The sequence below is a fragment of the Aliidiomarina halalkaliphila genome, assembly GCF_007096385.1.
In the GTDB taxonomy this organism is placed as follows: domain Bacteria; phylum Pseudomonadota; class Gammaproteobacteria; order Enterobacterales; family Alteromonadaceae; genus Aliidiomarina; species Aliidiomarina halalkaliphila.
The window spans coordinates 1-461,373 of sequence record NZ_VJWL01000001.1; the positions used below are offsets into that span (position 1 = coordinate 1).

Below are 461,373 nucleotides of genomic sequence, written 5' to 3' on the forward strand. Positions count from 1 at the left end.
GCTGTAAGGCGTTGAGCTAACGTGTACTAATTGCCCGTGAGGCTTAACCATACAACACCAAAAGGGTGTTGTTGGCATGTACCCAACGCATGGCGTTGGAGTATAGAATCCAACGAAGAAGTTGGAGACGATATGAAAGAATCAAAAGACAGGTGAGCCTGGATTGTTTGCGCGTAGAGTGCTACGCAACTTTGTTTGAACAGCTTGTGCCAAATTATAAGAATTTGTCTGGCGGCCATAGCGACGTGGAACCACCTGAATCCATTCCGAACTCAGAAGTGAAACATGTCAGCGCCGATGGTAGTGTGGGGCCTCCCCATGTGAGAGTAGGACACCGCCAGGCATCCAAATAAAACAGCCCTTCGCGAAAGCGAGGGGCTTTTTTATTTGGTCTGTGTGGAGTTTTTACCGAACTGGGGTTTCCCCCATTGAGAGTAGGGTGAGGACCGCCCGGAAGTTGCATTGCAACTTCAGGTCCGAACGCGAGGCATGGATGCCGAGCTGGAAGCCCCCCACATGGATGTGTGTCGGAGCGTGCTCATCTCATAGAAAGCTTAGGCTTCACCCTGCGCAGCGGGGTGAGCTCTGCGAGCCCCTGGCAAACCGCCAGGCATCCAATTAAGCCAAAAAGGCCACCCGCATGGGTGGCCTTTTTGCTTATGGGGTCTACAAAAGGTGTTCTCTCGGACTCCCTAAAAAAACTTTGTGCTGGAAGTTTGGTTAGATAACGGTTCTTTCTTTAAGAAACTGGATAGATAGCGGATATGGCCATGCCTCACCGTCGGCAGCTTTTACTGCACCAATAATTGAGAAAACGAGATTACATATTGCAACCGCAATTAGAATTAAAACACCGATACCGATCACGGTAAGAATCAAACCAATAATGCTGTAAATAAGTGCGCTAATCATCCAGTTCACGACTATTTTGCCGTGCCTATCAACTACAGGGTCGTCTTTTTTCACCAACCAAAGAATAAGTGGTACAACCCATCCAAAACCAGGGATAATTAATCCACTTAAGAGTGATAGGTGTAAAAACATTACGTACTGTCTATTCGATTCCATAATGCTAGCTCCGTATAGTGCCGTTAGTGGCTTATCATTTTATCTGAATAAAACTAGCAGAAATTCTTGTGCAGGCAATCTTTTTGATTTGGTTACATGAATGAATTTATTGAGGTTTCGATGTTAGAAAGGTTAATAAAACATCAATTAACGGTGCCTGATAGCACAATTTACTACCTTCCCAATTGGTGTGATACGACCACAGCAGATCGTTTTTTTGAGCGATTGAAGCATGAATTACCCTGGGAACAAGGGGAAGTGAAACTATTCGGTAAGTCTCATAGAATACCCCGACTGCAATCGTGGCATGGTGATCCGGGAGTTCGTTACACCTACTCAAACGTTGAACTACAGGCGCAGGGTTGGAGCCCCGCATTGCTTGAACTGCGCGAGAAGTTACTAGCGTTAGATCTTACCCCAAATGCCGTGTTGGCCAATTACTATCGAGACGGAATGGATAGTATGGGTTGGCATCGCGATAACGAGAAAGAACTCGGTGCACGTCCCGTCATTGCTTCGGTCAGCCTTGGTGCAGAGCGAGACTTTATTCTGCGTCATCGCGCTACTCAACAGCGAGAGGTGCTGCGGCTTGCGCATGGTAGCTTACTTATAATGGCAGGGGACACGCAGCATTATTGGGAGCACGCATTACCTAAGCGAGCGCGTGTTAGTCGGCCTAGGATTAACTTAACTTTCCGCACGATTCGTTCGTGATGGAGGATCATAAGGCGGGGACGCGTTATACTCTGATGGTTATCAACGGTATGAGGTTCACAATGGTAGATATGCGTGCCCACATTGAAGCAAAGCTCATCAGTGAGCTCTCTCCGGATTATGTGGATGTAAAGGACGAAAGTTATATGCATGCGAGTGGCCCTGATGCACAGTCGCACTTTAAAGTAACGCTCGTTGCAGAAAGCTTTGAAGGGTCACGCTTGATTCAGAGACATCGAGCAGTGAACGAGGTACTTGCAGACGAATTGCGTCATCAGATTCATGCGCTTGCTTTGCACACCTATACGCCCAAAGAATGGGAAAGCGAATTTGGTCAGGTGCCGGATTCGCCAGCGTGTCGAGGCGGTAGCAAAAAGGATTCAGCAACATCGCCTTAGTTGCATACAGCACATCAGATGTGCTGTGATTGCGCCCTCGGGTAATATATCGGGTTATATTTTACGACGTTAACAACAGGAAATTGAAGCAATGGTCATCAAACCAAAAATTCGCGGTTTTATTTGTACAAATGCACATCCAGTGGGCTGTGCTGCAAATGTCCGCCAACAAATTGACTATGTGAAATCAACACCTCATATGAACATTGGCCCCAAGCGGGTATTGGTGATCGGTTGCTCAACCGGTTATGGCTTAGCGTCACGTATTATGGCGGCATTTGGTAGCGACGCGAAAACCATCGGCGTATGCTTCGAAAAAGAGCCGACAGAGAGAAAAACAGGTACAGCAGGTTGGTATAATACGGCTGCGTTCCACAAGTATGCGCAAGAAGCTAACTTGTACTATCACACCATTAATGGTGATGCGTTTTCGGACGAAATCAAAGCGGAAACGATCGAGCGGATTAAAGCCGATTTAGGTCAAGTGGATCTTGTTGTCTACAGCCTTGCTTCTCCGAAGCGCAAAGATCCGGTCACAGGTGAAGTTTATTCGTCGACCTTGAAGCCGATCGGAAAGCAGTACACCACGAAAACTTATGACACTGATAAAGACTTAGTGCATGAGATTACGCTCGACCCAGCAAACGATGACGAGATTGAACAAACGATCAAAGTGATGGGCGGTGAAGACTGGGAACGTTGGATTGAACAGTTGCATGCCGCGGGTGTATTGGCCGATGGGTGTCAAACGACCGCATATACCTATATTGGTAAAAAATTAACCTGGCCGATTTATGGTCACGCCACTATTGGCAAGGCAAAAGAAGATTTGGATCGGGCTGCTGCCACTCTGCGTCGTGGTTATAAGGATGTTCACTTAAAGGCCTGGGTCTCGTCGCTAAAAGCATTAGTCACGCAAGCTAGCTCCGCCATTCCCGTGATGCCGTTATATATCTCTTTGATTTATAAGGTAATGAAGGAAGAAGGCACACACGAAGGCTGTATTGAGCAGATTTACCGCCTATTCACCCAGGATTTGTATGTTGAAGTGCCGGAAATGGATGACCACAATCGCCTACGGGTTGATGGCTTGGAAACCAATGATAAAACACAGGCCAAGGTAGAGGCGCTATGGAACCAAGTCACGCAAGAAAACTTCCATCAACTTGCTGATTATAAAGGCTATCATTCAGATTTCTTACGTTTATTTGGGTTTGGAATCGACGGTGTTGATTACGATGCCGACGTAGACCCGATCGTCAACTGGTAAACTATATCGACCAGGGAATACCAATTAATTTTCAAGATTGGCATGGTCAGTTTTACCAAAAATATGTAGAATACGGCCCTGGAAGTTACAGGGTAGCTTTAGTATGTTCCGCGTCTTGTACACGTTTTAACCGTGGTGAAGATGCGGTGGCATACTTATATGGTTGTATTCTGTCGCGACAAACGAATTTTGAGCTTTCAATCTTCCCTAAATTGAGTAGTGCAAACGCGTATGATTACGATAAAGAAAGGTTTGGACATCCCTATTGCGGGTGCTCCACAACAAATCATTGAAGATGGCCCAGCCATCAAAACCGTTGCTACATTGGGTGAAGAGTATGTGGGTATGCGCCCGACCATGCATGTCCAGGTCGAAGACCGGGTCAAGAAAGGTCAGGTTCTTTTTGAAGATAAAAAGAACCCAGGTGTGAAATTCACTGCTCCTGCAGCTGGTGTAGTTAAGGAAATTAATCGTGGTGCGAAGCGTGTACTGCAATCGGTAGTCATCGAAATTGATGGCGACGAGCAGGAAACGTTCGCAAGTTACGACGAAGGCAAATTATTGCAACTGAGTCGTGAAAACGTGCAGCAAAATCTGGTTGACTCGGGTTTGTGGCTCGCGTTGCGCACCCGTCCTTATTCAAAGTCTCCCGCACTTGATTCTGAACCTAAAGCAATTTTCGTAAACGCAATGGATACCAATCCACTTGCGGGCGATCCGCTTGTGGTGATTAAAGAGCATGCAAAAGACTTCAGTAACGGCCTTAAAGTTTTAAGCCGTCTCACTGAAGGCAAGTTATATGTTGCAACTGCACCTGAGGCTGATATCGATTTTGATAGCGCGCCGGTAACTCACGAAACTTTCCAAGGGGTTCACCCCGCTGGAAACGTGGGTACTCACATTCATTTCCTGGAAGGCGTGAACATGACCTATCATGTTTGGCACGCAAGCTACCAAGACGTGATTGCGATTGGCAAACTTTTCACTACTGGTGAATTGTTTACTGACCGTGTCGTTGCTTTGGGCGGACCAGGGGTGAAGAATCCGCGTTTGTTGCGCACTCGTTTAGGTGCAAACCTGAATGAATTGACCAAAGGTGAGTTAGCCGAAGGGAAACAACGTATTGTTTCGGGCTCTGTACTGAACGGTCATAAAGCATCAGGTGCTCATGCTTATCTCGGACGTTTTCATAATCAAGTATCTGTACTTGAGGAAGGCGACGAGAAGCATTTGTTCGGATGGATTTGGCCCGGCAAAGAAATGCACTCGATTACGCGTGCTTATGCAGGCCACCTGTTCGGCAAAAAGCTATTTAATATGAATGCTTCAACTAATGGTTCAGACCGTGCGATGGTGCCAATCGGTACTTACGAGCGCGTGATGCCATTGGATATTCTGCCTACTTTGTTGCTACGTGACTTGTGTTCTGGGGATATCGAGAGTGCACAAGCTCTAGGCTGTCTGGAACTGGACGAAGAAGATCTCGCCTTGTGTACTTATGTGTGCCCAGGAAAATATGACTTCGGCCCAATTCTGCGTAAGTGCCTGACCACGATTGAGAAAGAGGGCTGATCATGAGCTTGAAGAACTATTTAGAGAAAATCGAACCCCAGTTTGAGCCAGGTGGGAAGCACGAAAAGTGGTATGCGCTTTACGAAGCAGTCGCTACGATTCTGTACACGCCAGGTTATACCAACAAAGGGACTACACACGTTCGCGATAATGTCGATCTAAAGCGAATCATGATCTTTGTTTGGTTAATGACGTTCCCAGCCATGTTCTACGGTATGTATAACATTGGTTTCCAAGCGTCACTTGCGGTGGCTGAAGGCTACAGCTTGGCCAATGTTTGGCAGGTAAGCCTGTTCCAAATGTTTGGTGGTAGCTTAGAGAACGCGGGATGGGGCACCATGATGTGGTACGGGGCCTGTTGGTTCTTACCTATCTATGCCACAGCCTTTGTGGTGGGCGGTTTCTGGGAAGTGTTATTCGCGTCGGTACGTAAGCACGAAGTTAACGAGGGATTCTTTGTTACTTCAGTACTTTTCGTACTTACGCTGCCGGCCACGATTCCATTATGGCAAGTTGCGTTAGGTATCACCTTTGGTATCGTTATCGGTAAAGAAATCTTCGGCGGAACTGGCCGTAACTTCTTGAACCCAGCGCTTACCGGACGTGCATTCTTGTACTTCTCGTTTCCAGCTGCGATCTCAGGCGACCAAGTGTGGACTGCTGTAGATGGCTACTCGGGCGCAACCCTGCTAACGCAAGCATTTAACGGCGACGTTGATTACAGCAATGTGGCAGGTAGTGGTGTACTTGAAGGTGTTTACACGTGGATGGATGCGTTTATCGGACGTATTCCAGGCTCCGTGGGTGAAGTGTCGACCATCGCGGTACTGCTTGGTGGTTTAGCACTGATTTATTTCCGCATTGCCAGCTGGCGTATCGTGGGTGGTGTATTCATTGGTATGGTGTTGTTCTCAGGCCTGTTGAACCTCATCGGCAGTGATACTAACCCAATGTTCGCAATGCCATGGTATTGGCACCTGGTTATCGGTGGTTTTGCCTTCGGTATGATGTTTATGGCGACGGATCCTGTGTCTGCTTCGTTCACCAATCAAGGGAAATGGGCATACGGTATTCTCATCGGCTTTATGACGGTGATGATCCGTGTCATTAACCCTGCGTTCCCAGAAGGTATCATGTTGGCGATCTTGTTCGCGAACGTATTCGCACCATTGTTTGACCACTTTGTAGTACAGGCCAACGTGAAGCGGAGGGCGTTACGTCATGGCAAGTAAGAACGATACAATGGGTAAAACCTTTACGGTTATTATCCTCCTATGTTTAGTGTGCTCGATTATCGTTTCGGGCGCCGCAGTAGGATTAAAAGAGCGTCAGGAAGCGAACGCAGCTCTGGCTAAACAGCAAAATATCCTGCGCACTGCGAATGTCGACCTGCAAGGTCGCTCCGCAGATGTAGTATTTGCTGAGCGAGTGCGTTTGATGACCTTTAATCGGGACACTGAAGAACTTACTGAGCACGACTCATTATTTGCTCTTGAGGAAGCGCTAGCTGCTTCATCAGCAAAAGATGGTGGCGAGCGCGCTAGCGCCGCAGGTGTGCGTGGATTACGAGCTGATATTCCAGTATACGTTATTCAAGGTGAAGACAACGGTGTTGCGTCTTATGTTATCGATATTCGCGGCTCAGGACTCTGGGGCATGATGTACGCGTTTTTGTCGGTCGATCCAGATGGCCAAACGATTCGCGGTATCAATTTCTATGAGCACTCAGAAACTCCAGGTCTTGGTGGTGAAATCCAAAACCCTCGCTGGCGTTCAAACTTTGACGGCAAGAATGCTATTGATAGCGACGGCAACGTAGCTATCCGTGTTCGCAAGGGTGCGGGTGACAACGAAGTTGATGCATTATCTGGGGCCACCATCACAAGTGACGGAGTCGACAAAACGTTCCAGTTTTGGTTGAGTCAAGAAGCTTACGGCGCCTTCCTGATGAAAGTACGTGAAGAGGGAGCGATCTAATGGCTAGCGCAAAAGAAATGAAGCAAACGTTGTTTGGCCCTATTTTCGCCAACAACCCAATTGCTCTACAAATTCTTGGGGTTTGCTCGGCATTGGCGGTAACAGCCAAAATGGAAAATACCTTGGTAATGTGTATCGCGCTTACCTTCGTATTGGTGTTATCGAATGTGTCGATTTCGATTATTCGTAACCACATTCCATCAAGTGTTCGGATCATCGTTCAGATGACCATCATTGCGAGTTTGGTAATTGTTGTTGACCAATTACTTAAAGCATTTGCTTATGACATCGCCCAAGAGCTATCGGTATTCGTTGGTTTGATTATCACCAACTGTATCGTTATGGGCCGTGCCGAAGCCTTTGCAATGAAGGAAGGTCCTGGAATGTCATTCTTGGATGGCTTAGGTAACGCACTGGGTTACTCAGTCGTTCTACTCACGGTTGGTTTCTTCCGTGAGCTGTTCGGCTCAGGTAGCTTGTTTGGATACCAAATTCTTCCATTGATAACTGAAGGCGGTTGGTATACCCCAATTGGCTTGTTGGTTCTTCCACCAAGTGCATTCTTTATCATTGGTGGCTTTATTTGGGTGCTACGTATGTTCCGCCCAGAGCAGATAGAAGCGAAGGAGTCTTAAGGTCATGGAACACTATTTAAGCATGTTCGTCCGTGCAGTGTTCATTGAGAACCTGGCACTTTCGTTCTTCCTGGGAATGTGTACATTCCTCGCTGTTTCCAAAAAAGTAACCACGGCACTTGGTCTTGGTGTTGCGGTTATCGTGGTACTTGGCTTGGCGGTACCTTTAGGGAACTTGGTAAACACTTTTGTGTTGGCACCAGGTGCACTTGGATGGGCTGGATTCCCAGATGCGGATTTGAGCTTCTTGCGATTCCTCACCTTTATCGGTGTTATCGCGGCATTGGTTCAGATCTTGGAAATGACATTGGATAAATACTTACCAACGCTTTATAACGCGTTGGGTATTTTCCTTCCGCTGATCACTGTGAACTGTGCCATCTTTGGTGGTGTGTTGTTCATGGTTGAGCGTGATTACAACTTCACCGAAAGTGTTGTATACGGCGTAGGTAGCGGTGTGGGCTGGGCCCTAGCAATTACCTTGTTGGCTGCAGTACGGGAAAAACTGAAGTACGCGGATATTCCTGAAGGCCTGCGCGGTCTTGGAATTACCTTTATCAGTACCGGTTTGATTGGTTTGGGCTTTATGTCGTTCTCCGGCGTATCCCTGTAAACCGTTGGTGTAACGAAGTAGCGGAATAAAAGGAACAAGTCGATGCAAGAAATATATCTTGGCGTGGGCATGTTCACCATTATTGTAGTAGCTCTGGTTGTGGTGATTATGTTCGCCAAATCAAAGTTGGTACCTTCTGGTGATGTCCAGATCATCATTAACGATGACGAAGAAAAGACGATTACAACCCAACCGGGTACGAAGCTCCTGAATGCATTATCAAATGCAGGAATATTCGTGTCTTCTGCTTGTGGTGGCGGTGGTTCATGTGGTCAATGTATCGTGCACATTAAAGAAGGTGGTGGCGATATTCTACCGACTGAGCGCGATCACATTACCCGCGGTGAAGCCCGTGACGGTGCTCGTTTATCCTGTCAGGTGAACGTGAAGCAAAACATGAAAATTGAACTTGATGAAGAGATCTTCGGCATCAAGAAATGGGATTGTGTGGTTCGTTCAAACGACAACGTGGCGACCTTCATCAAAGAACTGGTACTTGAGATTCCAGATGGTGAATCAGTTCCATTCCGTGCGGGTGGTTATATTCAGATCGAGGCGCCACCTCATCACGTGAAGTTTAAAGACTTTGAAATTGATGAAGAATACCGTGGCGATTGGGATCGCTTTAAGCTGTTCGATTTAGAATCTAAAGTCGACGAGGAAGTGATTCGCGCTTACTCCATGGCGAACTACCCAGAAGAGTACGGCATTATCATGTTGAACGTGCGTATTGCTACGCCGCCGCCAAATGATATGACACTGCCACCAGGCAAGATGTCAGCCTATATCTTTAGTTTGAAGAAAGGTGATAAGGCAACGATTTCTGGTCCATTTGGTGAATTCTTCGCGAAAGAAACTGAAGCGGAAATGGTGTTTGTTGGTGGTGGTGCAGGTATGGCGCCAATGCGTTCACATATCTTCGACCAACTGCGTCGCTTAAACAGTAAGCGTAAGATTTCATTCTGGTATGGTGCTCGTTCTAAGCGCGAAATGTTCTATGTTGAAGATTTCGATATGCTAGCCAAAGAGAACGAAAACTTCGAATGGCATGTTGCGTTGTCTGACCCGATGCCGGAAGACAACTGGGAAGGTCATACTGGGTTTATTCATAACGTTCTTTTTGAGAACTACTTGAAAGACCATCCAGCACCAGAAGATTGTGAGTTCTACATGTGTGGTCCGCCGGTGATGAACGCGGCTGTGATCAACATGTTGAAAGACTTAGGTGTTGAAGACGAAAACATCATGCTTGATGATTTCGGTGGCTAAGGCCTCTCGGTGTTAGCAAATCTAGGTAAGACCTATACAAAATGGCTGGCCCTTCTAGGGCTAGCCTTTTTTGTATCCGGTTGTTCTGACACATCGGAAACGGAGCAAATTGCGGGTCAGGTTCTTGGCTACGACTATCACGTTGAGTTCTTACCGGCACACCCTAATCATACCGAAGCTCGCGTGATTCAACGAGTGCAGGGCATTCTTCAATATGTGGCTACACAATATTCCGTTGCTTATCCCCAATCGGAGGTGGAACGCTTTAACCAATGGCGTTCTACCGAGTCGTTTGTACTGACACGCGAACTTGAAGGATTGCTCCGTCAGAGCTTGTACTTGCACGACTTAAGCGATGGTGAGATTCAGATGTTCCACTCTGATGTTCACGACAATCGAGCACCGGTGAGGATTTACAACCATCAAATTGTGAAAGCAGATGAGACGGTATCAGTGAATCTTGAAGGCATGTTGCAAGGACACATGGCTGACCGCATAGCGGATATTCTGGACTTAATGAACGTGCAAACCTATCGAATATCAATTGATAATCACTTACGTGTTCGTTCTCCAAAGCGTGGAAGAGGGTATCAACGTATTGCGTTTCCGAGTCTCGACGATTTTTACATTGATATTCGCGATGGCGCTGTATCGAGTGGTATCCCAGAGCAGGATTCGCCTATAGAGAAAGCCATTGTTATTCACGATAATGCTGCCATGGCGCAAGCGCTCGCGGAGTGGTTCGCGAATACGCCGGTAGATAAGGCGATGGCAGTGGCTAACGCGAATGATCTATCAATGATTGTTTTCGTACGTGAAGATTCGGGCTTAACGCGGTATACTAGTCGGGCATTTGCAGACGTCGTATTGTGAGGTAGATTCCATGCAAACCTTGATGTTGGCTTTCGTATTGATGTTGATTGTCATTGCGGGAATGGCCATTGGTTATTTAATTCAGCGCAAGTCCATTAGCGGTAGCTGCGGTGGTATTGGCGCTCTGGGCATGGATAAAGCCTGTGACTGCGACGATCCATGTGAGTCGCGTAAAGCAAAAATGGCCAAGGAAGCTGCTCGGAAAGAGAAAGAGCAGGCATGGCAAGAAAATAGAATCCAGTAATGGAATAGAAAATTCTGAGAAAGCGCACTGGAGTGCGCTTTTTTATTGTGTAATTTTTTATATAATCAAAAAGAATAAGTTATAACCAATGAGGCCCTGCCGTGTCGTTTCTGTTGTCTGCTCATAGTACTCATTACCCCCATGAAATCTTTATGGACGCGAATGCCACTACTCCTGTGTTGCCGGAGCTGCAAGCGCTCATGAGTCGTGTTTATAACACGCACTTTGGCAACCCTAGTAGCCCGCATTATGCAGGCATCCGAGCGAAACGAATACTCAGTGATACGCGCGCAGAAGCGGGCCGGCTGTTCGGCTGTGCGTCAGACCGTATTCTTTTTATGAGTGGTGCTACGGAAGGCATTAATACTGCGGTTCTTTCTGTCCTTCAACTATACGCGGGAGGTCGGGGAAAAGGGCATCTGTTACTCTATGGAGCCACGGAACATAAGGCGGTTCCCGAGGCGCTTCGACACTGGAATGAATTGCTTCGCGTCGGGGCTGAGTTGCAAGCAATCCCGGTGAATGAAGACGGCTTATTAGATTACGACTTTATTCGAAGCCAAGTTCCACACGCGATTATGATTTGCACTATGGGTGCGAATAATGAAACCGGTGTATTTGCAGATCTGCAGCAATTGGAACAAGTGATTCGTAGTGCCGCGCCTCAGGTTCCATGGTTGGTGGATTGCGTACAAATGTTGGGGAAACGCCCCGTGGCTCTGGGCAAAACCACAATCGACTATGCTCCTTTTAGTGCTCATAAGCTTTATGGTCCTAAAGGTGTAGGTGCTATGTATGTGCGAGATGGAGCGCCGTTTACGCCGTTACAGACCGGTGGCGGTCAGGAACAAGGCTTGCGCGGCGGTACCGAAAACGTGGCCGGTGTAGCGGCGCTAGGGCAGATATTTGCATGGCTTAATCATCCAGAAACCAGCCCCTTTCAAGATGCCGATACGCTCTATGGGTATCGTCATGAAATCATCACGGCACTGCGAGCTGCCTTCCCAGGTCTTATCGTCAATCATCCACTCACCGGATCCCTACCTACCACGTTAAACTTCTCTGTGGCAGGTTATAGCTCTGCTGAGTTAATCGCTATTTTCGATGCAGCGGGTATCCGCGTAAGTGCTGGCTCCGCATGCAGCACGGGTGGCACTCGCAGTTTTGTTTTAGACGCTATGGGACTTCCCGCTTGGCAGTCGGAAGGAGCCATCCGAATGTCATTTGGTCCGGCATTTAGTCAAAGCGATCTGGATGCTTTAGTTGAACGACTCACTTTCATTCGAGAAAAGATTACGGGGGTTAACGGTTGGGGGCAGGGGGCGTTGTATATTCCCCAGCCACTTGCGGCTGGCATGGGTTGGATTCTTTGCCGCAGCACCCAACAAGTGCTTGCGCTGAAAGAGCCACACTCTGTTATGGAAGATATTCGCGCTTGCTGTGGGTCGAGCGATTGGCAGCTGCGTGAATGGAACCAAACTGCTCAAGATTTTGCGGGCTTCCGGATAGAACCAGATGCCCAAGGCATTCGAGTGACCGCACTCGCAACCATGCGATCGTTGGTGTTGACCGATGCAGGTATTGCCCTGACCGATGATATCCACCCGATAGCATTGGGTGTTGCCGAGTTACACTGCGATCATATGGCTTTGATCGATGTACGAGAAACGTCGGAGGCGCGGGCTCAGTATCACCAAGATACCGAATCTTGTTTCGTAAGTATTCCTCGAGCACTCTGGTGTGATTACCTACTTACCGCTGAATTACAAGATACGCCCGAACCGGTATTTTTCTGTCGTTCAGGACGCCGGGCTAGTGATGTCGCTCGTCTTGCACTGTCGGTGGGCTGGCCACAGGCCGCGGTGTGTACAGCTGCCGCTTCGGAAGTGTTTGATTGGATTCAGAAACCAAAAGACCCCGACTCGTGAGAGCGGGGTCGATGTTTATTCTTCGATATTAAGCTTGTTGAGCTGACGATTATTATCGAGATACCAACAGCTGCTGTCGCTAAAACATGAAATCGATACCACGCCTTGATCGTTCACTGATTGCCATTGTTCGCCAAAATCCGCGGAACGATAAAACCCAGATGTATTTCCCGCGAGAATTACTGTTCCTGCTGCGGTCATTTGCGTGAGGGCTCCCTGTAGTGGAGGCGCGGGAAGTTGTGTAAAACTGCCTTGTGTAAACCGAAATAGTTCAGGACGCGCATCTGAGCCGGCAGCACCGCCAGCGATGAGGAAGTCATTTTGACTTAAGGGGTATACGGCATGAACACCCGCGTCTTGTCCTGCGCTCAACGGGGTATCTAACACTTGAAAACGAAGAGATGTTCTCCCTTTGTGCATAATACGAGCAGTTGTACCGTTTAACGTGCCCATCAAAAAGGTATTATTCGCAAAAACAGCACAGGACCCTGAAGCCGATGCGGCTTCACTCGGAAGTGAGCGCTCAGAGAAACCACTGCGTGATGCGAGCCAATTATTGCCATTACTGCTGCGCACAACATGCCAGTTATCATCTAAGGTGTCACCTAGTACAAAGCCCTCACCATCTGGAATGAGAGCAAAGCAACGTAACTCCTCGTCGCCGTTACCACGATACATTTGGCGCCAACTAAAGCCACCATTGCGCGTTAATAGCAAGCGGCTACGTTCGCCACGGCCTGTTGAGAGCACGAACGCATGCCGGTCGTCAAAGGCTTTTAATTGCCGAATATCCAGATTCGCTGTGCGCCCGCCGGGCGTCGAAATGTCCCAAGTTTCACCGCCATTGCTCGACACGGCAACTTGTCCATCGTGATTACCGACCCAAATGATATCGTTATTTACGGCATATACTGTCGACCAATGCCCTTCGGGTAAGCCATGATTCTCAGCAGCGGCGCTCGGTAAAGCCAAGCATCCTAGTACTACCAGTGTATTCCACATGAGAGCTTTCATAATGATTACACGTTCCTGTTTCTGAGATAAAACCAGCTTGTGATATATTGCCAACAAATGAGAACGGACACAAACGAGGCTTGGATTTTTCCAGCCCGCATAAGAGAGTATCCATGATCAATTCAGTACGACATATACTTCGACGCTCACTATTTTTACTTTTAGGGTTGTTAAGCTGCACTATCCTATCTGTTTCCGCACAAGCTGTAACTGCCAGTGAGCAAAGTAAATCCCCATTGACACAACTTAAAGCTCATTTGGTTGGAGACTTTTCCAATCTTCGACACATGATGACCACGGGCGAGGGCGTCGGGCAGCCGCCTGTTCTTATGCAAATTACGCCAGCAGACTGGGATGGTGAGCCAGTGCTCATTGCCCGGCAAGCGTTGATTGAGTCTTTAGACGAACCTTATCGGGTGCATATTTATCGTTTTCGCGAGTCTCGGCGGAATAGTCAACTTATCCAAGATATTTATGTTGTTCCGGAAGCGGCTCACAATGAACGAGACGCGTCGATGCTTAGACATGCCGAGTTATTGCAAGGATGTAGTATTCGTTGGCAGGCGGAAGATGATCAGTTTGTCGGTGTGCGCGATGGTCGTCGTTGTGCATTTTTGGATGAACACGGCAGACAAATCGCAGTGTCGTCACAATTGTTGTTAACGGAAGAACAGCTCATAGTCGAGGATCGCGCGGTGGCAATGGGAGGAGACATCATCGTCGGTAGCCCCCTCGGAGATGTTAGTGTTTACGAACGGATTCGGTTTTTCTCAGCAGACATAGCTTTCCTTCCATCTGGTGCTCAGGCAAGTGATGCGGATGCGTGGTTGGGAGTTGCTCCGCACCGTCCTCTGCATGATCATGATGTTCGTATTCCATTGACGGCAAGTGCTGACGGAATGTTTATTGGTCATGATATTCAGGTGCTAGGATTCGCAACTGATGAAAATCGACTGCAAGTGCGATTGTATCGTTTGTCGGATGTGAATCCCCATCAAGACGTGACTATGGAATTTGATGGGGCAACATGGCATGCGGAAACAGAGCGTTTCCGCATCCGGTTAACACCTATTGAGCGCTTTCAGAGCGACTAGCTGCATCATTGATAATGCGCGCCATACGCTGAGCTGAAAGAATCAATTGATTTTCTACCACAGGGCGAGCTTGACGGAAATAACGCTCACCTAGAGCAGCGCCATCTTCTGCATTAGGATATGCGTTTGCACGTGCTAAGTCAGATGACTCGTTGGCCCAATCAACAAGTGCTTGGTGCCAATCGTCACGCGGTTCTGGCAAGCTATGAAGTTGAGCTTGCATCGCCGGTGATGGCATATCGTCCATGCCTCGAATCATGACTGTATCCCACAACCGGTGCAAATTGGTTTCGCTACCAAAGAAAGTGACGCGAATATCATTTCCGCCCCGATCATGTTGATATCCCATATGCAATGGTTGATGCATGTCGGTAATCCAATGGGTGAAGGTGCGCAGCGCGCGGGCCTGCTCCTCTGCAGAACGGGTTGGATCCAACATGACTTCAATGTCGTTCATAGCGGCACCAACGACACAGCGCCGGTTGGGACAGTCGCGCTCTAAATCAAAGTAGTCTTCATCCGGCGGTACATTGGCAAAATGTAACGGCCCCATCCAGCGACCTTCTTCAGTGCCCCGGACACGATCGGCCCAAGTAGTCATGGTCGCCAGTGAATCTTCACCTACAATATCCATGCGTTCTTGAACCCAAGCGCGCGCTTCTGGTGTTAGGTAATTCCAGGTCATCTCACCAATATATTCATGCCCTTGGAATCCCCATGCATCAAGTTTGGTTGGCGTCAGTAATAGCCCGGCAATAAGAAACCCACTAATAAGTTTGCGCATCGAGAGATTCTCCCGTGAGTTGTTGTGCATCGTCAGACATCAAAAATAGATAAACTGGCATGATATCCGTTGGCGTTTTTAGCCGTGATGAGTCTTCAGCAGGGTAAGCCTTAGCGCGCATCATGGTACGCGTGGCGCCTGGATTGATCACATTCACCCGCAAAGGGGTATTTTCATATTCATCGGCAATTACTTGCGCCATTCCTTCGGTTGCAAACTTGGAGACAGCGTAGGCGCCCCAGTGCGCGCGTCCTTTGCGGCCGACACCCGAAGATGTAAATACAATGCGTGGTGATGGCGCTTTAAGCATCACCGGAATTAACGCTTTGGTCATCATAAATTGTGCAGTGACATTGACCTGCAATACATCATTCCACGATGCCAGATCAATATGGGTAAAGGGTGATAACACGCCAAGTAAACTGGCGTTGTGGAGCAACCCATCTAAATGCCCAAATTGTTGCTCAATAGTCGCTGCCATGTCGCGATAGTGGTTTTCCGTCGCGCCTTTCATATCCAGAGGAATGATCGCCGGCTCAGGATAGCCAGCTGCAACAATTTCGTCGTATACGGCTTCAAGTTTCTTCGTGGTGCGCCCTAAAAGAATAACCGTCGCACCAAATCGAGCGTAGGTGAGCGCCGCTTCACGACCAATGCCATCACCCGCACCCGTCACGAGAATAATTTTTCCTTGAAGCGCTCCTTCAGGAGCTTGATAATTTTGATAATCCTGCATAACTTTGACATATCGTAAGTGAACTTTAGGGGCTATTGTACCTCTTTACGGGATTGAACTCAGTAAACAGATCCGAAACTCAACGATTTTTCTTTAATAATCATCGACAGAGGTGTATAACTTTCTGTTAACGAATTTAGAACGACTGTTTGATACTGTCGCTCGAAAATGAGAATTAGAACAACAAGGATTGGGGATACCTCATGAAAAAACTGTTTCTATCACTAGCTATCACAACCGCACTCGGCCTAACCGCGTGTATGCCTGATGGCGAAAACGCGCCCGTTACTGAAACGCAAAGTAATGTTCCAGCCGCTCGGGTCGCATTTGATCCAGGTGCAGGTAATTTACCGGTACCCAGTGATATTCTTCTTAGCGGAACCACAGACGGGACGCTAAATATCCCAGTCCCGGATAACGCTGATTTTACTAATCCGCAGAACGCCTTAAATGGCTTAGACGGCTGGTCGACGGCGATGCCACTCACATTTGGTTTCACGCTTCCGCGTGACGAAAATGGTAACGAAGTAGGCATCAACCCGGGCACTGTTACTGCGCAAGGTTCAATTCGCGTATTTAAAGTGGTTATGGGCGGCGATTTCCGTGATGCAGATTGTGCAGCGCAGCCTGCAGGTACTGCTTGTAAATTTGTAGCTGAGCTAGAGCATGGCACTGATTTCACAGTGGTGTTCAGCGGTGGTCAAGCGCAAGTAATTCCATTGCGCCCATACGAACCTAAAACAGGTTATGTTGCAGCATTGACCAACAATATTCGTGACGACTTAGGTCGCCCTGTGCAGCCTTCGTCGACCTATTACTTGTTGAGCAAGCCACTTGCGACCGACCCTATCGGTGGAGCGCAAGAGCAAGCGTTGCAAGGTGTGATTAACAGCTATCATGCAGTACTTGCGCAAGCAGGTGTAAATACAAGCAATGTGATTTACAGCTCTGGGTTCACGACGCAATCAGTGGGTGATGTACTCGGTGTTGTGAAGCAAATGATGCTGACTCCAGAGCTACGTCCAACCATGCAAGCAGGCCCGACTGGCATGACCGTTGCGCAAGCCATGGAAATTCCACCGAGCACATCATCGACGTATTTGATCGCTAACTCTGCGGATTTGTACGTAGGTGAAGTGACGCTTCCATATTTCAGCCCAATTCCAACGGCAGAAAACCCAACAGCACCTTTGTCTGGTCGCTGGCAGGCGGGTTTTGTAAGCCCAGTGGCGATTCTCATTGGTTTGCAATCCGGTCAGGTTACGGTTGAAGAGTTGGTTGCTCTGGGTATTGATCCAGCAGATTTGTCAAATCCAGCTGCGTTGGCAGGGCAAATTCCTTACGAAGCAGCTGAAGACACTGCGTTAGTTGAGTTGGACCGCTTCCGCCACTTAACCAAGTTCAATCCAATTCCACGCCCAACGACTATTGCTGACGTTCCTTTAATGATGTCGACGCCAAACGTGACCAATGCAAACTTGGTACGTGCAGCCAATGGCATGGAACCTTTGGTAATGCCTGACGGTGGCTGGCCAGTTGTTATTTTCCAACACGGTATTACCGGTGATAAAACTAACTTTATGGCGATTGCAGGTACGCTCGCTGTATTTGGTCATGCCGCTGTTGCCATCGACCATCCAATACATGGTGACCGTGGCTTTACGGTAACCGATGAGGAAGGCAATGTTGTTGCAAACATCAATGCCACAGCGGATGTAGGTTCACCAACTAACTACCTTAACTTAGGCAGCTTGTTGACTGCGCGGGATAACTTACGCCAGTCGAGCTCTGATTTGATGGGATTACGGTTGAGCCTGAACTTCTCGAATTTGGCCGGGACCATGATTAACCCAACTGACGTGAAATTCGTTGGCCACTCCCTCGGTGCAATTGCTGGTACTAATTTCATCGCAACTGCGAACACGCCGCTAACGGGCGACCTTGAGAGTTTCCAAGGGCTGTTCCAAGTGCGTGCCGGTGTACTTGGTATGCCTGGTGGTGGTTTAGCCCCGTTCTTGGTTGAGTCTGAGCGCTTTGGTCCGGTGATTGGTGGTTCAATTGCATTCCAATCGTTTGCTTACTTCCGCGATTATGCAATTCAAGAAGCAGTGGCATCGGGTATTGATCCGCAAACACCTCAGTTTGAAGCCTTCTTACCGGTTGCGTACGTTCAGTTCTATCAAGGTGGTGTAGCGACGTCAGCTCAACAGGCTCAGTTGCAAGCGGTTCTGGGTCAATTCCAGTTTGCTGCGCAAACAGCGGTTGATTCAGGCGACCCTATTAACTATGCAGCGCAACTGCGTGGCACCGAAACGCCACTGTACTTGATTCAAGCCAATGGTGATAAAGTTGTGCCGAACAGTACAGCGCATCCATTAGGTGGCACCGCACCGTTAATTCGTGAGTTAGGATTGCCGTTCGTGAGTGCGCCAGAGCAGAGCGCTGATCCAATCAGTGCAGCAGTTCGCTATATTGGTGCAGGTCACAGCTCCTTATTGAATCCAGCGGATAACGATGCGGATCCAGATACGCGTGCTGCGATTACCACAGATATGCAGCAGTCGATTGGTATCTACTTCGAATCAATGCAACGGATGCTTCAGATCAATCCTGATCTGGTACAATAATCCACGCGAAAGTACAGATGTTGAAAAAGGCCAGCTTTCGCTGGCCTTTTTATATGTTCTGAGACCTAACTCAGAGTCAATCGAATAGGTGTGGCTCAAAAGCGTTGAGTCCTGCCGACAATAGGAGAGGTCCATGATCGAGGTCTTTACCGATTACGGTATATTTCTGATTAAAACAATCACCATTGTGGCTGCTATCATCGTGATCCTAAGTATCATCATTAATGCGGCACATCGGCAAAAAGATGGCGATGGCGAATTGCACATTGATAATCTCAGTGAGTCGTTCCGCTCAGTGCAAAAGCATATGCGCTTGCATTTGCTTTCCGGAAAAGCGCTCAAGCAGGCGAAAAAGAAGGAAAAGAAAGCCAAGCAACCTGACTCCTTCAAGCAGCACACTTTTGTAATCGACTTTAAAGGCTCGATGGATGCGCGCGAGGTTGAGTCTCTCCGGCGCGAGGTGAGCGCCATTCTTGCTGTGGCAGATAAGGACAAGGATGAGGTAATTATCCGCTTAGAGAGCCCTGGAGGCGTTGTTCATGGCTACGGATTAGCAGCAGCACAACTTAAACGTATTCGCGATGCTGAGATTCCACTTACGGTGGCGGTAGATAAGGTAGCCGCAAGCGGCGGTTATATGATGGCCTGTTTAGCGAATAAGATTGTTGCGGCGCCGTTCGCCGTTGTGGGTTCGATTGGCGTGTTGGCACAATTGCCAAACTTTCACCGATTATTAAAGAAGAACAATATCGATTTTGAGCAAATCACTGCCGGTGAGTACAAACGTACTTTAACTATATTCGGCGAGAATACCGATAAGGGCCGGGAAAAATTTAGAGAAGATATCCAAGATATCCACGACCTGTTTAAGTCATTCGTAAAAGAAGGGCGCCCGCAGTTGGATATTGAAAAAGTGGCTACCGGAGAGATTTGGTACGGTGCCCGGGCACAGGAAATGGGCCTCATCGATGATATCGCCACAAGTGATGACTTATTGTTAGCAGCGGCGAGAGAACGTGATGTGTTAAAGGTAACCTATAAGCCTAAAACCAAGCTCACTGATAAGTTAACTCATGCGGCGCAGTCCACTATTGACCGCCTTGTGTTGGATTGGATTCAACGCACCCGCTTTTGGCGCTTCTAACTTGGCCAGAATGTAGGTGACAAAACAAAAGGCTCGCCGGTGTGGCGAGCCTTTTTTATTGTCGTTCAGCTGGCAGTCTCTGCAAAGGCTAGCCCTATTGGAAAGACGCTTAAGGATCTGTATCTTGCTTCGGTGCAGGTGCGTTTGCATCACCGACACGCACGTTGCTCACCTCGTTTCCTGCCGTGGGGTCGTTATAAATCGACTCATCAAACTGACCTTCCGATTTACCAATGACAGTGGTTACCATAGCATCGCCAGTGATATTCACCGCCGTTCGGGTCATGTCCAATAGGCGATCAATACCCATGATGAGCGCAATCGCGTCGATCGGTAAGCCAACCTGCTGTAGCACCATCGCCAGCATAATCAGGCCTACACCAGGCACACCTGCGGTACCGATGGAGGCGAGGGTTGCCGTTAAGATCACCATGAGGTAATCGGTAAAGCTCAGATCAACACCATAAAGCTGAGCAATAAATACGGTGGCAACACCCTGCATGATGGCGGTGCCATCCATATTAATGGTCGCACCCAAGGGCACCGTAAACGACGACACACTGTTGTTTACACCCAAGCGTTTGGTGGTAGTACGCAAGGTCACAGGAATCGAAGCGTTGGAACTGGAAATACTAAAAGCAAAAATCTGGTTGCTAAACATTTTGCGGATAAAGAGCACCGGATTCAAACCCGTTAATAGTTTGAGTATCAGTGGATAAATAACAAAGCCATGAATCAACAGTAAACACAGTACCGTGAGGAAGTATTTCAGCAGGTCACCGAGTAAATCGCCAAACCCGAGGTTGGCAAACGTGCGGGCGAGTAGGGCGAAGACACCGTATGGCGCCACTTTCATAAGAATCATCACCAATTTCATGATGACTTCATTCACATCTTCAAAGAAGCCCTTGAGACGATCCCCAGCTTTCCCGGTAAGTGCCATGGCAATACCGAACAATAGCGCAAACACAATGATTTGCAGCATGTTGCCTTCAGCCATCGCATTAATTGGGTTGCGCGGCACCATATCGATGACTACATCCACAAAGCTCGGTGCTTCTGCAACAGACACACTTCCTTCCATAGCGTCGGCAAATGCAGCGTTGCTCCCTGGCTTTACAACACTTGCGACTGACAATGCAATGGCAATGGCAATACAGGTTGTGATTAAGTAGAGGCCTAATGCTTTACCGCCGAGGCGGCCCAACTTCGATGGATCGCTCAGTTGGCAGGTTCCAACGATCAGCGATACAAACACAAGGGGGACCACTAGCATCATCAGTGAAGTGATAAAGAACTCACCCACAATGCGCAGAAGACCGTCTACGAATACGGCGTAGAATATGGGCGTGGTTTCAGCAGAAAACCATAAGTTGAGTAAAATACCTACGAGAATACCGCCGAACATACCAATGACGATTTTACCCGTGAGGCCTATCTTTTTATCAGCCATTTTGTATTACCCTGATAATAATTATGATCATAAGAGCGCTAGCCTATCAGACGAAGGGCTTTTGCCATAGTCCGACGTGATGAGCGCCATAAAAAAGAGGAGCAATGCTCCTCTTTTAGGGACTAACCAGAATTTTATTGTGGCTTCGTTTTCATTCAATTACACGCTTAGCTAACAAAGGTTGGGATAAAACCATTTGTCCAAGCGATAACCGTTGCTGCCATTAACGTAACCATCAGGATTAAGCCTGCGGTAACAACGGAACTTGAATACATAAATCCTTGCTCTTCTGGAATGTGCATAAGAATAGGCACACCGGCATAGAGCAGATAAACCGAGTAGGCGACGCCCGCAAGGAATACCATGGAAACAAACCATAACTCAGGGTAAAGGGCGCCTAAGCCCGCCATGAGTACAGGTGTTGACGTATAGGCGGCTAACTCAAGAGATTGGGTAAAGGATGGCGCTGCACCAAAGGTCTTCGCCATCCAATGAATCAAGTAAGAAAGGGCAAGTACGCCGCCAATTAAGCCGACATACATAGCAACGGCCATGGCAATGGCGCTATTGTGGCTCATGTAGATGCTTTCACGCGCACCAATACTCCAACCTATATGCGCAGAAGCAAAATAAGCCGCGATGCAGGGAATAAGCGCGACGATTAAAATATGCGACAGAGAAAAGCGCAGGCTTTCATGTCGTTGATCAATTGTTTTCCATTCTTCCACCGGATGAGCATAGAGCCCCCAGATATGATTTAGTATCATGTATTACTCCTTGAAGCCGCAGCTCCGAATGTCATCAATAACCACATTGGTGGTATGCTCATTATAGAGTCTGAAATTGGCGTTTAATCAAGAATGAAAGGTTCTGAACAATTTCTGTTCAGATTATTTTGTTATAAAGTCGTTAAGAAATTATGCCTGTGCAACTAACACATCAATACCAAAAACTCCTCGCGCCAATTCTTGGCTTCTTGCGCTGTGCTACACCTGAGGCTTGGATTCAGCACGCAAGCCAGCCGGAGCGCCTTCCGCTGGTTTTAATCGATCACTTACACTGCGAACTCAAAGCTGCCCAAAGTGCTGGATTATTGCTTCGACGTTATGCACTAGACGACGCCATGGGACAACAGGTGTTGAATTGGTTGCGTCCGTACGAAGACCGTTTATACCGAAAACAGGAAGCGGTTGACCAAGGAGCAAAAAATAAGCAGGTTCCGCGGATTCGACTGCAAGATGCAATGCCATGGCAGGAGCGTTTAGTGGATCGTATGGTGTTGTTAATGAAAGAAGAGTTGCATCATTTTGATCAGGTTTTTGAGATCATTGAGCAACGCGGCTTTCAATTGTTTCCGGTAACAGCTTCGCGTTACGCCGCCAGTATGCTGCGAAAAATTCGGGGTGGTGAGCAGGGTGGGCTTGTTGATAAATTAATTATAGGGGCCATTATTGAGGCACGCTCCTGTGAACGTTTTGCCGCGCTTGCGCCTGTAGTGGATGATGAACTCGCACGATTCTATGTATCACTGTTGCGCTCGGAAGCTCGCCATTACGAAGACTATTTGGCGTTAGCCGAAGAAGTCGCGGGTCAGGATATTAGCGAGCGGGTGGATTATTTTCTAGACATTGAAAAGACGCTGATCGAAACACCCGATTCTGAGCTGCGATTTCATAGCGGTGTGCCACTGCATAGTAAGTTAGCGAGTGAGCAAGGGCTCACTGCGCAGGTTGGCGCCAGTCGCTGATACATCCAGAATACTGCCCTGATCATACCAGTCCCCTAGCACAATGCGGGTGCCGGTGGCATGGGTGTGAATGCCTGGGCGGTGGGTATGTCCATGAATCATTTGAATGGTATGGGTATCTTGCATGAGTGCTTCAACGGCGCTGTCGGTGGCATCATACTTGACCAATTGTTCATCGCTGAGGGGCTGACTTGGTGTTTTCTCAGACTGGGCTTCAGCGCCACTACCAGAACTGTTATCACGAAGGTAAGTTGCAACTTTTCGACGCCAAGATAGTGGCATCCAACTTGTGCACGCAAGCAACCACGGGTGGCGAATGATGCGGCGGAAGCGCTGATAGCTCACATCTAACGTGCATAGCGTATCGCCGTGTAACAGTACCGTGGGGATACCGTACAAATCAATGACTGTGGGCTCGGGTAACAAAACAATGCCCGTTTCGTTAGCAAATTGGTGACCGACCAGAAAATCACGATTCCCATGAATGAAAAAGCACGGCACGCCACTGTCGGTTAGGGCTTTGAGTTCGCGTTTTACTTGGGCATGAAATGGCGTGTTGTCGTCATCGCCAATCCAGTATTCAAATAAATCACCCAAGATATACAGAGCTTCACAGGCACGCGCTTCAGTGCGCAAAAACTGCACGAACAGACCGGTGATATCCGGTCTGTCTGCGCTTAAATGAAGGTCTGATATAAAGGTGGTGGTCACTGCTTATTCAACAATGGTTGCGGATTCGATGACCACGTCTTCAACAGGCACGTCTTGGTGGAAACCCGAGCTCCCGGTTTTTACGACGCGAATCGCATCAACAACGTCCATGCCGTTAACCACTTCGCCAAATACACAGTAGCCCCAGCCGCTCATGTTTTCAGCGGTAAAATTCAGGAAGCTATTATCGCCCACATTAATAAAAAACTGTGCCGTTGCCGAATGCGGGTCTTGGGTGCGGGCCATGGCAATTGTGCCACGCTTGTTCTCAACCCCATTGTTGGCTTCATTTTTGATGGGTGACTTGCTTGATTTTTGCGCCATGCCTGGCTCAAAACCACCACCTTGAATCATAAAGCCGTCGATAACACGATGAAAAATAGTGTTGTCGTAGAATCCATCTTTCACATAACTCAAGAAGTTCTCAACGGTGATCGGCGCTTTATCCGCAAACAGAGCCAGTTCAATCTCACCAAAATTGGTTTTTAGTACAACATTCATTGTGTGTCCTTCGCTTGCCAATTAATTTAGGGCGCTATTTTAACGGAATATGCCCTGAAAAGGTATGTTTTAGGGGGATTCGGTGCCGTATTCTGTGTTGAGATCCGCCAAGATAGGGCCAATCCACTCCCAGGCCTCTTCAACTGAATCAACCATGTGATATAAGGCGAGGTCTCGCTGATCAATTAAACCGGTATCGGCTAAATGCTGCACATTTAATAGGCGATCCCAAAAAGCTTTGCCATACACAAAAATTGGAATACGCGGCATTTTTCCAGTTTGAATCAATGTCAGGGTTTCAAAGAGTTCGTCGAGGGTACCAAAGCCCCCTGGAAACACAATCAAGGCACGCGCTCGCTTAAGAAAGTGCATTTTTCGTAATGCAAAATACTGAAACTCAATACTGTGTTTTGCCGCAATAAATGGGTTTAAGCGTTGCTCTTTTGGAATAACAATATTCAAGCCAATACTATGGTGGCCTGCATCAAAGGCGCCACGACTGGCCGCTTCCATAATGCCCGGTCCTCCCCCCGTAATTAATCGGGTTTGGTTCATATTATTTTCTTCGATATAACGGCCAATCCGGGCGGAAAGTTCGCGCGCCTCTTGGTAGTATTTCGCCATAGCGAGGCAGGGATCATCGTTATCGCAATGTTCGGGTTCAGGAATCCGCGCGCTACCGAATATGGAGATGGTGTGCTTTACCCGCTCGCCATTAAAGGTTTTTTCAGCCGCAAGCCACTCCATGGAAAGATGTTCTGCCTGACCTTTTTCCAATTGATCGAGCGCATCAACAACGCGCATTTCTGCTTGATTAAAATCAGGTGTTGATTTCGCCATGTGAGTTCCTCGCCACTTCGTAAAATGCTAGTATACTGCCTTTCTTTATGATCCTAACAGAGACTGCACCATCATGCTCAGGTTATACAATTCGTTGACACAGCAAAAAGAAGAATTTAAGCCACTGGAAGCTGGAAAAGTGAAACTCTACGTTTGTGGTGTCACGATTTATGATTTCTGTCACATCGGTCACGCGCGTACTTATGTTGCGTTCGATGTTGTTGTGCGATATCTCCGATATCTGGGCTACGATGTTACCTTCGTGCGCAATGTTACAGACGTGGATGATAAAATCATTAAGCGGGCCCAGGAAAACGGCGAAGATATAGATGCCGTTACTGAACGCTTCCTGACGTATATGCACGAAGATTTTGCCGCATTAAACCTTGTAGAACCTGATATCGAGCCTCGTGTGACCACGCACATGGACGACATCATTGCCTTAGTCGAGACATTACTGACGAAGAAAAATGCATATATCGCAGACTCTGGCGATGTATTATTTGATGTATCGAGCTTCCCGAAATACGGTCAGTTAAGCGGTCAGAACCTTGAGCAATTGCAAGCGGGTGCCCGTGTGACTGTGGATCAAGGAAAAACCGATCCTCTTGATTTCGTGTTGTGGAAACGTGCGAAAGCCGGCGAGCCCAGTTGGGACTCCCCTTGGGGAGCAGGGCGCCCAGGTTGGCATATTGAATGTTCTGCGATGAACGGTAAGCATTTAGGTAAACATTTTGATATTCATGGTGGTGGCTCGGATCTGATGTTTCCCCATCATGAGAACGAAATCGCGCAATCATGCTGTGCCCACGATACCCCCTATGTAAATTATTGGATGCATTCGGGGATGGTTCAGGTGAATCAAGAAAAAATGTCTAAGTCGTTGGGTAACTTTTTTACCATTCGCGACGTGCTGAAGTCATATACCGCAGAAACTGTGCGTTTCTTCTTGTTGTCAGGTCATTATCGCAGTCAGTTGAATTATTCTGAGTCGCATCTTGATCAAGCACACAGCGCTCTTGAGCGTTTGTACACAGCCTTGCGCGGTATCACAGCGAGCACGCCGTCTGAAAGCTTACGTGCTCCCTACGAACTTCGTTTTCGTATGGCACTGAACGATGACTTTAACGTGCCCGATGCGATGGCGGTATTGTTCGATATCGCGCGTGACTTAAATAAGGCACGTCAGGAACAGCCAGATACTGCGGCAGAGCTGGCTGGATTGCTTATTGCATATGGCAAAGTATTAGGGATTCTCCAGCAACGCCCAGAAGAGTTCTTGCAAGGAGACACCAGCGCGGAAGTGGATGTTGCTCGAATTGAAGCCTTGATTGAGGAACGCAACACGGCTCGTGCTGAGAAGGATTGGGCCCGTGCCGACGCGGCGCGCGATGAGTTACAGGCGCTTGGGATTGTTTTGGAAGATAGTTCAGAGGGAACTCTCTGGCGGAAAGCTTAATTTATAAATAATAAATATGAGGATGCTGTATGGCGACTCCACAGGTTCAAGTAGTAGCGACCATCGACGAACTTGGTCAGCATGATTTTGATGCGTTAATTCTCGTGGGGCCAGAGTTTGGCAACTTAAATGACGCTATTGATGCGGCCATCGCGCAAGGTATTCGCGTAAATGCAGGATTGTTAGCCAGTGGCGGCGTGCTTGCATGCGTGGATGTGCCAGCAGAGCGCTTAATTTTAGCCCCAACGGGCCCATTGGATCGCGATTACGATGATGTACGTCGCTTCTACGACGCAGCTCGCAAAGCAGCCGATGTAGCTGTTGCTGCTGGCGCCACCCGCCCAGCGATTATGACAGTGCATGTACCGAACGATGAACAATTTAACCAAGTAGTTGCGGCGACTTATTTTGGATTTGCACAAGGATTGTATCAGCCTCTTGAAGCCCGCGAGCACTTCGGCGAAGAACTGGAAGTGGTGAGTCATGTAGGCATTATTGGTAAAGCTGATGCTGCTTGGCTCGAGGCGGTAGAGTCTGGTCGTAGAGTTGCGCGGGATTTATGTGGTACTGAACCAGAGCGGATGTCGCCATTGCGTTTTGCTGAGTATTGCCAAGACGCATTTGCCGGCACCTCGGTTAAAGTCTCCGTGGTAGATGATCAACCGGAATTGGAAGTGGAATACCCATTGTTGGCGGCAGTGGCGCGTGCGTCATTTGCGACCAATCAGCGTCCCTGCGTGATTCGATTAGAATATGTACCGGAAGGACCGATCGAACAAACCTTAATGCTGGTGGGTAAGGGTATTACCTATGATACCGGTGGTGCCGATCTCAAAGTGGGCGGCCACATGGCCGGCATGAGCCGCGATAAAGGCGGTGCCGCAGGGGTTGCTGGTTTTGTAAAAGCGGTAGCCGGTATTCAGCCGAAAGGAATTAAGGTTGTGGCGGAGTTGGCGGCAGTGCGCAATAACATTGGTGAAACGGCCTTTGTTGCCGATGAAATCATTACCGGACGTTCTGGTAAACGTGTACGCATTGGCAATACCGATGCGGAAGGGCGCTTAATTATGGCCGATTGCTTAGCGCGCATGGTAGAGCTAGCGCCTAGCGAAAAACATCCGATGTTATTTACCGTAGCAACTTTAACGGGTCATGCTGCGTTAGCGAAGGGGCCATATACAGCATTGGTTCCGAATAAAACAGCAGCGCGAAGCGGGCAAGTGGATGCGTTACTGACAGCCGGTGAGCTGTGGGCTGATCCTGCTGAACTTTCTATGAGCCGTCGAGAAGATTTCGACTTTGTACGCGGGCGTACCAAAGCGGATGACTTGTTATCATCGAATAATGGTCCTTCAGCCACCACAAAGCGTGGACATCAATTCCCTATGGCATTTTTAGTCGAAGTGTCGGGATTAGGTGAGCACCAACTATCAAGCGCAGCCCCCATTCCGTATGTGCATGTGGATATTGCCGGTAGCGGCGTTGAAGGCGGTGATTGGCAGCATGGCAAGCCTACTGCAACCCCTGTTCTGGCGCTTGCTGGCCACTATCTGCGGTAAGTACGAGGGAAATACAACAAGAACAGTAAATTGAAATGCCAGTCAGGTTTCTGACTGGCATTTTTCATTACAATCCTTTGCTTTGTTTATCCACCACCCGGCGTGCGACGAAGACTACATAAATATGGCGTTCTTCGGTGCCCCACCGGCATTCTTTAGGACGATCGTAATCGTCACACCAAGTCGGTGCGCCGAGCATATGGTGCACTTCAGCGTAGCGCATACCAATATCAATATGATTAAAATTGGTGCGATTCACTTTTGGGTCACTACAGCCAGTGATGGCAATGGTTGCCATGCACAGGGTGGCAACCATAAGCAATTGGACGCTGCGTGAACGAGATAGATGAAACATCGTACTTAGCTTGTGGAACATACAGGTGCTCCTTAATTACATTATGAATAGCTTGGTGGCTCAATTCGTAATTCATCAAGCTGTTCTTTGGTTTTTCCATGTGGTTGTGGAATACGTGACTCGCTATCAATATGCACAAACACAATGTCGTCAGCGACACAGATATTTTGTTTGGTTCCTTTGTTACGAACAACACACGTGACCGTGAGCGAGGTTCGCCCGACGTTTTTTGTTTCTAATCCAAATTCAACCACATCGCCTTGAAATGCCGACGCTTCGAAGGTGATCTCGCCAATGTGCTTGGTGACCAGGCTCTTTTGATCGAGTTGGCAACTGGCAAAGATATAGGCTTCTTCATCAATCCATTCGAGAATACGTCCGCCGAAAAGCGAACCGGCGAAATTAAGGTCATTGGGCATAACTAAGCGTCGAGAGAGAAATCGCATACAGACTCCTTTGTGATTGAACTCCGTTTATTATAACTGATATTTTGTAGTTAACTGTTTCTTGCAAAAAGAAAAAGCCCTTCAGAGAACTGAAGGGCTTTTGATGTTTCTAGTTCGTTCCGGCAAGGCTTTAGAAGCGAGCGCGGAAACCTAAGCCAACATTGCGTCCTGGCAATGGTGCATAGTCACGAATAAAGCTGTTGTGTACAAATCCGAGCTCGTCAGTAATGTTCTCAACTTTAAAATAAATCGCTAAATCCTGACCGGCAAACACACCTGGGTAGTAGTTTACATTTAGGTTAAGTAAGCCAAATCCATCAGTCGCTTGCTCGTTCTCACCGTTACGGTTCTGTGGTAAATAACGCACGAATCCAAGCGTGCCGTCCCAGTTTGCTTCTGTGTAGGTTGCGCTTACCCCGAAACGCTGGGCAGGGATGCGCGGCACATTACCGCCAGACTTAAATACCGCGCGGGTATAGTCAGAGAAACCATTCATGCTCCAGTTGCTGTTGAACACGTAGCGACCAGAAATTTCGTAACCGTACAACTCAGCGCCTTGTTGGGCATATTGGTACACCGGTAAACCACCATCGTGGTCATGATCGTGACCGTGGTCGTGCCCATGGTCATGGCCGTGATCGTCGTGACCGGTCCCCAAATCGATCTCACTGTTGAGTTGGTTGCTCATGATGCCGGTGTTACGCAGGTAAATAAAATTACTAATGTGGTTCACGAATACATTGGTATCTACGTGCCAGCGGTCGCCTTCAAAGTGCATCCCGAAATCAAGGTTGGTTGATTGTTCTTTATTCAATGCACGTGATGCTAACTCAAGCTCATACTCCGCATCATGATCGTGTCCGTGGTCGTGATCATGGTGGTCGTCGCCGTGGATGTCATACACGCCACCGACTTCATAAGTACGGGTCGCAAAGTGAGCGCCATTTGCAAACAACTCGTTCGCTTGCGGTGCACGTTCGCTGTAGCTAAGGCTTGAGGAAAGTTTCACCATCGGCGATACCGTCCAGTTTAAGCCAAATGACAAGCTAGCTGGCGTATATTCGAGGGTATTAAAGCCATGGCTCTTAATATCCACTTGCTCAATACGACCACCGAGTTCGTAGGTTACGTCGCCAAAGGTACGCTCACCGATCCAGAACACACCCATAAGGTCGGTATCTGTATGCGGAGTAAAGGCTTCTTCACCAAATGCGTCATATTCCTGGTGAGATATTTGCGCTCCGAGCGCACCGCGCCATCCCATGATTGGGTCGTGGCGCGCAATTACGCGAAGTTCCGTTTGCTCAAGAGTAAATGCGGTTTCTACGAAACCGTCATCGATTTCTTCATGCAATAAATCCGTGTAGCCAAAATTAATATCCAAACGCTCAATACCGCGCATTGGATTATTGATACTGCTGATAAACTGGAATCTGTCTTGCTTCATTTTGGCGTAGAACGCGTCATCGTGACCATGGCCGCTGTCGTGGCTGTGATCATCATCATCCTCGTCATCATGCCCATGGTCGTGACCTGGCAAGCCATATTCACGCTCAATGCGACCAAATGAGAAGCCGGCGAAACCGCGATCAAAGAAGTAGCTCGCGCCTACAGTTGCACCGCGATCTTCAGTAAAGGAGTTATCAATTTCGTCGTCAATATCACCATCTGGAGTCACGAAGCTAGGTACACTGTAATTGTCAGTGTGACGATAAAAACCATCGAGGTGAAGGACGAAATCGCCGTTACCGACGTTTAAATCAAATGCGGCTGAACGACCGTTAGATACGCTGTCATAACGTGCGCCATAACTGCCTTCAACGCCGTCAAGAGCTTGACGTGGAACGCGATTGTCGACCACGTTAACCACACCACCACTCGCGCCGCTACCGAAAAGTAGGGTAGCAGGGCCACGTAATACTTCAATTTGCTGAGCGGTTGATGACTCGGTGGATACCGCGTGATCAGGACCACCACGAGACACATCGGCTACGTCTAAACCATTTTGTACGATTTTCACGCGCGGGCCGTCAAGGCCACGAATAACTGGGCTGCTAGCAGTAGGGCTGTAGTAGGTTGATTGAACGCCAGGCAGATTGCGCAGCGTTTCCCCAAGGGTAGCGGCTTCTGCTGAACGGAGATCATCGCCATGAAGAACATAAATTGGCTGAGCCGTTTCCAGCGCAGTTTTCTCAAGTGGAGAAGCGGTGACAACAATACGCTCGTATTGTTTCTCTGGGGTTGCATCGGCATCGTCAGCCAAGACCATTTGAGGATAGAGTAAGGTCGCTACGGCGATCGCAATCGGAGTTTTCTTCAACATGATACTTCCTGTGAACAGTGAATGTTAATGTGTTTGTGATAATATAACATTACATACTTGCAAATCAATCGACAAGCGTTTTCACTGGCTCATGCGATAAGATGTCGATAAACTGCGACTGTAGAAGAATAAGAAAATCGCTGAAACCAATCAAAGAGATGTAAATAATGACTGAACGTGCACGTTTCTATCGCGGTGGTTTAATCGCTGCTGCGCTTATCGCATTTGCTTTAACGGCCTGCACACCACAATCCGAGCCCTCACAACAAACACTTCCTAGCGCGCAACCTCATGGGATTCAAGCACACTTGGAGTTTCTTGCTGATGATTTATTGGAGGGGCGAGATACGGGCTCACGGGGACACGAGATAGCGTCGAAGTACATTGCCAGCCAATTCCAGTTATTGGGCTTAGAGCCTGCTGGCACCGATGGTTACTTTCAGCGCATTACATTCCGAAGCAGTCGGCTGCAACCCGAGCAGCACCCGCAGATGAATTTAATCATTAATGGTGAAACTCAAGCGCTTTCATATCCAAGCCAATTTACCTCGGGTCCAAGTGCTACCCATACCGATATTGATATTACTGCGGAGCTTGTGTTTGCCGGTTACGGTTTAGTGTCAGACACGTTCGGAATTGATGATTATGCGGGTCTTAATGTCGATGGCAAAATCGTGGTTATTGTGCAAGGTCGTCCAGATTTCTTGCCTTCGGAAGAAGCGGCTCACCTGAATGCACAAAAAACGGCAAATGCAGTGGAGCGTGGCGCAGTGGGACTGATCACGCTACATACGCCAGCTCGAGAGAAAGTGCGCCCTTGGCGTAGCTCAATGATCTTTGTGAATGCACCACGCATTCGCTGGTTAGATCCCGATGGACAGCCCCATAATGACTTTGGTCAGCTACAAGGCTCTGCTAGTTTGCATTTTGAAGCGGCGGCGCCTTTGTTTGAAAATGCCGAGCAAAGCTTGGAGGACGTGTTTGCTCAAATGGAAGCCGGAGAGATGCCACGAGGATTTCCTCTTCCAGCGCAAGCGCATATCAAGAAGAGCTCTGTATTTGATGAAATAACCAGCCCTAATGTCATCGCGGTACTAGAGGGCTCAGACCCTGAACTCAAGCATGAGTATGTGCTGTATACGGCTCATTCCGATCACACTGGATTAGCCCGAGATTTTAGCTCTACATCAAACATCAATAATGGCGCTCTTGATAATGCCGCGGGCGTTGCAGTCATGCTGGAAACCGCGCGCATATACGCGCAACTCGCAGAACAAGGACAGCGGCCGAAGCGCAGTATTATGTTTGCAGCGGTTACCGCAGAAGAGCGTGGATTACTCGGGGCAGATTACTTTGCGAATTATCCGACGGTGCCATTAGAAAGTATTGTCGCCAATGTGAATTTGGATATGCCGGTATTGCTCTACCCGTTTGCTGACATTGTCGCTTTTGGAGCAGAACATTCGAGCTTGGGGGCTGTCGCCGCTCGCGCAGCCGGCCGCCATGACACGGCATTGACTCCAGATCCTATGCCAGAGCAAGCGATTTTTACTCGCTCTGATCATTACACTTTAGTTCGCCAGGGTATCCCTGCAGTGTTTCTGATGACGGGCTTTACTTCACGTAATGAAGATGAAGATGGTGGTGAGATTTGGGCACGTTTCTTTGCCGAAAACTATCACCGCCCCGGTGATGATATCCCGACACTGACGGAAATGTATGGGGGGATTCGCTACGATTATGGCGCTATTTTCACCGATATAAATGTGGAAATAGGCTTAGATATTGCTAACGAAGCGAAGCGGCCATACTGGTTGCCGGATAGCTATTTTGGCCATATTTTTGGCCAGGATAGCAATGGTGTTCGCCATTAATTGCGTGGGAGGTGTTGGTCATGTCTGATTTTATCCTTCACTCCAAACTGGATCAGGACTGTTTTAAGATTGGCAATTTGCCCCTGTGTCGGGTGCTGATGATGAATGATCGTCAGTATCCCTGGTTTATTTTGGTACCACGCCGGGCCGGTGTGCGCGAAATATATGAACTAAGCAGTGAGGATCAGCGCATTTTTTGGCACGAATCGGCGTGGTTTAGTGAGCAAATCATGGAGATATTTAACGGTGAAAAGCTGAATGTCGCTGCCTTAGGTAATGTGGTTCCGCAACTGCATGTTCATCATATTGTACGTAATCAATATGATGCGTGCTGGCCGAGTCCGGTATGGGGAGCCGTGCCTCCTCGTCCGTTTAGTGTGGAGGATGCGGCAGCTCGGATCGAAAACATGGAAACGCTGCTCAGTAACTACTCAGCACCTGAACCAGTATTTACAGAAGCTGAAGCAGAAGAACGTTGGGGTGGGAAACGGACCAAGAAAAAATAGACGCTGTGAGTTACGTTGCGGCTATTTCTTCCAAAATTTGGGTACACCAAGTTTCAATGCGCTCATCGGATAGCTCATACTGAGAATCTTCGTCAAGGGCGAGGCCGACAAAGTGAGTTTTATCTGCAATGAGCGCTTTACTGGCAATAAACTCGTAGCTCTCCACGGGCCAATAGCCAATTCTGTGAATACTACTGCCGCCCGGGCTGGCGGCAATTTCATCATGAAGCATCCCTAGGGCATCCTGAAACCACTCGCTGTAGCCTTGTTGATCGCCCATGCCATACAGAGCAATCGTTTTATTACTTAAATCAAGGTCACGGATTTCATCCCAATGACTCTCCCAATCTTCTTGGATTTCGCCAAAATCCCATGTCGACAAGCCGAAAATAATCACATCGAACTGCTCAGCGGTTTTTAACGGGATATCTTTGATATTGTGCATTTGCACAATGTCGGCACCAATAAACTCACGGATTTTCTCAGCGGCAATTTCGGTATAGCAGGTTGTAGAACCGTAAAACAAGCCGATGCGAAACTCGGACATTGGAACACTCCTTCGATGAATCCAGTGGTAAAGCAAACTACAGAATGGCGCTATTGTAACTTAGACGCCCCTGAATAATCCATGTTAGGGCGGCAGATTCGCTGAGTACCTTAGGTTGCTGTACAAGGCTCGCGAGATTTCAATGATTCAGGTACACTGCGCGCAAATTGAGTAGAGGTAACCATATGAGCAACCCATTAAGCACACTGGCGGATTCTTTAGAGCAGGTATTCGACGATGCTGTTGAGCAAGGGAATGACGATGAACTCTTTGCTAGCGGTTATTTACGCGGACACTTTGATCTCGTGGTGGCACAGTTGGAACTGCAAGGGGAAAGCTCGGCAGATGCATTGTGGCCAGCGTTACAAGATGCGTTGGAACTCACCAAAGGGGAGTTAAACCCGCAAGATCGTAAGCATGTTCAAGCGATGTTTATGCGCTTACAAACCCACGCAGAACTACAGGCGTGATTCTCATTAGCGCACACTGAAAGGGGATAATCCTTTCACTTGTGCGCGCTTGGCAAAGCGCATTGGGCAAAGGCTTTCCTGCAGATGTCGGGCAATGGGAGCTGGCTGTTGTAGAATTCGGCTGGCGATCAGCTCCGCCGCTAGAGGCGCACTCGTTAAGCCTCGCGCCCCTAAGCCGCTCAATAGGTAAATATTCGGCAACGGCTGCCAACATCCTGAAGCGTCATCTCCCTGCTGTAATGCTCCGGCGACGGGTAAGTGATCCGGAGTGGTGGCCCGAACACTAGCGCGACCGTCAATTACATCTGTCCGTGTACATGAAATACCAAACTGCTCGTGCAGCATTTCGATATTTTTATCGTGGTCAGTGTCTAATAGTTTGGCATCAGCGCGACTTTTATCGAAAGTGGCTCCAATACATACAGCGCCGTCGAGTGCGGGCACCACATAGCCGCCGCGACAAAGCACCTGAGATAACCCAGACAAGGATGAGTGACTCGCCCTAACACGAGTGATCTGCCCGCGTACCGGACGTATAGGAATGGTTGTTTGCGGTAATAATTCTGGGACGCGTTCACCGTTAGCAATCACGACATGGCTCACTGTGAGCGCGGGGTGGTGCTCATATTCAATGGCCCACTGTTGCCCTGCTCGGCTTACCCGCGTGACTTGATGTTGAAAGCACGTATGAGTCACGCGGCCCTGCTGTTGTCGAAAGCGTATCGTGCATTGGAGTAGGGCGTTTACTGTTGCTGCCGGCTCGATCCAGCCCGCCAGCGGATGGTGTCCGCCTGCGAGTCCAATGGGTACTTTGGTGTGTTGGGCCAACTGCGCTGCAGTGCGTGCTGTAAACAAAGCCTTTGGATATCCGGCGATATTTTTCATTTTTCGTAGCCGCGGATACTGCTTTGTATTACTCACATAATCGATCAGCCCTTGAAAATGGCTGTATTCTGGAGTTAAGGAAAGGTAGCGCTGGCGCGCATATACAAATGCGCTGCTATAAAACGCACTGGTGGGTGTCCAGTTTGCTTGTAATAACGGATATACGGCGCCTTGTGGATTGCCCGAGGCGCCAGAAGCGGGCTCCTGTTCGCCGATAATGGTCATGTCACCAGGAAAATGGCGCAGGGACCATGCTAAGTTTGCGCCGGCGATGCCATTTCCAATGATGGCGATATGTGTCAGCTCGGTATCGGGCTCAGGGTCCCCTATTCGTTGCATAGAGCCCACGAGCATGTCACGCTTGCTGCCAAATCCAGGCACTTTGTGCATCTGCATGCCAACGTTTTGCAAGCCACGACGAACATGGCCGGTGGCGGTAAATGTGGCGAGAGTGCCATGAACTCGAAGCGAGCGGGCAATCGCCCGATACAGCTGCGGCTGCCACATTTGCGGATTTTTTTGCGGTGCAAACCCATCTAGAAACCATGCATCCACGCTATTTCTGTTATCCTGAGACCACTCTGGGAAGCAATCGAGTACATCGCCTAACATTAAATCGAGTGTCACCCGGTCGTGCAGGTGTATGCGATGGGTGCCTCGGATCGGTGGCGGATAAGCTGAAAGTAGCTGCTGCACAAGAGGCTGCAATTGCGGTGCAAGTGCGCTGGCGATCGCTAATGCATGCTGCAGATCGGATGGTGTGAGCGGATAGGCCTCAACGCTGACAATATGCAGGCGAGCGTTGGCGGGAGCGACATCGAGAAATAAGGCCGCAGCCAGTAAACAATTTAAGCCCGTTCCAAAGCCGGTTTCGGCAATGACGAAGGGGCGATGGGTGGCCCATGTATAAAATCGGTCACGCAGTCGGTTTTGTTCAAGAAACACGTAAGAACTTTCAGCAATGCCTTGTGCGCGATGAAAGTAAATATCTCCAAACCCACTAGACTCAGGGGTTCCGTCGGCATCAAAGGATACCTGAGCGTAATCGATTTCTGCAGTTTTATGGGGTTGTGACATCTGAGAACCTTTGTAAACAGAAAGCGGACCACTTGAGTTGTCCATTTTCGTTTTTCCGTTGAACAGGTATGATACCGAAAATTTAGCAACAGGATAGAATCAATGAGACGAGCAGTCGTTACAGGAATTGGGATTGTTTCCAGTATTGGCAACAACCAACAAGAAGTGACCGCGTCACTCCTCGCTGGTAAGTCAGGAATTACCCGTTCTGAGAGCTTTGCAGAGATGGGATTGCGGTGTCAGGTTTGGGGTGATCTCAAAATTGATGTCAGTGAGCACATTGACCGGAAGGCCCTTCGCTTTATGGGCGATGCCGCTGCTTATGCATACATTGCACTGGAGCAGGCGATTGCCGATGCTGGCCTTACCGATGAGGAAGTGTCGAATCATCGCACGGGCCTTGTGGTTGGCTCCGGTGGCGCTTCCGGTGAGCACCAAGTTGCTGCTGCCGACATTTTGCGTGAAAAAGGCGTGAAACGGGTAGGTCCTTATATGGTTCCTCGTTGCATGGCTTCGACCACGTCGGCTTGTTTGGCAACGCCAAAGAAAATTAAAGGGGTGAACTACTCCATTAGCTCTGCCTGTGCAACCAGCGCCCATTGTATCGGTCATGCCCTTGAGTTAATCCAATTGGGTAAACAAGATCGCGTATTCGCCGGTGGTGGTGAAGAATTGCATTGGACACTGGGTATGGAATTCGATGCCATGGGCGCATTAAGTACGAAGTATAACGATGCCCCAGAAAAGGCATCACGCACCTATGACGCGAATCGAGATGGTTTTGTGCCTTCTGGTGGTGGTGGCATGCTGGTGATCGAAGAACTTGAAACCGCTCTTGCTCGCGGCGCAACCATTTACGCTGAGATCGTTGGCTACGGTGCAACATCGGACGGTTACGATATGGTGGCCCCATCTGGCGAAGGCGCCATTCGGTGTATGAAAATGGCCATGCAAGATCTAGATGCGCCTATCGATTACTTGAATACCCACGGTACAAGTACGCCAGTGGGTGATGTGAAAGAGCTCGAGGCGATTCGCGAAGTGTTTGGTGATAATACGCCATTAATCAGTGCAACTAAGGCCATGACTGGTCACTCGTTAGGTGCTGCCGGTGTACATGAAGCGATTTATTCATTGATCATGATGCGTGATGGTTTCGTTGCACCATCCATCAACATCGATACCTTGGATGAAAAAGCACAGGGTATGAGGATTGTGAAAGAAACACAGGAACATAAGCTCAATACGGTGATGTCGAATAGTTTTGGATTCGGCGGAACCAACGCCTCCTTGGTATTTAAACGTTACAGCTAATCGCATTGTTGAGTGTGAAATCTGTGAATAAAACGCCGCCACTTATGTGCGGCGTTTTTGTTTTCTATGCGGTTGTATGCATAATGGTGACATTCCCACTAAAAAAATAATATCTACATGAATATTGTGATCGACGAAAACCTGCCAGCCGCACAAACGCTTTTCTCTGGTTGGGCGAATGTTGAGTACTTTTCTGGCCGTGATGTTCCTGAACGGCTGCTTGCACATGCAGACGTGTTATTAGTTCGCTCCATTACCGGGGTGGGTCAGCCGGTGCTCGAGCGAGCGCCAAATTTGAAGTTTGTGGGAACCGCGACTATTGGTATCGATCACTTGGATACAGAAGCACTCAGTGCACGGGGTATTGAATACGCTAATGCGCCAGGCTGTAATGCGATCTCTGTTGCGGAGTATGTACTTGCCGCTATCTTGACCCCAGAAGTGCGTCAGGGGCGTGATTGGCGTGGAAAGAAAGCGATCATTATCGGTGCGGGTAATACAGGATCGTCTACCGGGCGCAAGTTAACGGCACTCGGAATGAATGTTTGTTATGTTGATCCCTTCCTTGAAGGAGGCCACGATTCCCGTTGTTTTGGCCCTCTCAGTATGATTGAAAATGCAGACGTTGTAAGTCTGCATGTTCCACTTACGGAGTCTGGTCCATACCCGACATATCATCTTTTTAACGAAGCAGTGCTGGCATCACTACGCCCAGATACGGTGTTAATTAATGCCAGCCGAGGTGCTGTGATTGATAACCACGCGTTACTCAATCTATTGACGCAAGAACGTCGCACCGTCGTGCTCGACGTATGGGAAGGTGAGCCCCATGTAAACGAGGCACTGGTACCATTGGTCACGCTAGCAACCCCGCACATCGCTGGGCATAGTATTGAAGGTAAGATTCGCGGAACCTACGCACTGTATGACGTGCTCCATGCGCAGTTATTTCCCGATACGCCCGAAATCCCTTTACAACAAGTATTACCGAGTGATGGCATAGATGGGGGATGCTGGGCTCTCACCGAACAGGACAACGACTATGTTGACCAGGTGGCCAAATTAGTTCATCAGGTATATGACCCCCGTGTGGATGACCGAGCATTTCGCGAGCACGGGCTTACGGCCGAGGGCTTTGATGACTTACGCCGTCGCTATCACACGCGTCGCGAGCTCAGTGTTGTACGCTTAAGTACCGAGCAAATTGATTGTGGACGAATCCGAGCACTGGGTTTTACAGTCGAGTCCGATTAGAATAGGCAAATGTCTCCCATTGATAGTCCCATGTTTAGAATGCACGGGCGGAATAGAAAGGAGTTGTGATGACCATTGAAGTAAACGTTGCTGTACTTGGAGCCACCGGTTTAGTCGGTAAGCAAATAATGGAATGTTTAGAAGAGCGGGGCTTTCCGGTTGCAAAGCTATATCCGCTTGCGAGTGAACGCTCCGCAGGTAAAACAGTAACCTTCAAAGGTGAAGACTTAACCGTCGAAGATGCAGAGTTTTTCGATTGGAGTCAGGTACAAATTGCATTTTTCTCAGCGGGTGGCAGTATTTCTGCAACTTATGCCCCGCGTGCGGCAGAAGCTGGCTGTGTTGTTATTGATAATACCAGTCAATATCGCTACGAACCGGATATCCCATTGGTGGTCCCGGAAGTGAATGCCCATGCGATCGCAGATTTCCGTAATCGTAATATTATTGCGAATCCAAACTGCTCAACGATTCAGATGTTAGTTGCTTTGAAGCCTATTTACGATGAATTTGGGATTGAGCGGATTAATGTCGCAACCTACCAGTCTACATCTGGGGCAGGGGCATCAGCCATGGACGAGTTAGCAAAGCAAACGGCAACTTTACTCAATGGCAAACCTGTCGAGGTACAGGCGTTTAGTCGTCAAATCGCATTTAACTGTATTCCCCAAATCGACGTGTTTTTAGAAAATGACTTCACCAAAGAAGAAATGAAAATGCACTGGGAAACCCAGAAAATCCTTGGTGACGATACCGTAATGGTGAATGCCACTGCGGTGCGGGTGCCCGTATTTTTCGGTCATGCGGAAGCAGTTCATTTAGAAACGCGATTACCGGTGGATGTGGATCGGGTAAAAGCATTGTATCACCAAGCGGAAGGTATTCAGCTGTGCGAAGCGAATGAAGACTTCCCGACTCAAGTTGGTAATGCTGCTGGCAAGGATACGGTATTCATCGGGCGGGTGCGCAAAGACTATACCCATCCAAATGGTTTGAATTTATGGGTGGTTGCCGACAATATTCGCAAAGGAGCCGCCACTAACAGTGTTCAGATTGCGGAGCACTTACTGCGGGACTATTGGTAAACAACTGGCGAGAGTCGTTTGTTTACGCGGTTTCGCGTTATTTTAATCACTGGCAAGCAGGGTCTAATAATGAACAAAAATATACCTGTGGAAAGTACGAACGCACAGACAGCGAGAACCTGGATGAAGTCAGGTTCTTTGTGGGCGGTCTGTTGTGTTTTATTGTTCACGCACGCGGGGCTGATTTATGCTCCGAACGCATATGCAAACGAAGAACAAGCTGGGGAAGAGCGGGTTATTCAAACCTATGGACCAGTGCAACGGGGCGAAACCTTGTGGCATATTTCCAACCGCTTCCATCCTGATCGCAGTGTGTCAATTTATCAGACGATGCTTGCCATTATTGAAGCGAACCCAGAGGCATTCCCTACCGAGAGCGTGCACGACCTGCGGGTAGGACATTACATTGAAATACCCACGGGCAATCAAATTCGCGCTTATGATGCAGAAGAAGCCCGACAGAAAATTGTGCCGCAGCTCGGCGGCGAAGTTGCACTGCGAGAACGGCAAGAACGCGCTAGCGTGCAAGAAAGTGAATTAGAGACGTTACGTCAGCAAGTCGATGCGGCTCAGGATGAAGCGCAATCTTATGCGCGTCAAAATGAAGCATTGCGCGAACGTTTATCCGGATTAGAAACGCTTTTGACGGAAATACAATCGGAGTTGGAGGCGGCATCTGAACTTGAGCAAGATCTGACAAGAGCGCTGAGCGAAGCGCGTCAAGACCGTGAACCAGCGCCGACAGCACCTCCTGCTGAATGGTTTATGCAGTGGCCTGGCGTGGTTATTCCGATGCTATTTCTATTGTTGTTACTCCTTGCTATTTGGGGATTCACGCGCCGTCCAAAACAAAGTAAAGAACGCGTTTCTCCACATAAAGTAGCGGTTGCGGCGCACCTCCAAGAACAAGAGAACGAGACTGATAGAGCGCAAGAAGCGGAAGCTGCAGAGGTTGAGTCTCGTGCACCAAGCTCCGAAGATGAAGCATTTCGAGATATTGATGAGATTCTCGCAGAAGCAGACGCAGACCCCGATCCTGATAGTGATCAGGATGCAGGTCAAACCCCTGAAGAAGCCGAAGCGCATCGCCGGGAACAGCAAGCGGGGCAGTTAGATTTGGCTCGGGCATATATTGAAATGGAAGATTATGCTGAAGCGCGAGCCGCTATCGACGAAGTATTGCAGGATGCGGATTCGGAGCTTGCTAAAGAAGCCCAAGCATTGCTGAAAAAAATTGAGGAAAAAGAATAGGAATGAGAATCGCGCTTGGCGTTGAATACGATGGTAGTCGCTATTTCGGCTGGCAGCGTCAACAAGAGGTACCTAGCGTACAAGAGGCACTAGAGAAGGCATTGAGTCGAATTGCAGCACAGCCGATTCAGGTGGTGTGTGCAGGTCGTACCGATGCCGGAGTGCATGCTACGGGACAAGTCGTTCATTTCGATACGACGGTTGATCGAGTCGACCAAGCGTGGACGCAAGGCTGCAACACGATGCTGCCAGCGGACATCGGCGTCCGCTGGGTACAGCATGTTGATGACAACTTTAGTGCGCGTTTCTCTGCCGTGGCCCGCCGCTATCGCTATATCATTTACAATCACAGCTTGCGTCCAGCGATTTTGGGCGCAGGCGTAACTCATATTTACGCACCGTTGGATGCGGGAGGAATGCACGAAGCGGCTCAAGTACTTGTGGGTGAGCATGACTTTACTTCGTTTCGGGCCTCCCATTGCCAATCCAATACGCCGTTTCGAGATATTCACCATATTGACGTAAAGCGTTACGGTCATTACATCGTGGTGGATATTCAGGCCAATGCCTTTGTTCACCATATGGTGCGTAATATCGTCGGTAGTTTGGTGGTGATTGGTCGTGATGAGCAGCCGGTGCGATGGATGGCCGAGATCCTGCAAGCGCGCGATCGTACCCTAGCGGCAGCGACAGCGAAGCCACATGGGTTATACTTAGTAGATGTTTTATACCCGGATGCGTTACGAATACCGCGTTCGCCACTTGGGCCTTTATGGCTCAACGATGTTCTTGCGTAAGGTTGGAGCGGTGCGAGCCTAAAGTGCTAAGACCACTTGACGCTGCACTATCGGCGTCCTTTATGCTTTAATGTGCAGCCTTGCCCAGTGATTTTACATTGACGTGCTTGAATGTAGCGAGTGTCAGTGAGGAGAGAGTAGGTTTTATATGAGCTGGATTGAACGAATTCTTGCAAAACCACAGTCGAATAAACGCCGCAACATCCCAGAAGGGGTGTGGAGTAAATGCGGAGGCTGTGAGGCGATCTTATACAAAGCTGACCTCGAGCGTAATCTCTCAGTGTGCCCTAAATGTGGCCATCATATGCGCCTGACCGCCCGCGAGCGTTTGGATGCGTTTCTTGATCCAGAGAATCGGCAGGAAATTGGTGCAGAGCTGGAGCCGCAAGATAAGCTTAAATTTAAAGACACCAAGAAATATAAAGATCGCATCAGTGCTGCACAAAAAGCCACTGGCGAGAAAGATGCGCTTGTCGCAATGAGCGGAACCTTAAAAGGCAATCCGATCGTCGCTACCGCATTTGAGTTTAACTTTATGGGTGGTTCTATGGCCGCCGTTGTGGGCGCTCGTTTTGTCAAAGCGGCCGAAGTGAGCTTAGAGCGGAAAATTCCATTGGTGTGTTTTTCTGCCTCTGGCGGTGCACGTATGCAAGAGGCATTGTTGTCACTCATGCAAATGGCGAAAACTTCCGCTGCGTTAGCACGTTTATCTGAGGAAGGTATTCCCTATATTTCGGTTTTGACGGATCCGACCATGGGCGGTGTATCAGCAAGTTTGGCCATGTTGGGTGACTTAAACGTCGCTGAACCAAAGGCGTTAATTGGCTTTGCTGGCCCTCGGGTTATTGAGCAAACCGTGCGAGAAACCTTACCTCCGGGCTTTCAACGGGCGGAATTTTTGTTGGAACACGGCGCCATTGATATGATTTTGGATCGTCGTGATATGCGCGACCGTCTGGCTGCGGTGTTGGCGAAGTTACAGCATTTGCCAACCACAAATAGCGTCGAAGAATAACTGACAGACTATTCATGACAACATCGACCTCAACGACTCCAGTGCCTTCCAATGCCTGGAGTCTTTCTCAATGGCTCGAATATCTGGAGCACATTCACCACCGCCCCATAGATATGGGCCTTGAGCGTGTTCGCATTGTGGCGGAACGCTTGCAATTACTCACTCCGAAAAGCACAGTTTTTGTCGTCGGTGGTACGAATGGCAAAGGCTCAACTGTGGCCTTTCTTGAACAAATCTGCTTACAGAATGGCTATAGCACGGGCGCCTACACGTCCCCGCATCTCATTCACTACAGCGAACGTGTTCGTATCAATGGCCGTGAGCTTGCGGATGAGCACCATGCCCGGGCTTTTATGGCTGTAGAACAAGCCCGTGCTGATGTGTCCTTAACCTATTTCGAATTTGGCACCTTAGCGGCACTCTGGTTGTTACAGCAGCAAACACTCGACGTACTCATTCTCGAAGTGGGATTAGGCGGGCGTTTAGATGCGGTAAATGTGATAGACGCTAGCGTCGCTGTTGTGACTAGTGTTGGGGTCGACCATATTGAGTTTTTGGGCCCCGATCGGGATGTCATTGGTTACGAAAAAGCGGGCATTTTCCGATCGCAACGACCCGCTATTTGCGGCGATTTAGAACCGCCAGAACCACTGATCGCGCATAGCCATAAAATAGACGCGCAGTTGTATTGTAAGGGTCGTGATTTTGATCTGGTGGAACACGCTGAGCACTTTGATTTTATTGGTGTGAAGGACAAATGGGTTGGGTTACCATTGCCCCGGCTACCGCTCACCAATGCAGTTACCGCCCTCGCCGCATTGCAGGCAAGTGAACTAGAAATGGATATCGTGGCGGTGCGCCGGGGATTAATCAATGCGCAATTGAGTGGGCGGATGGAACTGATTGCTCATGAACCCGATATTTTGCTTGATGTCGGGCATAATCCGCATGCCAGTCAGTATTTGGCAAAGGTACTACAACAGCGTTATCCAAACAGGCGCATTATTGCGGTCTGTGGTATGTTGCAAGATAAAGACCATCAGGGCACGCTGGAACCATTATTGCCGATTATAGACCAATGGTTTATCGGCACCCTTTTAGGTCCGCGAGGAACGCCAGCAACGCGTCTTGCTGCAAGTATCAGCAGTGATGCCTCTGTAACGTGCTCAGATTCAATTGTTGCGGCCTTTACGCAGGCAAAGCATGCAGCGAGCAAAGAGGATGTGATATTATGTTTTGGTTCATTTCTGACCGTTGCTGCCATTAAAGAACTCGTAACCGATACGAGCGAAGCGCGGAACGAATAGGGCTGTTCGTAAGGATCATTTCGCAGTTAAGCGATATAACGTGGGGGAAGCTCTGTGGCAGGTCCACTACAGAATCGAATTGTTGGCACGGTCATTATTGGCGCGCTTGCCATCATTATTTTACCCGATCTCTTGTCGGGTAAAAATTATCAGCCCGACGACGACTTTCATGTTACGCCATTGCGCCCTGAAGTTGCCTTGGATATTCGCGATGCGCAATTTCCACAAGATTTCGATGAACGTGTTGAACGCACGCAGCCGACCTATGAAGGTGATGTGATTGATGCACCAGAATTACGCGAAGCGCGCATCGGTAACGCAGTGGAAGAATCCCCAACAATCCGTTCAAATGCATCCGATGAGGTAGCGACTGCTGATCCCGTTACCGGAGATGCGTTTACAATTCAACTTGGCGCATTTCGTAATGCGGATCGGGTGCAAGAGCTTGTACGCAGTTTGCGATCGGAAGGCTTTCAGGCCTATACCCGCACCCAACCATCTAGTTCAGGCGAAGCACTCACCTTGCTCATGGTGGGGCCAGACCTTAGCGAACAAAAATTGCGTGAGCAATTACCAAAATTGAAAGAAAAAACCGGACTCGATGGACGTATCGTCAGTTATAAACCAGTTCCTTAGTGAAAATGAATTGCGGACAACCTTGGGTTGCTTCTGTTAAAATGCGCCCACTTTTTTATCAAGGCGACGCCGAAGATGGAATGGATTGATTATGCGATTTTAGCCGTAATTGGCTTATCGATTGCGATTAGCTTAGTGCGTGGCTTCGTTCGTGAAGCGATGTCATTGGGCGTTTGGATCGCCGCCTTTGTTGTGGCGAGTCGGTTTCATCCTGAACTCGCGGTTTATTTTAGTGGCATTGAAGATACCATGGTCCGCAATGGCGTTGCGGTCGCTATCTTGTTTGTTATTACCTTGATTGTCGGCGCCTTAATTACGCATCTCATGGCTACCTTAGTGCAAAAAACTGGGTTAACCGGTACCGATCGCTTTCTTGGTGCTATTTTTGGTGCACTGCGCGGTGTACTGATCGTCTGCGCGCTTCTTTTCTTTATGGATTCATTTACGCAATCAGCAACCACACCCTGGTGGGCTCAGTCGGTTTTGATTCCGCATTTCGAAATTTATATTCAATGGTTTTTTGAGTACCTGCAAAATTCGTCCAGCTTTTTAAAGCAGGATTAACAAAGGTGAGGTTTTAGAATGTGTGGTGTTGTCGGTATCGTAGGGAATCAACCTGTTAACCAAGCTCTCTACGACGGGCTGACGATGCTTCAGCATCGTGGGCAAGATGCTGCAGGCATTATGACAGTCGATGGGCAGACGTTACGTTTGCGAAAGTCTAATGGCCTTGTGCGAGATGTGTTTCACACACGTCATATGCGACACTTGAGCGGCAACGTCGGGATCGGCCACGTACGCTATCCTACCGCGGGGTCGAGCAGCTCCGCAGAAGCACAGCCGTTTTATGTGAATTCTCCATTTGGCATCGCCATGGCCCACAACGGTAACTTAACCAATGCGGAACAGTTACAAGCAAATTTGTTTGAAAAAGCTCGCCGTCATATTAATACCTCGTCTGATTCGGAAATTCTCTTAAATATATTTGCCTACGAACTTATGCAGGCGGAGCAGCTTGAACTGAGCGAAAATGATATTTTCGCAGCTGTGAGTAAGCTCCATGATCAAGTGCGTGGCGCTTATGCTGTGGTGGCGATGATTATTGGTCATGGTCTTGTAGCGTTCCGTGATCCCCATGGGATTCGCCCGTTAGCATTAGGTCAACGACAAACTCCTCAAGGTATGGAATATATGGTGGCGTCGGAAAGCGTGGCCATTGATGGTACCGGCTTTACTTATCTGCGCGATGTCGAGCCAGGTGAAGCGATTTATATTACTGAGACCGGACAGTTATTTAGTCGCCAGTGCGCTCGGGACCCGGTGCACAACCCATGTATTTTTGAGTATGTGTACTTTGCCCGTCCGGACTCGTTCCTAGATAAGGCGTCTGTTTACGCGAGTCGTATTAACATGGGCCGCAAATTAGGCGAGAAGGTTCAGCGCGATTATCCGAATCTCGACGTGGATGTCATTATTCCTATTCCTGAAACTGCGTGTGATATCGCGTTAGAAATGTCGCGCGTGTTGGATATCCCGTATCGCCAAGGGTTTGTGAAAAATCGTTACATTGGGCGCACATTTATCATGCCTGGACAAACCCAACGGCGGAAGTCGGTGCGGCGCAAACTCAACGCCATTAGCGCAGAGTTTCGTGGTAAATCTGTATTGTTGGTGGATGATTCCATTGTGCGTGGAACAACATCGGAACAAATTATTGAAATGGCACGTGAAGCCGGAGCGCGAAAAGTATACTTTGCTTCTGCAGCACCGGAAATTCGCTTCCCCAATGTGTATGGTATTGATATGCCTAGCGCAAATGAGCTGATTGGCTATGGCCGTGACTCTGATGAGATTTGTAAAATCATTGGTGCCGATGGTCTTATTTACCAAGAGCTTGATGATTTGATTGCAGCGGTCCAAGCTGAAAATCCAGACATTACGACGTTTGAAACCTCCGTATTCAATGGTGAGTACGTGACGGGCGATATTAGTCAGGAATATTTAGATCGACTGCATGCGTCACGCAATGACAATGCGCGCAGCAGCAGCGATAGCGAAGGAACCAACCCAGACGTCTATAACGAAGGTGATTAGTCGCCTGACCGGAGAGGAGGCCATCGTGGTGCACGGAAAGGTTTGGCTGTTCGGATTATTCATCCTGTTGGGCGTGCTGATTGCAGGCCCGACTCAGGCCGAAATTAGCTATTTGGCACAGCGTGATAGCCATACTGTGGTCATCGTTGGCACTATTCATATGGGCTCGGGCCCCGAAACCCGCTTACGCTCCGAAACTAAGGACCATATCTATTCCAGTGACAAGGTTTATTTAGAGCTTGCGAGCTCAGATCTTGCTGGTGCTTATTTCCGTATGATGCGGGAAGGTCGCCGCAATGGGCCACCGTTGAGCGAAACCCTTGAGCCTGAGTTATGGGAAGCATTCTCTTCGTTTACTCAATCATACGGACTTCCAGGTGCGACGATCGATACATTGGAAATGTGGATGATTTCCATTTTGTTGACTCCGCAAATTGCCACCAAGGCCGGATTTAATGCGCACTATGGAATAGAGGCAGGGCTATATACCGCGCTAGCGCGTGCCGATATTCAGGGCTATGGTCTAGAAAGTGTGGATGATCAGCTGAGTGCAATTCGCAAAACTTTGGCGAACACGAGTGATGCAGAAATAGCGCTCAGTTTAATGAGTGAAGGGGAAGATGCGATTGAGGAGTTGCGGGAACTGGAGCTCACATGGCGCGCTGGCAATCTCGATGGGTTGATGGACGCTATATATGCGTCTGCTACTTATACCGAATTGGAGTGGTTGCTCGATCATCGCAACATTGCTTGGTTTGATTATTTGCAGGATACCTACGGCCATCGTGAAGCACCTTTGAAGTTATTTATTGCAGTGGGTGCAGGGCATTTGGGTGGCGAGACAGGCCTGTTGCAACTATTTGCCGATGCGGGTTACGAGGTCACACCTTTACACGCACATTAATTGAATGCTCGTTATGACAGCCGCAATAAACGGAAAAGCCCCAGTGCATTGCACTGGGGCTTTTTGTCATGGGTGATAGTGTCTTTAGTCTCGTTGGAACGGATACACAGAGCCCAGATGCATGATCTGGGTTAGCTCATCCAATGCAGTTCGAGATTCTTCAAGCAGTTGCGGGTCCGCAAGATCATCCGTGGAAAGCTCGTCGCGGTAGTGCTTGTCTACCCATTTGTTCAAGCGTTCGAACAAACCGTCGGTGAGAATACAATGAGGGTTAACGGCGTCTAGCTCTTGATCGTTCAAGGCTACGCGCAAGCGCAGACACGCCGGGCCACCGCCATTTCGCATGCTTTGCTTTACATCAAAAAACCGGACTTCTTTGATGGGCGTATTTTGCTGTACCAAGTGCTCTAAATAGGCCGCGACTCGCGCGTTTTCCTGACACTCTGTTGGCGCAATAATGACCATATGGCCAGGCTTTAAGGTCACTAACTGTGTGTTAAATAGATAGGTGCTAACAGCATCCTCCACAGAAACTACGTCACTAGGCACTTCGATAAAATGCATGGAGCCACCCAGCTTTGTTTCGAGCTCCGCAAACGCCCGCTGTTGGTCAATAAAGGCTTCTTGATGGTAAAACATGACATTCTGGTTGCCTACCGCGATAACATCGTTATGGAACACGCCTTTATCGATGACTGCTGGATTCTGTTGCAGATACACCACGTTATCGTCACTTAAGCCGTGTAAACGGGCTACCGCAGTTGATGCTTCGTAGGTTTGTCTGGCCGGGTAACGGCTTGGCGCCGGTTTACTGTCATCAAACGCATGACGTCCGTATACGAACAGTTCAACGCCAGCGAAGCCATACTCGTTGCAAAAGCGCGTGTGATTAGCGGCACCTTCATCGCCAAAATGCTCGTTGTCAGGTAAGTGGCGATGGTGCTCAAAGTATCTCGCATTGGCGAACATTGCCCGCAAAATACGGCCCGTTGTTTCAGGCTCTAAGGAGCGGTGAAACTTGTTGGTTAAGTTAGCAGGCGTAAAATGTACTTTACCATTGGCAGTATCTGCGCTGGGAGAGACTGTCGCCGCATTCGCAGTCCACATGCTAGAGGCGGAACAGCAGGCACGAAATATTGCGGGAGCTTCTTTAGCCGCAGCGGCAAGCACGTCGGTATCACTGCCGTGAAAACCTAAACGACGCAGTGCATAAATATCAGGTCGTTCTTGTGGTGCTAATACGCCTTGTACGAGTCCCATTTCCTGCAAGGCCTTCATTTTTTGCAAACCTTGCTTAGCGGCAGACTTGGGACTTGAGGTGCTTTTTGCGTTACTTAGTGACGCAACATTACCGAACGAAAGTCCTGCATAGTTGTGTGTAGGCCCGACCAGGCCGTCAAAGTTGACTTCATAATGTTGCATCGTGACTACGCACTCCCTTAAATTCCGTATTGGATTAAAAATACTTCGTGGCTGTCATTATACGCAAGCTGACCCTGCTGAAAAGCCCCAAATGATAAGGGCTTCGCGACGATTTTGTCGGTTTTGATTAACTATTCACTTTCGGTTTGTTTTTAGTCTGTTACACTTTCTCGGGTTGTGTATCCTGCGTATTCCCTATATATGTGTAAATAAAGGGCCTGAACCAACAAGGGCTTGCACTATTGTGTTTGAGGGTTTATACAGGTGCCTAAATTAGCTCCTGTCCATTCGCATCCAAAAGAAGAGATATCAGATTTCATGGCTAAAGCGCTGGTTATCGTCGAGTCCCCCGCGAAAGCGAAAACGATCAATAAATACCTTGGTTCCGATTTTATCGTGAAATCGAGTGTGGGACATATTCGGGATTTGCCGACTAAGAGTATGAGCAAAGCGCCGACGAAATCCCCCGCCGAAGTGCGGAAAATGAATCCTGAGCAAAAAGAAGCGTATAAGAAGCAGCGCGACTATAAAAATTTAGTGGCGCGCATGGGGATAGATCCTGAACATGGCTGGGAACCTCATTACGAAATCTTGCCAGGAAAAGAAAAAGTTGTAAAAGAACTCCAGAGCCTAGCAAAGAAAGCCGATCGTATTTATCTCGCAACGGATTTGGACCGCGAAGGAGAGGCGATTGCATGGCATTTGCGCGAGCTTATCGGCGGCGAACCTGAGCAATATCAGCGGGTGGTGTTTAACGAGATCACCAAAAAGGCTATTCAGGAAGCTTTTGCGCAACCGTCGGAGTTAAATATTGAGCGGGTTAATGCGCAACAAACACGACGCTTTTTGGATCGCGTTGTGGGCTTTATGCTCTCGCCTTTGTTGTGGAAAAAAATTGCGCGCGGGCTGTCTGCTGGACGCGTTCAAAGCGTTGCGGTACGTTTGGTGGTGGAGCGTGAGCGGGAAATTCGAGCGTTTATTCCTGAGGAATATTGGGATATCCACGCCGATCTGTTCGCCAGTCAACAACCGCAAGACGTAGCCCGCTTTGAAGTAACAAAAGCGCAAGGGAAGACCTTCCGTCCCAGCAACGAAGCCGATGCAATGGCTGCTGTTTCCGCTCTGAAAGGGGCTAGCTACCAAGTTGTCGAACGCGAAGACAAACCGACTCAAAGTAGACCCTCGGCACCATTTATTACATCCACCTTGCAGCAAGCAGCAAGTACGCGGCTTGGCTTTGGTGTGAAGAAAACGATGATGTTAGCTCAACGCCTCTATGAAGCCGGTTACATTACCTATATGCGTACCGACTCAACTCACTTAAGCGGGGATGCGTTACAGGCGTGTAGAGCCCTTATCGAAAAAGAGTACGGTAAGAATTATTTACCGGAGAAACCGAATTTTTACGGTTCCAAATCGAATGCCCAAGAAGCGCACGAAGCTATTCGCCCGTCGGATGCGAAGGTTCGCTCTAGCCAATTGAGTGGTATGGAGCGGGATGCCGAGCGTTTGTATGAATTAATTTGGCGCCAATTTGTAGCCTGTCAAATGACCCCGGCAAAATATGATGCCAGCACGATTACCGTGCATGCAGGAGATTACGAACTAAAAGCGCGAGGTCGGGTGTTGCGCTTTGATGGTTGGACCCGTGTACAACCACCCATGGGCCGCAAGGGTAGCGACGATACCGCACTACCCGATTTGCAGAAGGGCCAGGCGCTAGAACTACAGGGCTTGGATCCGAAGCAGCACTTTACCAAACCGCCGGCACGATTCTCCGAAGCCTCGTTGGTTAAAGAGCTTGAAAAACGTGGCATTGGTCGTCCGTCTACCTATGCGTCGATTATTTCGACGATCCAAGATCGTGGCTACGTAAAAGTTGATCAGCGCCGTTTCTTTGCCGAGAAAATGGGGGAGATTGTGACCGACCGATTAACGGAAAACTTCCGGGAATTGATGAGTTACAACTTCACCGCGGAAATGGAACAGCGACTAGACGACATTGCCATTGGAAAGCAGGACTGGAAGGAAGCGCTCGATGGTTTCTATGCTGACTTCAAAGATCAGTTAGAACGGGCGGAAGATGAAGAAGAACGCGGCGGTATGCGCAGCAATCAAATGGTGCTCACCGATATTGATTGTCCGTCCTGTGGTCGGAAGATGGGAGTGCGCACCGCGTCGACGGGTGTTTTCCTAGGCTGTGAAGGGTACAGTTTGCCACCTAAAGAACGCTGTACTCAGACCCTTAATTTAGTACCTGGCGATGAAGCTGTGAAGCTCAGCGAAGAAGATGACGAAGCAGAAGCTCGTGCGCTGCGTGCGAAGAAACGTTGTCCGAAATGCGGTACTGCCATGGATAGTTACCTTATCGATAAAGATCGCAAGTTGCATGTATGCGGTAACAATCCAATTTGTGATGGTCACCTGATTGAACGAGGTGAATTTAAAATTAAGGGCTACGACGGCCCATTGATTGAGTGTGATCGCTGCGGTAGCGATATGCAGTTGAAAGCGGGGCGTTTTGGTAAATACTTCGGATGCACCAACGACGAATGTAAGAACACGCGGAAATTGCTGAAAAGTGGCGAAGCGGCACCACCTCGTGAAGACCCGGTGCACTTGCCTGAACTACCGTGCGAGAAATCAGACGCGTATTTTGTGTTGCGTGATGGTGCCTCAGGCATCTTCTTGTCGGCGAACACATTCCCTAAATCTCGAGAAACACGCGCCGTTACCGTTAAAGAACTGCAGCGGTTTAAAGATCGGTTACCCGAGAAGTTTCATTACTTGGCGGAAGCACCGGGGGAAGACAATCAAGGGAACGACGCCGTGGTTCGATTCAGCCGGAAAACAAAAAATCAGTACGTAATGTCGGAAGAAAATGGCAAAGCTACTGGATGGGTCGCACACTATGTAAACGGCCAGTGGCACGCCGAAGAAGGCAAGGCTGCTAGCAAGTCAACAGGCCGTAAGCCAGCGAGGAAAAAGAAAGCCACTTAATACCTCGCTTACTGCTTACACGCGACAGGATGTCGAATGCAATAACAAGGAGGTTATATGCAATCCACGCCACGGATGGTATGGATGTGCTGGGCACTTATTGGGTTGGGGCTTTCTGCGCATGCGCAGGAGCCTTGCCCGCCATTACATTTCCATTCAGGGTTTAGTTCAGGCCTTTCTTTAGCGCCCAACACCCTGTTAGATCAGTCGTCTAAAATCACACTCTCTGAAACTCTGAATCAGGGCATGATGGCTCCTGCCGAACATGTTGTTTCCTATGCGTTACACCCTGCATTACTGCGCCCCCAGCTAGAACAACTTTTGAAACGCCACTGGCAGGTTCAGAATGTTATCTGGTATGCCGCTTATGGCCACTACTGGCCCACTCACTACGAAATAACAGCGCCTTCTTGGGATGACTTATTACAGCAACTCCTCACGCCATATGGGTTACGTGTAGTGCTGCATGATAACCATACAGCGGTGGTGGAGTACCTAGCACAGGGGCATCGAAGATGAAGCTACGGATGTCTTTTCTTCACGGTTATACGAGTGCAGCGCTTGGCGTGTTGTTTCTTGTGGGTTGTACTCAAACAGACAATTTTGAAACACGGAGCAGTGAGGCGCAAGCACGCATTGAACTGGCCCGTGCGCAAACTGAACGGCCCCCACAACCACCACAACGCATCGTGCGAGAGCAGGGCTATTTTGTGCCTCCACTGGACTTGCCAATAGGGCAAGGTCCTGGATGGTTTAATATTCCAGTGCAATTTACGTTCTCTGAATATCCATTACGCTTGGCACTTCAAGATATGACAGCACCGTTAGGGGTTAGCGTGCGCCTCCTTGATAACATTGATGGGCAATTGCCGATTAGTCTTCATCACGCAGGTACTGTAGGTGATGCGATCGAACAAATCGCTTTAATGACGGGATTAAGCTTTCAAGCTGACGAACGTCTGATTACCTGGCGTCAGTATGAAATGGCTGAATTTGATGTCGCGTTTTTAGCGGGAGCGACGAATTTCTTTTTGGGCGCCGAAGGTTCCCGTGGCAGTCAATCGCCAATAGCAGGGCAAGGTCAAAATCTGGCGGTGACCACAGGATTAAATGACGACTCTTCGCAGTATCTGAACTTTGCTAGTGACTCACTTTCTGTGTGGAGCGATCTTGAGCACGCATTGAGTCTATTGATCTCGGATCAAGGGCAGGTGGTTATCAACCAGAGCTCGACATCTATCTTGGTGCGAGACTTGCCCCAGCATGTGCAACAAGTACGCAACTATTTAATTCAGCAAAATGAGCGTCTTACGCGACAAGTGGCGATTGATGTTCAGGTTATCGACGTAACCTTTACGGATAGTAAGCAATCGTCGATTGATTGGGATTTGGTTTACCAAACCGCTCAGGGAACTGGCGCTATAAACTTTCTCGGTCAGGGCACTAGCACGCTTTCTGCAGGTTCCGGGCTCGGTTATGAACGCTTAAGTGGCCCTATGACAGGATCCCAAGTTTTACTTCGGGCTTTATCGCAGCAAGGGGTTGTGGAAGTGAGTAGCCATCCGCGCTTAGTGACGTTAAACAATCAAATCTCGAAAATTATTTTGGAAGACAACGTGACCTATCTGGCCTCGGCCGGAAGCAGTTCGACGGCTAATGTTGGCTCGAATGACTTACTCATTCCTGGCGTGGTACGCACAGGTTTTGAGTTATATGTGTTACCTAAAGTGGCGAATCAACAAGTGTTGCTACAGTTATCGACGTCATTGTCGGACCTAAAAGGCATCAGTGAAGTGCGCTCTGGTGACACAACGATACAAACGCCGCAGACAAGCCGTAAAAAATTCTTTATGAAAGCTATTGTTGCGAATGAAGAAGCATTGCTCATTTCAGGACTGCAAAATCGTCGTTCCACATGGCAAGACGAACGCTCTCTTGTTTCGCGTTTGTTTGGTGGTGGTCAACAACGAGTGGATCAACATACGGAAACTTTATTGATCCTTACACCGCGTATCTTAAGTTCAGGGACAATGCTATGAGTGAGCAGGTTCTGATTCGTCCGCTATCGCCAGTACTCCCTTCGTTACGACTATTGCGTGAGGCACGGCAAGTTGGAGCGAGTCATGGTCGGGTAACCCGGTTTCGCGGACGATTTTTTGCACAACTCGCACGCACCGCCGTGCCTGACTACTGTATGGAGCTCATGTCGTTCACCACGGAAGCCTCAGGTGTTGTTATTGGGCCCGCGTTAGAGCGAGAGCAGTGGATCGTGTTTGCTTGGCAGGATGGAGACATTCTGTGTTTGCGTGTGGCGGATGAAGTCGAAACTACTGCGACGCTTCACGTGCTATCGCTCCAACAGGGATTTAATCCTGATGCGGTAACGGCTTCTCGACCGCCGACCAAGCTAGACCTCACAGCGTTATTTCCTGCTGCCCAATGTCGCACATTCGATTCTGATTGGCCAAATAAAAGCGCGCCCTTGCCGTCACTCCGGCGAAAGCGCTTTGGCCCTGTGTTAACACTCACGATGCTTGCCCTCATTACGCCATGGTTGTGGAGTTACATGTCCCAAGAGCCCGAGGTGATGGTGCAAGACCAAACTAATGAACAATCGATCGGGCACCAACTTGAGCAAGCGAATAGTTCGGTTGTTGACCTATTGCGCCATCATCAGGTGCTAGTCGAACAATTGACCAGCCTCGCAGGTTGGGATGTTGAGCAGGTCGCATGGACAGGCTCCGGGTTCTTGGTGCATTTACAGCAACGCTCGGGTGATTTACATGATTTACATCAGTTTACACAGTTGAGCGCAATGCAACTGCAGGCTACTGAACGCGGACGTGCGCTGTTCTGGCCGATTCATTTATTGCCCGTTGCTGAGCATGCCAATTTAAGCCTGATGGGTACGGTGGCGCAAGGTGATTGGCTCGAGGATCTGATTCGTAACGGATTCTCTGACATCCAAATTCAACGCGATTTTACGCGCACGGCAGCGGGTGATGGTTGGCACGCACAACGCATGATACTGCGTTTTCAGGACTGGTCAGCAGTTGATTTACATCGGTTGAATCAGCTCCTATATGTTCATCCTGTTCGATTGGTGCAGTTCCATTATCGCCAACAGAACCCCGATAACGTGTATTTGGGGTACCAGGGGCATCTTACTTTCGACTATTTTGGAGTGTCATTATGAACCACGGATGGTTAGCGGCATTACTGCTCCATGCGGTAGCTTTGCCGGATTCGAACAACGCACTATCCCCGACAATGTCCGAACAAGAGGAGCGAGAGCAGCATCGCTATTTGGCGCTCTCATTACGAAACCAAAAGCTGTTGGAGCAGCAAGCTGAGTCAAAAGCTCGGCAATTGGCATTTCAACTGCAGTCGGCGCAAGCCTTAGCCGCGATTCGTAAGCTGTCGGTTGATCAAAAGGAACTAACCACCGACGGTATATCGAACTCCCTCGAGTCATACCCCGTCCCGCACATTGATCTGCACCACTTTGTGGTGCGTTCGATTTTCTCTTGGAGAGATCGTTGGATAGCTCGTATCGAATATGCACAACGCCTCTACGTAGTAAAAGATGGGGACATCTTATTTAATCGTGTGCAGGTGAACGTGGATAGCGATGGTGTGGGACTTTCCCTAGGGGAGCAAAGGGTTTATCTGCGAGGGCAGGCATTATGGTAATAGTTGAGCGATTAAGTGACTTAGGCTACGTCCAAGTAGACTTAGATGCCTTAGATGCCTGTCTGGCCTTTTCCGGGCAACATGACAATTATGCAGCGGTATTGCTCACAGATGGGCGGCTACTGGCCACAGCAGACAGTTGGCAAGCTCAGTTTGGTGAACTGCAATCGTTGTGCTTTAAGTATATACGACCCAGTTTGCAAGCAAGTTGGTTGCAGGCTACCCCGCATTTGATCCGCGAGTTGTTAACGGATGCTGATGGGATTCAGCGTGCACGCCACGTGCGCGGTGAAGATCAGGAAGCAAATGCCAGCCTAGCATTGCAAACGTTAAGGGATATGGTCAATGATGCACTCAGTAAGAATGCGACTGATATTCATATTCGATTGTCGGGTTATGTGGCACGAATTAGTTATCGGATCGATGGTTTACTGGTTTTTCAGGGCAACCGTAATCGTGTGTTTGTTACCGAAGTGGTTGCCGCCGCACTGCATACTCACTCTGATGATTACGCCGATGTTTTCGACGAGCGTCAAATTTCGGCAGCGACGATTACGGTCGACATAGGGGAGCCGGCGCAAAGCATTCGCATTCGGGCGCAGAAATCCCCTTGTCGAGATGGGTTTACCATGACATTGCGGTTGCAGCGTATCGGTCAAGGACAGGTCCCACAGTTATCCGATCTCGGTCTTCAAAAGGAGCGGATCATGGATCTGCAGCTCTTGCTAGCCTATGCCAATGGCGTGATTCTTATTTCTGGTCCAACTGGACATGGAAAAACGACCACATTAGCTGCGCTCAATAGTGCCGTGCCCGACACCCGAAAAATTATATCCTTGGAGGATCCGATTGAAATTATCCAACCTCGTGTCGACCAAAAATACATTTCACAGCATCACGGACAGCATTTTGCAGATATGTTGAAAGTGGTATTGCGTGAAGATCCTGACATTGTGGAAGTGAGCGAAATTCGGGATAAGGAAACCGCCGACGCCGCGTTAAGTTCGGCACTAACGGGTCATTTAGTGATATCAACGATTCATGCGACGGACGCGATTGGTGTGATCGCACGTCTCCATGATTTGGGTTTGTCTGCCACGCAATTGGCACAACCAGGCTTGTTTGCCGGCTTAGTGGCCCAGCGCCTGCTGCCACGGCTATGTGAGCAGTGCCGTTACCAAGATGAGCATCCGGTATGGGGAAGGCTGTGGCGGCGCTCTCAGGAGGGTTGTGACTGCTGTCATCACACGGGGATTAGCGGTCGCGTTATGGTGAGTGAAGTATTGATGCTTAATGAGGCGAGCTATCGGTTTATACGCAACATGGACCTGCAAGCGTGGCGTCAGCAACTCGATCAACAGGGCTGGCGTAGCATGGCCCATGATGCTGTTCGTTTAATACGGCAAGGAAAAGTGGATTGGCAAGATGCTGGGGAATTAGTTCCTGGATTGGTACGGGTAATGCAGCCGAAGGATAAGCGCCATGCAATTGGGACGCGTCAGTTTACAGCGGCAACTTGAGTTCCTGCATGATTTACATGAGTGGTTACAAGCCGGACGGACACCGGAGCAAGGCCTGCAAGGGTTTGAACGCGTTTTAGAAACGGCGTCGCGTCTCGACGAGCGCGATTGGCTCAGACATATTCGGGCCGCATTGCAGAAAGGACTGCCCCTAGGCACAGGTGTGCAAGCTACTTTTTCTAGCGAAGTGATTACCTTGCTCAATTTAGGACAACGTTATGGCTGCTTGGGAAAAATGCTAGATGCCTTTCGTACAGCTTATGAATTACGTCAAGGGATGTATAAGCGATTTTTTCAGCAACTGGCATATCCCTTGGCGCTCGTATTGGTATCCATTATGGCGACGATTTTTATCGGTCAGCAGGTATTACCGCGTTTTCTTGATAGCGGCACAAGTGCGATGAGTTTGTCCAACGGGGGACTGCCTTGGTTGCTCAACGGCCTAGCGCATATGTTCAGTTTGCTTATGCCTATCGGGTTCGTGACGCTGGCGCTCGCGAGCGCAACCCTTTGGTGGTTGCTACCGCGCTGGCAGGGTGAGTGGCGACGGGATCTCGATACAATCTTTCCGTTCCGGGTGTACCGGCGTTTACAAGCGATAAAATTGTTACAGCACTTGGCCATGTTCTTGGGAGCAAGTGTCAGTATGCAGATCAGTATTCGACAGCTGCAGGACGCGGCGCCGCCTTATGTGAGAAAGCATTTAAACATTATGCTGCACCGATTACACCAAGGTGAGCCGGATATGATGAAAGTGCTAAATACCGGATTGATTGATGCCACTGTGTGGTTTCGCTTGCAGTGTCAGGATCAAAGGAGTGCGTTATGCCAACGGCTATCCGCCGCCGCGGCATTTGCGCAACGGGATCTCGTGCAATTGATTCAACGGCGACAAAGGATACTTGCGTTTACCTGCTATAGCCTGTCAGGTCTATTAGTGGTCGGAATACTCGCGGCGATGGGGCAAATGTTTGCCGAATTCGCCCGTGCTTGAGCGCATTATGATGACAGACTTAGGTGATACGCCGCACTCGTATTAACCCAACTCTCGACAAGGAGTCGAACTATGCAAGGAAGCAAACATTTACACGAGGCTTTTGGGTCTTATTTCAGCCCGCCAGCACGTCAGCCGAAAAAACGATCAACTGAATGCTCACGTGCTCCAACCCAGAGATCTCGGTGTCGGCTGCTAGGCTTTACGTTTATTGAGGTATTGGCGGTGCTTAGTATTGTTGCACTATCGACTTTGGGCGTTTTAGCGATGCGTGACTGGGCCACAAGTAATTCCCGGGTAGCGGAAGCGAAAGGACAAATTGCGGCTATTCAGTCTGGTGTACAACAATGGCGCCCGAGTAATGGTGTGTATACGGGAGTGTCGATACAGGCGTTAACGAGCGTCGCGTCATTGCCCATTTCTTGGGGAGACGGGAGCTCTATTAATCCCTGGGGTGGCGACGTGGAGGTGCGTGTAGATAACACCGATGCCACTCGCTACATCATTCGCTTCACGAACATTCGTGTACCGCAAGAAGGTCAGCGCTTACACCGGGATTTTGAGGTGATTGCAGAACACGTGAGTTTTGTTGGAAATGCATTTGAAGTGACCTTCCAAGGCTAAACCTAATGCGTGGCTTTAGCTTACTTGAACTCACGGTAGTGCTCGTTATGCTTGCTGCGGCTATGAGTTTATTTAAATGGCCATCACCGCACGGAAAGCAGGTATCTGACGATGTATTTATAGAAGAATGTGTCACGTCGGTTTATTCAATACAGCGGGCGCATCAAGAACATCTGATTTTCTCAGAGTCGAAGGAGTGGCCTTGTGACGATGTTGCGAACTAAAGGGTTCACCTTGCTCGAAAGCATATTGGTGATGGCGGTGGTGTCGTCGTTAGTTATGGGATTGATACAGCTTCAGCGCGGTATGCGTCAACAACAAAGCGTGATGATGGCCTCTCAGGACATGAATGCGTTAGTCACCGCCGTGTATCACTATCTGATGCAACACAAACCGACGGACTTAAGTACGCTAAGTCTATCGGATTTACAGGCGAGTGGTCTCTATCAGGGGCGCGAATCAAGTCCTTGGAACACGCCTTATGAACTTGTTCCTGAGTCTTCATTAATGGTTGTTCAAGTGGATCTGGGAAGTTCCCTAAGAGCTGAACGTTTAGCGGGACTGCTGGCCAATGCGCGTGTCGATGGTAGTCGAGTACAAAGTATCATTCCGGCGCCAATCCAGGACGTTGACGTGCGTGTAGCATTGCATCGCTATGCTGATCCTGATGCGCCAGAATTAAATCAAATGTTTACTCACTTAGATATGAATCAACATCGTATTGAAGATGTGTCTGGCGTGTATACAGCGTCGCTGGAGAGTCAATGGCTCGACACTGAGCATTTGGCGGTGGATGTTTTATATTCCAGTGTGATTCATAGCCAACACTTTGTTAGTCAATTTGCACAATTAGAGGAGATGACGACAAATACTGCAGAATTTGTGGAATTATGGGCGAACGAAGGGCGGTTTGATTATCTGGAAGTCGATACGTTATATGGCGGCTCAGCGAGTGCGATTCTCGCCGAACTATCCGCCAACGTTGTTTATGCCGACGCAGCGGTGCTTGATCGCTTGACCGTCACTGACCGCTTGACCAGTGCTCATGTGCATGCAACCGATGCCTATATCGCGCTGTTGCAAGGTGATCAGGCGAGCTTCGGACAAATTAATGCAGAGCAATTAACAACAAACGCCGGAACGAGTAAAACATTCAGCGTAAATAGCTTTACAGCTCATCAGCTGGATACGGAATCGTTAACTGTGCAGACCAATTTAACCGCTAATCGAGTCTATGCGGATTGGGTTTACGCTGCCGATGTTATGACACCGCACGGGTCTGTTTCACAATTAAATCAGCAGCTTGAACAGTACCATTTACTGTGGACGCAATGCGTTGCAGCGGGAGGGTGTAGATGACACGGTGCCGTAAGTTTGCTTCAGGACAGGCCACCATAGAAAGTATGGTGACCCTGTTTTTGTTTTTGTTACTAAGCGCAGCTGTGGTGCAGGTTCTATGGTTGTTTGCTATTCAGCAATTATCCCAAGCGGCTACGTTATATGCTGCTAAACATGGGGCGCGGGACCAGCTTCAAATGCTACCGATGCGCATGTCCTATGCCTATCGAATGCGGACAGTTCCTGGCGTGAATCCCTTGTGGGTGGCAATTGACCGAGTGTATCCAGAGGATGCACTGCTCACTCGTATGAGTACCGTAAATGAGCACGGGGAACGATTATTAACGGCAGGTTTTCATGGTCCCCGAATGAGCGAGCTGGATGAGGTTGAAAAAGAAGAATACCTTGATGTTCGCGTGCTCAGCTTGGCAATACGACTCTGTGTTGATTTGAAAGTCCCCTTGGTGGCCAATCTACTCAGCGCTGCGCAAACTCAGGTACGCGGTAAGGCCCCTTGTGCTTGGCTTGGGCAGACGCTCGTCGCACCATTTGAAATAGTCACACAGGCGACTGTCCCCATTGAGAGTGTGATTTTCATACAATAAAAAACCCGCTAAAAGCGGGTTTGGATTGAGATTGCGCAGTGCGATACCGGGAGCGGCGTTAACTTGGATCGTGAAACTCATTGCAGGCATATAAGGTATTCGCCATCAAGCAGGCGACAGTCATCGGACCTACGCCGCCAGGCACAGGAGTAATCCAAGAGGCCCGCTCTGATGCAGCAGTAAACTCCACATCGCCGCATAAACTGCCATCGCTGCGGCGGTTTATGCCAACATCGATGACAATAGCACCAGGCTTGACCCATTCGCCTGGAATAAAGGCGGGCTTACCCACGGCAACCACCAGAACATCTGCTTGGCGTACATGGTGTTCTAGATTTTTGGTAAACCGATGGCATACGGTTGTCGTTGCTCCCGCAAGCAGTAATTCTAAGCTCATGGGGCGACCGACAATATTAGATGCACCTACGATAACTGCGTGCATGCCATGTAAATCAACGCCGGTACTATTTAGTAAGTGAATCACACCATGTGGTGTACAAGGGCGCAGTAAAGGCATGCGCTGAGACAAGCGACCAATATTGTATGGGTGAAATCCGTCGACGTCTTTTTGCGGCGCAATGCGCTCCAAAATACGGGTGGCATCAAGGCCTGCAGGGAGCGGTAACTGAACGAGAATTCCATCGGTTTCCGGATCCTGATTAAGCTCATCAATCAGGGCTTCGAGAGTTTCTTGCTTGGTGGTGACAGGAAGGTCGTATGCTTTTGAAACAAATCCTACTTCATCGCAGGCCTTACGCTTGCTGCCTACATATACTTGCGACGCGGGATCTTGGCCCACCAGAACAACCGCAAGCCCCGGGGCGCGTTGGTGGCGTGCACGGCGTTCTTGTACACCCTGCTTTACTTTATCGCGAATTTGCTGGGCGATTCTCTTTCCATCAATCAGTTGTGCTTGGCTCGGGGAGGTCATAGTCTCGTTCCGGAAACAGTGAAGTGGCTGACTGGGTCCATATTGTCGCAGAAAATCAGCTGTTAGCACAATGAAATGCACGAACTTTGCCCGTATTTTCCGTTCTCTGCCTTAAAAATAGCCAGACAGTCAGGTATTCTCAAAAATTGTTTGACGATATGGTGTCAGATAGGTAATATTCGCCCCCGTTGTCGCCCAGACATTTTGTGCTGAGTGGCAACTGTCGGCGAGTAGCGCAGTTTGGTAGCGCACTTGGTTTGGGTCCAAGGGGTCGCAGGTTCAAATCCTGTCTCGCCGACCATTTTTTTCCCAGCGTTACCGCAGGAAGAACAGCGCGCCCGTAGCTCAGTTGGATAGAGCAGCGGCCTTCTAAGCCGTCGGTCGCAGGTTCGAATCCTGCCGGGCGTGCCAGGCTTGCAGGGATCTGGAGCAAACCAGACGAGGTTAGCGCAAGCACATTCAGTGGTGGGTGTAGCTCAGTTGGTAGAGCCCCGGATTGTGATTCCGGTTGTCGTGGGTTCGAGTCCCATCATCCACCCCATTTCTAACATCTTCATTTTCAGTACTGTCGGCGATTAGCGCAGTTTGGTAGCGCACTTGGTTTGGGTCCAAGGGGTCGCAGGTTCAAATCCTGCATCGCCGACCACTCTGTTTCTTTTAAATTCCCTAAAGCGTTCCGCTTTTCTGTACGCGACAATTCCTGTTGAACTATGTGAATTTCACATGCGTTTAGCCATGCCTATGATAAGCTGTGCTGAGTTATCTCAGTATGGGAACCGTTATGGTTGAACAACAGCTATTGCAACACGCTCGAACGCTTTCCGACCGCTTAGTGCAACTTCAGTCGCCCATTCGAATCCTTGATGCGATTAATTGGGATCGCAGTATTCGCGAGGAGTTTTTTGCCAATAAAGCGCAAAAGAACCCAGCGGTTGATCGCGACTATTATCAACGTAAACCTCTGGGCTTTGATCCGGTAGCCTTGCGGCACGAGTTAGCTGAGTTGCAGCGAGATATTACCCGCCAGTTAGGGCGCCTTAGCCCGATCGCGCAATTAATGAGCCGTGCCTGCCGGGAGTATCGCGATGTGGTGCGTATGTTGGAAGCCCGCGGCACGCCAGAATTTCACGAGTTATCCGTGGAGCTATTTGGGCATCCAGATGACGTGTTTCACGCCAATGAACCGTCGTTGGTAGAGCTGGCGCATATGCTTCAGGCGCCACTGGACTCATTGCTAGCGAGTGACGCATTGCCTGAAGAAAGTAAAAACATTGATGCGGCAGACGCGGTAAAGCAATTACAGTCGCAGCTCAATGCCAGTATGGGCGGAGTCGACGTACAAGTGATGTTATCCGACGGTATCGTGAGTGATGCGGCGGCGGGTAGTGACCGAATAAAGCTGAACCAGGATGTACGTTTTTCCCAACGGGAACTCGATATATTGGAGGTGCACGAAGGCTGGATTCACGTAGGAACCACGCAGAATGGATTACGCCAACCGTATTTAACCTGTTTGAGTAAAGGCACTCCCAGCGCGACTATTACCCAAGAGGGGATTGCTGTTCTCACGGAAGTCATCACCTTGCGTTCTACGCCACGTCGCCTGGCCAAATTGGTACAACGGATTCATGCGGTCGCGTTAGCTGCCGATGGCGCTGAATTTGTGGAAGTGTTTCGAAAGTGCAAAGAGCAAGGCATGCGTGAAGATGAAGCCTACACACTGACCCAGCGAGTCTTTCGTGGCAGTGTGCCCACGGGGAAGCCATTTACCAAAGATTTGGCCTATATTCGCGGCTTTGTGCTGGTATATAACTTGATTCGGGTTGCGGTGCAGCTCGGTAAAATTGATCGCTTGCCATTGCTACTTACCGGCAAGATAGCAGTAGATGATTTTCGTTTGATTTGCGAACTCTACGACAGCGGGGTGATTACGGCGCCGCATTATGTGCCGCCCCATTTTAAAGATTTACGCGGATTAGCGACTTGGTTAAGTGTAGGGCGGTTCTTGGGTGATTTTTCATTTACCCAGCTAGAAAACGATTATCGTCCGTTAATACCTTGAAGCGAAGCCCGCAACTGATTAACTGTATTTGAAACGAGAGCGCAGTATGAGTCAAAAATTGACCACAGAATATTCCCCGGAAACCCGATTGGCGCAAGCTTTGGGGTACGTGGATGATTCGACCCAAGGATTAGTTCCCCCTATTTATACGTCCACCACTTATTTGCGCGACGAGGACAACCAGTATCGATCTGGGCGAGTCTATTCTCGAGCGGATAATCCCACTTACTCCCCGGTTGAACGGGTGCTCATGAGCCTCGAGCAGGGTACCGATGCCTTATTGTTTTCTTCGGGGATGGCCGCAGCGACGGCAGTGTTTCAAGGATTGCCTGCGGGAAGTCATGTGATTGCGCCAACGGTGATGTACTGGGCTCTGCGCGCTTGGCTTCTGAATTGGGGTAGAGACTGGGGCCTGCGAGTTAGTTTCGTTGATACGTCAGATATTACCGCGATAGAAGCGGCGGTTATTCCTGGGGAAACCGCTCTTATATGGCTAGAGACGCCAGCGAACCCGCTTTGGGGTGTCTCGGATATCGCTGCCATTAGTGAACTTGCCCATCATCATGGCGCCAAAGTGGCGGTCGACTCAACTGTGGCCACGCCTCTATTGACGCAACCCTTGAGCTTGGGGGCGGACTATGTGATGCATTCGGCGACTAAGTATTTGAATGGTCACTCGGATGTGATTGCGGGCGCATTGATTACTCGCTCGGTTGACCCTATTTGGGAAAAAATCCGCATGGTTCGCAAGCAGGGCGGTGCGGTGTTGAGCCCTCATGATGCCAATCAATTATTGCGGGGCATGCGCACCATGCATTTGCGGGTACGTGAAAGTTGCCAGTCGGCCCAGTGGTTAGCCGAACAGTTGCAACAGTGCGCGGATGTAGCACAGGTGCTTTACCCTGGTCTTCCAGACTTCCCGGGCCATGCTATTGCGGCAAAGCAAATGCAGGGCGGTTTTGGAGGTATGTTATCTATTCGCTTGCAGGGGGGCGAACAGAGCGCGATTCAGACGGCAGCACGGACGCAGCTTTGGAAACGCGCAACCTCCCTCGGTGGTGTTGAAAGTTTAATTGAACACCGTGCGAGTATTGAAGGCCCAGATACACCGGTTCCTAGCGATCTATTACGCTTATCGGTGGGTATTGAACGGAAAGAAGAGCTGCTCGCCGATTTATTACAGGCGTTTGCAGCCGCGCAGTGAGTGGGTAAGACGATGAGTTACCCCATTCCTGCCGGTGAGCTAGAAATCACGCTGGACGTAAAGAAAAGTCGTTTTATCGCACGTGCCGCTTATGCGCCGAGCCGAGAGAAAGCCCTTGCAGTGGTTGCCGACATGCAACGTCGTTACCCGGATGCCGGGCATCATTGTTATGGCTTTTTAGTGGGCCATCCGCAGTCGGCAAGCAGTGGTGCCGCAAATGATGACGGCGAGCCCAGCGGAACCGCAGGAAAACCGATCTTAAACGTTATTCAGCATAAAGGTATTGGGGACGTCATCGTGGTTGTTAGTCGCTACTTTGGCGGTGTTAAACTCGGTGCTGGGGGCTTAGTTCGTGCATATTCGCAAGCGGCAGAACAGGTATTATCGGCGTTAAAAATAAGCGCGCACATTGCACAATCGCAAATCCTGGTAGCGTTGGATTTCTCCCAAGAGCAAAGCTTACGACATTGGCTTGCCAGTCATGATGGTGTGGTGAGTGGAGTAACCTATGGTGAGCAGGTGAGGCTGCAGGTCATTTTACCTAGTGCACAATTAGAGTGCTTACAGGCTTGGTGCGAGCAGTTTCATGCCACCTGGGAGCTCGACTGACCGCAAGCAAATGCATGCTAGCGGTCGGAGTTTTATTTCTCGTTGAGTAGTAGGTGTCGATTACTTAAGTCGACACGACAGATGTCGTTATCCGCATGTGAGAACGCATCTTTGTATGTGTGCTGCACAAATCGCGTTTCTCCAATCCCCAAACTTACCAGATCCGGCCAACTGTAATTAAAGCGCTCGTAATCCATGCAACCGAGGCGCGGGTGGAATCCGTAAATAGTGATATGTTGATCAACACTAACACGCTCAAAAAAGCGTGTTTCACGACGTAAATATTGATCACTATAGCGGGTTACAAAATCACGAATACCCGGCAGAATGTAGCTTTCCCATTGTAAAATTACGCTTTGATTAAGCGCTCCACCAGACCACGTAATGAGTGCCTCGGGATACACCTCGCGGACGGAAGCTGCGGTAAACAAATAATTGGCACAAAGACCTTCGCAGCGCTCACGGATACGCAGAGTGACTTGGTGCCGTTGCAATAAATAACCAATTTGCATGGCCGCCATGGGGTCACCAGACACACTATTAACAGCGAGAATTCTAGGCGGGTTGTCTTGCTCAAATAGTTCGCGCAAATGATTAAAGCTAGGTGTGTTCAGTGGTCCTGAGTAGTGAACCACGCCGTCGTCGACGTAGATATCAGCCAACCCCTCAGGTTCAACAGGGGTACTGCAACCGGTGATGAATAGTAAGGGAATAAGGCTCGCGGAAAGAACCGCGAGCCGACAACATTTACTTACCATCGAGACTCCATTTACCTGGACCTGCAGCGGCAAGGAATAGGAAGATAAAGCAGAATAACGCTGCTGGTTCTCCACCATTCATCATCGGCATAAACCAGCTGCCGTGCTCAAGGGCATGCCAGCCCCAGTATGCGATGGCCATCATGCCGGATGCCAAAAACGCAGCTATCCGCGTTTGGAATCCGATAAGTACGAGTACCCCAAGAATGATTTCTAGGATACCAACGGCACCAAAAAACGACATCAATGGAAGTTCTGCGAACATATCTACCGCTGGCCATTTGAATATTTTAGCCGTGCCGTGGAGTAAGAACATCCAGGCAGTGGTGATACGCAAAATTGCAGTGATTTCGCCTTGATAGGCAGCGAGTTTCTTGAGTGGGTTTGACATGTAGCTCTTCCTCACATTTTGTTTGTAGTTTTACAGCAAAGGAAGTGCACCGGATACGGCGCAGATGCACCACCACACATTAAAACACTTTAACGGAAAAAACAGCTATTTATTTTCGATGCGTGGAAAGACCTGATTTCGGCCATCTCGTTTCGCCTGACCCAGATTATTTTCCGCTTCAGAAATTGCATCATCGGCGGTTAACTTGTCGGTCACTTCAGCAATCCCGGCACTCATCGATACGAACCCCTGGGGTGAATCCTTGTGTTCGATGGCCAGTTCATTGAGTAACTGCAAAAAGCTCGCGACTCGTTTTTTCGCCATGGTGTATTCAACATGCGGGATTAAAACTGAAAACCGAGCACCGTCGTACCGGCTCACTAATTCCCCATGACGACGAAAATGCGATTGCAGAATGTCGGCTATACGGCGCAATAGACCGTCACCAGCCTGCAGCCCATAGTGGTCGTTATATTTGCGGAAATGGTCGATATCAAACATGGCCACTGTGAGGGCAAAATCTTGTCGGCGTGAGCGCGAAATTTCTTCTTCCAAACGCTCGGAGAATTGACGGCGGTTGGCTAATCCAGTTAAACCGTCGCGCAACGCTAATTCTCGGAGAGCATCGTTTGCTGCGATTAATTGCTGTTGCGAGGTGTGCAAGGACTGATAAAAACGTTGGCTTTGAATCGCGTTGGCAATCATTTCGCCAACCAGTTTGAAGCGGCGAATATCGGCTTCCGACCAATGTCGCTCGCGAGCAACCATGTCGCATCCGACGAACCCGATCATTTCATTGGCGGCATACATGGCAACACAGAGCATCGAGCGAATGTCTTCGCGTTCGAATTCAGCGCGCTCGGCAGCACCTTCTTCGGGTATCTTCGAGGTGTCATGAATAACAAATAGACCTTCTTCTTGAATTCGCTCGAAGAACCAAGGAAGACCTTCAGACGGAACATTCTGTAAGTCATCGACGTGACTGGTGATACCTTCGCGGACCCACTCGTGGGTGTTGCTCATGGCTGACATATCGTATTCGAATAAAAATACGTAGGTGCGATCTGACTGGCAAAACTCCCCGAGCGCGGCAAGTGCTTGCTGAATATGCTGTTCCGCTTCGTCGCCTTGGGCATTTATGAGCTTAGTTGATAATTCCGAAATGAGCTTATCGAAGGAAATTAAGTCACGCAGCGAAATCTCGGAGGTCAGTAAATCGGCATGTTGCCCCTGATGGCGGAACAGCCGATGATCGCGAGGTTGAATAGTAACGAGAAAGCCTGTGCCTTCTTTCATGTGTACCGACGCACTTTGTACATTTAATGGCAGACCGTTGAAAATAAGGTCGCGACGCTCAACGTGGTCACCGCTGAGTCCGGCAATAATCGGCGACATTAGCGGGGATACTTCGCGAGGCAAACTGATCAATTCCCGATCAACAGTGAACGCAAGGTGCTCGAGTTGATTGGCAATATCCCCATCATCGAAGAGGCCAAACATCTCTAATGCAGTTTGGTTTGCATGCACCACCGGTGAGGACTGTGCGTTGCTAGCAGGAATGGTGTAGAACACCGCCAAAGGCAATGCATCTAAAACCGCGATCAGTTCAGCGGAATTGGGTAATTGACGCCCCATAAATGAACCTTGTTCCAAGAGAGAAGTAGAAAGAATCGTTATTATTATGTTGCAAAAGAGTGCTGATTTATCGCGTGAATGTCAATGCTGCGCCGCGTGGTAAATGTCAAAAACTCTATACAGACGTGTATTTCTTGTGGAATTATTGGGCGCTCACGCTCGACTCATGGGGTTGTGATCGTTATAATGTCGCGTCATTTTTTCAAGAAGTGCCGATTTTAACGAGTTCATGATTAGAACTGGGCGTTTCAGAAAAAGCGTGGGTGAGTGCTGCGAGTATGGGCACCCCAGATTTTGGAGCAGCCGCAATGATGTGAGCTGCGGTAATACGAACATGCACCATTAAGTGATGCTGAGGTAACAACGCAATGCAGGTTTCTGTAGAAGCAACTGAAGGTTTAGAGCGCCGGATTACCATCACGATTCCGGCTGAGAAGATTGATACTGCGGTGAAAACGCAGATTCAACAAAAGGCACGTACTGTACGCATGGACGGTTTCCGTCCTGGAAAAGTACCAGTGCGCCTAGTCGCCAAGCGTTTTGGTCCTGAGATTCGCCAAGACGTGGTGATGGAGCAAATTCAGCGTCATTACATCGAAGCGTTAATTCAAGAGAAAATTAACCCAGCGGGTTCACCTCGCTTCGAAGCTAAAGTCGACGAAGAAGGCAAAGATTTAGAGTTTGTTGCAACGATCGAAATCTACCCAGAAATCGAATTAAAAGATTTGGATAAAGTGAAGGTTGAAAAGCCCGTTGCTGAAGTCACTGATAAAGACGTCGACAACATGCTTGAAACATTACGCAAGCAGCACGCAACCTTTAAAGAAGTAAAGCGTGGCGCGAAAGACGGCGATAAAGTTACCATGGATTTCCTCGGCCGTGTTGACGGCGAAGAATTCCAAGGTGGCAAAGCTGAAAATTTCGAATTGGAAATGGGCCAAGGCCGCATGATTCCAGGTTTTGAAGATGGCGTGAAAGGCTTGAAAGCCGGCGCTGAGAAAACCATCGAAGTGACCTTCCCTGAAGAGTATCATGCAGAAAACTTGAAAGGTAAGCCGGCTGAATTCGATTTAGTGATCAAGAAAGTTGAAGCGCCTGAATTGCCTGAATTGAATGATGAGTTTGCAAGCCAATTCGGTATTGGTGATGGCGGTATCGATGCCCTGCGTGCCGAAGTTCGCAAAAATATGGAGCGTGAGCTCAAAGGTGCCATTAAAAACAAGGTGAAGCAGCAGGTAATCAAAGGGTTACTGGCCGCTAATACAGATGTTCCTGTTCCTGCCGCCATGCGTGAACAAGAAATTAATGTATTGCGTCAGCAAGCGATGCAACGGTTTGGTGGCAACGCTAAGAACATGCCTGAATTACCAGCCGACTTGTTTACTGAGCAAGCGGATGAGCGCGTAAAGGTGGGCTTGTTACTTGGCCAGGTAATTCGTGACAATGAAATTAAAGTAGACGACGCGCGGGTTGAAGAAATGATTAACTCAACCGCTTCTGCCTATGAAGATCCGCAAGAAGTTGTGGCTTACTACAAGTCAAACAACGAAGCATTACAACAAGTACAGAACGTTGTTCTGGAAGATCAGGCCATTGATCTGGTGCTTGAAAAGTCAAAAGTGACAGAGAAAACGTTGTCTTTTGATCAAGTGATGAACCCTGAAGGCAAATAAGCGTTTGCTGATTTTCTCAGGAATTGGTTTAATGGCTCGGGTGGAAACATCCGAGCCATTTTTTTTCTAGGAGAGTAGTGCATGATGCGAGATTCAGTGCCGGACCCCATGGCAGCCTTAGTACCCATGGTGATTGAACAGACTGCGAAAGGCGAGCGTTCATTTGATATTTATTCGCGGTTACTCAAAGAAGGCATCATCTTTTTATGCGGGCCTGTTGAAGAACAGATGGCCAACCTCATTGTGGCGCAAATGTTATTTTTGGAATCAGAAAATCCAGAAAAGGACATCTATCTGTATATCAATTCACCCGGTGGCTCTGTCACCGCAGGCATGGCCATTTATGATACGATGCAGTTTATCCGCAACGATGTCTCAACCATTTGTATTGGTCAGGCAGCAAGTATGGGCGCGTTTCTACTCGCCAGTGGTGCTAAAGACAAACGTTTTTGTTTACCAAATTCGCGAGTCATGATTCATCAGCCGTTGGGCGGTTTTCAAGGGCAGGCATCAGACATAGAGATCCATGCCAAAGAAATATTGTATATTAAAGATAAGCTCAATCGTTTGTTAGCCGAGCATACCGGCCAAGATATTGAGCGCGTTGCCCAAGACACGGATCGCGACAACTTTATGAGCGCTGAAACAGCGGTGAAGTACGGTTTGGTTGATAAAGTGTTAGAAAAGCGGCAGCAACAGAAGAAATAAGTAGACTGGTTATTCTGGTCTACAGGAACGTCCGGAGAAGTAAATGACTGATTCAACAACCGGTAGTGGTAAAGGTTCGAAGTCGCTGTATTGTACTTTTTGTGGCAAAAGCCAACATGAAGTGAAAAAGCTGATTGCAGGACCATCCGTATTCATCTGTGATGAATGTGTTGATCTGTGTAACGATATTTTGCGCGAAGAAATTAAAAACATCGCGCCAAAGAGCAGTGAAGATAAACTACCGACGCCGAAAGAGATTCGGCAGCACCTTGATGATTACGTAATTGGTCAAGACCGCGCCAAACGCGTGCTTGCGGTTGCGGTATACAATCATTACAAGCGTTTACGCAATGCCGGCGTACAAGACGACATTGAACTAGGTAAGAGTAACATTCTGTTAATTGGCCCTACAGGTAGCGGTAAAACTCTGCTTGCGGAAACCCTTGCGCGGTTTCTAGATGTGCCTTTTACCATGGCGGATGCCACCACATTAACGGAAGCCGGTTATGTGGGTGAAGATGTTGAGAATATTATTCAGAAATTACTACAGAAGTGTGATTACGACGCGGCAAAAGCAGAGCGCGGCATTGTTTATATTGATGAGATCGATAAGATCTCACGTAAATCAGACAATCCGTCGATCACACGTGACGTAAGCGGTGAGGGTGTTCAGCAAGCACTTCTGAAATTGATTGAAGGAACGGTGGCTTCTGTACCTCCACAAGGTGGACGTAAGCATCCGCAGCAAGAGTTCGTGCAAGTCGACACGTCAAAAATCTTGTTTGTGTGCGGTGGTGCTTTTGCCGGATTGGAAAAAGTCATTGAACAGCGCTTAGCGACAGGCACCGGGATTGGTTTTGGTGCTGAAGTGAAGAGCAAAAATGAGAAACAGCAGATTGACCTACTCACGCAAGTGGAGCCAGAAGATCTCGTAAAATACGGTTTGATCCCTGAGTTTATTGGGCGTCTACCTGTTGTTGCCAGTCTGACTGAACTAGATGAAGATGCTCTCGTGCAAATTCTCAGCGAGCCGAAAAATGCACTCACGAAGCAATATGGTGCATTGTTAGGTATGGAGAAAGTTGATCTGGAGTTCCGTGAGGATGCATTGCGCGCTATTGCTCGTAAAGCGATGCAGCGGAAAACCGGCGCGCGCGGACTGCGCTCGATCGTTGAAGATGTATTGCTAGGTACTATGTACGAGCTTCCATCGATGACGAACGTTAGCAAAGTGGTGATCGATGAATCTGTGATCAAAGGAGATTCCGATCCCATTCTCATCTATGAAAATAGCCAGGATGCCCAAGCATCTGGCGAATAAATCGACAATCAAGGGGCCGCTCGGCCCCTTTTTCATAAAAGCCATTGAACTTTCTCAGTTAAGCCGCATATTAGAGAGTAAGATAACGTATTCGGATGATGATTATGGACGCAGAAATGACAGAATCGAGCGGTAAACGTCAGGGGATGCCAGTGCTTCCACTGCGGGATGTTGTAGTGTACCCGCATATGGTGATTCCTTTGTTTGTAGGGCGTGAGAAATCAATTCGCTGCCTTGATGCAGCCATGGACGACAATAAAGAAATTTTTCTGGTGGCCCAGAAAGACGCCGGCGTAGAAGAACCCGAATCAGAAGATATTTATGAAGTGGGCGCCATTGCGACCATTTTGCAACTACTGAAACTCCCCGACGGCACCGTTAAAGTGCTTGTTGAAGGAACACGCAGAGCGCGCGTGACACAATGGAATCCAGACGGTGATTTTTTCCGAGCCGATGTAGAAGAATTGGTGTGCGAGCAAATCGACGAGCGAGAAGAAGAAATTCTCGTGCGTTCGGCGTTGAATCAATTTGAAGGCTACGTAAAGCTCAATAAAAAGACGCCTCCGGAAGTGTTAACGTCACTCAATGGCATCGACGATGCGGATCGACTAGCTGATACGATGGCTGCTCACATGCCATTGAAATTGAACGATAAGCAACGGGTTTTGGAAATTGTCAGCGTACAAGATCGTCTTGAGCATTTGATGGCGCTGATGGAAGGCGAGATCGATATTTTGCAGGTTGAACGTAAAATTCGGAATCGTGTGAAGCAACAGATGGAGAAAAGCCAGCGCGAGTATTATCTGAATGAGCAAATGAAAGCGATTCAGAAAGAGCTCGGTGAAGGCGAAGACGGTGTTGACGAGTTTGAAGCGCTATCAAAGAAAATTGAAGCGGCACAAATGCCGAAAGAAGCCTTAGATAAAACTAAGGCCGAGTTACAGAAGCTACGAATGATGTCGCCAATGTCGGCGGAAGCAACAGTCGTGCGCAGCTATATCGATTGGATGACTGGTGTACCTTGGTTTAAGAAGTCGCGGGTGAAAAAGAGCCTTACCGATGCCGAGGCGATTCTCAACGCCGATCATTATGGGTTAGAAAAGGTTAAAGAGCGCATTCTTGATTACCTTGCGGTGCAACAGCGCAGCAAAAAGGTACGCGGTCCTATTCTATGTCTCGTTGGTCCACCGGGTGTGGGTAAAACCTCGCTCGGGCAATCTATTGCCAAGGCAACTGGCCGCAAATATGTGCGCATGGCGCTTGGTGGCGTGCGTGATGAAGCCGAAATCCGTGGGCACCGCCGCACCTATATTGGCTCAATGCCAGGCAAGTTGATGCAGAAAATGGCCAAAGTCGGAGTGCGGAATCCTCTATTCTTGCTCGACGAAATCGACAAAATGTCGTCGGATATGCGTGGTGATCCATCATCGGCGCTGCTTGAAGTACTCGACCCCGAGCAAAACAGTACCTTCAACGACCATTACCTCGAAGTTGATTACGACTTGTCGGATGTAATGTTCGTTGCAACGTCGAATAGCATGAATATTCCAGCGCCGTTACTGGACCGAATGGAAGTGATTCGTTTATCGGGCTACACCGAAGATGAAAAACTAAACATTGCTAAGCAACACTTGCTGAACAAGCAAATGGAGCGCAATGGGTTACGTAAAGGCGAGGTGGATATCGCCGACGACGCGATTCTTGGCATTATTCGTTATTACACGCGAGAAGCGGGTGTGCGGAACTTAGAACGTGAAATTTCCACGCTCTGTCGGAAATCGGTACGTCGTATTTTGCTCGATAAGAAGTTGAAGAAAGTTAAAATCACCGAGAAGAACCTCGAAGATTTTCTTGGTGTTCGCCGATTCGATTTTGGCAAAGCCGAAGAAGAAAACCAAATTGGTCAAGTGACCGGTTTGGCGTGGACACAGGTGGGTGGTGATCTATTGACGATCGAGGCCACCAGCGTGCCCGGGAAGGGGAAGGTGGCCTGCACCGGCTCCCTAGGTGATGTGATGAAGGAATCTATCAGTACGGCGATGACCGTTGTGCGCAGTCGCGCAGAGAAATTGGGTATCGCGGACGATTTCCACGAGAAGCGAGATGTACATGTGCATGTTCCAGAAGGGGCGACTCCGAAGGATGGACCAAGTGCAGGTATCGCTATGGTCACTGCATTAGTTTCCTCGTTAACGGGAAATCCGGTGCGTGCTGATGTTGCCATGACAGGTGAAATTACCCTGCGTGGTGAGGTGTTAGCCATCGGTGGATTGAAAGAAAAATTACTTGCAGCACACCGTGGTGGCATCAAACGAGTGCTTATTCCGAAAGAAAATGAGCGCGATCTCAAGGAAATTTCAGATAATGTGAAGGCAGATCTGGAAATTTTCCCTGTTCAGTGGATAGATGACGTGCTTACTTTTGCTTTGGCAGAAAAACCATATAAGCCTCAGAAAAATAAGAAGAAAACGTCAAAAAAATAGCTATTCATTAGGTGGTTTTTTAGGCGGAATGAAGAAAATTTGTTAAATTTTACAGAAAAAGGCTTTTCATCCGAAATCACTGTGATAGCCTAAGCAAAGTCGCCCACGCCTTTATGCTGTAAGGCATGCAGGGAAAATGGGTGTCTCAAAATGAGCATCAGGGATGCTTGAACTAATGGTATAAGCTTGTTATAAACTTTGCTGGCCCATTGAAACTACATGGAACAATGGAACCACGGAACTCCATAATAACAATCTAAGGGGATGATACTGTGAACAAGTCTCAGCTTATTGACAAAATCGCAGCAGACGCAGAACTTTCAAAGGCAGCTGCCGGTCGCGCTCTTGACTCTTTTATCAGCGCAGTAACAGATGCACTGAAGAAGGACGACCAAGTTGCACTGGTAGGTTTCGGTACGTTTACCGTTCGTGAGCGTTCAGCTCGCACCGGTCGTAACCCGCAAACTGGCCAGACTATTCAGATTTCAGCTGCAAAAGTACCAGCCTTCAAAGCGGGTAAAGCACTGAAAGACGCGGTAAACTAAAGTAGTAACCCATTCTGACACGCCGCGATATTGTGTTATAATCCGCGGCGCGATGACTGCAAGAAGCGCATCGCCTGATGCGCTTTTTTCATGTCAAGGGTTTACATAACTGCGGTTAGTGTTGAAAAGAGATAAACCATGCTCGATAGGATTCGTGAAGGGTCACAGGGGCCAATAGTAAGGGTCATCCTGTTTCTAATAATAGTTGCATTCGCATTTACTGGTGTTAGCGCGTATTTAGGCGGCGGTGCCTCCGATTACGTGGCAAAAGTAAATGATCAAGAAATCACTCGCGCAGCGTTCGAGCGCCAGTATCAAAATCAACGCTCAATGATGGAGCAACAGTTTGGCGATATGTTCAACCTGTTAGCTGCTGACGAGAACTATATGCGGCAAATGCGTCGTGATGTTCTGGAGCAAATGATTGAAGAACAACTGGCAATAGAACTCGCTGGCAAAATTGGTATTAAACAATCGAGCCAAGTGCTGCGAGAACAGATCCGACAAATGCCTGAATTTCAGGTCGGCGGCCAGTTCGACAACAACCTTTATTTACGCTTACTTAATAACGCGGGCTATACACCTGAAATGTTCCGCGATTATCTGCAAGCGGAAATGAGCCGCATTATGATGCTGCAAGGCGTGTTGGGTTCTGAATTTGCTCTGCCTCATGAAATTGAGCGTATGCAGATGCTGCAAAATGAGCGCCGCTCAGGCCGCTTTGCAACGATTTCAGTAGAGCGGTTCGCCGATCAAGTTGAGGTGACCGACGAAGCGGTTGAGAACTTCTACTTTGATAATCAAGAGCAGTTCCGTCAGGAAGAGCGTATCCGCTTAGCCTACGTTGCGCTTGATTTTAACGATGTAGTCGCCACGATCGACGTGAGCGATAGCGAAGTTCGTGCCTACTACGACGATAACCCTGCGGTGTTTGCGTCAGAAGAACTGCGCTCGATTGCGCATATCTTGGTTGAATTCGGTGATGATGAAGACGCGGCGTATGCGCGGATTCAAGGGATTCAAGCGCGTTTAGAGGAAGGTGAAGACTTTGCCGACCTAGCGGCGGCGGAATCTGATGATATGTTCAGCGGCGAAGATGGTGGTGAATTAGGACGGTTAGAGCGTGACAGCTTCGATCCTGATCTTGAAGATGCGGGTTTTGCCCTTGCTGAAGAAGGGGATGTTTCTGGTATTGTTCGCTCTGAATTCGGCTTCCACTTAGTAAAGCTCACTGAACTGGTCCCTGCGGAAACAACCTCATTTGCTGATGTTGAAGCGGATATTCGCCGCAACATTGCGCAAGCAGAGGCGGAACGTGTGTATTTCGAACTGCAGCAACAGTTGGCACGATTGACCTTTGAGTATCCAGATACCCTTGAGGTGGCTGCAGAAGAGCTTGGTTTAACGATTCAAACGTCTCCGTGGATCCGTCGCGCACAAGCGCCGGAAGGCTACGACGACCCACGCCTACTTGCCGAAGCGTTTTCGGACGATGTACGTGAGTTGGACATGAATAGTGAACTGGTAGAGCTTGACCGCCGCTCATTAGTGGTGCGTGCAGATGACTATGAATCAGCGCGTATCCGTGACCTCGCTGAAGTGCGTAATGATATATATGCGTACCTAGCTGAGCAGCAAGCTGAGCGTTTAGCCAAAGAATATGCGGAAAGCTTATTGGCGCAGCTCCAAGCAGGTGAAGCGATCACTGACGAGAACGTCGCGTTCCGGGCAATTGAAGCAGCCCCACGCTTTGGTGGTGAACTGCCTGGTGCGGTGCGTCAACAGCTCTTCCGTATGGCGCATTCAGACAGCGCGACATATGCAGCGGTGACCTTAGCAAATGGTGACGCAGCTATCATTGAGCTCACGCACGTGATGCCTGGCGTTCCTGATGCAGCTGAACAGCAACGTTTTGGTCGTCAGATTGAAGGACAACGTTCTGAGCTAGCCTATCAGGCGCTGATGGAAGGTCTGAAATCAAAAGCGAAGATTGAACGTCGCCTCTAAAATTAACGCGATGAATGTAAAAAAGCCGAGCGAGGGTGTTTCCCAGCTCGGCTTTTCTTTATCTGCTCCGGTGTTTTATCGCGCAGCCTTCGCTGCCCGTGCCGCGTGCAGCTTCTTATAGCTCTCAATGAGGCGCAGGTGCTTGTCTAAGCCTTCTAACTGCATGTTCGTGGGAGTGAGGCCATGAAAGCGAATATCGCCGTTCACAGAGCCTACCACGGCGTCCATAACGGATGTGCCGTACATACGTTGAAAACTGGCTAAGTAATCCTCAAGCGAAAGATCGTCACTGAGAACTACCTCTAATACTGCATGCACCGCTCGGTAAAACAGGACCCGCTCGACCGTATTGTCGTTGTACTGTAGGAAGCTCTCGACAAATTCGTAGGCGGCTTCATGCTCTTGTAAGGCAAGACAGATTAACAATTTCAGTTCGAGGATCGTTAATTGGCCCCATACGGTGTTCTCGTCAAACTCAACGCCTATGAGCGTGATAATATCAGTGTAATTATCCAGCTGGCTTTCTTCTAAACGATTTAACAGATCGGCAAGTGCGTCATCGCTTAGCCGGTGCAGGTTGAGAATATCTTCACGGTAGTCGAGGGCAACATTGGTATTATCCCAAATCAAATCTTCCACAGGGTACACTTCCGAATAACCAGGCACGAGAATGCGACAGACTGGCGCGCCAAGATCCTCATGGACGGTCATATACACTTCTTTGCCCATATCTGCCAAGATCGCAAACAAAGTGTCAGCTTCCGCTTGATTGGTTCCAGAGAAATCCCACTCATGGAATGGGTAATCCGCCTTTGCGCTAAAAAAGCGCCAGGAAATCACCCCGGTAGAATCGATAAAGTGTTCAACGAAATTATTCGGCTCGGTTACTGCCATCGAGTTAAACGTTGGTAATGGGATATCGTTTAAGCCTTCAAAGCTCCGTCCTTGTAACAATTCTGTAAGACTACGTTCTAAGGCAACTTGTAAACTTGGATGGGCGCCAAACGACGCAAATACACCGCCGGTACGCGGGTTCATCAGGGTAACGCAGGCAACTGGGAACTGGCCACCAAGAGAAGCGTCTTTCACATACACAGGAAAGCCTTGAGCCTCCAATGCCGCAATGGCTTCTACTAAGTCTGGATACTTGGCAAGAACGTCAGCAGGCACATCGGGAAGCGTGATTTCTTCTTCGATAATGCGCTTTTTTACGGCCCGTTCAAAAATTTCCGACAGGCATTGTACTTGCGCCTCAGCTAATGTGTTTCCGGCACTCATCCCGTTACTGAGAAATAAATTTTCAATTAAGTTGGATGGAAAATAGACGGTTTCACCGTCGGATTGACGGACATAAGGCAGGGCACAGATACCCCGTTTCCGATTACCGGAGTTAGTATCAATCAAATGGGAGCCGCGCAGCTCGCCTTCTGGGTCGTATATCTCCCGACAATAGGTGTCTAAAAGTCCGTCGGGTAAGGCATCGTCTGGGCTCAGTTGGAACCATTGTTCAGTTGGATAATGTACAAAGTCACTGGTGCTAATTTCCTCTCCAAAGAACTGGTCATTGTAGAAGAAGTTACAACTTAAGCGCTCGATAAATTCACCCAGGGCAGAGCAGAGTGCGCTTTCTTTGGTAGCGCCTTTGCCATTGGTGAAACACATGGGGGAGGCGGCATCGCGAATATGTAATGACCAAACGTGCGGTACTATATTGCGCCAAGATGCGATCTCAATCTTCATCCCCAAGTCCGCGAGAATAGCGGTCATATTTGCAATGGTTTGCTCAAGGGGGAGATCTTTACCCGGAATATAAGTAGCGGTTCCTTCAGGAGGCTTGGCAAGTAATAGCGCTTGGGCGTCTTGGTCGAGGTTTTCAACGGTCTCAATCTGAAAATCGGGCCCGGTTTGCACGACTTTTTTTACCGTACAGCGGTCGATTGACCGTAAAATGCCTTCACGATCCCGCTCGGAAATCGATTCAGGCAGTTCGACCTGAATTTTAAAAATCTGGTTATAGCGGTTTTCGGGATCAACGATATTGTTTTGCGATAAGCGAATATTCTCGGTAGGAATATCTCGTGCTACACAATACACCTTCACGAAATAAGCCGCACAGAGTGCAGATGAGGCGAGAAAATAATCAAAGGGGCTTGGAGCAGAGCCATCGCCTTTGTAACGAATGGGTTGGTCGGTAATGACCGTAAAATCGTCAAACTTAGCTTCTAAGCGAAGGTTGTCGAGAAAATTGACTTTAATTTCCATGCACAGGGTACCGAGGTTAGGCAGTCGGATGATATGCCGTATTGTACCTTGTTTTGGTGGATTAATCTGCGGCTCACATGGAAACTCTTGGTTCCTGTGAGCCGCCTATGTCTCTGGTTAATGATGAGGATAGAGGGGCGGCAGAGTTTGCTCCTGTTCGGTACCTTGGTGTCTGTGAACTCGTGTTAGCGTGGCCCATAGTGCTTTGCCACCGATCCACGGCGTTTTCTCTGGGCTGTACAACGAGGCTTCAAGTTGTTGCAGTGATTCATTGAGTTCCTCGGATTGCACACTTTGCGCAATCGCAGCGAGTCCTGCCGCGGGGCGCCCAGTGCGCGCTTGATGCCAAGCATAAAGGGCAGACTTACAGGCGGCGGCGTCATTGTTTTGGCAAGCATTTTTAACGGCCTGTAATGCGCCACGGGCTGCAACAGGTACTGTAGATGCTGAATCCGTTGATTGTTTACGTTGACGCAGGCGCAGGAGCGCCCAACCTAATGTCACCAGCCAAAGTAGGAAACAGAGGCCCGTGAGTAACCACCATTGATATGGTAACGGTGCGGGCGCCGAGATTGGTACGGGATCCAGGCTTTGTGTTTGCTCCCGTGTCGAAGGTGCTTGTTCGGGCGCTTCGGGTGTTTGCCCCGATAACTCCGACACATCTACATTGCCCGGAGGCAAAATGCCTCCGGGGGGCGCGATGACACGAACCGTGCGCTCGGGTAATTCTGCATACTCAAGCTGGTCTGTCTGCGTATTCCACCAAGGAATTCGGATCGCGGGAAGCGTGAACTCGCCAGCGTGCGCTGGAATAATCGCAGCGCTGTACTGCGCTCGAGCGACCGGTCCTCCGCGTAACACCCGCATTTCCGTTTGACCACGGTCGGGGTATACGCGCAATGCCTGAGGGTACTCAATAGTTATACCCGGCAACTGCTCTGGGCGAACTCCAGCTGCGGTGAAGGTGACAGTACGGGTGATTGGTTCGCCAAGTGTCCATAGGGTTTCATTTGGATCCCATTGTTCTTCCAGCAACACATGTTCACTCGGCAACCAATGGCCCGTGAAATTACTTGGGCGCGGGCGCACGTTCAGATCAAGCGCATCCGAGCGTGCTGAAATTGATTCAAGGCGCCCAAAGGCACTAAAACCACCGCTTGGAGCGACTCGTACTTGCCCATCGAAACGAATGGGGCGAATGGAAAAATCACCACTACGGCGTGGTGTTAACAGGTAAGTGCGTGTCAATACCTGGTAACGGCGCCCATCAATAATATCTTGTGACTGACGATCTTGACCGAGTTGTTCCACATGAAAATGTTCTAGCTCGGGAAGCTGAATACTGCCGGTCTCCAGTTGCATGGCCAGAAATAGACGAACAGTGAGGCGGACTTGTTGCTGAACATAAGGTTGCTGTGTGTCTAATTCCGCCTGCAGAAAGTAATCTTCATGCTGATTGCCATCTTGGTGTTGTTCAACGACCTGCAACGGAATGGGTTGTGTCGTTGCGCCTTCAATGGTCAGTGCGGGAATTTCATAATCGCCCGCTCGTGGTGCAATTAATGTCACTCGCCACTCTGTGCTGCGAACACTTTGATTATTAATTACCGACGCTGACGAGCTCACGGCAGTGCCACGGATATCAAACCCTTGCAGAAACTGCTCAGGTTGAAAGGCATTGCGGGGAAGCCCTTGGTTTGCGGTGACTGTAAGGGTAAAGGTTTCAAACTCCAGCACGGGGTTTTTATTTATACTGGCGGTCACTTCTAAGTCTTGCGCTTGGGCAGGCAGAGTGAAGCATACAGCGATGCTTAGTATCGCCATGGTGAGCCATTGCATCCGTGTGAGTTGCCGCTGAGACTTACCTATATATCGCATTTAAAATCCTCGAGGTGGTCGTTGCATCTGCCGTCGCTGCGCTTCTCGCTGTAATCGGTTGCGCAGTATTAATGCAGGATCTTCTTCGACGCGACGAAGTAACTGTTCAAGTTCGGCGCGCTCCTCATCAGTAAGGGTGTCGTCGTCGAACAAAGATGCAGACTCTTCTTGCTTTTCCATGCCCGCATCGGTGTCGGTATCGGTTTCAGTTGTGTCAGGTTCGTCTTGGCTGGTCTCGTCGTTGCCTTGTTCATCCTGGCTGGATGAATCCTCTGTATCGTTATCCGCATCGGGATCGGCGCTGTCTTCTGGGCGCATATCCTGATTATCCTGATCTCCCTGTTGAGGCTCGTCGTTATCATCACGCTCGTCGGATGATTCGGAGTCGCCATCATCGTCGCCATGGGCATCCTGTTGGTCTCGCAACGACTTCACTAACTCGTAGTTCTCGCGTGCCTCCTGCCAATCGGGCTGCTTCGTAAGAGCGTCCTGGTAGGCAGTAAGGGCGCCCTCGAGATCACCTAATTGTGCCAAAGCGTTACCTAAGTTGTACTTATATTCGGCACCTTCTAGTTGTGCATATAGTTCTGCAGCGCGCGAGAAGTTGCCCGCTCGATAGTGGGCTTGTGCTTGATGCGCAAGGGAGTGAAAGCGTTCAGCGGCTTGCTCGTAATCCCCCATCTGTTGCAATCGTGCCCCTTGTTGGTCGGCATTGAGTAGGCTTTGTTCCAAGAGGGACAAGCGTGCGCGGGGAGCGATGTTAGTCGATGGCTCTGCTTGCTCCGTCGCATAAGCTGCCTGCGGTAGCAGCAAAGATGAGATCATCAGTATAGGGAGGCAATACAGCACACCCCGGCGCGCAGCGAACAATGCAAAGGGCAATATGAAAAGCACGACAAAGGGACCCAAATCACGCCATTGGTCGCCCTGTTCCATGGTTTCTATAAAGGCCTGCTGATCGGTTTCAGAAGCGGCGAGCAGCTGTTCGATATCCGTATTGTCTTGTTGATACGCCACATATTGACCACCGGTCATTCGGGTGATCTGCTGTAAATACGCGGGCTCTAAGCGTGGCAAAATAACCCGCCCTCGTTCGTCCCGAATCAACTCTCCATCTCGGCCTCGCACTGGCGCACCGTCTTGAGTCCCGACCGCTAACACATGAACTCGCCATGCTTTGTTTCGCAAGAAACGGCGCACGTCATCCATATCGCGGTTACTAATACCACCGGTAAACCAATAGATGTCGCCCTCACGGTAGCCTGCGGCGGACAGCAGACGATCTGCTTCTTCAAATCCCAGTAATGGATCATGCCCCGGACTTGGCATGAGTTCGGGCTCCAATACCGTCAGGCTTTGCAGAATATTCCGACTGTCCCGGGTCAGTGGGGTCACAGTAAAGGCGTCACCGGCATAGGCGATAAGTCCTAATTGTCCGTCACCGAAGCGATTCACCAGATCTACCGCTTTAAAGCGCATTCGCGTGTGGCGATCTGGGGCAATATCTTGAGCACGGGTTTGGATACTGGCGTCGAACAACACCACGGCACCCTTATCTGCTTGAAACACGGGCACCTGTACTTGATCGATTGCAGGCCCCGCTATTCCGATAATTCCTAGTAGAAGGCTGAGCCATAAACTCAATGGTGCCATCCAGCTCCTTCTGCGCGAACTAGCTTTGTATAATTGAGCGGCGAGGTGGCCTGCGATCAGGGGACGAGATTCGCTCCGCCGTTGTGCGCGTCGCCACAGGTATGGTGTGAAAACCAACAAGGGAATCAATAACAATAGCCACAGCGGACGCAACCAATATACGCCAAAGGTTAGGAGCTCCATAAACGCCCCCTTAGCTGCTGTGGTGATGGCAGCAACATCAACAACCATACAATCAATGCAAGGATGAGAGGGTAGTGAACGAGGCTGCGTTGGGGGCGCAGGTATTGGTCGTCGCTGGCGATAGGCTCGAGTCGATCGATGAGTTCATAAATGCGTTCCATTTCCTCAGTGCTGCGTGCACGAAAATATTCACCCCCAGTAGCTCGAGCAACTTCATTCAAAAAAATCTCATCTAGGTCAGCACTTGGGTTAAGTCGGCGCTCGCCAAAGATTCCGCGCACAGTGACTTCATCCGAGCCAATCCCAATCGTGTGAATTTTCACATCGTGGCTTTTCGCCAGTTGAATCGCTTGCTCTGCATTAATTTGCCCCGTGTTGATCATGCCATCGGTGAGCATCAATACGACTCGTTCTTTGCTATCGCGCTCAACGAAATAACGAATTGATAAGGCAATGGCATCGCCTAAGGCAGTGCGTTGTCCGGCGAGTCCAATAAATGCCTCTTCCGCCATGGTTGCCACGGTTTCGAGATCGCTGGTGATAGGAACGTAAACGTGCGCGGAATCTGCATATACGATCAGGCCGATACGATCGCCGCTACGGCGCCGAATAAAGTCAGCCAAGATGGCGTGAGCCGCTTCTAAGCGAGTAACTGTGCGACCATTGAGCTCCATGTCGTCCATTTGCATGGAGCCCGATAAATCTAATGCAATCATTATCTCGCGTGCTTCAGGGTTAAGCGCAATAGGCTCACCAACCCAGCGGGGGTGTGCTGCGGCACTCACAAGCGCAATCCATATGAGACTCGGTAATAACCAACGGCTCCACTGTGCGCTGTTCTGCTTAGTAGGCTCTGGAGCAAGGTAACGGGCCTGCGGCATCCAGATGGCAGCGGCGGTACGCTGAATTCTCGGAAGCAGAAAACGTACTAGGATCGGTAGTGGGAGCAGCCAAAACAACCAGGGCCAAGCGAACTCAAACATCGGCGCCCCCTTTGTATAACCAGCGAGTTTGGGCGGCCCATTGCTGCATGAGAGCTTGGTATCTACGCACCGACTCTTCGTTATTGGACTGATACAACCGGTCGCTAAAAGCGCGTAACTGCGTTTGAAAATTATTGGAGTTTCCATTGGGCCCAGTGTTGACAAGAAAGTCGATCCAGTCTTTGCCATGAAGCTGGTTTATTTCGAGAGGCACCTGAGCCATGCGCAGGCCTCGTTTAACGGTGCTATTGATCGCACTTAAACTTTCGTGGGGACGTTGCAACTCAGCTAATACCAAACGTCGTGGGCGGGCGCGTGCATAGGCCCGAAAGCATGATCGGATAATTAAGCATAACCCAACGACGCATAGGCAAATAAGTACCCACCAACCCCAGGCAAGAGGCCACCACCCGACGTCACCGGCGGCAACAATATCATGCAGTTGATCAAGGGGATTCATGAGCGTACCTCATGCCATTGTTGTGCAGCCGGCAATGCAGAACTGATGGTATGTGTTGGAATACCCGCTTGCTGTAACAGTTGTAAGCGTTGCGCGCGCCAAAATTGGGCGCGCTGCTGCCACTCTTTGCGATAGCCTTCGTCATTGAGCAGCGCTTGGCGCTGGCGCTCTCCGTCAAAAAATTGGATATCGGCGGTTAAGGCCGGAGGTAACGCAAGTTCCAACGGATCGTCGACTAAGATTGCGGTGACCGCATGATGACGACGTAAACCTCGAAGCAAACTTAAGGTGTCGTCGTTAAGATCGGAGAAGTCGCTGATCAAAACCACATCTGCACCGGGTCGGCATAGTGAATGAAGGCGTTGGATTTGTTTGCTCAATGGTTGCACAGGCGCATATTTAGCATAGGTTTGTGGACGTTCAGGGTGCATTGCGATCAGTTGCTTTAATAACATCAGGGCGCCATGTTGACGACTTTGAGGGCGCACTTCTACGTGGGACGCGGCATTAAAAATCAATCCGCCTATACGATCGCCTCGTTGAATCGCGTGCCAACATATACCCGCTGCAACATGAGCCGCTTGTACTGACTTATATAATAGTTCGGAGCCAAACAGCATGCTTTGGCTGTAGTCAACACAGACAAACACCGGCCTTTCGGTTTCTTCCCGAAATAGCTTGGTGTGGGTTTTACCGGTACGGGCGGTGACTCGCCAATCGATCGCGCGAATATCGTCGCCCGCTTGGTAATGGCGTACTTCATCGAATTCCATACCACGCCCACGAAAGCGGCTTAATTTATTGCCGCTTTGTTGCACCGTGCCCTGACGTTTCGGCATAGGTAGCGGCAATGGTCGCGCCCGGTATGCGAGCAATTCAGGCATGCTCGGCTGCACACCGCTGACCTGATGAGTAGCTAGCCACTCTTGCGCTGAAAATTTCGTTACTTTTGCGGGGCTCGACATCACTTAAAACCTTTCATTGCACGGCTATGGCGCGGGTACACACTGCAAAATACGGTCGATGACCTGATCCTTTTGAATACCGTCGGCTTCAGCTTCGTAGCTTAATATCAGGCGGTGACGCAAAACATTATGGAGGAGGGCACTGACATCTCCAGGGGTCACATAGTCTCGTGACATTAACCATGCCTTGGCCCGTGCACAGCGATCCAACGCGATAGTGGCGCGAGGGCTCGCGCCGATAGAAATCCAGTGCGCCAACTCCTCGTCATAATCCGCAGGGTGACGGGTGGCCATAATTAACGCGACAAGGTACGCTTCAACCGCCGGATCCATGTGTAACCTGAGGAGATCTTTGCGGGCTGAAAGTATCGATGCTTGCGATACTGGGTTGTCCATTGACGACTCACCCTCTAATCGTTCACTTCGCGTTAAGGTAAGGATTTCTTGTTCAGTCGCGGCATCGGGATAGCCAAGCGACAGATGTAACAGAAAGCGATCCAGTTGTGCTTCTGGTAGTGGGTAGGTACCTTCCTGCTCAATCGGGTTTTGGGTTGCCATCACTGTATAAAGAGCTGGTAAAGGGTAGGTGCTGCGGCCAACGGTGATTTGTCGTTCCGCCATCGCTTCAAGTAATGCCGATTGTACTTTTGCAGGTGCGCGATTGATTTCATCGGCCAATACCAGATTGTGAAAAAGAGGCCCTTGTTGAAACACAAACTCGCCGGTTTCCGGGCGATAGATATCTGTTCCAGTGAGGTCGGCAGGCAGCAGATCAGGGGTAAATTGGATACGATGGAAGTTACCTTCGATCCCTTTGGCTAGCGCTTGAACCGCACGGGTTTTGGCAAGGCCTGGGGGCCCTTCAACAAGTAAGTGACCATCCGCCAATATAGCGATTAAGAGATGTTCAACTAAGCTCGGTTGTCCGAGTACCTGCGTGTTCAAGTAGTCCTGAAGTTGCCTAAATGCGACCGCTGCGGCCATAACTACCCCTTATAATAATTGATGAATTGGCTTCTGGCGTATCGCCACCCTGCTAGAAAATGGCGTCCTAATGGACCCTTCGCCGGCACCTGAGTTCCCTGCAACGCCCTATTTTGCGACAACATGCGCGGTATTGCGATATATGGAGGTTTTATAGTGAAAAGACAAGGTATCACGTCTGCTTGGCCCATGTGCGGGTGATTGGATCAACTATACTAGGAAACAATCATCTTAACGCTATGGTTTTATTTTTCTATAAATCTCAGTAGAATCGAGAGTCATTCGTGGTCAGACCACTAACAGGTAGGGGATATATATGTCAGCTCCAGGGCAAAGTTTGCGGACCCCACAGGGTGATCGCATAGCGATTGTTGCAGGCTTACGGACACCATTTGCAAAGCAAGCAAGTTTCTTTCACGGCGTACCCGCATTGGATATGGGTGCCATGGTGGTGCAGGAATTAATTCAGAAAACCGGCTTGGATCCTAATCTCGTTGAACAGCTCGTGTTCGGACAGGTCGTGCAAATGCCGGAAGCGCCAAATATTGCGCGAGAAATCGTGTTGGCAACCAGTCTGCCGGTGAGTACTGATGCATACAGTGTGAGTCGGGCCTGCGCCACGAGTTTCCAATCCACTGTGAGTGTTGCAGAAGCCATGCTTGCAGGTAGTATTTCCGTCGGTATTGCTGGCGGTTCGGATTCCTCGTCGGTGCTCCCGATTGGCGTATCAAAAACATTAGCCCGCGCACTTGTTGACCTCAATAAAGCGCGGAGCCTTGGTCAGCGATTGAATATTTTAAAGCGATTGCGCTTTAAAGATTTATTACCCGTGCCACCCGCGGTAGCAGAATACTCAACCGGGTTGTCAATGGGGCAAACCGCAGAACAAATGGCAAAGTCGCATGGTATTTCTCGTGCGGATCAAGATAAATTGGCTCATCGTTCTCACCAATTGGCGCATCAGGCTTGGGAAAAAGGGTTACTGAGCGACGAAGTCATGGTCGCCCATGTGTCACCATATAAAGAGTATCTGGAGCGTGACAACAACATTCGTGAGAACTCAGAATTAGCGGGCTATGCTAAGTTACGCCCAGCCTTTGATAAAAAGCATGGTAGCGTTACCGCAGCGAATGCAACCCCCCTCACTGATGGTGCCGCTGCGATTTTATTGATGACGGAGAGTCGAGCGAAGGAGCTTGGTTACACGCCTCTTGGATATATTCGCAGCTATGCTTTCTCAGCGATTGATGTGCATGAAGATATGCTGATGGGCCCGTCTTACGCGACACCAATTGCACTGGATCGTGCAGGCATGAAGCTCAGTGATTTAGATTTGATCGATATGCATGAAGCCTTTGCTGCGCAAACGTTAGCGAATATGAAGATGTTCGCGAGTCAAAAGTTTGCGAAAGAAAAACTGAATCGTTCGGAAGCGATTGGCGAAATCGATGAGTCGAAATTCAATGTGTTGGGCGGCTCTATCGCCTATGGTCATCCCTTTGCCGCAACAGGAGCGCGCATGCTCACGCAAACTTTACGTGAGCTACAACGCCGCGGTGGCGGTACCGCACTAACAACGGCCTGCGCTGCAGGTGGCTTAGGTGCTGCAGTAATAGTGGAGACTGAATAATGACGAATAGCGCAAATAATGCATTTACGTTAGACATTCGCGATGATGGGATTGGCGTCGTTACTATCGATGTGCCTGGCGAATCCATGAATACTTTGAAATCGACCTTCGCTGATGAAGTGGCGGATCTTATGGAGCGTGTCGAAGGGGATAGCAAGCTGAAAGGACTGGTTTTTATCAGTGGTAAACCCAGCTCCTTTGTTGCTGGCGCGGATATTCGCATGATTAGCGAATGTGAAACTGCCGCAGATGCGGAGAGTTTAGCGCGCCAAGGTCAGGCCTTGTTTGACCGCCTTGAGAGTTTAAAAATTCCGGTTGTCGCTGCGATTCATGGACCAGCTTTGGGCGGAGGATTAGAACTCGCCCTTGCGTGCCACGTGCGGGTCGTGAGTGATTCGCCAAAAACAGTGTTGGGCTTGCCGGAAGTGCAGTTAGGTTTATTGCCAGGTTCAGGTGGCACCCAACGTTTGCCCCGTTTGGTGGGTGTGCAGCAGGCACTGACCATGATGCTCACAGGCAAGCAACTGCGGCCGAAACAGGCGTTGAAGCTGGGTTTAGCCGATGAAATTGTGCCGCAAAGTATCTTATTGGAAGCCGCGGTAAAACAGGCATTGAAAGGCAAGCCGAAAAAGCGCAAACCAAAGCTCAACCTGATAGGTAAAGTGTTGGAAGGGCCATTAAGCGGCGTACTATTTAGCAAAGCGAGAGAGCAAGCGCAGAAAAAAGCCCACGGCAACTACCCTGCTATCGATAAAATTATCGATACTGTAAAACATGGGATGAGCAAGGGCATGCAGGCGGGATTAGAGTATGAAGCGCGCTGCTTTGGCGAGCTTGCGATGACCGAAGAATCGTATCAATTGCGCAATATTTTCTTTGCCACCACAGAGATTAAGAAAGAAACAGGTGCAGATGGTGTTAAACCTGAGAAAGTGAAGAAAGCCGGGGTTCTGGGTGGTGGATTAATGGGAGGTGGGATCGCGCACGTAACTATTAGTAAAGCCAAAGTGCCCGTGCGCCTTAAGGATATCAACCATGATGGCATCAAAAATGCGCTGGCGTATCACGCCAAGCTACTCGAGCCTAAGCTGAAGCGCAAAATTATGCGTAAGGCAGAAGTGCAGCGGGATATGTTAATGCTCTCTGGAAGTCTTGATTATAGTGGCTTTAATGATACGGATATTGTGGTTGAAGCTGTGTTTGAAGATCTCAATCTAAAACAGCAAATGGTATCGGATATTGAAACCCATGCGGGTTCTCACACGATTTTTGCGACCAATACGAGCTCTTTGCCCATCACTAAAATCGCGGCAAAAGCCCAACGACCTGAGCAAGTGATCGGACTGCATTACTTTTCACCGGTTGAAAAAATGCCGCTGGCGGAAATTATTACGCATCCAGGAACCTCAAAAGAAACCATTGCGACCACAGTTGAGTTTGCTAAGAAGCAAGGCAAAACACCAATTGTGGTAAAAGATGGAGCCGGGTTCTATGTGAATCGTATTTTGGCGCCCTATATGAACGAAGCCGCGCGCATGCTGCTTGCCGGGGAGCCGATTGAAGCCTTAGATAAGAACCTAGTGAAATTTGGATTTCCTGTGGGTCCTATCACCTTACTCGATGAGGTTGGCATCGATGTAGCGGCGAAGGTTGCGCCTATCTTAGCGGAAGAATTAGGCGAGCGTTTCCGCGCACCAGATGCTTTTAGTAAACTCCTCGACGACGGCCGCAAGGGGCGAAAGACTAAGAAGGGCTTCTATCGCTATGATAAAAAGACCAAGGGTAAGCAAGTGGATACCAGTGTGTATGGCTTGTTTGGAATTACCCCTGAAAGCAAGCTAAGTAGCGCAGACATGGCAGAGCGCTGCGTGCTCCCGATGTTGAATGAAGCAGCCTGGTGTTTGCAAGACGGTATTATTCGTTCTGCTCGGGATGGAGATATTGGCGCTATCTTTGGTATTGGCTTCCCGCCATTCCGCGGTGGTCCGTTCCGCTATATGGACAGCTTAGGCGTCGCCCACATCGTTGAGCGCTTGCAGCATTACGCTAAAACCGAAGGTGATCGCTTTAAGCCGTGTCAATTACTGGTAGATATGGCCGCAGAGAAGCAGCGTTTCTACGATTAACACGCGCGCTAAGTTGCTGAATAAAAGCGCTGGAAGGTCAACAAAATGTTGGCTCCAGTGCTTTTTTTATAACACCCATCAACATGAATACAGACCATGAAATAGTTATAATTCGCGCATCCATTTAGTGATTATGAGAGACCCTCTGGAGAGCGTTGTGCTGGTATTTTTCCTTTTGAGTCTGTTGTTCTCTGTATTTTTCTATGTTCAAGCGTGGAAGTCTGGCATGGGTCCGCGACGTTGGGCCGCGTTTGGATTGGTGTTTGGTCCCTTATTGTTACCGATGTTCCGCACACATCAGCGGATGGTCTTGATCAAGGCAGTTGGTTTAGGCGGGATGTGCTTTCGCGCATGAGCATTGCAGGCTATGGCGTATTGCGCGTAGAACGCATCACCATGGCATGTGGCGCGTCTACTAAACGCAAGCGGGCAAAGTTGACGAATTCATTTTTTTCCAGTGCATGCACCTGTTGCGAAATGCGGTCGGCAAGCCCAAACTCACCTTGATTATTAATTATTGAACTCCACATACGCTGTGCTCTGGCGCGCAAGCCCACTGATTTTTCACCCAGATGCGTGAGGATGGCATGTTTCGCTTTTCCCCATGCCAGATCATCTAGTGCCTCTAAATCACTCACGAATTCCTGCGTAAAGTCTGTCATCGCTGCGCTCAGTTGCTCCGCATCGTGACTCGGACTTTGAATGTAGCAAAGCAGCCCCGGTAACCCATGCATAGGGACGTAACTCGACCCGACCAAGTATCCCAGTTGCCGTTCGGTGCGCAATTCATTGAAGAAGCGTGGGGATAATAATTGGTTGAGCATCAGAAAGCCGGCTTTCTCTGCAAGATCGGTAGTTCTACCTTGATAAAACCAAGCACAGGCGTGGTCTGTGTGGGCACTATAAAACGCTGCTTCAACCACACCTTCCTCAAGGCGGCTAACATGACGAGATACTTTTGCTTTCGGTTTCGCGATAACGGGAAAGTTTTCGCTCACCCAATGGGCTAGGCTTTTCGCAGTCGTTGCTTCACTATCACCATAAATATACAGGATGGCTTGGGCATCGCGCAGCATGCCAGGTAATAGGTTGAGGTAGTGCTCATAATCGAGGTCGGCAACGCTATCGGCTAATTGCTGTGCAGTATAAGCACCATACTGGAGCTTATGATGGAGCATTGAAAATAAGTAATTAATAGGCTTGTGTTGATGCATGGACTCCCAGTTACGTCGCATGTGATCTCGGGCCGTATAGAATTGCTCGGGGCTTGGTCGAAGCGTTGCTAAGGTAGTCATTAAATCTTTAAATAAGTCGGGCTGGCGGTCTGAAAAACCCGCAATATGCAGCGTTAAGCCAGCACCCTGAGTGTATAAATTAAAGTGAATGCCGGCGATTTCGGCATCATAAAATTTTTCATTCAACACATCCTGACCAAGCTCACACCACATTCGGCTAATCGCATGATTTCGTGCACTGGCATTGGATAATGGCAACTGCAACGATAAGTACATGTGCGAATGGGGTACCGCAAGCTCTGTTTCTTGCAGATGCCAAAGGCGAACCCCTGGCGACTTTGTATATAGCGTTGGCAGAGGTGTAGTTGACGTATCCGCCTCTTCCTGTTTTGTCGCTGTCAGTGCAAGGGGATCCAATCGTTCAGGAATATAGGGGTTGCGATTGGGTACAGTAAAGCAGACATCACTGATATTCCGCTGATACTGCGCGAGCTGATCTGGCCGGATAGGCGTTGTCGAATATTCGGCATGATAATACTGGGTACGTCGACTAACAGGAACACTTTGGTGGATTACTGTCACGCGGCAACGTTCCGGTGTCATTTTTTGGAGCAGCCCAAGTGCAAAATCCATATGCAATCCATCCATACGGAAATCACCGCTAATCACATGCTCAGGTTGGTAATGAAGCATATTAATTGAGAGCTGGGAGGCAAGGTCAACCGGGCGTATGCTCTCTGGGAAACGATATGCGAGCCCCACCATTTTTTGCCGCTCCGCGTAAAGCGTTTCTTGTAAACCTTGTTGGCGCACTGTACGAATAAACTGAAAACAGGCCTGTAAGATAGCGTCGATCTTCATCATGCCAGCGTCGGTTAACTGTAGATTTAGCGTGAAATCTTTAAAGTTATAGCCACTCATGCCACCACCGGCGGAAAGCTCGGTAATCCATAATTGCTGGCGTAACCAATGACACAAACTACCTGGGCCTTCATAGCCAAGCAAATGAGCAATAAAGGAGGTGGTTTTATGCAAGTAGTCTTGATTAATTTCAGGTAACGGAAAGGTAATGATTAAGCGACTGGCTTGTTTGATCGGGCGCACGTAAATAAATTGCCCAAGCTGATCGGGCTGATACATGGGCACGTCTGGAAGTTCAGACCGAGTGGACTCCGATTGCCGTGAAGCAAAATCATGAAACGAACTTTCGGCTAGTGCCGCCAATGTATCTAAAGACTGTGGCCCCACTAAGACCAGAGCACTGTATTGGGGTTGATAATGGGTTTGGTAATAGGATTGTAGTCGTTCTCGAATGCTTACCTCTGGCTGGTCGGCTAAGGTTTGCGCGTTACCTACAGAAAACTTGGCAAACGGATGGTCTTGATTGGCAGTCGTTTTATGTACTTCATACAAACGGCGAAGTTCGTCTTTCTTTTTTAGGCGATATTCTGCTTCAATGGATTGGCGTTCTTTTTCAACCCACGCGGGGTCGAAACGAGGCTCGTGGAGGAGCGAGTGGAATCGCTCTAACCCTTCTGCAAAAGCATCCGCATGTACGGAAAAGTAGAAGTTACTGTGTTCAGTACCCGTCCAAGCGTTGTAATGACCGCCATGCTGTTGCACAAATTGCCCGAATGCTTCTGGATCAGGCCAGCGCTCGGAGCCGAGAAATAGAATATGTTCAAGGAAATGAGCGACACCGGGAGCATCGTCGGGATCATGAAAATGTCCCGCATTGACTGCAAACGACGCAGCGCTATGCTGCGCATCAGGCATGTGGACAAGCAACACAGGGAAGTTGTTCGGCAACCAAATCCAACGATACTGTTGTTCATCGTGGGGACTTGAATCCGGTGTGAAAGTGCTGCGCGCTTGGCTCATGCTTAGTGCCTATTGCCTCATATATTCGCTGTCTGCGAAATAGCGTCGCAGCACGTTACCTGTGCCTGAGGGAAACCCCTCCTCCATAGGACCATCTAGTCGTCCAATGGCGTGTAGAAATCCTCTGGCGTATCAAAGTCACCGCTCAAACGAGCGACTAAGTCATTCTCGAAATAAACAGTTAGCTGGCGTGATGTTACAGAACCGCGACCCGGCTTCAACCGAAACACGTAATGCCATTCGCCAGAGCGATATGCGTTCTCTGCAACCGGTGAGCCGAGTACGAAGCGTACTTGCTCTTTGGTCATGCCGATACGCAACTGATCAATGTCTTGTTGCTCCATATAATTGCCTTGCGGAATATCAATCTTATAAACCAAAGGATCGAAAACCGCGCAATTTGTTAGTGCGAATGCAAGTGCTAAAGCCGTAATAATTCTCATAGATAAACCGAGTATCTCAAATTCAGAGTTAAATCTTAGCGTAAAAGGGCCCCCGGACACCAGACGTCCGAGGCTTTTATTGGTCTTTTATGTGTAAGAAAAGTTCCGCTTAACCGGCAAGAAGTTCCCGAGCGTTAGCCATGGCGTGCTCTGTAATGGTATCGCCACCTAGAAGACGCGCCAATTCTTGTACCCGATGGGTGTCACTTAACGACTCCATAGTGGTCAGTGTTTTCCCATCGTGCTTGAGTTTCTTCACAAATAATTGCTGATGTGCCCGTGCGGCGACCTGAGGAAGGTGGGTAACACACAGGACTTGGTTCTGTTCACCTAGGGAGCGCAGTAGCTTGCCTACCGTAGCCGCAGTAGGGCCACTCACGCCGACATCAACCTCATCAAAAATCAATGTTGGGAGATTGCCATTTCCAGCGGTGAGCACCTGAATGGCCAAGCTGATTCGTGACAGTTCGCCACCGGAGGCGACTTTTTGAATAGGTTGCAATGGCTGCCCGGCATTGGCGCTGACTAGGAATTGGATAAAATCTTGGCCTTGAGCGCTGTGGTGTTCATCGATGTCAGACTCAATTCGCACTACAAACTCGCCATCTGGAATATTCAGCTCATGAAGGCTGCGAGTAACTTGCACTTCAAGTTTTTCGGCTGCGCTACGACGACTTTGGGTTAATGCTTGAGCTGCTTTTTCATAGGCCTGCCAGGCGCTATTGATATCCGGTGTAAGATTGGCAAGCCGAGATTCTGAGGCAGTAATTTCAGACAGCTCTTGCTTCAATTGTTGATGAATCTGTGCCAATTCACTTGGCGCCGATTGATGTTTTTTCGCGAGTTGCAATGTTTGCGATAGGCGTTTTTCACACTGATCGAGGGCTTCGGGATCCAATTCGACCCCGTCGTGATAGTGGCGCAGCTCATGCACCGCTTCTTCGACTTGCACAGACGCCGATTCTAATAATTCTAAGACGGGAGCCAATCGCTCATCGAGACTCAAACTATGCTCTAATCGTTGCTTCACCGCTTGAATTAAATGGTAGGCATTATTGTGTTCACCATCGTAGAGGGTGCCCAAGCTAAATTGAGCGTCGTCGACCAAGGTCGACGCATTGGCGAGTCGCTTATGATCGCTTTCCAATTGCTCGTACTCTTCCGCCGTGGGTGCAAAATCATCGAGCTCGCCAACTTGGTATTCAAGCAATTGGCGGCGCGCATTTTCTTGCTCTACCCGTTGTTGCAAATCACGTTGCTCACGAATCAGATGCCGCCAGCGTTGAAATGCGGTTCGAGTGGCATCAAGGAGTGGGGCGTGGTCAGCGAACTGATCGAGTAACTGGATTTGATAATCGGTTTTCATCAACAAATGATGTTCGTGCTGCCCATGCAAACTAATGAGCATGCGGCCCAATTCCTTCAGTGTACCCACAGGAACAACGGCACCATTCACAAAGGCCTTGGAACGACCCTCCGCGGAAATTGTGCGCCGAATAATGCAATTATCTTCGTTGTCTTGGGCGTCGTCGAGGAGGAGGTCGTGTTCATCGAGCCATTGCAACACATGGGGCAATTGATGCACACAGAAGCTCGCGGTGATCTCTGCTTTGCTTGCACCAGGCCTAACCATATGGCTTTCTGATCGGGCACCCAAGCATAAACTGAGTGCATCCAATGCAATAGACTTCCCGGCACCGGTTTCACCGGTAATAGCCGTCATGCCTTTTTGAAAATCAATATCAAGATGATCGACGATAGCAAACTGACGAATGTTAAGTTGAGTCAGCATAGTGCCTCCAGCCTTCCATAAACGAATTGCGATACTGTTTATCTATACAGTAAATATACAGTGTTTATCCAGTAGCGCAATATGTTGTATGAAAAAAAGTCAGAAGAGGCGACTTCCCCAATTTAATTTGTTGCGCAGTACGTGATAGTAATTGTACGTGAGCGGATGAATTAGCCGTAAGCGTTGCGCTTGTCGGCGAATATTAATTTCACTGCCTGGGGTGACCGATAACTTAATGTGACCATCACAACTGATGTGGAGGGGTTCGTCGTCGGGACCCACTTTAATACTGATTTCACTGTCGCCAGGTACCACAATAGGGCGACTACTCAGGGAATGCGGAAACATCGGAACTAAGGTAATGGCATCGAGCTCTGGGGTAAGAATGGGTCCTCCAGCGGAAAGTGAATACGCAGTTGAACCTGTTGGTGTAGCGATAATCAAGCCGTCAGAACGCTGACTAAATACAAACTGCTGATCGACGCTTACTTCAAACTCCAGCATATGAGCCACTTGGTCGGAGTGCAATACAACCTCATTCATGGCATTGCCGTGGGATTGGTTACCTTGCTCGTCGGTTACGATGGCATCTAACAAGAAGCGATATTCTGTGCGGTAGTGACCGTGCAATACTTCGATAATTTGCTGAACTGCATTGTCTGGGGCTACGTCGGTTAAAAAGCCTAAATTACCTCGGTTCACGCCAATGACTGCAATATCATGCTGACTCAAGGTACGGGCAGCGCCAAGCATACGACCGTCGCCGCCAATCACAATGGCAACATCTGCACGTTGTCCTAGCGACGCTAAGCTACAACGCTCAACGTTGATGGGCGAGGCACAGTCTGGGGAGGCGCTCTCAAGTAGCAGCGAAAACCCATGATCATGCAATGCCACTATGAGCGCTTGCAGGGTTTCCGTGGCAGAGTCCGATTCATTGCGACACAGTAGACCCACCACGGAAAATGCTTTCGTGGACAGATCTTTTTGTTCTGGTTGCGAATGAGGCTGAGTAGCCATGGGCGGCTCCAATTAATATCAGTGTGTTAAAGCTACGGAGTTTCGCGAAATAGATCAATAAGCCAAAAGCTGAAAATTTTTTCTTGAATTCAGTTGGAATGCCCCCATATCCCTTCGCAACGGTTAATCATTGCGTCCGGTATAAATGAAATCGGACTGAAACGATGGAGCATGGCATGAGTAAGCAACGCCAAACAGATGAATCTCAGGTGCAAAGCGAACAGGAAAACCAAGCGGCAACTGATGAGCAAGTAGAACAACAGACGCAAGAGACGGAACAGGTTGCCGAGGGTGCTGAAGCTGCAGCGGATGAGGCTCAGGGCGATGAACGGGTCGCTGAACTTGAGCGAAAGCTCTCGGTATTGGCCCACGACCTCGCCCAAGAGAAAGACAAAGCATTGCGGGTTGCTGCTGACGCCGAGAATGCAAAGCGTCGTGCAGCTCTGGAAGTAGAGAAAGCGCGCAACTTTGCACTCGAGAAATTTGCTGGCGAACTATTGTCGGTGATCGATAACCTCGAGCGGGCATTGCAAACCATCGACAAGGAAGATGAAGCCCAAGCAAAAATTGCTGAGGGCATCGAAATGACCCACAAAGGCTTTATTAGCACCATCGAGAAATTTGGTATGGAAGTGCTCGACCCACAAGGGCAGCCGTTTAATCCGCAACTCCATGAAGCCATGGGTATGCAGGAACACGCTGAACTCCCACCAAACACGGTGCTGTACGTGATGCAGAAAGGTTACTTGTTAAATGGACGGCTGTTGCGTCCTGCCATGGTGATGGTCACCAAAGCAGCGAGTGCATAAGCGAAAAAGACCACAAAGTTTCTATTGAAATCATCTTGGGGTGTCCCCATATCCATGACATCCCGGCAACAAATTGAAAGGTTTGGAGAACGACATGGGCAAAATTATTGGTATCGATTTAGGCACAACGAATTCATGTGTCGCAATTATGGACGGCGATAAGCCACGCGTTATTGAGAACGCTGAAGGCGATCGCACAACACCTTCTGTAGTCGCATTTGCCGACGATGGTGAAATACTGGTAGGTGCGCCGGCGAAACGTCAGGCAGTTACCAACCCGCAAAACACACTGTATGCGATTAAGCGTTTGATCGGTCGCCGCTTCGAAGACGAAGAAGTACAGCGCGATATCGGCATTATGCCTTTTGGTATTAAAAAGGCAGATAACGGCGATGCTTGGGTTGAAGTAAAGGGTGAGAAAAAAGCACCACCACAAATCTCTGCTGAAGTTCTCAAAAAAATGAAGAAAACTGCAGAAGATTATTTGGGTGAAAAAGTGACGGAAGCGGTCATTACCGTTCCGGCATACTTTAACGATGCCCAGCGTCAAGCAACGAAAGATGCAGGCCGCATTGCAGGTCTCGACGTTAAACGTATTATCAACGAGCCAACTGCGGCAGCGCTTGCTTACGGTATGGACCGTAAGAAAGGCGATAACGTGATTGCTGTGTATGACCTCGGTGGCGGTACCTTCGATATTTCTATCATTGAGATCGATGAAGTAGATGGCGAGCATACGTTTGAGGTACTGGCGACCAACGGTGATACACATCTCGGTGGTGAAGACTTTGATAACCGCGTCATTAATTACTTGGTGGAGCAGTTTAACAAAGACCAAGGTATCGACCTGCGTAAAGATCCATTGGCGATGCAACGCTTAAAAGAAGCGGGTGAGAAAGCCAAGATCGAATTGTCTTCAGCGCAGCAAACCGAAGTGAACTTGCCGTATATCACGGCAGACGCCTCTGGTCCTAAGCACATGGCCATTAAACTAACGCGCTCGAAGTTAGAGTCGTTAGTTGAAGATATGGTGAAGAAAACGCTAGAGCCGGTGAAGCAAGCCCTTGCTGATGCTGGTTTAAAAGTAAATGATGTAAACGACATCATTCTGGTGGGTGGTCAAACCCGGATGCCAAAAGTGCAGCAAATTGTTGCTGATTTCTTTGGCAAAGAAGCGCGTAAAGATGTCAACCCAGACGAAGCGGTTGCAGTAGGTGCGGCGGTACAGGCCGGTGTTCTGCAAGGCGACGTGAAAGACGTATTGCTATTGGATGTGTGCCCGTTATCACTTGGAATCGAAACCATGGGTGGCGTGATGACGTCGCTGATTGAGAAAAACACGACTATTCCAACGAAGAAGTCGCAAACTTTCTCAACTGCCGACGACAATCAAGCCGCGGTAACGATTCACGTATTGCAAGGTGAGCGTAAACGTTCTTCTGACAACAAGTCGTTAGGGCAATTTAACCTTGAAGGAATTCGTCCTGCGCCGCGCGGTGTACCGCAAATCGAAGTCACCTTTGATATTGATGCAGATGGTATCTTGCACGTATCGGCAAAAGACAAAGACACCGGCAAAGAACAGAAAATTACGATTAAAGCATCCTCGGGTTTGAGTGATGAAGAAATCGATAACATGGTACGTGACGCGGAAGCGCACGCTGAAGAAGATAAAAAGTTCGAAGAAATGGTACAGGCGCGAAACCAAGCTGATGCTCTGGTTCATGCAACCAAGAAGCAGATCGATGAAGCAGGTGACGCCTTACCAGCGGACGACAAACAAGCAATAGAGCAAGCCATTAGCGATTTGGAAGATGCGATCAAAGCCAGTGATAAAGAAGCGATTGAAGCTAAATCACAAGCGTTAATTGAGAAATCACAAAAGCTGATGGAAATTGCGCAACAACAAGCTCAGCAACAGCAGCAAGCCGGCGGCGATGACAGTGCCGCCAGCAACGCCGCAGACGATGTGGTAGACGCTGAGTTTGAAGAAGTGAAGGACGACGAGAAGAAGTAATAATTCTTGCGCGTGTAACTCCTTCAGCAGCACGGGCGTTACCGAAAGGAACGCCCGTGTATGCGTATAACGCAAAGTAAGAGATTAGAAACTTATGGCGAAAACTGATTACTACGAAGTCCTTGGGGTAAGCAAGGGTGCCGATGACCGCGAGATAAAGAAAGCCTATAAAAAGTTGGCGATGAAATATCATCCTGACCGGACCAAAGGCGATAAAGATCTCGAGATCAAGTTCAAAGAGGTAAAAGAGGCCTACGAAGTACTAAGCGATCCACAGAAGCGCCAAGTATATGATCAGTACGGTCATGATGCCTTTGATCAAGCGCGTGGTGGTCAGGGTGGTGGCGGCTTCGGTGGCGCAGATTTCTCCGATATCTTTGGCGACGTATTTGGTGATATTTTTGGCGGTGGACGCCGTGGTGGCGGTCGTCGAGCCCAGCGCGGTGCTGATTTACGCTACGACCTTGAAATGACTCTCGAGGAAGCAGTCCGTGGTAAAGACGTTGAATTGAAAATTCCACGCTTGAGCACCTGTGAAGACTGCGATGGCACGGGATCTGCGAGTAACACCCCACCGAAAACCTGCGATTACTGTCATGGCGCAGGGCAAGTACAAATGCGTCAGGGCTTTTTTGCAGTGCAGCAAACCTGTCCGAAATGTAATGGGCGCGGCACCATCATTGCCGATCCTTGCCGCAGTTGTCACGGTCATGGCCGCGTAGAGAAAACTAAAACGCTGAATGTAAAAATTCCAGCTGGTGTGGATACGGGCGACCGTGTGCGCTTAAGCGGAGAAGGTGAGGCCGGGGAGAACGGGGCACCAAGCGGTGATTTGTACGTGCAGGTTCGGGTGCGTGAGCATCAGATCTTTAAACGCGACGGTAATAACTTGTATTGCGAAGTTCCGGTAAGCTTCACTCACGCTGCCCTTGGTGGTGAAGTGGAAGTACCGACCTTGGATGGACGTGTAAAGCTGAAAATTCCTTCGGAAACTCAAACTGGACGTATGTTCCGTTTGCGTGGCAAAGGTGTGAAATCAGTACGTTCAGGTGTGGTGGGCGATTTGGTATGTAAAGCGGTCATCGAAACGCCTGTAAATCTTTCAGCAAAACAAAAAGCTTTACTCAAAGAGTTTGAAGACTCGATGGGTAGTGGCGATGAAGCTGCGAGGTATCGCCCGAAAGAACGTGGCTTTTTCGACGGCGTAAAAAAGTTTTTTGATGACCTGACCGGGTCGTAACTTCCCCCGTCGTTGTGGTTCCTAGATAAAAAAGCCAGTCAGTCAATTTTCTGACTGGCTTTTTTGATCCGTTAGTAGTGACAATTATATCGGTCACGCTTTGTGTTCCTGCGGTACTCCCCTATACTTTTAACTAAGTTTCAATGAAATATGAACCTGTGACACAGATTGAAAGTCTGAACATAGGTCAACGTAAGCATGCAGGGAGTGGGTATGAAAGTTCTAGTGAAAGTCTGTTTAATGCTTGTCGTCGCGGGCACCATTGTTGCCTGCACCACCTCGCCCACTGGGCGTTCACAACTTAATTTATTTTCTGGAAGCGCGCTAAATAGCTTGGGCGCGGAATCATTTGCAGAGATTAAGCAGCAGGAGAAAGTCTCTACAGATCGCGAGTTGAATGCGTATGCGCAATGTTTGGCCGACGCAATCATCGAAGTTTTACCTGAAGAGTACCAAGGCCGTGAATGGGAAGTGGCTGTCTTTGAATCCGACACCATTAACGCATTTGCGCTACCCGGCGGCTATATGGGCTTCTATACGGGTATTATGCGCCTTGCTGAAAATGAGCATCAACTTGCTGCGGTGATGGGGCATGAAATAGGGCATGTGTTAGCGGATCACAGTAGCGAACGCTTATCCACCAATTTATTATTGAGCGGCATTATGGTCGGAGCCGACATAGCCTTAACGGATCGTCCTCCTCAACAGCGGGGTATGATCATGGCAGGGCTCGGGCTCGGTGCCCAAGTCGGTGTGATGTTGCCATATAGTCGAACCCATGAGTCGGAAGCAGACGAAATCGGGCTCGATTTAATGGCACGCGCGGGTTTTGATCCTCATGAAGCACCAAAGCTATGGGAAAATATGGCGAAGATCAGCCAAGGGGCACCACCTGAGTTATTGTCTACGCATCCATCCCCACAAACGCGTATCCGCAATCTATCTCGGCAGATTCCAGAGGTTATGCCATTGTATGAGGCGCGTTTAGCCTCTGCAGGACCGGCAAATTGTCCACGACCCCGTTCTTTAGATCAGAATTAAGGGGTCTAGGTTAATTTGTTCTAAGGCAGAACAAACCATTCTTGATGATTAGCCGTTCATTTGTTTAAGTGCGACAAATGAGCGGCTGTTTCGTTTCCATCACGTAACAGCTCACAGCGGTAAATAAGGTGTAGTGATGTTACAGGCGTGGTTTCGAATTCCTTTCTGGCAGCGAGTTCTCGGTGCTTTTATTCTCGGTGGCTTATTAGGTGTTGTGGCAGCAGATGTTGCTATCGCCATGCAACCCTTGGGGCAATTGTTTATCCGAGCAATTCAAATGCTGGTGGCGCCGCTGATATTATTTGCGATTGTCAGCAGTATTACCAGTATGCAAAGCCATCAACGCTTAGGGCGGCTTGCCAGTAAAACCGTTGGCTTATTCTTGCTTACTGCATTTATTGCCAGTGCTATTGGTCTAACCGTGGCAACCTTGCTCGATTTAGCGCCGGTAGTCGAACTCACCGCGGGTGAAGTGCGGGATCGCGATATACCGCCTGTTTCTCAAGTATTGCTATCGGTGATACCTACCAATCCATTCGCGGCCCTTGTTGAAGGTAATGTGCTGCAGATTATTACCTTTTCCGTGGTTTTGGCATTGGCGTTAAATGCGTTGCAGGAAAAAGCGGCGCCAGTACGTGACTTCTTTCAATCGGGAGCGGAAGTTATGTACCAGATTACTCGCTATGTGCTTGAGCTCACCCCTATAGGTGTATTCGGCTTGATGGCTTGGGTGGTCGGTACCCATGGTTTGGATATGCTGCTGCCGCTCGCTAAGTTCGTGGGCGCGATCTATCTCGCTTGCATTATTCATATCGTGTTCGTCTACGGAAGCCTAGTACGTTTTGGCGCCAAGGTAAGTCCGTGGCGATTCTTCCGCGCGATTCTACCGACTCAGATCATTGCCTATTCCACGTCGAGTAGTTTTGGTACCTTACCTTCTACGCTCAAAACCACAACAGAAAAGCTCGGGGTGAAAAAAGAGTACGCCAGCTTTTCATTGCCGTTAGGGGCAACCATCAATATGGATGGGTGTGGCGGAATTTATCCTGCTATCGCGGCAATTTTTATTGCGCACCTGTATGGCATTCCATTGGGCTTTACTGAATATGCCATTATTATGGTCACAGCAACTTTGGCGTCTATCGGCACGGCAGGAGTGCCAGGTTCTGCCATGGTGATGCTCACGGTTACGCTCTCGGCCGTTGGTTTACCTCTGGAAGGGATTGCATTTATTGCCGCAATCGATCGAATTATTGATATGATGCGCACAGCAACTAACGTGACGGGTGATATGACGGTTTCGTTAGTGGTCGCTAAATCTGAAGATATGGTAGATGAATCCGTCCTTGCGGCTGGGCTACGGGGCGACGATCCGGTAGATTCAGGCATGGAGCCAGTGAGCAAAACGAGCAACGTATAAGCAGAAAAAGATGACAAAACCTTTGGATATTGCATTGGTCGGCGCAAGCGGCCGAATGGGAAAAGCGGTAGTACAAGCACTCGTTCACGCACAGCATGCACGCTTAGCGGTGGCGTTAACGCACGCCGACTCCGCCCATATTGGGAAAGACAGTGGAACTCTCGCCGGCGCCAATGAGAACAACATCCCCATTACGGCGGATATCACACAGGTGGCTCAGGCAGATGTAGTAATTGATTTTGGTTTAGCGGAAGGTCTAGAGCAGCGCGTACAAGCGTATGTACAACACGCCATTCCTGCAGTGATCTGTGTAACAGGCTTAACTTCAAGTCAAATACATAGCCTGCATCAAGGGGCACAAATTATTCCACTGCTTCACGCGGCCAATACCAGCGTTGGGATTAACTTACTAGCGGCACTTACCGCTGAAGCGAGTCGCGTACTCGGTACTGAAGCGGATATTGAGATTTTAGAAGCGCACCATACTCGTAAACTTGATGCCCCTTCCGGAACGGCTTTGGTCTTAGGTGAAGCGGCAGCGCAAGGGCGCGGGCAACGATTGGACGATGTGGCAGAATTAAATCGCAACGACCCCTCCCATCGCTACGAAAAAGGGAGTATTGGATTTGCCACTTTGCGTGCAGGCGATATCGTCGGTGAGCATACGGTCTATCTTGTTGTCGATGGCGAACGAATCGAATTAAGTCATCGGGTTTCAAAGCGGAGTACCTTTGCGGATGGGGCTTTGCGTGCAGCACGCTGGCTCGCGGAGCAAAAAGCGCCAGGATTATATGCCATGAAAGATGTACTTGGTCTGGACGCTAAGGGCTAATTTTTGTAGAATACGTCCAATTTGCCGAACGCCGGCAAGCACAGGTGCAGCCTCGTTTGGAGAGCTGTGCATGATTCGGTGTAAAGCGGGGAAGTGACAGCAGACTTGCCCGTTTTTTTATGTTCGGAGGTACCCTTGAGTATTTCGGCGAGTAAAACCGCGCTAAAAGCGGTCCTGGTCCTCGCAGACGGCACTGTGTTTAATGGCACCGCAATTGGTGCAGAAGGACAAGCCGTCGGTGAAGTTGTTTTCAATACAGCAATGACCGGTTATCAGGAAATTTTGACAGACCCCTCTTACGCAGAACAGATCGTTACTCTCACCTATCCTCACATTGGCAATTACGGTACGAATTCAGAAGACTCCGAGTCTTCTAAGATTTGGGCCAAAGGGCTCGTTATCCGCGATTTATCCCCCATTGCCAGTAATTTTCGCAACACCCAATCCTTAAGTGACTTCCTAAAAAGCCAAAATATTCTTGGCATCGCCGATATCGATACGCGTCGCTTGACCAATCGTTTGCGCGAAACGGGCGCACAGGAAGGGTGCATCATGACCTATCGTCATGATCAAGAGGCTCCGGTAGAAGCCGCGTTGAAAGCTGCGAAAGGATTCCCAGGATTAGCCGGTATGGATTTGGCAAAAGTGGCCACCTGTAGTGCAAGCTATCCTTGGCGGGAAGGCACCTGGATTTTAGGGGAAGGTCATGCAACGCCAGAACATGAGCGTTTCCATGTTGTTGCTTACGACTTTGGGGTGAAACAGAATATACTTCGCATGCTTGTTGATCGCGGGTGTAAAGTTACCGTCGTTCCGGCTGAAACATCGGCTGCAGATGTCTTAGCGATGAGTCCAGACGGTGTGTTTTTGTCTAACGGACCAGGCGACCCAGCACCATGTGATTACGCCATTGCCGCGATTAAAACATTCCTCGATGAGAAGTTACCGATTTTCGGGATTTGTTTAGGCCACCAATTGCTGGCGCTTGCCGCCGGTGCAAAAACCGCGAAAATGAAGTTTGGTCATCATGGGGCGAACCACCCAGTGCAGGTGCTAGATACAGGGGTTGTGATGATCACCAGCCAAAACCACGGTTTTGCTGTGGATGAAGCAAGTTTACCAAATCATTTACGCGCGACTCATAAATCGCTGTTTGATGGTTCCTTACAAGGTATTCATCACACAGAACTCCCTGCGTTTAGTTTCCAAGGACATCCGGAAGCTAGTCCTGGACCGCATGATGCGGCCCCATTGTTCGACCATTTTATCGAATTGATGGAAACCCACACGGCTCAGCAATAAAGGACTCGGTGCAATCATGCCAAAACGTACAGACATACAAAGCATACTGATTATTGGTGCTGGTCCTATTGTGATCGGCCAGGCCTGTGAATTCGATTACTCGGGCGCGCAAGCCTGTAAAGCCCTGCGCGAAGAAGGCTACCGAGTTGTCTTAGTGAACTCGAACCCAGCAACCATTATGACCGATCCAGAAATGGCCGATGCCACCTACATCGAGCCGATTCATTGGGAGGTGGTTGAGAAAATCATTGAGCGCGAGCGACCTGATGCGATTTTGCCTACTATGGGTGGTCAAACTGCGTTGAACTGCGCTCTCGAGCTCGATGCCCGCGGTATTCTCGAGAAATACAATGTTGAAATGATCGGTGCAACTGCCGATGCCATTGATAAAGCCGAAGACCGAGATCGCTTTGATAAAGCGATGAAATCGATTGGTTTAGAAACGCCACGTGCAGAAATTGCTCACAGCATGGAAGAAGCCTTTGATGTGCTTGAACGTATTGGCTATCCATGCATTATTCGGCCCTCGTTTACTATGGGCGGAAGTGGTGGCGGTATCGCCTATAACCGTGACGAGTTCGAAGAAATTTGCCGCCGTGGTTTAGCCTTGTCGCGTACCAATGAACTCTTAATCGACGAATCATTGATTGGTTGGAAAGAGTACGAAATGGAAGTGGTCCGCGACAAAAACGATAACTGTATTATTGTCTGTTCTATCGAAAACTTTGACCCTATGGGTGTGCATACCGGTGACTCGATCACCGTGGCTCCAGCACAAACTCTGTCTGATAAAGAATATCAAATTATGCGCGACGCCTCGATGGCTGTTCTGCGCGAGATCGGTGTAGAAACCGGCGGTTCCAACGTGCAGTTTGGTATCTGTCCAGATACAGGACGCATGGTTATTATCGAAATGAACCCGCGGGTGAGCCGTTCATCAGCATTAGCGTCGAAAGCCACCGGCTTTCCGATTGCCAAGGTCGCGGCCAAGCTTGCGGTGGGTTATACCCTTGATGAATTAAGTAACGAAATTACTGGTGGCATGACCCCAGCGTCGTTTGAACCGGCAATTGATTACGTGGTAACCAAGATTCCTCGGTTTAACTTTGAGAAGTTTCCAGGCGCCAATGATCGCCTTACGACCCAGATGAAATCTGTGGGTGAGGTGATGGCGATTGGCCGCAACCAACAGGAATCCATGCAGAAGGCACTTCGTGGCCTTGAATTGGGCATGAATGGCCTCGACCCCATCGTGGATGTGAACGACCCCGAGGAAGCGCGCACGCGTATCATTCGTGAGTTAAAAGAACCAGGTGCAGAGCGGATTTGGTATATCGGCGATGCGTTTCGTATGGGAATGAGTGTCGACGATGTGTTTGCGTTGACCAAGATAGACCGTTGGTTCTTGATTCAACTACATGAAATTATTGAACTAGAAGCGGAAGTGGCAGAAAGCGGTTTGGCCGGACTTGATGCCGACAGTCTTCGCTACCTGAAGCGCAAAGGATTTGCTGATGCACGCCTAGCGGATATTCTTGACGTAAACGAAGGCGAAGTGCGTAAGCGCCGGGAAGAGTTTGGAATTTTCCCTGTGTATAAGCGCGTAGACACATGCGCGGCGGAGTTTGCTTCAGAAACCGCATATATGTATTCCACTTACGATGAAGAGTGTGAAGCGCGGCCTTCGGATCGTGAAAAAATCATGGTCATCGGTGGTGGTCCAAACCGAATTGGCCAGGGAATCGAATTTGATTACTGCTGTGTACACGCAGCCTTGGCGATGCGCGAAGACGGTTACGAAACCATTATGGTGAACTGTAACCCAGAAACCGTTTCAACCGATTATGATACGTCTGACCGGTTGTACTTCGAACCCATCACATTGGAAGATGTGCTTGAGATCGTGCGGGTTGAAAAGCCTAAAGGTGTGATCGTTCAATATGGCGGACAAACCCCGTTGAAATTGGCTCGGGCTCTAGAAGCTAATGGTGTGCCAATTATTGGTACATCGCCAGATGCCATCGACCGTGCTGAAGACCGAGAGCGCTTCCAAACGGCGGTCGAGCGTTTGGGCTTGAAGCAGCCAGAGAATGCCACAGTCACCACTGTTGAACAGGCGATGACAGAGTCTCAGCGCATTGGCTTCCCATTGGTCGTTCGTCCGTCCTATGTATTGGGCGGTCGTGCCATGGAGATTGTGTATGATGAAGCGGATTTGCGTCGTTATCTGACCGAAGCCGTTAAAGTATCAAACTCTGCTCCAGTCTTGTTGGATCGCTTTTTGGATAACGCCATTGAAGTTGACATCGACGCTATTTGTGATGGCGAACACGTATTTATTGGCGGCATTATGCAACACATCGAACAAGCGGGTGTTCACTCCGGTGACTCTGCCTGTTCGTTACCTCCGTATTCTTTAAGCGATATGGTACAAGCTGAATTGCGTGAGCAAGTCGCAAAGCTCGCTTTTGAGTTAAATGTCCGTGGCTTGATGAATACTCAGTTTGCGATTCAGAATAACGAAATCTACCTGATTGAGGTTAATCCGCGAGCCGCTCGTACCGTGCCATTTGTGTCCAAGGCAACAGGCGTACAATTGGCGAAAGTCGCCGCGCGAGTCATGGCAGGGACAAGTTTAAAAGCGCAAAATTGTTTGCGTGAAGTGATTCCTCCGTACTACTCGGTGAAAGAAGTTGTGGTGCCTTTTGCCAAGTTCCAGGGCGTGGATCCGATTCGTGGACCGGAAATGCGTTCTACGGGCGAAGTGATGGGCGTCGGTGAAAGTTTCGAAGAGGCCTACGCCAAAGCAAACTTGGGAGCAGGCCAGGCGCTTCCGGCGAAAGGCAAAGCCTTACTGTCGGTACGTGAAGGTGATAAGAAGCGCGTGATCGACCTCGCTCGCGGGTTAACTGCGCTTGGTTTTACCGTGGAAGCGACCGGAGGAACTGCAAAAGCTTTGCAGGAACAAGGAATTCAATGTAGCGTAGTGAATAAGTTGCAAGAAGGGCGTCCAAATATTGTGGACGCTGTGAAAAACGGCGAATATAGCTACATTATAAATACAGTGGAAGGACGACAAGCAATTGAGGATTCGGTCTACATTAGACGTGAAGCCCTCTTGAATAATGTCAGTTACACCACCACATTAAATGCAGGGTTTGCAGCTGTGAAGGCGCATACGGTAAATGACCGCGCTCGAGTCAGTTCAGTGCAGGAATTGCATAAGAGGATTTTAAATCAATGACTAACATCCCAATGACGGTTGCGGGTGCAGACGCATTGCGTACCGAATTGAAGCGTTTAAAAAGCGAAGATAGACCTCGCATTATTCAAGCGATCGCCGATGCTCGCGAGCATGGCGATTTGAAAGAAAATGCGGAGTACCATGCTGCCCGAGAGCAACAAAGTTTTTGCGAAGGTCGCATTCAAGAAATTGAAGCTAAGCTTGCCAATGCACAAGTGATCGATGTGACAAAGTTGCCTAATCAAGGGAAAGTCGTGTTTGGTGCAACAGTTACCGTGTACAACACGAAAACTGAAGAAGAAGTGACTTATCGTATTGTGGGTGACGATGAAGCAGATATTAAAAAGAATCTGATTTCTGTTAACTCACCACTTTCACGGGCATTGATCGGTAAATCTGTCGATGATGTTGCCATGGTGACGACCCCAAGTGGGGAAGTGGAGTACGAAGTGATCAAAGTTGAGTACCTGTAGGCAAATCGACCACTCGTCGAGCTCATTGAGATCAACCAGAAGAACCGGCATTGTTGCCGGTTTTTTTGTGGCTCTATTTCGCCAATATCCGCTTCATTTGCTCAGTGCGGGCTTCGCGTGATGCTTTGTTGGTGGGAATGTCATTCGAATACTCCGGAACATCTGGAAATATTTCCGTTACCGGCCGATCCAATAGTTTTGCAAAAGCTTCGGCCACTATTCGCGACTTCGCTTGACGTCCAGCCACTTTTGAGATCAACGAAGGACTTCGATTCAGTGCTTGTGCCAGCATACTGAAGTCATACCCTAGGAGAGCAAGTTCCTTTTTTAATTGATTTTTGTCCATTTTTGTCATTTCATACAGGTTCAATTGTAATTCACATTTAACTCAAATGAGGATAAATTATTCCTCAAATGAGGAATCATGATAAAAACATAGCCCATGGCAAATATCAAGAAATTCTCATTGACCCTCGACGAAGTATTGCGACGAGCCTCAGAGCTGTCAGGCAAATCTCAAGATGCTGATTTGGTGCGCTGGTTGGGTGTGAGCAAGTCGAGCTTAAATAACTGGAAATCGCGGGGCACCATTCCATTTAAAACGCTGGTACCCGTTTTAATTAATAAAGGGGTGTCATTAGATTGGTTCTTTGCACCCGATCAGGCGTTGCGTCGTCCCGATATTAGTGAAGGAGCATTAGCAGAGCAGATGACGCGCTATGGCGCTGCTGAGAGCGATGACTTTGTGCGCTTGCCGGGAATTATTCAGGAACTGACTGAAACGTTGCAGGCGGCAGGTGCGCCCGTTCAACAACGTCAGTTAAATGAAATGGTTGCGCTCTACCGGGTATTAGAAGACGACCCGCAAACGCGCACTAAGGTAATTGGCGTTCTAGCCAAAGTATTCGCCGAAGAAGCAAGAGCTCAGTAGCCAGCGCATTGCGTTGGTTTACCGAGCTTGCTACTGCGCTACTTAGGCAGTTTTAGTTTAGGTTCGCGGGCAGGGCGATAGAGTACGAGTGTTTTACCAATCACTTGTACTTGCGATGCTGCCGTTTCCCGGGCAATCGCTTCGTAAATCGCCGCACGTAATTCACGATCTTCATCCGGTACCTTCACCTTAATGAGCTCGTGATGCTCAAGGGCGCTGTCAATTTCCGCAACGACACCCTCGGTTAATCCATTGGCACCGAGTAGCACCACAGGCTTAAGTGGATGCGCGAGGCCTTTTAGAAACTGTTTTTGTTTGTTGTTCAATTGCATATCATATTGTCCGCAGTCGGGAATAACCGTGTGAAGAACACCGCAATCGGTTAAATCGTTCCGACGAGGCGAGCGTATCACTTGAATTTCCTGTATTCTACCGCCATCTAAGATATGGGGCTAGCCTGAATGGAGCAAGTTGAGGATTCATGGCGAAGAAAAAACGATCAGCGAGCAGCTCTCGCTGGCTAAAAGAACATTTTGACGACCAATACGTGCAGAAAGCGCAGAAACAGGGTTTGCGTTCCCGTGCGGTATTTAAGTTAGATGAAATTCAAAAACGTGATCGCATTTTACGCCCGGGGCAAACGGTCGTAGATCTTGGCGCAGCGCCCGGTGGTTGGTCACAATATGTGGCCGAAGTGCAAAATGGTGATGGCGAAATTATTGCCTGCGATATTCTTGAGATGGACCCGATTGCTGGCGTTGATTTCTTACAAGGTGATTTTCGCGAAGCCGCGGTTTTGAATGCACTAATGAATCGGATTGGTGGGAAAAACGTCGACGTTTTGCTGTCGGATATGGCACCAAACTTTAGCGGAACTGATGCTGTCGATCAGCCACGATCCATGTATTTGGTTGAGTTAGCATTGGATATGTGTGAGCAGGTTTTGAAACCTGGTGGCACTTTTGTCGTCAAAGTATTTCAAGGAGAAGGTTCGGATCAGTTTTTAAAAGACGTCCGAACAGCCTTTTCTTCCGTAAAGGTAAGAAAGCCAGACTCGTCTCGAGCACGTTCTCGTGAGGTCTATCTGGTAGCGACAGGCTACAAAGTGTAGTACCCTGAAAGGGTAGCTTTAGCAGGGAAACCTGCCAACATGTTGAGAGGTAAGAACGTTGAGCGACATGGCAAAAAATCTAATCCTTTGGTTAGTGATCGCAGTGGTACTGGCGAGCGTGTTCCAGGGGATGAATCCAGGCAGTAGTGACCAGCGTGTATACACGTACTCTGAATTCGTGCGCGATGTAAATCGTGGCGATGTACGAGAGGTGACTATTAACGAATCGAATCGTACCATTGAAGGGGTGCGCCGTAGCGGTGAACAATTCCGCACGGTGAAGCCCGCACAAGATCCGGATTTGCTCAATGAATTATTGAGTCAAGGTAATGTGCAGGTACGTTATACCGAGCCAGAATCACGTAGCTTACTCGGAACAATCTTTATTTCTTGGTTCCCGATGCTGCTCCTGATTGCCGTTTGGATTTTCTTTATGCGCCAAATGCAGGGCGGTGGCGGTCGCGGTGCAATGTCATTCGGCAAGAGCAAAGCGCGCTTGATGGGCGAAGACCAAGTGAAAACAACCTTGGCCGACGTTGCCGGTTGTGAAGAAGCCAAAGAAGAAGTGGCAGAGTTGGTCGACTTCCTGCGCGACCCTTCTAAATTCCAGCGTTTAGGTGGCCGGATTCCGAAAGGGGTGCTGATGGTTGGCCCTCCAGGAACAGGTAAAACCTTGCTGGCCAAAGCAGTTGCCGGTGAAGCAAAAGTTCCTTTTTATACGATTTCCGGTTCCGACTTTGTTGAAATGTTTGTCGGTGTGGGTGCATCGCGTGTTCGCGATATGTTCGAACAAGCGAAGAAAGCAGCTCCTTGTATTATTTTCATCGATGAGATTGATGCAGTAGGTCGTCAGCGGGGTGCTGGTTTAGGTGGTGGTCACGATGAGCGTGAACAAACCTTGAACCAAATGCTCGTTGAAATGGACGGCTTTGAGGGCAATGAAGGTATTATCGTGATTGCCGCAACGAACCGTCCAGATGTTCTTGATCCTGCGTTATTGCGTCCAGGTCGTTTTGACCGTCAGGTAACCGTAGGTCTGCCTGATGTGCGTGGTCGTGAGCAAATCTTGAAAGTTCATATGCGTAAAGTACCCATTGCCGACGATGTAGAGCCAGCGCTTATCGCACGCGGTACACCTGGGTTCTCCGGTGCAGATCTGGCGAACTTGGTGAACGAAGCTGCCTTGTTTGCAGCCCGTGAGAATCGTCGGATGGTATCTATGGCAGAGTTTGAAAAGGCCAAAGATAAGATCCTGATGGGTTCTGAGCGTAAGTCGATGGTGATGACCGAGTCCGAGAAAGAAATGACGGCGTATCACGAAGCAGGGCACGCGATTGTAGGGCGTCTAGTCCCTGATCACGACCCTGTGTATAAAGTATCGATTATTCCGCGTGGACGCGCTTTAGGTGTCACAATGTACCTGCCGGAGCAGGATCGTGTGAGTCATAGCAAGCAGCATTTAGAAAGTATGCTGTCGAGTCTTTACGGCGGTCGTATTGCCGAGCAACTGATTTACGGTGATGAGCACGTGACCACCGGTGCCTCGAATGATATCGAACGGGCGACAGCTATTGCGCGTAAGATGGTAACCCAGTGGGGTCTTTCCACGAAGATGGGGCCATTACTCTATGCAGAAGACGAAGGGCAGGTATTCTTGGGGCGTTCTGTGGCTCAGAATAAGCAAATGTCTGACGATACGATGCGCGCCATTGACGCAGAGATCCGCCAAGTGATCGATCGGAACTACGACCGTGCTTATAAAATTTTGGAAGAAAACATCGATATTTTACATTCGATGAAAGACGCCTTGATGAAATATGAAACACTCGATGCCGGTCAAATCGACGATTTAATGTCACGTCGGGATGTGCGGGAGCCGGTGAGTTGGCACGACAAAGATGATGGTAAGCCGTCGTCGGGTGACACCGCCAGTGCGAAGCCAAAAGCGAAGAAGCCAAAGAAAGATGATGACCGCTTAGATATCGATGAGCCCGACGGTTCACCGGCGAAGTAGCGCGATAGAATGCCCCGTTCAGCGGGGCATTTTTTTGACTTCATTTAAGGCATCGATTCCCTCATAATTCATTGTTGTCTAAACTACTTGCGACACTGGAACAGGAATACACCACCATGAATGACTTTAGGTCCCGATTTGAAGTGATGGGGATACTTAATGTCACACCCGACTCGTTTTCTGATGGCGGCGAATATAACGACATAGATCGCGCGCTCGAGCGCGCGCGCGCCATGGTGGCCGCCGGTGCTGATTGGTTGGATATCGGCGGCGAATCAACACGGCCTGGGGCAAGTGCGGTATCTGAACAGGAAGAGTTAAACCGCGTGGTGCCCGTGATCGAGGCCATTGCTCGGGAACTACCCGTCAAGATTTCCGTGGATACAAGCAAGCCAGCGGTAATGCGCGCAGCTGTGGCTGCGGGCGCGAAAATGATTAATGATGTGCGGGCATTGCGAGAACCTGGCGCTTTAGCAGCGGCTGCGCAAGCGGTGCAAACGCATCAGGTTGGGGTGTGCTTAATGCACATGCAGGGGCAGCCAAGAACCATGCAAGAACATCCTGAGTACGCTGATCTGATCGGTGACATTCATGATTTCTTTCAAGAGCGAATCCGAGATTGTGAGAACGCAGGCATTTCTCGCTCGCACATTTATTTAGATCCGGGGTTTGGATTTGGGAAAACCCTGCGGCACAATTACGAACTACTGAAAAGGTTACCCGCATTTCATGATCTGGGTTTGCCATTATTGATAGGTATTTCACGTAAGTCGATGCTTGGGCAGGTCACGGGGCGGGATGTTGCAGATCGCATGCCTGCAAGTGTTGCCGCAGCAACCATTGCGATGTTGCAAGGCGCCGCTATTTTGCGTGTGCATGACGTAGCGGAAACCAAGGATGCAGTACAGGTCGTGACGACCATGTTGAATGGAGATAATTAAGGGATATGGGCAAATATTTTGGTACCGATGGAATTCGAGGACACGTGGGTGAACGACCAATCACGCCGGACTTCGTGCTTAAATTGGGTTGGGCAGCAGGAAAAGCGCTCGCCGCTTCCGGAAACACGCGTGTTCTTATCGGTAAAGATACGCGGATTTCCGGCTATATGCTGGAATCAGCGTTAGAGGCTGGGTTTTCTAGTGCTGGCGTAAATGTAGAGTTTTTAGGGCCTATGCCGACGCCGGCAGTAGCCTATTTGACGCGCACATTTCGCGCCGCCGCAGGCGTGGTGATCAGTGCCTCGCATAACCCTTACTATGACAACGGTATCAAGTTCTTTTCTGAATCCGGACATAAATTATCCGACAACGTTGAACAACAAATTGAAACCTACCTCGACCAAGAGCTCGATTGTGTGGCCAGTGAACAACTAGGTCGCGCGTTTCGAATACACGACGCGGCCGGTCGTTATATTGAGTTTTGTAAAAGTGTTTTCCCTTCAGAGTTATCTCTGACGGGGCTCAAAATGGTCGTAGATTGTGCTCACGGTGCAACCTATCACATTGCTCCAAATGTGTTTCGTGAACTCGGTGCACAGGTGGTGGAAATCGGCTGCGAGCCGGACGGCCTAAATATTAATGCCGGTTATGGTGCAACGGACCTCACGAATCTGCAGGCGATGGTGAAAAAAGAATCGGCCGACATTGGTATCGCTCTGGATGGTGATGGTGACCGCCTGATGATTGTCGATGCGGCAGGTGGTGTGATTGACGGTGACGAAATTGTCTATGCCCTAGTACGTCAAGCCATTAAAGATGGCACCTTTGAAGGCGGTGTCGTAGGTACCGTGATGAGTAATATGGGCATGGAGTTGGCATTGGAAAAGCTTAAAGTTCCTTTCGTGCGTGCCAAAGTTGGTGATCGTTATGTTATGGAAGCATTGCGAGAGAAGCGTTGGTACGTGGGAGGGGAAGGATCTGGTCATGTGATCAACCTGAAACACCACAGTACTGGTGATGGCATTTTGGCGGCAATTCAATTCTTATCTGGAATGGTTCGGGAAGGTCGGAAAGCGCGTGATATGGTGCAAGGCATGCGAAAACTGCCGCAAGTGCTCATCAATGTAAAATACAAGCCAGGGACCGATCCCTTGCGTGAGCATAATGTTACTTCGGCAGTGAGCGAAGTGGAACGTGCTTTAGGTCGTGACGGTCGCGTATTACTCCGGAAATCAGGTACCGAACCCTTAATTCGGGTGATGGTCGAAGGAAAAGATGCCGCTGGTGTGCGTGCGTTCGCAAAGCAAATTGCCAACGAAGTGAGTGCCGTTGAGTAACGCATTTATTATGCTCTAACATTGCCTAATCGGTTCGCTATGGCAATTGATTAACATCTGAGCGAACGGTAAATTTTTGTGGGGTGGTGCTTGTATCCGATGATGATGTCGGGTACTATCTGCGCCGCTTACAGAAGGACAGGAGAGTCATGTGAGAACATCACTGGTGATCGCCAACTGGAAGTTAAATGGTGACCTTGCGCTCGTAAAAGAAATGGCGACGCACTTTGCAGGGTTACTTAAAGACACAACAACTACGGTTGTGGTCTGCCCTCCGGCAGTATATTTGAAGGCGGCTGAGATAGCTTTGGCGCCGGTGAATATAAAAGTGGGTGCGCAGAATTGTGCTGCACATACTGACGGTGCCTTTACCGGCGAAATTAGCGCACAAATGATGCGCGAGTGCGGGGCTAGCTATGTACTTGTTGGCCACTCGGAGCGGCGAGCTATTTTTGGCGAGAGCGACGATGTACTTGCAGAAAAAATAGCGCGCGTACAGGAATCTGAGTTAACACCTGTGTTTTGTGTCGGCGAAACGCTGGAAGAGCGTGAAGCAGATGCGGTAGAATCAGTGATTGAAGCGCAGCTTAATGCTGGCTTGGCGCAGGCAGATTTTTCTAATCTTGTGATTGCGTACGAACCAGTTTGGGCGATTGGGACCGGCAAGACAGCCTCTCCTGAACAAGCGCAAGAAGTACACGCAATGATTCGCCGTTGGTTGCGAGACAAAGCCCCAGAGCAAGCGGACACGTTACAAATTCTTTACGGTGGCAGTGTGAAGGCTGATAATGCAGACACATTGTTTAACCAACCGGATATCGATGGCGGCCTTGTTGGCGGTGCTAGTTTGAGTCCGGAACAGTTTGATGCCATTTGCAAGGCAGCAAAGGATACCTAGTTTATGTATGAAGTTTTATTGGTGTTGTATCTACTTGTCGCAATCGCACTGATCGCGCTTATCATGGTACAGAAGGGTAAGGGCGCCGAAATGGGTGCTTCCTTCGGTTCTGGTGCATCGAATACCGTATTTGGTGCCAGCGGATCTGGGAACTTCCTAACCCGTATGACTGCAGTGATTGCGGTGACATTCTTCCTGTTAAGCTTGATGCTTGGCAATATGGTTGCATCTGACCGTGCCCCTGCAGACGATTTTAGTGATTTGACGCAGCCGGCAACTGAGCAGCAACCGCGAAATAACGATTTACCGCCAGGAAACTAATCCCGGGTTAATCGCAACAAAATTTGCCGAAGTGGTGGAATTGGTAGACACGCCATCTTGAGGGGGTGGTGCTCTTCTGAGCGTACGAGTTCAAGTCTCGTCTTCGGCACCAAAATTTGAGTATTTATGCGCTTATTTAACCTTTTGTATAGCCAACGGTTTTTTTCATCGAAATCCTTAATATTCGGGCGCTTTCGGTTGAAAACAGAAGGGAAGCGCGTATAATACTCAGCATCGGACGCGGGGTGGAGCAGTCTGGTAGCTCGTCGGGCTCATAACCCGAAGGTCGTAGGTTCAAATCCTGCCCCCGCAACCAGTTCGAGTTTAACGACATACAGCGTGTCATAGGGTACGCGATAGGTTCGGTAAGCTCAGGTCGAAAGGCTCGATTGTACATTAGCCCCGACGGTGTCCGGGGCTTTTTGCTATCTAGTCTTTGTGGCATTCTTTTGGGTACCTGAGAACTGGGCTTTATGCCCTTTTTTTGTTTCTGGAGGTTACGTTGGCAACTTTGGTTGAGCGACTAACAGATATGCTTGAACCTGCGGTGTCTGCGGCAGGTTATGAACTCGTAGGAATCGAATTCGTACGTGCGAAAACGTCGATCCTGCGTGTCTATATTGATCATGAAAATGGGATTTCCGTGGATGACTGCGCCGATGTGAGCCATCAAGTAAGCGCCGTGCTAGACGTCGAAGATCCGATTAGTACTGAGTACACCCTTGAAGTGTCGTCTCCAGGCATGGACCGGCCACTGTTTAATATCCATCACTTTGAGCGCTTTATTGGCGAAGAAGCGTCGGTGCAATTAACAGTAGCGATAGAGAATAAACGAAATTTCAAAGCCGTAATCACCGCTGTTGAAGGCGATAAGATTACATTTACCCTAGGTAACGAATCATTGAATGTACCGGTCAGCGCAGTAAAAAAGGCGAACCTGGTACCGAAGTTTGATTAAGATTAAGCGTTGACGAGGCAAGAGATGAGTAAAGAGATTTTGCTGGTTGCAGAAGCGGTATCGAACGAAAAAGCGGTACCTCGTGAAAAGATTTTTGAAGCATTAGAAGTTGCCATTGCAACGGCAACTCGGAAGAAATATGACGGTGATATCGATGTGCGTGTGGCGATTGATCGCAACACAGGCTCATTCGATACTTATCGCCGTTGGCGTGTGGTCGAAGATCCAGATGGATCATTGGAAAATCCGTACGCGGAAATTTCATTGTCTGCTGCACAAATCGATGAGCCGAACATTCAAGTAGGCGACTACGTGGAAGATCAAATCGACTCCATCGTATTTGACCGCATCACCACGCAAACAGCGAAGCAAGTGATCGTACAGAAGGTACGTGAAGCAGAGCGGGCGCAGGTGGTAGAGCAGTACGAAGACCAAGTGGGTACATTGATTAGCGGCATCGTTAAGAAAGCGACTCGCGACAATATCATCTTGGATCTTGGTAACAACGCAGAAGCGGTGATTTTCCGTGATGAAATGCTTCCGCGTGAAAGCGTGCGTCCGGGTGATCGTATTCGCGGTTTATTATTTGCAGTGCGTCCAGAAGCGCGCGGTGCGCAGCTGTTCGTTAGCCGTACGCATCCAGACTTTTTGATCGAACTGTTCCGCATTGAAGTGCCAGAGATTGGCGAAGAAATGATTGAAGTGAAGGGTGCTGCACGGGATCCGGGTTCACGGGCGAAAATTGCTGTGAAAAGCAATGACCGTCGAATCGATCCAGTAGGTGCCTGTGTGGGTATGCGTGGCGCTCGGGTACAAGCTGTATCGAGTGAGCTAGGTGGTGAGCGTGTGGATATCGTGCTGTGGGATGATAATCCGGCGCAGTTCGTGATTAACGCCATGTCACCTGCAGAAGTTGTGTCTATTGTGATGGACGAAGAAACCCACACCATGGATATCGCTGTGGAAGAAGGGAACTTAGCGCAAGCCATTGGTCGCAATGGTCAAAATATCCGTTTGGCAAGTCAGTTAACTGGCTGGGAACTGAACGTGATGACCGTGGAAGACTTTAATGCGCGCAACGAAGCAGAATCTGAGCGTTTGTTGGCCTTGTTTACTGAAGGTCTCGAAATTGACGAAGATTTCGCCACTGTGTTGATTGAAGAAGGCTTTTCTTCTCTTGAAGAAATTGCGTATGTTCCTGTGGCTGAGTTGTTGTCAGTTGATGGAATGGACGAAGATATCGTTGAAGAATTGCGGACTCGTGCACGCGATTACTTGACGACGAAAGCCCTAAAAACAGAAGAGTCTTTGGAAGGAGCAGAACCAGATTCAACGCTGCTCGATTTGGAAGGGATGGATCGTCACTTGGCGTATGAACTCGCCGCGATGGGTGTGAAAACCCTAGAAGACCTTGCTGAGCAAGGCACTGATGATTTGGAAGGAATTGAGTCACTCACACCAGAGCAGGCGGGCGAATTGATTATGAAAGCCCGTAATATCTGTTGGTTTAGTGACGAAGCATAATTTGAAAGTGAGGTATGAATTAGATGGCAGAAGTCAAAATCGAAAAACTTGCCAGTGATATCGGAACCTCCGTTGATCGCTTGCTGCAACAGTTAAGTGATGCCGGTATTAAGAAATCGGCCGGTGAAACTGTGTCAGAAGACGAAAAAGCGGCGCTATTAGCGCATCTGAACAAAGCGCATGGCGGCGATGGCAGCGCAGCGCCAAGCCGCATGACCTTAAAACGGAAAACCCGCAGTACGTTGAGCATTAATGCGGGTCCGGGTAAGGCGAAGGCAGTTCAGGTTGAAGTACGGAAAAAACGCACGTACGTGAAGCGCTCTCCTGAAGAGGAAGCGCGTCAGCAGGAAGAAGAGCGATTAGCAGCAGAAGCGGCTGAGCAAGAACGTTTAGCGGCGGAAGAAAAAGCCCGCGCCGAAGCAAAGGCGAAGCAAGAAGCAGAGGCTAAGCGTCGCGAAGAAGAACGCAAGATCGCGGAAGAAAAACGCAAAGCAGCGGAAGCGAAAGCAGCAAAATCACAACCTGAGAAAACGCCGGAAGAGAAAGCCAAGGCTGAAGCTGCAAAAGCGGAAGCGGAGCGTTTACGCAAGGCACAGGAAGCTGAAGCCGCTAAGAAAGCGGAAGAAGAAGCCAAACGTCAGGCTGAAGAAGCGCGTCGCTTAGCAGAAGAGAATCAAGCGCGTTGGGAAGAAGAAGAAGCCCGCCGCAAGAAAATGGAAGAAGAAGACGTTCATTTTACCACCTCGGTGACGGCGAAATTTGCAGAAGAGCAGCAGGACACGGAAGAAGAACGTCGTGGCCGCCGTACTGCAAAGAAAACCAAACGTCGCGGTAAAGATGACGACAAAGATGATTCACCACGTCGCGAACGTCGCCGGAAGGGGAGCAAGCGTAGCCCTTCATCGATGCAACATGGCTTTAATAAGCCTGCATCACCGGTAGAGCGTGAAGTGCGTATTCCTGAAACCATCACCGTTGCGGATTTGGCAAATCGGATGGCTATTAAAGCCTCTGAAGTGATCAAAACCATGATGAAGATGGGTGAGATGGTGACCATTAACCAAGTGCTTGACCAAGAAACAGCGTCACTCGTGGTTGAGGAAATGGGTCATAAATTTGTATTGGTGAGTGATAACGAACTTGAACAAGCCGTATTGCTTGATCGGGGTGACACCGGTGAACTGCAGCCACGAGCGCCTGTGGTTACGGTGATGGGTCACGTAGACCACGGTAAAACGTCGCTGCTCGATTATATCCGGAAAGCGAAAGTTGCCGCCGGGGAAGCAGGCGGGATTACGCAGCACATTGGTGCGTATCACGTAGATACTGGTCATGGCATGATTACTTTCCTTGATACTCCTGGTCACGCGGCGTTTACGTCGATGCGGGCACGGGGTGCGAGCGCAACCGATGTGGTTATCCTTGTGGTTGCCGCTGATGATGGTGTGATGCCACAAACCGTTGAGGCCATTCAGCATGCGAAAGCGGCAGGTGTTCCGATGGTAGTTGCGGTCAACAAGATTGATAAGCCAGAAGCGGACCCAGATCGTGTGAAGTCTGAGTTGTCGCAGCATGACGTGCTGTCAGAAGAGTGGGGTGGTGATGTCCAGTTTGTTCATGTTTCTGCTAAATCAGGTGAAAACATCGACGGATTGCTGGAAGCTATCCTGCTCCAGTCTGAGCTCTTAGATTTAAAAGCGGCGCATGATGGCATGGCCCATGGTCTGGTGATTGAATCACGGCTCGATAAAGGCCGCGGTCCAGTGGCAACTATCCTCGTTCAAAGCGGTACATTAAATCGCGGCGATATCGTGTTGTGTGGTCTGGAATATGGCCGTGTGCGTGCGATGCGCAATGAGCTTGGTCAGGAAGTCGATAGTGCTGGTCCGTCAATTCCAGTTGAGATTCTTGGTTTGTCGGGTGTACCACAAGCCGGTGATGAAGTGACTGTGGTGAAAGATGAGCGTAAAGCGCGCGAAGTGTCGAACTACCGCCAGGGCAAATACCGGGAAGTGAAACTTGCACGTCAGCAGAAAGCGAAGCTTGAAAACATGTTTACAAGCATGGAAGAAGGCGTTGTTTCTGAACTGAACTTGGTTGTGAAAGCGGATGTTCAGGGCTCTCTTGAAGCGATTATTGAGTCCTTAACGAAACTTTCGACCTCGGAAGTGAAAGTGAACATTATCGGTTCAGGTGTAGGTGGAATTACAGAAACCGACATCAGCTTGGCGGGTGCTTCAAATGCAATCGTGATCGGATTTAATGTGCGTGCGGATGCAACGGCCCGTCGTATTACCGAAAATGAAAGCATTGAACTGCGTTACTACAGCGTGATCTACGACTTGATTGATGAAATCAAGCAAGCGATGACAGGTATGTTGGCGCCAGAGTTCAAGCAACAAATCATTGGTTTGGCAGAAGTGCGGGATGTCTTTAAGTCGCCGAAAATTGGTGCAATTGCCGGTTGTATGGTGACCGAAGGTATCGTGAAACGTTCAGCGCCAATCCGTGTCCTACGTGATAACGTGGTTATCTACGAAGGTGAACTGGAATCCTTGCGCCGCTTTAAAGACGACGTACAGGAAGTTCGCAACGGCATGGAATGTGGTATCGGTGTGAAAAACTACAATGATGTTCGCGTTGGTGACCACATTGAGGTTTTCGAAACCGTCCAGGTTGAACGTACACTTTAATTCCTTAGGGCAGCCACCTTTGGTGGCCGCCCTAACGGGGAATTCCCGATGCGAAAAAGGAGTAGTTTATGAAAAAAGAGTTTAGCCGTACCGATCGTTTTTCGCAGCAAATGCAACGTGAGATCGCGATGATCTTACAGCGGGAAATCAAAGACCCGCGGGTGGTTATGCCAACCGTGTCTGACGTTGAAGTGTCAAAAGATTTAGCCTATGCAAAGGTGTTTGTCACTTTCCTGAACGACGATGAAGATCAGGTAAAAGTAGCACTGAAAGTACTTAACGAAGCGTCTGGTTATATGCGTTCGTTGTTAGGTAAGCGAATCAAATCTCGCATTACACCGGAACTACGATTTGTTCATGATGTGTCCTTGCTTGAGGGGATTCGCATGGCGAAGTTGGTGCGAGAAGCGCGGGAACGAGACGACGCGAAGAACAAAGAATAATTCAACCAACGCCGGATACCTATCCGGCGTTTTTCCATGTGTTAGGACATGGAAAAGTGACGACTAATCGAAAGAGGATGAGTGGTGGCACGAAAAACCCGGGGCCGAGCCATTGACGGTGTGGTTCTTGTCGATAAACCGACAGGCGCATCATCAAATCGTATTTTACAGCAAGTGAAACGTATCTTTTATGCGCAAAAAGCAGGACACACCGGTGCCCTAGATCCACTCGCTACCGGCATGCTTCCAATTTGCTTAGGTGAAGCCACAAAGTTTGCTCAGTTCTTGCTTGATGCCGATAAGTCCTATCGGGTGGTGGCAGAATTTGGTGTGCGCACCAATACCAGCGATGCGGATGGCGAAGTGGTTGCTACAGCGGCGGTGAACTTTACTCGGGCAGACTTCGAACGGATCATGGTTGATTTTACTGGCCCGATTCAACAGGTTCCATCGATGTTCTCCGCGCTGAAGCACCAAGGTAAGCCACTTTACGATTACGCGCGGAAGGGAATCGAAGTGCCTCGCGAGGCACGGCCTATCCATATCTATAAACTCGATATTGTATCCTTTGATTTGCCATTTGTTACTCTAGATGTAACCTGCAGTAAGGGCACTTATATTCGTTCATTAGTCGATGATATGGGGCAAGCCCTCGGCGCAGGTGCTTACGTGAAGGAGCTGCGTCGAACCGGAGTGGCAGACTACGCTTACGATGACATGTATACCATAGCGGAACTCGATGCACTGATCGCCCAACGTAACGAACCCGAGCAATTTGACTACAGCGCACTTGATCAATGCTTACTCCCGACAGATTCGCCAGTGACACGACTGCCAAAAATCACGGTGTCGGATACCGATGGAGACCGCTTTTTGCATGGTCAACCGCTAAAAATTGGCGAGCTTCAGCAGGGTGATTTAATTCGCGTGTGGGATACCCAGCGCTTTCTCGGCGTGGCGCAGTTGCGCGATGATGGCTTGTATTGGCCGAAACGTGTTTTGAGCCTGCCTTAATCTTGTATTTGTGCCTAAGGCAACGTATAATGCGCGACTTCCGCTGGGGCTGAATTAGTGATTGGCTCTGGCATTAACTAAATGGAGTCCCATTATGTCACTAACAGCAGCTCATAAAGCACAAATCGTTTCTGATTTTGCACGCGGTGAAGGCGATACAGGTTCACCTGAAGTTCAGGTAGCCCTGTTAACTGCCCAAATCAACCACTTGCAAGGTCACTTCAAAGAACACAAGCACGACCACCACTCACGTCGTGGTCTACTACGCATGGTTAGCCAGCGTCGTAAATTGCTGGACTACCTGAAGCGTAAAGACGAAGCGCGCTACGTTGATTTGATTCAGCGTCTAGAACTGCGCCGCTAAGCGGTGTTAATAAAGGGGCCTCTGGGCCCCTTTATTTTTATCAGCAGATATATCCAGCGGGCTTCAACGTATTAGAATTGGATTGAAAACAGCCTGTGTATTGCGATTAAGCAAGAGAATACAGGAAATGGTTCTCGCACAGCACAATGATTAGGTATACTAATCGGATAAATTAAAGTAAGTCGTAAAAAAGATGGCCCAGAGAATCAAAGGGCAAAATGTAAGTAAGTTGAAGGAAAAGAAAACGTGAATCCTATTATTAAGCAATTTAAGTATGGTCAACACACTGTGACGTTAGAAACTGGTGCGATTGCGCGTCAGGCGTCAGGTGCAGTAATGGTAAGCATGGATGACACCACAGTATTAGTCTCCGTGGTTGGTAAAAAAGAAGCGCGGGCCGACCAAGATTTCTTCCCGCTCACCGTAAACTATCAAGAGCGTACCTACGCAGCCGGTAAAATTCCTGGCGGGTTCTTTAAGCGTGAAGGGCGTCCTTCTGAAAATGAAACACTCACGAGCCGTTTGATCGATCGTCCGATCCGTCCATTGTTCCCAGAAGGTTTCTACAACGAAGTGCAAGTAGTTGCTACTGTGGTATCACTGAATCCAGAAGTGAACCCAGATATCGTAGCATTGATTGGTACCTCAGCAGCTTTAGCTGTGTCAGGTCTGCCATTTAATGGCCCTATCGGTGCTGCACGCGTTGGCTTTAGCAATAACGAATATGTGTTGAACCCGACCAAAACTGAACTGGAAAGCTCTGACCTTGACCTCGTGGTTGCAGGTACTGAAGCGGCCGTTCTTATGGTTGAATCAGAAGCAAATCTTCTTAGTGAAGAAGTGATGTTGGGCGCTGTGATGTATGGTCACGAGCAGCTTCAGGCAGTGATTTCTGCAGTCAATGAATTTGCTGCAGAAGTGAACACACCGAAGTGGGATTGGCAGCCGGCTGCTAAAAATGAGCCTTTGATTGCTGCAGTAAAAGCAGCTGCCGAGAGCAAAATCGGTGCCGCTTACATGATTACTGATAAGAGCGAGCGTCGCGATGCGCTGAAAGCTGCTCTGAAAGAAGTAATCGAACAGTTGAAAGCCGATCACGCTGATTTAGATGAGAAAGAAGTGGGCGATATCTTCCATGATTTCGAATCACAAGTGGTTCGTGGTCGTATTATTGCTGGTGAGCCGCGGATTGATGGTCGTGAACCAGATATGGTTCGTGGCATCGACGTTGCTACCGGTGTTCTGCCGCGCGTTCATGGTTCTTCTGTGTTTACTCGTGGTGAAACCCAAGCGCTTGTGGCCGCTACTTTAGGTACAGAACGTGATGCTCAGAATATTGATGAGATCATGGGTCATCGCACCGACCGCTTTATGCTGCATTATAACTTCCCTCCGTACTGCGTGGGTGAAACCGGTATGGTTGGATCGCCGAAGCGTCGTGAAATCGGTCATGGTCGTTTAGCTAAGCGCGGCGTAATGGCAGTGATGCCAAGTGCAGATGAATTCCCGTACACCATTCGTGTGGTATCGGAAATCACTGAATCAAACGGTTCAAGCTCAATGGCTTCTGTGTGTGGTACGTCACTGGCACTAATGGACGCTGGTGTTCCAATTAAGGCATCTGTGGCTGGTATTGCTATGGGCTTGGTGAAAGAAGGCGATAAGTTTGTCGTTCTGTCGGATATCTTGGGTGACGAAGATCACTTAGGCGACATGGACTTTAAAGTAGCGGGAAGCTCAACAGGCGTAACTGCACTGCAAATGGATATTAAAATCGAAGGGATTACCAAAGACATCATGCAACAAGCATTGGCTCAGGCCAAAGCTGCGCGTTTGCACATTTTGTCGGTAATGGACCAAGCGATTAGCACGGCTCGTGACGACGTCTCTGATTTCGCTCCTCGTTTCCACATCATGAAAATCAACCCAGAGAAGATTCGTGATGTGATCGGTAAAGGCGGCGCGGTGATTCGTGAACTGACTGAGTCGACGGGCACCACGATTGAAATCGATGATGACGGTACGATTAAGATTGCTGCTACCGATGACGCCTCTGCGCAGAATGCGGTGAAACGCATTGAAGCACTCACCGCAGAAGTAGAAGTAGGTCGCATCTACGAAGGTAAAGTTGCACGTATCGTTGATTTCGGTGCCTTTGTAACTGTACTTCCAGGCAAAGATGGTTTGGTTCACATTTCACAAATTAGCGATAAGCGTGTGGAAGATGTGAACGATTACTTGTCGGTTGGTCAGGTTGTGAACGTAAAAGTTCTGGAAATTGATCGTCAGGGCCGTGTGCGTTTGAGCATGAAAGAAGCACAAGAAACGCCAGAAGAGACTACCTCAGAAGAGTAAGTCACTTGAGCAAGTACCTACGGAATGGCTGTCTGCGGACAGCCATTTTTTTTGCCTCTTTGCCGCAAGGCACGGATGTGGTGTAATAAGAAATATCCAAGGCAGTGGGAGTGGCACGTGAACCGAATGATTCGTACGTTAAGTTTTGGCGGGATAGCCCTTTTTCTTTTATCGGCATGTACAGTTACGCCTGACGCGCCAACCGAGCCCGAAGTGGTGGAGTCTGCTCATGATTACCATGGTAGCGAACCGCAACTTTTCTTGGTTGAGCCATTAGCGGCCGATCAGAACTTAGAAATTGAGCTACTGCAGCTCACCGAACTCCTCTACAAAGCTGATCTGGATGACGAGCAACGGGCGCAATTACTGCATCATCGCGCCATGACCTTTGATTATTTGGGCTTGCCGACACTGGCATTAGTGGATATCAATCAGGCGCTTGAGTTAAAACCCGCCATGGCGGAAGCTTATCACTCGTTGGGAATTTATTATTCACAAGCGGGTGAATATCAGGCGGCATTTGAAGCCTTTGATAGCGTGATTGAATTGCAGTCGGATCATGAATATGTGTATTTAAACCGTGGCTTAGCGGCTTATTACAACGGTCAATTTGAGTTAGCGCTGAGCGATTTCGCCGACTATTACTTCCAGAATCCTGCGGATCCATTTCGCGTGATTTGGTATTACTTTGCGGCGTGGGAGATAAATCCGGGTCGGGCGTTTGAGCAGCTGAATGAACAATGGGAAGCAGCTAATGCTGATCCCTGGGGCCAAAAAATATTGGAATTTCTTGTCGGTGAAATCGATTCTGACACGCTCATTATGTACGCCTTCGAGAATGCTGAAGATCGACGCATGCTGACCTATCAACTCTGTGAAGCCTATTTCTACATGGGCAAGGTTGCCGCGATGAACGGGCAGCACTATCAGGCCATGAACTATTTTAAACTAACGCTTGCCACGAATGTTTATCCTTACTTGGAGCATCGTTATGCGCGCACGGAGCTAAATAATATCCGTGACCTCCTCCGTTCCCCATAAAGGCCCCACCCGCGTTTGGTGGCACACATTAGCAAAACTCAGCGCACTGGTACTTGCCGGTGCGGCTTTATTGTTGCCATGGTGGCGGCATAGTGAGAACGCTATCCCCGTAATGGACGAAAGTGCATTACCTGGGCCCACACCGTTATTAACACAAGAACGAAAAGCCTGCCTGTTTGATGTGCATGTGATGGGGGCCTTACATCTCGAATCCGAGCTATCAACCCGATTGCAATTCGTTCAAGAAAATTTCGATCCCCAGATACTTCCATTTTGTGCGGTACTCTTTCCTCAGCGCTATCAGGAGAATTGCGTAGAAACGAACGGGCACGTGTATTGCGAAGATATAGGCGTAGAAGAGCCGCATGCTATTGCAATGGTCATTACGGGGGATAACTTAGCTCAGACCCGCAATGGAATTATCTATGCACCTCGGCGTGCGACAGGCTTGCTCCTGCAACATGAACTTGGGCATGCGTTGGGATTGGCGGATGAATATGCCATGCGTCCTGAGTTGGCCAAAGCCTTCTGTGGCGGCAATTACCGGTTTGAAGCGTTGAATATCGTATTCACCTCATCGCGTGAGCTGTCTGAGGAAAACTACCAGGACTTACGTGCGCGCTTGCCATGGAAAGATTATCTAACCACGGAAATTGCTCAAGAAACGGAGAATGGACAGTGGCTATTAGGCTCGGTTGCTGATCATCGCGACGCGGTTGGCTTATATCCGGCAGAGACCTGCACTTATGGTCCGGGGTACGCGTGGAAGCCTGTGGCAGAGAAAACGTTTATGGAGCAGCATGAGATTGGCAGTGTACCTACGCTGTATTTAAAACTCATTCGGGATCGACTGCATAACGAGCAAAATAAAAGCGCCTCAAATTGAGGCGCTTTTTTGTAATAGCACCAGCAATGCTATTCGTTGCTGTCTGTGTCAGCGTGCTTCACAAATTCATCGAGCCATTCCACAGTTTCCCACAGCATATGTAACACACTTTCGCGTGCACGATAGCCATGAGATTCAAGTGGTAACATCACGAGACGGGTAATACCGCCGTTCCCTTTAATGGCTTGGTACATACGTTCGCTTTGCATCGGGAACGTCCCCGAGTTGTTATCTTCGGCACCATGAATCAATAACAGCGGGGTTTTGATTTGGTGTGCTGAGAAAAACGGTGACATCCGCTGATACAGTGCAGGATCATCCCAAATCGTTCGTTCTTCACGCTGGAAGCCAAATGGCGTCAGCGAGCGGTTATACGCACCGCTTCTAGCAATACCTGCTTGGAACAAGTCACTATGGGCAAGTACGTTTGCGGTCATAAAGGCACCGTAACTATGACCGCCGAGGGCAACTCGCTTCGGATCCGTGACACCGCGCTCAACACCCGCGTTGATTGCAGCTTGAGAGTTCATGATGAGCTGCTCAATAAAGGTATCATTAGGTAACTGATCACCTTCACCGACAATGGGCATGGTGGCGTTGTCGAGCACTGCATAGCCTTGGGTTGCTAAGAACTGCGGACGCCAGTAGCTAATACGATTGAACTCATATGGAGAGCCACTTACTTGAGCCGCGGCGGCCGAGCTTCTGAACTCCCGAGGATAAGCCCAAATAATGGTCGGTAATGGACCATCGCGCTCTGCATCGTAGCCCGCAGGAAGGAACAACGTGGCCGACATTGAAAGCCCGTCTTCACGCTCATAATGCACCAGCTCACGACTAATTCCTAAGGTTTCCGGCATTGGATGCGGCGTTGAAGTGAGCGCACTAATACGATCGTCGTTGAGATCGCGAATATAGAAATCCGGCGGACTATCAATGGATTCTCGTTGCGTTAAGAAGCGGCCTGATGCGTAGTCTAGTGCAGCAATAGGGCGCTCAAAATAGGGCGACTCAGAGCGCCATAATCGCTCGGTATCACCACTGGTGAGATGACGACGGTCAATAAAGGGACGGTCGCCTTCGTCGGACGCGCCAGTACCCGTCAATACAATGTGTTCGTCATCAATTAACAGCACCGTACGTCCATCGACACGAGTCGTTAGTGGTGTGCCTGGGTCGTTGTAACTATCTTCCCAAGAACGTTCCCACACGAGCTGTGGTTCAGCGTCACCGTCGGGACTAATGCGCCATACACGCTCTTCACGGTCAGCCCACCAGCGTTCCCACACGAGGGCAGTTTCGCCATCAGCAGCGAGAAGACGCGCGTAGCGGTAGCTTAAATCTAGAAGGTGCGTAGGTTCGTCTGCGAAAGGTGCGGCGAGCTGGTAGAGACGGTCACGCACATCACTTTCGGCACGCGGGTCACCACCATCGGCTGCTTCTGCCCATACTAAAGTGGCATCGGCATCATTACGCCAAGAAATGCTGCGACGGCTATCCACTACGGCATCGAAACCAATAGGCAAGTTATCCGCAAGGGGCTGGTCGACCACTTCGTATAACGTATTACCGGCAAGGTCGACAACCCGCGTGGTGCGGGCAAAACGGAACTGCGGCACCGCATAAGAATAAGGGCGCTGAAGCTCGGTTTTTAGAACGTAGGTATCATTGGGAGACAAATCAACTGAGTTGAATACACCCGGAGAACCAATCATATCTACATCGCCATTGCGATGGATACGCGCCACTTGACTGCTGAAATAATAATCGAACAGCGCTTCATCGTGCTCGTCCGCAAGCAAATCCTGATAGGTGCGTGCCGGTGCCGTGCGCCCGCGCGTTTCGGTGATAACCGGCGCCGCTGGAACAGCTGGGCGCTGCGGTGCATCGCCTCGCTCTGGATTGACAAGAGTGACTAAAATACTTTGCGAGTCTGAGCTCCAATGAAGATTGGTGCCCCAGACGTTATTGAGCGGCAACGGCGACCATTGTTGCGCGCGTCCAGCAGCGATATCGATATGCCACAGGGTGGCTTGCTCGTCTTCCATCTGCACGAAGGCGATGGATTGACCATTGGGGGACCAGGACACGCCAATGGCGCGTAAATCACTAGGCAGGCCTTGAATACGACGCTGGCTGCCGTCGTCGGTTGCTAATAAGCGAAAGCCCGAAATATAACGTGCTTGGCTTGTGGTGTTATTTGCAGGATTGATTCGGCGTCCAGCGAGGCGATATTCTGGTGCCGCTAAATCGCGCAGCGTAGGTAATGCAGGAAAATCGAGAATGAGCAGGAACTCGCCACCAGGGCTAAGATTGGCCCCTGGCGCAGGCGCTGCATCTACGATATCGATAATTTCATTGGCAGGCTCTTGGTAACCAATACTGACGGGGTTGGCCCAGGCCAGTGCAGGTAAACAAAAAGCGAGGCCAATCCAGCGGCTCCATTGCCGAATGACTGTGCGCATAAAAAAAGCTCCATGGTTTGAATGTTTGTCTCATCAAAACCTGAATGGAGCTTAATATCCAGTAAAATGCGACCACTGGGCCGTAAGGATCGACTACTTTACCTCAATGCCTGCTGCTTGCAGATCCGCATGGTACGATGAACGTACTAGGGGGCCTGACGCTGCTTGGGTGAATCCCATTTTATCGGCTTCGCGTTTAAACATAGCGAACTCGTCTGGGGTCACGTAGCGTGCCACTTTAATGTGGTGGCGACTTGGCTGCAAATACTGGCCAATGGTCAGCATATCCACATTATGACGGCGTAAATCTTCCATCACTTCTAGGATCTCTTCATTGGTTTCACCGAGGCCAACCATGAGTCCCGACTTGGTACGAACATCTGGGCGGCGCTCTTTGTATTTGGCTAGAAGGTCTAATGACCACTGGTAATTTGCACCAGGGCGCGCGGCTTTATACAAACGCGGAACTGTTTCGAGGTTGTGGTTAAACACATCCGGTGCTTCCGCTTCTAAAATATCCAAAGCAATATTCATTCGGCCACGAAAATCAGGGACCAGCACTTCTACTTTGATATCTGGAGTATGGGCACGTATTTCTCGAATACAATCGGCAAAGTGTTGTGCTCCGCCATCACGAAGGTCGTCACGATCTACTGAAGTAACCACCACGTAACGTACGCCCATATCATGAATGGTGAGGCCAAGCTTTTTCGCTTCGTCTGGATCCGGCGGCAATGGCCGACCATGAGCTACGTCGCAGAACGGGCAGCGGCGTGTACAGATCGCCCCCAAAATCATAAAGGTTGCAGTACCGTGGTTAAAACACTCCGGTAGGTTAGGGCAGCTTGCTTCTTCGCACACAGAATGCAAGCCGTGCTTGCGCATGGCCTTTTTGATGTGATCAATCTTTTCTGTCGAAGCTGGCAGTTTCACTTTGAGCCATTCTGGTTTGCGCAGCATTTCTTCCCGTTCAGTCGGTACGACTTTCACAGGAATGAGCGACATCTTATCTGCATCACGGAGTTTTACTCCGGCTTCAATGTTGGCACTTTTAGACATAGGCTTCAGGAAGTCCTGTAGTTGCTTCAATTTCAGAGTAACTTAGCAGTTGTGCAAAGGTTGCTGTCACCTTAGTGGCGGCCTCTGCGACCGATGTTGGTCCGCCATGGCTCGCGGTTTGAGTCATAATCATACCTGCATAACCACAGGGATTAATGCGTTGAAATGGTGATAAGTCCATATTCACGTTAAGGGCTAAACCGTGAAATGAACAACCTCGTCGGATCCGTAATCCGAGCGAACACACCTTTTCAGGGCCAATATACACACCCGGCGCATCAGGTCGTGGCGCTGCCTTTACACCATATTCTGCTAAAACGTCGACAATGGTGTTTTCGATCGCGGTGACTAGCTCCCGAACACCCATTTTACGTCGGCGAATATCAAGCATAAAGTATACCACGAGCTGGCCTGGACCGTGATAGGTCACCTGACCGCCTCGATCCACGGGGACGACAGGGATATCTCCCGGCGCAAGTAAATGCTCTTCTTTACCAGCTTGGCCTTGGGTAAACACCGGTGGATGTTCAACCACCCACAACTCATCCGCGGCACTTTCATTCCGCTCGTCGGTAAAAGCTTGCATCGCACGCCATACAGGCTCGTATGGCATATTATGGAGTTCACGGATGATTAACTTGTTCATAGGCTAAGTATACTGTGATTTTGTTGTGACTACACCGGATAAACCGTATGGTTTTTAGAGAACGTAACGAACGTCGTCGATGTTGGATAAAGCGCGATATAAGGTTTCAATGTGTTGTTTGCTAACCACAACCACGGAAACCGACACAGAATAATAATTGCCTTTGCTAGACGGGCGCACTTCTGGAGTGTAATCACCCGGTGCATGTTCTTGAACCACCTCAATGATTTGGTCGGCCAGCTGTTCTGTTGCCAATCCCATCACTTTAAAGCGAAAATCACAGGGAAAATCGAGAAGCTCATCAAATTTGGTTTTCATGGACTACCTTCGGGTGCGTCGCTTGCGGGCGACTTTGTCTAAAATACTGAATTAATTGCTGGGTGATCGGACCGGTTTCACCGGATCCAATGGTTTGCTCGCTCACCATGGCAACTGGCAGAATTTCTCGTGTTGAGCTAGCAAGGAAACATTCATCGGCATCGTAGAGTTCAGCAATAGAAAATGCGCGTTCTTCAACGCTAATGCCATTATCCCGTGCAAGGGTAAGAATCCAGTCACGGGTGATGCCAGCGAGGATCAAAGTATCTGCGGGAGCGGTAATTAGCGTATTGTTTTTTACAATAAAATAATTACAGGTCGCACCTTCGGTGATGCGTCCGGCACGATGCATCAGAGGTTCTGCAGTACCATCTTGCGCTGCCGCCAGCTTACCCATGATGTTACCTAATAAGCTGATACTCTTGATGTCGCAGCGTAACCAACGGTTATCTTCGAGCAAAGATACACGCACGGGTGTCGGCTCACCACTGGGTGGCGTAAATGGGCTGAGAGTCGCAAACACAGTGGGTGTTAAATCGTTAGCTGGCAAGTGAGAACGCGGGAACTCTTCGCCGCGGGTGATGTGGATATACAACACACCGCTACCCTCGGGAATATTGTCACTTAATGCATCGATCACCTGTAGCCACTCAGCTCGAGGTATGGGCATTGGGATAGAGACAGCATGCAAGCTACGTTCAAGACGGGCCATGTGCTCGTCAAATAAAAACGGTTGCCCCGCATATATCGGTACTACTTCATAAATGCCGTCCCCAAACAAAAATCCCCGATCAAACACGGAGATTTTTGCTTGGTCCGCGGGCACAACGTGCCCGTTTAACCAGAGTTTATTCATTCGTCGCTAAAGCTCTTTTTAATACTGTCCATGATGCGCTTAAAGAAACCACCACGCTCAACACTGCTTAAAGTCACCAGTGGGAAGCTTGCAATGTCTTCACCGTTTAAGGTGAGATTTACGGTTCCTACGGTTTCGCCGGCGGGCAGTGGGGCATCTAAGCTTTGATCAAGAACAAAATTGGCACGAACATTTTGACGCTGTCCGCGCGGAAGTGTCACGACCACATCGTTAGCGGTACCCAACTCGATTTCGTCGGTGGATCCACCCCAAATACGCTGGCTTGCTAGTTTCTCGCCGGCTGCATAGGCTTTGACGGTTTCGTAGTAGCGGAAACCATAGTTCAGTAATTTTTTCGATTCCGCGGCACGCACGGTTTCGCTATTAGTGCCCAGCACCACAGTAATCAGACGCGTATCACCGTCGACCGCAGTGGTGACTAAGTGATAACCAGACTCTTGGGTGTAGCCGGTTTTTAAACCATCAACATTCAAAGAACGATCCCATAACAAAGAGTTACGGTTGTATTGGCGAATACCATTATAGGTAAATTCACGTTCTGAGTAGAGCGCGTGTTGGCCGGGGACATCGCGTACCAGTGCCCGTGCTAAAATAGCCATATCCCGCGCAGTGGTGGTTTGCCCTTCACTCGTTAAACCGTGGCTATTTGAGAAGGTGGTGTTAGTCATGCCAAGCTCGCGAGCATAGGCATTCATCAGGTTTACGAAGCCATCTTCAGTGCCCGCGATATGTTCCGCCATAGCGACACAGGCATCGTTACCCGAGGCGATGATAATGCCACGGTTTAGGTCTTCTACCTGTACTTCGCGTCCGACTTCGATAAACATGAGCGAGGAACCAGGAAAGTTACGAGCCCATGCATTACGGCTTACGGTGACCGTGTCGTCTAGGGAGATGGTGCCGCGTTCGAGCTCGCGACCAACAATGTAGCTGGTCATCATTTTTACCAAGCTCGCAGGACCGTGTGATTCGTCAGCGTTACTGCTAGCAATGATGTGACCTGTGTTGTAATCCATCATGACATAGGCGCGGGCGTTCACCAAGGGTGTCGGAGGCGTTACCGCCTGAGCCGTAAACACAGTCAAGAAGAATGCCATTAGGGCAAGCATGGGAGAAAAACGAATTCGGCTGCTAATCATGGTCAGTAAGCTTCTCTTTTCAATGTTGAATGAGTAAATCGGCCCTTTTGTCGTGTCAGTGTCACGATGGACTTACGTTATGGACGAAAGCCCATAAGCAAAAAAGGGAGCCGATTATAACAAATTTTTGCGTCTTACCGGAATGTCTTCACACGCTATTTACGGCAGATTGTCGTATGGAACGCGAAATATCCCCTGATAACCATCTTGTTGGAGCTGATTGATCCAATGAATGGTTTGACGTTCAGAAAATGGCCCGATAAACAATCGAGTCAGACCATTTTGTTCGCGGGTAGTTGCGTCGAGTTGATAATTTTCTTGCATTTGTTGGGCAAGATTTTGTAGGTTTCTTGCGTCGCGGGCTGCGGCAATTTGAATAAAGTGCGCATGAGGCTCCATTGTCGCGTCTGTAGTGGAGTGTAATGCTTCCACCCGCACGCGAGCGGTGCCGCTGCGGTGCATATCAATGGCGTAAGCGGCGGAGAACGACAGGTCAATGATACGATCAGAGTGAAACGGACCACGGTCATTAATCCGTACAATCACTGATTTATTGTTATCAAGATTGGTCACCCGTACCCAAGTTGGGAGGGGTAAGGTTTTATGGGCCGCTGATAAACTGTACATATCGTAATACTCGCCCATAGAGGTGAGGTGACCATGAAACTTTTGTCCATACCAGCTAGCGATGCCTACTTCGTCATAGCCGGAGGCATCCGACAGAACCTGATAATGCTGACCATTCACTTGGTAGGGGAGATTGCCTCGGCGTCCAATCGGTTCTTCTCGGGGCGTAAGTGGGTAAAGCTCCGCTGCGGTAGGTGTGCGTAGAGGGGCTTCGTCGTTGGCGATGCGGTAGCGCTCTGTACTTGGCGTTTGACTACATCCCACCAAGGTCATCACACTCACGCTCACGAGAATAATAAGATAACGCCAAGACATGCTTATTGCCCAGCCATCGCACGATGTTGACGAAGCTGCTCTGACAGTTGGAATACAGCCATCGCATACAACGGACTATGATTATATCGGGTGATGGCATAGAAGTTAGGTAAGCCTACCCAATAGGAATGCCCGCCATCGGCTTCTTCAAATGCAAATAACCGTGCTTTAGTATCCGCTGGCATGGCGGTAATAAAACGTACGCCCTGTTCATGCAGTTCGCCGACGGTATGGGTGAGTACCTGACCGCGACCACTCGTCAGCGCTGCCACATCTGTATCTCCACTGACCCAAGCCGGTATGGCAATGGGTTGTGCGTCACGCCAATGATGCCGTGCGAAGTAGTTAGCCACGCTACCAATAGCATCAACAACGTTTCCAAGGAGGTCGCGCTGACCGTCGTCATCGAAATCAACCGCGTAATGACGATAGCTGGATGAAATAAACTGACCAAAACCCATGGCACCGGCATAAGAACCCATTAATTCTTCTGCAGGCAATGATTCTTCGCGAGTAAGCAGCATAAACTGCGCGAGTTCGCTGCGAAAGAATGTCTGGCGAGGTGGATAATGGAAGCCTAAGGTGTATAGGGCATCAAGTACTCGGTGCTGCCCCATGATGCGGCCGTAATAGGTTTCCACGCCAAGGATAGCGACTATGACTTCTTCCGGAACTCCATATTGCTTGCGGGCGCGAATTAGCGTGTCTTCATGGGCTTCCCAGAACGCTAAACCTTCCTGAAGGCGACGATCCGTGAGAAAAATCGTGTAATACTCATGCCAAGGGCGAGCCTCCCAGGGCCGACTAATGGCATCAATAATGGGTTGGCTTTTGGTGGCGGCCCGCAGCAACGCTTCTGTTTCTGCTGGGGGAATTTGATGGTCTTTGTGCATTTGCTGAATAAACTGGCGTTCAGCGTCGGACCATTCTGAACTCAATGCGGTCGTAGAGCCGAAAAAACCAAGTGCACAACAGGCTACGAGCAAACAACGGAGCTTCTTCATATACCACCTTTGTAATTATTCTAATGTTATCCAGATTGGCTGATCACGAGTCGTCGATGGGTAGCGATACCCATCAAAATACCGAATCCTGCCATCATGGTCACCATGGAGGTGCCACCATAACTGATCAATGGTAAAGGAACGCCAACCACAGGTAAGAGTCCTGAAACCATGCCAATGTTCACGAGAACGTAAATAAAAAATGTCAGGGTAATACTTCCCCCCAGCAAACGTCCGAAATTACTCTGCGCTCGCATGGAAATAAGCATGCCACGGAAAATGATAAATCCGTACAAGATTAACAATGCAGCGACGCCGAAAAAACCAAACTCTTCAGCAAACACTGAAAAAATAAAGTCGGTATGGCGTTCAGGCAAAAACTCTAGTTGCGATTGGGTTCCTTGCAGCCAGCCTTTTCCTTCGAGGCCGCCGGAACCAATGGCAATTTTCGATTGAATTATATGGTAGCCAGAACCCAGTGGATCGGTTTCTGGATTCAGGAAAGTTAGTACCCGTTGGCGTTGATATTCTCGGAGTAAGAAGAACCAAAATAATGGCAGGCTGGCAGCACCAAGTGCGCCGCCAACCGTAACTAGTCGCCAGCTCATTCCCGCAAGGAAGAGTACAAAAATGCCCGAACTTGCCACCAATATGGCGGTGCCGAGATCAGGTTGTCGAGCGATTAGGAGAGTTGGGATCATAGCCAGAGTGATCCCGGCCAGTACGTGCCAAAAGCGAATAGGAATCTGTGCCCGTGAACAATACCACGCGAGGAGCATGGGGACTGCAAGCTTGAGAATCTCTGACGGCTGGATGCGCGTCACGCCAATATTAAGCCAGCGCTGCGCCCCTTTCCCCATTTCGCCAAAAAACAATACGAGAATGAGTAATATCACGCCGACGATATAAAATGGAACCGCATAGGTGCGCCAGGTTTGAGGGGAAATTTGCGCCACAACAAAAAGCACGCCAAGGGAAACTCCTAATCGAATGGCTTGTCGTTGGACCAGCCCAATATCTTGGCCGCCAGCGCTATAAATCACAAAGAGGCTGACAATGCCAAGTGTGATGAGTCCGAGCAGTAATGGGCCATCAATATGCAGTTTTGCCAGCCACGGATTACGCTGACGTTCTTCAGTCGTTTGCATTCATCCTCCGCTGCTGGATTTCAAGAAGCTTGAGCTGGCGCTGCTCCGGGTCGGCAAAATAGTAATCCATAATCGCCCGCGCAACAGGTGCCGCATTGCGACCGCCTCCACCGACGTTTTCGATAGCCAAAGCAACGACGATTTCCGGGGATTCGGCTGGCGCATATCCTACATAGGTCGCATTATCACGAAAACGTTCCTCAACATCTTCGATATCAGGACGCTCATTGGTTTCATCACTGAGTCGAACAACCTGAGCAGTACCGGTTTTACCGGCGGCCCGATAAGGTGCTGAACGAAATGCAGTCCACGCGGTACCCTGGCGTGATGTGATCACTTCTTCCATGCCTTTATGAATGGTCGCCCAATGTTCCGGAGCCACTTGCGATAACGGCGGTAGTGCGCGTGGTGGGACAAATTCCGGATCATGACGATCTCCGATAGCTCGCAGTAGTCGCGGTGTATGCCGTTCACCTTTGGTGGCTAAAATTGAAGTGGAATATGCGAGCTGTAGCGGGGTTACCGTCCAGAAGCTTTGACCGATTCCCACGGACAGGGTTTCGCCGGCATACCATGGTTCATTGAAGCGTGCTCGCTTCCAGCCCCGGTCTGGCATAATAGCGGCGTTTTCTTCGCGAATATCAATCCCGGTTTGTTCGCCAAACCCAAACTCCCGCATAAAGGTGGCGATTCGGTCGATGCCAAGCTGGTGGGCCACATCGTAATAAAATACATTACAGGATTCGGCGATGGCTTTGGTAATAGTTACCCATCCATGACCGTGAGGGCGCCAATCGCGGAAACGCCGCGACACACCTTCAAGGGCAAAATAGCCGGGATCCCAAATCCGCGTTTCAGCGGTAATTACTCCCTCATGCAAGGCAAGTAATCCCAAATGGGGTTTAATTGTCGATGCAGGGGGATACCGCCCTTGTGTTGCGCGGTTAATCAGCGGGTTTGCTGGATTGTTCAGTAAGCCGCGGTAATCCACGGTAGATATTCCGCTCACAAACAAGTTCGGGTCGTAACTCGGGTTCGAATAGAGCGCTAATACGCCGCCGGTATTGGCATCGAGTACCACGATAGCGCCGCGCCGGTTTTGTAACTGGTCACGGGCGATTTGTTGCAAGCCAATATCGAGTTCCAAATGAATATCGGTGCCGGGCTGTGGCGGCGTAAAGTCGAGGGTACGAACCACTCGACCACGGTTATTCACTTCAACAGTTTGATAACCAACAACGCCATGCAAATCCATCTCGTATTGCCGTTCGATGCCCAGCTTGCCAATGGTACGAGTCGCAGCATAGTTCGCGTATCGCTCTTGTTCACGCAGTCGTTGTACATCTTGTTGGTTAATCCGACCTACGTAGCCGAGCGCGTGAGTGAAGAGATCCCGGTGCGGATAGAAACGTTGCAATCGACCTTCAATGGTGACGCCTGGAAAATGGTGTTGATGGGTTGCAAATAGGGCAACTTGTTCTTCGGAGAGATCATCAGCAAAGGTAATATTGGGAAAGCGGCGGTGCTGGCGCAAGCGCGTATTAAAATCGGTAATGATGGCATCGGGAAGATCCAACAGTTGTTGGAGCCGAGTTAAGGTTTCGGCAAGATTACGGACCTCGAGTGGTGATATTTCCAAGGAGTAGACTGGAATATTGTCCGCGAGTAGCACGCCGTTGCGGTCATAAATTAATCCACGATTGGGTGCCACTGGCAGCACGGTAATGCGATTACTGTTTGAACGTGTTTGAAATTCAGCGAAGCTGGTGACCTGGAGTGAGTATAAATTCGCCAATAATATAGCGAACACCACGAACACGATGCCGATAGACACAAATGCGCGGCGGGAAAAGAGGGCTGCTTCAGCCTGATGATTCCGTATCGGGACCCGTTTTCTATTCATGATTATTCGCGGTGGTACGGATGATTATTAAGTAAACTCCAGGCCCGAAAAAGGGCTTCAGCAATAATGACACGAACCATAGGGTGGGGCAATGTTAGTGGTGATAAAGACCACATCTCATTGGCACGGGCTTTGCAATCGGCAGAGAGTCCTTCAGGACCGCCAACAATAAAGGCGACGTCTTGACCGTTGAGTTGCCATTGCTGCATGCGTTTGGCAAGGGTGTGAGTATCCCAGGGCTTTCCTTTGACTTCTAAGGCGACAACATGGGTTCCCGGCTTGATTGCAGCCAACACTTTCTCGCCTTCTTGCACCATCAGGCGTTGCACATCAGCTTTCTTTGAGCGTTTGCCCGGAACAATTTCAATTAAATCGAGAGGAAGCTCCGGGGGCATGCGTTTGGCATATTCGTGGTAGCCCTCAAGAATCCATCCGGGCATTTTGTTACCGACTGCAATCAGTTGGAGACGCATGGAGGATTAATGGCCCCACAGCTTTTCAAGTTGATAAAAATCTCGCGCGGTGTCTTGCATCACATGTACCACGACAGTACCGAAATCTACGAGGACCCATTCGCCGTCGGTTTCGCCTTCTACACCTAGTGGCCGTTCGCCTGCGTGCTTGGCTTCAACGGCGACATGACCTGCGATGCTACGAACGTGGGTTTTTGAGTTTCCAGAACAGATAACCAAATAATCGGTTACGTCAGTTTTATCTCGTACATCAATGGTTTGAACGTCACGAGCTTTAATGTCATCGATTTTTTTTAGAATAAAATCGCGTAATTCTTCAGTTTGCAATGCGGGGGTGCTCCAATTGATCTATTTACCTCGGGATTGTAGCACGAGTTCTGCGCGACATGTAGCTAGCCAACACCGTAAAGATGGTGCTTTTGAATGTATTTCCAAACAGGTTCAGGGAGAAACTCAGGACATTCGGTAAGTTCAGAAAGGCGCGATCGTAGTTCCGTTGCTGAAATATCTACGGGCGTGGATTCGGCGATATAAATGCCACCATGGCCTTGACTTAACTCAGTGAGAGAAATCTGGCGTTGGGCGAGTAGTTCTTTTAACTCTGGACGGGCATCATCGAGGCTATATCCCGGGCGCGGCATAACCACGAAATGAGCGTAGTCAAACAGTCGCTCCCAATGCAACCACTCCGGTAGTAACAACAGACTATCCATTCCAATGATAAACACCAAGGTTGCATCAGGGCATCGTTCGCGAAAATGTTTGAGCGTAGGTAAGGTGCGTGATGGCATCCCTTGACGTAATTCCCAATCGTTCACATACAACCGTGAATCCAAGGTTGCGGCAGCATCGAGCATTCCCAAGCGGTGGGTATTGAGCACTTCTGGCTGCTGGCGATGAGGTGGTGCACAGGTCGGTAGAAGATGAATGCGTTCCCAGTGGCATTGATCCGCTAGATCCAGCACAGGCCGTAAATGTCCCCAATGCACAGGATCAAAAGTACCGCCAAAAACGGCGATTTGTCGGGGTGAGGCAGCGTTGTTAGCAATCATGGGGTGTTAGTATCGGAAGTTTGCACAGAGAGTTCAAGGGAAAACGCTGCACTCAGTTCGTGACCACGGTTTTTGCAAATGGAGCGAGTTGGGCTTCGATGGTATCAGCTCGAAACGCGAAGCCAATATGTAATGCTAGCAGGAATACCGATTCGCCTGAATCTCGCTTAATGCTGCGCTCCAAACGTTCTAAAAGATGCAGACGGCGACCGATGAGCTCCGGTGTCTGTTGCTTAGCTAAGCCAAGATATAGCTGCTGCTGGGACGACCAAATTTGCTCTTGATTCCAAATGGTCTGTAACGGTTGCTGGCGCTGCTGTGCTTGCTGAATTGCAAGCAACGCCTGATGCAATTTTTGCAATGTCCATAGAATTAACGTCGGCTCAGTACCGGTTTCCATTAGCCGCTGCAAGCAATGCACGTATTCTTTATGATGCTGGTGAAGCACGGCATCGCGTAGGGCGAATATATCAAAACGACTGTTATCGTGGTTTTGTAAGCGAATCTGCTCAACACCAATCTCGCCGTCTGCATGGGTTAAACTTAGTCGCATAAGGGATTGATCTAACGCGAGTAAATTACCTTCGTACCAATCACATAATTGTTCAATCGCAGCGCCGGAGATCACTAATTGATAATGGGCTGCGCGTTCTTTGATAAAATTGGGTAACTGATTGCGATCGGGTGTGTACAACGGCACGAACATGCCGGCTTGGGATAAGGCCTGAAACCATTTTGTTTTTTGTTGATCTTTACGAAGCCGAGGACCGAACACCAAAAGAATTTGGTCGGGACTCTGTTGCGCAAGGAAGTCCTGTAGTGCCTGACCACCTTCGCGACCTGGTTTGGCATCCGGCAATTCAAGCTCAATGAGTTGCTGTGAGGTAAACAAGGACATGGTTTGCCCTGCGGTTTGTAGCGACTCCCAGGCGAAATCACGATCTTGGGTAAAGCGTTGGCGCTCTTCAAAACCTTGGGCTTTTGCGGCGCTGCGAATTCGATCAAGGGTTTGATTCAGCAGGAAAGGGTCGTCGCCGAATACGAGATACACGCCCTGAAGTTTGTCTTGAAGATGTTGGTCTAATTGATGGGCCTGTACTTGCATGTGCCAGTTACTCCCAAGTGAGTCGGTTCAACAACAAGAGTAAACGATGGGCTGCATCAGTGCGCATTTCACTGATTAGGAGCTCGAGTTCCCGGTGCTTCGCGAGGGCAAAATTTGGGTCATCCTGATAATCCCGCAAAATCTGAATTTCGTGGTGATGCTGCTCTCCAGTTTGCGTGGTAATTGTGACAGGGAGCATATAAATCAATTCATATTCAGCAACCTGCCCAGAAGACAACATGGAAAGGATACGGCGGTCGAGACGATCGCGCCCAATTTGTACATGGGTTACACCATCAGCAGCGTCGGTGAGTTGAATATTTCGTTGCTCAAATATGTCCTGAATGCGTAAAAGCACTTCGCTGCCCCGAGGACCGTCTAGCGAAAGTTCTTCAATTTGCGCGGATATTTGGTAATCCCCGCGCAACTGAAACCCGCAGGCAGTGAGCATGAGTACCATACACAAACCAACAAACACCTGGGCGAGTGTGCGTGGTGGGCTATGGAACGCAGTGGTACTACGTTCCTTCAGAGCGCTAGGCAACAACGATATTCACCAGCTTTCCGGGCACGTAAATCACTTTGCGCACGGTACCTTCATCGGTGTATTTCTTGATTGCTGGTTGTTCAAGGGCTAGTGCTTCCATAGACGCCTTGTCGATACCTGCCGGAACAGTTACTTTGGCGCGCACTTTTCCGTTCACTTGCAGAACCACCAGTTTTTCATCTTCGATAAGCGCACTTTCATCAACCTGTGGCCAAGGTGCAAAGTTAATATCATGGGTATGCCCCAGAGCTTGCCACATACGTTCACATATATGCGGCGTAATAGGCGATAACATCACAATAATGGCGTCTAAGGCTTCTTGCATAAGCGCTTTGTCAGCATCGGTCGTCAATGGCGCTTTTTGTAGATGGTTTGATAGCTCCATAACCGCAGCAATGGCGGTGTTAAAGTTTTGGCGGCGGCCCATATCATCACTGACTTTTGCGATGGTTTTATGGGTTTCTCGGCGCAATGCTTTTTGCTCGCTATTCAGTACCGAGGCATCGACAGGGTAATGGCCCGCTGCGTCTTGGAAGTCGTACACCAACTTCCATAACCGGCGTAAGAAACGATGGGCGCCTTCAACACCGGAATCCGACCACTCAAGCGTAAGTTCAGGTGGTGCAGCGAACATCATAAACAAGCGCACGGTGTCTGCACCGTAGCGATCGACCATGGTTTGCGGATCGATGCCGTTGTTCTTAGACTTCGACATTTTGCTAATCCCGGCATGCAACACGGGCTTTCCATCGTGCTTATATACGGCTTCAAGTACTTCGCCTTTCTCGTTCCGCTTGGTGATCTCGACGTCGGTTGGCGAGAACCAGGTTTTCGCTCCGTTATCGTCTTCACGGTAATAACTATCCGCTAACACCATGCCTTGGCAAAGTAGTTGCTTAAATGGCTCATCACAGTTTACTAAGCCCGTATCGCGCAATAATTTATGGAAGAAGCGGGCATACAGCAGGTGCAATATTGCGTGCTCAATTCCCCCAATATATTGGTCTACCGGTAGCCAGTAGTTGGCTTTTTCCGGATCCAACATACCGCCATCGTGGCGCGGCGAGCAATAGCGCGCGTAGTACCAGCTCGATTCCATAAAAGTATCGAAGGTATCTGTTTCATGTTCTGCAGGCTGGCCTTGATAAGTTGTTTTGCGCCACTGGGAATCGGATTTAAGCGGAGAGGTCACTCCATTCATCACCACATCTTCGGGCAAGCGTACAGGTAACTCTTGTTCAGGCACGGCAACCGACTCGCCATTTTCCAGATTCAACATCGGAATAGGTGTACCCCAATACCGTTGGCGCGATACGCCCCAATCACGCAGGCGGTAATTGACTTGACGCACACCTTTGCCCATGGCTTCGAGTTTGCTAGCAATCGCATCGAAGGCGTCACTGGAATTTAATCCGTCAAATTCACCGGAGTTAATCAGGGTTCCTTTCTCGATCATAGCGCCAGTGCTGTAATCGTGGCTTTGCTCACCTTGAATGACTGGTTTAATTGCCAGTTTATAGGTTGTGGCAAACTCAAAATCGCGCTGATCGTGCGCTGGTACGGCCATCACAGCGCCGGTACCGTAATCCATCAAGACAAAGTTAGCGACCCATACGGGGACTTCTTCGCCGGTGAGCGGATGGGTGGCCGTAAAGCCCGTGGCGATACCGCGTTTTTCCATGGTTGCCAAATCGGCTTCAGCAACTTTTTGCTGTTTGCACGACTCCACAAACTCAGCCACTTCGGGGTGCTTTTCAGCCGCTTTGCGTGCTAATGGATGTTGTGCTGCAACTGCCATATAAGTCACACCAAAGAAGGTGTCTGGTCGCGTTGTATAAACACTCAGGTCCATATCTAAGGCGTTCACATGAAACGTAATTTCAACACCCTCGGAGCGGCCAATCCAGTTGCGTTGCATGGCTTTGACTTGATCAGGCCAGCCATCTAATTGGTCTAAATCTTGTAATAACTCTTCTGCATAAGCGGTAATACGTACGAACCATTGGGGAATTTCTTTTTGTTCCACGATGGCGCCAGAACGCCAGCCGCGACCATCGATGACTTGCTCATTCGCAAGTACCGTTTGGTCAATAGGATCCCAATTTACCGTTGCGTTCTTTTTATAAACCAAGCCTTTTTCAAATAGTTTGGTGAAGAACCATTGTTCCCAACGATAGTATTCCGGATGACAAGTGGCTATTTCACGATTCCAGTCGTAGCCAAATCCAAGGGTTTTAAGCTGCTTACGCATCTCCGCAATATTCTGGTAAGTCCAATGCGCCGGTGCGGTTTTGTGCTGGATCGCGGCATTTTCTGCCGGTAAACCAAAGGCGTCCCACCCGATAGGATGGAGTACGTTCTTGCCTTGTAAGCGCTGATAGCGCGAGACAACATCACTGAGCGTGTAATTACGAACGTGGCCCATGTGGAGTTTGCCACTGGGGTAGGGGAACATCGACAAGCAGTAAAACTTCTCCTTGTCAGAGTCCTCTGTCACAGTAAACACTTGGTCACGTTCCCAGCGTGCCTGAATTTCAGACTCTAGGGCCGTGGCGTGATATTGTTCGTCGATTTTCCGGGTCATCAAGATACTACCTGTTCAATACTGCTTGAGTATAAATTCAATTAGCCTGCGTTGAAGATCATGGCGACAATCATTACCAAAGCGATAATGACACCCGCCGCACCAAAGAAAATGGATTCAATTTTATCGCGTGCGCGCTCTTGCTCGTTTTCATCGATGGTAGATGGCATCACCGCACAAATAATGCTGGCAATTCCAAGTCCCGCAGAGGCCACGAAAACCGTAAATAGAATGGCACCAAAAATCTCGTTCATGGTCTTTTCCTTACATTTGAACCGATTCGGCTATAACAGCCCGTTAGTGTATAGTTTTTGCGGCTTTTTGACTACGTTGATTGACGACCTTATTGGACTACGTGGTGCGGCGGAATTTTCGTGGCCGTGCCAATGCAAATAGCAATAAGGTAAGTGCCCACGCTGGGAGGTCACCCCAACGCGCATAGCCTGTTTGGCCCGAGACGAGGAGAACACGTGTACTGGCGACCGCAGATTCAAACTGAGGAATGCGCGTGAGGCTATGCCCACGTTCATCGTAAACGCCGGTAATGCCGTTATTCGTCGCCCGTAACATCGGGCGGCCTAATTCACGTGCCCGCATACGTGCAATTTCCATATGCTGGTGAGGTCCATGGGAATCACCGAACCAGGTATCATTACTGATGGTCAACAACATCCCCGTGTCGGCATTGAAATTGGCACGAATTTGGCGGCTAAACACTACCTCGTAACAAATATTTGCGGCAATTAAGAGTCCATTCGCATTGAGGTTGTTTTGAATGTAATCGCCGCGCGAAAACGAGGACATCGGCAGATTAAACAACGGCGCTAATGGGCGCAAAAGTGACTCAAATGGCACAAACTCACCAATCGGCAGCAGTTGATGTTTTCGGTAACGGTTCGGGTTGCCATGATACCAATGGCGACCAGATTGCTCACCAAGCACAATCATACTGTTATAGAAATCGCCGGTGTTCCGATCCAGATCAATAATGCCACTGATTAAGGTGGTGTTTTGTTCACGTAAAAAGTCGTCAAGGTCGGCTAATTGTCGTTGTGCAAAAGGCTCAATAAACGTAATCGCGGATTCTGGCCAAATAATCAAATCATGATCTAGGTAGGGTGCAGTCAGATCGATATAGGTATGAAAGTTAGGCCATTGTTCATCCGGGTTCCACTTCAGATCTTGAATTACATTCCCCTGCACCAGAGCCACCTGCCGGTGTTCTCCAGTTGCTTCCATGGGATTGAGTTGTGCGGCCAAAACCCCAAGTACGAGCATGGCCGGTACGGCCAAAAGCCACTGTAAACGACGGCGTAGCACTGTATAAGCGATGCTAATTGCCATAATCCAGAGCATCACTGTGATACCGATTTCGCCAATATGGGGGGCAAAGTTGCCAAGCACGGAAAGGGTTTGTGTGTAGCCGAGACTAAGCCAAGGAAACCCGGTGAATAGCCAACCGCGCAGAAACTCCGCAAGCAGCCAAAGTAGCGGAATGGCAAATAGACTTAATCCGGTAAAGTAGCGGCGGCAGCGCCACCATAGAACGGCAACGAGGGTCGGAAACAGTGCTAAATAAGCGCACAACAGCAGCATAATAAACAGAGATGCGATCAGCGGCATGCCACCGAACTGATCAATACTGACAAAAACCCAACTAATGCCGGCACCAAACCAACCTAAACCAAACCAAAAGCCTGTTGCCGCCGCCTGTCGCCAGTGTTGCGTTCGCACCAGCAGAAGGAGCCATGCGGCCATAACAAGGGGAGTGAGCCATGCTTGAGAGAATGGAGCGTATGCAAAAACCAATGCAAGCCCTAACACGAAGCTAAAAAGGCTTCGCCACCGTTGGTTTTGCAGAAGGCGTGGAACAAACTGCCACATAAGTCGGGGCTCCGTCGAATTAGGTTTGTTCGTTAGGGATGGATATCTGAAGTTGTTGAATGCGGCGTCGATCGGCAGCAGTTACTTTAAAATGTAACTGACCAATCGTGACTTCTTCACCGACTTCTGGCAAATGACCAAAGGAATGTGCCACTAATCCCCCGATGGTGTCGTACTCGTCATCTAAGTATTCGGTATTGAAGTAGTCATTGAAGTCTTCAATGGGCGTGAGTGCTTTGACCAAAAACTTAGAATGACTCACTTTGCGAATATCGCCCCGTGAATCCTCATCGTCGGTTTCATCTTCAATCTCACCCACAATTTCTTCAAGGATGTCTTCGATGGTCACCAAGCCACTAACGCCACCGTATTCGTCCACAACTACGGCCATATGATAGCGCTTGGAGCGGAATTCCTTGAGTAAAGCATCAACGCGTTTGCTCTCGGGCACAATCACAGCAGGCCGCATCACCTGTTCAAGGGCGAAGGGCTGCTCGACGAGGCCGAACCCATAGGCGATCAGATCTTTGGCCAACAGAATGCCTTCAATGTGGTCTTTGTTCTCGCTAACAACGGGATAACGGGAGTGTTGTGTTTGAATCACGATAGGTAGGAAGGCTTCGACACTGGCGTTTTTGTCGATGGTGACCATTTGCGAGCGAGGAATCATGATGTCGCGAACTTTCAGCTCGGCGACATCAAGTACGCCTTCGATCATTTCTTTGGTATCAAGGTCGATCAGATCACGATGCTCGGCATCCTGGATCATATCAACAAGTTCTTCGCGACTAGAGGGCTCGCCGGTAAATGTCTGTAACAACTTTTGCGCCCATGTTTTCCTTGAGTTCCCCGAACCGGGTTGGGGTTTGTCATCGCTCATTGACGTTTACTCACTCCTCGAGTCGTTGTCGTTATTATGGGTTGCATCCACATCGGTTGTTTGTTGGTTTGTGTGGTCCGCTATGGTAACTGCGTATGGATCGGCGATTTCTAAGGCCGCTAAAATAGCACGCTCAAGCGCTTCCATCGCGTCTGCTTCAGTATCGGTTATATGGTCATAACCTAGCAAATGCAAGGTACCGTGAACAACTAAATGCGCAAAATGGTGTGCCAACGCTTTGTTTTGCGCCCGAGCTTCAGCACGTACGACCTCTTCGCAGAGAATGACATCACCGAGCAGTGGGAGATCAAGAGTAATCCCAGGAGGTAAATCGGCCTCAAAGGGAAACGAGAGTACATTCGTGGGTTTATCTTTGTCTCGATATTCACGATTGAGGGTTTGTACTTCGGCGGCATCGGTAATGCGAATAGTCAGTTCGGCATGCTCAATGGCTAAGTGCTTGAACACAGCCAACACATAAGATTCGATTTGGGTATCGCTAGGCAAATCAGCCGCATCAATTTCCCGTTGAATATCGATATAAAAGCTCACGAACGCTCTTGCTCCGCTTCAAATGCCTCATAAGCCTGCACCACCCGCTGAACCACTGGGTGACGAACAACATCTTTGGCGGTGAAGAAGGTAAAGCTAATTCCGTCAACGTCATTGAGTACTTCAATCGCTTGGCGTAGACCGGATTTTTGTCCACGCGGTAAGTCGATTTGAGTGATATCCCCAGTAATCACGGCTTTTGAGTTAAAGCCGATCCGAGTAAGGAACATTTTCATTTGTTCCTGAGTCGTATTTTGACTCTCATCAAGCAGGATAAAGGCATCGTTTAAAGTGCGGCCGCGCATATACGCCAGTGGCGCGATCTCAATCACATTGCGCTCGAGCAATTTCTCAACTTTCTCAAAGCCAAGCATTTCAAATAAGGCATCGTAGAGCGGGCGCAAATAGGGGTCGACTTTTTGCGCTAAATCACCGGGCAAGAAGCCTAATTTCTCACCTGCTTCAACCGCTGGGCGAGTTAACAAGATACGGCGAATTTCTTGTCGCTCTAAGGCGTCGACGGCCGCCGCGACGGCAAGGTATGTTTTACCGGTACCCGCAGGACCAATGCCAAAATTAATATCGTTGGTGAGAATGGCGCGAACGTATTCTTGTTGATTCCGATTCCGTGGTTTGATCAGACCGCGTTTGGTTTTGATCAACGTCATTGGATCGTCATCGTCAGGGCCGTCGTTTTGTTCAAGAGCGCGACTTTCCTGAATGGCCATATGGACTTGGTTTGGCTCGACGGCACGCATGCGCCCGCGCACCGGTGCCGTTTCTACATAGAGATTCTTGAGGATATCTTCGGTCGCACGGATGCCAGGCCCTTGACCAATAATGCGAAAATGGTTGTCTTTGTACACCACTTCAACGCCAAGGCGTCGTTCGATATGACGAATATTGTCGTCAAATGGTCCGCACAAACTTGCCAAACGCTGGCTATCTGCCGGCTCGAGATATAATTCAATGGTGTCTACCGTAGTACTCAACCGTTCCTCTCTGTGTCATCAAGCGGGGCTGTCGTCCCTAGTGTCGGCTATTGCGCCGACGGATTAATGTGGATAACACCCAATGAATCCGGAGCAGGCTCAGGATTACGGGCTAAAATGGCTTGCGGTGCTGTATCGACACGCAAACCCAGTTCATGCTCTTCACGCAATACTACGCCGCGTAATGAGTTCGGTAGTGCTTCGGTGATTTTTACATCCACGAATTTACCAATCATATCGGGGCGGCCTTCGAAATTAACCACGCGGTTGTTTTCAGTACGACCACTCAACTCCATCGGGTTTTTCCGCGATGGGCCAATCACTAAAATCCGCTGTTCAGTATCGAGCATTTGTCGCGCATGACGCTGTGCTTGCTGGTTAATGCGCTGTTGCAGTAATTGTAGGCGCTCTTTCTTTACAGACTCGGGGACATCGTCGGGCAAATCGGCCGCAGGCGTACCTGGGCGAGCGCTGTAGATAAAGCTAAAGCTCAAATCAAAATCGATGGCCTGAATTAAATCCATGGTTTGTTCGAAATCGGCATCTGTTTCCCCTGGGAAACCAATTATAAAATCAGATGACATAGCGATATTCGGACGCACTTTACGGAGTTTGCGAATCTGCGACTTGTACTCGAGTGCCGTGTGGCCGCGTTTCATGAGCGCAAGGACGCGATCCGAGCCGCTTTGCACCGGCAGGTGCAAGTGGCTCACAAGCTCAGGAATGGTTTCATAAGCGGCGATAATATCGTCGGTAAACTCCACCGGATGTGAGGTGGTGTAGCGAATCCGATCGATACCATCAATGGCTGCAATGTAATGGAGTAGTTCCGCAAAGGTACAGAGGCTGCCATCGTGGCGATCACCGCGATATGCATTTACGTTCTGACCAAGTAGGTTTACTTCACGTACGCCTTGGTCTGCTAGCTGAGCAATCTCGAAAAGAACATCGTCGAGCGGGCGGCTAACTTCTTCACCACGGGTGTATGGCACCACACAGAAGGTACAGTATTTGCTGCAGCCTTCCATAATAGAAACAAACGCAGTGGGGCCGTCAGCTTTAGGATCCGGTAAGCGGTCGAATTTTTCGATCTCTGGGAACGAAATATCAATCACTGAGGTTTTACCTTCGCCGAGCTCTTTGAGCATGGCCGGTAAGCGATGCAGTGTTTGTGGGCCAAAGACGAGGTCGACAAATGGTGCGCGCTCGCGAATTGCGGCGCCTTCCTGAGATGCAACACAGCCGCCGACACCGATGATGAGATCCGGTTTGGTATTTTTCAGCTGTTTCCAACGACCTAACTGATGAAACACTTTCTCTTGCGCTTTTTCGCGAATAGAACAGGTGTTCAACAGAATGAGATCTGCCTCTTCTGCTTCTGCTGCTGGCTCATAGCCAAGGTGTGCATGCAACAGATCTGCCATTTTGCCCGAGTCATACTCGTTCATTTGGCAGCCCCAGGTTTTGATATAGACCTTTTTACTCATACTCTGCGTCTTCGGTTACTGCGTAGCTTTAAGGGCGGATATTTTACCCTGTTCACCGCTCCCTTGCTACCTTTGCAAACGAAGTGTTCTGAGTCGGTCTATCTACGGGGATGAAATTGAATGCTGATTTGGGTGACAGGCTCCGTTGATGCAGCCGTATCAAGTTGACCTTCAAGGGTAAAGTGGTCGGAAAATACAGTGAAACTTTCCATGCCCCAGGTCACATTGCGAAATTGCTCATCAATCCCATCGGCGGTGGTTGGGATGTTGAGGGCGCGCAATAACCCAGAGAACTCGTTTGCTGGTGCGTCGGGGTGTTGTGGAAATACGTATAACTGGCTCAATTGGTCGCCGCTCATGGTAAAGCTTAACCAAAGTGATACCGCATATGATTGCTCAAAATCTTGGGGCTGTGACAGATTAAGCAGCGGGAGGTTCTGCAACGCGGTGACGCCAGCATCGGAAAATCCCTGCTCGGTATTTAATTCTAATGCCCGCAAAGCGGCAATGACGTCGTCTTGGCTTACGTGTTCGCTATGGGCCAGCAATTGGGCATGTGCAGCTTCTTGCGCGGATGTATCGGAATCTGCGCGCTCTGCGGCAAGTTGGGCGCGTAAGGCACTGAGATCAACTTCTGCGCCTTCACGGGCGATTGTTTGGCTGGTCGCTCGTTGCTGCCGTTCACCATAGGCATTATAGGGGGTTGCTCGCACTTCTCGAGTTTCATCGGTGGAACCCTCGCAGGCGCCGATTAATTGTGCCTGCACTTGCACCCGCAAGCGTAGTGTTTGCGTGCCGCTCACTTCCTGCACAGTGCGTTCAACGCGCGTTAAGATAATACCCGAAGCATTGATTGCAGCGGCCTGCGCTTGGATATCGGCTTTGGCTTGCTCAAAAAGGGGCTGAAAATCATCGCGCTTTGGTTCAGCTACATAGCCTGCACGGCTGCGACTACGCCAGGTGGCTTGTTCTGTCTCGGATAATTCGCTGAGCACATTGTAATCGCAGCGCGGATAATTCTCTAAAACGGGTACTGACGCCCACGCCTGAGAGCTCACAGCGAGCGTTGATATGACAATTAATACATCACGGAAAGAAATCACAGCTACTCCAAAAATTATCTGTTACTTAGACCTACGCGGGTCATTGTACATCAGGTGATGGACATCTTTAGTTAAACAGAGCAAAGCTCAGAATGCAAAGTTAGGGGTTGGTGGTGCCTGAGGGCGGAATCTTAATCGCTGGGCTGCGATTCTGGCGAATCGCCATATAGCCCGCTGCAATGATAATCACGGAACCGACGAACATGTGAACAGTGAAGGCTTCGCCCCAGATGAGATAACCTATCAGCGCGGCAAATAGTACCGAACTGTAGGTGAAAACACCGATTTGCGATGGGGATGCCATACTAAAGGCGCGGGTCATGGTGAGTTGCCCGAGTACCGCAAACACCCCCATTAGCATCACGCCAAGCCATAACTGCCAGGATAGCCACTGCCAAGTCACGAGGACAGGTATTGCTGTCAGTACGGTGGAGAAAAATGAAAAGTAAAAGACAATTTTACTCGGGGACTCTGTGGCAGATAGTTTGCGAATCACCGTTTTTGCCCAAGCCGCCAGTCCTGCAGCCAGAAAGGCGAGCGCCATTACCGCCGGAAATCCGCCCGCAAATGGGTTCAAGAACACTAAGACACCAAGAAAGCCTAGGGCAATCGCGGCCCATAAAATCGGCCCAACCCGTTCTCTAAACCAAAACCAACTAATAATAGGAATGATAAAAGGAGCCATAAGCAGCACTAGCGTTGCTTTTGCTAACGCCACTTGGGTAATGACGTAGAAAAATAAATACATACCGCCAATGCCCGTCACGGTGCGTAGCAAATGTAATTTCAATTGGGTTGTACGAAAGGCAGTAGCACGGCGTTTGTACAACCAAGGCAAGAGTACAACGAGGGCAAAAAAATTACGGAAGAATACGAGGTGCGTAGTAGGAATATCCGCGGCTAGGTACTTCACCATAGCGCTTGTGGCGGCGAAGCAGAGTTCGGCAAAAAGCAGAAATAATGAGGCGGCGATCAACGGGTTCAGAGCCAACTCCACGGTGCCGAAGAATGATGCTTTGATTCTATCATGATCTATGACAAATGCAGCGACGATTTGATTCGTGCATAATAGAAAAAATCGAATACAACAATGGATGCATCAGGTGGCAGAACGAATGAAACCTTGGGTAATCGTTGGTGGTGGCATGGTGGGGGCTACGGCCGCGCTGACCTTGGCCGATCAGGGGTATTCAGTTGTATTACTGGAGCCAAAGCCTGAAACAGAATTCGACCCCACAAGTGCTTATGATCTCCGCATCTCAGCGATTACTGCAGATAACATAGCGCAATTAAATGCGCTTGGTGTCTGGGAGTCGGTGGTGAACCAACGGGCTCAGCGCTTTGATGAGCTAGCCGTGCGGGAACAACAAGGGCCATGGGTGGAGTTCGCCGGACGGGGCGGTGAGCCCCTCGGCTTTATGGTTGAAAACAAATTGCTCCAGCGCCTTTTGCAAGAACGTTGTAAAAAACATCCATTAGTTCACGTGAAGATTGATGGGTTTGCGCGCATTGATACGAACGAAACCGATGCGTGCGCTGTGGTCACAAGTGCGGGTGATGAAATTCCATACTCCGGTCTACTTGGCGCTGATGGGGCGCAATCGTCGGTAAGGAAGGCTTTAGGATTAGGTACCGCAGGGTCTAGCTATCGCGAGCGCTGCTTACTGGTCAATGTTGAAACTGAGAAAGCGTTACCACCTCGCACCTGGCAGATTTTCGCGGACCAAGAAGTACATGCCTTGCTGCCACTTTCAACACACCATGCGTGTTTGATTGTGTACGCAAATCATGACCAGGTGCTCGTTCATAGCGCCAACGAGCAAACACTTATGCCTTGGATGCAAACCCGTTTCGCCCACCATATTGGCAATTTTAAATTCCAAGGATTCGGCAGTTTTCCATTGCGCCACCAACAAGTTCTTACGCCCTGGTCACACCGTTTTCAGGGCGGAGTAATCGGCGATGCCGCCCATGCGGTACATCCACTGGCAGGTCAGGGGGTGAATTTAGGATTTCGCGACGTGCAAGGAATTGCGTCTGCTTTGAAACATTGTCGAGATGAGGACGCCGTTGCCGCGGTTGCTGGTGCCCTTGCAACGCGTCAGCGCGAGAACATGCTGATGGGATGCGGTCTCGACGCAATCGCCAAAGGCTTTCGATCTCAGAACCCACTTATTCAAGCTGCGCGCCGAGGATTATTTCACGGGTTGTCGATGCAACCGCAATTGCGAGCTTGGATCGGGCGTATTGCCGGCGGTCGTTTGCTCTCTCGATAAAAGCGTAACCAACGTGGTGCGCTGGTCGAAATTTAAGGATGCGGGATAGGGTTCCCAACGCGGTGCGTCGGCTAATGAATTCGGGGGAGCGTACTACTGCGTGATTTCGATTCACGAGTTGGTGCGGAGGGGGGGACTCGAACCCCCACGTCCTTTCGGACACTAGCACCTGAAGCTAGCGCGTCTACCAATTCCGCCACCACCGCAACTCGGTGAATACGAAATGACGTAATAAAAAGTGGCTGGGGTACCAGGATTCGAACCTGGGAATGGCGGGATCAAAACCCGCTGCCTTACCACTTGGCTATACCCCAGCAGAGTACTTTTTATTGCCGCTGAAGTTTGCCGATGACGGTTTGCTGCTTAGGGAGGACCTAGGCGCTGAACGTATCAACAAGAAAATGGCTGGGGTACCAGGATTCGAACCTGGGAATGGCGGGATCAAAACCCGCTGCCTTACCACTTGGCTATACCCCAACTATAGTGCACTTCTTTGATGCGATGGTGCGGAAGGAGAGACTCGAACTCTCACGCCTCGCGGCACTGGAACCTAAATCCAGCGTGTCTACCAATTCCACCACTCCCGCATTAAGCATCAAAAGCTTTGAGTATATCGATGGTGGCTACGGCGGGATTCGAACCTGCGACCCCATCATTATGAGTGATGTGCTCTAACCAACTGAGCTACGTAGCCGTTTGCCGATATACTTGTGTGCGTGTCAGCGGCGCGTATTATGCGAATCCTGACTGACTCCGTCAACACCTTTCACGAAAAAAAGCCGCTTTGAGAGAGCGATTGTACAAAAAAACACTGCGTTGGTTGTTTTTGCAACAATTTGATGGCTTTTTCTGCGAATAACTTCCACTTATTTTCACCGGTGAATGGCAGCTTATCATAAAAAGAGGGAGCCGTTGAGGCTCCCTCTTGTGAAGGCCGAATGACTGGCCTACGTCTTTATACGCGTCTTAATGAGAGTTCGCACACTCTCCGTTGAAAACGTTTATAAGCTAGACGCATCAACAAAATCTTCATCGTGGGGGTTGCCGCTCGTGTTCGAGAACGATGAAGTATCTTCTGCTTGGTTCAACAAAATTGAGCGCACATTCAAGAAGGCACTTCCGTTATTTTGTTGAGGATTTGAAGAGAGAATCAATGCTGCTGCACCGGCAACATGAGGCGATGCCATAGAGGTACCGCTCATTGTGGTCGTCCCACCACCAGTTTGGGTAGACAGGATGCTTGCGCCAGGCGCGGCAATTGCTACCGGAGCCGAGTTGTTTGAAGTCCAACCGGCGCTGCTATTCCCCCAGTTTGACCAACTTGTCCAATCATCGTTGGCATTGGTGGCACTCACTGTAATGACCGCATCGTCATAAGCGGCGGGAACTGCCCCGGCAGCGTCTGCACCGCTATTGCCGGCGGCTACCACAAATACTACACCGACATTTTTCGCGTTACACAATGCTTCATGATAGGTATCGCTACCAACAAAACCAGAGTCGGTACAGGTGCCAGTTTTTGAACCAGAGCCACCTAAGCTCATGTTCGCGACAACAGGTTGTCCATACTCGATCGCTTGTTGCGCGACCCAATCAATACCGGCAATAACGCCAGAACGGCTACCGGAACCGCTTTTGCTGAGTACTTTCACTGCATACAGCACTGAATCTGGCGCAACCCCCACAACATCAACGTCGTTATCGAGGGCTGAAGATGTACCGGCAACGTGCGTTCCGTGTCCATGATCATCATGCCATGGAGCAGGGCAGCGACCGCGGCAATTTTCTGACGCAAAGCCGCCGGCGACATTGAGGTCACGGTGATTTGGGTCAATACCTGTATCTAACACATAAACGCGGATGCCTGCGCCAGTATTACCATTGTTTTGCGAACCGATTCGATCAATACCCCATGGTACAGTTTGCGAACTCAAGGTGTTATTACCGCCAGAGTTTGGCCGATTATTCGGGTTAGCGCTATTTGCTTGCTCGGGAGCTCCCACCAAATACACAGGTTGATCGATATCCACGGAAGCGACACGCGGATGCGATTTTAAGGCGTCCATTCGATTTTCAGGAATGCGCGCTGAAAAGCCGGTAAGAGCGGTGCCAAATACATGAGAAGGGTTTAACCCCAAGCCTTGAGCAACGTTGCGTGCGGCATTTTGATTCTCAATGTGTTGGCCTGGTTGATGCTCATCTAAGCTAACGATTACATCAATAAAGCGATCGTTTGCTGAAACTGCTGAGGCTGAAAAAGCTAAACTTACTGCGAGGGTAATTGTAGATAATTTCATAAAAAGTCTCTTGTTGTTGTGAAGTTATCAAAACATCCATATCACCTGCTTTAGTGCAGTACAGCGGTCGCGTGCTCCGACGTCGACTAGAAACAATTTTGTTTAAAAATTGTTAAACATAAGAAACCATACCAAAGGTATAGTTACAATGAGGGTAATCCCCTAAATTCAGGGATTTAATGTAAAGATGGGATAGTGGGGCGCGTTATGGATAGCAAAACGCACGCAAACTGACATTTACGTGCGTTGATATTATGGATTGCAGACATGGTTTACCAAGGGAGGGTTTCACCATTGCTATGCCAAAATGTACCGGAGTTACTCTGATTAAGCTCTTCAATACGCTGGCGCAAGCGCTCAGCAGCGGTATCAGCGCTGATATCGCCACTGTTGTTAACCATATCGGTTTGGACATATCCGGGGTGTAACAGCGCCACCGCGATGCCTTGAGTTTCTAAGTCTTTCGCCAACGACACACCGGCGGCATTCAGGGCAGCCTTAGACATTCTATAGCCATAATATCCACCACTACCGTTATCAGACATAGAGCCCATCCGACTCGTAATTAGAGCAACTTTGCTGCCCTCTTTGAGATTACCCAGCAAACCGATAGTCAATCGCAGAGGGGCTAAGGAATTCACTTGAAATTGCTTAAGAATACTTTCTTCAGGTGCGTCGTAGAGGGTTTCTCGTCCTAAAATACCGGCGTTATTAATTAAGATATCCAATAATTGACCATCAAGAACCTCACGAATGCGTGTTACTGCATCAGCAGTAGTGACATCAACGCCATCGATAACGGTAATGTTCTCGTGCTCAAGGCCTTTTGAGCGTTTTCTGCACACTGCATACACTCGAGCGCCAGCATTTGCATACTGATTGGCAAGTGCTAGGCCAATACCGCGGTTTGCGCCGGTAATTAAAATCTGTGGTTGTTGCATACTCATCTCCTTCGTGTGCGTTGCTAATTGTCGTCTGCTAATCCACCATCGGTCAGTTGCTTTGGATCTAAACGAGCTTTAAGTTCATCTTCCGTTAAGTCCGTCATTTCCCGGGCCACATCAATAATAGGGCGCTTCTCTTGGTAGGCTTTCTTCGCTATCTCTGCGGCTTTGCTGTAGCCGATCACCGGATTGAGCGCTGTAACGAGTATGGGGTTTTTCGCGAGGGCTTCTTCAAGTTTGTCTTCATTTACAACAAAATCCTGAATGGCCTGATCCGCAAGCGCTTGCGCCGACGATGTCATTAATTCAATACTCTGAAGTAGGTTATAAGCGATCAATGGCAACATCACATTCAATTGAAAATTACCGCTTTGTCCCGCTACAGAAATCGTGGTGTGATTCCCAAGCACTTGTGCACAGGCCATGGCAATGGCCTCAGGGATTACCGGATTGACTTTCCCCGGCATAATGCTAGAGCCAGGTTGAAGCGCTGGCAGAGCTATTTCGCCAAGACCTGCCAGAGGGCCGCTATTCATCCAGCGCAGATCATTGGCAATCTTCATTTGTGCGGTGGCTAGAGACGTAAGGGCCCCAGAGACGCCAACAGCCACATCCTGACTCGCAATTCCAACAAACTTGTTTGGTGCGGACGTAAACGACATTTCGGTAAATTTGGTGAGGGATACGCAGAACTCCTCGGCGAATTTGGGATGGGCATTAATGCCGGTGCCAATGGCTGTGCCGCCCTGAGGTAAGCTCATTAATTGAGGTAGGAGTGCGGCAAGACGTTCACGGGCAGCACTAATTTGCTGCGCCCATGCGCGCAATTCTTGCGCTAATGTCAGGGGCATTGCATCCATTAAATGGGTGCGCCCGGTTTTTACCACATGCCCCAGTTCAGCTGCTTTAGCCTCGATGGTGCTTTCAAGGTGACGTAAGGCTGGGAATAATTTGCGATGTAGCCGCCGGGCCGCGCTCACCTGAATCGCGGTAGGAATCACATCGTTGCTGCTTTGCCCGAGGTTGACATGATCATTGGGGTGAACGTCTTTTCCGCTATACCGGGATGCGAGTGTCGCAAGCACCTCGTTAACGTTCATATTGGTACTGGTGCCCGAACCGGTTTGAAAAACATCCACGGGAAATTGGTTGTGCCAACGCCCTTCGAATACTTCCAAAGCTGCTTGCATAATGGCATCGGAACGCGCCCGGTCAATGAGCCCCAGTTTTTCATTGGCTTCTGCGGCACAGTATTTAATCAGGGCTACTGCACGGATAAAGGCAAAGGGAAGGGTGAGTTGGCTCATTTGAAAGTTATTGACTGCGCGTTGCGTTTGCGCGCCATAGAGTGCATCTTCAGGCACGTCTACCGTTCCCATACTATCCTGTTCGGTGCGAAAATTATTCGACATGACCATCATCCTTCTGCCAATGTGAGCTAACAAGTAATCAAAATTTCAATTTGCTTCGTATCCATGACTATAGCAATTCCCCTGAGCGTCAGAAAGCGGTCGGGTGAGGGAACACTCAACATGATTGGCAATCGTTAGAAAAGAAGGAGATGCTTTTGCCGCACGCAATTCGAGCCAAGTTCCGCGACCGAGTCTCTGTGGAATGTGCACAGGCCTTGGGATTTTTATATTTATTTTTTATTGGTTTTATCGCTCACGCAGCACCGGTACAGGTGGTTGATGCAGATAATAAGCCATTAGCCAACGCGTTTGTGTTTCAACTTAATACAAATACAGAGGCTGAGCACGAATCCACAGTGGCTGAAAATCAGGCCGTCGAGCATGTGATGGATCAGATTAAACGGCAATTTTCACCGCAACTTCTCGTAGTGCAGCCCGGTGATAGCGTTACATTCCCCAATAGCGACAACATGAGACATCATGTTTATTCCTTCTCAGAAGCCCGTTCATTTGAATTTCAATTATATGCAACGGGCACGGCGCCCTCGGTAGATTTTCCAGAACTTGGCTTGGTAACAGTAGGCTGCAATATTCACGACGATATGATTGGTCACATCATTGTGACACGAAATCCGCAGGTGTATTCCACAGACGCCGAGGGCAAGGTTGACATCATAAATGAGCAGGGTGATCAGCTCGAACATTGGTATATCTGGCATCCGTGGTTTGGTCCGCAAGGGTTAGGTCCTGTCGCGTTGGTAGACTTTCTTGATTCCTCAGGAAATGTGCTGATTCCGGTTACTGAACCTCCATCTGCAGAAGAAAGCGCTTTAGAACAACGCTTCCGACGGAGGCTACAGCGTGAACATTAGTTTCCAAAGCCGGCTGATCTTATTGCTCACCGGTTTTTCCGGACTGGCATTGTTGACCATCACATTAGCCATTATGTGGTCGACCCAAGTGAGTGTGCAGCAAAACTCCGAGCGCGAACTGGATGTGAGTGAACGTGTATTTAAAGAACTGCTTGAAGTACGCGAAGGGCAATTGCGCCAAGGAGCAGCGATTCTCGCTGACGACTTTGGCTTTCGCCAGGCGGTGACCAGTGCTGATGAAGACACGATTATCTCCGCGTTATTGAATCATGGTCAGCGCATTGATGCTCAACTGATGACTTTGTTTTCAGCCACTGGCGATATTATTGTGTCGAGTCACGATATTGAAGAATACCGATGGACGCGAAACCTCGATGTGCGGCGTCAAGAATCTGGGCTTTTGCGTGCAGAAGGGCAGTTGTATCAATCGGTTGTCGTACCCGTTCGCGCCCCACAAGTGGTGGCGTGGGTGTTGTTTGGTTTCCCGGTGGATACGACGTTGGCGGTTCAACTGGAGGCACTAACCAATAGTTTTGTTAGCTTTATATATCGGGAAAACGCAGGCGAACCACTTGTTATTTCATCGAAATCTCCGGAACTCCAAGAGCAACTAAAATACGAATTACAAACCTCAGAAGAAGCACTGCAAGAGTGGTCGAAGGGTGCAAACTTGTACTTGCGTTGGTTACCTATGGAAACCTTAGCCGCAAGTTCAGGAGACGCTGAGAGTAACCTTAAGGTTCTGTTAGCGGCCTCACTGGAAAACGCGCAAGCCCCCTTTAATACTTTGCGGACACAACTGTGGATTATTGCGCTTCTTACGATGGTGCTCGCTATCTTTATTGCCTTATTGCTAGGACGACATGTTGTGCAGCCAGTAAAGGCTTTAGTTGAAGTCGTGAAAGGCATTGGTCGAGGGGATTATCAGCAACATATTGAAACCACGCGTCGTGATGAAATTGGGCAACTGGCTCAAGGTTTCTCACACATGCAAACGGCCATAGCCGAGCGAGAACAGCGCATATCTTATCAGTTGCTCCACGATGATCTCACTGAACTACCTAACGCTCGCCAGTTACACGATGAGGTGCTGGCGCGTTTAGCGAAAGCCGATCGTTTTCAGTTGGCCATCCTCAACTGGCGCAACTTCCGCCAGCTCAATAGTATGTATGGGCCAACCGTGTGTGACGATCTCTTGAAAGCGTTAGCGCAGCGCCTGCGGGACTCCTGCAATGCTGATATTTTTGTTGCCCGTTTGCAAGGTGATGAATTTGTGTTGTTGTTACCAGAGCCTTCCCACGACACCGCAATGCATCAGCTAAACGTATTGCTGCAACAGCTCAATCAACCCATTCAGGTGCGCAAGGTTCAATATTCGGTGCAGCTAAACGCGGGTCTAGTGGCCGCTCCAGAGCACGGCCGCGAATTTGATGTATTGATTCGTTATGCTCAATTTGCGCTTGCCCATGGTCGCCGCAAAAAGCTCATGGTCACTGCCTATACCGATGGCCTGGACTTAGCCTATATCCGAACCTTGGCTATTTCTGCGGCATTACCTAAAGCCTTAGCACGAAACGAGTTCCACTTAGTGTATCAGCCCAAGATCGCAATCAACGCGGGGTCGTGTACCGGCGTCGAGGCGCTATTGCGCTGGCAAAGTGAAGAACTGGGCTGGATTGGCCCGGATGAATTTATTCCAGTTGCAGAGCAATCGGGCTTAATTCATGAGATTACTGCATGGGTGTGTACGCAGGCGATCGAACAAGTCGCAACGTGGCATCAACAGGGACACAAACTCAAAGTTTCTGTGAATTTCTCTGCTAATGATCTCTTGCACGATACAGTGCTTACCACCTTCGAAGAACAGCTTAAGGTCCACCACCTTGATCCGACTTATTTTGTATTGGAAGTCACTGAAGGGGCGGTTGTGGAGAATCCAGAACTGACATCGCAACGCTTGAAATCTCTGCGTGAAAAAGGCTTTGGTGTGTCTATTGACGACTATGGCACCGGGTATAGCTCGTTATTGCAGCTGCGCGATTTACAAGCAACGGAGCTCAAAATTGATCGAAGTTTTGTGATGAAGCTTGAACACAATGTCGCGGACCAAACAATCGTGCGATCGAGTATTCAAATGGCCCATCAGTTAGGTTTGCATGTTGTTGCAGAAGGTGTTGAAACCGAGCGTGCCGCTGGCCTCTTGAGCGACTGGGGTTGCGATGAGCTGCAAGGCTATTTCTACAGCAAGCCACTAGAACCTCATTACTTTATGCAGTGGTATTTACAGCATCAAGCGCAAGTAAAAGAAAACTCGTAACAAAAGCTACAGGAAGAGGGTAAGCGAATGGACGGACAAATTCAGATTGGGATGAGGCTTTGGCTAGGGGTCGTTGGCGTAGCCGCTTCGCTTCTATTACTCGCGCCTGCTGAGGCGGCTAGCGGACGATTGTTAGCGACCGGTGGGGCGACCAGTATAGAAGGTGCTGCCGGTGGAGGGCTAGTGCCATGGGCGGTGATCAGTGGCTATACAGAGGACGATCAGTTCGGTGGCACGGTGACCTTAAGTCGGGCACAGGTGGATGACTACCGCTTGGATGTGACTGCCGCTGCATTTTCCTACGGCAATCGTTTTGAATTCAGTGTGGCACAACAAATGTTTACGCTAGAAAACTTAGGTGCCGAGCTACGCCAGCAAGTGATCGGTGCAAAATATAAAGTTGCCGGTGATTTGATTTATGGGAACATTCCGCAGATTAGCGTGGGCGGCATGTATAAGCGCAATACCCGTTACGACTTACCACAAGCCGTGGGATCGGAGCGAGATAGTGACTGGGAAGCTTATGTTGCTGTGAGTCGTGCGTGGCTTGCTGGTCCTTTTGATCGCACTTGGCTCGCGAATGCAACTATACGAAGTACACGGGCGAATCAGACCGGTTTGTTGGGCTACGGTGGTGATTTAAACGATAGTCATGAACTGCAATTGGAAGCGGCATTGGGCATGTTTCTGCATAGGTCATTGGCTGTAGGTGTTGAGTATCGACAAAAACCCGACAATTTGAGTTTTGCGCGAGAGCAAGATTGGATGTCTGCGTTTGTGGCATGGTTCCCATCCAAGCATGTGGCGTTAGTTGGTGCTTACGTTGATCTTGGTGAGATCGCCGGCGCACGCAACCAAACTGGTTATTATCTGAGTTTACAGGCTTCGTTCTAAGGATTTTTTTATGACTTCACTGTTAAAACTTACTTCAACTATGCTGGTTGTGAGCGCCATGGCGATGACGTTAGTGGCGGTGAGCCCGAGTGCGCGGGCGAACTCGCTTTATCATGATTTGGGTGAGCGAGAGGGCATTGAGATTCTCATGGAAGACTTACTTTTGTATGTGGCCGAAGATAAGCGCATTAATCACCATTTTGTCGATATTGATATTCTGCGCTTGCACGAAAAGTTGAGTGAGCAAATTTGCGAATTGGCGGGTGGACCTTGTGTCTATACAGGGGATGATATGGTGACCTCGCATACAGGGATGGACCTTACTAATACGGATTTTAATGCCCTTGTAGAGGCGTTACAAAAAGCGATGGATGATCGAAATATATCGGTTGGTGCGCAAAACCGTCTGTTAGCACTGCTCGCGCCTATGCATGGCGATATTGTTGGTCGCTAAACAGTGATAGCAAGGCATTAAAAAAGCGCGGATGCGTGCGGCATCCGCGCTTTTTTTATGTTCAACGTGAGCGTTTAAAGCATTACACGTTAAAGCGGAAATGAATCACATCACCATCTTTTACGATGTACTCTTTCCCTTCCAAACGCCATTTACCGGCATCCTTTGCACCTTGCTCGCCATTGAACGACACAAAATCGTTATAACCAATGACTTCTGCACGGATAAAGCCTTTTTCGAAATCAGTATGAATGCGACCTGCGGCCTGCGGGGCTGTAGAGTTCTTTTTCACTGTCCACGCGCGCACTTCTTTCGGGCCTGCGGTGAAATAGGTGTGCAGATTTAAAAGCTCGTAACCGGCACGAATCACGCGATTTAAGCCTGGCTCTTCTAAGCCCATGGTCTCAAGAAACTCAGCTTTATCTTCGTCGTCGAGTTCGCCGATTTCTGACTCAATAGCAGCACAAACGGGCACCACAATTGCGTTCTCGTTCTGCGCGAGGTCGATTACCGCCTGCAAATGTGGGTTATTCTCAAAACCATCTTCGCTAACGTTACAGATATACATGGTTGGCTTGAGGGTAAGCAAGTTGAATGAACGAATCACTTTGCGCTCATCGTCGCTTAACTCAACACTGCGCGCCATAGCACCTTCAGAGAGCGCCGGCAGCAGTTTTTCGAGAACCGTCATCTCTTCTTTGGCATGTTTATCCCCGCCCTTAGCTTTTTTGCTCAAGCGGTAAATTGCTTTTTCAACGCTATCGAGATCGGCGAGTGCCAATTCAGTATTAATAGTATCAATATCGTCTAGGGGGTTAACACGGCCGGTTACGTGAATGATGTTTTCATCTTCAAAGCAACGAACCACGTGACCAATCGCGTCAGTTTCACGAATGTTGGCCAAAAACTGGTTACCTAAACCTTCGCCTTTCGACGCGCCTTTCACCAAACCTGCGATATCCACAAATTCCATGGTGGTAGGGAGCACCCGTTGTGGATTGACGATTTTCGCCAAAACATCCAAACGCGTGTCTGGAACCGCTACCACACCTGTATTTGGCTCGATGGTACAGAACGGAAAGTTTGCTGCATCAATACCTGCCTTGGTCAGTGCATTGAACAGAGTTGATTTACCTACGTTGGGCAAGCCAACGATTCCGCATTTAAATCCCATGATTGGTATCCACGTTATCTGGTTCTAGAGTTCGGGTTTAATTGAATGTAAGTATTGCTTTGCTGCCGTCCAGCCATCTCTCATGGCGAGTTCAACGGCGCGCAATGATGCATTGATCGCATCATCCATTAAATGTTGATCGTGGCTGGGCGCTTTTCCAAGCACGTAGCCGGTTACTTGCGAGCTGTGGCCTGGATGGCCAATGCCAATGCGCAAGCGATGAAAATTAGTTTGGTTGCCCAAACTCCGGGTAATGTCTTTTAACCCGTTGTGACCACCATGGCCACCGCCTTGTTTAAACTTGGCAATCCCAGGCGGTAAATCTAACTCGTCGTGTACCACTAAAATTTGCTCAGGCTCTATTTTGAAAAAATTTGCCATGGTTCCCACCGACTGACCACTGCGATTCATAAATGTCATCGGCAGCAATAAACGGGTTTCAGCAAAAGGGGGCGTAAGGCGAGCGGTCTGACCAAAATATTTGGCATCGGGTGTGAGTTGTACGTTGTATTGTTGAGCAAGGGCCTCAACAAACCAGAACCCGGCATTGTGCCGGGTTGCTGTATATTCGGGGCCTGGATTTCCCAGGCCCACAATAAGACGAATGTCTGCTGACATCAGAGTAGCCTATTGATTACTCTTTATCGTCTTCGTCGTCACCAGCTACTTCAGGAGCTTCTGGAGCTTCTGGTGCGTCGTCTTCAACTTTCTCTGCCTTCGGCTTGCTCACGGTTACCAATACTGGATCGTGGTCTTCACCGCGTGTTAGTTCAACGAAAGTAACACCTTTAGGTGCAGTGATCTGGCTCAGGTGAATATTGTCACCAATTTCTAGAGCAGACACATCAATCTCGATGTACTCAGGCAGATCTTTTGGTAAACATGCGATTTCGATATCGTTCATTTGGTGAACAACTACGCCGCCAGCTTTCTTCACAGCATCTTCGCCGATGAAGTGGATTGGCAGGTTCGTGTGTAGTTCTTCTTTCGCGCTTACACGTTGGAAGTCTAAGTGAGTGATCTTAGGCTTGAACGGGTGACGCTGAACGTCTTTCAAAATGGCTTGCTGCTTCTTGCCACCGATGTGCAGCGTCAGAATGTGGCTGTAAAAGCCTTCGTGATCTGCAGCGTTGATGATTTTGTCATGGTTTAAGGTTAATGACACCGCATCTTCGCTTCCACCGTATAAAATGGCAGGAACGTGACCTTCACGACGCAGGCGGCGGCTCGCACCTTTACCCAGATCGTTCCGGATTTCAGCTTTGAATTCGTATACTGGTTGACTCATTTGGTAAATCTCCAAAGATAAATGGACCGTTTCCCGCGACCAAGAAACGGCGCTAAACCCTGATTTCAGGGGCCGCGCATTCTACCACCACTGAGTAGAATGCGCAACGAAGATATCAGAGATTCAGTTAACCCCAGGCTCCCAGAATTAACCCCATCAGGGTAAGAGAGACCGTCCAAAAACCGCCGGTAATGAGCACATACTTCCAGCCCCTCTGTTCATACAGGCTGTTCACCGCGATGGCGAAGAAAATCCAGCCAAATCCAGAGAGGAATCCGTAGAAGGCACCTTGTGCCGCACCTATAGTAGGTTGATTCAGAAACATGCCTAAGAAACTGGCAATCGCGAGGTTAAATACAAAGGCTAATCCAAATATTTTCGTCATGTTGCCTTTCTCGAGCTGTTCTTCGGAAAAACCCAGTTCACGCATCCACAGTTTTCCGAAAAGTACTGAGAACCATAGGCCGCCAAGCATAAAGTTGGACGCCGCCGCCAAAAGTACTGCCCACCAAGTTGGAAATTCCATGATGATTGACCTTCTTATTGTTGTTGTGATGTTGTGTTTTAAAGGCTCGCAACGAGCCCACATATTATGGATGTAACGGTCAGAAATTCCAGAAATTAGCTAGGGGCCTTGCATTTTCATCGCGGATTCCGTGAAAGCTTTCTATAGTAATTAACATCATTCAGCCCTATGCAGTGCCAAGGAGCGCATATGATCTTAGTGGACAAGATCCGGTTTTTTGCTAATCGATTAAAAGAAAGACTTTGGGTAAAGCCTTTTATTACCTGCGTGGTGTCGTTGTTCGCTGTGTCTTTGGCAAAGTTTACTGAACTCAGTGGCGTTGAGTGGCGCATACCCTATATCACCACCGATGCCATAGAGGCGCTGCTGCAAATTATGGGATCGAGTATGTTAGTTATCGCTACCTTTGCGGTGGCATCGATGGTATCGGCTTACGCCTCTGCGAGCAGTTCGGCAACACCCCGATCATTTAGGCTGATTGTTTCTGATGATTTATCTCAGAATGCGCTTTCTACCTTCATTGGAGCATTTATTTTCAGCATAGTGGCGCTAACCTCGGCGAAAAGTGACTTTTTTCAAGCCACTGGAATGTCCGTGTTGTTTCTAATGACGGTGATTGTTTTTGCCATTGTTGTTATGACCTTCGTGCGCTGGGTCGACCAAATTGCACGCTTGGGCCGACTTGATGCGTCTATAGAGAAAGTAGAGCACGCGACACAGGCAGCGATCCGTGAATGGCGAAAAGCCCCTAATCGCTGTGCCCAGCAGGCGAAAGATGAAAAACCCGCTGGTAAACCTGTGTATGCGCAGGATATTGGCTATGTTCAGCATATTGATGTGCATGCAATGCAAGAGTGGGCCGTCGCTAATAAGAAAAAAGTAACGATCGCGGCGTTACCAGGCGCATTTACCGCGCCTGGTCGGCCCATTGCCTTTATACAGGTGGATGCTCAAGATAAAACAGATAGCGATGATATCGACGAAAAGAAGTTAATCAACGCGTTTGTAATTGGACGCGACCGGGTTTTCGATGAAGACCCTCGATTTGGGTTTGTCGTGCTCTCAGAAATTGCCGACCGCGCACTCTCTCCCGGAGTCAATGACCCGGGCTCCGCGATAGCGGTGTTGGGGTGCATGGTGCGTTTATTTGCGCTCTGGTCTCAGCCTATCGAAGCGACACCAGCAGTGAAATATGATCGCGTATATATACCGCAATTATCGCTGTACGACATGGTGGATGACGCATTTACCGCAGTATCGAGGGATGGCGCCGGAATTCTAGAAGTTATGTTGCGCTTACAAAAAGCGTTAGAATCCCTTACTCTGCTCGACAATTCAGACATGCGGGATGCGGCGATAGCGCAATCACGGCTTTCTCTTGCACGTGCGGAACTCAAGTTAGATTTACCAGAGGAAGTCGCGTTAGTTAGAAAAGCTGCGGCATTCTCGCGACAACCTTAATAACCTTGGCCAAATAATGATTAGGAAAAAAAAGATGCCAAAGCTAGTTCGTAATATTTTCGCGATTCTTGTGGGTGTCGTGCTCGGCGCTTTTGTGAACTCCCTGATTATTGCGTTTGGCCCCGGGCTGATTCCGCCGCCTGACGGCGTGGATATGAGCACGGCCGAAGGGTTGCGTGATGCCATGCCATTGCTGCAGCCTCAACACTTTGTTATGCCGTTTTTGGCTCATGCATTAGGTACCTTTGTGGGGGTGGTGATGGCATATTTAATTGCCGCCAGCGCGAGAACTAAGATCGGCTATGGAATTGGTGTGTTCTTCTTGCTCGGAGGAATTGCCGCTAGTGTGATGATTCCTGCGCCTGCCTGGTTTATTACGGTTGACCTGATCGTTGCGTACCTACCCATGGCGTGGTTGGGTATTTTTGTAGGGCGACGGATTATTGACGGGCTCGATAACGTGCGTAACGCGTCGGCTTAAATGCGGAAGTGAACATGCCCCTAAAGCCAATTCATGTGCGTTGCCCCAAATGCGGGGAATTCGCGCAGTTTGCAGCGCTAAGGTAGGGATAAGAGTAATAATGCGAGGAGGATGCCAGCCAGTAATACCGGAATCGACCATATGTGAAACTCTTTCCAAAGGCCGGGTTGGCGCGCAAGGCGAAGCGCAATTAAGTTAGCTAAGGAGCCAATTGCTAGACCAAAACCTCCCACGCTGACACCCCATGCTAGTAATTTCCACTGTTCTGTAAAGGCATATAAGAAAATGGCTGCAGGCACATTCGACATCACCTGAGACGTTAACACGCCTGCGGTAAAGGCTTCACCGGGTAATCCGAGTACCTGCATGGCTAATTCGCGCATCACCGGCAGATTCGCCAACAAATTCAGGTCGATAAACATCAGAACAAAGACCAGCAGTAAGAGCCAATCTACACCGAGTAATATTTGCCGCTGAAACACCAAATAAAGGCCCAAAATAGCTAAAGCAGCAGGGGCTGCATAGCCGAATTCAGCGAACATGAGGAAAGGGAGATACAACAGTAGGGAGCACCAAAATAGCCGTCGATGGAGCGTGATTTCGAGTGGCACCGTTGAAACAGTGATAGGTTTTTTCGGGAATGCGAGTGGCGTAATGGCGAGTAACAATAACGTTAATGCAACGGCCAAAGGCGTCATCGCCAGAGTGAATTCAATAAAGCTTGCCCCCGATGCTTGCCACAGAAATAGGTTTTGAGGATTGCCGATTGGGCTCAGCGTTGACCCTGCGTTTACAGCCAGAGCTTCAAAGATAATCAAACGGCCAATGGGGATGTCTGCGACTCGACGTAAACTCAATGTAAGGGGAACCACAATAAAGAGCGCTACGTCGTTAGTGATCACAGCAGAAAGTGCCGCAGAAAATAGAATCAAACTCATGGCGAGTCGCCGTTCACCGGGGATATGAGTTAACAGCCATTTACCCGCACGTGCCAGATAGCCACTCACTTCCAGTCCACGACTCAGTATCATTAAGCCGGCCAATGCGCCCACTGTTTTCCAATCGACCAGTTGGTGCAATGCCCAGGGTGACTCAGGCGAGAGCCAAAGCAGTGGGATCAGTGCAATCAATAGCACCAGTAAAAGAATATCTTCACTCAGGCGGGATAGCGCGTAACGAAATAGCGTCATAGCATGATCTCAGGCTGCCTTTTGAAGTGCGGTGGGATTACGGGCGCAATAGCCATTGGAGCTGGATTTCTGTTTGTACTTCGCCATCGCTGACATACACGATGCCGTCGCTAATCATTAAGCCCCAATGCATATTACGACTGATAGAATCCGCTAAAACTGCGTGTTCTGCCTCAGGAATCGCGAGAATGGATACATTTTTCAAGTGGCTGACTTTAGGAAGGGTTTTTTCCGCCCAGATTCGGGTGTTGCCGTAGGCCAAAAGTGACATCTGGGGGGCGCGGCGACTGGCTTTCACGATGCGCTCGTGATCAGGTTGACCTACATCTATCCAGTGCTCAATTTCACCGGATAGACTCATTTGCCACAGCGCGGCTTCGTCGGTGTCGGATAAGCCGCGTCCAAATGCTAAATGCTCGTGATAAAAGAGCCCGTAGGCAAGAATACGCGCCACTAAACGAAGTGGTGTTTCGGAAGGATGACGCGCTACGGTGACTTTGACACTCTCGTACACGCCCCGATCTACGTCGGAAATATCTAAACTTACTTTATAAGGGGTTGCTTGCAGAGCCATATAACTACCTTGTGGCGGATCGGCGACGTTTTGCTTTGTACATTTGTGTGTCGGCGTGACTTAATAATGTATCGGCATCCTGGCCATCCTGAGGATATTCGGCGACGCCAATGCTGCATGACGGCATGATAAGTCCATTAAACTCCGAGGCGAGTGGTTCAGCGATTTTCTCTCGAATTTGAGACATCATATGTTTTAATGCGTCGTCAGATTGAATATCAGTAAGCAGCACAATGAACTCATCGCCCCCCATGCGTGCAACTGTATCAGTGTTACGTAAACACCGTTCTAAGCGCCTTGCTACCGCGCACAGCACGCGATCGCCCATGGCATGACCGTGTAAATCATTAATACCTTTAAAATCATTAATATCTATAAATAATAACGCTAAACTCGACTTGTGACGGCGTGCGGCATGAAGCGCAAGTTCCAGTCGATCGTTAAACAATGAACGATTCGTTAGGCCTGTAAGGGGATCATGATGGGCTAAGAACCTCAGCTCTGCCTCTGCTTGTTGAAGCGCAGTAACGTCGCGTGCTACCCCAATGCGAACACCTTCTTCTTCGTACCAACGTGCAGACCAGAGAATGTATACAACATCACCGTCTTTACGAACATAACGATTACGGAAATTGATGTGTGATTGACCGCTCATTACCCGTCGAATTGAATCGTGAGTAGAAGGTAAGTCTTCCGGATGCATGTAGTTGGTAATAGGAGTGCCAATAAGCTCTTCGGCAGTGTAACCAAGTAAGTTTTCGCAAGCATTACTCACAAATACAATGTGATTGTCGCTGTCTACCACAAATATGGTGTCGAGCATTAAATGGATAAGCTTAGGGTAGAGCTTTTGCAGGTCGATGGGCATAGGCCTAAGTGTTCCATTGCTGAGAATTCGCATTCAGCCCATTGGTAATGGAGGCGATGGTGCCGCCTCCGTAGGTTCAGCGGGTTATACGCTTTTAATAAACCAGTGTAGCCTTGCATAGGGGGTAAGGTCTAGCCTAAAAGCGTTACCCTTATCGATCTCGTTAACTGCCCCAGTTCGTGAAAATACCCACCGCTAATTCTGCCCAGAGATAAACAAATAACACGAGAAAGCCAATACCGATAATACCCCAGTGTTTGCGCGGTAGGCGTCTTGCCACGAGAATAAATACACTTGCGGTAACGAAGATAAGACTTCCCATAACGATAAAGTCGGTGAGATCCCAGTTAACTTCCTGGGTAAACTGCATCGCGACAAGCGGAATAAGCAACAATGCGCCTGTTGCAACAGCAATCCAGCCGAAAACGCGATTACTTAAAATAATGGAGGGTTTGTTGTTCATGAACTGAGCCTCGAATGAGTCTAGCACTTCTTGTTTTGCGGCACTTTTTTGCGGCAGGTAATGCGCGGTGATATTCCGCAGCATCTCGCCAATACCGCGCCTTTTTTTACAGCGAAAATTTGACCATTTTTATGATCTATCGTTCCGTCCATAAGTAACCTTAAATAGAGTGCTGTGCTCGTGTTCTGAATACTATATACCCAGTGAGTTATATTGGTTTTTATATAAGTTGTTATTTTTTTTAAATTTGCTACGGTGAATTTGGCTTGAGGCCATAACTAAAAAAGGGAGTTTTTATGAGATTAATCACATTTTTGTCTGGATTAGCGTTAGCCTTCGTATGTACTGTAGCATCGGCCGAAATAAGCACCGGTGATATTGTCATTCAATCGGATGCAGGAACCATTCAGGAGCTAAGCGAAAATGGACTTATTTTGCCTGTAGCCGCTTCGCGATTTCAGGAACTGGGCTTTACAAGCTCGGATCGTGTGACGGTCGAAGTAAAGCGCAGTGCAGAAACATTAAGTGCTGAGTTGCAGCGCTATGCCGTATTGAATGTTGATCCTAGCTCACCTCAGGAAGGGGATACGCGAACCTATCAGGGGGAACGTACTGAAGGGAGGTATATATATGAATATACAATTTCTTATATTTACGTTGTTGACGAAAATAGCTTCGGGCAGTGGATTGTGCTTGAGCAAAGTAAACGACTGATTGGTACAATCACCGAAGATCCCCAATAAATCGGAAACATAATCATATCCTCGGGCTTGAAGGTTATCTAAGTCGATTTCTTCGAGCCCGATAACATACATTAAGATTGCTCATTGGAAACCACTTTATTACGTCCTAGCTCTTTCGCTCTGTACATGCGGTGATCGGCTACTTTGTATAAAGCGTCATAGTCGTCACCGTCGACCCCGAATTGAGAGACACCAAAGCTTACGGTGAGATTGATCGTCCGGTCTTCAATAGTAAACAATTCGAACTCTATCATTTGCCGTAATCTCTCGGTCATAGTCACCGCATCATCTAGGGATGCATCGGGCAATATAATGGCGAACTCCTCACCACCGATACGGCCCAAGATATCGCTCGGACGTAAACTCTTTTTCACCAAGCCAACAAAGGCAATCAGAACCTGATCACCGATAGTGTGACCATGTTGGTCGTTGATTTGCTTGAAGTGGTCAAGATCTAAAGTAACAAATGAAAGTGGTGCGCCGGAACGCTTGCTGCGTTCCATTTCGATCTGCGCGCTATTCTCGAACCCGCGCCGATTTGCGCAGCTTGTTAGCGAGTCTGTGGCGGCAATAACCTCGAGCTCTTCATGGGCGTTTCGTAGTTTAAGCAAGGCATCGTCGGCGCGTTCCTTCTCTGCGCGGAGCTGCTCAAAGAGCTCGGCTTGGCTATATACTTTAGAGAAAGAGCCTGTGGTTAGAAATCCTTGGATTACGCTGTAACTGAGCGCCATAAAACCGACGGCGAATATCGCATGGGCAAGCCACCATTGGTGATTCCATGCAGTTCCTAACATAAACGCGATTGAAGATTGAGCAAAGAAAACAACCGAAATCGCGTATACCGTCATTAAAGGTGAGTTGATACGTCGCATGACGATGATCACCGCACAGCTCAACATAACGCCCATTGCAGCAAGCTCCATCAGCCAGCGCGAAGCTATTGCCCATGGGCTGAATGCTACAAGCGATACGATAATACTAATCACCACAAACACTGAAATTGCGGCCCACCAAAAACTGTTAGGTTTCAGTTCTAACGCTGATTCGTCGTCGCGACCATAGGATAAGAGACCGATGAGTAAACATATTGCCATCACCAAACGCGATGCGGGTCCAAAGAGAATAAAGAGCATCATGTGGTCGTCTGACAGGCGAGTGAATACGCCATGCCAGCCATAGACGAGCGTGAAACCCAAGAAACCGAGAGTTAGCCAATAGAGAAAAGTTTCTTTGCTGCGCAGATAACAATGAAACGTGACATAGGCGATTAGGGCACCTTGTAACAGCGAAACTCCAATCGCCACTTCATGGAAACCGTGATGTTCAAAGTGCAGTGTTGGGTCTTGGAAAAAGTGCACATACGCAATAGCGAATGCGGGAACGGCCGCTAAGGCGAGAAGTAGAAAGACAGCGTAAGCCTTACTTAGGGAACGAACAAACCTTTCGGATTCCGGTGATCTAGAAAACCTCATCATAATTCGTCTTATTCCTTAAGAAAGTCTGGATTGCCATTACTATGCAACTGCGAATGTTTTGGTTCATCAAGAATGACCTATAGACTCGGTATTAGCTAGTGTACGGGGCGATTAAAGGCAATTTATTTAGAAGCTTTAGGATTATTGTCGTTGTGCGATGAGGAGTCGGCATCGTTACCAAATTCGATAGCAAAGATAATTCCAAAGGGCGGGCCTACGGCTCGTAAGTTGTAATGAAACAGAATATAAGAAGTTTCCGTAATTTTCGTACAGCACCTATAGTAGGAGAAGAATATATTCAAGTCGGGTACTTCTGCCGAACTTGAGTACTCACTCACATTTACTGAGGTCACTTTGATGAGCACAATCGTTGCATTCAATTTAATTGCACTTGCTGGACTGATAGTCGCACTTTCTTTATGGGGTGTTGTAACGCCACGGGTGATTGTTACTTTTGTACGTTCCTTTATGCACCGGCCGATGGCGATCTGGGTGGCGATCGGAATACGGGTCTTGTTAGCACTCTTACTATGGTTGGCGGCACCGCTTTCCTATACGCCTACCTTGTTTATGCTGTTGGCGGCTATAGCACTGTTAGCAGCACTAGTGTTAGCGGTCGCGGGAAGCGATCGGGTGACTAAGATGATTGACCATATCTCTACCTGGCCTCAGCAGCGCATTCGATTGCTTTGTTTGTTCGGCGTGGTCTTTGGGTTATTCCTCATCTGGTCGCTATCACCGGTATGGATAACACATTAATAGTGGTTTGGTAGGGAGTGGTTATGAATCGGTTGGTTCTTGTCGTTTTATTAATGCTGTATTTGGGAAAGGCGATGGCCTGTTCTTGCGCATTTCATGAAGGAACACTCGAAGAAGCCGTGATGGATGCCTATCAAGGTGCTGTCGTCGTTGTTTTAGCCACCGCAGAACGTATTGAAAGGCTGGAACCGCGGGAAGGTGATGCATGGAATCAGGAGTTAGGCGCGCACCGAAGAACCTACCACGACCGGCAGAAAACGCACTTTGTAACCAAGCAAACATGGAAAGGTGATCATGGTCCGACGTTTACAACGGATATCGTCACTGCTTGTTGTTTGTGCGGATACGTCTTCAGGGAAGGGCAAACATACCTGCTTTATTTATACGGACCAAATGAAGACGGATATTTTAGTACCAGTACATGTTCTCGCACCAAGATTGCGAGTGACGACATTGACAAGGAACTAGAAATTCTCGACCTAATTCATCAAAAGTAAAAGGTGATTGGACACACGCCACGGCCAAAACAAATTTATGTCATCAGTGGATGTGAGGACATATGAAAAACGTAAGTGCGGTATTTGTAGCATCGACGGCGGTTTGTTGGGGTATCTCAGGTGGAATTGGCGCAATGCTGATGAATAACGGCTGGGATGCCTATGTGGTGTCCTGGTATCGAGGCGCGGTTGGCCTGTTGTTTGTGTTGCTATGGTTGCTGTTGCGGCCAAAGAGAAACGGGTTGGCCAACGCCCGGCTCTGGTTCTGGTCGGTGATTGCAGGGATAGGTGTCGCCGGTAATTTTTCGTTTTACTTTCTGAGTATCAATGAGGGGAGCGTCGCGGTTGCGGCGACACTCATGTACAGCGCGCCGATATTTGTGTATCTCGTTTCTTTTGCACTGAAGTTAGAGGTACCGACTTCTTTGAAGTGGGGAGCTATTGTGTTGGCAATGCTGGGCATCGTATTGCTTACACAGGTGTACGACATCGCAACGAGCGGATTAACCTTCATGGGTATAGGAGCAGGCTTACTGGCCGGCGTGTCATATGCTGTATTTATTTTTGGATTCAAATTTGCGGCGCCTCATGGCAGTCCGCAGGCTATTCTTTCTATCGCATTTGCTGTGCTCGTCGCACTTTTATTAATCCCTAGCAGTACCCATCAGGTGGCCGCTGCATGGGCATCAGACGACTGGCCGCTGTTTGTGCTATTAGGTGTACTTGGGGCGGGATTATCCTTTGTTTTATACATTATTGGGTTGAACTATACGTTGCCTGCAATAGCCTCAGTGATCGCTATGGTCGAGCCGGTAACCGCGTCGCTGTTTGGCGTATGGATTTTGGGAGAAGTGCTCAACGGCGTTCAGCTGATCGGTATGGTAGTTATTCTCTTTACCGTCACTGCTTTGAGTGTCAGATCGGATACACATTTAACCCGGCGTGGGTTGCCCTATCGGAGCTGAACAAAAAAGCTTGACTTGCTGTGCAAAGCGCATGAAAACTAGAGGGAAAATCAAGCTTGCTCACAACACAATAAAAACAAGGAAGATTGAATAATGAAAAGGTATTTAGGCATGGCGCTGGCAGCATTGGTATTGGGTGGCTGCGCATCGACAACAACAGATAGTACTTATACAGATTTGTCGGTCACTCAAGGTGAATTAAAACAGGATAAATGGAGCGACTTAAATCGATTCCCTCCACGTTATCCCGAGCAAGCCGTCATGCAGTCATCAGAGGGCTGCGCTACGGTGGAGTACGTGATCACCCCAGACAATGAGCTACACGACGTGCGCGTAGTTACGGCAACCAACCGGCTATTTGGCACTTCTGCTACGAATGTGGTTCAGAATTGGAATTGGTCTGATTTACCGAGCGGGATTATTAGCGAACCGGTAAAAACACAAACGCGGTTCGAATTCTGTTTTAATACGTCCGATCAACTATGCACTGGAGTTGAGCCAGTTAACGCATGTCCCGGCGATGATGTAATCTATTCGCGAGGCACCCGAATGTAGGTAGCGAGCGCCTATATAGTGGCCGTGAATAAATAGGATCTTAAAAAAATAATAAGGAGAAGAGCTTGGATATTAACGCGACCCAATACGGTATTTTTATATTGATAAGCGCATTGGTTATTTGCGTGGCTTCATACTATTTAGGACGTCGTAAAACAGAGACACCTAAACTTGCAGCTGGATTAGGATTCTTGTTAGGCCTCATCCCACTGCTCGGCATTATATATCTAGTCGTGCTCATGCTGAAAAAGGACATAACCTCAGGATCAGCTGCAAAAGCTTAGTCCGTTGCAGGCGATACGAATGACGCAATAATCGGGCAGGGTTGCTCACGGCTGTGTTCGCACTCGTGAGCGAGCTTTTCTAATGCGACTCGCGCTGATTGTAGTTGTGTGATTTGCTCATCAATGGCGGTAAGACGTTTGATTGCCAGTTCTCGTGCCTGATGATGGTGTTGTGACGCATCCATGGTAAGCAGCTGTTTGATCTCCTTCAGGGTAAAGCCGGCTGCTTGCGCGCTTTTGATAAACAGTACGCGCTGCAGATGAGTGTCGTTATATCGGCGCACTTTTCCGGTGGGCTCTGGAACCTCTAATAGCCCTTTGCGTTGATAAAAACGCAGTGTTTCCACGCCAACGGATGCATTTACTGCTAGTTTTCCAATAGTGAACATAAATTTTCCTTGACTCCGTACCATGGTACGGAGTTTATCCTTTTCTCTGATAGGTTCAACCTGAGGAGACAAATAATGGCCACAAACAAAAAACGCGCGGTGTTATACCGCATGATGACACCCAAACATCAATGCCCTTATGGTTTGAAAACACTGCATTTATTGCGGCAGTCGGGGTATGAGGTTGAGGATCGTCATCTCACGTCCCGTGAAGAGATTGACGCGTTCAAACAAAAGCATGATGTAAAAACAACGCCACAAGTATTTATCGAAGACCAACGCATCGGCGGCTATGAGGCAGTGCGCAAGCACTTGGGGAAACCGGTACGGGATCCCAATGCCACCAGTTACCGACCAGTCGCTGCATTATTTGCAATGACGGCACTGAGTGCTCTGGCGTTAAATAAAGGCATATACGGAAGCTGGATTTCGATACAGGCCATTGAGTGGTTTATTGCCTTATCGATGGTGGTGCTGGCGCTGTTAAAACTTCAGAATGTCGAGACCTTCTCGACCATGTTTTTAAACTATGATGTATTGGCAAAACGCTGGGTGCCTTATGGCTATGTGTACCCTTACGCAGAAGGGCTAGCAGGTGTATTGATGGTTGGCGGACTACTAAACTGGCTATCGATTCCTTTAGCGCTCTTTATCGGTACTGTGGGCGCAGTGTCTGTATTTAAAGCGGTTTACATCGATAAGCGTGAACTGAAATGCGCCTGTGTCGGCGGTGCCAACAACGTACCTCTCGGATTTATTTCACTCACCGAAAACCTGATGATGGTCGGTATGGGCTTGTGGATGTGGTATGCCCATGGGTGGTTTTAAAGAGGAGACCTTGGGTGCGATTGATACTTCCATGTTTGGAATATGAGGGCTCTTATCGCGATTATATTACTGAGCTTGGGAATGAGGAACGCTACCCATTCCCGCTCGATTTTGATCATGCGGATTTTCCAGCCATGCTCGCCAAGCTTGAGCAATTTCGTATGGGCGTAGACCTGCCGCAGGGTTTTGTGCCCTCGACGACCTATTGGTTGGTGGATCAGCAAGAGATGATTGGTGTTGCGAACCTACGGCATTATTTGAATGCCAGGATCGAGCGGGCCGGCGGACATATCGGTTTGGGTGTTCGACCGCGCGAGCGTGGCAAAGGATTAGGGGCCACCTTGCTGAGACTCACTTTGGAGCAAGCATGGGCACGGAGCATTCAACCTGTGCATGTGCATTGCTACAAACATAATCAGGCGTCTGCGCGCATGATTTTGGCCAACGGTGGAGTGCTTGATTCTGAAATTGAGGATGGGGGTGAAACCATTCAACGCTATATAATTAGCCCTTCGCGTTAGCAAAACGCGTGGCTTTTCGTATCGATTTAAGTATGATGCGCGCTTTCTTTCATAAAGTGTGAAGTAAAGTTTAGGTATGCAGTTAATTTCCCATTTGGTGCACAAATCCCTTGCTGAACATAACCTCATTTGTCCGCGCAGTGTGAATCACCTCCGAGTATTGGAGCGCCAAGCAGCGCGGGCTATTGTGCAACGTGATCAGAAACTTCTGATGATGTACACCGAGCGATATGACGATTTTAGCTTTCCCGGTGGCGGTATTGATCCTGCAGAAGGCCCTAAAACCGCTCTTGTACGCGAACTGAGCGAAGAAACCGGTGCCCGCGAGATTGAGGTTCAGGAGGCGTTTGGCAAAGTGACCGAGTTTGTTCCTACCTGGAAGAAAGACTGGGACGTGATGTACCAAACTTCTTTTTGGTACTTCTGCGCTATCGCACAGCAGCTCGGCAATAATCACTTAGAAGACTATGAACAAGCCAATGGCATGCACGCAATGTGGGTCACCCCAGACGAAGCGCTCCAGCATAACCGAAGGGTTATAGAGAAGAAGCCGAGTAGCATGGGGCTGAGTATCCATCGAGAAACCATAGTGCTTGAAAAGCTACGTGACACATTAATTGGCTAACATTAAATGGTCTTTTCGAAATGATGTGTTGACTTACTCTCAGAACAGCGTAGTCTAGGCCGCGTTGGTTAGTAAATATTTTTTAGATCTGCACTTCGTTACATATTATTCGTAATTACGTACGTCCTGTCGCTTTAAAAGTTTGTTATTTTCTCTCCGAATTCCGCCTTAAAAATTTAAGGCAAACTTATATTTAAATTTCAGGATATTAATTATGTCTAATACTGTAACTGGTACTGTAAAGTGGTTTAACGAAGCGAAAGGTTTTGGTTTTCTAGAGCAGCCAGGTGGCGCCGATGTGTTCGCACATTTCAGCGCAATTGCGAGCTCAGGATTCAAAACGCTTGCTGAAGGTCAACGTGTAGAATTTACCGTGACTCAGGGCGCTAAAGGCCCACAAGCTGAGAATATCGTAGCTCTTTAATGTTACGAGTGTGTAGTTTGCAACCACGCAAGTGATGCCAACTAAACACTAAAACATCAGAAAGCTCAAAAGCGCACCCATCGGGTGCGCTTTTTTTATGGGAATTTATACTTCAGCATTTCAATTACGCTCCGTCTTCGGCTTGCTCAATCATTAATTCCAAAAAATCGCTAATAGATCTATTCTGTATATCGCAACTAATTGTGATTCCTCTTTTAAATTACTTTGGCCGCTACAAGGTAGGGTCACGCTTATGACTGGAGATACAGTGGACGAGATACCTCATGGGAAAATTCGTGTCCTTCTACTTGAGGATGACGAAGTTCTGCGCGAGCGCTTTGCTCGCATTCTTTGCGATTGGGAAAACGCGGTTCTAGTGGCGGCGTGCGCGACCCTCAACGAGGCTCTGTCGGTAATCAAGGTGCAGGGTATTGATCTTCTGCTGACAGATCTAAGCTTGCCAGATGGTGATGGAACGGATGCTATTCGTCTGCTGCGTCGCATCAATCCAGACGCTGACAGTATGGTGATTTCTGTCCTGGCCGATAATCAAACTGTGCTAAGAGCCATTGAAGCGGGGGCTGTAGGTTATTTACTCAAAGATGCTACCCCGATTGAATTAGTGGAGTCTATTATAGCTTTGCGTGCTGGGTGCTCTCCGATTTCGCCATCCATTGCTCGTATTTTGGTTAATCGTATGAACACGCCGGCTCCCAGTGACGAGACCCCAACATTGACCGAGCGAGAAACGGAGGTATTACGGGGGATCGCCAAAGGTTTTACCTATATGGAGCTTGCTGAAATGTTGGGTATTTCTCGCCATACGGTACCTGTACATATCAAAAATATTTACCGAAAATTGGCAGCCCACAATCGCTCTGAAGCGGTATATGAAGCCCAGAAACGAGGGTTAATATGGCTGTAAAACGCCTGCGGTGGTTCGGGATTTTATGGGCGACCATCACTGTTTTGGCGAGCGTACCACTTTGGCTAACGCTTCCGGAACCTGAAGGTGCTCAAGTTATCACGACTGCCACACAGATCAGCGGCGAGGAACGACAGGAAATTACACTTCCGAAAAAGCGACAGGCACCTGGGAGCTGGGGACATTATCGTCTAGTACTCGATATTGATCACACTTCTCAACAGTACTTATATATCCCAGTTCTCAGTCAGCGAGCCACCATTGAATTGAATGGTATTCTCATTGATGACACTGGAAAGCGCACCACTATGTTAGGTCTGGCATCTGGAACATCGGCGATGGTAGCTCTGCCGCCCTCATTAATAAGCGAGGGCAGAAATATCGTTGATCTGCATATACAATCAGTCGGTCTAAGTCCTGCATATTTGGCGCGGGTTTATGTCGGTAGTATTGAACAACTAGGTTACCAGTATCGTTTACGGGTATTTCTCTTTGAATACTTAAAATTGATGGTTTTGGCAGCGCAGCTATTGATCGCGTTGGTCGTGCTGGTCGTGTGGTTATATCGGCCTCGAGATCGCTTGTTTGCTTGGTTGACCTTATTGTTACTACTCTCCATGGTCGCTTACTTGGGCCTGGCGCATGATTTGATCCCAAGCTTAGTTACGTGGATGCCGTACTTTAGCATGCTCGGTGGTTCAGCTGCGCTTATCATTGTCATTGTGGCGATGTTGATTACAGGGCATTCGCCGCCTCGGTTCTTACAATGGGCGGCATTTATCTTACCCGCTAGTAGTATTCTCTTGGCTCTGCTGGGCGTGGTGTCTACAAAACATTTAGTGCTTCTGATCAATATTCCCCTGAATATTATGTGCTTGTTAGTGAGTCTTGCCATTTTAATGTGGGCTGCATTGCGGTATCGCCATGAGGAGGCTTGGCTGCTTCTGTTTCCACTCCTCATGACGACAATAGCAAGCATTCATGACGTGCTTATCATTCTATCTATGTTGGATGGTCCGATCTTTCTATCTATTTACTATCGCCCACTGTTACTGATTGGCTTCGCGATCATTCTCATGCGTCGGCTCGGCATCAGTTTGACGCAATTGGATAGTGTAAACATCTATTTGAAAGAGCGACTTAACGCGCAAGAGCAGCAGCTTGCGCGACTGCATGCAGAGGAACAGCGGGAGGCCCATCAGCGAATCCTCAATGCTGAGCGGCAACGTCTTACGACCAACTTGCATGATGGTCTTAGTGGCCATTTAGCTTCCATCATTGCCTTATCGGAGCGTGGACAACCGGACCAGGTCGAGCATGCTGCCCGGGAAGCTCTGGACGACCTTCGCCTCGTGATTCACTCCCTCGATGTTGATGACCGCGGATTGCCGCTTGCTCTGGATGGGCTGCGCGAGCGGCTTTGCCGCCAATTCAAACGTTTAGGTATCACGCTCGATTGGTCTATGGCTCGTTTACCGGAAATTTCTGGCGTCACTCCTTCTCAGGCATTGAATGTATTACGCATTCTGCAAGAAGCGGCCACCAATGCGATCAAGCATGGCAAGGCGACCAGAATCACGGTGAGAGGTGATACAGACAGTAGTGGGCAAGCCTGTATCACAATGGAAAATAATGGAGTACCTTGCTCAAAGAGCCCTAAACAAGTTGGCTGCGGATTAAAAAACATACACCAACGCATTCACCAGCTCGGAGGGGATGTATTTATTGAGCCCCTCGATAATGGTACGCGCCTTACTTTACTACTCCCGTTGCACCTACCGCTATTAGGTGACGGAGATGGGTGCTATGTCCCATTGTGAGTAAAAGTGATTAACTTTGTTGTTTAAGGAAATCCATCACTAAAGCTGTGAGATCGGGCGCGAGGTGTATGATTTGTCGTCTCATAATTTTCTCTTCAGTGGGATAATTCACCCCCTTCGCACGCATGGCCGCGAGCACACGTTGCTCACGAGTCCCTCGGAATGCGCTAGGCTCTGATAATATACCCAGAACTAGAGTATCAGAGGTAACACGGATATCCTGAGATTTTCCGAAAAAGCCACCAACAACAGGAAGTCGTCTAAACCCAACTTGCCCGCTGCTATTATATTTTTGGCTACCACTGGAAATAGTGCCTAAAACTACGGGTTTTCCATAGGGAAAATAGCCAGCAACCGTAAACGTATTACTTGATACATCGAGTATTTGGGCATTCTGCGAAGGTTCTAGAGCATTGATGGAGCTCAGTTCGAAGGTCAGTCTCAACTTTACATTCTCCGGTGTAGCTACTTCAGGTGTCATGCTCAGCATCATTCCAATTTCCGCTGTGAAATCATCCGTATAGCCTTCGGAGTTATATAAAATTGTGAGATTGGTGCCTTCGCGAATCTCTGAGTTTTCGCCCAAAGAAGTAATGATCGAAGGTGCTGCGTTCACATAGAAACTGCTATTAACGTTTTGTGGTGTTAGGCGAACGGCGTACTGAATTTCAGGTACGGAAAGCGATACCTCGGTCAGAATGCTACTGTCTCCAGGCTTTACCCATTCAAAGGTTTTTTCTGCGCCTAATTTTACCGATAATTCATTAAAGAAATCCGTTCCCCGTGTCACGTTATCAGAGGAATAACGGCGCACAAAGTAGACCTTGGCGACAATGTTTAGATCTTGACAGACTTTCTCTTCACTATTGCTTTCACAAATAAGGTCCTCGTCCGCTAGTCGTTCCGCGTGTCGCACTGCCGGTGACATCATCGGTAAAGAGTAAGATTCATCACTTGGCATGTAGACAGACCGAATGAACTGGCTTACGAGATCATCATCCTGTTTAATTGCAGATTGCATGGCATGAAATAGTGTAAACGCCACCGTTTCATCACCATTGCGTAAAGCGGCTATTGCCGCCAAAGCCCAGTACATACTCCGATCGTCAATCAGAGCGGCATTCAAAAATGCAACCTGCGCCTCAGAGAAGTTCCCTAAATTTAATTCAGCTAGGCCTAGCCCCACATAGGAAGGCGCATGATCACGGGCGAAACGCGCCGCACTAGAGAAGGCCGCTCGGGCAAAAACTGTTTTATGAGTGTCCAAAAACTCTCCTTCCAACATTTCAAGCCCATATTGGAAATGCCCTTTCCAGTCATAGCCCAGATTTTGGAAAGGTTCCAACCTCGTCTCGATACGAGGGACGCCACCGAAAGGAAGCCCACCTGAGCATCCAGGTAATAGAAAAAGTATCATTAGTGCCGATAACAAAAAGAAACGAGCGTGCCAAACGGCAGCTCGTTTGATGGTTTTGATTGTGGTCATAAACTTCATTCCAGACGCGTTAGGAAGAGCATGCTTTTTGCCATTGCTGAGCTGTTTCAATCATGTCTCCATAATCTCCAAGCAAAGAAATCACTCGGTCAGCTAGTTTTGCTTTCAGATCTTGCATTTTCTTCTCTTTCATATCGGATACATCCGCTAGGTAACCGAAGGGAGCTGGAATGGTTTGAGTACCAAAGCCAACGTACTTCCAATCGTTGTTATAATTGAATCGGGCTCCAACTTTAACGGTAATTTTATCCGTATGAACTCTCATATCTTCAATACATAATCTGGCTTTCACACTTCCGCTCACAGGAACCGTCACGGGGCAGACTCGACCGCCAGAGGTATCGCTAATGATGTACTGAAACAGATTCAACTTGGTCCAGTTATTGTCACTGAATTTGAAGTAGGAGTTGTACGAGAGATCGATACCCGTGAGTTGTCCGAGTAGCAAGGGCTGGCCGTTGAGCTTGGTATCATGAACGGGTTTTTCTGGGTATTCCGGTAACATGCGGAGGTCTACTTTGAGTTGGATGGTGCGGGTGTAAGTACCGGCAAATTGATGTTTTTTCGACGCATGTAGGAAGAAAAGGGGATAGCCATCTTTTCGAATGTCGTTCAGTTTATTCTGCTTGTCTTGCAAATCAGCGAGCAGTTGTACTAGCTTACATGCGGTTCGCTTCGTGTCCTTGTAATTCGATTTGGCACTAGAACCCGCTTGATCAAGGTAGGCAGAAAGCGCAGTATCCTCAGTGGATTGAGCACACCGCATGATGGCTAAATCGAGCCTAGTGTTTTTTTCATTGAGAGCGGCCTGAGCTAACTCTACTGCATTGCTCATGGTGTTAGTAACTTTAGGGGGGAGCGAGTTTTGAATCTGGCCTTCTTTCAGTAATTTGGTACGCGCGGCGAGATCATAGCCTGTTGTGATCAAGTTGTGCGCTTCTTTGGCATTCTTGTTGAGGTTATCGAAAGCACTGAAATGATTTTTAGAGTAGTCAGACGAGGTACTCTTCGCGTGCTCATCTTTGAAACCCTTTTCCTGTGATGAAACGTTTTTAGAGAAACCTTCAACCTTCGCCTTAACGTCGTCTATCTTGCAGCTTACTGCTGCATGCACCGTCGGAGATGCTAATCCAGTCGCTAGCGCCAACGTTAAAAGCGCTATGGGTGGCTTCCAGTATCCGAAATTATTTTTGTTTTTGTTCATCGTGCTTCCCTCCGTAAACGAAATTTGGTGTCAGCCACCAACGTAGCGAAGGTGTCCATGATGAAGTATTGAAGTTATCTGGGATTCGGGATATACCATGAACAGGGTATATGGTCCGATCATTCAGCAATGTACAGAGTTCGTCATGTCGTTTTTCCCTTCCCTTCAAGAGAACGCCCACCGAGTCGATGTCTTTTCGAACTCTCCGTGCGGCAACGAGCCGTTGATGGCGTTTCATGATAGCCTCTATGCAGAGCGATTACAGACCACCTTGAACCGGTCCACTGAAGAACGCGCGGCAGCTAACCTTCAAGCCATTGGTGATGATAATTATCAGCGCTTTATTCAAAACTTGCGTGGTAAGAGAAAGGATTAAGGTCCCAGTACGCTGCACTTAGGCAATAACTGACCTAAAGTAAGTAGCCAAAACGATAGGAGGAAAAATCCAATGAGCAGCACCAAGTTGTTTTTGACTAAGTTTAATCAAGCGTGGGCAGATAATGACATCGATACCATCGTTAACGGTGTGACTGATGATATTCACTTTCGCATGGCAAGCGATGATTCTGGTGTTCGCGGCAAAGATGCATTTAAAGCCTGGCTAAAAGACATGCTGATCGCCGACACAGAAATGGAAGTGATCAACGAACGCTTGATTATGAGTGGTGACGAGGCAGTTTTAAGTGGTCGCATCAAGATGATTGAGCAGGATGGCACGCGCAAACAATTCACCTTCTGCGATTTGTATACCTTGCGCGATGGCAAGGTCGCAGAGTTAGTATCCTATGTGATGAATTGCTCTGATTCGTGATCATGAGTCAGCATGGCACATACAGTATTGCTCGGCGGTTAAGGGATAGTACTTTGCGCGCCTCGGAACCATTCGCATGTCTCTGATCCGCGTGATACTGCTCACGACCTTGGCAATGCTCGCCTTTGCTGCCAATTCGCTTCTCTGCCGGGCAGCACTTCTACATACCGATATCGATGCCGCGAGCTTCACCACGATTCGACTCATGTCAGGCGCTTTAGTGCTTTGGTTTATCGTGCAGCTTCGAAGCGGTATTGGGCTAGGTGCGGGTAACTGGCCTTCCGCCTTTGCATTGTTTGTGTATGCCGCCGGTTTTTCCTTTGCGTATATTACGCTCTCTGCTGCCACTGGGGCTTTGCTGCTGTTCGGCGCCGTGCAAGTAACCATGATTGGCTACGGACTATGGGCAGGGGAACGATTCCGAGCCCTGCAAATGGTGGGCTTTGCTCTCGCCTTTGGTGGCTTAGTCGGTTTGTTACTGCCAGGGCTTTCCTCGCCACCGTTGTTTGGTTCACTGTTGATGCTGGCGGCAGGCGTGGGCTGGGGCATTTATTCATTGCGCGGCAGCGACGGTGGGGATCCAACGCGTGTTACCGCTGGCAATTTCTTGCGTGCGGTGCCGATGGCCGCCATCGTAAGCGTGTTGATGCTCGGTGGGATGTCGATGGATATCACCGGTGTGATTTATGCAATTGCGTCTGGTGCTCTCGCCTCCGGTGTAGGGTACGCGATTTGGTACACGGCACTGCCCGCATTGCGAGCATCAAGCGCCGCCACAGTGCAACTTAGTGTGCCCGTTATTACTGCCATTGGCGGCGTTATACTCCTTTCAGAGCCAATCACCTTGCGCCTTATCGTAACCTCAGCCGCTATTCTCGGGGGCGTCGCTCTGGTGATATGGCAGCGGGGGCAAGATTTAACTAACCGTAGAATAAATATCTCATAACCAAGGAGCAAGCGTGAAATTTCTCGATAAAATAACCAACGAATGGCAGCGTCAATGGGCGATGGCTTGGTTTCTTTGTGGTGCCTTGGCGCTGTTTTGGGGTTTTTGGCTGACCACCGAGCGGGGCGCGCTTGATATTGCGATGCTGGTGGTGGCAACCATTGGTTTGGTATGTGTGGTCGCGCTGGCATTTCGCCGTAATCTGAGCGGAAACGGGTTGGGTATAACGGCGAATCTCGGTGAGATCGCGGTACAAGGGCGCATGGGCGCGACGGGTTTGATGCTCGCACCGATGTTTTACTTGATCACGCATCTTTATGGTTTGTTTTACTGGAAGAAAAACCAAGATGGCGACGGCAATATGGTGCCTCGTGATGCCAGTGTTGGAGTTTGGCTGATTACGGGAGTGTTTATCGCGGTTGGTTTAGCGGTATTCCCTTGGCTGAATGAGCAGTTACAGCAATATAGTTTTATTGAGTCAGGGAGTGATGCTGCCGTCAGCTTGTTTGGTGTGGATGTGAGTTGGTACAGCATTAACGTGATTGCTTTTGTGCTGGGTGTTACCGCGCAAACTACGATGATTCTACGCTATTCATTTAGCTGGGGGATTTGGATTGTTGTTAACTTTGTTTGGTTAACGGTCAATTTGGTCAATCAGAATTATATTTTTGCGATTCAAACGATGGTGTATCAAATCAATGCGTTTGTCGGTCTGTATGGTTGGTGGAAATCTAGCAAATTGAGTAATACGAACTAAAATTACCAAGCTTCGCCCGTTGTACTTGTTTTAGGTGAGCACCTAGGATAAGGAGACAATAAGATGGGTTCTACCTCTATAATAGATACAAACCGCCGCTCAATGATGTATTTGTGGCTTGGATTAATTGCAACGCTCGTTGTTTTTACAGGGTTTGCGAAAAGCTTCTACCTTCAAGGTTTATTTTTCAATTCCACGCTGTCTAACCTGTTAGTTATTCACGGCATTAGTATGACGATTTGGTTTGCGTTATTCATAACGCAAGTTGGATTGAACCTTAAGGGGCGCAACGATTTGCATCGACGGCTCGGTGTTTCAGGAGCCGTATTTGCAATATTGGTGGTTGTGCTTGGCATAGCCGTTACCATAGAGTCGGGACGAAAGGGAATCTCTCCGGCATCTGATGTACCTGTCCTAGCATTTATGGCCGTTCCTTTTTTTGATATCGCAGTTTTCGCTGGCTTTATTGCTACTGCGCTTGTTTATCGGCGCCGTCCAGACATTCATAAACGCTTGATGTTGTTGGCAACGCTTTCGATTTTGACCGCGCCTATTGCGCGGATACCCGTAAGCTTTATCGAACAAGGAGGTTTGCCTGTATTCTTTGGCATTATGATCGCGCTGGTTGTGCTTGCTGCAGTAATAGATACCATTAAGCACCGCAAACTTCATAAAGCAATGGCCTGGGGTGTGGCGATCATCATACTCTCAGTGCCTATTAGAATAATGGTCGCGATGACTGAGCCGTGGATGCGCTCAATGGCGTGGCTCGTTGGGAATTAACTAAATAATATTAAGATTACAAGTGGCGAAGTAAAAACGGGAGCTTCAGGCTCCCGTTTTTTATGAAAATACAGTTAAAATCAGCGATTAATATTCGAACATCGCCGAAATTGACTCTTCGTTACTCACCCGACGTAATGCCTCAGAAAGCATGCCGCTCAAACTTAATTGAGTGACGATTTCTAGAGATTTCATTTCTTCGGAGAGGGGGATGGAGTCGGTCACAATCACTTGGTCGATAGCTGAGTTGCGGAGGTTTTCAACAGCGTTACCTGAGAAGACAGGGTGGGTGGCATACGCGAAAACCCGTTTAGCCCCATTCTTCTTCAGCGCTTCTGCTGCTTTGCAGAGGGTGCCGCCGGTATCGATCATGTCGTCCACCATCACACAGTCGCGCCCGCTCACGTCACCGATGATATGCATCACCTGGGACTCGTTCGCTTTCGGTCGTCGTTTATCGATGATAGCGAGGTCGGCATCGTTCATTAACTTCGCCATAGCACGTGCGCGTACAACACCACCAATATCGGGTGATACCATCACAGGTGACTCGAATGTTTGTAACTTCATGTGCTCAAGCAGCACCGGGCTACCAAACACGTTATCCACGGGCACGTCGAAGAACCCTTGAATCTGCTCAGCGTGCAGATCAACCGTGAGGACACGGTCTACACCAACGCTAGATAGGAAGTCGGCGACCACTTTCGCAGTAATTGGAACCCGTGCAGAGCGAACCCGGCGATCTTGGCGGGCATAGCCAAAGTAAGGGATTACGGCAGTGATACGACCGGCAGACGCGCGGCGCAATGCATCAACCATAACGATAAGTTCCATTAGGTTGTCATTGGTAGGTGCGCAAGTGGATTGGATAATAAAGACGTCTGAGCCGCGAACATTTTCGTTGATTTGAACACTGATTTCGCCGTCACTAAATCGACCTACATCAGCTTCTCCAAGCTTAATATAAAGGCGATCAGCGATCTTGCGGGCTAGCTCGGGTGTTGCATTGCCAGCGAAGAGCTTCATGTCAGGCACGGTAAACCTCGACCAATTTGTATTTATGTGAGAGTAGGGCAGACGGATGTTTCACATTGCCGTATTCGCATCAGGGGAGCTGTTTCAATGCCGAAAGAACTGGCGATTGATTCACTCCTCGTGCGACAAACCCCCGATAGCTATCGGGCAATGCGTGCAAAGCTTGCTGGGCCGCTGTTTTTGTTGAAAAACTGGCAAACACACAGGCTCCGGTCCCCGTCAATCGTGACGGAGCGTAGTTTAGCAACCACTGACGTGCGCTGGCAACCTGTGGATACACAGAGCAGACCAAGTTTTCGCAATCGTTGTGAAAGGATTGCCAATTTTCAATGGGTCCTTGAATTGGTGGCGTGTTACGTGGCAAGTCTGGGTGCTGAAATATTTCCGCGGTGCTTACATGCACTCCCGGGTGAACCACCACGTACCACGCTTGCTCGGGAAACGCGGGGGTAAAATGTTCTCCGACACCGCGTGCTAATGCGGCATGACCATGCACAAAAATGGGAACATCGGCACCCAAAGATAACCCTAGATCGGCTAGTTCTTCGGTGCTTAAGCCTAATTGCCACAAGCGATTTAATGCCAATAACGTCGTGGCTGCATTCGACGAGCCACCGCCAACGCCGCCACCCATGGGTAAGTGTTTATCGACATGGATACGAACCCCTTGGGGCTGTTTACGGTAGGGGCGTAATAGCTGTGCTGCGCGATACACTAAATGGCTCTCTAAGGGTACTTCAGGTAACTCAGGCGTGACTTCCACAACATCGTCTGCCAGCACTTGAAAGCTCAGTTCATCGCCGTAATCTAAAAACTGAAATAAGGTTTCTAGTTCGTGATAGCCATCATGGCGGCGCCCAGTGATGTGTAAAAACAAATTAAGTTTTGCCGGTGCGGGCAGCGTGTAAATCGGATAGATGCGGGTCATTCCACCAGTACCTCGCGCCATTGGCTCACTTGAAAGCGAATCCGCAGCGGGTATTGGCTCGCTTCAATCATATGCGGCATGGTGAAAGAGCGTCCGTTGTGCACGACCACTCGGTAGTCGCTGAGTTCTACCTGCCATACTTGCTGGTTCCAAGGGGATTGGCTGATATCTGCGGTGTAGCTCGCTAAGGCGCCGCTTTCGAACCAGCGCCGGTTGGCAATGGATACTTGCGGTTCGAGGCCAATAATGGCTTCAGACATGAGATGAAACGGAATTGGCATTCCAGTATGAGTGTAAAGCAACTCGTCGATGTGTTCCGCGTTAAAGGTTTCGCCTTGGAGATTGGTAAACACACCACCGGATTCATTTTGCTCGAGGCGTGCGAGAGTTCCCCGTAACGGATGATAGAGGCGAAAGGACGTGGTTTCAGGTGTGTGTTGCTGACGCCAGGTATAACGCGCGGCATCGCGCTCCCCATCGGCATCATTGAAAAAGGCGATATTGCCTTGAATATTCCAAAACACGATCTGGGATAACCAAGCTTGATGATCAGCATGGCGCTCTGGTGCGACTGTGTCAGAGGTTTGTGGCGTGCTTGCGCATGCAGTGAGAAAGGCAATAAACAAACCTAATCCGAGCAATCGATGGAACTGCAACCATCGAGTAAAAGTTAAACGCATTTAGTTCGCCTGTTCGCGGGAGTTATAGAGATATGTGGACCAGTAAACCACAACTGATATTTAGTTGACCACGATTTCTAGTTTGCTTTCAATAGACTGACGCTTCGCTTACAATACAGGGCCGGTGGTCGCCCTTGTTTGGCGCGCGAAAATCCACCGAATCACCGGTATAGACGCCCGAAGTTGGCGTTTGGTTCCATAGCTCGGCTCGCTATCATTTGGGGAGCGAGGTTGTAGTCGTTATTTACACAAGGGCATCGCATACAGCGTTCATGACAATTCTTGCGTTAGGTATTAATCACAAAACCGCGACCGTCGGAATCCGCGAGCAAGTTGCTTTTCAGCCTGAGCAACTGGAAATGGCATTACAGTCATTAGTCCAGCAGGGGAAAGTGAGCGAAACTGTGATTGTGTCTACCTGCAATCGTACAGAGCTGTACTGTCATGCCGATGCCGCCGAACTACAAAGCATTATTGAGTGGTTGGCTGCTTATCACCAAGTGCCTTCCGCTGAACTCACGCAGTATTTATATCACCATGCCGACGCCGAGGCCGTAGCCCACTTAATGTCGGTGGCCTCAGGGCTGGATTCACTAGTATTGGGTGAACCGCAAATTCTTGGTCAGGTAAAGCAAGCGTTTCAACATGCCCGCCAAGCCGGTACCGTTGGCTCAGTATTTGAACGCCTTTTTCAATCGGCTTTTGCCACCGCGAAAGTGATTCGCACAGAAACTGATGTCGGTCAGAATGCGGTATCAGTCGCTTATGCCGCGGTGAATCTTGCGAAACATATATTTAGCGCGGTACAAGGGGCAGAAGTGCTACTTGTTGGGGCTGGCGAAACCGCTGAATTAGTCGCCCGCCATTTGCGCGAGCAAGGTGTGCGTAAGATTCGTGTCGCCAACCGAACCGTGGCGCGGGCAGAAGAGCTGGCGCACTTAATTGATGGCGAGGCATATGCCTTGAGCAGCTTGAAAGAGCTGTTACCCAAATCAGATATTATTATATCTTCAACCGCCAGTCCTGTTCCTGTAATCGGTAAAGGCTTGGTGGAATCTGCGTTGCGACAGCGTCGCCACAAGCCGATGTTGTTTATTGACTTGGCAGTTCCGCGCGATATTGAAGAACAGGTCAACGACCTCGAAGACATTTATTTATACACCGTAGATGACTTGCAAAGTATTGTGAGTCGCAACTTGGAGCAGCGACAGCATGCTGCCACCGAGGCACGGGATATTATTGCGCGCTATGTGGATGAATTTACTGCATGGATGCTGAGTTTGAACAGCGTAGACTTACTGCGCCAGTATCGGCAAACCAGTGAGCAAATAGCCCAGCGGCAAAAAGAGCGTGCTTTGGCGCAGTTAGCCGCTGGAAAAGATCCACAAGACGTGGTGCAAGAACTCACACAACGTTTAACAAAAACATTGCTGCACTCGCCAACGTTGGCGATACAGGACGCCGGCCGACGTAAAGATTTCTCTGCGCTGGCGGCATATCAAAAGCTATTTAACGAACCATCTCAGGATTAAACCATGCTTAAAGCATCTTTGGTCAGCAAGCTTGAAAGTTTGCTGGAGCGACACGAAGAGCTGGAGTATTTGCTCGGCTCCGCGGAAATTATCACCAATCAAGATAAATTTCGGGCGTTGTCGAAAGAATATGCACAGTTGGAAGAAACGGTTGTTTGCTTTCGCAAGTATCAGCAGGCAGGCGACGATATTGAAGCCGCCCAAGAGATGTTGAAAGACAGCGATCCGGAAGTACGGGAGATGGCTGCCGACGAAGTGAAGGAATCGAAAAAGCTGCAAGAAGAACTGGCGGCGCGCTTACAAATCTTGTTGTTACCGAAAGACCCCAATGATGATCGCTCGTGCTACCTTGAAATTCGCGCCGGGGCCGGCGGCGATGAGGCCGGTATTTTTGCCGGTGATTTATTTCGCATGTACAGCCGTTACGCGGAACGCAATGGCTGGCGGATGACCATGGTGAGCGCAAGCGAAAGTGAGCAGGGTGGTTTTAAAGAAGTCATCGCGCATATTCAAGGCGACGGTGTGTACGGGCGTATGAAGTTTGAATCCGGTGGTCACCGTGTGCAGCGTGTTCCAGAAACAGAATCTCAGGGCCGAATCCATACTTCCGCGTGTACCGTGGCGGTATTACCCGAAATCCCAGAAGCGGAAGCCATCGAGATTAATCCGGCTGATTTACGTATTGATACCTATCGCGCCTCGGGTGCGGGCGGTCAGCACGTTAACCGGACCGACTCTGCGGTTCGCTTAACCCACATTCCCACTGGGGTTGTGGTGGAATGCCAAGATGAGCGCTCGCAACACAAGAACAAAGCCAAAGCGATGTCGGTACTGCAGGCGCGCTTACAAGCCGCTGAAGACGAAAAACGGGCGGCAGCCGAGGCCAGTACCCGTCGCTCTTTGGTGGGCAGTGGCGACCGCTCAGAGCGTATTCGCACCTACAACTACCCACAAGGGCGGATGACGGATCATCGCATCAACCTAACCTTGTACCGATTGGATGAAGTTCTGGAAGGTAACTTGAATCTCGTGCTTGAGCCCATCGTGCAAGAACATCAGGCGGATCTGCTCGCAGCGCTATCTGAGCAGGGATAAGATTCATGGTGGGGCAACAATTCACCATTGCCCAGGCGCTGGCTCATGGTCGTGAGTTATGTGTGAAGGCGGGATCAGATACTGCTGCATTAGATACCCAATTGCTTCTTATGCATGTAATGGGTTGTGATCGCACCTATCTTTATACTTGGCCGGATCGTCCGTTAACGGCGGAGCAATCTGTCGCATTCCAAAACCTGCTTGAGCAACGTGCGCAAGGCATGCCCATTGCACATGTGATCGGCATGCGCGAATTCTGGTCGTTACCGTTAAAGGTCAACAATAGCACCTTAATTCCTCGTCCTGACACGGAGGTATTGGTGGAGCAGGCACTTGCGCGTGTGCAGCAGGCAAATGCCGATGTTCTCGAACTTGGAACCGGTACTGGAGCTATTGCGCTCGCACTCGCCAGTGAACGACCCCATTGGCATATTCGCGCGGTAGATCGGGCGCCAGATGCGGTGATCCTTGCCGAAGAAAATCGCAGGCGGTTAGGCTTTGATCATGTCCGTATTGAAACCAGTGATTGGTTTTCCGCAATCGAGCCGACGGCTCGTTTTCATTTGATTGTGAGCAATCCACCTTATATTGCCCACGACGACGAACACCTTACTCAAGGGGATCTTCGCTTCGAACCCCATTCTGCGCTGGTGGCAGAACAGGGCGGTTACGCAGATTTAGCCTATATTATTCAAACAGCTTGGGGTTTTTTGCATCCTGATGGATGGCTCATGCTTGAGCATGGTGCTTCGCAATCTCCGAAAGTTCGTGAAGTTTTTCAAGAACTTGGCTATGCTCACATTTATACTGCAAAGGATTATGCTAACTTAGATAGAGTAACCTGTGGTCAGCGTCCGTAACATGTTCCAAAGCTGTGAACGGATGCCTTGAGGTAAACAATCAGCGCAATGGAGCAGGCGTCGAAAGGAGAGCACCGTAATTTATGAACGACCATTTCTTGTTTGCCGATGAACCAGTACAAGCGCAGGATGCGTTGAATGAACGCTGGAAAATAATTATCGTCGACGACGAGCCTGAAGTGCATGCAGTCACTCGCTTGGCCTTAAGTGAGTTTACGTTTCTAGGTCGCGGCCTAGAATTTCATAGTGCTGAATCGGGCGAAGAGGGCTGTAAACTGATGCGCGAGCATCCAGATGCCGCCATTATTTTGCTTGATGTAGTGATGGAAACCGACGATGCGGGCCTGCGTGTTGCCAAATTTATCCGCGAAGATCTCGATAATCATTTTACCCGAATTATTCTGCGCACGGGCCAACCCGGTCAGGCACCAGAGCGCACCGTGATCATTAATTACGATATCAACGATTACAAATCGAAAACCGAGCTCACGGCGCAGAAACTCTTTACTGCGGTGATGTCGAGCTTGCGTTCTTACCGCGATATTATGTCGATTGAGCACAGCCGCCGTGGTTTAGAAAAAATCCTGAACGCATCCACAGACTTATTTTCTGAACAATCCATGGATCAGTTTGTAGGGGGCTTGGTACAACAATTAGGGTGGCTCATTGGCGGTGCTCGTCAAGTGTTGTACGCAGAAGTTGATCCAGAGCATACCCATGAAGAATTCACGGTACGCGCCGCCTTCGGTGAAGAAGCCGACGTGGTACTCAACCGTCCCATTAAATCGGCATTACCGAAAAAATCGCTGATGGAACTGCATGGGGTGGTGGAACGGGGCCAACCTTATTTCAACGACGATACCGCGATGATTTATTGTCCGAGTGCTTGTCGTCCTTGGGGTGGCTTGTTGTGCCTTACCGGTCTTTCACGACCCCTAGCTGATCGTGAAAAAGATTTGCTTCGGATGTTCTCAGAGCACGTGCAACTTGCCCTGAATAATGTGTTGCGACAGGATGATTTAAATCGTCTGTTATTGGCGATGAACCGTCGGCTCATCTTAATGGAAACCGACGTACTTGAGCGCAATCCAGAAGATGCCCACTCAGCATCTCAAATCGCCGCCATGCTGCTACCGCATCTGCAAGTGCGTGATGATAAACATACGACGCTCGCGGTAGCGGCAAGCTTATTAGCGCGTATTGCGCGCTTATTTTCGGTACGTGTTCGCCAAGGCGGTGTCAATCCGCGCGTTTGTTTTGAACGGGTACAGCGAGCTTTCGAAGGTCTGCGTGCGGATCCAAGTAATGCATCGCGCTGGGTTGAACGCGCCCTAGATGAGCGCTTTGAACGCTTCGATGGCAGTGGCTTTCCGGAAGGGAAGCATGGTGACGGGTTTGCTATCGAAGTGCAGTTGTTGGTGTTTATTTCAGCTCTCTATGGTGAATTACATCAGGGTGCGCAGCCTGAACAAGCTTTGCTGAGTATTGAAGATGACGCCGTTGGTTGGTTTAGCCCACAACTTCGCGATGCGATTCGCACCCACAGAAAGCCCATCATGGCGATTCTGCAAACCGAAGCAAATTATGATTTTTCCTGATTTCATCTAAAAGAGAGCGCAGTACATGATAACCATTGATTCCGTGACGATCGGCGATATCCATGTGGCTAACGATGCCCCTTTTGTGTTGTTTGCGGGCATGAACGTGTTGGAAAGCCGCGACTTGGCGCTCGAAGTTGCCGAAGAGTTTGTCACGGTGACAAAAAAGCTAAATATTCCTTACATTTTTAAAGCGTCCTTTGATAAAGCGAATCGCTCTTCAATTCACTCGTTTCGCGGTCCGGGAATGGACAAAGGCATCGCTATTCTCGCGGAAATTAAAGAGCGCTTTGGCGTTCCGGTGATTACCGATGTGCATGAACCCTACCAAGCGGGACCCGTAGCGGAAGTGGCTGATGTCATTCAGCTCCCAGCATTTTTGGCGCGGCAAACAGATTTGGTGGTGGCTATGGCGAAAACCAATGCGGCAATTAACGTAAAAAAACCACAGTTTCTGGCGCCGCACGAAATGCGCCATATCATGACGAAATTCCATGAAGCCGGAAACGACCGCATTATGTTATGTGAGCGCGGCTCGTCGTTTGGCTACAACAACCTTGTTGTCGATATGCTGGGCATGGACGACATGAAAACAATGGCCCCAGTAATTTTTGATGCTACCCATGCGTTACAGCGCCCGGGCGGACGTGCCGATTCGGCGGATGGCCGGCGTGCTCAGGCCGCGCAATTAGCCCGCTCTGGCATGGCGTTGGGCATTGCTGGTTTATTCTTAGAGGCGCATCCGGATCCAAACAAAGCCCTTTGTGATGGCCCATGCGCTTTACCATTGGCCAAGCTCGAAGCCTATCTTAAACAGATGAAGGCAGTGGATGATCTGGTAAAAGGCTTTGCTCCGCTAGACACATCTGCTTGATACAGTGCGACTTTGCTTGCTGATGCCCGCCGAGTAGGTTAAATTACGGGAGTGTATAAAACGACCGTTTTAAATAGAGGCGTCAGCATGGCGAAGGCATTGCGGACAAAAGATAAGATTATTGTGACAGCGGAAATGCTGTTTGCCGAACATGGATTCGAGCAAACATCGTTGCGGCAGATCACCAGTGAGGCCAATGTAAATTTGGCGTCTGTGAATTATCATTTTGGTTCCAAGAAAGCCCTTATCCAAGCCGTCATGGCTCGCTACCAAAGCGTATTTATGCCAGCGCTTGCCGCGCAACTGCAAGAATTGGCTCAACGTTCTGAGCGTGCCGGTGTGAGCTACCGAACTGCGGATGTGCTCGCTTGTGTGAACGCGCCTTTGTTTGCACTTAAGCAAGTACGGGTTGATGGCCCGGTGATTTATTTACGCTTGCTTGGCTATGCCTATAGTGAGATTCAAGGCCATTTACGGCGCTTTACCATGACGCACTACGGGGATGTGGTACATCAGTTTTTCGCTATGATTCAAACGGCCAATCCAAATTTATGCGCCAATACGCTATTTTGGCGTCTGCATTTTAGCTTGGGAGCCATGTTGTTTGCTCAAGTTTCTGGGCAGGCACTTCGCGAAATTGCTGCCTCTGATTTTGGAGAAGATACCCACGCCGAGGAAACCCTCGCGAAACTGCTTCCATTCGTTGCTGCAGGAATTGCAGCATCTGATCCACAGCCGTAAATTTCGACTATCTTTAACTGAGGGAACCGCTAATGCGAGTTTCCGCCTGTCCCGTGTAAATTGTTCGGAGCTATCCTATGTTGTTTTTGCTAATTTTACTCGTCACTATCCTGGTGGTATTTGGCATACCGGATATCCGTAGAAGCCTGATTTCTCGGCCTGTCTTTAAGATTTTTAAACGCATTCTTCCACCGATGTCGGCGACCGAGCGGGAAGCGATGGAAGCGGGCGATGTATGGTGGGACGGCGAACTATTCTCCGGACAACCCGATTGGTTTGCGTTGTTGGCCACTAAACCGCCGGTGCTCAGTGCCGACGAACAGGCATTTATCGACGGGCCATTAGAAGAATTGTTGGCCATGTTGGATGATTTTACGATTAATCAAGAAGATCGAGATCTTCCGCCTGAGGTCTGGGCGTTTCTGCGCAAGCACAAGTTTTTCGCCATGATCATTGGCAAAGAATATGAAGGCTTAGAATTTTCTGCTGCGGCAAACTCATATATTGTGACTCGGATTGCCACGCGCTCGCTGAGCGTGGCAGTCACTGTGATGGTTCCGAACTCCCTAGGCCCAGGTGAACTGCTAACTCACTATGGCACCAGCGAACAGAAAAAGCGTTGGCTCCCACCATTAGCTCGAGGCGAAGAATTACCTTGTTTTGCCTTAACGGGGCCTGAAGCAGGCTCTGATGCAGGAAGTATTCCCGACCGCGGCGTCGTCTGCAAAGGCGAGCACGAAGGCAAAGAAATCATAGGTATTCGCGTTTCATGGTCGAAGCGTTATATCACCTTAGCCCCCGTGGCTACTGTGCTTGGTCTCGCATTCAAGCTCGATGATCCGGATGGACTTATTGGCGATAAAAAATCACTCGGTATCACCTGCGCTCTGATTCCCACGTCTCATCCTGGCGTAAAAATTGGCGATCGGCATTGGCCATTAAATCAAGCCTTTATGAATGGCACCACATCTGGCACCGATGTATTTATTCCATTGGATTGGATTATTGGTGGCTTAGACTATGCCGGGAAAGGCTGGCGTATGTTGGTGGAGTGTTTGTCGGCGGGGCGTGGAATTTCTTTACCAGCGTTGGCGACAGCGTCTGCGCATAATGCCCAACGTTTTACGGGTGCCTATTCCTATGTGCGCCAGCAGTTTGGGTTACCCATTGGCAAGTTCGAAGGGGTACAGGAAGCGTTAGGCCGTATCGGTGCATACAGCTACAGTATGGAATCGACCCGTCGGTTAACGGTGATGGCATTATGCGAGGGATATAGCCCTTCGGTGATTACCGCCATTACCAAGTATCATTTAACGGAAATGGGCCGTCAGGTGATGAATGACTCCTTAGATATTCATGCGGGCAAGGGCATTCAAATGGGGCCGCTCAATTATCTTGCATCGGGTTATCAAGGCACTCCTATTTCGATCACCGTAGAGGGAGCGAATATTCTGACCCGAAACTTAATGATTTTTGGTCAAGGTGCTACCCGTTGCCATCCCTATGTGCTCAAAGAAATGGAAGCGGCTGCACGGGAAGATGAAGAACAAGGTTTACGGGAGTTTGATGCCTTGTTGTTTAAACATATTGGTTTTGCGGCTGGGAACAAAATGAGTACGTTTTGGCATGGCCTTACGGGAGCGCGTTTTGCCAATGCGCCGGTAAGCGGCGAAACCTTGCGCTACTATCAGCAATTAAGCCGCATGAGCCGCGCCTTGGCGCTTTGCGCCGATGTGTCTATGCTCACTCTGGGTGGCGAATTGAAGCGCAAAGAAATGATCTCAGCTCGTTTAGGTGATGTTTTGAGCCATCTGTATATGGCATCGGCAGTGCTAAAACGATTTGAAGACGATGGCCGCCAACAAGCAGATTTACCCTTTGTGCATTATGCGGTGACTATGCATCTGTATCATATAGGCCATGCATTTAACGGGTTTTTCCAGAATTTTCCAAATCGGTTTATTGCGCGTAGCTTAAAAATCTTGGTGTTCCCGTTTGGCAATCATTACAAAATGCCTGCAGACAGTATTACCCAGGAAATTGCCGAAGCGACCATGATGCCTGGAGTGGCTCGAGAACGTCATACGTTCTTAAGTTATTGGCGTGACGATGAAACCGATGTTACGGGGCATATGGAATTGGCGTTTTTGGCCATGCACGAGTTAGAACCGGTTTATAAGCGTATTAACAAAGCGCAACGTGCAGGCGATTTAGGGCAAGATCTGGCCGGTGACGCATTAGCCAAAGCTGCGTTGGAACAGGAGCTGATTAGCCCAGACGAAGCACAGAAACTAGAACGCTGCGAACGGTTACGCATGCGGGCCATCGCAGTCGACCGTTTCTGCCCAGAGGCACTGAAAGAAGGTAAATTTAAGGCCCTCGATGTGCTTTCCGACTAGCCGCGATGCCGAGTAGTGTAATAAAAAGGGCTCCCATAATCGGGAGCCCTTTTTTGATGGGTGAATACGCTATTAGTGGCGTGTTTCAAATTTGGTGAGCAGTGGATCTTGGGTTAACGGCAAACGCTTCGCTTCCAAGCTCATCATAATGTCAGCGTCAGCAAATGCATTAGATGCAGCGCAGCTTCCGGTTTCAATATGATGCAAGGCTCCAGCAAGTAGCGGATCGCCACTATCACCCCAGTCGCCGACAATGGTATCGGTTGCGGCACAGGTGACTGGCAAGCCATCAAAGTAATCACCAAAACCCGCTGAATTTACGGTTTGGAAAGTAATCGCGTAGATAATTTTGTCACATATCTGCGTGGGCTGTTGCCCTACGGGTTTACCACAGGTTGGTGCACCAATAGTGACCACTTCAATATGTGGATCCAGGGAATTAATCACCAATTCCGACGATGAACAACTTTGCTGTGATGTCAGCACGTAAATGCGATTCACATTCAGTCGCTCGATACCTGGGCCAAGGCTAAACATCACGTCTTGGTCGTCGAAATTGGCGTTGTATTGGAACGTGACGAAAACTTCGTTCTCTACATTGTTCCATGCAGCTTGAGATGCGAGCTGATTTGCCACACGCACTAGGCCGCCACTGTTATAACGTAAATCGACAACCAGTTCATCGACACCTATGAGTTGGTCAAAGGCGTTGTTTAAATCCACTTCAGAGCGTTGAAGGAAACTATCAAACACAAAGTAACCGACTTCTTTATCATCGACCTGAAAACGTTCTGTGGCCATCACTGTGTTGGTTTCCACTTGAGTTTTTCGGATCAACGCACTGCGCTCGGTGCCATCTGGCTCAATCCAGTCGATGCGCCGCTCAATGCCATCTTCATTTGGGCCAAAAACGTCCGTAAAAGATGCAGTACCTGCAGCAATACGACTGAACCACTCCGACATCGACACGTCTGATACGGCAGTAATACGATCGCCTCGGTTTAAACCCGCTTGTTCTGCAGGTGAGTCGGCATACACATAACGAATTTCAATCACGCCGTCATCCACATTGTCGCGACGACCAAAGCCAAAACCGAAGAATACTGCGTCGACAAAGCGATCTTGATATTCTTGCTCCGTTAAAATAAACGAAAATATGTCCTGCGGCGCACGCAACGCGTCTAACATGGAGTAAATAGAGCTGTAGTTCTGCGGATTCACATTCGCAGGAATATCTGTATTCCAAAGGTAACTGCGCTCCATAAAGGTTTTCAGGCGCTGATTTTGGGCCGTTACCGAACACTGCCCATTGCCGAGCAGTGGACTGTCACCAGTGAGCGCGCTTTCCGTGCCCCCACAGGCGGCAAGTACAAAGGGAAGGGCGAAAGCGAGTCGTTGATAGTTACGCATAGGTCTACTCTCTACAGTACGTCTTTTTTAAGATACGATGCGTGTTGTGTCTTGGATTCATTGGTAAGATTCATCGGAAAGGACACAGCAAGCTTCTTATCTATCTGATAACTTCAGCTTAACATAAGTTCAGAATAGTTACTTTTGTCTGGCTTGGAAATGCTATTGCATTGTTTTAATCGTAAAATTTTGTTTCAAAAAGAACTACGTAACTTAGGAGAGCGCCCTCGATGGCGGGATTAATCATTGATGTACCCGGATTACAATTAACCGATCACGATAAAGCGATGTTGCAACACCCTGCGGTGGCTGGGGTGATTCTTTTTACCCGTAACTACGAAAGCTCTGCTCAGTTAATCGAACTGACCGAATCGATACGGTCTGCGGCGGGTCGTGATTTGGTGATTTGTGTAGACCATGAGGGCGGTCGCGTGCAGCGTTTTCGTGGTGAATTCACCCATATTCCGGCCATGGCAAGGATTCGTAAGTCGGTGTCGAGCCCCGCTCAGCAATCGGTTATTGCTCGTGAGCTTGGCTGGTTAATGGCCGCCGAGCTATTGGCCTGTGGCGTCGACCATAGTTTTGCCCCGGTGCTTGATATTGAAGGGGAAAGTACGGTGATTGGTGATCGTGCATTTTCCAGTGATCCTGAAGAAGTGATATTTCTAGCCCATGCATTTATCCGCGGAATGCACGAGGCGGGTATGCGTGCCACCGGAAAGCATTTCCCAGGCCATGGTACTGTGGTGGCGGATTCTCATGTGGATATTCCCGTGGATGAACGCTCGCTCGATGACATACTTGCCCTCGATGGCAAAGTGTTTGCCCATTTAGCACCGCATATTCAGGCGGTAATGCCAGCACACGTGATTTATCCGCAAGTGGCCCCAGAGCCGGCTGGATTTTCCAAGCGCTGGTTACAGGATATATTACGCAAGCAGTACGAGTTTGATGGGGTGATTATCAGCGATGACTTAATGATGGCAGGAGCCCTCGTAGCGGGCACTGTGACTCAACGTGCAGAAGTTGCATTAGAGGCAGGCTGCGATTTATTGCTGGTGTGTAATGATCAAGTGGCGGCGCAAACGGTATTAGATACGGTGACATTCCCGGGGGAAACTCAGCCGAGTGTCGACACATTACGTGGACAAACCAGCACCGATGGGCTGGCAAAGCTGCGGGAAAGCCAGCGCTGGCAGGAAGCGCAGCAGTTATTAACGTTGTTAACGAGTGAACACTAAAGCGTATTGAAACTCAGATACCGGAATGAATACCGTTATCTGTATCGTCAGTTAAAGATTGTATTTACGCGTTCTCGTAGGGGAGTGGGTCGGTTAAGCCGAGCGCGGCAAAGGCCTGTAACCGCTCGCGACAGGCACTGCATTTTCCGCACGCCTTTTCGCGACCGTTATAGCATGTCCAAGTTTGGCTATAGTCGAGGCCGAGCGATAAGCCATCGCGCAAAATATCGATTTTCGATTGGTACAAATAGGGCGATACCACCGGAATAGGTTTGTAGTTGGCTAACTGACTTACCTGATTCATCGCTTCCACAAATACCGGACGGCAATCGGGATAAATATCATGGTCCCCGGAGTGTGCGCCGTAATACACTTCATCCGCATCAATAGATACCGCATAGCCAATCGCTAGCGATAATAAAATCATATTGCGATTCGGTACCACCGTGGCTTTCATATTGCCTTCTGCGTATTCCGCATCGGGCACATCGATATCACTGGTGAGAGCCGAACCTGCGAGTAAGGTGTTAATGGCCCGAATATCCACCACTTTATGAGAGATACCTAGTTTTTCGCAGACGTTCGCCGCGTAATCAAGCTCTTTACTATGGCGCTGACCATAGTGAAAAGAGAGAGCGTGTACGGTTAAGCCATCGGCAATGGCGCGGTTTAATACCGTAAAGGAATCCATACCACCCGAATAGATCACTACTGCAGATTTTTGCCCCATGCTTACACACTCTTGTATACTATTGCCCTGCGCTCAGTGTACCTGAATCACCCGATTGAAAGAAAGTGCAGAGCAACTGTAACAGGAGTTCCATGACCGATTTATCGTTAGCTTCCGCGGTGGCCAGCTATGCCCCCGGCGTTTACCCTGTGAACGAACTGTTTGAAACCATTCAGGGTGAAGGGATATACACCGGCCAACCGTCGATCTTTTTGCGCCTGCAAGGCTGCCCAGTGGGTTGCCCTTGGTGTGATACCCAGCATACCTGGGCGCTAGAACAAAGCGATGCGGCCCCCTATGGCGAGGTGATCGCAAAAACCGAACCCAGCCCGCGTTTTGTGGTGCTCAACGCCGCGCAAATTCTGGCGAAGTTTCACGAACGCGGGTTTACTGCAAAACACGTGGTGATCACTGGTGGTGAACCGTGTATGTACGATTTAAACCCGCTTGCCGAAGTGTTAGAGGCGGCCGGTTACCAGTTACAAATTGAAACCAGCGGTACGTTTCCAATTCAAACCAGCGCCAAGACCTGGGTGACAGTTTCCCCAAAATTAGATATGCCGGGCGGCTTACACGTACTCCCTGAAGCCATGGCCCGTGCCAACGAAATTAAACACCCCATCGCCATGGAAAAGCACATCGAAGCCCTCGATGCGCTGCTTGCCCGCTGCCCCGTAGCAGAACACACCGTGATCGCCTTACAGCCCATCAGCCAACGGCCCCGAGCCACGGAACTGGCGATTAAAACCTGCATCGAGCGCAACTGGCGCTTATCAGTGCAGATGCACAAATATTTGGCGATAGAGTAAAAACCACCTCGTTCGTTGCACTTTTCACATGCGACACCTAGCCTGAGATATACCAACATCATGGCGTATACAGGGAGCGTGTCGCATGAAAATACCACATCAAGTTAATTCTTCAGATCGTACAGCGTTTATGCTCAGCCAATGCCGTGAGCGCGGGCAGGGAATGACCGAATACATTGTCATTCTTGCCTTGGTCGTAGTCGCAGCGATCGGGGTGTACTCCTATTTCGGAAAAGCTGTTCGCCACCAAGTAGCCGGGGTTGCCCAAGAGATCTCAGGGCAGTCTGCTTCACAACAGCTGAATGAAGCTCGTCAATCGGCGAATGCCGCATCGAATCGCGCTAACCGTGAATATAACTTGAGCAACTATGACGATGCCACGAACTCCGGAAACTAGGACCTCTGGCGGTTATATTCTGTTTGCCGCTGCGTTGCTTTTACTCGGATTTGCGTGGGCACTATTTTCGGTCACTGAGCTTGCTCAAGATGCGCAGATGCAAACTGAGATTCAACATGTGGCAGATAACACGGCAGCAGCCATGGGGGTAGTCGCTTCTCGTGATCTTAATTTTAAAGCGGTGACTAATCGCGCCATGCTAGCGAATGACGTTGCAATTGGTCAGGCATTAGCGTTACTCAGTTGGTTCGAAATGGGCCACATGACGAGTCAACGTTTGGCGCTATATTCTGCGTGGATCCCGTATGTGAATACTGTGTCGGCACATTTAGCACGTACGCTTCAACATATGCGAGTGCCAATGACATCCGGTGTGCACAGCTTTGTAGCTTTTCAACAATTTGTACTGCAAGGCTTGGAACATGCCCAATGGTCGTTTCATCAAGCCACATGGATAAGCAGCCTCCTAACTGCACACCATATTGCGGAGTCGAATCATTTAAAACTCGAATTATTTCTGCTTAATCATCAAACTTTAATTGATGTGAAAACGCTTTGGTTTCGATTTCAACGTCGACAAACGCATCCAGTTGCGCAAAGTGACTATGTCAGGATGGTGCAGGATAGCCGGGATGATTTTACGCGATCTCGCACGTATCGTTGGTTTGATGCTGGCTTTATTTATGCACAGAAAGCGGGGGGAACGGAGGCCTTTCAACGATTAGGCCAAGTGCATTGGCAATCTATTGATAGCTTAAGTCTGCATCAGCGCGCGTTGTTTTGGCGCAGTGAACATCGTTTAGGGGGTGGCGGAAGCTTTATTGGCAGCCGTCCTCCTTTGACGAGTCGCTCGTCAGACTTTGGTGAAAGTTATCAGCGCAATCGACTCAGCAGTCGCGATGGTGCGAGAATCGCACGCTCATTGACCTCAGGACATCGTATCCCTCGCTATTACGAACTTGACCAACCTACAGATGCGCAAATCACGCTAGTGCTGCGAACACGGGAAGGCCCCGTCCTTTGGGCTGCAAGTAGAGCACTGGTATTTTTTGATCGTCCAAAAGACCTTTGGCCGCGTCAGGATCAGCAGTATGAACGCCCTAATTTATTCAATGCGCTATGGCAATCACGGGTCGTCGCTATTCCTAGTTATGAGTTAGCCATATTGGCGACACAAGTACATGCAGATTCAATATTCAGGGAGAGTAAAACATGATGTTGCATCAACGCGGTCAGGCGCTCCTAGAATTAAGCATCGTAGTAGGCACGACAGGGGTATTCATCCTATTACTCGTTCCGTGGATTTATCAGACGCTTCAGGAGCGATATAAGGATGGGCAGCGCATGCAAATTGAGCTAGCCGAAGCACCATGGCGTGACTACTTCCAGCTGCCCGAACGTAGTGATGTTTGGTGGCGGGAGCGCGGATTATTCAATGAAACGAAACGGACTAGGGTACTGACCAACGATGCAAACTATCCGTTTGCGCAAAGTATTGCTCCTCTGTGGTCACTGTTTGATTGGCAAACAGAGTTTTCGCTACCGCTCAATACAGCATATTCAGCGCGCCTGAGTGGTCTCGATGATGCGGGTAATGCAAATACTGTAGATTATTTACATTTCCGTCGGATACACCATGATTGGAGCCCTAATCGTAGCGATGATTTAGTCGCGCGCCCTCAATCATTGACAGCGACAGCGGCACTTAATGGCTTAGGGTTTCACTATGTGCAGCAGGTCGTAAGCTGGTTGCCTTTTGCCCGAGAGTTTGCGCCTGGCCAGCTTGAGTTAGGCCGAATTGATACATCGGTTGTCCCCATCGAGAGAGTCTGTACGGAGGCTTTATGCTAAGTCGCTCGTTACGGAAGATATGGTGGGCGGCGATGATCCTTGCGATGGCCGAGGCACAAGCTGGGCAACCACCATTGACTCCACGTTATCTACCAGAGCCCAGTGGCCATACTTTAGTCCTAGCACCATCAACCGCCTTGGGGCTTCGTGTGATGACCTGGCGACTCGATTTTGATTGGGTTGAAGCTGAGAGTTTTCTGCGTGGTATTGATGATTGCCTTGTTATTCAACAATCACAAAGCAACCGGTTAGATTGCATTACTCCGACAGACGTTGTCACGTTGATGTCACAACAGGGGGAGATTCTCTGGAGTGAAAGCCAAATAGCGCCCAGTGATCCAAGGTACATGGATGACGAAGGGATAAACATGCGCAACTTGTCACAAACACGATGGGAAGGTGTGCTACTTGAGAAACACTTAGAGCCAGGCCCTTTAATCAGTGTGTTCCGGCGTTATGAGCGCCTTTTTGACGATGCCAGCCCGTGGATGTTGTACGAGGTATTTCGTGGCGCATTTGTGTTGCAAAACAGATTGGTAAACACCGGTCACAAACTGACGGTCCACGGTTGGGCCTTGGATTCTGGATTGATTCAGGTGCTGACTCTGTATGAGGAAGCGCAATGAAAGCCGTCTTTGAGCCCAAATTCTGGTGGCCTTTTGCAGTTGGAACTGTCGCGGCATTTTTAGCGTGGCATTTGCTTGGGCAATATAGAAACGATTTGGAAACCCGCTTCTTGCAAATGACTGAAGCACAGCAAGAAAATCAGCTATGGGTGGACGTTGTCGTATCTAGGATGCCATTGCGCACTGACGACACGCTAGAACTAAGCATGTTGCAATATCGGAGAATTGACGCGTCTTTGTCTCCTCATGGTGCGATTTACCCTGATGATTTGGACGATATTTTAGGGCGGCGGATTGCTTTAAATGACAATGATGAAATTCCACCAGGACGTCCGTTGCAATGGCATCAATTACATCACGAAGAGCCAGAAGTAACTCCGAGCTTTCCTGTTGACCATACGCTTATGACGCTGCCGGTGCATCCGGAGGATAGTCATATTGGGTTGTGGGCTGTTGGCGATTACATACAAGGATACCAACGAGTAGATTCTTCGATGCGTAAAGTAGGGCGCCCCTATCAAATTTTCGCACTCGATGGCCAGCGTCGCTTTGATTCGGATCAGCACCGGCAGGCACCGCGGCATGCGACATTGCTCCTGCCCATTCGAGACGCATTGCAGCTTGCGAGCCTATCTGTTCATGGGCCTGTGCACTGGGTTCAAGTGAACTCAGTGTATAGCAACCTGCCGGTTACTGTGGCTCCGCCAAATTATATTCATCGTATTGTACCAAAGGGGGAAGCATGCGTAGGTCTATGCTAAGAACGTTTAGACACCTACTGTGGCTCAGCTTAACTGCAGGAATCTGCAATGTTCACGCAGATCAAGCATTGTCATACTTGTGGCTGGAAGTCGGTCAAATTCATGTTGAATCATTACCTGAGCCCCCAAGCAAAATCGCCATCGTTGCACCCAATATTGTGGATGTGCAATTTAACGACGCCAACGAGTTTGTGTTCTTACCGAGTGCCATTGGCCAAACTGATGTGGCCTGGTGGTTTAGTGACGGCACAATCAGCAAGCGACGTGTTCAGGTGTTGCCGAGTGGAAGTCTTGGGCTACTTGATGTTCTGGGCATGAAGGCGGGTGCATCAAGCGATATTACTGCGCAATGGCAACAACAAAGTTTAATGCTCGAAGGACGGGTAGATGTGGATTACTTCGAGCGTTTACAAGGACTCAAGGAGCGTTATCCCTTTCTTGATTTAAGTTTACTGCATGTCACTGAACCGAGCGTCGAAATGCTTGAACTGGAAGTCTACGTGGTTGAATTAAGTAAACGATTTATACGTAATACAGGACTTGCGTGGGATAGCACTATGCAAGGCCCTTCGTTAGGGGTGTTGGCAGATATATTTGGAAGTTCTCAGTTGAGACCGAACCAGGATCTATTTCAGTCGGACTCGGCTCAGCGCGGTGTTTATCTTGGGTGGGCTGGCAGCTTACAGTCAACCTTACAGCTTCTCCAAGAACGTGGCGAAGGGAAGGTGTTAGCGAAACCTCGCGTTCGTGTAGAAAGCGGGAAAGCTGCGGATTTCTTAGTTGGGGGGGAGTTGCCTATTCCACAAGTAAATGCTCAGGGACTCACGGATGTTACCTTCAAACCCTATGGTATTCGCTTGCAAGTCATCCCTACGTTACTTGCATCCGGCTGGATTCGTACCGAGCTATTGTCTGAAGTGAGTCAGCCAGATCCGTCGATGTCAGTGCAAGGGATTCCCGGATTACGCAGTCGAAAAGCAACAACACAGGTGACAAGTAGCCACAATGAAACGGCCGTGATTGCTGGCTTGATTAGCAAAGATATATTTATGGGTCATAGCGGCTTACCTACGACCAGAAGAACAGGGAAAGTCTCGCCATTAATGCAAGACGAATCAATTCAACAGGTGGATACTGAGCTCGTCATATTTATAACCGCGCGGCGCCTTGCAACCTATGAACAAGAGCAAGCAGAACTAAGAGAGGCTTGGTTGGAGCTAAGACAGCGTTTTGCAACTATAGGTTGTCAGGGCATGGTTGAGAATACGGCACAAGGAGTACGCTGATGAACCAGTCTGAACCCATATTAACGTCCTTACTCGAGCATATCGAACTATACATTCAGCAAAATCATATATCTCTTGAGCGTATGACCGATGACGAGATCGCCGTGTTAGTTACTCGCTTGGTAGAGGAGCGCATGGGAGGGCACAAAGGGTCATCCCAGCTTGTCCAACAAGTACTTGACCAGATGCTTGGCTTTGGGCCTATATCACCTCTGCTTCGAGATGAATCCGTGTCTGAAATTATGATCAATGGTCACAATAAAGTGTTTATCGAATCGGCGGGAAAAGTGCGACAAGTTTCTTCCGGCTTTCAAAATGAGCAAGCGTTGCGGCAGGTGATTGAACGAATGCTACACCCTCTTGGAAAGCGAGTAGACGAAAGCAGCCCTATGGTAGATGGTCGATTACCTTGTGGATCCCGTATCAATATTATCATTCCGCCATTAGCCGTTTCAGGCGCAACCATTACTATTCGTAAATTTAATCAACAGCAGTGGGGCCTCACTGATCTTGTGAGTTTGCAAAGTATGTCTGTGGAGGTTTCCTTACTGCTGCGCTGGGCGGTACAACACAAGCAAAATATCGTATTGTCAGGCGGGACAGGTACAGGGAAAACAACGTTATTGAATGCGTTAGCTCGATGTATAGATCGAGAAGCGCGCGTGATTACGATTGAGGATGCGGCTGAATTGTTGTTGCCTTTGCCACACTGGGTTCGATTAGAGTCACGGCCAGCAAACCAAGAAGGCGTTGGAGCAGTTTCTATTCGCCAATTGGTTATTAATGCCCTCCGAATGCGCCCAGATCGGATTATCGTGGGGGAGTGTAGAGGTGGTGAAGCGCTGGATATGTTACAGGCAATGAATACCGGACACGCTGGCTCCATGACAACACTCCATGCTAATACACCAAGAGATGCGTTACAGCGACTGGAAACTATGGTGTTAATGGCGGGATTCGAGCTGCCATTAATAGCGATTCGTCAACAAATCCGTTCAGCAATTCAACTTATTGTTCAGATTCAGCGCACAAGCGATGGTCGACGTCGAGTCACAGCGATTACGGAAATCAAAGGTATGGTTGGCGATGTAATTCAAACAGCGGAGCTTGTACGGTATACCGAAGATGGTGATCACTATGTCTTTACGGGTGAAATGCCGAACTTTATAGATTCCCTTAGCGCTGAGCAGCGTGGGCAATTGCAAAAGATGACCACCTCCGAGAAGGAACTGGAGTGGTGTCATGCATAGTGAAGTCTTGCTCGCGTGGTTAACGGCTCTATTATTCGCGCTTGCCGCCATTACTTGGGCGTATTGCGTGATTGTAATTAGCCTTCGCATTAAGCATGACTACCAGCAAGAGTACGTTGAGAAATTGCAACGTAATCTTACTGAGCTGTGGTTGTTTATACCCTGGAAGCATTGGGTCGCTTTATGGCTACTCGTGTGTATGTTTGTCGTTGTGGTACTGCTCACCCTAAACATTGGTTGGTGGCTCGTGGTAACCGGACTAATCATAGGTTCCTGCGCACCGTGGCTTGCATTGCGTTGGCTGAGAAAGAAGCGACAGCAAACATTTATAAAACAATTGCCTGATGCGTTGATGTTGCTTGCCAATGTGTTAGCGACAGGTGGCAGTTTGCATCGCAGTATTGATTTCGTTAGTCGGGAAATGCCTCCTCCATTGGGGCAAGAGTTTTCCTTAGTTGTGCGTCATATCCGATTAGGACAGTCGTTAGCTGCGGGCTTTACTCAGTTATATCAACGTATTCCTCACGGGGATGTTCAACGTGTGGTTCTTACCATTGCTCTCACCCAACAGGTGGGAGGGCAGCAGGCAAGAATACTGCAGCGATGTGCGTATAGTTTACGAAAGAAATTAAGCTTGCAGCAGCGTATTGAAAGTATAAGTGCGCAAGGACGGTTGCAGGGAAAAGTTATGTCTTGCCTACCTCTGTTATTGTTGTTGGTGTTCGGGTGGATGGAGTCCGATGCCATTCGTGTGTTAAGTGGCGAACCATTGGGTTGGGTTTTGCTGTTCTCTCTCGTGACGTTGTTAACTGTCGGACAATGGTGGATTGCCCGCTTAGTGAAGATCCCGGTGCCTCTATGATGAGCGTTTCAGGCCTTGCCGTGGTTTCGGTATTTATTGGGGCGAGCTGTTATGGTTTCCTCTTACGCGCGCTTCTGAAAGCGAATAAGCAACGAGCGCAAACGCGCCTGCATAAACAGTCCGTTTACTATGCGCTACCGGCAGGGCTTGATTTAATTGCTCTGCAACTTGCGGTTGGAGCGGGGCTAGTTGCGGCTCTTCAACGTATTGTCGAGTTTTTTCCAACACAACCTTTGGGGCGCGAATTTGCAGTGGTTTGTGGTCAAGTTCGCTCTGGGTTTTCACTTGAAACTGCATTAAAGAACTTCCGCGAGCGGGTGCCAGGCCCACAAACCGCACTATTTGTTGGCGCTTTACTGCAGGCTCAGCAACAAGGGGGCGCCATTGTTGAATTGCTAACACAACAAGCGGATAGTTTTCGTAACGAGATTGCAGAACACATCGAGAAAAAAGCGCACGAGCTTCCGATAAAACTGCTCATGCCGTTAGTCGCGCTAATCTTTCCTGCCACGCTTCTTCCGGTGATAGGTGTACTAAGCGCAAAACTGATATGGGGCGTCTGAGTTTATGGTGCCTTATCGTATTCTGTACGCAAATCGTTGGGCGTCACGACTGTGGGGATGGTGCATGCGAGGTGACCACGACGGTATATGGCTGCAGCCTTGTGCCTGTATTCACACATTTACGATGACCTTACCTCTTCGTTTGTTTTGGCTTGATACCTCGGGTCGTTTAATTCGAGAAGATTCTTGGGTGGCACCTAATCGGGTGCGGTTCTGTTGGGGCGCGGCGAGCGTAATTGAAATTTCAGCTCGCGCAGATCCAAAACTGAGAAACGCCATTCGGCGTGCGCTTATATAACTGACTCAACTAACAATGTATACGTGAGCAAAGGACTGCTTATGAAAGATAATCTTGGAAAAATTGCTGTAGTACTGAGCTGTTTGTTATTCGTTGTCGGCTGCAGTGCAACCAGTTCTCATCAAAGACCAGTATTAGAATCCATCACAACCCTCGAGCAAGGTGCCAGAATTGCTTATACCGCAGGTGATTTTTTGTCAGCAGAGGCATACCTTCACCAATTACTCGAACACGAACCGAGTTTTGCAGAAGGGTGGTTTCTACTCGGCAATCTACACTTACGACAACATCGATTTGTTGCCGCACAACGCGCATACGAGCATGCACTGCGTCTTGCCCCGGAGCATACCCTCGCATGGCATAATTTAGCGATCACTCAGCTACGTATTGCGACCGCGACCTTAGTTGAATCGAGGCGATTAGGGCCGCTTTATCAGCCCGAGCTTCTTGAATGGTTATTGCAATTGCAAGGCGCTGTTAGCTATGAGCTCTAGACAGCTAGCTCGAGGGTACGGGCTCATCAGTATTATTCTGGTTGTGCTTGGTGTTTTTACAGTAGCGCTTGGATTCATTAGCAATGCGCATGTACGCATAAATGCCCTGCAAGAAGAAGCCATCATTGAAACTCTCCACCGAACACGAGTGAGCGCTATTGGTTATTTTCAAGAGTTTGGAAGTTGGCCGAACTTAGAGTTATTACGAGAACGCACTCAGCTAGACACTTATGTGCTTGATGCGCAGGTCAATTACAGTCCAGCGTTTCACATTCGTGTACGTCTATCTAGTTCTGCGAAGGCTCAAGCGATCCAGAAGCAGCTCCATGGGAGCACAGCACAGGGAGCTTGGCTGCATATCCTGATGCCGTCAGAGCAGGAACTCTCGGAATTGGCGGGAGAGAGACTTGTGTGGCGTTGGCCAAATAGCAAGGGTGAATTTCCAAGCATGGAAACCGATTTGTCGATGCAAAACTATGATCTCCAGAATGTCGCACATCTGGATTCGGTCGATATGTCTAGTGGGAAGGTAACAACGCATACTGGATATAGCGGCGACACCAGCGTGATGGAAGGCGTCAGCGAGCGCCTAAATATTGATTCTGTTTCAGTGGAGTTTCTTGAAGGTGAACGTGCATCGGTTGGCGTCCTTTCTTCCTCGATGGGGGTTGCGCAACAAACTCAGGTGAATAAAGAGTTACGAGCAAGGATATGGCAACAAAACCAAGTGCAAACCACAAGATTGCAGGCGGCGGAAGGAAGAGGGCGGGAAACCACGTCGAATACAACTCAGGTAAGTCAACTGATGGGTAAGTCGATGTCAATTCAGGCATTACTCGGAGATGTCGCTGAGCTAGAAACCGTGAGCGTAACTGAAGGGGATTTTTCGAATCTGTCAGCAGAGATTTGGAATGCAGAACATGTTCAAAGTATGGGAGGCAATACACGATGGGCGAATACGAACGATGTGTCTACAAAGAATCTGAATGTATCCCAGAATCTTTATGTATCTCATGGAATAGGTGATTCGATCAATGCGTCGCTATTATCTACGAGCTCTTTGTATCAAAAGCTCGAGAATTGTTGGTATATCGATAAATGGTGCCGTCCACCCGAAGTTCCTAATGTATCACAAGTTAAATGCTCAGGATGCGAGCAAACTGCTTCAGAGGGACTGTTTCAAGGTACGCTGGATTTTCAAGTTGGCTATTGCTTACATGGTTGCGATATTCAGATCGAGGCTCATTGGGCGAGCCGCGCCCGCTGCATTCCTGACAACATAAGTATTGGGATGGATGGGCACGCAAGGTGCTCGTTTGAGCGCTATCTTGCTGAGGGAGATTCGCTGTCGGATCGCGCTCTCGTAAGGGTCGCGAGCGGTAAGGATGCTTTGGCTCATAGAACAATTGAGGCGAACATTCGGTGGGAGACTCCGATAGCGTGTCCTCAAACCAATTATCTATTCCCAATTCAAGGTTCCAACCCACCTGCAAATGGCAGTATTGCATTACCTGAAACACAGGCGGGTATGCAGGCATCACACGCCGACGTTGGTGGAGTTGGTTGTAATGTGGGATACAAGTTTAGTCATTGGTCGTGCTCAATCACTGGATTTTGTAATGCTCAAGGCACATGGCAAGATGTTAGTGGCCAATGTACATGTGATTACAGTGATTAAAATAGGGGATCAACGCACCTTATGCTTCATCATCCGCTCTTTTTCACGGGCCCAGTCGCGGTCTTTGATGGTGTCGCGTTTGTCGTGGTCTTTCTTACCTTTGGCAAGGTAGATTTCCAGCTTTACCCAGGCTTTTTTCCAATACATAGCGGTGGCCACAATGGTGTAGCCTTCGCGCTCGGATTTGCCAATCAGGGTATCCAGTTCGCGCTGTTTTAGAAGTAACTTGCGGGTACGATCAGGATCACACACCACATGGGATGAGGCCTGACTCAATGGCTGAATCTGAGCACCGAGTAGGTAGGCTTCGCCGTTTTTCAGGATCACGTAACTATCAGAAATATTTACTTTTCCTGAACGTATGCTTTTCACTTCCCAACCTTCGAGCTGCAGGCCTGCCTCGAACTTGTCTTCGAGGAAGTATTCATGGCGGGCTTTTTTGTTGAGTGCGATTGTACTTGCTGGTTTCTTTTTTGCTTTCATGGCGCGTATTATACGCATCAGTAGCGCACAGAAAAGAAAAATCACAAAAGATGCAGGGAAAGCCCAGAAAGGTTAGAATGCGGCACTTTTCCATAGACGCGAACTTTCGACCGAAAAGAGTAGTTGCCACATGCCACGAATAGAACGCAGCGCCTTCGTTTCTTATAGCTGCCGACAGATGTTTGATTTGGTTAATGATGTTGCCGCTTATCCGGAATTTGTTCCCGGTTGTGTGGCTGCACGCATTCTTGAAGAATCTGAACAGCACATGGTTGCGGAGCTTTCCATTAGTAAGGCGGGCATTCGTCACGCGTTTACCACCAAAAACACCTTAGTGAACGAACATCGGATTGATATGGAGCTCGTGCAGGGGCCGTTTAAGCGTTTAACCGGTGGTTGGACATTCAAAGAGTTAGCCCCCGATGCGTGCAAGGTGACCCTTCAACTGCAATTCGAGTTTTCCAGTAAATTGCTCCATTTTGCCTTTGCAAAAGTATTTAATGAAGTAACCTTAAGAATGGTGGATGCTTTTGCGAGCCGTGCAAAACAAGTTTATGGGCCGGATAAGGCTTCGGGTTAGTGACTAATGTCTGATGCAATGATCAATGTGGAAGTGGTGTATGGCACCCCAGAAAAACAGAAGATACTGAGTGTTTCTGTGGCTCAGGGGCTTACTGTTGCCGAAGTGATTGCGCAATCGGATATTCGAAAATACTTTCCTGAGATTGATTTAGACACACAAGCCGTGGGTATTTGGAATAAAACCTGTAAGCTTACTGATATACCACGGCAGGGCGATCGCATTGAAATCTATCGTCCGCTGATTGCAGACCCGAAAGAAATTCGTCGGCGCCGAGCAGAGCAAGCGAAAGCGGAAGGCCGTGCGGATAAGGTAACCGGAGGTCGTCCGGATCGAATGCGACGCGACTCCGATGACGCGAACCCAAATTCTACAACGAGTGATGAGTCTTAACGTATGAAGTTGTTTGTGATGCGTCATGGTGATGCGGTGTCTTCAAAACTGGAGCACGGAAAATTACAGGCGGATGAAGCACGGGAACTGAGCGATCGCGGTCGCGACGAAGTGGTGCGGATGACGGAATGGCTACGCGAACATCATCCAAAGATCGATTTGGTGATTGTGAGCCCCTATATCCGTGCGCAGCAAACCTGGAAGCAAGTGGAAGCGGCAATCGCCGCGGAAGTCGTGGAAGTCTCCTCAGAGGTGACTCCAGAGAGTGATGCCGAGGCCTTTGCTGGTGCATTGTTAGCGCGGTTACAAATTGAACCGGCAGAATCTGTACTTGTGGTATCGCACATGCCGTTTGTTTGCTACTTGGTCAGCTACTTAGATACATCGGTGCAGCCACCGCTGTTCCCCACAGCCGGAATCGCCGTCATTGACGTCGAACCTTTGGCGATGTTAGGCCGTTTAGAATCCCTCCAAGCACCAACCGCGGATATTGTTGCTAAGTAAACTGTTGCTATGTAAACAACATACTCAGGTGCATCTACTCAGACACCCGCAACAGCACCAATAAAGCACCCTGACCACCCCATTCTAGCGGTGCTTGATGAATCGCCCGTACATCTGGGTGTTGCATGAGCCAGGCTGGTACTTGCTGGCGCAAAATGCCGTGACCGATACCATGAATCACATTTAAACAGTTTAACCCCTCATGCATACAGGCTTGGATGGCTTCGGCGATCTCGCGACGCGCTTTTACGCGGGTGTATCCGTGTAAATCCAACACCATGCCAGGGGCAAAATCACCCCGGCGCAGCTGTTTGGCGAGATAGGACGCTTCGTGATCCGCCACCCAAGCCAATGTGCCTTCGGGGAGTGCCGGCATAAAATCGTCGGAGAAAGGGTCTGTGGCGGTTAATCGTGCTTGTGCTTGGGCATTTCGTCGTCGGGCAATGGCGGTGCCATCGGTTTGTTTTACTGGTTTGGCTTGCACCCGGTCGTCTTCGATGGGTTGAATATCACCGATGGCATCACGGAATAGGGCGCGGTCCTCGTCACTGATGTGCAAGGTTTTACGCGCTTTTTTTGTAGATTTCGGTGTGCTCATAGTGAATTATTAATGATGCCTCTGTTTAGGTAGGTATAATAGGGAATTAAGCGGGTGAAAAATACCCTTCCACACTGAAAACCAACCCGTTGCCATAAAAGGAGCGCCTCGTGACCCATCAAGTGTCTCAAGTCACCGACGACTTACTCACCATTGCCGATTGGCAACGTTATATCGCATCTGCATTGCATGGTGCGGATGTTTATTTTGGCCACGGTGCAGTAGACGGCTGGGAAGAGGGCTTGTTGCTGTTATCCGAAGTAACCGCGCTTACCTTTGATGAATTACATGCGCATCGTGATTGCCGACTCACTTTTGAAGAGAAGAGTCAGCTTGCGGCCCTTGTTGCTCGCCGTATTCGCGATAAAGTGCCAGCCGCCTATTTGGTACACAAATCATGGTTTGCCGGATTGCCCTTCTATGTGGATGAGCGCGTATTAATCCCACGTTCTCCGATTGCAGAACTCATTGAGCAAGAGTTTCAGCCATGGTTAATGCACACACCGGATCATATTCTTGATCTTTGCACTGGTTCTGGCTGTATTGCTATTGCCTGCGCTTATGCGTTCCCCGATGCCATTGTTGATGCGGTGGATATCAGTTCTGATGCGCTGGCTGTGGCACGAATGAATATCGAAGAACATGGGCTCAGTGATCGGGTTGAAGCCATTGAATCTGATGGTTTCAACGGTTTGCAGGATCGCCGCTATGACCTGATCGTGACCAATCCGCCTTATGTGGACGCGGAAGATATGGATGATTTGCCCCCTGAGTATCATCACGAGCCTAAACTCGGCTTGTCGGCAGGGAACGATGGCCTTGATCTGGTGCGGAAGATTCTGCGCGATGCTCCGGAGCATATGAATGATGGCGGCATATTAATCTGTGAAGTGGGCAATAGTATGGTACACATGCAAGCACTGTGGCCCGATGTGCCTTTTGTTTGGTTGAGCTTTGAGCGCGGTGGAGATGGCGTATTTGCCATCAACAAAGAGCAACTGGAACAGCATGCGGGCCATTTTGCCGACGGCGCTTAATCGTTCACATGAACCTTTGCGCCAATGAATCACGAATGAACTGACAGAGAATTACGGGAGCACAGATGAGCGCCAACACCTTTGGGGAGTTATTTCGGGTCACCACTTTCGGAGAAAGTCATGGCCCCGCACTCGGTGCCATCGTTGATGGCTGTCCACCAGGCATTCCCGTTGATGAAGCCTTGATTCAACGGCAGTTGGATCGTCGCAAGCCAGGCATGAATCGCTATACTACCCAACGTCGTGAAGACGACGCCATTAAAATTCTGTCGGGTGTATTTGAGGGCAAAACAACGGGTACGCCCATTGGTTTGCTGATTGAAAACACCGACCAGCGCAGCAAAGATTACTCCGACATTAAAGATATATTTCGCCCCGGCCATGCCGACTACACCTATGCCCATAAATATGGACACCGAGATTACCGAGGTGGTGGCCGTTCTTCGGCGCGGGAAACAGCGATGCGGGTGGCGGCGGGAGCGATTGCCCAAGCCTGGTTGAAAGAGCAGGGGATTTCTATCCGTGGTGCTATGGTGCAAATGGGGCATATTCGTGCGGAGAAATTTGAGTGGGATGGTGTAAACGATAACGCGTTTTTCTTCCCCGACCCGGGCAAACTCGACGCCCTTGACGGATTGATTCGTGACCTTAAAAAAGACGGTGATTCTATTGGTGCCCGCATCCGCGTGGAAGCCCATGGGCTTCCAGCTGGTTTAGGTGAGCCAGTATTTGATCGGCTTGATGCGGATTTAGCCAAAGCCTTAATGTCGATCAATGCCGTAAAAGCGGTGGATATCGGTGATGGCTTTGCCGTAGTCGAGCAACGTGGCTCTGAACACCGCGATGAAATGACTCCCGATGGGTTCCTTTCTAATCATGCGGGTGGTGTACTCGGTGGTATTAGCACCGGTCAGCCATTGATCGCAGAAATTGCATTAAAGCCGACATCGAGTATTCGTATTCCGGGGCAAACAATTAACGACCAAGGGGAGCGCTGCGAGGTGGTCACTAAGGGTCGCCATGATCCTTGCGTGGGTATTCGCGCGGTGGCCATCGCTGAGGCGATGATGGCGCTTGTGGTGATGGACCATATGCTGCGGCAACGGGCGCAAAATGGTGATGTGGTTGTGTCCACGCCAACCCTGCGCTAGTTTCGCGGCGCGACTATGTCTCCATTCTCAGCACACCAGGATCCCGCGTTTGCACGTCAGTGCCGACGTTTAAGTTGGTCTTATTTTGGTTATTTTGCGGTTCTGGCACTGCTCGTGCCTTACCTGGCCGTGTATCTTGATGGATTAGGCTTCGACTCTCGCCAAATCGGTGAACTCATTGCATTGGCCACTCTGTGTCGCATTGTCGGCCCTCCAGTATGGGCGGGGTTATCCGACCGTTCCGGCAAGTTACTGCCGGCAATTCGCTTAGGCGTTTTTGCTTCGTTGGCGTTGCTGCTGGTCATGACGCAGCTGTCGAGTTATTGGGCGGTGGCCATCGGATTAGGCTTAGTGAGCTTCTTTTGGTCGGCTATTTTGCCACAACTTGAGGTAGTTACTTTAAGCTCATTAGGCGCACAGCATCAGCTGTATAGTCGCATTCGTTTGGGTGGCAGTTTGGGCTTCATTGTTGTGGCGCTATTCGCGGCCGAGTTATTAGCTTGGGGCGGCTATCAAGCCTATCCCTGGCTGGCTGCAGCTTTGCTGATTCCACTGGCGCTGATGAGTTTACGCTTGGCGGAACCGGCTCGGGATAGCACACCTCAGGACGAAGGTCCGAGCGATGTGTTCTGGCGGCGTATTCGACGCAAACCTTTTCTTCTCTTTATGTTCTCAAGTCTCTGCTTGCAGATGAGTTTCGCGCCATTCTATGCATTTTTCGCTCTCTACCTGAACCAATTGGGCTACGCCCCCATGGCTGTGGGAGCGTTGATCGCTTTGGGCGTGGTGGCCGAAGTGGGCATGTTTATGATCGCCGGACGTTTACTTGTGCGTTTCTCGGTATCACGGATTATTGCGGTGTGCTTGGGGATTACCGCATTGCGCTGGTGGCTACTTGGCCATGTTGCCGATGTGATTCTGTGGTTGTTGTTTATTCAATTGATGCACGCATTTAGCTTTGCATTGCATCACAGTGCTGCTATTCGATTTCTACATCATTACTTTCCTAGTTCCCAGCACAGTCGCGGACAAGCCATGTATGTGAGTATCGGCATGGGTGGTGGCGGTGCCATTGGTGCATGGCTCGCAGGGTTATACTGGCAGCAAGGGGATGGCGCTACCACAACCTTTATGGTGGCGGCTGCACTCACTTTTGTGGGTATGCTTGCAGCGCTAGCCATGCCGCGGGCGCCGCGTGAATCATTGGCTAAAGGTGAACACTGAGCGTCCAAGTGCCGTGGATCCTCGTTAGATGGCGTGGATCATGGCGGTGATGACGGGGATAATGGAAAAAAACAGGACTCAAGGTGATTTCATGAAGCGATGGTTTAAATACAGTCTTCCTTATGCGGCAATGCTCACGCTGAGTGTGGGCATCTCTGTTGGCGCTGCCGTGGGCTTTAGTGCGTCTGCCTCTGCGCAAGCCGAACAAGCTCGCCCGCTGGCGCTCACCGACGTGATGCAGTTTCGGGAAATTGATCAGCGTCAGATTAGCGATACCGGCAATACCCTTGCCTTTGCCGCCGTTCCGGATTACGGCGATCGGGAAGGGATTGTGGTGCGGGTTAGCGATGGCACAACGATCTCCGTTGCTAGCGCCCATGAGCCAAAGCTCAGTGCTGATGGCAATTGGGTCGTGTTTACCCGTCAGCCAACGTTATTGCAGCGGGAACGGGCCGAATCACGCGAGGAAGAGCGGGCTTTATATCACCATGCAGTGTTGGTCGATGTGTTAAATGCCAGTAAAAAAGAGTTTCCGCAAGTTAGCCAGTCTGCCTTTACTGGCGACGGCCGTTTTCTTGTGCTGCAACATGATCAAGATTACAGCAAAGAGAATGGCAGCGAAGAGGGCCGCTTACTGCGCTTGATTGATCTGCGTAGCAATGAGCAAACGTTAATCAATAACGTCACCCATTTTACCGTCGCGTCTGAAGGATCCCGCTTGGTGTATCAGCAACAGGCGGCAACGGCAAATGGTGACGACCAATCAGACACAGATAACGAAGATAAAGAAGACAAAGAAGAGTCGAAAAATCCACGGGTTTCGTTGGTGATGTATGATACCGCACAGCATCGCGGAACGACCTTAATGGACGTGACTGACCAACAGTTCAGCAAGCTAAGCTTTTCGCCAAATGGTCAACGCTTGGCGTTCCATGTATCGCCGAAAGAGAGTGATTATGAAGAAACGCCCCATGCACTGTGGATGTGGGCTGCGGGTGAAGGCACACAACAGTTAACCGTGGATCGTGAGGGTTTTATCTTATCTGAGCACTCTCCCCAGCGCTGGAGCGACGATGGAGAGCGTTTATTTATTGGTCATCGCCCTACGCCTGCGAAGAAAGCCGATCCTATCGGGCGCCCAGAAAGCAAAGATGATCTCTATAATCTCGAGCGGTTGTTGTCGGATCGACGTTTGCAAGTGTGGCATGGCGACGATGACATGATCATTCCGCATCAGCGTCAATCTCAGCGTAACTTAAACCGCGCTACGGCCATGGCGGTTTGGCATGTGAATGACCAACGCCTCGTTACCTTGAGTGATGATGTACGCGAAGCCATGTTCCCGACCGATCATCCACAGGCCTTGTTAGCCCGCGATTCGCAACCCTATAGTCGCGAGATTACTTGGGATGGCTTCTATCACGATCTGTATCATGTAAACCTCAACGATGGTTCGCGTACGCAAGTGGCTGCGCGTTTACCATCATTTGAGCGCGGTTCGCTGTCGCCAGACGGACGTTACGTGGTGTACGTAAACGATTACCAATTGCACGCGTTTGATAGCCAGTCGGGTTCAACCCATCAAATTGGCAGCAATGTGAGCGTGTCTTGGGTTGACGAAGAGAACGATCGCCCGATGGAAGCGGTGCCCTATGGTATTGGTGGCTGGCACGCCGATAGCAGTGCGCTTTGGGTTTACGATCGATTTGATATTTGGCAGGTGCCGGTTGCAGAATCTGCCCATGATCAAGCGGTGAATCTCACCCAAGTGGGTCGCGAGCACACTCAGCAATATCGCGTATTGGATACCGATGACCTAGATGTGATCAACATCAATCAGCCGGTTTTATTACGCGGCTATAACGAACAACTAAAAACCTCAGGCTTTTATCAGTTGGCGCTTACCGACAATGCACCAGCACAGTTAGAGGTATTAGTGGAGGGTGAGAAAACCTGGCGTTTTATCGCGCGCACTGAGGATAAATCGCAACTGTTCTACACGGAAGAAGATTTCCGTACTTTCCCTGACGTGTGGGTGGCAGATGCGCCATTACAATCACCGCGTCAACTTACGGATGTGAATCCGCAGCGGCATGATTTTATTTGGGGTAACGCCCAACTCGTGGAATGGGAATCCACCCATGGCGAGCCATTACAGGGAATTCTGATTACCCCAGACAACTATGATCCTAATAAGCGTTACCCGGTACTGGTGTACTACTACGAGAAATTCTCTCAGCGGTTGTACAACTGGAACCAAATGCGGGTAAACCACCGTCCGAATTTCCCGTTTTATTTAGGTCAAGATTACGTGGTGTTTTTGCCTGATGTGCACTTCCGTTTAGGGGCTCCTGGTCCAAGCGCTACAGAGTCACTGGTTCCTGGTGTGGAAAAAATCATTGAAATGGGTGTGGCGGATCCTGATGCCATTGGTCTGCACGGACATAGCTGGTCGGGTTATCAAACTGCCTTTGTGGTCACAGAAACGGATATGTTTTCAGCGGCTGTGTCTGGCGCGCCTGTGTCGAATATGACCAGTGCTTATAGCGGTATTCGCTGGGGCTCAGGGTTAGCGCGTCAATTCCAGTATGAGAAAGGCCAGAGCCGGTTAGGGGTAAGTATGTTCGAAGACCTCGACCCGTACATTAAGAACTCACCGGTATTTTTTGCCGATAAAATCAACACGCCGATGTTGATTCAGTTCGGTGATAAAGATGAAGCGGTTCCTTGGGAACAAGGAATTGAGTATTATTTAGCACTTCGGCGTCTTGATAAGCCCGTGGTGATGCTGCATTACGAAGGTGAACCCCATCATTTGCAGCAGTTTGCTAATAAAATTGATTACACCATCAAAATGTTGGAATTCTTAGATCATCACCTAAAAGGTGCAGATGCGCCGAGTTGGTGGACAGAAGGGCTTGAGTTCCAAGTGTATGATTAGGAGAAAACTCGACTGATGTCGAATACCATCCAACAGCAACAAAACATACAGGCGGATCAGATGATCCGCCTGTTTAACGAATGCTTCATGGAAAGCGAAAATACCGTACTCGTGAAAGGCGAGTGCGAGCCTATTTATCGTCCTGCGTCGAATCGCAGACCCTATCATGAGGTGGTGTTTGCGCACGGTTTTGTGCGTTCAGCGTTGCATGAAATCGCGCACTGGACACTCGCCGGACGGGTGCGTCGTCACTTATTGGATTATGGTTATTGGTATGCCCCCGATGGCCGTACGGCAGAACAGCAAGCGCGCTTTGAACAAGTGGAAGTAAGCCCACAAGCCATTGAATGGTTATTGAGTCTCGCCGCGGGGGTTGCATTCGAGGTCAGCGTGGACAATCTTGCTGGCGGTGATGTGAGTGATCGCGTCGCTTTTACCCAAGCGGTTATTTCCCGCGCATCCCTTCGTATGACGCAAGGGCTTCCCCCGCGTGCGGAGCAATTTATGCACGCACTCTGCGCCGAACGTGGCATGATGCCGTTGACGCTTGCCGATATTACGTACGCAGGTGAACAGCTGATAGCGAATGAGCGAAACAGAGCGGCGCTGCGCAACGAAGCAGCCGCCTAACCAACCAACGGAGTGATGTTGACGTGCACGAATTTAAGCTCGCTTTAGTGATTAATCCCTATGCAGGCATTGGCGGTGCAGTGGCGTTAAAAGGCAGCGACGGTGCTGCTGTGCGCGCGGAAGCTCTGGCACGAGGAGCTGAGCTAAAGGCAGGCCAACGGGTACGCACAGCATTAGCTTATTTAGCGCCATTTCAGGAGCGTATTCGCTTTCTCACGGCGGCTGGGGATATGGGCGCTGCCGTGCTTGATGAACTCGGATTTCAGTATGACGTGGTGTATCAGCCGACTCAAACACAAACCGAAGCAGAAGACACCCAAGCCGCCGTGCGAGCCATTGCTGAATCCCATCCTGACCTGTTGATTTTCGCCGGTGGCGATGGCACCGCACGCGATGTGGTGAAAGGGTTAGGGGGGCAGGAAATTCCCGCGATCGGAATTCCTGCTGGAGTAAAAATTCACTCTGCGGTATATGCGGTGTCGCCCTCTGCGGCAGGGAAGGTGCTGTATGCGCTGTTGAATGGTGAATTAACCACTCTGAGAGCCGCGGATGTAATGGATTTAGACGAAGATGCCTACCGCAGTGGCAAAGTGAAGGCGAAGCGCTTTGGGGAGTTACAGGTTCCCGGTGAACTTGAGTATATGCAAGCGGTGAAGATTGGCGGACGAGAAAGCGATGATTTGGTGTTGGCCGATATCGCCGCTGATGTGATTGAAGGGATGGAGTCTGATGCCCTCTATCTGATGGGTTCCGGTTCAACGGTCGCTTTTATTATGGAAGAATTGGGGCTAGAGAATACGTTGTTGGGTGTCGATGTGATCTGTAACGAAAAGGTGATTGCCACGGATGTTACCGGACGCCAGTTAGAAGCATTGGTGTTAGAGGCCCGTAAGAACGGCCAAGATGTGTATATGGTCACTACGTTAATTGGTGGTCAGGGGCATATTTTCGGGCGCGGGAATCAGCAGTTTACCCCAACCGTATTGCGTACAGTTGGTCGTGAGCATCTCATTTTGGTGGCTACGAAAGCTAAATTACAGGCACTTCAGGGGCGTCCGTTACGGGTAGATACGGGCGAACCGGAATTAGACGATGAATGGGCTGGGTTTATTGCGGTCGTGTCAGGCTACCACGACCGCACAATGGTGGCGGTCGAGGAAGCCTAAGGGCTGCTTAAAACTGTGAACGTGGCATGTGCACGACAATGCCATCGAGCTCTTCGCTCATGGTGATCTGACAGCTTAAACGACTATTTTCCTGTGGTTCACGTGCCACATCAATCATACTTTCTTCGATATCATCGGCAGGCTGTAGTTTAGTCACCCAAGCTGGATCTACGTACACATGGCAGGTGGCACACGACATGACACCGCCGCACTCGCCAATAATGCCATCGAGCATTGCATCTGTAGCCGCTTCCATTAAGGTTTGCCCTACGGGAACATCTAATTCGAATTCGCCGCCTTTGGCATCAATAAATACAGCTTTTGGCATTGCTTTGGTCCTATTCGTCATTAATCTATTAGTGATGGATATATTGCGATATATCAATTTGATGAGCCCAACCCATGCACACAAGGGTGAAACCCAGTGATATACTTATACGCACATTGCGGGGAATCCTATCACAAAAGGAGCAATCATGGGATTGCATGAAAAACACGAATACTTTGTTTCTTGGGAAGAACTTCATCGCGCTACCCGAGAGCTCGCCCGCCGACAATTGCCGGCAGAGCAGTGGCGCGGCATTATTGCGGTGAGTCGTGGTGGCTTAGTGCCTGCCGCTATTTTGGCCCGTGAATTGAATATTCGCGTCGTCGAGAGTGTCTGTGTTCGCAGCTATGCCCATCAATCGCAGAGTGCAGAACCGCAAATGCTTAAAGATGTATCGTGCTCGGAGGATGGCGAAGGCTTTATCGTGATCGACGACTTAGTGGATACGGGGAATACCTTGCGTTTTTTGCGGAAACGATTACCCAAGGCTAAATTTATTACCGTGTATGCAAAACCCGAGGGCTTACCCTTGGTCGACGAATATGAAGCGGATATTGATCAAAACACTTGGATTCATTTCCCGTGGGATATGCATCTGCACTATGTCGACCCATTAGCCGGTGAAGATCGCTAATCATTGCGCCGATGTTTCATTAATAAAAACGCCATGGTTCGATTGAACCATGGCGTTTTTGTTTGTTCCTGCGGGATGATCTAGGAAGAGTGGTTTTGAATAAAGCTCAAAACGTCTTTAATGGCGAGGGTCGATTTCTCACCGGTACGGCGATTTTTGTACTCCACCGCTTTCTCATCGAGGTTACGCTCACCAATCACGATGGTGTGTGGGATACCAATCAATTCCATATCCGCAAACATCACGCCAGGACGCTCCTTACGGTCATCAAATAATACCTCGATGCCTGCGCCCTTGAGTTCGTTATAAATGTGCTCAGCGGCTTCTTGCACTCGCGCTGACTTATGCATGTTCATCGGTAGCACAACCACCTGGAATGGTGCCATGGATTCTGGCCATTGGATGCCATTGCTATCGTGGTTCTGCTCGATGGCCGCGGCAACGATGCGAGAAATACCCACACCGTAGCAGCCCATAATTAAGTGTTGATGTTTACCGTCTTCGTTCAGCACACCCACTTTCATCGCGTCGCTGTATTTGGTGCCGAGTTGGAAAATATGACCTACTTCGATACCACGGGCGATGTTTAGGGTACCATTGCCATCGGGACTCGCATCGCCGGCGCGCACGTTACGCAAATCTGCGATTTCTGGCAGAGCGACATCGCGCTCCCAGTTAATACCGAAGAAATGGAAACCTTCGTCGTTGGCACCGGCAGCAAAATCACTCATCACAGCCACGCTACGATCTACAATGCATGGAATTGGCAGGTTTACAGGACCGAGTGAACCTGGGCCCGCACCAATGGCTGCGCGAATTTCTTCGTCACTGGCAAACACCAGTGGTGAACCTACTTGGGGTAGCTTGGCGGCTTTAATTTCGTTGAGTTCGTGATCGCCACGTACAATCAGTGCCACTAATGTGCCCGACGGCTTGCCGTCGTCATCAGCGCCGTGCACCACGAGGGTTTTCACGGTTTTCTCAACAGCCACGTTAAACTGCTCTACCAACGCCGCGATGGTTTTGGCGTTGGGCGTGGCCACTTTTTCCATGGCTTGGTTTGGTTTGGCACGCTGATCCGTGGTGATCGCTTCGGCCAATTCTACGTTGGCGGCATAATCGGAGCTATCGGAGAATGCGATATCGTCTTCTCCAGAGCTGGCGAGTACGTGGAATTCATGAGATACGCTGCCACCAATCGAGCCGGTATCGGCAATAACAGGACGAAAATCGAGACCTAGCCGACTGAAGATATTGCAATAGGCCTGATACATCTTCTGATAGGTTTCTTCTAATGACGCCTGCGTGGTATGGAAGGAGTACGCATCTTTCATAATAAATTCGCGAGAGCGCATCACACCAAACCGCGGGCGGATCTCATCTCGGAACTTGGTTTGAATTTGGAATAAGTTCATGGGCAGCTGTTTGTAGCTGCTCACTTCTTTGCGCACGAGCTCACTGATCACTTCTTCGTGAGTCGGGCCAAGTACAAAATCACGTTGATGACGGTCTTTTAAACGCAGTAGCTCAGGACCGTAATCTTCCCAACGGCCAGATTCCTCCCAGAGGTCGCCCGGCTGCACCATGGGCATCAATACTTCAATGGCACCTGCTTGCTCCATTTCTTCGCGCACTACTTTCTCGACCTTACGCAATACACGCAGCCCGGTTGGCGTCCATGTATACAAACCCGATGCTACTTTACGTACCATACCGGCACGGAGCATAAGTTGATGACTAATTACCTCAGCGTCAGCTGGGGTTTCTTTGAGGGTTCCGAGAAGGTACTGACTAGTGCGCATGTCGTGGATACTCGTCCTGATGTATTCAATAAAGGCCGCATTTTAGCAGGGTGAAAGATAGCCAACCAACTCTTTTCGCCGTAAATCTGCGTCCCGGGAAATTATTCAATCGAAAAAACGTAATTTTTGTTGTTTTGCACACGCCACTTAATGTTGAAGTGGTACAAATGCATACCGTAGTCCTTATCCATGTGCGCATCTTTTTGATAAGCCGGACGTGGATCTTGGGCTAACACTTCAGTAATAAACTCGCGCAATTGTGGATAATCACGTTGTTGTTGCAAAAACTGCTCCGCATCATCGCTAAATACAATACCAAGTCCGGTATCTGGACGTTCATCCGCAAAGCCACCAGCGGCTTCTGGAAGTGCATCTGCATAGGGTAAGTAAGGTTTAATGTCGAGTACCGGTGTGCCATCAAGCAAATCTAGGCCACGCACATGGATGCGCGTGCTTTTCCCATGTTCCACGCGCACTAATTCAACTACAGATAGCCCCATGGGATTAGGTCGAAAGGTAGAACGGGTGGCAAACACCCCTTTGCGTTGGTTTCCGCCCAAACGTGGCGGACGCACCAGCGGGCTCCATCCTTTTGCCGCGGTTTCATGAAATACAAACTGAATCCACAAATGGCTAAACGCTTCCAATCCTCGAAGAAAGTCCGGATGAGAAAACTCAGGCAACATTTCAATCACGCCGTACGCGTGCTTTACCAATCCCGGCTGGCGGGGAATGGCAAACTTTTGCTTGTAGGGTGAACTTACCGTTGCAATGGTATGCAAGGTCCAATTCTGATGCTCTGACATTTACCGGTATCTATGCTAATGAAGATGTAGTGTATTTCACCACAACGCGGTGCGTTAGGCTATCGAAGGGCGGTGTTAATTTAGCTAAGTTCAATAAAAACAAATAGTTATATAAATGGCATGAGTTTTGCTTTGTTATAGATGTACCGAACTGCGCGAACTGTGCTCGGTAACGTATTCAAAAATCCTGTTCGTAGTATGTTTTCAAGAGGTTCATTCTGGGATAGGGAACAGGCTTGCATAACAAACCGCTATACGCGGGCACTAATTAGGAGTGACATAATATGACAACGGCAAACAATCAGACGCAAGGCTTTCATCATCAATTCTTTAAGCATGTAGGAATTTTTCTGGTTTTACTTGGGGGCTTACTGGTTGCAGACGCAGCGATAGCTTCTGAAAAGAACGTAACTCATCACATCGACTTAGCCGGTATTGAACGTATCGATATTCATAATGGCGTGGGTACAGTGCATATTCGTCGGTCGCAAGGTGATCAAGCGGAATTAAAGGTACGCTTTGAGGGGAAGCGGAGTGGGTTAATGCGTCGCATTAAAGATGTATCGGATATGGATGTAGAGATTCGCACTCGTGGTGACCGGCTTAGCATATCATTTCAGGAAAATAATGTTGAGGCCACTATGTACATCACCTTGCCGGATCCTGCAGTGCTTGATATTCACGTAGGCGTGGGTGTCATTGATGCCGAAGTGGGTGAAAGTTCTGTTTCTGCCAGTATGGGCGTGGGTGATGTGACGATTCGTGGATTTCTCGACTACGCTGGCGAAATTAACGTTGATGCAGGCGTAGGCGCGGCTCGTATTGATGGCGCACAGAATGTATCGAGCTCGCGAGCGATTGTTTCTGAGAAGGCATCTGGCCGAGGTGAAGGGACTTTTCGAATTAAAGCCGACGTGGGTGTAGGTGACGTGAAAGTTGTTTTAAAGTAACGGGCCGACTCGCAATATGAATCGAAAAGCGCATTGAATTAATTCCTTCAATGCGCTTTTTTCTTAACTATCAACGCAAAAATTGTGTTGGTTTATTTAATTAAGAAACTTTCTAGCGATTTGCCACTATTAACTGCTTTTTGGATAGGCTTCGGCATACGACCTTGGCCGGTCCAAGTGCGCCGCTCGCCATTCGACATTGTGTATTCATATTTTGCTGGCTTAGGCGCACGTTTGCGTAGTGAGCGTTTCTTAGGGGTGCTCGCAGTGGTGCCTAAAATATCTTGTGGATCTAGGCCTGCAGCCTGAATTTCTTTTCGAATCCGTTCAATGTCTGCCAATTTAGCGGCTTGGGCCCGCTTTAATTCAGCTTCTTCTTCCTTGCGCTGCTCAATTACGTTCTCAAGCTTCACGGCAACTTCTTGTAAATCAGATACCGAAAGGCTTTTAGTCGCCGCATTCAAGCGACGTGCATGGGTAAGAATATCTGTAAATTCGCTCATTGAATATCCTGTTTTATTCGATATGAATTACTGAAAGATAACATGCAAGTATATTAGGGAAATCTCGCATTGGTTATTTTACATCATATTTAATTAAACAGTTCAATTGTTTCAGTGTAAATATTCGAAATAATTATTAATTTTGCGTAATTGCGTACATATATAGCGCTTAATATTAGTATTCCAATAATGGCTTTTCGTGCGCCTGCTATGACGTCTCAGGCGTTGAACTATATGGAATCTATCGTATTTGAAACTATGTTTTTATAGAATCTGATTAAGTGTTTTCCGCGCCCTCTCGTTGTAGTTCTAGAACGATATTGACCAATATGACGAGGAGGTTCGGCTTGTCTTGGCGAGTCAATAGCTCATGGTGGACTCAGTGGCAGTTGGAGCAGGGTCTTGTTATCGGCACAAACATTGGCCTTAGACGACTACCAACATCGTCTGGCTTCTCCGTGCATGGTTGCGCAACAAAACACCTCCTTGTGTTTTGTGCTGCTACACTGATTTACATATTCGGATAGTTCGGACCACCGGTACCTTCTGGTGTGACCCAGCGGATATTTTGGCTTGGATCTTTAATGTCACAGGTTTTGCAGTGAATGCAGTTTTGCGCATTGATTTGGAACCGCTTTTCTCCGGAGTCACTGGTGACCACTTCATAGACGCCAGCGGGGCAGTAGCGCTGCGCAGGCTCGTCATACTTAGGTAAGTTCACATCAATTGGAATGGATGCGTCCTTAAGCTGGAGATGGCAGGGTTGATCTTCCTCGTGGTTCGTGTTGGATAAATACACCGACGAATTACGATCAAAGGTGACTTTGCCGTCTGGTTTTGGGTAGTCAATTTTCGTGGCGGAATCTGCTTTTTGCATACCCGCATGGTCGGGCTGCGTATCTTTAAAGGTGAAAGGCAGTTTGCCGCCAAACCAGTTCTGATCGATGGTGTTATAAGCACCACCGCCCCACATACCCCATTTGTGAATCACCGGGCCAAAATTACGCGAGCGGTAGAGCTCATCATATACCCAAGAAGCCTTAAAGCGTTCGGTGTAATCGGTGAGGTCAGTGCCCAACTGTTCCTTCGACAGTGCTTCAAAAATACTTTCTGCCGCCAACATACCGCTCTTCATGGCGGTGTGGTTGCCTTTGATCTTGGCAAAGTTCAGTGTTCCTGCATTACAGCCCACCATGAGAGCGCCGGGCATTGTCATTTTCGGCAGCGAGTAGAAGCCACCTTTGGCGATTGCGCGGGCACCATAGCTTACGCGTTTACCACCGCTCAAATACTTTTGAATTTCTGGGTGGGTTTTATAGCGCTGGAATTCCGCAAATGGGTTAAGGTGCGGGTTGGTATAATTCAGGTCGATGATCAAACCTACGAAGACTTGCCCGTTTTCGGCGTGGTATAAATAACCACCGCCCGTGGCATGATCTTTTAACGGCCAACCGGCAGTGTGCACCACTAAGCCAGGCTGATGCTGCTCTGCTGGAATATCCCAGATTTCCTTAAAGCCAATGGCATAGTGCTGTGGGGTCGCGTCTTTATCGAGGTTATACTTGCTAATTAGTTCTTTCCCTAAGTGACCACGGCAGCCTTCAGCGAATACGGTATACTTTGCCCGTAATTCCATTCCTGGCATGTAGCTATCTTTGGGTTCGCCGTCGATACCGACACCCATATCACCGGTAATAACGCCAGCAACGGCTCCGTTGTTGTCATAAATTACGCTCGCTGCGGCAAAGCCAGGGAAAATTTCAACGCCCATGGCTTCTGCTTGCTCAGCTAACCAACGACATACATTTCCCATACTCACGATATAGTTACCGTCGTTGTGAAAGGTCTTCGGCACCATAAAATTAGGCATTTTGCTGCCCGCTGTTTCGCTCTTAAGCATATAGATATCATCACCGGTTACTGCGGTGTTGAGTGGAGCTCCACGCTCTTTCCAGTCAGGGAATAGTTCGTTTAAGGCTTTTGGCTCGAGTACTGCGCCAGAAAGAATATGGGCGCCAACCTCAGAGCCTTTTTCGATCACACAAATCTGTAGCTCTTGGTTCTTTTCTTGGGCAAGTTGAGCGAGTCTGCACGCTGTGCTCAAACCAGAGGGGCCGGCACCAACGATTAAGACATCAAACTCCATACTTTCGCGTTCCACAGCTTGGTCCGCCATAGTAAATACTCCTACATGTATGTATCTTCGAAAACTGACGATTAATTGATTTTAACAGGAATTGCGCCATCTGGCTGTGTCAGTAATTGCGTGAGTTCATCCGCAGGGAGCGGACGGCTGTAATAAAAACCCTGACCAATGGTACAACCACGCTCAATTAAGAACTCGGCTTGCTCTTGGGTTTCAACACCTTCTGCAACAATACCAATATCTAAGTTTCTGGCTAAGCTAACGATCGTTTGGGTAATAGTGGCGTCGTCTTTGTCGTCGGGTAAATCCTTCACGAACGAGCGATCTATCTTCAGTGCGTTAATCGGGAAGTGCTTCAGATACGACAGCGACGAATAACCCACACCGAAATCATCAATGGCCAAGGTAATGCCGTTATCACGCATATCGTGCATAAATTGGGTGTGCGAGCTGCTATTTTCGATGAGCACTTGCTCGGTTAACTCTAATTCTAAATACGCGGTTGGAATGCCGGCACTTTTCACTGCAAAAAGAATTTGCTCGGTAAGGTCGGGGAGCTGGAAAAGGCGTCCGGAAATATTGACCGACATGCGCAAGTCATTAAAGCCCAGGTCACGCCAGCGGGCAAGCTGACGGCACGCAGTTTGTAGAACAAATTCGGAAATAGGGATAATCAGGCCTGAGTCCTCGGCAATAGGTATAAAACGATCCGGACCGATCATGCTGCCATCATCTTCAATCCAGCGCACTAATGCTTCCACTCCAATGACTTTGCGTGTGGTCATATCGACTTGCGGCTGGTAGTACACCGTAAGCTTGTTTTGCTCAATGGCATATCGTAACTTTTTCGATAAATCGAGCCGATCGCTCAATTCGTCGTGAAGTTCTTGGCTGTAGACGTGCCAAATATTCCGGCCTTTGTCTTTCGCGCGATATAAGGCGGTGTCTGCATGGCGCACAAGTTCTTCGGCATCTTCCTCGCCAGTTTGCGTTAAGGAAATACCAATACTACCGGTTACAAAGATCTCATAACCTTCTACATGGAATGCGGTGTCTAATGCTGCGATAACTTCGTCAGCGAAATCTTCCAGATCTTTTTGTTCTTGTAAATCGCTAACAAGAATGGCGAATTCATCGCCGCCAAGGCGGGCCAGTAATGAGCGGCCCACGTGCAATTCTGACAAGCGCGCGGCCACTTGTTTCAACAGGGCATCACCAATATTGTGGCCAAGGGTATCGTTCACTTCTTTAAAGTGATCCAAATCGATGAGCAACACGCCAATTAACTCGCGTTGCTCGCGCAAGCGCAGGATTTCACTTTTCAAATGCGCGATGACAGCGTTACGGTTAGCAAGGCCTGTGAGTGAATCGTGCTCTGCCAGATAAGCTACACGCTTTTCAATTTTCTCTCGTTCTTCAATTTCGTCATAGAGCTCACGGTTCGCTTCTTCGAGCATACGCTCCCGCACGCGGCTGACACCTAAAAGGTACAATACAAAGGTCAATAATGTAGTGACCAATGAGCCGGAAATGAGGACGAGTAGCGGCAGCTTATTGCGCATTTGTTGCAGACGGGTGGGCGAGGGCCAAAGTTCCATATGCCAGCTTTCCCCAAACAACTGAAACACCCGATCAGAACCCCATTGTGTACGGAGACTATCGTCGCTGGCATAGTTAAATAAAATGCCGCCATCGGATTGGCGAATGACCCGAAATTGAGAACCTTCGGTAATGTGACGACCAATGATCAGATGCAGTAAACGATTGGTATCGAGCAGACCTGCGTAATAGCCCCGAGGCTCTCGTTCCAATTGAGGCACAATTAAAAGAAGATCTGCCGGATGTTCGCCCATGCTATCGGCGGAGATTAAATAGCGAACGCCATGATTAAATTTGTGTAACCAAAACATGATGTCTTGGGGCACTTGGCTGGCTGCCGTCGGCATATCGGGATAACGTGCGGAAATTTCGCCTTCAGGCGTAAACCAGTATAACGTGCGGAATTGGCGATAATACGAGGTGACCGTTTCACCTTCGTCGACCCATGCAGGGCCATTCAAGCCTTGGCGGCTTATCCAAGTGAACCCAAACATGTGTGATTGTAGTTCACGGCGCACTTCGAGCTGTAATGCGTAGAGTTCAGCATCAAGTTGGTCACGAATACTGTAATTGTCGGCATAGCGCAACGAGAAGGTCAGAAGTAGTGTCATCACAACTCCTGTTAGCCCCGCAATAATGGCTTCCCTGTGTTTTCTCAGTTTGCGCATGTAATTATTATCGTTATTTATTTATGAGACATCGCCATCATTACGTAAATAACAAAAGAACGCAATGGAGCATCACGTTCTTCCGCTGTTTTAGGTAGATGGCTACTGTTTGTCTCTTGTTTACGTCAATTCAGCGCGATTTTTGAAAAACTCGAGCGCCTCTGGGTTAGCCAGCGCATCGGTGTTTTTGACCGTTTCGCCATGAACAACCTGCCTGACGGCTAGTTCAACGATTTTTCCGCTAATAGTGCGTGGTATATCGGCCACTTGCAAAATAACTGAAGGAACGTGTCGTGGGGTCGCGTTAGCGCGGATCACCTGTTTGATTTCCGTGCGTAGTTCATCGGTGAGTTCCACACCTTCACGCAATTTAACGAAGAGCACGATGCGCTCGTCATCTTGCCAACGCTGACCGATGGCGATGCTCTCTAGTACCGCATCAACTTTTTCCACTTGGCGATAGATTTCCGCGGTGCCAATGCGCACGCCACCAGGATTGAGTACCGCATCGGAGCGTCCGTAAATGATAACCCCATGTTCAGGCGTCAGCTCGGCGTAATCGCCGTGGGCCCATATGTTCTTAAAGCGGTCGAAATAGGCACTGTGATATTTGCTACCATCGTTGTCGTTCCAAAATCCGGTAGGCATACAAGGGAAGCTCTGTTCACACACCAGTTCGCCTTTTTCGCCGAGAACCGGTTCGCCGTTGTCGTTGTAAACATTGACGGCCAAGCCAAGACCGCGACACTGCAATTGACCGCGATAAACGGGTAAATTCGGGTTGCCCAGAGCAAAGCAAGAAACGATATCTGTGCCACCGGAGATGGAGCTTAAGCAGAGATCGGATTTAATATCACGATACACATAATCAAAGCTTTCTGGGGCCAGCACTGAGCCTGTGGTGAGAATGGCGCGCAAGCTGGTTAGTTTGTGACTTTCTTGTGGCTTCTCTCCGGCTTTCTGAAGGGCAGCCAAATACTTCGCACTGGTACCAAATACGGTAATGCCTTCACGGTCGATGAGATCAGGCATGGCGGCCGGGCTTGGATAAAATGGAGACCCATCGAATAGTGCCAAGCGGGCACCTAAGGCAAGCCCAGAGACCAGCCAGTTCCACATCATCCAACCGCAGGTGGTAAAGTAGAAGAAGGTATCATCACGACGGATATCTGTGTGCAGCGCTTGTTCCTTAATGTGTTGCAGTAGGGTGCCACCAATCCCATGCACAATACACTTGGGAACCCCGGTGGTGCCTGAGCTGAACATAATGTACAGCGGATCGTTGAAGCGACGTGGGACAAAGGTCAATTCTGAGGCCTCGGAAACCAGATAGTCACGCCAAGCCGTGGCCTTTTCGATATGGTGTGTGGCAGGGGTAAACGGGATGACAACTAACGCTTCAACGGATGGAAGTTGCGCACGAATTCCATTCACCTTATCGCTGATATCAATGGTTTTACCGTTGTAGTAATAGCCGTTGACGGTCAGCATCACTTTCGGCTCAACTTGACCGAAGCGATCAAGGACACCTTGTTCACCGAAATCAGGTGAGCAGCTCGACCAAACCGCGCCTAAACTGGTGGTTGCCAACATGCCGATAATGGTTTCAATACAATTGGGAAGCATGCCTGCAACGCGATCACCGGCACTCACCCCTTGTTGCTTTAAGGCCTCTGCTAACTGAGCGGTTTGCGTATAGAGTTCTTGGTAGGTGATTTCGGTGCGTTCGTTTAATTCATTGGTAAACACCGCCGCTGGGCGGTTATCGCGGTAACGTAAGAGGTTTTCTGCGAAATTGAGGGTGGCATCGGGAAACCATTGTGCACCTGGCATTTTATCGCCATCCCGCAGTACCGTGTTTCCTTTGTTGCCGATCACACCAAAGTAATCCCATAAGAATGACCAGAAATCTTCTTTATTATCGACCGACCACTGATGAAGCGCGTGATAATCTCCGGAAAAAGACACACCATAGTGTGTTTCGATAGCACGCATAAATTGCGTCATTTGTGTGTTGTCGATGGCGTCTGGCTTTGGAGCCCACAATTGGCTTGCTTTGGTTGTCATCGGGATACTCTTCTTTTTATTCGCTAGTGGATGTAGTCGCACGGGTGGCTAAACGAGCCAAACTCACGTTGGAACGTGGTTTTGTGCCTAGGGCCTGACATATATCATGGCCTGCCTGAATGACTGCATCTAAATCAATGCCGGTTTCGATCCCCATGCCTGCGAGCATATACAACACATCTTCAGTGGCGACGTTACCACTGGCACCCTTGGCATAAGGGCAACCGCCGAGGCCTGCTACTGCGCTGTCGAGTACACGCACGCCCATGGGCAAGCAGGCCGCAATATTTGCGAGGGCCTGACCGTAGGTATTATGAAAATGCAGCGCGAGATGTTCCATAGGCACTTCTTTGGCCACCGCGGCGAGCATACGTTGGGCCGCGAGTGGTGTGCCGACACCGATGGTGTCGCCCAAAGAGATCTCATAGCAGCCCATATCGAATAAGGTTTTGGCGACACGGACCACATCGGCGAGAGGCACTTCACCCTGATAGGGGCAGCCAAGTACGCATGATACATAGCCCCGAACCGGGATATTTTGAGCTTTCGCTGCGTCGATCACGGGAGCAAATCGCTCCAGCGACTCGGCAATGGAACAGTTAATATTTTTTTGGCTAAAGGCTTCAGATGCAGCACCAAAAACAGCCACTTCATCAGCGCGGGCAGCCATAGCTAACTCGAAACCTTTGAGATTTGGCGTCAGCGCAGTGTAGGTTACCCCATTACGACGTTGTATTGCTGCCATGACATCGCCACTGTCAGCCATTTGCGGGACCCATTTCGGGCTGACAAAACTTCCCGCCTCAATGGTTTGATAGCCTGCACCACTTAATGCGTTAATCAGGGCGACTTTAGCGTCAGTCGATACGGCCTTTTCATTTTGCAGACCATCGCGAGGGCCTACTTCAACGATGCGAACCTGATTGGGCAATGCCATAGTTACTCCGCAGCTGTAAGACTAATAAGTTCAGCGCCGTCGGTGACCAGATCACCTGCGGCAAAGAACACGTTCTCCACGCTGCCATCGAAAGGCGCGCGGATCGTGTATTCCATTTTCATTGCTTCCATAATTACGAGGGCTTGGCCTTCCGTCACTGTGTCACCTGCGTTGACGTTCACGGCAACTATAGTGCCATTCATAGGAGCCGTGAGAGATCCGGCCTCTTCTTCATGAATCAGCTCTGAGACGGCATCATAGATACGCGCATCGAAACGGCCGTAATCACTAAACAAGGTAAGGGCAGTTCCCACCATGGCTACTTCCGGCGTGAAGCGTTTATTGCCAATCACTACGGCACCGTGGGGTAGCAATGTAATGCTGCGATTCGCATCGGCCCAATGCAGTTCGTTGCCGTTTTGGGTGAGATCCATGCGTACCGGCGCTTCCGCGTATTGGGCGATCAATTCCACATGGTGTTTGGCGTCTGCGTTGACACGCCAGCCATTGGTCATGCTCCAAGGGTCTTGGCTATGGGTTGCTTGGCGCTCACGAATAATGTGGGCGGCCAACACCAGAAGCGCATCTTGCTCGTCTAATTCTGCGTCTTGCTGTAACAGAGCATCGCCATATTGCTCAATAAATCGAGTACTCACACCACCTTCACGGAAGGCTTGATGATCGGCGATTCGATACAGGTAGTCGGTGTTAGTGGTTACACCCGCAATTCGCGTGTCGCGCAAGGCATGACGCAAGCGACGTAAGGCGGAATCCCGATCTTCATCCCATACAATCAGCTTTGCAATCATCGGATCATAGAAGGCGGTGACATCATCGCCTTCAATAATACCGCTATCCCAGCGACTGTATGGCGAGTTTTCAGGATGACGCAAGAAAGTGACATTCCCGGTACTCGGCATAAAGTTTTCGCTGGCGTTTTCAGCGTAAATGCGTGCTTCGAAGGCATGCCCATCGAGCTCGATGTCGTCTTGTTCGAGCGGCAATACATCGCCTGCGGCCACTCGAATCTGCCAATCCACCAAATCAATCCCTGTGATCATCTCCGTTACCGGGTGTTCTACCTGCAAGCGCGTATTCATTTCCATAAAATAGAAATCTTGGCGTTCATCGAAGAGGAACTCGACCGTTCCAGCACCCACATAATCAATCGCTTGGGCTGCCCGCACGGCGGCTTCGCCCATGGCTTTGCGCAGCCCTGGAGTGAGCCCAGGGGCTGGGGCTTCTTCAATAACCTTTTGGTGACGGCGCTGCACCGAGCAATCACGCTCAGCTAAGTAGAGCGCATTGCCGTGCTGATCACAAAAAACTTGAATTTCCACGTGCCGTGGTTGGGTGATGAATTTCTCTACCAGCATTTTGTCGTTACCAAAGCTGGCTTTGGCTTCGCGCCGAGCGGAGGCAAGAGCTTCGCTAAACTCGCTTGCGCTTTCAACCACGCGCATGCCTTTACCACCACCGCCATAGGCGGCCTTTAGAAGTACCGGGTAGCCGATTTTCTCTGATTCAGCAGCGAGTAGATCATCGCTTTGGTCATCCCCATGATAACCAGGAACCAAGGGCACACCGGCTTCCTGCATGATTTTCTTCGCCGCACTTTTTGATCCCATGGCTGCAATAGCAGCAACGGGTGGGCCGATAAAGATCAAGCCGGCATCGGTGAGAGCACTGGCAAAATCTTCATTCTCAGAGAGAAAACCATAGCCTGGATGCACTGCTTGGGCACCCGTAGATTGTGCTGCTGCGATAATACGATCAGCGCGCAAGTATGATTCGCTGCTGGGGCTGCCACCAATGTATACGGCTTCGTCGGCTTGAATCACATGCTGCGCATTGCGATCCGCATCTGAATAGACAGCAACGGTTTTAATGCCCATTTCACGTGCTGTACGAATGACCCGGCAGGCAATTTCACCGCGGTTGGCAATTAAGATTTTTGAAATTGGCGTCACTGTGCTCATCTTATTGTTTTCCGTGTGGTTGTTTGGATTGCCAAGCTGGCTGTCGCTTCTCTAAAAATGCAGATAAGCCCTCTTGTCCTTCGTCGGACACTCGAATTTGGGCAATGCGGCGCGCAGTTTCTTTTACCATATCAGCATCGAGGGGGTGTTGGCTCACGTAAGCAATAAGCGATTTACAGGCCTCTAGCGCGGCGGGACCGTTGTTCAATAGCGCTGTGATGAGCGGCTCTGCAGCACTCTGTAACTCGAGGTCGTCATCGCTTAACACGTGATCTAGTAAACCATGCTGCAGGGCCGTGTGCGCACTAAAGCGTTCGGCAGTGAGCATATAACGGCGCGCTGCAGGTTCCCCTAATGCTCTTACCACGTAGGGGCTGATCACCGCTGGAATTAAGCCGATTTTTACTTCCGAGAGACAGAAACTTGATCGGGCAGTTGCGATAGCCATATCACAGCAGGCCACTAAACCAACAGCACCACCAAATGCGGCACCATTGACGAGGGCAATGGTGGGAAGTCGAAGATGGTCCAGTTCCCACATTAACGCGCCCAGCTCACCGGCGTCTGTAACGTTCTCGTCGAAATTCTTCTCAGCCATGGAGCGCATCCAATTTAAGTCTGCGCCTGCTGAAAAGTTCTTACCATTGGCCTGTAACACCAGTACACGCGCTTCTTGTGAATCGCTGGCTTGCTTTAAGGCAGCACGCAGCTGCGCAATCATGTGATCGTCAAACGCATTATGTACGTCGGGACGATTCATGGTGAGCCAAGCAATACCGCGCTCATCAATGGAAAAATCTACGTAACTCGACATGATCGGCTCCTTTACATGCGGAACACGCCAAAGCGTGTGTCGGCAATCGGTGCATTCAGCGCGGCGCTAATACTCAAACCAAGAACCGTGCGTGTTTGGGCAGGATCGATAATACCGTCATCCCACAAACGCCCAGAGGCATAGTAGGGGTGTCCTTGATGCTCGTAAGTGTCAATAATCGGTTGCTTAAAGGCGTTTTCGTCTTCTGCAGACCAGCGTTCACCTTTACGTTCTTTCCCATCGCGAGTGACTTGCGCCATGACGCCTGCGGCTTGCTCGCCACCCATCACAGAAATACGGGCGTTGGGCCACATAAACATGAGCGTTGGATCGTAAGCGCGACCGCACATACCGTAGTTGCCTGCGCCATAGCTGCCGCCAATTAATACGGTGAACTTCGGAACTTGCGCGCAACTTACGGCAGTAACCATTTTGGCACCGTGTTTGGCGATCCCTTCAGCCTCGTATTTTTTACCCACCATAAATCCGGTGATGTTTTGCAAGAATACCAGTGGAATTTTGCGCTGAGCACAGAGCTCAATAAAGTGAGCTCCTTTTTGCGCAGATTCAGAGAAGAGAATGCCATTGTTGGCAATAATGCCCACAAGGTAACCATGAATACGGGCAAAACCTGTCACTAGGGTATTGCCGTAGTTTTGTTTGAATTCATCAAAATCAGAGTCATCAACGATACGCGCGATCACTTCACGCACATCATAAGGCTTACGCAGATCTGTTCCGACAATGCCGTAGATCTCTTCTGGGGCATAGCGGGGTGGTTTTACTTCGGCGATATCCAGCGCTGCTTTCTGTGGGCGATTGAGTCGCGCCACGGAACGGCGCGCAAGATCTAAGGCATGTTCATCGTTTACCGCGAAATGATCCGCAACCCCGGAAATGCGGGTATGTACATCGGCGCCACCAAGTTCTTCAGCACTGACTTCCTCGCCAGTGGCCGCTTTCACCAAAGGTGGACCTGCCAAGAATATGGTTCCCTGTTCTTTAACGATAATGGATTCATCCGCCATCGCCGGTACATAGGCTCCGCCCGCCGTACACAAGCCCATCACTACGGCTATTTGTGGAATACCTTTCGATGACATATTGGCTTGGTTAAAGAAAATCCGGCCAAAATGGTCCCGATCCGGGAATACTTCGTCTTGCCGCGGCAAGTTGGCTCCGCCGGAATCCACAAGATAGATACACGGGAGATGGCAGCGTTCTGCAATTTCTTGGGCGCGTAAGTGTTTTTTCACGGTAATGGGATAATAAGTGCCGCCTTTTACTGTGGCATCGTTTGCCACAATCATGCACTCAACACCGCTTACGCGGCCAATACCGGCGACGATGCCAGCCGCTGGCACGTAGTCGTCGTATACATCCCAGGCGGCGAACTGGCCGATTTCAAGGAAAGGGCTGCCTGGGTCGAGCAATCGTTGGATCCGATCCCGGGCCAACAGTTTGCCCCGCGACACATGGCGTTCCTGGTAGCTTTTACCACCACCTTGTTTAATCTGTTCAGCCTTCTCGCGGAGATCAGCGAGAACGTCTTGCATGGCTTTCTCATTGGCGAGAAAGCCCTCATCGCGGGTGTTTATTTTACTGGAGAGGATTGCCACAACGAGGCTCCTTTTGCATTAACCGTTTATTTTGATTCCGCAAAAATTTCGCGACCGATCAGCATCCGCCGAATCTCTGATGTACCAGCACCGATTTCGTATAGCTTAGCATCTCGCAGTAAGCGTCCGGTGGGGTATTCATTGATATAGCCGTTTCCGCCTAATAACTGGATTGCATCAAGAGCGAGCTTGGTGGCCAGCTCTGCTGCATAAAGAATGGCTCCGGCGGCATCTTTACGGGTAGTTTCACCCCGGTCACAGGCTTTAGCTACCGCATAAACATAGGCGCGGGCTGCATTCATTTGGGTGTACATATCGGCAATCTTGCCCTGTACTAATTGGAATTCACCAATGGCTTTTCCGAATTGCTCACGCTCGTGGATATAAGGCACCACAACATCCATACAGGCTTGCATAATTCCTATCGGACCGGCCGCCAATACCGCGCGCTCGTAATCGAGGCCACTCATCAGTACCTTTACACCTTCATTGAGCTCACCGAGGATGTTTTCAGCAGGAACGCGGCAGTCTTCGAATACGAGCTCACAGGTGTTGGAACCGCGCATCCCAAGTTTATCGAGCTTTTGCGCTGTGCTAAAACCAGGCATATCTTTTTCAATAATAAAAGCGGTGATTCCTTTTGAGCCAGCACTGGGATCGGTTTTTGCGTAAACCACCAATACATGCGCGTCAGGCCCATTGGTAATCCACATTTTATTGCCGTTCAGAATGTAATGATCACCGTCTTTCTTAGCGGTGAGTTTCATGCTGACTACATCGGAACCAGCATTGGGCTCACTCATGGCAAGAGCACCTACATGTTCACCGCTAATCAGCTTAGGGAGATACTTGTGTTTTTGCTCAGTGGAGCCATTGATCTTAATTTGGTTTACACACAAATTGGAGTGGGCACCGTAACTTAAACCAACAGATGCAGAGGCGCGGCTAATTTCTTCCATGGCGATGACATGCTCGAGGTAGCCCATACCGGCACCACCGAACTCTTCTGGCACTGTGATGCCAAGGAGGCCCATATCACCAAATTTTTGCCATAAATCGGCAGGAAACTCATTTTTCTCATCAATTTCAGCGGCGCGCGGAGCAATTTCGTCACGGGCAAAAGCATTCACGTGGTCCCGCAGCATATCGGCGGTCTCGCCCAAATCAAAATTAAAAGTCTTGTACGTACTAAACATAATTACTCCTGAAAATTAATTCGCGCTGTTAGCTGTTTTTGTGGCGAGCTCGGTGCGGCAACCCGACTCAACGGCACTAAGTTCGTGCAATACCACTTTAATATCTTCTAATTGTTGGCGGAGGGCGGCTTTTTTATCTTCAATCAAGGCGAGCATGGTTTGCAGTTGGTTTACGCTACTACCATCCCGCTCATACATATCAAAGAGGGTCTTGGTTTCCGCAAGGGTAAAGCCTAATCGTTTACCTCGTAGAATGAGCTTGAGTCGCACCCGATCTTTTTGTTTGTAGATACGGGTTTGGCCACGTCGCTCAGGAATAATGAGGCCTTGGTCTTCGTAAAACCGAATACTTCTCGTTGTGATATCAAACTCACGAGATAGGTCACCGATACTGAAGGTATCTTGAGTTCGACGAACCCGCTCTGGGCTCATTGCAAATTCTTCGCTCATGATTTTCGCACCCTTGCCATGCCTTATGGTTACAAGGTAAGCTAACACGAAGTTTACGTTAACGTAAAGTGCGTGTTAAGAATTGAGCTGCCTATCAATGGCTCAGGTGGAAGCCTTCATTTACGGGCAGCAATGCGACTCTGTCGTGTGTAAATTCGCGATCAGAGGCGTAATTCTTCACAATAGCGCCACATAGATACAGACTCTCGTTATTGAAACGACAAATTGACCTAGCTGGAGACCTAACCAATGAGTTCTGATGCAATTGTAATTGTCAGTGCTGCACGTACGCCGATGGGCGGCTTTATGGGCGAACTAAGCGCAGTGAGTGCCCCAGATTTAGGCGCCACCGCCATTAAAGCGGCCGTCGCTGCGGCTGGAATTCAAGGTGATGACGTAAGCGAAGTCATTATGGGGTGTGTATTACCCGCGGGTCTTAAACAAGCCCCTGCGCGGCAAGCAATGCTCGCTGCCGGCTTACCATTAAGCACGGGTGCTACGACCATAAACAAAGTGTGTGGCTCCGGTTTAAAAACCGTGATGTTTGGTCATGATCTCATTACAGCCGGTTCGGCAGCGATCGTTGTAGCCGGGGGGATGGAGAGCATGTCGAATGCACCTTACCTGCTGGATAAAGCCCGTTCGGGTTACCGCATGGGCCATGGTCAAGTGATTGATCATATGATGTTTGATGGGTTACAAGATGCCTACGAAGGCAAGGCCATGGGGTGTTATGCGCAAGATACTGCAGATCAGTACGGATTTACCCGTGAGGATATGGATGCTTTTGCTATTCGTTCATTAGAGCGGGCGCAGGACGCTATCGCCCAGGGGTGGTTTGAGAAAGAAATTGCTCCAGTAAGTTACAGCGACCGCAAGGGTGAGGTGACGGTAAGTATTGATGAGCAACCTGGAAAGGCGCGTATTGACAAAATTCCGTCACTGCGTCCTGCTTTTGCCAAAGATGGTACTGTCACGGCGGCGAATTCAAGCTCTATTTCTGATGGCGCTGCTGCCCTTGTGTTGATGCGAGAAAGTGATGCTAAAGCTCGGGGCTTACAGCCACTAGCACGCATTACAGCGCATGCCACCCATTCGCAAAAGCCATCTGAATTTACTATGGCGCCAGTGGGTGCCATGAATAAGGCGCTTGAAAAAGCGGGATGGAGCAAAGATGACGTTGATTTGTGGGAAATCAACGAAGCCTTTGCCATGGTGACCATGATTGCCCTGAAAGATATGAATTTAGATCCAGCGAAAGTAAACGTTCACGGCGGCGCCTGTGCATTAGGGCACCCCATTGGCGCTTCTGGAGCGCGTTTGTTGGTTACGCTTATCCACGCTCTGAAGCAGCGGAATCTGAGTAAGGGGATGACGTCACTTTGTATTGGTGGTGGCGAAGCAGTAGCGCTGGCGGTAGAAGTGATCTAAAGCAAATCTCCTTGTACCGAGTTTTACCAGAACGCGAGATATCCTTGGATAGCTCGCGTTTTTTATATGTGAACCTTTTGTCTAGTTTTCACGTATAACGTGTACGCACAAATAGTTGCGTGGAGAGATGAGGGCGCTCGGATGGAATTACATGAGTCGATTAAACAAGGGCAGGGATTTAGCGTAGCTGCGCGCGATGTACTTACATTTCTGCAAACTCGTTTTGATTTCGCATTGTGGATGGTTACCCGTGTCGAGGGCGATAATTGGATCGTACTGCATGCGGAAGATAGTGGCTATGGGATCGACGTCGGACGCGTGATGTGTTGGGCAGATTCGTATTGCGCCAAAATGGTACGAGGAGAAGGCCCTCAGATTGCACCAGACGCTCAGCAAGTGCCGGCCTACGCGGAAGCGAAGATAAATCAATTAATTCCTATCCGTGCTTATTTAGGCATTCCGTTAACCCAAGAAGACGGCACTGTTTTTGGGACACTATGCGCGGTTGATGCGCAACCAAAGCATCCAGATTTGGCGAAGGACACCGATTTGCTAGCACTTATGGGGCGTTTGCTCAGTTCAGTGCTGCAGTTTGAACTTGCCTTGGAAAAACAACAGCGGGCGCAAGAACGTTTAGAATTTCAAGCCCAGACCGATCTTATGACTGGCATCTTTAATCGCAACGCCTGGGATACCATGCTTGAGCGTGAAGAGAACCGGTGTCGTCGCTTCGGTCACGGTGCCGGCGTGGTCGTTGTGGATCTCGATCGCCTGAAGGAAACCAACGATACACACGGTCACCCCGCCGGAGACAAGCTACTCAAACGTACCGCACAATGCTTGCAAGAGGTGAGTCGGAAGACAGACATTGTTGCTCGCATTGGTGGCGATGAGTTTGGCATTATCGCGGTTGAGACGGATGCGGTGGGGTTAGAACAGTTTGGGCAGCGGGTACGACGTCAATTGTGCAACGCAGGTATCGCCGCTTCTGTCGGTGTGGCTAAGCGGGAGTCGGAAGTAAAAGGATTACAACATGCATGGGAGCAAGCCGATCAAGCAATGTTCGCTGAAAAGCGAGCCACGCAACGGTGCTCGGCAGGGTAGTGCCCTTTTGCTAACGTGATGCGACGGCATTGTGGGTCGCAGGAAGATAAAAAGGCCTCAATGTGGGTTGGGAATCACACTGAGGCCTTTCCGGTTTTGCGGTCAACTGCTATCACTTTAGAGTACAAAGGCGTACAGATAAGCAGCGCCGGCAATCACTCCCACCACTGACAATACGCCGGGCACAATGACATTGGCTAATAGGTTTTTGCGGATTTCTTCATTCATGGCTCACTCCTTGCTCGCGCCTCTCTTGCAGCGAGCGTTAATAAATAATACTAACTTGAACCAGAGCTCTGTTTCCCCTCAATCCCTTGGGATGCGCTAATTATACCTAGACGCAATACTGAATTGGGAAAAATTCGCATGAAATCGATTTATGGATATCCTGAGTTTGGTTAGGGCAAAAAATAACCAATTCGAGTGAGCGACTCGAATGAATCGCTCACTCTAGAGGTAACATTAACGGGTCGTGCACTCCGTACACCGGAGATAGATTCCGCGAGGGTCATTAAATTCGCTAAATAATGACCACGATGACATAGCCTCGTGCACCAATGCATCGAACTCACTCGCAGAAGGCCCTCGACTATTGAATAGCTGCTGGATAATGCGGTCTCGGAATGACATTTCCTTTTCCGGCCATAAAACCGCGTAGGTGTCTAACCCAGCTTGTTCTGCTGCACGCTCGATCGCCGTTTCAATGCTAGCCAGCTCGTCTACTAAACCTAACGTGAGTGCTTGTGTTCCCGACCATACTTGACCTTGTGCTACTTCGTGTACTTCATCGATAGTCATATTGCGTGTTTCGGCGACTAGCGCTAAAAACTCTGCATATATTTTATCAACGCCGGACTGCATCATTGACTTAAATGCTGGAGTCAGTGGTTTGGTAATGGTCATAAACGGCATCTCGGTTGTTTTCACACCGTCGTAATTGATACCGATATCCGCTAAGGCTTCATCAACAATAGGTAACATGCCAAATACGCCAATGGAACCAGTAATCGTGGTTGGTTCAGCGATGATCTGATCGGCACCTGCAGCAATCCAATAACCACCTGAAGCAGCGACAGAACTCATGGACGCAATCACAGGTTTCCCGGCCTCCCGTAATAGTAAAACCTCCTGGCGAATCACTTCGGAAGCGAAGGCGCTACCACCGGGGCTATCAATACGGAGCACAACAGCTTTTACTTTGTCGTTGTGACGTGCGTCACGAAGTTCACTGGCAAGTCGATCACCGCCTATTTCATTGGCGCCTCCGCGGCCGTCGACAATCACGCCAGACGCCTGAATAACAGCCACTTGCGATGACGCAGTTAAACTTGGGAAGTTGCGATTCTGCTCGGCCATCGGCAACGTGGATAAGTAATCTTTGTGGCGAATTGAACGAAAGCTATTGGTGTCGTTATCTATCCCTACACGATCAATGAGGTACTGGGTCATTTCATGGCGATGTTTCAAGCCATCCACATACCCACCGTTCACGGCGAGTTCTGCTAAGTTTTGTCCGCTTTCTTCGAAAATCGCCATGAAATCTTGTTCTTTACCTGAAGCGACTCGGGGATCTAGCGGGCGCTGACGTTGCACTGTGTCCAGGTATTCGTCCCAAAGCACACCTAACCAGTTGGATAAATTTTCCCGTGCCTCGTCTGACATACCTTCGAGCATGTAGGGCTCAACAGCCGACTTGAAATCACCGACGCGAAACACGTGAATGTTGATGTTTAATTTATCCAGTAAGCCTTTGTAGTATGGACGCAGGCTTTCTAGGCCTGTCGCATCAACTACGCCTAATGGATTGAGGTAAACCTCAGAGGCCTGACTGGCAAGTAAGTAGGGGCCTTGCATAAAGTAGTCTGAATAAGCGTACACGGGCTTACCAGAGGCTTTGAATTCATTGATGGCATCGGCGACGCGAATCAGTTTGCTAACACCACCACCACCAAAATTACGCAGATCGAGATAGACCCCATGGATGCGATCATCTGTTGCTGCATGTTGCAATGCTCTCTCAAGTTCATGCACGGGCTGTTGCGTTGGAGGAGCTCCAAAAAACAAGGTATCTGGAAGCGAATCTAATGGATTTGTGCTTACTGCCTCATCGACCAGAATACCGGTCGGTGCGAGCACCAAAAGGCCACCATCAGGCACTTTCACTTTATCGCTTGAAGAGAAAATGGCAGTAAGGACCAACACCACCACAATAATAGTGAGCAGGTGGGCCGTATAACGGCGAATAGCGGAGAGGATGATTCCAATCCGACCAAATATCTTTTTTAGTAAGTCCATGACAAGCTCCAGAAATTAATCGCAGCGCATTCTACGATATTGCACTCTAGTGTGCGTTAAAAATTTGTAACAAGCTATTTCATCTGACAAGAAATTTACGTTGTTTTTGCTTTCCGTTACGTCCGTTTTCAGCGTTGGTTTTCAGAGATACGTATAATCTAAGGTATTCTCGAAAGGTTTTCACGCCGTGCCCCGTGAACTAAAGCATGGCATGCTCACTCCTATGAATGCGCAGTAACGCGTGAACACGTTAAGGTCTGCCGATGCAGAAGTTGATGCGAGTTGTTTATCAAGGGATCGCCATAGGCGGCCTGCTTTGCCTATTGCTGATGCTCAGCATCGGTGAAGCTTTCGTGTACATCAACGAGCTTGCCCTGGTACTGATTTTGTTGCTGTTTGCAGTATGCGCATATGCGTATGTGAATGAAATTCGGTTATTGCGGCGACACGCGTTATTGGCTTACGTATTTAGCGCTCAGAGCCGCACGAAACGCTTCTTGTGGGATGGTTTCATTACCCAGTTTATCCATGCATTGGTGGGCTGGGGGATTGCCTTGAGCGTTTTTGTGTTGACGTTGCGGTTAACCGTATTTGAGTGGGCAGCGTTGACGCTAGGTGTGCCTATATTTATAGCGCTATTCTTCGCTTTACGCTCACATATCGGGCGGGAACTTGATGCCCGCTATCAACGAATCTTGGTTACCCGGGCGTCTTTGTGGGCCACTGTTTTACTCATCGCGACCTTGTTATCTCTGCTCCAAGTGTTTTTCCTTGAGGTTCCGGATACGCGCCATCTCAATTTGGCAGAGTTAACGCTGCAGCATTGGCAGGCAAAACCTGAAACGAGCGTAGTCTGGTTAGGTTATTTGGTCGCTGCTTTAGATGTGATTTACGCCGCCTTATGGCATAGCTTGCAACTTGCTAGTTCATTACCTACTGGGCTCAGTGTAGGCGCACTCTTGGGCATTTGGCTCACGTTCCTTATTCTCAACGGCATTCAGATCGGACTGGTTTTTACGCTAATCCTAGGACTGTCAGTTTTGTTGCGGCGTGCGCAAGGTAACGAAGCTGGGGAAACAGGCGTTGCTGGAGCCCTAGCGCGACTAAAATTAGGCTTTATTATTGGCTTGCTCTTGCCTGCACTGCTGATTACTGGGGCGCTCTATGTCGCTGAACGTTCGTCTTGGTGGGAACGCCCACAGAATGAATCGGCTCAGGCGACTCCTGTTATTGCTCAGGATCCATGCACGCGCGATCGCCTAGACACCGATTTAGATCGTTTGGCAGAGGCGTCGGATGCACGTTTGCAGCAATACTCGGTGACCCTTGAACAAGCTCTTGAGCGGCGACTTCGTGTAGGCTTGCAACAGGCATTTGTGCATGCAGAGCCAGCGGTTGATCGTTTTCTAGACTGGAATTACAGCATTCGCGGGCAATATCAGCAAATCGCATTATTGGCCGCAGCGAGTGTGAGCGAGCAAGCATTCTCAGAGAAGTTGGGTGAGCGCTTGGAGCAAGAGCTCGCTAGCATGCTCGAACCCGCATTGTTGGCTCTAAATGCGCAAGTGGATGCGGAAGTCGCGACAGCGTTGCGCGGTGTCGTCACTCAACAAGAACGTTGGTTGCAGCAGGCACAGACGCAAGTGCGCTGCGAGTTAGAGGCGATTAGTTTAGCGCCTGTACGTGAACAACTGCATCAGTCTTGGGTCGGGACTGGAGCAGTGGGCGGCGCTTTGGCATGGCGGCTAGCGGCGGGAGCCGGTACCCGTGCGGCATCGCGTACAGGTGTCCGCCGTGCCTTTGCAGGACTGTTCACCCGCGCAGGTGCGCGAGCGGCAGCGGCAGGCGGTGGGGCATCCGCCGGTGGGTTTTGCGGTCCGATGGCATGGCTCTGTGTACCGGTGTTAGTTACAGGCTCTTGGCTCGCCGTGGATTACACTATGGTGGAAGTAGACGAACGCCTGCATCGAGATAATATGCGCCGGGCCATTCTCGACGCTCTGGCTCACGAAGAAGAGCGTATTTATCAAGGCTTACGTGAGCACTATATGGCGCAGTTACATGGGGTGTTGGCTCTCATGGATCGAGAACAACGTGAACATTTCAATATCTGGCGAGATGGTCTTGGCCGTGAGATTAAGGAAACACGGCGAGAAAGTGATCATCCTTAAGAGTTTGTTCACCTTGCCAACGATAAGCGGTCAGGGGGCCATTGCGACCGGCTGAGTAATCTACGCAGGCACAGTAGGGAGATTGCACTTGAGGTGTACCGCTGAGCCAGTAATGCCCAAAAAACACGGGTTTATCGCCTTGATAGGCGAATTCTCGGAGTACTTGGGCATCGGCGCTTAGATCTGCAAGTGCCTTTAATGCTTCTGCATTCTTTCTAGGATTCGGGATGTGGGCAATCTCGGCCAACGATGACGGGTTTGATTCCCACCAAGAGATCCGCACTTGATAACGCTCTTTGTCTTTGTGATCAAAAAACGAGGTACCTGGCGGAAGGTTTACTTCCACACCCTTGAGCACAGTTTCCGTAGCGCAAAAGAGGGGATCAGATTCGGTGAACGCGGGAACCCATGCGTGTTCTTGCAAACTGTTGTCGGGATTCAAGTAAGGGGCGAGCACGCGTAATGAGGGCTCATGCCAGCATGCATGCACGACTCGAAAAGGGCCTAAATCAAGAAATAGAGGTAAGGTCTTAAACCAGTCGAGCCAATATTGTCGCTCGTCGGGATCCGGCAACTCTTCAAGAAACTCAATATGGTGGGCACGATTCTCATCGGAATGTTCCCGCAAATAGCCATCGCCATCCGGGCGCGGCATCGCATAGCCAACTGCATTGAGTTCGTGGTTCCCCATAATCACATGGGCGCTGCCTGCATCTTGCATCGCTCGCACTATGGCCATTACCTTGCGATTTTCTCGGCCATTATCGATAAGGTCACCGACAAACACAGCTATCCGTTCGGGATGCCGATACGTGCCATTTTGATCAAGTTGGTAGCCCAGCGCCTCTAACAGGGCAATTAATTTATCAGCGTGGCCGTGGACGTCTCCGATTACGTCATAGCCTGAAAGGGATGTTGCTGGTTGACTCGCGCCCGTCATGAAGACTCCCTGTGCAATCAAGATTCTGATATGTCACCAGAGTATCCTGACTCGGAGGGCGCGAGCAACCTAATATGGCAGTAAAAAGCCTTTAATTATAAGGGCGTGGCTTGGGCTTTTTAGGACGTTTTGGCTTTGCAGGTGCAGGCGCACTTCGGGCCGGAAGCGATACCTTAGCAAAGTTAGGAAGTGTCTTTTCAACAATGGTTTGTTGAATGAGTCGTTCAATGGCTTTGATTTGCTTTACATCTTCATCGGTGACTAAGGAAATCGCCAAACCACTGGCACCAGCACGGGCAGTACGACCAATACGATGCACATAATCTTCTGGTACTTGTGGTAAATCGTAATTGAGTACTAAGGGCAGTTGATTAATATCTAATCCCCGTGCGGCAATGTCTGTGGCCACTAATATCTGTACGCGACCTGCTTTGAAGTCATCTAATGCTTTGGTTCGTGCACCCTGACTTTTGTTCCCGTGAATGGCTGCGGCTAAAAAACCAGCCTTGTCTAATTGTTTCACGAGGCGATTGGCACCATGTTTGGTACGCGAGAACACCAAGGTTTGTGGAATGTCGTGGGCACGAATCAAGGCCGCTAGCATGGCTGGCTTATCTTCTTTCAGCACTGGGTATACATGCTGCTCAACGCGATCCGCGGTGGCATTTGCGGGGGCGACTGCAATTTCCACAGGGTTGACTACAAGGCCCTGCGCAAGAGCACGAATCGGGGCAGAAAATGTGGCAGAGAACAGTAAGTTCTGGCGCTTCGGAGGAAGCAGCTTAAAGATACGCTTAATGTCGTGGATAAAGCCCATATCGAGCATACGGTCCGCTTCGTCGAGAACGAGAATCTCAAGTTTCGGAAAGCGTACTGCGTTTTGTTGATGTAAGTCGAGTAAGCGACCTGGCGTTGCCACCAATATATCGACACCTTTGCGTAACTGCATCATTTGCGGATTGATCTTGACACCACCAAATACGACAGCGTGTGATAGGTTCATCTTACGGCTGTAGGTTGCGACGCTGGCGGCCACTTGTGCGGCTAATTCGCGGGTTGGCGTTAGAATGAGAACTCTGGCTTCATTCGGCTGCGCTCGCACGCCATCTGCAATTCGCTCAAGAATCGGCAAGGTAAACCCAGCGGTTTTTCCGGTTCCGGTTTGCGCCGCAGCCATCACATCCTTTCCGTTAAGTACGGCAGGTATAGCGGCTTCTTGAATTGGAGTTGGTTGGGTGTAACCCGTGTGGGCGATGGCATCAAGTATTTCGGCGCGAAGGCCAAGGTCGGCAAATGTCATGAACTAGCAGATACTCAGAGGAGAAAAGAGGGCGCAGCATACAGGAGATACGGGCGCCCTGCAAATTCAGCGGCGTTATGGTGTTCGCTGAAAACGCGATGCCAGCCATACCGCGAGGAGGATGATCACGCCGCCAAAGAATAGATTCGGCCAGTTAACATCTTGGCCCCACAAAAGAAAATTGACCACAAGCCCTGCGGGGATGAGTGCATTATTCATGGTGGCAAGTTGGGCAATATTAACCATTTTACTGGCGATGCTCCACAGCATATAACCAACTCCAGAAGCGCCAAGGCCTAACCAAATTAGAATTGCCCAATGGGTGGAGGTGCTAGGCATACGATTAAAATCGGCGAATAACACCATGCCTACACCACTGACGATACAGGCACCAATAAAAAAGAGGGCATATTGCTGCAATTGTGCACGAGCGGGGCCGAGGGCCAGGCGCTTGTATGCCACTTGGCCAAAGGCGAAACACAGGTTGGCACCCTGAATCAGTAGAAATCCGGTCCAGAAACCGCTAGACACTCCTTGATAGCGTATAAGCCCTGCACCAATCACCGATAACAAAGCGGCAATCCACCAGATGAGCGGCAGCGCTTTGCGATTGAGGAGCTGTTCGTCGAGCAAGGTAATGTAGAGGGGGGTGAAAATCGTGAATAACAGTACTTCAGCCACGCTAATGTGCAAGAACGCATGGTACAAGAGCAAATACATCATGCCAATTTGTATCGCCCCAATTCCCATGAGCTGCCACTGTTTACGGGCGCTCATTGCCCCGAGACGTAAAAATGGCAGGAGTAGGGCGGCAGCCAACACCATGCGAATAAACACTGCGATATAAGCATCGACATCGGGTGCGAGGTATACGCCAATCAGAGAGAAACTAAAGGCCCATACGAGGGTAATTACACACAAAATAAGCATACTAACCGGCTCTCCAGGGTAAGGCTGGGCAAAGAACGCAGTATACGGAGGAAAAGTTGGAGGGAAAAGGCCCAGAGGTATAATCGGGCCCGAGGCCGTATTGAGGCGGGGCGGTGGGAAAGCCCCGTGGGGGACGCCGTAAATGCATCCGTGCAGGCTTGGGCGCGGCATCCCTGCCGCGCACACCCCCACGCGACTTATCCCATCACCGCGCCAGATTTACCTCAATCGTACCCAACGTACCGCTAGAGGCCCAGAGGCAGAGTTGGCCTCGCGAGGGACGCCGTAAATATATCCCTATAGGCTTGGCTGCCGCATCCCTGCGGCAGACACCCTCACGCAGCCAATCTCTCCCTCTGGACCACCGTACCCAACGTACCGCGTTGGCCATTACAGCGCTTTGCGTTGCAATGGATAACGGGCATGTTGCCATACACCGGCCCAATAAGCGCGCCATGCGAGTAAGCGGCTGTAGGCGTGGGGCACGAAGTAGAGGCTTGTGACCGTTGATACAATCAAACCACTGATAATGGTGATCGCCATAGGCGCATAGGGAGGGCCGTCGCCGCCGATTTGGTTGCTCCCTAACGCCAATGGCAGCATACCTAGCACGGTGGTGGCTACGGTCATCAAGATTGGTCGTACTCGCCGTGACGAAGCTTCAAGGAGCGCCTGCTCCAGCTCCATGCCCGCATCGCGCTGCTGATTAACGGCATCGACCAGAACAATTCCGTTGTTCACCACAATGCCCATCAGAATCAGCAATCCAATGAGTGCCATGATGTCCAGGTTGGTCCCGGTAAACATTAATCCCCAGAATGCGCCGCAAATCGCCATAAGTAAGGAGCCAATGACGGCGGAGGGCAAGAGTAATGATTCGAACAAGGCAGCCATGACCATATACACCAGTGCGATAGCAAGGAGCATATTGACTAGCATAAGTTGGTTTTGCTGTTGTTGAGTACGGAAGCCACCATCGAGTGACCACTGAACTCCGGCTGGTAGCTCAATTGCATTCAACAGTGCTGACAATTGGGTACGTGCATCACTCATGCTGAGCTCTTCGAGGTTTGCAGTAATACGTACAGCAGTTTGTCGGTCGACACGACGAATGGTTCCCAACTGTGGAATGCGTTCAATCGTGGCAACTTGGTTCAGCGTGACCCATTGGCCATTGTGCTGACCAATAATCATGGTTTCAAATTCCCTGTAATTTTGCTGAACGCTGTCGGGGAAGGTGAGCTGGATACGCATATCCCCTTCGGGGTGGTGCCGGAACGATCGTAAGTTGCGTCCGCGCAGGGCAACGCTAATTTGTTCGGCAACTGCTTGGCTCGATAATCCAAAGCGCTCCGCTTGAGTTCGGTCGATAGTGACGCGCATTTCATCGAGTGCCTGTCGCGACGCGGTCTGAACATCGGCTAAGCCATCAATACGTTCAAGCATGGGGATGAGTTGTTCAGCCACTTGCTCAAGTTCTGCCGTGGAGCGCCCTTGTAAGGTGAGTTGGACGCCGCCGGAATTACCTCCACGGAAGCCAAACACAGGCCGAGAACGTGCTAACGGCGGCATATCGGCGCGGATACGGCGTTGAATTTCAGTCACCGATAAGCTCCGATCTTCTTTTAACATTAGAATAGAAATGGCATAACCCGGTGTGTAGTAGCTATACACATGCTCAAGTTCAAACGTGTCTTTGTTGGCGTAGAGGTAGTTCTCCATCGCGGTCACATCACGCTCCACTTGCTCTAACGTGTACTGTCCCGTGACAAAGTAATTGAGAAACAAACGGTCGTTAAATGCAGTTTCGGTTTGATCTCCACTGACTTGGCTAAATGGCAATGCCGTACTCGCTACGATCACCAACATAATTAATGTGGTCCAACGAGGATGACGGTGACTCCAACGCAATGAGCGCAGGTAAGCTCGCTTGATACGCCCGGGCTGACTGCCTTGGGGGTTCGCTTTCGCAGTGAGTTTACTCATCAATAAGGGAATCAAGGTTTGGGCAATCAGCAATGATGTGAGTAGCGAAATACAGATGGCCACGGCTACATGCTCAAGAAATATAGTGATTTCTTGCTTCTCACCAAAGATATTCGGTAAGAACACAATGGCAGTGGTAAGGGTACCGGCGATAATCGCTAAGGACACTCGGCTAGTACCTAGCTCAATGGTACGGCTATCGGGTGTTTCGCCGCGCTCAATGGCTTCTTGCTGTTCGTGTTTAATGCTCTCAGAGACCACCACAGCGTTATCGATCAGCATCCCGACTGCGAGCATTAATCCCATCATAGACAGAATATTTAAGCTGTAGCCAAGCAGATACATGACACCAAGGGTGAGGAAGATTGCGATAGGGACAGAGACAACGATAATCAGTGTCGCGCGCCAATCCCGGATAAACAAATAGAGCACAATAATCGACAGCACGGCGCCAATAAGGCCCGCGGACAGTAAGTCGTTGAGGGACGTGGTTACACTCTCTGCGGTATTGTCCATGGTCATCAAATAGATGCCCGCAAACTCAGGACTGCCATCGGCTTGCGCAATAACGGCGCTAGCTAAACGCGCTACATCGACTAGATTGGCGCTGCTGTCTTTGAATATATCGATGCCGATAGCATAGGTTTGGTTGAAGTGACGTCCGGCCCGTGGTTTAGGTAGTTCGTAACCGATAGTCGCAATATCGGCCAAGGTGAGGTGACGGGTCACCGGTAACCGCCGAATATCATCCAGGCTCCGGAATTCACCCACGGGTTTTACTTGAATGCGCTCCGTTGTGCTTTCCACATAGCCAGCACTCAAAGTGAAGTTGGCTTGGTTTAGAATATGCGTCACATCGCTGGCGCTTAACTGACTTGCGGCCATGGCCACGGGGTCAAGACGGATCATGATCTCCGGTTGGTCGACCCCATATAGCTGTACCCGAGATACCCCAGGTACGCGCTCCAATGGCTGCTTTAGATTTCGATTAATTAAGTCATAGGCCATGGAAAGATCACGATCGCTAGAAATCCGTAGCTGCATCACTGCCATATCGTCGGTATTAAATTGATACACAAAGACGCGTTCAACATCACTTGGCAGCGTGTGCCGCACACTATCGATGGCTTCGCGTACCTCAATACCGCGTGCGGAGATCGAATCGTTCCAATTGAAATCAAGAACAATTTGCGCCTGATTGTCGCTCGAGTCGGAGCGTATCTCATTAAGGCCGCCAATGGTGGCAAGGGCTTCCTCAAGAGGGCGCGTGATCAAGCGTTCTACTTCCGCTGGGGTGGCGCCCGGATAGGGCACAACCACGGCTATTTGTGGGATTTCAATGCCTGGGAATTTCTCCAATGGCAAGAGCCGGCTAGAGATTAAGCCCAACAGCAAGAACGATAGAAATATCATGCACACGGTAACCGGCCGGCGTAGCGCAAAGCGCGCTAATGGAGCGCTGATTTGGGCGATATTAGGCATTTTCAACCTCCACAGCAAAGTGCTTACGGTCGAACAACTGATACACGAGCGGGATAAATAGCAAGGTGAGGGCGGTGGCGAACAAGAGTCCGCTAATTACTGCAATGGCCATACTTGCGCTGAGTTCAGCCCCTTCGCCAATGCCTAAGGCTAATGGCAATAGCCCGAGTACTGTGGTGAGTGTGGTCATCAAAATTGGGCGTAAGCGTTGATTGGCAGCGGTACGGATGGCAGTTATTTTCTCGATACCTTCGCTGCGCAATTGATTGATACGATCCACCAGGACGATAGCGTTGTTTACCACAATCCCGCAGAGCATGATTAGCCCGATGAATACGACTACGCTCAGCGGTGTGTTGGTCAACCACAGGCCGACAACAGAGCCAGCTACGGCTAGAGGCACTGAGAACATAATCAGCAATGGATGACCAAAGCTCTCAAATTGCGATGCCATCACTAAGTACACTAAGAAGATAGCTAGTGCCAAAGCCAACATCATCGATGAATAGCTTTCTTCTAAAAGTTCACTTTGACCGCCGATACGGGCACTGACCCCAGGTGGGAATTGCGAGTTATCGATGATTTGCGTCAAGTACTGTTGCGCTTGGCGCACATCGGTGCCGCTTGCGCGAGCACTGACTAAAGCAACGCGTTGCTGACCCAGGCGAGTAATCTCGCTTGGGCCGATGGCGCGATGGATATTGGCCACTGCGGAGAGTGGGATTTCTACGTCTGCGCCCGGATTAACAATCAGATCACCTAAGCGTTCTGGCTGCTGACGCGCGGCATCAGGGAGGCGCACACGGATATCAATTTGGCGATCCATCATGTTGTAGCGTGTCGCTACTTGACCACCAATGTGGGTGCTCACTAAGCGAGCCACATCGGGAGCAGATAGACCGGCCCAAGCAAGGCGAGCATGGTCGAATTGAATTTCTAACTCGGGCTGTCCGGCTGTTAAACCATTACGCACGTCGGTAAAGTTATCATGGGCTTCCAACTGATTCGCAATATGCTCGGAAGCAATCAGAAGTCGATCCAGGTCGTAGCCAATGAGCTCAATCATTAACGGCATATCGACTGTCACCAGTTCTGGATAATCCACCCGAGCTTGAACGTCTGGCTGGCGCGCTAAGTAATCTCGGGTAAATTGAATCACTTCATCGCGATCACTTTGTTGCAATCCTTGCACGAGTACAACATGGATACGTCCCCAGAAATCACCGCCTTGATTGGCCTGCACTTGCATTAAGCTACCTGTACCAGCTACAGAGTATGTTTTCTCTACGCGAGAGTCGGCACTCAAATGCTGGGCAAAATCCGCCATAAAACCGTCAGTGCGGGTAATCGGGGTGCCGCGAGGAAGTTGAACATCCACATAAAATTCCCGCTGCTCCATCTGTGGAATTAACTCAGCGCCAATGCGTGGAAGCAAACTAAAGCAGGCGAGTGTAATGCTCGCAAAGATCAGGAAATATAATCCTGGCTTCATTTGCATGCGAGTGAGCACGCGTCCGTGGAATGTCGACGTGCGCTCTAATCCGCGCTCAAATCCTTGCAAAAGCGGGCAACTGACCCATTGCGCCGCACGAGAGATTGCTCGTCCAGTGGCCCGCATCGCCCCTAATACAAGTACCGGCAGCCAGTAAAACAGGGCGCGGAATATGGAGCGGAAAGGCCACGCAAGCCAGTACCAGAAGCCGCGGCGGGTTGGGGGCGCCGGGCTCTGGTCTGGAATTGCGTTAGCTGGGGCCGTTTGAAATTGACGACTGGCCAACATGGGAATCAAGGTGAGCGCTACTAATAGCGAGGCTACTAAGGCCACACTCACGGTAATGGCTTGGTCGGTAAAGAGTTGGCCAGCCATGCCGCTGACAAAGATGAGTGGCACAAACACGGCTAATGTGGTGAGGGTTGCTGCGGTTACTGCGCCGGTGACTTCTTTAGTGCCTTGGATGGCGGCGTCTGGGATTGAATCCCCTTGTTCACGGCGTCGAGAAATATTCTCCAACACCACAATAGCGTTATCGACGAGTAATCCTACCGCCAAGGCAATTCCCCCAAGCGACATCATGTTGAGACTGAGGTTGCCCATGAACATAAACAGGAAGGTGGCAACGATAGACACCGGAATCGCCACGGAAATAATTAACGTGGGGCGAATATGACGCAGGAATAGCAGAATCACTAACATGGCGAGGGCGCCGCCAATGAGCGCATTTTGTTTCACCGCTTGGATTGCGTTGCGAATAAAGCCCGATTGATCATTCAATAGTTGTAATTGGAAATCACGCGGTAATTGTCGTTCAATGGCGGGCAGGCGACGACGGACTTCGTCTGCCACTTGCACGGTATTGGCGTCACCTTCGCGATACAGATTCAGTTCAATAGACTCGCGGCCATTTACACGGCTCATTGACGTGCGGTCCCGATAGCCGTGACGAATTTCAGCAATATCTTGCAGTTGAATAGGCGTGTTGTTGCGGGTTGCGATATAGATCGCACCGATATCTTCGAGGCTTTGGAACTGATTAACCGTGCGGACCAAGAACTCTAGGGTAGTGGTTTCTATGCGACCACTGGCCTGATTCACGTTTTCTGCACGCAATCGTTGCACAATGGTTTGCACATCTATGTTGAGTTGACTGGCACGATGTTCATCGACCAAGACCTGAATTTCATCTTCGAGGCCGCCGCCCACACGCACGGCTGCAATCCCTGGAATACTTTCTAACTGGCGCTTCAATTCTTCATCTGCGTAGCGCCGCATATTCTGCAGTTCGCTAGGGCTTAAAGCTTCTTCCCGATTGAGCGCAAAGCGCATAATCGGTTCCATATTGGGGTTAAAGCGTAGAATGACCGGCTTTTCGATATCTACTGGAAGCCAGACTGTATCGAGTTTCTCGCGAACCTCCAATCCGGCCATATCCATATTGGTGCCCCAGGCAAACTCAAGGACGATATCTGATTGACCTGCGCGTGCATAAGATGTGATGGTCCGTACACCGCGCACGGTGCCCAAAGATTCTTCTATGGGACGGTTAATTAATTGTTCAATCTCTGTTGGGGCAGCACCGATATAGGCGGTTCGTACCGTCAGGGTCGGATAGCTCAAGTCAGGAAGCAAATTCACCGGTAATCGGCCAAGGCTTACCATGCCAAACAGGAGAATGGCGAGGGTGACCATCACAATGGTCACCGGGCGACGCACCGCGAGCGCGGCAATTCCTTTATTGTTTTTGTTGTTCATGGCAGTTCTCACAGTGCGATAACTTCAACCAAGGCATCTTCACGCAGGGTGTTCTGGCCGGTTACAACTAAGGTAGCGCCAGAATCAATGCCGTCGACAATTTCAATCCAACCGTTTTCACGCAATCCTGGATGTACTTCTTTGCGTACGGCTTTTTCATTTTCAACCACGAAAACATAAGCAGTTTGATCGATTCGGATTAACGCCTGGTGAGGAATGCGCACAACATTCTCTTTCTCGGCGTAATGTAAAAGTACCCGCGAGAACATACCAGCACGGTACTTATGCTCATGATTAGGAATACTTAGCACAACTCGGAAGGTTCCGGTGTTGGAGTCTACGGTCGGGCTGATCCGCGCCACTTCAGCAAGCAGGATTTGGTTGTCACCGATCCCTTGCAGAAGTAATTCCGCGTTTTGACCGACTTTAACCTGGCGTAAGGCTTGCTCAGGCAGGTTCAGCGTGGCACGTAGCGTCGTGTCGTTCACAATATGGAATAGTGCTTTGGGCTGATAGGCCTGAATCATATTGCCTTGTTTCACAAAACGATGGGCGATATGACCACTGATTGGAGCGCGAATAACCGTTTCGGTGAGATCCAAATCAGCGATTTTCAATTGCGCGGTTAAACTATCATGGCGCGTTTGTAAGCGCTCGATGGATTCTTGGCTCACCATCTGTTGGGTGGCGAGTCGTTGCATCCGATCCAGTTCTTGTTTTACACCATTTAATTCTGCGGCAATTTGGTCACGGCTATACTGATAGCGAGCTGACTCCATGCGAGCAAGGGCTTGACCTTGTTCTACGTAATCCCCTTCTTCAACCAGTATCTGCTCTATCACGCCGCTAACCCGGGCAATCACATCGGTTTCTTCCTCAGCTTCAAGCACTGTGCTGGCTTGGAAGCTCGCACGCACTAAACCACGCTCCACGGTGATGGCTTCTACAGGAACTCCCCTCTCGCGGGCTTCTGCAGTGGTTTGTACATGGGTTGCCGACGAATTACCGCAAGCACTTAACAAGAGGGCGGCACCAAATCCAACAATTAAAGCTATTTTCGTGTTCATAACAAAGGTCCTGGTCAAAAAGCGAACTCAACAGAATTAAGATATTGAGAATTATGCTAATACCATGCCAAAAACAACAAAGTATTGAATAATAAGTATATTTCTGTTTTTGCTTGCTGGGATGTGGCGAGTTTATCTGCATTGTTGGTGAAACTCACTATTCAAGTTGGCGAATTCAGCCGTTTGCGGTGCAATTTTTTCAAAAAAACATATGGACATTTAGACGTCTAAACGTATAGGATTCTAATCGAGTGCTAAGAACGACAAATTTGGAGGCTTACCCATGCGACTTGAATCACTTGCGTTACATCATGGCTACACGTCTGAGGCGACAACCCGCGCCGCTGCTGTTCCGATTTATCAAACCACGTCCTTCACCTTCGATAACACCCAACACGGTGCGGACTTATTCGACTTAAAAGTGGAAGGAAATATCTACTCACGGATCATGAACCCAACCAATGCAGTGCTTGAGGAACGCCTTGCCGCCATTGAAGGAGGGATTGCAGGCCTTGCGCTGGCATCAGGCATGGCAGCAATTAATTACACAATTCAGACCGTTGCTGGGGTTGGTGACAATATTGTTAGTATTAGTCAGCTGTATGGCGGTACCTACAACCTATTCGCTCATACCTTGCCCCAGCAGGGAATTGATGTACGTTTTGCTGATGCGGATGATTTTGAAGGTCTAGCAGCCTTGATTGATGAGCGCACCAAGCTGTTGTTCTGCGAATCTATCGGTAACCCAGCAGGTAACGTGGTCGATATAGCGCGCTTGGCGGATCTAGCGCACGCCAAGGGTATTCCGTTGGTGGTCGATAATACGGTCGCCACCCCGGTGTTATGCCGTCCGATCGAACTTGGCGCAGATATTGTTGTGCATTCCCTAACTAAGTACATTGGCGGTCATGGTACAACTGTGGGCGGTTTGATTGTAGACAGCGGCAAGTTCGATTGGGCAGCCCAGCCAGAACGCTTCCCGCAATTGAATACACCAGACCCGTCCTATCATGGAGTGGTGTACACCGAAGCATTAGGTCCAGCCGCCTTTATCGGCCGATGCCGCGTGGTGCCTCTGCGCAACACCGGAGCAGCCCTTTCTGCCCAGAGTGCCTTCAATATATTACAGGGATTAGAAACCTTGGCACTTCGAGTTGAACGACATTGTGCCAATGCGCTGAAGGTTGCTGAATACTTGCAACAACACGAAGATATTGCTTGGGTGAGATATGCTGGACTGCCGAATGATAAATACCATGGACTCGCCCAACGAGTGACGCAAGGTCAGGGATCGGGAATTCTAAGCTTTGGTATTAAAGGAGGCAAAGAAGCCGCGGTGCAATTTATTGATGCGCTGCAATTGTTCTTGCGCCTCGTCAATATTGGGGATGCAAAATCCTTGGCATGTCATCCTGCGTCGACGACTCATCGGCAATTATCGCCACTGGAGCTCAGTCGCGCTGGCGTATCTGAAGATCTCGTGCGCTTATCGGTGGGGATTGAACATATTGACGATTTGATTGCGGATCTTGATCAAGCACTTGCAGCGGCTCACCGAGCGTTGCGAGTCGCTTAGAGAACTACCCGACCCAGTGCTCGATCCAGTTCTTCAGAGTGGCCGCACCATGTGCTTGCCAATCTGGGCTGGGCAGAGCACCGGGCTCATCGTTTTCATAATAGTATTCAGGTGGCAATGGTTCTTTGCCGTTGCTTTTATCTCGTTCAAACTCGAGATGCAGGGTATCGGCCTCGTACTCCGGGTGTCCTAAAATAAATAGGCGCTTACGCACAGGATCGACTACTGCAAATGCGCCTGCTTTGCGGGAGTCGACGAGCACGCGCAACTCAGGATGCGCGTACAACTGATTTTGCCGTGCTTCGGCGTAGCGGGAGTGGGGAAATTTGACGTCACGATGAATCGAGGCTGTGATGGGGTGCTTGCGCATCACTCGATGTTCATATACTCCACTGAGTTTGTGCGAACGTTGTGCCCGTGGAATGCCGTAATGATGATGAAACGCGGCATTGGCTGCCCAGCATAAGTACAGAACACTATTGTAATCGAGGCTGGCATTATCAAAAATATCGCGTAACTCATGCCAGTAGTCGACCTGTTCGTAATCAAACTTGCCAAGTGGAGCGCCTGTAATCATGAGGCCATCCAAATCAATACGTGAGTCCCAATCTTCGTAATAGCGTTCCATGTGCTGAGGCGATGTGGTTTTTGGTGTCCATTGTTTCAGTTTGAGTAAATGAACTTCAATGGATAAGCCTGTGCGTGCAAGCAAACGTAACCAATGGCGCTCGGTGGATTCTTTCTCTGGCATTAGATTCAGAAAGCCAAGCTTAATCGCGCCGCGCTCATGAGGAGCGAAGCGGATGTCGAGCCCCTCATCCTGTAGGGTTTGAATCACCGGAAGTGCACGATGCAAAATTACTGGCATAAAAAGTATACAAAGTTTTGTGTTGTTTTTATGTTGGCATAATGACACCCCATATTACGGATTACAATAGTACGCACGGGGGCTAGCGCTGAGTGCCACTACAAATGCACGCGCTTTAGGTCGTGATGATAGCCAATAAAAAACCACTCTGGAATATTTCCAAGAGTGGTTTTAAACGAAAGGTATACCTCTAAGTGTAGGCTATGTTACTTCTTAATTGGCGAAAACTTACGTTGTGCTTCACCAGTGTATAGCTGACGAGGACGACCGATTTTCTGACTGCTTTCGCTAAGCATTTCATGCCAGTGTGAAATCCAGCCTACTGTGCGTGACAGCGCGAAAATAACAGTAAACATATTGGTTGGAATTCCAATGGCCTTCAAGATAATACCTGAGTAGAAATCAACGTTCGGGTAGAGCTTCTTCGACACAAAATACTCGTCTTCCAGGGCAATGCGCTCAAGCTCCATGGCCACATCCAACAATGGATCTTTGATATCGAGATCCTTGAGCACTTCGTGGCAGGTTTCTCGCATCACTTTCGCACGTGGATCGAAGTTCTTGTAGACCCGGTGACCGAAGCCCATCAGGCGGAACGGATCATCTTTATCTTTGGCTTTGGCAATGTACTCAGGAATGCGATCCACTGAGCCAATTTCTGCAAGCATCTTTAAGCAGGCTTCATTGGCGCCGCCGTGAGCAGGGCCCCATAACGATGCAACACCCGCTGCAATACATGCATACGGGTTGGCACCTGAAGAGCCAGCTAAGCGTACTGTGGAAGTAGAGGCGTTCTGCTCGTGGTCTGCATGCAATGTAAAGATACGATCCATAGCTTTAGCAACCACTGGGCTCACTTTGTAATCTTCCGCAGGTACAGAGAACATCATGTTCAGGAAATTTTCAGCAAAGCCTAGATTGTTTTGTGGATACACAAATGGCTGGCCAATGTTGTGCTTGTAACACATGGCGGCAATCGTTGGCATTTTCGCGATCAAGCGGTAGGCACTTCGTACCCGTTGCTTCGGATCAGCAATGTTTAAGTCATCGTGATAGAACGATGAAAGGGCGCCGGTTACCGCACAGAGCATAGCCATTGGGTGGGCGTCACGACGGAAACCACCAAAGAAATCGTGCAAACCTTGATGCACCATAGTGTGCTTGGTGATGGTTTGCTTAAAGAGCTGATACTGCTCGGCAGTTGGCGCTTCGCCATGGATGAGCATGTAGCATACTTCAAGATAGTCTGCTTCTGTGGCAAGTTGCTCAATTGGATACCCACGGTGCAACAACACACCGTTTTCGCCGTCGATGTAGGTGATTTTTGACTCACACGAGCCAGTGGCGAGGAAGCCTGGGTCGAACGTGAAGTAGCCGTGCTTGCCTAAGGTCCGTACATCAATTACATCGTGACCGGCGGTGCCTGAGAGCACCGGCAGCTCGATACTTTTGCCATCAATTTGAATAGTGGCTTTACGCTCAGCCATGGAAATCTCCTTGTATTCTGTGCGTCAGAGGTCAAAAAAGTGCGCTATTTGTACTTGATCTTGGGGGGATCTGTCAATTTAACGTAAAGGGTAGAAGAATGGATGCTTACCCTTTTTATGCTACGACTTTAGTCTAATTGTTATACTTCTGATAGAAATCAAAGGCACATTCTTACAGGGATATAACCTTATTTGCTTTGCGGCAAGATGAACCGTATTTTGCGCATGTCAGTAATTGTAATTGTAAACAGTGCCCGATATACTTGGCGCACTGATTTCAACAGCGTTTTCAGATAAGGCAACAGTTGTGAAAAAACAAAGACCTGTTAACCTGGAGCTGACCACAATCAGCTTTCCACCTTCTGCAATCGCCTCCATTTTGCACCGTGTATCTGGTGTTATTATGTTGGTTCTCGTCGGGCTTCTTGTCTGGCTTTTGGCTATTTCGCTGCGTTCCTATGAAGGGTTCGTTCAGGCGCAAAATGTGCTCGCTAATCCCGTGATTAAGTTTGTGATTTGGGGCTTTATTACTGCGCTTGGCTATCACGTACTGGCGGGTTTACGCCATATGGTGATGGACCTTGGTTATTGGGAAGAGCTAGATTCAGGTAACACCAGTGCTGTGGTAACCGTTATCCTAGCCGTTGTTCTCGCCGTCCTAGCAGGAATTTGGTTATGGTAAATATTGCTTCTACTTTTGGTCGTAGCGGAACGCACGACTTTATTCTTCTGCGCGCAAGTGCGCTGATTCTTGCTTCATACGCCGTATTTATGATCGCGTGGTTGGTTTGCAACCCGGGCCTAACCTATGAAACTTGGGTGGGTTTCTTCGGTCATGTGGGCGTTAAAGTGTATACCTTGTTAGCTCTAACTGGACTACTGATCCACGCGTGGATCGGAATCTGGCAGGTGTTAACCGACTACGTGAAAAACGCGCTGTTACGTGGCGCTGTTCAATATGTGGTCGTGTTGGCACTCATTGTCTACTGGTTCACCGGCTTATTTGTATTGTGGGGTGTCTAAGTGAGCAACATCAAAGAATTACAATTTGACGCAGTCGTTATCGGTGCCGGTGGTGCGGGTATGCGCGCTGCGTTGCAGATTTCTGAAAACGGCATGAGCTGTGCGCTGATGTCGAAAGTATTTCCAACCCGTTCACACACGGTATCTGCGCAAGGTGGTATCACCGTAGCGCTGGGTAATGCCCATGAAGATAATTGGGAATGGCATATGTTTGATACGGTAAAGGGCTCCGACTATATCGGTGACCAAGACGCCATCGAATATATGTGTAAAACCGGTCCAGAAGCGATTTTAGAGCTGGAAAACATGGGTTTACCGTTCTCGCGTTTCGATAATGGCAAAGTGTACCAGCGGCCATTTGGTGGCCAGTCGAAAAACTTTGGTGGCGAGCAAGCGGCCCGTACAGCAGCAGCGGCTGACCGCACAGGTCATGCGTTATTGCATTTGTTGTACCAACAGAACGTAAAAAATAAAACCACAGTGCTATCGGAGTGGTACGCCTTGGATTTGGTGAAAAACCAAGATGGCGTAGTAACCGGTGTGACCGCACTGGAAATTGAAACCGGTGAGATTTACCACATTCGTGCCAAAGCCGTGGTGCTTGCCACCGGTGGTGCTGGCCGTATTTATGCCTCAACCACGAACGCGCACATTAATACCGGTGACGGCGTGGGTATGGCATTGCGTGCAGGGGCACCTGTGCAAGATATGGAAATGTGGCAATTCCACCCAACCGGCATTGCTGGCGCAGGCTCTCTGGTAACAGAAGGCTGCCGCGGTGAAGGTGGTTACTTGTTGAATAAAGACGGCGAACGCTTTATGGAGCGTTATGCGCCGAATGCCAAAGACCTCGCAGGTCGTGACGTTGTGGCCCGGGCTATGATGACAGAGATTCGTGAAGGTCGCGGGTGTGAAGGCCCTTGGGGTACCCACATTAAATTAAAACTAGACCATTTGGGGCGTGAAACTCTGGAATCACGTCTGCCGGGCGTCTGTGATTTGGCGAAAACATTTGCTCACGTGGACCCAGCAGAAGAGCCAGTTCCAGTGATTCCAACCTGTCACTACATGATGGGGGGTATTCCGACTGATGTGAATGGTCAGTGTTTGCAAGTTGACGCCAAAGGCAATGTGCAACCGATTCAAGGCTTATTTGCCTGTGGTGAGATTGCGTGTGTTTCCGTTCACGGCGCGAATCGCTTAGGTGGTAACTCGCTATTGGATCTGGTGGTATTTGGCCGGGCAACTGGTTTGCACTTAGGTGAAGCCTTAGCTGCAACGTCAGAAGCGCGCGCAGCGACGAGCGGCGACGTGGACGCTGCTTTGGCGCGAGTGAACCGCTGGAACGAAACTCAGAAGGGTGAAGACCCGTATCAAATCCGTAAAGACCTGCAGCAATGTATGCAGCTGAACTTCTCGGTATTCCGTGAAGGCGAAGCCATGGAGCAGGGCTTAGCGGAATTGCGTGAAATCCGTGAGCGTTTGAAGCATGCGCGTCTCGACGATACCAGTAAAGATTTCAACACCGCACGTATTGAGTGTTTAGAGCTGGATAATTTGATGGAAACAGCTTACTCAACCGCAGTATCTGCGAGCTTCCGTCAAGAAAGCCGTGGAGCGCACAGCCGCGCGGACTTCCCTGAGCGGGATGATGAGAACTGGTTGTGTCACACGGTGTATCGTCCAGAAGATGAGAGCATGACCACGCGTTCAGTGAACATGGCACCTAAATTGCGCGAGGCGTTCCCGCCGAAAGCGCGGACGTATTAAGGGGTTTGTAGGATGAAAAAATTAACGTTTTCGATCTATCGCTACAATCCAGAAGTAGATACCAAGCCGCGGATGCAGGACTACACACTGGAACTGGACGATAACCAGGACCTGATGGTGCTGGAAGCGCTTATCAAGATTAAAGAAGAGCAGGATCCGAGCTTATCGTTCCGTCGTTCATGTCGGGAAGGGGTATGTGGCTCAGACGGCTTGAATATGAATGGTAAAAACGGTTTGGCCTGTATCACTAACTTGTCGTCGCTTAAGTCGAACAAGATTGTGATTCGTCCATTACCGGGGCTGCCGGTGATGCGCGACTTAATTGTCGATATGACCCAGTTCTACAAACAGTACGAAAAAGTGAAGCCGTTCTTGATCAACGACGACAAAACACCGCCTGCGCGCGAGCGTTTGCAGAGCCCTGAAGATCGGGCCAAGCTTGACGGCTTGTATGAGTGTATTTTGTGCGCATGTTGTTCAACGTCTTGCCCGTCGTTTTGGTGGAATCCAGACAAGTTCGTTGGTCCTGCAGGCTTACTGCATGCCTACCGATTCTTGGCGGACAGCCGCGATACGGCGACCGAAGAACGACTGGATGACCTCGATGACGCCTTTAGCGTATTCCGGTGCCACGGCATCATGAATTGCGTGAATGTGTGTCCGAAAGGGTTGAATCCAACCAAGGCTATTGGTCACATCAAGTCGATGCTGTTAAGCCGCGCTGTTTAGCGAAAACAGACGGTTTCTGATATAGTATTGTTCGAGTTGTACAAATAGCCATCCCGCTACGGATGGCTATTTTTTTAAAAACAAACGCTAATTATTAACGCGTGCCTGCTGTTTTTCGCAGTCCGAACCAGTGAAAGGAAAAGCAATGCAAGAAGGCGCAATGCAAGCCTGGATTGAGTCCTCTCCATTTGCGGGAGGAAACGCAGCTTACATCGAAGAGCTGTTTGAGCTATATCTCGACGACCCAAGTGCTGTTCCAGCCGAATGGCGCGAATTGTTTGACAGTCTCCCGCAAGGAGCGGTCGATGTTAAACATAGCGAAATTCGTGAACAGTTCCGAGAGGCTGCCAAACATAAACTGAAGCAAGCCGGCTCCGGCTCGGCCAATACAGAACTGACTGAAAAGCAGGTTCGTGTGCTTCAGCTCATCAACGCCTATCGCTTCCGCGGCCATCAGCATGCCGCCTTAGACCCGCTCGGTTTATGGAAGCAAGAAACTGTGCCTGATCTCGACCCAGAGTTCCATGGTCTGAGCAAAGACGACATGGACCTTGAGTTCAACGTGGGCTCGTTAGTGATTGGCAAAGAAACCGCCAAGCTCAAAGACATTCATAAAGCCCTTGATGCCATCTACTGTGGGTCTATTGGCGCTGAGTACATGCACATTGTCTCAACCGATGAAAAGCGCTGGATCCAGCAACGCCTTGAGTCGCAGCTTGGGCAGCCAAAGTTCAGTGCTGAAGAACGCACCCGCATGCTCAAAGAGTTAGTCGCGGCAGATGGTCTTGAGAAATATTTAGGTTCCAAATTCCCCGGCGCGAAGCGTTTCTCTCTAGAAGGGGGCGATGCGCTTGTCCCTTTAATGAAATCGTTAATTCGCCGAGCCGGTAGCCAAGGTGCCAAGGAAGTTGTGATTGGCATGGCACACCGTGGCCGTTTAAACCTCTTGATTAACGTGTTGGGTAAACACCCACAAGAGTTATTCGATGAGTTTGCTGGCAAAAATACGACCGACAAAGCGGGTGACGTGAAATATCACATGGGCTTTAGTTCGGACTTTGAAACCGAAGGTGGCAACGTACACCTAGCCTTGGCGTTTAACCCGTCACATCTTGAAATCGTGAATCCGGTGGTGATGGGCTCAGTGCGTGCGCGAATGGATCGCCGCGGCTGTAAAGACGGCAGCAAAGCATTACCGATTACGATTCATGGGGATGCGGCTATCGCCGGTCAGGGCGTGGTTCAAGAAACCTTTAACCTGTCGAAGACGCGAGCGTTTGGTGTCGGCGGCAGCGTTCGCATCGTGGTGAATAACCAAGTGGGCTTCACCACGTCGAAGCAAGAAGACGCACGTTCTACCCAGTACTGTACCGATATTGCAAAAATGGTGCAGGCGCCAATTTTCCACGTAAACGCCGATGATCCAGAAGCCGTTTTGTTTGTAGCGCAACTTGCTGTGGATTACCGCAATACCTTTAAGCGCGATGTGGTGATCGACCTGGTGTGTTATCGCCGTCACGGTCATAACGAAGCGGATGAGCCGAATGCAACCCAGCCGCTCATGTATCAGAAGATCAAGAAGCATCCGGTACCTCGGGAAATTTATGCCAAGCGTTTGATCGAAGAGGGTATCGTTGACGAGGACGCGATTAAGCAGATGGTATCTGATTACCGCGACGCTCTTGATAAAGGTGATTGTGTTGTCGACGAATGGCGGCCAATGAAAGCACATTCGGTAGATTGGTCACCCTACATTGATAAAGATTGGGACGTTGAATACAACGCCACAATTACCGTGAAAGAGCTGAAGGATTTGGGTGAGAAACTCACCACCATGCCTGATGGCTTTAAACTCAATTCACGGGTTGCAAAAGTATATGAAGAGCGCGTGAAGATGACCAAAGGTGAACGCTCCCTCGATTGGGGTATGGCGGAAACCTTGGCATACGCGTCTTTGGTGAAGCATGGCTATCGAATTCGTATTACCGGGCAAGATTGTGGGCGAGGTACGTTCTTCCATCGTCATGCGGTATTACACAATCAAAAAGACGCAGCGACCTTCTTGCCTTTAACCAAGATTGACGAAAAACAAGCGCCTATCGAAATCTACGACTCAGTGTTGTCGGAAGAAGCCGTAATGGCGTTTGAATATGGATACGCCACTGCAGAACCCAACACCATGGTGATTTGGGAAGCCCAGTTCGGAGATTTTGCCAACGGTGCACAAGTGGTGATCGACCAATTCTTAAGCTCGGGAGAGCAAAAGTGGGGTCGTTTGTGTGGTTTAACCTTGTTGTTACCGCACGGCTATGAAGGACAAGGCCCAGAGCACAGCTCGGCACGTTTAGAGCGTTTCTTGCAATTGTCTGCGGATCATAACTGGTCGGTGTGTGTACCTAGTACGCCGGCGCAGGTGTTTAATATGATTCGTCGTCAGCAATTACGCCCAGTGCGTCGTCCGCTAATCGTGATGACGCCGAAGTCGTTGTTGCGACATGCGGATGCGGTTTCTACCCTAGAAGAGTTGGCAGAGTCTAAATTCCACAACGTGATTGGAGAAATCGATAAGGTTAATCCGAAAAAAGTAAAACGTGTGGTGTTCTGTAGTGGTAAAGTCTACTACGATTTGCTGGCGGCTCGCCGCGAGCGTGAATTGGATAACATTGCGATTATTCGCATTGAGCAGTTGTATCCGTTCCCCCATGACGAAATGGCCGAAGTGCTGAAAGACTATAAGCACGTGAAGGATTTTGTTTGGTGTCAGGAAGAACCGCAGAATCAGGGTGCTTGGTATTGCAGCCAACATCATTTCCACGCGGCAATTCCGGATGGTGCGAAGTTGACCTATGCAGGTCGTGCGGCATCAGCATCACCGGCAGTGGGATATGCATCCGTGCATAAGGAACAGCAAGAGAAACTCGTGAACGAAGCACTCAGTATTTAACAGGTGAGACTAAATCATGGCGATTGAAATCAAAGTACCCGAATTACCAGAATCCGTAGCGGACGGAACTATTGCAACTTGGCATGTCAAGGAAGGCGATACTGTAAGCCGTGACCAAAACCTGGTGGATATCGAAACCGATAAAGTTGTGCTTGAAGTGGTTGCTGAGTCAGACGGCGTGGTTGGTAAGATCAGCGCGCAAGAAGGCGACACAGTGAAAAGCCAAGAAGTGATCGGCAGTATTGAAGAAGGCGAAGGTGGCTCTGATAAGAAAGCGAAGAGCGACGATAGCGACAAGAAAGATGATGCCGATAAGAAAGACAAAGACGCCAAAAAGGATGACGGCGATAAAAAGGCATCTGAGAAGAAAGACGAGAAGAAATCAAACTCGTCAGAGGGTAGTTCGGAAGCATCTGGTGAAACGATCGAAGTCACTGTACCTGAGTTACCTGAGTCGGTCTCGGAAGCGACTATTGCAACTTGGCACGTGAAAGCAGGTGAAAAAGTAACCCGCGATCAAAACTTGGTGGATATCGAAACCGACAAAGTTGTGCTGGAAGTGGTTGCAGAAGCTGACGGTGTATTGGCTGAAATTATCCACGACGAAGGCGCCAACGTGGGTGCAAAAGAAGTGATCGGCAAAATCACAAAAGGTGGTTCTCCATCGGTCACTCCTAGCGACAGCGATGATGATGCCGACGACGCAGATAGCGATGATAGCAGTGATTCCGACAAGAACTCTGATGCCGTGAGTCCGTCTGTACGTCGTTTATTGGCAGAGCATGATTTGTCCGCCAGCAGCGTGAAGGGCACGGGCAAAGATGGTCGTATTACCAAAGAAGATGTGGAGAAACACGTGAAGTCTGCCGGTGAGAAAAAATCGGAAAGCAAATCAGAATCCAAGCCAGCAAGCAGCCAACCAGCGGTGAGCGGCGATCGCACGCAAAAACGTGTGGCGATGACACGTTTGCGGAAAACGATTGCCAAGCGATTGCTCGAAGCAAAGAATTCAACGGCTATGTTAACGACGTTCAACGAAGTGAACATGAAGCCGATTATGGATCTGCGTAAAACCTATCAGAAGGAATTCGAAGACCGTCACGGGATTCGTCTTGGTTTTATGTCGTTCTATGTAAAAGCGGTTGTGGAAGCGTTGAAGCGCTTCCCAGAAGTGAATGCGTCTATTGATGGCGATGATATCGTGTACCACAACTACTTTGATGTCAGCATCGCGGTATCTACCCCACGTGGGTTGGTGACGCCGGTGTTGCGTGATTGCGACAAACTAAGCTTGGCGGAAATCGAGCAAGGTATTCGTGATTTAGCCATCAAAGGCCGTGATGGCAAGTTAACCCTAGATGAAATGCAGGGCGGAAACTTCACTATCACGAACGGCGGTGTGTTTGGTTCGTTGTTATCGACACCTATCCTGAACCCACCACAAAGTGCCATTTTGGGCATGCACAAGATTCAAGATCGCCCTATGGCGGTTGATGGCAAAGTTGAAATCTTGCCAATGATGTATCTTGCACTGTCCTACGATCACCGCATTGTCGACGGTAAAGAGTCGGTCGGCTTCTTGGTGACTGTGAAGAACTTGCTGGAAGATCCACAGCGTCTATTGCTGGACATCTAATAGCACGAAAGGCGGCAGCGAATTCAACGCTGCCGCTGTCATTTGCGCGGTAAAACACGTATAATCCCGCGCGAAAATTCGGGTAAGCAGCCGTCGGCTGCTTTCGTTTTGAATGAACAAACGGAAAAAGCATCATGAATTTGCATGAGTATCAAGCAAAACAGCTTTTCAGAGAGTTCGGCTTGCCAGTATCAGAAGGCTTTGCTGTAGACACTCCTGAAGAAGCTGTCGAAGCGGCCAAGAAAATTGGCGGCGACAAGTGGGTTGTTAAATGTCAGGTACACGCTGGCGGCCGTGGTAAAGCGGGCGGCGTGAAGCTGGTAAGCAGCCACGATGAAGTACGTGCATTCGCTGAGCACTGGGTAGGTAAGAACCTAGTGACTTATCAAACAGACGCTAACGGTCAGCCAGTTGCAAAAATCTTAGTTGAAAGCTGCACAGATATCGCTCAAGAATTGTATCTAGGTGCTGTTGTAGACCGTGCGACCCGTAAAATTGTTTTCATGGCATCAACTGAAGGTGGTGTGGAAATCGAGAAAGTTGCGGAAGAAACGCCTGAGAAGATCCTCAAAGCGATTATCGATCCAACGGTAGGCCCACAGCCTTTCCAAGGTCGCGATTTAGCCTTCCAACTGGGCCTTAACCCGGAGCAAGTGAAGCAATTCACGAAGATCTTCTTAGGTTTGGCGAAGATGTTCGAGCAGTATGATTTCGCACTGCTAGAAATCAATCCATTAGTGATCACCGACGAAGGCAATCTGCATTGCTTGGATGGCAAAATTAACATCGATAGCAACGCGATGTACCGCCAACCAAAAATCAAAGAAATGCATGATCCGTCTCAAGAAGATGCCCGTGAAGCCCACGCCGCTAAGTTTGAATTAAACTACGTAGCGCTTGATGGCAATATCGGCTGCATGGTGAATGGTGCTGGTTTAGCCATGGGTACCATGGATATCGTGAAGTTGAGCGGCGGTGAGCCAGCGAACTTCCTTGATGTCGGTGGTGGTGCAACTAAAGAGCGCGTTTCTGAAGCCTTCAAAATCATTTTGTCTGACGACAAAGTAAAGGCCGTATTTGTGAACATTTTCGGTGGTATCGTGCGTTGTGACATGATCGCTGAAGGAATCATCGGTGCCGTTGAAGAAGTAGGCGTGAAAGTGCCTGTCGTTGTTCGTCTTGAAGGGAACAACGCAGAACTTGGTACACAGAAATTAGCTGAAAGCGGCTTGAACATCGAAGCGGCTACCAGTTTGACTGACGCAGCTCAGAAAGTTGTTGCTGCAGCGGGAGGTCAATAATGTCTATTTTGATCGATAAGAATACAAAAGTTATCTGCCAAGGTTTCACTGGCGGACAAGGTACCTTCCACTCTGAGCAAGCGATTGCTTATGGCACGCAAATGGTGGGCGGTGTGACGCCTGGTAAAGGCGGTCAAACGCACCTCGGCTTACCCGTATTCAATACGGTAAAAGAAGCCGTTGCGAAAACTGGTGCCACTGCATCAGTGATTTACGTACCTGCACCTTTCTGTAAAGACTCGATTATCGAAGCGGCAGACGCTGGCATCGAATTGATCGTGTGTATCACTGAAGGTATCCCTACGCTGGATATGCTGTATGTAAAAGAATACCTTACGCACAAAGGCGTGCGCATGATTGGTCCTAACTGCCCGGGCGTGATCACGCCAGGTGAATGTAAGATCGGTATTATGCCAGGCCACATTCATAAGCCAGGTAAAGTAGGCATCGTGTCTCGTTCTGGTACATTGACTTATGAAGCTGTGAAGCAAACCACAGATGAAGGTTTCGGCCAGTCTACCTGTGTAGGTATCGGCGGCGACCCAATCCCAGGTTCAAACTTTATCGATATCCTTGAGATGTTCGAGAAAGATCCGAAGACTGAAGCCATCGTGATGATCGGTGAAATCGGCGGTACTGCGGAAGAAGAAGCAGCGGAGTTCATTAAGAATAACGTGACTAAGCCTGTCGTTTCTTACATCGCGGGTGTGACTGCACCTCCAGGTAAGCGTATGGGCCATGCCGGTGCGATTATCTCTGGTGGTAAAGGTACTGCAGACGAGAAATTTGCAGCGCTTGAAGCCGCAGGTGTGAAAACCGTACGTAGCCTTGCGGATATCGGCAAAGCATTGCGTGAGAAGACAGGTTGGTAATCACCAGCTAAATTGTCTTAAGTACATAAAAACGGCCCTCTTTGAGGGCCGTTTTTTTTGCGTAACTGCTTATGACGAGCTTGTACCTGATGCGCCGCATTGGCCCGGGGCCGGTTCAAGGCCCAGAGGCAGAGTTGGCCTCGTGAGGGACGCCGTGAATGCATCCATGCAGGCTTGGCTGTCGCATCCCTGCGACAGACACCCTCACGAGGCCAATCTCTCGCCCTGGACCAGGGTACCCAACGCACCGCGCTGGTCCGGGGCGGATTCAAGGCTCGGCGCTGGGAAAGCCCCATGGGGGACGCCGTGGATATGTCCCTATAGGCTTGGGCGCGGCATCCCTGCCGCGCACACCCCCACGTGACTTATCCCACCGCCGCGCCAGACCGACCTCAGTCGTACCCGACTCGCCGCATTGGCCCGGGGCCGGTTCAAGGCCCAGAGGCCAATCTCTCGCCCTGGACCAGGGTACCCAACGCACCGCGCTGGTCCGGGGCGGATTCAAGGCTCGGCGCTGGGAAAGCCCCGTGGGGGAGGCCGTGGATATGTCCCTATAGGCTTGGGCGCGGCATCCCTGCCGCGCACACCCCCACGTGACTTCTCCCACCACCGCGCCAGACCGACCTCAGTCGCACCCAAGGCACCGCGTTAATTACTCGCGAATCGTTGATAGTTCGTTGATACCACCAGCGCTGCGGCGACGTGTTGTCGTGTTTTCGTTTGCTTGGTTTTGCAGGTAGGCTTCATTTTGTAGGAGGAGCTCAATCCCTTCCCGATATGTACGACTAATCTGACGCTGCTCTTCGGAGCTGATTCCGCAGCTCCGGTAGAAATGCCCAAGGGCGGTGCTGAAATACTCATCGAGCATATTTACTTCTGCGCCATGGCGTACGAACACATCCCGAAACCAAGCTTCATTGGCTAACCGGGGCAAATCATTGGCCAAGGTCCAGGCATGGGCCGTCGCCGCACGCTCAGGGCAATCAGCAATGGCGTCTGGCAGGGGGAGATGCTCGTGGTACACAATCAAGGGGAAACCGTCGGCTTGTCGTTCAAATGGATGAACAAAGGCAATGTACATGTAGGCAGGGGCAAAATCTTGATGTCGGGCTTCGAGAAAATAGCCTTCGCGATAGGTACCGCCAACAGTAGGTAAGCGCCAATCGGTGCGCTCCTCTTCCCATAACGGGATGAGAAAAGGTCCGGCGGACTCACTGTAAATGGGTGTGTCGGGGTAAACGCCATCCTGCCGAAGGTGAGCTTGTAGGGCGATATTTCCCAAAGGCTGGCCCGTTTCCGCCACCCAAACAGAACCTGTTGTTTGCGGCACAATAACGACGCTATGTCGTACAGGAATACAGGCACTGATCAAAAAGGCCGGCAGCAACACTAACGACCAACGCAATTTTTTAAATGCAGGCTGAAACATGTGCATAGTACGAGACCCATTCAAATGGATGATTTTTAAGCAACTAGGTCAGTATAGAACAATTCTTACGTTGAAAGCACCAGAATGGACGACCAAAAGATGAAAATCTTATTTGTTATTTAATATGTTATCTTATAACATAACTGTATTCGTACAGTAGAACTCGATTCTCCGGCAATGACTATCCAGAACGAAGGAAGTAATAAAATGAAGTTAACGACCTTACCGGCAATTAAAATGAGCGCAGTGGCAGTTGCGGCAGCCCTTGCGCTTTCAGCGTGTGGTGAAAACCTTTCGGTTGAGCTGACTGACCCGCCAACGGGTGGTGGCCACGACCACGATCATGACCACGGCGACCGTACAGGACGTTTAGTTTTTAGTTCGCATGATTCTGACCATGCGTATGTTCTTGATCTACACGATGAAGAAATCATTGCAGACTTCCATTTAGCAGGCCCTGCCGCAAGCATTTATCCGAGCCCTGGCTATCGCTATGCCATCGCCATCGAACGTTCTGCGGGTGTAGTGAGCTTTATTGATAGCGGCTTTGAAACTGAAGCTCATGGCGATCACGGTCACTATCATGAGCACGATCCTGCCTTGTTGGATTTCCAATTATTCGGTGAATTGCCGACACACTACGATTGGTTTGAAACCCGCGGCGCTGTGTTTTTTGATGGCGTGCCTGGTGTTGCAGGTAAGGTGAAAGCGCTAAGTGATCACAGCTTAAGTGAAGATCGTGTACTAGCGACTCTAGAACTTGAGCGTAACCAACACGGCGCGGCTGAAATCCGTGGCAATGACTTATTCGTAAGCTATCGCAGTGCTGATAGCGATGGTGTGTTGCCTGATTTCGTAGAAGTGTACGAGCGCCATAGCGATCATTTTGACTTTATTCAGCGTTTTGAAGAGCCTTGCGAAGGCCTGCACGGCAGTGCCATCACCAGTTTATATGTGACTTTTGGTTGCCGTGATGGTGTGTTAGTGATTACCGAAGGCGATGATGGTTACGTGGCTGATAAGTTAGCGAATGATGCCATGATTACTGAAGCGGGAAGCCGCATCGGTACCCTCTATGCCCACGATAATACGCAGAACTTTGTAGGGCGTGCTGCGCACGAACTGTATTGGTTACACCTGGATGATGGCGATATGCACCACATTGAGTGGCGCGGTGAAGAAAACGCCGAAGCCCAAGTTAGAGCAGCGGGCTTTAACTACAGTGGTAACCGTTTCGCTATTTTAGATAGCACTGGCCATTTAACGATTGTGCGCTTCCGTACGGATCACTATGAGATTCAAAGCGTATTGCACGTTATTGATGAGATGGGTGATCACGCGCCAACGATGGCCTTTAGCCCAATTAACCACGATGCCTTTATTACTGACCCAGTGGCGCAAGAAGTGATCATTGTGGATCTGCATGATGGTGAAGTAGAAGACCGTATTGAACTCGGATTCTCGCCTGCAGCTGTGAGCTGGCACGGGTTTTTAGAAGACGATGGGCACGACCACTAAGGTTTGTGTTTCATGTACCGCGTTGTGTGACTAAGCAGCGCTTATAGCGATGTTTGGTGTGTGTGTAGCCGCGGCTCTCTCATTGAGGGGGCCGCGGTTTTTTATTGCGCATTGCTATAAATTACGTTGGGTACGATTGAGGTAAATCTGGCGCGGTGATGGGACAAGTCACGTGGGGGTGTGCGCGGCAGGGATGCCGCGCCCAAGCCTGCATAGATGCATTCACGGCGTCCCCCACGGGGCTTTCCCACCGCCACGCCTCAATACGGCCTCGGGCCAGCGCGCAACGTTGGCTACGATGGTCGAGAGGGAGAGACTGGCTTCGTGAGGGTGTCTGCCGCAGGGATGCGGCAGCCAAGCCTGCATGGATGCATTTACGGCGTCCCTCACGAGGCCAACTCTGCCTCTGGGCCTTGAGCGGCAGGGATGCCGCGCCCAAGCCTGCATAGATGCATTCACGGCGTCCCCCACGGGGCTTTCCCACCGCCGAGCCTCAATACGGCCTCGGGCCAACGCGCTGCGTTGGGTACGCTGGTCGAGAGGGAGACATTGGCTTCGTGAGGGTGTCTGCCGCAGGGATGCGGCAGCCAAGCCTGCACGGATGCATTCACGGCGTCCCCCACGGGGCTTTCTCAGCGCCGAGCCTTGTATGTTAATTGGCTAGTATTTCGTGGACTTGATGGGAGAGCCACTGCAGGGCTGGATCCGTTTCGTGGGCATCATGCCAATACATTTGTAATCGCGTGGCCACTTGAATCTCGGCGGGCATTTCCCACAGCCGTACCGGAAACTGGGTGACCAATCGCTCGGCAATACGCCGAGGTAAGGTGAGGTAATCGCCACTAATGGCCACCAAGTGGCCTGCGGTTTGATAACTTTGCACGCGCACCGCAAGGCGACGCTCAATGCCTAGTTCCCGTAAGAGATAATCTTCCAATACCGTCCCTCGTGCCCGCGAAGACACCGCAATATGTTGGGCACCCAAGTAACGGGCCTTCGTTAGTAACTCTTTGTTATCTTGCCGCCCGAGAACCACAAAGTCTTCATGATATAAGGGCCGTTGATGGACCGGTGAAGAGAGAGGCAAGGGTACGTCGATCGCGAGATCCGCTTGCCGATTCAAGAGAAAGTCACTCAACTGCGCATGGGGTATGGCAATACTTTCAAAACGCGCATTTGGCGCGAGTCGTTTTAAATGACGGAATATACGGGGAAATAGCTCCGGCTCAATGGCTTCGGGAATACCTAATCGAAAGCTACGCCGCGTATCCTTGGGATGAAAGTGGCGACCTCGTTCAATCAGCCCTTGCATGCGCATTAGCAATTCATGCACATCCGGTGCGAGCTTGTCGCACAGCGCAGTGGGGCGCAATACGCGACCATGGCGTACAAACAAAGGATCATCAAATTGTTCGCGTAATCGCCGTAAAGCATGACTAATTGCCGATGGGGTGAGGGATAGTTCCACGGCGGCCCTATTTAGCTGACGCTCACGATAGATGGCAGCCAATACGCGCAATAAGTTTAAATCTGTCTTAAGATGAATTTGATTCATGTTAGTCCGTTAATAAAATTCACTTCATTCATGTTAAGAAAGTTCGTAGGATGAGCCAACCTATTTTTTAACTTTTTCACAGGAATTTGTATGTTTGGACGTTCCGAGTTGTCGCAGCAGTACCTGAGTCGCGTGAAAGCGTTTATGGCAGAGCATATTGAGCCGGTTGAAGGGGCGATTATGCAAGGTGTTTTGCACGACCAAGGCCATGGTAATTGGCGTGAATGGTCGATTCCTGAAGAAATTGATGCCTTGAAAGAGAAAGCCAAGAATGAAGGCTTGTGGAATCTCTTTCTTCCTGACTCACGCTTAGGACAAGGCTTGAGTACCTTGGATTATGCGCCTTTGGCAGAGCAGATGGGACGGTCGTTTATTGCCCCCGAGGTTTTTAACTGTAATGCCCCTGATACCGGCAATATGGAGGTGCTCTATCACTACGGTAGCGATTCGCAGCGCAAAACCTGGTTGCAACCTTTGTTACAAGGCGAGATCCGTTCGGTATTTGCGATGACAGAACCGCAGGTGGCCTCGTCTGACGCGACGAATATGGAAACGCGAATTACCGCGGATGGTGATGATGTCATTATTCAGGGTCGAAAATGGTGGACGACGGGATTAGGGCATCCCAATGCGAAAATTGCCATTGTTATGGGCCTGACGGATCCTGACGCGGAACGCCATAAGCGGCATTCTATGGTACTGGTACCGCTAGATACGCCTGGAGTAACTATTGAGCGAATGCTGCCCGTATTCGGCGACTATGATGCGCCTTATGGTCATGGGGAAGTAAGCTTTAACAATGTGCGAGTGCCAAAAACTAATGTGATCGGCGGCTTGGGTTACGGCTTTGCCATTGCTCAAGGACGTCTTGGTCCAGGACGTGTACACCATTGTATGCGTGCTTTGGGTGCGGCAGAACGCTGTTTGGAACTGATGATTACCCGCGGTATGGAACGAGTCGCCTTCGGACAACCATTAATCAAGCTCGGCGATAATGGTACCCGGATTGCCAAACATCGGATGGCCATTGACCAAGCGCGTCTTTATACCCTGTACACAGCGGGCGTGATCGACAATCAAGGCGTTCGCGGCGCTGCTAGTGAAATAGCTGGAATCAAGGCGGTGGTGCCCACAGTACTGCAAAATGTGGTGGATGATGCGATTCAAATGTTTGGCGGTGGTGGCCTAAGTCACGATTATCCATTAACCGGATTCTATGCCATTGCCCGTGCCCTGCGCCTTGCTGATGGCCCAGATGAAGTACATCAAGCCACGGTGCTGCGCCAAGAGTTACGTAAATACCGTCCCCCTCGGAGTGAGTCATGAGTTCAAAAGCGAATAACGCCGTAATTGATCACGGGGTTGCCGTACGCGATGAAGAGGGTTTCGATATTGCAGCGGTTGATACCTGGATCAAACACCGACGTCCGGAGATCAAAGGGGAGCCTGAATTAACTCAATTTCCAGGCGGTGCCTCGAACTGGACTTATCGCTTAGCCTACGACAATGCCGATTTAATTCTCCGTCGGCCGCCGGCAGGCACCAAAGCGAAATCTGCCCATAATATGCAGCGGGAACATGACCTCCAGCTCATGCTAAAAAAGCATTATCCTGCGGTGCCCACTATGGTGGGCTATTGTGAGGATACATCGTTGATTGGTTCTGATTTTTATGTGATGGAGCGCATTGAGGGGATTATTCCCCGGAAAAACATGCCTCGGGATTTATCCTTGGATGAAGCTCAGGTTCGACAGTTGTGTACCGCCATGCTGGATAAACTCATCGACTTGCATAAAGTAAGTTACGTGGCGGCAGGCCTTGAAAGCATGGGCCGGGGTGGTGGCTATATTGAGCGGCAAGTAGAGGGATGGATTGGTCGTTACGAGAAAGCCAAAACCTGGAATGTTCCCAGTGCACGAAGAATTAAGCGCTGGCTACGGGAGAATAAGCCTCGTCAAGAACGTTTATGCGTTACGCATAATGACTTTCGCTTTGATAATTTAATTTTAAACCCAGACGATCCCACAGAAATTCTGGCTGTGTTAGATTGGGAATTAGCCACTATTGGTGATCCTTTGTTTGAATTGGGTAATATGCTGGCTTATTGGGTTCAAGCCGATGATGATCGTTTCGCCCAGGCCACACGTCGTCAGCCAACCCACTTAAAAGGGATGTTTACACGGCAAGAGGTGATCGATTACTACTGTGAGCAAATGGGCTACGACGACGTCGATATGACGTTCTACGAAGTATTTGGTTTGTTCCGTTTATCCGTGATTGCCCAGCAAATTTACTATCGATATCACCATAAACAAACGCGCAATCCGGCGTTTAAGAATTTCTGGTTTATTGTGCATTACTTGCATTGGCGCTGTAAGCGCCTCATGAAGCAACGAAGACGGGAGCGTTAATGGCTTTAGTGACCTTAGTTCGACATGGTCAAGCATCGTTTGGCAGCGCAGATTACGACAATTTATCCGAACTGGGTTACCAACAACTGCAGCATTTAGGTGCTCAGTTGGCCAATCAGGGGGAATCATTTGATATGTTGGTGCGTGGTACACTCAAACGCCACCAGCAATCCCTAGACGCCTTGGTAGATGGCTATGGTGATGTGTTACGAGAAGTGAATGTGATTTCCGATCCGGCCTGGAACGAATTTGATCATCGCGCTGTTATGTTGTCCCTCGGGCAAGCTCAACCTGAACTGCAAAAATTCTTCGCCGACGATGGTACGCCGCAGATTAGCCCCGACGATGTGATGGCTATATTTATGCAGTCCGTGCGACGTTGGCAAAGTGGTGCCCATGACCACGAGTATCCTGAATCTTGGCCACAGTTTGTCGCGCGGGTAGAGCATGCATGGCAACGGTTAAGGGATTGGCTTTCCCATAAACGGATTCTCGTGTTGACATCAGGCGGACCTATTTCATTGTCCGCAGCGGGGGCCATGGGTCTTCCTACGCCCAATATGATGACGATCAATGCGCAGCTAGTGAACGGCGGACTCTCTCGTTTTATGTGCAAGCCCAAAGGCAATGGCGACGTGGAACGTAAGCTTATTAGTTTAAACGAACATATCCATGTGAGCGGCCGTTACCAGCACCTGCTCACCTATCGTTAAGTAAGGTATTCCCGATGCGAAAAACTATCATTATTACTGGCGCCAGCTCTGGCTTAGGCGCAGAAATGGCAAGGCAATTTGCGGCCTTAGGCCGGAACCTGGGACTATGCGCTCGGCGTACAGAGCGTCTTGAGACTCTCAAGCAAGAATTGGAAACACAGTACCCGAGCATCAAGGTTTCCTTAAAAGCATTAGATGTGAATGATCACGATGCGGTGTTCCGAGTGTTTGGGGAATTTAAACAAGAGTTTGGTCACATTGATCGCATTATTGTCAATGCGGGCATGGGCAAGGGCGGTCCACTGGGAACCGGCCTGTTTAAATACAATAAGCTAACCGCGGAAACCAACTATATTGCGGCTCTGGCCCAATGTGAGGCGGCGTTAGAAATATTTTATGAACAGCAGTCTGGGCATTTAGTTACGATTGCATCGATTAGTGCGTTACGCGGTATGCCACGCGCGCTTACGGCCTATGCCTCGAGTAAAGCGGCCCTGGTGAATTTAACGGAAGGGATTCGTGCAGATCTTATGCGACAGAATAGTCCGATTAAGACCAGTTGTATTTTGCCTGGGTTTATCCGCTCGGAAATAAACGAAAAGGTGAAAAACACGCCCTTTATGTGCGATACGGTACCGGGTGTACGCAGCATGGTGCGCGCGATTGAAAAAGAGAAAGTTCAGGCCTATGTGCCTAGTTGGCCTTGGATATTGGTCGCGTTCTTGTTGAAGCGCTTGCCGTTAAAACAAACCCTCAAATTAGGGTAATGTAGGCACATCTTTGCTAGGCTATAGCCGGTGTACAGTTCATGTTGAGGAATCGATGGACATAAAGCTTTATCAAGTAGATGCGTTCACGGATCGTGTATTTGGTGGTAATCCGGCAGCGGTGTGTCCGCTGGGCGCATGGCCGGAAGATGGACTATTACAAGCTATCGCCGACGAGAATAACCTGTCAGAAACCGCATTTTTTGTTCCTGAAGGCGCGGGTTTTCGCTTACGCTGGTTTACCCCTGAAGCTGAAGTGGATTTATGTGGCCACGCCACTTTAGCCACCGCCCATGTTATTTTCGCGCACTTGAACTACCCTGAGCAGGAGATTTGTTTTTATACACGCAGTGGTGAGTTGCGGGTACAACGTCACGACCAAGGTTATTGCATGGATTTCCCCGCGTCCATGCCAGAAACTGTGGAACCACCGCAGGCCCTGATGCAGGGGTTGGGGGTGGCGCCAAAAGCTGTTTATGCGGCCTACGATTATGTGGTGGTGTTGGAATCTGAAGCGGCGGTAAGGGCAGTTACACCTGATTTTGCAATGCTATGCGAATTGGATGGTCGTGGTGTATTGATCACCGCACCTGGAGATCATTGCGATTTCGTCAGTCGCTGCTTTTTTCCGAAATTACGTGTGAACGAAGATCCCGTGACCGGTTCCGCCCATTGTGAACTAGCGCCCTTGTGGGCAGATCAACTACAAAAGCAGCAGTTGCAGGCAAAACAGTTGTCCCGTCGAGGTGGGGCGCTTGGCTGTGAAGTTACTCCTGGTGTAGGTTCTGCTCAACGGGTTAAGTTAATCGGTCAAGCTGCAGACTTTTGTGAAGGTATGATTAGCGTTCCCGACGAAATTGTATTTTAATCGCAAGCAAACGCCCGCAGGCGCGCTGCGGAGATGACCTGAAACGAGATAGACACCCATGAGAGCTCTTCGCTGGTTTGGCTTTACCATCATCGCATTATTGATCGCGGTACTTGTATTTGTATTCTATTCTCACTTCAAACACTTTGAAGAATCCTATCACTTAAATAGCGAACATCGCGCTAAAGCCCCAGGTCAATTCGTAGAACTGAGCCAGGGATTTACCCACTATCACGTATCGGGCCCAGCGGATGGTCCTGTGGTGGTGTTGATTCATGGCTTTAGTATTCCCTCGGAAGTTTGGGGTGATACAGACGCAGCACTGGCCGAAGCGGGTTTTCGCGTGATTCGTTATGATCTCTATGGTCGTGGCTATTCTGATCGACCTGAGGCGCAATATAATCACCAGTTATTTGTAACCCAACTGATCGAGCTACTTGATGCGTTAGGCGTTGTTGAGCCGGTGCAATTGGTGGGATTATCAATGGGCGGAGCGGTGACTATGCATGCGGCGGCTTTGCATCCTGAACGGATTAAAGCGGCGGCGCTGATCGCACCTTTGTATCAGCCGTTACAACCGCCTCCCATGCCGGAACGCATAGGCCACTACATGATCTCCGGATTCTATGTGCCGGGGTTGCGTGAGAGTTTATCGGCGGATTATTTGCGCCCTGAACAACAAGCCACAATGAAGGCTGCGTATGAGGCGCAAATGCGCTTTCGAGGCTTTACCCGTGCGCTTACCTCGTCGTTCTATGCCTTTACCACAGAGGATCATCCGGCGCGTTACCGAGCCACCAAGGCTAATGGTATGCCGGTGATGTTGATTTGGGGAACCCACGACAATATCGTGCCCTACCGTCAACACGAAGGGGTCATTGAAGACGCCCATGTGGCAAATTTTTTAAGTGTAGACGGGGCAGGTCACACGCCGCATTTAGAACAACCGGACGAAGTAAACTATGCCTTGGTCCGGTTTCTAGGACGCGTACTTTAGGTGAGTTAATCCCACGTGGGGCTGCGCAATCGTGCAGGTCCTTGACCATACTGAGTATACTGGCTGACAGTGCCGAAGCGCGGATCTTCGGCATTCCACTCTCGTGCTGCCTGTTTTAATGTATCTTGATCCATGGCCACGAAATTCCAAAACATCTTCACCGGTTGCGGGAAGGGTTTACCACCGATAATAAAAACCTTTCCGGCACCGGAAAATTCCACAGCCGTTTCACCGGGCCCAATAACGTAACCTTCATGTGTTTTAATGGCTTCGTCTCGGATGCTGATGTCGCCTTTGGCAACATAAAGCAGATATTCAAAGTTGGGATTGAGGTTAAGGTCACAGGTACCATCACCGTCTAACTCAAAGGCCACTGCGGGAGAACGGGTGGGCACGGCCGATAGATGTTCGCCCATGGCCCCTAATATAAGAGTGCCTTGGAAATCCCCAAATTGAATGCTGGGTAATTCCTCGGTATGAACAAATTCGGGCTCACAGTCCATGTCGTCGGGCGGTAGGGCAATCCAGAGTTGAATGCCATGCAAGGATTCGTTGGATTGGCGGCCTGCGGGAATTACTTCTGCATGGCATAGGCCGTTACCAGAGGTCATTAAATTCACTTCGCCCGGGCGCAACCATTGCTCGTAGCCTAAGCTATCGAGATGCAAGATGGTGCCCGACCACAACCAGGATAACGTTTGCAGTCCGATATGTGGGTGCGGTGGTATGTCGAACTCCAACGTTTTGTCGGTAGGGGTGGGGCCGAAATGGTCGAGAAAGCAAAATGGACCGATCATGCGTTGCTGCCGCTGAGGGAGAATTCTCGCCACTTTGAGCACGGGTGTTAGCTCACTTTGCTTGCTGGCAAGATGGCGGCCTTTACTTTGCTCTGGGGCACAGGTGATCTGTTTATCCTGAGTACTCATTGATTCCTCCGGCTTCACAATTGTGTAATGTGGCAGTGCGTTACACCATTCAAAGCAGGGCGTAGACTACGACATTGGTCTGGTTTCTTTCCCATTGGGTATCTGGCATCATCATGGGTGATTTTTCATGAAATTGGAATTATTTATGGCAAAGAATTCGCAGTCAGGACAGACGTTAAGACCGCAGATTCAGCGCGTCATTGCGTTGGTGACAGCACCCGTGGGGCTGATATTCCTTCTCTCAGATGCCCAAGATTTATTGTCCTTTATCCGTGCCAGCGGACTCAGTTGGTACGCTGTGTTTGCGCCTCTTGCGTGGGGCATTTTATTAGGTGCGCTAGCTGGGTTGCTCCGCCTTGATTGGGTGCAGAAAGTTTCCGAATATGGGGTGTGGGCCAGCACTGCGCTCATGACCTTTGGCGCGGTAGGTTCATTGGCCATCTATTTTGAACATCGGGTGTGGTATCTGGCGTGGCCAACCATGTGGTTAGCCGTATTAGGTTTGGGTATTTTTGCATTTTTTGCCATGCAAGTTCGTTTTGCCAGCAAAGTGGAGGCGTCCGCGAAGCGGAAAACAAAGGATGACAACTAAGTTGCGTTTAAATTGTGACCTTGGGGAAAGCTTTGGCGCTTGGACCATGGGCAATGATGCTGAAATGATGCCCTTGATTGATTGTGCCAATATTGCCTGTGGATTTCATGGCGGCGATCCCTTGGTGATGGCCACCACGGTGGCATTGGCAGCCCAACATCAGGTGTGGGTTGGGGCGCATCCTGCATACCCTGACTTGGTGGGATTTGGTCGCCGTTCGATGGCGTTAAGCGCTGCGGAAGTGACGGCCACAGTACTTTATCAATTGGGCGCATTATCGGCATTTTGTAAGCAACACAACACAGAAATTCGCTATGTGAAGCCACACGGGGCGTTGTATCACGACATGCTGAAGAATGATGATACCTTTAGCGGTGTCCTCAAGGCGGTGCGCGATTTCGACGCTACATTGCCCTTAGTTATTTTGGCCCACCCAAACCCGACGCATTGGCAATCGATGGCAGACAAGGCAGGCATTACTTTATGGTATGAAGCCTTTGCGGATCGTGCCTATCAAGCCAACGGCATGTTGCTGCCGCGTTCGCAACCTGGCGCTGTGTTAGCGGATGCAGAGGCCATGCTTACCCAGGCCATGCAAATTGCTCAGAAGGGGACTGTCACCGCCATTGACGGCCAGACAATTTCATTGCGGGCAGATACGCTCTGTGTGCATGGTGACACACCGTCGGCCCTTGCCGCGGTACAGAAAATTCGGCGCGCCTTAGACGCGAATATGACAACAGGAAACGCGTCATGAGTTCTGAATCAAACCCGTTAACCGATCGCCCCGATTTGAGTTTCGCTGCCGCTGGCGTGGATGCGCTGCTGATGCAGTTTGGGCAAACCATGGATCCCTGTTTACCCGGATTTTTGGCGCAGTTAAGACAGCGGATTTTAAGTGAACTTGGCGATGTGGTGCACGAAGTGGTGCCCGCATACTCCAGTTTATTAGTGTATTACGAACCAAGAGCCGTACGTACTTTTGATCTGGAACAGGCCTTAGAGCAGTTGAGTAATGATGTGCCTTGGTTGTGTAGCCCCTGGTCGACAGACGACAATGCGCCGGGGCAGTTAGTGGAAGTCCCGGTATGTTATGACCCGCGCTGTGCCCCCGATCTGGACGCGGTCATGGCCCTTACAAAATTATCTGCAGAGAACATCATTGCCCTTCATAAAGGGCGCGACTATCAGGTGTATGCGTTGGGCTTTGCCCCCGGATTTGCCTATTTAGGTGCGTTAGATGAGCAACTGCAACTGCCACGTATGAAGAACCCACGAACCCACGTTCCAGCCGGTGCTGTGGGTATTGCAGGTCAGCAAACGGCGGTGTATCCGTTGGAATCACCTGGTGGTTGGCATCTTATTGGTGCGAGTCCCTTTGTCTGGTTTCGGGCAGACAAGGACCCAATGACACCGGTACAAGTGGGTGATCGTATTCGCTTCTATTCGATTGATTTTGATACCTATGAGAGCTTACGTGCAGAGCATGATGGCAAGCAGGCGGGGATTAAAAAATGACAGGCTTTCGTGTACTTAAAGGCGGCATTCTTACGCTGGTACAAGATACCGGACGCTTGGGTTTTCAACACCTTGGTGTGACCCGTGGTGGACCTCTTGATGCGCGCTCGGCCTATTGGGCGAATCGCTTGCTCGATAACGAACCTAATGCCGCGGTATTAGAGATCACCGCAGGTGGCTTGGAGATGGAAGCTCAGACCCAAACCATGGTGGCTATCGCCGGCGGCGATTTAAATCTCACCATCAATGGCGAGCCGCAAGTGCCTTGGCGTAGTTTTTGGGTACGACAAGGGGACCGATTAAAGTTTGGCACGCCTCGTTACGGCTTTAGGGCCTACTTAGCGGTAAGTGGCGGTTTCTTAACAGAACCTGTATTGGGTAGTCGTGCAACCGTGGTTCGGGATCGTTTAGGGGGTGTGCATGGCAATGGTCGACCCGTGCAAGAAGACGATTATTTACCCTGTAAACATCTCTCTGAAGAAGGTATTTCGCGGCAAATTCCACAGAACTATCTTCCCCAGTTAGGTAAGCAGATCACCTTGCATCTATTGCCCGGCTATCAGCAGCAAGCGTTTTCAAAGGCGGCATGGAAACAGGTGTTTCAACAAGAATTTACCCTTTCCAATGACAGTAATCGAATGGGGGCCCGTTTGACCGGCGAACCGATACCGGTGCCGGACCAAGAGTTCTTATCAGAAGGGGTTAGTTACGGGGCAGTGCAGGTGCCCGCCAGTGGCCAACCTATTATTATGTTGGACGATCGGCAAACCCTAGGTGGTTATCCGAAACTAGGAAATATCTTACCGCTAGATGGTTTTCAGTTAGCACAATGTGCGCCGGGGGCAAAAATTCGATTTAAACCCATTCATCTTGCCGAAGCACAACAACAAATGCGACGTTATCTTCGTTTTTTCGGCTTGTAAGCAAGACGTTTAATTGCGATCATAGCGCTCATTTCGCAGCATAAGTAATTTACGGAGAGTATGTTAATGGCCGAAAGCGCCTCGCGTCCGACCAACTTTATCCGCAAGATCATCGATCAGGATTTGCATTCAGGAAAGCACCAGAGTGTACACACACGCTTTCCGCCGGAGCCTAACGGGTATCTGCATATTGGTCATGCCAAGTCGATTGTATTGAATTTCGGGATTGCTGAAGACTATCAAGGTACCTGTAATTTACGTTTTGACGATACGAATCCGCTCAAAGAAAGCCAAGAGTATGTGAGCGCCATCAAAGATGACGTGCGTTGGTTAGGCTACGAGTGGGGTGGCAAAGAGCGCTATTCTTCCGATTACTTTGCCGCCTTACATGGTTTTGCCATCGAGTTAATCGAAAAAGGCTTAGCCTATGTCGACTTTAATTCTCAAGACGACATCCGCTCCCTGCGCGGCACCTTAACCGAGCCAGGCGTGAATAGTCCGTACCGAGATACGGATGTGGCCACTAATTTGGCGGAGTTTGCCAAGATGACCGCGGGCGATTATCCCGAAGGGCATTGTTCATTGCGCGCCAAGATTGATATGGCGTCGCCCTTTATGTGTATGCGGGATCCGGTGATTTATCGTATTCGCCACGTTCACCATCATCAAACCGGTGATCAGTGGTGCGTATATCCCATGTACGATTTTACCCATTGTATTTCTGATGCGTTGGAAGGAATTACTCATTCCTTGTGTACACTCGAGTTCCAAGATAACCGTCGGTTATATGATTGGATCCTAGATAACATTACGATTCCTTGTCACCCCCAGCAAATCGAATTCTCGCGCCTGAATCTTGAATATACGGTGATGAGTAAACGTAAGCTAAACCTGTTGGTCACTGAAGGCCATGTGAGTGGCTGGGATGACCCGCGCATGCCGACTATTGCGGGATTACGTCGGCGCGGTTACACCCCGGGCTCAATTCGTGAATTTGCCCATCGCATTGGCGTGACCAAAATGGACAACATGGTGGAAATGGGAATTTTAGAATCCTGTATTCGCGACGATCTGAACGAGAATGCACCACGGGCGATGGCGGTGTTGGATCCGGTAAAACTTGTCATTGAAAACTATCCCGCAGGCGAAAGTGAAATCCTGCAGGCTCCGAATCACCCGAACCGGGACGAGCTCGGCACTCGCGACGTGCCATTTAGCGGTGAGCTGTATATTGAGCGGGAAGATTTCCGTGAAGAAGCCAATAAAAAGTTTAAGCGTTTGGTGTTGGGCAAAGAAGTGCGCTTGCGCAATGCCTACGTGATTAAAGCTGAACGGGTAGAAAAAGACGCTAACGGCGCGATCACCACGATTTTCTGTAGCTATGATGCGGATACCTTAGGTAAAGACCCGGCTGATGGCCGCAAGGTGAAAGGGGTTATTCACTGGGTATCTGCCGCTCACGCATTGCCTGCGGAGATCCGGTTATATGATCGTTTGTTTAGCGTACCAAATCCAGGCGCCGCGGATACTTTAGATGAAGCCATCAACCCTGAGTCATTGATTGTGAAGCAAGGGTTTGTAGAGCCATCATTGGCTGCAGCAAAGGCCGAGCAAGGGTTCCAATTCGAACGCACGGGCTATTTTTGCGTTGATAATCGGGATAGTCAGCCTGAGCATATGGTGTTTAACCGTACGGTTGGTTTGCGCGACTCATGGGCGAAGATGAGTGGCGACGATTAACTTCCGCAGCGCCACCTTGTCGTTCGCCAGATAGCGTCGGTAATCGAATGAATGAAGTAAAAAGCGTGATGATTCCCATCACGCTTTTTTTATAGCAAATCCAACTGTGAAGGGCCTTGGCTTTCTTCCCGCTCTTGCTTGGCTTGTTGGCGCAAGAAGGCTTCTTTACGTTTTTGTCGGTCGGCAAGTAAGCGCAGTATGCGTGATCGTTCGGCTTCGGGCTTATCATGCCAATTAAAGCGCTCTTCCCGGGAACGCAAACAACCGAGGCAATAGCCCCGGGGCCCTGATTCGCACACGCCGATGCAGGGATTGGGAAGTTCAAACATTTCCAGTTGATTGGTTGCCATAATCAGTGCAACGCCTCCCGGTAATGTTGAGGGGACAGACCCACGACTTTCTTAAACAAGCGCGAGAAATAGTAGGGATCGTCAAAACCAAAGGCGAGCGCCACTTGGCGCACACTATGATGGGTTTCTTCGAGCATTTTACGCGCTGCTTGCATCTTCATCTCATTAAAGTAGCGAATCGGGGGTGTGCCTGTTAATTCACGAAATCGCTTACTGAAATAATAGCGGGAAAGTCCGGTAAATGCTGCAAAATCATCAAGTTCAAGTTGGCGATGGCTGTTATCGCGCATAAAGCGGTCAAGGGTGGTGAGGTTAAAACCGGTATCGCTTTTATCGGGGTCGGTGCTGAGCAGTGGCAGTTGCGTGAGTAGTTTACGTAATAAGGATGCTGCGAGCATGGCCCGCTCAAAGGTCAGGCGTTGATGTTGTAAATTGAGCAACTCGGTGACATCTGGCAATAGTGCTTGCCAGCGCCGTAAGGAAATCACAGGTGCGTTCTGCATATCCGGGCGAATCCCAATATAGTCCATGAATCGGTCGGTTTGCTCACCGGCGAAGTGGGTCCAGTAGATACTCCAGGGCTGCTCAGGGTCACTATGATAGCTATGAGATACCCCTTTTGGCAGAAACAACACTTGTCCTGCACCGATCACGCCTTGATGTTCATCTGTGCGATAAAATCCGCGGCCCGCATGGCAAAATATCAACAAATGATCCGTATGAATGGTTCGACGCACACGATGATCGCGCGCATCTAAGTAATGACCATAGGCCACCGGATATAACTCGTGGCTGAGAGGGTGTTGTGCCAGCTGACGTGTTATATTACGGGGCAGCAGTAAGCGCGAACTGCCTGCCGGAAGTGGCCAATTTGACGGTTGACTCATAACTCATGACACTCGTCGTAAAAAGCAATATTGTCCATCATACAGGCAATTTTATCGATTCTAAAGTGCAGCGAGCTTTGCTCTAATGCAATACAGCATAAAACAACACTATTTTATGAGAACTGGTGACCAGTATGTCTCCTTCACGAGGGGCGTGCAGGGCACGGGTTCAGACACCCTAAATTGAATAACTGGAGCCACTAGGTTTGTAAGGCTCCCTGAGAGGAAGTAATGAGCACGCAAAATTTGAAAGTGAAATTGTTCATCGATGGCGAGTTTGTGGAATCTGAAACCACAAAATATATTCCAGTCACCAATCCAGCGACGCAAGAAGTGATCGCGGAAGCACCTTGCGCCACACGTGCCGAGGTAGAGCGAGCCATTGCTAGTGCCAAAGCGGCATTTAAAACCTGGCGTGAAGTGCCAGTGCCAGAGCGGGCGCGAGTGATGATGCGTTATCAGGCATTGCTAAAAGAGCATCACGATGAAATCGCGACCATTCTCTCGAAAGAAACTGGGAAAACCTTTGACGACGCCAAAGGCGATGTTTGGCGCGGTATCGAAGTGGTTGAGCAAGCCGCGAATATCCCTGCGTTAATGATGGGTGAAACCGCCGAGAACGTAGCACGGGGTATCGATACCTACAGTTATGTGCAGCCTTTGGGTGTGTGCGCAGGGATTACTCCATTTAACTTCCCTGCCATGATTCCATTGTGGATGTTCCCTATGGCGATCGCGTGCGGTAACACCTTTATTTTGAAGCCGTCTGAGCAAGATCCACTGACACCAACGCGTTTAGTTGAGTTGTTTGAAGAAGCCGGTGCGCCAAAAGGTGTGTTACAGATGATCCATGGTGGGAAAGAGCAAGTTGATTTGTTGCTACGTGATCCTGAGGTGAAAGCATTATCCTTTGTGGGTTCGGTGCCGGTTGCTGAGTATATTTACCGCACGGGTACTGAACATCTAAAGCGGGTGCAAGCCTTCGCAGGTGCAAAAAACCACAGCGTGATTATGCCTGACTCGAACAAGCAAACCGTGATTAACAACTTGGTTGGTGCCTCTGTGGGTGCTGCTGGTCAGCGCTGTATGGCGATTTCAGTAGCCGTATTTGTGGGTAAATCGAAAGAGTGGATTCCTGAGCTTGCTGAGCAATTGGCGAAAGTGACACCGGGCGCGTGGGATAACAAAGATGCGGCTTACGGCCCATTGATCAGCCCACAAGCGAAACAGCGCGTGGTTTCTATGATTGCCCAAGGCAAAAAAGAAGGCGCCGAGTGTTTGGTTGATGGCACAGATTGCGTGGTTGAAGGATTCCCTGATGGAAACTGGGTAGGGCCAACCTTCTTTAGCAAAGTCACGCCAGAAATGAGCATTTACCAGCAAGAGATCTTCGGTCCTGTGTTGTGTGCAGTGGAAGTGGAAACTCTGGAAGAAGCCATTGCCTTGGTGAATGCGAATCCATTTGGTAACGGTACCTCCATCTTTACCGCCAATGGCGCTGCCGCGCGTAAGTACCAACACGAAGTAGAAGTTGGTCAGGTGGGGATTAACATTCCAATTCCTGTGCCACTACCTTTCTTCTCGTTTACCGGTTGGAAAAACTCGTTCTTTGGTGATTTGCATGCTTATGGTAAGCAAGCGATTCGTTTCTATACAGAAACAAAAACGATTACCGCACGCTGGCCTGAAAGTGAAATCGATAACGGCCCGAATATGACCATTAAGCTGCAGTAATCGCGGGAGATTCATTGTGAATTTTAATTTAACGGATGACCAACAAGCTTTTGTCGACACGGCCCGTGCCTTTGCTGAAAAGGAAATGGCACCTCATGCTGCCAAGTGGGATGCGGAACATTATTTTCCAATTGAGGTGTTCCGCAAGGCTGGCGAGATGGGTTTTATGGGCATGTACACGCCGGAAAGCGCCGGCGGTTTTGGCATGTCTCGGCTTGATTCTGCTTTAATTTTCGAGCAATTGGCCATGGGGTGCACCGCAACCACGGCGATGATGACCATTCATAACATGGTGACATGGATGATTGGCTCATTTGCTACCCCGGAAGTGATTGACCAGTGGGTACCGGAGCTGGTGGCTGGTGAAAAGCTGGGTTCTTACTGCTTAACGGAGCCAGGTGCTGGCTCCGACGCTGCAAGCCTGCGTACAAGTGCGAAGAAAGATGGCGATAGCTATGTTTTGAACGGTTCTAAAATGTTCATTTCTGGTGCCGGTGAAACCGACGTGTTGGTGGTGATGGCACGGACCGGTGGCGAAGGTGCCCGAGGAATCTCCGCATTTGTAGTACCTGCGGACGCCAAAGGTGTGAGCTACGGCAAAGCAGAAGAGAAGATGGGTTGGAACGCACAGCCCACCCGTTTGGTCACGTTTGAGGACGTGCGTATTCCAACGCAAAATTTGCTAGGCGCCGAAGGCGAAGGTTTTAAATTTGCCATGATGGGTCTCGACGGTGGTCGTATCAATATCGCCGTGTGCTCGGTGGGTACAGCCCAAGCGGCGCTGAATACGGCGCGGGACTATATGCATGAGCGTAGCCAGTTTGGAAAACCCTTGGCGGCGTTCCAAGCCATGCAATTCAAATTAGCGGACATGGCCACGGAACTGGTGGCGGCGCGTCAGATGGTGCGTTTGGCTGCCTTTAAAGTGGATCAGAACGATAGTGATAAAACAACGTACTGTGCCATGGCAAAGCGCTTTGCGACGGATATTGGCTTCCAGGTATGTAACGAAGCGCTGCAAATCCACGGCGGTTATGGCTATATCAAGGAATATCCACTTGAGCGACATGTTCGTGACGTGCGCGTTCATCAGATCCTTGAAGGAACAAACGAGATTATGCGGTTAATCATCGCCCGTCGTTTGTTAGCGGATGGCGCTGCAGAGTTACTATAACCGGCAGGAAGAATTTCAGAGATAAGGAGTGATCATGGGACAAGCGCAGCACATTGATCTCGATGCAGTAGCAAACCCAGACGCGGTGTTGTTTTCTGAATTGGAGACGGTAAGCGGCAAGAAAATTGGGGTGGCTTGTTTAAACGTAGAGCGTTCATTGAACGCGCTTAGCCTTGATATGATTAACTTGCTTTATCCCCAGCTGATCGCATGGCAGGATGACCCGAATATTGCCTGTGTATGGCTTGAAGGTGCAGGGGAGAAAGCCTTTTGCGCTGGTGGCGATATTGTGGCGATGTATCAAGCCATCAAAGCGATGCCGAATACTGCCGTACCGGAAGTGGTCGGTTTCTTTAGCAAGGAATACCGCCTCGACTATTTGATCCAAACTTACCGCAAACCCATGGTGGTGTGGGGTGATGGATTTGTGATGGGCGGTGGTATGGGCTTGATGAATGGGGCCTCCCACCGGGTTGTCACTGAGCGTTCGCGCTTGGCGATGCCAGAAATCAGCATTGGTCTGTATCCGGATGTCGGTGCGACTTATTTCCTCGGACAATTACCCGATAAAATGGGCCTTTTCCTCGGCTTGACGGCAGCGCAAGTCAATGGGGCGGATGCCTTGTATTTGGGCATGGCGGATTATGCATTGCCAAGCGCTGGGCGAGACAGCATGAAGCAGGCATTGGTGAACGCCAGTTGGACCGATGACCAAGATCTCAACCTGGCCACGTTAAGTGATGCGTTGAGTTCACGTTCGTTAGCACAGGATGAATTGCCGGTAGCCGAACTCGCGGCCCGCAAAGACGAAATTGCTGGCTTGATGGACGCTGATGGTATTAGTGCCGTGACCGAGCAGTTTCTTGCTTATGAAACCGACGATGCGCTACTGAGCCGTGCCCAGAAAACATTACAAGCGGGGTGCCCAATGACGGCGCACATCGTTTGGCAGCAATTACAGTTTGGCACCGAATTAACCTTAGCCGATGCCTTTCGCCTCGAGCTGACCTTGTCGGTGAACTGCGCCGTGAAAGGGGACTTCGCCGAGGGTGTGCGGGCCTTATTAATTGATAAGGACCGGAACCCCAAATGGTCCCACAGCGCGGTTGCCGAGGTGAGCCAAGAGGACTTGGATGACATGTTTATTGCCCCTTGGGGCGAAGGCGAACATCCGCTAAATGACTTAGTGTAAGGAGCACCAGATGGCGCGTATTGGATTTATTGGATTAGGTAATATGGGTGGCCCGATGGCCACCAACTTGGTCAACGCTGGCCACGATGTACATGTATTCGATTTGTCTGCTGAGGCGTTACAGCGGCTTGAAGCCGCTGGTGCGAGCGTAGCATCGAGTGCAGCTGATGCCGTGCAAAACGTTGAATACGTGGTCTCCATGCTGCCTGCTGATAAGCATGTGAAATCATTGTACTTCGGTGAGCAGGGGATTGCTGGGGCGATCCAAAAAGGTACCTTGATTATTGATTCGAGCACTATTTCTGCCGAAACTGCACGGGAACTAGCCGGTGAATTGACTGGCCAGGGATTACGCTTTATTGATGCGCCAGTATCCGGTGGTGTCGGTGGCGCGAAAGCAGGCACCTTAACCTTTATTTGCGGCGGCGAAGCGGCCGATATTGAAGAAGCCCGTCCTATTCTCGAAGGCATGGGGAAAAACGTATTTAAAGCCGGTGGTCATGGCGCAGGTCAAGTGGCGAAAATCTGCAACAATATGTTGCTCGCCGTGTTGATGGCAGGCACCTCAGAAGCCTTGGCTTTAGGTCGTGCGCAAGGGTTAGATCCGGAAGTGCTATCCAATATTATGCTGCAAAGTTCAGGTCGGAACTGGACCTTGGAAGTGTATAATCCGTGTCCTGGCGTGATGGAAGGGGTTCCTTCGAGTAATAACTATCAGGGCGGCTTCTTAGTTGATCTCATGATCAAAGATTTAGGTCTTGCTCAGAGCACTGCAGGCAATACGCAATCCGCCACGCCCATGGGTAATCTAGCTGCTGAATTGTTCCGTCAACACAGTGATCAGGGCAACGGCAGCAAGGATTTCTCGAGTATTTTTCAGTTATTTGACCAGAAAGGAAACTAATACCGATGCAAATTAAAGATGCGGTCGTTGTTATTACTGGAGGCGCACAAGGCCTTGGACGTTCCATGGCTGAAGACTTTGCGGCTCGTGGTGCGCGCTTAGCCTTAATCGATATGAATGATGACATGCTGCAAGACGCCGCTGCTCATTGTTCTAAACTAGGCGCGGGGGATGTGCAAACCTATAACGTGAACGTGACCCAAGAAGCTGCGGTTGAAGGTGCCTTTGCTCAGATTGATGCGCACTTTGGTGGTTTAGATGTCTTGATTAACAACGCCGGTATTTTGCGTGATGGCATGCTGATTAAATGCAAAGAAGGTGAAATCACCCACAAGATGCCGTTACAGCAATGGCAGTCGGTGATTGACGTAAATCTAACAGGAACTTTCTTGTGTGGTCGGGAAGCGGCCGCGGTGATGGCGAAGCGTGGGCGCAAGGGCGTGATCATTAATATCTCAAGCGTGGCGCGCGCCGGCAATATCGGTCAAACCAACTATGCAGCAACGAAAGCAGGCGTGGTCGCCATGACGGTGACTTGGGCACGTGAGTTAGGTCGCTTTGGTATTCGTTGCGGTGCCATTGCTCCGGGCTTTATTGAAACGCCAATGACAGCGCAAATGAAGCCGGAAGCCATTGAGCGGGCATTATCGATGGTGCCATTGCGTCGTTGGGGACAGCCCACGGAAGTCGCAGATTCAGCGCGCTTTATCATTGAAAACGACTTTTTCAGTGGCCGCGTGATCGAAATCGACGGCGGCGTTCGTCTGTAAAATCCACCAGCACCTGCAGATAACCTTGGTTCCCTGCAGGTGCTTCTGGTATCCATGTTTGATGCGGATTGATTTAAGGGTATTACCGCCATGAAACTTAGTTGCGCGTACTCAATGCATTAAGGTTTGCGTACCCACTCACCATCGATTTCAATGTAATGCCCGCTTTGGGTTCGTTGAATTGAACGTTGACCCGCTAGTGCTTCTATCTCAGTAACCGGTACATTGTTCTCAGTCGCTAAGCGCACGTATTCGTCTCGGCGAACCTCATTGATTAAGCGCACCACATCTGCGGCATACTCTTCATCGCGCACTAAGCCAAGATAACCGGTTTTGGTTTCACCAATTAATCCTCGATTTTTGTAATCGCGAATTAGGTTGGAGGCGTCTTGTAGGGTAATGCTGCTCGACATAAAAAGGCTTGCAGCCGCCATTTTAGGAGCATTGGCCAATGCATTGCTTTGCGCTAACACGGGGCTGCCTAGTATGGCTGTCACGCATAGACCGACTAAACTGATGCGTGCTGTTATTGACAATAAAGTCATAAGACAAATCCTTGTTTAAAAGAGACCACTTGATTCGCTAAACATTTCATCGAGCTCACGGGCAACGCGAATGTAAATTTCATGTTCAATTTTCACGTTTAAATTAATCGTGATCGGCTCGGGGGTTGCCACGCGCACGGTTGGAGTGCAGCCAACAGTGGTTAAGGCTAATATACTTAGCCCAAATACACCGAGTACAGTACTCCGTATAGACGCAGCGCGACGACCGCGAGAGGTCTTTCTCAGTTGCTGCCGGATATTATCCATAAATCCTCACTGGTTTCGACGAGGTGCATTGGGCACCTTTAACGTACTGTTTCCAAAAACTTCTGTTGCACGCGTTGATGAATAATTTCATTTACTCTGTTCGATAATTGTAAGCCAGTTATCAGTGCCGGCAAGTTTTCCTGCAACGAAAGATTCAAATGGATCGGTCGACTGCCCGGTAACTGAGGATTTTGACCGCGTAATCGCAGTACAAGTTCCAATGCCCCATCTTCTTGATACATCACTTCGCCATCAAGGTGTTCATATTCGAAGTGATCGAAGGCGTCGGTAAGGATGCGCATCGCTGGGTTCGTGCGACCAATGGCGGTGGCTCGCTCTGAACGATAGTTGAGAACCCCTCCTGGTGGAATGGCAGCGACGGTGCCTCGATGAATACTGATGCCTTGTTCTGAAAAGTGAAGGGGGAGCATGCCGGAAAAGCGACCTGTCCCTGTAAGATCAGGTGCGGGGTATTGCGTTAAGAGCTGATTCAAATCCAATTCATGTAACTCAATGGGCAGGATAAAAGGGTTTCCGGATAGTTCATAGGTGCCACTTTGCACACGGGCGATACCACCAAAGAGCCCCAGTGCAGATTCATCAATGGTGACGGTGCCATGGGGCAATATATTGTCCGCGGACGCCATGGCTTCTAACTGTTGGTAGCTTGCTTGATAACCTCCACGCAGCAGGAAGGGGCCAAAGTCAATACCTTGGTTAATGCGTAATACCCGCAAATTGGGTGAATGGGCATGGATTTGTTCTGGTTCAATACGAAGTTGTATGTCGCCGTTCAGACCGCCGAAACTGGTGGTGTCGTAGATTCCCACTGCATCCATAAACTGAATTGATGATTCCACTAGCCACGAGGGCTGATGGGCTGAAAAATCATCGGTTAGTCGTCCAGATACAGCCAGTCGGCCCCGTTGCAGTTGTAATAATTCGGGCCATTCGCCCCAAGCCCGCGCTATGGGATTTCCGGCGATAAAGAAAATGTCTGTGATATTCCAATCGATAACCAGAGATGACGGGTCGATAACGCCCTGATGATGCAAGCGCAAGCCGTGGCTGCTGGTAAGTTCGCCGCGCTCGAGGGTGATTCGTAAGGGGTCGCTAGCAAAACGCGTATCAGCTTGCCAGCGCCATTGTTGGGGAATCAGAGGCTCATATACCAAGTGGGGTAAGTTAAGTTCGCTGCGGCCTTCTGTAACGATGCCTTGCTCGCCCCAGAGTATGGCGTCGCTCTGGTATTGAAATTGGAACTGAGTGCGTAAAGCGTGTTCTGCATCAGTGGTATAGACGAACTCACCATCTAAGCGCAGCGGTTTAGTTAAACGCAATTGCCACTGTGAATCATGTGGTTGGATTACGCCATCAAGTTCGAGCTGAGGTGAGCGCACGCTAAAGCTTTCATCTATGTCCATCCGTGCTTGTCGCCAACGCAGTGCAATACCAACTTCATCAATTCTAAATCCTTCCGGCGTTGAATCAGGCTCGGGTTCGCTGTGCGGATTCAGGGTGATCTGAAACGGGAGCTCCATGGAGAGTTCATGTGGGCTGTTGGCGAGCACCTGCGAATGTGTATGAAAGCGCCCCTGCCATTGTGAAGGCTCGGATAAAGCGTTACTCAGCTGTATAGGCGCGTTATTGCTTAGCACGAAAGTCCACGCCAGTTCTGGAAATGACCAATGCAAATTCTCTTGCAGTCGCAAGTAGTCTAAATCAAAGAGTAGTCCGGAGAGATCAAGACGCACATCGTCGAGTTGCTCCTCAGTTAATACGGCCTGGGCTTTTAAGTCTACGGTGCTGGAGGCATAGTCGGGAATGGTTAGCCGCATAGAGTCTGTGCCGGATGCTTGCAGTAGCCCCGTCCACTGTTGCTGTTGATGCGACCAATGCAGGCGCCAGTTGGCTTGCATAACGTTGGGAAGTTGGATGTGCTCCTCCCGAACTTCTGGGTCAGTGGTTGGAAGAAACGGTGGGACCGTCTCGGCAAACCAATGCCACTTTTGTCTTAGTTGCGCCAAGGTTAATGGCTTTTGGCTTGGTTGCGTTATAACGATGTCTCCGCGCAGTTCGGAGTTTGCGGAGTCGTTCTTCGCCAGAGCCGGATCAATTTGTGTTTCGACAGCAAAAGTGCCGACTGGGCTATTGGTTAACGTAAGTGCTAGTTCGCCATGAAGAGCCATTGGCCATTGTGCGAGCGCTGATTGCGCCCGAATGTTGCCCTGGCTGGCAACGATCAGTTCGCTGTTCGCTTGGGTTGGTAATGCCTGTATCGAAGCATTTAGTGGCGTTATCTGTGAGTAACGTGCCGCGAAAGCCGCCATTGCATACTGTAGCGGCGCGGCATTAAGAGCACTTTGCACCTGAAAGTCTAGTGAATCTAAGGCACCATCTCGCTCGTGAGCATAGTATGCATCTAGTTGAATATGCCCTTGAAAAGAGTGCGTCAGATGGTACACCGTGACCCTATGCTTAGAGTTTACCATCGCGTCTTTATCTTGATGCCAATGCCACCTTATGACGTGGCTACTGTTGAGGGCGGGTAGGTGTGTTTGTTCAGGAACGTGCAAATCAATCTGCAGCGACGAAGCGTCAACCCGTTCAAGGGTTACCGACATGTAAAGATGAAAAAGAGTATCGCTGCTGTTGTCTGGTAGCAGGGTGATTTGGGTATGCTTAAAGTGTGCGCCGTCGAAGTGATCAAGCCGATCTGATATCTGCTGCAGCGGTTGCATCCAGTTCTTATCCTGCAGTACATCAGGCAAGGCAGCGGCGACAGTATCCGGTGGTGTTTGCTCGGACCCAGCGAATAAGGCCGATGGCAGTGTAATATGAGGATGTTGAACATCAAGTGACAGCAAGTGTGGCACAGGGGTAAGTCTGTCACGTGTCCACGACCAGTGAAGTTGAATCTGTTCTGCGGTTACCGGAATTGAGAGATCTGCATCCGTGTAGACAAGGGATATATCGGCTAGCTGAATGTGGCGAACCCCGATACGTTCAATCTGATATTGAACCGAGTGTATTCCCGCATCCTCTAGCTGTTGGTAGACCCACGAGCGCAGTGACCACAAGCCAACCAATGCGATTAGCGCCAGAATGCATAGTATGAAAATGCCGCGCACAACAAATGGAAAAAGAACCCGCGCTGCCATCAACTCACCTTGACTAGCCGCATGGCTAGATGATTAATCCTGTATTCCCTTACGACAATGATTGTCATCAGTCGGTTCCTTGTTTGCTCACGAAAGGTGTCGGCGGTTAATGCCATGTACTTGCTATGATTGCACCTTGGAATTATTCGCTCGGGATGAACCCATCGTTATCTATTACATAGTTTAGCAACGACACGTCGGGATAGCCTGTTCAAGTGAAATAAAAAGGGTAAACTAAGCATACGAAGTTGTTAATATAGAAGACTCAGGATGTTGACTACCGAAAAAACCGAGGACCAAAAACTCATCGCAACCCAGCGTTGGCTTGAGCGCGTTGTAATTGCCCATAATTTTTGTCCATTTGCGAAACCTGTAGTACGCGCCGAACGCGTTCGCTATCGTTTGCTCGACGCGCGCAATGTTGAGCAATTGCTGCATGAACTGCGGGCAGAGTGTGATTATTTAGATCAACATTCAGAGACGGCAACCAGTTTATTAGTGCTCAATCACTTGGGTGAGGACTTTTACGATTACCTCGATCTTGTGGCCGATGCTGATCATTGGCTCGCTCAAGAGAATTACGAAGGGATTTATCAAGTGGCGAGCTTCCATCCGGAGTATGTTTTTGCCGGCACGCAAGCATCGGATCCGTCAAATTTTACCAATCGATCCCCATATCCGCTATTGCATATTCTACGCGAAGATGACGTGACTACAGCATTGGCTGATTGGCGTGACCCCGAGAATATTCCTGAGCGCAATATCCGCCACGCACGTGCTCTAGGTACCCAGTATTTCCGTGATCTATTGATCGAAATTGATTCGGAAAAATCCTAATCCTGTCCTGAGTCGTCACCTTCTTGGAAAGGTAACAAGGTGAAGGTTTTTGCGAAGACTTTCTCAATAGGATACCGTTTGTATTATGAGCGTAACCCAAAAACAGTGGCTAGAACTGTATTTGTGTACTCTGTATACACAATGAAATGAGGGTAAATTCTTCGAAGTTGAGGATCTAATTTTATGCAACGTTTACTGGATACGCTGGCGCGGGTTGTTGAACAAGAATCTGCGGATAGTTCGGATCTGGAGAATTTTGTGCGACCGTTACTGGACTTACTCGCCGATATCACCGGTTTGGAGTCGACCTATTTAACCTCAATTAATGATCAGGAATCGATACAAGAAATTGTGTATGCCGTGAACGCAAATGAGGAGCCTTTGATCCCTGAGGGGCTGCAGGTGCCGTGGGGAGATACCTTGTGTAAGCGGTCACTAGAAGAGGCACGTACCGTCACTCAGGATGTAGCTGCGACATGGGGGGATTCCGATGCAGCCCGTGAACTCGGTTTAATGACTTACATGAGTGAGCCTGTAAGGGGTGTGGACGGCTCTATCGTAGGCACCTTGTGTGGTGTGAGTCGCAAGGCACAGCCAATTTCACAAGAAGCCCTGCGTTTATTAGGTGTGTGTGCCAAAATCATTGGTTGGCAGTTGCAGCGCTCGGAGCTTATTTCGCAGTTACACGAACAGAATAAGGCCTTTGCAGCATCAGCACTGCTTGACCCCCTGACCGGTGTATTGAATAGACGTGGGTTAGAGAAAGAGCTGAAACGAGCAAATGCGGTGTTCAAACGCACGCACCAACCCTACCACATCGCTTTTATCGATCTAGATAATTTTAAACAGATTAACGATACCTTTGGGCACGATGCGGGGGACCGTTTTTTACTTCAGGTGTGTGAACGGCTCAATACGACCTTGCGGGAAGGCGATGTTTTAGCGCGCGTGGGCGGTGATGAATTTGTGGTGATAGGTTGGCCTTCAAACATTACTACCGATGAACTAGCAGCTTTTAAACAGCGTTTGCAAGAGACCATCAGCGGCGACTATGCTATTGATGATTTTGTGATCGAGTACGGTGGAGCCAGCATAGGTACCGTATTCGCGGCCGCAGAGGAGGAGTATATGGCTGTGCTAGAGCGGGCCGATCGGCAAATGTACGACGAGAAGAAGCGACGTCAGGGAAAAGCGAACTAGCAGCATGGGTTTTGCTGTGTGAGCCTGATACACTAGCCCAAAGCGATTCGCGCACGGAGCGCCTGCATGCGTAAACTACCCCCATTAAATGCATTGAAGTCTTTTGAGGCAGCAGCTCGGCACTTGAGCTTCACGAAAGCTGCAGAAGAGTTATTTGTGACTCAAGCTGCCGTCTCTCATCAGGTGAAAACGCTTGAAGAGTACCTCGGCATTGCCTTGTTTATTCGTCGCAATCGCGCGTTATTGCTCACAGAAGCAGGCCAAGGCTATTACCTTGATATTCGCCAAATGTTCGAGCAGCTCACCTTAGCAACTTCCAAGATAATGCTGGCCAGTGAGCAGGGCTCGCTAACCGTTTGTGTTCCCCCAGGATTTGCGATTTTATGGCTCGTACCTCGGTTAAGTCGGTTTCATGAAGCCCACCCAGAGGTTGATGTACGTCTTAAAGCCGTGGATGAAATCACTGGCTCACTTACCGACCATGTGGATGTGGCGATTTACTACGGCCGGGGAACTTGGCCTGGCGTTACCTCGTATCGTTTACACAAGGAATATCTCATTCCGGTATGTTCGCCTTTGCTGCTGAATGGCCCAAAAGCATTAAAGACCCCTGCAGACTTAAAACAACATACCTTGCTTCACGATGAAACTCGAAATGCGTGGCGGGAATGGTTTTTGCGTGTACAAGAAGAGCCTCCGGTGAAAAAGACCGGTCCAGTATTTTCTCACTCGGCGTTAGCATTGAAAGCGGCTGTTCATGGTCAAGGGGTTGCCTTGGCGAACAGTGTGTTGGCCAAACCGGAATTAGATTCCGGTCATTTGGTGCAGGTTTTTCCAGAAGCATTACCTACAGCAGAAGCCTTTTATATGGTGTGTCGAGAATCGCAAGCGGATGTAGGGAAAGTGGCGCGTTTTCGTGATTGGATTTTGGCGGAAGTGAAGCGCGATGAACAGGAAAGTGCAGAACACCAAAATACACAGCAGTCATAAAGAGCAAATAGAGATATGGTTCACATTGTATTTGCCCATGGTGCGGGCGCAGGCCCTGAAAGTGACTTTATGCAGCACATTAGTGGCCTATTGGAAGAAAAAGGCTATAAAGTTCAGCGGATCGCCTTTCCTTACTGGCAAAAGGTGCTGCAAACTGGTAAAAAGCGTCCTCCAGATCGCGCTCCCGTATTGGATCAGTATTTTGTGGAGACAGTGCAAGCGCTCCGAGACCCCGGTCAACCGCTATTTGTGATGGGCAAGTCTATGGGAGCAAGGGTTGCGGCCCGTACGGCAGAACAATTGGGTGCAACGGGTATGATTGGGCTAGGGTTTCCTTTTCACCCACCTGGGAAGCCGGAGCGGGATCGATTCGATGATCTTGCCTGCGCTCATGTTCCTAGCCTTATTATTCAAGGCAGTCGCGACCCCTTTGGCAACGAGAGCTGGCTCGAACTCGAGAGATTGCCATCGTTTGTTCGTGTGCAATGGCTTGCCGCTGCAAATCATGATTTGGTTGCCCCCAAGCGAACTGGACTAAGTCCGGAACAAGGGTGGCAACAGGTGGTGGATATGGTCGATCAATTCATTCAAGAACAATTAAATTAGAGTACGCATTATGTCTGTTGTGTTGTATTGCCGAGCTGGCTTTGAAGGTGAGTGCGCCGCTGAAATTCAGGAGCGAGCCGGCGCCTTGGGCGTATATGGCTATTGCAAAACGCAACCGAATTCCGGATTAGTTATCTTTGAATGCAAGCCGGAAGAGGGCGATCATTTGGCCCGTAAAATTCCGGTGGCTGAGCTTATTTTTTCGCGCCAACTGTTTGTTAAAGTGGGTGAACTCAACAATCTTCCAGTGGATGACCGCATTGGTCCGATGGTGGAAGCCTTTGCAGGCAGTCAGTTAGCCGGACGTTTGTGGTTAGAGACCACGGATACCAACGATGGTCGGGCGTTGTCTCCATTGTGTAAGAAAATTGCCCACCCCTTTGAGAACGCGTTGCGCGATGCGGGTTTATTAACCAAAGAGGACGTGGCAAATCGTCCAGTGCTGCATGTGCTCTTCCGTAGTACCCACGCCGTCATGCTAGGTTATTCGTACAGCTATAACCATGCTCCATATCCTATGGGTATTCCCCGCATCCGCACGCCGAAAGGGGCGCCGTCGCGTTCCGCTGCAAAATTAGCTGAAGGCTTTAAAGTCATGATTCCTGCTCACGAGTTGGAAAAGCGGGTGGAGCCCGGAATGCGGGCGGTAGATTTAGGAGCAAGCCCTGGGGGTTGGACGTCGGTATTGGTGTACCACAATATGATGGTCGCTGCGGTGGATAACGGCCCTATGGATGCAGGGTTAATGGATTCTGGGCAAGTGAATCATTACCGTGAAGATGGTTTCTCGTTTTTACCCAAGCGGAAGAACGTACGCTGGTTAGTCTGTGACATGGTAGAGAAGCCGGTGCGCGTCGCCCACCTTATGGCGGACTGGTTTATCGGTGAGTGGTGTCACGATGCCATGTTCAACCTAAAACTCCCTATGAAAAAGCGCTATGCGGCGGTCCAACAGTATTTGCAAGCGATTCGTGATCGTTTAGATGAAGCGGAAGTGTGGGGATACGAATTAAGTGCCAAGCACTTATATCATGACCGTGAAGAAGTCACAGTCTATTTGCGACGTAAGCTTAAAACCTAAGCTTAAAAACTAAGTTTTTATGCTGGCTAGGCGGAACATAAAAAAGACCACGCAGGCGTGGTCTTTTTTATTGCGCAATACCTTACAGGCGATCGAGAATTGCTTGGGTGAAATCAGTGGTGCCGTGCTTGCCGCCAAGATCGCGGGTCGTGCGGTCGCCAGATTCAATCACATCCCGTAATGCGTTATGGATACTCTGGGCTTGCTCATGCATACCCAAATGCTCCAGCATTTGGATCGATGCCAAAATTACTGAACTTGGGTTCGCCAAATTCTGGCCAGCGATATCTGGGGCAGAGCCATGAACCGCTTCGAAAATCGCACATTTCTCGCCAATGTTCGCGCCTGGTGCCATGCCCAAGCCACCGACTAAGCCAGCACATAAATCCGATAGAATGTCACCAAAGAGGTTAGTCGTGACGATGACATCAAAGATCTCTGGGCTCATCACTAGCTTCATGCAGGTTGCGTCGACGATCATTTCTTCGAACGCGATTTCAGGGTAGTCTTTCGCGACCTCTCGGGCGACAGCAAGGAACATGCCTGAAGTGGTTTTCAGGATATTGGCTTTGTGCACGGCCGTCACTTTCTTGCGGTTCTCGCGCTTGGCTAGCTCGAACGCAAAGCGAACGATACGTTCACAGCCAATGCGGGTCACCTTACTCATGGCTTCCGCTTCGCTGCCGTCATCAGCGGTGCGCTGCCCCAGTCCTGAATACATTCCTTCGGTGTTTTCCCGAATAGTAATGATATCAATGTTCTCGTAACGGGCTTGCGTGCCTTTGAATGAATTGACTGGGCGTACATTGGCATACAAGCCAAAATGCTTACGCAAGGTGACATTAATGGACGTAAAGCCACCACCAACTGGCGTTGTGAGAGGGCCCTTGAGTGTAATTCCATTGCGCTCGATCGCTTCTAGCGTTTGTGCAGGCAATAACTCGCCGTGTTTCTCCAATGCGACTAAACCTGCATCGGCGAACTCATAGGTAAAGCCACAGCCAGCTTTATCCATAATCTTCAGCGCAGACTCAATAATATCCGGGCCGATACCGTCGCCCGGGATAACCGTAATCGTTTGACTCATTCAGTAACCCTTACTGTACAACTTGATGAATGTCGTGATTCGTAATTTGGGGGGCTTTTATACCACTTTTCCGCTATGTGCTCCAGTGGAGACCAACGCAAAACGCCTGCGACTATAGTAGCAGATGAAGCGCACTGAAGCTTACGCGTGGGGTTTATAGCCAGCATAGATGGGGCGAATTAACGGAAGTACCCCTATGGCATTACACCGGGCGTGGTGATGTTGTGCGCGCAAGCGAGAGCTACTGACTAAACTCCGCTTCATAGGCGGTGTCACCCCAAGCAAAGAGTAGGTCATGCACAAACAGCAGGGGTGTGGTTTCGTCTCGGGTTGTCATCCCATCGGATTTCACGTGATGTGTGCGATAAAACAAGATAAGGATATCACCGCGTTCATTGGTTCGTGCTTCACTAATGTCTGGAGGCCCGAGCAAGCGCAAAACTTCATCACGATGGGTGCCGATTTTAAGCCGCCCAATATATTTGCGATTGAAAATTTCGCGCTCGCGCCAGGTCATGGTTTCTGGGTTTGCCGTATAGAATTGCTGCATGCCCACAAATACGAGGGCATACAGGACAAATCCGACAATCATGATCAGAAACCCTTTTTTCACGTTTAGTCCTTCACAACTCGGTAGCACGGTTGATATTTTGTCCCACCTGGAAGTTTCATGCGATCCTGTTGAACGAAGCTTTCCAGCAGTTCATCGAGTTCATGCATAAGATCTTTGTCGCCGTGAATCAAATAGGGGCCATGTTTACGAATTTCACGTAACCCTGGCTCTTTTACGTTACCGGCGACAATCGACGAAAATGCTCGGCGTAAATCCGCGGCTAGTTTTTCTTTTGGCTGATTTTTGCTGAGATTCAACGAGGCCACATTTGCATGTGTGGGCTCAAATGGCTGTTGAAATTGCTCTTCAATGTAGAGCGTCCAGTTGAAATGATAGGCATCACCACTGTCTTGGCGGTAGCGCTTCACACCGGCCATTCCAGTTTGCACGTGTTGGGCCACAGCCACAGGATCATCAACAATGATCTTATAGTATTTGGTCGCATCGTCGCCGAGGGTGTTTTGCAAAAAGCGATCGACTTTTTCCCAATAGGCTTTGGCATGGCTGGGGCCTGTGAGAATCACGGGCAGCACCTGGCTCTGGTTGTCTGGGTGCATCAAGATACCCAACAAATACAAGAGCTCCTCGGCCGTTCCTGCCCCACCTGGGAAAATAATAATGGCGTGGGCACAGCGCACGAAGGCTTCTAAGCGCTTTTCGATATCTGGCATGATCACCAGTTCGTTCACAATTGGATTCGGGGGCTCGGCAGCGATAATGCCAGGCTCGGTGAGTCCGAAGTAACGGGCATCTTTTACCCGCTGCTTAGCATGGCCAATGGTGGCCCCTTTCATGGGGCCTTTCATGGCACCCGGACCACAGCCGGTACACACATTGAAACCGCGTAAACCGAGCTCATAACCTACAACCTTGGTGTATTTGTACTCCACCTCAGAAATAGAATGCCCGCCCCAACACACAACCATGTCAGGTTCTTGAATAGGTTTTACGACCCCAGCATTGCGTAAAATATCAAACACCACATGGGTTAAATGGCGTGTGCTCATGGCGTTGAGCACGTCGGCTGGATACTTCTCTCCCACAAATAGAATATCGCGGAGCACGGCTTCGACATGTTCGCGAATACCGACAATCAGTTCGCCGTCGACAAAGGCGGACGGTGGGGGATTGATTAATTCGAGCTTCACTCCGCGCTCGCGGCGAATGACATTGACTTCAAAATCGGTAAATTGGTCAAAGATATCGGCGCTATTATCGGTATGGCTTCCCACGTTCAGTACCGCTAACACACAGTTGCGGAATAAACGATACAGGGGGCTATCGGTTGATTGCTGTAACCGATCGATCTCTATTTGTGAGAGCAACGACATGCTGCCCTGAGGTGACAATGAAATTCTCATATTCTCTTATTTCTCCTTGGTACTCATATTCCCTGAGCTCATCTTTTCCGTTTTATTTTGTGTCTTCTTCTTCATCATTCTGAGCGTATTAGCCTATCAGACCTTACTCATTTCGGCATCTGCTTGAGGTCAGAATACGCAGTAACAAGGTAAACGATCAACATAAACCGTGTTTGAATCACTGACGTACTAAGCGCCCTTGTAATAATTCACCTTCGTTAGCCACAATCTGTTGCTGATGAGTGCTTCGCAGGGGATTGATATCCAGACCGCCACGGCGAGTATAGCGGGCAGAAACCACAAGTGAGTGACAATGCCCGTAATGCATTAAATCGGTAAATATACGCTCGACGCATTGCTCGTGAAACTCATTGTGGTTGCGAAATGAGATAATGTATTGCAGTAATGTTTTTTGGCACATTTTAGGACCTTGATAAGCGATATACACCGAGCCCCAGTCAGGTTGATTGGTAATTAAGCAATTCGATTTCAAGAGGTGGCTATGCAAATGCTCAGTGACAATTTCCCCGTGAGGGTCACACAAGCTATTCAGTAGGCTGGGATTGTAATCATAGCAGTTAGCGTTAACTTCTTGCTGATCGATACATGCACCTTGCCACTGAGAAATACCCCGTTGACTGTACTCATCGAGTCTATAAATTCGCACCTGAACCGCGCTGCCCGCACATACCGATAAATCTTTTTGCAGTTGTTCAGCGACGGCCTCATCACTCGCAAAAACACTTTGGTTAAATCCATTCAAATAGAGCTTGAATGATTTTGATTCAATCAAGTTCGGGCTGGTTGCTGGCACTTCAACTTCGAGGATCGCAACTTCAGGTACACCAGAGGGCTTAAGCCATGACAATTCGTAGCCGGTCCAGAGATCACGGCCCACAAAGGGGAGTGAGGTATCAGTGAGGCCAATTTGGCTGCGATTCAGCTGCCGTGGTACGGGCTGTAGCAATTGCGGGTCGTACCCGCTTGGGTACTCTGTTGCTTGGCCCAAAGAGAGGTGTTGCATGAGCGCTTCTGGGTTTTCTGGCATTACGTCTATCCTCTGCGTAGAATGCCTCTATTGTATGAGGAAACGCCTTTGGAGACCAGATGAATGCAGTGAAAATGGCGCTTGAGGCGCTGCACGCGCGCTACGCCAGGTGTTACGAGAAACGGGATGCTTTACCGACCACTGAATATATTAGTGGCTGGGATGCGCCATGTTATCGTGGGAAACCGAAGTCGGGGGATATTGGCTGGGAAGCCGTGGTGCAAGATCCAAGCTTAGACTTTGATAACGTTGAAAAGGCACTAGAGCTCTCGTTAGACGAAGGCGTAAAAGCCTTTTATGGGACTTTCTATGCAGGCGATATGTATGTTGAGTTTCGTGAGCAGCCTTTGGTGTTACTGCAAGTGTTGCATCCTGAGGATGGGGAGCGTTTACAAAAAAACCTGATTGGCCACGTGCTTATGAAGCAACGCTTAGAGCAGCCGATCACCTTGTTTATCGGCATTACCGATGAAGACGACTTAATGCTCACAGTCGACAATACAACTGGGGCTGTGGGTCTCGAATATGTAGGCCAACCTCAGCATGAAATTTTGGCGGGTGATATGGAATCTTTTCTGGAGCGGTTAACGCCGGTATTTGTGGATGGGGCCGTGTGATTCAGGCATGACATTTGTCTTGCCCTCGTTTATTGTGAAAAGATTATCCAATACAGAAGAGAGTTGATATGGCGTCGACGATGGACGATACAGACATCGACAACCCGACTGGCACCGACACGCAGGGTGTGTTGCAGTATTTAGGTAGCGAACACCTCGCGCCGGCAGCGTCGCTGCTGCTCACTGCCTATACGGACGATCCGCTGTTTCAAGCGATTTTCCAAGCGCAAAAAGAGGGGTATGAGCAGCGCTTACGAGCGGCCATTCGTGAAGAGCTCGCTGCTTTTTTCGAAGCAGGCCAACCGATGTATGGATTATTTGACGGTGATACCCTCGAAGGTGTGGTGTGTTTAACCCGCGCAAGCAAGGGCAACCCCTTACAACGATTCTGGCACTGGCGTTTGCGAATGTTGTTGACGGCGGGTTTGGTGAGCACGCGACACATGCTAGAGAAAGAACGGGTGATTGCGGAAGCAATGCCAGTGTCTGATTATCATATGCTGTCTTTTATTGCGGTGCATCCACGTTATCAACAGCGCGGATTAGGTGAGCTGTTAGTACGCGCTGCCGAAAACGTTCTCGAGGACGATATAGAGTCAGCGGGTATTGCGGTTTACGCAACGCGCTCCCAATACGCTCGCTTTTTTGAACAACGCGGCTATACCTTATTGCGTGATGTTAAGGTGGGTGATTTACGGGGGCAATTGTTATTCCATACGCGTAATGATTAAAAGGTTATCGGCTTTCTTTGCTGTGGTGAATATTTCGCCAGTCGCAACCCGGTGCCGTTGACATCCCTTGTAAAATCCTGTGAAATTCGGCCCCTAATGTATGCGCCACTTTGCGAGTGTCATACATACCAGAAGAGGAGCGTTACCTAGGTACGTTGTAGGAGGGCACCAGAGCCCGATGAATACAAGGGAGGGGGAGTAACGCCGAGGTCAAGGCGCGATCTGGTCGCAACTTGGTCGGTCTACAGGGCTGAATCCCTGGGGCTGTCACCTTAATCAACAGGTGGAGAGCTTCTGGAGCGATGCCTTAATCGGAAACTCCCGGTTTTGTTCCGTTCCCGAACTCTCCGAACAAATCAAGGTTCGGAGCATGAATACAAACCCAGCAAGCAGTATCCCGACAGAATCCAACCCACTGATTATTGCCAAATTTGGCGGTACATCCGTAGCCGATTACGCGGCATTGACTCGTTGCGCTCATATTATTGAGAACAATCCTGCTACCCGTGTCGTTGTGGTTAGCGCCGCGGCTGGGGTGACAAATCGTCTAGCGGCGTTGTCGGCAGGCATTACAGATGTCGCTGAGCGAGAACGCTTACTTACTGAAATCATGCATATTCAGCATGGTATTACTCGTGAACTGCAGCCAAGCCCAGATGTGAATGCACAACTGCGCGATTACCTCGCAGATATGGCGCGATTCAGTACCCTAATCGCTGAACAGAAGGGCGATGGCGGAACGCCAGATGCACTGCTCGCAATGGGAGAGCGTTGTTCAAGCTTGTTGTTGGCAGAGCTTCTGCGTCAACGTGAGGTGCGGGCCATTGATTTCGATGCGTGTCAGGTGATTCGTACGGATAGTCATTTTGGTCATGCGGAACCTCGCCCCAAGCGCATTGGTATGTTGGCGGCGGAATATTTGCAACCTGAACTAGACGATGCCGTGGTTGTAACGCAAGGGTTTATCGGTGCCGATGCAGCGATGCGAACCACGACGCTTGGGCGTGGGGGATCCGATTACAGCGCAGCATTGTTTGCCGAAGCCCTGCAGGCCACCGCGCTTGAGATATGGACCGATGTAGACGGTATTTATACCTGTGATCCGCGACAAGTACCCACAGCGCGACCTATCCCGGAGTTAACCTTTGCTGAAGCAGCGGAAATGGCGACCTTTGGTGCGAAGATATTGCATCCTGCCACCTTACTGCCCGCACAGCGGGGTAAAATCCCGGTATTTGTAGGGTGCACACGGGAGCCCGAAAAAGCCGGTACATGGATACGAAATCACACAGAAAGTCGGCCCGTTTGTCGTGCATTGAGTGTACGCCGAGGACAAACTCTGCTGACGGTGCGCAGTTTGAATATGTTACATGCTCGCGGCTTTTTGGCGGAGCTCTTTGCCATTCTTGCGCGCCATCGCATCTCAGTGGATTTAATTACGACCTCCGAAGTCTCGGTCGCGCTGACCTTAGACCCTACTGGATCGCACTCTTCTGGTCGTCGATTGGTCACCCCACAGTTAATTTCGGAGCTGGAAAAGCATTGCGATGTGGCGGTGGAAGAGGGGCTAGCGCTAATTGCTGTGATTGGCCACCAGCTCACGTCTACGCCAGAAGTGGCAAGCCGCTTGTTTAGCATGATTGGTGCTCGCAATATTCGCATGGTGAGTCATGGGGCGAGCCCAAATAACCTGTGTTTTTTAGTGCAAGAGGACGACGCGAGCGAGGTCTTACAAACCTTGCATCGCGGCTTTTTAGAAGGGTGATTTCGAGGGTCGGCTCACTGCACGTGACGTTTTAAACTGGAGCGGTGGTTTAGCCGACGCCATCCTCTGTGTTCCCGGGCGCGTTGCCAAATGGCTGGATCGGTGAGGTGTCTGGCGTTTTAAAGACTGCATCAACGATGTCGTCATCAGGATGTTCGTCGATTGACTCCACGGGCGTTGTTACCGGACGCTGTTTGACTGCTTCTGGGTTAGGTGCGGGTATGCCATAACTCACACGTACACGCTGCGCTGGGGGCTCATGGCGACTGCGGGTCGGTTGCGTTTGAGCGGTATCTGCACTGTTAGGCGCACTGGCTAAATCCTGTGGGTCAGGCTCAGTAACTTGCCGATACGTCGGTAAGCGATAGTCGCGTAAATGGCGATTCAACAGCCAAATCTGGCCTTCATAGCGGGATTGAATGTCGCTGCTAAAACCAAACACAAAACACGCCTCCCAGCCGGTTTTCGGACGAAAACGCGGACGGCCACTGGCCCGTGCAATATCTAAAAGCTGAAGGTCATGACGCTTACACAGGGCTTCTGCATGTTGGCGCGCAAACTCTTCTTGCAAGCGCCATTGCCAAAATAGATAGGCGAGCAAAAAGAGCCCAAGGAGTACAATAAGTTCAAACAAGTTGACGTTCATTGACCACTCCGTGTGTGTGCTATCAGCGTTTGTACGGCCTGCTGCAACGTGGGGCTTAAGTCGTCTTTACGTAAAATGCTAAGCAACAATGGACGCAACTGCGGCAACATCACTAAATCGCGAAAGGCTTGAATAAAAATAGACTCAGACGCGTGTGCGAGCTGGTCTAAAAATAGTTCCAAATTGGCATAGTCAATTAACGCTTCCCAGGCACGTGCACCGATAGTCAACAAGAGATCAGTATCGTTCGGATAGGTGCTAAGCAGTCGCATCAGTAATTTCTGGTAACGACTTGAGAGCGCTTGCGCTGAGGTGGCACGCAGTAAGGCAAAATGAGGATCCGATAGGGTATCTCCGATCATGCCTTCCAGCTGAGCGAGTAAATTGTTCTGCAAGGAGGCGGGTAGCGAATGGTGTTCCATTGCCTCGGTGAGTGCTTGTTGGATTGGAGCAGGCCAACTGAGAAAACCTTGAGATAGATGCCGATGCAATACTTGCTGTCCGGGTTGATCAGGGTGACCAAGCCGAGCAATCAGATCATGAATTCCCTGAACACCCAAGGATTCCCATGCAACGGTGCTGTCATCTTGACTAAAAAATGATTGCGCGTCCTCAAAATAAATTGAAGGCGGCAAACCCAAATCACGGCGTACTAAAGCGTGAAAAGCCGCTAAGCGCGCCTCATCGGGTTTAAAGACGTAGGGGTTTTCTTGTAACCGTTGTTCCTGTTCAGCCGTGGGAACGGCGCTAGGGTCGTGTCCCAAGGCGTCCACAATAATACTGAGAAAATGCTGACGCGCTGCATGCTGAAAGAGTGTACGTTCGTCGAGAGGCAGCTTTACAAACCAAATATAGGGGTCGTTTTGTTGCTGCTCTGACCAAAATACGATTCCCAACCATGCATGTTGTAAGCGTGGCGCTGGAAACGGACGCTCATCACGTTCAATCGCCGCAAAGTCTGCTACGGGAATTTCTTTTACCCGTCTGCTTAGGTCATAAATACGATAACGTGCTGTATGGGTACCAGCTTGTTTTTCTGCGGCGGTTCCCGCTGCGGTAAGAAAATCGGTGATAGTGTCGATAGACTGCATGGTTTTCCGTTATACTTTCGTGTGTAGAGATTGAATTCATTCATAGTGCATGGGTTATCCGCACTGTACGCCCGTTGTACCCGAGAGCTTCTGAGAACACAAGTTTATGGTAACACCCTCAAAAAAAGCAGGCACTCCCGCGCCTTCATTTGGTTCAGTATCCAAACAAACGATGCACCTGCTTCAGGAGCTTAAAGCGTCCTTGCAAGCACGTTCATTATGGGATACCCAGCGGCCGCCTTTGGAAAAACTGCAAAGTACCACGCCATTTGCTTCTGATACTTTAGCGTTTTATCAATGGTTGCAGTTTATCATGATCCCAACGCTACAACAGCGAATTGAACAACGGCAACCGCTTCCGAATAGTATCGCAGTGCATCCAATGGCCATTGAAGTATGGCGTGGTCAACTGCGGGAACACAAAGAGATTATTTTGTTGCTTAAAGCGCTAGACAATCTGCTGGATGGACATAATGACCGCCACTGAAGCGCCCATTATTGATATTTGCTACGAAGACGATAGCTTGGTTGCCATTAACAAGCCTGCGGGTTTATTAGTGCATCGATCGGCCTTGGCGCGGGGCGAGAAATGGTTCGCCATGCAGCTTCTGCGCGATCATATCAATCAACACGTGTTCCCTGTGCATCGATTAGACCGTCCCACGTCTGGCATTCTCCTATTTGCGAAATCTGCAGAGATTGCGCGCAAAATGACGACGATCTTTACTGATCGTGAGGCGCGTAAAATCTATCATGCGGTGGTTCGTGGCTTCGTGTCGGACCATGGCCGGGTGGACTACCCGCTAAAGGAAGAACTGGACAAAATAGCCGATAAAATGGCGGACCAAAACAAAGACGCGCAAGAAGCAGTCACGGATTTTCTGCGTATCGATCAGGTAGAGCTGCCTTACCCAGTGAGTAAACGGCATGCAACATCGCGTTATTCATTGGTACAGCTGTCGCCGAAAACAGGACGTAAGCACCAGTTACGGCGGCATATGGCGCATTTGCGCCATCCGATCGTGGGGGATACCAATCATGGTGATGGTCGGCATAACCGTTTCTTTCGCGAACATTTTGGCATTCATCGCCTATTGCTCGCGGCCACCTCGTTAAGTTTTCCTCATCCAGAAACCGGCAGCATGGTGTATATCGACGTTCCAGTGCCTTCTGATTTTTATCTTCCGTTCCAGAAAGATGCAATCGAGATAGAATCCAAGACCGCTGGTGAGCTCACGGAGCAATCTAAAGAACCAAACAAAAACAGCCAAAGTATCTAGCGACGCTTTGGCTGTTTGTCGTAATTTTATTGGTGCTTATTTATTCTGTGGCGCCGCGCAGTAACTCGTTGATGCCTACTTTTGCGCGGGTTTTCGCATCTACCTTTTTCACGATCACAGCAGCATAGAGAGAATGGCTACCGTCTTTGGCAGGTAATGAGCCTGAAACGACAACAGAACCCGCAGGTACGCGACCATAATGAATTTCGCCCGTTTCGCGGTCGTAAATACGGGTGCTTTGACCAATGTATACGCCCATTGAGATCACAGACCCTTCTTCAACAATGACCCCTTCGACGATTTCTGAACGGGCACCGATAAAACAGTTGTCTTCAATGATGGTAGGGTTTGCTTGCAAAGGTTCGAGTACACCGCCAATGCCGACCCCGCCACTAAGGTGCACGTTTTTACCGATTTGGGCACAGGATCCAACGGTCGCCCAGGTATCGACCATACTGCCGCTGTCCACGTACGCTCCGATATTTACGTAGGACGGCATGACCACGACATTTTTGCCTACAAAAGCACCACGGCGCACCATCGCAGGAGGAACAATACGCACGCCATCGGCAATAAATTGCGCTTCGGTGTAGTCGGTATATTTGCTGGGGACTTTATCAAAGAATTTCGTTTCGGCGCCATCCATCATCACGTTGTCATTCAAGCGGAATGAGAGCAATACAGCCTTTTTGACCCATTCATTAACCACCCAAGCCCCGTCGATTTTTTCAGCCACCCGCAAGCTGCCGGCATCTAGCCCAGCAAGAACCTCAGCGACCGCGTTGCGAACGTTGTCTGGCGCTTGCTTGGGGCTGAAGTCATTACGGTTTTCAAAGGCGGTTTCGATGGTTTGTTGCAACGTGCTCATGGGCACTCCTTCTTTCAATTCAGTTATTCAACATCTAGGGCGTCTATAATAGCTTTTTTCAGGGCGTCTCGCTCGCTTTCTGTCAGGGCTTCCTGTTGATTCGACGCAACGATAAACAAATCCTCAGCTTGCTCGCCAACTGTGGTGATTTTTGCAGCCATCAGATTGATATCTAAGCGTTGTAGCACATGAGCGAGGCGGGCGATGAGCCCAGGACGATCCAGCGCAATAAGCTCAAAGGTGGTCCGTCGTTGATTCTTTAGGTTAATAAACTTCACTTTGGTGGGTACTTGGAAATTCCGCATCCGACGTGACAAAGGGCGATATCCGCGCGGTACTTCTTTGCGCTTTCTGAGCACGTCGTGCAGGTGTTGATGCACTTCTTCAATGCGCTGCACGTCAGCAAGAGGGCGGCCGTCCCGCTGCAGCACGATAAAGGTATCCATCACATAGCCATCACGGGTATTCAGAATTTGCGCGTCGTGGATACTGAGTTGTTCGTTATCCAATACCGCAGCCACTTTCGCAAATAAGTTACTTTCTTCTGTGTGATAGATAAACAGCTCAGTCGTACCGTTGTTGTTTTCGTCACCAATTAATACCAAAGGGAGCTGATGCTCCTGAACGTGCATGATATGTTGCGAATGCCAGGCAATTTGTTCTGGCGTATGGCGAAAGAAATAGTCGGCGGTAAAGCGGCCCCAAAGTTGGGTGATGTCATCCACTTGGAAACCAGCACTCAGCAATAATCCCATGGCATTTTGGCGATTTTCAAGCATGCGCTCGCGCACATCGATGGTTTTGCGGTCGGCTTTTTCAAGCACATCTCGGGTGGCTCGATAAAGCTCTTCGAGTAGGGTCGCTTTCCAGTTATTCCAAAGGTTGGAGTTAGTGGCGCGAATATCCGCTACCGTTAAGCAATAGAGATAATCTAACCGAGTGCGGGTTTGGCAGGCATCGGCGAAGCGCGCGATCACATCGGGATCATAGATATCACGCTTTTGCGCGGTCACCGACATTAATAAATGCTTTTCCACTAACCAGGCGATGAGATCAATCCCTTCTTTCGGTAATCCGTGCTGCTCGCCGAAGGCGCGCGCATCTACAGCACCTAGCTCTGAATGGTCGCCGCCGCGGCCCTTGGCTATATCGTGAAAAATACCTGCTAAAAACAACCATTCTGGATGTTTCATGTGCTCCACCAGTTCAACGCACAGGGGGAATCGTTCGGCAGTCTCTGGCAGCGTAAATCGGTATAGGTTACGCACCAGTCGATAGGTATGTTCGTCGACGGTGTAAGCATGAAATAGATCGAACTGCATTTGTCCAACAATATGGTCCCAAGCCGGTAGATATCGAGCCATCACGCCATAACGATGCATCAGCTCAAAAGCAAGCCCAAAACCACGCGGGTGTGTAATCAGCGATAGAAATTTGGCGCGCGCTCCGGCATCTTCGCACAGAGGCTGGGTGATATCTCTGCGTGCATTGCGTAATAAGCGAATGGTGTGGGAGTGCACGCTTTCAATCTGCGGATGCTCGGCCACATAACAGAAAAACTGCATAATTTGCTTGGGCGTACTGAAGGCTTGGTCATGCAGGGCCATGATTTGCACCCCAGAAAGCGCAAAATCTGCGTCTAATGGCTGTGGCTCAATGAGCTCCATCGGGCCTAGAATCGCTTGTTCGAAGAACTGCAGAAGCATGCGGTTGAGCTCACCCACCCGCAACACCACTTTGAAGTAGTCCTTCATCATGCGTTCAACGGCGGCTTTGCCGTCTTGGCCATAGCCCAGTAGCTGCGCCACATCGGGCTGGTAATCGAAGAGCAGCCGGTCTTCGCACTTGCGTGCCACTAAGTGCAGGGCGAAACGCACGCGCCAAAGAAAGTGGGTGCATTCTTTCAGTTCAATAAACTCTTCGGCGGTGATGTAATTGAACTCAACCAAGCTCTCGTCGGTGCGGGTATTAAAATGCTGTTTGGCGATCCAACTGATGGTTTGAATATCCCGCAAACCCCCGGGAGAGGCTTTGATATTTGGTTCTAGGTTATAGGCGGTGCCGTGAAAGTGCTGGTGCCGCTCGATTTGCTCGTCTTTTTTGGCCTGATAAAAATCCCGGCTATTCCACGGAAACTGATGAAATACTTCTTGTTCCAGCTCGCTGGTTAAATCCGCATCGCCCACGAGTAGCCGACTTTCGATTAAACTGGTGGCCACGGTAATTTCATTGGCGGCTTCATTGATACACTCTTCAATGGTGCGCACCGCATGACCCACTTGTAAACGAAGGTCCCAGAGTAGGGTGGTCAGCTGGCCAATCATTTCAGCTATCTCGGGCTCGGGCGTTTCGGCGACCAAGAAGAGAAGATCGATATCTGAGTGCGGATGCAGGGCAGCGCGACCATAGCCGCCGACAGCAAGCAGGGCTATTTTTTGTTCGGGAAAGTCCAATTTGTTCCAGAGAGCACCCACAAGGGAATCCATAAAGTCGGCTCGGGCCGACACTAAGCTTTCAATGTCGGCACTTACGAACTGTTCTGCAGACCAATCGTCGAATGCTTTCAGTTGCTGCCGCCAGGCAGCCATATCAGATAGACTGTCGGGCCAAGCAGCACGGTAACTCATGAATGGGAAATCACCCGCGGTAAGGTTTCGTCGGAACGTAATGTGAGTACTTCTACGCCATCATCGGTGACTAACAGCGTGTGTTCCCATTGCGCACTGAGGCTGCGATCTTTGGTGAGCACTGTCCAGCCGTCGCCAAGAATCTTGGTATGACGCTTACCGGCGTTAATCATGGGCTCAATGGTTAAGCACATACCTGCTTGCAAGGTTTCACCGGTACCAGGCTTACCGTAATGCAGCACTTGTGGTTCTTCGTGAAATTCATTGCCAATACCGTGGCCACAAAATTCGCGCACTATCGAATAGCCAAAACTTTCGCCATATTTTTGAATTTCCGCACCAATGTCTCCCAAGCGCACGCCTGGTTTTACCATCTGAATGGCACGATAGAGCGCTTCTTGGGTTACTTTCACTAAGCGGTTAGCCAAAATAGATCCTTCCCCGACGATAAACATTTTGCTGGTATCACCGTGATAACCATCTTTGCGTACAGTGACATCGATATTGACGATATCCCCGTTTTTCAAGGGCTTATCGTTTGGAATGCCGTGACATACACAATGGTTCACTGAGGTACAGATAGACTTTGGAAAGCCGTGATAGTTGAGCGGAGCAGGGTAGGCGTCCTGCGCCACAATATAATCATGACAGATGGTATTGAGCTCGTCGGTGGTAATGCCCGCCTGCACGTGGGGCGTGATCATTTCCAACACGTCTGCGGCCATTTTTCCGGCGATACGCATTTTCTCAATTTCTTCAGGGGTTTTGATTTTCGCGGCCATGATTATCCTACTGCTTTGGTTCATTTATCGAGCGTAGTGTATCAGAAACCAGTTTAATCGTGCAGGTCGTTAATAACTATTCATTTTTTTCTTGTTTCTCAGAGGAAATAAAGGGCCAAAGCGAGTCTGTAGGAAATTTGGCGCATGGGTCTGGCCCAACGGCGCTGTACGGGCGGCTTTTTCACGGCTTTATGCTTGCAGTGCGGGCCTGCTCTGTGGCATAATTCGCGCCGCTTGTTCTGGGTCTATTGAGGCTAGAAGCAAGTAACGAACGAAACTTAAATAACACACACATATCGACACATGCGTGCGGGGTGCCTGCGAAAGCGGGTCGCAACATGGGATATGTGGAGGCCTAACCCCTTAAAAAGGAAACTATCATGGCAAACGTGTCAATGCGTGACATGCTCAAAGCAGGTGTCCATTTCGGTCACCAAACTCGTTATTGGAATCCAAAAATGAAGCCTTTCATTTTTGGTGCTCGCAACAAAATCCATATCATCAACCTTGAAGAAACCGTGCCTATGTTTAACAAAGCACTGGATTTCTTACAGCACACTGCATCAAATGGCGGCAAGATTTTGTTTGTCGGCACCAAGCGTGCAGCGTCTGAGCAAGTTGATTTGGCTGCAAAAGCAAGCAACCAGTATTACGTAAATCACCGTTGGTTGGGTGGTATGCTGACAAACTGGAAAACAGTGCGTCAGTCAATCAAGCGTTTGAAAGAGCTTGAGACCCAAAGCCAAGACGGCACTTTCGAAAAGCTCACCAAGAAAGAAGCGCTGATGCATTCGCGCGAAATGGAAAAGCTTGAGAAGAGCCTTGGTGGTATCAAGAACATGGGCGGTTTGCCAGACGCATTGTTTGTGATCGACGCGGATCACGAGCACATCGCGATCAAAGAAGCGAACAATCTGGGTATCCCAGTAGTTGCCGTGGTTGATACGAACTCTTCACCGGATGGTGTTGACTACATCGTACCTGGTAACGACGACGCAATCCGTGCAATCCAGCTGTATCTCACTGCTGCTGCAACTGCGATTAACGAAGGCCGTCAAAAAGGTGGCGCTGAAATCAGCCCAGCTGATGACTTCGTTGAAGCTGCTGAACAAGCAAGCGACGCCGAGTAAGATTGAAACGGCCTGAATACAGGCCGTTTTTTCAAGTATTTCGCGGGGCTCGAATTGACTCGAGCCAGACATGAATCCTGAACACAGAGGATCGAATCATGGCAATTACAGCCGCAATGGTTAAAGAACTGCGTGAGCGTACTGGCGCAGGCATGATGGATTGTAAGAAAGCACTCGAAGAAGCAAATGGCGACATCGAGTTGGCGATTGAGAACATGCGTAAAAGCGGACAAGCGAAGGCTGCTAAAAAAGCAGGCCGTATCGCTGCTGAAGGTGTGATCTTAGTAAAAACTGCAGGTAACGTAGGTACCTTGGTTGAGTTGAATTGCGAAACTGATTTCGTAGCCCGTGACGCTAGCTTCTTAGCGATGGGTGAGCAAATCGTCAATGCCGCATTTGCAAACAAAGAAACTGACGTTGAAAAGCTGAACAATACCCAAATCGATGGCGGAACGGTTGAAGAAGTACGTTCTACCTTGGTTGCCAAGATCGGTGAGAACATGGCAGTACGCCGTGTGATGACCATCGAGGGTGGTGACGTTGCTGCATCTTATGTGCACGGCGGCCGCATCGGTGTATTAGTGTTGCTTACTGGCGGCAATGAAGAGTTGGGTAAAGATATCGCGATGCACGTTGCAGCGAGCAACCCGCAATTCGTAAAACCTGAAGACGTTGCTGCTGATGTGATTGCAAAAGAGCGTGATATTCAAATCGATATCGCAATGCAATCAGGTAAGCCAAAAGAAATCGCTGAAAAAATGGTTGAAGGTCGGATGAAGAAATTCACTGGCGAAATCAGCCTGACGGGTCAGCCATTCGTGAAAGACCCATCAAAATCAGTAGGCGAGCTTTTGAAAGAAGCCGGTGCAGATGTGATTACTTTCGTTCGCTTTGAAGTGGGTGAAGGTATCGAGAAGAAGTCTGAAGATTTCGCAGCGGAAGTTCAAGCTCAGGTTGCTGCGGCGAAGAAAGGTTAATTTTACTGTGGCCTTTACGCCTACAACGAGTACCACCTAAATCGAGACCGCGCTTTGCTGGCACAGCAGGCGCGGTTTTTTTTGACCTGAAAACAGGAAGCCAGAGAAATGAGTACAAATCCGAAACCCAGTTATCGACGCATTTTACTTAAGCTCAGCGGTGAAGCGCTCATGGGAGACGAGCCCTTTGGTATCGACGCCAAAGTACTAGACCGCATGGCACAGGAAATCAAAGAAATTCTAGAACTCGGCATTCAGGTTGGCATCGTGATTGGCGGCGGGAACCTGTTTCGTGGAGAAGGCTTGGCGAAAGCGGGTATGAATCGTGTTGTGGGCGACCACATGGGCATGCTAGCGACGGTGATGAATGGTCTTGCCATGCGCGATGCGCTGCATCGTACCTATGTGAACGCACGCTTAATGTCGGCGATTGAACTCGCCGGTGTATGCGATAGTTACAACTGGGCGGAAGCCATAAGTTTACTGAAGTCGGGGCGCGTGGTGATTTTCTCTGCGGGCACAGGCAATCCATTCTTTACCACAGACTCTGCCGCATGCTTGCGCGGAATCGAGATTGAAGCCGATGTGGTGCTCAAAGCCACGAAGGTGGACGGCGTGTATAGTGCGGATCCCGTAAAAAATCCTGAAGCCACGAAATATGATCTACTAGATTACGATGATGTGCTAAAAAATGAATTAAAAGTCATGGATTTAGCTGCATTTACCTTGGCGCGTGACCATTCATTACCAATTCGGGTATTTAATATGAATAAGCCAGGTGCATTGAAAGCCGTGATTATGGGTGAAGATGAAGGTACACTTATCACCCACGTGAATAACACCACTGAATAATTAAGAAAGAGGAACTCACAGTGATCGACGAGATAATCGCTGATGCGAAAGACCGCATGAAGAAGAGCATTGATGCGCTAGCCGCACAAATGTCAAAAATCCGCACGGGACGTGCGCACCCAAGCTTGCTGGATGGGGTGATGGTTCCTTATTATGGTACAGATACGCCGTTAAAGCAGTTGGCGAACATTACCATTGAAGATTCGCGCACACTGAGTATCACCGTGTTTGATAAGAGTTCGTCAGGCGCTGTGGAAAAAGCAATCTTGACCTCAGACTTAGGATTGAACCCAGCCGCCGCTGGCAATGTGATTCGCGTACCATTACCTGCGCTGACTGAAGAACGTCGCAAAGATTTAGTGAAAGTTGTGCGCGCGGAAGCTGAGCAAGGCCGTGTGGCTGTACGCAATATTCGCCGTGATGCCAACAGTGATATTAAAGAGCTTCTGAAAGAGAAAGAGATTACTGAAGACGATGATCGTCGCGCACAAGATAGTATTCAGAAGTTAACGGATGAGGCTGTGAAAAAAATTGATGAGCTGCTTGCTTCTAAAGAAGCGGAATTGATGGAAGTTTAAGCACTCATTAACGCGCCTCGTTGGAGGATAACGCCGTGTCGGGTATACTTGCGCGGCGTTTATTTTTTGTGGATGTAGCATGACAGGGATAGAGAAAGAACAGCTAGCGATTCGTCTTCCGCGGCACGTGGCTATTATCATGGATGGCAATGGCCGTTGGGCTGAAAAACAGGGGAAGCGACGAACGCATGGGCATCGAGCAGGCGCTGAAGCGGTTCGGCGCGCGATTACTTTTGCTCGACGAAATGGTATCGAAGCGCTTACTCTATTCGCCTTCAGCAGTGAGAACTGGAATCGCCCTGCTCAGGAAGTGAACGTACTGATGGAACTCTTTATGAGTGTCTTAAAACGAGAGATTCCTGAATTGGCTGCTAACGACATACGTTTGCGAATTATCGGAGATGTAAGTCGCTTTAATAAGCGGTTGCAAAAGCGTATTCGCGAAGCAGAAGAAGCGACGGCACATAACACCGCTCTGACACTTAACATTGCAGCAAATTATGGCGGGCGCTGGGATATTACTCAGGCGACCCAACAGCTTGCGACAAAGGTTGCCGAAGGGCAATTGATCGCAAGCGAAATAACCGAAACATTGATTTCGGAACATCTGAGTTTGGCCTCAGGCCCTGAGCCGGATTTACTGATTCGCACCGGGGGAGAAGTACGGATTAGTAACTTTTTGCTATGGCAATTGGCCTATGCGGAATTGTACTTCACCGATGTACTCTGGCCAGACTTTGATGAAATGACGTTTGCCGAAGCTATTGACTCTTATGTGCGACGGGAACGTAGATTTGGCCTCACTAGCGCACAAATACAACAATTAGCTGGTGCAGGTGCTTTGCAAGAGGATTAATTTTGCTTAAACAACGAATTATCACCGCCATTGTTTTATTGCCTTTGGCTTTCGGGATTATCTTTGCCCTTCCGATAGAATGGTTTGCGCTGGCGGTTTTGCTCGTGTTGTTGCTTGCTGCTTGGGAATGGTCACCACTTATGAAAGTGTGCCACTTCTGGGGACGACTGGCTTACACAGCGCTTATTGGTATCGCGATTGCGGCGGTGTGGTGGCTGGTGGCCTTCGACGACCTATGGCACGGTGGCCGCCTTCACGCGGTGCTTTACTATGTGAGTTTGGTGGGTGGCTTATGGTGGCTTGCCGCCACGCTCCTTGTATTTAACTTCCCCCGCAGTCAACGGCTATGGATAAATAGCCGTATTTTCGTTGGCGTTTTTGGCTTTTTGATTCTCGTGCCTACATGGGCCGCAGCGTTATCCATCCGGTCGATGCATTACGATGCGAACCCGCTATTCGGTGCATGGACATTACTCTTCGTGCTGGGGCTGGTTTGGGCTGCCGATATTGGAGCGTACTTTGCCGGTAAACGGTTTGGTAAACGCAAACTGATGCCCCATGTTAGTCCGGGTAAAACCCTCGAAGGATTATACGGTGGGGTTGCGTTAGCCTTGCTCGTTATGGCGATAGTTGCTTGGGCGTTGCCTGTTGAGCGTGAGTTACTCTTGGGTTATTTCGCCGTGGGCCTGATTACCGTATTGATTTCGGTATTCGGTGATTTAAACGAAAGCATGTTTAAGCGGTGTGCTGGCGTAAAGGACAGTGGATCCATATTGCCTGGTCACGGCGGTATTTTGGATCGCATCGATTCCTTAACCTCAGCCTTGCCTGTGTTCCTGATCGGCTATCTGTGGTTGGTAGTATAAATGTCACCTGCTGCTGTAGAAAAACCGCCTTCGGACTGCACCCAACGCCCACAAACACTCACTATATTGGGTGCGACGGGCTCCATTGGCGCCAGTACTTTAGCGGTGATTGCAGCGCACCCTGAAGCTTTCTCTGTATATGCCTTAACCGCACACAGTAACGTGGATGCTATGTTCGCTTTGTGTGAACAGCATCGTCCTCAAGTGGTGGTGATGAGTGATGGGCAAGCCGCACAGGCGCTTCAACAACGAGTCAAGAACGCCCAGCTCTCTATTCAGGTCAGTACCGGAACCGACGCATTGTGTGCGGTTGCCGCTGCAGATGACGTGGATACGGTGATGGCCGCTATCGTTGGCGCTGCGGGATTACTGCCCACATTAGCGGCGGTGCACGCTGGCAAACGGGTATTGCTAGCGAATAAAGAAGCGCTGGTCATGAGTGGTCAGCTGTTTATGGATGCTGTACACCAGTCTGGGGCCCAATTATTACCGGTAGACAGCGAGCACAATGCTATCTTCCAAGCGTTGCCGTTTGCAGTACAGCAAGGGGCAGGGCGAGTAAGTCTTGCCGATCATGGTGTTAGTCAAATCCTGCTCACCGGTTCCGGTGGGCCATTTCGCGAAACGCCACTGTCCGAATTGGCGGCACAAACGCCGCAGGCCGCTTGTAAACATCCTAATTGGTCCATGGGACAAAAAATTTCCGTCGACTCAGCCACTATGTTGAACAAAGGCTTGGAGTATATTGAGGCGCGCTGGCTGTTCAATTGCCAACCGAACGAGTTAAACGTTGTGATTCATCCACAAAGCGTGATTCATTCGATGGTACAATATGTAGATGGCTCAGTGTTGGCGCAAATGGGACAACCCGATATGCGCACGCCTATCGCCCATTGTTTAAGTTTTCCTGAGCGTATCGCCAGTGGGGTAGCACCTTTAGATTTCGCCGCTATGGGGGCGCTTACATTCAATGCCCCAGACGCCGCGCGTTATCCATGCCTGCAGTTGGCTATAGATGCGTGTTGGGCCGGGCAGGCAGCAACCACCAGTTTAAATGCAGCCAATGAAGTGGCTGTGGCAGCGTTTCTGCAAGAAAAAATACAATTCGGCGATATTGCCAAGATCTGTCAGCAGGTGCTCGACGGCTTGGCATTGCCAAAAGTACAGAGTTTGGATGAAATTTTGGCATGTGATGAAGAAGCACGTGCTGTAGCAATGCAACAAATGTCGAGGTTTTAATCGATGGAACAGTTTTTGTGGTCGATTGGTGCATTTATTGTTGCTCTAGGATTGGTGGTGACCTTCCACGAGTTTGGTCACTTCTGGGTGGCCCGACGCTGTGGTGTGAAGGTGGTAACCTTTTCAATTGGCTTTGGTAAACCGCTATTTAAATGGCATGGCAAAGATGGCACCCAATACCAAGTGGCGGCGATTCCACTAGGTGGATATGTGCGGATGCTGGATCATGAAGTTGATCCGGTGACAGAACAAGAAATGGCGGGGAGCTTCCGGGCAAAGCCGGTAAAGCAACGCTTTGCGATTGTACTGGCAGGTCCTGTCGCGAACTTTATCTTCGCCATAGCCGCCTTATGGTTGATGCTGATGATTGGAATGCCCGCGGTAAAGCCGATTATCGGCGCCGTGGCGCCAGAAAGTATTGCCGCGCAAGCGGGTATTCAGCCGGGCAGTGAGATTGTGGCGATTGATCAGCGTCGGGTGCAAGACTGGCAGGACGTCAATTTAGCACTAGTGCGCCGAATGGGATCTGAGGCGACCGTATTTACGGTGATGGAACCTAGCGGTGTGCGCCGTGATGTTCCAGTGTCGTTACAGGATTGGCAGTTTGATCCTGATCGGGAGTCCACGATTGGCAGTCTCGGTTTGGATGTTTATCGTCCGCAGATTCGCTCAACCATTGCCCAGATCGACCCTGATTCACCGGCTGGACGCAGTGATTTGCGGGTTGGCGATAAAATAATTGGATTTGATGGAACTCAAAGCGCCAATTGGGAACAAATAAGGAGCTTTATTGCTGACCACGCAGGTGAGCGCGTTACGTTTCAGGTAGAAAGAAACGGGAATGTGCGCACACTCGACGTGCTAGTAGGCGAGATAGACGGGCGTGGCTACTTGGGTATTGTGCCAGAAGTGGAAGCCTATCCCGAAGAATATCGTTTTACCTTGCAATATGGACCCATCGAAGCGCTGCAAGGGGGCGTTGCGCGGACATGGAACTTAATGGGGCTCACTGTGAATATGGTGGGTAAGTTAGTGACAGGCAATGTGTCTGTGAAGAACTTAAGTGGCCCCGTAGGTATCGCTCAAGGAGCAGGAGCCCATGCAAGTTATGGGTTGGTTTATTTTCTCAGTTTTCTCGCGTTAATTAGTGTGAGCCTGGGAATTCTGAACTTGTTGCCGATTCCAATGCTCGATGGTGGGCATTTAGTATTTTACGTAATCGAATGGATCCGCGGAAAACCAGTATCTGAGCGGGTTCAGGAAGTGAGTTTTCGAGCTGGGTTGCTGCTACTGATGGTGTTACTAAGCGTGACATTGTTTAATGATCTTGGCAGACTCTTCTCGTGAAAAAATTATCTAACAATAAGACGTGTTGCATGACATTGAAAAAGCTGTTTATTGGAGTGGTACTCGCAGGAACTGGCATGAGCTTTAACGCTCACGCATCCGACTCATTCGTTGTTGATGATATTCAAATCCGTGGTTTGCAGCGGGTAGGATTAGGTGCAGCTTTAACTTATGTGCCTCTGCGTGTCGGTGAGGAAGCCGATCCACAACGTATTCGCCAGATTATCCACGAATTATATTCATCAAGCCATTTCGACGATGTACGTGTATATCGTGATGGCGACGCACTTGTGATTCGTGTCACTGAGCGACCGACAATTACCAACATTGTGTTCGACGGCAACCGTGATCTTAAAGATGAACAGCTTCTCGATAGCCTAGCAAACAATGGCATCGCAGAAGGTGAGTCGCTGGATCGCACGGTAATTTCTATGCTTGAAAAGAATCTTGAGGATTTTTATCACAGCGTTGGGAAATACAATGCTCGGGTTGAAGTGCAAGTGGTGAACTTGCCGCGTAACCGCGTTGAATTGCGTTTTAACTTCCGCGAAGGTCCAGCTGCGGTGGTTGAGCAAATTAACTTTATTGGAAACGAAACATTTGATCGTCGCCAACTTACACGGTTGATGGAACTCCGTGATGAATTGCCGTGGTGGAATATTCTCGGCAAACGGAACTATCAACAGCAACAGCTGATGGGTGATTTGGAAGAGATAGAATCTTTCTATCGCGATCAGGGCTTCTTGCGCTTTAATATCGAATCGGTACAAGTGGCGATTACCCCTGAGCTGGAAGGCATTTATATTGCTGTGAACGTCGCTGAGGGTGATCGCTTCGATATCAAAGATGCGCGTGCCATCGGTGAGCTACGTGACCATGAAGAGTTTTTAAATGCGTTTGTAAAAGCACTGGAAGGGCGTCGGTATAATCAAGCCGAAGTCACTGACATCGAAGAAACTATCAAGCGTTACTTTGGCCGTTACGGCTATGCTCGCACGGAAGTGCGCGCGGTGCCGGAAATCGATGATGAAAACAAACTGGTCAGCTTAACCTTCTCAATCGATCCAGGTCAGCGCATTTATGTGCGTCGGATTAACTTTGAGGGAAATGACGCCACTAAAGACGAAGTTCTCCGCCGGGAAATGCGTCAGATCGAAGGCTCTTGGTTGAACGAGCAAACGGTTGAGTTTGGCAAGGTACGTTTAGAGCGCCTGGGCTATTTTGAAACTGTTGAAGTTGAAACCATACCAGTCCCGGGCGAACCCGATCAGGTCGATGTTGTTTACCGCGTTAAAGAGCAGCCATCAGGCACCATTTCTGCGGGTATCGGCTACGGTGATTTCGCAGGGTTAAGCTTGAACGCGTCGGTGAGCCAAGATAACTTCCTAGGCTCAGGCAACCGTGTTTCGTTTTCTGTGGACACCAACCGCTACTCCCGTAATGTGCAATTAAATTACGTGGATAATTACTTCACCGATGATGGTGTCAGTTTGGGTGGTACAGTTTTCTATACAGACTTCGATGCACGACAAGCGAACTTATCGCGGTTTAATCAACGCTCATGGGGTGTTGGAACTGATCTAGGATTCCCGATTAACGAATATAACCGCTTAAACTTTGGTGTTGGTTATAAGAGTACCGGCATTACGCAGCGGGAAATCTTCGATCAAATCCGTAGCTTCTATACACGGTATGCGGACCCTAGCGATCCTTTTGCATCCCTGAACTTTGTAACCTACGATTTAACGGCGGCGTGGACGAGAAATACACTCAACCGTGGGGTTTTTCCAACAGCCGGCACGATGAATCAATTGAGCGGTAAAGTCACTACACCAAATAGTGATTTGCAATACTTTAAAATTGATTATCGATTCCGCTACTATCGCCCCTTTGACCGTGATCACGATTTTGTGTTACTGACGCGTTTAGGTGCAGGTTACGGAAATGGATATGGTCAGGATGAACGCGGCATCGATTATCGCTTACCGTTCTGGGAAAACTTCTATGGTGGTGGTACCGGTAGTTTACGGGGCTTTGAAGCGAACCGTGTAGGTCCGCGCGGGATTATTCGTCGTCCGCAATATACATTGGGTCCTCCCGATGCAGACGGCAACCGTGAACAAATTGCCTTAGGGCCGGAGCATGACCGTATTGAGATCTCACGTTTTGCGTCGATTGGTGGTAATGCGCAGCTGAACGGGAGCTTCGAGTTAATCTTCCCAACACCGTTTGTGGGTGAAGAAGCCGCGCGCACCGTCCGTACCAGCGCCTTTGTCGATGTCGGCGTAGTATGGGATACTGAATTTAATTACGACGAATACCGTGATCTTCAGTTGGTGGGTGAAACGCGTTTTTGGGATTATGGTAGCCCACGGAATTATCAGGCATCTTATGGTGTCTCAGTACAGTGGCTATCACCGATGGGTGTTTTATCCTTTAGTTTAGGGTTCCCGATTCGCTCGTTGGATCGTACCTTAGAAGATAGATTCACGTTTAATATTGGTACATCGTTCTAAATCTGAATACGCCATATCGGCGCACAGAAAGAGAACGAATAAATATTTTAGTTACTTAAAGACATGAGGGTAGACCTTTGAAAGCTGTATTCACTAGTGTAATCGTATTATTCGCCTTAGTATTCAGTGCTATGCCTGCGCATGCCGCAGACATGAAAATCGGCACCGTGAATATCAACAAAGTCTTGCAGAGTATGCCTGAACTTGAAGAGGTTTCTGAGCTGATTAGCGAAGAATTTGCCGAGCCAATTCAACGTTTAAATCAATTGGAAGAAGAGTTTGAGGCGCTGCGTGAGCGTGTTGCCCGCGATGAAGCGATCATGACCGACGAAGAAAAGAACGAAGCGAATCAAGAGCTACGTGCTCGTGCTATGGGCTTACAACGCAGCGGTGAACAACTGAACCAGTATATCCAAATGCGTGAAACAGAAGAGCGTAACCGCTTACTGCAGAAGATTTACACTGCGATTGAAGCCTATGCAGAAGCCAACGGCTACGATTTGATTCTCGATTACAACCGTGTTCCTTTCTCACGGGAAGCAATGGATGTATCAGACCAAATTATTGAGCGTCTGCTAGACTAAACATCGATTCCAGTATTGAATTGAGTTTAACTGGACGAAAAAGGAAATCGAATGACGCTCAGTGAATTAGCGACACTGATCGGGGCAGAAGTGCGCGGTGATGGCGCAACCTCTGTCTCGAGTCTCGCAACGCTCGCAAATGCCGGCCCTGAACAGGTCGGCTTTCTTGCCAATGACAAGTATAAAAACCTATTAAAGAACACCCAGGCTGCTGCGGTTATATTGCGCCCGGAACACGATGATCCAAGTCTCATTAGAAATGCTCTGATCACCAGCAATCCCTATCTTGCATATGCCCGCGCGGCTCAAGCATTTGATACGACGCCTATTCCTGCGGCGCGGATTGATGCCCGTGCGGCAGTGGCAGAAACCGTTATACTCGGTGACAATGTGAGTATTGGCCCTGGCGCTGTGATTGCCGATGGTGCTCAGATTGGTGAGGGTGCCATTATTGGTGCAAATTGCTATGTGGGTGAAGGGGCAACGATTGGTGCAGGTACGCGCTTATGGCCGAGTGTGCAAGTGTATCACCAGGTCGTGATTGGTGCCCGTTGTAACATTCACTCCGGGGCTGTTATTGGTGCTGATGGCTTTGGTTGGGCCAGTGATAACGGAAAATGGGTTAAAATCCCTCAGCTCGGTCGGGTGGTGATTGGTGATGATGTGGATATCGGTGCCAATACGACGATTGATCGTGGCGCACTGGACGACACCGTCATCAGTTCAAACTGTATTATTGATAACTTATGTTTGATTGCGCATAACGTGCACATCGGTGAAGGCACGGCGATAGCTGGCCAAACTGGAATTGCAGGAAGTGCGAAAATTGGGCGTTATTGTTTGATTGGCGGTGCCACAGGAATTAACGGGCACATTACCATTGGTGATGGTGTGCAAATCCACGGCATGACAATGGTCACCAAGGACTTGCCAGCGAAGGGCGTATACGCATCGGGATTACCAGTCGTGGATCAATCCACATGGGCCAAATCTGGAGCGCGGGTACGTCAGCTACCTGAGTTATTCCTGCGAGTTCGGGCGCTGGAGCGCAAACTCGATAAACCGAATGACTAACGGAGGAACTCCATTGAACGATAACGCGCAGCCGGGATTTGATATTCTCGAGATTCAAAAAATTCTACCCCATCGCTATCCTTTTGCATTGATAGACCGGGTGATTTCCTATGTGCCCAACACATCGTTGCATGCGATTAAAAATATCACCATGAATGAGCCTGTGTTTATGGGGCACTTCCCAGGAAACCCAATTTTTCCGGGAGTATTGCTACTTGAAGCGATGGCGCAAGCAACAGGTTTGCTCGGTTTCAAAATGATGGAAAACGTCGCAGAAGACGAGATTTATCTATTTGCCGGTATTGATAACGCGCGTTTTAAGCGCCAGGTTATCCCGGGTGATCGCGTTGATTTTCATGTGGAATTTTTAAAAGAGCGCCGGGGCATCTGGAAATTTAAAGGCCGTGCCGAAGTGGATGGCAAATTAGCGTGTGAAGCCGAAATCATGTGCGCAAGAAGGACGACTTAATTGATTCATGCATCCGCAATAATTGATCCGAAAGCACGGATTGGGAAAAACGTGACTATTGGCCCCTGGACGTATGTGGGGCCAGATGTGTCGATCGGGGATGACTGTGTGATTCATTCGCACGTGGTCATTAAAGGACCGACGCGTATTGGCCGCGCCAATCGCATTTTTCAGTTTTGTTCAATCGGCGAAGATTGCCAGGATAAAAAATACAAAGGCGAGCCGACCGAGTTAGTGGTCGGTGATCGCAATGTGTTTCGTGAAGGCTGTACGATTCATCGAGGCACGATTCAAGATAATAGTCTGACGCAAATTGGTAATGATAATTTGTTTATGGCGTATGTGCATGTGGCCCATGACTGCATGATTGGTTCGAACAATATTCTCGCCAATAATGCGACCTTGGCAGGGCATGTTCATATGGGGGATTTTGTTATCCTCGGTGGTTTTACTGGCGTGCACCAGTTTTGTCGGATTGGCTCTCACAGTTTTGCTGCGGTAAGTTCGGTTGTGGTACAGGATATTCCGCCCTATGTGATGTGCCAAGGCCACAATGCCGTACCGCGCACGATTAATAGCGAAGGCTTAAAGCGTCGGGGTTTTAGTGCCGACAGCATAAGCAACATCAAAAAAGCCTACCGCCTGTTGTATCGCAGTGGTCTCACCGTGGCAGAAGCCGCAACGGCAATTCAGGCATTAGACGAACCGGCACTGCATGGTTTTGTCGAGTTTATCACTGACTCGGAGCGCGGAATTATTCGGCCATGAGTGATGTAAACTGCACAACGACTTCGACTATAGCGGGCGCACATGAGCGCCCGTTGCTTATTGGTATTGTCGCTGGAGAGGCATCTGGTGATATTCTCGGTGCGAACTTAATGAAAGCACTGAGTGAGCGGCATCATGATGTTCAATTTGTAGGCGTGGGTGGCGCACGCATGAGCAATGCCGGCCTGGTATCATTGTTCCCAATGGAAACCTTATCGGTGATGGGCATTGTTGATGTGCTCAAGCAACTTCCTAGCTTATTGCGAGCTCGTAAGCAGGTAGTGCAGGCGATGTTAACGCGAAAGCCGGATGTGTTCATTGGTATTGATGCGCCTGATTTTAACCTTCCCATTGAAAAAAAGCTGAAAGCTGCCGGTATTCCCACAGTGCATTATGTGAGTCCATCGGTGTGGGCATGGCGTCCGAAGCGCATATTTGGTATTGCCGAAGCGACGGAGCTTGTCTTAGGTATACTTCCTTTTGAAGCGGACTTCTATGCGAAGTATCAGGTACCTTATAAATTTGTAGGTCATCCTTTGGCGGATGAAATACCCCTCGAATGGTCGAAGCAAAGTGCCCGTGAAGCGCTTGCCCTGACTGGGGATAAAACCTATGTAGGTATTTTGCCTGGTAGTCGAGGTAGTGAAGTGGGCTTATTAGCGGAGCCCTTTATCGATGCGGCTATTCGCCTCCAGGATGAGCACCCGAATCTTGAGTTTTTAGTGGCTTTTGCTAACGAAAAACGCCAAGACCAGTTTTTAGATGCGTTGAAAAAACGCGAGACACAATTGCGTATTCATACGTTTTTAGGTCACTCACAGACAGTGATCGCCGCTAGTGACGTGACCATGCTAGCATCGGGCACTGTTTCCTTAGAAACCATGTTAATTAAGCGCCCAATGGTAGTGTGCTACCGCTTTGGTTGGCTGAATTATCAATTGCTCCGCCACTTTGTGAGCTTGCCTCACTTCTCCTTGCCAAATCTATTAGAAGGCGGCCCTTTAGTGTTGGAATTGCTTCAATCAGAAGTAACGGGCACCCGCATCGCCGATGAAATCAATCAACTGCTTGAACACGATCAGTCCGCTGCGCTCGCTCGTTTTGCGGAACATCATGCCATGTTGCGCCGCGACGCTGGCAAAGAGGCCGCTCTCGCGGTGCTTCAGCTTATCCGATAAATGATCGTGTTTTAAAATCATTATTCGTTAAGTGAATAATGGTATTCCAGCCACCGAGTTGTTACCCCAGTGCCAGCCCCCTATACTCAACCTCATTAGTTCAAGGAGGTGTTATGGGTTTATTAGTGGAAGGCAAATGGCACGATCAATGGTACGACACCAGTAAAAGTGGTGGTCGCTTTGAGCGGTCGGAGTCGCAATTTCGGAACTGGATCACCGCCAATGGCGAGCCTGGAGAAACCGGAGTGGGTGGCTTTGAAGCGGAGTCAGGGCGTTATCACCTCTATGTGTCTTATGCGTGCCCGTGGGCTCACCGAACGCTTATTTTTCGCAAGCTGAAAGGCTTAGAATCCCATATATCCTATTCAGCGGTGTCGCCCGAAATGTTGGAAAACGGGTGGGAATTTGGCGAGGGTGAACTAGCGGATCCCTTGTTCGATGCCAACTTTATGCACCAAATTTATACGCGTGCTGACGCTAACTATAGTGGTCGCGTCACGGTCCCTGTGCTTTGGGATAAAAAGCGCAACACCATTGTGAGCAACGAGTCGGCAGATATTATACGAATGCTTAATAGCGCCTTCGATGGCATTACGGGGAATCATTTGGACTTCTACCCGGAGTCCTTACGCAGCGATATCGATGCCATTAATTCAATGGTCTACGATAAGGTGAATAATGGGGTATACAAAAGTGGGTTTGCCACCACCCAAGATGCCTATGAAGAGGCGTTCGACGAGCTCTTTGTAGCGCTAGATAGCCTGGAACAACGTTTATCCAGCCAACGCTATTTAGTGGGTGAGCAAATCACTGAGGCAGATTGGCGTCTATTTACCACGTTAGTGCGCTTCGATGCGGTTTATGTAGGGCACTTTAAATGTAATCACAAGCGTATCGTTGATTACCCAAATCTGTGGGGTTACCTACGCGAGCTTTATCAGGTAGCTGGGGTGGTCGAAACGGTGCGTATGGACCATATCAAAACCCACTATTATGTGAGCCATGACATGATTAATCCAACCGGTGTGGTACCGAAGGGACCGACCTTGGATTTTATGGCACCGCATAAGCGTGACCAATAAGCCCGATCCCGAATGTGGAAAAGAAAACGCGATCAATTTATGTTTGGAGAGTAAAGTCATGAGTTCAATAGTGAAACATCGTGTTCGTGGTATGCCAGCACAAGATGGTGCTGGGGTGCGCCTGAGTCGCGTCATTAATCAACCTGCATTTCGGCATAAAGACCCCATTTTGATGTTGGATGAGTTCAAGTCGGACGATCCTAATGACTATATTGCCGGGTTTCCGCCGCATCCCCACCGGGGCTTTTGTACGCTGACCTATATGCTAGCCGGCAATATGGCTCATAAAGATTCCACTGGAAACGAAGGTGAAATTAGTACGGGTGGTCTGCAGTGGATGAAGGCGGCACGAGGTATTATTCATTCGGAAATGCCAAAGCAGAAAAACGGTATGATGTGGGGCTTTCAGCTGTGGTTGAATTTACCGGCATCTGAGAAAATGGATGACCCTGAGTATGCGGATATACCTGGGGATAGCGTGCCAGAAGTTGCCTTTGAAGGTGGCACAGTACGGGTGCTTTCGGGAGACTTTGCGGATCAAACAGGTCCGGTGAAGGCGCCTGGACGAGAATTCTTATATTTGGATTTTCGTATTCCACAACACGCTAGTTTTACCCTCCCACAGCAAGGTCAAGAGACGCGCCTGTTGTATGTCTATCAAGGGGCGATTACTATTGATGGCATCACTGCTCAGGCAGGTGAACTGATGGAGCTTGACGCACAAGCGGAAGTTCCAGTGTCGATTGCAAGTGAGGGACACTTTTTGCTGATGGCGGCGAAGCCAATAGGTGAGCCCATTGCGCAATATGGTCCATTTGTGATGAATACGGAAGCTGAGTTACGCCAAGCTTTTATGGATTATCAAAATGGCACCCTCACGCACTAACGATCAGAAAGTTTGCTGACGCCGCACTTGATGCGGCGTTTTTTTTGAGCCTTTGGGTTGGAGCGCGATGGTGAATACGAAGCATCTTGAAGGGTTTCTCGACCGGTTATGGTTGCAGCAGGGGGTAAGCCAACACACCCTAAGTGCCTATCGCAGCGATCTTAGCCATTTCGCGCGCTGGCTAGAACCTCGTGCCATTCCCCTTGAAAAGGCCGCTGTGAGCGATATAGAGGCCTATTTGAGCGCGCTCCATGATCAAGGGCGGAATCCACGTACGTTAGCGCGGTTTTTAAGTGCAGCTCGCAAATTTTATGGTTGGTTACTGCACGAGCATTTGCGTAAGGATGATCCAACGAACCATGTTCGTACGCCTAAACAACCGCGTTCATTACCCAAGACGCTGAGTGAAGAAGCTGTCAGTGCATTATTAAGTGCACCGGATGCGGAGTCGGCGCTCGGGCTGCGTGATAGAGCCATGCTGGAAGTGCTCTACGCCTCCGGATTACGTATTAGTGAGTTAGTGCAATTACAAATGAATCAATTAAGCTTGCGGCAGGGATTGGTGCGGGTGATTGGTAAGGGGGACAAAGAACGCTTAGTGCCCTTGGGTGAAGAAGCGTTGCATGCCCTTGAGCGTTATCTTCGTCACGGTCGTCCAGAATTACTTGGCAAGCCGGTGGATGTTGTGTTTTTATCGACCCGTGGCAAGCAAATGACGCGACAAACGTTCTGGCATCGAATCCGTTTACATAGTCGTAGTGCGGGTTTACCCGATGATGTTTCACCGCATAGATTGCGCCATGCATTTGCCACACACCTGTTAAACCATGGGGCTGATCTACGGGCGTTGCAAATGTTGTTAGGCCATGCGGATATTTCTACCACCCAAATCTATACGCAAGTGGCAAAAGCGCGCCTTAAACAACTACACGCAGCCCATCACCCCCGGGGTTAGTCGCACACATTGGAAATTTAGATACTTATTATGACGAAAATTGAAGTCCGTCGTCGCAGCCCCAAAGGGGCTATTCTAGCGCATCCTGAATTACCGCCCTTATTACGCCACATATATGCGTGCCGCGGAGTCAACTCCGTGGACGAATTATCGCTCAGCGCCACCGGGTTATTACATTTTAATCAACTCACCGACTGTGGTTTAGCGGCGGAACGCGTAGCTCAAGCGATACAACAGCAACAATCAATTTGTATCTGTGGCGACTTTGATGCGGACGGAGCGACCAGTGTTGCCTTGCTGATGCAAGGACTCAGTGCCATGGGTGCGAACAAGCTATTTTATCTGGTGCCGAACCGTTTTACCGATGGCTACGGCCTCTCCCCAAGTTTGGTGGATTGTGCACATCGTGACGGGGCCCAACTCATTATTACCGTGGACAACGGGGTTAGCAGCCACGTAGGTGTGGAGCGCGCTAATCAACTCGGAATGGATGTCATCATCACAGACCATCATTTACCTAGCGAAGCATTACCGAAAGCCTATGCAATAGTGAACCCAAATCGGCGTGATTGCAGCTTCCCGAGTAAGAATCTGGCTGGGGTTGGGGTGGCGTTCTATTTGCTGTTAGCGCTACGGGCTTGGTTTCGTAATGAACAACCGAACCATATTGCCGCTCAGGTTAATGTGGCGAACTATTTAGATTATGTCGCGGTAGGAACCGTCGCTGACGTGGTACCCCTGGACTATAACAATCGTATTCTTGTGCAGCAGGGATTAGCCCGAATTCGTCAGCGTCGCTGTGCGCCAGGAATTTTGGCCTTGATCGAAGTTGCCGGGCGGAGCCCTGACAATTTACAAGCTACTGACCTCGGCTTTACGGTGGGGCCACGCATTAACGCCGCAGGCCGCCTTGATGATATCCAAATGGGCATCACCTGTTTACTCGCAAAGGACACGCAGCATGCGCGCATGTTGGCGCTGCAACTCGATGAACTGAATCGACAGCGCCGAACTATCGAGCAGGATATGCAGCACGATGCGGAACGGCTGCTAGCGAACGTGGCGCTGACGGAACAATCGTTACCGACCGTATTGGCGATTCAGAACGCCGATTGGCATCAGGGGGTCATTGGTATTCTGGCAGGCCGGTTAAAAGAGCGTTTGCATCGACCGGTGATGGCTTTTGCCCCTGACGATGAAGGCCGGTTAAAAGGGTCCTGTCGTTCGGTGCCGGGAATCCATATCCGTGATTTACTGGAGCAGGTCTCGGCACAAAGCCCTGGCTGTATTGAGCGCTTTGGCGGTCATGCCATGGCAGCGGGTCTCACGGTGCCCGCCGCGGCCTGGGATAGGTTTTATCAGACCGTCCAAGAGGTTGCCGCGCGCTGGATCAATGCAGAGGCATTAGAGCAAGTCATCTGGAGCGACGGCGAGTTGGCGGCACAGGAACTGAGTGTGGATACTGTAGAAACCATTCAACAAGCAGGACCTTTTGGGCAGGGCTTCCCGCTGCCTTTGTTTGATGGTGAGTTTCGAGTAGTACAAGCGCGCTGGCTCAAAGATGTACACTTAAAATTAGTGGTGCAGCCGCTTGATTCGGATCAGATATTTGATGCCATTGCTTTCCACGCAAAACGTGCACCTTGGGAGTGGTCTGGTGAAACACAGGTGCGATTAGCGTATCAACTCGCGATCAATGAATTTCGTGGACAGCGTAATGTGCAGTTAATGATTCAAGCAGTGCTTTGAATTTCCTATCAGTACTCTGTTGTTTAGACTGAATTTCCGCTAAAATACGCGCCCATTTTGAATACTTTTATTCTTGTGTGGCTCGTGCGAACGGAAAAGGCCCATAAGAATTCAGGACGTAGGACTTATAGCATGCTGGAAAGCAACGCAGTTGCCTATCAAATCGATGACCTTAAGCAGCGCATGGCGCAGCTTAGGGGGTATCTTTGACTTAGAGACGAAAACGGAACGTCTCGAAGAAGTCGAGCGCGAGCTCGAGAACCCCGCGGTTTGGAACGACCCAGAAAAAGCCCAGGCATTAGGTAAAGAGCGCTCGGCCTTGGAAGACGTTGTGCACACCTTCCGTGACCTTGCGCAAGGGCTTGATGACGCCCAAGGCTTTCTTGATATGGCGGTCGAAGAGCAGGATGAAGAGATCCTCGCTGAAGCCGAGAAAGAACTTGAGCAATGGCAACGTGCTTTAGAGAAATTAGAATTTCGCCGAATGTTCTCTGGCCCGAACGATGCCAATGATTGTTACGTGGATTTACAGTCGGGTTCTGGTGGTACAGAAGCGCAAGATTGGTGCTCCATGCTCCTTCGCATGTATTTACGATGGGGCGAAGCCCATGGTATGAAAGCAGAAATTACGGAATTATCGGAAGGTGAAGTGGCCGGCATTAAATCGGCAACCATTCGCTTCCAGGGCGATTATGCCTTTGGTTGGTTACGAACCGAAACGGGTGTTCATCGTTTGGTACGCAAGTCACCTTTTGATTCGGGTAATCGCCGTCATACGTCGTTTGCGTCGGCTTTTGTATATCCCGAAATCGACGACGATATCGAGATTGAAATCAACCCAGCGGACTTACGTATCGATACCTACCGCGCGTCTGGGGCAGGTGGTCAGCACGTAAACCGAACCGATTCTGCCGTTCGGATTACTCACGAACCTTCTGGAATTGTGGTGCAATGTCAAAGTGACCGTTCGCAACATAAGAACAAAGACTTTGCCATGAAGCAATTGCGGGCCAAGTTATACGAAATGGAAATTCAGAAACAAAATGAAGCCAAGCAGGCGCTAGAAGATACCAAATCGGATATCGGCTGGGGCAGTCAGATTCGCTCCTATGTGTTAGATGATTCACGAATTAAAGATTTGCGTACTGGCGTAGAAACGCGCAACACGCAAGCGGTGCTAGATGGCGATTTAGATCGCTTTATTGAAGCTAGCCTGAAGTCTGGACTGTAATGACAGACAGACGGAACAAGAGGATTTAAAATGACCGACAAGCAGCAACCAGAAACTCAAGACGTTAATCAACAGATTCGAGAGCGCAAACAGAAGCTATCGGCGCTACGGGAGCAGGGGATTGCATTCCCAAATGATTTTCGTCGCGAGCATATGGCCGCGGATCTGCATGCAGAATTTGATGACGTGGAAGGCGATGCCCTTGAAAGTCAGGGTGTTCGGGTGAGCATTGCTGGGCGCATGATGCTACGTCGCATCATGGGTAAAGCGAGTTTCGCGACCTTGCAAGATATGAGCGGTCAGATTCAAGTGTATGTTGCCCGAGATAATCTCGCTGAAGGTGTTTACAACGATGGTTTTAAAAAATGGGATCTGGGCGATATCGTAGGCGCGACAGGTACCCTATTTAAAACCCGTACCGGCGAGCTTACTGTGCAGGTCGATGACATTCGCTTGTTAACCAAAGCATTACGCCCATTACCGGATAAATTTCACGGCTTAGCAGATCAGGAAACCCGCTACCGTCAACGCTATCTCGATCTCATTGTGAATGAACAGAGTCGCAATACCTTTGTGATGCGTTCAAAGGCGGTGGACTATATTCGCCGCTTTTTAGCCGAGCGGGCGTTTCTTGAAGTAGAAACACCGATGATGCAGACCATTCCAGGGGGCGCGTCTGCTCGTCCATTTGTGACCCATCACAATGCGCTAGATATGGATTTATACCTACGTATCGCTCCAGAACTTTATTTAAAGCGATTGGTGGTCGGCGGTTTTGAGAAAGTATTTGAAATTAATCGTAACTTCAGGAATGAAGGTTTATCAACGCGACACAACCCCGAATTCACCATGCTTGAGTTCTATTGGGGTTATGCGGATTATCAAGACCTGATGGACTTGACCGAAACCATGGTACGCGGGCTGTGTACGGAACTGTTGGGCACCACCAGCGTAAACTACCAAGGCGATACCTTTGAGTTTGGTCAGCCCTTTGTTCGCATGACGGTTGTCGAGGCAATTTTACATCACAATCCAGATGTCACACCGGAACAACTTCAGGACCGCGAAACGGCGGCGGCGTTGGCGAGTTCACTTGGAATCCAAGTGCATAAAAGTTGGGGCCTAGGCAAGATTCAAATTGAAATATTCGAGGCCACTGCTGAGCATAAGTTGATGCAGCCGACCTTTATTACCGCTTACCCAGCGGAAGTATCGCCGTTAGCACGCCGCAATGATGACGACCCATTTGTCACTGACCGCTTTGAGTTTTTTGTTGGCGGGCGTGAAATCGCCAATGGTTTCTCGGAACTGAACGATGCGGAAGACCAAGCCGAGCGCTTTCGAGAGCAAGTGGAACAGAAAGAAGCCGGAGATGCGGAAGCTATGTTCTACGATGCTGATTATGTGACCGCATTGGAATATGGCATGCCACCGACAGCCGGTGAGGGTATTGGTATTGATCGCTTGGTGATGTTGCTAACGGATTCAGCGTCTATTCGAGATGTGTTGTTATTCCCGCATATGCGCCCGCAAAAGCAGGATTAACGGCAACGAATTATTTGTGAGCTTGTGCTGAGAGTGGATGGTTCTGCTCCAGCCAAGCTTCAAGCGCCGATGCGGACATAGGATGTGCAATATAAAATCCCTGTGCCATATCAAAACCGAGCTTTTCAACGAAGCTCATAATCTCTTCTGTTTCGACCCCTTCTGCGGTGGCAAGAACGCCACTCTGACTTGCCAATTTTAGTGCGGCCTTGGCCAAAAATTCGGCTTCTTTCGATATTTTCAGGGCGTTAATCACGGAAATATCAATTTTAATTTCACTTAAATTGAGTTTGTCGAGCATGAGCGCATTGGATTCGCCGGTGCCAAAATCATCAAGGGCAATCTGAAACCCGGCATCTTGATAGTGTTTCAAACTATTCGCGAATATTTCCATGTTTTGGTATATCTCAAGTTCTGGGAACTCTAAGATAATTTGACTGGGGGCGATGTCGTAGGCGTTACACCGCTCCAGTAGTAATTGCAGAAAGCTACTATGAGTGAACGATACCGGGCTGATATTGACGGATAGGGTTAACTGCGGCATACGTTTCGCAATGCGGGCAAACACCGGTAAACCGGCGTTTAGTATTTCTCGGGTAAGGGTGTCGATGAGCTCACGTTTCTCCGCAAGTCGGATAAATTGCGCGGGTGAAATATAACCGAGCTCTTCATGATTCCAGCGCGCGTAAATCTCAAATCCGGTGAGGCGACCCGAGGGCACAAGAACGCGAGGCTGAAACGCGACCTCGAAGCCATGCTCATCGACCACTTTACGTAAGTGCTCGGCATTCAAGGGCATATTAAAAATGCCTTTCGACTTTGCCGCCATCTCTTTCGCCATATTTCGGGTTGTCCTTATGGGTTCCTGCGGGCTCGTCCATCTGCGCCTTGAGGGGTGTAAATAATTTCACTGGTGATATTTTGGTCGATGAACGCGGTTTACGCAATATCCTAAAGGCTTGAATAGGCGACCTCAAACTCGCTAATTCGATATTTTTAAGCGGATCAGAGACTTTTTCTTCTAAATATAAAAAAAGGAGCGCTTGTTGCGCTCCTTTTTTGATGATCAATAAGCCTTCAGCTTTAGTGATCAACGCCACCTGGACCATGAACGTGGCCATGGGCAAGCTCTTCTTCCGTTGCATCGCGAACTTCCACGACACTTACGTCAAACGTTAAATCAACGCCTGCAAGCGGGTGATTTCCGTCGACAGTGACTGTTTCATCACTTACTTCAACCACCATGACTGATTGCTCACCATTGTCAGTAGTTGCACGGAATTGCATTCCTGGATTCACTTCTTGCTCACCAAAAAGATTCCGAGGAACAGTTTGGATCAATCCGTCATGACGCTCACCGTATGCATCTGCAGCAGGAATTTCTGCGCTCAGCTCATCGCCAGCGGCTTTTCCAGTGAGTGCATTCTCTAATCCCGGGATCAGCATGCCACGACCAAAAATGAAGGCCAGTGGACGCTCTTCCGACGATTGGTCTAGGGTGACGCCATCACTGTTTTTTACCACATAATGGATGGTGACTGCTTTATCTTGACTAATGGTTTGACTCATTCTTTGATTCCGTTGTCTCTAATTGCGGACAGGGGGTGAATTGACTGTCGTCCTGTCCTTTAATGCGCAGTGGGCCCGACTCATCCAAATCAACCGGAAGAATGGCCTGAACTGCAACGACCTTACTATCATAACGCACTGCGTGGAGAACTGCACCTGCTCGGCGCCAGTTGTCTCCGACGCGACGCTCTATGACATCGTTGTCAGTAGGTAGCTGTTCACAGCGACCTACCAAGTACTGCATGCGTCTTTTGGTTTGCCCTTTATAGTGCATCCGGGCAATGGTTTCCTGGCCGATATAGCAGCCTTTTTTAAAGCTTATCGCACCGATACGATCAAGATTAAGCGTTTGGGGAATATGTTCTTGCTGCTGACTTTCCCGGAACAGCGGCCAACCCAGTTGCATCTCCACCACTTGTGCGAGCGCTGGGTTGGATTCACACGGCCAAGGCGCCTGATCCGCGGAACGCAGATATAATACAACATGCTCTGCAAGGCGCAGAAAATGTCCCCCCTCATGCAATGTTAGGTCACCGATCTGACTCGGTAGGCTCGCCTTTGTAGGAACGTCAGGATGGTCGAGGCCAAGTAACAAATAGGGGGACCACTGCGCGCTATCGTCGGTGAATTCGACTTTATTAAATACGCTGAATTTTTTTAGCTCTGCGAGGGATTTGGGTAACAGTTGCTTATCCATAACAAGGATAAAATCGTCACCGCTACGAAAAATACGAAACACACTCCACAGCTTTCCTTTGGCGTCACAATACCCGCCTGGGAGCCAGTGCGCTTTGTCCAGAGTTCTTAGATCACAGGTAAGCTGTGCTTGTAAAAACTGCTCCGCGTCTATGCCTGCGGCGCGAATAACGCCGAGCTCAGGGTAGTTTACAACGCGGTTCTCGGCTACTACGTTTGGATTCACAGGGCCTTCCTTTTATAAATGCGACCGTCCTATAGAAACACAATGGTGATGGTTATTGCGTATTTCAAGGCGAGGGGAGTCATCCACCTGATAAAATATAGGGAACCTAGGGAAGAACTGGTACAATTGCACATAGCAATTATCGACCATGATGAGGTGTACCGTGGAGTTTCTCAAACAGTCAGAAGATGCGTTGAAAGATAAGCGCCGCATGCGTTGGGCATGTCGCCGGGGCATGTTAGAACTTGATGTGCTGTTCGCACCCTTCGTCGAAGAGGCATACGATGACTTGTCGTTGGAGCAACAAGCGGTATTTCGGCGTTTGCTGACCTGTGACGATCCGGATTTGTTTGCGTGGTTCATGGGGCACAAAGACTGCCCCGACCCTGAACTGGCAGACATGGTGGCACTGATGTTGCGCCGGGTGAAAGTGTAATCCAAGCATGCACCGGGGTTACCCTATGCTATGGGGTTCGTCGCTTACGGTGCATAGATTCCGGCGTTACCGTTGGCTAATATTAACGCTTCTACTGATCTGGGCAGGGCTCAACCCTGCTGTTTGGTTGCTACTATTCCTGTTGATTGTTTTATATCTTTACCAGCGGCAGCGAGCGGCTGGTGACGTATATGCGATCGTGCCCGTTTGGCTACGAGAGAATGGTTCTGGATTTAATGCTCAAGAGCAAGAAATACAGATGCTCGCACCGGTATTGATGTTCCCGAACTTGTGCATATGCAAAGTACAGTGCAGCGCGCAACAGTCAAACGCGCAAGACAATAACAGCTTCGCACCAACCCGATGGCTATGGCGTTGGCGCGATCAATGCGACTCGATAACATGGACTCGCTACTGTCGTATCCTGCATCACTGCCAGCAACAGAGACCTTCAGTTGCTGCGGGGCTATTTAACCATATCTCCAGGATAACGTTGGGGCGTGAGAATCGTTGGCGCTGAATGGGGTGCTTGTTCAGGGTAATCGAGAGTGTAGTGCAAGCCTCGACTTTCAGTACGGCGCATGGCACTTTGAATAATCAATTGAGCGACTTGAGCAAGGTTGCGCAACTCCAATAAATTGCTCGTGACTCGGAAATTCGCGTAATATTCATGAATTTCTTGTTGCAGCAGTTCCACCCGTCTTAAGGCGCGTTCGAGGCGCTTAGTGGTGCGAACGATACCCACGTAATCCCACATAAACAAGCGTAACTCATGCCAGTTATGTTGAATTATCACTTCCTCGTCGGAATCAGTGACCATACTTTCATCCCACGGTCTTACTGCCGTCAATTCTGGTGCCGCGGCCATGTGTTTCTGCATATCAGCAGCGGCGGCGCGGGCAAACACCACACATTCCAGTAATGAGTTACTGGCCATTCGGTTGGCTCCATGCAATCCGGTATAAGCCACCTCGCCAATGGCATATAAACCGGCGATATCGGTTCGGGCATCGAGGTTTGTCATCACCCCACCACAGGTATAGTGGGCCGCCGGCACAATAGGCATAGGCTCTTGGGTAATATCAATTCCCAAGCTTAAGCATTTCTCGTAGATGGTAGGGAAATGCTGACGGACAAAGTCTGCAGGTTGGTGCGATATATCTAAATACATGCAATCTGCACCTAACCGCTTCATCTCGTAATCGATCGCTCGAGCGACGACGTCTCGAGGTGCTAATTCGGCAAGCTCATGAAACTCTGGCATAAAACGGGAGCCGTCGGGGCGCTTTAAATGCGCTCCCTCACCACGCAACGCTTCTGTTAGTAAAAAATTGTGCGCTTTGGGGTGGAATAAGCAGGTGGGATGAAATTGATTAAATTCCATATTTGCGACTCGACAGCCGGCGCGCCAGGCCATAGCAATGCCATCGCCGCTGGCTACATCGGGATTCGATGTATACTGATAAACCTTGCTCGCACCACCTGTACATAAAGCGGTAAATTTAGCGCCAATGGTTAACACGTGCTGGTGATTTAAACTCCATACGTAGGCGCCCACACAACGCGGAACACCGTTGCTTTGCTGGGTAATTAAGTCAATCGCATTGGTATACTCAAGCACCTGAATATTCGGGTGGTTGAGCGCCTGCGAGGTGAGGGTGCTCTGAACCGCGCGGCCGGTGGCGTCGGCAGCATGCAAAATGCGGCGATGAGAGTGCCCGCCTTCCCGGGTTAAATGAAAACGGGTGTTTCCTTCCGGATCCGACTCTTGATCAAACGCGACGCCAAGCTCTATGAGCCACTGTAAGCTTTCTTTTGCACGTTCAGCGGTATAACGCACAACCTGCTCATCACAAAGGCCTCCTCCGGCGACCAACGTATCGGCGACATGGGATTCAATGCTATCATTCTCATCAAATACCGCGGCTATTCCACCTTGTGCATAATAGGTGGAGCCTTCGGCAAGTGGCCCTTTACTCAGGACGATGACTTGATATGATTTAGCCAACTGCAATGCAAGGGATAGGCCAGCAGCACCGCTGCCGATAATCAAAACGTCGCAGGTAATCGTGGCGTCAGAAGTCATGTTGTTTTATCGTTGTTGAGTGAATACATTGAATTTTACCGTTGTTGTGAACTAATTTGCGAACTTTTTCCAAAACCATTGGTCTAGCTACTACAGAGAACGTGCGGGCCCAAAGCAAAAGAGTCATGGACAGGGTTATAACAGAGAGTGGGCTCGAATGAGCGAACAGGAAATTGATCAAGAGCTGGTAGAGCGTGTACAGCGTGGCGATCAAAGAGCATTTGATGTGTTGGTAAAGAAATATCAGCACAAGATAATGAGCCTCGTAGCACGTTATGTAAAGCATCCCGGTGATGTGCCCGATGTGGCTCAAGAGGCGTTTATTAAAGCGTATCGAGCATTACCGAACTTTCGCGGTGATAGTGCGTTCTATACGTGGCTGTATCGCATTGCGGTCAATACTGCAAAAAATTATTTAGTGTCGAAGGGGCGGAAGCCGCCGTCTTCAGACATAGATGCACAAGATGCGGAATTTTTAGATAACGGACATGGTCTGAAGGATATAGCATCCCCCGAACACCTGTTGTTGTCCGAGGAAATTAGGCAAACCGTGATGAATGTCATCGATGGCTTGCCCGATGATTTAAAGCAGGCAATTACGTTGCGGGAACTCGATGGTTTAGGGTATGAAGAGATTGCGCAAACGATGGATTGTCCGATTGGAACAGTACGGTCTCGAATTTTTCGCGCACGGGAAGCGATTGATAAAGTGATACAACCGTTACTGGAACACAATTAGGCTAACTGAGGATACACTTTGATGACAGAACACCAGAATGAAAAACTGTCGGCACTCGTGGATGGTGAACAAGACCGTGACACGATGCAGGCACTGGTGGAAAACGCCAGCCACCGCGAACGCTGGTTTCGTTACCAACTGGCAAGTGCCGTGGTGCGGGGCGATGCGGTTGCGGGCCATCGTTTTGATATTTCAGCTGCCGTGGCGGCTGAAATAGCCAAATCACCAGTGCATGCACCAGCATCCTCATCATTACTGAGCGCAATGCAGCGTTGGCTGCGCCGTTCAAGTTGGATGCGTCCGGCTGCGAGTATGGCTGTTGCTGCCAGTGTTGCGGTGGTTACCGTAGTTGCCGTGCAACAGTTACAAACGCCAGAAGACGTGATCAATCCAGCACCACAAGGACGTTCAGTGACCACATTGGAAACGATGCCAATGGGTGGTGTGGTAAATCCAGTGAGCTTTAATACAGTTCATTCGCCGACAGAACAGCAGGATGTGGGTTTGGAACGGCGCTTGCTGCAATCATTTATGATGGACCATCAGCAACAATTGCAATTGAGCCAACAGCAAGAAGCGGAGGCCTTAGAGGCCGAACTTAAAGGTTCTCCGGATCAACCGGAGCCAGGTACTCAGTAGTAGGAAAACGGAATGATGCGAGTCAGCAAGGCTATGCTAGCAGTTGTGGTTCTGGCATGGCTGGGCGCCTTGCCCGCTAGTTTTGCGTGGGAAACCGCGGGGCAGGGTGAGACCACTCAGTCCGGACCGCAAACAGTGACTGAGCAGCAGATTCGCGATGGCGTTGCTTGGTTTAACCGCATGCAACAGGCACTCCGTCACCAAAACTTCAATGCATCCATGGTGCAAGTACAAGGCCAGCGGGTTGAGTTATTTAGTTGGTTACACGGTCGCACCGACGAGGGCACTGAGCTCGAGTTACTCTATAGTTTAAATGGGCCTGATTCGTATTTGGTGCGACAAGATCAGCAAGTTTCATATTTCCATCCAATGATTTCTCCCTATAGCATGCAGTCGCGTGCGCTATTTGGGCCTATCCCCAGCGCTTTTTACGAAGCGTATTCAGAAATAGAACGGTCTTACAGCGCTGTTGCCATGGGCGGCGGGCGTGTGCTTGATCGTCCGGCGAAGCATGTACGTCTGATACCGCGGGATCAACAACGATTTAGTTATTCACTCTGGCTTGATCGTGAGTCGGGAATGTTATTACGCATGGCGACCGTGGCTCCTAATGGCGATGTCCTTGAATTGGTGCAACTTACCTCACTTGAGCTGAGCGCCGAGGTACCTTCCGATTTAATGAAAATGCATAATTCGCCTATGCCTCCGGTGATTCGTGATCCCAATGTGGATAGCAGTATTGAACATGAGTGGCGGCAAACTTGGTTACCGGAAGGGTTCATGCAAGTACGTGCAAATCATCATCGATTGCCGATGACAGGGATCGCAGCGGATTATTTTCTGTATTCTGACGGCCTAACTCGGGTGTCTGTATATGTATCTCAGGATCCGCGTGCGTCAACGTCTATTCAATACGAAGGTTTAGAGTCTTTGTACACCCATCGTCACCGTGATTTTAGTGTTACAGTGGTTGGGCGCTTACCAATGGAAACATTGCAACGTATTGCTGCGTCTGTAGCCCGATAACATCCCACAGGAATATATCCGGAATGATTCGAGAGTTAGGTGAAGTGATCGAGGTGGATGGCAACTCCGTGACCATTGCGACTCAGTTAAAGCAAGGTTGTGGTGGCTGTCAGCAGCAAAATCACTGTGGCGCAGGATTACTCTCAAAAGCATTTCCATCGCGCCAAGGAACGCTTTCAATATGGATGGATTCTACGCCAGCCGTCGGCGATACCGTTGAGTTACTGCTTCCGGAACAAGTCATGGTTCGATTCTCATTTCTTTTATATTTAGTGCCACTGCTCGCACTCTTTGCCGGCGCCTGGTTAGGTCAGGCGCTGTTGGGGAGTGAAGGTATTAGCATTTTGCTCGGGTTTAGTGCCTTTGCGCTGAGTTTTATTGGATTAAAGCGTTGGTTAAAAATGCGTGATATCCGAGTGCGTCAACTCCTACAAGTGAATATTTTAGCGGCTGATTCTTCCGCTCATGCTTCTTCTAACCACTCCCGCAGCGATGGTTGATTGTTTGTCAGCCGAAAAGTAAGTAAAATTCCCGCCATACATGCTGTAATGAAGTCGGCTCGGTGAGACGAGTCGCATATTGAGGTGTTCATGAGCCAAACTGGCATTCCCAAAAAGAATATTCGCAACTTTTCCGTTATTGCCCATATCGATCATGGGAAATCAACCCTGTCGGATCGCTTAATTCAAGTGTGTGGTGGCCTTACTGAGCGGGAAATGGCGGAGCAAGTGCTTGATTCTATGGATATTGAGCGTGAGCGTGGCATTACCATTAAAGCACAAAGCGTGACCTTGTATTACGACGCCAACGACGGTGAGCGGTATCAATTGAACTTCATTGATACGCCTGGCCACGTGGATTTCTCTTATGAAGTATCGCGCAGCCTCGCCGGGTGCGAAGGTGCATTATTGGTGGTGGATGCAGCCCAGGGCGTAGAAGCGCAAACCCTAGCGAACTGTTATACAGCCATCGATATGGACCTCGAAGTGGTACCGATTCTCAATAAAATCGACTTGCCGCAGGCTGAACCAGAGCGGGTTGCTCAAGAAATTGAAGATATTGTTGGCATCCAAGCGGTAGACGCAGTGCGTTGTTCTGCGAAAACAGGTATTGGAATCGACGAAGTATTGGAACGGATTGTCAAACAAATACCTTCACCGAAAGATGAAGCCGACGATGAAGCACCATTGCAGGCACTGATCATCGATTCTTGGTTTGATAACTACCAAGGCGTGGTGTCGTTAGTGCGGATCAAGAAGGGCGTGCTGCGTACTGGCGACAAAATGAAAGTAATGTCGACCGGCCATGACCATATTGTTGATAAAGTGGGTGTGTTTACCCCCAAACCACTGGAAACCGGCGTATTGCATGCGGGTGAAGTAGGCTATGTGATCGCGGGTATCAAGGCCATTCATGGGGCTCCTGTAGGGGATACGTTAACGCACGCTAAAGGCGGCGCAACGACACCATTGCCTGGTTTTAAGAAAGTGCAACCGCAAGTATATGCGGGGATGTTCCCGATTTCCTCGGATGACTACGAAAGCTTCCGAGATGCCCTCGATAAGTTAAGCTTGAACGATGCATCTTTGTTTTTCGAGCCAGAGAATTCGGGTGCCTTAGGGTTCGGCTTCCGTTGCGGCTTTCTGGGTATGCTCCACATGGAGATTATTCAGGAACGTTTGGAACGTGAATATGATATCGACTTGATCACTACGGCACCAACGGTGGTGTATAAAGTGGAAACCACCAAAGGCGAAATCCGCATGGTGGATAACCCGGCCGCTTTACCTCCGGTGAATGAAATAGCTACCATTTACGAACCTATTGTTGAAGCGAATATTTTGGTACCGCAAGAGCACGTAGGTAACGTGATCACGCTGTGTATCGAGAAACGCGGCATGCAAACCAATATGGTTTACCATGGTAAGCAAGTGGCGCTGACCTATGAATTGCCGATGGCAGAAGTGGTGATGGATTTCTTTGATCGTTTGAAGTCCACTAGCCGCGGCTATGCGTCCCTCGACTATAGCTTTAAGCGCTTTGAAGAATCGGACATGGTGCGTGTAGACATCCTCATCAATGGTGAGCGTGTGGACGCTCTTGCTATGATTCTACATCGGAGTCAGGCGCAATTCCGCGGACGTGAAGTGGTTGATAAAATGCGTGAGCTTATCCCACGTCAGATGTTTGATATCGCGATTCAAGCGACCATTGGAAATCACGTGATTGCGCGGAGCACCGTAAAACAACTGCGTAAAAACGTGACCGCAAAATGTTATGGTGGTGATGTGAGTCGTAAGAAGAAACTGTTACAGAAGCAGAAAGAAGGTAAGAAGCGGATGAAACAGTTAGGTAATGTGGAAGTCCCACAAGAGGCGTTCCTGGCTGTTTTACGCACTGGAAAGTAAACACTGCGGCGCGATGACGCAGACGCCTCATTTGAATAACTCAACAGGATGAATACATGACGACGTATTATTTCTCATTGTTGCTGGTTTTCGGCACACTGATAACCGGCATCATTTGGGCGATCGATCATTGGGTATGGAAGCCAAAGCGCCAAGCAAAAATCGCTGAAGCAGAAAGTAAAAGTGGTTTAAAACTCAACCCGGATCAAGCGCAGCTACTGGCGCCGCAGTCGGCGCTAGCGGATTTTTCGCAAGCGGCATTTCCGGTGTTGTTGGTTATTCTTATCTTACGTTCATTTATCTATGAGCCGTTCCGTATTCCCTCAGGTTCAATGATGCCCACTTTGTTAGTGGGTGATTTTATTATGGTGGAGAAGTTTCGGTATGGGCTACGGGAGCCAGTAACACGCAAGGAATTCTTGCGTACCGGGCGACCAGATCGTGGTGAAGTGGCCGTGTTTAAATATCCGGTGGAGCCGGATGTAGACTATATTAAACGGGTTATTGGTTTGCCAGGGGATCGGGTCGTCTATAGCGATAAATCCTTTTATATTTACACGAACTGCGTTCCAGAATGTGATGGTGTAGAGCCGGTCCAGATTGCCCAAGCGGAACAGCCGAATGGGGATTTTTACCGTAACCAGTTACCATTACGCCGTTTTACCGAAGAAGTAGGTGAGCGCCAATACGATATCCTTGTGGATCCAGGCCGTAACGTTATGAATCACGATTTAGTTTGGGATGTGCCGGAAGGGCATTATTTCTTTGTGGGCGATAACCGAGATAATAGTCTTGATAGTCGCTATTGGGGCTTTGTTCACGAAGATTTATTAGTAGGGCGCGCTGTATTTGTGTGGCTGAGTTTAGAGTTTGAACGTGAACCTTCAAGTTGGTTGCCTCAGTGGGTGCCTACGCGGGTTCGCTTTGATCGACTAGGGAGTATTGAGTGAGCTTGACCGAAGCCCAGCGACGGGACATTGAGCGCCGGATTGGATACAGCTTTAACGACAAAGGTTATTTGCAACAAGCGTTAACCCACCGCAGTGCGTCCAACGCCCACTACGAACGCTTGGAATTTCTGGGTGACTCTATTTTAAGTGTGGTGATCGCCGAAGCCCTTTATCATCAATTCCCGAAGGCGGCGGAAGGTGATTTAAGTCGGATGCGCGCAACACTCGTGTGCGGCACCATGTTGGCAAAAATCGCTCGGCAATTCGATCTCGGTGAATTTCTTATTCTCGGCCCCGGCGAAATGAAAAGTGGTGGCCACCGTCGTGAGTCGATTTTATCGGATACCGTTGAAGCCATTATTGGGGCAATTTTTCTCGATAGCGATATGCACAAGGCACAGGAAATGGTGCGCCAGTGGTTTAAACCGCTATTGAAAGACATTAAGCCCGGTAACAATCAAAAAGACCCAAAAACGCGCCTGCAAGAATTTTTGCAAGGCCGCCAATGCGGACTGCCAGTGTACGAAGTGGAACGTACTGAAGGACAGGCCCATAATCAAAAATTTACGGTACGCTGTACTGTAGACCTGCTCGCTGATCCTGTACTTGCAACTGGCACCAGCCGACGCAAAGCGGAACAAGCGGCTGCAGCCCAAACCATTGAATTGCTGGCGGAACAAACCGGCAGCAAGGAGTTATCATGAGTGAGTCAGACGCCGATAGTTATAACGGTTTTGTCGCCATTGTCGGACGCCCGAATGTGGGTAAATCGACATTATTGAATCAATTATTAGGCCAGAAAGTAAGTATCACCTCGAAGAAGGCACAAACCACCCGACATCGTATTCTCGGCATTGATACCGAAGGTCCCCACCAGACTATTTATGTGGATACGCCAGGTTTGCATAAAGAAGAGAAACGGGCGATTAACCGGTTAATGAATCGTGCGGCGAGCTCTTCCATTGGCGATGTCGATCTGGTGCTCTTTATTGTGGAAGGCACGCACTGGACCGAAGACGACGAAATGGTTCTGGGCAAGATTAAGCGCGCGAATCGACCGACGATGCTGGTCATTAATAAAATCGACCAAGTTAAAAATAAAGGGGAGTTGCTTCCGCATATTCAACGTTTAAGTGCTGAATTTGCGTTCGTGGATATTTTCCCGCTAACCGCACTTTCGCCAGAGTCGATGCCAAAACTGAAGGGCCTTGTGCGTAAGTTCTTGCAACCGGGGATTCATTTCTATCCTGCGGACCATGTCACCGATCGCAGTGTGCGCTTTATGGCCGCTGAGATTGTTCGCGAAAAATTAATGCGCTACACCGGTGAAGAGCTTCCTTATTCAACCACCGTCGAAATTGAGAAATATGAGCAAGGCGACAATGGTGTGGTACATATTCATGCATTGATTTTGGTGGAGCGGGAAGGGCAGAAGCGGATGGTTATCGGTAACAAAGGATCGAAACTAAAGACCATTGGTGCCGAAGCCAGACGTGATATCGAGCGCTTACTCGATGCCAAAGTAAACTTACAGCTTTGGGTAAAAGTGAAATCTGGCTGGGCCGACGACGAACGCGCACTGCGCAGCTTGGGTTACGGGGAAGAATAATGCAGAGGGCCTTCGTGTTACATCGTTGGCCTTGGCAAGAACATGGTTTATTGCTGGATGTACTCACTGAGCAGGATGGACGTGTTCGCGTCGTCTCCAAATACGCTCGAAGCCGAAAAAGTACGCTACGGGCGACCTTGCAGTCGTTTAACTTAATGACACTCGACATTATCGGTCGCGGTGAGGTAAAAACCTTGCGTCGTGCCGAGTTAGAGCAAAGCTTTCCGTTGCAAGGTGAGCGGGTGTACAGCGGCTTGTATATGAATGAGCTGGTGCAGCGTTTGGTGCGCGAGCAATTGGAAGTGGCGGGCTTATTTGATGCCTACCATCAAGCGCTCACATTATTACACCAAGACGTTGATGAAGCCTTATTACTGCGCCGATTTGAATGGCAGTTACTCCAGTCGTTAGAGTTATTGGATTCATTTAGCCATGAGGCCCGAGCGGGTGAACCCATTCAGCCTGATGCCGTATATACTTACGTAGCAGGTACGGGGTTTCTGGAAATACCTGAGGTCGCTGTCGATCGATTGTGTATGCGTGGCGATGATATTTTAGCGATGGCGCAATTTGATATCGGCACGCCGCAACGTTATCGACTCTTTCGGCAAGTGATGCGTGCGGCACTTGAACCCCATTTAGGCAACAAGCCGCTGCAAAGCAGAGCGTTGCGAATTGCGGCGCAGGGTGCCAAATTAGGAAAGCCCTTGGCTTGAAACCAAACCTTTTAGAAAGGAGATGATATGCGTTCGGACGATCAGTTGCCGAAAGGCCCAGCGCTTCTAGGTATCAATATTGATCATATTGCCACGCTGCGAAATGCGCGCGGTGTTTCCTATCCGGAACCGGTGCAGGCCGCAGCTATCGCTGAGCAAGCGGGAGCGGATGGAATTACCGTTCATTTGCGGGAAGATCGTCGGCATATCACCGATCGCGATGTACGGCTTTTGGCTGAAACCATACAAACGCGTATGAATCTTGAGATGGCGATGACACCAGAAATGGTGAAGATTGCCGTGCAAACCAAGCCAACTTACGTGTGCTTAGTACCCGAAAAACGTGAAGAGCTCACTACCGAGGGTGGATTAGATGTCGCAGGGCAACTGTCGCGTTGTACCGATATCGTCGCTGAATTAAGTGAAGCGGGAATACTGGTGTCGTTATTTATTGATGCAGAGCCCAAGCAAATTGAAGCTGCGGTGGCTGCAAATGCGCCTTATATTGAGTTACACACCGGTCACTATGCAGAAACTCACGGAACTGAACAGCAAAAAGCCCTGGCTCAGATTGCTGATGGCGCTCGTTTAGCCCAACAGGCGGGCTTGGTGGTCAATGCAGGGCATGGTTTGCATTATCACAATACCGCTGCGATTGCCCGCATTCCCGAGTTATACGAGCTGAATATTGGTCATGCCATTATCGGACGCGCGGTGTTTTCCGGACTGCACCAGGCGGTGGCGGATATGAAGGCGATTTTACAGGCGGCACGGCCATGGCAATCCTAGGTATTGGCACCGATATTATTGAGATCGCTCGAATTCAGGCGGCTCTTGAGCGACAGCCCGGATTTGCGCAACGTGTGCTGACAACGGATGAGCTCGCAGAAATGGAGAGTGTTCGCTTTCCAGAGCGCTTTCTTGCCAAACGGTTTGCGGCAAAAGAAGCAGCACTCAAAGCATTAGGAACGGGCTTGGCTCAAGGTATTCGTTGGCAAGATATTGAGATTGGTCACACCGAGTCAGGTCAGCCGACCTTGCATTTTTCTGGCGAAGCAGAAAACCGAGCGAAACAGCTTGGTGTTCTCTATCAACATATTTCGTTGAGCGATGAAGCACACTATGCACAAGCCATGGTGGTATTGGAAAGTGCTTAAAATTGCCGAAGTCGATTGACACTCGACTCAGGATTTCGCACATTGAACCCCTGAGTTGTCCTGGGGAGCAATCATGGTCCAAGTTCGTAATGTACATGTCGATAAAAAAAGCATCGCGCCGGCAGAATGGCAGGCGGAATCGGTGCAGGTCGATGATCGTGATACCTTACTTCAACTCTCTGCAGAACTCCTAAAGCTCCCTACACAACAATCAGAACACGCCGATCTGCTGATTAAAGGGCAGGAAATGGTGGAGATTCTGTCTGCACTGAAATTGGATTTAAAGGGCCTGCAAGCGGCTCTATGCTTTCCTTTCTATGAATCTAACCTCATTGATGATGCGTGGGTAGAAACCCATTTGTCTGCAGATATTGCCGCCTTGCTGGCCTCAGTGTTGCAGATGAATAGCATTAGCGAGCTTCAGCATTTTCGCCATGGCCGGCCGGGTGAAGCCCAAATTGATGTGGTTCGACGCATGTTATTGGCCATGGTTGAAGACGTCCGCGCGGTATTGATTAAGCTCGCAGAGCGAATCTGTCAATTGCGTCAAGTGAAGTCATTAGATGAAGAAACGCGAGTTCTGATTGCAAAAGAGTGTAGCGAGATCTACGCCCCTCTTGCCAATCGCTTGGGAGTAGGACAACTCAAGTGGGAATTAGAAGATTTGGCGTTTCGGTATCTGCATCCAGATATCTATATTGCCATCGCTCGTCAACTTGATGAAAAACGCTGGCAGCGAGAACAGTACATCGATGCCTTTGTTACAGATTTACAAGAATCATTAGGGCAGCAACAGATCGATGCGGAGGTCTACGGCCGTCCGAAGCATATTTTTAGTATCTGGAAAAAAATGCAGAAAAAGAATCTGCGTTTTGACGAGCTCTTTGATATTCGTGCTGTGCGTGTCGTGACTAAATCTCTCAAGGATTGTTATGGCGCGCTAGGGATTGTTCACAGTAAATGGCGCCATCTCGTTTCTGAGTTTGATGATTATGTAGCAACGCCGAAGCCTAATGGTTATCAATCCATTCATACCGTGGTAATTGGACCAGAGCAAAAGAACGTAGAAATTCAAATCCGTTCGGAGCAAATGCACGACGATGCAGAGCTTGGGGTTGCCGCCCATTGGGTGTACAAAGAAGGGCAACAAACAGGACGCGCCCAGAGTTACGAAGAGAAGATCTCTTGGCTGCGTAAACTGCTTGCATGGCACGAAGATATGGCCGAGAACGAAGATCTGGTACAGGAAATACGGAGCCAGGTATTCGAAGATCGGGTGTATGTGTTTACGCCTAAGGGTGATGTCATTGACTTGCCCATGGGTTCCACACCGTTGGATTTCGCCTACTATATCCACTCACAAATAGGCCATCGTTGCATCGGTGCAAAAGTCGATGGCCGGATTGTGCCTTTTACCTACGTGCTGCAAAATGCCGAACGCGTCGAAATTTTAACTCAGAAGGAACCGAGCCCGAAACGGGACTGGATGAATCCTGGGCTTGGTTACCTGAAGTCTGCTCGTGCGCGCAGCAAAGTGCATGCCTACTTTAAGAAACAAGATCGGGAACAAAATCTTATTCAGGGCCGAGAAATTCTCGAAACGGAGTTGCACAAATCCAAGTTGACCATGGCGGATGTGACGCCGGCAATCGCGCGTTTCAATATGAACAGCTTAGATGATCTCGTCGCTGCCATTGGGGCCGGTGATGTGCGTTTGCATCAGGTGGTGAACTTTATCAAAACCCCGGTGAGTGATGATGAAACCGAGGAGCTGGAGAAACTTACTGCCCGCAAACGTTCGACAGGACGTGCGAAGAAGACCAGAGACGGGGTGAAAGTTGGCGGTATTGGCAATCTGATGATGAACTTTGCCAAATGCTGTCAGCCGCTGCCTGGTGATCCTATTATTGGCTATGTGACACAGGGGCGGGGAGTATCTGTACATCATGAGGACTGTGAGCAACTGCACGTATTGCTCCAGCAGAACCCGGCCCGTGCTATTGACGTGTCTTGGGTAGAAGATCCTGAACATCGCTACCCAGCTCGATTGATTATTGCTGCAGATGATCGCCCCAGTTTGCTGCACGATATCACCAGTATCATTAGTCACGAAAAGCTCAACGTAAATGATGTGAGTGCGCGTTTCGACAAGGATACGCAAACTGTGCTAATTGAACTGGAAGTGATGGTTCGTAATAACCATGAAATTCAGCGTCTATTAGGACGCATTCAACAAGTGAGTCATGTGCGCCGTGCCCAACGAAAATAATATAAATGTGCTGCCACAGATGCAGCGTTTGCTTGATATCATGCGCGATCTACGTGATCCCGATCATGGATGCCCTTGGGATTGTGAGCAAACCATGGAAAGTCTCATCCCGTATACCCTCGAAGAAGCCTATGAAGTGGCTGATGCCATTAGTAAAGGGGATATGGGCGCGATTCAAGATGAACTTGGTGATCTGCTCTTTCAGGTGGTGTTTTACGCTCAATTGGGTCAGGAACAGGAGGCGTTTGCTTTCGATGACGTTGCCCAAGCCATCAGTGATAAATTAGTACGTCGTCATCCCCATGTGTTTGCTCAGGAGACAGTGAGCAACTCCGCCGAGGTACTGCGGAACTGGGAGCAGATTAAACGGCAAGAACGCAGCGGCACGCACAAGCAGCCGTCGAGTTTATTAGACGGTATTCCAGAAAATTTACCAGCATTGATGCAAGCCAGTAAAATTCAAAAACGCTGCGCCACCGTGGGGTTTGATTGGAAAGAAGCGGAACCGGTGTTGGCAAAAATTAACGAAGAAGTTGAGGAAGTGCGCGAGGAACTGAACCGCGATGTGCGGGATCAGAGTGCCGTAGAAGAAGAAATCGGTGATTTATTGTTTGCGGTGGTGAATTTAGCACGTCATTGTGATGTCAACGCGGAGTCGGCATTGCGCAAAGCTAACCTAAAGTTCGCGAACCGCTTTAAAAACATGGAAAAGTTGGCTCAAAAGCAGGGTATCTCCGTCGAAAACACTCCTTTGGATTCTCTCGAGAATTTATGGGAGACAGTGAAATCTACAGAAAAAGCGAAAATCCTGTAGATTCTTAATTGTTGCCAAGGCCATGCTCGGGTATACTGTTTTCCCGTCTTGAAGTCCTTTTCCTTGATTCATTTACCCTGACGCAGCAGGTTTTTGCATGGCGACTAAATATATTTTTGTAACCGGCGGTGTAGTATCTTCGCTGGGGAAAGGTATTGCGGCGGCTTCGTTAGCTTCCATTCTGGAAGCGCGCGGATTAAACGTCACGATTATGAAGCTGGATCCGTACATCAACGTGGATCCCGGAACCATGAGCCCAATTCAGCACGGTGAGGTATTTGTTACCGTCGACGGGGCTGAAACCGATCTCGATTTAGGTCACTACGAGCGATTTATTCGCACGCGGATGACCAAAAAGAATAACTTCACCACTGGCCGCGTCTATGAAGACATTATTCGGCGCGAACGTCGTGGTGACTTTCTCGGCGCCACCATTCAGGTGATCCCGCACATTACCAACGAAATCAAACGTCGCATCATTGATGGGGCCGAAGGCTATGATATTGCCCTGATTGAGATTGGCGGTACTGTCGGCGATATTGAATCTCAGCCGTTTTTAGAAGCGATTCGCCAGCTGGCTACGGAAGTGGGGCGCCATCGAACCCTATTTATTCACTTAACCTTAGTGCCGTTCTTAGGTGCTGCTGGGGAAGTGAAAACGAAGCCAACGCAACATTCGGTGAAAGAGTTACGCTCGATCGGTATTCAGCCGGATATTCTGATTTGTCGTTCTGATCGACTGATCCCAGCGAACGAGCGTGCCAAGATCGCCTTGTTTACGAATGTTCCGGAACGTGCAGTTATCTCCTTAAAAGATGTGCCGAGTATCTATAAGATTCCGGCGATCTTAAAATCTCAAAGTATTGATGAGTTTGTCCTTGAGCGCTTTGGCATCGAGTGCCCAGAAGCGGATCTGTCCGAATGGGAAAAAGTCCTATACTTAGAATCAAATCCAGGCGGCGAGATCACCGTAGGCTTTGTGGGCAAGTATGTGGAGCTTCCGGATGCGTATAAGTCAGTGAATGAGGCGTTGGCTCATGCTGGCTTGCACAATCGCGTTACCGTGAACATTCGCTATATTGATTCCCAAGATGTGGAAGCAAAAGGGGTGAGTCGTCTCGAAGGCGTGGATGCAATTCTGGTGCCTGGTGGCTTTGGAGGGCGCGGTATTGAAGGCAAAATCATGGCAGCGCGTTATGCCCGTGAACATAAAATTCCGTATTTAGGAATTTGTTTGGGTATGCAGATTGCGTTGATTGAGTTTGCTCGCAACGTGGCAGGCCTCGCCGGTGCCAACAGTACCGAGTTCGATGAGAACACTGAGCACCCAGTGGTTGGTCTGATTACCGAGTGGATGGATGAGAATGGCCAGCAAGCCTATCGAGAAGCTGGTGGCGACCTCGGTGGAACCATGCGTCTTGGCGCCCAGAAGTGCCATTTATTGCCGAATACCAAGGCCCACAGCATTTATGGCGCTGATACCATTGAAGAGCGACATCGCCATCGCTATGAGGTCAACAACAATTATCGAGACCAGTTGGCGAAGGCTGGCATGGTATTTAGTGGGCTTTCTGCCGACAAACGCTTGGTAGAAGTGATCGAAAACCCAGATCACCCTTGGTTTGTGGCGGTGCAATTCCATCCGGAATTCACATCGACGCCACGAGATGGTCATAAGTTGTTTGAAAGTTTTGTCCAAGCCGCTCGGGAATATCAGCAAGCGCACCGCGGCTAACTCGTATTGAAGGAATAGTGAGCATGAGCAAGATTGTAAAGGTGATCGGTCGTGAGATCATGGATTCACGTGGTAATCCAACCGTAGAAGCGGATGTTTATCTTGAAGATGGCAGTATGGGCCGAGCAGCGGCACCGAGTGGGGCTTCTACCGGCAGTCGTGAAGCACTTGAGCTGCGTGATGGCGATGCAGGACGTTATTTAGGCAAGGGTGTGAGTAAAGCGGTCAGCCATATTAATGGTGCTATTGCAGAAGTGTTGAAAGGCATGGACGCAACCCATCAGCAGGCCATTGACGACACCATGCTAAAACTTGATGGCACTGAAAATAAAGAACAACTCGGCGCTAATGCGATTCTTGCGGTGTCGTTGGCGGTTGCGAAAGCGGCTGCGAACAGCAAGAAAGTGGCCCTGTTTGAACATATTGCTGATTTAAATGGTACTTCCGGCAAGTTCAGTATGCCGCTGCCGATGATGAATATTTTAAACGGTGGTGAGCACGCGGATAACAACGTTGATATTCAAGAGTTTATGGTGCAGCCAGTGGGAGCAACATCGTTCCGTGAAGGCTTGCGCATGGGTGCCGAAATTTTCCACGCCCTAAAAGCAGTATTAAAGGCCCGTGGTTTAAGCACATCGGTGGGCGATGAGGGTGGTTTTGCACCGAATCTGAAATCCAATGAAGAAGCGCTTACGGTGATCGTTGAAGCGGTGAAAAACGCAGGTTATGTGTTAGGTACCGACGTGACTTTGGCCCTTGATTGCGCCGCATCTGAGTTTTATCGGGACGGCCAGTATCACCTGAGTGGTGAGGGCAAGTCCTTTGATGCGTCAGGTTTCGCTGACTACTTGGCGGATTTGTGCAATCGTTATCCTATTGTGTCGATTGAAGATGGTTTGGATGAAAGTGATTGGGACGGCTGGAAAGTACTTACCGAGAAGCTCGGTGATAAAGTTCAGCTCGTGGGCGACGATTTGTTCGTGACCAACACTAAGATCCTGCAGCGCGGTATTGACCAAAACATTGCCAATTCCATTTTGATCAAGTTTAATCAAATTGGTAGTTTGTCTGAAACCTTAGCAGCGATACGAATGGCGCAAGAAGCAGGCTTTACGGCTGTGATTTCTCACCGCTCTGGCGAAACAGAAGATGCAACTATTGCGGATCTTGCTGTGGGTACAGCCGCGGGTCAAATCAAAACCGGAAGTTTATGCCGCTCTGACCGTGTCGCAAAATATAATCAATTGCTCCGTATTGAAGAGCAATTAGGCAATGTAGCCTATCGCGGACTGGCAGAAGTAAAGGGCCAGTAAGGTTGAGGCAGTGAGCACTCAGTCAGATATTTTTAGTTTACGCAGTGTAAGCCATGCAGGTAGCTCAGCTGAGTTTGCTGAGCTCTGCAATACATTGTATGAATCAGAGCTAAAAATGCTGGCGGAATCGTCTCTCGATGATGCTCGCGCCCTTAAGCGCCGCTTAGGCTCTATCGGGCATTATGTTCGTCGTGCGGCACAGGCCTTGCTTGTTGCCGCTCATCGCTCCGATAATCCGTTACAATTTGATGTGCAAAACGCGAGTTGGTTATCACGCCAGCGACCGCGCCCTCCCATTCCTAAACTATCGCCTGCAACCTGGCTGCAAAAGCACGCTCAGCTCGCCATGCCCTTACCCGTATTAGAAAAATTACCGGCCCAACAAGGTGCTATAGAGTCGATTCGTTTGGATACCGTGGATGAAATTGATATCAGTGGTGAACGTATCCATTTGAATCAATCAGGGTGGTTTGAATTCTCAGGAATGCATGAAGCACCCGATGGAGAAAGGCAGTTGCAGTTACTGCGACCGGATAAGGCCTCGATGGTGGCGGCCTGTGCCGGTCATCGCTGGGGACCTGCAGGGCGTTTAGCGCCACATCCGTTATCATTACGGGAGTTATTGCTTACCACAACCGTAAGCTGGAGCGGATTTAACGAAGTACAACGGTTACCGTTTTGAGATAGGGTTTTCACAAAGCCAATAAGCCGTCATAATAAAAATATCGATACTTGGGTTGGGTAGGCCAATCTTCAAGCTAGCAAGGCAGGAGCCCTCATGCGCGTGTTCACTATTATCGTCATTGCGATCGTCCTGATGCTGCAATATCGCGTCTGGTTCGGACAGCATGGGATGAGTGATCTTCGAGAACTGCGCCAAGAAGTGGAACGTCAGGAACAAGCCAACCAATCATTGCAGCAGCGTAATCAGTTACTTGCGGCGGATATTGACGATTTACGCTCTGCGTTAGAAGCGGTTGAAGAGCGCGCGCGCAACGAACTTGGATTGGTTCAGCCAAACGAAACATTCTTTCGTTTAATTCCGCGGGACGAAGAGGACTCAGGTACATGATAGGTATTGTACCGGCTGCAGGTATCGGTCAACGCATGCAATCTGCCGTCCCTAAACAATATCTCCACGTTGCCGGCCAGTATATTCTTGACCATAGCATTTCCGCATTACTCCGCGATTCCCGTATTACCCATGTTGTTGTCGCCATCCAAAACAACGATACCTACTATGCGCAAAGTGCGGCGGCAAAAAATAGTCGGGTTTACACTGTCGCGGGTGGTGCTAGTCGGGCGCAGTCCGTGCTCAATGCACTTCACTATGCTCGCCAACATTGGCCCGACGAAACGCTTGTGGCAGTGCATGATGCAGCACGGCCTGGGTTACCTGTCATGCATTTGCGGGCTCTACTAGATGTGGCGGAAACACATCCAGAGCAAGGTGCATTACTGGCGTTGCCGGCGCGCGATACATTGAAAATCGCTGCTGCAGGTCAAAAGGTAGAAAAAACCTTAGATCGCAGCCGTATTTGGCAGGCACAAACGCCACAAGTGTTTCAACTTGGCGCCCTTGAGCATGCGCTTGTCGCGGCACTTGAAGCAGGTATTGAAGTGACCGATGAATGCTCCGCAATGGAGTATATGGGCGCGCGGCCCCGTTTAGTCATGGGCTCTCGAGCAGCATTGAAGGTGACGGATCCAGAAGATTTAGCATTGGTTGAATTTTATTTGCAAACAGACATAACCACAAAGGGTGTTTAAGTGAGAGTTGGTCAAGGGTTTGATGTACATAAATTTGGTGGCGAAGGACCGATTCGCCTTGCCGGCGTGACCGTGCCTCACGATCAGGGGTTGCTTGCCCACTCCGATGGTGATGTGGCTCTGCATGCACTCATAGACGCCTTATTGGGCGCCGTAGGGTTAGGGGATATTGGCCACTGGTTTCCTGATAACGATCCAGATTTTGCCGGAGCTGACTCGGGTGAATTGTTACAAACGGCTTATCACGCAGTACAAAAACAAGGGTTTGAATTGGTGAATGCCGATCTTACGATTATTTGTGAGCGCCCCAAAATTGGTCCTTATCGGGAGCATATGCGCGCCCGTGTTGCCGAACTATTATCGGCAGATATAGCACAGGTTAATATTAAAGGAACCACCACAGAACGTCTGGGATTTACTGGGCGCGGGGAAGGTATCGCGAGTATGGCGGTCGTGTTGCTGGTATCACGTACTGACCAAAAAGGCTCACGCCATGAATGAGTCGTCTTACACGTACAATGAGTATTCCTTACCGCGCGTGTTAGGCGAAAGCCCGGTGACCGGTCGATACAAAACGGTACCTGAAGATTTTGCGGTGACTGAAATTTTAGGTTTTAGTCCTGAGTTTGTAGAGAAAGGCCAACAACATTGGCTACGTATTCGCAAAACAGGCGTGAATACCGGCGCCATTGAAAAACAACTCGCGCGCGCGTTAGGTATTCATCCGCGGGATATTGGCTACTCTGGTATGAAAGACCGCATGGCGGTAACCGAGCAATGGTTTTCCGTGCAGCTACCGGCATTGCAATCGATAGATTGGCCCGTATGGTTTTCAGAACATATGCACGGCGATGTGTTTCCTGGAGGCGAGGTAACCTTGCTTGAAGCTGTACGCAGCCATCGCAAGTTACGACGGGGCGTTCATAAAGCCAATCATTTTTGTTTACGTGTGCGTGAACTTACCCATAAAGACGACTTTATTGAGCGTGTGGCTCAGCTGGCGGAAGGCGGCGCTGTGGCCAATTATTTCGGCCCGCAACGCTTCGGTAAACAAGGCGACAACGTCGCGCAAGCATTGCGTATGATTGATGGCGAATTTCAGGTTCGTGATCGCAAATTACGCAGCATTTTATTGAGTAGCGTACGTTCGTATTTATTTAACCAGTACTTAGCGCAACGTATTCAAAGTGATTTACCCGCGCTTTGTGAAGGGGATGTGGTTATTCTCGATGGAAGTCAGTCGTATTTTACCGTAGGTGACGATGTCGCTGCAGTCGCAGAGCGTCTGGCTCAAGGCGATGTTCAGGTATCAGGTCCTATGTTTGGTGAGAGCTCTTCGCCTGCACAAGGCCGTCCTGCCGCGTTGGAGCAGAAGATTCTGGCGCAATACGCCGAGTTGCACGCAGGCTTATGCGCTGCTCGTATGGGACATGAGCGGCGACCGCTTTGGTTGCGCGTGTCCGATTTATCGCTTGTATGGCTAGACGACTCGGTGGCGGAGCTACGATTTACGTTACCAGCTGGAGCCTTCGCCACGTCGGTACTTGCCGAATTGGGACAGTTTTCGGAGGGGAATCATGCGAATTTTACTCAGCAATGATGATGGGGTGCGAGCACCAGGACTCGCTGCACTGTATACCGCATTGTCGAAGCTAGCTGAGGTAACCGTTATTGCACCGGATCGCAACTGTAGCGGTGCCAGTAACAGCCTCACGTTACATAATCCGCTGCGGGTAGAACAATTAGAAAACGGATTTTTGTCGGTAAATGGTACACCGACAGATTGTGTTCATATTGGCACTAACTCGCCCTTGGGCGAATCCCCAGATCTCGTGGTTTCGGGCATTAATGATGCTCCGAATATGGGCGATGATGTGATCTATTCGGGCACCGTTGCTGCGGCCACAGAAGGCCGATTTGTGGGCTTGCCGGCAATCGCAGTGTCTATGGGCGAACATGGTCATGATTTTTATGATACGGCGGCACGCGTGGTTGCAGAACTTGTTGAGCGATTAAAAAAAGAACCGCTCACCTCTGATTTTGTGCTCAATGTGAATGTTCCTTACTTGCCTTACGAAAAACTCAAAGGTACCAAGCTCACACGACTAGGCCGCCGTCATCGTGCCGAAAACATGGTGCGGGGTTCGGATCCTTGGGGACGCGAGATATTCTGGTATGGGCCGGTTGGCCCGCAACGGGATGATGGACCAGGGACTGATTTTGCCGCAGTCGCGGAAGGCTATGTATCGATAACTCCGTTGACAGTGGATATGACCGCACGCGATGATCAGAAGCGAATACAGGAGTGGTTGGGTAAATAAGCATGAGAGCAATCAATCATCAAGGAATGGCTAAGCGTTTAGTACAAAGGCTAAAGGAACTTGGCATCAATAATGAAGCGGTGTTGGAGGTTATTCAACGTACGCCGCGGCAAGAGTTTATGCCCGAGTCACTAGCCCATCAGGCCTATGAAAATACGGCGCTGCCTATCGGTAATGGACAAACGATATCGCAACCTCTGATCGTCGCGAAAATGACCAGCTTGTTATTGGAGTCGGCTCCGAAACGGGTGTTGGAAATTGGCACAGGCTCGGGTTATCAAACTGCGGTACTGGCAGCTCTTGTGGAGCAAGTGTTCTCAGTGGAACGGATTATCCAATTGCAATATCAAGCCCAACGCCGGATGAAGCGGCTCGATTTTCACAATATCGCAATGCGGCATGGGGATGGTTGGCAGGGTTGGCCAAGCAAGGCGCCTTTTGATGGCATTATTGTAACTGCAGCGGCTGCCCGTATTCCTGATGCATTACTTGAACAACTGAATCCCAATGGTGGACGTTTGATTATCCCAGTGGGTGAACAACAGCAAGAATTATTAGTGGTAGAACGCCAAGGTGAGGAATTTATGCAACGGAGTGAGGGCGCAGTGCGGTTTGTCCCTTTAGTGCAAGGTGATTTAGCGTGAAGGTATTTACAATTTTGTACGATAAAGCGCTCATTTGGTCACAACATAAACGGGCCCCAGCGATCTTATCTGGCGTAAGTTTTGCCGAATCTGTAATTTTCCCAATTCCTGTCGATGTGATGTTGGCTCCCATGGCGATCGCGCAACCAAGCAGAGCGATGTATTTTGCATTGCTTACCACGATCTTTTCGGTCTTAGGCGGTATGGCCGGCTATCTGCTTGGGTATTTGGCTTTTGAACCCTTGGTGTTGCCTGCACTTGAATATTTTGGGCGTATGGACACTTTTGAGCTAGCGCAGTCATGGTTTATGGACTGGGGATTTTGGGTCATCTTCTTAGCGGGCTTTTCTCCCATACCCTACAAGGTATTTACTGTCACCGCCGGGGTGATGAGTATTGCATTTTTGCCCTTTGTTTTAGCCTCAATTATCGGTCGTGGTATGCGCTTCTTTTTAGTGGCATGGCTGATGCGTTGGGGTGGACCCATTATGGAAAAACATTTACGAAAGCACATGGATACCATTGGTTGGGCTGTGGTCATATTAGCAATAGCGGCTTACTTTTTATTGCGTTAACAGGCATACATAAGGTTGTGCATGCGGATTACTTGGGTACTGGGGATATTGGGATTCATCATGGTGCTGCAAGGTTGTAGCGCGCCCCATGAACCTGCGCCTGTGGAACGAGTCTATCGTGGGAAAACTGTACACGATTATGAACGCGCCACCTTGACTCAAGCAACCCATCAAGTTCAAGCGGGTGAAACCCTGTATTCAATCGCGTTTCGGGCCAATATGGATATGCGCGATATCGCTCGACTTAATAATATTCAGCCACCGTACACCATTTTTGTTGGGCAGACACTGCGGCTGCGTGCCGCCGAGAGTGGGAGTGCGAGAAGCGCCTCTTCGCCGCCTACAGGAACAACTTCTGGCACTAGTTCGGGTCAATCGCAACCAACAACTTCGTCGTCAGAACAAAGGGTTGCGAGCAATGAAACGAAGGAGTATGGTGTAACAACGAGTCAACAAAATTCACAATCATCAACAACGTCGAGAGAAACGCAACAAGTCATCGTAAACCCAACCCAGCGCAGTGTGCCAAGTGGTGACTTACGATGGCAGTGGCCAAGCCAAGGAAGAATTTTAAGGCGTTTTTCAACCCACGAGGCCGGTGGGCGCGGGATGGAATTTGGGGGTGGTCGGGGAGACCCGGTTATCGCCGCCGCAGCAGGTCGCGTGGTTTATGTTGGAAGCGCATTACGTGGCTATGGGCAGTTAATTATTCTGAAACATAACGATGATTATATTACTGCTTATGGTCACAATGACCAACTGATGGTTAGCGAGCAACAATGGGTTGAGGCTGGCCAGCAGATTGCGACAATGGGTAGTTCCGGCCGGGAGGATGTCCGGTTAAGGTTCGAGCTAAGGTTTCGCGGAAACTCAGTTAATCCGGAGAATTATTTACCGCGTACACGTTAGCGACAACCGTTAGGATAGAGGAGTAATGTCGATGCGTGAGCAGGAAGACCAAGTAAAGGACGACGATGACGCAGATAATGCAGAGGACCTTGAATTCTCTGGAGATGACAGCGCCACAGATCGTGATCGAGAAGTAATTGATGCTGAGCTTGAAGAAGCGTTGGCCAATAAGAGTAAGTATCAACGTAAACTAGATGCCACCCAAATGTACCTCAGTGAGATTGGTTTTTCGCCGCTTCTCACCGCCGAGGAAGAAGTTTATTTTGCGCGCAAAGCGCTCAAAGGTGACCTCAAATCCCGCCAACGCATGATTGAAAGCAACTTGCGTTTAGTTGTCAAAATTGCCCGTCGTTACCACAATCGCGGTTTGGCCTTACTCGATTTGATTGAAGAAGGGAATTTAGGCTTGATTCGAGCGGTGGAGAAATTCGATCCAGAACGTGGTTTTCGTTTTTCGACCTATGCAACCTGGTGGATACGCCAAACCATCGAACGGGCGATCATGAATCAAACCCGTACCATCCGGTTACCCATTCACGTTGTCAAAGAACTCAATATTTATCTGCGTGCGGCCCGGGAGCTGGCGCAGAAGCTGGAACACGAGCCTACCGCTGAAGACATCGCCCGTAGCCTTGAACGTCCAGTCGACGACGTAAGCAAAATGCTGCGCTTGAATGAACGCATCGCCTCGGTGGATACACCTTTAGCAGGTGACAGCGAAAAAGGCTTGTTAGATATTATTGCCGATGAAAACGAAGGTGGCCCGGAAGGGGTGCTGCAAGACGAAGACATGCGGCAGCGGCTGTTAGGATGGCTTGACTTATTGAATCCAAAACAAAAAGAAGTATTAGCCCGTCGCTTTGGATTATTAGGTTATGAGCCTTCAACTTTAGAAGATGTTGGTCGTGAGATCGGTCTTACCCGGGAACGGGTGCGGCAAATTCAAGTAGAAGCCCTGCGCCGTTTGAAAGAACTGATGGAACAGCAAGGGTTGTCAAACGAGTCGGTGTTCTCCCAAGAATAAAGTCACGGCTTGTAGCGCATCAAAATCACCACAGAAAAATAGGCCTAGCATGCTAGGCCTTATTTTTTTGCGTGAGTGTATACAAGAACTCCAATGCCTCTCGAGGCGACATGTGATCCGGGTCTAAGGCATCTAGCGCTTGAATTCTCGGATCCTCAGGCGTAACTACTGCCGAGTTCTCCCCGGTTAAGTCCAACTGGGTTTGCCCAGTGCGTTGCCCCGGGTTCGTATCCTGTTGTTGTTCGAGTTCCCGTAAACGTGCTTGTGCGCGCGCGACCACACGGTGAGGTAAGCCCGCCAAACGTGCGACTTGAATACCAAAGCTTTTGCTCGCGGCTCCGTCTTTTACGTGGTACAAAAATGCGATAGTGTCGCCATGCTCGGTGGCATCCACATGCACATTGACTGTGTTTTCACAGAGTTGGTCTAATTGGGTTAGCTCAAAGTAGTGGGTGGCAAACAGTGTCATGGAGCCTCGCTCTGACAACGCCTCGGCAGTTGCCCACGCCAATGACATACCATCATAGGTGGAGGTGCCGCGCCCAATTTCATCCATAAGCACTAGCGATTGTTCCGTCGCATGATGCAAAATCACCGATGTTTCAGTCATTTCAACCATAAACGTAGAACGGCCTGATGCTAGTTCATCAGCGGCACCTATACGTGTAAAAATGCGATCCATGGGGCCAATTGTGGCACTGTGAGCAGGAACATAGCTTCCTGTATGGGCCAATAATGCAATCAACGCGGTTTGCCGCATGTAGGTGGATTTACCGCCCATATTTGGGCCGGTAATCACGTGTAAGCGGCGCTGACTATTGAAATGCACGGAGTTTGCAATAAATGGGTGCTCAGCAAAAGCCTCAACCACGGGGTGGCGACCATCGCGAATAGAAAACTCATGATTGCCTGTGAATTCTGGCCGACAGTAATTCAAACTAACCGCCCGCTCCGCGAAGCAGCAGAATACATCAAGTGCGGCAAGTTCTTGTGCAGTGGCTTGCAAACTGGCAAGGGGCTCAAGTAAATGTTCCAGTAACTCTTGATACAGTTGTTTTTCGATAGCCAATGCACGTCCTTGGCTATGTAATACCTGTTCTTCAAAGGTTTTAAGCTCGGGAATAATGTACCTTTCTGCGTTTTTTAAGGTTTGTCGACGCTGATATTCAGGTGGCACCCGATCGGCTGCTAAACGGCTTAGTTCAATGTAAAAGCCATGCACCTTGTTATAGCCAATTTTGAGATTTTGAATGCCGGTGCGTTCCCGTTCTCGTTGCTCAAGCGCATCCAATTGATCAGTCCCGCCAGCGCTTAACGCCCGATATTCGTCAAGTTCTTCGTGATAGCCTGGAGCAATTACGCCGCCGTCGCGAATTAACACTGGTGGATTCTCAACAATTGCCCGTGTCAGTAAGTTGACTAACTCGGGAAACTCTTGAATGGCGGCTACTTGGCTCAATTGATACCTGTCGATACACTGGTTTAGCGTAGGAATACAGGCAAGGGCATGACGCAAACGGGATAGATCGCGAGGACGTGCTGATTGTAGGGCTACACGCGCGAGAATACGCTCGATATCCCCGATATCCCGTAATAAGCGTTGTATATCTGCGTAAGCTGCCGCATCGATTAACTCGTTTACTTTGTTAAGACGGGACTGCAGTTGTGCCTGCTGACGCAATGGACGATGTAGCCAACGTTTCAATAAACGGCTTCCCATGGGGGTTTTGCAGCGGTCCAATACAGACGCGAGGGTATGTTGTTCATTGCCTTGTAGATTTTCTGTCAGCTCCAGATTGCGTCGAGTACTGCTGTCCAAATGGATGGCATCATCGGCTCGCTCATGTTGCAGACTACGCAGGTGTGGGAGGGCGCCCCGTTGGGTGTCTTTAATATATTGCAATACACAACCAGCGACACCTAGCGTAGGATCTGTGCGATCCATGCCAAAACCCAACAAATCGTGAGTGCCGAATTGGCGAGTAAGGGCGGTAAAAGCACTATCTGGATCGAAATCCCATTCTGGTCGTTTGCGCAGGCCCTGTCGTTGTCTTACCGCGTGCGGAAGCTGAAGCCCTTCTGGATAGAGAAGCTCCGCCGGGCGCAATCGCTCGAGCTCATTATTTAGGGCGTCTTCTGAATCTACCAAGGCCACGAAAAAGCGACCGCTGCTAATATCTGCTCCGGCTAATGCCCATTGGTTTTGGTGGGGCTGGATCGCGACCAAAAGATTTTCTCGATGGGAGTCGAGTAGGGCTTCGTCGGTAAGGGTGCCTGGTGTGATAATCCGCACCACTTTTCGGTCCACCGGTCCTTTACTGGTAGCGGGATCACCTACTTGTTCACAAATGGCGGCTGATTCGCCAAGTTTAACCAACTTGGCTAGATAATTTTCTACTGCGTGATAGGGAACCCCGGCCATGGGAATCGGACGCCCGCCGGATTGACCACGCTGAGTCAGGGAAATATCTAGTAGATCGGCTGCTCGCTCCGCATCATCATAAAATAGCTCATAAAAATCGCCCATCCGATAAAACAAAAGGATGTCCGGATGCTCGGCTTTGATCGCCAAATATTGCTGCATCATCGGTGTATGCGCGCTTGCTGATTTGCTCATGAGACCCTGTTATTCTTATTAAAAACGTAGGCAATTGCGTCATGATCCTGAATTTAGTCGCAAAAGCCAAGTATCAATCGCATAATTGATGAGTAAGTGTTCTAAGCCTACAGGAAATTAAGCCGTGACTACAGACAAGACCATTGCCGTACTGGTACAACAGCTCGCCGATATTTTATTGGCGAAAGGCTGGCGCATGGCCACAGCGGAGTCCTGTACTGGAGGCGGAATGGCCTATCATTGTACTCAGTTAGCGGGCAGTTCTGCATGGTTTGAAGGTGGTGTTGTCTGTTATAGCAATGCCATTAAAGAACGGGTGCTCGGTGTACCAGCGCAGGTATTGTGCGATCATGGCGCGGTATCTACGGATTGTGCGCGAGCGTTGGTTGAAGGGGTTCAGCAGCTCTGCAACTCTGATGTGAGTGTGAGTATAACTGGCATAGCAGGACCCGGTGGAGGCAGTGCGGACAAACCCGTGGGTATGGTTTGCTTCGGTTTTCAGGTGAAACAAAACACATGGACCGATATCCAGTACTTTACTGGGGGACGTACAGATGTTCGCCACCAGTCAATTCAACACGGGCTTCAAGAATTAATTAATTACTTATTAACTATCAAGTAGTTAAATTAAAAAATTAACGTTTAGATAAATTTTTTTCGGTTACAACTTGATACTGTATAGATAAACAGTATACTGACATTATTCACTAAGGCACGAATCTGGAGCGACCAACATGAGCAATGAAAATAAGCAAAAAGCACTGACGGCAGCACTTGGCCAAATCGAGCGTCAATTTGGTAAAGGCGCAATTATGCGTCTGGGCGATAATCGCGCCATGGACGTCGACGCCATTTCAACTGGCTCTCTTAGCCTTGATATCGCATTGGGTATCGGTGGTCTGCCCTGTGGTCGTGTGATTGAAATTTTCGGTCCTGAATCGAGCGGTAAAACGACGCTAACTTTGCAAGTTATTGCCGAAGCGCAAAAGAATGGAAAAACCTGTGCATTCGTTGATGCGGAGCATGCGTTAGATCCACTTTATGCAGAGAAACTAGGTGTTAAAGTTGACGAGCTTCTGGTGTCACAGCCGGATACGGGTGAACAAGCGCTGGAAATCTGCGATATGTTGGTTCGTTCGGCCGCTGTTGATGTGATTATTGTCGATTCCGTTGCCGCCCTAACCCCACGCGCAGAAATTGAAGGGGAAATGGGGGATAGTCACGTTGGTTTGCAAGCGCGCCTGATGTCGCAAGCCTTGCGTAAACTGACAGCGAACATTAAGAAATCAAACACCATGTGTATTTTCATTAACCAGATTCGGATGAAAATTGGTGTGATGTTCGGTAACCCAGAAACCACGACCGGTGGTAACGCACTTAAATTTTATTCATCAGTTCGTCTTGATATTCGCCGTACTGGAGCATTGAAAGAAGGTGATGAAGTGGTGGGTAACGAAACCCGCGTGAAAGTAGTGAAAAACAAAGTAGCGCCACCATTTAAGCAAGCTGAGTTCCAGATTATGTACGGTGCGGGTATCTCAAAAGAAGGTGAGTTGATTGACCTCGGCGTGAAACACAAAGTGGTTGAGAAAGCCGGCGCTTGGTATAGCTACAAGGGAGATAAGATTGGTCAAGGTAAAGCCAACTCTATGAAATTCTTGGCGGAGAATCCCACTATTGCGCAAGAAATTGAAAAGATTCTACGAGATATGTTGTTGTTGAAGCCGAAAGCGTCGAGCGAAGAAGTGACCTTAGCGCCAGAAGTGGATGATAGCGAGTAGATTGTTTGCCTGTGAAACTGGCTAGCGCTTTATGAAGTAGAGCCTTGTTAGCGGGTATGTAACAAACAATAGAAAACGACCAAATCCGTCATAAAAACCGAGCACATTGTGCTCGGTTTTTTTGTTCCAAATGCGGTGTTGTAAAAGCGTTAAGCAGGGTATGCTAAAGAAATAAATGTCTATCGGTATCTAACGGTTAATAAGCTTACCTAAAAGAGGAACGTCATCGTGAGCGTGCTTTTAAAACTATCAGGATTTGTTACCCTGAGTATGTTATTTATTTTTACCATTGGGTGTTCCCCGGCACCGGATCGGCAATCAGCACACCAATCACAAGCGGTAGCAAAGCTTCTCGAGCAAACATACGCAGAGTATAGCGAAGCGCTGATGGCATTAGAGCCATTACAGGCAACTTTCCGTGGCGTTTCAACGTATAACAATAAACTTCCTAATACTTTCAGCCCAGAGCACTTACAGCGCCGCAAAATGCTCGAAGAAGAGTATTTAGCCATTCTTAACCGTATTGATCCAGATGTTCTAGCCTACGATGACCGTATGAGTTATGACATCTTTAAGTACCAACGTGAAATGCAATTGGCTCGGTTAGCCTTTCCTGAAGAATTAATTCCTCTCAATCAGTTTTATAACGTAATCAACACCTTTGCCATGCTCGGCTCAGGAACTTCTGCACAACCTTTTGCAACAGTCCAAGATTACGACAATTGGGCAGAGCGTATGCGTCAAATTCCGATCATAACGCAACAATTAATAGACAATATGAATGCCGGTATCGACGTAGAGATCGTGCAACCACGGGTTCTGATGGAACGGGTAGTTCGGCAGATTGACGCGCATCTTGTGGATGATGTTAGCGATAGTTTGTTTATGCGGCCGATTCGTGAGTTCCCCGAGACGATTGATTCGGATGAGCGTGAGCGCATTGCTGCACTCTATGAAGAACTTATTACAGAGGCGGTACTACCGGCATATCAAAACGTGCATGATTATCTAGAACGGACCTATCTCAACTACGCGCGTACGGATAGCTATGGAATTGGGGCATTACCCAACGGGCAAGCCTGGTATCAGTTTTTAATTCGTTGGCATACAACGACGGATCTCACCGCTCGCGAAGTACACGAATTAGGCCTATCTGAAGTGGCGCGCATTCATCAAGAAATCACGGACATTATGGCAACGGTGGATTTTGACGGGTCGCTACAGGAGTTTTTCGAATTTACTCGGGATGACTCCCAGTTCCACTATTCAAGTCGAGAAGAAATGCTCGATGATTACCGTGCATTTGCGGCGGAAGCGGAAGGGCAAGCGGAACGTCTGTTTTTTCCTGAAATGTTGCCAGAAGCTGGCTATGAAATCCGCCCGGTGGAAGCCTTTCGGGAGCGTAGTGCTAGTTCTGGGTCCTATGCGCGGCCTAGTGAAGACGGCTCGCGACCTGGCGTGTTTTATCTCAACACCTATGATTTAAGTGCGCGCCCAACGTGGGCGAAGGGGGCTTTGACATTACATGAGGCCGTTCCTGGTCATCACTACCAGTTAGCATTGCAACAGGAAATGACTCATCTTCCGGATTTTCGTCGTTTTGGTAGCGTGACGGCTTTTTCAGAAGGTTGGGGTTTGTATGCGGAATCTTTGGGAGAAGAGCTCGGTGTGTACGGCCCTTATGACCAATATGGAGCGTTAATCGCTGAGCTTTGGCGGGCAATTCGCTTGGTGGTGGATACTGGAATTCATGCCAAAGGCTGGAGTCGCGAACAAGTTCTCGATTATATGGCTGATAATGCCCCGGTGAATGAAGCGCGTCGAATATCGGAAGCGGAACGTTTTATGGCGTTACCTGGGCAAGCGTTAGCGTATAAAATTGGTCAGTTGCGTATTCGGCAACTACGCGAAAGAGCGGAGAGTGCTTTAGGAGAGCAGTTCGATGTACGTGTGTTTCATCAGCAGGTACTACAACACGGCTCAATTCCTCTTTCGATTTTAGAGCGAGAGATTGATAGTTGGATTGCGAAAGAACTGGCCCATGCCGGCTAGTGATGAAGGAGAGATAGCGCCTATGAAACCGTTAAAGATTGGCTTGGCTCTTGGCTCAGGGGCTGCACGCGGCTGGGCTCATATTGGTGTGATTAAAGCGTTAGAAGACATGGGAGTCGAAGTCGATATCGTTACGGGCACTTCGATTGGCTCCTTGGTGGGTGGGGCCTACGCTGCTGGGAAACTCGATGAGCTAGAACAATGGGTATTAGACATGGACCGATGGACCGTGTTTAACCTGCTGGATTTTGGTTTCTCCAGCGGTGGAATGGTATCGGGCAAGAAAGTATTTGAACATGCCCGCGAGCGGTTTGGGAAACTGGATGTGCAAGAACTCCCCCGAAAGTACGCGGCAATCGCTACAGATCTCTACACAGGGAAGGAGATTTGGTTGCGAGAAGGGGATTTATTTAGTGTGGCACGGGCTTCCTGTGCCATGCCAGGGCTGTTGGCTCCGCGAGCCTTTGATGGCCGCTGGTTAGTGGACGGTGCCTTAGTCAATCCCGTCCCTGTGTCTTTGGCACGTGCATTAGACGCGGATTTTGTGATTGCCGTGCATTTGAACTCACAGGTGCATGTTGATGACGATTACGATGAATTACCGCCCCATGATCAGTCACCGCAGAATGAGAATGATCAGTCGGCACGAGCTGCGACACAGGCAAAAACAAAGAATGTTGACGATGAAGACGATGACCAGAATGTCTTTCAAAGCTTTCTCGCCAAGAGCTCCAACTACTTGGATCAAGTTCGCAGCCGCTTTAACAAAGAACCACGTTCCCCCAGTATGCTCGGGGTGATGGCAGGCTCCATCGATATCATGCAAGAACGCATTACCAAGGCGCGTATGGCAGGGGATCCGCCTGATATCCTGCTGCAACCTAAGTTAGGTGGTATTGGCCTATTGGAGTTTGATCAAGGGGAAGAAGCCATCCGCATTGGCTATGAGACCACGATGCGATTGAAAGATCTGATTTTGGATGAAATACGCATTATGTATAAACGTCGCAATGGCGGCCCGCAACGTTCTGATGTCGCGAAGCGAGATCGTTGATCGCGTATTGTTAGCTTAGGCTTCAGGGATGGCAAAAATACAGTCGACGGGGCATACCGGTATACATTGCGGCCGTTCGTAGTAGCCTTCGCATTCGCTGCAAAGGTTTGGATCAATAACATAGTGGTGCGGCCCCAATGAAATTGCTTCATTGGGGCATTCAGGTACGCACATGTCACAGTTGATACAATCTTCAGTAATCATTAAGGCCATTAACGCACCTCGTGCACGGCGATGGTGGTCATAGCCTTCTGCCCGTCTGAAATTTGATCAACGTCTTTGATCAACATAATTCGGTTGAGATTGCTCCGGGTAATCAGTTCCTTCGGGCAGGGTAACCAAACAAGGTAACCGGATCCTAAAGCACTATGGATAGGTGCTAAGTCTTGGTTCAGCAAGTCTTGGCATTGGGCGCGCACATTGCCTTGAGGATGCATCCATTCAATGCTGTCGCCCATGCTTAACTTGTTTTTAACGGTAAATTCAACGTAGATTTTTTGCCCGATGTTCTGCGTGTTCCCGGTCGCTTCAGCCACCAGTTGTTGGCCACCAAGACTATGGCTGGTTACGTAGTTCTGTAATTCGGATTGGGGGATATGCCTGCGCAAGAATCCTTCCGTGAATCCACGATTCGCCATACCGTCAAGCGCACTTAGTAGCTCTGGGTTGAATGGACGGCGAGCCATAGCGTCATCAATGGCTTGCCGATAGACTTGCGCAGTTCTTGCCACATAATACGGTGATTTAGTACGCCCCTCGATTTTTAACGAATGAATCCCCATTTGGGCCAGAGCATCCACATGTTGCACCGCGCGTAAGTCTTTAGAATTCATAATATAAGTGCCATGCAGATCTTCAAACATGGGCATGTATTCATTTGGACGTTGGGGTTCCTCGAGCATCACAGCTTCTGTAAACGGGAGGGGATTTAGTTGCCCAACCGGATCCTCATAGGCTGGTGAAACGCGGTATTCCCAGCGACAGGCATTGGTGCACGCCCCTTGATTAGGATCGCGTTTGTTGAAATAACCAGAGAGCAGGCAACGTCCGCTATATGCCATACATAATGCGCCATGCACAAAAACCTCAATTTCCATCTCAGGAACGCGAGTACGAATTTCAGCTATTTCATCAAGACCGAGTTCACGAGATAGAATAATGCGTTGAATGCCAATTTCGTGCCAGAATTTAACAGCGGCCCAGTTGACGGTATTGGCTTGCACGGATAAGTGTATGGGGAGTTCTGGAAAATGCTCTCGTAGCAGATAAATAATGCCTGGGTCGGACACAATCAATGCATCGGGTTGAAGCGCTACCACAGGTCGCATGTTGTCAATGAATCCCGTGAGTTTGGCGTTATGAGGGGCGATGTTGCATACCACGTAGAATCGCTTACCCTGCTGATGCGCCTCCGCAATCCCGATTGCGAGGGTATCCACATCAAATTCATTATTACGGACCCGCAAGCTGAAGCGTGGTTGTCCTGCGTAAACTGCATCCGCGCCATAGGCGAATGCCATTCGCATTGCCTGCAAACTACCAGCGGGTGAAAGTAATTCAGGTTTAAACACAGTCTTCTCCAAACGCAATGGGCCAATTGATTGATGTAGCGCAGTGTAATGGGGACGAATGAAAAGACTTTGATCCAGGCCAAACTCTTTTAGCTTTTTGTATCGAGATACCTAACAAGTAGTAGCCAACCACCCCTTACCGGTAATGATAATTTCATTGCAAACTGCATATCATGTTCCCCGTACGCCGAGCACGACGTTCTAAGTTTTGTGGAAATCAAAATATGAACCCGTTGCCGTGGCAATTAGGCCACCAGGGTATCACTGGAAACGGTGCTACCTCCCGAGATTTGGAAAGGTGTGAACATGCTTACTGATCGTTATCAACGTCGCTTTCGTTATTTGCGGCTCTCAATTACTGAGAGTTGCAACTTTAAATGTGACTATTGCCTCCCAGATGGTCCAGACTGTAGCTCCCGTCGCGAAGAAATAACGCTACCTGAAATTAAGCGTTTAGTGACGGCGTTTGCGCAAGCAGGTACGGAGAAGGTAAGAATTACCGGCGGAGAGCCTGCATTACGCCGGGATTTGACCGAGATTATTGCTGCCTGCAAAGCCACACCGGGTATTAAAGAAGTCGCAATTACCACGAATGGTTACCGCTTAGAGCGCGATATTGAAGCCTGGAAAGACGCAGGCCTCGACGCTGTAAACGTGAGTGTCGACAGTTTTAACCCGGGCACCTTCCAATTGATTACTGGCGATAGCCGGTTACCATCTATCCTCAAAGGCATCGATAAAGCGATTGCTTTAGGTATGAAGCGCGTGAAAATCAACGCGGTATTGCTGCGTGGGTATAACTTTGCCGAGTATCAACAGTTTCTTGATTATGTGAAAGATCACCCAGTGTCCCTTCGTTTTATCGAACTCATGCTCACAGGGGATAATCGCGAGTATTACAAACATCATCACGTGAGCGGAAGTATTGTCCAACGGAAATTGGAGCAAGCAGGGTGGGAGAGCACGGTAAAAGGCAAAACCGCAGGCCCGGCGCTAGAGTACCAACATCCTGATTATGCCGGGAAGATGGGATTGATCATGCCTTATAGCAAAGATTTCTGTAATGATTGTAATCGGTTGCGCGTATCTAGCCGAGGACAATTGTTTATGTGTCTTTTTGCATCACAACATCAAGATCTGCGTCACTTATTGCAAGAGGATGCGCCGGAACCGGTTATCCAGTTTCTGCAAGATACCTTGCAAGGGAAAGAAGCGTCTCATCATCTACATGAAGAATTTACCGGGTCAACTCGTCATCTGGCGATGATAGGAGGCTAGCTATGGGGAGCGATATGAACCTAAGCTGTGTCCTTCTGGCCGGTGGTAAATCGTCCCGTATGGGCGTAGATAAAGCGTTGTTGCCCCTTTCGGGCGCACCTGGGGAGGCGTCGGTTACCTTGCTTGATTACATGCTGTCTCTCATTGTTGATAGCGGTATTCGCGATATCGTCGTAAGCCGAAACCCCAAGCTGCGGGAGCCTAACGATGGGTCTTCTTACCTTTGGGTCGATGACCAAACCCCCAATCGAGGTCCGCTTGGGGGAATCTTAAGTTGTATTCCTCATTGTCGGCACGACAGGATATTGATCGTGCCCGTTGATATGCCGGGCTTGTCGGTCTCCAGTATTCAGCAGCTCATTAACGTACCTGACTCAAGCTACTTCGCGCAATCGGCGCTGCCGTGCGTGCTTAGAAACAGTGATGAACTAATTACAGCGCTCACCGAGCTGTTAAAGAGTGAAGAAAATAAGTCCTCGATTCGCGCTCTACTCGAACGCGTTGAGGCGAGAGCCATTGCTTCAGATACTTCCCTTGGTGATTTGAGTAATCTCAATACTCCCATGCAGTGGGAAGCTTTTGCTTCTGGAAAAAAAGGGACGAGTGCGGATGAGTAAACCTAAAAAATCGTTTATCCCCTTGGGAATCGCGATTCTTACTGTATCGAATAAACGCAAGGGTGCGGATGACACTACCGGGTTCTACCTGTCCAACGCATGTACTGAAGCGGGCCATCGGGTGGTCCATCATGAGGTATTGCCGCACAACAAGTATCAGATTCGTGAGCGGGTCAGTGCCTTGATTGTAAATGCCGAAGTAAGCGTGATCGTACTCAACGGGGGGACTGGGTTTGCGTCTGATAATCAAACAATTCCTGGGATTCGCCCTCTACTTGATTCTGAGATAACTGGATTTGGTGAGTTATTCCGACAATTAAGCTTTGTCGACATTGGACCTGCAAGTATGCAGAGCCAAGCATTAGCGGGCTTGGCAAATCGTACTCTTATTTGTGCGCTTCCGGGGTCTGGAGGGGCTGCAAAGCTTGCATGGGAGCATTTGTTGCGTCCGCAACTTGATGCCCGCCAAGGCCCCTGTAATTTTGTGCCGCATTTGCTAAACGAGCGTTGCGATGATGGTGCTAGTTCTTGCAAGAACTAAGAAATGAACGAGAGAACCAATATATGGCAAATAAATTAACCCACCTTGATGAGCAGGGGCAGGCGATTATGGTTGATATCAGTGACAAAGGTGTCACCACGCGAGTTGCTATAGCAAGCGCACGCCTGACTACGGAAGCCGAAGTGCTTGCGCTGCTTGAGCGCGCCGCTAATAAAAAAGGTGATGTATTTGCGACGGCCCGAGTAGCGGGGATTATGGCGGCAAAACGCACCAGTGATTTAATCCCTTTGTGCCACCCTTTGGCATTAACTAAAGCCACCATTGAATTTCAGGTGGATGCAACAACGAATGCTATCGACGTGACCGCCACCTGTGCGGTTGAGGGCAAAACAGGGGTGGAAATGGAAGCACTTACCGCGGCTAGCGTCGCGGCATTAACCTTGTATGACATGTGCAAAGCGGTTGATCCTGAGATGGTGATTGGCGATATCAAACTACTGCAGAAAACCGGAGGAAAGCGCGGTGTATGGCAACGAGAAGGAGCCGAATATGATTAAGGTTCGTTTTTTTGCGCTTTTGCGTGAGCGTTTAGGTACACATGAGATCAGCTTGCCAAGCCAAGGAATTGCGACGGTGAACGACGCGATTAGCGCGTTGGCTCAGCATAATTCAAATTGGTCGCAGATATTTACTGACCAAGAGGTTATTGCCGCGGTCAATCAGCAGCTTGTGGATAAGGATCAGTCGCTGCAATCCGGTGACGAATTGGCTTTGTTTCCGCCGGTCACAGGAGGCTAGGGGATGGATTGTTATGTCTGTGTACAAGAAGCGAATTTTGATGTAGGCGCGGAGTATCAAACGCTAGCTCAGGATCCCCAATGTGGTGCCGTAGTGACGTTTACCGGGCTGGTTCGGGATCTCCCAGGCGGCGGTTTGCAAGGCATCGAACTTGAACATTATCCGGAGATGACAGAGCGGTTATTGCTGCAACTATGCGAACGCGCACAGGCTCGCTGGCAAGTAAAAGCCATTCGGCTAATCCATCGTGTTGGCATGATTCACTTAAATGAATCCATTGTGTTTCTGGGGGTGGCGTCAGCCCACCGCAAAGAGGCCTTTGCTGCAGGCGAATTTATTATGGATTACCTGAAAACTCAGGCACCATTTTGGAAAAAAGAACTCACGCAAACAGGAAGCTATTGGGTGGCGGCAAAGGCTTCGGATATGGATGCGGTGTCGCGTTGGCAGCAAGACGATTAGGGGCTATCACAATGAAATCATGGGTGCTCGCTGTCTGTTTGCTGGTGTTGCCTTGGGCGGTGGCTGCGAATGAACGAATCACAATTGCCGCAGCATCGGATTTGCGCTTTGCGTTAAATGATATTGTCGACCAGTATCGGCAGTGGAATCCTCGTGCAAATATTCAAGTAATCTATGGCTCTTCGGGCAAAATGACCACGCAGATCATGCATGGTGCCCCCTATGATATTTTCTTTTCCGCAGACATCGCGTTTCCTCAACAACTTGCAGCGGCAGGTTTCACTGCAACTACGCCGGAGATCTATGGGATTGGGCGAATTGTGCTTTGGAGTGCCCGTCACGAAGTGAGCGATTGGACGTTGCAGGATCTACTCAATGAGAATGTGCGTCGCATTGCTATCGCGCAACCTACCCATGCACCTTACGGAATGCGAGCAAAAGAAGCACTGCAAAGCCAAGATTTGTGGGCGCAGTTAGAACATAAGATGGTGTATGGTGAGAATATCGCTCAAGCGGCGCAAATGGCCCAGTCAGGGGCAGCTGATGTGGCTATTATTGCCTTAGCTCTCGCCAAAGGGAGTCAGTTATCAGCAAGGGACTATAAATTAATTGATGCGAACTTACATGCCCCCCTAACCCAAGGTTATGTGATAACCCAACGGGCGAAGGAAAACTTCCTTGCCCATGACTTCGCAGCCTTTATGCAAAGTGATATTGCTCGCAACATTATGGAAGAATATGGCTTTGCACTGCCGACAGCCGATTGCTTAGAAGCGAATTCCTTATGTTTGGATTAGCACCAGGGGATTGGCAAGCGATACAGCTCACGCTTAAGTTGTGTGCCTACACAACCGTTATTCTGTTAGGTATCGCTACCCCCTTGGCGTGGTGGTTAAGTCGCGGGAAGAGCTTTCTACGCACCGTGGTGCAGTCCATTGTGGCGTTACCCCTCGTGTTGCCACCTACGGTGTTAGGTTTTTATTTGTTATTGGCACTGGGCCCCCAAGGCTTTATTGGTGGTTCATTAGAATCTATAGGCCTGCAGCATCTGGCATTTAGTTTTGAAGGCATACTCTTTGCGTCGGTCCTCTATTCAATGCCTTTTGCGGTACAACCGTTGCAGGAATCCTTCTCCCGTTTAGGAAATCACCCATTGGATATCGCCGCGAGCTTAGGTGCGGGCCCGCTCGACCGCTTCGTTAGCGTAGTGCTGCCCTTATGTCGGGGTGGTTTTGTGGTTGCTGCAACGCTGTCGTTCGCACATACCATCGGCGAGTTTGGTGTCATTCTTATGCTGGGGGGCAGTATCCCGGGAGAAACCAAAGTGCTCTCAGTTCTCATATATGACCATACTGAAGCGATGAACTATGGTGCTGCCCATCAGTTGTCATTCCTTCTTCTGCTATTCTCTTTCTTGGTGCTATTTGTGGTGTATGCGGTGAATAAGCGCTTTGAGGTGGCGAAGTTATGACGCTACAAATCCATACCCAATGGCAGCGTGACGACTTTCAACTTGCCGTCGACTGCACCCTTGCTACCCAAGGTATTACCGCACTTTTTGGGCGATCTGGCTGTGGTAAAACAAGCTTGCTGCGCATAATCGCCGGTTTGGAGCCAAGAGCGCAGGCAGACGTTCGTTTCAACGATAAGGTGTGGCAAGACGAAAACAACTGCGTGCCGCTCCATCAACGCCGCATTGGTTTGGTGTTTCAGGAGCCGAGTTTACTACCGCACCTGAATGTACGTGACAATTTGCTATACGGCTTTAAGCGCACGCCAGTGGCGGAGCGTCGATTGAGCTTGGATGCCGTTACTCAGATCCTTGATATTGATACCTTTCTTGAACGCCCGGTGAATGCCTTGTCGGGTGGACAAAAACAGCGGGTAGCCTTGGGTAGGGCCTTATTGGCAAGTCCACATTTATTGCTCTTGGATGAACCTTTTGCGGCGTTGGATACGCAAACTAAATCCGAAATTCTTCCTTATATTCGTAAGCTCGCGGATGAGTTTGCAGTACCCATTATCTTTATTAGCCACGATGTACGGGAAATCCAAAAATTGGCCGATCATATTGTGTTTATGGAGCAGGGCAATATCATTAAAAGCATGACGATTCATGCCGCTAGCGCAGATATCCATAGTCCATTCTTTGTTGAGAACACGCCAGCAGCTGTATTTGAAGGGGAGTTGGTCGCGGCGGAAACACCGGGGAGCTATGTGTTCAGCGATGGTGCTGTACAGTTGCGTCTATCCCTGCCAACACCTAAGAAATGCAATCAAAAATATCGGGTTCGGGTGCTCGCGACCGATGTCGCGATTTCGCTTCATCAGCTTTCCGGCGTGAGCTTTCAAAATCAACTTGCTGCAAAGGTATTAAAGGTGACGCCATTTCACGCCCATTGTCTGATTACGTTAGGACTACCGGGAGAACATACCTTATTCGCTGAGGTTAGTACTTATGCGGTTGAAAGCCTATCCCTTGTTGAAGGAAAGGAGGTTGTCGCTTTAGTGAAGGCGGTGGCATTAGTAGAATAATCACGGTCGGCGTTAAAAGAAAAACGGGCCAAGATAGGCCCGCACAACGCGAAGTTTAGCGAAAGGGTTTTTCGAGTATTTGCACACGCACGCTATCGCCTACCTGCACCGAACCTTGCTCTGCATCGAGCAAAATTAAGCAGTTGGCTCGTGCCACAGAACTTAACATTCCAGAACCTTGGTTTCCTGCACTGTATACTTGGCTAATGCCGTTTTCTGTACGCAATATGCCGCGCTGGAAATCTGCTCGTCCAGGGCGTTTCTTTAATGACTCACCAGCCAGAACGGTCAGTTCTATAGGTTCAACACTGCGTCGCCCGGCGAGTCGATAAAGCGCTGGTAGTGCGAGTTGCTGTAATGTGATGGTGGCAGACACAGGATTTCCTGGTAAACCGAAAAACCAACTTCCATTTACTTTACCGAACGCAAAGGGTTTACCGGGCTTCATGGCCACTTTCCAGAAGCCAACGTCACCATGAGTATCGATCACTTGTTTTGTGTAATCAGCATCTCCGACAGAAACACCGCCGGAGCAAATTACGGCATCCGCCTGTGTCGATGCTTGAATAAAGGCATCGGCAATTTCTTGTTTGTTGTCGGGCACTAAGCCGAGATTCAGCACTGAAAAGCCCGCGCGCTCGAGCATGGCATGCAATACATAACGATTACTGTCATAGATTTGGTCTGGGCGCCGTGGCTGTCCGGGAAGCACGAGTTCATCACCGGTGGAAAATAACGCCACTTTTAGTTTCTGGTAAACGTCGACTTTGGCGACGCCAAGCGATGCAAGCATGCCAATATCTACGGGGGTTAATTGATGACCACTACTAAATACCGTGGCTCCACACACAAGCTCCTCACCGCGCCGACGGATATGTGCATGTAACTGCGGCTGGGTGCGAATACGCACCTGATTTGCGGTGCTGCCTTGCTCGGTGTCTTCGACGGGCACGATGGCATTTGCACCTGGTGGCACAGCGGCGCCAGTCATAATGCGAATGGCTTGGCCAGCAGCGAGTTCACCTTTAAACGGGTGTCCGGCCAAGGCTTGCCCGACAACGGTGTAATCGACTTGGGCAGGGTCGGTAAGATTGAGCGCGAATCCATCCATCGCTGAGTTATCGTAAGCCGGAATATCCACTGTCGACAGGACATCAAGGGCCAGAATACGGTCAACAGCGTGCTCAATCGAAATCGTTTCAGAATCGGTAATACGATTAACGGATTTCAGCATATATTGGAGGGCTTCCTGCACCGACAGCATTATTGACTCCCTTGTTGATTCACCATCCATACTGCGGCTTCGACTCGTGAGCGTAAGCCAAGTTTTTTCAATAGATGTTTGACGTGAACTTTCACGGTGCCGTCAGAAATATCTAACTCGCGGGCAATCAGCTTATTGCTCATCCCTTTGGCGATAAGGCTTAGAATTTCATATTCGCGATTGGTAAGGTTATTGAGATCCGCCTGATAGCGCGCCGCAGGTTTACGTAATGCGCTCGCCAATATTTCAGTGACGGCTTCGCTCATCACCATTTTGCCGGTGAGCGCCTTTTTAAATTGTTCAATCAGAAGTTCTGGGTCCATGTCTTTGAGCAAATAGCCATCGGCTCCGGCGCTAATCGCCTCGACCACGTCTTCATCCGCATCAGAAACAGTCAGCATTACGATCCGTGAGGTCACGCCTGCATCGCGCATTGCCTTTAGAGTGGCGATACCGTCCATACCCTGCATATTGAGATCCAATACGATTAAGTCGGGATCAACTTCGGCGGCGCGGGCAACGGCATCTTTGCCATTGTTTACTTCACCCACAACATCAATATTATCTTCGAACTCTAAAAGTTGCTTTAATCCTTTGAGTAACAGTGGATGGTCGTCCACAAGCAGCACGCTGTAGTGTTCAGACATGGTTCTCTCCGTTTTCTGTACAATGATCGAGACACTCAGCCTGTCTCTCGAACGCTTTAAGTCATACTTACTATTAGCGCCGATCCACCCCTTAAAAACATTGACCTACATCATGCTTCGCTTATGGCAAGGAAGCGTGCTTGGGTTTTTGATTTGTGTTATCGGTGCCGTACTTATTACGTAACCTAATGATAGCTCATATAAAAAAAGATAAAACACGATTAACTACCACTTTGTGAGTACCTCTGAGTTTCTGCAGTCGGCAATTGCGCGTGATCCATGCCTGTGTTCATGAATTTTGCGTTTGACTTGTCTATTTAGGAGTACCTCTATTGCCAACGCGCTTGTCCGTACCCAGCGTATTCATCCCCAGTTCCGCTATGACCTCATTTCAAATCAATAGGTTACGGAATCTCTTTGCTACCGAATTGGAAGTAATGCCCATGGCTCTCGGGAATTTGGAGCTTGCTTACGCTTGATCTCTATCAAGGTATGATGCCTCGGTCTTGCTATGTTAGCCGGGAAATACGAGCCGGACATCTGTGTCCAATGGCCCTGCTGGAGAATCATAATGAATCAATCTGTACCTTCGCAAAATCGGCGCAATCGTCGTCGTAATGCTGATATCGAACATTGGGATGTAGAGAATCCTCAGTTTTGGGAAACCACAGCGAAGCCAGTAGCGACGCGAAATTTGTGGATATCAATTCCAAATTTACTGTGCGGTTTTGCCGTATGGATGATGTGGGGCATTATTACCGTTCAAATGTTAAACCTTGGGTTTCCCTTTGAGCCGGCAGAATTATTTACATTGACGGCAATTGCGGGTCTTTCTGGGGCAACGTTGCGTATTCCTGCCTCATTTATGATTCGTATTGCGGGAGGGCGCAACACGGTATTCCTGACGACTGCGTTGTTATTAATTCCTGCGTTAGGCTCGGGATTAGCGTTGCAAAACGCCGAAACACCTTTGTGGGTGTTCCAGCTTCTGGCACTACTCTCAGGTATTGGCGGCGGTAACTTCGCAGCTTCCATGAGTAATATCAGCACTTTTTACCCAAAGAATCAGCAAGGGCTCGCGTTAGGCATGAATGCTGGCTTGGGAAATTTCGGTGTGACCACCATGCAAATTCTTATCCCTGCTGTGATGACCATTGGTTTGTTTACTTGGTTGGGTGCGGGGGAGAGCATGACGTTGCTACGCGATAGCGGCACGTTGATTGGTCGTATCGAAGCCGGGTCAGAAACCTATATTCAAAACGCTGGCTTTATTTGGGTCGTGATTCTTATTCCTTTGGTCATAGCGGCCTGGTTTGGAATGAATAACTTGCGCACCATCACACCTGAAATCAAGTCAACGCCCACGGCCTTTGCACAAATACTGGGCTTGTACAGTATTGGTATTATTACCGCCGGACTAGGTTTGTATCTCTATTTACCCGCACCTACCGGCTTGGGAATTCTCAATCCATGGATCGCGGTGGTGTTGATTACGCTTGCAACCCTCGGTTTGATGCGGATTATGCCAGGCCGGATTGGTGAGAACTCGAAACGCCAGTTTACGATTTTTAAGAACAAACACACCTGGTCGATGACCATTCTCTACATTCTTACCTTTGGTAGCTTTATCGGCTTCTCAATGGCGTTGCCGTTATCAATTACGGTCATCTTTGGCTCGGCAACGGTTGAAGTTAACGGTGTGATTGAACGGGTGGCTAACCCGAACGCTCCAAGCGCGCTCACTTGGGCATGGATTGGGCCTTTTGTCGGTGCCTTAATTCGTCCTTTAGGTGGTTGGATCTCGGATAAGTGGGGCGGTTCTATCGTTACGCAAGGAATTGCTATTGTGATGGTGTTTGCATCTGCAGCGGTAGGTTATGTGATGATGTTGGCTTACCAATCGGCGACACCTGAGCAATATTTCCTGTCATTCATTGTGTTATTTATTGTGATCTTCGCCGCAACCGGCATTGGTAATGGATCCACGTTCAGAACCATTGGGGTGGTGTTTAATCAAGAACAAAAAGGTCCTGTACTTGGTTGGACGTCTGCTGTCGCTGGCTTTGGGGCCTTTATCGCGCCTATGGTGATCGGTGACCAAATTCGTGGCGGGACACCTGAATATGCCATGTATGGTTTTGCGGTATTCTACGCCTTATGTTTGATTCTAAACTGGTGGTTTTATCTGCGTAAATCAGCAGAAATAAAGAATCCATAAAGCGAGTATCAAGGAGACGCCTGCTCCCAGTGGTTGCTGAAAGCAGGCGTTTTTTTAATAGGCTTCGGTTGTGGATGATTCCGACGCCATATACTGTGGTGTGAACTCGAAATAGACACCGGTACCGCCGCTTTCACGCTTCTCAATCGAGGCATCGCCTCCTAAATGCCGTCCGCGTTCTCGAATAATGGCTAAACCGTAGTGATTGAGTTTCTCAGGCGTATCGGGAATACCTACGCCGTCGTCCTCAACCGCTAACTGTACTCGGCGCTCATCGAGCTGCTGAAGGCGTATCCATAAGTTTTGGCCTTCGCTGTGGTGAATCGCGTTCTGGCTGGCCTCGCGAATAATTTGCAGCAAATGAATTTCCTCGTGAGGTGCAAGATGCACGTTATCAATGCGGTAGTCTAGGTGCACCTTAAGTTGCGATTGGTTTTGAAGTTGGGCTACGGTGTTTTGTAAAGCTTCAATAAATCCACCGCCATCAACTTTTAAGCGGAAGGTGGTTAGAAGTTCTCGTAACTGGCGATAGGCAGAATCTAAGCCTTGTTTGAGCTCTTGAGAAACGTCGGCAATGATTTCTTGGTTATTTGCCGCAAGCGCTTTATTGAGTCGTGTCACTTGAATCTTTAGATACGACAACGCTTGAGCTAACGAATCATGCAACTCGCGTGCAATCACGGTTCGCTCTTTCATGAGGGTGAGCCGACGTACTTGGTCTTCTTCATTACGGACACTTAATGCCAATGCCAGTTGATCAGAGACAGAGCGTAGTAACTGATGTTGCCATTCCGCGATCGAGGCGCCGGGCTCTAACCGACACACCAATACTCCGAAATTTTGTTGTTCGCGGCGAAGCGGGAAGCGGTAACTACGCTTACCATCTTCTTTTTTAAAGACTTCCTCTCCAAACATACAATCATCACAATCAAAGCTCACACAGCGGTTGTGATCAGGGCTGCCTTGGACTTGTAGATAAGGCGCTTTGCCTTTTTCTGTGAGTAAACAAAGTTCGATGTCTGGGACGTTGAGTAGACCGCGAAGTTTTTGAATGATTTTCTCGAAATTATCAAAGTCCACTGCTTTTTCATTGGTTTTCTGGGCAATATCGTACAAGAACATCAGCGTGGTATGGCTATGCTGGAGTGCTTCTGTCTGTTCCTGTACCCGTTGTTCAAGCCGACCATACATAAAACCGATGGTATCGCTCATTTTATTGATCGTTTTGGCCAGCGACCCAAGTTCATCTTGGTGGGGAATATGTACACGCGTTGTGAAGTCACCGGCGCCAATGCGTTGAGCGGCATTACTTAGGTGAATTAACGGCTGCTCAAAGCGTGTTTTTAAGGAGTACATCACAATGGATGCGACTAGAACTGTCACGATAAGTGAAATAATCAACCAAGCTCGTAAATGGGCGATCTTTCCTTCCGCATCGCGCTGAATGTGCATCACAACCTGTTCGATACGCTCAACCTGCGCACTGACGGCAGCGGAAACCTCCGCCGCACCCATATCTGCATTCAGTAGCATAGGCTGTAGTTCTTGCCAGCCTTGATAAGCCTCTTGAAAGCTTTGTTGACCTGCCGGAGTGCTATATGAGAATCGCCGAAACGTTGGGTGCTCCCAAGTTGCTTGTAAGCGTTCAGTAATGCGTGCGAGTTCTTCGTCAGCTCCTGGGCCTTGCATGGCCAGAAGTCCCGCATGATAGGTTTGCATCCGCAATGACCCAGCGATATTCATCGCTTGTGGATCTTGGTTTACCCGGTCTGAAAGCCAATAGGATGCGATCAGGGTCATCACTGAAAGCGTCACTATTAATAGCAAACCGAAACTAATGCGGGTGACCAACGACATCGAACGTCCACTCACGGGGAATACCTCTTTTTTGTTTGCGGGTGAATTCGAACCCAATTCCAAGTCTAGCTGATGTTCAAAATATCGATAGCTATTAGGACGTTAGCGTGTTTACTTCACTACCCCTTTGGGAGTAGAGGGCCCGTATTCTGCGGAATTCACGCACTTTTCGCATTGATTTAGATCAAGCATCATCAAGACCTATTCACATAGTGTACGCCATGAATCATGAATGCAGTAGCTGGACTGGAGTCTAAAAATGAGTCATTTACTCGATAAACTGCGCTTCTTCAAATTGAAGAAAGAACCTTTTGCTGATGGTCACGGGGTTCTGACCAATGAAGATCGCGCCTGGGAACAAGGTTATCGCCAACGGTGGCAACACGATAAAGTCGTGCGTTCCACCCATGGTGTGAATTGCACGGGGTCCTGTAGCTGGAAAATCTACGTGAAGGATGGGTTGGTTACTTGGGAAACCCAACAAACGGATTACCCGCGCACGCGCCCGGATCTTCCAAATCATGAGCCTCGGGGTTGCCCGCGGGGTGCCAGCTACTCATGGTACATCTACAGTGCAAACCGCTTAAAGTACCCTAAAGTACGTAAGCAGTTAATGAAATTATGGCGCGAAGCACGCAGCAAGCATAGTGATCCTGTGAATGCGTGGGAATCGATTGTAACTGATCCTGCGAAAGCGAAGAGTTACAAAGAGCGTCGCGGTTTAGGTGGGTTTGTTCGTGCTTCCTGGGATGAAGTGAATGAACTTATCGCCGCATCAAATGTGTACACCACGAAAGCGTACGGTCCTGACCGTGTCACTGGCTTCTCGCCGATTCCAGCTATGTCGATGGTGTCTTATGCCGCCGGTGCGCGCTATCTATCGTTGATTGGCGGTAACTGCCTAAGCTTCTATGACTGGTATTGTGACTTACCACCAGCCTCACCACAGGTATGGGGTGAGCAAACCGACGTACCTGAATCTGCGGATTGGTATAACTCTAATTACATTATTGTTTGGGGCTCGAATGTTCCGCAAACACGTACACCTGACGCTCACTTCCTCACAGAAGTACGCTACAAGGGGACTAAAACCTGTGTAATCACCTCCGATTATTCGGAAGCATCTAAATTTGGTGATACGTGGTTGGCACCAAGACAAGGTACTGACGCCGCATTAGCGATGGCGTTTGGCCATGTGATTTTGAAAGAATTCCATGTGAATGAGCCAAGTGAATACTTTACCGATTACGTGCGTCGCTATACCGACATGCCAATGCTGGTCATGTTGGATGAAGAAGAAGGTCGACTCACACAGGGACGTTTTCTGCGTGCCGCTGATCTTGTCGATAACCTGGGTGAAGAAAACAATCCAGATTGGAAAACGATCGCGCTTGACCGCAACGGCGACCGTTTGGTGAGCCCGAACGGTGCGATTGGTTACCGTTGGGGACAAAAAGGAAAGTGGAACCTCGAGCAAAAAGACACCGCGGGTGACATCGATTTGCACTTGTCGTTAAAAGACCATTCGGACGAAGTCGTGGATGTGGCGTTCCCGTATTTTGGTGGAAAGCCACACGAATACGAGTACTTCCAACATACAGACCATGATGAAATTCAAATGCGTCGTATTCCTGCAAAACGGATTCAATTAGCGAATGGCGAGACAGCGCTAGTAGCGACCGTGTTCGACCTGATGTTGGCGAACTATGGCGTTGATAACGGCCTGAATGACCCAAATCGTGCACAAAGCTACAACGACGACGTGCCTTATACCCCGGCCTGGCAGCAAGCCATTACCGGCGTGGACCCGAAAGATGTGATTCGCGTGGCCACTGAGTTTGGTCGCAACGCACATAAAACCAAAGGTCGCTCTATGGTGATCGTGGGTGCCGCATTGAACCATTGGTATCACATGGACATGAACTATCGTGGCCTGATCAATATGTTAATGATGTGTGGCTGTATTGGTCAAAGCGGCGGCGGTTGGGCCCATTACGTGGGTCAAGAAAAGCTGCGTCCGCAAACTGGCTGGGCACCATTGGCCTTTGGTTTGGACTGGCAGCGTCCACCACGTCACATGAACGGGACGTCGTTCTTCTACAACCATTCGAGCCAATGGCGCTATGAGAAGCTGGAGATGACCGAGGTGATTTCACCACTGGCAAATCCAAACAAATGGAAGTCCAGCATTATTGATTTCAACACCCGTGCGGAGCGTATGGGCTGGCTACCGAGTGCCCCACAACTAGGCACGAACCCTCTGGGTATCGCCGCCGCTGCTGAAAAAGCAGGCATGGATGTGAAGTCATATATCGTGGACCAGTTGAAGAAGGGCTCGTTGAAGTTTGCGTGTGAACAGCCAGAGAATCCGCAGAACTTCCCACGCAATATGTTTATTTGGCGCTCAAATTTATTGGGTTCCTCGGGTAAAGGGCATGAATATATGCTCAAACATTTGCTCGGCACCAAACATGGTCTGCTGGGTAAAGACTTGGGTGAATTTGGTGGTCAAAAACCTGACGACGTTGAATGGAGTGAAGCCGGTGCTCAAGGCGCTGAAGGGAAAGTCGATCTATGGGTCACTCTGGACTTCCGGATGTCAACGACCTGCTTGTACTCAGATATCGTGTTACCGACGGCTACTTGGTATGAAAAAGACGATATGAATACCTCGGATATGCATCCGTTTATTCACCCATTAACTGCAGCGGTCGACCCAGTATGGGAAGCGCGCAGTGATTGGGAAATCTTTAAAGGAATTGCGAAAGAGTTCTCGCGTGTATGTCAGGGCCATTTAGGTGTGGAACAAGATGTGGTGACAGTTCCCATGCAACATGACACGCCGAATGAACTTGCCCAACCTTATGGTGTGAAAGCATGGTGGAAAGGCGAGTGTGAGCCTATTCCAGGTCAAACCATGCCGAATATTGTTCAGGTTGAGCGGGACTATCCGAATACCTATCAACGCTTTACCTCCTTAGGTCCGCTCATGGACTCACTAGGGAACGGCGGCAAAGGGATTTCCTGGGATACCAAAGAGGAAGTTGAATTCCTTGGCAAGCTGAACCGTAAACACGTGGAAGAGGGTGCAAACAAAGGGCGGCCGAAGATTGAAACGGCAATTGATGCCTGTGAAGTCATTTTATCACTTGCACCAGAAACCAACGGTCACGTGGCGGTGAAGGCTTGGGGGGCGTTAAGTGAGTTTACGGGTCGGGATCACCGTCATTTAGCAACGCCAAAAGAAGACGAGAAAATCCGCTTCCACGACATCGTTGCCCAACCGAGGAAAATTATTTCCTCGCCGACCTGGTCTGGTTTGGAAGACGAGCACGTGTCATACAACGCGGGCTATACCAACGTGCATGAGTTGATTCCTTGGCGCACTATCACAGGCCGCCAACAGTTCTATCAAGATCATGAGTGGATGCGCGACTTTGGTGAAACCTTGTGTGTGTATAAGCCACCGATCAATTTGAAAACCGTTGAACCGATTTTGAATAAGAAATCGAACGGTAACAAAGAGATTGTTCTGAACTGGATTACACCGCATCAAAAATGGGGTATTCACAGCACCTACTCAGATAACTTGTTGATGCTGACTCTATCGCGCGGCGGACCGATTGTCTGGTTAAGTGAAATTGACGCGAAATCAGCAGGTATCGAAGATAACGATTGGATCGAGATCTTTAACGTGAACGGCTCTATCTCTGCGCGGGCGGTTGTATCACAGCGCGTTCCAGAAGGGATGAGCATGATGTATCACGCGCAAGAGCGGATTATCAATACACCGGGCTCGGAAATGACGGGCACCCGTGGTGGTATCCATAACTCAGTCACCCGTGCGGTGATGAAGCCGACGCACATGATTGGTGGTTACGCGCAGCAGAGTTACGGATTCAATTACTACGGAACCGTTGGTTGTAACCGAGACGAGTTTGTCATCGTGCGTAAGATGGACAAAGTGGATTGGTTAGATACCCCTTAATACGCAAGAGAGCTTCGTGTGCTGAGTAGCACCGAAGCTCGCTTCCCGCTGCGGCGACGAAGCAATTGCTTTGCGGATTTCACCGGATTTAGGAACACGATTATGAAAGTTAGAGCTCAGATTGGCATGGTATTGAACCTGGACAAGTGTATCGGTTGTCACACGTGTTCGATTACCTGTAAGAACGTCTGGACCTCTCGGGAAGGGGTGGAGTATGCCTGGTTTAACAACGTTGAAACCAAGCCTGGCGTAGGCTTCCCAAAAGAGTGGGAAAACCAGGATGTATGGAATGGCGGTTGGGAGCGCACCAAAAAAGGGAAGCTACAACTAAAAATGGGCGGAAAGTTACGGATTTTGGCAAATATCTTCGCTAATCCAGATCTACCGCAAATTGATGATTACTATGAGCCATTCGATTTTGATTACCAGCACTTACATACCGCTGGCGATACCAAACACCAGCCGGTAGCGCGTCCACGCTCACTGATTAGTGGCAAACGTATGGAGAAAATCGAGTGGGGTCCGAACTGGGAAGAGATTCTCGGTACGGAGTTTGCCAAGCGCAAAAAAGACAAAAACTTCGATGAAGTCGTTCAAAAGGACATCTATGGTCAATTTGAAAAGACCTTCATGATGTATCTTCCGCGTTTGTGTGAACACTGTTTAAACCCTGCCTGTGTGGCCGCTTGCCCATCTGGAGCGATTTATAAGCGGGAAGAAGATGGCATTGTATTGATCGACCAGGACAAGTGCCGTGGCTGGCGCATGTGCGTATCTGGTTGTCCATACAAGAAAATCTATTACAACTGGAAAACAGGTAAATCTGAGAAGTGCACCTTCTGTTACCCACGTATCGAAGCAGGTCAACCGACGACGTGTTCTGAAACCTGTGTAGGCCGCATTCGTTATTTGGGCGTGTTGTTGTACGACGCAGATAAAATTGAAGCGGCGGCCAATACACCAAACGAAAAAGACTTATATCAAGCGCAACTGGATCTGTTCCTTGACCCGTTCGACCCAGAAGTCATCGCTGCGGCAAAAGCTGAGGGTATTCCTGAGAACTGGCTAAAAGCGGCCCAGCGCTCACCGGTATACATGATGGCTATGGAGTGGAAGGTTGCGTTACCTCTGCACCCTGAGTATCGGACCTTACCGATGGTATGGTACGTGCCGCCACTGTCGCCCATTCAAACAGCGGTAGAAGCGGGGCACGTGGGTATGAATGGCGAGATTCCTGATTTGAAATCGCTTCGCATTCCATTGCGTTATCTTGCCAACATGCTGACTGCCGGAGATGAAGCCCCTGTAGTACGCGCATTAGAACGCATGATTGCAATGCGTGCTTATAAGCGTTCGCAGAATGTGGATGGTATTGAAGATTTCGAAGTGCTCAAGCAGGTAGGTCTTACACCGAACCAAGTGGAAGAAATGTATCGCTACATGGCCCTTGCGAATTTTGAAGATCGCTTTGTGATTCCAACCAGCGCTCGCGCCTATGCAGAAAATGCCTATGACCTTAAAGGTGATTGTGGTTTCTCCTTTGGTAATGGCTGTGGCAATGGTGAAAGCGGCTTAAATCTGTTTGGCGGCGACAAAAAAGGCGTGCGTAAAGTCATTCCAGTAGTGATGAAGGATTAATCGAGATGCAAATAGCTAATGTTATATCGTTGCTCCTTGATTATCCCACCGAGGGAATAATCGAAGCAAAGAATGATCTTCTTGAAATTATTGAGAAGTCGCAATTACCTCCTGCGGAAAAGCAAGGTTTGGCCGCTTTTGTCCGCGATCGCTGTAGTCGCGATTTGATGGATTGGCAGTCGGATTACGACGCGCTGTTTGAGCGGGGACGGGCGTTGTCATTGTTGTTGTTTGAGCATGTTCATGGGGAATCTCGGGATCGTGGTCAAGCCATGGTTGATTTGATGAATCAGTACAAATCAGCAGGTTTGGAGCTCGACGTCCGCGAGCTTCCCGACTACATCCCGCTTTATCTTGAGTTTTTATCGACCCAGGGTGAAGAGAACTTGCAGCTGGGCTTGCAGGAAGTGGCACATATACTTGCGCTACTGGCGGCACGTTTGGAGCAACGTGAAAGTAATTATGCGGCAATTATGCATGCGCTTATTCATTTATCGGGCGTGGTGCTCGACGTTGATGATGTGCGCGAGCAGATCGCCAATGAAGCGCGCGATGATACAAAAGAAGCTCTCGATAAAGTGTGGGAAGAAGAAATGGTGACCTTCGGACCAGATTCGACAGCGGATGGTTGTAGCAGCGCTGTAAATAAACCGAGCGACACCCAACGTAAAGATCAATTGGTGCCGATCACATGGTCTGATTTTAAAGACGCAGGCCAGTCAGAAGCGCAGCGAGGAAACTGACCATGAATTATATCGATATGTTACTTTTTGGGATTTATCCCTATATCGCATCTGTTATTTTCTTTGTCGGAAGCGCGCTGCGTTACGATCGTGAACAATTCACGTGGAAGGCACAATCGAGTCAAATCTTAGATAAAACGTACTTCCGGGTGGCGAGTGTCCTGTTTCATGTGGGCATTATCATGATCTTCTTCGGTCATTTTGCCGGATTAGTCATGCCCTATGAGGTATGGAATTTCCTTGGCATTACCTTGGCACAAAAGCAGCTGATTGCCATGGGAGTGGGCGGGTTCTTTGGTGCGCTATGCTTCGTAGGTCTCACTATGTTGGTATGGCGTCGCCTATTTAACCCGCGTGTGCGAGCAAGTAGTTCTGTGATGGATACCTTGATTTTACTGCTGATTTATTGGCAGTTGATTCTAGGGATTCTCACTATTTTTGTTTCGACGGGTCATATGGATGGCTATGTGATGCAAGATCTGATGAGTTGGTCACGCTACCTACTGACTTTCCGTCCTGCAGAAGCGATTGAATTTATGGCGGATATCCATTGGATTTACAAAGCGCACGTATTCTGGGGTATCACATTATTTGTGTTGTTCCCGTTCAGCCGCTTAGTTCATATTTGGAGCGTTCCGGTGAAGTTCATTGGACGCCGCCACCAAATCGTACGCCGTCGTTTTTAATCGTTAGAAAGTCGCTGGGTAGGAGATACCTTCCCAGCGCACATGTGCTAGGAACCTAGAATTCGTAGCAGATTTGTGAGGAATTATGATTCAAGTAAATGATGCAACCATTACCGAGCAGGCGATTTCTGAGGAAACTCAGTATCATCCTGCTGATTCAAAAGAAGCGGCGATGAAACAAGCTGCGGAAGCGCTGATTATTGGTGAACTATTAAAGCAGCGAGCGCGTGACTTGGGTATCAAAGTGACAAGTGCAAAAGCCAGTGCTGCTGAGCACGACTATATTGAACAATTGATCGAAAAGGATGTGCATATCCCCCAAGCAGGCGATGAAGAGTGCGAGCAATACTTTAGCAGCAACAAAGAACGCTTCACCACCTCACCATTGTTGGAAGTACGGCATATCCTTGTGGCCGCAGCGCCCGACGATAACCAAGCTCGGATGGAATCGCTGGCTCTGGCTGAAGCGGTGATCGAAAAACTGAATGCCGGTGGCGACTTTAACGCATTGGCACGGGATTATTCATCTTGTCCTTCGAAATCCACTGGCGGCAGTTTGGGTCAGTTGAGCCGTGGACAAACAGTGCCTGAGTTTGAGCGTATCGTGTTCGCACTTGAGCCGGGTTTATACGATTCACCTGTGGAAACCCGTTACGGTTTTCACGTGGTCTGGGTTGAACGCAAGATCCCAGGCAATCCGCTCGAATACGCGCAAGTGAAAGACAAAATTCGTGATTACCTGAATGAAAAAGTAAGACATAAGGCCATTGCACAGTATATTCAAACACTTATTGTGGATGCGGACATTCAAGGTTACGACTTTTCCTTGGATCAATCACCTTTGATGCAGTAACCGAACACACCATAAAATGAGCCTCAGCCACGCTGGGGCTTTTTTTTGCATTCCTGTTTCCATACCCCGCAAGAGGTAGTCTGTTCATAACCCTACAATTCTTGTGATTAACCCTTGTGCCCTCGGCCCGTTGATATGGGCCTCGATATAATATCCCTCATGTTATTGGGGTTTATTTGCTTATCTATATCGAGGGAACATTATGCTATCTCATATCAGAAAATATCACGGGATTGCGCTAGTCGCGGGTATGCCGTTAGTCTTTTTAGCGTCATCAACATCAGTTTATGCCGATGATAGGAGCGAAGCGGATCGTGGCAAAGTAAGCATCGACTTTCGCTATCGCCTAGAGCACGTTGAACAAACAAATCCTTTGCAGAATGCGTTGGCTTCAACCCTGCGTACGCGCGTAAATGCGCAGCGTGCGTTAAGCACGATGATTGCGTTTCAACTAGAAATTGATCATGTGGAAGTGATTGGCGATGATCGATACAACAGCACGGTCAACCTGCGTACCGACTACTCAGTTGTTGCGGATCCACGAGGCACAGATATCAATCAAGCCCTAATAAGTATTCGTATTCCTGATTTCGATGGCGTTGTTGATGTGGGACGTATGCGCATTAATCATTTGAATCAGCGTTTCCTAGGTGGTGTGGGCTGGCGCCAAAATGAACAAACCTTTGATGGCGTGCGCTATCAGCATAATACACAAGATTGGCGTATTGACCTTGCCTATATTCAGAATGTAAACCGTGTTTTTGGGCCAAAGGGACCGGCAGCGAACGAGCGTGGCACTTTATTCACCGGGCTTGTGCAGTGGCAGCTATCAGACCAACAATCCTTACGAGGGTATATGTATGATTTTGACTTTAGTGACTGGGACATTCGCGATAGCCAAACCTACGGTATTGAATATCATCATACATGGCCTATGCCAACCGGTTCCCTTCAGGCTCAAGTGGTCGCGGCTCGGCAAAATGATGCGCATCAACATCCGCAATCATTTAGCCACCATTACCACCGCTTCAGCGCAACCATGCCAGTGCTGCAGAGAGCTAAGCTGGAACTAGGCAGCGAGCGCCTTGCGGGTGATGGTATATCGGCATTCCAGACTCCATTAGCCACCTTGCACGCGTTTCAGGGATTTACGGATTTGTTTTTAGTGACACCGAACGATGGCTTACGGGATCATTTCGCAAAAGTTAGCATGTCCATTGGCCAAGTTCCTCTGACTATCGGGTATCACCAGTTTTATGCGGATACCGATCGCCGTAGATACGGTGACGAGTGGAATATCACCGGGACTTATCGTCTGCAAAGTGGCGTGCAGTTGTTAGGCAAATTTGCGGATTATAGGGCCAAGAGTCATGCCGTAGATACGCGCAAGGCGTGGTTCATGGTCTCTTATACCTTGTAAACACTCGCATGTTCGACGCACATGAAATGAATCTTGAAAAGCACTGCCATGGCAGTGCTTTTTACGTTCAAAATTCACCTCTACCTCTGAGGGGGTAAATGATCCTTTAGTTATGCCTGTTTGCGGGCAGGGGGCTATTTGATCATTACCGATCCTTGATCCAGATCAACCTCGTCATGTCTCAATCAGTTAGCGTAACTACTATATATAGTGTTCATAAGATCATTAAAGCACAAGATGTGGTGGTTAATGCGATATTCAGAAGAGCAAATTGTATGGCAGGAAGTGCCAGGAGAAACCTCCTTAGCCTACACCATTACGGGTTGTGATATTGGCTGTAAAGGATGTCACAGCACCCATACTTGGCCACTCAATAGCGGTGAGTTGCTCTCCGTGGAGTATTTCAAGACGCGCTTAAACACCTATGCCGGATTTATTAGTTGCGTGTTATTTCTCGGTGGTGAGTGGCACCTAGACACCTTAAAAACCTATTTACGTATCGCTCGAAAACAGGGTTTGAACACGTGTTTGTATACCGGTTTAGAAACGCCACCACCGGCACTGTTGCCCTATTTAACCTACGTGAAAACCGGGCCTTGGATGTCTAGCCGCGGTGGCTTAGCTGACCGTGGCACAAATCAAAAATTTATCCACGTAAAAACGGGTGAAGTTCAGAACTACAAATTTTGGTCTTAGTTCTGTAGACCCATCAAAAAACAAAAAGGGGATTGTTATGTTGCGCTTACTACCACACCAAATTGATGAAAAAATTCAGTTTATTCAGGATTACTTGCATGCTGAAAATGCCGCAGATGGCTCGAAGATGGACGCCAACGCAAATGTGACACAAAAAAACGTGGCAACCTTAGAAGCCGAAATCATGAAGGACTTTTTTGTACAGGTGAATAGGGGCCTTGTGCAAAAGAAAATATCGGAGTTGTTTGGCAACGATCTCGCTAATGAATATGTACGCCAAATCGAGGATCATGAAATTTACGTACATGACGAAACCAGCTTAAAGCCATATTGCGTATCGGTGACTATGTATCCGTTTCTGCGTGATGGATTAACCAAGCTTGGGGGAGAGTCTCAGGGGCCTAAGCATATCGAATCGTTTTGCGGCACCTTTGTAAACTTTGTATTTGCAGTAAGTTCGCAATTTGCCGGTGCAGTGGCGACCGTTGAATTCCTCACTTATTTCGATTATTTCGCCCGTAAAGATTACGGTGATAATTACCTGGAAACCCACCGCCACGAAATCGCAAATCACTTGCAACACGTCGTCTATGCCTTGAATCAACCAGCGGCGGCCCGTGGCTATCAAAGTGTATTCTGGAATATCTCAATTTATGACCAACACTACTTCGACAGCATGTTTGGTGAGTTCGTGTTTCCTGACTTTAGTAAACCTCGTTGGGAATCCGTTGAGAAGCTACAGGATTTCTTTTTGCATTGGTTTAATCAGGAACGTGAGAAAACCATACTGACTTTCCCAGTGGTTACCGTGGCTATGCTCACGGATGACGGTCAGTGCAAAGATCAAGAATTTGCCCGCTCTATGGCGAATCATATGGCCCAGGGCAGCTCGTTCTTTGTGTACTTATCGGACAATGCAGACAGCTTGGCCAGTTGTTGTCGTTTGCGCAGTGAGATCGCTGATAACACTTTTTCCTATACGTTAGGGGCGGGCGGGGTCGCCACAGGGTCCATTAATGTGATTACCATTAATATGAACCGATTGGTGCAAGATGGGCGTGATCTAGATACCGAAATTCGGAAGATTCAACAGTATCAAGTGGCTTATAGACGCTTAATGGAAGAGTATTTGGCGGCTGGCTTACTTACCGTATACGACGCAGGCTTTATTAGCTTAGAGAAGCAGTTCCTGACCATTGGTATCAATGGCATGGTGGAAGCGGCGGAATCGCTGGGTATTCAAGTGGGTAATAATCCGCAGTACAAAGAGTTTGTGCAAACGCATTTGAAAGTTATCTACGACGCCAATAAACGCGCTAAGAAAGAATTTGGCTACATGTTTAATACCGAGTTTGTGCCTGCTGAAAATTTAGGCATTAAGAATGCGAAATGGGATCGCGCTGATGGCTATGTAGTGACGCGAGATTGCTATAACAGCTACTTCTACACGGTTGAGGACGAGAGTATTAATGCGTTAGACAAATTTGTATTGCACGGGCGCGAGCTGATTGAATATTTGGATGGCGGCTCAGCCTTACATCTTAATCTTGATGAAAAAATGGGCACTGATGGCTACCTCACTCTCTTTAACATTGCGGCCCGCTCGGGATGTAATTATTTCTGTATTAACGTACGCATTACCATCTGTAATGAGTGTGAGGCTATTGATAAGCGAACCTTGGCGTCCTGCTCTAGCTGTGGTTCCGAAGATGTTGACCACGGCACGCGAGTTATTGGCTATCTGAAACGGGTCTCGGCCTTTAGTGAAGGACGGCGCAAAGAACATGCATTGCGCCATTATCACCGAGATCGCAGCCCTATAGCAGAAACCAAAGTGCAGAAAGAAGCGGTGAATGCATAAACTACCTAAGAAGAGGGAGGTGTCTCCCTCTTTTGTGCCAAAATCCAAATGACGGTCTTTGTTAAACTGCTTCTTATGAATTAGTGAATCAAAAGGAAGCCCAATGCAGCTCAGTAGTTATGAGGATTTTATTCGCGCGGCCCAGACGCAATCAGAGCCACAACGGTTACTGTTTGTATTTACCAAGGCGATGATGCCGGAAAAAGCCACAGCAGATCAACAGCAACGCTTTGGAGCTGGTGAAGGTGGGAACCTTGAGCCCGTGCTGTGTGTAGACAAACTCCCTGATGAAGTGAGTGATTTTAATGTACTTCTGGAGGAGTCGAAGGCCACGGGTATTGAATGGGATATCGCATTCGCCGCCAGTATGAGTGGGTCGGTAGGTTTCGCTCCGACGCCTGAGCAAGCGGAACAACCATTAAAAATGATGGTTGAGAGTATTAAGGGCGGGAACGTTGCAAATTTTTTAGCCTTCAACCGTAAGGCAGAGTTGCTCCGGATACTCTGATCGGTCGGTTAAACCGCCCAGTTACGTTGCGCGTGCTGGGCGGTTTTTTTATGGAAGTACGCCGATTTATGAAGCCGTCGCTTGCGCTTGGAAATCTTCAAGCTGATCTGCAAGGAGGTTGAGGAGATTGTACCCCGGGGTCGGGAGTTGATCCTGTACATCGATGGTGTCTAGCAAGTTTTTCACAGCTAACCCAAGTTCCGTATCCCCTTGGATGCGTAATTTTCGGCGAAAGAATAGAGTGTCTGGGTCTACGCGTTGGGCAATCATCAGGATGAAGTGATTAAAGTTTCCGGTAAGACGCACATCGGCATCGGGAAATCTCTGGGGTTGTGTTGATAGACGCACGCGTAAAGCGGGTGATGTGCTTTCTTTTAAGGTTACTTCCATGGCGAGGTGGATATCCTCAAATACAATGACCACCACTGCATCGCTGAGAAAGGCAAACTCATGCTGTTGTAATGGCTCTGAAAATACCTGATTGAATACCTGTTCTGCGAGCAGCTCCAAGGGCCATTTTGGCGTGATAGCCAAGCTCGTTTTTGTCCATGTTGGTAGCCGCGCTATTACCTTGTGAGTAACTCGTTTTATATCGAACATTCAGTAACTTCCGTTTCGTAATTGCGTAAAATAAGGATACGTTCGCGGGCACCGACAGGGCTTAATCTATATCAATAAACCATGCGGTAGTTGTGGTGTACTACACCCGATGCTCAGTTATATACAACTCAATGAATCTGGAAAGGCTATGGAATTATTGTGTCCGGCAGGTAGCTTGCCTGCATTGAAAGCGGCATTAAAACATGGCGCTGATGCTGTGTATGTTGGACTAAAAAATCAGACCAATGCGCGCCATTTTACGGGGTTGAATTTTGCCGAAGGCACTTTGCAAGATGCCGTCGCATTAACCCATGCCCAGGGTAAAAAAATTCATCTAGCCATCAACACCTTCGCCCATCCTGAACAATGGCAGCATTGGGCACAGGCAGTAGATGATGCCATCCGCTGTGGCGTTGATGTGCTGATTGTGGCGGATGTATCTATTCTGCATTACATTCGTACTTCCTACCCGCAACAAGAAGTGCATCTATCGGTGCAGGCTTCGGCAACAAATCAAGCCGCCATCGAGTTTTATCAACAACAGTTTGGGGTGCAGCGCGTTGTGTTGCCGCGCGTGTTAGCGATGAATCAAGTGCGGGCATTGGCACGTTCAACCACAGTTGACCTTGAGGTATTTGCCTTTGGAAGCTTATGCATTATGGCGGAAGGGCGCTGTTATCTTAGTTCATACATGACTGGTGAATCGCCAAACACCGCTGGCGCATGTTCACCTGCCGCCTATGTTCGATGGGAAGAGAAAGAAGAATACCTCGAATCACGCCTCAACAATGTAGTCATTGATCGGTTTGCACCCGATGAAACGGCGGGGTATCCCACCTTATGCAAAGGGCGCTTTGATGTGGATGGACAGCGCTATCACCCGCTAGAAGAGCCTACTAGTTTAAATACATTGGATCTGCTGCCTGAGCTCTATCGGGAAGGCATCAAATCGCTCAAGATTGAAGGCAGGCAACGCAGTCCCGCCTACGTGGCCGCAATTACGAAAGTATGGCGTGCCGCTATTGATCATGTACTCACCTCGCCAGAACGCTTCCAGGTTCAATCGGAATGGAGCGCAGTTCTGTCGTCACTATCGGAAGGCAGTCAGACCACTATTGGTGCCTATCATCGCAGTTGGAAATAGGAGTACCCATGCAATATTCACTTGGTCCTGTACTTTATTTTTGGCCAAAAGACACCATGCAGAGGTTCTATCGTGAGGCGGCTGAACAGCCGTTGGATACGGTGTATCTAGGGGAAACCGTGTGCAGCAAGCGCAGGGAGCTAAAGTTGCCAGATTATATGGCGCTCGCCCATGAACTGAGAGAGGCCGGTAAGCAAGTATGCTTATCAACAATGACGTTGTTGGAAGCACCGTCAGAGCTGCGGGAGTTAAAGCGTTACTGCGATAACGGCGATTTTTTGGTAGAAGCCAATGATATGGGGGCTGTTCAGATGTTGCGTTCGGCGGGATTGCCCTTTGTTGCCGGGGCCGCAATCAATTGCTACAACCAGCATACTTTGGCGTTATTGGTGGATCAGGGGATGACGCGCTGGCTAATGCCGGTTGAACTGTCCGGCGATTGGTTAGCGCAGATACTGCGGCAACCTGAAGTGCAGGAACGGCGGCATTTATTTGAAACCGAAGTCTTTGCTTTTGGCCACCTTCCATTAGCCTGGTCAGCCCGTTGTTTTACCGCACGATCTGAAAATAGACACAAAGACCAATGCGAACTTTGTTGTATCCGCTATCCTAAGGGACGAACAGTAACAAGTCAGGATGGCCGCGAAGTGTTCGTACTAAATGGCATTCAAACCCAGTCGGGTGAGCGCTACAATTTAGTGAATCAGCTGCCAGGTATGCACAAGTCCGTAGATATGCTGCGACTGAGTCCTGAAATAGAGGGTACCTGGGAATGGCTACAGCGGTTTCGCGCCAATGAACAAGGCAACGCGCCAATAACCCTAGCAAGCAATGAGTGTAATGGTTATTGGTTGAAGTTAGCGGGTATGATGCAGCAATAATCGCCCTGTGAGCAAAGGCAGCGGCATGATATGTGACGAAATGTATAGGAATCACTATGAGTAATCAGAAAGACAAGCAGGCCCGAATTGGAATTCTTACGGTTAGCGACCGGGCAAGTGCAGGTGTTTATGAGGATTTATCGGGTCAAGCAATTCAAGATACGTTGAACGACTATATTGTCTCAGATTTTACTGTGGTGTACCGGGTGATTCCGGATGAGCAGGCGCTCATCGAAAAAACCTTAATTGAGATGACCGATGAGGAAGGATGTTGTTTGGTGGTGACTACGGGTGGAACCGGACCTGCCAAGCGTGATGTAACACCTGAGGCAACCGAGGCGGTATGCGATCGTATGATGCCCGGATTTGGTGAATTGATGCGCATGGAATCGCTTAAATATGTTCCGACAGCGATACTTTCGCGGCAAACGGCAGGCTTACGTAAGCAAACCTTAATCCTCAACTTGCCGGGCAAACCGAAAGCGATACGTCAGTGTTTAGATGCCGTATTCCCCGCAATTCCCTATTGTATTGACTTGATGGAAGGGCCTTTTTTGGAATGCGATGAACAGGTGATACAAGTATTCCGCCCTAAGCGTTAACTTTGACGAAAGTGAGCGAATTAATGTTGGTTCAATACAAATAGATAGATCACGAGCAACAAAGTGATAAACCAAAAGCCGGAGAGCAGTTGCCAGAACAGTAGGCTACTGCTGCGGCTGCTTTGTTTGACCTCATCTCGGAGAAACTCGGGGTTTGGATGTTTCAAGTCGCGAATTAGGCTATTTAACGAGCGATAGCGCCGATTTAAATCAAAGCTTACCCCTTTTTCAAGCGCACGATCAAACCAAACCGGAATGGCCGGATTATGTTTGCGGGCACTGATATAACGAAGGCGATCGTAATCACTCGGCGTTTTGCACTCTTCAATAGCCTCGCCGTAGGGGAGTTTGCCGGTAAACATCTCATAGCAAATGGTTGCCAAGGCATAAACGTCACCTTGAATCCCCGAGTTGCGTCCGGTGAGATACTGCGGATCGGAATAGGATGCGGTGCCCAATACCGAAGAATGATCAATCGGAATAAAGATCTCGGCAACACCGGCCACATAGACACTTCCAAAGTCGACAATTTTGATAGTTTCTTTCTGGCTGACTGGGTCGGTGCTAATAATAATATTTCCAGGTTTTAAATCTTGATGCACGGCTTCACAATCGTGAAACGCTTGAATGCCGGCTACTACCTGTTCAATCAAGCGAATCGCTCGACCAGGTTTAACTGGAAAATTATATTCGAGCCACTTTTCCATGCTTACGCCATCCACGTACTCCATCAAATAGTAGAGGAAACTTCGTGGCCGTGATTGACGGATTATTTTCACTACATAGGGACTATCGACGCGACTTCCGATCCATTCTTCGCGTATGAAGCGTTCAATATAACTGCTGTCATCCTCGAAATTTGTTGAAGGCGTTTTCATAACGGCTCGTTGTCCAGAATCGATATCACGAACAAGATATAAATGACTACGACTACTCGCAAACAGCTCTTGTATAATCTCGAGGCCATCCACCTTCATGCCCGCTTTAAATGCAGGAGGGAAGGGCAACTGGGTTAAATGATCATGAAAATCGTCGATGTCGGTATTGGGCAAAGACACTACTTCGGCGAGCACCGCGCTAATATTATCGTCAGAGCCTTGCTGCAAGGCCATGTCTTTGAGTTGTTCACAAATTTCAGGGAGTGAACCGGAACTCCCAATGGCTTCTTGCAATTGGGCTTCACTGACAAAGTCGTGGATGCCATCGGTAGTGAGAAGGAAACGATCACCAACACACACCTCTTGCTTGCCATGGTCCAGTTGTAGTTGCCCATCCATACCCAACGCACGGGCCAAGAATCGGCGCTCTTGGTTCAGTTGGGCAGTGTGGTCGGTTGTGAGTTGGCGCATAAATCCACTGCGCCAATGATAAACACGACTATCTCCAACATGAAAGAAATGAGCTGTATGAGACTTGATAACCACAGCGCTAAAGGTACAGAGTTGTCCCTTCATTTCATTTTTAAATACGTGGCTGTGTCGAAATAAACGTAAATTGATCGTGGAGAGAACTTGGCTCGCACTATGAGCAACCGACCATGTATCAGGCGTGGAGGAGAAGTCGCGAAGAAACATCCGTACAGCAGTTTCACTGGCTTCTTGGCCGGCCTCTGCGCTACTGACACCATCGGCAATAGCGAGAATGGCGCCTTTGTAGGTAAGCACATGCGCATCATCGGGAATGTGTACGCCAACGGCGTCTTCATTCCCTTCTTTACCACCTTCGATGCATATCGACGCGTGATTAAGTTGTAGATGTGCAGTGCTTACCGGTTGCTTCATTACTTGTGACCCACTTCAATGGTGTGTACGGTACCGTCGGGCATAACTTCGGCAATATGACCACGCGGATTCTCCATAAACCACACCGCGACCAAGCCAATCAATGCGGATGCAGCGATAACGTAGAAGAACGTACTATAAGTCACAAAACTTAACACGGTGAGGTAGACCACTGCACCGACATTACCATAGGCACCTGCCATTCCAGCAATTTGCCCAGTCATACTGCGTTTAATAAGTGGAATCATGGCGAACACAGCACCTTCACCGGCTTGCACAAAGAATGAACAGGCCATGGTGACCAATACCGCCATAATGATCCACCAGTGAGAATCGATGAGGCCCATCATAAAGTACCCCAGAGCCAAACCCGAGATCATAATTAATAGGCTGCGACGACGTCCATATCGGTCTGAGAACCATCCGCCCATGGGACGCGACACCAAGTTCATAAAGGCAAAGGCTGACGCTAACAGGCCGGCGGTGACCGCAGTGAGACCTTCAAAGGTTTGCAAGAAGTAGAGGGGGAGCATTGATACCACCGCAAGCTCCGAACCAAAGGTCGCGAAATAGGCAATATTGAGGATGCCAACTTGCTTAAATGAATACTTCTCAAGTTCTGGTACCCCAGCGCGTAAATGTTCCGCATTCACAGCATAGGTGGTCCACGTGTGATAGATAAATATAACTACGAGTGACACAAAGAACACATACATCATGGTGTCGCTAAACAAATGCACACCAGAGGGTGATAAACGCCAAGCCAGAATAGCTAGGGCCAGATACATGGGGATATTCATAAGAATCAACGCCCACAACGCACCCCATGACGACACCAACATGGCGCCATTCTTTTTCGGTTTGAAATAGATGGAGCCTTTCGGCGTGTTACGGGCAAGCTTATAGAAAATAACCCCGTAAATACCGCAAAGTACGCCCACTAGCGCAATTGCATAACGCCATCCATCGTCGCCACCGAAGGCTAAGGCGAGCGTAGGGAGGAGCATCGCTGCAGCCGCTGAACCGAAGTTACCCCAGCCGCCATAGATTCCTTCAGCAGTACCTACTTGATGTGCCGGAAACCATTCGCTCACCAAACGAATGCCGATCACAAAACCCGCACCGACAAAACCTAGAAGGAAGCGGAAAACCGCTAATGAGGTGTAGGTTGTGGCAAATGCAAAGCCGATACACAGAAAAGCAGAGGTAATTAAGAGAATGGCGTAGATAAGCCTTGGCCCGTAGCGGTCGACCAACATGCCAACAATAATTCGCGCGGGAATGGTGATAGCCACGTTTAGAATCAACAACGCGCGAATCTGAGCATCGGTGAGATCCAGCGATACTTGAATCGATGCGAGCAATGGCGCGTGAGCGAACCAAACCGCGAAGGTTAAGAAAAACGCAAACCAGGTTAAATGGAGTGTTTTAATCTTGGGGTCGCTGAATCTGAGCAGATTCAATCCGGTGTTGGCCGAAGCGGTTGACATAGTAAAACCTCAAATAATGTAAGGGAATCTGGGCGGCAGTGTGCGCACGAATGGAAATAGCTTGCTTGATCTGTATCAATAAGGCTAATCGTCTGTTTTTACGGGGAAAAACAAGCCTACTCACTTTGTAGTAGTGTGTTTTCCGATACAGGCCACAGCTTCTGCGGAATCGCTACTTACTTTGGGGTAGATTTGAGCGCTAGGCGTTTCGAATTGGTGTTTTGTGAGTATCACCAGCGCTTCATGTGGTTTCTCTGGAAACTCGCTAAGATGCAAGCAATCAGTTTCTCGGAGTCGATTGTAATGGATGCAACCTTACCTAGGGCCTGGCAAGCTCTCGCTATGGCAACCTTAGCGTTTGCTGCCAATTTTTCGGTGTGGATTCTCTACGCTGTACTCGCCATTAATATCCAACGTGAACTGAATTTATCCGGCGTAGAGCTGGGTTTGTTGCTTTCTGCTCCTATGCTGTCGGGTGCGATTCTACGCATTCCTGTCGGTATTTTATGTGAGTACATGGGTGCTCGTACGCTGTGGATTTGGCAAATGCTGATCACCATTCCAGCACTTCTCTTTTTACCTTTTGTTGATAGTTATATTGGGTTTATTGGAATAGGTCTTTGGATTGGACTGAGTGGGGTGTCATTTACCCTAGGCGTTCGTTATGTGACAGACTGGTTTGCCCGCTCGCAACAAGGTTTGGCATTAGGTATCTTTGGCGCCGGCAACGCGGGAGCGGCTATTTCCTTTGTGCTTTTACCGCTATTCGTGATTTGGTTTGATTGGCCATGGACAGGGCCCTTATACGCTCTTGGGCTCACTCTCATGTTGCTCGTATTTATTATCTTTGCCCCGAAAACACCGAGTTATATACCTCGTTTTACACCGCCTTGGCGTGAGCAACTGCGCCCCCTTAAAGATCCCAGAGTTTGGCGCTTTAGTCTCTATTACTACTTTGTGTTTGGCAGCTTCCTTGCCCTAATCATGTGGTTACCTCATTACTATATGCAGGCGTATCAGTTGGAGTTTGAGCAAGCCATGGCATTCACCCTGTTTTTTGTCACCACGTCGAGTATGGTGCGCGCACTGGGTGGTTGGTTAGCCGATCGCTATGGTGGGCAATTGGTGAACTGGAGTGTATTTTGGGTGTGTCTGGTGTGTTTGTTCTTCTTAAGTTATCCACCGACGACCATGACGATCCATGGCATTGACCGTGATGTGATCATCAATATTGAAATTAATGTGTGGGTATTTACCGCTCTGATGTTTGTTATTGGCATCGCTCAGGGGCTAGGGCGGGCCAGCGTATTTAAAGTGATTCATAACCACTACCCTAAACAGATGGGAAGCGTTGGCGGTATTGTAGCCGCTATCGGTGGCTTAGGTGGTTTTACATTGCCTATTTTGTTCGGTTTAAGCCAAGACATGCTCGGTATTTCTAGCGCAGCATTTATGGTGTTATACGCGGTCCTCGCGGTATGTATGACGGTCATGTTTCTTGCATTACGGGCGGAGCGCTACCGGCGCGAACTCGCCCGAGCGCAAGCGCAAAACTTCTTTGAAGATGAATAACAGCAGAGGCTGACAATGCAAATTACACATGAGCAAAAAGAGCAGGGTTTATTTCCACTGTGGCGTCAGGCATTTCGTCCTTTCTTTCTCTTGGGGGCGGTCTTTAGTTTGGTCGCTATGGTGTTGTGGGGGGCTGTATTAACTGGGCATATTACCCTAAACCCTTATCATAATGTGATGTTCTGGCATCAACACGAAATGCTCTTTGGATTCGTCGTTGCGATTATTCTCGGTTTTTTACTGACCGCCGTACAGAACTGGACAGGCCTCAGGGCAACCCATGGCGGGTCGTTGATTATATTAATTGCGCTGTGGTTGAGTGCTCGAATGCTCATGCTGTTTGGTGCTGGCCTGCCCGCATGGTTGGTAGTTACCGTTGATTTAGCGTTGTTGCCCACCGCCGCTTTCTTATTTGGACGCTTGCTGGTTCGTGCTGGGCAATCGCGTAACTTGTTCTTTGTACCTATTTTGTTGGCGTTAGCTTTAATGAATGGCGCCACGCACGCGGGGGTGCTGTATGGACGCTTTGATTGGATTCAATACGGTACCAATAGTGCCGTTTGGTTAATTACCCTGATCATGGTCATTATTTCTGGGCGCGTGTTGCCGATGTTTACTGCTAATGGTACGCAAACCGAGCGGGTGCAACCAAAAGCTTGGATTGAGTTAGGAGCATTGTGCTCAGTGTGGCTTATCGTGGTTTTGCATGTATTTGCGCTTACCGGCTATATTCCAGACCGAGCCTTCGCAGTATTATTCGCGTTTGCAGGACTAATGACGACAATTCGTCTGCTTCGTTTGCGCTTTTGGATTACGTTACGAACCCCTCTGTTATGGTCACTTCATCTGTCCGTCGCTTTTATCCCGTTGGCCCTATTTCTGTTCGCTATGCGCTATGCGGGGATAGAGATGATCGGAAGTGTGAGCCACAGTACGGCGGTTCATACGCTCACGGTTGGGGCAATGGGGGTGATGATCATGGCTATGATGGCGCGCGTGTCCCTAGGCCATAGCGGTCGTCCCTTGAGAGCAAGTCCTTGGATGTCAGTGGCATTTCTGTTGATTATTGCTGCGGCCCTAGTGCGGATTGGCGCAAACTGGGGGCCCATTGCGGATATGATGACTTGGTATCAGTGGTCTGCAACCTTCTGGGCGGTCGCTTTTCTCATTTTTATCTTAGTCTATCTCCCGGTATTCCTATCGCCTCGTGCAGATGGACGACCCGGCTAGCGTGTCAGTATTCTTGAAAATGACTCTTTGTGGGTAGTTGACTAAATCTTTAGCGTGGATTGATTCATATCAAATCCCTTGTGAAACCAGGAGATACACTAGTGTCAGGTTTCCAAGGGTAGAATGAACTCATGACTGCTAAAGTGACACAATCGTTAGAACAGGCGAGTAAACCGCTGATTTATTCCTGCTCGGGCTGTTCCAATGTTGCGCAACTTGCCAACGATATTGCGGTGCGTTTAAGTCGCGATGGTGTGGCAGAAATGTCGTGTATTGCCGGTGTTGGCGGTAATGTAAGGCCGCTAGTAAGAACCGCGTGTTCCGGCCGTGACATTATTGCCCTTGATGGCTGCCCACTTGCGTGCGTAAAGCATTCTTTGAAACGAATCGGAGTTGAGCCCACGTGGCATATTGAGTTAACCCGAATGGGTCTGAAGAAACAGGATCAGCAAGATTGTTCCATTCAGGAAACCTTTCAGGCGTTATCGTATGTGTATGAGCAGTTGGGCGTGTGTGAACCTTAGGTTAGCTGCGCGTTGAATTGCAAACCGGGCAATTCGGATCCTGTACAAACTTGAAACACTGCCATTCTCCTTCAGCGCCGTCAAAATGAAGTAATCGCCCCGTTAATGACTGACCAATACCGGTTATGAGCTTTATGGTTTCAAGTGCCTGCATGGTTCCAATGACACCCACGATGGGTGATAGCACACCGGCTGTCATACACGAGAGTTCTTGCTCCCCGAAGAAACGGCTAAAACACTGATAACAGGGAGCACCCTGAGTCATCGGCAACACCGTGATCTGACCTTCCATACGAATTGCTGCCCCAGATACCAGACCAACCTGATGCGCGTAACAGGCCGCATTCAGAAGGTTTCGTGTTTCTAAGTTATCGGTACAATCCACCACAACATCGATACTCGGAAGAAGCTCATTGAGCAATCCTTGGTCGACCCGTTGATTGAGTTGATGTATCTGAATATCCGGATTCTGCGCTGTTAAATGTTCAGCACAGGCGGTGACTTTCGCACGACCTATATCGGAGTTTTTAAAAAGTATCTGTCGTTGTAAATTACTGAGCTCAACCACATCTGCGTCGGCCAAAAACAATGTGCCGACACCTGCGGCAGCTAGATAAGGGGCAACAGCATTGCCTAGTCCGCCTAAACCAACGATCAGAACGCGCGCGGCGACAAGCCGCTCTTGGCCTTCAAAATCCATCTTCGGTAACAAGATATGTCGTGCATAGCGTTTCGTTTGCACGTCGTTCAGTGGCGGAAGTGGGGTGTTTTTGTTCTGGGTCATCGTAATAGGTCTTCCATTCAACTGCCTATGCGAGGTGATGACAGCTTATCACGAAGTAAGCATATGCCATATGGTCCACTAGGAGTACCTCCCATGCTTGCTTGTAGGGGGCGAAGAGAAGGATTACCGTGCCTGATGAGAAACCACCGATTAGGCTGGCTTACACACTTTTTGCGAGGTCCTTCCATGCAGTACTCAGCAGCAACAATGGCGTTAATCAATGAACCGGTGCGGGCTTTACGCGACCGCACAAATAATGAGCTTGTTAGCTTTGTGTTGGAGCGTTTTCACAAAGTGCATCGGGAGCAACTATCGGAACTTTTGGAACTTGCGGAAAAGATTGAGCGAGTGCATGGCGATCATCCCGAAAGCCCAACGGGGCTGTATTCATTGTTAAGCCGCATTGAAAAAGAACTAGAACAACACATGATGAAAGAAGAACAGATTTTGTTCCCTATGTTGTTGAATGGCCAATACCCAGCGGGGCCGATTATGGTAATGACTAGCGAGCATGATGAACATGAAGCAGCGATTGCGCAGATTTTAGATGTAACCAACCAGTTAACCATCCCCGAAGATGGATGTGGAACTTGGCGTCACCTCTACGCAAAACTCAATGAATTTATTACGGATATTCGTACTCATATTGAAATTGAAAACAAGGTGCTGTTTGTGTCTGAGCATGCACGGTCAGGTCAGTGTTGCGGCAGTTGCCAGTAACGAAAGGGCCCGCTTTAAGCGGGCCCTTTTATACTATACGCATCCATCGGGCGTTATTCTGCGTGTTGTTGAATATCACCTTCCATTTCTTCAAATTCACGGCCTACCGCAGGTTCTGGCTGTTCAGTCAGTCGACTGACCAGAATAATGGCCAAGGTTGCCATAATCACACCCGGTACCATTTCGTATAGGTAGCTGGATAGCGGCGCGCCCGCAATGGGAACGTAGACCCAGAACAATACGGTCAAGGTTCCTACAATCATGCCCGCTAAAGCGCCCCAACGTGTCATACGTTTCCAGTAAAGGCTAAGAATGATCAGCGGTCCAAAGGCTGCCCCAAAGCCTGCCCAAGCGTTTCCTACCTGCGACAGTAGATTCTGACTTGGGTTGAGGGAGATTGAGACAGCTACGATAGCGACCAGAAGCACGGATACGCGACCGGCAAGTACTTGTTCTTTGTCAGAAGCGTCTCGACGCAAGAAAGCTTTATAAAAATCCTGTGTCAATGAGCTCGAGGTCACAAGTAATTGCGATGAAATGGTACTCATGATGGCGGCAAGAATGGCGGCCAGCAAGAAACCACCCACCAGTGGATGGAATAGAATTTGCGACAGAACAATGAAAATGGTCTCGCTATCAGCAAGTTCACCCGTTTCCGTTAAGTACGCCGCAGGGCCTAAATCACCGCCATGAGTGGCCATGTAAGCAGCCCCGATAATTCCGGTAAGCATGGCGCCAATCAACGCAATGATCATCCAGCTCATACCGATACGACGGGCCATCTTAAAGTCGTTGAGAGATTTAATCGCCATAAAGCGAACGATAATATGAGGTTGGCCAAAATAACCTAAGCCCCATGCCAACAGCGAAATTACACCCAATACGGTTGCGCCGTAGAACGGATTCAACATGGCTGGGCTAATTTGTGACACTTCAGCAATAACAGGTGCTGAGCCGCCCATAATCGATAGCGCCGCAATAGGTACCATAATCAAGGCGACAAACATGATACAGCCTTGTACAAAGTCGGTCATGCTCACCGCTAAAAAGCCACCAATCAAGGTATAGGCCACAACCACACCGGCAGTCAGCAGCAACCCGTATTCGTACTCAAGCCCAAATGCGTTTTGGAACAAGGTACCACCGGCATACACGCCAGCAGCGGTATACAGGGTAAAGAATATAATGATGACCACGGCCGATACTAGGCGTAGCGCCCGAGAGGTGTCGGCAAAACGGTTCTCAAAGTAGTCGGGTAGGGTAATTGAGTCTTTGGCGATGTAGGTATAGCTACGCAGGCGAGGGGCCACAACGCGATAATTCACGTAAGCTCCGATGACCAGACCGATGGCAATCCATACTTCACTAAAGCCTGCAACAAAGAAGGCACCTGGAAGACCCATCAGCATCCAACCACTCATGTCTGAGGCACCGGCAGAAAGCGCAGTAACACCCGGACCTAAGCGACGTCCACCCAACATATAATCGGAAAGATCGCTGGTGGACTTAAAGTAGCCGTACACCCCGATTCCAAGCATCGCAATAAAGTACAGCGCTAAGGATATTAGCGTTCCAGTTTCCACATTTAAACTCCTGTGTTGTCTCGCATTTGTTGTCGTTTATGTCTTGCGATTGGTTTATTTCGCGCGGCGGTAAACAAAGCAAAAAATTCCGACCTGCGCAGGTAAAACGCGTTATACGCTATCAAATCGATACTTGTTCCTCAAGGTAAGTCTCCCTGAATGCGCCGTATGTCCTGCTTTGCACGATGATGCTCAGCAAAATCAAGCGGAGTTCAATTCTGATAACAGTAAACTCTGGGTATAGCGATGTTGTGGGTCATTGAAAATATCATCCACATGACCATGCTCCAAAATATCTCCTTCTTTCAGAATCATGACGTCATCGGCAAGATGGCGAACTATTTCTGGGCTTTGACTGATAAAGATATAGGACATTTTTAGATCGCTTTGGAGATCCAGTAACAGATTTATAATTTGCGCGCGTACCGATGAATCAAGGGTGGCAAGTGCTTCATCAGCCACTAAGAGTTGCGGATTAAGAATAATTGCTCGGGCAATACTCACCCGTTGTTTTTGTCCGGTAGACATCATGTGGGGGTAAAACACCATGTGCTCAGCAAGTAAGCCCACTTGTTGCAAGGTATGAATCGTGCGCTCACGACGCTGCTTTTGGTTAAGTCCCGTATTGAATCGAAGCGGCTCTTCGAGCTGATCACCGATGGTGAGGTGAGGATTTAGGGAGGCTTCTGCATCCTGAAACACCATTCGAATATGTTGTGCGCGTTGTCGATAATTGTCTGCGTGTAACACCTGACCGTTTAAGATAATTTGTCCTTGGCTGGGTTGTATCGCCCCAGAGATCAATCCAGCTAAGGTTGATTTTCCGGAGCCATTGGCCCCCATAATCGCAAGCGTTTTGCCGGCTTCGACGGTAAAACTGGTAGGCTTTAAGGCTTCTATCTTTTTGCGCTTAAATAAGCCAGAACGCTGCACGTATGTTTTTGTAAGATCACGCACATCTAATAAGGGTTTCATGCGTCATCCTCCAGATGCAGGGGATAATGGCAGGCAAAGCCGCGGTCGCGCTTTTTTGTAAAGTCTGGGGTTTGCACGCATTTGGGTCGTGCATAGGCGCAGCGCGGGCCTAAGCGACAGCCAATGGGTAAATGTTGCATACTGGGCTCTGTTCCCGCCAATGTTGGCAGGCGCGAGCGTGGTGGCCGCTGTGCTTGCTGATACAAGGAGGTATTCAACAAGGCTTCAGTATAAGGGTGATGTGGCGCATCCAGCAATTCGCGGGTGCTACCTGATTCCATGATTTGACCACTATAGATCATGGTTAACCGTTCGGTTTCCTTCATGATGGCCCCAAGATCTTGGCTAATCAAAAGAATGGACATGCCATGACGGGCATGAAATTGCGCCAATAGCCGATAGATTTGTTGGCGAGTGGCCGGTTCCATAGTGCTGGTGGGCTCGTCGGCAATCAATAATTTAGGTCGATGAGCGATGGCGCTGGCAATCATTATTTTTTGGGCGGCCCCTTCCGATAATTCATGGGGATAGCTCTCTATCATCGCACTGTGATCTTTGATGCCTACCCGGTGTAGCAACTGAATCACACGTTCCTTGCGCTGTTTACGACGGTTCCAAAAGCCACCAGAAAGATCTTGGTCGAGCACCGCTTCTTGCAGTTGCTCACCAATGGTTAAGTTGGGGTCGAGGTAACTCTTTGCGTCTTGGAAAATCATGGCAACATCAACGCCAATGATCTCGCGTCGCTGCTTGGCGCTGAGGTTTAACAAGTCTTGCTCCTCAAACCACAAGCGATCGGCTTGTATATGCCAGCTACTGCTGAGAAAGCCCATTATGGCGCGCGCAATTAAACTCTTTCCAGAGCCCGACTCACCTACAAGCGTATGAATCTCAGCTTCATTGATTTGCAAATTGACGCGTTCAAGCACATTTACGCGGCCCGTGGGTGTGTCTTTGGCGATAGTTAGATTGCGAATATCTAATAACATATCAGCGCTCCAACTGCCGGTTTATGGCAACGCGTAAGGTTTCGCCGACTAGATTAACGCTCACCAAAGTGAGAAATAGAGCGAGACCGGGTAAGGCCATTATCCATGGTGACACGTAGGCAACCTCCAAGCTCTGCGCGAGCATAGAACCCCACTCTGGAGTAGGCGCTTGTGCACCAAGGCGGAGAAAACCAAGTGCCGCAATATCAAGAATTGCCACAGACAGGCCAATCGTGAATTGCACCACGAGAATTTTTATAATGTTCGGGAAAATAACATGGGAGAGCAGATAAAATTTACTCACGCCATTGAGTTTACTGGCCGTGACATAGGCCCGCTTTTGTTCATCGTGAATTGCGTTACGAGTGACATGGAGAAACTGAGGGATCAGCACCAATCCTATTGCAAATAAGGCATTACCCAAACCTGGCCCTAAGATTGCGACGATAATCAATGCGAGCAGAAGTGACGGAATCGACATAAGAACGTCGAGTAAATGTTTCAGCGTTGAGCTTTTCACACCAACGGTCATGGCTGCGGCGGCACCGAGAACGATACCAATCGTGGCCGCAATCAACACGACTAACACGGGCAAACCAAAACTGTAGCGAGCGCCATAAATAAGACGGGTGACCATATCCCGGCCGAGTTCATCAGTACCCAGTAAAAAGCGGATATTCCCGGATTCCGACCATGCCGGTGGCAAGGAAATGGCATCAATAAATTGCTCGTTGGCACCATAAGGGGTGAGCAATGGGCCAATCACAGTAAGTACAGTAATGAAGAGCAGCATATACAATGCAGCCATAGCTAACGGCTTGCTGCGAAATTCGAGCCAGACCATTTCCAATGGTGCAGGACTGCGTTCTTCGTAGTAAAGATTAGCTCGCGGCATACAAATCCTTCCTTACTTGCGGGTACCGCCACGCATGAAAAATATTCAAGGCAATGGTGATAAGCAAAATTAAGGCGGAAATCACCAGTAGACCGCCTTGAATAACGGGATAATCACGCTCATAGATACTGCGTACTAACCAACTTCCAAGCCCTGGCCAAGAGAAAATCACCTCAATGATCATGGTATTGGTAATGAGCAAGCTAATTAAGGTGCCAAGTTGCCGCATCACCTGTTGCATGGCGTTAGGCAAGGCATGATTCCATAGTACACGGGCCGTAGACAGGCCTTTTGCGTAACCGGAGGTAATAAAGTTTTGCCCTAACACGTCGAGCATGGAGTTACGCATCAAGCGAATAATCAACATCATCGGCATAATGGCAAGAATGCAAATCGGCAGTACCATGTGTGCAAACGCGCTATGGAGGGCTGCGCCCATATGCTCGGGTTGTTCTAGAAAAATATCTAGAATAATGGAGCCGCTTCGCGGGGTGATTTCGTACAGGGGATTAATTTGACCGGAAATCGGCACTAATCCCCAATGAATGGCAATCACCAAAATAGCGATTTGGGCAAACCAGAATACCGGGATAGAGTAGCCCGATAAACTCAGGGTAAGAATTGTGTGGTCAATTGTTTTACGGAAGTAAAGCGCAGCGATGACGCCGAGCGGGACGCCAGGAAGCAAGGCTAAAATAAATGCAAGTAGGGCGATCTCTAGGGTTGCGCCAAAGCGTAATGCGATTTGCTCAAATACAGGCTCGCCATCAAGCAACGATACCCCCCAATCACCGCGAAAGAGATGACTTAAGTAAGCGCTATACTGGCTAAAAACATCCGCCCCCGCTGCGCGAGCCTCGGCCACATCCGCAAAGCGAATGTCTTCCGGGAATATCCCACTGGTATTGGTAATAAAGTCGCCTGAGAACCAATGCCCCAATCCGAATGCCAATAACGTGAGGAGCCAGAGGGTAACGAGCAGTAAACTGAGTTGGCGGAGCAAATAGCGACTCATGGCTGTTCCTCCAACTGACTAGGCAGCTTGGGTAGAGAGCGATAAATGCCGCGGAGCTGAACGCCGCCATAAGGGGATAGCGCTGCGCCTTCGAGGTCATTTCGGATGGCCTGAAAGCGAATACTGTGGGCAATAGGGACGAGTGGGATTTCCGTGGCTAGGTATTCTTGGGCCTGTTGATAAAAATGGCTACGTACGTTTTGATTGGTGCTTCGAATAGCCGCATTCAATAGCTCATCGAACATCGGATCGCACCAAAGTGCGCGATTCGCGCCACTTTCTTTTGCAGCACAACTGAGTAGGGGGCGGAAGAAGTTGTCAGGATCCGCATGATCGGCGGACCAGCCAATCAACACACTATCATGCTCACCTTCGGCAAGGCGGCGTCGGAAAGTAGACCATTCATAGGTGACAATATTCGCTTGAATACCCACTCGGGCTAGATCCGACTGAATACGTTCCGCCATAAGTCGGGCATTTGGGTTATAGGCGCGTTGTACCGGTAAGGCCCAAATCGACATACTAAAACCATTCGGATAACCAGCGTCTGCGAGAAGTCGGCGAGCCTTTTCGGGATCATAGGAAAAGGCATCAGGCTGAGGGGAGTGGGCCCAAGAGGAGTCCGGTAAAATTGAATCAGCGCGTACCGCATGACCAAAATACACGGCCCGTAGCAATGAGTCGCGATCGATAGCGTGGGCTAGGGCTTGCCTAACGATGGGGTCGTCGAAGGGCTCGCGGGTTGTATTGAACGCCCAAAATGCCGTGTTCGGGCTGGTTGTTTGCTGTACTTGAATTGCCGACTGTTGTTTCAGCCAATTTACATCCCGTGCTGGTGGATAGGGAGAAATATCACAGTCGCCTGTGAGCAGCATCAGCATCCGTTTATGATCGCTTTGGGTAATACGGAACACCACTTGCTCCATATGGGGCACTGCACGCCAGTAATCTGGATTGCGGTAGTAGCGTACGTATACATCCTTGCGGAAGCCTGCAAACTTAAAGGGTCCGGTTCCTATGGGATATTGATCGATGCGTTCAGGCGTTTCCTCGGCTAACAGGGTTTCGCCGTACTCTTGAGATAGCACAATGGCAAAATCTGAGGCTAAGTTGGCTAGAAATGAGCTGTCTGGCTGTTTTAAGTGAATAACAATGGTGTTCGGTGTCGGTGCATCAATATGGTCAATCAGTTCAGGCACCCCTGAACTGCTAAAAAACGGGTATCCGCGGCCCGAAACATAGTGATACGGGTGGTCTGAGTCTAACCAGCGGGAGAAAGAAAATAATACATCGTCGGAGGTTAAATGACGCGTAGGGGTAAAATAAGCTGTGGTGTGAAAACGAACATCGTCACGCAAAGTAAAGTGATAGACCAGACCGTCATCGGTTACCGTCCACTCATGAGCCAAACTGGGCACGAAGGTGTGTGATTCTGGATCATATTCAATCAAGCGATCGTAGAGTTGTGCGGCTGTCATGTCTAAGGTTGTGCCCGACGTGACCAATTGCGGGTTAAATGACTCTGGATTCCCTTCTGCGCAGTATAACAAGCCATCTTGGGCCATCGGGTGGTCCGCCGGTGAACATCCCGCCAAGGCGAAGCCGAAGCAACTCGCTGCTAGCATCTGCTTGATGTGTCGCGGAAAGCGAATGCGATTGCCGTGCATATTAGTCATCTTTGCCGGTTGCCTCGAGCAATTGGTATTTTTTTAAATAGCCGCGCAGTTGATGATAGGTTAAACCGAGCAGTTCTGCTGTTTTCTTTTGGTTATATTGGCAGTGAGCAAGGGCATCACTGAGAACCTGGGTTTCAAAGTTTTGAGAGAGATCTTTGAAGTCCACGGTTGTTTGTAGATCGGGCAAAGGAAATCCGCGTCCGTTCATCCCAGTTTGCTTTCCGTACGAGCTTTCCGAAACCTCCGCTGTGCTTTCGTCATCAACCTGTTGCCCTTGTGTATGGGGGTCTGCTGGCATGTTGCGAGAGGCCTCCTCGTTGCGCTTACGAATCGCCTGAGTAGGGCGCCAGGGGCTGGCAAAGGGATCAAACACAATGTCGTGTAAAGGCAGTTGCGATGAATTTAACCGGTATAAGCTACGTTCAATGACATTCTTAAGCTCTCGCACGTTGCCGGGCCAGGCGTAGTCGAGTAAGGCCTCTTTGGCATGCTGAGTAAAACCAGCAAAGCACTCCAGATTTAACTCCCGAGTCATCTGAATAGCAAAGTGCTCTGCAAGAATCATAATATCTTCCCGACGATGGCGTAGCGGCGGTAATGTAATTACGTCAAAGGCGAGTCGGTCGAGTAAATCGGCGCGGAACTCCTGACGATCCGCAAGGGCCGGTAGATCTTCATTGGTTGCTGCAATTAGGCGCACGTCGACCTTCACGGGGCGACTACCACCGACACGTTCAAACTCTCCATATTCAATGACCCGCAATAGTTTTTCTTGCACGGCAGGCGACGTGTTTGCGAGTTCGTCGAGGAATAGTGTGCCTTTGTCTGCGCGCTCAAAGCGACCTTCATGCTTTTTCGAGGCACCAGTAAAGGCCCCAGATTCATGACCGAAGAGTTCACTTTCAAGAAGATTCTCGTTTAAGGCAGCGCAGTTAAGTTTAAGATACGGCTGTTCCCAACGCGCAGACAAGTAATGCAAGCGGGCAGCAATCAGTTCTTTTCCGGTGCCGCGCTCGCCAATAATAAGTACCGGTTTATCGAGAGGCGCCAGGCGAGACACGTGCTCTAGCACCTCGAGAAAGCTGTTTGATTCTCCAATGAGATTCTCGTTATCACGAAAACGGGACATCACACACGACCTAGTTGGCTAATTTCACTAATTATTAGTCTAATTGTTTATCTTTCACAATGCTTGTGTTCCATGTATTTTTTATTGCTACCTATGAAACATGCATTTTTTCAGTGATTTATTGGTTGTTTTAAAAGTTGGCACGCTTCCTGCTAGTACTCTTTAGTGAAGGGCCATTTCATACATTCAATGGCCTTACAAATTGAAGAGCACTTAGACGAGGTAATTATTATGGGTATTTTTTCACGCTTCACAGATATCGTAAATGCGAATTTAAACGCATTATTGGATAAAGCAGAAGATCCGCAAAAAATGGTGCGGTTGATTATTCAGGAAATGGAAGACACCTTAGTTGAGGTTCGTTCAGTTTCTGCCAAAACGCTTTCCGAGAAAAAGGACTTGAACCGTCAATTGACTCGTCTTGAAAACGAAGTGGTTGAATGGGAACGTCGTGCCGAGCTTGCCTTAGGTAAAGAGCGGGAAGATTTAGCGCGTCAGGCCTTGCTTGAAAAAGCGAAGCTGGAAGAAACGATCGATGCCTTACATGCTGAAATTCAGCGGGTTGATGATCATGTCGAGCGTTTGTCTGGTGAAATTGGCCAATTACAAGAGAAACTGTCGGATGCGAAAGCCCGTCAGAAGTCAATTTTAATGCGGGAACGTACGGTAAGTTCACGACTCACCGTGAAGAAAACACTCGATAGCGGCAAAGTCGATGACGCCATGTACAAGTTTGAGCGTTACGAAGCTAAAATCGATGATCTTGAATCACAAGTCGATGCATATGACCTGGGTAAAAAGACCTTAGCTGACGAATTCCGCGCCTTAGAAAGCGAAAATCGTGTCGATGCCGAGCTAGAGGCATTGAAAGAAAAGCTAAAAGGCAAAAAATCAGACTAAACTTGAGCACTGGAGCAGTACGGTCTGCTCCAGTTCAGAATCACAATAAAAGGGGTTAGGGCGATGGGTGAGATGGAAGTTGCAGTTCTAGGCATCATTATTACACCGCTGATTCTCTTTGTTATTTTTGTAGCTCCGATTTGGGTAATTTTACACTACCGAAGCAAGCGCAAGATTAATGAAGGAATGAGCCAGGAAGACGCAGAGCTAGTACGTGAGCTGGCAGTTAAGGCCGAAGATATGCGAGATCGCATTCGCACATTAGAAAGCTTATTAGACGCTGAGCACTCGAACTGGCGCAAAGATAACCGTTGAGGAGTCAGCCATGACAGAACGTAAAAAAACGCTGATGCGAGACCCGAAACGTGGAAAAATCGGCGGTGTATGTGCAGGCTTGGCGCGTCATTTTGGTTGGGAGTTATGGGTCGTACGCATTATCGCGATTACCGCATTAATTCTCGCCAGCAAGGTCACTTTAGTGGCGTATATTATCGCTTGGGTAGTCCTTGATAAAGGCGCAGACAACGTAAGTGCGCCGCAAGAACCACGCACGTTGCGTGAAGAGACACGGATTGAACAAACCTCTGATGGACGCACCATTGAAGTGAAAACCAAAGTGTGGGAAGCGGGTAAACCGCCCCGTGAGGCATTAAGTCAGATTGCTAAGCAATTTGAAGAGATGGAAGGTTCGGTGCGTAAAATGGAAGAGTATGTAACCTCATCTGAGTTCCGCGTACGCCAAGAGATCAACCGTCTTTAAGCCTTGTTTTCTGGTCGTCTGACGCATAGCCCCGCCTGATAAGCGGGGTTTTTTCTTTCTAAGTGGAAATTAAACCTTACAGTTGTAAGTGGTAGGAACACTCGGGTTTTATTGCTGAGGTTCGAACCGCTGCCTTAAGCTAGGCGTCCTACATAATAATAACAATCTGACAAGTTAGGAATACGGCATGGCGAAAGGTAGTACGATGCATCCAGATACATTGGTGATACATGGTGGTGAACATATACAGGATCCTTATGGAGCCCTGTCAACTCCGCTGTACCAAACCTCCACCTTTGTGTTCCCCGATGCAGAGACCGGTGGACGTCGCTTTGCCGGTGAAGAACCCGGTTACATGTATTCCCGTTTAGGTAATCCGACCATCACCCAATTAGAGCAGCGTATGGCTGCGCTCGAAGGGATGGATGCGGCAGCCGCCGCAGCGACAGGCATGGGAGCTGTGGCATCTGCGACCTTGGCCTTTCTGAAGGCGGGCGATCATGTGATTGCTTCAGATTGCATCTACGGTTGCAGCTTTGCTCTCTTTACTCATATGTTTGAGCGCTTTGGTATTCATGTCGACTTCGTTGACATGACCAACCCTAAGGCCTTAAGCGATGCATTCCGCGACACGACCAAAGTGGTCTTTTTAGAAACCCCTGCCAATCCGCATCTACGCTTGATAGATCTCGCCATGGTCGGGGACGTGTGCAAAGCCCATACTGATGTGCGCATGATTGTTGATAACACCTTTATGACACCTTTATTGCAACGACCGGTAGATTTTGGTGCCCATATTGTTGTGCATAGTGCGACTAAGTATCTAAACGGCCATGGTGATGTTGTGGCTGGAATGATTACAGGAAGCGCGGAAGATATTCATTTAATTAAAATGACCGCCCTAAAAGATATGGGCGCGACTATGTCGCCTCATGACGCGTGGTTGATTATTCGTGGTCTAAAAACTTTATCCGTGCGTATGGAAAAGCATTGTGAAAATGCCCGTCACGTTGCAAATTTCTTGCGTGATTACCCGGGTGTATCTCAAGTTTATTATCCGGGCTTTACCGACCATCCCGGACACCACTTACTCGGTACGCAAATGAAAAGTGCAGGGGCCGTCATCGCCTTTGAACTCGATGCCGGATACAGCACCGCGGTACAAGTACTCAATCAATTAAAAATGATTCGTGTTGCCGTAAGTTTAGGCGATGCTGAGAGCCTTATTCAGCATCCCGCTTCGATGACACATTCGCCACTGAGCCCAGAAGCGCGAGCGCGCGCAGGCATCAGCGATGGCTTAATTCGTATATCGGTTGGACTTGAGCATGTGGATGACATTATCGCCGATCTACAGCAAAGCTTAGATCGGGCACTGAATGCGTCGCACGCCAAACTAACTGCAGTATAGGAAGGAGTTATGGGTAAAAAAAACAGCAAGTACGTATCCAGACAACCGGATGAAAAAGGCATTATTCATTGGAGCGATGAAGAAAACCAAGTATGGCATGATCTTGTCAAACGCCAGTTGGAAATCATTCCGGGAAAAGCATGTGATGAATACATGGAAGGGTTGCGTTTGCTCGATATGCCCCATGATCGTATTCCACAATTGCATGAGATAAATCAAGTATTGGAAGAAACTACGGGATGGCAAGTGGCACAAGTGCCTGCGCTTATTCCATTTGATGAGTTCTTCCGATTATTGGCTAACAAGCAGTTCCCTGTAGCGACCTTTATTCGCACTCGGGAAGAGTTTGATTACCTGCAAGAGCCAGATATTTTTCATGAAATTTTTGGTCATTGCCCATTGCTCACCAATCCGGCATTTGCGCATTTTACGCATCAGTACGGTAAACTGGGCTATGCGGCATCACCGAAAGAGCGTGTTTATTTGGCGCGGCTCTATTGGTTTACCGTAGAGTTTGGCTTGCTGAAGACGCAACAAGGGTTACGCATCTATGGCGGGGGGATTCTCTCGTCGCCAGGCGAAACCCGTTATGCATTAGAAAGCGATACCCCTGAGCGCAAACCATTGAAGCCACTTGATGCGCTACGCACACCGTATCGTATTGATATCATGCAGCCGATTTATTACACCATTAATGATGTAAACGAGCTGTTTGAGATTGCTGACATGGACATCATGGCTATGGTTGAAGAAGCCATGGAACTAGGTTTGTTTGAACCTAAGTTCCCACCGAAGCCTAAAGATGCCGCTTAATTTTTTAGATGACGCTGGATCATCTCTTTGGTTTTATCTCTATCTCAATGAGTGATGGGTTTGGGCCCATCTGAACAGGAAAATAGCATGTCTGATTTAAAAGAAATGAAATGTGAAGCGTGTCAGGCCGGTGCGCCAAAAGTGACTGACGCGGAACTCAAGGAATTAATGCGTGAAATCCCAGATTGGGTGCCTGTCGTGCGTGATGACGTCATGCAGTTAGAGCGTGTGTATAAATTTAAGAATTTTAAGCAGGCCTTGGCATTTACAAATAAGCTTGCAGAGCTTGCCGAAGCGGAGTTTCATCACCCAGGTATTTTTCTCGAGTGGGGTAAAGTAACTGTGACTTGGTGGACGCATGCCATTGGGGGCTTACATAAAAACGACTTTATTATGGCGGCGAAGACGGATCATTTACTGAACGACTGAGCGCACATGTCATTCATCGAAAATCAGCAGCAAGCGATCCGCTTCTGCTGATTTTTTGTTACTGAACCTGTATAATTTTATTTACAGTTAATTCAGGAACTCGATACTCACATGCGTTTGGAAATCACCTGTTCAGATCGTCTGGGCTTATGTCAGGATATTCTGACAATCTTGCGTGAAAATGAAATTGATCTGAAAGGTATCGAAGTCGATCCCGTCGGCAAAATATTCCTCAGCTTCCCGACCATTGAATTCGCTGAGTTTCAAATGCTGATGTCGAAAATCCGACGCATTCCGAACGTACAAGACGTTAAAACCATTCCTTATATGCCCACGGAGCGTGAGCATTATGAATTTAACCTGTTGTTGTCGACCCTGCCAAACCCGGTGATTTCCCTCGACTCTCGTGGTCGTGTGGATATTATCAATAGCGCAGCAGCAACCCTATTGGATGCTGATAAAGAAGAGCTTCGCGGCGAGCAGGTGAATGATCTTCTCGGCGGCTTTAATTTGCAGCGTTGGCTGGAAAAAGAACCGTCGGAAGCCACTACGGATTATATTCGCATTGGCTCCGCCAATTATCGCGCCAGTGTATTGCCTATTTGGGTCAATGATGCGGAAGGCGAGCCCGCGTTCGCAGGCGCGGTATTACATTGCCAATCGGAGCCGATGCCAACGCGACCAGGACAAGCTGGTTCCGTATCGCCCTTTAGCCACGTGCTGACTCAACACGCAAGTATAAAACGCTTGGTGAAAGACGCAGAGCGAATGGCGCAGTTAGATGTTCCTTTGTTGATCGAAGGAGAAACTGGCGTGGGCAAGGAGTTAATTGCTCGGGCCTGTCATCAAGCAGGTAATCGCAGTCAACAGCCTTTTCTGGCGGTAAATTGTGGTGCGCTTCCGGATAACGTGGCGGAAAGTGAGTTATTTGGATATGGGCCGGGAATTTTCACCCATCATCCACAAGGAAAGAAAGGTATCTTCGAACAAGCCAACGGCGGTACCGTGCTGTTAGACTCGGTGGGGGATATGTCGCCTGAGTTGCAAGCAAAGTTACTGCGCTTTCTCGAAGACGGGACCTTTCGACGGATTGGCGAAGAACAAATGGTTGCCGTTGATGTGCGTTTAGTCTGTTTGGCCCGTGGCGAATTGTTTGAGCGGGTCGAAAGCGGTAGTTTTCGAGAAGATCTTTACTACCGCCTGAATGTATTGTCATTGCAATTACCTCCGCTACGCGAGCGCAAAGGAGATGTATTAATGCTCGCCGAGCATTTTGTGCAAAAGTTTTGTCAGCAATTACAGCGTGCGCCTATTCGCTTGTCACCCGCTTGCAAAGACTATCTCAATCAGTACAGTTGGCCGGGTAACGTGCGGCAACTAGAAAATACCTTGTTTCGCTCTATTTCCATGCTTGAGCGGGATGTTCTTGAGCCTAGTGATATTAACTTGCCGGATGTTCCAGCGATTGCTGAATCTTTAGCTATCGACTTAGACGAGGGGAGTCTGGAAGATGCAGTGAAGCGCTTTGAAAGCACCTTACTGCGCCGCTTATACCCGAGCTATCCGAGTACCCGCCAGCTTGCGCGTAAACTTGGTTTAAGTCATACCGCAATCGCCAACAAATTGCGTGATTACGGTATCGGGAAGCAGCGGAAGCGCTAACGCGATCGCTCTCCGTACAGATTTAATGCCACTTAAGGCTGCTTTTGTAACCTTTTGTTTACAAAGAGTAGCCTCAGTGCTGCATTCTCGCCCAAAGTAAACTAATGTTTACAGATATCTGATTTCCTACTGAACAAGCTTTGTTGTCGTTACCCTAGCCGGGAAGGGTGGGTTCGCGATACAACAAGGCTGCGAACTTATAACTAAAGCGGTATGCCTGCGGGGGTACTGCAATTTCAAGAGAGGAATACCCGTCATGACTGATCATACAATTAATCCTTTAGGCACCGATGGTTTTGAATTCGTCGAATATACGGCGGCGGATGCGAAAGGCATTGATGCATTGAAAACCCTATTTACTCAGTTGGGTTTTACCGAAGTGGCGAAGCACCGTCGTAAAGATGTGTGGTTGTTCAAGCAAAACGATATTAACTTTATCGTGAACGCGCAGCCTTCTTCACAAGCAGAAAGCTTTGCTCGTGAACACGGACCAAGCGTATGTGGTATGGCATTCCGTGTTGCCGATGCCAACAAAGCAATGGCCCACGCGTTGGCTAATGGCGCCAAAGAGTTCAAACCTGATGTAGGTGCCATGGAATTAAATATTCCAGCGATTTACGGCATTGGCGAAAGCGCCTTGTACTTTGTCGACCGTTACGGTGATAAAACGATCTACGATGTTGATTTCCAGTTCTATGATAACTGGGAAGCGTCGATGAATGACCACGAAGTTGGCATGGACTATGTCGACCACCTGACCCACAACGTTTTCCGTGGCAACATGGACGTATGGGCCGGTTTCTATGAGCGTATCGGGAACTTCCGTGAGGTGCGCTATTTTGACATCGAAGGGAAACTCACCGGTCTATTAAGCCGTGCAATGACCTCTCCCTGTGGCAAGATTCGAATCCCAATTAATGAGTCGCACGATGACAAATCGCAAATTGAAGAGTATTTGAAAGACTATAACGGTGAAGGCATCCAGCATATCGCTATGTCGACTGATGATATCTACCACACGGTGCGTACGTTACGTGAGCGCGGTATGGAATTTATGTCGACCCCAGATACCTACTACGACAAGATCGATGAACGGGTAGAAGGGCATACTGAAAACGTCGATGAGCTGCGTGATTTGCGTATTCTTATTGATGGTGCGCCAATGAAAGACGGTATCTTGCTGCAAATCTTTACCAAGACTGTTATTGGTCCGGTGTTCTTTGAGATTATCCAGCGCAAAGGCAACGAAGGATTTGGTGAAGGTAACTTTAAAGCATTATTCGAGTCGATCGAGGAAGATCAGATTCGTCGAGGAGTATTAAGCGATGCGTAAGTGGATCTCTTTCCCGAAGCAGGTGGGCACGGCGTCACGCCAAGCCCACGCTGACTTCCCGAAGGAAGCGATTTACGAACGAGAAGCTGGCCGCAGCGGTTTTTTCGGACCAGCGACGCACTTCCATCATACTCATGCCCCTACGGGTTGGAGTGATTGGGAAGGCCCGTTACGTCCACGTTGCTTCGACTTTAATCAACTGACCAACACGGATTCGGAATCGCCTTGGTTGGCGCCGAATTTGCTGTTCAATGCCCATTGCAAATTCCGCATTTGGCACATTAACGAGCCAATGAAGCGTTTGGCCCGCAATGCCGACGGCGATGATTTGCTCTTTGTTCATGAAGGGGCCGGCGAGCTGTTTTGCGATTATGGTCACCTAACATTGCGCGACGGTGACTATGTGGTGATTCCACGTTCCACTAACTGGCGTATTGAACCCACAGCACCCATGCAGTTGTTGATGATTGAAGCCACCAACGGCTCCTATCAGCTGCCAGAAAAGGGCTTGGTAGGAAATCATGCGATTTTTGATCCTGCCTGTTTAGACGTACCTGAAATCAACGATGCTTTCCGCGCTCAGTATTCAGAAGAAGAGTGGAAGGTTGAAGTGAAGCGCCACGGCCAAGTGTCGGTGGTGACCTTTCCATACAATCCACTGGATGCGGTAGGTTGGCATGGTGATTTAGCACCGGTGCGAGTGAACTGGCGTGACTTCCGTCCGTTGATGAGCCATCGCTATCATCTACCGCCATCTGCACATACCACCTTTGTGGCGGATCGTTTTGTGGTCTGTACCTTTGTGCCACGGCCGATTGAAAGCGACCCAGGTGCGTTAAAAGTGCCGTTTTATCATAACAACGACGATTATGATGAAGTGCTCTTTTACCACGCTGGCGATTTCTTTAGTCGTGACAATATCGACCGGGGAATGGTGACATTCCATCCGGCGGGCTTTACCCATGGACCCCATCCCAAGGCGTTTAAAGCAGGCCAGGAATACAAGAAAAAATTCACCGATGAAGTGGCTGTGATGCTTGATACCCGTGATTCTCTCGAGGTGGGCGAGCCCGCAGTTGCTGTAGAAAATCCAGACTACGTGAATAGCTGGAAGGAGAAAAAAGAATGAAATTAGCCACGTATCGTGACGGTACCCGAGATGGCAAATTGGTTGTAGTCAGCCGTGATTTAACCCGCGCAGTTGCGGTACCAGAGATCGCAGCGACGATGCAGTCAGCGTTAGACCGTTGGAATGACGTTGAAAGCAAACTAAAAGAAGTGTACATCGCATTAAATAACGGTAAGTTAAGCGATGATATGGCATTTGATGAAAGCCAGTGTGAAAGCCCGTTGCCACGGGCATATCATTGGGCAGATGGCAGCGCGTATGTCAATCATGTGGAATTGGTTCGCAAGGCCCGGGGCGCCGAAATGCCACCGAGTTTCTGGGAAGACCCACTGATGTATCAGGGCGGTTCCGATACTTTTATTGGACCACGTCAGGATATTCCATTAGGTTCCGAAGACTGGGGCATCGATTTTGAGGGCGAAGTTGCCATTATTACTGATGACGTTCCTATGGGTGTGCAAGCGGAGAATGCACGCAAGCATATTCGCCTACTTATGCTTGTTAACGATGTGTCGCTGCGAGGATTAATTCCGAACGAATTAGCCAAAGGTTTTGGTTTCTATCACTCGAAACCGAGTTCAGTATTTTCTCCGGTTGCGGTCACGCCCGATGAGCTTGGCGAATCGTGGCAGGGTGGTAAAGTGCATTTGCCACTGCGTTCGACCTATAACGGCGAGCTTTTCGGTTATCCTAATGCCGGAGAAGATATGACCTTTAACTTTGATCGTTTGGTTCAGCATGCCGCCACCACCCGTGCGCTCTGCGCTGGAACCATTATCGGGTCGGGCACGGTATCGAACAAACAAGGGACTGACCACGGTAGCGCGGTGCCTGAAGGTGGCGTCGGTTACAGCTGTATCGCTGAAATCCGGATGATTGAAACCATTCGCGATGGTAAGCCAAGCACGCCATTTATGAAGTTTGGCGATACCATTCGCATCGAGATGTTGGATGGGGAAGGTCAGAGTATCTTCGGTGCCATCGATCAGAAAGTCGTAAAATATTCAGGGCCTGATGCATGAAGTTGTACGGTTATTGGCGGTCTTCAGCAAGTTACCGGGTACGTATCGCACTGAACCTGAAACAGATTCCGTACGAGACCATACCTGTACACCTGTTGAAAGCTGGTGGTGAGCAGAAAACTGAAGCATACCAGCAGCTTAATCCAGCGCGTTTGGTGCCCACCTTGGTAACCGACGATGGCGAGCATCTGAACCAATCACTGGCGATTATCGAGTATCTGGATGCTATAGCTCCAGAGCCTCGTTTAATTCCAGAGGATCCATTGACCGCGGCGCGAGTACGCACCTTAGCCTTGGATATGAGTGCCGATTTACAGCCCATCACTAATTTACGGATTTTGCAGTATCTGACTGGTGAGCTGAATCAACCCGACGAAACCAAACTGCGTTGGATCCAACACTGGGTAGCGCAAGCATTTCAAGCGTTTGAGCAGCGTCTAGGCCAAACCGCAGGACGTTACTGCGTGGGTGATCAGGTGACTTTGGCAGACATTTGCTTGGTGCCTCAAGTGTACAACGCTCAACGTTTTGGCATTGATTTGGCACCGTACCCTCGTATTCAACAAATCGTGGCCGCATTGAATGTGCTGCCGGCATTTGTAGATGCTAAGCCGGAAGCCCAGATCGACGCAAATAGTTAAGAAATGCAAAGGCCACAGCTCACTTCGGTGAGTTCAACGCACATTTCGTTCAAAGTAGCCCGTGATGACTCGTCATTCACGGGCATTTTTGCTTAAATAGCTAGGTTAAACTCTGAACGTCAGACATATTCCCATTACAAGGAATGCAGGAATGAAAACAAAAATTACAATTGCTATTGCAGCCGCGTTAATGACGGTTGCCTGTGCCGGATCCGAACCACTTTCTCAGGGCAGTGCCCACGCGAATACGCCGAGTTCACAAGGCTTAGCTTCAGAAACTATCACGACTACTTCAGCTCGCCAAGTGAACACGGAAGCGCCGATCACCATGACTCAGATTATGGCGGATCCCGATTGGTTAGGGCGGTCTCCCGAGAGTGCATATTGGTCGTGGGACGGTCGCCATGTATTGTTTGATCGAAAGCGCGAGGGAAGCCCACAGCGGGATCGCTTTATTCGCGCGCTTACAGAAGGCGGCAACGGTGCTGTGGTGGCATTATCTGAATTGCATCAACATGCATACGCGAACGGTGTATTTAACGCCGATCGGAGTTTAAAAGCCTATATTTTTGAGCGCAATATCTTTGTGCTCAGCACGGATACGGGTTCAGTTATGCAATTAACCCGTGATAGCGCAAACAAATCCGATGTCCAGTTTTTGGCGGATGGTCGTTTGAGCTACCGTTCGGGTAATGATTTTTACGCGGTGAACCTAGCCAACGGCTTTACCGAACAGTTGGCATCATTGCAAATGCAAGATGCGCCTAAACCAGTCAAAGATCCTGCGGATATCCTCATGCAGGAAGAAATTGATCTGATTGAATACAATCGCGTGCAGCGACGTATCCAACTAGAACGCCATGAAGATCAAGAACGTCTTCAGCAGGAAAACCCGAGCCTCGCCCCTAAGCCCATTTATCTTGGCCGCAATCAGCAAATCGCTGAGGTAAGCCTTTCTCCCGCTGGCGACCGCATGATTGTCGCACTTACTGAGCCACAAACGTGGCGTGGTGATAGCGATTTAATGCCCCGTTATGTCACTGAAACGGGTCGCATTGAAAATCAAGACGTTCGCCGCCGGGTAGCTGATGCAAAACCGGTGCACCACACCTTATGGCTTATCGACATCGCCACCGGTGAGAAAACCGAGCTTAGCTACGCATCTCTGCCTGGTTGGGATGAAGACGTTTTAAGGTCAGTTCGGGAAGAAAACTATGCCGCCCGTGGTGACACCTACGTAAGTGAGCGCAAAGCACGTGCCATTGGGGTAATGCCGCGTTGGTCGGCACCAGAGGGGAATATCATCTGGAATCAAGATGGCAGCGCAGTGGCTTTGATGCTGCGTGCATGGGACAACAAAGATCGCTGGATTGCGACTGTTGATCTCGAGGGCGCCCGCCTTAACTCACAACACCGGCTGCATGACGAAGCTTGGATTAACCGCGACTTCAATGCGTTTAATTGGCTGCCGAACAGTCAACAACTTTGGTTCTTATCTGAAGAGTCGAACTATTCGCACCTATATGTGCGTGATGTAGCGCGTGGAACCACGCGGCAAGTCACTTCGGGTCGCTATTTGGTTGACGAAGTGACATTGAATCACGCCGCCGACACTTTCTATTTCCAAGCCAACAAAGAGCACCCAGGTATCTTTGAGATCTATCGTGTTCCTGTCGCAGGTGGGCAAGTGGAGCGTTTAACCCACCTAGAAGGCATTACAAGCTACGTACTGAGCCCTGATGAGTCACGCTTGCTATTAACTCACAGCAGTGCATTACAACCGCCTGAGCTTTACGTGCAGACCACGGAGCCGGGCGCCACTGTAACACGCTTAACGGAAACAGTGACGGATGAGTTTTTGGCGATGCCTTGGCCAGCCCCAGAGATCGTACCGGTGCCTTCGAGCCACGTAGATGATCCGATCTACAGCCGTGTTTATCTGCCTGATAACTTCGATCCTAATCGTGCTGAAGCTTATCCAGCAGTGGTGTTTATTCATGGAGCGGGTTACTTGCAGAATGCCCACGCGGGTTGGTCTAACTACTTCCGTGAATTTATGTTCCATAGCAAGTTAACGCAACAGGGTTACGTGGTCTTAGATCTCGATTTCCGGGGTTCAGCGGGCTATGGACGTGATTGGCGCACCGCCGTTTACCGTCAGATGGGTACGCCAGAAGTCGAAGATTTGGTCGACGTAGTGGCTTGGATGGGTGAGCACCGTAATGTAGATGTTGAACGTGTGGGTACCTATGGTGGTTCCTATGGCGGATTCTTAACCTTTATGGCGCTGTTCAATGAGCCTGGTTTATTTAAAGCAGGTGCTGCATTGCGCCCTGTTACCGATTGGGCCCATTACAACACGGGATATACATCGAACATCTTGAATTTGCCTCAGGATGACATGATTGCCTATCGTCGCAGCTCACCCATTTATTTTGCTGAAGGTCTTGAAGATGCGCTGTTGATTAGCGCGCCTATGGTCGATGCGAATGTGTTCTTCCAAGACTCAGTGCGCTTAGTACAGCGTTTGATTGAGTTGGAAAAAGAGAACTTTGAGACTGCAATCTTCCCTGTTGAAGATCACGGCTTTGTGCAACCGTCGAGCTGGCTTGATCAGTATCGCCGAATCTACAAGCTATTTGAGGATAACTTAAAATAGCGCGGTAGATAGTTACACGCTATAAACAAAAAGCCCGTTCAACAAAGAACGGGCTTTTTTGTGAACGATGTAGTGTCTCTAGGAGGGGAGTACATCCTTTGGACGCCGCCGCAATCCAGGAACCGCTAACACACCACCAAGCGCACCACCTAAATGAGCCAGATACGCAATTTCAGAGCCAATATACGGATTATATTGGCCTGCACTCATCATATCGATGACCAATTTAGCCACGAGACCGGCGAGCACGAAGAATCCCCAACGATTTTGCTGACGTACCAACAGAACACCCGCATACGCCACAATGCCGTGGGTAATTCCTGAAAAGCCGACAAAGTAGGGTGCATCGGAGAGAATCAGTGGGATTAAGGCGGCAAACAGTGCGGCGAACGCCATTACATTGACCAACAGGCGTCCATGTACAACAGGTCTGAAAATAATAGCGACCAATATTAACGCAAGTACATTCATCAGCAAGTGATTGGTATTTAAATGAACCAAGTGGGTCGTGAATAAACGCCATGCTTGAGTGAATACGCCTTCAGGCTGAAGACTCAATATGGGATGAATACTTGGAATAGCATGAATCACAATCAATATGAGTGCGACAATGGTGGGCGCCAAATAAGGGCGCAGCGATGAAAAATAGGGCTTCATAGTTATTTTACCTACAGGAATACGTGCCCCTATGATAACTTTATTCGCAGAGATTCCGCAAAATCAGATGTGAGGTTTTTGGTATGCAGCAGTTCTGGCCTTTGGTGAAGGGAAAACGCCTAATAATTATCGCAGTGAGCGTTTTCGCAGTGAGCGTAACCGCCTGTTCTCCGGTAACCCAGCAACGAGAGGCTTACGAGCCGGAAGCCGCTACAGGCTGGGAGCAACGTACAGCTACGACAGCCTCCAAATATATGGTCGCTGCAGCGAACCCGCATGCGGTTGAAGCGGGATTAGCAGTGCTTCGCGAAGGGGGAACTGCGATTGATGCGGCGGTCGCCGTACAAGCCATGTTGACCCTAGTGGAGCCACAATCTTCAGGAATTGGGGGTGGTGCCTTTTTATTGTACTGGGACAACAGCACACAGCAGTTGCATAGTTTAGACGCCCGAGAAACAGCGCCCATGGCGGCCACTCCTGAATTGTTTTTGGACGAAAATGGGAATGCACCCCGCTGGATAGATGCGGTGGTTGGCGGTCGCTCTGTAGGCACGCCTTCGGTGATGCGCGGATTAGAAGCGGCTCACCAACGCTGGGGCCAATTGGACTGGTCGCGGTTGTTCGATGAAAGTATAGAACTCGCAGAGTCAGGCTTCGAAGTGTCACCGCGCCTATCGCAATTGATTGAATTGGAATTTAACCCTGGTCTTGCGCGGATGCCGGTGGCGCGAGAGTATTTCTTCCCTAACGGTACCGCGCTGCAGCCTGGGCAACGTCGTGATAATCCAGAACTGGCGGATACCTTTCGCGCCTTAGCTGCGCAAGGGGCTGATGCGTTGCATCAGGGGCCGATTGCCGAAGATATCGTTCAGGCGGTTCAGAACAGTCCAATTGCACCAGGCTTGTTAAGCATGGAGGATCTGGCCGCGTATCAGCCTGTGTGGCGAGAACCTGTGTGCGGCGGTTATCGCGTGTACCGTATTTGCTCTATGGGGCCGCCAAGCTCTGGCGGTATTACGTTACTACAAAGTATGGCGTTGTTGGAGCCGTTTTCATTGCATGAGCTACCGGTAAATGGCGAACAAGCGCTGCATTATTTTACGCAAGCCTCACGCTTGGCATTTGCCGACCGCAATCGATATATTGCCGATGAGGATTATGTAGAAGTACCGTTAACGGCGCTCCTTGATCGAGATTACTTAGCCACCCGCACGCAGCTTATTGGTGAGAGGGATATGGGACTTGCGCAGCCCGGCGATTTGGAAGGCTTTCTTCGAAGCGATGATCAATCACTTGAACTGCCGAGCACAAGCCATATCAGTATCGTTGATCAGTACGGTAATGCGGTATCCATGACCACCACCATCGAAATGGGCTTTGGCTCGACGGTGATGACGCGAGGATTCCTATTAAACAATCAGCTTACGGATTTCTCTCTAGTACCCGAGGTTGATGGCATGCCCGTAGCTAATCGAGTTGAACCAGGTAAGCGGCCGCGTAGTTCAATGTCACCTGTGATTGTATTTGAAGATGAATCCAATGCTTTACTTCATGTGATTGGCTCACCGGGGGGCCCACGTATCATTAATTATGTAACGCAAACATTGATTGGTGTGCTTGATTGGGACTTAGATATTCAACAGGCCATGGATTTACCGCGCATCACCAATATGAATGGAGTGACAAGTATCGAGGAAGGAACCGCTATGGAAGCCTTAAAAGCCGCGTTAGAAGCACGCGGACATCAGGTAGAGATGCGCGGGTTAAATAGTGGGCTTCATGGCATTTCGGTCACCCCCGACGGCTTTGTCGGTGGCGCGGATCCCCGCCGCGAAGGCAGAGCCCAGGGCGATGATTGAGTTCCCCATAAGATGAGTCACAACAAAGCAGAGGGTATAGCGGATGAGTGAGACAATTTTTACCAAAATTATTAATCGAGAGATACCTGCAGAGATTGTTTACGAGGATGATCTGGCATTAGCTTTTAAGGATATTAATCCACAAGCTCCGGTGCATTTGCTGATTATTCCAAAGCAACCTATTGCGACCGCGAATGCGATTACCCAAGACGATCGCGAAATTGTCGGCCATTTGTATTGGGTTGCAGGACAGATCGCGCGTCGAGACGGTTTTGCCGACGATGGTTATCGTCTGGTGATGAATTGCAATGATGATGGTGGCCAAACCGTGTATCACATTCATGTACACATGCTCGCGGGCAAACCCCTCGGCTGGCCACCTTACCAAGACCGGGTCAAAACCAAGTAGGTTTAACCTTAGCGCTTGAGCACCAACCCTTTTAAGTACCAGCCTTCAGGGTAGTGAATGCCAATCGGGTGGTCCGGGGCTTGTTGGGTGCGATCAATAATCTTTAAATCGACCTTTGCATCTAAGCAACCATCAGCGACCACTTTCTGAAAGAGTTCAGGGCTCAGTAGCCCTGAACAGGAGAACGTCATGAGGATGCCACCAGGGTTCAACAGGCTGGCAGCAAGGCGGTTGATATCTTTATATCCCCGACATGCGCGATTCAAGCTTTGCTTGGAGTCGACGAATTTGGGTGGATCCAACACGATGACGTCGAAGGTTTCTCCTTCATCTACAAAACGCCGGAGTTGCTCAAACACATCGGCTTTTAGGTACTCAATGACACCTGGGCGAATGGGGTTTAAGGTTTCGTTGTAGCGGGCCATCTCGAGTGCTTCTTCCGACACATCGACATTGATCACTCTGTGCGCACCGGCAAGGGCTGCATAGATGCCGAATCCGCCAGTATAACTAAAGCAGTTGAGTACAGTTTTGCCCTTCGAATATTGCTGAACCTTCTTACGCGCGTCGCGCTGGTCAAGGTAATAACCGGTTTTATGACCTGAACGGACGTTGACCGCAAGCTTAACGCCGTACTCTTCAATAATGACTGGGGGAATATCGACGCGTCCACGGCGTGGCCCCGTAACTTTGGGTAGACCTTCTTTGCCACGCACATCTACATCGGAACGTTCGTATACAGTGCAGTCTGGAAACAACTCGACGAGAGCGTCATAGATCGCCTCTTCCCACACAGCGGCGCCGGCGGAGAGTAATTGCACCACCATCACATCGTCATAGCGGTCAATAGTGACGCCTGGCAATCCATCGGATTCGCCAGCGACAATACGATAGGCATTGGTATACGGGCACACTTCACGTTCACGCAAGCGATGAGCCGTTTCAATGCGTTCAACAAAGAAGTCTTTGTTGATATGCCGCCCCTGAGTAAAACTCCACACCCGTGCTCTGATTTGCGATGTTGGCGAAAATGCCGCAACCGCGAGCCATTCGCCTTTTTCGGAATATACATCCACGGTTTCGCCGTGCTTTGGCTTGCCGACGACTTTGGCAATGCCGCCACTAAATATCCACGGATGACGCCGAAGCAACGATTTCTCGCGCCCGGCTTTCATGATAATGCGGTTGTTCATTCTATTTCCTACATCACACGCTGGCCAGGCTGAGCGCCATCGTGGGGGTTGAGTATGTATATGTCTTTGCCGCCAGGGCCGGCTGCGAGCACCATACCTTCTGAGAGACCAAAGCGCATTTTCCGTGGCTGTAAGTTTGCCACCATCACGGTGAGTTGCCCAATCAATTGCTCAGGGCTATAAGCGGATTTAATACCTGCAAATACCTGACGCGTCTCAGTGCCAATGTCCAAGGTCAGCTTGAGTAATTTATCGGCACCTTCTACGGCTTCGGCATTCACAATCTTAGCTACGCGTAAATCTACTTTAGCGAAATCATCAAAGGTGATCTCAGCGGCAAGCGGCTCGTATTCTGCTTGCGGCTCAGGGCTGTTTACCGAGGGCTCAGGGCTGTTTGCCGAGGGCTCAGGGCTGTTTGCCGAGGGCTCAGGGCTGTTTGCCGAGGGCTCAGGGCTGTTTGCCGCCGCGTCAGGCGCCGGTGTGTTGGTTTTTGAGGCATCAAGCATAGCGTCAATTTTCTCAGTGGGAACCCGCTGCATCAGCGGTTTAAATTTATTAATAGCATGTCCGGTGAGCGTGCTTTGCGCTGAATCCCAACGGAATTCGTCGTTGAGAAAGGCTTGCGCAGAAGCCGCTAAATGGGGCACAACTGGCGTGAGATAGATCATGATCAGACGGAACAAATGGATTCCCATCGAACACACATCATGCACTTCCTGTGCTTTGTTTTCATCCTTTGCTAGCTGCCATGGTTCCTTTACGGCGATATATTCATTGGCGCGATCCGCAAGCTTCATAATGTCGCGCATGGCCCGGGAGAACTCTCGCTGCTCATAGGCTTCCGCGAGGCTATCTGCTGCTTGCTGGAACTCTTTAAGCATGGCGGGCTCGGCAATATGCTCCGATAATTTTCCGTGGAACTTCTTGCTGATAAAACCAGCACAGCGACTGGCGATGTTCACCACTTTACCGACCAAATCTGCGTTCACCCGTTGTGCAAAGTCGGTAAGGTTTAAATCTAAATCATCGATGCGCGAGGTGAGCTTTGCGGCGAAGTAATAGCGCAAATACTCGGGATCTAAATGATCTAAGTAGGTGCGAGCCATAATAAAGGTGCCTTTCGACTTCGACATCTTGGTGCCATTAACGGTAATAAAACCGTGCGCCCACACATTGGTTGGCTGGCGGAAATCGGCACCCTTGAGCATGGCAGGCCAAAACAAGCTATGGAAATAGATGATGTCCTTACCAATAAAGTGATACACCTCAGCATCGCTGTCAGTTTTCCAGAAGTCTTCGAATACTAAATCACTACGACGTTCACAGTAATTCTTAAAACTGCTCATATAGCCAATGGGTGCATCGAGCCACACGTAGAAATATTTCCCTGGGGCATCGGGAATCTCAAAGCCGAAATAAGGCTTGTCGCGGCTTATATCCCATTGCTGTAGGCCTTGCTCAAACCATTCGTTTAATTTATTGGCCATTTCTGGCTGTAAGGAACCGGAGCGTGTCCAGGCCTTAAGCATGTCGCCAAACGCCGGTAAATCGAAGAAATAATGCTCCGATTCACGCAATTCAGGGGTCGCACCAGAGACCGCAGATCGGGGATTCTTTAATTCGGTTGGAGAGTAGGTGGCGCCACACACATCGCAGTTATCTCCATATTGATCAAGGGCACCACAGCTTGGGCAGTCACCTTTCACAAAACGATCCGGTAAAAACATGTCTCGCTCTGGGTCATAGAGCTGTTCAATCACGCGGGTATGGATGTAACCCTTGTCGCGCAGACGCGTGTAGATCAGCGTTGCCAACTCTTTGTTTTCAGGGCTATGGGTGGAATGGTAATTATCGAACGAAACAGAAAAGTCTGCGAAGTCGCGTTGGTGCTCCGAATTCATTTCATCAATCATAGCCTCTGGTGTGATTCCCAGTTGCTGAGCTTTTAGCATGATCGGTGTGCCGTGGGCATCATCGGCGCACACAAAGTGACATTCGTTACCGCGGAGGCGTTGAAAACGCACCCAGATATCCGCTTGGATATAGCCGAGCATATGACCAATATGAATTGGGCCATTGGCATAAGGAAGGGCATTGGTGACCAAAATACGACGCTGCTTTGCTGTCATAAGTACTCTCAAATTGCGCTCAGGAGCGATGCCCAAACCGGCATCCTCAATCAATATAGAAAAGAGGCTTATCGTAAACGAAAAGTAGCTGATTTTCATCCGCAAACGTAGCGATTTGACCGGAAAGGCCGTAATATTTGCGGATATGTGGGAATCCCCATGCTTTTCCATTCCCAAGTGAACGCCTGAAGGAGTCTTTATTGATGTCGAGCGAACTCATTGCGTACTGCGAACGGTTACGAAGCGATCTTTTCCCGAGCGGATTGCTTGCGCAATGGTTGCGGGTCGATGGACCGGTCATTCATGTCACACTCCCATTTCCAGCAGGACCAGGATTGCGGGCGCTGGTTGCTCAAGATCCGATGCTGCGTTCTTATACCTGGGATATTCAGGTGGCGGTGCAACCCTTACCCCCGGAGCGTCGGCCTGAATTGAAAAGTGCCTACGCCAAAGATGGTTCACAAGGTCCGAAAAATGTGATTGCAGTGGCCAGTGGTAAGGGCGGGGTGGGGAAATCTGCAGTGACCCTCAGTCTGGCTCATGCGCTCTCAGACATGGGAGCGAAGGTCGGGATTCTCGATGGCGATATTTATGGGCCAAGCCTGCCCATGATGCTGGGGAATGTGAAGGAGCGCGTCACCTTTACTCCGAACCGTAAAATGCTGCCTGTCAAAAAATACGGCATCGAAGCAAACTCATTAGGCTATTTAGTGGATGAAGGCGACGCTACAATATGGCGCGGCCCTATGGCCAGTCGTGCATTAGAACAGTTGTTTTTTGATACCCAATGGTCGGCATTGGACTATTTGTTGATTGATATGCCACCGGGAACCGGGGATTTACAATTAACCTTGGCGCAAAAATTGCCAGTAACCGCTGCCGTGGTGGTGACTACGCCGCAGAATATAGCCTTAAGTGACGCGGAAAAAGGCATTCGAATGTTTCGCAAGGTGGGGGTTCCAGTCGTTGGGTTGATTGAAAACATGAGTTTTCATGCCTGTGAAGCCTGTGGTCATCATAACCTGATCTTTGGTGCAGGCGGTGGCGATCGACTTGCCCATGAAGAAAGCGTGCCCGTGCTTGGTCATTGGCCTTTATTAACTGAGATGCGCGCAGCATTGGATGAGGGAGTGCCTTTTCATCAAGCACATCCCGATCACCCCGCATTTGCGATCCACCAAGATAGTGCGCAACGGTTAGTTGCCAATGCGTGGGATCTTCTCCATGATGAACCTGTTGTACCCGAATAATTGAGGATGAATTCATGCGTCTAACGGACGAGCAAATAGAAAGCTATTTAGATGAAGGACGAATTGCGATAGATCCGCGGCCTGATCCGAAAGATATCACCGGTGTGACCGTGGATATTCATTTGGGCGAGAGTTTTCGAGTGTTGCAAGATCATGCCGCGCCCTTTATCGATATTAGCGGTACCCGAGAAGATATCGACGCAGCCATTCAACGGGTCATGAGTGAGGAAATCCGCATTGTCGATGGCGATGCATTTTTTATTCATCCAGGGGAGTTTGCATTAGCAGTAACCCACGAATCCGTGACTTTGCCTGCAGACGTTGTTGGTTGGTTAGATGGACGTTCCTCATTGGCCCGTTTGGGTTTGATGGTGCATGTCACCGCTCACCGGATTGATCCTGGTTGGTCAGGTCAAATTGTATTGGAATTTTTTAATAGCGGTAAGTTGCCGCTGGCGTTGCGGCCCTTAATGAAAATAGGGGCCCTTAGCTTTGAAGTACTTACACAGCCATGTGCGCGCCCCTATAGTCGGCGCGATGATGCGAAATACAAAGATCAACGCGGTGCCGTTGCCAGTCGGATTAGTAACGATAAATAGCCTGATATAAGCATAAAAAAGCGCCGAAAAAATCGGTGCTTTTTTGTTGTGCTTAGGTCTGCGAGCAACATGCTCGTTTAAGGCTGTGTTAAATCGGTGGGGGACGACGACCACTGATAAAGAAGATAATCGCTAATACCAAACCGACAACAAATAAAATCCAAGCGATATTGGTGGCCATTCCGGCAATACCTGAAAGACCAAGTACACCAGCAATGATCGCGACCACTAAAAACACAAGTGCCCAAGAAAACATAGGGTGATTCCTTCTTGTTTGAAAACACAAACGGTAACTAGACCGTCTCCCTCTAGTGAACACCCTAAGTGTAGTAAACATCTGATAATTCGCGAATAAGGGCATGTGAAAAGGATGTAAAGAAAAGGGGGCGTGTGCCCCCTCTGGATTTATTGCGTGATACTCAATGCTAATTCATCCCATGCCAGGAGCAGGTTAAGGGTTGTGTCGATCAAACCAGTCGACAATGCGATTAAGTCGTTCAACGAGGTTAATCGGACGGCCTGCACGGCTCAAACCGTGGCCTTCACCAGAGAAAATCACCATTTCGACAGGTACATCGTTGGCTTTCAAGGCATAGAACCACTCTTCGCCTTGGCCAATAGGAGTGATGTGATCATCGGTACTATGAATGATCAAGGTTGGGGTCGTTACCTGATTTGCATATTTCAGGGGGGAGCGGTCCCAATAATAATCAAAATTTTCCCAAATGGTTCCGCCGAATTCGACAATCATCGACAACGGCGGAAATGCTTGAGTACCCGCTTCGGAGATCCAATTACTCACACTACGCTGGGTTACCGCAGCTCGGAATTGGTTGGTTTGGGTGGTAATCCAATTTGTAAGGAAACCGCCATGGCTACCACCCGTTACATACAATCGATCCGTATCGATCCACAGATGTTGATCGAGAGCCGCTTGCAACGCATGCATATTATCGCGATAGTCGGCCCCGCCGTAATCCATGCGTACTTGTTGTGCAAAATCGTACCCATAACCGGAGCTACCACGATAGTTTACAAAGACTACGGCATAGCCGCGGGCACGCAAAAACTGGTTCTCAGGAAACCATTGATGCCCCCACATACCGCCCGGCCCACCTTTGATATTGAGAATCAAGGGATAGGTTTCGCCGTCCTTTTGGTTGTGGGGGGGCAAGAAAAACACATCGAGCACGTCACCGCGCTCATTTTCGGCGGTGAATACTTCATAGGGATGCAGATCCAGCGACTGCTCGAGGGCATCATTAAAGTGCGTGAGTACGGATGCCGTGGCCTCTGCGTCTTCAGCTAGGCTGACCCGTGGGGCTGTGACTTCGTTTTCTTCCACCCATGCCAATGCACCATTATTTGCTGCGGTGCGCAACATGCTCATGCTATAGCCGACGCCGCGAATGCGTTGGTATCCAGAACCGTCAAGAGCGAGTTGAAAGAGGGGGCGGCTGCCACGGTCATCCGCGGTGAACCAAAGCGCGCCTTGATGATACTGTAGATCGCTAGGGCTATGTTCCATGGTTTCCGCCACCATTTGTGTACTACCGGAGCGATGGTTTATCAGAAGTACCGATGGAGCGGCGTAATTATCGGCGCGATGGACATATGCCAGCTGTTGATCACTTATCCATATAGGGTTGCCGGCCCAACCTTCCGGTGCTGCTAACTCTCGTTCCTTCTCGTCACCGTCGCAGAGAACATATACGCGGGAGTGGAACGCGCCTTCATCAGCAAGTTCATGACGATTGCTTTGAAAAGCGATACATTCGCCACTTGGTGAATAGCTTGCGTTGGACTCGTGCCAAGGGCTATCGCCGGTAACGGATGTCAATTGATCTTCGACGATATCGTAGACCCATAGGCCAGAACGGGACTCATCGAGGTAGCCGCCTTGACGCTTATAGACAGCGTTAGTAATTACGGAGATATCAGGTTTGGATTGGTCGTTTTCGGCCTTCTCGCGTAAGTCCGTCACATCAGGTTTAACGCTGACTTGAAGCAATAACTTACTACCATCGGGATGCCAATGCAGATCGCGAATACCGCCTTGTTCTAATTTCAGTAATGACTCGGCTTCACCGCCGGTGAGGGCGATGCGGTATAGGGCTGACCCATTATCGCGATTAGAGAAAAACAACAGCGACTCACTGTCGGGAGAAAATAGCGGGCTGGAGTCTTGGGTATGGCGAGTAAATTGAACGGGCGTTTGCCCATTGCGACTAAGCCACAGGGTGTTTTCACGGCTACGCTTGTCGTCGGCGACACGACTTTTCACAAAGGCCACATAGGAACCGTCGGCACTGATGGCAAGGTCGTTGATATAGACCATGTCATAGTAGTCTTCGGCACTCATGCCGCGCGGCTCACTTTCAGTGGCGAAAGCGCAGCTGGAAGCGAGGCTCATGGATACCATGAGCGCTGCTGTCGAGATAATGTGTGGGGAGAATCTCATTAATAATATCCTTGCTATTAACGAACAGGGTTTGCGTGTGCTGCGCCACGGAAAATTGCGTTCATCAGCAGCACATGTTGACCATCAAGGTACGCGCGGAAGTTTGGTTCTTGGGTAAAGCTAATCACCATACCTCGCCCTTGCGGTTGCACCATCAAATAAGGCTTATAGGCCACTTGTTCGATGTTCTCCGCCCACATGTAGCCGCTTGCAAGTAGGTCGTCTTTGCCTGCATAGTTCACCACATTGCGCCCATCGCTAATGCGTAATGGGGCATAGATGTCGCTCCCGATAAACATGGCATAGAGGCGCGAATGGATGCCTGCCGTTAACCAGTGCTCCTGATCGACCGAGGTACGGGTGATCACACCGGAAACCCAATCGGGATCCGATTTCGGGTCGCGAATGTACCGCTGATGATCTTCTTCATCGCTAATCAGCACACCATCAACGCGCTGTCCGTTCGCCCGTGGGGCTAAATCATCAACTTGAGCTTTGCGCTCTAGGGCACTCGCCAAGAGAGGATTTTCACCGCTCACGGCGAAGCGTGTTGCATTACCGAGAGTGATTAACACACCACCGCGCTGTACCCACTGCCGTAAATTCTCACGGCCAGCGTCACCTAGGGCTTGTTCATAGCTACCCTGAGCGGTTGCCGGTAAAATCAGCACTTGGTAACGACTTAGATCGGCTCGCTGTAACTGTGCAGGACGAATCGCCGTGACGGGGTAATTAAACTCGCGTTCGATAATATAACGAGTGCTACCCGCACTGAGTACATTGGTGGGTTGATCCCAAAGCATCGCGATATTCGGGGCATGCATCCGTTTTACATTCACGGAGCCTACATTCGGACCATCCTGCATCCAACTGCGCTCAAGACCAACAACGGTGGCACCGCTTTGTTCTGCTAAAGCGGCCACCCGCTGGCTGAGATCATCCGGATTCCCCGCTCGCGGCACAATCAGTGATCCGGCGGGAAAGGTTTGGCCTGAAGCGTGTTTAAACTCAAGGTCAGAGCTACGCACTAATAAGCCGTCGCGCAATGCAGCCGTGAGGAAACGGCCTGTATTCATGTCGCCCCAAGCGACTGCAAAACCGAATCCTGCGTCGGCGTTAGTTACAGTACCTGGAAGAATACGCTCTGGACCAACAGCCTGTGTTGCTACGCGTGGTTGTTGGTTACACACGGTCATGTCCACGTTAAACATCAAGGGTAGTGACCATGCGGTAACATCATAAATTTGATCGCGTAAGTTATTGGCTCGTAAACGCTCTTGCTCTTCTAGAAAATCTTGGTCCATGGGCACATGGCTGTCGAGCAGGGTACGAATCAAATGATATGCAGGCTGGGATGCTTGCACCACAAAAGCCCCTTGTTGATATTGACTACCGCAGGCGCGGAAGTCAGCCGTCGCTTGACCCACTTCAATGCCTTGTTCTGCAAGAACGGCAACCAGCTTCTGGTTCCCAGCCTGATCCCGTGTATTGGGGAAAATATAGCTCCGCGTATCACCACGACGGCCTTTTTCAATACCACTCTTACGATAGTCGTAGAAACGCTGGAGTAGGGCCTCACGCCGTTTAGAGGCAGTTTCAATGGTGGCCATAAAGGCGACAAAGTTCTGTTGCACACCATCTGCGTAGGTGAGAATCTCGCCTTCATTGGTGCGGAAATGATGACCGCGAGCAGAACCCATTTCGTAAGTACTGGCTAAACTGCCGTGGTAGAGCGGCCAACTGGCTCCATAACCCGGGTAAAAAGCGTCAAAAATCTCCCGGGTAAAGTAGTCATAACCAAAATTATCGAAATGCTTGGCGTTGTTCTCGCCAATCCAGTTCAGACCTTCGCGCTGCTCACTGGTAATAAAGGGATTGAAAGGGTGCGCTTCAGGGGTGAAGTAATAAGGTAAATCCCCCCCCATTTCGTGAGAATCGACGAAAATCAGTGGGAAAGTCTGCAAGAGGGCAGCAATTCGGCCTCGGGTTTCTGGTTGCGTAAGCGCTAACCAATCCCGATTCATATCAAATAAATAGTGGTTGGTGCGCCCATTTGGCCATGGCTCGTTATGTTCTGCTGAGAGGCGATCATCAGACGGTTCCATCCCAATGGTGGCGTAATAGCGGCTCACAAAGCGCGCACGACCATCAGGATTTTGCAGCGGGTCTAAGTACACAATAGTGTTACTAAGGAGAGCGCGGGTATCATCACTGCTGTCAGCTAATAAGTGCCAGGCAGTTACCATGGACGATTCTGCAGGTGAAATTTCGTTGCCGTGCACGCTATTGGCAATCCACACTGAGCTGGGAAGATCCTGCATTAATTCGCGTGCTTGCCGATCATTGAGCTCGCGCGGATCTGCCAGACGTCGCATATTTGCTTCAATATCATCTAAGCGCTGAATATTTTCGGCGGAAGAAATGGCGACATAAAAGAGTGACCGTCCTTGCCAGGTTTCACCGTATTCCACCAGTTGAATGCGATCCGGATGTGCATCCACCAAGGCATCAAAATAATGGCGAATTTGCTCTGGACTAGAAATACGCGCGCCCGCCGGATAACCTAATACTTGTTCAACGGTTGGCGTGTCTTGATAATTACTATTTGGCCATTGCGGCACAGTTGGCTCTGCCGCCAGTGTTGATGTCGTCATTGCGCCCGCGATACAGAGGGCGAGGAGAGTACGTTTCATAGTGAGTCCTGGTTGTTGTAATTACAGCACGTCAGTAGAAGCCGCTGCAGCCCGTTCTGGCCAGAGGGTTGTTACTGCATGATTTAATGCTTGGAGAAGCGAATCTTGCTGATGGCGGTGGGCTACACGTGCATCCGCAATCACATTGTGAATCATAGGTACCGTTACTTTGGCATCGGAATGCGGTGATATCACCAGATCCACAGGTTGGAATTCTAATTGCTTCTCCAGCCAAGCAAGCCGCTCAGATAAGCTGAGGTAGCCGGCAGGGCTTGGCTCTTGCGTGAGATTATCAATAAAAACGACCTTTGCTGAGGAATTCGCGATGGCATGAGCGATATCACCGACTAACAGCGGCGGTAAGATCGACGTGAGAAAACTTCCAGGCCCCAAAATGATCAAATCGGAACTCTGAATATGCCGTATTGCTTCGGGTGTTGCGGTAACTTGCGGTGACAACGCCATTTGCTTGGGCATTTGGTTTAACTCATCGACCCGTATTTCGCCGAAGCATTGCATGTCATTTTCAAGCACGGCCACAAGATCTGTCGGTGATTCTGCCATCGGCAGGATACGATTTTGTACTTTAAGCAAGCGACTTAATAGTTGAATTCCATCGACGGGGCGAGCGCTTAACGCGTCTAAGGTATACAACAATAGATTGCCCATACTATGACCAGACAGGCTTGATTCCTCGTCGAAGCGGAAATTTAATACTTCAGCAGCAAGGGGTTGGTTCGCCAACTGCGACATACAGTTGCGAATGTCGCCCCAGGCAATGCATTGATGGGCGTTACGAAGTTGTCCCGTGGAACCCCCATTATCGGTGGTGGCGACAATACCGACCAGACGTTTGCGCATAAAGGATAGGGTCGACATCACGCGCCCTAAACCATGACCACCGCCTATTGCAGTAACATTCAGGTGATCAAATTGATGGGGATCCTTTCGCGACCGAAACGCAGCATTCATAATAACTCTTATTCCTTGGTATTTATCCAGACTATATATCGTCACAGAGAGCGAGTGAACCAATTTGCCTTGATTTCATAGGCAAACTCCGTAAGTTTCTGGCAAGATAACGGCGTTTCTAAGAAATAGGATATCTATGTACACTCCGAACTCGACATTTGGCGTTCGCATCTACAGCGCACTGCTTTATCTTTTTACACCTTTGATTTTGCTTTATTTTGGCTGGCAAAGTAGGAAAAATCCAGATTATCGCGGACGGATGGGTGAGCGTTTTGCACGGCAAGTGATTCCTCAGGAAGCCCGCGGTGCAATAATGTTTCACTGCGTTTCCGTGGGTGAGTTTATGGCGGCGCGTCCGCTTATTGAACGCTTTTTGAACGATGGTTCGGATCGTCCCGTGGTGATTACCTGTATGACGCCGACAGCCTCTGATCTGGTGCGGACGATCTTTGCTGACAAGGTGTACCATTGTTATCTGCCGTTGGATCTTCCAACAGTGATGAAACGTTTTCTAAAAGCCCTGCAACCGAGAGCGGTGGTTATCCTTGAAACCGAACTATGGCCTAACTTAGTACTCCAAAGTCGCGCGTTAGATATTCCGGTGGCCCTCGTGAATGGACGTATGTCGGAGCAATCTGCGCGGGGATATATTCGTCTATCCTGGCTGTTTAAGCCGGTGTGGGCAGCATTATCGTACTGCGCGGCGCAAACGGATGTCGCGGCTGAGCGCTTTTTAGATATTGGCGTGCGCCCCGAAGCATTAGATATCGCAGGGAATCTAAAGTTTGATATTCATGTTCCGCCGAGCACTCGAGATGACGTAAGTGAATTCAAGGCACTGTTAGGTAATCGCCCCGTTGTCACAGCCGGGAGCACCCACGACGGGGAAGAAACCCAGTTGCTCGATGCATTTCGCCGTATTTTACCGAGCAAACCACGCACATTATTGATCCTAGTTCCGCGCCATCTAGAACGATTTGATGAGGTCGCGAAGAAGCTGGATGCCAGCGGACTGCGCTATGTGCGCCGAAGCAGTGGACGACCGATAACTGAAGATACGCAAGTACTGCTCGCGGATAGTATGGGTGAGCTGTTAATTTGGTATGGGTTAGCCACCGTTGCATTTGTCGGCGGTTCCTTAATAGAGCGGGGCGGGCACAACCCTCTTGAGCCCATGGCGTTTGGCGTTCCTGTTATATCAGGGCGCCATATTTTCAATTTTTCTGAGATTTATCAGCAATTAGATCAACGTCAAGCTGTACGCTGGGTCGATGATGCCGATAGCCTGTACGCGACTTTAAGTGGACTGTTGACTACGATTGAAACAGCGCAACGACTTGGGGCGCAAGCCCAACAGTTATTTTCCCAACATCGAGGCGCCACGGCCCGAATGAAATCGCGGGTTGAGCAGTTGGTTAGCAATACATAACGGAGAGTGCAGGAGATGGCAACCAAACAGTCAATGCTAGCCCTTACGGTGATTGCCGCAAGTCTGCTCAGCGCTTGTGTAAAAGCGGAAACGCCCGCAACAGACGCGCTATTTCCAGCATGCTTGAAAGGGGCTGAATCCGCTGTAGCACAACCGCTGGCGCTTGAACTTGCACTTACCGCAAATGAACGTAGCAGGGGCTTGATGCATCGTGAATCATTACCTGAAACACAGGGCATGCTATTTGTGTATCCAGACACGCAATACTTAAGCTTTTGGATGTATAACACGCGTATACCTCTGGATATTGCTTACTTGAATCACGATTTCGAGATCATGGAAATTCAGGCCATGGCCCCTTGCACATCGGCGCTTTCATCCTTGTGTCCTTCTTATCCGGCGTCGCAACCCGTGATGATGGCGTTAGAAGTGAATCAGGGCCAATTTGCGAATTGGGGTGTCAGCGTGGGGGACAGGCTCTATAATGCAAGCTGTGAGTCACCGCTAGAGGTATCCGAGTTATGGTCATTCAGGAACGAATCGGCAACACAAACATCCGCACAGGAACAGGGGCAATGACCTTTGGATTTAGGCTATCTGGTCAGGTGTTATTGCCGATAACTATGGGGATGGCTCTCATTCTTGGGGGCTGCACCACCACTGAGCCGGTGCAACAGCAACCTGTCAATCAATCAACACCACAAACCCAAACACCGACCCGTTCGGGAGCGCCAAACTTGGGGCAGCTCACTTATCAAAACGCTGAATTTCATTTGATTGTAAACCGAACCACCATGAGCGATGTGCAACGCTGGTGGGGTCCTGCCCATGGTCGTGGTCATAGCGGTGAATTTCTATTTTTAAATTACACGGATGTCTTGCACGATAACGAACGCAGTCGGATGCTTATGATGACCCTTTATTTCTCCCCGCAGGGAGTCTTACAAGATTATGACCTGCAAATCCATGAGTTCGCAAAATAAACGAAGTATGAATGGGTTAGTCTTGTATTTGTTTCCTAAATGTAATTTAAAAGTGAGTTAATGTAATGGATGTTTGGATCCAGTTCTTCGGCGCTGCGGCGCTGGTAATGAACTTTATCGGCTACCGCCAAGAGACGGTGAATGGCTATCGGTTTGTCACTGCGTTCGCGTTGGCGTTTTTAAGCGTCCATTTCTTTATGCTTGGGGCGATGGCGGCAGGTATTGGTCTCGCCATCGGCGCGGTGCGTAATATCGTCGCCATGCGTTATCAAAGCATGCCGGTGTTACTTGGTTTCGTATTGATCAACGTGATCTTCTGCTTGATTGAGTGGTTTATCCTAAATAACCCAGCGACTTTATTTATTGCCTACACCGCGTCGCTTATTTTTACGGTGGGTTCGGTGATTCTGAAAAGCGCAGATACCATTCGTAAATGGTTTATCCTGGCCGAATCATTGATGTTTATCTACGCACTGCTCGTGTTCTCGCCTTTTGGCATGTTGTTTAACCTCAGTAATCTCACGAGTATTTTCTTAAAATTGCGTAGTGATCGACGCCGGGTACAATCAGAACAGGAATTGCATAAATCGGCGAATCAAGACTAAGTCGCTGTTGGCGACTGGTCGCAGCCTGTGTTCGTTTAACCGCTGCCAAGTTGTAAAGCGGGTAGGGATTGGCGACACTCATTCATGAACCGTTATATAACGACAAAAACAGGAACTTCCATGAAACATCTTTCAACTGTGGCAATCAGTGTGGCACTCGCACTAGGCCTAGCGGCGTGCTCAGACGCGCCCCGTAGCACCGTAGAAACTGAACAAGCACAACAGCAAACGGTTTCCGGTATTGAATTACACAATATGGACACTTCTGTGCGTCCACAAGATAACTTCTTCCGCTATGTAAATGGTGGTTGGTTAGCAAATACCGAAATCCCAAGTGATCGTGCACGTTGGGGCAGTTTTGATGAACTGCGTGAAGCAGCGGAAGAGCATGTACAAGCCATTGTGCAGGAATTCGCTGCAGTAGATGCGGAAGCAGGCTCGAATCAACAAAAAATTGGCGACTTGTATCGTTCTTATATGGATGAGGAGCGCATCGAGTCTCTAGGTTTATCACCACTTTCTGCTGACTTCGAAACCATCGCGGCCCTTTCCAGCCACGATGAGCTAGTTCGCTACTGGGGCGAGCAACAACGCTACCGTGCGGGAACCCCGTTTGCTATTTTTGTTGGCCAGGATCAAATGCAATCAGACCAGCATATCACAGCGATTTCCCAGTCAGGTTTGGGTTTGCCAGACCGTGAATACTATTTAGCCAGCGATGATCGAAATGCTCAGATCCGCAGTGCCTACACCGATTTTATCGCGACCTTGTGGGACGCGGCGGAATGGGAAGGCGGTGAAGAAGCCGCACAGCGCATTCTTGCAGTAGAGACGGCGATTGCTGAACATCATTGGACACGCATACAAAACCGCGATCGTTTAGCGACATACAACAAGCTGACTATTGCAGAACTGAATGAGGTTGCTCCAGGTTTAGCTTGGGATCAGGTGTTCGCCCACGCAGGTTTAGAAATTGACGAAGTAGTGGTTCGTCAGCCCGCATATCTCACAAGCTTTGCGGCTATGTATCAAGATATCTCAGTGGAAGAGTGGCAGGATTATTTACGCTTCCATACCCTGCGTTCGGCGGCGAGTATGTTACCAGAGGCGTTTGCGTCAGCCAGTTTTGATTTCTACGGACGCACTTTACAAGGCTTGCAGGAACAGCGTAGCCGCGAACGCTTAGCGGTAAGCACCGTTGAGAGCGTATTGGGCTTTATGGTTGGGGAAGAGTATGTAGCGCGCCACTATCAGCCAGAAGCCGAAGTACGGATGGCGGAAATGGTCGACAATATTCTGGTTGCCTTTGGCGAAGCTATTGATGACTTGGATTGGATGACTGAAGAAACCAAACAAGAAGCGCATGCGAAACTTGCGACCTTTAATACCAAAATTGGTTATCCCGAAGTATGGCGTGATTACGATTGCGTCACGATCGATAGCACAGATTTAGTTGGCAATATGCGTCGCGCTGCTTCATGTGAATACGACCGCAATATTGCACGTTTAGGTCAAGAGGTTGATCCTACCGATTGGGGTATGACGCCACAAACCGTGAACGCCTATTACCGTGCAACCATGAACGAAATTGTGTTTCCCGCGGCAATTCTTCAGCCACCGTTCTTTAATGTCGATGCAGATGACGCTGTGAATTATGGCGCTATCGGTGCAGTGATTGGCCACGAGATCGTACATGGCTTTGATGATCAGGGACGTCGCTCTGATGGTGAAGGAAATCTACGTGACTGGTGGAGCCCGGTAGATGAAGAACGCTTCCGTGCTCGGGCCGACCTAATGGTTGAACAGTTCAATGCCTTTAACCCGATTGATGACCTGCACTTGCAAGGCGCACTGATGTTGGGTGAAAACATTGCTGATCTCGGTGGCTTGAATGTGGCTCTGCGTGCGTATCGGAACTCCTTGGAAGGAAATGAAGCGCCAGAGATTGATGGCTTTACCGGTGAACAGCGGTTCTTTGCCGGGTGGGGCCAAATCTGGCGGATTAAATTCCGCGATGAAGCCCTGCGTCGTCAAGTGATTGTGGGCCCACATTCACCGGGTAAATATCGCGTGCTGGGACCATTATCAAATATGCCTGAATTCTACGAAGCCTATGGTGTAGAAGCAGGAGATCCAATGTATCGCGATGAGGAAGTTCGCGTTAAAATTTGGTAATTGCCAAAACCACATACGAACAACGCCGGCAACTATGCCGGCGTTTTTTTAGGAGACGCGGATGAAGCGGATTGATTTACGTAGCGATACAGTCACGCAGCCTACGCCTGAGATGCGTAAAGCAATGGCGCAAGCCGCCACCGGTGACGATGTATACGGGGAAGACCCAAGTGTGAACGCGCTAGAACAGCGGGTTGCAGAGCTTACGGGGAAGGAGGCTGGGTTGTTATGCGCGAGCGGCACGCAAAGTAATCTGATCGCCTTGCTGAGCCACTGTCAGCGGGGCGACGAATATCTTGTTGGTGAAGAGTACCATACGTACCGTTACGAAGCCGGAGGTGCTGCTGTGCTTGGCGGGATCGTACCTCAGACCCTCGCCATCGATACGGATGGTACTGTGGCCTTGGCGGCGCTGGAGAGCAAGATCAAAGCCAAGGATCCACATTTTCCGAGAACACGGCTTATCGCGTTAGAGAATACCCATACGGGCAAAGTGATGCCAACGGGCTATACCGCGTCTGTACGCGCCTTGGCAGACCGAAAAGGGCTGCAGGTGCATCTTGACGGGGCACGGTTGTTTAATGCCCATATAGCCACTGGTGAGGCGATTTCGTCATTGTGTGCACCGATGGATTCCGTTTCCATTTGCTTTTCAAAAGGCTTGGGTACACCCATAGGCTCGGTCTTAGTGGGTTCTGAAGCTCTGATTGCACAAGGGCGGCGCTGGCGCAAGATGCTCGGCGGCGGGATGCGCCAAGCTGGTATCATTGCTGCGGCCATGGATTTTGCCCTAGACCATCATGTTGAACGACTGCAGCAAGACCATGAGCACGCGCAACGCTTGGCTCTCGGTCTCGCTGATATTGAGGGAATCCAGGTGGAACCGGTACAAACCAATATGGTGTACCTGAATTTTAGTGACCCGAATCAGGCCACGAATGTACATCGCTCACTCAAGGAGAGGGGAATTCTCGTACCTAATGCGGCGCGCATGCGCTTAGTGACGCATCTTGATGTGAGTGCTGGAGATGTCGAACAGGTGGTGGCATCTTTTCGTGAATTGCTGGTTAGCAAGCGAACGTGACAGCCTTAAAATCCTGCTGCGAGTGAAGAGGAAGATAGGTCACTGTATATTGGGGCGGAATTGGGGCGGTCAAATAGGGGATAAACCCCAGGCACAAAAAAACCTGTTATAAAACAGGTTTTTAATTGGTCGGCGTGACTGGATTTGAACCAGCGACCCCTGACACCCCATGACAGTGCGCTACCAAGCTGCGCCACACGCCGACCGCAGCGCGTATGTTACTCGGTTGAAGAAAAATGGCAAGTGGCAAAGCAGGGAAAAGCACACGACTGGCTCTTTTTTAAGCAATGCTAAGCTATATGGTTCGGCGTTACTCCACTTGATTGCCAAATCGCTGCAAATCGCGCAATGCTTGGATAAATACGGGCGTAGCCGGAACCCCTCCCGGTACTAACTCACCTCGGTCATTATAGAGTTGTAATTCTCCATTTTGGTCAAGGATAGTGAGCTGATGCCCTTCAAACAGGTAGATAAAAGGCCGAATGCTTTGCGCGCGCGGGTAAACTCGTTCGCTACTGAGCATGTTGCGACCCATAGTAAAGGCCGAAAACTCGTCGGTGCACGACATATAAAACGACAGTATCGTCGGCATAATGTCATCGAGGTGGGTGAGATCCCGGTTGGCAAGCGGGATGCCAAACGTCCACATCGGCACTTGCACCCGATCCGGCGCTGCGACATTGAGCTCAAGGGGTTGCACATGGGCATTGACCAAGCCGGTAATGAGGATACGAATATCCCGCTGTTCCCGCAGGGCTAACACTTCCTCGATCACGTCTGCCGCATCGTCGGCGGCGACAAAGCGTACCAACACCCCATCCACTTGCTGGTTAAGTTGCTGACTGCTTTGCAGGTGTTCGTGCAGAAACTCAGGGAAATGAGAGCGATCATAGTGTTCGCTATGCTGCATCACAAAAGGTGTGTTGTAGTCGGCCATGACACGCCAATACGCCGGCTTTAAGTTCTGGTCAAATAGGCTTTCTTTGTATAGGTCTGGTATTCCATAGAGCAGGCTAAATAGGGCGGATTCTTGTGCACGATGACCAAGATGGGTACCGGTAAACTCAGTCAGTTCAGGAATGTGCTGATTAATCTGGATGCGCAACTCTGGGCTGATCTGATCAAAGGCAATAATCACGGTTTGCCCGGGTTGCGCTTCACGAGCACACAACAATGGTGCCTGCGGATAGTTAACCGCTAGGGTTTCGTCTCCAGTAAGTCGCTCCCGCTGGCTCTGATAGCGTTCTACAGTAATCCAACCATGTCGAGCCATGAGGGTTTTTGCGGTGGTTGGATAGGATAATGGAAATAAATCATCTTGCTGGGTAATGGGCGTGTAAAGCACCGCGTCGGCCCAAATATGGGTGCTGTGACTGGCGAGGAAACTCATAATAAAAACGGCAATGACCGGTTTTGAGTAACGCCCTTTCTGTAAGCTATCGAGGCGTTTCCAACTGATATTAGCTAATACCAACTGACTGCCAAAAATGAACAGAAAGGCAAAGATGATCAGAGCAAGTAGGAGGAAACTCCCGCCGGCCAATAAGTTTTCTGCATCGCTAGCAAGCTGTGCCAGTGAATAGGTGTTTAGATGAAAGCCGTAGCTGCGGAAAAATACCACATCAAAGAGCAGGGCAAATACACCAATGGTTGCGATAACTGCGGCATAGCCGCGCAGCACGCGTGAAAATGGAAGTAATATGCAAAACGGAAAGAGCAATACGATAAAGATAACAAAGGGCAGGAATGCAAAATGGCCTAACCAACTAATGAGTAGATAACCGGCAGCGGGCCAGGTTTCCGCTGGCAATGCGGTTTCAACATAGAGCAAGCCGATGAGTAGGCACAGAATAATATTCCAAAAGGTAAACCAGTGCCCCCAGCTGACAAGTCGTGCGATGCGGTCTCGATGTTGATTTTTACCCATGATGTTGTGATTCCAAGCCTGTGTTTATTGTTAGAGTCATCAGGAATCTTGATGTGTCACTGACTGTAGCAGAATTTGCCCGAATTGTCGGGCGACCGCTTCACGTTTTTCTGCCGGTACGTGCGCATTCAGGATATGGGTGGTGACATTGCCTAATGTCATCAGGGCTAAATCCCGCGGGGCTTCGTCTTTGGCGAGAATCTCGAGGATCTCGTCCATGAGGCGTTCTTGGCGAGCAACGTCATATTTTGAAATGATTGGCATTCGGCTCTCTCTAGCAACGTGATAGACTAAACGCAGTTTATCATAAATCAGATAGTTGCATAGCGAGAGGCCCATGAATCTGACGGTTACAGCCAGTATTGTTCATCATGTCTACCAAGATCCCGACGGTAAATTTGGCTTGCGGTTTTCACCCGCTGCCTTGAATGTTGATGCGGAAGTCACCACCTTACTGCAGGAATTAAATCAGGTATACAATGCAAAACCCGCCAAAGGCTACGCCAGTTTTGTGGGTATTGATGAGTTACAGGATGATACCAGCAGCCATAGCGATGACGTAATCCCGGAACCGCGTTTTGTGAAACTATTGGATGATTGGTTGCACGAAAATACGTCGTTTGTAGATTTTTCAAAGGAAGTGGCCAACCTGCTGCAAGAAGAACTGACAAAGTATGCTTTTACAGATTCTGGGTTTTTGCTGCTCTCGGATTACGAGCACAGTGGTGACCGTTTCCTCGTGGTAAGCTTTTTGCCCGTACGCGAGGGTGTCATGGTTCAGCCGGATTTGAGCGTGCATAAATCGGCTCAGTTAGATATCACAAAAATTCAGCTAGCAGCGCGAATTAAT

Annotated in this window: 419 protein-coding genes, 12 tRNA genes, 1 rRNA gene and 2 riboswitches (1 of these 434 only partly in view); of the genes, 278 read left to right on the forward strand and 154 right to left on the reverse strand. The window is 49.3% G+C overall.

The genetic code is table 11. The features are described 5' to 3' along the window. Window positions 1–227 precede the first annotated feature (227 nt). A 5S ribosomal RNA gene (gene rrf / locus FM042_RS00010) occupies window positions 228–343 on the forward strand. A gap of 377 nt (window positions 344–720) precedes the next feature. On the opposite strand, the gene FM042_RS00015 is transcribed toward rrf, so the two are convergent. Further along, the gene (locus FM042_RS00015; protein ID WP_143233721.1) at window positions 721–1,068 is read right to left on the reverse strand and encodes a DUF4870 domain-containing protein; all 348 of its coding nucleotides are present in this window, start codon (window positions 1,066–1,068) and stop codon (window positions 721–723) included. Between the two features lie 120 nt (window positions 1,069–1,188). Here FM042_RS00015 and FM042_RS00020 point away from each other — a divergent pair, with 120 nt between their 5' ends. The 12 genes from FM042_RS00020 to FM042_RS00075 all read left to right on the forward strand — a co-directional run bounded on the left by FM042_RS00020 (window position 1,189) and on the right by FM042_RS00075 (window position 12,561). After that, window positions 1,189–1,782: an alpha-ketoglutarate-dependent dioxygenase AlkB family protein gene (locus FM042_RS00020; protein WP_143233722.1), complete on the forward strand. Its 594-nt coding sequence runs from the start codon at window positions 1,189–1,191 to the stop codon at window positions 1,780–1,782. 62 nt (window positions 1,783–1,844) lie between these two features. Further along, the gene (locus FM042_RS00025; protein ID WP_185960646.1) at window positions 1,845–2,180 is read left to right on the forward strand and encodes a BolA family protein; all 336 of its coding nucleotides are present in this window, start codon (window positions 1,845–1,847) and stop codon (window positions 2,178–2,180) included. Window positions 2,181–2,271: 91 nt separating this feature from the next. After that, on the forward strand, window positions 2,272–3,450 hold the full coding sequence (fabV, locus tag FM042_RS00030; RefSeq protein WP_143233723.1) for an enoyl-ACP reductase FabV: 1,179 nt from the start codon (window positions 2,272–2,274) through the stop codon (window positions 3,448–3,450). Window positions 3,451–3,681: 231 nt separating this feature from the next. Further along, window positions 3,682–5,022: a Na(+)-translocating NADH-quinone reductase subunit A gene (locus FM042_RS00035; RefSeq protein WP_143233724.1), complete on the forward strand. Its 1,341-nt coding sequence runs from the start codon at window positions 3,682–3,684 to the stop codon at window positions 5,020–5,022. A 2-nt stretch (window positions 5,023–5,024) separates the two neighbouring features. Beyond that, the gene (locus FM042_RS00040; RefSeq protein ID WP_143233725.1) at window positions 5,025–6,254 is read left to right on the forward strand and encodes an NADH:ubiquinone reductase (Na(+)-transporting) subunit B; all 1,230 of its coding nucleotides are present in this window, start codon (window positions 5,025–5,027) and stop codon (window positions 6,252–6,254) included. Next, a complete protein-coding gene (gene nqrC / locus FM042_RS00045; RefSeq protein ID WP_143233726.1) occupies window positions 6,244–6,999 on the forward strand; it encodes an NADH:ubiquinone reductase (Na(+)-transporting) subunit C in 756 nt (251 codons plus the stop codon). The genes FM042_RS00040 and nqrC overlap by 11 nt, the downstream gene beginning before the upstream one ends. After that, window positions 6,999–7,634, forward strand: a complete 636-nt coding sequence (locus FM042_RS00050) for an NADH:ubiquinone reductase (Na(+)-transporting) subunit D (RefSeq protein ID WP_143233727.1) — start codon at window positions 6,999–7,001, stop codon at window positions 7,632–7,634. The genes nqrC and FM042_RS00050 overlap by 1 nt, the downstream gene beginning before the upstream one ends. A 4-nt stretch (window positions 7,635–7,638) precedes the next feature. Next, window positions 7,639–8,247 (forward strand): NADH:ubiquinone reductase (Na(+)-transporting) subunit E, encoded by a 609-nt coding sequence (gene nqrE, locus FM042_RS00055; RefSeq protein ID WP_143233728.1) that lies wholly within the window; start codon window positions 7,639–7,641, stop codon window positions 8,245–8,247. Between the two features lie 42 nt (window positions 8,248–8,289). Beyond that, on the forward strand, window positions 8,290–9,516 hold the full coding sequence (nqrF, locus tag FM042_RS00060) for an NADH:ubiquinone reductase (Na(+)-transporting) subunit F (protein WP_143233729.1): 1,227 nt from the start codon (window positions 8,290–8,292) through the stop codon (window positions 9,514–9,516). 9 nt (window positions 9,517–9,525) lie between these two features. Next, window positions 9,526–10,389, forward strand: a complete 864-nt coding sequence (locus FM042_RS00065; protein ID WP_143233730.1) for an FAD:protein FMN transferase — start codon at window positions 9,526–9,528, stop codon at window positions 10,387–10,389. Window positions 10,390–10,399: 10 nt separating this feature from the next. Further along, entirely contained in the window at window positions 10,400–10,633 is a 234-nt protein-coding gene (gene nqrM, locus FM042_RS00070) for a (Na+)-NQR maturation NqrM (RefSeq protein WP_143233731.1), read from the forward strand. 101 nt (window positions 10,634–10,734) lie between these two features. Beyond that, window positions 10,735–12,561 (forward strand): aminotransferase class V-fold PLP-dependent enzyme, encoded by a 1,827-nt coding sequence (locus FM042_RS00075; protein ID WP_143233732.1) that lies wholly within the window; start codon window positions 10,735–10,737, stop codon window positions 12,559–12,561. A gap of 15 nt (window positions 12,562–12,576) precedes the next feature. Here the strand turns inward: FM042_RS00075 and FM042_RS00080 are convergent, their stop codons facing one another. Then, a complete protein-coding gene (locus FM042_RS00080) occupies window positions 12,577–13,575 on the reverse strand; it encodes a WD40/YVTN/BNR-like repeat-containing protein (RefSeq protein WP_143233733.1) in 999 nt (332 codons plus the stop codon). Window positions 13,576–13,811: 236 nt separating this feature from the next. Here FM042_RS00080 and FM042_RS00085 point away from each other — a divergent pair, with 236 nt between their 5' ends. After that, window positions 13,812–14,669 carry a CpcT/CpeT family chromophore lyase gene (locus FM042_RS00085; RefSeq protein WP_185960647.1) on the forward strand — a complete coding sequence of 286 codons (858 nt, stop codon included), beginning with the start codon at window positions 13,812–13,814 and terminating at the stop codon, window positions 14,667–14,669. Here FM042_RS00085 and FM042_RS00090 read toward each other — a convergent pair. Beyond that, on the reverse strand, window positions 14,644–15,453 hold the full coding sequence (locus FM042_RS00090; protein WP_185960648.1) for a S1/P1 nuclease: 810 nt from the start codon (window positions 15,451–15,453) through the stop codon (window positions 14,644–14,646). The two genes, FM042_RS00085 and FM042_RS00090, sit on opposite strands and share 26 nt — an antisense overlap. Next, window positions 15,437–16,189 (reverse strand): YciK family oxidoreductase, encoded by a 753-nt coding sequence (locus tag FM042_RS00095; protein WP_143233736.1) that lies wholly within the window; start codon window positions 16,187–16,189, stop codon window positions 15,437–15,439. The genes FM042_RS00090 and FM042_RS00095 overlap by 17 nt, the downstream gene beginning before the upstream one ends. 203 nt (window positions 16,190–16,392) lie before the next feature. Here FM042_RS00095 and FM042_RS00100 point away from each other — a divergent pair, with 203 nt between their 5' ends. Both FM042_RS00100 and sohB read left to right on the forward strand, forming a co-directional pair. Beyond that, window positions 16,393–18,816, forward strand: coding sequence for a VolA/Pla-1 family phospholipase (locus FM042_RS00100; protein WP_143233737.1), 2,424 nt, complete (start codon window positions 16,393–16,395; stop codon window positions 18,814–18,816). Window positions 18,817–18,952: 136 nt separating this feature from the next. Continuing rightward, window positions 18,953–19,960, forward strand: a complete 1,008-nt coding sequence (gene sohB, locus FM042_RS00105) for a protease SohB (RefSeq protein WP_143235540.1) — start codon at window positions 18,953–18,955, stop codon at window positions 19,958–19,960. A 109-nt stretch (window positions 19,961–20,069) separates the two neighbouring features. Here the strand turns inward: sohB and FM042_RS00110 are convergent, their stop codons facing one another. Both FM042_RS00110 and FM042_RS00115 read right to left on the reverse strand, forming a co-directional pair. Then, window positions 20,070–21,413 carry a dicarboxylate/amino acid:cation symporter gene (locus tag FM042_RS00110; RefSeq protein ID WP_143233738.1) on the reverse strand — a complete coding sequence of 448 codons (1,344 nt, stop codon included), beginning with the start codon at window positions 21,411–21,413 and terminating at the stop codon, window positions 20,070–20,072. Window positions 21,414–21,580: 167 nt separating this feature from the next. Then, window positions 21,581–22,180, reverse strand: a complete 600-nt coding sequence (locus FM042_RS00115) for a Yip1 family protein (protein ID WP_143233739.1) — start codon at window positions 22,178–22,180, stop codon at window positions 21,581–21,583. A gap of 152 nt (window positions 22,181–22,332) precedes the next feature. On the opposite strand from FM042_RS00115, the gene miaE reads away from it, so the two are divergent. Further along, window positions 22,333–23,160 carry a tRNA isopentenyl-2-thiomethyl-A-37 hydroxylase MiaE gene (gene miaE, locus FM042_RS00120; protein WP_143233740.1) on the forward strand — a complete coding sequence of 276 codons (828 nt, stop codon included), beginning with the start codon at window positions 22,333–22,335 and terminating at the stop codon, window positions 23,158–23,160. Here the strand turns inward: miaE and FM042_RS00125 are convergent. From FM042_RS00125 to FM042_RS00135, 3 genes are all read right to left on the reverse strand, one after another. Then, window positions 23,113–23,871, reverse strand: a complete 759-nt coding sequence (locus FM042_RS00125) for a UDP-2,3-diacylglucosamine diphosphatase (RefSeq protein WP_143233741.1) — start codon at window positions 23,869–23,871, stop codon at window positions 23,113–23,115. The genes miaE and FM042_RS00125 overlap by 48 nt on opposite strands. Window positions 23,872–23,874: 3 nt before the next feature. Further along, the gene (locus FM042_RS00130; protein WP_143233742.1) at window positions 23,875–24,372 is read right to left on the reverse strand and encodes a peptidylprolyl isomerase; all 498 of its coding nucleotides are present in this window, start codon (window positions 24,370–24,372) and stop codon (window positions 23,875–23,877) included. A 69-nt stretch (window positions 24,373–24,441) separates the two neighbouring features. Beyond that, window positions 24,442–25,212, reverse strand: a complete 771-nt coding sequence (locus FM042_RS00135) for an LOG family protein (protein ID WP_143233743.1) — start codon at window positions 25,210–25,212, stop codon at window positions 24,442–24,444. 73 nt (window positions 25,213–25,285) lie between these two features. Here FM042_RS00135 and cysS point away from each other — a divergent pair, with 73 nt between their 5' ends. Together cysS and FM042_RS00145 are read left to right on the forward strand one after the other, a co-directional pair. After that, on the forward strand, window positions 25,286–26,671 hold the full coding sequence (gene cysS, locus FM042_RS00140; RefSeq protein WP_143233744.1) for a cysteine--tRNA ligase: 1,386 nt from the start codon (window positions 25,286–25,288) through the stop codon (window positions 26,669–26,671). A 29-nt stretch (window positions 26,672–26,700) separates the two neighbouring features. Further along, window positions 26,701–28,230 carry a M17 family metallopeptidase gene (locus tag FM042_RS00145; RefSeq protein WP_143233745.1) on the forward strand — a complete coding sequence of 510 codons (1,530 nt, stop codon included), beginning with the start codon at window positions 26,701–26,703 and terminating at the stop codon, window positions 28,228–28,230. Between the two features lie 67 nt (window positions 28,231–28,297). On the opposite strand, the gene FM042_RS00150 is transcribed toward FM042_RS00145, so the two are convergent. The 3 genes from FM042_RS00150 to FM042_RS00160 all read right to left on the reverse strand — a co-directional run bounded on the left by FM042_RS00150 (window position 28,298) and on the right by FM042_RS00160 (window position 31,354). After that, window positions 28,298–28,606 carry a hypothetical protein gene (locus FM042_RS00150; RefSeq protein ID WP_221931482.1) on the reverse strand — a complete coding sequence of 103 codons (309 nt, stop codon included), beginning with the start codon at window positions 28,604–28,606 and terminating at the stop codon, window positions 28,298–28,300. Window positions 28,607–28,626: 20 nt separating this feature from the next. Beyond that, complete coding sequence (locus tag FM042_RS00155) at window positions 28,627–29,031, reverse strand: acyl-CoA thioesterase (RefSeq protein ID WP_143233746.1); 405 nt, start codon at window positions 29,029–29,031, stop codon at window positions 28,627–28,629. A 130-nt stretch (window positions 29,032–29,161) separates the two neighbouring features. Then, the gene (locus FM042_RS00160; protein WP_143233747.1) at window positions 29,162–31,354 is read right to left on the reverse strand and encodes a TonB-dependent receptor; all 2,193 of its coding nucleotides are present in this window, start codon (window positions 31,352–31,354) and stop codon (window positions 29,162–29,164) included. Between the two features lie 167 nt (window positions 31,355–31,521). Between FM042_RS00160 and FM042_RS00165 the strand changes: the two genes are divergently transcribed. Together FM042_RS00165 and FM042_RS00170 are read left to right on the forward strand one after the other, a co-directional pair. Beyond that, a complete protein-coding gene (locus FM042_RS00165) occupies window positions 31,522–33,228 on the forward strand; it encodes a M28 family metallopeptidase (RefSeq protein WP_143233748.1) in 1,707 nt (568 codons plus the stop codon). A gap of 20 nt (window positions 33,229–33,248) precedes the next feature. After that, the gene (locus FM042_RS00170) at window positions 33,249–33,734 is read left to right on the forward strand and encodes an HIT domain-containing protein (protein WP_143233749.1); all 486 of its coding nucleotides are present in this window, start codon (window positions 33,249–33,251) and stop codon (window positions 33,732–33,734) included. A 10-nt stretch (window positions 33,735–33,744) separates the two neighbouring features. Here the strand turns inward: FM042_RS00170 and fldB are convergent, their stop codons facing one another. Beyond that, window positions 33,745–34,281 (reverse strand): flavodoxin FldB, encoded by a 537-nt coding sequence (fldB, locus tag FM042_RS00175; protein WP_143233750.1) that lies wholly within the window; start codon window positions 34,279–34,281, stop codon window positions 33,745–33,747. A gap of 185 nt (window positions 34,282–34,466) precedes the next feature. Here fldB and FM042_RS00180 point away from each other — a divergent pair, with 185 nt between their 5' ends. After that, complete coding sequence (locus FM042_RS00180) at window positions 34,467–34,751, forward strand: YfcL family protein (RefSeq protein ID WP_143233751.1); 285 nt, start codon at window positions 34,467–34,469, stop codon at window positions 34,749–34,751. Between the two features lie 6 nt (window positions 34,752–34,757). Here the strand turns inward: FM042_RS00180 and mnmC are convergent, their stop codons facing one another. Next, complete coding sequence (gene mnmC, locus FM042_RS00185) at window positions 34,758–36,713, reverse strand: bifunctional tRNA (5-methylaminomethyl-2-thiouridine)(34)-methyltransferase MnmD/FAD-dependent 5-carboxymethylaminomethyl-2-thiouridine(34) oxidoreductase MnmC (RefSeq protein WP_185960649.1); 1,956 nt, start codon at window positions 36,711–36,713, stop codon at window positions 34,758–34,760. 102 nt (window positions 36,714–36,815) lie between these two features. Between mnmC and fabB the strand changes: the two genes are divergently transcribed. The 11 genes from fabB (at window position 36,816) to FM042_RS00240 (ending at window position 48,370) form a co-directional block, all read left to right on the forward strand. Beyond that, window positions 36,816–38,027, forward strand: a complete 1,212-nt coding sequence (gene fabB / locus FM042_RS00190) for a beta-ketoacyl-ACP synthase I (RefSeq protein ID WP_143233753.1) — start codon at window positions 36,816–36,818, stop codon at window positions 38,025–38,027. Between the two features lie 117 nt (window positions 38,028–38,144). Beyond that, a complete protein-coding gene (locus tag FM042_RS00195) occupies window positions 38,145–39,281 on the forward strand; it encodes a 4-phosphoerythronate dehydrogenase (RefSeq protein WP_143233754.1) in 1,137 nt (378 codons plus the stop codon). 68 nt (window positions 39,282–39,349) lie between these two features. Next, complete coding sequence (locus tag FM042_RS00200; protein ID WP_143233755.1) at window positions 39,350–40,366, forward strand: aspartate-semialdehyde dehydrogenase; 1,017 nt, start codon at window positions 39,350–39,352, stop codon at window positions 40,364–40,366. Between the two features lie 123 nt (window positions 40,367–40,489). Then, the gene (locus tag FM042_RS00205; protein WP_185960650.1) at window positions 40,490–41,617 is read left to right on the forward strand and encodes a FimV/HubP family polar landmark protein; all 1,128 of its coding nucleotides are present in this window, start codon (window positions 40,490–40,492) and stop codon (window positions 41,615–41,617) included. A 2-nt stretch (window positions 41,618–41,619) separates the two neighbouring features. After that, window positions 41,620–42,414, forward strand: a complete 795-nt coding sequence (truA, locus tag FM042_RS00210; RefSeq protein WP_143233757.1) for a tRNA pseudouridine(38-40) synthase TruA — start codon at window positions 41,620–41,622, stop codon at window positions 42,412–42,414. Window positions 42,415–42,562: 148 nt separating this feature from the next. Continuing rightward, window positions 42,563–43,429, forward strand: a complete 867-nt coding sequence (accD, locus tag FM042_RS00215) for an acetyl-CoA carboxylase, carboxyltransferase subunit beta (protein ID WP_143233758.1) — start codon at window positions 42,563–42,565, stop codon at window positions 43,427–43,429. 14 nt (window positions 43,430–43,443) lie between these two features. Beyond that, the gene (gene folC / locus FM042_RS00220; RefSeq protein ID WP_143233759.1) at window positions 43,444–44,736 is read left to right on the forward strand and encodes a bifunctional tetrahydrofolate synthase/dihydrofolate synthase; all 1,293 of its coding nucleotides are present in this window, start codon (window positions 43,444–43,446) and stop codon (window positions 44,734–44,736) included. A 54-nt stretch (window positions 44,737–44,790) separates the two neighbouring features. Then, a complete protein-coding gene (locus tag FM042_RS00225; RefSeq protein ID WP_143233760.1) occupies window positions 44,791–45,372 on the forward strand; it encodes an SPOR domain-containing protein in 582 nt (193 codons plus the stop codon). A gap of 75 nt (window positions 45,373–45,447) precedes the next feature. Continuing rightward, window positions 45,448–45,936 carry a CvpA family protein gene (locus tag FM042_RS00230; protein ID WP_143233761.1) on the forward strand — a complete coding sequence of 163 codons (489 nt, stop codon included), beginning with the start codon at window positions 45,448–45,450 and terminating at the stop codon, window positions 45,934–45,936. 18 nt (window positions 45,937–45,954) lie between these two features. Continuing rightward, window positions 45,955–47,466, forward strand: coding sequence for an amidophosphoribosyltransferase (gene purF, locus FM042_RS00235; protein WP_143233762.1), 1,512 nt, complete (start codon window positions 45,955–45,957; stop codon window positions 47,464–47,466). A gap of 25 nt (window positions 47,467–47,491) precedes the next feature. Continuing rightward, entirely contained in the window at window positions 47,492–48,370 is an 879-nt protein-coding gene (locus FM042_RS00240; protein WP_185960651.1) for a TraB/GumN family protein, read from the forward strand. An 84-nt stretch (window positions 48,371–48,454) separates the two neighbouring features. Here FM042_RS00240 and astB read toward each other — a convergent pair whose 3' ends face one another. After that, window positions 48,455–49,792 carry an N-succinylarginine dihydrolase gene (gene astB / locus FM042_RS00245; RefSeq protein ID WP_143233764.1) on the reverse strand — a complete coding sequence of 446 codons (1,338 nt, stop codon included), beginning with the start codon at window positions 49,790–49,792 and terminating at the stop codon, window positions 48,455–48,457. Window positions 49,793–50,110: 318 nt separating this feature from the next. Between astB and topA the strand changes: the two genes are divergently transcribed. The 11 genes from topA (at window position 50,111) to FM042_RS00300 (ending at window position 61,566) form a co-directional block, all read left to right on the forward strand. After that, a complete protein-coding gene (topA, locus tag FM042_RS00250) occupies window positions 50,111–52,792 on the forward strand; it encodes a type I DNA topoisomerase (protein WP_143233765.1) in 2,682 nt (893 codons plus the stop codon). Between the two features lie 57 nt (window positions 52,793–52,849). Then, window positions 52,850–53,311: a hypothetical protein gene (locus FM042_RS00255; protein ID WP_143233766.1), complete on the forward strand. Its 462-nt coding sequence runs from the start codon at window positions 52,850–52,852 to the stop codon at window positions 53,309–53,311. Window positions 53,312–53,319: 8 nt separating this feature from the next. Beyond that, on the forward strand, window positions 53,320–54,831 hold the full coding sequence (locus tag FM042_RS00260) for a hypothetical protein (RefSeq protein WP_185960652.1): 1,512 nt from the start codon (window positions 53,320–53,322) through the stop codon (window positions 54,829–54,831). Then, window positions 54,828–55,988, forward strand: a complete 1,161-nt coding sequence (locus tag FM042_RS00265; protein ID WP_143233768.1) for a hypothetical protein — start codon at window positions 54,828–54,830, stop codon at window positions 55,986–55,988. Before FM042_RS00260 ends, FM042_RS00265 begins: the two co-directional genes overlap by 4 nt. Next, window positions 55,985–56,485 (forward strand): hypothetical protein, encoded by a 501-nt coding sequence (locus FM042_RS00270; protein ID WP_143233769.1) that lies wholly within the window; start codon window positions 55,985–55,987, stop codon window positions 56,483–56,485. Before FM042_RS00265 ends, FM042_RS00270 begins: the two co-directional genes overlap by 4 nt. Continuing rightward, window positions 56,479–58,005, forward strand: a complete 1,527-nt coding sequence (locus FM042_RS00275; RefSeq protein WP_143233770.1) for a GspE/PulE family protein — start codon at window positions 56,479–56,481, stop codon at window positions 58,003–58,005. The genes FM042_RS00270 and FM042_RS00275 overlap by 7 nt, the downstream gene beginning before the upstream one ends. Next, the gene (locus tag FM042_RS00280) at window positions 57,968–58,999 is read left to right on the forward strand and encodes a type II secretion system F family protein (RefSeq protein WP_143233771.1); all 1,032 of its coding nucleotides are present in this window, start codon (window positions 57,968–57,970) and stop codon (window positions 58,997–58,999) included. Before FM042_RS00275 ends, FM042_RS00280 begins: the two co-directional genes overlap by 38 nt. A 72-nt stretch (window positions 59,000–59,071) precedes the next feature. Continuing rightward, entirely contained in the window at window positions 59,072–59,623 is a 552-nt protein-coding gene (locus FM042_RS00285; protein ID WP_232366310.1) for a type II secretion system protein, read from the forward strand. 5 nt (window positions 59,624–59,628) lie between these two features. Further along, window positions 59,629–59,847, forward strand: coding sequence for a type II secretion system protein (locus FM042_RS00290; protein ID WP_143233772.1), 219 nt, complete (start codon window positions 59,629–59,631; stop codon window positions 59,845–59,847). Then, the gene (locus FM042_RS00295; protein WP_143233773.1) at window positions 59,834–60,982 is read left to right on the forward strand and encodes a type II secretion system protein; all 1,149 of its coding nucleotides are present in this window, start codon (window positions 59,834–59,836) and stop codon (window positions 60,980–60,982) included. The genes FM042_RS00290 and FM042_RS00295 overlap by 14 nt, the downstream gene beginning before the upstream one ends. After that, on the forward strand, window positions 60,979–61,566 hold the full coding sequence (locus tag FM042_RS00300) for a hypothetical protein (protein ID WP_143233774.1): 588 nt from the start codon (window positions 60,979–60,981) through the stop codon (window positions 61,564–61,566). Before FM042_RS00295 ends, FM042_RS00300 begins: the two co-directional genes overlap by 4 nt. A gap of 58 nt (window positions 61,567–61,624) precedes the next feature. Here the strand turns inward: FM042_RS00300 and folD are convergent, their stop codons facing one another. After that, window positions 61,625–62,497: a bifunctional methylenetetrahydrofolate dehydrogenase/methenyltetrahydrofolate cyclohydrolase FolD gene (folD, locus tag FM042_RS00305; protein ID WP_143233775.1), complete on the reverse strand. Its 873-nt coding sequence runs from the start codon at window positions 62,495–62,497 to the stop codon at window positions 61,625–61,627. 224 nt (window positions 62,498–62,721) lie between these two features. Here folD and FM042_RS00310 point away from each other — a divergent pair. The 7 genes from FM042_RS00310 (at window position 62,722) to FM042_RS00340 (ending at window position 66,372) form a co-directional block, all read left to right on the forward strand. Then, window positions 62,722–62,798: transfer RNA gene (locus FM042_RS00310), tRNA-Pro, on the forward strand. A gap of 33 nt (window positions 62,799–62,831) precedes the next feature. After that, a tRNA-Arg gene (locus FM042_RS00315) sits at window positions 62,832–62,908 on the forward strand. Window positions 62,909–62,962: 54 nt separating this feature from the next. Beyond that, window positions 62,963–63,038 (forward strand) — tRNA-His (locus FM042_RS00320). 28 nt (window positions 63,039–63,066) lie between these two features. Beyond that, window positions 63,067–63,143, forward strand: a tRNA-Pro gene (locus FM042_RS00325). A 135-nt stretch (window positions 63,144–63,278) separates the two neighbouring features. Further along, on the forward strand, window positions 63,279–64,559 hold the full coding sequence (locus tag FM042_RS00330) for a flavohemoglobin expression-modulating QEGLA motif protein (protein ID WP_143233776.1): 1,281 nt from the start codon (window positions 63,279–63,281) through the stop codon (window positions 64,557–64,559). Window positions 64,560–64,605: 46 nt separating this feature from the next. After that, window positions 64,606–65,763: a trans-sulfuration enzyme family protein gene (locus tag FM042_RS00335; RefSeq protein WP_143233777.1), complete on the forward strand. Its 1,158-nt coding sequence runs from the start codon at window positions 64,606–64,608 to the stop codon at window positions 65,761–65,763. 12 nt (window positions 65,764–65,775) lie between these two features. After that, on the forward strand, window positions 65,776–66,372 hold the full coding sequence (locus tag FM042_RS00340; protein ID WP_143233778.1) for an IMPACT family protein: 597 nt from the start codon (window positions 65,776–65,778) through the stop codon (window positions 66,370–66,372). Window positions 66,373–66,404: 32 nt separating this feature from the next. Here FM042_RS00340 and FM042_RS00345 read toward each other — a convergent pair whose 3' ends face one another. The 3 genes from FM042_RS00345 to FM042_RS00355 form a co-directional block, all read right to left on the reverse strand. Continuing rightward, the gene (locus FM042_RS00345) at window positions 66,405–67,130 is read right to left on the reverse strand and encodes a hypothetical protein (protein WP_143233779.1); all 726 of its coding nucleotides are present in this window, start codon (window positions 67,128–67,130) and stop codon (window positions 66,405–66,407) included. Further along, the gene (locus FM042_RS00350) at window positions 67,120–67,521 is read right to left on the reverse strand and encodes a DoxX family protein (RefSeq protein WP_143233780.1); all 402 of its coding nucleotides are present in this window, start codon (window positions 67,519–67,521) and stop codon (window positions 67,120–67,122) included. Before FM042_RS00350 ends, FM042_RS00345 begins: the two co-directional genes overlap by 11 nt. A gap of 105 nt (window positions 67,522–67,626) precedes the next feature. Next, a complete protein-coding gene (locus FM042_RS00355) occupies window positions 67,627–69,156 on the reverse strand; it encodes a GGDEF domain-containing protein (RefSeq protein ID WP_143233781.1) in 1,530 nt (509 codons plus the stop codon). A gap of 368 nt (window positions 69,157–69,524) precedes the next feature. Between FM042_RS00355 and tig the strand changes: the two genes are divergently transcribed. From tig to FM042_RS00385, 6 genes are all read left to right on the forward strand, one after another. Then, window positions 69,525–70,829 carry a trigger factor gene (gene tig / locus FM042_RS00360; protein ID WP_143233782.1) on the forward strand — a complete coding sequence of 435 codons (1,305 nt, stop codon included), beginning with the start codon at window positions 69,525–69,527 and terminating at the stop codon, window positions 70,827–70,829. Between the two features lie 84 nt (window positions 70,830–70,913). Next, complete coding sequence (clpP, locus tag FM042_RS00365; RefSeq protein WP_143235546.1) at window positions 70,914–71,537, forward strand: ATP-dependent Clp endopeptidase proteolytic subunit ClpP; 624 nt, start codon at window positions 70,914–70,916, stop codon at window positions 71,535–71,537. Window positions 71,538–71,580: 43 nt separating this feature from the next. Beyond that, window positions 71,581–72,858: an ATP-dependent protease ATP-binding subunit ClpX gene (clpX, locus tag FM042_RS00370; protein WP_143233783.1), complete on the forward strand. Its 1,278-nt coding sequence runs from the start codon at window positions 71,581–71,583 to the stop codon at window positions 72,856–72,858. Between the two features lie 116 nt (window positions 72,859–72,974). Then, window positions 72,975–75,341: an endopeptidase La gene (gene lon / locus FM042_RS00375; RefSeq protein ID WP_143233784.1), complete on the forward strand. Its 2,367-nt coding sequence runs from the start codon at window positions 72,975–72,977 to the stop codon at window positions 75,339–75,341. 272 nt (window positions 75,342–75,613) lie between these two features. Continuing rightward, window positions 75,614–75,886, forward strand: a complete 273-nt coding sequence (hupB, locus tag FM042_RS00380; RefSeq protein ID WP_143233785.1) for a nucleoid-associated protein HU-beta — start codon at window positions 75,614–75,616, stop codon at window positions 75,884–75,886. A 138-nt stretch (window positions 75,887–76,024) separates the two neighbouring features. After that, window positions 76,025–77,893 (forward strand): SurA N-terminal domain-containing protein, encoded by a 1,869-nt coding sequence (locus tag FM042_RS00385; protein ID WP_143233786.1) that lies wholly within the window; start codon window positions 76,025–76,027, stop codon window positions 77,891–77,893. A 75-nt stretch (window positions 77,894–77,968) separates the two neighbouring features. Here FM042_RS00385 and FM042_RS00390 read toward each other — a convergent pair whose 3' ends face one another. The 7 genes from FM042_RS00390 to FM042_RS00420 all read right to left on the reverse strand — a co-directional run bounded on the left by FM042_RS00390 (window position 77,969) and on the right by FM042_RS00420 (window position 87,261). Beyond that, entirely contained in the window at window positions 77,969–80,155 is a 2,187-nt protein-coding gene (locus FM042_RS00390) for an OsmC domain/YcaO domain-containing protein (protein ID WP_143233787.1), read from the reverse strand. Between the two features lie 117 nt (window positions 80,156–80,272). After that, on the reverse strand, window positions 80,273–82,033 hold the full coding sequence (locus FM042_RS00395) for a BatD family protein (protein ID WP_143233788.1): 1,761 nt from the start codon (window positions 82,031–82,033) through the stop codon (window positions 80,273–80,275). Next, a complete protein-coding gene (locus FM042_RS00400; protein WP_185960653.1) occupies window positions 82,034–83,686 on the reverse strand; it encodes a tetratricopeptide repeat protein in 1,653 nt (550 codons plus the stop codon). Window positions 83,687–83,856: 170 nt separating this feature from the next. After that, the gene (locus FM042_RS00405; protein WP_143233790.1) at window positions 83,857–84,852 is read right to left on the reverse strand and encodes a VWA domain-containing protein; all 996 of its coding nucleotides are present in this window, start codon (window positions 84,850–84,852) and stop codon (window positions 83,857–83,859) included. Further along, complete coding sequence (locus tag FM042_RS00410; RefSeq protein WP_143233791.1) at window positions 84,845–85,312, reverse strand: DUF4381 domain-containing protein; 468 nt, start codon at window positions 85,310–85,312, stop codon at window positions 84,845–84,847. The genes FM042_RS00405 and FM042_RS00410 overlap by 8 nt, the downstream gene beginning before the upstream one ends. Continuing rightward, window positions 85,309–86,277: a DUF58 domain-containing protein gene (locus FM042_RS00415; RefSeq protein WP_143233792.1), complete on the reverse strand. Its 969-nt coding sequence runs from the start codon at window positions 86,275–86,277 to the stop codon at window positions 85,309–85,311. The genes FM042_RS00410 and FM042_RS00415 overlap by 4 nt, the downstream gene beginning before the upstream one ends. A 24-nt stretch (window positions 86,278–86,301) precedes the next feature. After that, on the reverse strand, window positions 86,302–87,261 hold the full coding sequence (locus FM042_RS00420) for an AAA family ATPase (RefSeq protein WP_143233793.1): 960 nt from the start codon (window positions 87,259–87,261) through the stop codon (window positions 86,302–86,304). 316 nt (window positions 87,262–87,577) lie between these two features. On the opposite strand from FM042_RS00420, the gene fadI reads away from it, so the two are divergent. Both fadI and fadJ read left to right on the forward strand, forming a co-directional pair. Further along, window positions 87,578–88,891: an acetyl-CoA C-acyltransferase FadI gene (gene fadI / locus FM042_RS00425; protein WP_143233794.1), complete on the forward strand. Its 1,314-nt coding sequence runs from the start codon at window positions 87,578–87,580 to the stop codon at window positions 88,889–88,891. Further along, window positions 88,891–91,017, forward strand: a complete 2,127-nt coding sequence (gene fadJ / locus FM042_RS00430) for a fatty acid oxidation complex subunit alpha FadJ (protein WP_143233795.1) — start codon at window positions 88,891–88,893, stop codon at window positions 91,015–91,017. Before fadI ends, fadJ begins: the two co-directional genes overlap by 1 nt. Before the next feature lie 365 nt (window positions 91,018–91,382). On the opposite strand, the gene FM042_RS00435 is transcribed toward fadJ, so the two are convergent. The 4 genes from FM042_RS00435 to nadK form a co-directional block, all read right to left on the reverse strand. Beyond that, the gene (locus FM042_RS00435; protein WP_143233796.1) at window positions 91,383–94,133 is read right to left on the reverse strand and encodes an insulinase family protein; all 2,751 of its coding nucleotides are present in this window, start codon (window positions 94,131–94,133) and stop codon (window positions 91,383–91,385) included. A gap of 95 nt (window positions 94,134–94,228) precedes the next feature. Continuing rightward, a complete protein-coding gene (locus FM042_RS00440; RefSeq protein ID WP_143233797.1) occupies window positions 94,229–94,576 on the reverse strand; it encodes an outer membrane protein assembly factor BamE in 348 nt (115 codons plus the stop codon). Window positions 94,577–94,685: 109 nt separating this feature from the next. Further along, entirely contained in the window at window positions 94,686–96,368 is a 1,683-nt protein-coding gene (recN, locus tag FM042_RS00445; protein ID WP_143233798.1) for a DNA repair protein RecN, read from the reverse strand. 99 nt (window positions 96,369–96,467) lie between these two features. Further along, window positions 96,468–97,388, reverse strand: a complete 921-nt coding sequence (gene nadK, locus FM042_RS00450; protein ID WP_143233799.1) for an NAD(+) kinase — start codon at window positions 97,386–97,388, stop codon at window positions 96,468–96,470. Window positions 97,389–97,564: 176 nt separating this feature from the next. Between nadK and grpE the strand changes: the two genes are divergently transcribed. The 9 genes from grpE to greA all read left to right on the forward strand — a co-directional run bounded on the left by grpE (window position 97,565) and on the right by greA (window position 109,766). Beyond that, entirely contained in the window at window positions 97,565–98,197 is a 633-nt protein-coding gene (grpE, locus tag FM042_RS00455) for a nucleotide exchange factor GrpE (protein WP_143233800.1), read from the forward strand. Window positions 98,198–98,291: 94 nt separating this feature from the next. Beyond that, window positions 98,292–100,214 (forward strand): molecular chaperone DnaK, encoded by a 1,923-nt coding sequence (gene dnaK, locus FM042_RS00460; RefSeq protein ID WP_143233801.1) that lies wholly within the window; start codon window positions 98,292–98,294, stop codon window positions 100,212–100,214. Between the two features lie 94 nt (window positions 100,215–100,308). Beyond that, on the forward strand, window positions 100,309–101,454 hold the full coding sequence (dnaJ, locus tag FM042_RS00465) for a molecular chaperone DnaJ (RefSeq protein WP_143233802.1): 1,146 nt from the start codon (window positions 100,309–100,311) through the stop codon (window positions 101,452–101,454). A gap of 213 nt (window positions 101,455–101,667) precedes the next feature. Next, window positions 101,668–102,495, forward strand: a complete 828-nt coding sequence (locus FM042_RS00470; RefSeq protein WP_143233803.1) for a M48 family metallopeptidase — start codon at window positions 101,668–101,670, stop codon at window positions 102,493–102,495. A 136-nt stretch (window positions 102,496–102,631) separates the two neighbouring features. After that, complete coding sequence (locus FM042_RS00475) at window positions 102,632–103,915, forward strand: dicarboxylate/amino acid:cation symporter (RefSeq protein ID WP_143233804.1); 1,284 nt, start codon at window positions 102,632–102,634, stop codon at window positions 103,913–103,915. 10 nt (window positions 103,916–103,925) lie between these two features. After that, a complete protein-coding gene (dapB, locus tag FM042_RS00480; protein WP_143233805.1) occupies window positions 103,926–104,747 on the forward strand; it encodes a 4-hydroxy-tetrahydrodipicolinate reductase in 822 nt (273 codons plus the stop codon). 135 nt (window positions 104,748–104,882) lie between these two features. After that, a complete protein-coding gene (carA, locus tag FM042_RS00485; RefSeq protein WP_143233806.1) occupies window positions 104,883–106,049 on the forward strand; it encodes a glutamine-hydrolyzing carbamoyl-phosphate synthase small subunit in 1,167 nt (388 codons plus the stop codon). A gap of 16 nt (window positions 106,050–106,065) precedes the next feature. Next, window positions 106,066–109,293, forward strand: coding sequence for a carbamoyl-phosphate synthase large subunit (gene carB / locus FM042_RS00490; protein ID WP_143233807.1), 3,228 nt, complete (start codon window positions 106,066–106,068; stop codon window positions 109,291–109,293). Then, window positions 109,290–109,766, forward strand: a complete 477-nt coding sequence (gene greA, locus FM042_RS00495) for a transcription elongation factor GreA (RefSeq protein ID WP_143233808.1) — start codon at window positions 109,290–109,292, stop codon at window positions 109,764–109,766. The genes carB and greA overlap by 4 nt, the downstream gene beginning before the upstream one ends. A gap of 73 nt (window positions 109,767–109,839) precedes the next feature. On the opposite strand, the gene FM042_RS00500 is transcribed toward greA, so the two are convergent. Then, window positions 109,840–110,121: a hypothetical protein gene (locus FM042_RS00500; RefSeq protein ID WP_143233809.1), complete on the reverse strand. Its 282-nt coding sequence runs from the start codon at window positions 110,119–110,121 to the stop codon at window positions 109,840–109,842. A gap of 87 nt (window positions 110,122–110,208) precedes the next feature. Here FM042_RS00500 and FM042_RS00505 point away from each other — a divergent pair, with 87 nt between their 5' ends. Further along, window positions 110,209–110,697 (forward strand): helix-turn-helix domain-containing protein, encoded by a 489-nt coding sequence (locus FM042_RS00505; protein WP_143233810.1) that lies wholly within the window; start codon window positions 110,209–110,211, stop codon window positions 110,695–110,697. A 38-nt stretch (window positions 110,698–110,735) separates the two neighbouring features. On the opposite strand, the gene yhbY is transcribed toward FM042_RS00505, so the two are convergent. Further along, the gene (gene yhbY, locus FM042_RS00510) at window positions 110,736–111,029 is read right to left on the reverse strand and encodes a ribosome assembly RNA-binding protein YhbY (protein ID WP_143233811.1); all 294 of its coding nucleotides are present in this window, start codon (window positions 111,027–111,029) and stop codon (window positions 110,736–110,738) included. A gap of 149 nt (window positions 111,030–111,178) precedes the next feature. Here yhbY and rlmE point away from each other — a divergent pair, with 149 nt between their 5' ends. From rlmE to FM042_RS00595, 17 genes are all read left to right on the forward strand, one after another. Next, window positions 111,179–111,808 carry a 23S rRNA (uridine(2552)-2'-O)-methyltransferase RlmE gene (rlmE, locus tag FM042_RS00515; protein ID WP_143233812.1) on the forward strand — a complete coding sequence of 210 codons (630 nt, stop codon included), beginning with the start codon at window positions 111,179–111,181 and terminating at the stop codon, window positions 111,806–111,808. Window positions 111,809–111,866: 58 nt separating this feature from the next. After that, a complete protein-coding gene (gene ftsH, locus FM042_RS00520) occupies window positions 111,867–113,822 on the forward strand; it encodes an ATP-dependent zinc metalloprotease FtsH (RefSeq protein WP_143233813.1) in 1,956 nt (651 codons plus the stop codon). Window positions 113,823–113,938: 116 nt separating this feature from the next. Then, the gene (gene folP, locus FM042_RS00525; RefSeq protein ID WP_143233814.1) at window positions 113,939–114,763 is read left to right on the forward strand and encodes a dihydropteroate synthase; all 825 of its coding nucleotides are present in this window, start codon (window positions 113,939–113,941) and stop codon (window positions 114,761–114,763) included. Window positions 114,764–114,768: 5 nt separating this feature from the next. Further along, a complete protein-coding gene (gene glmM / locus FM042_RS00530) occupies window positions 114,769–116,100 on the forward strand; it encodes a phosphoglucosamine mutase (RefSeq protein WP_143233815.1) in 1,332 nt (443 codons plus the stop codon). Between the two features lie 151 nt (window positions 116,101–116,251). After that, the gene (gene tpiA, locus FM042_RS00535; protein WP_143233816.1) at window positions 116,252–116,998 is read left to right on the forward strand and encodes a triose-phosphate isomerase; all 747 of its coding nucleotides are present in this window, start codon (window positions 116,252–116,254) and stop codon (window positions 116,996–116,998) included. A gap of 3 nt (window positions 116,999–117,001) precedes the next feature. Next, window positions 117,002–117,319 (forward strand): preprotein translocase subunit SecG, encoded by a 318-nt coding sequence (gene secG, locus FM042_RS00540; RefSeq protein ID WP_143233817.1) that lies wholly within the window; start codon window positions 117,002–117,004, stop codon window positions 117,317–117,319. A gap of 25 nt (window positions 117,320–117,344) precedes the next feature. Then, window positions 117,345–117,431: transfer RNA gene (locus FM042_RS00545), tRNA-Leu, on the forward strand. A 127-nt stretch (window positions 117,432–117,558) separates the two neighbouring features. Then, window positions 117,559–117,635 (forward strand) — tRNA-Met (locus FM042_RS00550). Between the two features lie 186 nt (window positions 117,636–117,821). Beyond that, window positions 117,822–118,277 (forward strand): ribosome maturation factor RimP, encoded by a 456-nt coding sequence (gene rimP, locus FM042_RS00555; RefSeq protein ID WP_143233818.1) that lies wholly within the window; start codon window positions 117,822–117,824, stop codon window positions 118,275–118,277. 24 nt (window positions 118,278–118,301) lie between these two features. After that, window positions 118,302–119,801, forward strand: coding sequence for a transcription termination factor NusA (gene nusA / locus FM042_RS00560; RefSeq protein WP_143233819.1), 1,500 nt, complete (start codon window positions 118,302–118,304; stop codon window positions 119,799–119,801). 23 nt (window positions 119,802–119,824) lie between these two features. Next, window positions 119,825–122,494: a translation initiation factor IF-2 gene (gene infB / locus FM042_RS00565; RefSeq protein WP_143233820.1), complete on the forward strand. Its 2,670-nt coding sequence runs from the start codon at window positions 119,825–119,827 to the stop codon at window positions 122,492–122,494. Window positions 122,495–122,562: 68 nt separating this feature from the next. Continuing rightward, window positions 122,563–122,937 carry a 30S ribosome-binding factor RbfA gene (gene rbfA, locus FM042_RS00570; protein ID WP_143233821.1) on the forward strand — a complete coding sequence of 125 codons (375 nt, stop codon included), beginning with the start codon at window positions 122,563–122,565 and terminating at the stop codon, window positions 122,935–122,937. An 84-nt stretch (window positions 122,938–123,021) separates the two neighbouring features. After that, a complete protein-coding gene (gene truB, locus FM042_RS00575; protein ID WP_143233822.1) occupies window positions 123,022–123,951 on the forward strand; it encodes a tRNA pseudouridine(55) synthase TruB in 930 nt (309 codons plus the stop codon). Window positions 123,952–124,045: 94 nt separating this feature from the next. After that, window positions 124,046–124,315, forward strand: coding sequence for a 30S ribosomal protein S15 (rpsO, locus tag FM042_RS00580; protein ID WP_143233823.1), 270 nt, complete (start codon window positions 124,046–124,048; stop codon window positions 124,313–124,315). A gap of 246 nt (window positions 124,316–124,561) precedes the next feature. Further along, window positions 124,562–126,670 (forward strand): polyribonucleotide nucleotidyltransferase, encoded by a 2,109-nt coding sequence (gene pnp / locus FM042_RS00585; protein ID WP_143233824.1) that lies wholly within the window; start codon window positions 124,562–124,564, stop codon window positions 126,668–126,670. Window positions 126,671–126,796: 126 nt separating this feature from the next. Then, window positions 126,797–127,711 carry a lipoprotein NlpI gene (nlpI, locus tag FM042_RS00590; protein WP_333472950.1) on the forward strand — a complete coding sequence of 305 codons (915 nt, stop codon included), beginning with the start codon at window positions 126,797–126,799 and terminating at the stop codon, window positions 127,709–127,711. Next, window positions 127,689–128,597, forward strand: coding sequence for a hypothetical protein (locus FM042_RS00595; RefSeq protein ID WP_143233826.1), 909 nt, complete (start codon window positions 127,689–127,691; stop codon window positions 128,595–128,597). Before nlpI ends, FM042_RS00595 begins: the two co-directional genes overlap by 23 nt. Window positions 128,598–128,626: 29 nt before the next feature. Here the strand turns inward: FM042_RS00595 and FM042_RS00600 are convergent, their stop codons facing one another. From FM042_RS00600 to FM042_RS00715, 24 genes are all read right to left on the reverse strand, one after another. Continuing rightward, window positions 128,627–131,062: a S9 family peptidase gene (locus FM042_RS00600; RefSeq protein WP_143233827.1), complete on the reverse strand. Its 2,436-nt coding sequence runs from the start codon at window positions 131,060–131,062 to the stop codon at window positions 128,627–128,629. A gap of 93 nt (window positions 131,063–131,155) precedes the next feature. Further along, window positions 131,156–132,121, reverse strand: coding sequence for a lipoyl synthase (gene lipA / locus FM042_RS00605; RefSeq protein ID WP_143233828.1), 966 nt, complete (start codon window positions 132,119–132,121; stop codon window positions 131,156–131,158). Then, on the reverse strand, window positions 132,114–132,767 hold the full coding sequence (gene lipB / locus FM042_RS00610; protein WP_143233829.1) for a lipoyl(octanoyl) transferase LipB: 654 nt from the start codon (window positions 132,765–132,767) through the stop codon (window positions 132,114–132,116). The genes lipA and lipB overlap by 8 nt, the downstream gene beginning before the upstream one ends. A gap of 54 nt (window positions 132,768–132,821) precedes the next feature. Further along, a complete protein-coding gene (ybeD, locus tag FM042_RS00615; protein ID WP_143233830.1) occupies window positions 132,822–133,085 on the reverse strand; it encodes a DUF493 family protein YbeD in 264 nt (87 codons plus the stop codon). After that, complete coding sequence (locus FM042_RS00620; RefSeq protein ID WP_143233831.1) at window positions 133,069–133,941, reverse strand: D-amino acid aminotransferase; 873 nt, start codon at window positions 133,939–133,941, stop codon at window positions 133,069–133,071. The genes ybeD and FM042_RS00620 overlap by 17 nt, the downstream gene beginning before the upstream one ends. After that, window positions 133,938–135,101, reverse strand: coding sequence for a serine hydrolase (locus FM042_RS00625; protein ID WP_143233832.1), 1,164 nt, complete (start codon window positions 135,099–135,101; stop codon window positions 133,938–133,940). The genes FM042_RS00620 and FM042_RS00625 overlap by 4 nt, the downstream gene beginning before the upstream one ends. 159 nt (window positions 135,102–135,260) lie before the next feature. After that, entirely contained in the window at window positions 135,261–136,043 is a 783-nt protein-coding gene (locus tag FM042_RS00630; RefSeq protein ID WP_143233833.1) for a septal ring lytic transglycosylase RlpA family protein, read from the reverse strand. A 2-nt stretch (window positions 136,044–136,045) separates the two neighbouring features. Further along, the gene (mltB, locus tag FM042_RS00635; protein ID WP_143233834.1) at window positions 136,046–137,047 is read right to left on the reverse strand and encodes a lytic murein transglycosylase B; all 1,002 of its coding nucleotides are present in this window, start codon (window positions 137,045–137,047) and stop codon (window positions 136,046–136,048) included. Between the two features lie 26 nt (window positions 137,048–137,073). Then, window positions 137,074–138,195, reverse strand: a complete 1,122-nt coding sequence (gene rodA / locus FM042_RS00640) for a rod shape-determining protein RodA (protein WP_143233835.1) — start codon at window positions 138,193–138,195, stop codon at window positions 137,074–137,076. Further along, complete coding sequence (gene mrdA / locus FM042_RS00645) at window positions 138,182–140,098, reverse strand: penicillin-binding protein 2 (protein ID WP_143233836.1); 1,917 nt, start codon at window positions 140,096–140,098, stop codon at window positions 138,182–138,184. The genes rodA and mrdA overlap by 14 nt, the downstream gene beginning before the upstream one ends. 2 nt (window positions 140,099–140,100) lie before the next feature. Continuing rightward, entirely contained in the window at window positions 140,101–140,571 is a 471-nt protein-coding gene (gene rlmH / locus FM042_RS00650; RefSeq protein ID WP_143233837.1) for a 23S rRNA (pseudouridine(1915)-N(3))-methyltransferase RlmH, read from the reverse strand. Between the two features lie 6 nt (window positions 140,572–140,577). Continuing rightward, window positions 140,578–140,898 carry a ribosome silencing factor gene (rsfS, locus tag FM042_RS00655; RefSeq protein ID WP_143233838.1) on the reverse strand — a complete coding sequence of 107 codons (321 nt, stop codon included), beginning with the start codon at window positions 140,896–140,898 and terminating at the stop codon, window positions 140,578–140,580. A 65-nt stretch (window positions 140,899–140,963) separates the two neighbouring features. Further along, the gene (gene nadD, locus FM042_RS00660) at window positions 140,964–141,623 is read right to left on the reverse strand and encodes a nicotinate-nucleotide adenylyltransferase (protein WP_143233839.1); all 660 of its coding nucleotides are present in this window, start codon (window positions 141,621–141,623) and stop codon (window positions 140,964–140,966) included. 52 nt (window positions 141,624–141,675) lie between these two features. Beyond that, window positions 141,676–142,728 (reverse strand): DNA polymerase III subunit delta, encoded by a 1,053-nt coding sequence (holA, locus tag FM042_RS00665; protein WP_143233840.1) that lies wholly within the window; start codon window positions 142,726–142,728, stop codon window positions 141,676–141,678. A 7-nt stretch (window positions 142,729–142,735) separates the two neighbouring features. Beyond that, window positions 142,736–143,275, reverse strand: a complete 540-nt coding sequence (locus FM042_RS00670; protein ID WP_143233841.1) for an LPS-assembly lipoprotein LptE — start codon at window positions 143,273–143,275, stop codon at window positions 142,736–142,738. Then, window positions 143,265–145,847 (reverse strand): leucine--tRNA ligase, encoded by a 2,583-nt coding sequence (gene leuS / locus FM042_RS00675; RefSeq protein ID WP_143235548.1) that lies wholly within the window; start codon window positions 145,845–145,847, stop codon window positions 143,265–143,267. The genes FM042_RS00670 and leuS overlap by 11 nt, the downstream gene beginning before the upstream one ends. A gap of 53 nt (window positions 145,848–145,900) precedes the next feature. Next, entirely contained in the window at window positions 145,901–146,113 is a 213-nt protein-coding gene (locus FM042_RS00680) for a hypothetical protein (protein WP_143233842.1), read from the reverse strand. A 97-nt stretch (window positions 146,114–146,210) separates the two neighbouring features. Continuing rightward, the gene (lnt, locus tag FM042_RS00685; protein WP_143233843.1) at window positions 146,211–147,743 is read right to left on the reverse strand and encodes an apolipoprotein N-acyltransferase; all 1,533 of its coding nucleotides are present in this window, start codon (window positions 147,741–147,743) and stop codon (window positions 146,211–146,213) included. Window positions 147,744–147,762: 19 nt separating this feature from the next. Beyond that, window positions 147,763–148,623: an HlyC/CorC family transporter gene (locus FM042_RS00690; RefSeq protein WP_143233844.1), complete on the reverse strand. Its 861-nt coding sequence runs from the start codon at window positions 148,621–148,623 to the stop codon at window positions 147,763–147,765. Between the two features lie 6 nt (window positions 148,624–148,629). Next, window positions 148,630–149,175: an rRNA maturation RNase YbeY gene (ybeY, locus tag FM042_RS00695; protein ID WP_143233845.1), complete on the reverse strand. Its 546-nt coding sequence runs from the start codon at window positions 149,173–149,175 to the stop codon at window positions 148,630–148,632. Then, entirely contained in the window at window positions 149,172–150,167 is a 996-nt protein-coding gene (locus FM042_RS00700) for a PhoH family protein (protein ID WP_143233846.1), read from the reverse strand. Before FM042_RS00700 ends, ybeY begins: the two co-directional genes overlap by 4 nt. A gap of 47 nt (window positions 150,168–150,214) precedes the next feature. Next, entirely contained in the window at window positions 150,215–151,654 is a 1,440-nt protein-coding gene (gene miaB / locus FM042_RS00705) for a tRNA (N6-isopentenyl adenosine(37)-C2)-methylthiotransferase MiaB (RefSeq protein WP_143233847.1), read from the reverse strand. A gap of 98 nt (window positions 151,655–151,752) precedes the next feature. Then, window positions 151,753–152,757, reverse strand: coding sequence for a hypothetical protein (locus FM042_RS00710; RefSeq protein WP_143233848.1), 1,005 nt, complete (start codon window positions 152,755–152,757; stop codon window positions 151,753–151,755). A gap of 100 nt (window positions 152,758–152,857) precedes the next feature. After that, window positions 152,858–153,754, reverse strand: a complete 897-nt coding sequence (locus FM042_RS00715) for a DMT family transporter (protein WP_408608834.1) — start codon at window positions 153,752–153,754, stop codon at window positions 152,858–152,860. Window positions 153,755–153,860: 106 nt separating this feature from the next. Here FM042_RS00715 and FM042_RS00720 point away from each other — a divergent pair, with 106 nt between their 5' ends. Then, window positions 153,861–155,033, forward strand: a complete 1,173-nt coding sequence (locus FM042_RS00720) for an FAD-dependent oxidoreductase (RefSeq protein WP_185960654.1) — start codon at window positions 153,861–153,863, stop codon at window positions 155,031–155,033. A gap of 119 nt (window positions 155,034–155,152) precedes the next feature. On the opposite strand, the gene FM042_RS00725 is transcribed toward FM042_RS00720, so the two are convergent. The 8 genes from FM042_RS00725 to FM042_RS00760 all read right to left on the reverse strand — a co-directional run bounded on the left by FM042_RS00725 (window position 155,153) and on the right by FM042_RS00760 (window position 159,686). Continuing rightward, a tRNA-Leu gene (locus FM042_RS00725) sits at window positions 155,153–155,239 on the reverse strand. Between the two features lie 33 nt (window positions 155,240–155,272). After that, window positions 155,273–155,347: transfer RNA gene (locus tag FM042_RS00730), tRNA-Gln, on the reverse strand. An 88-nt stretch (window positions 155,348–155,435) separates the two neighbouring features. After that, a tRNA-Gln gene (locus FM042_RS00735) sits at window positions 155,436–155,510 on the reverse strand. Window positions 155,511–155,535: 25 nt separating this feature from the next. Further along, window positions 155,536–155,620, reverse strand: a tRNA-Leu gene (locus FM042_RS00740). A gap of 30 nt (window positions 155,621–155,650) precedes the next feature. Further along, window positions 155,651–155,727 (reverse strand) — tRNA-Met (locus tag FM042_RS00745). Between the two features lie 307 nt (window positions 155,728–156,034). Beyond that, the gene (locus tag FM042_RS00750; protein WP_143233850.1) at window positions 156,035–157,330 is read right to left on the reverse strand and encodes a S8 family serine peptidase; all 1,296 of its coding nucleotides are present in this window, start codon (window positions 157,328–157,330) and stop codon (window positions 156,035–156,037) included. A 272-nt stretch (window positions 157,331–157,602) separates the two neighbouring features. Then, on the reverse strand, window positions 157,603–158,271 hold the full coding sequence (locus FM042_RS00755) for an SDR family oxidoreductase (protein WP_143233851.1): 669 nt from the start codon (window positions 158,269–158,271) through the stop codon (window positions 157,603–157,605). 23 nt (window positions 158,272–158,294) lie between these two features. After that, window positions 158,295–159,686: a class II fumarate hydratase gene (locus FM042_RS00760; RefSeq protein WP_143233852.1), complete on the reverse strand. Its 1,392-nt coding sequence runs from the start codon at window positions 159,684–159,686 to the stop codon at window positions 158,295–158,297. 155 nt (window positions 159,687–159,841) lie between these two features. On the opposite strand from FM042_RS00760, the gene FM042_RS00765 reads away from it, so the two are divergent. The 4 genes from FM042_RS00765 to FM042_RS00780 are packed head-to-tail and all read left to right on the forward strand — an operon-like array spanning window position 159,842 to window position 164,223. Beyond that, window positions 159,842–160,558 carry a cupredoxin domain-containing protein gene (locus tag FM042_RS00765; protein ID WP_143233853.1) on the forward strand — a complete coding sequence of 239 codons (717 nt, stop codon included), beginning with the start codon at window positions 159,842–159,844 and terminating at the stop codon, window positions 160,556–160,558. Next, window positions 160,548–162,875 (forward strand): putative bifunctional diguanylate cyclase/phosphodiesterase, encoded by a 2,328-nt coding sequence (locus FM042_RS00770; protein WP_143233854.1) that lies wholly within the window; start codon window positions 160,548–160,550, stop codon window positions 162,873–162,875. Before FM042_RS00765 ends, FM042_RS00770 begins: the two co-directional genes overlap by 11 nt. 27 nt (window positions 162,876–162,902) lie before the next feature. Further along, window positions 162,903–163,769, forward strand: coding sequence for a DUF3034 family protein (locus FM042_RS00775; protein WP_232366313.1), 867 nt, complete (start codon window positions 162,903–162,905; stop codon window positions 163,767–163,769). Window positions 163,770–163,779: 10 nt separating this feature from the next. Next, on the forward strand, window positions 163,780–164,223 hold the full coding sequence (locus FM042_RS00780; protein ID WP_143233855.1) for a group I truncated hemoglobin: 444 nt from the start codon (window positions 163,780–163,782) through the stop codon (window positions 164,221–164,223). Window positions 164,224–164,305: 82 nt separating this feature from the next. Here the strand turns inward: FM042_RS00780 and ychF are convergent, their stop codons facing one another. The 4 genes from ychF to FM042_RS00795 form a co-directional block, all read right to left on the reverse strand. Further along, entirely contained in the window at window positions 164,306–165,397 is a 1,092-nt protein-coding gene (gene ychF, locus FM042_RS11820; protein WP_185960655.1) for a redox-regulated ATPase YchF, read from the reverse strand. A gap of 24 nt (window positions 165,398–165,421) precedes the next feature. Beyond that, window positions 165,422–166,015: an aminoacyl-tRNA hydrolase gene (gene pth, locus FM042_RS11825; RefSeq protein WP_185960656.1), complete on the reverse strand. Its 594-nt coding sequence runs from the start codon at window positions 166,013–166,015 to the stop codon at window positions 165,422–165,424. Between the two features lie 16 nt (window positions 166,016–166,031). Next, complete coding sequence (locus FM042_RS00790; protein WP_143233856.1) at window positions 166,032–166,685, reverse strand: 50S ribosomal protein L25/general stress protein Ctc; 654 nt, start codon at window positions 166,683–166,685, stop codon at window positions 166,032–166,034. Window positions 166,686–166,812: 127 nt separating this feature from the next. Then, window positions 166,813–167,211: a DUF1761 domain-containing protein gene (locus FM042_RS00795; RefSeq protein ID WP_143233857.1), complete on the reverse strand. Its 399-nt coding sequence runs from the start codon at window positions 167,209–167,211 to the stop codon at window positions 166,813–166,815. Between the two features lie 189 nt (window positions 167,212–167,400). On the opposite strand from FM042_RS00795, the gene FM042_RS00800 reads away from it, so the two are divergent. Both FM042_RS00800 and FM042_RS00805 read left to right on the forward strand, forming a co-directional pair. Beyond that, entirely contained in the window at window positions 167,401–168,672 is a 1,272-nt protein-coding gene (locus FM042_RS00800; protein WP_143233858.1) for a DUF2254 domain-containing protein, read from the forward strand. A gap of 34 nt (window positions 168,673–168,706) precedes the next feature. Next, a complete protein-coding gene (locus FM042_RS00805) occupies window positions 168,707–169,153 on the forward strand; it encodes a hypothetical protein (RefSeq protein ID WP_143233859.1) in 447 nt (148 codons plus the stop codon). Between the two features lie 77 nt (window positions 169,154–169,230). Here the strand turns inward: FM042_RS00805 and FM042_RS00810 are convergent, their stop codons facing one another. The 4 genes from FM042_RS00810 to FM042_RS00825 form a co-directional block, all read right to left on the reverse strand. Then, window positions 169,231–170,343, reverse strand: coding sequence for an SLC13 family permease (locus FM042_RS00810; protein ID WP_143233860.1), 1,113 nt, complete (start codon window positions 170,341–170,343; stop codon window positions 169,231–169,233). 37 nt (window positions 170,344–170,380) lie between these two features. Further along, the gene (locus FM042_RS00815) at window positions 170,381–170,917 is read right to left on the reverse strand and encodes a YaeQ family protein (RefSeq protein WP_143233861.1); all 537 of its coding nucleotides are present in this window, start codon (window positions 170,915–170,917) and stop codon (window positions 170,381–170,383) included. A gap of 4 nt (window positions 170,918–170,921) precedes the next feature. Continuing rightward, entirely contained in the window at window positions 170,922–171,785 is an 864-nt protein-coding gene (locus FM042_RS00820; RefSeq protein WP_143233862.1) for a diguanylate cyclase domain-containing protein, read from the reverse strand. A 163-nt stretch (window positions 171,786–171,948) separates the two neighbouring features. Next, on the reverse strand, window positions 171,949–172,248 hold the full coding sequence (locus FM042_RS00825) for a hypothetical protein (RefSeq protein WP_221931483.1): 300 nt from the start codon (window positions 172,246–172,248) through the stop codon (window positions 171,949–171,951). Window positions 172,249–172,544: 296 nt separating this feature from the next. On the opposite strand from FM042_RS00825, the gene FM042_RS00830 reads away from it, so the two are divergent. Further along, window positions 172,545–172,991: a hypothetical protein gene (locus tag FM042_RS00830; protein ID WP_143233863.1), complete on the forward strand. Its 447-nt coding sequence runs from the start codon at window positions 172,545–172,547 to the stop codon at window positions 172,989–172,991. Between the two features lie 71 nt (window positions 172,992–173,062). On the opposite strand, the gene FM042_RS00835 is transcribed toward FM042_RS00830, so the two are convergent. Further along, window positions 173,063–174,466 (reverse strand): sensor domain-containing diguanylate cyclase, encoded by a 1,404-nt coding sequence (locus tag FM042_RS00835; protein ID WP_143233864.1) that lies wholly within the window; start codon window positions 174,464–174,466, stop codon window positions 173,063–173,065. Window positions 174,467–174,823: 357 nt separating this feature from the next. Between FM042_RS00835 and FM042_RS00840 the strand changes: the two genes are divergently transcribed. From FM042_RS00840 to FM042_RS00855, 4 genes are all read left to right on the forward strand, one after another. Beyond that, window positions 174,824–175,225 (forward strand): hypothetical protein, encoded by a 402-nt coding sequence (locus FM042_RS00840; RefSeq protein ID WP_143233865.1) that lies wholly within the window; start codon window positions 174,824–174,826, stop codon window positions 175,223–175,225. A 23-nt stretch (window positions 175,226–175,248) separates the two neighbouring features. Then, complete coding sequence (locus FM042_RS00845) at window positions 175,249–175,722, forward strand: hypothetical protein (protein ID WP_143233866.1); 474 nt, start codon at window positions 175,249–175,251, stop codon at window positions 175,720–175,722. 62 nt (window positions 175,723–175,784) lie between these two features. Continuing rightward, window positions 175,785–176,687: a DMT family transporter gene (locus FM042_RS00850; protein ID WP_143233867.1), complete on the forward strand. Its 903-nt coding sequence runs from the start codon at window positions 175,785–175,787 to the stop codon at window positions 176,685–176,687. A 93-nt stretch (window positions 176,688–176,780) separates the two neighbouring features. Further along, window positions 176,781–177,242, forward strand: coding sequence for a TonB family protein (locus FM042_RS00855; RefSeq protein ID WP_143233868.1), 462 nt, complete (start codon window positions 176,781–176,783; stop codon window positions 177,240–177,242). A 280-nt stretch (window positions 177,243–177,522) separates the two neighbouring features. Here the strand turns inward: FM042_RS00855 and FM042_RS00865 are convergent, their stop codons facing one another. Then, window positions 177,523–177,915, reverse strand: coding sequence for a MerR family transcriptional regulator (locus FM042_RS00865; RefSeq protein ID WP_221931484.1), 393 nt, complete (start codon window positions 177,913–177,915; stop codon window positions 177,523–177,525). A gap of 75 nt (window positions 177,916–177,990) precedes the next feature. Here FM042_RS00865 and FM042_RS00870 point away from each other — a divergent pair, with 75 nt between their 5' ends. The 6 genes from FM042_RS00870 (at window position 177,991) to FM042_RS00895 (ending at window position 183,058) form a co-directional block, all read left to right on the forward strand. Further along, entirely contained in the window at window positions 177,991–178,743 is a 753-nt protein-coding gene (locus FM042_RS00870) for a glutaredoxin (RefSeq protein WP_143233871.1), read from the forward strand. A gap of 14 nt (window positions 178,744–178,757) precedes the next feature. Continuing rightward, window positions 178,758–179,264 (forward strand): GNAT family N-acetyltransferase, encoded by a 507-nt coding sequence (locus FM042_RS00875; RefSeq protein ID WP_232366314.1) that lies wholly within the window; start codon window positions 178,758–178,760, stop codon window positions 179,262–179,264. 76 nt (window positions 179,265–179,340) lie between these two features. Then, window positions 179,341–179,889, forward strand: coding sequence for an NUDIX domain-containing protein (locus tag FM042_RS00880; protein WP_143233873.1), 549 nt, complete (start codon window positions 179,341–179,343; stop codon window positions 179,887–179,889). Between the two features lie 214 nt (window positions 179,890–180,103). Continuing rightward, complete coding sequence (locus FM042_RS00885) at window positions 180,104–180,313, forward strand: cold-shock protein (RefSeq protein WP_143233874.1); 210 nt, start codon at window positions 180,104–180,106, stop codon at window positions 180,311–180,313. 253 nt (window positions 180,314–180,566) lie between these two features. Then, on the forward strand, window positions 180,567–181,238 hold the full coding sequence (locus tag FM042_RS00890) for a response regulator (protein ID WP_143233875.1): 672 nt from the start codon (window positions 180,567–180,569) through the stop codon (window positions 181,236–181,238). After that, window positions 181,229–183,058, forward strand: a complete 1,830-nt coding sequence (locus FM042_RS00895; RefSeq protein WP_143233876.1) for a sensor histidine kinase — start codon at window positions 181,229–181,231, stop codon at window positions 183,056–183,058. The genes FM042_RS00890 and FM042_RS00895 overlap by 10 nt, the downstream gene beginning before the upstream one ends. Window positions 183,059–183,068: 10 nt before the next feature. Here FM042_RS00895 and FM042_RS00900 read toward each other — a convergent pair whose 3' ends face one another. Together FM042_RS00900 and FM042_RS00905 are read right to left on the reverse strand one after the other, a co-directional pair. Beyond that, on the reverse strand, window positions 183,069–184,604 hold the full coding sequence (locus FM042_RS00900) for a type II and III secretion system protein (protein WP_143233877.1): 1,536 nt from the start codon (window positions 184,602–184,604) through the stop codon (window positions 183,069–183,071). Beyond that, on the reverse strand, window positions 184,564–185,757 hold the full coding sequence (locus FM042_RS00905) for a hypothetical protein (protein WP_143233878.1): 1,194 nt from the start codon (window positions 185,755–185,757) through the stop codon (window positions 184,564–184,566). The genes FM042_RS00900 and FM042_RS00905 overlap by 41 nt, the downstream gene beginning before the upstream one ends. 226 nt (window positions 185,758–185,983) lie before the next feature. On the opposite strand from FM042_RS00905, the gene FM042_RS11830 reads away from it, so the two are divergent. From FM042_RS11830 to FM042_RS00925, 5 genes are all read left to right on the forward strand, one after another. Further along, entirely contained in the window at window positions 185,984–186,133 is a 150-nt protein-coding gene (locus FM042_RS11830) for a hypothetical protein (protein ID WP_185960657.1), read from the forward strand. Window positions 186,134–186,205: 72 nt separating this feature from the next. After that, window positions 186,206–186,568 (forward strand): nuclear transport factor 2 family protein, encoded by a 363-nt coding sequence (locus FM042_RS00910; protein ID WP_143233879.1) that lies wholly within the window; start codon window positions 186,206–186,208, stop codon window positions 186,566–186,568. A 76-nt stretch (window positions 186,569–186,644) separates the two neighbouring features. Further along, entirely contained in the window at window positions 186,645–187,514 is an 870-nt protein-coding gene (locus FM042_RS00915) for a DMT family transporter (RefSeq protein ID WP_143233880.1), read from the forward strand. A 13-nt stretch (window positions 187,515–187,527) separates the two neighbouring features. After that, on the forward strand, window positions 187,528–188,271 hold the full coding sequence (pnuC, locus tag FM042_RS00920) for a nicotinamide riboside transporter PnuC (protein ID WP_221931485.1): 744 nt from the start codon (window positions 187,528–187,530) through the stop codon (window positions 188,269–188,271). Between the two features lie 63 nt (window positions 188,272–188,334). Then, window positions 188,335–189,054 (forward strand): hypothetical protein, encoded by a 720-nt coding sequence (locus tag FM042_RS00925; RefSeq protein WP_143233881.1) that lies wholly within the window; start codon window positions 188,335–188,337, stop codon window positions 189,052–189,054. An 87-nt stretch (window positions 189,055–189,141) separates the two neighbouring features. Here FM042_RS00925 and FM042_RS00930 read toward each other — a convergent pair whose 3' ends face one another. The 3 genes from FM042_RS00930 to FM042_RS00940 form a co-directional block, all read right to left on the reverse strand. Further along, window positions 189,142–190,089, reverse strand: a complete 948-nt coding sequence (locus FM042_RS00930; protein ID WP_143233882.1) for a ribose-phosphate pyrophosphokinase — start codon at window positions 190,087–190,089, stop codon at window positions 189,142–189,144. A 70-nt stretch (window positions 190,090–190,159) separates the two neighbouring features. Further along, window positions 190,160–191,038, reverse strand: a complete 879-nt coding sequence (gene ispE, locus FM042_RS00935; RefSeq protein ID WP_232366315.1) for a 4-(cytidine 5'-diphospho)-2-C-methyl-D-erythritol kinase — start codon at window positions 191,036–191,038, stop codon at window positions 190,160–190,162. Then, window positions 191,014–191,697, reverse strand: coding sequence for an outer membrane lipoprotein LolB (locus FM042_RS00940; RefSeq protein WP_143233884.1), 684 nt, complete (start codon window positions 191,695–191,697; stop codon window positions 191,014–191,016). The genes ispE and FM042_RS00940 overlap by 25 nt, the downstream gene beginning before the upstream one ends. A 272-nt stretch (window positions 191,698–191,969) precedes the next feature. Here FM042_RS00940 and hemA point away from each other — a divergent pair, with 272 nt between their 5' ends. The 7 genes from hemA to FM042_RS00975 all read left to right on the forward strand — a co-directional run bounded on the left by hemA (window position 191,970) and on the right by FM042_RS00975 (window position 200,796). After that, window positions 191,970–193,229 (forward strand): glutamyl-tRNA reductase, encoded by a 1,260-nt coding sequence (gene hemA, locus FM042_RS00945; protein ID WP_143233885.1) that lies wholly within the window; start codon window positions 191,970–191,972, stop codon window positions 193,227–193,229. Window positions 193,230–193,232: 3 nt separating this feature from the next. Then, window positions 193,233–194,324: a peptide chain release factor 1 gene (gene prfA / locus FM042_RS00950; RefSeq protein ID WP_143233886.1), complete on the forward strand. Its 1,092-nt coding sequence runs from the start codon at window positions 193,233–193,235 to the stop codon at window positions 194,322–194,324. A gap of 5 nt (window positions 194,325–194,329) precedes the next feature. After that, window positions 194,330–195,184, forward strand: coding sequence for a peptide chain release factor N(5)-glutamine methyltransferase (gene prmC / locus FM042_RS00955; RefSeq protein ID WP_143233887.1), 855 nt, complete (start codon window positions 194,330–194,332; stop codon window positions 195,182–195,184). 83 nt (window positions 195,185–195,267) lie between these two features. After that, window positions 195,268–196,782 carry a DUF3369 domain-containing protein gene (locus FM042_RS00960; RefSeq protein ID WP_143233888.1) on the forward strand — a complete coding sequence of 505 codons (1,515 nt, stop codon included), beginning with the start codon at window positions 195,268–195,270 and terminating at the stop codon, window positions 196,780–196,782. 25 nt (window positions 196,783–196,807) lie between these two features. After that, complete coding sequence (kdsA, locus tag FM042_RS00965; RefSeq protein ID WP_143233889.1) at window positions 196,808–197,656, forward strand: 3-deoxy-8-phosphooctulonate synthase; 849 nt, start codon at window positions 196,808–196,810, stop codon at window positions 197,654–197,656. Window positions 197,657–197,743: 87 nt separating this feature from the next. After that, window positions 197,744–198,397 carry a TetR/AcrR family transcriptional regulator gene (locus FM042_RS00970; protein WP_143233890.1) on the forward strand — a complete coding sequence of 218 codons (654 nt, stop codon included), beginning with the start codon at window positions 197,744–197,746 and terminating at the stop codon, window positions 198,395–198,397. Window positions 198,398–198,474: 77 nt separating this feature from the next. Further along, on the forward strand, window positions 198,475–200,796 hold the full coding sequence (locus tag FM042_RS00975) for an acyl-CoA dehydrogenase (RefSeq protein ID WP_143233891.1): 2,322 nt from the start codon (window positions 198,475–198,477) through the stop codon (window positions 200,794–200,796). A gap of 72 nt (window positions 200,797–200,868) precedes the next feature. Here FM042_RS00975 and FM042_RS00980 read toward each other — a convergent pair whose 3' ends face one another. Further along, window positions 200,869–202,206 carry a S41 family peptidase gene (locus FM042_RS00980; RefSeq protein WP_143233892.1) on the reverse strand — a complete coding sequence of 446 codons (1,338 nt, stop codon included), beginning with the start codon at window positions 202,204–202,206 and terminating at the stop codon, window positions 200,869–200,871. A 230-nt stretch (window positions 202,207–202,436) separates the two neighbouring features. Here FM042_RS00980 and nagZ point away from each other — a divergent pair, with 230 nt between their 5' ends. Further along, a complete protein-coding gene (gene nagZ, locus FM042_RS00985) occupies window positions 202,437–203,447 on the forward strand; it encodes a beta-N-acetylhexosaminidase (protein ID WP_143233893.1) in 1,011 nt (336 codons plus the stop codon). Window positions 203,448–203,511: 64 nt separating this feature from the next. On the opposite strand, the gene queC is transcribed toward nagZ, so the two are convergent. Further along, window positions 203,512–204,177, reverse strand: coding sequence for a 7-cyano-7-deazaguanine synthase QueC (queC, locus tag FM042_RS00990; RefSeq protein ID WP_143233894.1), 666 nt, complete (start codon window positions 204,175–204,177; stop codon window positions 203,512–203,514). Between the two features lie 92 nt (window positions 204,178–204,269). On the opposite strand from queC, the gene queE reads away from it, so the two are divergent. The 12 genes from queE to FM042_RS01050 all read left to right on the forward strand — a co-directional run bounded on the left by queE (window position 204,270) and on the right by FM042_RS01050 (window position 215,052). Beyond that, the gene (gene queE / locus FM042_RS00995; protein ID WP_143233895.1) at window positions 204,270–204,986 is read left to right on the forward strand and encodes a 7-carboxy-7-deazaguanine synthase QueE; all 717 of its coding nucleotides are present in this window, start codon (window positions 204,270–204,272) and stop codon (window positions 204,984–204,986) included. An 85-nt stretch (window positions 204,987–205,071) separates the two neighbouring features. Further along, window positions 205,072–205,383 (forward strand): Flp family type IVb pilin, encoded by a 312-nt coding sequence (locus FM042_RS01000; RefSeq protein WP_408608835.1) that lies wholly within the window; start codon window positions 205,072–205,074, stop codon window positions 205,381–205,383. Further along, on the forward strand, window positions 205,361–206,599 hold the full coding sequence (locus tag FM042_RS01005) for a hypothetical protein (RefSeq protein WP_221931486.1): 1,239 nt from the start codon (window positions 205,361–205,363) through the stop codon (window positions 206,597–206,599). Before FM042_RS01000 ends, FM042_RS01005 begins: the two co-directional genes overlap by 23 nt. Continuing rightward, window positions 206,596–207,234: a hypothetical protein gene (locus tag FM042_RS01010; protein WP_143233897.1), complete on the forward strand. Its 639-nt coding sequence runs from the start codon at window positions 206,596–206,598 to the stop codon at window positions 207,232–207,234. Before FM042_RS01005 ends, FM042_RS01010 begins: the two co-directional genes overlap by 4 nt. Further along, entirely contained in the window at window positions 207,228–207,860 is a 633-nt protein-coding gene (locus FM042_RS01015) for a hypothetical protein (RefSeq protein WP_143233898.1), read from the forward strand. Before FM042_RS01010 ends, FM042_RS01015 begins: the two co-directional genes overlap by 7 nt. Next, window positions 207,857–208,621, forward strand: coding sequence for a CpaB family protein (locus FM042_RS01020; protein ID WP_143233899.1), 765 nt, complete (start codon window positions 207,857–207,859; stop codon window positions 208,619–208,621). Before FM042_RS01015 ends, FM042_RS01020 begins: the two co-directional genes overlap by 4 nt. Next, complete coding sequence (locus tag FM042_RS01025) at window positions 208,603–209,907, forward strand: pilus assembly protein N-terminal domain-containing protein (RefSeq protein ID WP_143233900.1); 1,305 nt, start codon at window positions 208,603–208,605, stop codon at window positions 209,905–209,907. The genes FM042_RS01020 and FM042_RS01025 overlap by 19 nt, the downstream gene beginning before the upstream one ends. Next, complete coding sequence (locus FM042_RS01030; protein WP_143233901.1) at window positions 209,907–211,157, forward strand: CpaF family protein; 1,251 nt, start codon at window positions 209,907–209,909, stop codon at window positions 211,155–211,157. The genes FM042_RS01025 and FM042_RS01030 overlap by 1 nt, the downstream gene beginning before the upstream one ends. Next, window positions 211,150–212,019: a type II secretion system F family protein gene (locus FM042_RS01035; RefSeq protein WP_143233902.1), complete on the forward strand. Its 870-nt coding sequence runs from the start codon at window positions 211,150–211,152 to the stop codon at window positions 212,017–212,019. The genes FM042_RS01030 and FM042_RS01035 overlap by 8 nt, the downstream gene beginning before the upstream one ends. Beyond that, on the forward strand, window positions 212,016–212,582 hold the full coding sequence (locus tag FM042_RS01040) for a type II secretion system F family protein (RefSeq protein WP_185960658.1): 567 nt from the start codon (window positions 212,016–212,018) through the stop codon (window positions 212,580–212,582). The genes FM042_RS01035 and FM042_RS01040 overlap by 4 nt, the downstream gene beginning before the upstream one ends. Window positions 212,583–212,921: 339 nt before the next feature. Further along, the gene (locus FM042_RS01045) at window positions 212,922–213,374 is read left to right on the forward strand and encodes a tetratricopeptide repeat protein (protein ID WP_143233904.1); all 453 of its coding nucleotides are present in this window, start codon (window positions 212,922–212,924) and stop codon (window positions 213,372–213,374) included. After that, entirely contained in the window at window positions 213,364–215,052 is a 1,689-nt protein-coding gene (locus FM042_RS01050) for a hypothetical protein (RefSeq protein WP_143233905.1), read from the forward strand. Before FM042_RS01045 ends, FM042_RS01050 begins: the two co-directional genes overlap by 11 nt. Window positions 215,053–215,061: 9 nt before the next feature. On the opposite strand, the gene smpB is transcribed toward FM042_RS01050, so the two are convergent. Then, window positions 215,062–215,535, reverse strand: a complete 474-nt coding sequence (gene smpB / locus FM042_RS01055) for an SsrA-binding protein SmpB (RefSeq protein ID WP_143233906.1) — start codon at window positions 215,533–215,535, stop codon at window positions 215,062–215,064. Window positions 215,536–215,665: 130 nt separating this feature from the next. On the opposite strand from smpB, the gene FM042_RS01060 reads away from it, so the two are divergent. Genes FM042_RS01060 through sixA form a run of 3 tightly spaced genes read left to right on the forward strand, consistent with a single transcriptional unit; the run spans window position 215,666 to window position 217,012 of the window. Then, entirely contained in the window at window positions 215,666–216,115 is a 450-nt protein-coding gene (locus FM042_RS01060) for a type II toxin-antitoxin system RatA family toxin (RefSeq protein WP_143233907.1), read from the forward strand. A 6-nt stretch (window positions 216,116–216,121) separates the two neighbouring features. After that, complete coding sequence (locus FM042_RS01065; RefSeq protein ID WP_143233908.1) at window positions 216,122–216,508, forward strand: RnfH family protein; 387 nt, start codon at window positions 216,122–216,124, stop codon at window positions 216,506–216,508. Between the two features lie 3 nt (window positions 216,509–216,511). Further along, window positions 216,512–217,012, forward strand: coding sequence for a phosphohistidine phosphatase SixA (gene sixA, locus FM042_RS01070; protein ID WP_143233909.1), 501 nt, complete (start codon window positions 216,512–216,514; stop codon window positions 217,010–217,012). 34 nt (window positions 217,013–217,046) lie between these two features. Here sixA and smrB read toward each other — a convergent pair whose 3' ends face one another. Then, window positions 217,047–217,610, reverse strand: coding sequence for an endonuclease SmrB (gene smrB, locus FM042_RS01075; RefSeq protein WP_143233910.1), 564 nt, complete (start codon window positions 217,608–217,610; stop codon window positions 217,047–217,049). Between the two features lie 110 nt (window positions 217,611–217,720). On the opposite strand from smrB, the gene prmB reads away from it, so the two are divergent. From prmB to FM042_RS01105, 6 genes are all read left to right on the forward strand, one after another. Continuing rightward, the gene (prmB, locus tag FM042_RS01080) at window positions 217,721–218,647 is read left to right on the forward strand and encodes a 50S ribosomal protein L3 N(5)-glutamine methyltransferase (RefSeq protein WP_143233911.1); all 927 of its coding nucleotides are present in this window, start codon (window positions 217,721–217,723) and stop codon (window positions 218,645–218,647) included. A gap of 65 nt (window positions 218,648–218,712) precedes the next feature. Further along, window positions 218,713–219,798, forward strand: a complete 1,086-nt coding sequence (gene aroC, locus FM042_RS01085; RefSeq protein WP_143233912.1) for a chorismate synthase — start codon at window positions 218,713–218,715, stop codon at window positions 219,796–219,798. A 15-nt stretch (window positions 219,799–219,813) separates the two neighbouring features. Next, window positions 219,814–221,022 carry an MFS transporter gene (locus tag FM042_RS01090; RefSeq protein ID WP_143233913.1) on the forward strand — a complete coding sequence of 403 codons (1,209 nt, stop codon included), beginning with the start codon at window positions 219,814–219,816 and terminating at the stop codon, window positions 221,020–221,022. 91 nt (window positions 221,023–221,113) lie between these two features. Continuing rightward, complete coding sequence (locus FM042_RS01095) at window positions 221,114–223,963, forward strand: S9 family peptidase (protein WP_232366316.1); 2,850 nt, start codon at window positions 221,114–221,116, stop codon at window positions 223,961–223,963. Between the two features lie 15 nt (window positions 223,964–223,978). Then, window positions 223,979–224,593 carry an elongation factor P hydroxylase gene (locus tag FM042_RS01100; protein ID WP_143233914.1) on the forward strand — a complete coding sequence of 205 codons (615 nt, stop codon included), beginning with the start codon at window positions 223,979–223,981 and terminating at the stop codon, window positions 224,591–224,593. A gap of 23 nt (window positions 224,594–224,616) precedes the next feature. Next, the gene (locus FM042_RS01105) at window positions 224,617–225,759 is read left to right on the forward strand and encodes an ATP-NAD kinase family protein (RefSeq protein WP_143233915.1); all 1,143 of its coding nucleotides are present in this window, start codon (window positions 224,617–224,619) and stop codon (window positions 225,757–225,759) included. A gap of 7 nt (window positions 225,760–225,766) precedes the next feature. On the opposite strand, the gene FM042_RS01110 is transcribed toward FM042_RS01105, so the two are convergent. After that, window positions 225,767–226,087 carry a 2Fe-2S iron-sulfur cluster-binding protein gene (locus tag FM042_RS01110; RefSeq protein ID WP_143233916.1) on the reverse strand — a complete coding sequence of 107 codons (321 nt, stop codon included), beginning with the start codon at window positions 226,085–226,087 and terminating at the stop codon, window positions 225,767–225,769. A gap of 148 nt (window positions 226,088–226,235) precedes the next feature. On the opposite strand from FM042_RS01110, the gene gpt reads away from it, so the two are divergent. After that, a complete protein-coding gene (gene gpt, locus FM042_RS01115) occupies window positions 226,236–226,721 on the forward strand; it encodes a xanthine phosphoribosyltransferase (protein WP_143233917.1) in 486 nt (161 codons plus the stop codon). Window positions 226,722–226,801: 80 nt separating this feature from the next. On the opposite strand, the gene FM042_RS01120 is transcribed toward gpt, so the two are convergent. Together FM042_RS01120 and tsaA are read right to left on the reverse strand one after the other, a co-directional pair. Next, on the reverse strand, window positions 226,802–228,523 hold the full coding sequence (locus FM042_RS01120) for a proline--tRNA ligase (protein WP_143233918.1): 1,722 nt from the start codon (window positions 228,521–228,523) through the stop codon (window positions 226,802–226,804). A 101-nt stretch (window positions 228,524–228,624) separates the two neighbouring features. Next, window positions 228,625–229,329 carry a tRNA (N6-threonylcarbamoyladenosine(37)-N6)-methyltransferase TrmO gene (gene tsaA / locus FM042_RS01125; protein ID WP_143233919.1) on the reverse strand — a complete coding sequence of 235 codons (705 nt, stop codon included), beginning with the start codon at window positions 229,327–229,329 and terminating at the stop codon, window positions 228,625–228,627. 284 nt (window positions 229,330–229,613) lie between these two features. Here tsaA and FM042_RS01130 point away from each other — a divergent pair, with 284 nt between their 5' ends. Next, on the forward strand, window positions 229,614–230,279 hold the full coding sequence (locus tag FM042_RS01130) for a hypothetical protein (protein WP_143233920.1): 666 nt from the start codon (window positions 229,614–229,616) through the stop codon (window positions 230,277–230,279). Window positions 230,280–230,371: 92 nt separating this feature from the next. Here FM042_RS01130 and FM042_RS01135 read toward each other — a convergent pair whose 3' ends face one another. The 10 genes from FM042_RS01135 to FM042_RS01180 form a co-directional block, all read right to left on the reverse strand. Beyond that, entirely contained in the window at window positions 230,372–230,782 is a 411-nt protein-coding gene (locus FM042_RS01135; RefSeq protein WP_143233921.1) for an H-NS family histone-like protein, read from the reverse strand. A 511-nt stretch (window positions 230,783–231,293) separates the two neighbouring features. Then, window positions 231,294–232,943, reverse strand: a complete 1,650-nt coding sequence (locus tag FM042_RS01140) for an electron transfer flavoprotein-ubiquinone oxidoreductase (protein WP_143235562.1) — start codon at window positions 232,941–232,943, stop codon at window positions 231,294–231,296. A gap of 56 nt (window positions 232,944–232,999) precedes the next feature. Further along, a complete protein-coding gene (locus FM042_RS01145) occupies window positions 233,000–235,138 on the reverse strand; it encodes a putative bifunctional diguanylate cyclase/phosphodiesterase (protein ID WP_185960659.1) in 2,139 nt (712 codons plus the stop codon). A 177-nt stretch (window positions 235,139–235,315) separates the two neighbouring features. Next, a complete protein-coding gene (locus FM042_RS01150) occupies window positions 235,316–237,262 on the reverse strand; it encodes an acetoacetate--CoA ligase (protein WP_143233923.1) in 1,947 nt (648 codons plus the stop codon). 16 nt (window positions 237,263–237,278) lie between these two features. Then, window positions 237,279–238,199 (reverse strand): hydroxymethylglutaryl-CoA lyase, encoded by a 921-nt coding sequence (locus FM042_RS01155; protein WP_143233924.1) that lies wholly within the window; start codon window positions 238,197–238,199, stop codon window positions 237,279–237,281. 2 nt (window positions 238,200–238,201) lie between these two features. Then, window positions 238,202–240,178, reverse strand: coding sequence for an acetyl/propionyl/methylcrotonyl-CoA carboxylase subunit alpha (locus FM042_RS01160; protein ID WP_143233925.1), 1,977 nt, complete (start codon window positions 240,176–240,178; stop codon window positions 238,202–238,204). A gap of 1 nt (window position 240,179) precedes the next feature. Then, window positions 240,180–240,992: an enoyl-CoA hydratase-related protein gene (locus FM042_RS01165; RefSeq protein ID WP_143233926.1), complete on the reverse strand. Its 813-nt coding sequence runs from the start codon at window positions 240,990–240,992 to the stop codon at window positions 240,180–240,182. Between the two features lie 11 nt (window positions 240,993–241,003). Continuing rightward, window positions 241,004–242,611 (reverse strand): carboxyl transferase domain-containing protein, encoded by a 1,608-nt coding sequence (locus tag FM042_RS01170; RefSeq protein ID WP_143233927.1) that lies wholly within the window; start codon window positions 242,609–242,611, stop codon window positions 241,004–241,006. Between the two features lie 26 nt (window positions 242,612–242,637). Further along, entirely contained in the window at window positions 242,638–243,807 is a 1,170-nt protein-coding gene (locus tag FM042_RS01175) for an isovaleryl-CoA dehydrogenase (protein ID WP_143233928.1), read from the reverse strand. A gap of 15 nt (window positions 243,808–243,822) precedes the next feature. Continuing rightward, window positions 243,823–244,257, reverse strand: a complete 435-nt coding sequence (locus FM042_RS01180; protein ID WP_232366317.1) for a MerR family transcriptional regulator — start codon at window positions 244,255–244,257, stop codon at window positions 243,823–243,825. Window positions 244,258–244,506: 249 nt separating this feature from the next. Here FM042_RS01180 and FM042_RS01185 point away from each other — a divergent pair, with 249 nt between their 5' ends. Then, window positions 244,507–245,688 (forward strand): acetyl-CoA C-acyltransferase, encoded by a 1,182-nt coding sequence (locus tag FM042_RS01185; RefSeq protein ID WP_143233929.1) that lies wholly within the window; start codon window positions 244,507–244,509, stop codon window positions 245,686–245,688. A 141-nt stretch (window positions 245,689–245,829) separates the two neighbouring features. Next, complete coding sequence (locus FM042_RS01190; RefSeq protein WP_143233930.1) at window positions 245,830–246,792, forward strand: sensor domain-containing diguanylate cyclase; 963 nt, start codon at window positions 245,830–245,832, stop codon at window positions 246,790–246,792. A gap of 462 nt (window positions 246,793–247,254) precedes the next feature. On the opposite strand, the gene sppA is transcribed toward FM042_RS01190, so the two are convergent. Next, on the reverse strand, window positions 247,255–249,087 hold the full coding sequence (gene sppA, locus FM042_RS01195; protein WP_143233931.1) for a signal peptide peptidase SppA: 1,833 nt from the start codon (window positions 249,085–249,087) through the stop codon (window positions 247,255–247,257). Between the two features lie 263 nt (window positions 249,088–249,350). Between sppA and FM042_RS01200 the strand changes: the two genes are divergently transcribed. After that, window positions 249,351–251,258: a hypothetical protein gene (locus tag FM042_RS01200; RefSeq protein WP_143233932.1), complete on the forward strand. Its 1,908-nt coding sequence runs from the start codon at window positions 249,351–249,353 to the stop codon at window positions 251,256–251,258. Here the strand turns inward: FM042_RS01200 and FM042_RS01205 are convergent. From FM042_RS01205 to FM042_RS01230, 6 genes are all read right to left on the reverse strand, one after another. After that, entirely contained in the window at window positions 251,224–252,198 is a 975-nt protein-coding gene (locus FM042_RS01205) for a metallophosphoesterase (RefSeq protein ID WP_143233933.1), read from the reverse strand. The two genes, FM042_RS01200 and FM042_RS01205, sit on opposite strands and share 35 nt — an antisense overlap. A gap of 91 nt (window positions 252,199–252,289) precedes the next feature. Next, complete coding sequence (locus FM042_RS01210) at window positions 252,290–253,498, reverse strand: DEAD/DEAH box helicase (RefSeq protein WP_143233934.1); 1,209 nt, start codon at window positions 253,496–253,498, stop codon at window positions 252,290–252,292. Window positions 253,499–253,573: 75 nt separating this feature from the next. Continuing rightward, complete coding sequence (locus tag FM042_RS01215; protein ID WP_143233935.1) at window positions 253,574–254,428, reverse strand: EamA family transporter; 855 nt, start codon at window positions 254,426–254,428, stop codon at window positions 253,574–253,576. Between the two features lie 390 nt (window positions 254,429–254,818). Beyond that, a complete protein-coding gene (locus tag FM042_RS01220; protein WP_143233936.1) occupies window positions 254,819–257,896 on the reverse strand; it encodes an efflux RND transporter permease subunit in 3,078 nt (1,025 codons plus the stop codon). After that, complete coding sequence (locus FM042_RS01225; RefSeq protein WP_143233937.1) at window positions 257,889–261,146, reverse strand: efflux RND transporter permease subunit; 3,258 nt, start codon at window positions 261,144–261,146, stop codon at window positions 257,889–257,891. Before FM042_RS01225 ends, FM042_RS01220 begins: the two co-directional genes overlap by 8 nt. An 8-nt stretch (window positions 261,147–261,154) precedes the next feature. Beyond that, window positions 261,155–262,213, reverse strand: a complete 1,059-nt coding sequence (locus tag FM042_RS01230) for an efflux RND transporter periplasmic adaptor subunit (RefSeq protein ID WP_143233938.1) — start codon at window positions 262,211–262,213, stop codon at window positions 261,155–261,157. Window positions 262,214–262,496: 283 nt separating this feature from the next. On the opposite strand from FM042_RS01230, the gene FM042_RS01235 reads away from it, so the two are divergent. Beyond that, window positions 262,497–263,789 carry an O-acetylhomoserine aminocarboxypropyltransferase/cysteine synthase family protein gene (locus tag FM042_RS01235; protein WP_143233939.1) on the forward strand — a complete coding sequence of 431 codons (1,293 nt, stop codon included), beginning with the start codon at window positions 262,497–262,499 and terminating at the stop codon, window positions 263,787–263,789. Between the two features lie 4 nt (window positions 263,790–263,793). Here FM042_RS01235 and FM042_RS01240 read toward each other — a convergent pair whose 3' ends face one another. Next, the gene (locus FM042_RS01240; RefSeq protein ID WP_143233940.1) at window positions 263,794–264,657 is read right to left on the reverse strand and encodes a homoserine O-acetyltransferase/O-succinyltransferase family protein; all 864 of its coding nucleotides are present in this window, start codon (window positions 264,655–264,657) and stop codon (window positions 263,794–263,796) included. A gap of 206 nt (window positions 264,658–264,863) precedes the next feature. Further along, window positions 264,864–266,144, reverse strand: coding sequence for a citrate synthase (locus tag FM042_RS01245; protein ID WP_143233941.1), 1,281 nt, complete (start codon window positions 266,142–266,144; stop codon window positions 264,864–264,866). Between the two features lie 307 nt (window positions 266,145–266,451). On the opposite strand from FM042_RS01245, the gene sdhC reads away from it, so the two are divergent. From sdhC to sucD, 8 genes are all read left to right on the forward strand, one after another. Then, window positions 266,452–266,826, forward strand: coding sequence for a succinate dehydrogenase, cytochrome b556 subunit (sdhC, locus tag FM042_RS01250; RefSeq protein WP_143233942.1), 375 nt, complete (start codon window positions 266,452–266,454; stop codon window positions 266,824–266,826). Further along, the gene (sdhD, locus tag FM042_RS01255; RefSeq protein WP_143233943.1) at window positions 266,820–267,167 is read left to right on the forward strand and encodes a succinate dehydrogenase, hydrophobic membrane anchor protein; all 348 of its coding nucleotides are present in this window, start codon (window positions 266,820–266,822) and stop codon (window positions 267,165–267,167) included. The genes sdhC and sdhD overlap by 7 nt, the downstream gene beginning before the upstream one ends. Before the next feature lie 9 nt (window positions 267,168–267,176). Next, complete coding sequence (gene sdhA, locus FM042_RS01260) at window positions 267,177–268,937, forward strand: succinate dehydrogenase flavoprotein subunit (RefSeq protein ID WP_143235566.1); 1,761 nt, start codon at window positions 267,177–267,179, stop codon at window positions 268,935–268,937. A gap of 12 nt (window positions 268,938–268,949) precedes the next feature. Next, complete coding sequence (locus tag FM042_RS01265) at window positions 268,950–269,666, forward strand: succinate dehydrogenase iron-sulfur subunit (protein WP_143233944.1); 717 nt, start codon at window positions 268,950–268,952, stop codon at window positions 269,664–269,666. Window positions 269,667–269,811: 145 nt separating this feature from the next. Then, window positions 269,812–272,610 (forward strand): 2-oxoglutarate dehydrogenase E1 component, encoded by a 2,799-nt coding sequence (locus FM042_RS01270; RefSeq protein ID WP_143233945.1) that lies wholly within the window; start codon window positions 269,812–269,814, stop codon window positions 272,608–272,610. 16 nt (window positions 272,611–272,626) lie between these two features. Beyond that, window positions 272,627–274,246: a 2-oxoglutarate dehydrogenase complex dihydrolipoyllysine-residue succinyltransferase gene (odhB, locus tag FM042_RS01275; RefSeq protein WP_143233946.1), complete on the forward strand. Its 1,620-nt coding sequence runs from the start codon at window positions 272,627–272,629 to the stop codon at window positions 274,244–274,246. 134 nt (window positions 274,247–274,380) lie between these two features. Next, on the forward strand, window positions 274,381–275,547 hold the full coding sequence (gene sucC, locus FM042_RS01280; RefSeq protein WP_143233947.1) for an ADP-forming succinate--CoA ligase subunit beta: 1,167 nt from the start codon (window positions 274,381–274,383) through the stop codon (window positions 275,545–275,547). Continuing rightward, window positions 275,547–276,419, forward strand: coding sequence for a succinate--CoA ligase subunit alpha (gene sucD / locus FM042_RS01285; RefSeq protein ID WP_143233948.1), 873 nt, complete (start codon window positions 275,547–275,549; stop codon window positions 276,417–276,419). The genes sucC and sucD overlap by 1 nt, the downstream gene beginning before the upstream one ends. Window positions 276,420–277,071: 652 nt before the next feature. Here the strand turns inward: sucD and FM042_RS01290 are convergent. After that, the gene (locus tag FM042_RS01290; RefSeq protein WP_143233949.1) at window positions 277,072–277,854 is read right to left on the reverse strand and encodes a hypothetical protein; all 783 of its coding nucleotides are present in this window, start codon (window positions 277,852–277,854) and stop codon (window positions 277,072–277,074) included. 201 nt (window positions 277,855–278,055) lie between these two features. Between FM042_RS01290 and FM042_RS01295 the strand changes: the two genes are divergently transcribed. Beyond that, complete coding sequence (locus FM042_RS01295; RefSeq protein ID WP_143233950.1) at window positions 278,056–279,366, forward strand: YncE family protein; 1,311 nt, start codon at window positions 278,056–278,058, stop codon at window positions 279,364–279,366. Window positions 279,367–280,018: 652 nt separating this feature from the next. On the opposite strand, the gene FM042_RS01300 is transcribed toward FM042_RS01295, so the two are convergent. Continuing rightward, window positions 280,019–280,921: a LysR family transcriptional regulator gene (locus FM042_RS01300; RefSeq protein WP_143233951.1), complete on the reverse strand. Its 903-nt coding sequence runs from the start codon at window positions 280,919–280,921 to the stop codon at window positions 280,019–280,021. Window positions 280,922–281,011: 90 nt separating this feature from the next. Here FM042_RS01300 and FM042_RS01305 point away from each other — a divergent pair, with 90 nt between their 5' ends. From FM042_RS01305 to FM042_RS01330, 6 genes are read left to right on the forward strand one after another with little or no spacing between them, the layout of a single operon-like run. Next, complete coding sequence (locus tag FM042_RS01305; RefSeq protein WP_143233952.1) at window positions 281,012–282,247, forward strand: acyl-CoA dehydrogenase family protein; 1,236 nt, start codon at window positions 281,012–281,014, stop codon at window positions 282,245–282,247. Beyond that, window positions 282,244–283,332: a phosphotransferase family protein gene (locus FM042_RS01310; protein WP_143233953.1), complete on the forward strand. Its 1,089-nt coding sequence runs from the start codon at window positions 282,244–282,246 to the stop codon at window positions 283,330–283,332. The genes FM042_RS01305 and FM042_RS01310 overlap by 4 nt, the downstream gene beginning before the upstream one ends. Beyond that, window positions 283,332–284,045: a histidine phosphatase family protein gene (locus tag FM042_RS01315; RefSeq protein WP_143233954.1), complete on the forward strand. Its 714-nt coding sequence runs from the start codon at window positions 283,332–283,334 to the stop codon at window positions 284,043–284,045. Before FM042_RS01310 ends, FM042_RS01315 begins: the two co-directional genes overlap by 1 nt. Window positions 284,046–284,059: 14 nt before the next feature. Next, on the forward strand, window positions 284,060–284,812 hold the full coding sequence (locus tag FM042_RS01320) for an SDR family oxidoreductase (RefSeq protein WP_143233955.1): 753 nt from the start codon (window positions 284,060–284,062) through the stop codon (window positions 284,810–284,812). Window positions 284,813–284,867: 55 nt separating this feature from the next. After that, window positions 284,868–285,680: a PhzF family phenazine biosynthesis protein gene (locus FM042_RS01325; RefSeq protein ID WP_143233956.1), complete on the forward strand. Its 813-nt coding sequence runs from the start codon at window positions 284,868–284,870 to the stop codon at window positions 285,678–285,680. Window positions 285,681–285,738: 58 nt separating this feature from the next. Continuing rightward, window positions 285,739–286,677: an alpha/beta fold hydrolase gene (locus FM042_RS01330; RefSeq protein WP_143233957.1), complete on the forward strand. Its 939-nt coding sequence runs from the start codon at window positions 285,739–285,741 to the stop codon at window positions 286,675–286,677. A 5-nt stretch (window positions 286,678–286,682) separates the two neighbouring features. On the opposite strand, the gene FM042_RS01335 is transcribed toward FM042_RS01330, so the two are convergent. Beyond that, window positions 286,683–287,603 (reverse strand): pirin family protein, encoded by a 921-nt coding sequence (locus FM042_RS01335; RefSeq protein ID WP_143233958.1) that lies wholly within the window; start codon window positions 287,601–287,603, stop codon window positions 286,683–286,685. A 145-nt stretch (window positions 287,604–287,748) separates the two neighbouring features. Between FM042_RS01335 and FM042_RS01340 the strand changes: the two genes are divergently transcribed. The 5 genes from FM042_RS01340 to glnS all read left to right on the forward strand — a co-directional run bounded on the left by FM042_RS01340 (window position 287,749) and on the right by glnS (window position 292,376). Beyond that, window positions 287,749–288,195 carry a hypothetical protein gene (locus FM042_RS01340; protein WP_143233959.1) on the forward strand — a complete coding sequence of 149 codons (447 nt, stop codon included), beginning with the start codon at window positions 287,749–287,751 and terminating at the stop codon, window positions 288,193–288,195. Further along, complete coding sequence (locus tag FM042_RS01345; protein ID WP_143233960.1) at window positions 288,185–288,952, forward strand: 5-oxoprolinase subunit PxpA; 768 nt, start codon at window positions 288,185–288,187, stop codon at window positions 288,950–288,952. Before FM042_RS01340 ends, FM042_RS01345 begins: the two co-directional genes overlap by 11 nt. Then, a complete protein-coding gene (gene pxpB, locus FM042_RS01350; protein WP_143233961.1) occupies window positions 288,949–289,713 on the forward strand; it encodes a 5-oxoprolinase subunit PxpB in 765 nt (254 codons plus the stop codon). The genes FM042_RS01345 and pxpB overlap by 4 nt, the downstream gene beginning before the upstream one ends. Next, on the forward strand, window positions 289,710–290,636 hold the full coding sequence (locus FM042_RS01355; protein WP_143233962.1) for a 5-oxoprolinase subunit C family protein: 927 nt from the start codon (window positions 289,710–289,712) through the stop codon (window positions 290,634–290,636). The genes pxpB and FM042_RS01355 overlap by 4 nt, the downstream gene beginning before the upstream one ends. A 66-nt stretch (window positions 290,637–290,702) precedes the next feature. After that, a complete protein-coding gene (glnS, locus tag FM042_RS01360; RefSeq protein WP_143233963.1) occupies window positions 290,703–292,376 on the forward strand; it encodes a glutamine--tRNA ligase in 1,674 nt (557 codons plus the stop codon). A gap of 89 nt (window positions 292,377–292,465) precedes the next feature. Here the strand turns inward: glnS and FM042_RS01365 are convergent, their stop codons facing one another. Continuing rightward, window positions 292,466–292,726, reverse strand: coding sequence for a DUF1289 domain-containing protein (locus FM042_RS01365; protein WP_143233964.1), 261 nt, complete (start codon window positions 292,724–292,726; stop codon window positions 292,466–292,468). 2 nt (window positions 292,727–292,728) lie between these two features. Further along, entirely contained in the window at window positions 292,729–293,613 is an 885-nt protein-coding gene (locus FM042_RS01370; RefSeq protein ID WP_143233965.1) for a helix-turn-helix transcriptional regulator, read from the reverse strand. Window positions 293,614–293,844: 231 nt separating this feature from the next. On the opposite strand from FM042_RS01370, the gene FM042_RS01375 reads away from it, so the two are divergent. The 5 genes from FM042_RS01375 to FM042_RS01395 are packed head-to-tail and all read left to right on the forward strand — an operon-like array spanning window position 293,845 to window position 299,387. Next, window positions 293,845–295,347 (forward strand): CoA-acylating methylmalonate-semialdehyde dehydrogenase, encoded by a 1,503-nt coding sequence (locus tag FM042_RS01375; protein ID WP_143233966.1) that lies wholly within the window; start codon window positions 293,845–293,847, stop codon window positions 295,345–295,347. A gap of 16 nt (window positions 295,348–295,363) precedes the next feature. Further along, window positions 295,364–296,521: an acyl-CoA dehydrogenase family protein gene (locus tag FM042_RS01380; RefSeq protein ID WP_143233967.1), complete on the forward strand. Its 1,158-nt coding sequence runs from the start codon at window positions 295,364–295,366 to the stop codon at window positions 296,519–296,521. Window positions 296,522–296,555: 34 nt separating this feature from the next. Further along, entirely contained in the window at window positions 296,556–297,713 is a 1,158-nt protein-coding gene (locus FM042_RS01385) for an enoyl-CoA hydratase/isomerase family protein (protein ID WP_143233968.1), read from the forward strand. Window positions 297,714–297,723: 10 nt separating this feature from the next. After that, complete coding sequence (mmsB, locus tag FM042_RS01390; protein ID WP_143233969.1) at window positions 297,724–298,617, forward strand: 3-hydroxyisobutyrate dehydrogenase; 894 nt, start codon at window positions 297,724–297,726, stop codon at window positions 298,615–298,617. Window positions 298,618–298,622: 5 nt separating this feature from the next. Next, window positions 298,623–299,387, forward strand: a complete 765-nt coding sequence (locus FM042_RS01395; RefSeq protein ID WP_143233970.1) for an SDR family oxidoreductase — start codon at window positions 298,623–298,625, stop codon at window positions 299,385–299,387. Between the two features lie 119 nt (window positions 299,388–299,506). Here FM042_RS01395 and FM042_RS01400 read toward each other — a convergent pair whose 3' ends face one another. The 3 genes from FM042_RS01400 to FM042_RS01410 all read right to left on the reverse strand — a co-directional run bounded on the left by FM042_RS01400 (window position 299,507) and on the right by FM042_RS01410 (window position 303,360). Beyond that, complete coding sequence (locus FM042_RS01400) at window positions 299,507–299,932, reverse strand: YdbL family protein (protein WP_143233971.1); 426 nt, start codon at window positions 299,930–299,932, stop codon at window positions 299,507–299,509. A 15-nt stretch (window positions 299,933–299,947) separates the two neighbouring features. Further along, window positions 299,948–300,142 (reverse strand): YnbE family lipoprotein, encoded by a 195-nt coding sequence (locus FM042_RS11890; protein ID WP_456298075.1) that lies wholly within the window; start codon window positions 300,140–300,142, stop codon window positions 299,948–299,950. A gap of 95 nt (window positions 300,143–300,237) precedes the next feature. Then, window positions 300,238–303,360: a YdbH domain-containing protein gene (locus FM042_RS01410; protein WP_143233973.1), complete on the reverse strand. Its 3,123-nt coding sequence runs from the start codon at window positions 303,358–303,360 to the stop codon at window positions 300,238–300,240. A 270-nt stretch (window positions 303,361–303,630) separates the two neighbouring features. Between FM042_RS01410 and FM042_RS01415 the strand changes: the two genes are divergently transcribed. From FM042_RS01415 to rlmM, 5 genes are all read left to right on the forward strand, one after another. Next, window positions 303,631–304,197, forward strand: coding sequence for a DUF1415 domain-containing protein (locus FM042_RS01415; RefSeq protein WP_143233974.1), 567 nt, complete (start codon window positions 303,631–303,633; stop codon window positions 304,195–304,197). A 183-nt stretch (window positions 304,198–304,380) separates the two neighbouring features. Then, window positions 304,381–305,397, forward strand: coding sequence for a sensor domain-containing diguanylate cyclase (locus FM042_RS01420; RefSeq protein ID WP_143233975.1), 1,017 nt, complete (start codon window positions 304,381–304,383; stop codon window positions 305,395–305,397). 66 nt (window positions 305,398–305,463) lie between these two features. Further along, window positions 305,464–306,387 (forward strand): transcriptional regulator GcvA, encoded by a 924-nt coding sequence (locus FM042_RS01425; RefSeq protein ID WP_143233976.1) that lies wholly within the window; start codon window positions 305,464–305,466, stop codon window positions 306,385–306,387. Window positions 306,388–306,402: 15 nt separating this feature from the next. After that, window positions 306,403–306,993 carry an alpha/beta family hydrolase gene (locus FM042_RS01430; protein WP_143233977.1) on the forward strand — a complete coding sequence of 197 codons (591 nt, stop codon included), beginning with the start codon at window positions 306,403–306,405 and terminating at the stop codon, window positions 306,991–306,993. Window positions 306,994–307,003: 10 nt separating this feature from the next. After that, window positions 307,004–308,074 (forward strand): 23S rRNA (cytidine(2498)-2'-O)-methyltransferase RlmM, encoded by a 1,071-nt coding sequence (gene rlmM / locus FM042_RS01435; RefSeq protein WP_269902482.1) that lies wholly within the window; start codon window positions 307,004–307,006, stop codon window positions 308,072–308,074. Between the two features lie 82 nt (window positions 308,075–308,156). Here rlmM and FM042_RS01440 read toward each other — a convergent pair whose 3' ends face one another. From FM042_RS01440 to queF, 4 genes are all read right to left on the reverse strand, one after another. Beyond that, complete coding sequence (locus tag FM042_RS01440) at window positions 308,157–309,161, reverse strand: isocitrate dehydrogenase (RefSeq protein WP_143233979.1); 1,005 nt, start codon at window positions 309,159–309,161, stop codon at window positions 308,157–308,159. Between the two features lie 241 nt (window positions 309,162–309,402). After that, entirely contained in the window at window positions 309,403–309,774 is a 372-nt protein-coding gene (locus FM042_RS01445) for a DUF3192 domain-containing protein (protein WP_143233980.1), read from the reverse strand. Window positions 309,775–309,776: 2 nt separating this feature from the next. Then, window positions 309,777–311,135 carry a nucleotide 5'-monophosphate nucleosidase PpnN gene (ppnN, locus tag FM042_RS01450; protein WP_143233981.1) on the reverse strand — a complete coding sequence of 453 codons (1,359 nt, stop codon included), beginning with the start codon at window positions 311,133–311,135 and terminating at the stop codon, window positions 309,777–309,779. 178 nt (window positions 311,136–311,313) lie between these two features. Continuing rightward, entirely contained in the window at window positions 311,314–312,183 is an 870-nt protein-coding gene (gene queF, locus FM042_RS01455) for an NADPH-dependent 7-cyano-7-deazaguanine reductase QueF (RefSeq protein WP_143233982.1), read from the reverse strand. A 59-nt stretch (window positions 312,184–312,242) separates the two neighbouring features. On the opposite strand from queF, the gene syd reads away from it, so the two are divergent. The 3 genes from syd (at window position 312,243) to lysC (ending at window position 315,296) form a co-directional block, all read left to right on the forward strand. Next, the gene (gene syd, locus FM042_RS01460; RefSeq protein ID WP_143233983.1) at window positions 312,243–312,800 is read left to right on the forward strand and encodes a SecY-interacting protein; all 558 of its coding nucleotides are present in this window, start codon (window positions 312,243–312,245) and stop codon (window positions 312,798–312,800) included. Window positions 312,801–312,868: 68 nt separating this feature from the next. Continuing rightward, window positions 312,869–313,531, forward strand: a complete 663-nt coding sequence (locus FM042_RS01465; protein WP_232366318.1) for a GNAT family N-acetyltransferase — start codon at window positions 312,869–312,871, stop codon at window positions 313,529–313,531. A 124-nt stretch (window positions 313,532–313,655) separates the two neighbouring features. Further along, window positions 313,656–313,833: riboswitch (Lysine riboswitch) on the forward strand. Between the two features lie 68 nt (window positions 313,834–313,901). Next, window positions 313,902–315,296, forward strand: a complete 1,395-nt coding sequence (gene lysC, locus FM042_RS01470; RefSeq protein ID WP_143233984.1) for a lysine-sensitive aspartokinase 3 — start codon at window positions 313,902–313,904, stop codon at window positions 315,294–315,296. 49 nt (window positions 315,297–315,345) lie between these two features. Here the strand turns inward: lysC and FM042_RS01475 are convergent, their stop codons facing one another. Next, a complete protein-coding gene (locus FM042_RS01475; protein WP_143233985.1) occupies window positions 315,346–315,942 on the reverse strand; it encodes a DUF3301 domain-containing protein in 597 nt (198 codons plus the stop codon). Next, on the reverse strand, window positions 315,939–317,033 hold the full coding sequence (locus FM042_RS01480; RefSeq protein WP_143233986.1) for a DUF3549 family protein: 1,095 nt from the start codon (window positions 317,031–317,033) through the stop codon (window positions 315,939–315,941). The genes FM042_RS01475 and FM042_RS01480 overlap by 4 nt, the downstream gene beginning before the upstream one ends. A gap of 106 nt (window positions 317,034–317,139) precedes the next feature. Between FM042_RS01480 and FM042_RS01485 the strand changes: the two genes are divergently transcribed. Together FM042_RS01485 and truC are read left to right on the forward strand one after the other, a co-directional pair. Next, a complete protein-coding gene (locus FM042_RS01485) occupies window positions 317,140–317,520 on the forward strand; it encodes a YqcC family protein (protein ID WP_143233987.1) in 381 nt (126 codons plus the stop codon). Beyond that, a complete protein-coding gene (gene truC, locus FM042_RS01490) occupies window positions 317,507–318,313 on the forward strand; it encodes a tRNA pseudouridine(65) synthase TruC (protein WP_221931487.1) in 807 nt (268 codons plus the stop codon). Before FM042_RS01485 ends, truC begins: the two co-directional genes overlap by 14 nt. 40 nt (window positions 318,314–318,353) lie before the next feature. On the opposite strand, the gene dapD is transcribed toward truC, so the two are convergent. From dapD to map, 3 genes are read right to left on the reverse strand one after another with little or no spacing between them, the layout of a single operon-like run. Next, window positions 318,354–319,181 carry a 2,3,4,5-tetrahydropyridine-2,6-dicarboxylate N-succinyltransferase gene (gene dapD / locus FM042_RS01495; protein ID WP_143233988.1) on the reverse strand — a complete coding sequence of 276 codons (828 nt, stop codon included), beginning with the start codon at window positions 319,179–319,181 and terminating at the stop codon, window positions 318,354–318,356. Between the two features lie 23 nt (window positions 319,182–319,204). Beyond that, window positions 319,205–321,808: a [protein-PII] uridylyltransferase gene (gene glnD, locus FM042_RS01500; protein WP_143233989.1), complete on the reverse strand. Its 2,604-nt coding sequence runs from the start codon at window positions 321,806–321,808 to the stop codon at window positions 319,205–319,207. Further along, window positions 321,805–322,590 carry a type I methionyl aminopeptidase gene (gene map, locus FM042_RS01505; RefSeq protein ID WP_143233990.1) on the reverse strand — a complete coding sequence of 262 codons (786 nt, stop codon included), beginning with the start codon at window positions 322,588–322,590 and terminating at the stop codon, window positions 321,805–321,807. Before map ends, glnD begins: the two co-directional genes overlap by 4 nt. Window positions 322,591–322,970: 380 nt before the next feature. On the opposite strand from map, the gene rpsB reads away from it, so the two are divergent. From rpsB to lysS, 20 genes are all read left to right on the forward strand, one after another. Further along, window positions 322,971–323,720: a 30S ribosomal protein S2 gene (gene rpsB / locus FM042_RS01510; RefSeq protein WP_143233991.1), complete on the forward strand. Its 750-nt coding sequence runs from the start codon at window positions 322,971–322,973 to the stop codon at window positions 323,718–323,720. A gap of 98 nt (window positions 323,721–323,818) precedes the next feature. Continuing rightward, on the forward strand, window positions 323,819–324,697 hold the full coding sequence (tsf, locus tag FM042_RS01515; RefSeq protein ID WP_143233992.1) for a translation elongation factor Ts: 879 nt from the start codon (window positions 323,819–323,821) through the stop codon (window positions 324,695–324,697). Window positions 324,698–324,805: 108 nt separating this feature from the next. Further along, entirely contained in the window at window positions 324,806–325,549 is a 744-nt protein-coding gene (pyrH, locus tag FM042_RS01520) for a UMP kinase (protein WP_143233993.1), read from the forward strand. Window positions 325,550–325,569: 20 nt separating this feature from the next. Further along, window positions 325,570–326,127 carry a ribosome recycling factor gene (frr, locus tag FM042_RS01525; protein WP_143233994.1) on the forward strand — a complete coding sequence of 186 codons (558 nt, stop codon included), beginning with the start codon at window positions 325,570–325,572 and terminating at the stop codon, window positions 326,125–326,127. 79 nt (window positions 326,128–326,206) lie between these two features. Beyond that, entirely contained in the window at window positions 326,207–326,983 is a 777-nt protein-coding gene (gene uppS / locus FM042_RS01530; RefSeq protein WP_143233995.1) for a polyprenyl diphosphate synthase, read from the forward strand. A 2-nt stretch (window positions 326,984–326,985) separates the two neighbouring features. Then, the gene (locus tag FM042_RS01535; protein ID WP_143233996.1) at window positions 326,986–327,849 is read left to right on the forward strand and encodes a phosphatidate cytidylyltransferase; all 864 of its coding nucleotides are present in this window, start codon (window positions 326,986–326,988) and stop codon (window positions 327,847–327,849) included. Beyond that, entirely contained in the window at window positions 327,850–329,088 is a 1,239-nt protein-coding gene (ispC, locus tag FM042_RS01540; RefSeq protein ID WP_143233997.1) for a 1-deoxy-D-xylulose-5-phosphate reductoisomerase, read from the forward strand. Window positions 329,089–329,091: 3 nt separating this feature from the next. Then, window positions 329,092–330,435 carry a sigma E protease regulator RseP gene (rseP, locus tag FM042_RS01545; RefSeq protein ID WP_143233998.1) on the forward strand — a complete coding sequence of 448 codons (1,344 nt, stop codon included), beginning with the start codon at window positions 329,092–329,094 and terminating at the stop codon, window positions 330,433–330,435. A gap of 29 nt (window positions 330,436–330,464) precedes the next feature. Further along, complete coding sequence (gene bamA / locus FM042_RS01550) at window positions 330,465–332,951, forward strand: outer membrane protein assembly factor BamA (protein WP_143233999.1); 2,487 nt, start codon at window positions 330,465–330,467, stop codon at window positions 332,949–332,951. Window positions 332,952–333,082: 131 nt separating this feature from the next. Next, a complete protein-coding gene (locus tag FM042_RS01555) occupies window positions 333,083–333,535 on the forward strand; it encodes an OmpH family outer membrane protein (RefSeq protein WP_221931488.1) in 453 nt (150 codons plus the stop codon). Between the two features lie 51 nt (window positions 333,536–333,586). After that, the gene (lpxD, locus tag FM042_RS01560; RefSeq protein WP_143234001.1) at window positions 333,587–334,609 is read left to right on the forward strand and encodes a UDP-3-O-(3-hydroxymyristoyl)glucosamine N-acyltransferase; all 1,023 of its coding nucleotides are present in this window, start codon (window positions 333,587–333,589) and stop codon (window positions 334,607–334,609) included. A gap of 13 nt (window positions 334,610–334,622) precedes the next feature. Continuing rightward, window positions 334,623–335,078 (forward strand): 3-hydroxyacyl-ACP dehydratase FabZ, encoded by a 456-nt coding sequence (gene fabZ / locus FM042_RS01565; RefSeq protein WP_232366320.1) that lies wholly within the window; start codon window positions 334,623–334,625, stop codon window positions 335,076–335,078. Further along, window positions 335,079–335,846: an acyl-ACP--UDP-N-acetylglucosamine O-acyltransferase gene (gene lpxA, locus FM042_RS01570; RefSeq protein ID WP_143234003.1), complete on the forward strand. Its 768-nt coding sequence runs from the start codon at window positions 335,079–335,081 to the stop codon at window positions 335,844–335,846. Beyond that, a complete protein-coding gene (gene lpxB / locus FM042_RS01575; RefSeq protein WP_143234004.1) occupies window positions 335,843–337,024 on the forward strand; it encodes a lipid-A-disaccharide synthase in 1,182 nt (393 codons plus the stop codon). Before lpxA ends, lpxB begins: the two co-directional genes overlap by 4 nt. A 113-nt stretch (window positions 337,025–337,137) precedes the next feature. Next, window positions 337,138–338,106 (forward strand): glutathione S-transferase family protein, encoded by a 969-nt coding sequence (locus FM042_RS01580; protein WP_143234005.1) that lies wholly within the window; start codon window positions 337,138–337,140, stop codon window positions 338,104–338,106. A gap of 58 nt (window positions 338,107–338,164) precedes the next feature. Then, entirely contained in the window at window positions 338,165–338,992 is an 828-nt protein-coding gene (locus tag FM042_RS01585; RefSeq protein ID WP_143234006.1) for a pirin family protein, read from the forward strand. A 67-nt stretch (window positions 338,993–339,059) separates the two neighbouring features. Continuing rightward, window positions 339,060–339,947: a site-specific tyrosine recombinase XerD gene (gene xerD, locus FM042_RS01590; RefSeq protein ID WP_143234007.1), complete on the forward strand. Its 888-nt coding sequence runs from the start codon at window positions 339,060–339,062 to the stop codon at window positions 339,945–339,947. A 30-nt stretch (window positions 339,948–339,977) separates the two neighbouring features. After that, entirely contained in the window at window positions 339,978–341,696 is a 1,719-nt protein-coding gene (gene recJ / locus FM042_RS01595) for a single-stranded-DNA-specific exonuclease RecJ (RefSeq protein WP_143234008.1), read from the forward strand. 132 nt (window positions 341,697–341,828) lie between these two features. Beyond that, window positions 341,829–342,927, forward strand: a protein-coding gene (gene prfB, locus FM042_RS01600) for a peptide chain release factor 2 (RefSeq protein WP_143234009.1) whose coding sequence is annotated in 2 segments (ribosomal slippage) — window positions 341,829–341,903 and window positions 341,905–342,927 — 1,098 coding nt in all. Because the reading frame shifts where the segments join, the coding sequence is not laid out codon by codon here. 30 nt (window positions 342,928–342,957) lie between these two features. Beyond that, window positions 342,958–344,472: a lysine--tRNA ligase gene (gene lysS / locus FM042_RS01605; protein WP_143234010.1), complete on the forward strand. Its 1,515-nt coding sequence runs from the start codon at window positions 342,958–342,960 to the stop codon at window positions 344,470–344,472. Between the two features lie 10 nt (window positions 344,473–344,482). Here the strand turns inward: lysS and FM042_RS01610 are convergent, their stop codons facing one another. Genes FM042_RS01610 through ygfZ form a run of 4 tightly spaced genes read right to left on the reverse strand, consistent with a single transcriptional unit; the run spans window position 344,483 to window position 346,963 of the window. Then, complete coding sequence (locus FM042_RS01610) at window positions 344,483–345,313, reverse strand: EAL domain-containing protein (RefSeq protein ID WP_143234011.1); 831 nt, start codon at window positions 345,311–345,313, stop codon at window positions 344,483–344,485. Next, window positions 345,273–345,593: a hypothetical protein gene (locus tag FM042_RS01615; RefSeq protein WP_143234012.1), complete on the reverse strand. Its 321-nt coding sequence runs from the start codon at window positions 345,591–345,593 to the stop codon at window positions 345,273–345,275. The genes FM042_RS01610 and FM042_RS01615 overlap by 41 nt, the downstream gene beginning before the upstream one ends. Then, a complete protein-coding gene (locus FM042_RS01620; protein WP_143234013.1) occupies window positions 345,556–346,041 on the reverse strand; it encodes an FKBP-type peptidyl-prolyl cis-trans isomerase in 486 nt (161 codons plus the stop codon). Before FM042_RS01620 ends, FM042_RS01615 begins: the two co-directional genes overlap by 38 nt. Beyond that, on the reverse strand, window positions 346,025–346,963 hold the full coding sequence (ygfZ, locus tag FM042_RS01625) for a CAF17-like 4Fe-4S cluster assembly/insertion protein YgfZ (RefSeq protein ID WP_143234014.1): 939 nt from the start codon (window positions 346,961–346,963) through the stop codon (window positions 346,025–346,027). The genes FM042_RS01620 and ygfZ overlap by 17 nt, the downstream gene beginning before the upstream one ends. 151 nt (window positions 346,964–347,114) lie before the next feature. Here ygfZ and FM042_RS01630 point away from each other — a divergent pair, with 151 nt between their 5' ends. Continuing rightward, the gene (locus tag FM042_RS01630) at window positions 347,115–347,399 is read left to right on the forward strand and encodes an FAD assembly factor SdhE (RefSeq protein ID WP_143235569.1); all 285 of its coding nucleotides are present in this window, start codon (window positions 347,115–347,117) and stop codon (window positions 347,397–347,399) included. 466 nt (window positions 347,400–347,865) lie between these two features. Here FM042_RS01630 and nadB read toward each other — a convergent pair whose 3' ends face one another. Next, on the reverse strand, window positions 347,866–349,485 hold the full coding sequence (nadB, locus tag FM042_RS01635; protein WP_143234015.1) for an L-aspartate oxidase: 1,620 nt from the start codon (window positions 349,483–349,485) through the stop codon (window positions 347,866–347,868). Between the two features lie 157 nt (window positions 349,486–349,642). Between nadB and rpoE the strand changes: the two genes are divergently transcribed. The 25 genes from rpoE (at window position 349,643) to rpoS (ending at window position 372,103) form a co-directional block, all read left to right on the forward strand. Continuing rightward, on the forward strand, window positions 349,643–350,224 hold the full coding sequence (gene rpoE / locus FM042_RS01640; protein ID WP_143234016.1) for an RNA polymerase sigma factor RpoE: 582 nt from the start codon (window positions 349,643–349,645) through the stop codon (window positions 350,222–350,224). Window positions 350,225–350,245: 21 nt separating this feature from the next. After that, window positions 350,246–350,863: a sigma-E factor negative regulatory protein gene (locus FM042_RS01645; protein WP_143234017.1), complete on the forward strand. Its 618-nt coding sequence runs from the start codon at window positions 350,246–350,248 to the stop codon at window positions 350,861–350,863. A 12-nt stretch (window positions 350,864–350,875) separates the two neighbouring features. Further along, window positions 350,876–351,889: a MucB/RseB C-terminal domain-containing protein gene (locus FM042_RS01650; RefSeq protein WP_143234018.1), complete on the forward strand. Its 1,014-nt coding sequence runs from the start codon at window positions 350,876–350,878 to the stop codon at window positions 351,887–351,889. Between the two features lie 23 nt (window positions 351,890–351,912). Continuing rightward, complete coding sequence (locus FM042_RS01655) at window positions 351,913–352,389, forward strand: SoxR reducing system RseC family protein (protein ID WP_143234019.1); 477 nt, start codon at window positions 351,913–351,915, stop codon at window positions 352,387–352,389. Window positions 352,390–352,479: 90 nt separating this feature from the next. Further along, the gene (lepA, locus tag FM042_RS01660) at window positions 352,480–354,297 is read left to right on the forward strand and encodes a translation elongation factor 4 (protein WP_143234020.1); all 1,818 of its coding nucleotides are present in this window, start codon (window positions 352,480–352,482) and stop codon (window positions 354,295–354,297) included. 56 nt (window positions 354,298–354,353) lie between these two features. Further along, entirely contained in the window at window positions 354,354–355,247 is an 894-nt protein-coding gene (gene lepB / locus FM042_RS01665) for a signal peptidase I (protein WP_143234021.1), read from the forward strand. Continuing rightward, window positions 355,244–355,951, forward strand: a complete 708-nt coding sequence (gene rnc, locus FM042_RS01670) for a ribonuclease III (RefSeq protein ID WP_143234022.1) — start codon at window positions 355,244–355,246, stop codon at window positions 355,949–355,951. The genes lepB and rnc overlap by 4 nt, the downstream gene beginning before the upstream one ends. Next, window positions 355,948–356,856 carry a GTPase Era gene (gene era / locus FM042_RS01675; protein WP_143234023.1) on the forward strand — a complete coding sequence of 303 codons (909 nt, stop codon included), beginning with the start codon at window positions 355,948–355,950 and terminating at the stop codon, window positions 356,854–356,856. Before rnc ends, era begins: the two co-directional genes overlap by 4 nt. Continuing rightward, a complete protein-coding gene (gene recO / locus FM042_RS01680; RefSeq protein ID WP_143234024.1) occupies window positions 356,856–357,572 on the forward strand; it encodes a DNA repair protein RecO in 717 nt (238 codons plus the stop codon). The genes era and recO overlap by 1 nt, the downstream gene beginning before the upstream one ends. 27 nt (window positions 357,573–357,599) lie before the next feature. Then, window positions 357,600–358,361 carry a pyridoxine 5'-phosphate synthase gene (gene pdxJ / locus FM042_RS01685; RefSeq protein ID WP_143234025.1) on the forward strand — a complete coding sequence of 254 codons (762 nt, stop codon included), beginning with the start codon at window positions 357,600–357,602 and terminating at the stop codon, window positions 358,359–358,361. Further along, window positions 358,349–358,729, forward strand: coding sequence for a holo-ACP synthase (gene acpS / locus FM042_RS01690; RefSeq protein WP_143234026.1), 381 nt, complete (start codon window positions 358,349–358,351; stop codon window positions 358,727–358,729). Before pdxJ ends, acpS begins: the two co-directional genes overlap by 13 nt. A 73-nt stretch (window positions 358,730–358,802) precedes the next feature. After that, window positions 358,803–360,998, forward strand: a complete 2,196-nt coding sequence (gene relA / locus FM042_RS01695) for a GTP diphosphokinase (RefSeq protein WP_143234027.1) — start codon at window positions 358,803–358,805, stop codon at window positions 360,996–360,998. Between the two features lie 19 nt (window positions 360,999–361,017). Continuing rightward, entirely contained in the window at window positions 361,018–361,812 is a 795-nt protein-coding gene (gene mazG, locus FM042_RS01700; RefSeq protein ID WP_232366321.1) for a nucleoside triphosphate pyrophosphohydrolase, read from the forward strand. Window positions 361,813–361,909: 97 nt separating this feature from the next. Continuing rightward, window positions 361,910–363,547, forward strand: a complete 1,638-nt coding sequence (locus FM042_RS01705; protein ID WP_143234028.1) for a CTP synthase — start codon at window positions 361,910–361,912, stop codon at window positions 363,545–363,547. A gap of 23 nt (window positions 363,548–363,570) precedes the next feature. Further along, complete coding sequence (gene eno / locus FM042_RS01710) at window positions 363,571–364,860, forward strand: phosphopyruvate hydratase (protein ID WP_143234029.1); 1,290 nt, start codon at window positions 363,571–363,573, stop codon at window positions 364,858–364,860. Window positions 364,861–364,870: 10 nt separating this feature from the next. After that, window positions 364,871–365,542 carry a hypothetical protein gene (locus tag FM042_RS01715; protein ID WP_143234030.1) on the forward strand — a complete coding sequence of 224 codons (672 nt, stop codon included), beginning with the start codon at window positions 364,871–364,873 and terminating at the stop codon, window positions 365,540–365,542. Window positions 365,543–365,638: 96 nt separating this feature from the next. Next, complete coding sequence (gene ftsB, locus FM042_RS01720; protein ID WP_143234031.1) at window positions 365,639–365,932, forward strand: cell division protein FtsB; 294 nt, start codon at window positions 365,639–365,641, stop codon at window positions 365,930–365,932. Further along, window positions 365,929–366,630 carry a 2-C-methyl-D-erythritol 4-phosphate cytidylyltransferase gene (gene ispD, locus FM042_RS01725; protein WP_143234032.1) on the forward strand — a complete coding sequence of 234 codons (702 nt, stop codon included), beginning with the start codon at window positions 365,929–365,931 and terminating at the stop codon, window positions 366,628–366,630. Before ftsB ends, ispD begins: the two co-directional genes overlap by 4 nt. Beyond that, the gene (gene ispF / locus FM042_RS01730; protein ID WP_143234033.1) at window positions 366,631–367,131 is read left to right on the forward strand and encodes a 2-C-methyl-D-erythritol 2,4-cyclodiphosphate synthase; all 501 of its coding nucleotides are present in this window, start codon (window positions 366,631–366,633) and stop codon (window positions 367,129–367,131) included. Further along, window positions 367,124–368,230: a tRNA pseudouridine(13) synthase TruD gene (truD, locus tag FM042_RS01735; RefSeq protein WP_143234034.1), complete on the forward strand. Its 1,107-nt coding sequence runs from the start codon at window positions 367,124–367,126 to the stop codon at window positions 368,228–368,230. The genes ispF and truD overlap by 8 nt, the downstream gene beginning before the upstream one ends. Beyond that, window positions 368,205–368,951, forward strand: a complete 747-nt coding sequence (gene surE, locus FM042_RS01740) for a 5'/3'-nucleotidase SurE (RefSeq protein ID WP_185960721.1) — start codon at window positions 368,205–368,207, stop codon at window positions 368,949–368,951. Before truD ends, surE begins: the two co-directional genes overlap by 26 nt. 2 nt (window positions 368,952–368,953) lie before the next feature. After that, window positions 368,954–369,595, forward strand: a complete 642-nt coding sequence (locus FM042_RS01745; protein ID WP_143234036.1) for a protein-L-isoaspartate(D-aspartate) O-methyltransferase — start codon at window positions 368,954–368,956, stop codon at window positions 369,593–369,595. After that, complete coding sequence (locus FM042_RS01750; protein WP_143234037.1) at window positions 369,592–370,170, forward strand: YqaA family protein; 579 nt, start codon at window positions 369,592–369,594, stop codon at window positions 370,168–370,170. Before FM042_RS01745 ends, FM042_RS01750 begins: the two co-directional genes overlap by 4 nt. 21 nt (window positions 370,171–370,191) lie before the next feature. Then, window positions 370,192–371,079: a peptidoglycan DD-metalloendopeptidase family protein gene (locus tag FM042_RS01755; RefSeq protein WP_143234038.1), complete on the forward strand. Its 888-nt coding sequence runs from the start codon at window positions 370,192–370,194 to the stop codon at window positions 371,077–371,079. A 31-nt stretch (window positions 371,080–371,110) separates the two neighbouring features. Further along, on the forward strand, window positions 371,111–372,103 hold the full coding sequence (gene rpoS / locus FM042_RS01760) for an RNA polymerase sigma factor RpoS (RefSeq protein ID WP_143234039.1): 993 nt from the start codon (window positions 371,111–371,113) through the stop codon (window positions 372,101–372,103). A 52-nt stretch (window positions 372,104–372,155) separates the two neighbouring features. Here the strand turns inward: rpoS and mutS are convergent, their stop codons facing one another. Then, window positions 372,156–374,720: a DNA mismatch repair protein MutS gene (gene mutS, locus FM042_RS01765; RefSeq protein ID WP_143234040.1), complete on the reverse strand. Its 2,565-nt coding sequence runs from the start codon at window positions 374,718–374,720 to the stop codon at window positions 372,156–372,158. A 124-nt stretch (window positions 374,721–374,844) separates the two neighbouring features. Here mutS and FM042_RS01770 point away from each other — a divergent pair, with 124 nt between their 5' ends. The 4 genes from FM042_RS01770 (at window position 374,845) to rssA (ending at window position 379,607) form a co-directional block, all read left to right on the forward strand. Next, window positions 374,845–375,342, forward strand: coding sequence for a CinA family protein (locus FM042_RS01770; protein ID WP_232366322.1), 498 nt, complete (start codon window positions 374,845–374,847; stop codon window positions 375,340–375,342). A gap of 112 nt (window positions 375,343–375,454) precedes the next feature. Beyond that, a complete protein-coding gene (gene recA / locus FM042_RS01775; RefSeq protein ID WP_143234041.1) occupies window positions 375,455–376,501 on the forward strand; it encodes a recombinase RecA in 1,047 nt (348 codons plus the stop codon). 228 nt (window positions 376,502–376,729) lie between these two features. After that, window positions 376,730–378,553, forward strand: a complete 1,824-nt coding sequence (locus tag FM042_RS01780) for a DUF885 domain-containing protein (protein WP_232366323.1) — start codon at window positions 376,730–376,732, stop codon at window positions 378,551–378,553. 22 nt (window positions 378,554–378,575) lie between these two features. Beyond that, a complete protein-coding gene (gene rssA, locus FM042_RS01785) occupies window positions 378,576–379,607 on the forward strand; it encodes a patatin-like phospholipase RssA (protein ID WP_143234042.1) in 1,032 nt (343 codons plus the stop codon). Window positions 379,608–379,622: 15 nt separating this feature from the next. Here the strand turns inward: rssA and FM042_RS01790 are convergent, their stop codons facing one another. Both FM042_RS01790 and trhP read right to left on the reverse strand, forming a co-directional pair. Beyond that, window positions 379,623–379,820, reverse strand: coding sequence for a YfhL family 4Fe-4S dicluster ferredoxin (locus FM042_RS01790; RefSeq protein WP_143234043.1), 198 nt, complete (start codon window positions 379,818–379,820; stop codon window positions 379,623–379,625). Beyond that, window positions 379,820–381,178 (reverse strand): prephenate-dependent tRNA uridine(34) hydroxylase TrhP, encoded by a 1,359-nt coding sequence (gene trhP / locus FM042_RS01795; protein WP_143234044.1) that lies wholly within the window; start codon window positions 381,176–381,178, stop codon window positions 379,820–379,822. The genes FM042_RS01790 and trhP overlap by 1 nt, the downstream gene beginning before the upstream one ends. Window positions 381,179–381,351: 173 nt before the next feature. Further along, a riboswitch (molybdenum cofactor riboswitch) is annotated at window positions 381,352–381,495 on the forward strand. Here trhP and moaA point away from each other — a divergent pair. From moaA to modC, 9 genes are all read left to right on the forward strand, one after another. Continuing rightward, complete coding sequence (moaA, locus tag FM042_RS01800) at window positions 381,485–382,456, forward strand: GTP 3',8-cyclase MoaA (protein ID WP_143234045.1); 972 nt, start codon at window positions 381,485–381,487, stop codon at window positions 382,454–382,456. It overlaps the preceding riboswitch by 11 nt. A 2-nt stretch (window positions 382,457–382,458) precedes the next feature. Further along, window positions 382,459–383,073, forward strand: coding sequence for a molybdenum cofactor guanylyltransferase (gene mobA, locus FM042_RS01805; RefSeq protein WP_143234046.1), 615 nt, complete (start codon window positions 382,459–382,461; stop codon window positions 383,071–383,073). After that, window positions 383,066–383,614, forward strand: a complete 549-nt coding sequence (locus tag FM042_RS01810) for a molybdenum cofactor synthesis domain-containing protein (protein ID WP_143234047.1) — start codon at window positions 383,066–383,068, stop codon at window positions 383,612–383,614. Before mobA ends, FM042_RS01810 begins: the two co-directional genes overlap by 8 nt. Window positions 383,615–383,637: 23 nt before the next feature. Further along, entirely contained in the window at window positions 383,638–384,132 is a 495-nt protein-coding gene (moaC, locus tag FM042_RS01815; protein ID WP_143234048.1) for a cyclic pyranopterin monophosphate synthase MoaC, read from the forward strand. Then, window positions 384,125–384,373 (forward strand): molybdopterin converting factor subunit 1, encoded by a 249-nt coding sequence (moaD, locus tag FM042_RS01820; RefSeq protein WP_143234049.1) that lies wholly within the window; start codon window positions 384,125–384,127, stop codon window positions 384,371–384,373. The genes moaC and moaD overlap by 8 nt, the downstream gene beginning before the upstream one ends. A 3-nt stretch (window positions 384,374–384,376) precedes the next feature. After that, window positions 384,377–384,835, forward strand: a complete 459-nt coding sequence (locus FM042_RS01825) for a molybdenum cofactor biosynthesis protein MoaE (RefSeq protein ID WP_143234050.1) — start codon at window positions 384,377–384,379, stop codon at window positions 384,833–384,835. A gap of 11 nt (window positions 384,836–384,846) precedes the next feature. After that, complete coding sequence (modA, locus tag FM042_RS01830) at window positions 384,847–385,632, forward strand: molybdate ABC transporter substrate-binding protein (RefSeq protein ID WP_221931489.1); 786 nt, start codon at window positions 384,847–384,849, stop codon at window positions 385,630–385,632. Beyond that, the gene (gene modB, locus FM042_RS01835; protein WP_143234051.1) at window positions 385,620–386,306 is read left to right on the forward strand and encodes a molybdate ABC transporter permease subunit; all 687 of its coding nucleotides are present in this window, start codon (window positions 385,620–385,622) and stop codon (window positions 386,304–386,306) included. The genes modA and modB overlap by 13 nt, the downstream gene beginning before the upstream one ends. Further along, window positions 386,303–387,370, forward strand: coding sequence for a molybdenum ABC transporter ATP-binding protein (gene modC, locus FM042_RS01840; RefSeq protein ID WP_143234052.1), 1,068 nt, complete (start codon window positions 386,303–386,305; stop codon window positions 387,368–387,370). Before modB ends, modC begins: the two co-directional genes overlap by 4 nt. Before the next feature lie 55 nt (window positions 387,371–387,425). Here modC and moeA read toward each other — a convergent pair whose 3' ends face one another. Further along, entirely contained in the window at window positions 387,426–388,634 is a 1,209-nt protein-coding gene (moeA, locus tag FM042_RS01845; protein WP_143234053.1) for a molybdopterin molybdotransferase MoeA, read from the reverse strand. After that, a complete protein-coding gene (narL, locus tag FM042_RS01850) occupies window positions 388,634–389,281 on the reverse strand; it encodes a two-component system response regulator NarL (RefSeq protein WP_143234054.1) in 648 nt (215 codons plus the stop codon). The genes moeA and narL overlap by 1 nt, the downstream gene beginning before the upstream one ends. 571 nt (window positions 389,282–389,852) lie before the next feature. Here narL and FM042_RS01855 point away from each other — a divergent pair. Beyond that, entirely contained in the window at window positions 389,853–391,499 is a 1,647-nt protein-coding gene (locus FM042_RS01855) for an MFS transporter (protein WP_143234055.1), read from the forward strand. Window positions 391,500–391,553: 54 nt separating this feature from the next. Here the strand turns inward: FM042_RS01855 and FM042_RS01860 are convergent, their stop codons facing one another. Beyond that, window positions 391,554–393,371 (reverse strand): ATP-binding protein, encoded by a 1,818-nt coding sequence (locus FM042_RS01860; protein ID WP_232366324.1) that lies wholly within the window; start codon window positions 393,369–393,371, stop codon window positions 391,554–391,556. 244 nt (window positions 393,372–393,615) lie between these two features. On the opposite strand from FM042_RS01860, the gene FM042_RS01865 reads away from it, so the two are divergent. The 9 genes from FM042_RS01865 (at window position 393,616) to FM042_RS01905 (ending at window position 405,749) form a co-directional block, all read left to right on the forward strand. After that, entirely contained in the window at window positions 393,616–397,344 is a 3,729-nt protein-coding gene (locus FM042_RS01865) for a nitrate reductase subunit alpha (RefSeq protein WP_143234056.1), read from the forward strand. A gap of 102 nt (window positions 397,345–397,446) precedes the next feature. Next, the gene (gene narH, locus FM042_RS01870) at window positions 397,447–398,982 is read left to right on the forward strand and encodes a nitrate reductase subunit beta (RefSeq protein WP_143234057.1); all 1,536 of its coding nucleotides are present in this window, start codon (window positions 397,447–397,449) and stop codon (window positions 398,980–398,982) included. A 5-nt stretch (window positions 398,983–398,987) separates the two neighbouring features. Continuing rightward, window positions 398,988–399,725: a nitrate reductase molybdenum cofactor assembly chaperone gene (gene narJ, locus FM042_RS01875; RefSeq protein WP_143234058.1), complete on the forward strand. Its 738-nt coding sequence runs from the start codon at window positions 398,988–398,990 to the stop codon at window positions 399,723–399,725. Between the two features lie 2 nt (window positions 399,726–399,727). Then, window positions 399,728–400,411 carry a respiratory nitrate reductase subunit gamma gene (narI, locus tag FM042_RS01880; RefSeq protein ID WP_143234059.1) on the forward strand — a complete coding sequence of 228 codons (684 nt, stop codon included), beginning with the start codon at window positions 399,728–399,730 and terminating at the stop codon, window positions 400,409–400,411. 85 nt (window positions 400,412–400,496) lie between these two features. Further along, window positions 400,497–401,264, forward strand: coding sequence for a peptidylprolyl isomerase (locus FM042_RS01885; RefSeq protein ID WP_143234060.1), 768 nt, complete (start codon window positions 400,497–400,499; stop codon window positions 401,262–401,264). Between the two features lie 202 nt (window positions 401,265–401,466). Continuing rightward, window positions 401,467–402,684, forward strand: coding sequence for an alginate export family protein (locus tag FM042_RS01890; protein ID WP_143234061.1), 1,218 nt, complete (start codon window positions 401,467–401,469; stop codon window positions 402,682–402,684). A gap of 249 nt (window positions 402,685–402,933) precedes the next feature. After that, complete coding sequence (nrdG, locus tag FM042_RS01895) at window positions 402,934–403,380, forward strand: anaerobic ribonucleoside-triphosphate reductase activating protein (protein ID WP_232366325.1); 447 nt, start codon at window positions 402,934–402,936, stop codon at window positions 403,378–403,380. Continuing rightward, window positions 403,349–405,241, forward strand: coding sequence for an anaerobic ribonucleoside-triphosphate reductase (gene nrdD, locus FM042_RS01900; RefSeq protein WP_269902483.1), 1,893 nt, complete (start codon window positions 403,349–403,351; stop codon window positions 405,239–405,241). Before nrdG ends, nrdD begins: the two co-directional genes overlap by 32 nt. A 103-nt stretch (window positions 405,242–405,344) precedes the next feature. Continuing rightward, window positions 405,345–405,749: a ribonucleotide reductase subunit alpha gene (locus FM042_RS01905; protein ID WP_143234064.1), complete on the forward strand. Its 405-nt coding sequence runs from the start codon at window positions 405,345–405,347 to the stop codon at window positions 405,747–405,749. Window positions 405,750–405,815: 66 nt separating this feature from the next. Here the strand turns inward: FM042_RS01905 and ubiT are convergent, their stop codons facing one another. Beyond that, on the reverse strand, window positions 405,816–406,283 hold the full coding sequence (gene ubiT / locus FM042_RS01910; RefSeq protein WP_185960663.1) for a ubiquinone anaerobic biosynthesis accessory factor UbiT: 468 nt from the start codon (window positions 406,281–406,283) through the stop codon (window positions 405,816–405,818). 214 nt (window positions 406,284–406,497) lie between these two features. On the opposite strand from ubiT, the gene ubiU reads away from it, so the two are divergent. Genes ubiU through mog form a run of 3 tightly spaced genes read left to right on the forward strand, consistent with a single transcriptional unit; the run spans window position 406,498 to window position 408,976 of the window. Further along, on the forward strand, window positions 406,498–407,493 hold the full coding sequence (ubiU, locus tag FM042_RS01915) for a ubiquinone anaerobic biosynthesis protein UbiU (protein WP_143234066.1): 996 nt from the start codon (window positions 406,498–406,500) through the stop codon (window positions 407,491–407,493). Between the two features lie 8 nt (window positions 407,494–407,501). Then, a complete protein-coding gene (locus FM042_RS01920) occupies window positions 407,502–408,374 on the forward strand; it encodes a U32 family peptidase (protein WP_143234067.1) in 873 nt (290 codons plus the stop codon). 56 nt (window positions 408,375–408,430) lie between these two features. Beyond that, the gene (mog, locus tag FM042_RS01925; protein ID WP_143234068.1) at window positions 408,431–408,976 is read left to right on the forward strand and encodes a molybdopterin adenylyltransferase; all 546 of its coding nucleotides are present in this window, start codon (window positions 408,431–408,433) and stop codon (window positions 408,974–408,976) included. Window positions 408,977–408,996: 20 nt separating this feature from the next. On the opposite strand, the gene FM042_RS01930 is transcribed toward mog, so the two are convergent. Beyond that, window positions 408,997–410,757, reverse strand: coding sequence for a bifunctional protein-serine/threonine kinase/phosphatase (locus tag FM042_RS01930; RefSeq protein ID WP_143234069.1), 1,761 nt, complete (start codon window positions 410,755–410,757; stop codon window positions 408,997–408,999). Beyond that, window positions 410,757–412,247: a NarK family nitrate/nitrite MFS transporter gene (locus FM042_RS01935; protein WP_143234070.1), complete on the reverse strand. Its 1,491-nt coding sequence runs from the start codon at window positions 412,245–412,247 to the stop codon at window positions 410,757–410,759. Before FM042_RS01935 ends, FM042_RS01930 begins: the two co-directional genes overlap by 1 nt. A 270-nt stretch (window positions 412,248–412,517) precedes the next feature. On the opposite strand from FM042_RS01935, the gene FM042_RS01940 reads away from it, so the two are divergent. From FM042_RS01940 to FM042_RS01950, 3 genes are all read left to right on the forward strand, one after another. Next, complete coding sequence (locus FM042_RS01940; protein WP_333472947.1) at window positions 412,518–413,819, forward strand: MFS transporter; 1,302 nt, start codon at window positions 412,518–412,520, stop codon at window positions 413,817–413,819. A 15-nt stretch (window positions 413,820–413,834) separates the two neighbouring features. Next, window positions 413,835–415,049, forward strand: coding sequence for an NnrS family protein (locus FM042_RS01945; protein WP_143234071.1), 1,215 nt, complete (start codon window positions 413,835–413,837; stop codon window positions 415,047–415,049). Between the two features lie 131 nt (window positions 415,050–415,180). Continuing rightward, on the forward strand, window positions 415,181–415,573 hold the full coding sequence (locus FM042_RS01950; RefSeq protein ID WP_143234072.1) for a putative zinc-binding protein: 393 nt from the start codon (window positions 415,181–415,183) through the stop codon (window positions 415,571–415,573). A gap of 1 nt (window position 415,574) precedes the next feature. Here the strand turns inward: FM042_RS01950 and FM042_RS01955 are convergent, their stop codons facing one another. Then, complete coding sequence (locus FM042_RS01955) at window positions 415,575–416,357, reverse strand: HesA/MoeB/ThiF family protein (protein WP_143234073.1); 783 nt, start codon at window positions 416,355–416,357, stop codon at window positions 415,575–415,577. A 186-nt stretch (window positions 416,358–416,543) separates the two neighbouring features. Here FM042_RS01955 and FM042_RS01960 point away from each other — a divergent pair, with 186 nt between their 5' ends. After that, entirely contained in the window at window positions 416,544–417,077 is a 534-nt protein-coding gene (locus FM042_RS01960; protein ID WP_232366327.1) for a hemerythrin domain-containing protein, read from the forward strand. Between the two features lie 53 nt (window positions 417,078–417,130). Here FM042_RS01960 and putP read toward each other — a convergent pair whose 3' ends face one another. The 7 genes from putP to pspF all read right to left on the reverse strand — a co-directional run bounded on the left by putP (window position 417,131) and on the right by pspF (window position 425,339). Then, entirely contained in the window at window positions 417,131–418,660 is a 1,530-nt protein-coding gene (putP, locus tag FM042_RS01965) for a sodium/proline symporter PutP (RefSeq protein WP_143234074.1), read from the reverse strand. 201 nt (window positions 418,661–418,861) lie between these two features. Continuing rightward, on the reverse strand, window positions 418,862–419,635 hold the full coding sequence (locus tag FM042_RS01970; protein ID WP_143234075.1) for an ATP-binding cassette domain-containing protein: 774 nt from the start codon (window positions 419,633–419,635) through the stop codon (window positions 418,862–418,864). Beyond that, on the reverse strand, window positions 419,632–420,624 hold the full coding sequence (locus FM042_RS01975) for an oligopeptide/dipeptide ABC transporter ATP-binding protein (RefSeq protein WP_143234076.1): 993 nt from the start codon (window positions 420,622–420,624) through the stop codon (window positions 419,632–419,634). Before FM042_RS01975 ends, FM042_RS01970 begins: the two co-directional genes overlap by 4 nt. Before the next feature lies 1 nt (window position 420,625). After that, window positions 420,626–421,519: an ABC transporter permease subunit gene (locus FM042_RS01980; protein ID WP_143234077.1), complete on the reverse strand. Its 894-nt coding sequence runs from the start codon at window positions 421,517–421,519 to the stop codon at window positions 420,626–420,628. Continuing rightward, a complete protein-coding gene (locus FM042_RS01985; RefSeq protein WP_143234078.1) occupies window positions 421,506–422,534 on the reverse strand; it encodes an ABC transporter permease in 1,029 nt (342 codons plus the stop codon). Before FM042_RS01985 ends, FM042_RS01980 begins: the two co-directional genes overlap by 14 nt. Continuing rightward, entirely contained in the window at window positions 422,531–424,210 is a 1,680-nt protein-coding gene (locus tag FM042_RS01990) for an ABC transporter substrate-binding protein (RefSeq protein WP_232366329.1), read from the reverse strand. Before FM042_RS01990 ends, FM042_RS01985 begins: the two co-directional genes overlap by 4 nt. Continuing rightward, the gene (gene pspF / locus FM042_RS01995) at window positions 424,203–425,339 is read right to left on the reverse strand and encodes a phage shock protein operon transcriptional activator (RefSeq protein WP_143234079.1); all 1,137 of its coding nucleotides are present in this window, start codon (window positions 425,337–425,339) and stop codon (window positions 424,203–424,205) included. The genes FM042_RS01990 and pspF overlap by 8 nt, the downstream gene beginning before the upstream one ends. 231 nt (window positions 425,340–425,570) lie before the next feature. Here pspF and pspA point away from each other — a divergent pair, with 231 nt between their 5' ends. The 12 genes from pspA to FM042_RS02055 all read left to right on the forward strand — a co-directional run bounded on the left by pspA (window position 425,571) and on the right by FM042_RS02055 (window position 438,098). Next, the gene (pspA, locus tag FM042_RS02000) at window positions 425,571–426,239 is read left to right on the forward strand and encodes a phage shock protein PspA (RefSeq protein WP_143234080.1); all 669 of its coding nucleotides are present in this window, start codon (window positions 425,571–425,573) and stop codon (window positions 426,237–426,239) included. A gap of 72 nt (window positions 426,240–426,311) precedes the next feature. Continuing rightward, a complete protein-coding gene (pspB, locus tag FM042_RS02005) occupies window positions 426,312–426,554 on the forward strand; it encodes an envelope stress response membrane protein PspB (RefSeq protein WP_143235578.1) in 243 nt (80 codons plus the stop codon). A gap of 10 nt (window positions 426,555–426,564) precedes the next feature. Then, entirely contained in the window at window positions 426,565–426,999 is a 435-nt protein-coding gene (gene pspC / locus FM042_RS02010; RefSeq protein ID WP_143234081.1) for an envelope stress response membrane protein PspC, read from the forward strand. Between the two features lie 187 nt (window positions 427,000–427,186). Further along, window positions 427,187–428,410: a methionine gamma-lyase gene (gene megL, locus FM042_RS02015; RefSeq protein ID WP_143234082.1), complete on the forward strand. Its 1,224-nt coding sequence runs from the start codon at window positions 427,187–427,189 to the stop codon at window positions 428,408–428,410. Window positions 428,411–428,419: 9 nt separating this feature from the next. After that, window positions 428,420–429,223: a phenylalanine 4-monooxygenase gene (gene phhA / locus FM042_RS02020; RefSeq protein ID WP_143234083.1), complete on the forward strand. Its 804-nt coding sequence runs from the start codon at window positions 428,420–428,422 to the stop codon at window positions 429,221–429,223. Between the two features lie 87 nt (window positions 429,224–429,310). Further along, the gene (locus tag FM042_RS02025) at window positions 429,311–429,652 is read left to right on the forward strand and encodes a 4a-hydroxytetrahydrobiopterin dehydratase (protein WP_143234084.1); all 342 of its coding nucleotides are present in this window, start codon (window positions 429,311–429,313) and stop codon (window positions 429,650–429,652) included. A gap of 111 nt (window positions 429,653–429,763) precedes the next feature. Next, complete coding sequence (gene tyrR / locus FM042_RS02030; protein ID WP_143234085.1) at window positions 429,764–431,314, forward strand: transcriptional regulator TyrR; 1,551 nt, start codon at window positions 429,764–429,766, stop codon at window positions 431,312–431,314. A gap of 256 nt (window positions 431,315–431,570) precedes the next feature. Then, window positions 431,571–432,647 carry a 4-hydroxyphenylpyruvate dioxygenase gene (gene hppD, locus FM042_RS02035; RefSeq protein WP_143234086.1) on the forward strand — a complete coding sequence of 359 codons (1,077 nt, stop codon included), beginning with the start codon at window positions 431,571–431,573 and terminating at the stop codon, window positions 432,645–432,647. Continuing rightward, window positions 432,640–433,776: a homogentisate 1,2-dioxygenase gene (locus tag FM042_RS02040; protein ID WP_143234087.1), complete on the forward strand. Its 1,137-nt coding sequence runs from the start codon at window positions 432,640–432,642 to the stop codon at window positions 433,774–433,776. The genes hppD and FM042_RS02040 overlap by 8 nt, the downstream gene beginning before the upstream one ends. After that, entirely contained in the window at window positions 433,773–434,798 is a 1,026-nt protein-coding gene (locus FM042_RS02045; protein ID WP_143234088.1) for a fumarylacetoacetate hydrolase family protein, read from the forward strand. Before FM042_RS02040 ends, FM042_RS02045 begins: the two co-directional genes overlap by 4 nt. Then, entirely contained in the window at window positions 434,795–435,439 is a 645-nt protein-coding gene (maiA, locus tag FM042_RS02050) for a maleylacetoacetate isomerase (RefSeq protein WP_143234089.1), read from the forward strand. Before FM042_RS02045 ends, maiA begins: the two co-directional genes overlap by 4 nt. A gap of 151 nt (window positions 435,440–435,590) precedes the next feature. Continuing rightward, window positions 435,591–438,098 carry a prolyl oligopeptidase family serine peptidase gene (locus tag FM042_RS02055; protein ID WP_143234090.1) on the forward strand — a complete coding sequence of 836 codons (2,508 nt, stop codon included), beginning with the start codon at window positions 435,591–435,593 and terminating at the stop codon, window positions 438,096–438,098. Window positions 438,099–438,176: 78 nt separating this feature from the next. Here FM042_RS02055 and rrtA read toward each other — a convergent pair whose 3' ends face one another. Further along, entirely contained in the window at window positions 438,177–438,755 is a 579-nt protein-coding gene (rrtA, locus tag FM042_RS02060) for a rhombosortase (RefSeq protein ID WP_143234091.1), read from the reverse strand. Between the two features lie 83 nt (window positions 438,756–438,838). Here rrtA and ggt point away from each other — a divergent pair, with 83 nt between their 5' ends. Both ggt and FM042_RS02070 read left to right on the forward strand, forming a co-directional pair. Next, window positions 438,839–440,614: a gamma-glutamyltransferase gene (gene ggt / locus FM042_RS02065; protein ID WP_143234092.1), complete on the forward strand. Its 1,776-nt coding sequence runs from the start codon at window positions 438,839–438,841 to the stop codon at window positions 440,612–440,614. A 43-nt stretch (window positions 440,615–440,657) separates the two neighbouring features. After that, on the forward strand, window positions 440,658–441,023 hold the full coding sequence (locus FM042_RS02070) for a histidine triad nucleotide-binding protein (RefSeq protein WP_143234093.1): 366 nt from the start codon (window positions 440,658–440,660) through the stop codon (window positions 441,021–441,023). An 8-nt stretch (window positions 441,024–441,031) separates the two neighbouring features. Here the strand turns inward: FM042_RS02070 and FM042_RS02075 are convergent, their stop codons facing one another. Then, window positions 441,032–442,216: a class I SAM-dependent rRNA methyltransferase gene (locus FM042_RS02075; RefSeq protein ID WP_143234094.1), complete on the reverse strand. Its 1,185-nt coding sequence runs from the start codon at window positions 442,214–442,216 to the stop codon at window positions 441,032–441,034. Between the two features lie 8 nt (window positions 442,217–442,224). Further along, entirely contained in the window at window positions 442,225–444,516 is a 2,292-nt protein-coding gene (gene metG / locus FM042_RS02080; protein WP_408608837.1) for a methionine--tRNA ligase, read from the reverse strand. A 32-nt stretch (window positions 444,517–444,548) separates the two neighbouring features. On the opposite strand from metG, the gene apbC reads away from it, so the two are divergent. Both apbC and dcd read left to right on the forward strand, forming a co-directional pair. Next, window positions 444,549–445,595 (forward strand): iron-sulfur cluster carrier protein ApbC, encoded by a 1,047-nt coding sequence (gene apbC / locus FM042_RS02085; protein WP_143234096.1) that lies wholly within the window; start codon window positions 444,549–444,551, stop codon window positions 445,593–445,595. A 14-nt stretch (window positions 445,596–445,609) separates the two neighbouring features. Further along, window positions 445,610–446,194, forward strand: coding sequence for a dCTP deaminase (gene dcd, locus FM042_RS02090; RefSeq protein WP_143234097.1), 585 nt, complete (start codon window positions 445,610–445,612; stop codon window positions 446,192–446,194). Between the two features lie 88 nt (window positions 446,195–446,282). Here the strand turns inward: dcd and FM042_RS02095 are convergent, their stop codons facing one another. The 4 genes from FM042_RS02095 to FM042_RS02110 form a co-directional block, all read right to left on the reverse strand. Further along, the gene (locus tag FM042_RS02095; protein WP_143234098.1) at window positions 446,283–446,450 is read right to left on the reverse strand and encodes a DUF1328 domain-containing protein; all 168 of its coding nucleotides are present in this window, start codon (window positions 446,448–446,450) and stop codon (window positions 446,283–446,285) included. 195 nt (window positions 446,451–446,645) lie between these two features. Then, complete coding sequence (locus FM042_RS02100) at window positions 446,646–448,655, reverse strand: S9 family peptidase (RefSeq protein WP_143234099.1); 2,010 nt, start codon at window positions 448,653–448,655, stop codon at window positions 446,646–446,648. Window positions 448,656–448,672: 17 nt separating this feature from the next. Beyond that, window positions 448,673–451,348: a M14 family metallopeptidase gene (locus tag FM042_RS02105; protein ID WP_143234100.1), complete on the reverse strand. Its 2,676-nt coding sequence runs from the start codon at window positions 451,346–451,348 to the stop codon at window positions 448,673–448,675. 21 nt (window positions 451,349–451,369) lie between these two features. Next, window positions 451,370–452,320, reverse strand: a complete 951-nt coding sequence (locus tag FM042_RS02110; protein ID WP_143234101.1) for a gluconeogenesis factor YvcK family protein — start codon at window positions 452,318–452,320, stop codon at window positions 451,370–451,372. A gap of 136 nt (window positions 452,321–452,456) precedes the next feature. Here FM042_RS02110 and waaA point away from each other — a divergent pair, with 136 nt between their 5' ends. From waaA to ltaE, 6 genes are all read left to right on the forward strand, one after another. After that, entirely contained in the window at window positions 452,457–453,749 is a 1,293-nt protein-coding gene (waaA, locus tag FM042_RS02115; protein ID WP_143234102.1) for a lipid IV(A) 3-deoxy-D-manno-octulosonic acid transferase, read from the forward strand. Between the two features lie 15 nt (window positions 453,750–453,764). After that, window positions 453,765–454,328 (forward strand): DUF192 domain-containing protein, encoded by a 564-nt coding sequence (locus tag FM042_RS02120; protein ID WP_232366331.1) that lies wholly within the window; start codon window positions 453,765–453,767, stop codon window positions 454,326–454,328. Continuing rightward, window positions 454,325–454,732, forward strand: a complete 408-nt coding sequence (locus FM042_RS02125; protein ID WP_143234103.1) for a hypothetical protein — start codon at window positions 454,325–454,327, stop codon at window positions 454,730–454,732. Before FM042_RS02120 ends, FM042_RS02125 begins: the two co-directional genes overlap by 4 nt. 65 nt (window positions 454,733–454,797) lie before the next feature. Beyond that, window positions 454,798–455,337 carry a YgjV family protein gene (locus FM042_RS02130; RefSeq protein ID WP_143234104.1) on the forward strand — a complete coding sequence of 180 codons (540 nt, stop codon included), beginning with the start codon at window positions 454,798–454,800 and terminating at the stop codon, window positions 455,335–455,337. Between the two features lie 120 nt (window positions 455,338–455,457). Continuing rightward, window positions 455,458–457,512 carry a M13 family metallopeptidase gene (locus tag FM042_RS02135; RefSeq protein WP_143234105.1) on the forward strand — a complete coding sequence of 685 codons (2,055 nt, stop codon included), beginning with the start codon at window positions 455,458–455,460 and terminating at the stop codon, window positions 457,510–457,512. Window positions 457,513–457,573: 61 nt separating this feature from the next. After that, window positions 457,574–458,596 carry a low-specificity L-threonine aldolase gene (ltaE, locus tag FM042_RS02140; protein ID WP_143234106.1) on the forward strand — a complete coding sequence of 341 codons (1,023 nt, stop codon included), beginning with the start codon at window positions 457,574–457,576 and terminating at the stop codon, window positions 458,594–458,596. Between the two features lie 126 nt (window positions 458,597–458,722). Here ltaE and FM042_RS02145 read toward each other — a convergent pair. The 3 genes from FM042_RS02145 to FM042_RS02155 form a co-directional block, all read right to left on the reverse strand. Continuing rightward, a tRNA-Pro gene (locus tag FM042_RS02145) sits at window positions 458,723–458,799 on the reverse strand. Between the two features lie 107 nt (window positions 458,800–458,906). Continuing rightward, window positions 458,907–460,523 carry a DUF3413 domain-containing protein gene (locus tag FM042_RS02150; protein WP_143234107.1) on the reverse strand — a complete coding sequence of 539 codons (1,617 nt, stop codon included), beginning with the start codon at window positions 460,521–460,523 and terminating at the stop codon, window positions 458,907–458,909. 39 nt (window positions 460,524–460,562) lie between these two features. After that, window positions 460,563–460,787, reverse strand: coding sequence for a YejL family protein (locus tag FM042_RS02155; RefSeq protein ID WP_143234108.1), 225 nt, complete (start codon window positions 460,785–460,787; stop codon window positions 460,563–460,565). A 73-nt stretch (window positions 460,788–460,860) separates the two neighbouring features. Here FM042_RS02155 and yejK point away from each other — a divergent pair, with 73 nt between their 5' ends. Further along, on the forward strand, window positions 460,861–461,373 hold the 5' portion of the coding sequence (yejK, locus tag FM042_RS02160) for a nucleoid-associated protein YejK (protein WP_143234109.1). 549 nt of this gene lie beyond the right edge of the window; only the first 513 of its 1,062 coding nucleotides appear in the window; it begins with the start codon at window positions 460,861–460,863; its stop codon lies off the right edge, out of view.

What these genes read in the sequence shown, in the direction of transcription:
- FM042_RS00015 (WP_143233721.1), bottom strand. Translation starts at nt 1,068, where the DNA reads ATGGAATCGAATAGACAGTACGTAATGTTTTTACACCTATCACTCTTA.
- FM042_RS00020 (WP_143233722.1), top strand. Translation starts at nt 1,189, where the DNA reads ATGTTAGAAAGGTTAATAAAACATCAATTAACGGTGCCTGATAGCACA.
- FM042_RS00025 (WP_185960646.1), top strand. Translation starts at nt 1,845, where the DNA reads ATGGTAGATATGCGTGCCCACATTGAAGCAAAGCTCATCAGTGAGCTC.
- fabV (WP_143233723.1), top strand. Translation starts at nt 2,272, where the DNA reads ATGGTCATCAAACCAAAAATTCGCGGTTTTATTTGTACAAATGCACAT.
- FM042_RS00035 (WP_143233724.1), top strand. Translation starts at nt 3,682, where the DNA reads ATGATTACGATAAAGAAAGGTTTGGACATCCCTATTGCGGGTGCTCCA.
- FM042_RS00040 (WP_143233725.1), top strand. Translation starts at nt 5,025, where the DNA reads ATGAGCTTGAAGAACTATTTAGAGAAAATCGAACCCCAGTTTGAGCCA.
- nqrC (WP_143233726.1), top strand. Translation starts at nt 6,244, where the DNA reads ATGGCAAGTAAGAACGATACAATGGGTAAAACCTTTACGGTTATTATC.
- FM042_RS00050 (WP_143233727.1), top strand. Translation starts at nt 6,999, where the DNA reads ATGGCTAGCGCAAAAGAAATGAAGCAAACGTTGTTTGGCCCTATTTTC.
- nqrE (WP_143233728.1), top strand. Translation starts at nt 7,639, where the DNA reads ATGGAACACTATTTAAGCATGTTCGTCCGTGCAGTGTTCATTGAGAAC.
- nqrF (WP_143233729.1), top strand. Translation starts at nt 8,290, where the DNA reads ATGCAAGAAATATATCTTGGCGTGGGCATGTTCACCATTATTGTAGTA.
- nqrM (WP_143233731.1), top strand. Translation starts at nt 10,400, where the DNA reads ATGCAAACCTTGATGTTGGCTTTCGTATTGATGTTGATTGTCATTGCG.
- FM042_RS00080 (WP_143233733.1), bottom strand. Translation starts at nt 13,575, where the DNA reads ATGAAAGCTCTCATGTGGAATACACTGGTAGTACTAGGATGCTTGGCT.
- FM042_RS00090 (WP_185960648.1), bottom strand. Translation starts at nt 15,453, where the DNA reads ATGCGCAAACTTATTAGTGGGTTTCTTATTGCCGGGCTATTACTGACG.
- FM042_RS00095 (WP_143233736.1), bottom strand. Translation starts at nt 16,189, where the DNA reads ATGCAGGATTATCAAAATTATCAAGCTCCTGAAGGAGCGCTTCAAGGA.
- FM042_RS00100 (WP_143233737.1), top strand. Translation starts at nt 16,393, where the DNA reads ATGAAAAAACTGTTTCTATCACTAGCTATCACAACCGCACTCGGCCTA.
- FM042_RS00110 (WP_143233738.1), bottom strand. Translation starts at nt 21,413, where the DNA reads ATGGCTGATAAAAAGATAGGCCTCACGGGTAAAATCGTCATTGGTATG.
- FM042_RS00115 (WP_143233739.1), bottom strand. Translation starts at nt 22,180, where the DNA reads ATGATACTAAATCATATCTGGGGGCTCTATGCTCATCCGGTGGAAGAA.
- miaE (WP_143233740.1), top strand. Translation starts at nt 22,333, where the DNA reads ATGCCTGTGCAACTAACACATCAATACCAAAAACTCCTCGCGCCAATT.
- FM042_RS00130 (WP_143233742.1), bottom strand. Translation starts at nt 24,372, where the DNA reads ATGAATGTTGTACTAAAAACCAATTTTGGTGAGATTGAACTGGCTCTG.
- FM042_RS00135 (WP_143233743.1), bottom strand. Translation starts at nt 25,212, where the DNA reads ATGGCGAAATCAACACCTGATTTTAATCAAGCAGAAATGCGCGTTGTT.
- cysS (WP_143233744.1), top strand. Translation starts at nt 25,286, where the DNA reads ATGCTCAGGTTATACAATTCGTTGACACAGCAAAAAGAAGAATTTAAG.
- FM042_RS00145 (WP_143233745.1), top strand. Translation starts at nt 26,701, where the DNA reads ATGGCGACTCCACAGGTTCAAGTAGTAGCGACCATCGACGAACTTGGT.
- FM042_RS00150 (WP_221931482.1), bottom strand. Translation starts at nt 28,606, where the DNA reads ATGTTCCACAAGCTAAGTACGATGTTTCATCTATCTCGTTCACGCAGC.
- FM042_RS00155 (WP_143233746.1), bottom strand. Translation starts at nt 29,031, where the DNA reads ATGCGATTTCTCTCTCGACGCTTAGTTATGCCCAATGACCTTAATTTC.
- FM042_RS00160 (WP_143233747.1), bottom strand. Translation starts at nt 31,354, where the DNA reads ATGTTGAAGAAAACTCCGATTGCGATCGCCGTAGCGACCTTACTCTAT.
- FM042_RS00165 (WP_143233748.1), top strand. Translation starts at nt 31,522, where the DNA reads ATGACTGAACGTGCACGTTTCTATCGCGGTGGTTTAATCGCTGCTGCG.
- FM042_RS00170 (WP_143233749.1), top strand. Translation starts at nt 33,249, where the DNA reads ATGTCTGATTTTATCCTTCACTCCAAACTGGATCAGGACTGTTTTAAG.
- fldB (WP_143233750.1), bottom strand. Translation starts at nt 34,281, where the DNA reads ATGTCCGAGTTTCGCATCGGCTTGTTTTACGGTTCTACAACCTGCTAT.
- FM042_RS00180 (WP_143233751.1), top strand. Translation starts at nt 34,467, where the DNA reads ATGAGCAACCCATTAAGCACACTGGCGGATTCTTTAGAGCAGGTATTC.
- mnmC (WP_185960649.1), bottom strand. Translation starts at nt 36,713, where the DNA reads ATGTCACAACCCCATAAAACTGCAGAAATCGATTACGCTCAGGTATCC.
- fabB (WP_143233753.1), top strand. Translation starts at nt 36,816, where the DNA reads ATGAGACGAGCAGTCGTTACAGGAATTGGGATTGTTTCCAGTATTGGC.
- FM042_RS00195 (WP_143233754.1), top strand. Translation starts at nt 38,145, where the DNA reads ATGAATATTGTGATCGACGAAAACCTGCCAGCCGCACAAACGCTTTTC.
- FM042_RS00200 (WP_143233755.1), top strand. Translation starts at nt 39,350, where the DNA reads ATGACCATTGAAGTAAACGTTGCTGTACTTGGAGCCACCGGTTTAGTC.
- FM042_RS00205 (WP_185960650.1), top strand. Translation starts at nt 40,490, where the DNA reads ATGAAGTCAGGTTCTTTGTGGGCGGTCTGTTGTGTTTTATTGTTCACG.
- truA (WP_143233757.1), top strand. Translation starts at nt 41,620, where the DNA reads ATGAGAATCGCGCTTGGCGTTGAATACGATGGTAGTCGCTATTTCGGC.
- accD (WP_143233758.1), top strand. Translation starts at nt 42,563, where the DNA reads ATGAGCTGGATTGAACGAATTCTTGCAAAACCACAGTCGAATAAACGC.
- folC (WP_143233759.1), top strand. Translation starts at nt 43,444, where the DNA reads ATGACAACATCGACCTCAACGACTCCAGTGCCTTCCAATGCCTGGAGT.
- FM042_RS00230 (WP_143233761.1), top strand. Translation starts at nt 45,448, where the DNA reads ATGGAATGGATTGATTATGCGATTTTAGCCGTAATTGGCTTATCGATT.
- purF (WP_143233762.1), top strand. Translation starts at nt 45,955, where the DNA reads ATGTGTGGTGTTGTCGGTATCGTAGGGAATCAACCTGTTAACCAAGCT.
- astB (WP_143233764.1), bottom strand. Translation starts at nt 49,792, where the DNA reads ATGCAACATTATGAAGTCAACTTTGACGGCCTGGTCGGGCCTACACAC.
- topA (WP_143233765.1), top strand. Translation starts at nt 50,111, where the DNA reads ATGGCTAAAGCGCTGGTTATCGTCGAGTCCCCCGCGAAAGCGAAAACG.
- FM042_RS00255 (WP_143233766.1), top strand. Translation starts at nt 52,850, where the DNA reads ATGCAATCCACGCCACGGATGGTATGGATGTGCTGGGCACTTATTGGG.
- FM042_RS00260 (WP_185960652.1), top strand. Translation starts at nt 53,320, where the DNA reads ATGTCTTTTCTTCACGGTTATACGAGTGCAGCGCTTGGCGTGTTGTTT.
- FM042_RS00265 (WP_143233768.1), top strand. Translation starts at nt 54,828, where the DNA reads ATGAGTGAGCAGGTTCTGATTCGTCCGCTATCGCCAGTACTCCCTTCG.
- FM042_RS00270 (WP_143233769.1), top strand. Translation starts at nt 55,985, where the DNA reads ATGAACCACGGATGGTTAGCGGCATTACTGCTCCATGCGGTAGCTTTG.
- FM042_RS00275 (WP_143233770.1), top strand. Translation starts at nt 56,479, where the DNA reads ATGGTAATAGTTGAGCGATTAAGTGACTTAGGCTACGTCCAAGTAGAC.
- FM042_RS00280 (WP_143233771.1), top strand. Translation starts at nt 57,968, where the DNA reads ATGCAATTGGGACGCGTCAGTTTACAGCGGCAACTTGAGTTCCTGCAT.
- FM042_RS00285 (WP_232366310.1), top strand. Translation starts at nt 59,072, where the DNA reads ATGCAAGGAAGCAAACATTTACACGAGGCTTTTGGGTCTTATTTCAGC.
- FM042_RS00290 (WP_143233772.1), top strand. Translation starts at nt 59,629, where the DNA reads ATGCGTGGCTTTAGCTTACTTGAACTCACGGTAGTGCTCGTTATGCTT.
- FM042_RS00295 (WP_143233773.1), top strand. Translation starts at nt 59,834, where the DNA reads ATGTTGCGAACTAAAGGGTTCACCTTGCTCGAAAGCATATTGGTGATG.
- FM042_RS00300 (WP_143233774.1), top strand. Translation starts at nt 60,979, where the DNA reads ATGACACGGTGCCGTAAGTTTGCTTCAGGACAGGCCACCATAGAAAGT.
- folD (WP_143233775.1), bottom strand. Translation starts at nt 62,497, where the DNA reads ATGACCTCCCCGAGCCAAGCACAACTGATTGATGGAAAGAGAATCGCC.
- FM042_RS00330 (WP_143233776.1), top strand. Translation starts at nt 63,279, where the DNA reads ATGGTTGAACAACAGCTATTGCAACACGCTCGAACGCTTTCCGACCGC.
- FM042_RS00335 (WP_143233777.1), top strand. Translation starts at nt 64,606, where the DNA reads ATGAGTCAAAAATTGACCACAGAATATTCCCCGGAAACCCGATTGGCG.
- FM042_RS00340 (WP_143233778.1), top strand. Translation starts at nt 65,776, where the DNA reads ATGAGTTACCCCATTCCTGCCGGTGAGCTAGAAATCACGCTGGACGTA.
- FM042_RS00345 (WP_143233779.1), bottom strand. Translation starts at nt 67,130, where the DNA reads ATGGTAAGTAAATGTTGTCGGCTCGCGGTTCTTTCCGCGAGCCTTATT.
- FM042_RS00350 (WP_143233780.1), bottom strand. Translation starts at nt 67,521, where the DNA reads ATGTCAAACCCACTCAAGAAACTCGCTGCCTATCAAGGCGAAATCACT.
- FM042_RS00355 (WP_143233781.1), bottom strand. Translation starts at nt 69,156, where the DNA reads ATGGGGCGTCAATTACCCAATTCCGCTGAACTGATCGCGGTTTTAGAT.
- tig (WP_143233782.1), top strand. Translation starts at nt 69,525, where the DNA reads ATGCAGGTTTCTGTAGAAGCAACTGAAGGTTTAGAGCGCCGGATTACC.
- clpP (WP_143235546.1), top strand. Translation starts at nt 70,914, where the DNA reads ATGCGAGATTCAGTGCCGGACCCCATGGCAGCCTTAGTACCCATGGTG.
- clpX (WP_143233783.1), top strand. Translation starts at nt 71,581, where the DNA reads ATGACTGATTCAACAACCGGTAGTGGTAAAGGTTCGAAGTCGCTGTAT.
- lon (WP_143233784.1), top strand. Translation starts at nt 72,975, where the DNA reads ATGACAGAATCGAGCGGTAAACGTCAGGGGATGCCAGTGCTTCCACTG.
- FM042_RS00385 (WP_143233786.1), top strand. Translation starts at nt 76,025, where the DNA reads ATGCTCGATAGGATTCGTGAAGGGTCACAGGGGCCAATAGTAAGGGTC.
- FM042_RS00390 (WP_143233787.1), bottom strand. Translation starts at nt 80,155, where the DNA reads ATGGAAATTAAAGTCAATTTTCTCGACAACCTTCGCTTAGAAGCTAAG.
- FM042_RS00395 (WP_143233788.1), bottom strand. Translation starts at nt 82,033, where the DNA reads ATGCGATATATAGGTAAGTCTCAGCGGCAACTCACACGGATGCAATGG.
- FM042_RS00400 (WP_185960653.1), bottom strand. Translation starts at nt 83,686, where the DNA reads ATGGCACCATTGAGTTTATGGCTCAGCCTTCTACTAGGAATTATCGGA.
- FM042_RS00405 (WP_143233790.1), bottom strand. Translation starts at nt 84,852, where the DNA reads ATGTTTGAGTTCGCTTGGCCCTGGTTGTTTTGGCTGCTCCCACTACCG.
- FM042_RS00410 (WP_143233791.1), bottom strand. Translation starts at nt 85,312, where the DNA reads ATGAATCCCCTTGATCAACTGCATGATATTGTTGCCGCCGGTGACGTC.
- FM042_RS00415 (WP_143233792.1), bottom strand. Translation starts at nt 86,277, where the DNA reads ATGTCGAGCCCCGCAAAAGTAACGAAATTTTCAGCGCAAGAGTGGCTA.
- FM042_RS00420 (WP_143233793.1), bottom strand. Translation starts at nt 87,261, where the DNA reads ATGGCCGCAGCGGTCGCATTTAGGCAACTTCAGGACTACTTGAACACG.
- fadI (WP_143233794.1), top strand. Translation starts at nt 87,578, where the DNA reads ATGTCAGCTCCAGGGCAAAGTTTGCGGACCCCACAGGGTGATCGCATA.
- fadJ (WP_143233795.1), top strand. Translation starts at nt 88,891, where the DNA reads ATGACGAATAGCGCAAATAATGCATTTACGTTAGACATTCGCGATGAT.
- FM042_RS00435 (WP_143233796.1), bottom strand. Translation starts at nt 94,133, where the DNA reads ATGAGCCAAGCGCGCAGCACTTTCACACCGGATTCAAGTCCCCACGAT.
- FM042_RS00440 (WP_143233797.1), bottom strand. Translation starts at nt 94,576, where the DNA reads ATGAGAATTATTACGGCTTTAGCACTTGCATTCGCACTAACAAATTGC.
- recN (WP_143233798.1), bottom strand. Translation starts at nt 96,368, where the DNA reads ATGCTGACTCAACTTAACATTCGTCAGTTTGCTATCGTCGATCATCTT.
- nadK (WP_143233799.1), bottom strand. Translation starts at nt 97,388, where the DNA reads ATGGCTACTCAGCCTCATTCGCAACCAGAACAAAAAGATCTGTCCACG.
- grpE (WP_143233800.1), top strand. Translation starts at nt 97,565, where the DNA reads ATGAGTAAGCAACGCCAAACAGATGAATCTCAGGTGCAAAGCGAACAG.
- dnaK (WP_143233801.1), top strand. Translation starts at nt 98,292, where the DNA reads ATGGGCAAAATTATTGGTATCGATTTAGGCACAACGAATTCATGTGTC.
- dnaJ (WP_143233802.1), top strand. Translation starts at nt 100,309, where the DNA reads ATGGCGAAAACTGATTACTACGAAGTCCTTGGGGTAAGCAAGGGTGCC.
- FM042_RS00470 (WP_143233803.1), top strand. Translation starts at nt 101,668, where the DNA reads ATGAAAGTTCTAGTGAAAGTCTGTTTAATGCTTGTCGTCGCGGGCACC.
- FM042_RS00475 (WP_143233804.1), top strand. Translation starts at nt 102,632, where the DNA reads ATGTTACAGGCGTGGTTTCGAATTCCTTTCTGGCAGCGAGTTCTCGGT.
- dapB (WP_143233805.1), top strand. Translation starts at nt 103,926, where the DNA reads ATGACAAAACCTTTGGATATTGCATTGGTCGGCGCAAGCGGCCGAATG.
- carB (WP_143233807.1), top strand. Translation starts at nt 106,066, where the DNA reads ATGCCAAAACGTACAGACATACAAAGCATACTGATTATTGGTGCTGGT.
- greA (WP_143233808.1), top strand. Translation starts at nt 109,290, where the DNA reads ATGACTAACATCCCAATGACGGTTGCGGGTGCAGACGCATTGCGTACC.
- FM042_RS00500 (WP_143233809.1), bottom strand. Translation starts at nt 110,121, where the DNA reads ATGACAAAAATGGACAAAAATCAATTAAAAAAGGAACTTGCTCTCCTA.
- FM042_RS00505 (WP_143233810.1), top strand. Translation starts at nt 110,209, where the DNA reads ATGGCAAATATCAAGAAATTCTCATTGACCCTCGACGAAGTATTGCGA.
- yhbY (WP_143233811.1), bottom strand. Translation starts at nt 111,029, where the DNA reads ATGCAATTGAACAACAAACAAAAACAGTTTCTAAAAGGCCTCGCGCAT.
- rlmE (WP_143233812.1), top strand. Translation starts at nt 111,179, where the DNA reads ATGGCGAAGAAAAAACGATCAGCGAGCAGCTCTCGCTGGCTAAAAGAA.
- folP (WP_143233814.1), top strand. Translation starts at nt 113,939, where the DNA reads ATGAATGACTTTAGGTCCCGATTTGAAGTGATGGGGATACTTAATGTC.
- glmM (WP_143233815.1), top strand. Translation starts at nt 114,769, where the DNA reads ATGGGCAAATATTTTGGTACCGATGGAATTCGAGGACACGTGGGTGAA.
- secG (WP_143233817.1), top strand. Translation starts at nt 117,002, where the DNA reads ATGTATGAAGTTTTATTGGTGTTGTATCTACTTGTCGCAATCGCACTG.
- nusA (WP_143233819.1), top strand. Translation starts at nt 118,302, where the DNA reads ATGAGTAAAGAGATTTTGCTGGTTGCAGAAGCGGTATCGAACGAAAAA.
- infB (WP_143233820.1), top strand. Translation starts at nt 119,825, where the DNA reads ATGGCAGAAGTCAAAATCGAAAAACTTGCCAGTGATATCGGAACCTCC.
- rbfA (WP_143233821.1), top strand. Translation starts at nt 122,563, where the DNA reads ATGAAAAAAGAGTTTAGCCGTACCGATCGTTTTTCGCAGCAAATGCAA.
- rpsO (WP_143233823.1), top strand. Translation starts at nt 124,046, where the DNA reads ATGTCACTAACAGCAGCTCATAAAGCACAAATCGTTTCTGATTTTGCA.
- nlpI (WP_333472950.1), top strand. Translation starts at nt 126,797, where the DNA reads ATGATTCGTACGTTAAGTTTTGGCGGGATAGCCCTTTTTCTTTTATCG.
- FM042_RS00600 (WP_143233827.1), bottom strand. Translation starts at nt 131,062, where the DNA reads ATGCGCACAGTCATTCGGCAATGGAGCCGCTGGATTGGCCTCGCTTTT.
- lipA (WP_143233828.1), bottom strand. Translation starts at nt 132,121, where the DNA reads ATGTCTAAAAGTGCCAACATTGAAGCCGGAGTAAAACTCCGTGATGCA.
- lipB (WP_143233829.1), bottom strand. Translation starts at nt 132,767, where the DNA reads ATGAACAAGTTAATCATCCGTGAACTCCATAATATGCCATACGAGCCT.
- ybeD (WP_143233830.1), bottom strand. Translation starts at nt 133,085, where the DNA reads ATGAAAACCAAATTTGATGAGCTTCTCGATTTTCCCTGTGATTTTCGC.
- FM042_RS00620 (WP_143233831.1), bottom strand. Translation starts at nt 133,941, where the DNA reads ATGAATAAACTCTGGTTAAACGGGCACGTTGTGCCCGCGGACCAAGCA.
- FM042_RS00625 (WP_143233832.1), bottom strand. Translation starts at nt 135,101, where the DNA reads ATGATTAGCAGCCGAATTCGTTTTTCTCCCATGCTTGCCCTAATGGCA.
- FM042_RS00630 (WP_143233833.1), bottom strand. Translation starts at nt 136,043, where the DNA reads ATGTCTTGGCGTTATCTTATTATTCTCGTGAGCGTGAGTGTGATGACC.
- mltB (WP_143233834.1), bottom strand. Translation starts at nt 137,047, where the DNA reads ATGAAGAAGCTCCGTTGTTTGCTCGTAGCCTGTTGTGCACTTGGTTTT.
- rodA (WP_143233835.1), bottom strand. Translation starts at nt 138,195, where the DNA reads ATGCAAACGACTGAAGAACGTCAGCGTAATCCGTGGCTGGCAAAACTG.
- mrdA (WP_143233836.1), bottom strand. Translation starts at nt 140,098, where the DNA reads ATGAATAGAAAACGGGTCCCGATACGGAATCATCAGGCTGAAGCAGCC.
- rlmH (WP_143233837.1), bottom strand. Translation starts at nt 140,571, where the DNA reads ATGCGTCTCCAACTGATTGCAGTCGGTAACAAAATGCCCGGATGGATT.
- nadD (WP_143233839.1), bottom strand. Translation starts at nt 141,623, where the DNA reads ATGATTGCTAACAACGCTGCCTCACCCCGACAAATCGCCGTTTTTGGC.
- holA (WP_143233840.1), bottom strand. Translation starts at nt 142,728, where the DNA reads ATGCAAGTACAGGCCCATCAATTAGACCAACATCTTCAAGACAAACTT.
- FM042_RS00680 (WP_143233842.1), bottom strand. Translation starts at nt 146,113, where the DNA reads ATGAACGAGATTTTTGGTGCCATTCTATTTACGGTTTTCGTGGCCTCT.
- lnt (WP_143233843.1), bottom strand. Translation starts at nt 147,743, where the DNA reads ATGTGGCAGTTTGTTCCACGCCTTCTGCAAAACCAACGGTGGCGAAGC.
- FM042_RS00690 (WP_143233844.1), bottom strand. Translation starts at nt 148,623, where the DNA reads ATGAGCGATGACAAACCCCAACCCGGTTCGGGGAACTCAAGGAAAACA.
- miaB (WP_143233847.1), bottom strand. Translation starts at nt 151,654, where the DNA reads ATGAGTAAAAAGGTCTATATCAAAACCTGGGGCTGCCAAATGAACGAG.
- FM042_RS00750 (WP_143233850.1), bottom strand. Translation starts at nt 157,330, where the DNA reads ATGAAATTATCTACAATTACCCTCGCAGTAAGTTTAGCTTTTTCAGCC.
- FM042_RS00755 (WP_143233851.1), bottom strand. Translation starts at nt 158,271, where the DNA reads ATGCAACAACCACAGATTTTAATTACCGGCGCAAACCGCGGTATTGGC.
- FM042_RS00760 (WP_143233852.1), bottom strand. Translation starts at nt 159,686, where the DNA reads ATGTCGAATAATTTTCGCACCGAACAGGATAGTATGGGAACGGTAGAC.
- FM042_RS00775 (WP_232366313.1), top strand. Translation starts at nt 162,903, where the DNA reads ATGGACGGACAAATTCAGATTGGGATGAGGCTTTGGCTAGGGGTCGTT.
- FM042_RS00780 (WP_143233855.1), top strand. Translation starts at nt 163,780, where the DNA reads ATGACTTCACTGTTAAAACTTACTTCAACTATGCTGGTTGTGAGCGCC.
- ychF (WP_185960655.1), bottom strand. Translation starts at nt 165,397, where the DNA reads ATGGGATTTAAATGCGGAATCGTTGGCTTGCCCAACGTAGGTAAATCA.
- pth (WP_185960656.1), bottom strand. Translation starts at nt 166,015, where the DNA reads ATGTCAGCAGACATTCGTCTTATTGTGGGCCTGGGAAATCCAGGCCCC.
- FM042_RS00790 (WP_143233856.1), bottom strand. Translation starts at nt 166,685, where the DNA reads ATGAGTCAACCAGTATACGAATTCAAAGCTGAAATCCGGAACGATCTG.
- FM042_RS00795 (WP_143233857.1), bottom strand. Translation starts at nt 167,211, where the DNA reads ATGGAATTTCCAACTTGGTGGGCAGTACTTTTGGCGGCGGCGTCCAAC.
- FM042_RS00800 (WP_143233858.1), top strand. Translation starts at nt 167,401, where the DNA reads ATGATCTTAGTGGACAAGATCCGGTTTTTTGCTAATCGATTAAAAGAA.
- FM042_RS00805 (WP_143233859.1), top strand. Translation starts at nt 168,707, where the DNA reads ATGCCAAAGCTAGTTCGTAATATTTTCGCGATTCTTGTGGGTGTCGTG.
- FM042_RS00810 (WP_143233860.1), bottom strand. Translation starts at nt 170,343, where the DNA reads ATGACGCTATTTCGTTACGCGCTATCCCGCCTGAGTGAAGATATTCTT.
- FM042_RS00815 (WP_143233861.1), bottom strand. Translation starts at nt 170,917, where the DNA reads ATGGCTCTGCAAGCAACCCCTTATAAAGTAAGTTTAGATATTTCCGAC.
- FM042_RS00820 (WP_143233862.1), bottom strand. Translation starts at nt 171,785, where the DNA reads ATGCCCATCGACCTGCAAAAGCTCTACCCTAAGCTTATCCATTTAATG.
- FM042_RS00825 (WP_221931483.1), bottom strand. Translation starts at nt 172,248, where the DNA reads ATGAACAACAAACCCTCCATTATTTTAAGTAATCGCGTTTTCGGCTGG.
- FM042_RS00830 (WP_143233863.1), top strand. Translation starts at nt 172,545, where the DNA reads ATGAGATTAATCACATTTTTGTCTGGATTAGCGTTAGCCTTCGTATGT.
- FM042_RS00835 (WP_143233864.1), bottom strand. Translation starts at nt 174,466, where the DNA reads ATGATGAGGTTTTCTAGATCACCGGAATCCGAAAGGTTTGTTCGTTCC.
- FM042_RS00840 (WP_143233865.1), top strand. Translation starts at nt 174,824, where the DNA reads ATGAGCACAATCGTTGCATTCAATTTAATTGCACTTGCTGGACTGATA.
- FM042_RS00845 (WP_143233866.1), top strand. Translation starts at nt 175,249, where the DNA reads ATGAATCGGTTGGTTCTTGTCGTTTTATTAATGCTGTATTTGGGAAAG.
- FM042_RS00850 (WP_143233867.1), top strand. Translation starts at nt 175,785, where the DNA reads ATGAAAAACGTAAGTGCGGTATTTGTAGCATCGACGGCGGTTTGTTGG.
- FM042_RS00855 (WP_143233868.1), top strand. Translation starts at nt 176,781, where the DNA reads ATGAAAAGGTATTTAGGCATGGCGCTGGCAGCATTGGTATTGGGTGGC.
- FM042_RS00865 (WP_221931484.1), bottom strand. Translation starts at nt 177,915, where the DNA reads ATGTTCACTATTGGAAAACTAGCAGTAAATGCATCCGTTGGCGTGGAA.
- FM042_RS00870 (WP_143233871.1), top strand. Translation starts at nt 177,991, where the DNA reads ATGGCCACAAACAAAAAACGCGCGGTGTTATACCGCATGATGACACCC.
- FM042_RS00880 (WP_143233873.1), top strand. Translation starts at nt 179,341, where the DNA reads ATGCAGTTAATTTCCCATTTGGTGCACAAATCCCTTGCTGAACATAAC.
- FM042_RS00885 (WP_143233874.1), top strand. Translation starts at nt 180,104, where the DNA reads ATGTCTAATACTGTAACTGGTACTGTAAAGTGGTTTAACGAAGCGAAA.
- FM042_RS00890 (WP_143233875.1), top strand. Translation starts at nt 180,567, where the DNA reads ATGACTGGAGATACAGTGGACGAGATACCTCATGGGAAAATTCGTGTC.
- FM042_RS00895 (WP_143233876.1), top strand. Translation starts at nt 181,229, where the DNA reads ATGGCTGTAAAACGCCTGCGGTGGTTCGGGATTTTATGGGCGACCATC.
- FM042_RS00905 (WP_143233878.1), bottom strand. Translation starts at nt 185,757, where the DNA reads ATGAACAAAAACAAAAATAATTTCGGATACTGGAAGCCACCCATAGCG.
- FM042_RS11830 (WP_185960657.1), top strand. Translation starts at nt 185,984, where the DNA reads ATGGCGTTTCATGATAGCCTCTATGCAGAGCGATTACAGACCACCTTG.
- FM042_RS00910 (WP_143233879.1), top strand. Translation starts at nt 186,206, where the DNA reads ATGAGCAGCACCAAGTTGTTTTTGACTAAGTTTAATCAAGCGTGGGCA.
- FM042_RS00915 (WP_143233880.1), top strand. Translation starts at nt 186,645, where the DNA reads ATGTCTCTGATCCGCGTGATACTGCTCACGACCTTGGCAATGCTCGCC.
- FM042_RS00925 (WP_143233881.1), top strand. Translation starts at nt 188,335, where the DNA reads ATGGGTTCTACCTCTATAATAGATACAAACCGCCGCTCAATGATGTAT.
- ispE (WP_232366315.1), bottom strand. Translation starts at nt 191,038, where the DNA reads ATGGCGCGAGGTACTGGTGGAATGACCCGCATCTATCCGATTTACACG.
- FM042_RS00940 (WP_143233884.1), bottom strand. Translation starts at nt 191,697, where the DNA reads ATGCGTTTAACTTTTACTCGATGGTTGCAGTTCCATCGATTGCTCGGA.
- hemA (WP_143233885.1), top strand. Translation starts at nt 191,970, where the DNA reads ATGACAATTCTTGCGTTAGGTATTAATCACAAAACCGCGACCGTCGGA.
- prfA (WP_143233886.1), top strand. Translation starts at nt 193,233, where the DNA reads ATGCTTAAAGCATCTTTGGTCAGCAAGCTTGAAAGTTTGCTGGAGCGA.
- prmC (WP_143233887.1), top strand. Translation starts at nt 194,330, where the DNA reads ATGGTGGGGCAACAATTCACCATTGCCCAGGCGCTGGCTCATGGTCGT.
- FM042_RS00960 (WP_143233888.1), top strand. Translation starts at nt 195,268, where the DNA reads ATGAACGACCATTTCTTGTTTGCCGATGAACCAGTACAAGCGCAGGAT.
- kdsA (WP_143233889.1), top strand. Translation starts at nt 196,808, where the DNA reads ATGATAACCATTGATTCCGTGACGATCGGCGATATCCATGTGGCTAAC.
- FM042_RS00970 (WP_143233890.1), top strand. Translation starts at nt 197,744, where the DNA reads ATGGCGAAGGCATTGCGGACAAAAGATAAGATTATTGTGACAGCGGAA.
- FM042_RS00975 (WP_143233891.1), top strand. Translation starts at nt 198,475, where the DNA reads ATGTTGTTTTTGCTAATTTTACTCGTCACTATCCTGGTGGTATTTGGC.
- FM042_RS00980 (WP_143233892.1), bottom strand. Translation starts at nt 202,206, where the DNA reads ATGCGTAACTATCAACGACTCGCTTTCGCCCTTCCCTTTGTACTTGCC.
- nagZ (WP_143233893.1), top strand. Translation starts at nt 202,437, where the DNA reads ATGGCGGGATTAATCATTGATGTACCCGGATTACAATTAACCGATCAC.
- queC (WP_143233894.1), bottom strand. Translation starts at nt 204,177, where the DNA reads ATGGGGCAAAAATCTGCAGTAGTGATCTATTCGGGTGGTATGGATTCC.
- queE (WP_143233895.1), top strand. Translation starts at nt 204,270, where the DNA reads ATGACCGATTTATCGTTAGCTTCCGCGGTGGCCAGCTATGCCCCCGGC.
- FM042_RS01000 (WP_408608835.1), top strand. Translation starts at nt 205,072, where the DNA reads ATGAAAATACCACATCAAGTTAATTCTTCAGATCGTACAGCGTTTATG.
- FM042_RS01005 (WP_221931486.1), top strand. Translation starts at nt 205,361, where the DNA reads ATGCCACGAACTCCGGAAACTAGGACCTCTGGCGGTTATATTCTGTTT.
- FM042_RS01010 (WP_143233897.1), top strand. Translation starts at nt 206,596, where the DNA reads ATGATGTTGCATCAACGCGGTCAGGCGCTCCTAGAATTAAGCATCGTA.
- FM042_RS01015 (WP_143233898.1), top strand. Translation starts at nt 207,228, where the DNA reads ATGCTAAGTCGCTCGTTACGGAAGATATGGTGGGCGGCGATGATCCTT.
- FM042_RS01020 (WP_143233899.1), top strand. Translation starts at nt 207,857, where the DNA reads ATGAAAGCCGTCTTTGAGCCCAAATTCTGGTGGCCTTTTGCAGTTGGA.
- FM042_RS01025 (WP_143233900.1), top strand. Translation starts at nt 208,603, where the DNA reads ATGCGTAGGTCTATGCTAAGAACGTTTAGACACCTACTGTGGCTCAGC.
- FM042_RS01030 (WP_143233901.1), top strand. Translation starts at nt 209,907, where the DNA reads ATGAACCAGTCTGAACCCATATTAACGTCCTTACTCGAGCATATCGAA.
- FM042_RS01035 (WP_143233902.1), top strand. Translation starts at nt 211,150, where the DNA reads ATGCATAGTGAAGTCTTGCTCGCGTGGTTAACGGCTCTATTATTCGCG.
- FM042_RS01040 (WP_185960658.1), top strand. Translation starts at nt 212,016, where the DNA reads ATGATGAGCGTTTCAGGCCTTGCCGTGGTTTCGGTATTTATTGGGGCG.
- FM042_RS01045 (WP_143233904.1), top strand. Translation starts at nt 212,922, where the DNA reads ATGAAAGATAATCTTGGAAAAATTGCTGTAGTACTGAGCTGTTTGTTA.
- FM042_RS01050 (WP_143233905.1), top strand. Translation starts at nt 213,364, where the DNA reads ATGAGCTCTAGACAGCTAGCTCGAGGGTACGGGCTCATCAGTATTATT.
- smpB (WP_143233906.1), bottom strand. Translation starts at nt 215,535, where the DNA reads ATGAAAGCAAAAAAGAAACCAGCAAGTACAATCGCACTCAACAAAAAA.
- FM042_RS01060 (WP_143233907.1), top strand. Translation starts at nt 215,666, where the DNA reads ATGCCACGAATAGAACGCAGCGCCTTCGTTTCTTATAGCTGCCGACAG.
- FM042_RS01065 (WP_143233908.1), top strand. Translation starts at nt 216,122, where the DNA reads ATGTCTGATGCAATGATCAATGTGGAAGTGGTGTATGGCACCCCAGAA.
- sixA (WP_143233909.1), top strand. Translation starts at nt 216,512, where the DNA reads ATGAAGTTGTTTGTGATGCGTCATGGTGATGCGGTGTCTTCAAAACTG.
- smrB (WP_143233910.1), bottom strand. Translation starts at nt 217,610, where the DNA reads ATGAGCACACCGAAATCTACAAAAAAAGCGCGTAAAACCTTGCACATC.
- aroC (WP_143233912.1), top strand. Translation starts at nt 218,713, where the DNA reads ATGAGCGCCAACACCTTTGGGGAGTTATTTCGGGTCACCACTTTCGGA.
- FM042_RS01090 (WP_143233913.1), top strand. Translation starts at nt 219,814, where the DNA reads ATGTCTCCATTCTCAGCACACCAGGATCCCGCGTTTGCACGTCAGTGC.
- FM042_RS01095 (WP_232366316.1), top strand. Translation starts at nt 221,114, where the DNA reads ATGAAGCGATGGTTTAAATACAGTCTTCCTTATGCGGCAATGCTCACG.
- FM042_RS01100 (WP_143233914.1), top strand. Translation starts at nt 223,979, where the DNA reads ATGTCGAATACCATCCAACAGCAACAAAACATACAGGCGGATCAGATG.
- FM042_RS01110 (WP_143233916.1), bottom strand. Translation starts at nt 226,087, where the DNA reads ATGCCAAAAGCTGTATTTATTGATGCCAAAGGCGGCGAATTCGAATTA.
- gpt (WP_143233917.1), top strand. Translation starts at nt 226,236, where the DNA reads ATGGGATTGCATGAAAAACACGAATACTTTGTTTCTTGGGAAGAACTT.
- FM042_RS01120 (WP_143233918.1), bottom strand. Translation starts at nt 228,523, where the DNA reads ATGCGCACTAGTCAGTACCTTCTCGGAACCCTCAAAGAAACCCCAGCT.
- tsaA (WP_143233919.1), bottom strand. Translation starts at nt 229,329, where the DNA reads ATGTCAGAGCATCAGAATTGGACCTTGCATACCATTGCAACGGTAAGT.
- FM042_RS01130 (WP_143233920.1), top strand. Translation starts at nt 229,614, where the DNA reads ATGACAACGGCAAACAATCAGACGCAAGGCTTTCATCATCAATTCTTT.
- FM042_RS01135 (WP_143233921.1), bottom strand. Translation starts at nt 230,782, where the DNA reads ATGAGCGAATTTACAGATATTCTTACCCATGCACGTCGCTTGAATGCG.
- FM042_RS01145 (WP_185960659.1), bottom strand. Translation starts at nt 235,138, where the DNA reads ATGACACTACTTCTGACCTTCTCGTTGCGCTATGCCGACAATTACAGT.
- FM042_RS01150 (WP_143233923.1), bottom strand. Translation starts at nt 237,262, where the DNA reads ATGACAACCAAAGCAAGCCAATTGTGGGCTCCAAAGCCAGACGCCATC.
- FM042_RS01155 (WP_143233924.1), bottom strand. Translation starts at nt 238,199, where the DNA reads ATGGCATTGCCCAATCAGGTTCGCATCGTTGAAGTAGGCCCTCGCGAT.
- FM042_RS01160 (WP_143233925.1), bottom strand. Translation starts at nt 240,178, where the DNA reads ATGAGCACAGTGACGCCAATTTCAAAAATCTTAATTGCCAACCGCGGT.
- FM042_RS01165 (WP_143233926.1), bottom strand. Translation starts at nt 240,992, where the DNA reads ATGTCGAGTTACGTAGATTTTTCCATTGATGAGCGCGGTATTGCTTGG.
- FM042_RS01175 (WP_143233928.1), bottom strand. Translation starts at nt 243,807, where the DNA reads ATGTTTAGTACGTACAAGACTTTTAATTTTGATTTGGGCGAGACCGCC.
- FM042_RS01180 (WP_232366317.1), bottom strand. Translation starts at nt 244,257, where the DNA reads ATGAGCGAAGAATTTGCAATGAGCCCAGAGCGGGTTCGTCGAACTCAA.
- FM042_RS01185 (WP_143233929.1), top strand. Translation starts at nt 244,507, where the DNA reads ATGAGTTCTGATGCAATTGTAATTGTCAGTGCTGCACGTACGCCGATG.
- FM042_RS01190 (WP_143233930.1), top strand. Translation starts at nt 245,830, where the DNA reads ATGGAATTACATGAGTCGATTAAACAAGGGCAGGGATTTAGCGTAGCT.
- sppA (WP_143233931.1), bottom strand. Translation starts at nt 249,087, where the DNA reads ATGGACTTACTAAAAAAGATATTTGGTCGGATTGGAATCATCCTCTCC.
- FM042_RS01200 (WP_143233932.1), top strand. Translation starts at nt 249,351, where the DNA reads ATGCAGAAGTTGATGCGAGTTGTTTATCAAGGGATCGCCATAGGCGGC.
- FM042_RS01205 (WP_143233933.1), bottom strand. Translation starts at nt 252,198, where the DNA reads ATGACGGGCGCGAGTCAACCAGCAACATCCCTTTCAGGCTATGACGTA.
- FM042_RS01210 (WP_143233934.1), bottom strand. Translation starts at nt 253,498, where the DNA reads ATGACATTTGCCGACCTTGGCCTTCGCGCCGAAATACTTGATGCCATC.
- FM042_RS01215 (WP_143233935.1), bottom strand. Translation starts at nt 254,428, where the DNA reads ATGCTTATTTTGTGTGTAATTACCCTCGTATGGGCCTTTAGTTTCTCT.
- FM042_RS01220 (WP_143233936.1), bottom strand. Translation starts at nt 257,896, where the DNA reads ATGCCTAATATCGCCCAAATCAGCGCTCCATTAGCGCGCTTTGCGCTA.
- FM042_RS01225 (WP_143233937.1), bottom strand. Translation starts at nt 261,146, where the DNA reads ATGAACAACAAAAACAATAAAGGAATTGCCGCGCTCGCGGTGCGTCGC.
- FM042_RS01230 (WP_143233938.1), bottom strand. Translation starts at nt 262,213, where the DNA reads ATGAACACGAAAATAGCTTTAATTGTTGGATTTGGTGCCGCCCTCTTG.
- FM042_RS01235 (WP_143233939.1), top strand. Translation starts at nt 262,497, where the DNA reads ATGCGACTTGAATCACTTGCGTTACATCATGGCTACACGTCTGAGGCG.
- FM042_RS01240 (WP_143233940.1), bottom strand. Translation starts at nt 264,657, where the DNA reads ATGCCAGTAATTTTGCATCGTGCACTTCCGGTGATTCAAACCCTACAG.
- FM042_RS01245 (WP_143233941.1), bottom strand. Translation starts at nt 266,144, where the DNA reads ATGGCTGAGCGTAAAGCCACTATTCAAATTGATGGCAAAAGTATCGAG.
- sdhD (WP_143233943.1), top strand. Translation starts at nt 266,820, where the DNA reads ATGGTAAATATTGCTTCTACTTTTGGTCGTAGCGGAACGCACGACTTT.
- FM042_RS01265 (WP_143233944.1), top strand. Translation starts at nt 268,950, where the DNA reads ATGAAAAAATTAACGTTTTCGATCTATCGCTACAATCCAGAAGTAGAT.
- FM042_RS01270 (WP_143233945.1), top strand. Translation starts at nt 269,812, where the DNA reads ATGCAAGAAGGCGCAATGCAAGCCTGGATTGAGTCCTCTCCATTTGCG.
- odhB (WP_143233946.1), top strand. Translation starts at nt 272,627, where the DNA reads ATGGCGATTGAAATCAAAGTACCCGAATTACCAGAATCCGTAGCGGAC.
- sucC (WP_143233947.1), top strand. Translation starts at nt 274,381, where the DNA reads ATGAATTTGCATGAGTATCAAGCAAAACAGCTTTTCAGAGAGTTCGGC.
- sucD (WP_143233948.1), top strand. Translation starts at nt 275,547, where the DNA reads ATGTCTATTTTGATCGATAAGAATACAAAAGTTATCTGCCAAGGTTTC.
- FM042_RS01290 (WP_143233949.1), bottom strand. Translation starts at nt 277,854, where the DNA reads ATGCACATGTTTCAGCCTGCATTTAAAAAATTGCGTTGGTCGTTAGTG.
- FM042_RS01295 (WP_143233950.1), top strand. Translation starts at nt 278,056, where the DNA reads ATGAAGTTAACGACCTTACCGGCAATTAAAATGAGCGCAGTGGCAGTT.
- FM042_RS01300 (WP_143233951.1), bottom strand. Translation starts at nt 280,921, where the DNA reads ATGAATCAAATTCATCTTAAGACAGATTTAAACTTATTGCGCGTATTG.
- FM042_RS01305 (WP_143233952.1), top strand. Translation starts at nt 281,012, where the DNA reads ATGTTTGGACGTTCCGAGTTGTCGCAGCAGTACCTGAGTCGCGTGAAA.
- FM042_RS01310 (WP_143233953.1), top strand. Translation starts at nt 282,244, where the DNA reads ATGAGTTCAAAAGCGAATAACGCCGTAATTGATCACGGGGTTGCCGTA.
- FM042_RS01315 (WP_143233954.1), top strand. Translation starts at nt 283,332, where the DNA reads ATGGCTTTAGTGACCTTAGTTCGACATGGTCAAGCATCGTTTGGCAGC.
- FM042_RS01320 (WP_143233955.1), top strand. Translation starts at nt 284,060, where the DNA reads ATGCGAAAAACTATCATTATTACTGGCGCCAGCTCTGGCTTAGGCGCA.
- FM042_RS01325 (WP_143233956.1), top strand. Translation starts at nt 284,868, where the DNA reads ATGGACATAAAGCTTTATCAAGTAGATGCGTTCACGGATCGTGTATTT.
- FM042_RS01330 (WP_143233957.1), top strand. Translation starts at nt 285,739, where the DNA reads ATGAGAGCTCTTCGCTGGTTTGGCTTTACCATCATCGCATTATTGATC.
- FM042_RS01335 (WP_143233958.1), bottom strand. Translation starts at nt 287,603, where the DNA reads ATGAGTACTCAGGATAAACAGATCACCTGTGCCCCAGAGCAAAGTAAA.
- FM042_RS01340 (WP_143233959.1), top strand. Translation starts at nt 287,749, where the DNA reads ATGGCAAAGAATTCGCAGTCAGGACAGACGTTAAGACCGCAGATTCAG.
- FM042_RS01345 (WP_143233960.1), top strand. Translation starts at nt 288,185, where the DNA reads ATGACAACTAAGTTGCGTTTAAATTGTGACCTTGGGGAAAGCTTTGGC.
- pxpB (WP_143233961.1), top strand. Translation starts at nt 288,949, where the DNA reads ATGAGTTCTGAATCAAACCCGTTAACCGATCGCCCCGATTTGAGTTTC.
- FM042_RS01355 (WP_143233962.1), top strand. Translation starts at nt 289,710, where the DNA reads ATGACAGGCTTTCGTGTACTTAAAGGCGGCATTCTTACGCTGGTACAA.
- glnS (WP_143233963.1), top strand. Translation starts at nt 290,703, where the DNA reads ATGGCCGAAAGCGCCTCGCGTCCGACCAACTTTATCCGCAAGATCATC.
- FM042_RS01365 (WP_143233964.1), bottom strand. Translation starts at nt 292,726, where the DNA reads ATGGCAACCAATCAACTGGAAATGTTTGAACTTCCCAATCCCTGCATC.
- FM042_RS01370 (WP_143233965.1), bottom strand. Translation starts at nt 293,613, where the DNA reads ATGAGTCAACCGTCAAATTGGCCACTTCCGGCAGGCAGTTCGCGCTTA.
- FM042_RS01375 (WP_143233966.1), top strand. Translation starts at nt 293,845, where the DNA reads ATGAGCACGCAAAATTTGAAAGTGAAATTGTTCATCGATGGCGAGTTT.
- FM042_RS01385 (WP_143233968.1), top strand. Translation starts at nt 296,556, where the DNA reads ATGGGACAAGCGCAGCACATTGATCTCGATGCAGTAGCAAACCCAGAC.
- mmsB (WP_143233969.1), top strand. Translation starts at nt 297,724, where the DNA reads ATGGCGCGTATTGGATTTATTGGATTAGGTAATATGGGTGGCCCGATG.
- FM042_RS01395 (WP_143233970.1), top strand. Translation starts at nt 298,623, where the DNA reads ATGCAAATTAAAGATGCGGTCGTTGTTATTACTGGAGGCGCACAAGGC.
- FM042_RS01400 (WP_143233971.1), bottom strand. Translation starts at nt 299,932, where the DNA reads ATGACTTTATTGTCAATAACAGCACGCATCAGTTTAGTCGGTCTATGC.
- FM042_RS01410 (WP_143233973.1), bottom strand. Translation starts at nt 303,360, where the DNA reads ATGGCAGCGCGGGTTCTTTTTCCATTTGTTGTGCGCGGCATTTTCATA.
- FM042_RS01415 (WP_143233974.1), top strand. Translation starts at nt 303,631, where the DNA reads ATGTTGACTACCGAAAAAACCGAGGACCAAAAACTCATCGCAACCCAG.
- FM042_RS01420 (WP_143233975.1), top strand. Translation starts at nt 304,381, where the DNA reads ATGCAACGTTTACTGGATACGCTGGCGCGGGTTGTTGAACAAGAATCT.
- FM042_RS01425 (WP_143233976.1), top strand. Translation starts at nt 305,464, where the DNA reads ATGCGTAAACTACCCCCATTAAATGCATTGAAGTCTTTTGAGGCAGCA.
- FM042_RS01430 (WP_143233977.1), top strand. Translation starts at nt 306,403, where the DNA reads ATGGTTCACATTGTATTTGCCCATGGTGCGGGCGCAGGCCCTGAAAGT.
- rlmM (WP_269902482.1), top strand. Translation starts at nt 307,004, where the DNA reads ATGTCTGTTGTGTTGTATTGCCGAGCTGGCTTTGAAGGTGAGTGCGCC.
- FM042_RS01440 (WP_143233979.1), bottom strand. Translation starts at nt 309,161, where the DNA reads ATGAGTCAAACGATTACGGTTATCCCGGGCGACGGTATCGGCCCGGAT.
- ppnN (WP_143233981.1), bottom strand. Translation starts at nt 311,135, where the DNA reads ATGAGAATTTCATTGTCACCTCAGGGCAGCATGTCGTTGCTCTCACAA.
- queF (WP_143233982.1), bottom strand. Translation starts at nt 312,183, where the DNA reads ATGCCAGAAAACCCAGAAGCGCTCATGCAACACCTCTCTTTGGGCCAA.
- syd (WP_143233983.1), top strand. Translation starts at nt 312,243, where the DNA reads ATGAATGCAGTGAAAATGGCGCTTGAGGCGCTGCACGCGCGCTACGCC.
- FM042_RS01465 (WP_232366318.1), top strand. Translation starts at nt 312,869, where the DNA reads ATGGCGTCGACGATGGACGATACAGACATCGACAACCCGACTGGCACC.
- lysC (WP_143233984.1), top strand. Translation starts at nt 313,902, where the DNA reads ATGAATACAAACCCAGCAAGCAGTATCCCGACAGAATCCAACCCACTG.
- FM042_RS01475 (WP_143233985.1), bottom strand. Translation starts at nt 315,942, where the DNA reads ATGAACGTCAACTTGTTTGAACTTATTGTACTCCTTGGGCTCTTTTTG.
- FM042_RS01480 (WP_143233986.1), bottom strand. Translation starts at nt 317,033, where the DNA reads ATGCAGTCTATCGACACTATCACCGATTTTCTTACCGCAGCGGGAACC.
- FM042_RS01485 (WP_143233987.1), top strand. Translation starts at nt 317,140, where the DNA reads ATGGTAACACCCTCAAAAAAAGCAGGCACTCCCGCGCCTTCATTTGGT.
- truC (WP_221931487.1), top strand. Translation starts at nt 317,507, where the DNA reads ATGACCGCCACTGAAGCGCCCATTATTGATATTTGCTACGAAGACGAT.
- dapD (WP_143233988.1), bottom strand. Translation starts at nt 319,181, where the DNA reads ATGAGCACGTTGCAACAAACCATCGAAACCGCCTTTGAAAACCGTAAT.
- glnD (WP_143233989.1), bottom strand. Translation starts at nt 321,808, where the DNA reads ATGAGTTACCGTGCTGCTTGGCCCGACAGTCTATCTGATATGGCTGCC.
- map (WP_143233990.1), bottom strand. Translation starts at nt 322,590, where the DNA reads ATGGCCGCGAAAATCAAAACCCCTGAAGAAATTGAGAAAATGCGTATC.
- rpsB (WP_143233991.1), top strand. Translation starts at nt 322,971, where the DNA reads ATGGCAAACGTGTCAATGCGTGACATGCTCAAAGCAGGTGTCCATTTC.
- tsf (WP_143233992.1), top strand. Translation starts at nt 323,819, where the DNA reads ATGGCAATTACAGCCGCAATGGTTAAAGAACTGCGTGAGCGTACTGGC.
- pyrH (WP_143233993.1), top strand. Translation starts at nt 324,806, where the DNA reads ATGAGTACAAATCCGAAACCCAGTTATCGACGCATTTTACTTAAGCTC.
- uppS (WP_143233995.1), top strand. Translation starts at nt 326,207, where the DNA reads ATGACAGGGATAGAGAAAGAACAGCTAGCGATTCGTCTTCCGCGGCAC.
- ispC (WP_143233997.1), top strand. Translation starts at nt 327,850, where the DNA reads ATGTCACCTGCTGCTGTAGAAAAACCGCCTTCGGACTGCACCCAACGC.
- rseP (WP_143233998.1), top strand. Translation starts at nt 329,092, where the DNA reads ATGGAACAGTTTTTGTGGTCGATTGGTGCATTTATTGTTGCTCTAGGA.
- bamA (WP_143233999.1), top strand. Translation starts at nt 330,465, where the DNA reads ATGACATTGAAAAAGCTGTTTATTGGAGTGGTACTCGCAGGAACTGGC.
- FM042_RS01555 (WP_221931488.1), top strand. Translation starts at nt 333,083, where the DNA reads ATGCCTGCGCATGCCGCAGACATGAAAATCGGCACCGTGAATATCAAC.
- lpxD (WP_143234001.1), top strand. Translation starts at nt 333,587, where the DNA reads ATGACGCTCAGTGAATTAGCGACACTGATCGGGGCAGAAGTGCGCGGT.
- lpxB (WP_143234004.1), top strand. Translation starts at nt 335,843, where the DNA reads ATGAGTGATGTAAACTGCACAACGACTTCGACTATAGCGGGCGCACAT.
- FM042_RS01580 (WP_143234005.1), top strand. Translation starts at nt 337,138, where the DNA reads ATGGGTTTATTAGTGGAAGGCAAATGGCACGATCAATGGTACGACACC.
- FM042_RS01585 (WP_143234006.1), top strand. Translation starts at nt 338,165, where the DNA reads ATGAGTTCAATAGTGAAACATCGTGTTCGTGGTATGCCAGCACAAGAT.
- xerD (WP_143234007.1), top strand. Translation starts at nt 339,060, where the DNA reads ATGGTGAATACGAAGCATCTTGAAGGGTTTCTCGACCGGTTATGGTTG.
- recJ (WP_143234008.1), top strand. Translation starts at nt 339,978, where the DNA reads ATGACGAAAATTGAAGTCCGTCGTCGCAGCCCCAAAGGGGCTATTCTA.
- lysS (WP_143234010.1), top strand. Translation starts at nt 342,958, where the DNA reads ATGACCGACAAGCAGCAACCAGAAACTCAAGACGTTAATCAACAGATT.
- FM042_RS01610 (WP_143234011.1), bottom strand. Translation starts at nt 345,313, where the DNA reads ATGGCGAAAGAGATGGCGGCAAAGTCGAAAGGCATTTTTAATATGCCC.
- FM042_RS01615 (WP_143234012.1), bottom strand. Translation starts at nt 345,593, where the DNA reads ATGGCCACGTTCATGGTCCAGGTGGCGTTGATCACTAAAGCTGAAGGC.
- FM042_RS01620 (WP_143234013.1), bottom strand. Translation starts at nt 346,041, where the DNA reads ATGAGTCAAACCATTAGTCAAGATAAAGCAGTCACCATCCATTATGTG.
- FM042_RS01630 (WP_143235569.1), top strand. Translation starts at nt 347,115, where the DNA reads ATGAGGTGTACCGTGGAGTTTCTCAAACAGTCAGAAGATGCGTTGAAA.
- nadB (WP_143234015.1), bottom strand. Translation starts at nt 349,485, where the DNA reads ATGACTTCTGACGCCACGATTACCTGCGACGTTTTGATTATCGGCAGC.
- rpoE (WP_143234016.1), top strand. Translation starts at nt 349,643, where the DNA reads ATGAGCGAACAGGAAATTGATCAAGAGCTGGTAGAGCGTGTACAGCGT.
- FM042_RS01645 (WP_143234017.1), top strand. Translation starts at nt 350,246, where the DNA reads ATGACAGAACACCAGAATGAAAAACTGTCGGCACTCGTGGATGGTGAA.
- FM042_RS01650 (WP_143234018.1), top strand. Translation starts at nt 350,876, where the DNA reads ATGATGCGAGTCAGCAAGGCTATGCTAGCAGTTGTGGTTCTGGCATGG.
- FM042_RS01655 (WP_143234019.1), top strand. Translation starts at nt 351,913, where the DNA reads ATGATTCGAGAGTTAGGTGAAGTGATCGAGGTGGATGGCAACTCCGTG.
- lepA (WP_143234020.1), top strand. Translation starts at nt 352,480, where the DNA reads ATGAGCCAAACTGGCATTCCCAAAAAGAATATTCGCAACTTTTCCGTT.
- lepB (WP_143234021.1), top strand. Translation starts at nt 354,354, where the DNA reads ATGACGACGTATTATTTCTCATTGTTGCTGGTTTTCGGCACACTGATA.
- era (WP_143234023.1), top strand. Translation starts at nt 355,948, where the DNA reads ATGAGTGAGTCAGACGCCGATAGTTATAACGGTTTTGTCGCCATTGTC.
- recO (WP_143234024.1), top strand. Translation starts at nt 356,856, where the DNA reads ATGCAGAGGGCCTTCGTGTTACATCGTTGGCCTTGGCAAGAACATGGT.
- pdxJ (WP_143234025.1), top strand. Translation starts at nt 357,600, where the DNA reads ATGCGTTCGGACGATCAGTTGCCGAAAGGCCCAGCGCTTCTAGGTATC.
- acpS (WP_143234026.1), top strand. Translation starts at nt 358,349, where the DNA reads ATGGCAATCCTAGGTATTGGCACCGATATTATTGAGATCGCTCGAATT.
- relA (WP_143234027.1), top strand. Translation starts at nt 358,803, where the DNA reads ATGGTCCAAGTTCGTAATGTACATGTCGATAAAAAAAGCATCGCGCCG.
- mazG (WP_232366321.1), top strand. Translation starts at nt 361,018, where the DNA reads ATGCAGCGTTTGCTTGATATCATGCGCGATCTACGTGATCCCGATCAT.
- FM042_RS01705 (WP_143234028.1), top strand. Translation starts at nt 361,910, where the DNA reads ATGGCGACTAAATATATTTTTGTAACCGGCGGTGTAGTATCTTCGCTG.
- eno (WP_143234029.1), top strand. Translation starts at nt 363,571, where the DNA reads ATGAGCAAGATTGTAAAGGTGATCGGTCGTGAGATCATGGATTCACGT.
- ftsB (WP_143234031.1), top strand. Translation starts at nt 365,639, where the DNA reads ATGCGCGTGTTCACTATTATCGTCATTGCGATCGTCCTGATGCTGCAA.
- ispD (WP_143234032.1), top strand. Translation starts at nt 365,929, where the DNA reads ATGATAGGTATTGTACCGGCTGCAGGTATCGGTCAACGCATGCAATCT.
- truD (WP_143234034.1), top strand. Translation starts at nt 367,124, where the DNA reads ATGAATGAGTCGTCTTACACGTACAATGAGTATTCCTTACCGCGCGTG.
- FM042_RS01745 (WP_143234036.1), top strand. Translation starts at nt 368,954, where the DNA reads ATGAGAGCAATCAATCATCAAGGAATGGCTAAGCGTTTAGTACAAAGG.
- FM042_RS01755 (WP_143234038.1), top strand. Translation starts at nt 370,192, where the DNA reads ATGCGGATTACTTGGGTACTGGGGATATTGGGATTCATCATGGTGCTG.
- rpoS (WP_143234039.1), top strand. Translation starts at nt 371,111, where the DNA reads ATGCGTGAGCAGGAAGACCAAGTAAAGGACGACGATGACGCAGATAAT.
- mutS (WP_143234040.1), bottom strand. Translation starts at nt 374,720, where the DNA reads ATGAGCAAATCAGCAAGCGCGCATACACCGATGATGCAGCAATATTTG.
- recA (WP_143234041.1), top strand. Translation starts at nt 375,455, where the DNA reads ATGAGCAATGAAAATAAGCAAAAAGCACTGACGGCAGCACTTGGCCAA.
- rssA (WP_143234042.1), top strand. Translation starts at nt 378,576, where the DNA reads ATGAAACCGTTAAAGATTGGCTTGGCTCTTGGCTCAGGGGCTGCACGC.
- FM042_RS01790 (WP_143234043.1), bottom strand. Translation starts at nt 379,820, where the DNA reads ATGGCCTTAATGATTACTGAAGATTGTATCAACTGTGACATGTGCGTA.
- moaA (WP_143234045.1), top strand. Translation starts at nt 381,485, where the DNA reads ATGCTTACTGATCGTTATCAACGTCGCTTTCGTTATTTGCGGCTCTCA.
- mobA (WP_143234046.1), top strand. Translation starts at nt 382,459, where the DNA reads ATGGGGAGCGATATGAACCTAAGCTGTGTCCTTCTGGCCGGTGGTAAA.
- FM042_RS01810 (WP_143234047.1), top strand. Translation starts at nt 383,066, where the DNA reads ATGAGTAAACCTAAAAAATCGTTTATCCCCTTGGGAATCGCGATTCTT.
- moaC (WP_143234048.1), top strand. Translation starts at nt 383,638, where the DNA reads ATGGCAAATAAATTAACCCACCTTGATGAGCAGGGGCAGGCGATTATG.
- moaD (WP_143234049.1), top strand. Translation starts at nt 384,125, where the DNA reads ATGATTAAGGTTCGTTTTTTTGCGCTTTTGCGTGAGCGTTTAGGTACA.
- FM042_RS01825 (WP_143234050.1), top strand. Translation starts at nt 384,377, where the DNA reads ATGGATTGTTATGTCTGTGTACAAGAAGCGAATTTTGATGTAGGCGCG.
- modA (WP_221931489.1), top strand. Translation starts at nt 384,847, where the DNA reads ATGAAATCATGGGTGCTCGCTGTCTGTTTGCTGGTGTTGCCTTGGGCG.
- modB (WP_143234051.1), top strand. Translation starts at nt 385,620, where the DNA reads ATGTTTGGATTAGCACCAGGGGATTGGCAAGCGATACAGCTCACGCTT.
- modC (WP_143234052.1), top strand. Translation starts at nt 386,303, where the DNA reads ATGACGCTACAAATCCATACCCAATGGCAGCGTGACGACTTTCAACTT.
- moeA (WP_143234053.1), bottom strand. Translation starts at nt 388,634, where the DNA reads ATGCTGTCGGTGCAGGAAGCCCTCCAATATATGCTGAAATCCGTTAAT.
- narL (WP_143234054.1), bottom strand. Translation starts at nt 389,281, where the DNA reads ATGTCTGAACACTACAGCGTGCTGCTTGTGGACGACCATCCACTGTTA.
- FM042_RS01855 (WP_143234055.1), top strand. Translation starts at nt 389,853, where the DNA reads ATGAATCAATCTGTACCTTCGCAAAATCGGCGCAATCGTCGTCGTAAT.
- FM042_RS01865 (WP_143234056.1), top strand. Translation starts at nt 393,616, where the DNA reads ATGAGTCATTTACTCGATAAACTGCGCTTCTTCAAATTGAAGAAAGAA.
- narH (WP_143234057.1), top strand. Translation starts at nt 397,447, where the DNA reads ATGAAAGTTAGAGCTCAGATTGGCATGGTATTGAACCTGGACAAGTGT.
- narJ (WP_143234058.1), top strand. Translation starts at nt 398,988, where the DNA reads ATGCAAATAGCTAATGTTATATCGTTGCTCCTTGATTATCCCACCGAG.
- narI (WP_143234059.1), top strand. Translation starts at nt 399,728, where the DNA reads ATGAATTATATCGATATGTTACTTTTTGGGATTTATCCCTATATCGCA.
- FM042_RS01885 (WP_143234060.1), top strand. Translation starts at nt 400,497, where the DNA reads ATGATTCAAGTAAATGATGCAACCATTACCGAGCAGGCGATTTCTGAG.
- FM042_RS01890 (WP_143234061.1), top strand. Translation starts at nt 401,467, where the DNA reads ATGCTATCTCATATCAGAAAATATCACGGGATTGCGCTAGTCGCGGGT.
- nrdG (WP_232366325.1), top strand. Translation starts at nt 402,934, where the DNA reads ATGCGATATTCAGAAGAGCAAATTGTATGGCAGGAAGTGCCAGGAGAA.
- FM042_RS01905 (WP_143234064.1), top strand. Translation starts at nt 405,345, where the DNA reads ATGCAGCTCAGTAGTTATGAGGATTTTATTCGCGCGGCCCAGACGCAA.
- ubiU (WP_143234066.1), top strand. Translation starts at nt 406,498, where the DNA reads ATGGAATTATTGTGTCCGGCAGGTAGCTTGCCTGCATTGAAAGCGGCA.
- FM042_RS01920 (WP_143234067.1), top strand. Translation starts at nt 407,502, where the DNA reads ATGCAATATTCACTTGGTCCTGTACTTTATTTTTGGCCAAAAGACACC.
- mog (WP_143234068.1), top strand. Translation starts at nt 408,431, where the DNA reads ATGAGTAATCAGAAAGACAAGCAGGCCCGAATTGGAATTCTTACGGTT.
- FM042_RS01930 (WP_143234069.1), bottom strand. Translation starts at nt 410,757, where the DNA reads ATGAAGCAACCGGTAAGCACTGCACATCTACAACTTAATCACGCGTCG.
- FM042_RS01935 (WP_143234070.1), bottom strand. Translation starts at nt 412,247, where the DNA reads ATGTCAACCGCTTCGGCCAACACCGGATTGAATCTGCTCAGATTCAGC.
- FM042_RS01940 (WP_333472947.1), top strand. Translation starts at nt 412,518, where the DNA reads ATGCAAGCAATCAGTTTCTCGGAGTCGATTGTAATGGATGCAACCTTA.
- FM042_RS01945 (WP_143234071.1), top strand. Translation starts at nt 413,835, where the DNA reads ATGCAAATTACACATGAGCAAAAAGAGCAGGGTTTATTTCCACTGTGG.
- FM042_RS01950 (WP_143234072.1), top strand. Translation starts at nt 415,181, where the DNA reads ATGACTGCTAAAGTGACACAATCGTTAGAACAGGCGAGTAAACCGCTG.
- FM042_RS01955 (WP_143234073.1), bottom strand. Translation starts at nt 416,357, where the DNA reads ATGACCCAGAACAAAAACACCCCACTTCCGCCACTGAACGACGTGCAA.
- FM042_RS01960 (WP_232366327.1), top strand. Translation starts at nt 416,544, where the DNA reads ATGCAGTACTCAGCAGCAACAATGGCGTTAATCAATGAACCGGTGCGG.
- FM042_RS01970 (WP_143234075.1), bottom strand. Translation starts at nt 419,635, where the DNA reads ATGAAACCCTTATTAGATGTGCGTGATCTTACAAAAACATACGTGCAG.
- FM042_RS01975 (WP_143234076.1), bottom strand. Translation starts at nt 420,624, where the DNA reads ATGTTATTAGATATTCGCAATCTAACTATCGCCAAAGACACACCCACG.
- FM042_RS01980 (WP_143234077.1), bottom strand. Translation starts at nt 421,519, where the DNA reads ATGCCGCGAGCTAATCTTTACTACGAAGAACGCAGTCCTGCACCATTG.
- FM042_RS01985 (WP_143234078.1), bottom strand. Translation starts at nt 422,534, where the DNA reads ATGAGTCGCTATTTGCTCCGCCAACTCAGTTTACTGCTCGTTACCCTC.
- FM042_RS01990 (WP_232366329.1), bottom strand. Translation starts at nt 424,210, where the DNA reads ATGACTAATATGCACGGCAATCGCATTCGCTTTCCGCGACACATCAAG.
- pspF (WP_143234079.1), bottom strand. Translation starts at nt 425,339, where the DNA reads ATGTCCCGTTTTCGTGATAACGAGAATCTCATTGGAGAATCAAACAGC.
- pspA (WP_143234080.1), top strand. Translation starts at nt 425,571, where the DNA reads ATGGGTATTTTTTCACGCTTCACAGATATCGTAAATGCGAATTTAAAC.
- pspB (WP_143235578.1), top strand. Translation starts at nt 426,312, where the DNA reads ATGGAAGTTGCAGTTCTAGGCATCATTATTACACCGCTGATTCTCTTT.
- pspC (WP_143234081.1), top strand. Translation starts at nt 426,565, where the DNA reads ATGACAGAACGTAAAAAAACGCTGATGCGAGACCCGAAACGTGGAAAA.
- megL (WP_143234082.1), top strand. Translation starts at nt 427,187, where the DNA reads ATGGCGAAAGGTAGTACGATGCATCCAGATACATTGGTGATACATGGT.
- phhA (WP_143234083.1), top strand. Translation starts at nt 428,420, where the DNA reads ATGGGTAAAAAAAACAGCAAGTACGTATCCAGACAACCGGATGAAAAA.
- FM042_RS02025 (WP_143234084.1), top strand. Translation starts at nt 429,311, where the DNA reads ATGTCTGATTTAAAAGAAATGAAATGTGAAGCGTGTCAGGCCGGTGCG.
- tyrR (WP_143234085.1), top strand. Translation starts at nt 429,764, where the DNA reads ATGCGTTTGGAAATCACCTGTTCAGATCGTCTGGGCTTATGTCAGGAT.
- hppD (WP_143234086.1), top strand. Translation starts at nt 431,571, where the DNA reads ATGACTGATCATACAATTAATCCTTTAGGCACCGATGGTTTTGAATTC.
- FM042_RS02040 (WP_143234087.1), top strand. Translation starts at nt 432,640, where the DNA reads ATGCGTAAGTGGATCTCTTTCCCGAAGCAGGTGGGCACGGCGTCACGC.
- FM042_RS02045 (WP_143234088.1), top strand. Translation starts at nt 433,773, where the DNA reads ATGAAATTAGCCACGTATCGTGACGGTACCCGAGATGGCAAATTGGTT.
- maiA (WP_143234089.1), top strand. Translation starts at nt 434,795, where the DNA reads ATGAAGTTGTACGGTTATTGGCGGTCTTCAGCAAGTTACCGGGTACGT.
- FM042_RS02055 (WP_143234090.1), top strand. Translation starts at nt 435,591, where the DNA reads ATGAAAACAAAAATTACAATTGCTATTGCAGCCGCGTTAATGACGGTT.
- rrtA (WP_143234091.1), bottom strand. Translation starts at nt 438,755, where the DNA reads ATGAAGCCCTATTTTTCATCGCTGCGCCCTTATTTGGCGCCCACCATT.
- ggt (WP_143234092.1), top strand. Translation starts at nt 438,839, where the DNA reads ATGCAGCAGTTCTGGCCTTTGGTGAAGGGAAAACGCCTAATAATTATC.
- FM042_RS02070 (WP_143234093.1), top strand. Translation starts at nt 440,658, where the DNA reads ATGAGTGAGACAATTTTTACCAAAATTATTAATCGAGAGATACCTGCA.
- FM042_RS02075 (WP_143234094.1), bottom strand. Translation starts at nt 442,216, where the DNA reads ATGAACAACCGCATTATCATGAAAGCCGGGCGCGAGAAATCGTTGCTT.
- metG (WP_408608837.1), bottom strand. Translation starts at nt 444,516, where the DNA reads ATGGAAAAGCATGGGGATTCCCACATATCCGCAAATATTACGGCCTTT.
- apbC (WP_143234096.1), top strand. Translation starts at nt 444,549, where the DNA reads ATGTCGAGCGAACTCATTGCGTACTGCGAACGGTTACGAAGCGATCTT.
- dcd (WP_143234097.1), top strand. Translation starts at nt 445,610, where the DNA reads ATGCGTCTAACGGACGAGCAAATAGAAAGCTATTTAGATGAAGGACGA.
- FM042_RS02095 (WP_143234098.1), bottom strand. Translation starts at nt 446,450, where the DNA reads ATGTTTTCTTGGGCACTTGTGTTTTTAGTGGTCGCGATCATTGCTGGT.
- FM042_RS02100 (WP_143234099.1), bottom strand. Translation starts at nt 448,655, where the DNA reads ATGAGATTCTCCCCACACATTATCTCGACAGCAGCGCTCATGGTATCC.
- FM042_RS02105 (WP_143234100.1), bottom strand. Translation starts at nt 451,348, where the DNA reads ATGAAACGTACTCTCCTCGCCCTCTGTATCGCGGGCGCAATGACGACA.
- FM042_RS02110 (WP_143234101.1), bottom strand. Translation starts at nt 452,320, where the DNA reads ATGAATGCTGCGTTTCGGTCGCGAAAGGATCCCCATCAATTTGATCAC.
- waaA (WP_143234102.1), top strand. Translation starts at nt 452,457, where the DNA reads ATGTACACTCCGAACTCGACATTTGGCGTTCGCATCTACAGCGCACTG.
- FM042_RS02120 (WP_232366331.1), top strand. Translation starts at nt 453,765, where the DNA reads ATGGCAACCAAACAGTCAATGCTAGCCCTTACGGTGATTGCCGCAAGT.
- FM042_RS02125 (WP_143234103.1), top strand. Translation starts at nt 454,325, where the DNA reads ATGACCTTTGGATTTAGGCTATCTGGTCAGGTGTTATTGCCGATAACT.
- FM042_RS02130 (WP_143234104.1), top strand. Translation starts at nt 454,798, where the DNA reads ATGGATGTTTGGATCCAGTTCTTCGGCGCTGCGGCGCTGGTAATGAAC.
- FM042_RS02135 (WP_143234105.1), top strand. Translation starts at nt 455,458, where the DNA reads ATGAAACATCTTTCAACTGTGGCAATCAGTGTGGCACTCGCACTAGGC.
- ltaE (WP_143234106.1), top strand. Translation starts at nt 457,574, where the DNA reads ATGAAGCGGATTGATTTACGTAGCGATACAGTCACGCAGCCTACGCCT.
- FM042_RS02150 (WP_143234107.1), bottom strand. Translation starts at nt 460,523, where the DNA reads ATGGGTAAAAATCAACATCGAGACCGCATCGCACGACTTGTCAGCTGG.
- FM042_RS02155 (WP_143234108.1), bottom strand. Translation starts at nt 460,787, where the DNA reads ATGCCAATCATTTCAAAATATGACGTTGCTCGCCAAGAACGCCTCATG.